General features: G+C 52.4%; 386 protein-coding genes and 1 tRNA gene (2 of these 387 running past the window's edge). 194 read left to right on the forward strand and 193 right to left on the reverse strand.

Going from position 1 to position 461,373, the window contains the following annotated elements; all coding sequences use genetic code 11:
• The 3 genes from J2I46_RS11645 to J2I46_RS11655 all read right to left on the reverse strand — a co-directional run.
• Positions 1 to 4,131, reverse strand: partial view of a DUF11 domain-containing protein gene (locus tag J2I46_RS11645; RefSeq protein WP_207329216.1) — the 5' portion only. Its footprint begins 1,089 nt before the window's first position; the window shows 4,131 of its 5,220 coding nt (coding positions 1–4,131); it begins with the start codon at positions 4,129 to 4,131; the stop codon falls past the left edge of the window.
• Positions 4,132 to 4,394: 263 nt separating this feature from the next.
• Positions 4,395 to 5,933: a glutamate--tRNA ligase gene (gltX, locus tag J2I46_RS11650; protein WP_207329217.1), complete on the reverse strand. Its 1,539-nt coding sequence runs from the start codon at positions 5,931 to 5,933 to the stop codon at positions 4,395 to 4,397.
• A gap of 122 nt (positions 5,934 to 6,055) precedes the next feature.
• Positions 6,056 to 6,424 carry a Rid family detoxifying hydrolase gene (locus tag J2I46_RS11655; protein ID WP_207329218.1) on the reverse strand — a complete coding sequence of 123 codons (369 nt, stop codon included), beginning with the start codon at positions 6,422 to 6,424 and terminating at the stop codon, positions 6,056 to 6,058.
• A 104-nt stretch (positions 6,425 to 6,528) separates the two neighbouring features.
• Between J2I46_RS11655 and J2I46_RS11660 the strand changes: the two genes are divergently transcribed.
• Positions 6,529 to 7,122: a TIGR04282 family arsenosugar biosynthesis glycosyltransferase gene (locus J2I46_RS11660; protein ID WP_207329219.1), complete on the forward strand. Its 594-nt coding sequence runs from the start codon at positions 6,529 to 6,531 to the stop codon at positions 7,120 to 7,122.
• Between the two features lie 62 nt (positions 7,123 to 7,184).
• Positions 7,185 to 7,544 (forward strand): hypothetical protein, encoded by a 360-nt coding sequence (locus tag J2I46_RS11665; RefSeq protein WP_207329220.1) that lies wholly within the window; start codon positions 7,185 to 7,187, stop codon positions 7,542 to 7,544.
• A gap of 44 nt (positions 7,545 to 7,588) precedes the next feature.
• Here the strand turns inward: J2I46_RS11665 and J2I46_RS11670 are convergent, their stop codons facing one another.
• Positions 7,589 to 8,557: a KpsF/GutQ family sugar-phosphate isomerase gene (locus J2I46_RS11670; RefSeq protein ID WP_207329221.1), complete on the reverse strand. Its 969-nt coding sequence runs from the start codon at positions 8,555 to 8,557 to the stop codon at positions 7,589 to 7,591.
• 176 nt (positions 8,558 to 8,733) lie between these two features.
• On the opposite strand from J2I46_RS11670, the gene recQ reads away from it, so the two are divergent.
• The 3 genes from recQ to J2I46_RS11685 all read left to right on the forward strand — a co-directional run bounded on the left by recQ (position 8,734) and on the right by J2I46_RS11685 (position 13,653).
• Positions 8,734 to 10,965: a DNA helicase RecQ gene (recQ, locus tag J2I46_RS11675; RefSeq protein ID WP_207329222.1), complete on the forward strand. Its 2,232-nt coding sequence runs from the start codon at positions 8,734 to 8,736 to the stop codon at positions 10,963 to 10,965.
• A gap of 113 nt (positions 10,966 to 11,078) precedes the next feature.
• On the forward strand, positions 11,079 to 12,362 hold the full coding sequence (gene purD / locus J2I46_RS11680) for a phosphoribosylamine--glycine ligase (protein WP_207329223.1): 1,284 nt from the start codon (positions 11,079 to 11,081) through the stop codon (positions 12,360 to 12,362).
• A 121-nt stretch (positions 12,363 to 12,483) separates the two neighbouring features.
• Positions 12,484 to 13,653 (forward strand): PSP1 domain-containing protein, encoded by a 1,170-nt coding sequence (locus J2I46_RS11685; protein ID WP_207329224.1) that lies wholly within the window; start codon positions 12,484 to 12,486, stop codon positions 13,651 to 13,653.
• Between the two features lie 65 nt (positions 13,654 to 13,718).
• Here J2I46_RS11685 and J2I46_RS11690 read toward each other — a convergent pair whose 3' ends face one another.
• The 5 genes from J2I46_RS11690 to J2I46_RS11710 form a co-directional block, all read right to left on the reverse strand.
• Positions 13,719 to 14,333: a 2OG-Fe(II) oxygenase gene (locus J2I46_RS11690; protein WP_207329225.1), complete on the reverse strand. Its 615-nt coding sequence runs from the start codon at positions 14,331 to 14,333 to the stop codon at positions 13,719 to 13,721.
• On the reverse strand, positions 14,330 to 14,641 hold the full coding sequence (gene nuoK, locus J2I46_RS11695) for an NADH-quinone oxidoreductase subunit NuoK (protein ID WP_207329226.1): 312 nt from the start codon (positions 14,639 to 14,641) through the stop codon (positions 14,330 to 14,332). Before nuoK ends, J2I46_RS11690 begins: the two co-directional genes overlap by 4 nt.
• A gap of 67 nt (positions 14,642 to 14,708) precedes the next feature.
• The gene (locus J2I46_RS11700) at positions 14,709 to 15,239 is read right to left on the reverse strand and encodes an NADH-quinone oxidoreductase subunit J family protein (RefSeq protein WP_207329227.1); all 531 of its coding nucleotides are present in this window, start codon (positions 15,237 to 15,239) and stop codon (positions 14,709 to 14,711) included.
• 26 nt (positions 15,240 to 15,265) lie between these two features.
• Complete coding sequence (locus J2I46_RS11705; protein ID WP_207329228.1) at positions 15,266 to 16,777, reverse strand: 4Fe-4S dicluster domain-containing protein; 1,512 nt, start codon at positions 16,775 to 16,777, stop codon at positions 15,266 to 15,268.
• 108 nt (positions 16,778 to 16,885) lie between these two features.
• The gene (locus J2I46_RS11710; RefSeq protein ID WP_207329229.1) at positions 16,886 to 19,294 is read right to left on the reverse strand and encodes an alpha-ketoacid dehydrogenase subunit alpha/beta; all 2,409 of its coding nucleotides are present in this window, start codon (positions 19,292 to 19,294) and stop codon (positions 16,886 to 16,888) included.
• Between the two features lie 309 nt (positions 19,295 to 19,603).
• On the opposite strand from J2I46_RS11710, the gene J2I46_RS11715 reads away from it, so the two are divergent.
• Both J2I46_RS11715 and J2I46_RS11720 read left to right on the forward strand, forming a co-directional pair.
• Positions 19,604 to 20,035 carry a DUF1573 domain-containing protein gene (locus J2I46_RS11715; RefSeq protein WP_207329230.1) on the forward strand — a complete coding sequence of 144 codons (432 nt, stop codon included), beginning with the start codon at positions 19,604 to 19,606 and terminating at the stop codon, positions 20,033 to 20,035.
• A 228-nt stretch (positions 20,036 to 20,263) separates the two neighbouring features.
• Positions 20,264 to 21,166: a prohibitin family protein gene (locus J2I46_RS11720; RefSeq protein WP_207329231.1), complete on the forward strand. Its 903-nt coding sequence runs from the start codon at positions 20,264 to 20,266 to the stop codon at positions 21,164 to 21,166.
• Positions 21,167 to 21,228: 62 nt separating this feature from the next.
• Here the strand turns inward: J2I46_RS11720 and J2I46_RS11725 are convergent, their stop codons facing one another.
• The 4 genes from J2I46_RS11725 to J2I46_RS11740 form a co-directional block, all read right to left on the reverse strand.
• The gene (locus J2I46_RS11725; protein WP_374758085.1) at positions 21,229 to 22,182 is read right to left on the reverse strand and encodes an alpha/beta hydrolase; all 954 of its coding nucleotides are present in this window, start codon (positions 22,180 to 22,182) and stop codon (positions 21,229 to 21,231) included.
• A 36-nt stretch (positions 22,183 to 22,218) separates the two neighbouring features.
• Complete coding sequence (locus J2I46_RS11730; protein ID WP_510186068.1) at positions 22,219 to 23,418, reverse strand: serine hydrolase domain-containing protein; 1,200 nt, start codon at positions 23,416 to 23,418, stop codon at positions 22,219 to 22,221.
• A 219-nt stretch (positions 23,419 to 23,637) separates the two neighbouring features.
• Positions 23,638 to 25,017, reverse strand: coding sequence for a sugar transferase (locus tag J2I46_RS11735; RefSeq protein WP_207329233.1), 1,380 nt, complete (start codon positions 25,015 to 25,017; stop codon positions 23,638 to 23,640).
• Positions 25,018 to 25,169: 152 nt separating this feature from the next.
• Positions 25,170 to 26,693, reverse strand: coding sequence for a capsule assembly Wzi family protein (locus tag J2I46_RS11740; protein WP_207329234.1), 1,524 nt, complete (start codon positions 26,691 to 26,693; stop codon positions 25,170 to 25,172).
• A gap of 610 nt (positions 26,694 to 27,303) precedes the next feature.
• Between J2I46_RS11740 and J2I46_RS11745 the strand changes: the two genes are divergently transcribed.
• The 13 genes from J2I46_RS11745 to J2I46_RS11805 all read left to right on the forward strand — a co-directional run bounded on the left by J2I46_RS11745 (position 27,304) and on the right by J2I46_RS11805 (position 44,889).
• Positions 27,304 to 28,392 (forward strand): GNVR domain-containing protein, encoded by a 1,089-nt coding sequence (locus J2I46_RS11745; RefSeq protein ID WP_207329235.1) that lies wholly within the window; start codon positions 27,304 to 27,306, stop codon positions 28,390 to 28,392.
• Positions 28,393 to 28,652: 260 nt separating this feature from the next.
• The gene (locus tag J2I46_RS11750) at positions 28,653 to 30,011 is read left to right on the forward strand and encodes a lipopolysaccharide biosynthesis protein (protein WP_207329236.1); all 1,359 of its coding nucleotides are present in this window, start codon (positions 28,653 to 28,655) and stop codon (positions 30,009 to 30,011) included.
• 5 nt (positions 30,012 to 30,016) lie between these two features.
• Complete coding sequence (locus tag J2I46_RS11755; RefSeq protein ID WP_207329237.1) at positions 30,017 to 30,910, forward strand: hypothetical protein; 894 nt, start codon at positions 30,017 to 30,019, stop codon at positions 30,908 to 30,910.
• 4 nt (positions 30,911 to 30,914) lie between these two features.
• Positions 30,915 to 32,039: a glycosyltransferase family 4 protein gene (locus J2I46_RS11760; RefSeq protein ID WP_207329238.1), complete on the forward strand. Its 1,125-nt coding sequence runs from the start codon at positions 30,915 to 30,917 to the stop codon at positions 32,037 to 32,039.
• A 144-nt stretch (positions 32,040 to 32,183) separates the two neighbouring features.
• A complete protein-coding gene (locus J2I46_RS11765) occupies positions 32,184 to 32,990 on the forward strand; it encodes a glycosyltransferase (RefSeq protein ID WP_207329239.1) in 807 nt (268 codons plus the stop codon).
• A gap of 52 nt (positions 32,991 to 33,042) precedes the next feature.
• The gene (locus J2I46_RS11770) at positions 33,043 to 33,939 is read left to right on the forward strand and encodes a glycosyltransferase family 2 protein (protein WP_207329240.1); all 897 of its coding nucleotides are present in this window, start codon (positions 33,043 to 33,045) and stop codon (positions 33,937 to 33,939) included.
• Positions 33,940 to 34,049: 110 nt separating this feature from the next.
• Positions 34,050 to 35,750, forward strand: a complete 1,701-nt coding sequence (locus J2I46_RS11775; protein ID WP_229379722.1) for an autotransporter outer membrane beta-barrel domain-containing protein — start codon at positions 34,050 to 34,052, stop codon at positions 35,748 to 35,750.
• 416 nt (positions 35,751 to 36,166) lie between these two features.
• Positions 36,167 to 37,597, forward strand: coding sequence for a right-handed parallel beta-helix repeat-containing protein (locus tag J2I46_RS11780; RefSeq protein ID WP_207329241.1), 1,431 nt, complete (start codon positions 36,167 to 36,169; stop codon positions 37,595 to 37,597).
• Between the two features lie 79 nt (positions 37,598 to 37,676).
• Positions 37,677 to 39,563 (forward strand): autotransporter outer membrane beta-barrel domain-containing protein, encoded by a 1,887-nt coding sequence (locus J2I46_RS11785; RefSeq protein ID WP_229379723.1) that lies wholly within the window; start codon positions 37,677 to 37,679, stop codon positions 39,561 to 39,563.
• 235 nt (positions 39,564 to 39,798) lie between these two features.
• The gene (locus tag J2I46_RS11790) at positions 39,799 to 41,127 is read left to right on the forward strand and encodes a hypothetical protein (RefSeq protein WP_207329242.1); all 1,329 of its coding nucleotides are present in this window, start codon (positions 39,799 to 39,801) and stop codon (positions 41,125 to 41,127) included.
• 265 nt (positions 41,128 to 41,392) lie between these two features.
• Positions 41,393 to 42,532 carry a hypothetical protein gene (locus J2I46_RS11795; protein WP_207329243.1) on the forward strand — a complete coding sequence of 380 codons (1,140 nt, stop codon included), beginning with the start codon at positions 41,393 to 41,395 and terminating at the stop codon, positions 42,530 to 42,532.
• A gap of 35 nt (positions 42,533 to 42,567) precedes the next feature.
• Positions 42,568 to 43,656 (forward strand): glycosyltransferase family 4 protein, encoded by a 1,089-nt coding sequence (locus J2I46_RS11800; protein ID WP_374758086.1) that lies wholly within the window; start codon positions 42,568 to 42,570, stop codon positions 43,654 to 43,656.
• 81 nt (positions 43,657 to 43,737) lie between these two features.
• Positions 43,738 to 44,889, forward strand: coding sequence for a glycosyltransferase (locus tag J2I46_RS11805; RefSeq protein WP_229379725.1), 1,152 nt, complete (start codon positions 43,738 to 43,740; stop codon positions 44,887 to 44,889).
• A 74-nt stretch (positions 44,890 to 44,963) separates the two neighbouring features.
• Here the strand turns inward: J2I46_RS11805 and J2I46_RS11810 are convergent, their stop codons facing one another.
• A complete protein-coding gene (locus J2I46_RS11810) occupies positions 44,964 to 47,342 on the reverse strand; it encodes an SLBB domain-containing protein (RefSeq protein WP_207329244.1) in 2,379 nt (792 codons plus the stop codon).
• Positions 47,343 to 47,500: 158 nt separating this feature from the next.
• Positions 47,501 to 48,466, reverse strand: coding sequence for a GDP-mannose 4,6-dehydratase (locus J2I46_RS11815; RefSeq protein WP_207329245.1), 966 nt, complete (start codon positions 48,464 to 48,466; stop codon positions 47,501 to 47,503).
• 249 nt (positions 48,467 to 48,715) lie between these two features.
• On the opposite strand from J2I46_RS11815, the gene hisH reads away from it, so the two are divergent.
• The 6 genes from hisH (at position 48,716) to J2I46_RS11845 (ending at position 52,317) form a co-directional block, all read left to right on the forward strand.
• The gene (gene hisH / locus J2I46_RS11820; protein ID WP_207329246.1) at positions 48,716 to 49,309 is read left to right on the forward strand and encodes an imidazole glycerol phosphate synthase subunit HisH; all 594 of its coding nucleotides are present in this window, start codon (positions 48,716 to 48,718) and stop codon (positions 49,307 to 49,309) included.
• Between the two features lie 78 nt (positions 49,310 to 49,387).
• A complete protein-coding gene (hisA, locus tag J2I46_RS11825) occupies positions 49,388 to 50,110 on the forward strand; it encodes a 1-(5-phosphoribosyl)-5-[(5-phosphoribosylamino)methylideneamino]imidazole-4-carboxamide isomerase (RefSeq protein ID WP_207329247.1) in 723 nt (240 codons plus the stop codon).
• Complete coding sequence (locus tag J2I46_RS11830; RefSeq protein ID WP_207329248.1) at positions 50,100 to 50,522, forward strand: GNAT family N-acetyltransferase; 423 nt, start codon at positions 50,100 to 50,102, stop codon at positions 50,520 to 50,522. The genes hisA and J2I46_RS11830 overlap by 11 nt, the downstream gene beginning before the upstream one ends.
• A 3-nt stretch (positions 50,523 to 50,525) precedes the next feature.
• Complete coding sequence (gene hisF / locus J2I46_RS11835; protein WP_207329249.1) at positions 50,526 to 51,287, forward strand: imidazole glycerol phosphate synthase subunit HisF; 762 nt, start codon at positions 50,526 to 50,528, stop codon at positions 51,285 to 51,287.
• A gap of 15 nt (positions 51,288 to 51,302) precedes the next feature.
• Complete coding sequence (hisIE, locus tag J2I46_RS11840) at positions 51,303 to 51,905, forward strand: bifunctional phosphoribosyl-AMP cyclohydrolase/phosphoribosyl-ATP diphosphatase HisIE (RefSeq protein WP_510186069.1); 603 nt, start codon at positions 51,303 to 51,305, stop codon at positions 51,903 to 51,905.
• Positions 51,906 to 51,978: 73 nt separating this feature from the next.
• A complete protein-coding gene (locus tag J2I46_RS11845) occupies positions 51,979 to 52,317 on the forward strand; it encodes a phage holin family protein (RefSeq protein WP_207329250.1) in 339 nt (112 codons plus the stop codon).
• A gap of 127 nt (positions 52,318 to 52,444) precedes the next feature.
• Here J2I46_RS11845 and J2I46_RS11850 read toward each other — a convergent pair whose 3' ends face one another.
• From J2I46_RS11850 to J2I46_RS11865, 4 genes are all read right to left on the reverse strand, one after another.
• Positions 52,445 to 53,782, reverse strand: a complete 1,338-nt coding sequence (locus J2I46_RS11850; protein ID WP_207329251.1) for a dihydroorotase — start codon at positions 53,780 to 53,782, stop codon at positions 52,445 to 52,447.
• Positions 53,783 to 53,877: 95 nt separating this feature from the next.
• Complete coding sequence (gene hemB / locus J2I46_RS11855; protein WP_207329252.1) at positions 53,878 to 54,852, reverse strand: porphobilinogen synthase; 975 nt, start codon at positions 54,850 to 54,852, stop codon at positions 53,878 to 53,880.
• Positions 54,853 to 54,865: 13 nt separating this feature from the next.
• Positions 54,866 to 55,552, reverse strand: coding sequence for a response regulator transcription factor (locus J2I46_RS11860; RefSeq protein ID WP_207329253.1), 687 nt, complete (start codon positions 55,550 to 55,552; stop codon positions 54,866 to 54,868).
• A 92-nt stretch (positions 55,553 to 55,644) separates the two neighbouring features.
• Complete coding sequence (locus J2I46_RS11865) at positions 55,645 to 57,624, reverse strand: sensor histidine kinase (RefSeq protein WP_207329254.1); 1,980 nt, start codon at positions 57,622 to 57,624, stop codon at positions 55,645 to 55,647.
• A 156-nt stretch (positions 57,625 to 57,780) separates the two neighbouring features.
• Between J2I46_RS11865 and J2I46_RS11870 the strand changes: the two genes are divergently transcribed.
• Entirely contained in the window at positions 57,781 to 58,785 is a 1,005-nt protein-coding gene (locus J2I46_RS11870; RefSeq protein WP_207329255.1) for a T9SS type A sorting domain-containing protein, read from the forward strand.
• Between the two features lie 136 nt (positions 58,786 to 58,921).
• On the opposite strand, the gene J2I46_RS11875 is transcribed toward J2I46_RS11870, so the two are convergent.
• Together J2I46_RS11875 and J2I46_RS11880 are read right to left on the reverse strand one after the other, a co-directional pair.
• Entirely contained in the window at positions 58,922 to 59,566 is a 645-nt protein-coding gene (locus J2I46_RS11875; protein WP_207329256.1) for a hypothetical protein, read from the reverse strand.
• A gap of 2 nt (positions 59,567 to 59,568) precedes the next feature.
• Entirely contained in the window at positions 59,569 to 59,910 is a 342-nt protein-coding gene (locus J2I46_RS11880) for a PadR family transcriptional regulator (protein ID WP_207329257.1), read from the reverse strand.
• A gap of 233 nt (positions 59,911 to 60,143) precedes the next feature.
• Here J2I46_RS11880 and J2I46_RS11885 point away from each other — a divergent pair, with 233 nt between their 5' ends.
• Positions 60,144 to 61,055 (forward strand): ROK family protein, encoded by a 912-nt coding sequence (locus J2I46_RS11885; protein WP_207329258.1) that lies wholly within the window; start codon positions 60,144 to 60,146, stop codon positions 61,053 to 61,055.
• A gap of 54 nt (positions 61,056 to 61,109) precedes the next feature.
• On the opposite strand, the gene J2I46_RS11890 is transcribed toward J2I46_RS11885, so the two are convergent.
• Both J2I46_RS11890 and murB read right to left on the reverse strand, forming a co-directional pair.
• Complete coding sequence (locus tag J2I46_RS11890; protein WP_207329259.1) at positions 61,110 to 62,195, reverse strand: NAD(P)-dependent alcohol dehydrogenase; 1,086 nt, start codon at positions 62,193 to 62,195, stop codon at positions 61,110 to 61,112.
• A 102-nt stretch (positions 62,196 to 62,297) separates the two neighbouring features.
• Positions 62,298 to 63,323, reverse strand: coding sequence for a UDP-N-acetylmuramate dehydrogenase (murB, locus tag J2I46_RS11895; RefSeq protein WP_207329260.1), 1,026 nt, complete (start codon positions 63,321 to 63,323; stop codon positions 62,298 to 62,300).
• A gap of 85 nt (positions 63,324 to 63,408) precedes the next feature.
• Between murB and J2I46_RS11900 the strand changes: the two genes are divergently transcribed.
• Positions 63,409 to 63,993, forward strand: a complete 585-nt coding sequence (locus tag J2I46_RS11900; protein ID WP_229379726.1) for an SPOR domain-containing protein — start codon at positions 63,409 to 63,411, stop codon at positions 63,991 to 63,993.
• 81 nt (positions 63,994 to 64,074) lie between these two features.
• Positions 64,075 to 65,187: a GDP-mannose 4,6-dehydratase gene (gene gmd, locus J2I46_RS11905; protein WP_207329261.1), complete on the forward strand. Its 1,113-nt coding sequence runs from the start codon at positions 64,075 to 64,077 to the stop codon at positions 65,185 to 65,187.
• 233 nt (positions 65,188 to 65,420) lie between these two features.
• On the opposite strand, the gene J2I46_RS11910 is transcribed toward gmd, so the two are convergent.
• Positions 65,421 to 66,272 (reverse strand): helix-turn-helix domain-containing protein, encoded by an 852-nt coding sequence (locus J2I46_RS11910; RefSeq protein ID WP_207329262.1) that lies wholly within the window; start codon positions 66,270 to 66,272, stop codon positions 65,421 to 65,423.
• 250 nt (positions 66,273 to 66,522) lie between these two features.
• Between J2I46_RS11910 and J2I46_RS11915 the strand changes: the two genes are divergently transcribed.
• The 5 genes from J2I46_RS11915 (at position 66,523) to J2I46_RS11935 (ending at position 72,725) form a co-directional block, all read left to right on the forward strand.
• The gene (locus J2I46_RS11915; RefSeq protein ID WP_207329263.1) at positions 66,523 to 67,320 is read left to right on the forward strand and encodes a phytanoyl-CoA dioxygenase family protein; all 798 of its coding nucleotides are present in this window, start codon (positions 66,523 to 66,525) and stop codon (positions 67,318 to 67,320) included.
• A 5-nt stretch (positions 67,321 to 67,325) separates the two neighbouring features.
• Positions 67,326 to 67,868, forward strand: a complete 543-nt coding sequence (locus J2I46_RS11920) for an LOG family protein (protein WP_229379727.1) — start codon at positions 67,326 to 67,328, stop codon at positions 67,866 to 67,868.
• Between the two features lie 68 nt (positions 67,869 to 67,936).
• On the forward strand, positions 67,937 to 68,857 hold the full coding sequence (locus J2I46_RS11925; protein WP_207329265.1) for an alpha/beta hydrolase: 921 nt from the start codon (positions 67,937 to 67,939) through the stop codon (positions 68,855 to 68,857).
• Positions 68,858 to 68,861: 4 nt separating this feature from the next.
• Positions 68,862 to 70,763, forward strand: a complete 1,902-nt coding sequence (locus tag J2I46_RS11930) for a beta-L-arabinofuranosidase domain-containing protein (RefSeq protein ID WP_207329266.1) — start codon at positions 68,862 to 68,864, stop codon at positions 70,761 to 70,763.
• Between the two features lie 126 nt (positions 70,764 to 70,889).
• Positions 70,890 to 72,725, forward strand: a complete 1,836-nt coding sequence (locus J2I46_RS11935) for a glycoside hydrolase family 13 protein (RefSeq protein ID WP_207329267.1) — start codon at positions 70,890 to 70,892, stop codon at positions 72,723 to 72,725.
• Positions 72,726 to 72,738: 13 nt separating this feature from the next.
• Here the strand turns inward: J2I46_RS11935 and J2I46_RS11940 are convergent, their stop codons facing one another.
• The 9 genes from J2I46_RS11940 to J2I46_RS11980 form a co-directional block, all read right to left on the reverse strand.
• Complete coding sequence (locus J2I46_RS11940) at positions 72,739 to 73,776, reverse strand: cyanophycinase (RefSeq protein ID WP_207329268.1); 1,038 nt, start codon at positions 73,774 to 73,776, stop codon at positions 72,739 to 72,741.
• 97 nt (positions 73,777 to 73,873) lie between these two features.
• A complete protein-coding gene (locus J2I46_RS11945) occupies positions 73,874 to 74,536 on the reverse strand; it encodes a zinc metallopeptidase (protein ID WP_207329269.1) in 663 nt (220 codons plus the stop codon).
• Between the two features lie 271 nt (positions 74,537 to 74,807).
• Complete coding sequence (gene rfaE2 / locus J2I46_RS11950; RefSeq protein ID WP_207329270.1) at positions 74,808 to 75,290, reverse strand: D-glycero-beta-D-manno-heptose 1-phosphate adenylyltransferase; 483 nt, start codon at positions 75,288 to 75,290, stop codon at positions 74,808 to 74,810.
• Positions 75,291 to 75,312: 22 nt separating this feature from the next.
• Positions 75,313 to 76,332: a lysylphosphatidylglycerol synthase transmembrane domain-containing protein gene (locus J2I46_RS11955; protein ID WP_207329271.1), complete on the reverse strand. Its 1,020-nt coding sequence runs from the start codon at positions 76,330 to 76,332 to the stop codon at positions 75,313 to 75,315.
• A 106-nt stretch (positions 76,333 to 76,438) separates the two neighbouring features.
• Positions 76,439 to 76,810, reverse strand: a complete 372-nt coding sequence (panD, locus tag J2I46_RS11960; RefSeq protein ID WP_207329272.1) for an aspartate 1-decarboxylase — start codon at positions 76,808 to 76,810, stop codon at positions 76,439 to 76,441.
• 108 nt (positions 76,811 to 76,918) lie between these two features.
• Positions 76,919 to 77,230, reverse strand: a complete 312-nt coding sequence (locus tag J2I46_RS11965; RefSeq protein WP_207329679.1) for a type II toxin-antitoxin system death-on-curing family toxin — start codon at positions 77,228 to 77,230, stop codon at positions 76,919 to 76,921.
• An 88-nt stretch (positions 77,231 to 77,318) separates the two neighbouring features.
• On the reverse strand, positions 77,319 to 77,516 hold the full coding sequence (locus J2I46_RS11970) for a hypothetical protein (RefSeq protein ID WP_207329273.1): 198 nt from the start codon (positions 77,514 to 77,516) through the stop codon (positions 77,319 to 77,321).
• 87 nt (positions 77,517 to 77,603) lie between these two features.
• Positions 77,604 to 80,024: a TonB-dependent receptor gene (locus J2I46_RS11975; RefSeq protein WP_229379728.1), complete on the reverse strand. Its 2,421-nt coding sequence runs from the start codon at positions 80,022 to 80,024 to the stop codon at positions 77,604 to 77,606.
• 39 nt (positions 80,025 to 80,063) lie between these two features.
• Entirely contained in the window at positions 80,064 to 80,444 is a 381-nt protein-coding gene (locus J2I46_RS11980) for a DUF8478 family putative metalloprotein (protein WP_207329274.1), read from the reverse strand.
• Between the two features lie 209 nt (positions 80,445 to 80,653).
• Here J2I46_RS11980 and J2I46_RS11985 point away from each other — a divergent pair, with 209 nt between their 5' ends.
• Positions 80,654 to 82,288, forward strand: a complete 1,635-nt coding sequence (locus J2I46_RS11985) for an acyl-CoA carboxylase subunit beta (RefSeq protein WP_207329275.1) — start codon at positions 80,654 to 80,656, stop codon at positions 82,286 to 82,288.
• A gap of 29 nt (positions 82,289 to 82,317) precedes the next feature.
• Here the strand turns inward: J2I46_RS11985 and J2I46_RS11990 are convergent, their stop codons facing one another.
• Both J2I46_RS11990 and J2I46_RS11995 read right to left on the reverse strand, forming a co-directional pair.
• Positions 82,318 to 82,530 (reverse strand): Kazal-type serine protease inhibitor domain-containing protein, encoded by a 213-nt coding sequence (locus J2I46_RS11990; RefSeq protein WP_207329276.1) that lies wholly within the window; start codon positions 82,528 to 82,530, stop codon positions 82,318 to 82,320.
• A gap of 135 nt (positions 82,531 to 82,665) precedes the next feature.
• Positions 82,666 to 83,490 carry a lysophospholipid acyltransferase family protein gene (locus J2I46_RS11995; RefSeq protein ID WP_207329277.1) on the reverse strand — a complete coding sequence of 275 codons (825 nt, stop codon included), beginning with the start codon at positions 83,488 to 83,490 and terminating at the stop codon, positions 82,666 to 82,668.
• 247 nt (positions 83,491 to 83,737) lie between these two features.
• Here J2I46_RS11995 and J2I46_RS12000 point away from each other — a divergent pair, with 247 nt between their 5' ends.
• The 4 genes from J2I46_RS12000 (at position 83,738) to atpC (ending at position 87,966) form a co-directional block, all read left to right on the forward strand.
• Positions 83,738 to 84,436, forward strand: coding sequence for a porin family protein (locus J2I46_RS12000; RefSeq protein ID WP_207329278.1), 699 nt, complete (start codon positions 83,738 to 83,740; stop codon positions 84,434 to 84,436).
• 218 nt (positions 84,437 to 84,654) lie between these two features.
• Positions 84,655 to 85,689 (forward strand): fatty acid desaturase, encoded by a 1,035-nt coding sequence (locus J2I46_RS12005; RefSeq protein WP_207329279.1) that lies wholly within the window; start codon positions 84,655 to 84,657, stop codon positions 85,687 to 85,689.
• 394 nt (positions 85,690 to 86,083) lie between these two features.
• A complete protein-coding gene (gene atpD / locus J2I46_RS12010; protein WP_207329280.1) occupies positions 86,084 to 87,607 on the forward strand; it encodes a F0F1 ATP synthase subunit beta in 1,524 nt (507 codons plus the stop codon).
• A 110-nt stretch (positions 87,608 to 87,717) separates the two neighbouring features.
• Positions 87,718 to 87,966, forward strand: a complete 249-nt coding sequence (gene atpC / locus J2I46_RS12015; RefSeq protein ID WP_085411989.1) for an ATP synthase F1 subunit epsilon — start codon at positions 87,718 to 87,720, stop codon at positions 87,964 to 87,966.
• Positions 87,967 to 88,199: 233 nt separating this feature from the next.
• On the opposite strand, the gene J2I46_RS12020 is transcribed toward atpC, so the two are convergent.
• From J2I46_RS12020 to J2I46_RS12055, 8 genes are all read right to left on the reverse strand, one after another.
• Positions 88,200 to 89,663: an APC family permease gene (locus tag J2I46_RS12020; RefSeq protein WP_229379729.1), complete on the reverse strand. Its 1,464-nt coding sequence runs from the start codon at positions 89,661 to 89,663 to the stop codon at positions 88,200 to 88,202.
• Between the two features lie 318 nt (positions 89,664 to 89,981).
• Complete coding sequence (locus tag J2I46_RS12025; protein ID WP_207329281.1) at positions 89,982 to 92,174, reverse strand: alpha-galactosidase; 2,193 nt, start codon at positions 92,172 to 92,174, stop codon at positions 89,982 to 89,984.
• A 54-nt stretch (positions 92,175 to 92,228) separates the two neighbouring features.
• A complete protein-coding gene (locus J2I46_RS12030; protein WP_207329282.1) occupies positions 92,229 to 93,464 on the reverse strand; it encodes an AGE family epimerase/isomerase in 1,236 nt (411 codons plus the stop codon).
• A gap of 49 nt (positions 93,465 to 93,513) precedes the next feature.
• Complete coding sequence (locus tag J2I46_RS12035) at positions 93,514 to 94,443, reverse strand: sugar phosphate isomerase/epimerase family protein (protein ID WP_207329283.1); 930 nt, start codon at positions 94,441 to 94,443, stop codon at positions 93,514 to 93,516.
• A gap of 126 nt (positions 94,444 to 94,569) precedes the next feature.
• On the reverse strand, positions 94,570 to 96,276 hold the full coding sequence (locus J2I46_RS12040; RefSeq protein WP_207329284.1) for a GMC oxidoreductase: 1,707 nt from the start codon (positions 96,274 to 96,276) through the stop codon (positions 94,570 to 94,572).
• 131 nt (positions 96,277 to 96,407) lie between these two features.
• Positions 96,408 to 98,324, reverse strand: a complete 1,917-nt coding sequence (locus J2I46_RS12045) for a sensor histidine kinase (RefSeq protein ID WP_207329285.1) — start codon at positions 98,322 to 98,324, stop codon at positions 96,408 to 96,410.
• Between the two features lie 128 nt (positions 98,325 to 98,452).
• Entirely contained in the window at positions 98,453 to 100,567 is a 2,115-nt protein-coding gene (locus J2I46_RS12050; protein WP_374758087.1) for an outer membrane protein assembly factor BamB family protein, read from the reverse strand.
• 108 nt (positions 100,568 to 100,675) lie between these two features.
• Positions 100,676 to 102,376, reverse strand: a complete 1,701-nt coding sequence (locus J2I46_RS12055; RefSeq protein ID WP_207329286.1) for an FAD-dependent oxidoreductase — start codon at positions 102,374 to 102,376, stop codon at positions 100,676 to 100,678.
• A 146-nt stretch (positions 102,377 to 102,522) separates the two neighbouring features.
• Here J2I46_RS12055 and J2I46_RS12060 point away from each other — a divergent pair, with 146 nt between their 5' ends.
• The 3 genes from J2I46_RS12060 (at position 102,523) to J2I46_RS12070 (ending at position 104,307) form a co-directional block, all read left to right on the forward strand.
• On the forward strand, positions 102,523 to 103,317 hold the full coding sequence (locus J2I46_RS12060; protein ID WP_207329287.1) for an SDR family oxidoreductase: 795 nt from the start codon (positions 102,523 to 102,525) through the stop codon (positions 103,315 to 103,317).
• Between the two features lie 58 nt (positions 103,318 to 103,375).
• Positions 103,376 to 103,933 (forward strand): hypothetical protein, encoded by a 558-nt coding sequence (locus J2I46_RS12065; RefSeq protein WP_207329288.1) that lies wholly within the window; start codon positions 103,376 to 103,378, stop codon positions 103,931 to 103,933.
• A gap of 101 nt (positions 103,934 to 104,034) precedes the next feature.
• Positions 104,035 to 104,307, forward strand: a complete 273-nt coding sequence (locus tag J2I46_RS12070) for a UBP-type zinc finger domain-containing protein (RefSeq protein ID WP_207329289.1) — start codon at positions 104,035 to 104,037, stop codon at positions 104,305 to 104,307.
• A gap of 97 nt (positions 104,308 to 104,404) precedes the next feature.
• Here J2I46_RS12070 and J2I46_RS12075 read toward each other — a convergent pair whose 3' ends face one another.
• The 3 genes from J2I46_RS12075 to J2I46_RS12085 form a co-directional block, all read right to left on the reverse strand.
• Positions 104,405 to 104,920: a DUF4136 domain-containing protein gene (locus J2I46_RS12075; RefSeq protein ID WP_374758089.1), complete on the reverse strand. Its 516-nt coding sequence runs from the start codon at positions 104,918 to 104,920 to the stop codon at positions 104,405 to 104,407.
• A gap of 185 nt (positions 104,921 to 105,105) precedes the next feature.
• Positions 105,106 to 106,131 (reverse strand): 3-dehydroquinate synthase, encoded by a 1,026-nt coding sequence (gene aroB, locus J2I46_RS12080; protein ID WP_207329291.1) that lies wholly within the window; start codon positions 106,129 to 106,131, stop codon positions 105,106 to 105,108.
• 104 nt (positions 106,132 to 106,235) lie between these two features.
• Complete coding sequence (locus J2I46_RS12085; RefSeq protein WP_207329292.1) at positions 106,236 to 108,095, reverse strand: beta-N-acetylhexosaminidase; 1,860 nt, start codon at positions 108,093 to 108,095, stop codon at positions 106,236 to 106,238.
• A gap of 133 nt (positions 108,096 to 108,228) precedes the next feature.
• Between J2I46_RS12085 and J2I46_RS12090 the strand changes: the two genes are divergently transcribed.
• The gene (locus J2I46_RS12090; RefSeq protein ID WP_207329293.1) at positions 108,229 to 108,909 is read left to right on the forward strand and encodes an alpha/beta hydrolase; all 681 of its coding nucleotides are present in this window, start codon (positions 108,229 to 108,231) and stop codon (positions 108,907 to 108,909) included.
• A gap of 22 nt (positions 108,910 to 108,931) precedes the next feature.
• On the opposite strand, the gene J2I46_RS12095 is transcribed toward J2I46_RS12090, so the two are convergent.
• Complete coding sequence (locus J2I46_RS12095; protein WP_207329294.1) at positions 108,932 to 109,393, reverse strand: ABA4-like family protein; 462 nt, start codon at positions 109,391 to 109,393, stop codon at positions 108,932 to 108,934.
• A 172-nt stretch (positions 109,394 to 109,565) separates the two neighbouring features.
• A complete protein-coding gene (locus tag J2I46_RS12100) occupies positions 109,566 to 110,324 on the reverse strand; it encodes an alpha/beta fold hydrolase (protein ID WP_207329295.1) in 759 nt (252 codons plus the stop codon).
• Between the two features lie 40 nt (positions 110,325 to 110,364).
• Here J2I46_RS12100 and J2I46_RS12105 point away from each other — a divergent pair, with 40 nt between their 5' ends.
• From J2I46_RS12105 to J2I46_RS12120, 4 genes are all read left to right on the forward strand, one after another.
• Positions 110,365 to 110,835, forward strand: coding sequence for a MaoC family dehydratase (locus tag J2I46_RS12105; RefSeq protein ID WP_207329296.1), 471 nt, complete (start codon positions 110,365 to 110,367; stop codon positions 110,833 to 110,835).
• Positions 110,836 to 110,962: 127 nt separating this feature from the next.
• Entirely contained in the window at positions 110,963 to 111,700 is a 738-nt protein-coding gene (gene fabG / locus J2I46_RS12110; protein ID WP_207329297.1) for a 3-oxoacyl-[acyl-carrier-protein] reductase, read from the forward strand.
• 186 nt (positions 111,701 to 111,886) lie between these two features.
• Positions 111,887 to 113,026: an acyl-CoA dehydrogenase gene (locus tag J2I46_RS12115; protein ID WP_207329683.1), complete on the forward strand. Its 1,140-nt coding sequence runs from the start codon at positions 111,887 to 111,889 to the stop codon at positions 113,024 to 113,026.
• A 170-nt stretch (positions 113,027 to 113,196) separates the two neighbouring features.
• Entirely contained in the window at positions 113,197 to 114,123 is a 927-nt protein-coding gene (locus tag J2I46_RS12120) for an AraC family transcriptional regulator (protein WP_207329298.1), read from the forward strand.
• A gap of 227 nt (positions 114,124 to 114,350) precedes the next feature.
• Here the strand turns inward: J2I46_RS12120 and J2I46_RS12125 are convergent, their stop codons facing one another.
• Complete coding sequence (locus J2I46_RS12125; protein ID WP_207329299.1) at positions 114,351 to 114,557, reverse strand: hypothetical protein; 207 nt, start codon at positions 114,555 to 114,557, stop codon at positions 114,351 to 114,353.
• A 322-nt stretch (positions 114,558 to 114,879) separates the two neighbouring features.
• Here J2I46_RS12125 and J2I46_RS12130 point away from each other — a divergent pair, with 322 nt between their 5' ends.
• The 11 genes from J2I46_RS12130 to J2I46_RS12180 all read left to right on the forward strand — a co-directional run bounded on the left by J2I46_RS12130 (position 114,880) and on the right by J2I46_RS12180 (position 127,185).
• A complete protein-coding gene (locus tag J2I46_RS12130) occupies positions 114,880 to 115,473 on the forward strand; it encodes a T9SS type A sorting domain-containing protein (RefSeq protein WP_207329300.1) in 594 nt (197 codons plus the stop codon).
• 79 nt (positions 115,474 to 115,552) lie between these two features.
• Positions 115,553 to 117,346 (forward strand): M3 family oligoendopeptidase, encoded by a 1,794-nt coding sequence (locus J2I46_RS12135; protein ID WP_207329301.1) that lies wholly within the window; start codon positions 115,553 to 115,555, stop codon positions 117,344 to 117,346.
• A gap of 49 nt (positions 117,347 to 117,395) precedes the next feature.
• Positions 117,396 to 117,674 carry a hypothetical protein gene (locus tag J2I46_RS12140; RefSeq protein WP_207329302.1) on the forward strand — a complete coding sequence of 93 codons (279 nt, stop codon included), beginning with the start codon at positions 117,396 to 117,398 and terminating at the stop codon, positions 117,672 to 117,674.
• A gap of 175 nt (positions 117,675 to 117,849) precedes the next feature.
• Complete coding sequence (locus J2I46_RS12145; RefSeq protein WP_207329303.1) at positions 117,850 to 118,923, forward strand: NAD-dependent epimerase/dehydratase family protein; 1,074 nt, start codon at positions 117,850 to 117,852, stop codon at positions 118,921 to 118,923.
• A gap of 50 nt (positions 118,924 to 118,973) precedes the next feature.
• Positions 118,974 to 119,942, forward strand: coding sequence for a GDP-mannose 4,6-dehydratase (locus tag J2I46_RS12150; RefSeq protein ID WP_207329304.1), 969 nt, complete (start codon positions 118,974 to 118,976; stop codon positions 119,940 to 119,942).
• Positions 119,939 to 121,408 (forward strand): hypothetical protein, encoded by a 1,470-nt coding sequence (locus J2I46_RS12155; protein ID WP_207329305.1) that lies wholly within the window; start codon positions 119,939 to 119,941, stop codon positions 121,406 to 121,408. Before J2I46_RS12150 ends, J2I46_RS12155 begins: the two co-directional genes overlap by 4 nt.
• A 14-nt stretch (positions 121,409 to 121,422) precedes the next feature.
• Complete coding sequence (locus tag J2I46_RS12160) at positions 121,423 to 122,427, forward strand: glycosyltransferase family 2 protein (protein ID WP_207329306.1); 1,005 nt, start codon at positions 121,423 to 121,425, stop codon at positions 122,425 to 122,427.
• Between the two features lie 16 nt (positions 122,428 to 122,443).
• On the forward strand, positions 122,444 to 124,330 hold the full coding sequence (gene asnB, locus J2I46_RS12165; RefSeq protein ID WP_207329307.1) for an asparagine synthase (glutamine-hydrolyzing): 1,887 nt from the start codon (positions 122,444 to 122,446) through the stop codon (positions 124,328 to 124,330).
• Positions 124,331 to 124,332: 2 nt separating this feature from the next.
• The gene (locus tag J2I46_RS12170) at positions 124,333 to 125,271 is read left to right on the forward strand and encodes a glycoside hydrolase family protein (protein WP_207329308.1); all 939 of its coding nucleotides are present in this window, start codon (positions 124,333 to 124,335) and stop codon (positions 125,269 to 125,271) included.
• Between the two features lie 127 nt (positions 125,272 to 125,398).
• A complete protein-coding gene (locus J2I46_RS12175) occupies positions 125,399 to 126,211 on the forward strand; it encodes a hypothetical protein (protein WP_207329309.1) in 813 nt (270 codons plus the stop codon).
• The gene (locus J2I46_RS12180; protein WP_207329310.1) at positions 126,211 to 127,185 is read left to right on the forward strand and encodes a glycosyltransferase family 2 protein; all 975 of its coding nucleotides are present in this window, start codon (positions 126,211 to 126,213) and stop codon (positions 127,183 to 127,185) included. Before J2I46_RS12175 ends, J2I46_RS12180 begins: the two co-directional genes overlap by 1 nt.
• Before the next feature lie 74 nt (positions 127,186 to 127,259).
• Here J2I46_RS12180 and J2I46_RS12185 read toward each other — a convergent pair whose 3' ends face one another.
• Positions 127,260 to 128,138 carry an OmpA family protein gene (locus J2I46_RS12185; RefSeq protein WP_207329311.1) on the reverse strand — a complete coding sequence of 293 codons (879 nt, stop codon included), beginning with the start codon at positions 128,136 to 128,138 and terminating at the stop codon, positions 127,260 to 127,262.
• 236 nt (positions 128,139 to 128,374) lie between these two features.
• On the opposite strand from J2I46_RS12185, the gene J2I46_RS12190 reads away from it, so the two are divergent.
• Positions 128,375 to 129,322: a DUF1444 domain-containing protein gene (locus J2I46_RS12190; RefSeq protein ID WP_207329312.1), complete on the forward strand. Its 948-nt coding sequence runs from the start codon at positions 128,375 to 128,377 to the stop codon at positions 129,320 to 129,322.
• Between the two features lie 4 nt (positions 129,323 to 129,326).
• Here the strand turns inward: J2I46_RS12190 and J2I46_RS12195 are convergent, their stop codons facing one another.
• The 3 genes from J2I46_RS12195 to J2I46_RS12205 form a co-directional block, all read right to left on the reverse strand.
• Positions 129,327 to 130,268, reverse strand: a complete 942-nt coding sequence (locus tag J2I46_RS12195) for a DUF72 domain-containing protein (RefSeq protein WP_207329313.1) — start codon at positions 130,266 to 130,268, stop codon at positions 129,327 to 129,329.
• A 181-nt stretch (positions 130,269 to 130,449) separates the two neighbouring features.
• A complete protein-coding gene (locus tag J2I46_RS12200; RefSeq protein WP_207329314.1) occupies positions 130,450 to 131,487 on the reverse strand; it encodes a DUF3500 domain-containing protein in 1,038 nt (345 codons plus the stop codon).
• Positions 131,488 to 131,639: 152 nt separating this feature from the next.
• Positions 131,640 to 132,824, reverse strand: coding sequence for a nucleotidyltransferase domain-containing protein (locus J2I46_RS12205; protein ID WP_207329315.1), 1,185 nt, complete (start codon positions 132,822 to 132,824; stop codon positions 131,640 to 131,642).
• 176 nt (positions 132,825 to 133,000) lie between these two features.
• Here J2I46_RS12205 and J2I46_RS12210 point away from each other — a divergent pair, with 176 nt between their 5' ends.
• Positions 133,001 to 133,600: a 2OG-Fe(II) oxygenase gene (locus J2I46_RS12210; RefSeq protein ID WP_207329316.1), complete on the forward strand. Its 600-nt coding sequence runs from the start codon at positions 133,001 to 133,003 to the stop codon at positions 133,598 to 133,600.
• Positions 133,601 to 133,632: 32 nt separating this feature from the next.
• Complete coding sequence (locus J2I46_RS12215; RefSeq protein ID WP_207329317.1) at positions 133,633 to 134,556, forward strand: phosphoenolpyruvate carboxykinase (ATP); 924 nt, start codon at positions 133,633 to 133,635, stop codon at positions 134,554 to 134,556.
• A 22-nt stretch (positions 134,557 to 134,578) separates the two neighbouring features.
• On the opposite strand, the gene J2I46_RS33505 is transcribed toward J2I46_RS12215, so the two are convergent.
• From J2I46_RS33505 to J2I46_RS12235, 5 genes are all read right to left on the reverse strand, one after another.
• Positions 134,579 to 135,010 (reverse strand): lasso peptide biosynthesis B2 protein, encoded by a 432-nt coding sequence (locus J2I46_RS33505; RefSeq protein ID WP_207329318.1) that lies wholly within the window; start codon positions 135,008 to 135,010, stop codon positions 134,579 to 134,581.
• A 1-nt stretch (position 135,011) separates the two neighbouring features.
• Positions 135,012 to 135,266 (reverse strand): PqqD family protein, encoded by a 255-nt coding sequence (locus J2I46_RS12225; RefSeq protein WP_207329319.1) that lies wholly within the window; start codon positions 135,264 to 135,266, stop codon positions 135,012 to 135,014.
• A gap of 49 nt (positions 135,267 to 135,315) precedes the next feature.
• Positions 135,316 to 135,864: a sterol desaturase family protein gene (locus J2I46_RS12230; protein WP_207329320.1), complete on the reverse strand. Its 549-nt coding sequence runs from the start codon at positions 135,862 to 135,864 to the stop codon at positions 135,316 to 135,318.
• A 536-nt stretch (positions 135,865 to 136,400) separates the two neighbouring features.
• Entirely contained in the window at positions 136,401 to 136,535 is a 135-nt protein-coding gene (locus tag J2I46_RS33170) for a hypothetical protein (RefSeq protein ID WP_262898026.1), read from the reverse strand.
• A gap of 394 nt (positions 136,536 to 136,929) precedes the next feature.
• Positions 136,930 to 139,059, reverse strand: coding sequence for a S9 family peptidase (locus J2I46_RS12235; RefSeq protein ID WP_207329321.1), 2,130 nt, complete (start codon positions 139,057 to 139,059; stop codon positions 136,930 to 136,932).
• A 237-nt stretch (positions 139,060 to 139,296) separates the two neighbouring features.
• Here J2I46_RS12235 and J2I46_RS12240 point away from each other — a divergent pair, with 237 nt between their 5' ends.
• Positions 139,297 to 140,553 carry an Hsp70 family protein gene (locus J2I46_RS12240; protein ID WP_207329322.1) on the forward strand — a complete coding sequence of 419 codons (1,257 nt, stop codon included), beginning with the start codon at positions 139,297 to 139,299 and terminating at the stop codon, positions 140,551 to 140,553.
• 78 nt (positions 140,554 to 140,631) lie between these two features.
• Here the strand turns inward: J2I46_RS12240 and purQ are convergent, their stop codons facing one another.
• From purQ to J2I46_RS12260, 4 genes are all read right to left on the reverse strand, one after another.
• Positions 140,632 to 141,318, reverse strand: a complete 687-nt coding sequence (gene purQ / locus J2I46_RS12245) for a phosphoribosylformylglycinamidine synthase subunit PurQ (RefSeq protein WP_207329323.1) — start codon at positions 141,316 to 141,318, stop codon at positions 140,632 to 140,634.
• Positions 141,319 to 141,464: 146 nt separating this feature from the next.
• Positions 141,465 to 142,391, reverse strand: a complete 927-nt coding sequence (locus J2I46_RS12250) for a bifunctional metallophosphatase/5'-nucleotidase (protein WP_207329324.1) — start codon at positions 142,389 to 142,391, stop codon at positions 141,465 to 141,467.
• Entirely contained in the window at positions 142,369 to 143,103 is a 735-nt protein-coding gene (locus J2I46_RS12255; protein ID WP_207329325.1) for a 5'-nucleotidase C-terminal domain-containing protein, read from the reverse strand. The genes J2I46_RS12250 and J2I46_RS12255 overlap by 23 nt, the downstream gene beginning before the upstream one ends.
• Positions 143,104 to 143,181: 78 nt before the next feature.
• Positions 143,182 to 143,628 (reverse strand): response regulator, encoded by a 447-nt coding sequence (locus tag J2I46_RS12260; RefSeq protein ID WP_207329326.1) that lies wholly within the window; start codon positions 143,626 to 143,628, stop codon positions 143,182 to 143,184.
• Between the two features lie 275 nt (positions 143,629 to 143,903).
• On the opposite strand from J2I46_RS12260, the gene J2I46_RS12265 reads away from it, so the two are divergent.
• Positions 143,904 to 145,181 carry a sensor histidine kinase gene (locus J2I46_RS12265; RefSeq protein WP_207329327.1) on the forward strand — a complete coding sequence of 426 codons (1,278 nt, stop codon included), beginning with the start codon at positions 143,904 to 143,906 and terminating at the stop codon, positions 145,179 to 145,181.
• A gap of 52 nt (positions 145,182 to 145,233) precedes the next feature.
• Here the strand turns inward: J2I46_RS12265 and J2I46_RS12270 are convergent, their stop codons facing one another.
• The 3 genes from J2I46_RS12270 to J2I46_RS33330 all read right to left on the reverse strand — a co-directional run bounded on the left by J2I46_RS12270 (position 145,234) and on the right by J2I46_RS33330 (position 151,430).
• Positions 145,234 to 145,629 carry a hypothetical protein gene (locus J2I46_RS12270; RefSeq protein ID WP_207329328.1) on the reverse strand — a complete coding sequence of 132 codons (396 nt, stop codon included), beginning with the start codon at positions 145,627 to 145,629 and terminating at the stop codon, positions 145,234 to 145,236.
• 36 nt (positions 145,630 to 145,665) lie between these two features.
• Positions 145,666 to 146,901, reverse strand: a complete 1,236-nt coding sequence (locus tag J2I46_RS12275; RefSeq protein ID WP_207329329.1) for a sulfite oxidase — start codon at positions 146,899 to 146,901, stop codon at positions 145,666 to 145,668.
• 113 nt (positions 146,902 to 147,014) lie between these two features.
• On the reverse strand, positions 147,015 to 151,430 hold the full coding sequence (locus J2I46_RS33330; RefSeq protein ID WP_207329330.1) for a T9SS type A sorting domain-containing protein: 4,416 nt from the start codon (positions 151,428 to 151,430) through the stop codon (positions 147,015 to 147,017).
• 256 nt (positions 151,431 to 151,686) lie between these two features.
• Here J2I46_RS33330 and J2I46_RS12285 point away from each other — a divergent pair, with 256 nt between their 5' ends.
• The gene (locus J2I46_RS12285) at positions 151,687 to 153,090 is read left to right on the forward strand and encodes an OmpA family protein (protein WP_207329331.1); all 1,404 of its coding nucleotides are present in this window, start codon (positions 151,687 to 151,689) and stop codon (positions 153,088 to 153,090) included.
• A 151-nt stretch (positions 153,091 to 153,241) separates the two neighbouring features.
• On the opposite strand, the gene J2I46_RS12290 is transcribed toward J2I46_RS12285, so the two are convergent.
• Positions 153,242 to 153,904, reverse strand: a complete 663-nt coding sequence (locus J2I46_RS12290) for an SGNH/GDSL hydrolase family protein (protein ID WP_207329332.1) — start codon at positions 153,902 to 153,904, stop codon at positions 153,242 to 153,244.
• Positions 153,905 to 154,044: 140 nt separating this feature from the next.
• Positions 154,045 to 155,019 carry an alpha/beta fold hydrolase gene (locus J2I46_RS12295; RefSeq protein WP_207329333.1) on the reverse strand — a complete coding sequence of 325 codons (975 nt, stop codon included), beginning with the start codon at positions 155,017 to 155,019 and terminating at the stop codon, positions 154,045 to 154,047.
• An 18-nt stretch (positions 155,020 to 155,037) separates the two neighbouring features.
• Between J2I46_RS12295 and J2I46_RS12300 the strand changes: the two genes are divergently transcribed.
• Positions 155,038 to 155,415, forward strand: a complete 378-nt coding sequence (locus J2I46_RS12300) for a hypothetical protein (protein ID WP_207329334.1) — start codon at positions 155,038 to 155,040, stop codon at positions 155,413 to 155,415.
• On the opposite strand, the gene J2I46_RS12305 is transcribed toward J2I46_RS12300, so the two are convergent.
• The 7 genes from J2I46_RS12305 to J2I46_RS12335 form a co-directional block, all read right to left on the reverse strand.
• Positions 155,412 to 157,616: a M56 family metallopeptidase gene (locus J2I46_RS12305; RefSeq protein WP_207329335.1), complete on the reverse strand. Its 2,205-nt coding sequence runs from the start codon at positions 157,614 to 157,616 to the stop codon at positions 155,412 to 155,414. The two genes, J2I46_RS12300 and J2I46_RS12305, sit on opposite strands and share 4 nt — an antisense overlap.
• Positions 157,603 to 157,977, reverse strand: coding sequence for a BlaI/MecI/CopY family transcriptional regulator (locus tag J2I46_RS12310; protein WP_207329336.1), 375 nt, complete (start codon positions 157,975 to 157,977; stop codon positions 157,603 to 157,605). The genes J2I46_RS12305 and J2I46_RS12310 overlap by 14 nt, the downstream gene beginning before the upstream one ends.
• 490 nt (positions 157,978 to 158,467) lie before the next feature.
• Positions 158,468 to 159,178: an Ig-like domain-containing protein gene (locus J2I46_RS12315; protein ID WP_207329337.1), complete on the reverse strand. Its 711-nt coding sequence runs from the start codon at positions 159,176 to 159,178 to the stop codon at positions 158,468 to 158,470.
• A gap of 14 nt (positions 159,179 to 159,192) precedes the next feature.
• On the reverse strand, positions 159,193 to 160,458 hold the full coding sequence (locus tag J2I46_RS12320; RefSeq protein WP_207329338.1) for a hypothetical protein: 1,266 nt from the start codon (positions 160,456 to 160,458) through the stop codon (positions 159,193 to 159,195).
• Between the two features lie 269 nt (positions 160,459 to 160,727).
• A complete protein-coding gene (locus J2I46_RS12325) occupies positions 160,728 to 164,264 on the reverse strand; it encodes a VCBS repeat-containing protein (protein ID WP_207329339.1) in 3,537 nt (1,178 codons plus the stop codon).
• 141 nt (positions 164,265 to 164,405) lie between these two features.
• The gene (locus J2I46_RS12330; RefSeq protein WP_207329340.1) at positions 164,406 to 165,515 is read right to left on the reverse strand and encodes an AAA family ATPase; all 1,110 of its coding nucleotides are present in this window, start codon (positions 165,513 to 165,515) and stop codon (positions 164,406 to 164,408) included.
• Entirely contained in the window at positions 165,500 to 166,210 is a 711-nt protein-coding gene (locus J2I46_RS12335; RefSeq protein ID WP_207329341.1) for an RNA ligase family protein, read from the reverse strand. Before J2I46_RS12335 ends, J2I46_RS12330 begins: the two co-directional genes overlap by 16 nt.
• A 303-nt stretch (positions 166,211 to 166,513) precedes the next feature.
• Between J2I46_RS12335 and J2I46_RS12340 the strand changes: the two genes are divergently transcribed.
• The 5 genes from J2I46_RS12340 (at position 166,514) to J2I46_RS12360 (ending at position 174,018) form a co-directional block, all read left to right on the forward strand.
• The gene (locus J2I46_RS12340) at positions 166,514 to 167,176 is read left to right on the forward strand and encodes a Uma2 family endonuclease (protein WP_207329342.1); all 663 of its coding nucleotides are present in this window, start codon (positions 166,514 to 166,516) and stop codon (positions 167,174 to 167,176) included.
• 122 nt (positions 167,177 to 167,298) lie between these two features.
• On the forward strand, positions 167,299 to 167,493 hold the full coding sequence (locus tag J2I46_RS12345) for a hypothetical protein (RefSeq protein ID WP_207329343.1): 195 nt from the start codon (positions 167,299 to 167,301) through the stop codon (positions 167,491 to 167,493).
• Positions 167,494 to 167,579: 86 nt separating this feature from the next.
• The gene (locus J2I46_RS12350; RefSeq protein ID WP_207329344.1) at positions 167,580 to 168,554 is read left to right on the forward strand and encodes a polysaccharide deacetylase family protein; all 975 of its coding nucleotides are present in this window, start codon (positions 167,580 to 167,582) and stop codon (positions 168,552 to 168,554) included.
• 436 nt (positions 168,555 to 168,990) lie between these two features.
• Positions 168,991 to 172,239, forward strand: coding sequence for a SusC/RagA family TonB-linked outer membrane protein (locus tag J2I46_RS12355; RefSeq protein ID WP_207329345.1), 3,249 nt, complete (start codon positions 168,991 to 168,993; stop codon positions 172,237 to 172,239).
• A 48-nt stretch (positions 172,240 to 172,287) separates the two neighbouring features.
• The gene (locus J2I46_RS12360) at positions 172,288 to 174,018 is read left to right on the forward strand and encodes a RagB/SusD family nutrient uptake outer membrane protein (RefSeq protein WP_207329346.1); all 1,731 of its coding nucleotides are present in this window, start codon (positions 172,288 to 172,290) and stop codon (positions 174,016 to 174,018) included.
• Between the two features lie 68 nt (positions 174,019 to 174,086).
• Here J2I46_RS12360 and J2I46_RS12365 read toward each other — a convergent pair whose 3' ends face one another.
• The 5 genes from J2I46_RS12365 to J2I46_RS12385 form a co-directional block, all read right to left on the reverse strand.
• Positions 174,087 to 174,842 (reverse strand): ion transporter, encoded by a 756-nt coding sequence (locus J2I46_RS12365; RefSeq protein WP_207329347.1) that lies wholly within the window; start codon positions 174,840 to 174,842, stop codon positions 174,087 to 174,089.
• Positions 174,843 to 174,884: 42 nt separating this feature from the next.
• A complete protein-coding gene (locus J2I46_RS12370) occupies positions 174,885 to 175,598 on the reverse strand; it encodes a hypothetical protein (protein WP_207329348.1) in 714 nt (237 codons plus the stop codon).
• 64 nt (positions 175,599 to 175,662) lie between these two features.
• Entirely contained in the window at positions 175,663 to 175,890 is a 228-nt protein-coding gene (locus tag J2I46_RS12375) for a hypothetical protein (RefSeq protein ID WP_207329349.1), read from the reverse strand.
• 231 nt (positions 175,891 to 176,121) lie between these two features.
• Complete coding sequence (locus J2I46_RS12380) at positions 176,122 to 177,453, reverse strand: gluconate:H+ symporter (RefSeq protein ID WP_207329350.1); 1,332 nt, start codon at positions 177,451 to 177,453, stop codon at positions 176,122 to 176,124.
• A gap of 79 nt (positions 177,454 to 177,532) precedes the next feature.
• A complete protein-coding gene (locus tag J2I46_RS12385) occupies positions 177,533 to 178,798 on the reverse strand; it encodes an McrC family protein (RefSeq protein WP_207329351.1) in 1,266 nt (421 codons plus the stop codon).
• 170 nt (positions 178,799 to 178,968) lie between these two features.
• Here J2I46_RS12385 and J2I46_RS12390 point away from each other — a divergent pair, with 170 nt between their 5' ends.
• Positions 178,969 to 180,084, forward strand: a complete 1,116-nt coding sequence (locus J2I46_RS12390) for a PQQ-dependent sugar dehydrogenase (protein WP_207329352.1) — start codon at positions 178,969 to 178,971, stop codon at positions 180,082 to 180,084.
• A gap of 161 nt (positions 180,085 to 180,245) precedes the next feature.
• On the opposite strand, the gene J2I46_RS12395 is transcribed toward J2I46_RS12390, so the two are convergent.
• From J2I46_RS12395 to J2I46_RS12410, 4 genes are all read right to left on the reverse strand, one after another.
• A complete protein-coding gene (locus J2I46_RS12395) occupies positions 180,246 to 181,238 on the reverse strand; it encodes a hypothetical protein (RefSeq protein WP_207329353.1) in 993 nt (330 codons plus the stop codon).
• Between the two features lie 205 nt (positions 181,239 to 181,443).
• Complete coding sequence (locus tag J2I46_RS12400; protein WP_207329354.1) at positions 181,444 to 182,133, reverse strand: PepSY-associated TM helix domain-containing protein; 690 nt, start codon at positions 182,131 to 182,133, stop codon at positions 181,444 to 181,446.
• On the reverse strand, positions 182,078 to 183,613 hold the full coding sequence (locus tag J2I46_RS12405) for a DUF2271 domain-containing protein (RefSeq protein ID WP_207329355.1): 1,536 nt from the start codon (positions 183,611 to 183,613) through the stop codon (positions 182,078 to 182,080). Before J2I46_RS12405 ends, J2I46_RS12400 begins: the two co-directional genes overlap by 56 nt.
• Positions 183,614 to 183,769: 156 nt before the next feature.
• Positions 183,770 to 184,663: an META domain-containing protein gene (locus J2I46_RS12410; RefSeq protein ID WP_207329356.1), complete on the reverse strand. Its 894-nt coding sequence runs from the start codon at positions 184,661 to 184,663 to the stop codon at positions 183,770 to 183,772.
• 161 nt (positions 184,664 to 184,824) lie between these two features.
• On the opposite strand from J2I46_RS12410, the gene bshA reads away from it, so the two are divergent.
• From bshA to J2I46_RS12425, 3 genes are all read left to right on the forward strand, one after another.
• Positions 184,825 to 185,976 carry an N-acetyl-alpha-D-glucosaminyl L-malate synthase BshA gene (gene bshA / locus J2I46_RS12415; RefSeq protein WP_207329357.1) on the forward strand — a complete coding sequence of 384 codons (1,152 nt, stop codon included), beginning with the start codon at positions 184,825 to 184,827 and terminating at the stop codon, positions 185,974 to 185,976.
• Between the two features lie 8 nt (positions 185,977 to 185,984).
• Positions 185,985 to 187,334: an NAD(P)/FAD-dependent oxidoreductase gene (locus J2I46_RS12420; RefSeq protein WP_207329358.1), complete on the forward strand. Its 1,350-nt coding sequence runs from the start codon at positions 185,985 to 185,987 to the stop codon at positions 187,332 to 187,334.
• Between the two features lie 74 nt (positions 187,335 to 187,408).
• Positions 187,409 to 188,038: a sterol desaturase family protein gene (locus J2I46_RS12425; RefSeq protein WP_207329359.1), complete on the forward strand. Its 630-nt coding sequence runs from the start codon at positions 187,409 to 187,411 to the stop codon at positions 188,036 to 188,038.
• Between the two features lie 128 nt (positions 188,039 to 188,166).
• On the opposite strand, the gene J2I46_RS12430 is transcribed toward J2I46_RS12425, so the two are convergent.
• Positions 188,167 to 189,168 (reverse strand): glycosyltransferase family 9 protein, encoded by a 1,002-nt coding sequence (locus J2I46_RS12430; protein WP_207329360.1) that lies wholly within the window; start codon positions 189,166 to 189,168, stop codon positions 188,167 to 188,169.
• 53 nt (positions 189,169 to 189,221) lie between these two features.
• Here J2I46_RS12430 and J2I46_RS12435 point away from each other — a divergent pair, with 53 nt between their 5' ends.
• The 3 genes from J2I46_RS12435 to J2I46_RS12445 all read left to right on the forward strand — a co-directional run bounded on the left by J2I46_RS12435 (position 189,222) and on the right by J2I46_RS12445 (position 191,566).
• Positions 189,222 to 190,457, forward strand: coding sequence for a M16 family metallopeptidase (locus tag J2I46_RS12435; RefSeq protein WP_207329361.1), 1,236 nt, complete (start codon positions 189,222 to 189,224; stop codon positions 190,455 to 190,457).
• A 106-nt stretch (positions 190,458 to 190,563) separates the two neighbouring features.
• Positions 190,564 to 190,890, forward strand: a complete 327-nt coding sequence (locus tag J2I46_RS12440) for a nucleotide pyrophosphohydrolase (RefSeq protein ID WP_207329362.1) — start codon at positions 190,564 to 190,566, stop codon at positions 190,888 to 190,890.
• Between the two features lie 157 nt (positions 190,891 to 191,047).
• Positions 191,048 to 191,566, forward strand: a complete 519-nt coding sequence (locus tag J2I46_RS12445) for a heme-degrading domain-containing protein (RefSeq protein ID WP_207329363.1) — start codon at positions 191,048 to 191,050, stop codon at positions 191,564 to 191,566.
• A gap of 60 nt (positions 191,567 to 191,626) precedes the next feature.
• Here J2I46_RS12445 and J2I46_RS12450 read toward each other — a convergent pair whose 3' ends face one another.
• On the reverse strand, positions 191,627 to 192,547 hold the full coding sequence (locus J2I46_RS12450) for a pirin family protein (RefSeq protein WP_207329364.1): 921 nt from the start codon (positions 192,545 to 192,547) through the stop codon (positions 191,627 to 191,629).
• A gap of 42 nt (positions 192,548 to 192,589) precedes the next feature.
• Here J2I46_RS12450 and J2I46_RS12455 point away from each other — a divergent pair, with 42 nt between their 5' ends.
• Positions 192,590 to 193,144, forward strand: coding sequence for a heme-degrading domain-containing protein (locus J2I46_RS12455; protein ID WP_229379730.1), 555 nt, complete (start codon positions 192,590 to 192,592; stop codon positions 193,142 to 193,144).
• A 22-nt stretch (positions 193,145 to 193,166) separates the two neighbouring features.
• Here the strand turns inward: J2I46_RS12455 and J2I46_RS12460 are convergent, their stop codons facing one another.
• Complete coding sequence (locus tag J2I46_RS12460; RefSeq protein ID WP_207329365.1) at positions 193,167 to 194,288, reverse strand: AI-2E family transporter; 1,122 nt, start codon at positions 194,286 to 194,288, stop codon at positions 193,167 to 193,169.
• Positions 194,289 to 194,449: 161 nt separating this feature from the next.
• Positions 194,450 to 195,637 carry a hypothetical protein gene (locus J2I46_RS12465; protein WP_207329366.1) on the reverse strand — a complete coding sequence of 396 codons (1,188 nt, stop codon included), beginning with the start codon at positions 195,635 to 195,637 and terminating at the stop codon, positions 194,450 to 194,452.
• A gap of 209 nt (positions 195,638 to 195,846) precedes the next feature.
• On the opposite strand from J2I46_RS12465, the gene J2I46_RS12470 reads away from it, so the two are divergent.
• Entirely contained in the window at positions 195,847 to 198,090 is a 2,244-nt protein-coding gene (locus tag J2I46_RS12470) for a PAS domain-containing sensor histidine kinase (RefSeq protein WP_310589020.1), read from the forward strand.
• A 26-nt stretch (positions 198,091 to 198,116) separates the two neighbouring features.
• A complete protein-coding gene (locus tag J2I46_RS12475; protein ID WP_229379731.1) occupies positions 198,117 to 198,815 on the forward strand; it encodes an MBL fold metallo-hydrolase in 699 nt (232 codons plus the stop codon).
• On the opposite strand, the gene J2I46_RS12480 is transcribed toward J2I46_RS12475, so the two are convergent.
• The 9 genes from J2I46_RS12480 to ccoS form a co-directional block, all read right to left on the reverse strand.
• Positions 198,802 to 199,497, reverse strand: a complete 696-nt coding sequence (locus J2I46_RS12480; RefSeq protein WP_207329368.1) for a DUF8737 domain-containing protein — start codon at positions 199,495 to 199,497, stop codon at positions 198,802 to 198,804. The two genes, J2I46_RS12475 and J2I46_RS12480, sit on opposite strands and share 14 nt — an antisense overlap.
• 141 nt (positions 199,498 to 199,638) lie before the next feature.
• Positions 199,639 to 200,262: a Crp/Fnr family transcriptional regulator gene (locus tag J2I46_RS12485; RefSeq protein ID WP_310589021.1), complete on the reverse strand. Its 624-nt coding sequence runs from the start codon at positions 200,260 to 200,262 to the stop codon at positions 199,639 to 199,641.
• 58 nt (positions 200,263 to 200,320) lie between these two features.
• On the reverse strand, positions 200,321 to 201,028 hold the full coding sequence (locus J2I46_RS12490) for a sulfite exporter TauE/SafE family protein (protein WP_207329369.1): 708 nt from the start codon (positions 201,026 to 201,028) through the stop codon (positions 200,321 to 200,323).
• Complete coding sequence (locus J2I46_RS12495; RefSeq protein ID WP_207329370.1) at positions 201,025 to 201,447, reverse strand: FixH family protein; 423 nt, start codon at positions 201,445 to 201,447, stop codon at positions 201,025 to 201,027. The genes J2I46_RS12490 and J2I46_RS12495 overlap by 4 nt, the downstream gene beginning before the upstream one ends.
• A gap of 98 nt (positions 201,448 to 201,545) precedes the next feature.
• Positions 201,546 to 203,045 carry a 4Fe-4S dicluster domain-containing protein gene (locus J2I46_RS12500; RefSeq protein WP_207329371.1) on the reverse strand — a complete coding sequence of 500 codons (1,500 nt, stop codon included), beginning with the start codon at positions 203,043 to 203,045 and terminating at the stop codon, positions 201,546 to 201,548.
• Positions 203,046 to 203,150: 105 nt separating this feature from the next.
• A complete protein-coding gene (locus J2I46_RS12505; RefSeq protein ID WP_207329372.1) occupies positions 203,151 to 203,987 on the reverse strand; it encodes a cbb3-type cytochrome c oxidase N-terminal domain-containing protein in 837 nt (278 codons plus the stop codon).
• 7 nt (positions 203,988 to 203,994) lie between these two features.
• Positions 203,995 to 204,165: a hypothetical protein gene (locus J2I46_RS12510; protein ID WP_207329373.1), complete on the reverse strand. Its 171-nt coding sequence runs from the start codon at positions 204,163 to 204,165 to the stop codon at positions 203,995 to 203,997.
• A 108-nt stretch (positions 204,166 to 204,273) separates the two neighbouring features.
• Positions 204,274 to 206,493, reverse strand: a complete 2,220-nt coding sequence (gene ccoN, locus J2I46_RS12515) for a cytochrome-c oxidase, cbb3-type subunit I (protein WP_207329374.1) — start codon at positions 206,491 to 206,493, stop codon at positions 204,274 to 204,276.
• A 40-nt stretch (positions 206,494 to 206,533) separates the two neighbouring features.
• Positions 206,534 to 206,770 carry a cbb3-type cytochrome oxidase assembly protein CcoS gene (gene ccoS, locus J2I46_RS32850; protein WP_229379732.1) on the reverse strand — a complete coding sequence of 79 codons (237 nt, stop codon included), beginning with the start codon at positions 206,768 to 206,770 and terminating at the stop codon, positions 206,534 to 206,536.
• Positions 206,771 to 206,957: 187 nt separating this feature from the next.
• Here ccoS and J2I46_RS12525 point away from each other — a divergent pair, with 187 nt between their 5' ends.
• The 6 genes from J2I46_RS12525 (at position 206,958) to J2I46_RS12550 (ending at position 211,992) form a co-directional block, all read left to right on the forward strand.
• Positions 206,958 to 207,374, forward strand: coding sequence for a hypothetical protein (locus J2I46_RS12525; protein ID WP_207329375.1), 417 nt, complete (start codon positions 206,958 to 206,960; stop codon positions 207,372 to 207,374).
• A 153-nt stretch (positions 207,375 to 207,527) separates the two neighbouring features.
• Positions 207,528 to 208,277 carry an acyl-CoA desaturase gene (locus tag J2I46_RS12530; protein WP_207329376.1) on the forward strand — a complete coding sequence of 250 codons (750 nt, stop codon included), beginning with the start codon at positions 207,528 to 207,530 and terminating at the stop codon, positions 208,275 to 208,277.
• Between the two features lie 253 nt (positions 208,278 to 208,530).
• Positions 208,531 to 209,280, forward strand: a complete 750-nt coding sequence (locus J2I46_RS12535; RefSeq protein WP_207329377.1) for a hypothetical protein — start codon at positions 208,531 to 208,533, stop codon at positions 209,278 to 209,280.
• A gap of 266 nt (positions 209,281 to 209,546) precedes the next feature.
• Positions 209,547 to 209,813 (forward strand): group III truncated hemoglobin, encoded by a 267-nt coding sequence (locus tag J2I46_RS12540; RefSeq protein WP_229379733.1) that lies wholly within the window; start codon positions 209,547 to 209,549, stop codon positions 209,811 to 209,813.
• Between the two features lie 242 nt (positions 209,814 to 210,055).
• Positions 210,056 to 211,066 carry an aldo/keto reductase gene (locus tag J2I46_RS12545; protein WP_207329378.1) on the forward strand — a complete coding sequence of 337 codons (1,011 nt, stop codon included), beginning with the start codon at positions 210,056 to 210,058 and terminating at the stop codon, positions 211,064 to 211,066.
• A gap of 5 nt (positions 211,067 to 211,071) precedes the next feature.
• A complete protein-coding gene (locus J2I46_RS12550) occupies positions 211,072 to 211,992 on the forward strand; it encodes a helix-turn-helix domain-containing protein (RefSeq protein ID WP_207329379.1) in 921 nt (306 codons plus the stop codon).
• A 7-nt stretch (positions 211,993 to 211,999) separates the two neighbouring features.
• Here J2I46_RS12550 and J2I46_RS12555 read toward each other — a convergent pair whose 3' ends face one another.
• The 10 genes from J2I46_RS12555 to J2I46_RS12600 form a co-directional block, all read right to left on the reverse strand.
• Positions 212,000 to 213,091 carry a Fic family protein gene (locus J2I46_RS12555; RefSeq protein ID WP_207329380.1) on the reverse strand — a complete coding sequence of 364 codons (1,092 nt, stop codon included), beginning with the start codon at positions 213,089 to 213,091 and terminating at the stop codon, positions 212,000 to 212,002.
• 143 nt (positions 213,092 to 213,234) lie between these two features.
• Positions 213,235 to 214,827: an aldehyde dehydrogenase (NADP(+)) gene (locus tag J2I46_RS12560; protein ID WP_207329381.1), complete on the reverse strand. Its 1,593-nt coding sequence runs from the start codon at positions 214,825 to 214,827 to the stop codon at positions 213,235 to 213,237.
• A 167-nt stretch (positions 214,828 to 214,994) separates the two neighbouring features.
• A complete protein-coding gene (locus J2I46_RS12565) occupies positions 214,995 to 216,299 on the reverse strand; it encodes an MFS transporter (RefSeq protein WP_207329382.1) in 1,305 nt (434 codons plus the stop codon).
• A 50-nt stretch (positions 216,300 to 216,349) separates the two neighbouring features.
• Positions 216,350 to 217,357 (reverse strand): AraD1 family protein, encoded by a 1,008-nt coding sequence (araD1, locus tag J2I46_RS12570; protein ID WP_310589022.1) that lies wholly within the window; start codon positions 217,355 to 217,357, stop codon positions 216,350 to 216,352.
• Between the two features lie 187 nt (positions 217,358 to 217,544).
• The gene (locus J2I46_RS12575) at positions 217,545 to 218,336 is read right to left on the reverse strand and encodes an SDR family NAD(P)-dependent oxidoreductase (RefSeq protein ID WP_207329383.1); all 792 of its coding nucleotides are present in this window, start codon (positions 218,334 to 218,336) and stop codon (positions 217,545 to 217,547) included.
• A 24-nt stretch (positions 218,337 to 218,360) separates the two neighbouring features.
• Positions 218,361 to 219,530, reverse strand: a complete 1,170-nt coding sequence (locus J2I46_RS12580) for an enolase C-terminal domain-like protein (RefSeq protein WP_207329384.1) — start codon at positions 219,528 to 219,530, stop codon at positions 218,361 to 218,363.
• Between the two features lie 14 nt (positions 219,531 to 219,544).
• The gene (locus J2I46_RS12585) at positions 219,545 to 220,105 is read right to left on the reverse strand and encodes a helix-turn-helix domain-containing protein (protein WP_085411078.1); all 561 of its coding nucleotides are present in this window, start codon (positions 220,103 to 220,105) and stop codon (positions 219,545 to 219,547) included.
• 102 nt (positions 220,106 to 220,207) lie between these two features.
• Positions 220,208 to 221,929: a GH39 family glycosyl hydrolase gene (locus J2I46_RS12590; protein WP_207329385.1), complete on the reverse strand. Its 1,722-nt coding sequence runs from the start codon at positions 221,927 to 221,929 to the stop codon at positions 220,208 to 220,210.
• Between the two features lie 268 nt (positions 221,930 to 222,197).
• Complete coding sequence (locus J2I46_RS12595; protein ID WP_207329386.1) at positions 222,198 to 223,745, reverse strand: RagB/SusD family nutrient uptake outer membrane protein; 1,548 nt, start codon at positions 223,743 to 223,745, stop codon at positions 222,198 to 222,200.
• Between the two features lie 26 nt (positions 223,746 to 223,771).
• Complete coding sequence (locus tag J2I46_RS12600; protein ID WP_207329387.1) at positions 223,772 to 226,939, reverse strand: SusC/RagA family TonB-linked outer membrane protein; 3,168 nt, start codon at positions 226,937 to 226,939, stop codon at positions 223,772 to 223,774.
• A 451-nt stretch (positions 226,940 to 227,390) separates the two neighbouring features.
• On the opposite strand from J2I46_RS12600, the gene J2I46_RS12605 reads away from it, so the two are divergent.
• From J2I46_RS12605 to J2I46_RS12615, 3 genes are all read left to right on the forward strand, one after another.
• Positions 227,391 to 227,738, forward strand: coding sequence for an ArsC family reductase (locus J2I46_RS12605; RefSeq protein ID WP_207329388.1), 348 nt, complete (start codon positions 227,391 to 227,393; stop codon positions 227,736 to 227,738).
• 13 nt (positions 227,739 to 227,751) lie between these two features.
• Positions 227,752 to 228,159, forward strand: a complete 408-nt coding sequence (locus J2I46_RS12610) for a group III truncated hemoglobin (protein WP_207329389.1) — start codon at positions 227,752 to 227,754, stop codon at positions 228,157 to 228,159.
• A gap of 183 nt (positions 228,160 to 228,342) precedes the next feature.
• On the forward strand, positions 228,343 to 228,579 hold the full coding sequence (locus J2I46_RS12615) for a hypothetical protein (protein WP_207329390.1): 237 nt from the start codon (positions 228,343 to 228,345) through the stop codon (positions 228,577 to 228,579).
• A 96-nt stretch (positions 228,580 to 228,675) separates the two neighbouring features.
• Here the strand turns inward: J2I46_RS12615 and katE are convergent, their stop codons facing one another.
• Positions 228,676 to 230,817, reverse strand: a complete 2,142-nt coding sequence (gene katE / locus J2I46_RS12620) for a catalase HPII (protein ID WP_207329391.1) — start codon at positions 230,815 to 230,817, stop codon at positions 228,676 to 228,678.
• Positions 230,818 to 230,934: 117 nt separating this feature from the next.
• The gene (locus J2I46_RS12625) at positions 230,935 to 233,409 is read right to left on the reverse strand and encodes a heavy metal translocating P-type ATPase (protein WP_310589023.1); all 2,475 of its coding nucleotides are present in this window, start codon (positions 233,407 to 233,409) and stop codon (positions 230,935 to 230,937) included.
• Positions 233,410 to 233,553: 144 nt separating this feature from the next.
• Between J2I46_RS12625 and hemN the strand changes: the two genes are divergently transcribed.
• The 6 genes from hemN to J2I46_RS12655 are packed head-to-tail and all read left to right on the forward strand — an operon-like array spanning position 233,554 to position 239,886.
• On the forward strand, positions 233,554 to 234,918 hold the full coding sequence (gene hemN / locus J2I46_RS12630) for an oxygen-independent coproporphyrinogen III oxidase (RefSeq protein WP_207329392.1): 1,365 nt from the start codon (positions 233,554 to 233,556) through the stop codon (positions 234,916 to 234,918).
• Between the two features lie 57 nt (positions 234,919 to 234,975).
• Positions 234,976 to 236,304 (forward strand): TolC family protein, encoded by a 1,329-nt coding sequence (locus J2I46_RS12635; protein WP_207329393.1) that lies wholly within the window; start codon positions 234,976 to 234,978, stop codon positions 236,302 to 236,304.
• Entirely contained in the window at positions 236,301 to 237,395 is a 1,095-nt protein-coding gene (locus J2I46_RS12640; protein WP_207329394.1) for an efflux RND transporter periplasmic adaptor subunit, read from the forward strand. Before J2I46_RS12635 ends, J2I46_RS12640 begins: the two co-directional genes overlap by 4 nt.
• Before the next feature lie 12 nt (positions 237,396 to 237,407).
• Positions 237,408 to 238,658 (forward strand): ABC transporter permease, encoded by a 1,251-nt coding sequence (locus J2I46_RS12645; RefSeq protein ID WP_207329395.1) that lies wholly within the window; start codon positions 237,408 to 237,410, stop codon positions 238,656 to 238,658.
• Between the two features lie 13 nt (positions 238,659 to 238,671).
• Complete coding sequence (locus J2I46_RS12650) at positions 238,672 to 239,343, forward strand: ABC transporter ATP-binding protein (protein ID WP_207329396.1); 672 nt, start codon at positions 238,672 to 238,674, stop codon at positions 239,341 to 239,343.
• A gap of 15 nt (positions 239,344 to 239,358) precedes the next feature.
• Positions 239,359 to 239,886: a CopD family protein gene (locus J2I46_RS12655; RefSeq protein ID WP_207329397.1), complete on the forward strand. Its 528-nt coding sequence runs from the start codon at positions 239,359 to 239,361 to the stop codon at positions 239,884 to 239,886.
• A gap of 70 nt (positions 239,887 to 239,956) precedes the next feature.
• On the opposite strand, the gene J2I46_RS12660 is transcribed toward J2I46_RS12655, so the two are convergent.
• Both J2I46_RS12660 and J2I46_RS12665 read right to left on the reverse strand, forming a co-directional pair.
• Positions 239,957 to 240,778 (reverse strand): universal stress protein, encoded by an 822-nt coding sequence (locus tag J2I46_RS12660; protein WP_207329398.1) that lies wholly within the window; start codon positions 240,776 to 240,778, stop codon positions 239,957 to 239,959.
• Between the two features lie 43 nt (positions 240,779 to 240,821).
• Positions 240,822 to 241,154 carry a hypothetical protein gene (locus J2I46_RS12665; RefSeq protein WP_207329399.1) on the reverse strand — a complete coding sequence of 111 codons (333 nt, stop codon included), beginning with the start codon at positions 241,152 to 241,154 and terminating at the stop codon, positions 240,822 to 240,824.
• A 276-nt stretch (positions 241,155 to 241,430) separates the two neighbouring features.
• On the opposite strand from J2I46_RS12665, the gene J2I46_RS12670 reads away from it, so the two are divergent.
• Complete coding sequence (locus J2I46_RS12670; RefSeq protein ID WP_207329400.1) at positions 241,431 to 242,183, forward strand: dioxygenase family protein; 753 nt, start codon at positions 241,431 to 241,433, stop codon at positions 242,181 to 242,183.
• Positions 242,184 to 242,285: 102 nt separating this feature from the next.
• On the opposite strand, the gene J2I46_RS12675 is transcribed toward J2I46_RS12670, so the two are convergent.
• Entirely contained in the window at positions 242,286 to 243,527 is a 1,242-nt protein-coding gene (locus tag J2I46_RS12675; protein WP_207329401.1) for an ABC transporter permease, read from the reverse strand.
• 507 nt (positions 243,528 to 244,034) lie between these two features.
• Between J2I46_RS12675 and ggt the strand changes: the two genes are divergently transcribed.
• The 4 genes from ggt (at position 244,035) to J2I46_RS12695 (ending at position 247,235) form a co-directional block, all read left to right on the forward strand.
• On the forward strand, positions 244,035 to 245,840 hold the full coding sequence (ggt, locus tag J2I46_RS12680; protein WP_207329402.1) for a gamma-glutamyltransferase: 1,806 nt from the start codon (positions 244,035 to 244,037) through the stop codon (positions 245,838 to 245,840).
• Between the two features lie 59 nt (positions 245,841 to 245,899).
• Positions 245,900 to 246,139, forward strand: a complete 240-nt coding sequence (locus J2I46_RS12685; RefSeq protein ID WP_207329403.1) for a hypothetical protein — start codon at positions 245,900 to 245,902, stop codon at positions 246,137 to 246,139.
• Between the two features lie 108 nt (positions 246,140 to 246,247).
• Entirely contained in the window at positions 246,248 to 246,703 is a 456-nt protein-coding gene (locus J2I46_RS12690) for a DoxX family protein (protein WP_207329404.1), read from the forward strand.
• 112 nt (positions 246,704 to 246,815) lie between these two features.
• On the forward strand, positions 246,816 to 247,235 hold the full coding sequence (locus tag J2I46_RS12695) for a nucleoside-diphosphate kinase (protein WP_207329405.1): 420 nt from the start codon (positions 246,816 to 246,818) through the stop codon (positions 247,233 to 247,235).
• 70 nt (positions 247,236 to 247,305) lie between these two features.
• Here J2I46_RS12695 and nth read toward each other — a convergent pair whose 3' ends face one another.
• Both nth and J2I46_RS12705 read right to left on the reverse strand, forming a co-directional pair.
• Positions 247,306 to 247,968, reverse strand: coding sequence for an endonuclease III (gene nth / locus J2I46_RS12700; protein ID WP_207329406.1), 663 nt, complete (start codon positions 247,966 to 247,968; stop codon positions 247,306 to 247,308).
• A 16-nt stretch (positions 247,969 to 247,984) separates the two neighbouring features.
• The gene (locus tag J2I46_RS12705) at positions 247,985 to 251,116 is read right to left on the reverse strand and encodes a serine hydrolase domain-containing protein (RefSeq protein ID WP_207329407.1); all 3,132 of its coding nucleotides are present in this window, start codon (positions 251,114 to 251,116) and stop codon (positions 247,985 to 247,987) included.
• A 207-nt stretch (positions 251,117 to 251,323) separates the two neighbouring features.
• Between J2I46_RS12705 and J2I46_RS12710 the strand changes: the two genes are divergently transcribed.
• Together J2I46_RS12710 and J2I46_RS12715 are read left to right on the forward strand one after the other, a co-directional pair.
• Positions 251,324 to 252,061 carry a DUF2490 domain-containing protein gene (locus J2I46_RS12710; RefSeq protein WP_207329408.1) on the forward strand — a complete coding sequence of 246 codons (738 nt, stop codon included), beginning with the start codon at positions 251,324 to 251,326 and terminating at the stop codon, positions 252,059 to 252,061.
• 11 nt (positions 252,062 to 252,072) lie between these two features.
• On the forward strand, positions 252,073 to 252,570 hold the full coding sequence (locus J2I46_RS12715; RefSeq protein WP_207329409.1) for a rhodanese-like domain-containing protein: 498 nt from the start codon (positions 252,073 to 252,075) through the stop codon (positions 252,568 to 252,570).
• Here the strand turns inward: J2I46_RS12715 and J2I46_RS12720 are convergent.
• The 4 genes from J2I46_RS12720 to treA form a co-directional block, all read right to left on the reverse strand.
• A complete protein-coding gene (locus tag J2I46_RS12720; protein ID WP_207329410.1) occupies positions 252,516 to 252,740 on the reverse strand; it encodes a hypothetical protein in 225 nt (74 codons plus the stop codon). The genes J2I46_RS12715 and J2I46_RS12720 overlap by 55 nt on opposite strands.
• Before the next feature lie 157 nt (positions 252,741 to 252,897).
• Positions 252,898 to 253,506, reverse strand: coding sequence for a dethiobiotin synthase (bioD, locus tag J2I46_RS12725; RefSeq protein WP_207329411.1), 609 nt, complete (start codon positions 253,504 to 253,506; stop codon positions 252,898 to 252,900).
• 122 nt (positions 253,507 to 253,628) lie between these two features.
• Entirely contained in the window at positions 253,629 to 254,804 is a 1,176-nt protein-coding gene (locus J2I46_RS12730; RefSeq protein WP_207329412.1) for an aminotransferase class I/II-fold pyridoxal phosphate-dependent enzyme, read from the reverse strand.
• 39 nt (positions 254,805 to 254,843) lie between these two features.
• Positions 254,844 to 256,424: an alpha,alpha-trehalase TreA gene (gene treA / locus J2I46_RS12735; protein WP_207329413.1), complete on the reverse strand. Its 1,581-nt coding sequence runs from the start codon at positions 256,422 to 256,424 to the stop codon at positions 254,844 to 254,846.
• Positions 256,425 to 256,456: 32 nt separating this feature from the next.
• Here treA and J2I46_RS12740 point away from each other — a divergent pair, with 32 nt between their 5' ends.
• Complete coding sequence (locus J2I46_RS12740) at positions 256,457 to 257,710, forward strand: MFS transporter (protein WP_207329414.1); 1,254 nt, start codon at positions 256,457 to 256,459, stop codon at positions 257,708 to 257,710.
• Positions 257,711 to 257,876: 166 nt separating this feature from the next.
• On the opposite strand, the gene J2I46_RS12745 is transcribed toward J2I46_RS12740, so the two are convergent.
• Positions 257,877 to 258,410, reverse strand: a complete 534-nt coding sequence (locus tag J2I46_RS12745) for an HIRAN domain-containing protein (protein ID WP_207329415.1) — start codon at positions 258,408 to 258,410, stop codon at positions 257,877 to 257,879.
• 309 nt (positions 258,411 to 258,719) lie between these two features.
• Positions 258,720 to 261,035 carry an NHL repeat-containing protein gene (locus J2I46_RS12750; protein WP_310589024.1) on the reverse strand — a complete coding sequence of 772 codons (2,316 nt, stop codon included), beginning with the start codon at positions 261,033 to 261,035 and terminating at the stop codon, positions 258,720 to 258,722.
• Between the two features lie 610 nt (positions 261,036 to 261,645).
• On the opposite strand from J2I46_RS12750, the gene J2I46_RS12755 reads away from it, so the two are divergent.
• On the forward strand, positions 261,646 to 261,891 hold the full coding sequence (locus J2I46_RS12755; RefSeq protein WP_207329416.1) for a hypothetical protein: 246 nt from the start codon (positions 261,646 to 261,648) through the stop codon (positions 261,889 to 261,891).
• A gap of 348 nt (positions 261,892 to 262,239) precedes the next feature.
• Here the strand turns inward: J2I46_RS12755 and J2I46_RS12760 are convergent, their stop codons facing one another.
• From J2I46_RS12760 to J2I46_RS12800, 9 genes are all read right to left on the reverse strand, one after another.
• Entirely contained in the window at positions 262,240 to 263,775 is a 1,536-nt protein-coding gene (locus tag J2I46_RS12760; protein WP_207329417.1) for a hypothetical protein, read from the reverse strand.
• An 88-nt stretch (positions 263,776 to 263,863) separates the two neighbouring features.
• Positions 263,864 to 264,286 carry a hypothetical protein gene (locus J2I46_RS12765; protein ID WP_207329418.1) on the reverse strand — a complete coding sequence of 141 codons (423 nt, stop codon included), beginning with the start codon at positions 264,284 to 264,286 and terminating at the stop codon, positions 263,864 to 263,866.
• Positions 264,283 to 264,618 carry a helix-turn-helix domain-containing protein gene (locus J2I46_RS12770; RefSeq protein WP_207329419.1) on the reverse strand — a complete coding sequence of 112 codons (336 nt, stop codon included), beginning with the start codon at positions 264,616 to 264,618 and terminating at the stop codon, positions 264,283 to 264,285. Before J2I46_RS12770 ends, J2I46_RS12765 begins: the two co-directional genes overlap by 4 nt.
• 95 nt (positions 264,619 to 264,713) lie before the next feature.
• On the reverse strand, positions 264,714 to 265,547 hold the full coding sequence (locus J2I46_RS12775; RefSeq protein WP_207329420.1) for a hypothetical protein: 834 nt from the start codon (positions 265,545 to 265,547) through the stop codon (positions 264,714 to 264,716).
• Positions 265,548 to 265,630: 83 nt separating this feature from the next.
• Positions 265,631 to 265,867, reverse strand: coding sequence for a DUF4926 domain-containing protein (locus tag J2I46_RS12780; RefSeq protein WP_207329421.1), 237 nt, complete (start codon positions 265,865 to 265,867; stop codon positions 265,631 to 265,633).
• Positions 265,864 to 266,283, reverse strand: a complete 420-nt coding sequence (locus J2I46_RS12785; RefSeq protein ID WP_229379734.1) for a type II toxin-antitoxin system PemK/MazF family toxin — start codon at positions 266,281 to 266,283, stop codon at positions 265,864 to 265,866. Before J2I46_RS12785 ends, J2I46_RS12780 begins: the two co-directional genes overlap by 4 nt.
• A gap of 74 nt (positions 266,284 to 266,357) precedes the next feature.
• Positions 266,358 to 267,302 (reverse strand): hypothetical protein, encoded by a 945-nt coding sequence (locus tag J2I46_RS12790; RefSeq protein WP_207329422.1) that lies wholly within the window; start codon positions 267,300 to 267,302, stop codon positions 266,358 to 266,360.
• 374 nt (positions 267,303 to 267,676) lie between these two features.
• Entirely contained in the window at positions 267,677 to 269,056 is a 1,380-nt protein-coding gene (locus tag J2I46_RS12795) for a site-specific integrase (protein ID WP_207329423.1), read from the reverse strand.
• 183 nt (positions 269,057 to 269,239) lie between these two features.
• A tRNA-Thr gene (locus J2I46_RS12800) sits at positions 269,240 to 269,312 on the reverse strand.
• Between the two features lie 183 nt (positions 269,313 to 269,495).
• Between J2I46_RS12800 and J2I46_RS12805 the strand changes: the two genes are divergently transcribed.
• From J2I46_RS12805 to J2I46_RS12820, 4 genes are all read left to right on the forward strand, one after another.
• Positions 269,496 to 271,436 (forward strand): ABC-F family ATP-binding cassette domain-containing protein, encoded by a 1,941-nt coding sequence (locus J2I46_RS12805; RefSeq protein WP_207329424.1) that lies wholly within the window; start codon positions 269,496 to 269,498, stop codon positions 271,434 to 271,436.
• A 143-nt stretch (positions 271,437 to 271,579) separates the two neighbouring features.
• Positions 271,580 to 272,359, forward strand: coding sequence for a M15 family metallopeptidase (locus J2I46_RS12810; RefSeq protein WP_207329425.1), 780 nt, complete (start codon positions 271,580 to 271,582; stop codon positions 272,357 to 272,359).
• A 146-nt stretch (positions 272,360 to 272,505) separates the two neighbouring features.
• Positions 272,506 to 273,825, forward strand: a complete 1,320-nt coding sequence (locus tag J2I46_RS12815) for a type IX secretion system plug protein (RefSeq protein WP_207329426.1) — start codon at positions 272,506 to 272,508, stop codon at positions 273,823 to 273,825.
• A gap of 77 nt (positions 273,826 to 273,902) precedes the next feature.
• A complete protein-coding gene (locus J2I46_RS12820) occupies positions 273,903 to 274,769 on the forward strand; it encodes a methylated-DNA--[protein]-cysteine S-methyltransferase (protein ID WP_207329427.1) in 867 nt (288 codons plus the stop codon).
• 105 nt (positions 274,770 to 274,874) lie between these two features.
• Here J2I46_RS12820 and J2I46_RS12825 read toward each other — a convergent pair whose 3' ends face one another.
• A complete protein-coding gene (locus tag J2I46_RS12825) occupies positions 274,875 to 277,058 on the reverse strand; it encodes a plastocyanin/azurin family copper-binding protein (protein WP_207329428.1) in 2,184 nt (727 codons plus the stop codon).
• Between the two features lie 59 nt (positions 277,059 to 277,117).
• Entirely contained in the window at positions 277,118 to 279,004 is a 1,887-nt protein-coding gene (locus J2I46_RS12830) for a 3-keto-disaccharide hydrolase (RefSeq protein ID WP_207329429.1), read from the reverse strand.
• A 460-nt stretch (positions 279,005 to 279,464) separates the two neighbouring features.
• Here J2I46_RS12830 and J2I46_RS12835 point away from each other — a divergent pair, with 460 nt between their 5' ends.
• Positions 279,465 to 280,961 carry an ATP-binding protein gene (locus J2I46_RS12835; protein ID WP_207329430.1) on the forward strand — a complete coding sequence of 499 codons (1,497 nt, stop codon included), beginning with the start codon at positions 279,465 to 279,467 and terminating at the stop codon, positions 280,959 to 280,961.
• A gap of 51 nt (positions 280,962 to 281,012) precedes the next feature.
• Here J2I46_RS12835 and J2I46_RS12840 read toward each other — a convergent pair whose 3' ends face one another.
• Entirely contained in the window at positions 281,013 to 282,248 is a 1,236-nt protein-coding gene (locus J2I46_RS12840) for an NADH-quinone oxidoreductase subunit D (RefSeq protein WP_207329431.1), read from the reverse strand.
• A 170-nt stretch (positions 282,249 to 282,418) separates the two neighbouring features.
• On the opposite strand from J2I46_RS12840, the gene J2I46_RS12845 reads away from it, so the two are divergent.
• A complete protein-coding gene (locus J2I46_RS12845; RefSeq protein WP_207329432.1) occupies positions 282,419 to 282,820 on the forward strand; it encodes a GlcG/HbpS family heme-binding protein in 402 nt (133 codons plus the stop codon).
• A gap of 140 nt (positions 282,821 to 282,960) precedes the next feature.
• On the opposite strand, the gene J2I46_RS12850 is transcribed toward J2I46_RS12845, so the two are convergent.
• From J2I46_RS12850 to J2I46_RS12880, 7 genes are all read right to left on the reverse strand, one after another.
• The gene (locus J2I46_RS12850; RefSeq protein WP_207329433.1) at positions 282,961 to 283,995 is read right to left on the reverse strand and encodes a hypothetical protein; all 1,035 of its coding nucleotides are present in this window, start codon (positions 283,993 to 283,995) and stop codon (positions 282,961 to 282,963) included.
• A gap of 131 nt (positions 283,996 to 284,126) precedes the next feature.
• Positions 284,127 to 285,800 carry an NAD(P)-binding protein gene (locus J2I46_RS12855; RefSeq protein ID WP_207329434.1) on the reverse strand — a complete coding sequence of 558 codons (1,674 nt, stop codon included), beginning with the start codon at positions 285,798 to 285,800 and terminating at the stop codon, positions 284,127 to 284,129.
• Positions 285,801 to 285,854: 54 nt separating this feature from the next.
• The gene (locus tag J2I46_RS12860) at positions 285,855 to 287,423 is read right to left on the reverse strand and encodes a polyamine aminopropyltransferase (protein WP_207329435.1); all 1,569 of its coding nucleotides are present in this window, start codon (positions 287,421 to 287,423) and stop codon (positions 285,855 to 285,857) included.
• Positions 287,416 to 287,631, reverse strand: a complete 216-nt coding sequence (locus tag J2I46_RS12865; protein ID WP_207329436.1) for a DUF350 domain-containing protein — start codon at positions 287,629 to 287,631, stop codon at positions 287,416 to 287,418. The genes J2I46_RS12860 and J2I46_RS12865 overlap by 8 nt, the downstream gene beginning before the upstream one ends.
• A gap of 12 nt (positions 287,632 to 287,643) precedes the next feature.
• Positions 287,644 to 287,850, reverse strand: a complete 207-nt coding sequence (locus J2I46_RS12870) for a hypothetical protein (protein WP_207329437.1) — start codon at positions 287,848 to 287,850, stop codon at positions 287,644 to 287,646.
• On the reverse strand, positions 287,847 to 289,223 hold the full coding sequence (locus J2I46_RS12875; RefSeq protein ID WP_207329438.1) for a DUF4178 domain-containing protein: 1,377 nt from the start codon (positions 289,221 to 289,223) through the stop codon (positions 287,847 to 287,849). Before J2I46_RS12875 ends, J2I46_RS12870 begins: the two co-directional genes overlap by 4 nt.
• Positions 289,220 to 289,573 carry an S-adenosylmethionine decarboxylase family protein gene (locus J2I46_RS12880; protein ID WP_207329439.1) on the reverse strand — a complete coding sequence of 118 codons (354 nt, stop codon included), beginning with the start codon at positions 289,571 to 289,573 and terminating at the stop codon, positions 289,220 to 289,222. Before J2I46_RS12880 ends, J2I46_RS12875 begins: the two co-directional genes overlap by 4 nt.
• A 113-nt stretch (positions 289,574 to 289,686) precedes the next feature.
• Between J2I46_RS12880 and J2I46_RS12885 the strand changes: the two genes are divergently transcribed.
• The 6 genes from J2I46_RS12885 to J2I46_RS12910 all read left to right on the forward strand — a co-directional run bounded on the left by J2I46_RS12885 (position 289,687) and on the right by J2I46_RS12910 (position 295,280).
• Positions 289,687 to 290,439: a class I SAM-dependent methyltransferase gene (locus J2I46_RS12885; RefSeq protein WP_207329440.1), complete on the forward strand. Its 753-nt coding sequence runs from the start codon at positions 289,687 to 289,689 to the stop codon at positions 290,437 to 290,439.
• A gap of 148 nt (positions 290,440 to 290,587) precedes the next feature.
• Complete coding sequence (locus tag J2I46_RS12890) at positions 290,588 to 291,130, forward strand: RNA polymerase sigma factor (protein ID WP_207329441.1); 543 nt, start codon at positions 290,588 to 290,590, stop codon at positions 291,128 to 291,130.
• A complete protein-coding gene (locus J2I46_RS12895; RefSeq protein ID WP_207329442.1) occupies positions 291,127 to 291,780 on the forward strand; it encodes a hypothetical protein in 654 nt (217 codons plus the stop codon). Before J2I46_RS12890 ends, J2I46_RS12895 begins: the two co-directional genes overlap by 4 nt.
• Positions 291,777 to 292,679 (forward strand): DUF4097 family beta strand repeat-containing protein, encoded by a 903-nt coding sequence (locus tag J2I46_RS12900; protein WP_207329443.1) that lies wholly within the window; start codon positions 291,777 to 291,779, stop codon positions 292,677 to 292,679. Before J2I46_RS12895 ends, J2I46_RS12900 begins: the two co-directional genes overlap by 4 nt.
• An 11-nt stretch (positions 292,680 to 292,690) precedes the next feature.
• Entirely contained in the window at positions 292,691 to 294,016 is a 1,326-nt protein-coding gene (locus J2I46_RS12905) for a hypothetical protein (RefSeq protein ID WP_207329444.1), read from the forward strand.
• 97 nt (positions 294,017 to 294,113) lie between these two features.
• A complete protein-coding gene (locus J2I46_RS12910) occupies positions 294,114 to 295,280 on the forward strand; it encodes a porin family protein (protein ID WP_207329445.1) in 1,167 nt (388 codons plus the stop codon).
• 87 nt (positions 295,281 to 295,367) lie between these two features.
• Here J2I46_RS12910 and J2I46_RS12915 read toward each other — a convergent pair whose 3' ends face one another.
• Positions 295,368 to 297,032, reverse strand: a complete 1,665-nt coding sequence (locus tag J2I46_RS12915; protein ID WP_207329446.1) for an amino acid permease — start codon at positions 297,030 to 297,032, stop codon at positions 295,368 to 295,370.
• Positions 297,033 to 297,195: 163 nt separating this feature from the next.
• On the opposite strand from J2I46_RS12915, the gene gldA reads away from it, so the two are divergent.
• Positions 297,196 to 298,110, forward strand: a complete 915-nt coding sequence (gene gldA, locus J2I46_RS12920; protein ID WP_207329447.1) for a gliding motility-associated ABC transporter ATP-binding subunit GldA — start codon at positions 297,196 to 297,198, stop codon at positions 298,108 to 298,110.
• A gap of 107 nt (positions 298,111 to 298,217) precedes the next feature.
• Here the strand turns inward: gldA and J2I46_RS12925 are convergent, their stop codons facing one another.
• A complete protein-coding gene (locus tag J2I46_RS12925; RefSeq protein ID WP_207329448.1) occupies positions 298,218 to 299,093 on the reverse strand; it encodes an aldose 1-epimerase family protein in 876 nt (291 codons plus the stop codon).
• A 207-nt stretch (positions 299,094 to 299,300) separates the two neighbouring features.
• On the opposite strand from J2I46_RS12925, the gene J2I46_RS12930 reads away from it, so the two are divergent.
• Positions 299,301 to 299,522 (forward strand): DUF2795 domain-containing protein, encoded by a 222-nt coding sequence (locus J2I46_RS12930; RefSeq protein WP_015329640.1) that lies wholly within the window; start codon positions 299,301 to 299,303, stop codon positions 299,520 to 299,522.
• A 319-nt stretch (positions 299,523 to 299,841) separates the two neighbouring features.
• Here the strand turns inward: J2I46_RS12930 and J2I46_RS12935 are convergent, their stop codons facing one another.
• Entirely contained in the window at positions 299,842 to 300,594 is a 753-nt protein-coding gene (locus J2I46_RS12935) for a rhomboid family intramembrane serine protease (protein WP_207329449.1), read from the reverse strand.
• A gap of 85 nt (positions 300,595 to 300,679) precedes the next feature.
• Positions 300,680 to 302,038 carry a PQQ-dependent sugar dehydrogenase gene (locus J2I46_RS12940; RefSeq protein WP_207329450.1) on the reverse strand — a complete coding sequence of 453 codons (1,359 nt, stop codon included), beginning with the start codon at positions 302,036 to 302,038 and terminating at the stop codon, positions 300,680 to 300,682.
• 113 nt (positions 302,039 to 302,151) lie between these two features.
• Here J2I46_RS12940 and J2I46_RS12945 point away from each other — a divergent pair, with 113 nt between their 5' ends.
• The 4 genes from J2I46_RS12945 to J2I46_RS12960 all read left to right on the forward strand — a co-directional run bounded on the left by J2I46_RS12945 (position 302,152) and on the right by J2I46_RS12960 (position 306,666).
• Positions 302,152 to 302,355, forward strand: a complete 204-nt coding sequence (locus tag J2I46_RS12945; RefSeq protein ID WP_207329451.1) for a hypothetical protein — start codon at positions 302,152 to 302,154, stop codon at positions 302,353 to 302,355.
• 131 nt (positions 302,356 to 302,486) lie between these two features.
• Positions 302,487 to 304,181 carry a PA14 domain-containing protein gene (locus J2I46_RS12950; RefSeq protein WP_207329452.1) on the forward strand — a complete coding sequence of 565 codons (1,695 nt, stop codon included), beginning with the start codon at positions 302,487 to 302,489 and terminating at the stop codon, positions 304,179 to 304,181.
• 2 nt (positions 304,182 to 304,183) lie between these two features.
• On the forward strand, positions 304,184 to 304,522 hold the full coding sequence (locus J2I46_RS12955; protein WP_207329453.1) for a tRNA-binding protein: 339 nt from the start codon (positions 304,184 to 304,186) through the stop codon (positions 304,520 to 304,522).
• A gap of 83 nt (positions 304,523 to 304,605) precedes the next feature.
• Positions 304,606 to 306,666, forward strand: coding sequence for a plastocyanin/azurin family copper-binding protein (locus tag J2I46_RS12960; RefSeq protein WP_374758090.1), 2,061 nt, complete (start codon positions 304,606 to 304,608; stop codon positions 306,664 to 306,666).
• A 149-nt stretch (positions 306,667 to 306,815) separates the two neighbouring features.
• Here J2I46_RS12960 and J2I46_RS12965 read toward each other — a convergent pair whose 3' ends face one another.
• Positions 306,816 to 307,844 (reverse strand): S66 peptidase family protein, encoded by a 1,029-nt coding sequence (locus tag J2I46_RS12965; protein ID WP_207329455.1) that lies wholly within the window; start codon positions 307,842 to 307,844, stop codon positions 306,816 to 306,818.
• Positions 307,845 to 307,988: 144 nt separating this feature from the next.
• Here J2I46_RS12965 and J2I46_RS12970 point away from each other — a divergent pair, with 144 nt between their 5' ends.
• Positions 307,989 to 308,798: a FecR family protein gene (locus J2I46_RS12970; protein WP_207329456.1), complete on the forward strand. Its 810-nt coding sequence runs from the start codon at positions 307,989 to 307,991 to the stop codon at positions 308,796 to 308,798.
• A 97-nt stretch (positions 308,799 to 308,895) separates the two neighbouring features.
• Here J2I46_RS12970 and J2I46_RS12975 read toward each other — a convergent pair whose 3' ends face one another.
• Entirely contained in the window at positions 308,896 to 309,900 is a 1,005-nt protein-coding gene (locus J2I46_RS12975) for an NAD(P)H-dependent glycerol-3-phosphate dehydrogenase (RefSeq protein ID WP_207329457.1), read from the reverse strand.
• Positions 309,901 to 309,965: 65 nt separating this feature from the next.
• Here J2I46_RS12975 and miaA point away from each other — a divergent pair, with 65 nt between their 5' ends.
• Positions 309,966 to 310,835, forward strand: a complete 870-nt coding sequence (miaA, locus tag J2I46_RS12980) for a tRNA (adenosine(37)-N6)-dimethylallyltransferase MiaA (RefSeq protein WP_207329458.1) — start codon at positions 309,966 to 309,968, stop codon at positions 310,833 to 310,835.
• A gap of 104 nt (positions 310,836 to 310,939) precedes the next feature.
• Here the strand turns inward: miaA and J2I46_RS12985 are convergent, their stop codons facing one another.
• On the reverse strand, positions 310,940 to 311,551 hold the full coding sequence (locus J2I46_RS12985; protein WP_207329459.1) for a thymidine kinase: 612 nt from the start codon (positions 311,549 to 311,551) through the stop codon (positions 310,940 to 310,942).
• A 189-nt stretch (positions 311,552 to 311,740) separates the two neighbouring features.
• Between J2I46_RS12985 and J2I46_RS12990 the strand changes: the two genes are divergently transcribed.
• Entirely contained in the window at positions 311,741 to 312,976 is a 1,236-nt protein-coding gene (locus tag J2I46_RS12990) for a DUF8457 domain-containing protein (RefSeq protein ID WP_207329460.1), read from the forward strand.
• Between the two features lie 65 nt (positions 312,977 to 313,041).
• On the opposite strand, the gene J2I46_RS12995 is transcribed toward J2I46_RS12990, so the two are convergent.
• The 3 genes from J2I46_RS12995 to J2I46_RS13005 all read right to left on the reverse strand — a co-directional run bounded on the left by J2I46_RS12995 (position 313,042) and on the right by J2I46_RS13005 (position 315,855).
• Entirely contained in the window at positions 313,042 to 313,947 is a 906-nt protein-coding gene (locus tag J2I46_RS12995) for a TIGR01777 family oxidoreductase (protein ID WP_207329461.1), read from the reverse strand.
• Positions 313,948 to 314,108: 161 nt separating this feature from the next.
• Positions 314,109 to 314,666 carry a hypothetical protein gene (locus tag J2I46_RS13000; RefSeq protein WP_207329462.1) on the reverse strand — a complete coding sequence of 186 codons (558 nt, stop codon included), beginning with the start codon at positions 314,664 to 314,666 and terminating at the stop codon, positions 314,109 to 314,111.
• Positions 314,667 to 314,715: 49 nt separating this feature from the next.
• A complete protein-coding gene (locus J2I46_RS13005; protein WP_207329463.1) occupies positions 314,716 to 315,855 on the reverse strand; it encodes a DNA polymerase III subunit in 1,140 nt (379 codons plus the stop codon).
• Positions 315,856 to 315,993: 138 nt separating this feature from the next.
• Here J2I46_RS13005 and J2I46_RS13010 point away from each other — a divergent pair, with 138 nt between their 5' ends.
• Complete coding sequence (locus J2I46_RS13010; protein WP_207329464.1) at positions 315,994 to 317,268, forward strand: glycosyltransferase family 4 protein; 1,275 nt, start codon at positions 315,994 to 315,996, stop codon at positions 317,266 to 317,268.
• 31 nt (positions 317,269 to 317,299) lie between these two features.
• Positions 317,300 to 318,079: a glycosyltransferase family 2 protein gene (locus J2I46_RS13015; RefSeq protein ID WP_207329465.1), complete on the forward strand. Its 780-nt coding sequence runs from the start codon at positions 317,300 to 317,302 to the stop codon at positions 318,077 to 318,079.
• Between the two features lie 59 nt (positions 318,080 to 318,138).
• Here the strand turns inward: J2I46_RS13015 and lon are convergent, their stop codons facing one another.
• The 7 genes from lon to J2I46_RS13050 all read right to left on the reverse strand — a co-directional run bounded on the left by lon (position 318,139) and on the right by J2I46_RS13050 (position 326,951).
• Positions 318,139 to 320,637 carry an endopeptidase La gene (lon, locus tag J2I46_RS13020; protein WP_229379735.1) on the reverse strand — a complete coding sequence of 833 codons (2,499 nt, stop codon included), beginning with the start codon at positions 320,635 to 320,637 and terminating at the stop codon, positions 318,139 to 318,141.
• 192 nt (positions 320,638 to 320,829) lie between these two features.
• Positions 320,830 to 321,420: a DUF6702 family protein gene (locus J2I46_RS13025; protein WP_229379736.1), complete on the reverse strand. Its 591-nt coding sequence runs from the start codon at positions 321,418 to 321,420 to the stop codon at positions 320,830 to 320,832.
• 4 nt (positions 321,421 to 321,424) lie between these two features.
• Positions 321,425 to 322,747 carry an RIP metalloprotease RseP gene (gene rseP / locus J2I46_RS13030; protein WP_207329467.1) on the reverse strand — a complete coding sequence of 441 codons (1,323 nt, stop codon included), beginning with the start codon at positions 322,745 to 322,747 and terminating at the stop codon, positions 321,425 to 321,427.
• A gap of 226 nt (positions 322,748 to 322,973) precedes the next feature.
• Positions 322,974 to 324,149 (reverse strand): 1-deoxy-D-xylulose-5-phosphate reductoisomerase, encoded by a 1,176-nt coding sequence (locus tag J2I46_RS13035; RefSeq protein WP_207329468.1) that lies wholly within the window; start codon positions 324,147 to 324,149, stop codon positions 322,974 to 322,976.
• Positions 324,150 to 324,409: 260 nt separating this feature from the next.
• A complete protein-coding gene (locus tag J2I46_RS13040; RefSeq protein WP_207329469.1) occupies positions 324,410 to 324,721 on the reverse strand; it encodes a nucleotidyltransferase family protein in 312 nt (103 codons plus the stop codon).
• Positions 324,722 to 324,754: 33 nt separating this feature from the next.
• Complete coding sequence (locus J2I46_RS13045; protein ID WP_207329470.1) at positions 324,755 to 326,251, reverse strand: GH3 auxin-responsive promoter family protein; 1,497 nt, start codon at positions 326,249 to 326,251, stop codon at positions 324,755 to 324,757.
• Positions 326,252 to 326,567: 316 nt separating this feature from the next.
• Positions 326,568 to 326,951, reverse strand: coding sequence for a TraR/DksA family transcriptional regulator (locus J2I46_RS13050; RefSeq protein WP_207329471.1), 384 nt, complete (start codon positions 326,949 to 326,951; stop codon positions 326,568 to 326,570).
• A gap of 424 nt (positions 326,952 to 327,375) precedes the next feature.
• On the opposite strand from J2I46_RS13050, the gene J2I46_RS13055 reads away from it, so the two are divergent.
• Positions 327,376 to 328,650 carry a Glu/Leu/Phe/Val family dehydrogenase gene (locus J2I46_RS13055; protein WP_207329472.1) on the forward strand — a complete coding sequence of 425 codons (1,275 nt, stop codon included), beginning with the start codon at positions 327,376 to 327,378 and terminating at the stop codon, positions 328,648 to 328,650.
• Positions 328,651 to 328,758: 108 nt separating this feature from the next.
• Here the strand turns inward: J2I46_RS13055 and J2I46_RS13060 are convergent, their stop codons facing one another.
• Entirely contained in the window at positions 328,759 to 329,889 is a 1,131-nt protein-coding gene (locus tag J2I46_RS13060; protein ID WP_207329473.1) for a flavin-containing monooxygenase, read from the reverse strand.
• 102 nt (positions 329,890 to 329,991) lie between these two features.
• Positions 329,992 to 330,441: a DUF2147 domain-containing protein gene (locus J2I46_RS13065; RefSeq protein ID WP_207329474.1), complete on the reverse strand. Its 450-nt coding sequence runs from the start codon at positions 330,439 to 330,441 to the stop codon at positions 329,992 to 329,994.
• Positions 330,442 to 330,554: 113 nt separating this feature from the next.
• Here J2I46_RS13065 and J2I46_RS13070 point away from each other — a divergent pair, with 113 nt between their 5' ends.
• The 8 genes from J2I46_RS13070 to J2I46_RS13105 all read left to right on the forward strand — a co-directional run bounded on the left by J2I46_RS13070 (position 330,555) and on the right by J2I46_RS13105 (position 337,289).
• On the forward strand, positions 330,555 to 330,989 hold the full coding sequence (locus J2I46_RS13070) for an SRPBCC family protein (RefSeq protein ID WP_207329475.1): 435 nt from the start codon (positions 330,555 to 330,557) through the stop codon (positions 330,987 to 330,989).
• 26 nt (positions 330,990 to 331,015) lie between these two features.
• Positions 331,016 to 331,534 carry a chromate transporter gene (locus J2I46_RS13075; protein WP_207329476.1) on the forward strand — a complete coding sequence of 173 codons (519 nt, stop codon included), beginning with the start codon at positions 331,016 to 331,018 and terminating at the stop codon, positions 331,532 to 331,534.
• Positions 331,535 to 331,722: 188 nt separating this feature from the next.
• Positions 331,723 to 332,634 carry an ABC transporter ATP-binding protein gene (locus J2I46_RS13080; protein WP_207329477.1) on the forward strand — a complete coding sequence of 304 codons (912 nt, stop codon included), beginning with the start codon at positions 331,723 to 331,725 and terminating at the stop codon, positions 332,632 to 332,634.
• Entirely contained in the window at positions 332,631 to 333,959 is a 1,329-nt protein-coding gene (locus J2I46_RS13085; RefSeq protein WP_207329478.1) for an ABC transporter permease, read from the forward strand. Before J2I46_RS13080 ends, J2I46_RS13085 begins: the two co-directional genes overlap by 4 nt.
• Positions 333,960 to 334,081: 122 nt before the next feature.
• Positions 334,082 to 334,309 (forward strand): 4a-hydroxytetrahydrobiopterin dehydratase, encoded by a 228-nt coding sequence (locus J2I46_RS13090; RefSeq protein ID WP_207329479.1) that lies wholly within the window; start codon positions 334,082 to 334,084, stop codon positions 334,307 to 334,309.
• A 92-nt stretch (positions 334,310 to 334,401) separates the two neighbouring features.
• Positions 334,402 to 335,163 carry a 16S rRNA (cytidine(1402)-2'-O)-methyltransferase gene (gene rsmI, locus J2I46_RS13095; protein WP_207329480.1) on the forward strand — a complete coding sequence of 254 codons (762 nt, stop codon included), beginning with the start codon at positions 334,402 to 334,404 and terminating at the stop codon, positions 335,161 to 335,163.
• Positions 335,102 to 336,388 carry a lipoprotein N-acyltransferase Lnb domain-containing protein gene (locus tag J2I46_RS13100; protein WP_229379737.1) on the forward strand — a complete coding sequence of 429 codons (1,287 nt, stop codon included), beginning with the start codon at positions 335,102 to 335,104 and terminating at the stop codon, positions 336,386 to 336,388. Before rsmI ends, J2I46_RS13100 begins: the two co-directional genes overlap by 62 nt.
• An 88-nt stretch (positions 336,389 to 336,476) precedes the next feature.
• A complete protein-coding gene (locus tag J2I46_RS13105) occupies positions 336,477 to 337,289 on the forward strand; it encodes an inositol monophosphatase family protein (protein ID WP_207329481.1) in 813 nt (270 codons plus the stop codon).
• 104 nt (positions 337,290 to 337,393) lie between these two features.
• On the opposite strand, the gene J2I46_RS13110 is transcribed toward J2I46_RS13105, so the two are convergent.
• The 7 genes from J2I46_RS13110 to J2I46_RS13140 form a co-directional block, all read right to left on the reverse strand.
• Positions 337,394 to 339,586, reverse strand: coding sequence for a peptidase domain-containing ABC transporter (locus J2I46_RS13110; RefSeq protein WP_207329482.1), 2,193 nt, complete (start codon positions 339,584 to 339,586; stop codon positions 337,394 to 337,396).
• A 291-nt stretch (positions 339,587 to 339,877) separates the two neighbouring features.
• Positions 339,878 to 340,384: a peroxiredoxin family protein gene (locus tag J2I46_RS13115; RefSeq protein WP_207329483.1), complete on the reverse strand. Its 507-nt coding sequence runs from the start codon at positions 340,382 to 340,384 to the stop codon at positions 339,878 to 339,880.
• The gene (locus J2I46_RS32855) at positions 340,381 to 340,629 is read right to left on the reverse strand and encodes a hypothetical protein (protein WP_229379738.1); all 249 of its coding nucleotides are present in this window, start codon (positions 340,627 to 340,629) and stop codon (positions 340,381 to 340,383) included. The genes J2I46_RS13115 and J2I46_RS32855 overlap by 4 nt, the downstream gene beginning before the upstream one ends.
• Before the next feature lie 757 nt (positions 340,630 to 341,386).
• Complete coding sequence (locus tag J2I46_RS13125; RefSeq protein ID WP_207329484.1) at positions 341,387 to 341,602, reverse strand: hypothetical protein; 216 nt, start codon at positions 341,600 to 341,602, stop codon at positions 341,387 to 341,389.
• 172 nt (positions 341,603 to 341,774) lie between these two features.
• Entirely contained in the window at positions 341,775 to 342,404 is a 630-nt protein-coding gene (locus J2I46_RS13130; RefSeq protein ID WP_207329485.1) for a helix-turn-helix domain-containing protein, read from the reverse strand.
• 334 nt (positions 342,405 to 342,738) lie between these two features.
• The gene (locus J2I46_RS13135; RefSeq protein WP_207329486.1) at positions 342,739 to 343,800 is read right to left on the reverse strand and encodes an NAD-dependent epimerase/dehydratase family protein; all 1,062 of its coding nucleotides are present in this window, start codon (positions 343,798 to 343,800) and stop codon (positions 342,739 to 342,741) included.
• Between the two features lie 100 nt (positions 343,801 to 343,900).
• Positions 343,901 to 345,853, reverse strand: a complete 1,953-nt coding sequence (locus J2I46_RS13140) for a KUP/HAK/KT family potassium transporter (protein WP_207329487.1) — start codon at positions 345,851 to 345,853, stop codon at positions 343,901 to 343,903.
• A 170-nt stretch (positions 345,854 to 346,023) separates the two neighbouring features.
• On the opposite strand from J2I46_RS13140, the gene J2I46_RS13145 reads away from it, so the two are divergent.
• The 26 genes from J2I46_RS13145 (at position 346,024) to J2I46_RS13270 (ending at position 394,681) form a co-directional block, all read left to right on the forward strand.
• Positions 346,024 to 347,019 carry a glycosyltransferase gene (locus tag J2I46_RS13145; RefSeq protein ID WP_229379739.1) on the forward strand — a complete coding sequence of 332 codons (996 nt, stop codon included), beginning with the start codon at positions 346,024 to 346,026 and terminating at the stop codon, positions 347,017 to 347,019.
• A 21-nt stretch (positions 347,020 to 347,040) separates the two neighbouring features.
• On the forward strand, positions 347,041 to 348,567 hold the full coding sequence (locus tag J2I46_RS13150) for an MBOAT family O-acyltransferase (RefSeq protein ID WP_207329488.1): 1,527 nt from the start codon (positions 347,041 to 347,043) through the stop codon (positions 348,565 to 348,567).
• Positions 348,568 to 349,168: 601 nt separating this feature from the next.
• Positions 349,169 to 351,373 carry a fasciclin domain-containing protein gene (locus tag J2I46_RS13155; protein WP_207329489.1) on the forward strand — a complete coding sequence of 735 codons (2,205 nt, stop codon included), beginning with the start codon at positions 349,169 to 349,171 and terminating at the stop codon, positions 351,371 to 351,373.
• 58 nt (positions 351,374 to 351,431) lie between these two features.
• Positions 351,432 to 354,701 (forward strand): SusC/RagA family TonB-linked outer membrane protein, encoded by a 3,270-nt coding sequence (locus tag J2I46_RS13160; protein ID WP_207329490.1) that lies wholly within the window; start codon positions 351,432 to 351,434, stop codon positions 354,699 to 354,701.
• A gap of 192 nt (positions 354,702 to 354,893) precedes the next feature.
• Entirely contained in the window at positions 354,894 to 356,363 is a 1,470-nt protein-coding gene (locus J2I46_RS13165; protein ID WP_207329491.1) for a RagB/SusD family nutrient uptake outer membrane protein, read from the forward strand.
• Positions 356,364 to 356,411: 48 nt separating this feature from the next.
• Complete coding sequence (locus tag J2I46_RS13170; protein ID WP_207329492.1) at positions 356,412 to 358,067, forward strand: fasciclin domain-containing protein; 1,656 nt, start codon at positions 356,412 to 356,414, stop codon at positions 358,065 to 358,067.
• Between the two features lie 33 nt (positions 358,068 to 358,100).
• Entirely contained in the window at positions 358,101 to 359,540 is a 1,440-nt protein-coding gene (locus tag J2I46_RS13175; protein ID WP_207329493.1) for a fasciclin domain-containing protein, read from the forward strand.
• 70 nt (positions 359,541 to 359,610) lie between these two features.
• Positions 359,611 to 362,829 (forward strand): SusC/RagA family TonB-linked outer membrane protein, encoded by a 3,219-nt coding sequence (locus tag J2I46_RS13180; RefSeq protein ID WP_207329494.1) that lies wholly within the window; start codon positions 359,611 to 359,613, stop codon positions 362,827 to 362,829.
• Positions 362,830 to 362,847: 18 nt separating this feature from the next.
• Positions 362,848 to 364,617 carry a RagB/SusD family nutrient uptake outer membrane protein gene (locus J2I46_RS13185; protein ID WP_207329495.1) on the forward strand — a complete coding sequence of 590 codons (1,770 nt, stop codon included), beginning with the start codon at positions 362,848 to 362,850 and terminating at the stop codon, positions 364,615 to 364,617.
• Between the two features lie 188 nt (positions 364,618 to 364,805).
• On the forward strand, positions 364,806 to 366,200 hold the full coding sequence (locus tag J2I46_RS13190; protein WP_207329496.1) for a TolB-like translocation protein: 1,395 nt from the start codon (positions 364,806 to 364,808) through the stop codon (positions 366,198 to 366,200).
• A gap of 126 nt (positions 366,201 to 366,326) precedes the next feature.
• Positions 366,327 to 367,262: a glycoside hydrolase family 43 protein gene (locus tag J2I46_RS13195; RefSeq protein ID WP_207329497.1), complete on the forward strand. Its 936-nt coding sequence runs from the start codon at positions 366,327 to 366,329 to the stop codon at positions 367,260 to 367,262.
• 114 nt (positions 367,263 to 367,376) lie between these two features.
• Positions 367,377 to 371,072, forward strand: a complete 3,696-nt coding sequence (locus tag J2I46_RS13200) for a DUF4450 domain-containing protein (protein ID WP_207329498.1) — start codon at positions 367,377 to 367,379, stop codon at positions 371,070 to 371,072.
• Between the two features lie 107 nt (positions 371,073 to 371,179).
• Complete coding sequence (locus J2I46_RS13205; RefSeq protein WP_207329499.1) at positions 371,180 to 372,535, forward strand: glycoside hydrolase family 88/105 protein; 1,356 nt, start codon at positions 371,180 to 371,182, stop codon at positions 372,533 to 372,535.
• Positions 372,536 to 372,708: 173 nt separating this feature from the next.
• Positions 372,709 to 374,052, forward strand: a complete 1,344-nt coding sequence (locus J2I46_RS13210; protein ID WP_207329500.1) for a rhamnogalacturonan acetylesterase — start codon at positions 372,709 to 372,711, stop codon at positions 374,050 to 374,052.
• Between the two features lie 142 nt (positions 374,053 to 374,194).
• Positions 374,195 to 375,580 carry an arylsulfatase gene (locus J2I46_RS13215; protein ID WP_207329501.1) on the forward strand — a complete coding sequence of 462 codons (1,386 nt, stop codon included), beginning with the start codon at positions 374,195 to 374,197 and terminating at the stop codon, positions 375,578 to 375,580.
• Positions 375,577 to 377,442: a rhamnogalacturonan lyase gene (locus tag J2I46_RS13220; protein WP_207329502.1), complete on the forward strand. Its 1,866-nt coding sequence runs from the start codon at positions 375,577 to 375,579 to the stop codon at positions 377,440 to 377,442. Before J2I46_RS13215 ends, J2I46_RS13220 begins: the two co-directional genes overlap by 4 nt.
• A 111-nt stretch (positions 377,443 to 377,553) precedes the next feature.
• A complete protein-coding gene (locus J2I46_RS13225) occupies positions 377,554 to 378,342 on the forward strand; it encodes a rhamnogalacturonan acetylesterase (protein ID WP_207329503.1) in 789 nt (262 codons plus the stop codon).
• A gap of 137 nt (positions 378,343 to 378,479) precedes the next feature.
• Positions 378,480 to 379,622 (forward strand): glycoside hydrolase family 88/105 protein, encoded by a 1,143-nt coding sequence (locus J2I46_RS13230; protein WP_207329504.1) that lies wholly within the window; start codon positions 378,480 to 378,482, stop codon positions 379,620 to 379,622.
• Positions 379,623 to 379,752: 130 nt separating this feature from the next.
• Positions 379,753 to 382,599 (forward strand): glycosyl hydrolase, encoded by a 2,847-nt coding sequence (locus J2I46_RS13235; RefSeq protein ID WP_207329505.1) that lies wholly within the window; start codon positions 379,753 to 379,755, stop codon positions 382,597 to 382,599.
• An 18-nt stretch (positions 382,600 to 382,617) separates the two neighbouring features.
• Entirely contained in the window at positions 382,618 to 382,932 is a 315-nt protein-coding gene (gene rhaM / locus J2I46_RS13240; protein WP_207329506.1) for an L-rhamnose mutarotase, read from the forward strand.
• A 153-nt stretch (positions 382,933 to 383,085) separates the two neighbouring features.
• On the forward strand, positions 383,086 to 384,447 hold the full coding sequence (locus J2I46_RS13245) for a Gfo/Idh/MocA family protein (RefSeq protein WP_207329507.1): 1,362 nt from the start codon (positions 383,086 to 383,088) through the stop codon (positions 384,445 to 384,447).
• A gap of 120 nt (positions 384,448 to 384,567) precedes the next feature.
• On the forward strand, positions 384,568 to 387,465 hold the full coding sequence (locus J2I46_RS13250) for an exo-beta-1,4-galactosidase (protein WP_207329508.1): 2,898 nt from the start codon (positions 384,568 to 384,570) through the stop codon (positions 387,463 to 387,465).
• A 140-nt stretch (positions 387,466 to 387,605) separates the two neighbouring features.
• Complete coding sequence (locus tag J2I46_RS13255) at positions 387,606 to 389,480, forward strand: rhamnogalacturonan lyase (protein WP_207329509.1); 1,875 nt, start codon at positions 387,606 to 387,608, stop codon at positions 389,478 to 389,480.
• A 339-nt stretch (positions 389,481 to 389,819) separates the two neighbouring features.
• Positions 389,820 to 392,357: a glycoside hydrolase family 95 protein gene (locus J2I46_RS13260; protein WP_207329510.1), complete on the forward strand. Its 2,538-nt coding sequence runs from the start codon at positions 389,820 to 389,822 to the stop codon at positions 392,355 to 392,357.
• Between the two features lie 344 nt (positions 392,358 to 392,701).
• Positions 392,702 to 393,136 carry a nuclear transport factor 2 family protein gene (locus J2I46_RS13265; protein ID WP_207329511.1) on the forward strand — a complete coding sequence of 145 codons (435 nt, stop codon included), beginning with the start codon at positions 392,702 to 392,704 and terminating at the stop codon, positions 393,134 to 393,136.
• 141 nt (positions 393,137 to 393,277) lie between these two features.
• Positions 393,278 to 394,681 (forward strand): glycoside hydrolase family 28 protein, encoded by a 1,404-nt coding sequence (locus J2I46_RS13270; protein WP_207329512.1) that lies wholly within the window; start codon positions 393,278 to 393,280, stop codon positions 394,679 to 394,681.
• A 114-nt stretch (positions 394,682 to 394,795) separates the two neighbouring features.
• On the opposite strand, the gene J2I46_RS13275 is transcribed toward J2I46_RS13270, so the two are convergent.
• From J2I46_RS13275 to J2I46_RS13285, 3 genes are all read right to left on the reverse strand, one after another.
• Positions 394,796 to 395,731, reverse strand: a complete 936-nt coding sequence (locus J2I46_RS13275) for an NAD(P)/FAD-dependent oxidoreductase (RefSeq protein WP_207329513.1) — start codon at positions 395,729 to 395,731, stop codon at positions 394,796 to 394,798.
• A gap of 170 nt (positions 395,732 to 395,901) precedes the next feature.
• Positions 395,902 to 398,148 carry a hypothetical protein gene (locus tag J2I46_RS13280; protein WP_207329514.1) on the reverse strand — a complete coding sequence of 749 codons (2,247 nt, stop codon included), beginning with the start codon at positions 398,146 to 398,148 and terminating at the stop codon, positions 395,902 to 395,904.
• Positions 398,149 to 398,187: 39 nt separating this feature from the next.
• The gene (locus J2I46_RS13285) at positions 398,188 to 399,282 is read right to left on the reverse strand and encodes a GntR family transcriptional regulator (RefSeq protein ID WP_207329515.1); all 1,095 of its coding nucleotides are present in this window, start codon (positions 399,280 to 399,282) and stop codon (positions 398,188 to 398,190) included.
• A 266-nt stretch (positions 399,283 to 399,548) separates the two neighbouring features.
• On the opposite strand from J2I46_RS13285, the gene J2I46_RS13290 reads away from it, so the two are divergent.
• The 5 genes from J2I46_RS13290 (at position 399,549) to pseF (ending at position 405,330) form a co-directional block, all read left to right on the forward strand.
• The gene (locus J2I46_RS13290) at positions 399,549 to 400,433 is read left to right on the forward strand and encodes a hypothetical protein (RefSeq protein WP_207329516.1); all 885 of its coding nucleotides are present in this window, start codon (positions 399,549 to 399,551) and stop codon (positions 400,431 to 400,433) included.
• A 110-nt stretch (positions 400,434 to 400,543) separates the two neighbouring features.
• A complete protein-coding gene (pseB, locus tag J2I46_RS13295) occupies positions 400,544 to 401,560 on the forward strand; it encodes a UDP-N-acetylglucosamine 4,6-dehydratase (inverting) (RefSeq protein ID WP_207329517.1) in 1,017 nt (338 codons plus the stop codon).
• A 144-nt stretch (positions 401,561 to 401,704) separates the two neighbouring features.
• The gene (gene pseC / locus J2I46_RS13300; protein WP_207329518.1) at positions 401,705 to 402,883 is read left to right on the forward strand and encodes a UDP-4-amino-4,6-dideoxy-N-acetyl-beta-L-altrosamine transaminase; all 1,179 of its coding nucleotides are present in this window, start codon (positions 401,705 to 401,707) and stop codon (positions 402,881 to 402,883) included.
• A complete protein-coding gene (locus tag J2I46_RS13305) occupies positions 402,880 to 404,529 on the forward strand; it encodes a hypothetical protein (protein ID WP_207329519.1) in 1,650 nt (549 codons plus the stop codon). Before pseC ends, J2I46_RS13305 begins: the two co-directional genes overlap by 4 nt.
• Before the next feature lie 102 nt (positions 404,530 to 404,631).
• Positions 404,632 to 405,330 carry a pseudaminic acid cytidylyltransferase gene (gene pseF, locus J2I46_RS13310; RefSeq protein WP_207329520.1) on the forward strand — a complete coding sequence of 233 codons (699 nt, stop codon included), beginning with the start codon at positions 404,632 to 404,634 and terminating at the stop codon, positions 405,328 to 405,330.
• Here pseF and J2I46_RS13315 read toward each other — a convergent pair.
• Together J2I46_RS13315 and J2I46_RS13320 are read right to left on the reverse strand one after the other, a co-directional pair.
• Positions 405,327 to 406,913 (reverse strand): FAD-dependent monooxygenase, encoded by a 1,587-nt coding sequence (locus J2I46_RS13315; protein ID WP_207329521.1) that lies wholly within the window; start codon positions 406,911 to 406,913, stop codon positions 405,327 to 405,329. The genes pseF and J2I46_RS13315 overlap by 4 nt on opposite strands.
• 143 nt (positions 406,914 to 407,056) lie before the next feature.
• Complete coding sequence (locus J2I46_RS13320; protein WP_207329522.1) at positions 407,057 to 407,395, reverse strand: winged helix-turn-helix transcriptional regulator; 339 nt, start codon at positions 407,393 to 407,395, stop codon at positions 407,057 to 407,059.
• Between the two features lie 118 nt (positions 407,396 to 407,513).
• Between J2I46_RS13320 and J2I46_RS13325 the strand changes: the two genes are divergently transcribed.
• The 9 genes from J2I46_RS13325 (at position 407,514) to J2I46_RS13365 (ending at position 418,867) form a co-directional block, all read left to right on the forward strand.
• The gene (locus J2I46_RS13325) at positions 407,514 to 407,924 is read left to right on the forward strand and encodes a DoxX family protein (RefSeq protein WP_207329523.1); all 411 of its coding nucleotides are present in this window, start codon (positions 407,514 to 407,516) and stop codon (positions 407,922 to 407,924) included.
• A 47-nt stretch (positions 407,925 to 407,971) separates the two neighbouring features.
• Positions 407,972 to 408,910, forward strand: coding sequence for an NADP-dependent oxidoreductase (locus tag J2I46_RS13330; protein ID WP_207329524.1), 939 nt, complete (start codon positions 407,972 to 407,974; stop codon positions 408,908 to 408,910).
• Positions 408,911 to 409,118: 208 nt separating this feature from the next.
• Positions 409,119 to 410,120 (forward strand): UDP-2,4-diacetamido-2,4,6-trideoxy-beta-L-altropyranose hydrolase, encoded by a 1,002-nt coding sequence (gene pseG / locus J2I46_RS13335; protein WP_207329525.1) that lies wholly within the window; start codon positions 409,119 to 409,121, stop codon positions 410,118 to 410,120.
• On the forward strand, positions 410,105 to 410,563 hold the full coding sequence (locus tag J2I46_RS13340) for a GNAT family N-acetyltransferase (protein ID WP_207329526.1): 459 nt from the start codon (positions 410,105 to 410,107) through the stop codon (positions 410,561 to 410,563). The genes pseG and J2I46_RS13340 overlap by 16 nt, the downstream gene beginning before the upstream one ends.
• A gap of 3 nt (positions 410,564 to 410,566) precedes the next feature.
• Positions 410,567 to 411,622: a pseudaminic acid synthase gene (pseI, locus tag J2I46_RS13345; protein ID WP_207329527.1), complete on the forward strand. Its 1,056-nt coding sequence runs from the start codon at positions 410,567 to 410,569 to the stop codon at positions 411,620 to 411,622.
• Positions 411,623 to 411,726: 104 nt separating this feature from the next.
• Entirely contained in the window at positions 411,727 to 412,032 is a 306-nt protein-coding gene (locus tag J2I46_RS13350) for a hypothetical protein (protein ID WP_207329528.1), read from the forward strand.
• Positions 412,033 to 412,159: 127 nt separating this feature from the next.
• Positions 412,160 to 414,343: an alpha-amylase family protein gene (locus J2I46_RS13355; RefSeq protein ID WP_207329529.1), complete on the forward strand. Its 2,184-nt coding sequence runs from the start codon at positions 412,160 to 412,162 to the stop codon at positions 414,341 to 414,343.
• Positions 414,344 to 414,409: 66 nt separating this feature from the next.
• A complete protein-coding gene (locus J2I46_RS13360; RefSeq protein WP_207329530.1) occupies positions 414,410 to 416,176 on the forward strand; it encodes an L-lactate permease in 1,767 nt (588 codons plus the stop codon).
• A 129-nt stretch (positions 416,177 to 416,305) separates the two neighbouring features.
• On the forward strand, positions 416,306 to 418,867 hold the full coding sequence (locus tag J2I46_RS13365; RefSeq protein ID WP_207329531.1) for a TonB-dependent receptor: 2,562 nt from the start codon (positions 416,306 to 416,308) through the stop codon (positions 418,865 to 418,867).
• 90 nt (positions 418,868 to 418,957) lie between these two features.
• Here the strand turns inward: J2I46_RS13365 and J2I46_RS13370 are convergent, their stop codons facing one another.
• Both J2I46_RS13370 and J2I46_RS13375 read right to left on the reverse strand, forming a co-directional pair.
• Positions 418,958 to 419,419: an Lrp/AsnC family transcriptional regulator gene (locus tag J2I46_RS13370; protein ID WP_207329532.1), complete on the reverse strand. Its 462-nt coding sequence runs from the start codon at positions 419,417 to 419,419 to the stop codon at positions 418,958 to 418,960.
• Between the two features lie 177 nt (positions 419,420 to 419,596).
• Positions 419,597 to 419,896: a TIGR03643 family protein gene (locus J2I46_RS13375; RefSeq protein ID WP_207329533.1), complete on the reverse strand. Its 300-nt coding sequence runs from the start codon at positions 419,894 to 419,896 to the stop codon at positions 419,597 to 419,599.
• 83 nt (positions 419,897 to 419,979) lie between these two features.
• Between J2I46_RS13375 and J2I46_RS13380 the strand changes: the two genes are divergently transcribed.
• From J2I46_RS13380 to J2I46_RS13395, 4 genes are all read left to right on the forward strand, one after another.
• Positions 419,980 to 420,798, forward strand: coding sequence for an enoyl-CoA hydratase-related protein (locus J2I46_RS13380; protein WP_207329534.1), 819 nt, complete (start codon positions 419,980 to 419,982; stop codon positions 420,796 to 420,798).
• A gap of 41 nt (positions 420,799 to 420,839) precedes the next feature.
• Positions 420,840 to 423,017 (forward strand): DNA mismatch repair endonuclease MutL, encoded by a 2,178-nt coding sequence (gene mutL, locus J2I46_RS13385; protein WP_207329535.1) that lies wholly within the window; start codon positions 420,840 to 420,842, stop codon positions 423,015 to 423,017.
• Positions 423,018 to 423,109: 92 nt separating this feature from the next.
• Positions 423,110 to 423,898, forward strand: a complete 789-nt coding sequence (locus J2I46_RS13390; RefSeq protein ID WP_207329536.1) for a rhomboid family intramembrane serine protease — start codon at positions 423,110 to 423,112, stop codon at positions 423,896 to 423,898.
• A gap of 93 nt (positions 423,899 to 423,991) precedes the next feature.
• Positions 423,992 to 424,912: a rhomboid family protein gene (locus tag J2I46_RS13395; protein ID WP_207329537.1), complete on the forward strand. Its 921-nt coding sequence runs from the start codon at positions 423,992 to 423,994 to the stop codon at positions 424,910 to 424,912.
• Positions 424,913 to 425,004: 92 nt separating this feature from the next.
• On the opposite strand, the gene arfB is transcribed toward J2I46_RS13395, so the two are convergent.
• The gene (gene arfB / locus J2I46_RS13400; protein WP_207329538.1) at positions 425,005 to 425,406 is read right to left on the reverse strand and encodes an alternative ribosome rescue aminoacyl-tRNA hydrolase ArfB; all 402 of its coding nucleotides are present in this window, start codon (positions 425,404 to 425,406) and stop codon (positions 425,005 to 425,007) included.
• 120 nt (positions 425,407 to 425,526) lie between these two features.
• Between arfB and J2I46_RS13405 the strand changes: the two genes are divergently transcribed.
• Both J2I46_RS13405 and J2I46_RS13410 read left to right on the forward strand, forming a co-directional pair.
• Positions 425,527 to 425,814, forward strand: coding sequence for a hypothetical protein (locus tag J2I46_RS13405; RefSeq protein WP_207329539.1), 288 nt, complete (start codon positions 425,527 to 425,529; stop codon positions 425,812 to 425,814).
• A gap of 71 nt (positions 425,815 to 425,885) precedes the next feature.
• On the forward strand, positions 425,886 to 426,830 hold the full coding sequence (locus tag J2I46_RS13410) for a hypothetical protein (protein ID WP_207329540.1): 945 nt from the start codon (positions 425,886 to 425,888) through the stop codon (positions 426,828 to 426,830).
• A gap of 5 nt (positions 426,831 to 426,835) precedes the next feature.
• On the opposite strand, the gene J2I46_RS13415 is transcribed toward J2I46_RS13410, so the two are convergent.
• A complete protein-coding gene (locus tag J2I46_RS13415) occupies positions 426,836 to 427,897 on the reverse strand; it encodes an App1 family protein phosphatidate phosphatase (RefSeq protein ID WP_207329541.1) in 1,062 nt (353 codons plus the stop codon).
• A 380-nt stretch (positions 427,898 to 428,277) separates the two neighbouring features.
• A complete protein-coding gene (locus J2I46_RS13420; protein ID WP_207329542.1) occupies positions 428,278 to 429,759 on the reverse strand; it encodes a M28 family peptidase in 1,482 nt (493 codons plus the stop codon).
• A gap of 222 nt (positions 429,760 to 429,981) precedes the next feature.
• On the opposite strand from J2I46_RS13420, the gene J2I46_RS13425 reads away from it, so the two are divergent.
• A complete protein-coding gene (locus J2I46_RS13425; protein WP_207329543.1) occupies positions 429,982 to 431,214 on the forward strand; it encodes a 4-hydroxy-3-methylbut-2-enyl diphosphate reductase in 1,233 nt (410 codons plus the stop codon).
• 106 nt (positions 431,215 to 431,320) lie between these two features.
• Here J2I46_RS13425 and J2I46_RS13430 read toward each other — a convergent pair whose 3' ends face one another.
• The gene (locus J2I46_RS13430) at positions 431,321 to 433,021 is read right to left on the reverse strand and encodes a glycoside hydrolase family 10-like protein (RefSeq protein ID WP_207329544.1); all 1,701 of its coding nucleotides are present in this window, start codon (positions 433,019 to 433,021) and stop codon (positions 431,321 to 431,323) included.
• 217 nt (positions 433,022 to 433,238) lie between these two features.
• Between J2I46_RS13430 and J2I46_RS13435 the strand changes: the two genes are divergently transcribed.
• The gene (locus J2I46_RS13435) at positions 433,239 to 436,109 is read left to right on the forward strand and encodes a TonB-dependent receptor (protein WP_207329545.1); all 2,871 of its coding nucleotides are present in this window, start codon (positions 433,239 to 433,241) and stop codon (positions 436,107 to 436,109) included.
• A gap of 60 nt (positions 436,110 to 436,169) precedes the next feature.
• On the forward strand, positions 436,170 to 437,861 hold the full coding sequence (locus J2I46_RS13440; protein ID WP_207329695.1) for an IPT/TIG domain-containing protein: 1,692 nt from the start codon (positions 436,170 to 436,172) through the stop codon (positions 437,859 to 437,861).
• A gap of 98 nt (positions 437,862 to 437,959) precedes the next feature.
• Here the strand turns inward: J2I46_RS13440 and J2I46_RS13445 are convergent, their stop codons facing one another.
• Entirely contained in the window at positions 437,960 to 438,097 is a 138-nt protein-coding gene (locus tag J2I46_RS13445; RefSeq protein WP_445451886.1) for a DUF2256 domain-containing protein, read from the reverse strand.
• Between the two features lie 115 nt (positions 438,098 to 438,212).
• On the opposite strand from J2I46_RS13445, the gene mog reads away from it, so the two are divergent.
• Positions 438,213 to 438,737: a molybdopterin adenylyltransferase gene (gene mog / locus J2I46_RS13450; RefSeq protein ID WP_207329696.1), complete on the forward strand. Its 525-nt coding sequence runs from the start codon at positions 438,213 to 438,215 to the stop codon at positions 438,735 to 438,737.
• Positions 438,738 to 438,758: 21 nt separating this feature from the next.
• Here mog and J2I46_RS13455 read toward each other — a convergent pair whose 3' ends face one another.
• From J2I46_RS13455 to J2I46_RS13475, 5 genes are all read right to left on the reverse strand, one after another.
• A complete protein-coding gene (locus tag J2I46_RS13455) occupies positions 438,759 to 438,977 on the reverse strand; it encodes a hypothetical protein (protein WP_207329547.1) in 219 nt (72 codons plus the stop codon).
• Positions 438,978 to 439,058: 81 nt separating this feature from the next.
• Entirely contained in the window at positions 439,059 to 439,625 is a 567-nt protein-coding gene (locus J2I46_RS13460; protein WP_207329548.1) for a hypothetical protein, read from the reverse strand.
• Between the two features lie 150 nt (positions 439,626 to 439,775).
• Positions 439,776 to 442,841 (reverse strand): FAD-binding and (Fe-S)-binding domain-containing protein, encoded by a 3,066-nt coding sequence (locus J2I46_RS13465; protein ID WP_207329549.1) that lies wholly within the window; start codon positions 442,839 to 442,841, stop codon positions 439,776 to 439,778.
• An 88-nt stretch (positions 442,842 to 442,929) separates the two neighbouring features.
• The gene (locus J2I46_RS13470; RefSeq protein WP_207329550.1) at positions 442,930 to 443,379 is read right to left on the reverse strand and encodes a lipocalin family protein; all 450 of its coding nucleotides are present in this window, start codon (positions 443,377 to 443,379) and stop codon (positions 442,930 to 442,932) included.
• 110 nt (positions 443,380 to 443,489) lie between these two features.
• Positions 443,490 to 443,933, reverse strand: coding sequence for a YybH family protein (locus tag J2I46_RS13475; protein ID WP_207329551.1), 444 nt, complete (start codon positions 443,931 to 443,933; stop codon positions 443,490 to 443,492).
• Positions 443,934 to 444,069: 136 nt separating this feature from the next.
• Here J2I46_RS13475 and J2I46_RS13480 point away from each other — a divergent pair, with 136 nt between their 5' ends.
• Positions 444,070 to 444,948, forward strand: coding sequence for a diacylglycerol/lipid kinase family protein (locus J2I46_RS13480; RefSeq protein ID WP_207329552.1), 879 nt, complete (start codon positions 444,070 to 444,072; stop codon positions 444,946 to 444,948).
• 11 nt (positions 444,949 to 444,959) lie between these two features.
• Here J2I46_RS13480 and J2I46_RS13485 read toward each other — a convergent pair whose 3' ends face one another.
• Positions 444,960 to 446,381: a DUF4932 domain-containing protein gene (locus J2I46_RS13485; RefSeq protein ID WP_207329553.1), complete on the reverse strand. Its 1,422-nt coding sequence runs from the start codon at positions 446,379 to 446,381 to the stop codon at positions 444,960 to 444,962.
• Between the two features lie 55 nt (positions 446,382 to 446,436).
• Between J2I46_RS13485 and J2I46_RS13490 the strand changes: the two genes are divergently transcribed.
• A complete protein-coding gene (locus tag J2I46_RS13490; RefSeq protein ID WP_207329554.1) occupies positions 446,437 to 446,772 on the forward strand; it encodes a translation initiation factor in 336 nt (111 codons plus the stop codon).
• A gap of 56 nt (positions 446,773 to 446,828) precedes the next feature.
• Here the strand turns inward: J2I46_RS13490 and J2I46_RS13495 are convergent, their stop codons facing one another.
• The 3 genes from J2I46_RS13495 to J2I46_RS13505 all read right to left on the reverse strand — a co-directional run bounded on the left by J2I46_RS13495 (position 446,829) and on the right by J2I46_RS13505 (position 449,070).
• Entirely contained in the window at positions 446,829 to 447,662 is an 834-nt protein-coding gene (locus J2I46_RS13495) for a transglutaminase family protein (RefSeq protein WP_207329555.1), read from the reverse strand.
• A gap of 74 nt (positions 447,663 to 447,736) precedes the next feature.
• Positions 447,737 to 448,483 carry a proteasome-type protease gene (locus J2I46_RS13500; RefSeq protein ID WP_207329556.1) on the reverse strand — a complete coding sequence of 249 codons (747 nt, stop codon included), beginning with the start codon at positions 448,481 to 448,483 and terminating at the stop codon, positions 447,737 to 447,739.
• Positions 448,484 to 448,608: 125 nt separating this feature from the next.
• On the reverse strand, positions 448,609 to 449,070 hold the full coding sequence (locus J2I46_RS13505; protein WP_207329557.1) for a DUF2721 domain-containing protein: 462 nt from the start codon (positions 449,068 to 449,070) through the stop codon (positions 448,609 to 448,611).
• 85 nt (positions 449,071 to 449,155) lie between these two features.
• Between J2I46_RS13505 and J2I46_RS13510 the strand changes: the two genes are divergently transcribed.
• Positions 449,156 to 450,403, forward strand: a complete 1,248-nt coding sequence (locus J2I46_RS13510; protein WP_207329558.1) for a TCR/Tet family MFS transporter — start codon at positions 449,156 to 449,158, stop codon at positions 450,401 to 450,403.
• 125 nt (positions 450,404 to 450,528) lie between these two features.
• On the opposite strand, the gene J2I46_RS13515 is transcribed toward J2I46_RS13510, so the two are convergent.
• From J2I46_RS13515 to fmt, 3 genes are all read right to left on the reverse strand, one after another.
• Complete coding sequence (locus J2I46_RS13515) at positions 450,529 to 451,434, reverse strand: SDR family oxidoreductase (RefSeq protein WP_229379741.1); 906 nt, start codon at positions 451,432 to 451,434, stop codon at positions 450,529 to 450,531.
• On the reverse strand, positions 451,418 to 452,410 hold the full coding sequence (locus J2I46_RS13520; RefSeq protein WP_207329560.1) for an NAD-dependent epimerase/dehydratase family protein: 993 nt from the start codon (positions 452,408 to 452,410) through the stop codon (positions 451,418 to 451,420). The genes J2I46_RS13515 and J2I46_RS13520 overlap by 17 nt, the downstream gene beginning before the upstream one ends.
• A 151-nt stretch (positions 452,411 to 452,561) precedes the next feature.
• Positions 452,562 to 453,485: a methionyl-tRNA formyltransferase gene (gene fmt / locus J2I46_RS13525; RefSeq protein WP_229379742.1), complete on the reverse strand. Its 924-nt coding sequence runs from the start codon at positions 453,483 to 453,485 to the stop codon at positions 452,562 to 452,564.
• Between the two features lie 358 nt (positions 453,486 to 453,843).
• Here fmt and greA point away from each other — a divergent pair, with 358 nt between their 5' ends.
• A complete protein-coding gene (greA, locus tag J2I46_RS13530) occupies positions 453,844 to 454,317 on the forward strand; it encodes a transcription elongation factor GreA (protein WP_207329561.1) in 474 nt (157 codons plus the stop codon).
• 56 nt (positions 454,318 to 454,373) lie between these two features.
• Here greA and J2I46_RS13535 read toward each other — a convergent pair whose 3' ends face one another.
• The gene (locus tag J2I46_RS13535; protein ID WP_207329562.1) at positions 454,374 to 454,895 is read right to left on the reverse strand and encodes a dihydrofolate reductase; all 522 of its coding nucleotides are present in this window, start codon (positions 454,893 to 454,895) and stop codon (positions 454,374 to 454,376) included.
• A gap of 239 nt (positions 454,896 to 455,134) precedes the next feature.
• On the opposite strand from J2I46_RS13535, the gene J2I46_RS13540 reads away from it, so the two are divergent.
• The 3 genes from J2I46_RS13540 to J2I46_RS13550 all read left to right on the forward strand — a co-directional run bounded on the left by J2I46_RS13540 (position 455,135) and on the right by J2I46_RS13550 (position 458,096).
• A complete protein-coding gene (locus J2I46_RS13540) occupies positions 455,135 to 455,770 on the forward strand; it encodes a gluconate 2-dehydrogenase subunit 3 family protein (RefSeq protein WP_207329563.1) in 636 nt (211 codons plus the stop codon).
• Between the two features lie 112 nt (positions 455,771 to 455,882).
• Positions 455,883 to 457,601: an FAD-dependent oxidoreductase gene (locus J2I46_RS13545; protein WP_207329564.1), complete on the forward strand. Its 1,719-nt coding sequence runs from the start codon at positions 455,883 to 455,885 to the stop codon at positions 457,599 to 457,601.
• Positions 457,602 to 457,913: 312 nt separating this feature from the next.
• The gene (locus J2I46_RS13550; RefSeq protein ID WP_207329702.1) at positions 457,914 to 458,096 is read left to right on the forward strand and encodes a hypothetical protein; all 183 of its coding nucleotides are present in this window, start codon (positions 457,914 to 457,916) and stop codon (positions 458,094 to 458,096) included.
• Positions 458,097 to 458,173: 77 nt separating this feature from the next.
• Here the strand turns inward: J2I46_RS13550 and J2I46_RS13555 are convergent, their stop codons facing one another.
• From J2I46_RS13555 to lolB1, 4 genes are all read right to left on the reverse strand, one after another.
• The gene (locus J2I46_RS13555) at positions 458,174 to 458,905 is read right to left on the reverse strand and encodes an RluA family pseudouridine synthase (protein WP_207329565.1); all 732 of its coding nucleotides are present in this window, start codon (positions 458,903 to 458,905) and stop codon (positions 458,174 to 458,176) included.
• Between the two features lie 56 nt (positions 458,906 to 458,961).
• Positions 458,962 to 459,780 carry a 3-methyl-2-oxobutanoate hydroxymethyltransferase gene (panB, locus tag J2I46_RS13560; protein WP_207329566.1) on the reverse strand — a complete coding sequence of 273 codons (819 nt, stop codon included), beginning with the start codon at positions 459,778 to 459,780 and terminating at the stop codon, positions 458,962 to 458,964.
• Between the two features lie 106 nt (positions 459,781 to 459,886).
• Positions 459,887 to 461,269: a murein hydrolase activator EnvC family protein gene (locus J2I46_RS13565; protein WP_207329567.1), complete on the reverse strand. Its 1,383-nt coding sequence runs from the start codon at positions 461,267 to 461,269 to the stop codon at positions 459,887 to 459,889.
• 101 nt (positions 461,270 to 461,370) lie between these two features.
• Positions 461,371 to 461,373, reverse strand: partial view of a lipoprotein insertase outer membrane protein LolB1 gene (gene lolB1, locus J2I46_RS13570; RefSeq protein WP_207329568.1) — the final stretch only. The gene runs 888 nt beyond the window's last position; 3 of the gene's 891 nt are visible here — the last part of the coding sequence; the start codon falls outside the window, past its right edge; its stop codon occupies positions 461,371 to 461,373.

The raw sequence follows: 461,373 nt of genomic DNA on the forward strand, positions 1-461,373 counted from the left end.
AGCGGAAACAGGCTGACCAACTACGACTGATACCGCCGCTGATTCTGTCAGGCAGGCTCCCTGCTCATAAACCAGACTGTAAACGCCCGTTTCAGTTGCCACCAGTTTCTCCGAATCGGCCCCGGTCAGGCGTACGCCGTTTCGTTTCCAATAGCTGTAGGGACCGGTAAGCAACTGCAGGGTAATGGCCGAATTAGGGCAACGAACAAGCCCGCCAATGGCCGTAATGGTTGGCTTGGCCGGTTGCCCAATACTAATGCTGACAGGTTTCGAGACGCCGCCGCAAACGCCATTCGTCACCGAAAGGCTATACACACCCGACTCTGTAACGGTTTGGTACGACTGTGTACCCTGGCTGATGGGTTGACCATTACGCAGCCAACTGAACGTAACGGTACCCGTTCGCGGAAAATCGCTGGTCGATAATTCAACGCTGCTACACTGCTCGGCCAGTTGCAGGGCGGGCGTCAGGCTTTGGCTAACCACGATCGAAACAGAGACGGCCGTACCCGAACAGCTACCCGATGTGTACCGAAGTCCGTAGTTCCCCGACGCGGTAACGGCGTAACTGAATCCGGTAGCACCGGCGATAGGTACGTTGTTTTTTGTCCATTGTAGGGCGTGACTGGTGTTTTTTGCGTATAAAATCAGTGTCTCGCCTGTACAGAGGCTCGTGCTGCCATAGAAATAGAACCCGTTGCTCAACTGGCTATTGGCCGAAACGGCAACTGGATCGCTTACAGCCGAGCAGCTTCCCCGCTGTACCCGAAGGCTGAACGAACCACCCTGCCCAACGTCTACAAACGAGTTGGTTTTACCCGTTATAGGTTGCCCATTCTGAAGCCACTGATAGTTGGTGCTGTCTACCTGGCTGGTTGCATACAGCCGGAGCAATTCAGTGCCGCAGAGTGTTGGTGCTACATCGCCCACCACCGCAATGGCCGGGGGGAGAATAGCCCTACTGAACGTCAGGTACGTTGCCGAGGCCGTCGCTACGCACCTACCGCCCCCCGACATACCAAACGATAGGCTGTACGAGTAGGCACCCGTTGCGGTTGTAGACAGTACGGGATTGGTTGCGCCCGAAACCGCTACGCCATCACGAAACCACTGATAAGCCGCCTGCTGACCCACATATGAAGCCCCCAATGGGACGAACGTACCTGAGCAGATAGGTCCATCACTGGTATTAATCGGGTTCAGCACCGTGGCAGCGGGCGTGTCGACCGAGATCAGCAAAAAGTCGTTGGTACTGGTGGCAGTACAGCTACCAACCGAGGCCGTAAAGCTATATGTGCCGGTTTGTCCTGTTAGCAGTGTCGCGGTGGTCTGACCAGATAAAATGGCCCCGTCAATAGCCCATCGATACGTGGCCGACAGGCTACCGGGCTGGTTGGGCAGATAGGCGCGAAGCTGGGCCTGATCACCGGGACAGACGTACCCGGAAACGTACCTGGCATCGGCAAAGCGCGGGCCGGTTGTTTGCCGCCTGTCCAGAATATAGGCTTGGGTTTGATTCAGATTGCTGATCGTTAGCGTTGAGCTAACCGGCGAAACCAGACTGAACGAAGCTACTTCGAGTCGCAACCGGTAGCCCGTGCCCGACGCCAGACTGGCAGGAACGGTGGCCGATAACGGGCTACTGGTACCCGACCCGATAATTGTTCCTGCACCGAAATTGCCCGTTGCATCAGACAAGCGTACTACTACCTGGCTCGCTGGCACGTTGAGGAGCGTAAAACTTAACGGGAAAGCACTACCGGCGCAGAAGGCGGTTGCAGACAGAGGGCCTGCCGTGAGAACAGGGGAATCTACCGCCCAGACATCACTCTCCCATACCCCCCGACCATTGGTTACTACGGCAGTTCGTTCATCGGCAGCGCGGTAAACGAACTGCTTACATCGAATCAATGGCGCTGGCGAATTGGTCAGTACCCAGCCCGGATTGTCTCCCGTAATGTCGCTGGTCGACCATACACCCAGCTCGGTCGCCAACATAACCTGCTGGCGGTTTGTTGGGTTAAACAGTGCCGCATAGACCGGCATATCGGGCAGGCCATGGGCGGGCAAGTCTTTGCTGACCCAGGTTGTTCCGCCGTTGGTTGTGTACCAGACCGATTGAACGCCGAAGTTCGAAAGTGTGACAATCAGCTCATTGTCTGTTGCTCCTACGTCGATACCGCTGATTGTGCTGCCCGACGGGAACGCACCTCCGTCCAGACGCGAGAGGTTCGGTGTTGGTTGGTTCGTGTTCGAGAATTTATACAGCCCGCCGTTAATGGGAGCGGCAAACAGGGTATTGGGCGATGCGCCCACTTTCAAACAGGTTGGCCTCGCCAGGCGACCACTGTCGAGCCGCGAAACCACAGGGTCTGTACCGATTCCTGTCCCTTTTCTATACCCGTCTGACCAGAAGAAGAGTGTGTTGTTACGACTGTCATAGTCTACACCCACATCAGGGTAGTCATCTGTAAGCCAGCCGGTCGAGTAGTAGTCCCAGGCCGTTGTGTAGGTTGTGTTCCGGGTTAAAAAACCGCCGTTTGTCGTGGCTGCCACCTGTACGTTCGGTTCATTCTGGTCAATGAATGGCCGAAGCGGGTAGGCCGGGTAGATAGCCTTTGTTGGGCCGGTCTCGGGTGTTTCCAATAAACCGGGCTCTCCCACGCTTCCCGTGAGGCGATAAGCAGTACCGGCGCTATTTTTCAGGGCTACGCCCGATACATCCAGCCCACCAAAGCTGTTGCTTCGGTCATGCGTTGTCTCGTTACGTCCCTGCGCAACGAGCTGCTGGGTTGGCGCGACATAGACCTTATTGTCGCTCGCCCAGGCCGTACGCTGGTTAAGAAGGGGTAAAAAAGCGGTAGCTCGCCCAATGGTTTGCCCCGCCGACCAGGATACGCCTCCGTTGCCCGACCGGTATAATTGATCATAGGCTGTCATGTACACTACTTGCGCAGAATCGGGCGAGGGGGTTAGGGTAAAATACTTGTCTCCGAATCCCAGCGTAACGTCCAGATCGGGAGCATCGGTATACACCGGGCGGTTCATGGCTTGCCAGGTTTGTCCGCTGTTGGTCGATTTCAGCAGCCAGCGAAGGGTATAACCGCCAGACGTAGAATCGTCGGCCACCTGAGCAGCATAGAGGACCTGGCCTGTACCACCCGTTGAGGCAGCCGGTACCACTTTGGTCAGAATGCCCTTGTAAGGTGCCGTATTGGGCGGAGTTATTTCTGTCCAGGCTGTAGCAGAGGGGCCGTTCGACCGGAATAGCCTCCCTGTTGCCATAGCCACGTAGACAGACTCGTCGGCTCCGAGTTGTATTGATGTAACACGGTCGTTACCGTTGGCTACAGGTTGCGCACCAATCTGGCGCTGCGGTACCAGAATGAACTGCCATGTTCTGCCCTGATCGAATGATCGAAGTACGCCGCCCTGTGTGCCGGCCAGCAAAAGACCGGTGGTGGTAACAGCCAATCCGGAAATGCGGCTAAAGGCAATCTGCATCAACGTACCTGCCTGAGATGGAATGGTGGCCGATAAACGTTGCCAAGTTTGGCCTTTGTCGGCCGTTTTCCAGATACCGCCCCCAACGCCCTCGCCCAGCGGGTCACCTGTAGCGGCGTAGGCAATTACGCTGTTGGTTGGGTCATTGGCTATAGCCGAGACATTTTTGCTGGCCCAATCATCGCTACTCGGAAGCCAGTTGCTGGCTGGCGTGGCCGGATCAGGATTCGTCCATAACCCACCGGTGCTGCTCCCTGCCCAAATCGTTCGGCCGGTTGGATCGCCAAGAGGCACAACGAGCGTCCGCAATGTACCGGTAAAGCCCAGTGGGCCGCGCTCAGACCAGGTTACGCTGGAAATACCCGTACGCGCCTGCCGTTTTTTGGCGGAGGTTTGGGCCAGTTGCTTCCGAATAGCGCTGAGTCGTTCAACCGGTATGCTACCCAGCGCGGGGTCGACGGTGCGTCGATTTTGTTCGGCTTGATAGGCCTGCCGCATCAATTCAGCTTGCCGGGATGTTGGCGAAGGGGGTGGAGAAGCTGTAGAACGTACCTGCGCCAGCGTGGGCAGGCTGAGTAGCATATAAGCCAGGGTGGCATATACAACCAGTCGGGTAGAAGGTAACATAAGTCGGATCGCGTCGAAGGGCTAATGCCCAACGCCAATTTGCGGCCAAACTCATGCCAATCTATAGATCAGAAAGAACAAAAATTAGTATGTATAAAAATTAAATTTTGGATACATATATGAAGTTACTATAAATCTATATATGTTTATTTGTAGTTGTCAATAGATGCAGATTATGCTTGATCTGTCTGTATTCAAGATGAGTTGGCCTGCTGCCGCTGATCGCCCAACTGGCAACGTACCTGCAACAGGCCAACTTCCCCTTATTGTAGTGTCGTCATGGCCGTTTCCAGCCGTTCAATCACACCTGCTTTGCCAACAATTTCCATCGTTAGCATCAGATCAGGTCCTGTTCCCAATCCTGTTAAGGCTAATCGCATGGCCTGCATTACCTTGCCCTGCTTAATACCTGCCTGAGCCAGCGTATCAGACAAGAGGTGTTTGATGGCATCGGCTTCAAACGGTTTTTCAAACTGAACGAGCCGATCGCGGAAGGCAACCACGGCGCGGCGGGCCTCGTCATTCCATTTGGCCGCCCGCACGGTTTCGTCGAACTCAGTAGGGGCGTAAAAAATGGTTTTGGCCTCTGTGAACAGTTCACTGGCAAACGTGACGCGCTCTTTCAGCAAGGCTACAATCTTCTCTGCTTTTTCGGCCGGACACTCGAATCCGGCGTCCTGCGCCTGTTTTTGCACGGCCGGTGCCAAGTCGGCGTTGGCGTGCTGACGGATGTATTGATGATTGAACCACTTCGCCTTCTCGATGTCGAACCGGGCTCCGGCCTTGTGTATTTTCTCCAGGTCAAAGGCTTCGATTAATTCGTCCATCGTGAACAGTTCCTGTTCAGTGCCGGGGTTCCAGCCCAACAGCGACAGGAAGTTGACTAATGCTTCGGGCAAATAACCATCTTCCCTGAAACCCCGTGCCACGGTGCCCGTAAATGGATCGGTCCACTCGAGTGGGAACACCGGAAAACCACCCAGATCGGCGTCGCGCTTGCTGAGTTTACCGTTCCCTTCCGGTTTCAGCAGCAGGGGCAGGTGCGCAAACTGCGGCATGGTGTCTTCCCAGCCGAGGTAACGGTACAACAGCACATGCAACGGAGCCGACGGTAGCCATTCTTCGCCCCGAATCACGTGGGTGATCCGCATCAGATGATCATCGACTACATTGGCAAGGTGATAGGTTGGCAGGCCGTCAGATTTGAGTAATACCTTGTCATCAATGGCCGATGAGTGTACATTCACCCAACCCCGCACAAGGTCGTTCAGCCGAACTTCTTCCTTGCGGGGCGTTTTCAGTCGAATCACGTAGGGCTCGCCACCCTCAATACGGGCTCTCACTTCAGCTTCCGGCAACGTAAGGCCGTTTTTCATCTGCATCCGCGTAATGGAATTGTATTGCGCGGCGGGGGCATTGGCGGCCTCGAGCCGGGCGCGCATGGCGTCCAGTTCTTCAGCGGTGTCGAAAGCGTAATAGGCTTTACCTTCCTCAACGAGCCGCAGGGCTTCTTTCTGGTAAATTGCCTTCCGCTCCGACTGCCGGTAGGGCGCGTCTGCACCAACGGGGCCATTAGCCGTTTGGCCCTCATCAATCTGGATACCAACCCAGCTCAGGGCGTCGATAATGTATTGTTCAGCACCGGGGACAAACCGGTTCTGGTCAGTGTCTTCAATACGAAGCAACATCTGTCCGCCCATTTTCCGGGCAAACAGGTAATTATATAGTGCCGTACGAACACCGCCAATATGGAGCGGCCCCGTTGGGCTGGGTGCGAAACGAACGCGGGGTGGAGTTTGCATGAATTGAAGGGAAGGAAGAGGAGGAAAGGGACGAGAGGGAAAAAGGAGCTTTGCACCATTACATAGGTACGTGGTATTGCAAACCCATTCCTCCCTCTCGTCCCTTTCTTTCCCTTCTTCCTTTATTTAACAGCGATGACGGAAATTTCGACGTTGACGTCTTTAGGCAGGCGGGCTACTTCGACGGTTTCGCGGGCTGGAAAATCGCCGGTGAAGAAGCTGCCGTATATTTCGTTAATGGCCGCGAAGTTGTTCATGTCTTTCACGAAGATAGTTGCCTTCACCACGTTGGCATAGTCCATACTGGCGGCGCGAAGAATAGCCCCCATATTCTCCATGACCTTCCGTGTTTCGGCCTGAATATCACCTAGTGGAGCCAGTTCAGCGGCAATCTGACCCGATACATATAACGTGTCGCCGATCTTCACGGCCTGACTATACGGTCCGATCGGCGCTGGCGCCTGGTCGGTATAAACAATTTGCTTTGACATATCTTAATAGAGTCGTAAGTCATCGAGTTTTTACACGACCACAGCGTTGGACCGTTTAAGACTTGAAGGCTTTTTCAGACTTTTTTTGCAAAAGTACGCATCCTATGGCTACCCACCACCTGATCATCTTTGTTAAGAACCCTATTCCGGGTACGGTTAAGACCCGTATTGCCCGAACGGTTGGTGCTGAAAAAGCCACCGAGGTATACCGGCATCTGGTGCAGTATACCCAGCAGATCACCCGCTCCGGCCCATGGCAGAAAGCCGTCTACTACGCTGATTTTATAAACCCTGATGATGGATGGAACGGCTACAGCAAGTTTCAGCAGGTGGGCGCTGATCTGGGCGAGCGAATGGTCGGCGCTTTCCGTGAACAATTTGCCGCCGGAGCCGAAAAGGCTGTTATTATCGGAAGCGATTGCCTGACCATTACGGAGGAGCACCTGTTTACTGCTTTTGCCGCTTTAGATGACGTTGACGCCGTTGTTGGCCCAGCTACTGATGGAGGATATTATCTGCTGGGCATGAAGCAGTTATTAACCCCTCTTTTTGATAATATGCCCTGGAGCCAGCCCGAACTGCGGTTACTAACTGAGCAGGCGATCCTGCAGCAAGGTTTAACCTTCGAGCGCTTGCAAGAGCTAACTGACATTGATGAGTGGAGTGATTATGAGCAGGCCACTGGATTAGAAAAGTAATGGCAGGCTTAGGCCAACCAATTACTTCAGTCGCGGGTCGTTGATCAACAAAGTCGACGATTATGAAAAAGATGCTGATCTTTTTTGTCCTCCTGGGCATGATATCCTGTAAAAGGGAGGCCATGAACGCCAATACCTGTCGCGTAGGCAACCCACTGACGGAGTTGCAATGGCTCAACGATCGGGTGGCTCAGTCGGCTACTCTGGGCAATCTGGCTGTTTATCAGGCAATATATCAGGGCCAAACCGTCTTTGCGATCCGCTTATACATGGGGCCAGATGCCGGTATTTATAACATCCATCGGTGCGATGGCTCGGTTATTTGCTCATCCACCATCACTATCGTTGGCGAACAAGGCGACTGTGGCCCCATTCGGAATGAACTAACCAATTCCTTACTGATTCTGGAAAAGAATCAGTAAGGAATTGGTTAGTTCATTCCGAATGGCCCGTAGATACCAACACCTTACACCAGCCCTTCCTTTAACAAATCGTGAAGGTGAACAAAGCCGACCAGTTTGCCCGCGTCGGCTACCAGTATCTGGGTGATGTTACGGTTTTGCATGATTTCCAGTGCGGCCACCGCGTAATCGTCGGGTGCTACGCAAACGGGTTTTTGGGTCATGATATCCCGGGCGCACAGGTGCCTATAATCATCGTGCTGGCTCACCATCCGCCGCACATCACCGTCGGTAATGATACCCAGCAAGGCCCCGTCGGCACCCTGTACGGCGGTGGCCCCCAGCCGCCCCGCCGACATGGCAAGCATAGTATCGTGGATGCTCTGGTCGGGCCGAACGCACGGGCACTGGTTGGCGGGAAACAAATCGCTCACTTTCAGGTAAAGCTTCTTGCCAAGCGACCCGCCGGGGTGATACCGGGCGAAATCCTGCCGGGTAAATCCACGTGCGGTGAGCAGGGCAATGGCCAGCGCATCGCCCATCGCCATAGCCACGGTGGTGCTGGTAGTTGGGGCCAGATTCAGCGGGTCGGCCTCGTGCGGAGCAGGAGCCAGCAGCACAAAATCGGCCTGTTTGGCCAGATATGACTCCGATTCGCCCACCAGCGCAATTAATTTAGCCCCTGTACGATGAATTAATGGCACCAGCACTTTTACCTCAGGCGTATTCCCACTCTTTGAAATAGCCAGCACCAGATCACTGGCCTGTACCATACCCAAATCGCCATGAATGGCATCGGCGGCGTGCATAAACAGGGCGGGTGTACCCGTCGAATTCAGCGTGGCTACCAGTTTCTGACCAATGAGAGCACTTTTGCCCACACCCGTAACCACCACTCGCCCTGCCGAGGCCAGAATTGCTTCGACACAGTAATCGAACTGAATATCAAGGTATGCGATCGCCGCACGAATGGCATCGGCCTCAGCCAGCAACACATCGCGGGCAATTGATTGTAGATTTTTTGTTAGTTTCAACGTCCGTAAATGCTTAGGTAACACGGATGGGTTGTAAATTCGCTAAGTCCGTTCATCCGAACATAGATTAACCCTATTAATTCCGGAGTGTATTGTAGTTAAACAACGCCCCCCGTCACACACTTACAAAGATAGATACTCACGCAGGCTCCATTCACCTTCCGTAGTAGCGTACCATGATGCAGATTGACAATTCCGTCCAGACAACCCTGAAGGAGCGACTAAAAGAAATATTCGGGTTCGGCCAGTTTCGGGGAGACCAGGAAGCGATCATCCATAATATACTGTCGGGCCGAAACACCTTTGTCATTATGCCCACCGGGGCAGGCAAATCGTTGTGTTATCAGTTGCCGGCCATTGCTTCCGAAGGAACAGCCATCGTTATATCACCGCTGATCGCCCTGATGAAAAACCAGGTCGATCAGCTCAATGCCTTTGGCATTAATGCCCAGTTTCTGAACTCGACCCTCTCGAAATCCGAGATGACGAAGGTAAAGAAAGATACCCTCAACGGTACGCTGAAACTGCTGTACATCGCTCCGGAATCGTTGACCAAGGAAGAAAACCTTGATTTTCTGAAGAAAGCGGTTATTTCATTCGTTGCCATCGATGAAGCGCACTGTATTTCGGAATGGGGCCACGATTTCCGGCCCGAATACCGTAAAATTCGGGGGATCGTTGATAACATCGGGCACCATTCGGGCCGTATGGGCCTCCCGGTGATTGCGCTTACGGCCACCGCCACGCCGAAGGTGCAGGTCGATATCCAGAAGAACCTGGATATGGAAGATGCCGATGTCTATAAAACATCCTTTAACCGCAAGAACCTCTACTATGAGATCAAGCCGAAGGTGGATGCCAAAAAGGCATTGATCAAATACGTAAAACAGAATAAAGGCAAATCGGGTATCGTGTATTGCCTGAGCCGCAAAACGGCCGAAGATATTGCCGAACTGTTGCGCGTTAACGACGTAAAAGCATTGCCTTACCACGCCGGGCTCGATCCGCAAACGCGGATGCATAATCAGGATGCTTTTCTGAACGAAGAGGCCGATGTCGTCTGCGCCACGATTGCGTTCGGTATGGGAATCGACAAGCCCGACGTTCGGTTCGTGATCCACTACGACGCGCCTAAATCGCTCGAAGGCTATTACCAGGAAACGGGTCGCGCCGGCCGCGATGGTCTGGAAGGTAACTGCGTGATGTTCTACAGCTACGACGATATCCTGAAACTGGAGAAATTCAATAAAGACAAACCCGTTACCGAGCGCGACAATGCCAAACACTTGTTGTCGGAAATGGTGTCGTATGCCAACCTGGGTACGTGTCGGCGGCGGCAACTGCTGGGTTATTTTGGTGAATACGTGGAAAAAGACTGCGGTTTCTGCGATAACTGCCTGAAACCGACGCCGAAGTTCAAAGCGCAGTCTGAAATTGTCATAGCCCTTCAGGCGGTACTGCAAACCGACCAGCGATTCGATGTGAGCCACCTGGCCGACGTACTGACCGCCACCGAAAACCAGTATGTGACCAGCTATGAACACGACAAACTCGATCTGTACGGTCAGGGCAAGTCATTTAGCGAAGATTGCAACGTTTGGTGCTCACTGATCAAACAGATCACGATCCTGGGCTTCCTGGAGAAAGATGTAGACAACTACGGTGTGCTTCGGCTAACGCAGAAGGGCATGAACTACATTGAAGATCCGTATCCGGTCATGCTTTCGCAGGATCATGATTATGAGCAGCAGACTGCCGATGCCAAAGAAGAAGCCGATGATGCGGCCGCCCAGGCTGCCAGCGGAGGAAATGCCTACGACGAAGAACTGCTTGGCCTGCTGAAAGCCCTTCGCAAGAAGATTGCCAAAGAAAAGAACCTGCCGCCCTACGTTATCTTCCAGGATCCATCGATGGAAGAAATGGCCACGACCTACCCCGTCACGCGGGAAGAGATGGCCCAGATCAACGGGGTGGGCATGGGTAAGGTGCAGAAATTCGGTAAGCCCTTCATCGATCTGATTGCCAAGTACGTTGATGAGAATGAGATCGAGACCGATAAAGATGTTGTGGTTAAATCGACCGTTAACAAGTCGAAGATCAAGATTTACATCATCCAGCAGATTGACCGGAAAGTAGACCTGGAAGAAATTGCTGAAGCGAAAGGACTTACGCTCGTAGATTTGGTGGAGGAAGTGGAACACATCTGCTATTCGGGCACCCGCCTGAACCTCGACTATTACATCGATCAGATTATCGACGAAGACCGGCAGGAAGAGATTTTCGAATACTTTATGCGCGCCGATACCGACAACATTGCCGTAGCGTTAAAAGAATTTGACAGTGACGATTTCACCGAACAGGAACTGCGCCTGATGCGCATCAAGTTCCTCTCGGAAGTAGCCAATTAAAAGTTTACTGTTTGCTGTTTACTGTCTTCTGTTGCGCTGCTATGGGCAACATACTTAGCTGTAGCGGAGCAACAGAAAACAGAAGACAGTAAACAGCAAACAGTTTTTAAAGAATGAATATACTTATACTTGGCTCTGGCGGGCGGGAACATGCCTTTGCGTGGAAACTAACCCAGAGTCCTTTGTGCGACAGCCTCTTTGTGGCCCCCGGTAATGCTGGTACGGCTCAAATTGCAACTAATCTGGCATTCGGCTTTTCTGATTTCCCCGCTATTGCCGAAGCGGTACGTACCCACCAGATTGATCTGGTACTGGTTGGCCCCGAAGAACCGCTGGTGAAGGGAGTAGTCGATTACCTGCGCCAGCAGCCCGGCATGGCTTCGCTACGCATCGTGGGGCCCGATGCGCTGGGTGCTCAACTCGAAGGCAGTAAAGATTTTTCGAAGCGGTTCATGGCGCAGTACAACGTACCCACGGCCTCGTCGCAGACGTTTACCGGCGATACCGTCGAGGAGGGACTAACGTACCTGGAAAGCCATTCATTGCCTATTGTATTGAAGGCCGACGGGTTGGCTGCCGGGAAGGGCGTTATTATTGCCGAGAGTGTTCAGGAGGCGAAAGACACGCTGCGGGAAATGCTCGGTGGCCGATTTGGCGAGGCGGGTCATCGGGTGGTTATTGAGCAGTTTTTGCGGGGAATCGAGCTGTCCGTTTTCGTGTTGACAGACGGGGTGAACTATAAAATTCTGCCCGAAGCCAAAGATTACAAGCGTATTGGTGAAGGTGATACCGGCCCGAATACGGGGGGGATGGGTGCTGTATCACCGGTTGTTTTTGCGAATAAAGCGTTTCTTCAAAAAGTGGAAGAGCGCGTTGTGAAGCCAACACTGGCTGGCCTTCAACAGGAAGGCATTGTCTACAAAGGCTTCATCTTTATCGGGCTGATGAACGTGAAAGGTGAACCCGTCGTCATTGAATACAACGCCCGCATGGGCGACCCTGAAACAGAAGTAGTCTTGCCTCGGATTCAGACCGATCTGGTTGAATTGCTGGTGGCAACCGCTGACGGGGAGCTAGACAAAGTGACGATGCAGGTGTCGCCGCAGACGGCCGTTACAACGGTACTGGTGGCTGGTGGATACCCCAATGCATACGAAAAGGGTAAATCCATCACCGACCTCGACCGGCTGGACGATGTGACGGCTTTTCACGCGGGAACAACCAACCTCGATGGTTCGGTAGTGACCAACGGTGGGCGGGTGCTGGCCATTACGGCTCTGGCAAACTCGCTCGAGAATGCCGTTCGGAAATCGCAGGAAGCGGCCCGGGCGGTGAGTTATGACGGAAAGTATTTCCGAAAAGATATAGGGCTGGATTTACTCCGGTACCAAGACTAAGTGATTTCGGATTGGGAATTTTGGATTTTGGATTTGTTGCTTACGCCAGTGCATACTCATGCGTCAGCCCAATCCGAAATCCGAAATACCAACTCCCAAATCGTTCTCGTAAACTAAAACCATGGGATGTCAATCCTGTGCGGTTGGCGGGTGTGGGTCTAAAGCGAAAACGACGGATAGTGGCGGGGCCGAAGTGGCTACCAAAACGGCGGGTTGTTCGAGCGGGGGCTGCTCATCCGGTGGCTGCAATAAACTGAATTCATTCGACTGGCTAAGCGATATGTCGCCGATTGCCGGTCCGGCCTACGGGGTCGTTGAAGTGAAATTTAAAGGTGGCCGGAAAGAATATTACCGGAATGTCCACAACCTCGACCTGACAACGGGCGATTTTGTGGTCTGCGAAATGACATCGGGCTATCACCTCGGTGCCGTGTCGATGCAGGGTGACCTGGTGCGCCTGCAACTGAAACGGAAGCACGTTCAGATCAACGACGACACGAAGGCAATTCACCGCCTGGCCACGGCCCGCGATCTGGAAAAGCACCAACAGGCCGTTCTGCGCGATTTGCCAAGCCTGTACAGGGCCCGTGAGATCGTGCGTGAACTGAAGCTGCACATGAAACTGTCGGACGTGGAATTCCAGTCTGACAACACGAAGGCGACGTTTTATTACTCGTCAGAAGAACGCGTCGATTTCCGGGAGCTGATCAAGATGCTGGCGGGTGAGTTCAAGGTGCGCGTCGAGATGCGGCAAATAAGCTTACGGCAAGAAGCGGGGCGGATTGGCGGTATCGGCTCGTGTGGCCGCGAACTGTGCTGTTCTACCTGGCTTACCGATTTTAAGAACATCACTACCTCGGCGGCACGGTATCAGAATCTGTCGCTCAATCCCGCGAAATTATCAGGTCAATGTGGCCGGTTGAAGTGCTGTCTGAATTATGAACTCGATACGTATGTAGACGCTCTTCGCGATATTCCAACGGTAGAAAAGCCGCTGGAAACGCAGAAAGGCCGTGCGTTTTTACAGAAGACAGACATCTTCCGCAAGATCATGTGGTTCGGCTACAGTTCAGAAAGCACCTGGCATCCGTTGCCGATCAAACGGGTAATCGAGATCGTAGCGCTGAACAAGCAAGGCGTCATTCCCGAGTCGTTCGATGTGCTCACGCCCGTCGGCGAGAAAGAAGTGGTTCCCCTCGCCGCCCTCAACGCCGACCTTACGCAACTCGATAAGAAATACGCAATTCGTGGCGGTGGTGGTAGTGGAAATAAAAAGAAGAAAAAACGCTGACAAGCCAAACCAGCGTAGTTACTGATAAAATGCCCCTGTCTTATCAACAAGGGCATTTTTTATGATTAAGCAGTTCGGAGCCAGCCGGTGATACTTAGCCGGTCGCGGGTGGCGGGCAGCACTTCATGTTCCAGCAGACCACTATCGAAACAGACCAAACGACCGCCAATGGGATCGATAAGCGTAGTTTGTTCGCCACCCTCTGCCTGAGGCAAATATACCGCCAACTGCCCGCCATCGGTAGGTTGCCAGTTATCATTGAGATAGCAAATCATCGAGAGCCTGCGTCTCGAATCAGCGCGGAACCGGTCGAGGTGGCGCTTGTAGAACGTACCTACGGGGTAGCGGGCGTAATGCAGTTCACTGTCGCGGAGGCCGAGGTAGCAGGTTCGGTTAACGTACCCAATAAACTGATCGATCCGCTCCAGAAAGGCTGCTTCTTCGGGTGTAGCCGTAGCCGTATCGAGCCACAAGATTTCATCGCCGCGAATGGCTTTCTCAACCGCCGCTTGTCCACTGCCGATACCTGCTTCGCGAAACTGCCCCGCCGCCTGCCGTTTCTGCAACTGACTTCGTAAAGCAATCACTTCATCGGGCGAAAGAAACGAATCAACCACGCCGTATCCTGTGTCCAGAATACCATCGATCAACGACTCGAATAATGGTTCGGTATCGATCATTGTTGTAAATCAGTGAGCTCATCGAGACGCACCGTCCGGAAATGGCGGTACACCTGAATGATCATAGACAATGCCACAGCGGCTTCGGCAGCAGCCACAACAATGACGAACAGGCTAAACAACTGCCCCTGTAACCGGTCTGGGTCGTACTGGCTAAAAGCAACCAGATTCAGATTCACGGCATTAAGCATCAGTTCGATACCCATTAGCACGACCACCGCGTGGCGTTTAGTAAGCACAACGGCCAATCCGATGCTAAACAGCGCTGCGGCTACCAAAAGAAGAATACCAGATGATTGAGGTTCCATGTTGTCAGTTGACAGTTATCAATGGCTCCGCTAATCAACGTACCCGAGCGGAGCTACTGATAACTGTTCATTGTTTATGTTTTGCCAGATAGCCTGCGCCTACCAAAGCTACAAGTAGCAGGATACTGATAATCTCGAAGGGTAATACGTATTCGGTCATGAGCTGTTTACCAATGACGTCGATCGTTGTTGACGTTGTGGAAACGGGCCGGTCGAAGACTACGAAATGTGCGTTGATGAGCAGACGGCTGAGCCCCCAAAATAGGCCACCGGCCAGCAATACGGCTATCCAGGGACGTCGGTTCTCAGTCAGAATTCGGTTTGACCGCTCGCTTACGGGCGTACTGTCAGGTATGGCTGAGGCAGGCTTATTTGTCAGCATCACGCCAAATAGAACCAACACCAGTACACCGCCCACATAAACGACCAACTGCGAAACGGCCAGAAAGTCGGCTCCGGCGAATACAAACAGCGCCGCCACGCCCAGCAGCGTCAGCAACAGCAGGTAGGCGGCGTACAGGACATTTCGGGTAAGCAGTAGCCCGACAGCACTCGCCAGCGTTAGGGCAACAAACGAAAAGAAGGCGATCTGAATCAAAAGATGCAATGAATTAAAGAGCTGGATTAATCTGATGATTTAGGTTTCATCGTAGGCCGGAACGCGGGTTTTGGCTTCGCCGGTGGCGCTGCTTCTACACTGTCAGACGGCTCACTGGCTGGTGTCTCAGACGTACCTGACGTGCTCAACGTACCTGAAGCGTCTTCTGGACTGGCCGGTTTAGGGGAAGCAGGCTTCATTGTTGGCCTGAACGCTGGCTTAGGTTTCGCTGGCGCGGCTTCTGCTGGCGCTGTAACAGCAGTTGGAGCGCTCTTGTCTGTCGTTGGTTCAACGGTCGGTTCGCTGTCAGTTACAGGCTTTTGCGCCGTGGGTTTCATCGTCGGCTTGAAGGCAGGCTTGGGCTTTGGCGCAGTTGGTTCCGGCGCCGTAACTGACTCATCAACCGGTAGAGCAGGTGATACTGGTGCCGACGTAGCCGCTGGTTTCATCGTAGGCCGGAACGGAGCTGTCTTTTTCGGAGAAACCGGCTGAGGTAATTCAGCGTCAGGTACGTTCTTTTCTTCGGTTGTTAAGGGTTCGGTGACGTGTGGTTTTTCGGCAACGCCAACCATCGCAATCGCTTCTGCTTCGTCGGGTGCCGGGTCTGTTAGTGGGTGTAACTGGTTACCCTCCGTAGAATTGCCCAACTCGGTGGGTCGCGCCGGTACCTCTGCTTTGGCGGCGGGCTTCATGCCAGGTCTGAAAACCGGACGCGGTTTAGGTGGAGCAGAAGGTACAGTAGCCTCAGGTACGTTGCTCGAATCGGCCGATTCTGTAGGTACGTCCGGTTTTGTTGGCACAAGGACAATTTGTTCCGTCTCGGCGGGGTTATCCGCTTTTGGCGCAGCTGATTCTGCCGGTTTGGCGGCCGGTTTCATGCCCGGCCTAAACGCTGGTTTTGGTTTTGTGGGTTGGTCAACGGCTGGCGCCTGGGCGGTAGCCGGTGTCGCCTTAGCTACGATTTCTTCCTGTTTAAGCCGTTTAGCATCCTCTTTTTCCCGAACAAACTGCTCATACAGTTCCCGCTTTTCGGTGGCTTGTTCAGGCGTTAAGTTGGCAAACTCGTAGGTCAGGTTTCCCAGCTCGAACGTGCTGTAATCGAACTTCTTTTCCATCGTCAGGCACTCGGTGGGGCAGACCACGGTACACAAACCGCAGTAACAGCACTTGGCCATGTCGATATCGAACTGGGCGGCGTAGAGGCGAATAGGCGAACCGTCGGAGGCGCGGCCTACTTCTTCAGTAGCCTTAATCGGGTCGATGGTGATACAGTCTACGGGGCAGACTTTAGCGCATTTATCGCAGACAATGCAATCATCAATCTCGTTGTGCAGCCGATAGCGTCCATTGTCGGGAATAGGCAGTTGCTCGTGCGGGTATTGCAGTGTTACCAGACCGTCTTTCAGGTCGAAATAACGGTCATCGGCAATCCCCATCGACTCGCGGCGATGCGTAGCATTACGTAGGTGACGAACCGTTAAGCTCAGTCCCTTCAACGTAGTGCGTATTCCGTCGCTTATATCTGAGAAGTAAGACATGATTCAATGAGTGGATATGCGAATGAGTGACTGTGCGAATGTCTTGATGTGGAATCGTTATGTATACCGCCAAATATTCTCACAGTCACTCATTCGCGCATCTACTCATTAATACAAGGCTGGAAACCGGTTTGGTTCGGCTTCGTGCATCAATGCGTAAACGGCTTCGAACACATCGTCGATTGATGGTTTCGAAAAATAATCACCGTCGGAACCGTAAGGCGGGCGGTGGGCTTTGGCCGTAAGGGTACGGGGTGCCGAATCAAGGTAGCGGTAACCGTTCTGCTGATCGAGTACCTGCTGCATCATGTAGGCCGATGCACCACCCGGAAAATCTTCATCGGCAAACAACACCCGGCTCGTCTTCTTCAGCGACTCCACAATGGTACCTGTCAGATCAAAAGGCAGGAGCGTCTGCACATCAATAACCTCAACCGAGACACCGGTTTCTGCCAATTGAGCGGCAGCATCCATCACAATCCGGCACATCGAGCCATAGGTAACAACCGTGATGTCAGTACCTTCCTGCAGAATATCGGGCGACCCCAACGGCAGGCAGAACTCGGCGATATTGTCGGGAAGTCGTTCTTTCAACCGATAGCCATTCAGGCATTCGACCAGTAGAGCCGGATCGTCGCTTTTGATCAGTGTGTTATAAAAGCCCGCCGCCTGTACCATGTTACGTGGCACCAATACATGAATGCCGCGCAGGCTATTAAGCATCGCGCCCATAGGCGAGCCAGAGTGCCAGATGCCTTCCAGCCGATGCCCACGCGTACGAATGATGACCGGCGCTTTCTGCCCGCCTTTAGTACGGTACTGGAGCGTGGCCAGATCGTCGGTCAGGGTAGCGAGGGCGTAGAAAATATAATCGAAGTACTGGATTTCAACAATCGGCCGGAGGCCGCGCATCGCCAGGCCAATACCCTGCCCAATAATGGTTGTTTCCCGAATACCGGTATCGGTAATGCGCAGATGGCCATATTTTTCCTGAAGACCGGCAAAGCCCTGATTCACATCACCGATGTGGCCAACGTCTTCGCCGATAGCCACAGCCCGGGGCTCACGGCCAAACAGACTGTCGAAGTAACGCTGCATAATCAGATAACCATCGAGCATCGGACTTTCGTCTGAATATTGTGCTGGTACGGGCGTTACGCGTAGCGGCGATTCATCTGACTGGCTGTAGAGATGGGAGTTGAAGCGATCTTCATGCTGTTCCGTTACGCTGGCCAGCCAGCGTGCCAATGCCTGTTTGCTCTGGCCCTTATCATTCCGAAGCAGGCGTAGCACGCGCCGAACAGCCGACACCGAATCGCGGAACAACGGCGTTACGGCTTGTTGCAACTCCATCCGGATGCCCATTATATCAGCCGATTTCGGGTGATTCCGTGCTGCCTGCTGAAGTAGATCCAGCACATCGGCCTGATCGCCTGCCATCGATTTCTGATATGCTTTCCAGGCAGCATTACGGGATTCGCGGGCAACAGCCAGTGCTTCTTTTTCCAGCGCGGTCAGTTCATCTGCTGTGGCAATATCGCTGGCCAGAATCCAGTTCCTGAACTGTAGGTTGCAATCGTGTTCACGCTCCCAGGCCAGCCGTTCGATAGGCTTATAGCGTTCGTGCGAACCAGAACTGGAATGGCCCTGCGGTTGCGTTAGCTCCTGCACGTGCACCAGCACAGGTACGTGTTCGGTACGGCAGATGTGAGCGGCTTTTTCGTACGTTTCTACCAGCGCGGCATAGTCCCAGCCTTTAACCGTAAAAATGGCAAAACCTTTATCGTGCTCGTCGCGCTGAAAACCGGCCAGTGCTTTTGATATACTACCTTTCGTGGTTTGTAGGTCAACGGGTACTGAAATACCGTAACCATCGTCCCAGACAGACACTAGCAGCGGCACTTGCAGTACGCCTGCGGCGTTGATCGTTTCCCAGAACATCCCCTGTGAGGTGGAGGCATCGCCAATTGTGGCAAACGTGATTTCGTTACCCTGACGAGAGAACTGCGGAATGTTGGCTAGTTCAGGGTTGTTGCGATACAGCTTCGAGGCGTAGGCAAGCCCAACCGAGCGCGGGATCTGGCCTGCCGTTGGGGCAATGTCGCAGGCTGAATTGTATAGCTCTGTTTGATTGCGCCAATGGCCCTGCCCGTCGAGCCAGCGGGTGGCAAAATGCCCGTTCATTGATCGGCCCGCCGTGTTGGGGTCGTGGGCCAGGTCAGTATGGGCGTATAGTTGAGCGAAAAATTCGGGCCAGCGTAATTCGCCGAGGGCCGCCACGAACGTTTGGTCGCGGTAATAGCCAGACCGAAAATCGCCTCGTTTGAACGCGCGGGCTGCTGCTAGCTGTGCTAACTCTTTACCATCACCGAAAATGCCGAACTTCGCCCGACCACCCATCACGTCCTTTCGGCCCAGCAGGCTTACCTGTCGGCTCTCACAGGCTATTCGGTAATCGGCCAGGATGATATCCCGGGTCAGAGCGTCCGTTGTGCGAAGGGATTCATTTGCAATCACAGCGTGGGCACGGGTTAATGGTCAAAATTTTGAACGATGAAGTGGTCTATTGACTTGGTGGCGGATAGAAAAAATTGGCAGGCCATTAAACCTTCTCTGTGCTGGCAACTCTAACGTAATGCCAGCGTAGGGGCTGAAAATGCCTTACGAAGTAAAAGTACAGCAAAGGAACCCACCGATCAAAAAAACGATTTTTTCGATTTCTTTGTTGAAACCACAACTACCAAACAGTCTTTGGCAAAGCGTTTGTGGTATATTTGTTTTAGCATCTGAATATACAAGACAACCAAACCAATATCTGATTAAGCAATGAAAACCGCATTATCACTTTTCGTAGCTCTTTTTGCCTTTGTCAGTGTTAGCTTCGCCCAGGACGGGGTAGCTACGTTTGCTAAAGAAGCCCATGACTTTGGTAAAATTGAGCAAGGTAAGCCTGTAACGTACGTATTCTCATTCAAGAATACAGGTACTTCACCTATCATGGTTACTGATGCTACTGCCTCTTGTGGTTGCACGAAGCCATCATGGTCGAAAGAGCCCGTTGCTCCGGGTCAGACTGGTAGCGTGTCTGCTACGTTCAATGCTGCCGGCATGGGTCCGTTCAACAAAACGGTCACTGTTACCAGCAACGCCAAAACGTCAACGGTTTACCTGACACTGAAAGGTGAAGTAGTATCGAAAGAAGCTGCTGAAGCTGCCGCACAGGCTGCACCTGCCAGTAAGAAAAAAGGCACTAAGTAAGTAGCAGTCGTAAGCCCGCAGAAGCGGAGTACTTATGACGTTTAACCTCTTTTACTGAAGGGTTAATTGATCAAGTAGTACCTGAAAAGCATCCGGTAGTGTACCGGGTGCTTTTTTGTTTGTCATACCCGGTAACCGATTCCATATGCCCGCTTCCGTTCTTCCCTGAGTAGTTGGTAAGGCGCTGAAATTGACTACGTTTGAGGCAGTCTTAACCACTAAGGAACCATGTTTTTTATCGTTATTGGTATCGCGCTGCTCATCGCCGGCTTTGCCATCAATACGCCTTCTCTCTCTTTTGCCCATTTCGCGCGCCCCATTAAGGTAGTTGGTATCGTCCTGATCCTGCTTGGCGCACTGACCGCCAGTATTCGCCAGATAGACGCCGGTCAGGTCGGTATTGTATCGCTCTTCGGTAAAGTGACTGACACCGTGCTCATGCCTGGTCTGAACTTCGTAAATCCATTCGCTTCGGTAACTGAATTTGACGTAAAGACCCAGAACTACACCATGTCGGCGGATACGGACGAAGGCGAGAAGAAAGGCGATGATGCCATTCGTGTGCTTACGGCCGACGGCCTGGAAGTAGTTGTTGACCTGACCGTATTGTATAGGCTGATCCCGGCGGATGCCCCCATGATTTACCGGCAGATCGGCACCGACTATAATGATAAGATCGTCAGGCCCGTAACACGTACCCGTATTCGTGACAATGCGGTTTATTACGATGCTGTAGCGCTCTATTCATCAAGGCGGGATGAGTTCCAGAATCGCATTTACAAGAGTATCGAAACTGATTTCAGGAAACGCGGCCTGCTGTTGGAACAACTGTTGATCAGAAAGATCAACTTGCCTAATTCAGTAAAACTGACCATCGAGTCGAAAATCAGTGCTGAGCAGGAGGCCCAGAAGATGCAGTTCGTGCTACAGAAAGAAAAGCAGGAGGCTGAACGTAAACGCGTTGAGGCACAAGGTATTGCCGATTACCAGAAAATCCTGTCGACGGGGCTGAGCGACAAACAGTTGCAGTACGAGCAGATTAAGGCACAGAAGGAATTGGCAGCTTCGCCAAACGCCAAAATCGTGATTATGAACGGCCGTGGCAACGTACCTATGCTGCTCAATAACTAGTTGATTGGTTGATTAGGGTAAGTCCTGATAGGTATCAACTAATCACCCAATTAACCAATTAACTAGTTACCCATTACCAACTGCTTCATCCAGCCTTCCAGTGCTGTTGGCCAGTTCGCTACTGATTCACCAGATTTTGTTCGTAGTGCGAATCCGTGGCCACCAGTAGGGTATAGGTGCATTTCAGCTATAACTTTCTGTTGCAGACAGGCCAGGTAGTAGTTAATACTGTTTTCTACTGGCACCGTCTTATCATTCATCGAGTGAACAAGAAACGTTGGCGGGGTATTGGCCGACACCTGTTTTTCGTTGGAGTAGTAATCAACCCAGGTGGGGTCTGTAGCCAACGTACCCAGCAGTTTTGTGCGAGAACCCGCATGGGCTTTATCGCCAAAGGTGATAACCGGATACATCAAGATAGAGAAGTTTGGCTTCGCCATCTGATCGGCTTTGGCTCCCTTATCGTAATGTGTTGATAGAGTAGCGGCCAGATGCCCACCCGCCGAGAAGCCCATCACACCAATCCGATCTGGGTTGATACTATATTTAGCTGCTAGTTGGCGAATAATGCGCATGCCCTGCATCGCGTCCGAGAGAGGTACTTCGTGAGGCGTTTGCTGCAGTCGTGGGTCAGGGAGCCGGTATTTCAAGACGAAAGCCGTCACGCCCCGATCGGCAAACCACCTGGCTATATCTGACCCTTCGTGTTCTGCTGCCAGAATGGAATAGCCCCCTCCCGGGCAAATCATTACTGCGGCTCCGGCAGGCATACCGGCAGACTTTGCCTTAGCTGGATATACCGTTAAAGTTGGCGTCAATACATCACTGATACGCAGTATTCCGCCATCAGTCGTGGTCTTCTCTGTGATGGTTGTCGATCTGGCACTTGCAAGCTCGTTTGGAATCGCATTAGCTGGCCAGAGGGGAATAACTTCCTGAGGGGGCGTTGCCTGAGCCATAGCGGAGACAGAAAGAAAGCAGGCTACAAGCAGCCGGGGAATGGTAGACAGATTCATAGAAAAGGGCTTCGTTGATGAACAAAGCCCTGTCTGCTAAATCTCTACCTCTCCATTCACGTCGTCAACGCCCTTCTTGGGGCTGCCATGAAGTATATCGATTAGCTCCTGAACGCGATACACGGTGGAGTTTAAGCGGTTACCAAGAATAATGATCACGTATTCATCTTTTGGGCTAAACCAGAACATGGTATTATAGCCTTTCCACCAGCCAGTATGGTAGATAAACTCGGGTTGGTTCAAGGCATCTAACTGCATACGGAATCCATATCCGTAATTACGCTGCCCTTTCCGCTCAAAGCTACGGGGGACAAATGCCTCGGCCAGCGCCTTGCGAGATAACAGGCAGTCACCATTCAGCGCACGATACCACCGGAAAAGATCACCAATGGTTGAATAAACGCCTTTATCGCCCACTACGTCATCAAAATAGTCTTTCGGAATGCGTCGATGCATCTGGTATCCTGCCGTTCGGAAGAGATTGATCGAATCATTTTTTGTGGTAGCCACATACGTATTGTGCATCCCTAAAGGGAGAAATATGGCCTTGCGGAGATAATCGTCGAAGGGCAGCTTGGTTACTTTTTCCACAATAGCTGCCAGCACCATATAATTGGTATTGTTATAGGCGAATCCTCGTCCGGGTACGTTGTATTTTTTGGGCGTTGGCTTTACTGTAGCGAACCAGTGCATGATATCTGCATTGGTAGGAAGCTTCGGATTTTTACGGTAGTAGTTCACCTTCATACTATCGTCGAAGGAATACACGTAATTGGGCAATCCGCTCCGATGACTAAGCAGATCGCGTATTGTAATGCCGTGGTAGGGGAAGTCGGGGAAAAAGCGTTGAATAGAGTCAGTGTAGGCTAATTTGCCTGATTCCTGCAATTTTAAAACAGCTATTGCCGTAAATGTCTTAGACAAAGAGGCCAGTTGAAACTTCGATTGCTCGACGAGTGAATCGCGCGAATCTTTTTCAAAGTGAGCTAGCCCGAAGCAATGTTTGTAAAGGACGAGACCTTTCTGTGCTACCAGTACATTGCCATTCAGACCGCCACGTACTTTCTGTTGTATAATAGCTTCAATTTGCTGTGTCTTCCGATCTGCCCCTATTGCCGACCGTAAATTGGCTTCTTCTGCTGGCGACAGAACTTGCTCTTCAGCGCAGTTGCGAAGGTCAGCCGCTGACTGATTGGCCTTGTACTGGGCAGATTGTCCGCAGGAAATCCCAAACACAAGGAGTAATAAAATAGGGGCCCTTAACACCCGGCGGCACACCATCAATCTCATCAGCACAGAACCCAGTCGCACAAAGCGGTTACCTAACTAGCTACAACAGAAAAGGAATAGACTAACATCTTTATTAGTCGGCGAAGTTGTAAAAATAACGGAGCCAACACAGGCATTCAACGCCTGATCATTATAAAATAGCGTTAAAAATTGCTTAAAGCTGATTTAGCGGCCCCTTCCCTGCGCCATCACACGTAGTGTATGGGCAATAATCCAGAGATCCAGAAGTAAAGAGCGCCGTTTGGGATAGAGTAGATCGAAGCGTAATCGCTCAACCATTTCGTCGACGTTGGCTGCGTATCCGAAGCGGATTTGGCCAATTGAAGTAATACCCGGCTTAACTTTAAGAAGCTCCGTGTATTCAGGAGCGATCTCGGTTATCTTATCAATAAAGTACTGCCGTTCAGGCCGTGGGCCCACTACAGACATACTGCCAAATAGCACATTGAGGAATTGCGGTAATTCATCGATACGGGTTTGTCGCATAACCCGGCCCCAGGGCGTGATGCGGTTATCGATATGACCTTGCGACAGAGATGGACCCGCTTTTTCAGCATCAACGTACATACTCCGAAATTTATAGATCATAAATGGTTTACCACGGTGACCAATGCGCTCCTGCATATAAAAAATGGGGCCAGCAGAAGTAAAGCGGGTAATCAGAGCTACCAAAGCGAAGATTGGTGCCCCTGCCAGCAAAACGCACAACGAAAAAGCAACGTCGAACGCGCGTTTCAGAAAAGCCACCCGGAAATCATCGAGATCCTGCGAAGAGAGGTTGAGAACGGGCAAGAAATCATGGTATTCAACAGAAGCACCTTTAGTCAGGAAGCCTCTAAAGTCTACCAACAGTTTAACCTGAAAGTCGAGCAGGTCAGATTGGTCAATAATTCCCTTCAACTGGGTATTATCAATATATGGTAAACAGCAGTATACACAGTCGATTTCTTCACGACGTACGAATTTAGACAGGTCTGTATAGGACCCTGCCAGCGCGTCTTTATTCTCCTCGGTTGGCCAGTCGAAATATCCCTGAAACCGGAAGCCCATTTCAGGGTGAACTTTATAAAAGTCAGTGATAGTTTTTGCTAGTTTACCGTAGCCAACCACAATGAATCTACGGTTGTTATAGCCCCGGGCGCGGTATTCCTGCAAAAACAATAGGCCGCCGAGCCTGAATAAACCGCCAGCTAGCAAGAACAGGATATAGGTATAGGCTAGTTGGCCCCGGGAAAAATAAACCCCTTTTACGAACAGCCAGAATATGGCGATAACAGCCGCATGAAGTGCGGTCAAATAAACTAGTTTTTTAAGTAGTGGAATTGCCTTGAAAAGCTGCCGAGGGAATATGTAAGGCCTGGTAAGTAGAATGATCGTAGCCCACACAACATTAAAGGCAATCCATAATGACTGGTAAGGGGGCTGGGCAATGCTTGCTAAGTCACCAAATTTCAACCAGTATGCCCCAGCAAAAGATGCATTCAGACACACGAAGTCAAAGAAGACGTGTAAAGGGAAAAGGAGAACGGAGTAACGATGCCTCATAATAGTAGGCGGCTAATTAATCAATATAAGGTACGACTCAGAAATTAATAAGACGAAACCTTGTTAGGCAATGGCTCATTCTCATACCCACAAATATAGGACGTAGATCTTAGAGATGGTCGCGCAAATATGCATTACCTATTTGAAATGTCCTATTTTTGCCAGCTACGACGAATACCTAGATAAAATCCGGTAGCTGATGGATATAGCCCTCCAGCGTCAATGGCCAACTTTCCTATTAATTCTGTTCCATCCAACAATGACCCTATACTTCCTTGTGATTGAACGACAGCAGATACTTGTACTAACATAGAAAACTGAGTAAGCGGTTGAGGATAAGGAGTGTCGTAGGTACCTAAATTCCTACTTAATGATAGCTTTGCCAGATAAGAGGGCCGTTGTTTTAACCAACGGGCATGATTAGGTAATGTACCTGAAGCACCTAAGTGCCAGGCATATATCCGATTATTGATGGTATATCCATTGAATGACGTGCGTCCGTTAACATCATAATTAGGAGTTATAAAGGGCGTACCAATAGTTTGCCGTTGATAAGCCCATCCATCACGGAACTGAGCATTATTAAAATAATTCACTTTCCCTCTCCGCTGGGGATCTTCAAGAATAAACTCTGGGCCACCCTGACTTGTGGTGTTCAAAAATTCGAAGAGAATATTTTGGAAAAGTGCATTAGGGGCGTGATTCCGAAGTCGAATACCGTTTAGGCCATCAGCAATACTAGTTAAATAAAATAATGCCCCAGAATCAAAAGGGTTTTGCCTATATATAAATAGCGAGTGCCTACGTAAATCGACCTCTAAAGCTATATCAATCGATCCCAGATGATTACCAATGCGGTTTGTAATATCAAAGTCGGTCAGGTCGTTACTGATCGGAATGATTGTTTGACTTCCTGTTCTTAGACCTGACACAACTAACAGGTAATCGCGGAAGCTGGCAGGAAGACGTTCAGATGTAACAATGCCCGTACCAACCAGTTCAGGACTAACCCCTCCCCAAACGACATCATGATTAACCCCTCCGTATGCACGAAATGTATTTTGAACTTTACCAATCCGAAAAAACAGTGATTTCTGGTGTAAAAATGCATGCTGAACATATGTTCCTCCTAACCAGCCATGCGCAAAAGTTCCCATAACCGACACCCAACCTTTAGTAAAGCCTATAGGCGTATAACGAGGAATGCCAATCTGAATTTTTGGTACAGGCAAGGCATTACCTGACCAACTGTAAGAGCCTGATGTAAGTAGTGTATCGTCTAAGCCGAACACCTCGCGCCGACGCCCCACATACGCTTCTAGGATACCTAGTTTAGCTTTAATGTATGCCTGCTGAAGTAAGACAACTTGGGTTGGTGAGAAATCAACATTAGTTGATCCATTAACGATCAAATCAGCTCCATAAGCTATGTCAAATTTGTGCCTAGTCGTGTCATAATCAGATAAAAATCCAATTTTAATAGTAGCAGAGGGCGCATTGTAAGGAACAGAGCCATATTGATTTGTCCGTAACCAATAGGGTGTTTTAGATGAAGTAGAAAGGATAGCTCCTGCTTCTGAATGATAATAATTGGGTGTTCTTAAAGCAGGTGACTGCGCAGAGAGCGGCGTAGTAATTACAAAGAATATCAGATTTATAAAGGAGTATTGTTTCACTAGAAGAGGCCAATTATGATTGTATCCGGATTGGAAGGTAGTTTACTAGAGTGTTACCTTCGATAATAGAAGCGCAACAAGGCACTAAAAGTAGCAGCTACCAATTCGGTTGCAATTAAAAAAACGCATTTTGAGGACATTTTAGTCCTCAACGGCATATTTCAACAAATTCGTATAGAGAATCTAGGCAGGGGAAAGTAGGTCGCGAAGTTATCAGGATAGCCTCTGCGGTCAAAGAGATTTCGTTGAGCGCTTTACAAGGGCACAGGAAGAACTTGGATAATTCGCAACCAGATGCTAAATTCTGCCAACAACACGGATTCGATAAGCATATATCAAACCGCTGTTTAATATATGAGTCGGCGATTGGCAGGATTGTTATACTTTTGCAGTAATATCGATATTACGGATTTGTTAATCAAATCACTACTTAGGACAACTAAGCTTGCTCAAATTAGTACTGTAGCTATAGGCTTACCAGTTAGGAACTAGATGGCGCTATAGACTGAGTCGACGTCCTATAGGTAATTGAGGTGCCGAAGGTTACGCTTCTGGTCGTTATTTGCCCATTTCAAAGCTATAATGACGTGGAGATCGTTATAAAAACTATATGTCAATACCTGAATATACTACTGACCAGTCGATTAAGAGCGACAAGCAGGTAGTTGAGATTTCCCTTAAGGATATTGCTTTCTTCATTAAAGAAAGCCGTTTAACTATTCTGATAGCAACACTAGTAGGCTTTGTATTAGGCGGTATATACGCATTTAGCAAGCCTAATGTTTATACGTCAGAAGTAACAGTAATGCCCGAAGTTCAGGCTAAAGCTACAGGAGGCTTAGGAAGCCTTGGTTCTTTGGCCGGTTTAGCAGGGGTTAACATTGACAACTTTGGGCAGCAGTCGGACGCGATCCATCCTGACATTTATCCAAACGTATTGCAAAGTAATCCTTTTGCGTTGACTCTATTGAAGGATTCGGTCTATTCAGAGAAACTAAATGCAAAGACAACGTTACAAGAGTTTATGATGAGTACGAAGCAAGCAAATCTCATTGAAATGGTTTTTGGGACTACCCAGCCTGCAAATGAGGCAAGTGCGAGGACTAATTCTCAACTCCGTCAAATTCTCCAAATCACACGAGAGCAGGAAGGGTTACTAACGGCTGTTCAAAATGCTGTAATAACTACTTACGATAAGAAAACCGGCCTCGTTACAATTGCTGCCACTGAACCTGATCCATTTGTGGCAGCAACAGTTGCTAAGCTATCACTAGATTACTTAACTAGCTATATTGTAAACTACAGAACAGAAAAATTTCGCCAACAGGTGAGATTTTTGGAGAAACAGGTTAATGATGCACAAAGCAATTATAAGACTGCGGAATATGCCATTGCTACTTATCGGGACCAGAACCGAAATCTCTATTTGAACACGGCCAAAATTAGTGAACAACGGTTACAAGCCGATTATTTGCTCGCCCAGACCGTGTATAGTGATCTCGCAAAGCAGTTAGAACAGGCAAAAATCAGGGTACAAGAAGAGACTCCTGTATTTAAAATATTAGATCCACCAACTGTGCCCTTAGTGAAAAGCGCTCCAAAACGTACTTTTATTATACTAGGATTTGCAGTATCTGCTGCTATGCTTAGCGTAATTATATTGCTTATTCGACAAGTTAAGCAAGCTTACAACTTTTAGTTTAAATGAAAAGGTGTCTGTCTGTTTTATTCCTAATATAATTCACGATAGGTACTGTAAGAAGAAACGGATTAGATCATCTTACAGGGGGAAGAGTTGTTTTAAATACTCGGCTAAACAAGTTATAAAACAATGCAGCAAAATTATAGTAATTACCATAAATGATTATTAGAACGTGTTGTGATTAAAAGGTTACCAGCTTTTTATTAGAGGCTGAAATGTTTGCAAGTTGAGTTGAACTATTCTGACATAGTAGTACGATGGCATTACGAATTGAGTTACCTAAACGATTTAAATCTCTGCATCCCAGAACAATTGGAGTTGTAAAAAATGGATTATGGGGGCTGGTTATAAAGGTGGGGAGTACTCTCATTTCGCTCATATCAGTGCCTATCACATTTGACTATCTATCTAAAACAGCATATGGTGTCTGGCTCACTCTTAGTTCATTAACTACCTTGATGGCACTACTGGATATTGGTGTGGGCAATGGCCTTCGTAACCGTTTTGCTGAAGCAGTATCTGAGCAAAATTATAAATTGGCTCGTTCTTACTTGAGCACTGCTTATGTACTATTCGGAGTTATACAAGTGGGTTTAATTGCACTTTTTGTTAGCATTAATAACTACATTCCGTGGCAGCGTATTTTGAATACGGAGATCGACAACAATGAGCTGCGGCAAATAGCACTCATTACTTTTTTATCAATCAGTTTAAAGCTGGTACTAGATTTGATTAATTTTACTTTATTAGCCTTACAGAACACTGCTATAATAAATGCTCTACAACTACTGACTAATGCACTTATATTGTTAGCTATTTATATATTAAGTTATTACTCTACCGGTAGTTTAGTCAACTTAGCTATTGTTTCAGCCGTATTTCCGTTAGCAGTAACGATAATAAGTAGTTTTGTTTTATACAGTACTAGCCTTAAAATTTACAAGCCTAGTTTTCGATTAGCTAAGCGTCAATATAATAACAATTTACTCAGTTTAGGTTACAAATTTTTCCTTATACAAATTGCTGTTATTGTTATTTTTTATACGGATAATTTAATTATAACTCAGCTATTTGGTCCTTCTGAAGTGACACCTTATAATATTGCATATCGTTATTTCAACTTAGCTAGTACGGTGTTCGCAATTATTTTAGCGCCTTTCTGGTCGGCTTATACGGAAGCTCACATAAAGCAAGATTATGAGTGGATGAGATCAAGTTACCGCCGATTGCAACAACTTTGGACGGGGTTGGTAGTACTTATAATTGTTATGGCGTTGATTGCAAGTAATGTATATCATCTTTGGCTGCGCGACCGAGTAGAAGTACCACTATTACTTAACTTATTTATGGGTCTCAGTGTTATTATTACATGTTGGAACAATGTAGCCGTGTCAGTTATTAATGGTATGGGTAAAGTAAGACTGCAATTGTATTCTGCATTAAGTTCAGCTCTGGTGAATATTCCGTTGGCTGTTTACTTAGGAAGAGAGCTACAGCTTGGTAGCGCTGGAGTTATTCTTGCTACTTGCATTTCATTATTAATTGGTTCTGTTTTAAGTGCCATACAGGCAAGAAAACTAATTACAAACAAGGCCTCTGGTATTTGGGCAAGTTAAATTTTATGAAATTGTTAGAAAGTGCAAGGAGGATCTTAGCCGAAATAAGGCGGAACAAACAAGATAACCATGAAACGCGTTTACTCATAGGTAGTTTACTTGCCAAAAATATCAACACTTCCAGCTCAATCCAAGAAGCGGAGTTTAAGGTATTTTCTCAGTTTGGTGATGATGGTATAATTCAATTGTTGATAAATAAACTATCATTAAGCTCACAAAGATTTGTAGAATTTGGTGTTGAGTCATATGAAGAGTCTAATACCCGGTTTCTATTATTAAATAACAACTGGGAAGGCCTAGTTATTGATGGTTCCAAATCTCACATTGATTATATTCAGAAAGACCCTATCTACTGGCGTCATGATTTGAAAGCTGTTAACTCGTTTGTAACAGCGGAAAATATCAACCAACTCTTAAGTAGTAACGGGTTTTCTGGCACAATAGGATTACTTAGTATAGATATTGATGGCAATGACTATTGGGTGTGGAAAGCTATTACGGTTGTAGAAGCTGAGGTGGTAATAATTGAGTACAACAGTTTATTTGGTATAGATAGGCCCATTACTACTCCTTATAAAGCTGATTTTGTTCGAACAATAGCTCATCACTCTAATCTGTATTTTGGTGCTTCACTTCTTGCCCTCTGCGACTTAGGAAAATTAAAAGGGTATACATTTGTGGGTTGCAATCAAGCTGGTAATAACGCTTATTTTGTAAAAGATCATCTCGTCGATAATTTATATACTCCAACCCCCGAAGAAGGGTACAGGCCTGCTCGGTTTAGAGAAGCACGAGATAAAAATGGAGATTTATCGTTTGCTGGTTACACGGAGCGAAGAGATATAATACAGGGTTTACCTGTTGTAAATACTCGCAATAATCAATTGGAGCAATTCTAATAATATGCGTATTCTATTTGACCATCAAGCGTTTTCTCAACAGGAGTATGGTGGAATATCTCGCTACTTCTGCGAATTAATTACTGGAATAAACCGTACAGTTGACACGAACGCGTACTTGTCATTGCTTTTCTCTAATAATGTTCATCTGGATGAAGTTGGCTTAAAGAAACACCATTTTTTTTCAGAAATAGATTTTTACAAAAAAACAGACATATTATATAAACTGAATAAATATCATACTATTTTGGATCTAAAGTGGACTCGCTATGATATTTTTCATTCAACTAATTACGATCCCTATTTTATACCATTTCTTAAGGGAAAGCCGTTTGTTGTTACCTTCTATGATGCTATACATGAGCGTTTTAACGGACAGTATAAGGAACTGAGTAATGTTGAGCAGTTGATAAATGATAAAAGACTATTAGGTGAGCAAGCATCGGCCATCATTGCGATTTCTCATGCTACAAAAAAGGATTTAATAGAACTTCATGGTTTTAAGCCTGATAAAATTCATGTTGTGCATTTAGGAAGTTCGTTAGGCCAGTTAACTACTAACCAGTTAACTACTAATATGTCCTTGCCTGATATGGCAATAGCCCCTTATTTGCTTTATGTTGGTAAGCGAGACGCTTACAAGAATTTTCCCACATTTTTGAGAGCGATAGAAAGCATTATAAAGCGAGATGAACTACGCCTTATTTGTGCAGGAGGAGGTGCGTTCACGGATGAAGAACAGCTATTGATACGATCGTTCAACCTTGAAGCGAGAATAGCCTATCAACCTATTAATGATACTAAACTACAAAGCCTCTATACAAACGCCCTCGCATTTGTGTTTCCGTCTCTCTACGAGGGATTTGGTATACCGGTACTAGAAGCATTTGCTTGTGGTTGCCCTTGTGTATTAAGTAATACTAGTTCACTGCCTGAAGTTGGCGGTGATGCAGCTCAATACTTTGATCCAAAAGAAGAGGACTCAATCGCACAATCTGTTGAACGAGTAATATCTGACGAGAGCCTGCGTAGCAGTCTGATTTCAAAGGGATATCAAAGACTGTCTCTGTTTTCCTGGGCGCAGACAGTTGAGCGAACGCTATCAGTTTATGAAAGTGTTAAGGGGTAAGGTAAGACAGGAGTGCTATTCCCTTAAATTCGTTGATAATATGTCTATAGCCTACTTATCAGTTGAATTGGTAGCGACAACAATGCTTAAAGATATATCGTTTGTCAAGAATAGGTATTCTCAGATATACAAATTGATGCGATTTTGAGTGCAGATAGTCAACAACCGCTCATCTCCATAATTATTACAATTCTTAATGGAGAAAAAACAATTAGTCAATGCCTTGATAGCATTAACAATCAAACATTTGTGGATTATGAAGTTGTGCTAGTAGACGGAGGTAGCACTGACAAGACTATAGATTTGATTAACGAGAGCTCTATTGTTAGTAAAAGAGTACAGGTTATACCAGGTGTTGGTTTATATGCAGGCCTGAATGCTGGTATCAGAATGGCTACAGGGCGGTGGCTCTATTTCATAGGTTGTGATGACCAGTTATACGAATCGACCACTCTACAAAAAGTAACGGACATTATTACGGTTAGCCAGCCTTCTGTCCAAATCTTCGTAGGTAATGTAGCTTGTGTAAAACAAAAGAATTTGTTAAGGGCAAGGTTTGGCTCACCATATTGGATGCGCTACCAAGTTCACCACCAAGGAATGTTCTACGCTAGAAGCATCTTTGCGAATAACCTGTATAATGAAACAATGCGTATTGCTTCTGATTATGAGTTCAATTTAAAGTTAGCACTTAATAAGGTGCCGCACCAAGCAATGGATCTAATCATCTGTAACTTCGGAGGTGATGGTATCAGCGAAAACCAAATTAAACGTGGTTTTCGAGAAATGCAGCTAGTGCATAAGCGCGTTTTCCATGGTGTGGGTCTCCGATGGGCCATGTTCAGTTACTGGCTTCAGCAAACTATCATTATCATACGTAAACGCTTAAACCTGGTCAATCTTAAAGTCAGGCTAAAGCGATGGCTAAGGATAGATATGTTGCCTAGATAGGCTCTATTATGCTGTTTCATATTGCCTAGATAAATTATAATGTGGTCTTCGGATGAATGAATGCCCTCTTCTCTCAGTCGCATTAGCTACTTACAATGGGGCTAAGTATCTACCGCAATTACTTGAATCATTAAGTCAGCAAACGCTTCAACCGGCTGAGATTATTGTGTTTGATGATGGGTCAACTGACAACACACTTGCTGTACTCAATCAGTTTATACAACAGCTACCAATAACTATTCATGTGAATGACCAACCGTTAGGGGTTGTTAGAAATTTTAAAAAAGCGGTGTCAGCATGTCGTGGACAGTATATTGCTTTTTGCGATCAGGACGACATCTGGTTACCTGATAAACTCGCTCGATCTGTTGAGGCCATAAAGAAAATTGACAGTCCTAAGCCAACAATGGTATACACCGATTTGATTGTGGTCGACGAACAACTCAATAAACTTGCCGTTTCCTATTGGGAGCATCGAAAGTTAAAGCCAGCTAAAGAATCCTTCAAATCATTACTTTACGGAAATATAATAACAGGTTGCACGATGATTATCAATCGGGCAATGGCTATTGAAGTAAGACGTATGCCCGATCTCGTACTAATGCATGACTTTTGGATTGGTTGTGTGGCTTATGGTGTTGGACGCTGCGTATTTATCAACCAGCCTACTGTTCTCTACCGTCAACATGCGTCGAATGTCACAAACAATGATGCTGTAACATGGCGTACTCGTTGGAGTCGATTATATAACTTTTTGTTGAGTAAAGAACAGGCGTCTCATTTTCTTTGCGCTGAAATTAACCAAGCGCGACTTTTCTTAAGCCTATATGGCCACCAGCTATCGCTTATTAATAGAAAAGCGCTAAGGCAAATTATTGATTTAGAGAACAATATGCCGATTTCCCGCAAATGGCGTACATTTTTGATTAAATTTCTGCACATACACTGAATGGTATATTTATTGCTCGTAACATCATTATATCTTAAAAGGGTGTATACTTACTGAATTTATTTTTAGATAGGTAAAGTTAGTTTAGTCAAAACCCTTCTGTTTGTTATATGAAACAGTTACTACTATTTCGTTTATTAACAGCTATTAGCTGCGCATCTGCGCTTCCTGCGCTAGCTCAGAATAACATAGCTATTACTGCACCCACTGCTACAAGTACTGGAGGGGCTGACAATACGCTTTTGGGAGTAGGAGCTGGTAACCAGAATATGAGCGGTAATGGAAACTTGCTCTTAGGCCGTGCAGCTGGCATACTCAACATGGGTGGCACTCAAAATGCATTCGTTGGTGGGTCGGCTGGACGACAAAATACTTCTGGAAGTTATAACAGCTTCATGGGCTACGAAGCTGGGACCAACAATATAACTGGTAACAATAATTCGTTTTTCGGAAACGGTGCTGGCTATACGAATGAGACTGGATACAACAACATATTCAACGGCTACCGAGCTGGCTTTTTTAATAAATCTGGCTACAATAATATGTTTGTAGGAACAGGAGCTGGTTACAGCAATACGTCCGGGGCTGATAATACATTTGTTGGCACCGACGCGGGCGGCAGTAACACCACAGCAGGTGGTAACGTTTTCGTTGGCTCATTGGCAGGAGTGTCAAATGTCACAAGTGCTCAGAATACGTTTATCGGTACGCAAGCTGGTCAGAACAATACGGCTGGGGCTAATACGTTTGTTGGCTACCGAGCAGGCGTAAGCAACGTAAGCGGGACATTTAACTCATTTATTGGAGTGCAGGCGGGATCGTCTAACACTAACGGCTCTAGCAACTACTTCTTTGGTACCAACTCTGGAGGAGCCAATACTGTTGGTAATGGTAACTACTTTTTAGGTGATAATTCAGGTGGTGGCAACAGTTCTGGTAGCTTCAACATCTACATTGGCGCTAACTCAGGGAACGGTCCAGGTGTGAATGGAGACAACAACTTGGCTGTAGGCTTTGAGGCAGGTAGAAGCAACCAATCTGGTGTGAACAACACGTTCATTGGTTTTCGCGCTGATGCTGGGGGCAGCAGCTTGAGTAATGCTACGGCTATTGGTAATAATGCTAAAGTCAACGTTTCAAACGCCGTTGTTCTCGGTAGTGGTGCCAACGTAGGTATTGGTACTAGTTCGCCCTTAGCCCGCCTACATGTAACCAGTGGTACAAACGGTCAGTCAGGTTTACGATTAGAGAATCTTACTAATGGTTCTGCGGCTAGTGTTCTTAATCAGACCAAGTTTTTAACTGTAGATGCTAGCGGTAATGTCATCTTGGGAAGTCTAAACAGTAATGCTCGTGAAGCGGCCCAACCAACTCAATGGTCTAAAGAAGGAGATAACCTGTTCAATAGTAACAGCGGAGCCGTAGTAATTGGTCAGGGTGTTAGTAAAATGCCATCTGATTATAATCTCTTCGTTAGTAAAGGTATACTGACTGAGCGGGTGAAAGTAGCGATTCGGAATACCTCAGAGTGGAGTGATTACGTGTTTGCCCCCCATTATAAGCTAAAGCCATTAGTTGAGGTTGAAAAATTCATCAAGTCTCAAGGCCATTTACCTGGTGTTCCCTCAGCTGAACAAGTTGTAAATGAAGGAGTTGATGTTGGTCGTATGGACGCAAAGCTGTTAGAAAAGGTTGAGGAACTGACTCTATACGTTATTGAATTGAAAAAGCAGAATGAATCGCTTCAACGCCAGATTAATAAAGTCGCTCAGGATAGTAATAGTAAGCCCGCTCAGCGTATACGTCGCTAGAGGGACCAGTATAGATATAAATTAGTATGGCAAAGCCTCACTTAGTGAGGCTTTGCTGTTTTGTCGCCTAAGAGACCATAGATTAATGAGAAGAATCTAACAAAACAAAGCTTCTATTCAAAGCAGGTGATGAATATTTGGATATATAACTAGTAAAAATATAGATTTAATATAACACATAGGCTAATTTTGAAGAAGCAACGGTGCTGGTGTTATACAGTGATACTATGAATCTATCGTATGACGTTGTTGTAATGCTTGTCTTTTGCTCAGTCCGCTAAAGTTGCATTGAGGCTGTCTTTACGTCTTTGTAGGTTTAAGTAGGTTTGAATGTAGTCTAGGTAACTTGCTACACAAAAGGAAAGGGGTAGAGGGGCTGTGTATGCCTAGGATGAGATGATAAGATTATTTATTCAATGATTAGTTTCCTACAGATATTGCTTGCCAGTTCCACGTCGTTTACTACAACTTTTAGCTCAACCACCCCTGTTGATCAAACGGCTCTAGTTCAGCGATTAATAGATAGGAAAGCAGGCAAAGCTGTGGTTTTGCCTGCAGGTACGTATCTAGTACGGACAATCACTTTGCCTAAGGATACTCGACTGACTATCGGGCCAAAAACCATTCTAAAAGGATTACCTACAGAACAATCAACACCGGTTTTGACGCTATCGACTGGTGTAATTGTTACTGGGAGTGGCTTGATTGATGGCAATCGACTGCATAGAAAAAAAGGTACTGGTATACAGGTATTTGACGCACAGCATGTTAGCATTAGCGGCTTGCATATACGTGAAGTCGCCGAGCAAGCCGTTCAGATAGCAGGGTGTAAGCGAGTTAATCTAACTAACCTACAGATTACTGGGTGTGGGGCTAAAGGCATAGGTCAAGCTCAGGGAATTAATATTGTTACATCACAGCAAGTGAATATAACCAAATGCCGTGTTGATAAAGCACAACATGGTATTCAGTGGTGGGGAGACGACACTGCGGGCTGGTGCGAGAACCTGCGTATAAGTGGTAATCAGGTACGTAACGTAGGCGGTGGTGGAATATGGGGTAATAAAGGCAGAAATATTGCTATCATTAACAATAAAGTAGAAACATGTGGTGACGTTGGTATAGATTTTGAACATAGTAGCATGTGTTCAGCTAGTGGTAATGTCGTGCGTAACTGTAAAAATTACGGCCTTGCTATTTTCTATGGTAGCGAACAGATAGCATTTACAAATAACACAGTAGATCAGGGCGTTTCATACGGGCACGGTATCGGTTTAATAGGGGATCAATTAAGTAAGCAGATTTCGTTTATAGGCGGCTCCATTGTTGCAAGAGGGGAAAGTGCATGTGGGCTTATTACGGTAGGTACTAACATAGTCCAGGATGTACTGATTCGGGGCATGAGAATTACGACTGAGGGAACGGGAGGTATTCCCATAAGAATAATAGACAATAATCGATTCCGTATCATTGATAATCCCCTAATTACAGGCATTAGCCCAACAGGTGTAAGTCTGGAAGGATCAAGTAACAGTGTGGTAGAGGGTAACGTAATTGTTCATCAGGGTATAGACGCTTCCAAATTCAGCGACCGTGGGGGTATATTCGTTTTCTTCCGATCTGCTGAATACCCAGCCCAAAAAAACCAAATCAGGCGTAACACAGTCCGGGGTTATAGAACAGGCATTAATGACGACTGTTGGGGTAACGTCTATTCTGAGAACATGTATGAGCAAAACATTACTCCTAATCTTGTTCATCGGATAGCTAATGGGACCTGGGGGGGCACATCAGTACGCAATTATACTGAAGCTAAAACAGCTACCCCAATAAGTGTTAAGCAATAGATATAGCTTTTTCGCTCAGCTAGGCAGTCACAATAAAACAACTAAAATTAATCTTTCTGATTATTGTCAACTCAAACACATGCTTAAGAAAAAAGCTATTTATGCAATCACAGGGGTGTTAGCGATGACTGTAGAATTATCAAGCGCGCAAAACAACATAACGCTCACGTCAGGTCAGGCTAGTCCAGGGGCTAGTAATGTGCTTATTGGAGTACAGGCGGGAAATTCCTCCATGACAGGCAGCGGTAACGTTTTTGTGGGAAAGAGTTCGGGCTCTGCTGCCACTACCGCAACATATAATGCTATTGTTGGATTCGGTGCTGGACAAGCATTAACTACTGGCGGCAACAATGCCTTTATGGGTACGTTCGCCGGTAATGCCAATACAACTGGTGCGAATAATTCATTTTTCGGGCATACCGCTGGAACATACAATACAACCGGAAATAACAACGCCTTTTTTGGAATTGGTGCAGGGCAAGATAACAACGGTTCGCTGAACTCGTTCTTTGGTGCCAATGCTGGAGGCTATAATACGACTGGTAGCTTCAATACATTTATTGGCTATGAGTCTGGCGTCTATAATACTACAGCTGACTATAACACATTTCTCGGTGTTTTCTCCGGAAATAGAAACGTTTCGGGTACTGAAAATACGTTTCTAGGACATGCTGCTGGCACTTACAATACTACTGGTAACTATAATACATTTTCGGGAGCGTTTGCAGGGGCAAATAGTAATGCGGATAATAATACATTCATGGGCTACAGTGCCGGTAACAATACTACGACAGGAGGAGGCAACGTAATGATTGGTAGTTATGCTGGATGGACAGCTACGACAGCTAGCGCAAACACGTTTGTAGGCACTTATGCAGGTTTTAAGACTACAGCTGGCGCTAATACGTTCATTGGATCAAGCGCTGGCCAGAATAATACTACTGGTACGTTTAACTCATTCATTGGTGTACAGGCTGGTATGGCTAATACTACAGGTTCTAGCAATTATTTTTTTGGTACTAATTCTGGCGCTTCGAATACTACTGGAACAGGAAATTACTTTTTAGGTGATAACTCAGGGGGAGGAAATAGCTCTGGTAGTTTCAATATATATATTGGTGCTAATTCTGGTAATGGTGTTGGGAATAACGGCAATAATAATTTAGCTGTCGGCTTTGAAGCAGGCCGTACAAATTCGGGTGGTACAAACAACTTATTCCTAGGCTTCCGTGCTGATGCTGGTGCTAACGGCCTAAACAACGCTACTGCAATTGGCAACAACGCACGAGTTAATATAAGCAATGCGCTGGTTTTAGGAAGTGGGGCCAATGTAGGGATTGGTACCAGCTCCCCCACATCACGCCTTCACCTGACTAGTGGTACGAATGGTCAGTCAGGATTGCGGTTAGAAAATTTAACATCAGCAAACGGCGCAACCACTAATAGCAGTAAGTTTCTAACTGTTGATGGGAATGGTAACGTAATCCTAGCGAACTATTTAGCTGGTGCTAGGGTAGGAACAACAGATGCGAACACTACCGTTGCATTGTGGCAGTTTGATGGAAAATATACGCATACAGCTAATGATAACAGTGAAGGTGTTATAATTGGCAGCGGATTAATAAAAAGACCTGCAGGCTATAAGCTATACGTATCAGATGGTATTCTCACTGAGCGTGTCAAGGTTGCTGTTAAGAATACGGCAGAGTGGAGCGATTATGTGTTTGCTCCTAACTATTCTTTACGGTCACTAAGTGAAGTGGAGGAATACATTCGTGAAAACAGACATTTGCCCGGTATTCCGTCTGCTACTGATGTAGTTAAGCAGGGGATAGATTTAGGAAAAATGGATGCTAAGCTGTTAGAAAAAATAGAAGAGTTGACCTTATATGTCATCTCACTACAAAAAGAAGTTATTCAATTACGTGAGGAGGCCGCCAAACTGCATCATAGTAAAAGCAATTAAACCCTAAGCTGATAAAGAGAGGTGAGTACGTTACTGAAAAATAGCAGCGTTGATTAGGATCAACGCTGCTATTTTTGCGTTGTGTATCTTAATCTAATTAGTCAAGACTCGAGTTTGCCCAAAGTCACAAAGTTGTTAAAGTAATAATTGAGTGATGGCCATAATTGTACTTTACTGAGTTTGTCAGCATTTCCAAGGTAGTTTTGTTGTAAATTTAGGAGCTGATCAGTGTTTCATGGATAAAGTTGTCTTTTCAATAGTTGCTAAGAATTACATTCCGATGGCTAACGCCTTAGGAGATTCTCTTGTGAAGGTTCATCCGGACGTAACCTTCTTTATTATCGTAGCCGATGCCGACGGTGATACGTTAAATTCTGAACCACAGCGCTATACGTTTGTTCCAGCGATAGCTTTAGGAGTAGATCGGTTAAAGGAGATGGCATTCAAATATAACGTCACTGAATTTTGCACAGCTCTTAAACCGTTCGCATTCGCCTATTTCTTTCAGAAGGGAGCCCAGCAGGTTATCTATTTCGATCCTGATATTTACATATTTACCAAATTAAATGGAATCTTTGACCAGCTTAGCCATTCATCGTTAGTAGTAACTCCCCATATCTGCACGATGGAACAATCGTATACAGGGCTGGTGCCCGAAGGCATGCTAATGCACGTCGGGATATTCAACTTTGGTTTCTGTGCTATTGCCAATACGAAAAATGGTCGTCGAGTTGTTGAATGGTGGCAACGGCGGTTAGTTGATCAATGCTATGCTGATAAGATAGACGGTTTGCACACTGATCAGAAATGGATGGATTTCATCCCATCGCTAATTGAAGACCTGCATATAGAACGGGGTCTAGGTTACAACATGGCTATCTGGAACTGGCACGAGCGCGAGATTGTAAACCGTCAGGGTACGTTCTGGGTAATCAACCGAATAGATGGCACAGGTTTGATGCCGCTGGTCTTCTTTCATTTCTCCAACTTTAATTTTACCCTCGCCGCTAACGCCGAACAATTTCGCCCAAAGTATATTCAACCGTTCCCTGATCTGTATTCCGTTAGTGATTGCTATGCAGAGCGACTAGCGAAAGAGGCAATGGGACAGTACCGGGAATCTTACTCTTATTCTTATGCCGCTTTTCAGGATGGAACCTCAATTAGCCAGTTTCACCGACGTCTGTTTCGGCGACTAATAGAATCAGGATATACGTTTGACGATCCGTTTAGCGCCCAAAGGAAAGGCTCTTTCTACGCTTTGCTGAAAGGTAATAACTTACTTAGTAAACCAACTCAGCAAATAGCTGGAAAGTCGAATGAAGAAAATTATAAGGACTTTGAAGAAAAGCTAGTGTATCTTCAAAAGATAGCTCACTTTATCAAGCAGGTGATTGGGATCGATCGGTATGCGTTGTTGTGCAAATTTGCTCAACGATTTGTTCGTCCGGAGAATCAAACGTTTCTTATCGCAGAAATAGGTAGTTCTATCCCCTTTTATAATGAGAACCGTTACATCAATTGGGAACATTTATTAGATCAACGTGAAGGCCAGGGAAAATAGGAAGAACAAATTAAATAGATAGCTGTCTAGAGCTTTCCGGACTCTGAATTTTTTAATGATCTGTGTAATGTAGGGGAAACGATGATACGTTAAGCCATCGAATGACTTGGTGCTCAGTAATTATATAAATCCTAGTTTTTATTGGTAATAAAAATTGAATAGGCATAATAATTCTCAAATATGTTCGCTGTGTTTGCTGCTGCTTGTAATGCTCATGAATAATCATGGTTAGCTTTTTAATTTTCTTTGAAACATATAGTTGGTTATGAATTTTGCACCTATTTCACACAGGTCTCAGACGATAACCCGTAAGTTATGGTATGCTTTACTGTTTGTAGCTATTGTCTACAATTTTCATCGCTATCTCCTGAAATATAGTCACGGTGCTTTTGCTAAAGATATGTACCAGCAAACGCCACTAATCTGGCAGGTTGGCAAATATGTATTAATTGCTATCATACTCAGTTTAATCTATTTTAACAGTCGTCTGACCTTTCGTATTCCGGCGAAGTTAGTTGCCTTTTACTGTTTCTTGGGAGTTGTATTAATCGTAAATATCGGGTCAATTATAATGTACCATGAAGTCCTAACAGATGAACTCGAGTACCTCATTTTTGGCCTTTTAGTCCTTCCGTTGGGATTTGTCGTACAGGAAGATTTACAGATTCTAGCCAGTGAGATTGATACCATTATGAACTGGTCGCAGTATGTACTTATTCTGTCGAACTGGATCGTTATCTTTAATTATTACACCTTCCGGGTAGTGCCTTTTCACGCTTACGAGGGCATATTAATGCGTTATGGGGGATTGTGGGATGATCCCAATACGTTTGCCATTATAAGTGTACTACTATTAGGGTATGCCATGATCAAAAAGCAGTATTGGCTTGTTGCGTTACATGTTATTAACGTGTTGCTCACTGTCTCGTTAAATGGTTATTTACTACTGCTTACCTTCATCTGCTATTGGGTTTTGAATAACCCTAAAAATAGAATTTTGCACATGGCCTTGTTCGGGGTTCTTGTCCTGGTAATTGCCGCTTTGGTTTTTGTAAATCTGGAGTATGCTATACAGATATACGATGCGAAAAAAGAATCCATTGATCAGCATTCAAGCCTCTTTGATATATCGTTCTACTGGATTCCTCTACTGCAACCGGTGCTATTTCATGAAACCTGGTTACTCAGTATGAATATTAATTATTTTCCGTTCTCAGTATTTTTTACACTACTGTTAATAGCTATTCTTGTACGCTTCTTCTTTTTTCGTCCTAGAAGTGTACAAAGGTTATTGTTTATTTTATTTTTTGTGACCAGCTTATTTTTGCCGTTTCTGTATATGTTTCCCATAAATTTCATCGCATTGTTGTTTTTGGTGCTTTATACAAAGGGCGTGCAATTCTGAATAATTGGATGATTAATATATGTGTCGATGCCCGTATGATTCATAACTCCGGAATAGGAGTGTACATTCGGCATTACTTGAATTACCTGCTTAGTAAAGAGGCATTTGTTGTAACTCTTTTGGGCCGTAGAAAAGAGCTTACAGAAGCCTTTGGCCAGTTTTCTAACTGGAAGTACGTCGAAGCTGATTTTCCTATTTACTCTATACAGGAGCAGATAAAGCTTCCACTTCTCATACCGAGTTGCGATATTTTCTGGTCGCCCCATTATAATATTCCTATGTTGCCCATTCGGGCTAATAAACGGCTTGTAACAGTCCCTGACGTTTTTCATATAGCTCATTTAGAAACCTTAACTACCGCTCAGAAACTCTATGCCAGTACAGTCACTCGGGCCGCCGTCCGTTTATCAGACCGGATAATAACCATCTCAGACTTCTCTGCTCGTGAAATCACCCGACTGACAGGTGTGTTGGCAAATAAAGTAGTAACCATTCCGCTTGGCTTAGACAGGAATTTATTTAAGCGTGTAGATGATGGACTGGTTCGTGATCGAGTCCGGCGTAAATATCAACTGCCCAAACAGTATATCCTGTTCGTTGGGAACGTGAAACCCAACAAGAACCTACAGCAACTGGTTGAAGGATTTGCCCGTTTACTAACCAAGCTACCTGATTATTATTTGTTGATTGTCGGGAAAAAGGATGGCTTCATAACAGGCGATAAAAGGCTAATTGATCGTATTGACACCGATCCCGCTCTTGCAAAAAAGGTGTCATTCTCTGGCTATGTAGACTTAGTGGATCTGCCTGTACTTTATAGTATGGCAGATGTGTTTGCCTTCCCTTCTATCTACGAGGGATTTGGCTTTCCACCGCTGGAGGCAATGGCGTGTGGTTGCCCGGTAGTAGCCTCGAATAGGAGCAGTATACCAGAAGTCTGCGGGACGGCTGCTTACTACATTGATCCGGTTGATGCCGAAGATATGGAGAAGGGCTTGTGGAATGTATTGACCGATGAGACCCTTCGCCAGCGCCTGATAGCAAGTGGCCAAGCGCACGTTAACCAATTTGACTGGGGGCAGTCGCAACAGCGATTTGCCGCAGAGATTGAAAAGCTGGGTTAACTTTGTAGAAGACGATGACTCATTGTTTGACAAGCGCAGAATGAGTTATGCTGACATATTCAATTCATTTAGAATTATCCTATGAAGATTGCATTAGTGCAGGACGGACTGATGTGTCGGGCGGGAGGCGAACAGGTGGCCTTATGCTTCCACAAAGCGTTTCCTGAGGCACCTATCTATACGCAGTGCTTCCGGCCACATTTGACATTTCCTGAATTTTCAAGTTGTGATGTTCGCACAACCTGGCTTCAGCCTATAGCCCGCACCGATGATTTCATGAAAAAGCTATTCTTTCCACTAGGAGTCTGGGCCATGCAATCGCATGATTTAACTGCGTATGATGTCGTGCTCATGTCTGGAACCCATTGCGCCAAATATGTGAAAGTAAGGCCAGATGCACTGGTTATTAGTTACAGCTTTACGCCGTTTCGCCTAGCTTGGGACCCCGAATCCTATGCACAATATAAGCAGTCAAGTGGGTTACGTCGGAAACTGTTCGACAAGGTACTTAACCGCTTAAAGACAATTGATTTTAAGGCTGCTCAGCGCCCTGACTATTTCGTAGCGATGACCCCAGAAACAGCTAATCGTTTACGGGTGGCTTATCAAATCAAAAAAGATATTCCCATTATCAACCCTCCGGTAAACACCGATAATTTCTTCGTGAGTGATGCGCCCAAGTCGTATTTCCTAGTAGTATCGCGCTTGGAATATTATAAGAAAGTCGATATGGTCATTGAGGCATTCAATCAGCTTGGATATCCGCTGATAGTAGTGGGCAAAGGGTTGCAGGCTGACGAAATAAAGGCGTTAGCTAATAAAAATGTAAAATTTTTAAGCGGCTTATCGGCCCAAGAATTGGCTGGGATATATGCAAACTGTCGGGCTTTTATATTCCCTCAGCATGAAGACTACGGTATCACCCCGTTAGAAGCCAATGCCGCTGGTAGGCCAGTAATTGCATACGGAACAGGCGGGGTATTGGCTACACAAATTCCGATTGATGAGGATCCGGCTCAGGCTACGGCCTTATTCTTTGATGACCAAACGGTGGCTAGCTTGACTGACGCTATTCACCGGTTTGAGCAGGTAGAGCATCAGTTTAATCCTAAATTTATTCGACGACATTCCGAAAGCTTTGATGAAAAAATATTTATTCAAAAAATTCAGCAATTTGTTTACGAAAAATATGAAATTCTTGTCGGATCAATTTTGGCTCGAGATGTAAATTAAAGTTGATAGTATTATAAATTGAGAAGACCAAACCAATTTTGAGAAGTGACTGTTATGTGCTGTTATATAGGCCATTAACGCCTTAAAAAGTTTAGCACTGCCAAAACAAGAGAGCCTGTTACGGATAAAATGGTTACCCGTTCTATCGTGCTTAAGCGTGCGTTGTCCAAAGGCTTAAAGGGTACAATGACTGTTGATCCTGGTTGAATGTCTGGATATGATTTTAAGCCAATGAACCGCTTCGTTCGATCTTTTCGGCCATTTGGATAGGCTACGTAAGAACGACCAACTCTGGCATTTTCAGTATAACCGCCTGCTAATGACACATAATCTTTAAGCGAAAGACCCGCTTCATAGCTGACAATGGATGGATTCAACACAGCACCCTGTATGGTAACGACATCAGATCGGCGAGGAATATAAAGAGTATCGCGATCTTGCAAGAGCAGGTTACCCTCACTACTTGGGTTTTCTATGATTGCTCGGATATCGGTACCTACAACTTGTCGATTTCTCTTAAGTTGCGAACCAAGCAAGTAAGCGCTAGGCTTTAAACCTCCTGTTCTAGCTAGGATGTCATTAATCCGTTCTGTTTGATTTAGAATGGCATACGTACCTGGATGCATTACTTCTCCCATGACAACTACTTGTTGCTGGTTACCGTAGTAAGGCTGGGTACGTACATAAACCCGATCGAAGGGTTGAAGCAGGAAACGCGCATCGTCGGCGTTGAGGCTTAATGTGCGATCAAGGGAGAACCGATAGATCTCAGTGTTGTCTTGCTCCATTGTTGAGTCGCTACGGGTGCGGCGGGCAATTTCTAATCGGTTAGCTGTAGCGCCTTCCTGAAAACCACCTGCTAGCGTGATTAAGTCAGAAACGGTCATGTTATCCGCAAAGTTGAACGTATCAGGCTTATTGATAGCTCCTTCAATTGAAACATAATACGGCTCGCGCAGACTTCTAATCGACTGGATAACGACACTGTCCTGCCGTTGAAGCGGAATATCAGCTACTTCCTTATTGAGCAACTTGGCCACGTCAAACGGGATGTTCTCTATGTCTGTGTTCTCTTTCTCGCGAAAGATATTGGCTCGTGTTGTGAAGGCATCTTTGCGTAGCCCATCGGCACGGCGAATCAATTCGCTGACAGTTGTAATACCGTTGCCTATTGCGTAGTCGCCTGGCCGCATTACGGCACCAGCAATCTGTACCCGGTTCTCGTATCGGTCAAGAATGCGACCAATAGTGTACCGGTCTCCCCGCTTCGGAGTAAACTGAGCAAATTCTTCAGGGGCAAGGTTAATAACCTGCCGCTCACGGGCTGTATTCCGCCGCACTGATACAGAGGCCGTATACGCTTCATCATTGAAGCCGCCGGCGAAAGAGAGTAAATTCTGGAACGTTTCTCCGGGTAACAACTCAAATAGATAAGGACGACGTACTTCCCCCTGCACGTCAACGCGGGTCTGATACTCGGCAACGCGAATGACGTCCTGGTCCTGTAATCGGATGTTGTCGCGCTGATCGGCACGAAGCAGAAAATCGTACAAATCAATAGTACGTATGATACGATTTCCCCGAATTACTTGTATGCGCCGAAACGACCCCGTCTCTGGATTTGGACCACCAGCCAAATAAAGGGCGTTGAAAGCAGACCCCAGCGATGAAATCGTATACGTACCTGGTCGTACAACCTCACCTACAAGTGTAACACGAATACTACGGATCTTCCCAACTGACGCTGTTGCGTAGGTGCCACTTCCCGCTGTGCCAAGCCCCTGAAAGCCGCCTTGCCGTAGCCGGGCAATGATACGCTGTTCTGCTTGCTCAACGGTCAATCCGCTAACAATCACCGGGGCTAAATTGGGAATTTTAACGGTGCCTTCGGGGGTTACGCGTAACCTGAAATTCTCAGAGGAAGCCCCGTATATATCGAGTAAAAGCTCGTCGTCGGGGCCAACAACGTAGTTTCGTGGTGTAGCAATCCGAATATCTGGTTCAAAGGATAGGCTGGCGTTCTGAAAGAGTGAGGCGCCGAATACTCGGCTACGTAAACTAGCGGAATCGGTTCGCGGTAAACCGAGCGAATCGAGGCGACGGCGGGACAAACCAGTTGGTGATGAACGTACAATGCTTGTATCTGTATCGCCACTGCCCTGATAGGAACGGGGAGATCTGCTTCGGATTTGAGCGATACGACGGCGCATCTTAGTAACGTCGTCCATCGTATATCCCTGCGACATGGCTGCCTGTTCTATCTGGAGTTCACTCAGGCCACTAGATTGCGCCCGCCGATAAAAGTCTTGTACCTGTTCATCGGATAGTTGATCGACTCTGGATTGAGCGAAGCCTGAAAGTGTCGATATTGTCAGTAACAGGCTAAACAGGACCTGAGAAAGACGGCTGAGACGGAAAGAATAAAAAGGAATTGCCAAAGTTGTTACGGACATGACAAAGGGTCGATGACCAGAATTAGATTACAAATCTACTACGGTTTCGGCAAAACTAACTGCTTGATTGACGGAGTGGAGCCTACTCGATAGACAGATGACACTTTAATTCACAGTGATAATAGACTGTTGCGTGGGATTAGCGTAACTACTCATGATTACACATGAAGTCTAGTCATAATGGCATCAACCATCATACGGGCTACTTCTTCCATGGTGTGTTTGGCCGCCCAACCTAGTTTTAGTTTCGCTTTGGCTGGGTAAGCATGCCCTTCGGCAATGTCAGTTGGCCGAAAAAACTGAGGATCGGAGACAACGTGATCCTGGTAATTAAGCCCAGCCTGATCAAAAACAGTGGCGATAAAATCTTTCAGGGTATGGGTTTTTCCAGTGGCAATGACATAATCATCGGCTATGTCGCGTTGTAGCATGAGCCACATGGCTTCAACGTAATCGGGAGCCCAGCCCCAATCACGGGCAATGTCAATATTTCCGAGGGTCAGCTTTTCTGAGCTTCCTTTGGCGATTCGGCAAGCCGCTGAAACAATTTTCTGTGTTACAAAACGCTCTGGCCGCAAGGGCGACTCATGGTTGAACAGGATACCCGTGCTGGCATGGAGCTGGTAGGCTTCCCGATAATTAGCCAATTGCCAGAACGCAGCCGCTTTAGCTACGCCATAAGGGCTACGAGGTCGGAAGGGGGTATTTTCATCAGCTGACAACGTACCTGTGTCGCCAAAACACTCGCTGGAGCCAGCGTTATAAAGGCGAATAGGCTGGTTGGTGAATCGAATTGATTCCAGCAGATTCAATGTACCTATGCTAATGCTCTCCAGCGTCTCAACCGGCTGTTCGAACGATAAGCCTACCGAACTCTGGCCGGCCAGATTATACACTTCATCAGGTTTTACTTTCTGTAAAGTCTGTAGAACGCTTCTGAAATCGTTGATACTGACCGACACAAGATTTACTGATTCCCGAATGCCAAGCCGCTCCAAATTGCGGAACGATGACATTTGTGCGTCGCGTGAGCCGCCATAAACAGTATACCCCTTGTCTAAAAGCAATTTAGCCAGGTAAGCTCCGTCCTGACCTGATACGCCGCAAATGAGGGCTGTTTTCATATGTTATGCTACCAGTGGTGGGCAAAAATAAGGTGTTATTGTTAAAATTGATGACAAATGATAGATTAGGCCTTATTGGCGTTATCAACGAGGTGACGTAAATTTACATCATGATTTCACGCAGGGCTCCTTTTTCAGTGCATCATCGGCATGCTTGCTAATGCAGGCTGATGGCGCTATGTCTTGTGACTATTTAGGATTGACTCACGAATAGACCAGCCCGTCTCTGCTAGGAGCCGGGCATTTTTTATGAATACCGTTATCATCAAATACAACGCGGGTAATGTGCAATCGGTAATGTACGCGCTCGATCGGATAGGGGTCAGCTACGAGCTAACCGACGATGAAGCCACTATTCGCGCGGCCGATAAGGTTATCTTTCCCGGTGTGGGTGAGGCGAGCACGGCCATGACCTACCTGCGCGAACGTGGCCTCGATACCCTCATCCCCAGCCTGAGGCAACCCGTGCTGGGTACATGTGTGGGTATGCAACTGATGTGCCGGTATTCAGAAGAGAACGATACAACCTGCATGGGTATCTTCGATATCGACGTTCGGCGGTTCCCTGCGTCGGCGGGTAAGGTGCCGCATACTGGCTGGAATAATATTCATAGCCTGCGAGGCCCGCTGGTCGAAGGACTGACTGAACTGCCCGTTGATCCGTACGTCTATTTCGTGCATAGTTACGCCGCCGACGTTTGCCCTGACACAACGGCCGTCTGTGAGTATGGCCGGCCATTCAGCGCTATGCTACAGAAGAATAATTTTTACGCTGCTCAATTCCATGCCGAAATCAGCGGCAATGTAGGGCAGCAGATCCTTGAAAATTTCTTAAAGATTTAATGAGAACACAGAGCCGCAGCGTAACGTGTTGGTAACCGTAAAACTTCGTGTTTTCTGCGGCACTGTATTGTATAGAATATGCACATCATACCTGCTATTGATCTGATTGACGGGAAAGCGGTTCGGCTAACCCAGGGCGACTATGCCCAGAAAAAAGAATACAACGCCCGCCCGCTGGAAGTAGCGCAGCAGTTTGAAGACGCCGGCCTGACTCGCCTGCATCTGGTTGATCTGGATGGCGCGAAGGAAAAACGGATCATCAATCATAAAGTGCTGGAGCTGATTGCTACGAAGACTAAGCTGCACATTGATTTCGGCGGCGGGGTGCAATCTGATGATGATCTCAGGATTGCGTTCGAGTGCGGCGCTAAGCAGGTGACTGGCGGTAGCATTGCCGTGAAGAACCCCGATATGTTTGAACGGTGGCTGTCGCGGTTTGGCGCCGATGTGCTGATCCTGGGCGCTGATGCGAAAAATGAGAAAATTGCTGTGGGTGGATGGGAAGAAGCAACAACCATCTGGGTATATGATTTTGTGGATAACTGGGTGGATAAGGGGATAACCCATATAATCAGCACTGATGTGGCCAAAGACGGCCTCCTGCAAGGGCCTTCGTTCGATCTGTACCGGAATCTCCAGGAACGTGCGCCCAACCTCAACATCGTTGCCAGCGGAGGTGTGAGCAATATGGGCGATATCGAGAAGCTGGCAGAGATGAAGCTCTTCGGCGTTATTGTCGGGAAAGCAATTTATGAGGGGCGGGTTACGCTGAACGAGTTGATGAAGTTCAATGAACAGTAATATCACAATTAGCACTGATAAAGCCCGGCTTGATGTAAGGCTGATCCACCAATTCCTGAGTCAGGAATCGTACTGGGCAACCAATATTCCTATCGAAACTGTGCAGCGGTCTATCGACAATTCGCTCTGCTTCGGCCTATATGAGGATGCAAATCAGATCGGGTTTGCCCGTGTGATCACCGATCAGGCTACCTTTGCTTACCTGGCCGACGTATTCATCCTGGCCGATTATCGGGGCCGGGGGTTCTCGAAACAACTGATCGCTGCTGTTTCGGCCTGGCCTGCGTTACAGGGTCTCCGCCGTTGGGTGCTGGTTACCCGCGATGCCCACGAGTTGTATACCCAATTTGGCTTCACCGCCCTCGATCAGCCCGAGCTGTTTATGCAGCGTAAGCGGGAAAAGCCTTATTAATTTATGCTGACAAAACGCATTATCCCCTGTCTTGATATCAAAGATGGGCGCACGGTGAAGGGTACCAATTTCGTAGACCTGCGCGATGCTGGCGACCCTGTTGAACTGGGTGCTATATATGCTGCGCAGGGAGCTGACGAACTGGTTTTCCTGGATATTACCGCCACCGTCGACGAACGTAAAACCCTGCTCGACCTGGTACGCCGGGTAGCCCACGCCGTAAATATTCCGTTTACGGTAGGTGGGGGCATCTCGTCTGTTGCCGACGTGTCGGCCTTGTTGAATGCGGGGGCCGATAAAGTTTCAATCAATTCAGCAGCCGTACGCCGCCCCGAACTGATTAACGAACTAGCACTCGAATTTGGCAGCCAATGCGTTATTGTAGCCATCGATACCAGGTACGTTGATGGGGCGCACATCGTGCATACGCATGGTGGGCGGCGACCAACTGAGCTGGGTACGTTGGCCTGGGCACGGGAAGTGGAGCAACGCGGGGCTGGCGAAATTTTACTGACGTCGATGGATACTGACGGCACCAAAGCGGGATTTGCCCTGGAGCTGACGGCAGCCGTATCCGGTGCGGCCAATATTCCAGTAATTGCCTCGGGGGGCGCTGGTACGATGGAGCACTTTACGGAAGTATTTACCACCGGGAAAGCCGATGCAGGACTGGCCGCCAGTATCTTTCATTTTAAAGAAATCGGTATTCCTGATTTAAAGACGTACCTACACGGGAAAGGTATTTCGATGCGGTTAACGACCTAATGACTATAACTGACCATGACTATTAATTTCAATAAATCGCCCGATGGGCTGGTGCCTGCCGTGATTCAGGACGCTGAAACAGGCAAAGTGCTGATGCTGGGCTACATGAATGAAGAAGCCTACCAGAAAACGCAAGCCGAAGGGATCGTCACGTTTTTCAGCCGTAGCAAACAGCGCCTCTGGACCAAAGGCGAAACGTCCAGCAATTTTTTACACGTAAAACAGATGCTCGTTGACTGCGACGGCGACACGCTGCTGATCAAAGCCAGCCCCGATGGGCCAACTTGCCACACGGGCGCGGATACGTGTTTTGAAGAGGTGAACACAGGCAAAGGGCAATTCCTGAATTACCTACAGGGAATCATTCACGATCGACGGGTCAATCCGTCTGACGCATCGTATACAGCCTCGCTGTTTAAAAAGGGTGTGAATAAGATTGCCCAGAAGGTTGGTGAAGAGGCCGTTGAACTGGTCATTGAAGCGAAAGACAATAACGATGACCTGTTTCGGGGCGAAGCCGCCGATCTGATGTTCCATTTTCTGGTCTTGCTGGAACAGAAAAACATGAGTCTGGATGATATTATTGCCGTACTTCAACAGCGGCACGACAAACAATAGGCCAACGTCTGCGGTTTGACAGCTAAGTTTCTGTATCTCTTTCACTCACTAACCCCCAAACCGCAAACACACTATGGGTATTCTTATCCGCATCTTGATCAGTGCAGTGGCCGTTTACATCGCCAGTATCTTCGTCCCCGGTATCAGAGTATCTGGTGGCCCCACAACGTACCTGATTGTGGCCATTGTGCTGGGGCTTTTGAATGCCTTTGTAAAGCCCATTCTTACTATCCTGACCATTCCGATCACGATCATTACGCTCGGTCTGTTCCTGATCGTTCTGAACGTATTGATGGTTTACCTGACGGCCAATCTGGTCAGCGGCTTTGCTGTTAGTGGCTTTATTGCAGCTCTTCTATTCAGCCTTGTTGTCTCAATCGTGACCTGGCTCATCGATACAATTGTGAACTAGAGTTCATTCGATCTTTTGATAAAAAGGGCTCGATTCATGTGAATCGAGCCCTTTTTAGTTGGTTATCGGCGTAGCCTCCTTTTAGGGCGGGGGGCTACGCCGATAACCAACTGAAGAAGCAACGTACCTAACGCGAAAACGCCAGCCGTTGACCGGCCTTTTCTGCCTGAAACTGGCCGTCTTCGTAGACTAACTCGCCCGAAACAAAAGTATGGGTGATGCGATGGCTGAAGGTTTCGCCCAGCAGCGGCGACCAACCACACTGATACAGGATAGATTCGGCCGTAACTGTCGTTTGCTGCGTTGGGTCAACCAGCACTAAATCGGCCCAGTAGCCTTCACGAACGTACCCACGACGGTCAATCTGGAAGCAGTCTGCAGGGGCGTGGGCCATTTTTTGAACCACTTTTTCGAGTGGTAATTTTCCCTGTTTCGCGTATTCCAGCATCAACAATAACGGGTGTTGCACCAGCGGCAATCCTGATGGTGCCTGCCAGTAGGGCTGCTGCTTTTCGTTCCAGGTGTGCGGGGCATGGTCGGTAGCAATAATATCGAGGCGATCGTCGAGCAGGGCTTGCCAGAGTGCATCACGGTGGTGAGGTGCTTTTACGGCCGGATTGCACTTGATCTGATTCCCGAGCCGGTCGTAATCATCGGCTGTGAAATGCAGGTGATGCACGCAAACTTCGGCTGTAATCCGTTTTTGCGCCAGCGGAATATCGTTTCGGAACAGACCCAACTCATCGGCTGTGGTGAGGTGCAGAATATGTAATCGGGTGTTGTGTTTTTTGGCGAGCTCAACCGCCATTGATGAGGAGATCAGGCAGGCTTGCTCATCACGGACGAGCGGGTGAATCCAGGCTGGGGCATTGTCGCCGTACTCCACTTTGTACCGTTCGGCATTAGCGCGAACGGTGGCTTCGTCTTCGCAATGGGTGGCAATGAGCATGGGGCATTCGCGAAAGAGCGCGTCAAGTGTTTGCTCATTATCCACCAGCATATTGCCCGTCGACGAACCCATAAATACCTTGATGCCGCAAACGGCCTTGGCGTCGGTGCGTAACACCTCGTCGAGATTATTGTTCGAGGCGCCCATGAAAAACGAATAGTTGCCGAAAGCTGTTGCGGCGGCAATGTCGTATTTGTCCTGCAATAGTCGCTGCGTCAGGGCGTTGGGCGTGGTGTTGGGCATTTCCATGAAGGTGGTCACCCCACCAGCAACACCCGCCCGCGACTCGCTCCGGATGGTGGCTTTGTGCGTTAAACCCGGCTCACGGAAATGCACCTGATCGTCAATGACGCCGGGCAACAGATACTGGCCAGCGGCGTCAATAACCTGATCGCCGGGCTTAGCTGAAACGTGTTGGCCTACTTCGGTGATGAAGCCATGCTCAATACGAAGATCAGCGGGCTGAATTTGCCCCTCGTTGATGAGTTGGGCATTGAGAATACGAAAAGCGGGCATAAGCGGAAAATCTGTCGGGGTAGGGTAAGCTCCCACCCTTTGGTCTGGGTACGTCTGCAAAAGTAAACGCTCCCCAACTGAAGTCCACGCTGTTTTTACTTGATCAGTGCCGCTGCTTCTTTGGCGAAATAGGTAAGAATAACGTCGGCCCCAGCGCGTTTGATGGCCATTAAGGATTCCATCATGGCACGTTCACCATCTAGCCAGCCGTTCTGGGCGGCGGCTTTAATCATGGCATATTCACCGCTGACATTATAAGCGGCGATGGGCAGATTGCTGTTCTGGCGTAGCAGGCTAATAATGTCCAGATAGGCCAGCGCCGGTTTCACCATCAGCATATCGGCGCCCTCAATCGTATCCAGTTCGGCTTCAATCAGCGCTTCGCGGCGATTGGCCGGGTTCATCTGGTACGTTTTCTTATCGCCGAATTTTGGGGCTGAATCCAGCGCGTCGCGGAAAGGGCCGTAGAAAGCGGAGGCATACTTGGCGCAGTACGACATAATGGCCACGTTATGAAAACCAGCGCTGTCTAATGCCTGCCGCAGATAGGCAACCCGGCCGTCCATCATGTCGGAAGGACCAACAATGTCAGCACCAGCCTGGGCCTGGGCAACGGCCATACGGCCAAGTACCTCCAGGGTTTCGTCGTTCAGAATATGTCCGTTCTCGACAATGCCATCGTGCCCGTCTGAACTGTAGGGGTCCATGGCCACGTCGGTCATGACCATGGCTTCGGGGTACTTCTCTTTGATGGCGCGCACCGTTTGCAGATACAGCCCGTCGGGGTTGTGGCTTTCGGTAGCATACTTGTCTTTTTTCGACTCCGGTAGATTCGGGAACAAATCGAAGGTGGTGATACCCAGATCAAGGCAGCGGCCAATTTCGTCGAGCAGTAAATCCTGCGAATAGCGGTAAATGCCGGGCATCGAACTCACCTCGGAACGTACCTGCCGGCCTTCGAGGATGAACACCGGAAAAATGAAATCAGACGCGTGCAGACGGGTTTCCTGCACCATGTCGCGAATAGCTGCCGACTGACGATTGCGGCGGGGACGACGGATTATATTCATAGCTAGTAAACTCTTACGCTACCAATTTAAATCCTTCGCCGTGCACATTTACGAGCTGTACGGATGGGTCATCCTTGAGGTATTTGCGGAGCTTTGTGATGTATACGTCCATGCTGCGGGCATTGAAATAGGAGTCATCTCCCCATACTACTTTCAAGGCAAAACTGCGCCCCAGTGGCTGGTTCAGGTTCTGCGCCAGCAACTTAAGCAGCTCAGATTCTTTGCTGGTCAGGCGTTGGCCGGTGGTTTCGTTGTGCCTGAGAAGCAACTGATGCGGGTAATCGAAACGGAACATGCCGATCTGATAGGTCGTTGTTTCGGGCTGTGTGTCGGCTCCCTGATATCGCCGCAGAATAGCCTGAATCCTGAGCAACAGTTCCTCCATATTGAAGGGTTTGGTGATGTAATCGTCGGCCCCGAGGCGCAGTCCCTGAATGGTATCTTCCTGCATCGACTTCGCCGTCAGGAAGATGATCGGTACGTCGCGCCCGTTCATTCGGATCTCTTTGGCAAGCGTGAAGCCATCTTTCTTCGGCATCATCACGTCCAGAATACAGAGGTCATATTGCCCGGTCATGAATTGCTGCAACCCAGCATTACCGTCGGTAGCGCGGTCGGTGGAGTAGCCTTTCAACGTCAGATATTCCTGCGTGAGCTGGCCAAGATTCGGATCGTCTTCAACGAGTAGGATAGAAGGCATAGGAGAGTTAAGAGTTAAGAATTACGAGTTAATAGTTGCGTTGCTCTAGTACCCGCTAGTGATTTATCAGCGCAACTGTTAACTCCTAATTCTTAACTCACATTTGGTATAACAAGTTGAAATTCACTGCCTTTGCCGGGGGTGCTGGTCACGGTGATCTGGCCCTGATGTTCTTCCGCCATTTTCTTAACGTAACTCAGGCCCAGGCCGAAGCCCTTGACGTCGTGGCGATTCCCCGTTGGAACACGATAAAATGTTTCGAAAATACGGTTCAGCTGTTCTTTTGTCATGCCCAGCCCTTCATCGGCTACGGCAATATCTACGGCAGCTTTACCATTGGGCAGTGTTGTATTGGTTGTGCGAATGCGAATGGCAACGTGATCGGGCGAATACTTAATGGCGTTGTCGATGAGGTTGTAGAGCATGTTGGTCAGGTGTACTTCGTCGGCGAGCACAGTCTCGTTCGTTGCGTCGAAATCCATGTCCAGCTCACCTTGCCGCTGCTCGATCGACAGGCTCATGGTGTTCAGTACTTTCTCGATCACGTCATGCACATTCACGGGCGTCAGGGCCAGTTTTACTTCGCCTTTGTCCAGCAACGCCATTTGCAGCACTTTTTCCACGTGCGACCCCAGCCGCTGATTTTCGTCGCGAATGATACTAACGTATCTGGACAGGCGATCGGTCAATCCGTTTGTCGTCGTAGATGACCCACCCCCGCCGACCAGCACCGGCGCATTGCTGGTTGATAGCTGATCGCGCGCCATCTCAACGGCCAGTCCGATAGTCGAAATGGGCGTTTTGAACTCGTGGGTCATGTTATTGATGAAGTCGTTCTTGATGTCGGCCATTTTTTTCTGCCGGAGAATCGTCGTGATGGCCACGTAGAAACAACCCATGATTACCAGAATCAGTATGGCCGATCCCGCCAGCGTGGCGGTCATTCGGCTGAGGATGAAAGCGCGCTGATCGGGGAAGAACAGGTAAACGTAGTTGCCCGTTTCCAGGATATTATTGGGAAACAACGCGGCCTTGTACGTCGACTCCTCGAACTGTTGTTGAAGCGTGGCCCGGCTCGAAACAGGCATGTTCCCCAGTGTTAGGCCAGTAGACGTAAACAGCAGCCCACCCTGTTGCTGACTTCGCACGGCATAATCGAACGGGATGTTAATACCCCGCTCACTCAGGGCCTCGCGAAGCAGCGTATCCAGCATAAACCGGTTGACACGCTCGGTTAGTGGCCGGTCTGACATCAGCACACCCCGGAAAATGTCTTTAATCGTTTCCGACTGGTCGGTAACGGAAGTGCCGCTCCCTGGCCGATTGCTGAGGTTCGTCTGTAATGGCACAGCGGCTGTTCTGGCCGCCGCATAATCAGGCCGTTTCTGCCGCGCTTTGCTGGCTCTCAAAGGGCTGGCCGAAGGGGTGTAGGTACGTTGCTGGCGCGATCTGGGTGTAGACAACGACACGGAGTCGGGTACCACCAGACCCGACGACGAACGGAGCACTTCGTTGATGTGACTCTGAAGTACCTGATCGATCCAGCGGCCAAAACGTTCTTGCTGAATAAGTTGCGCTTCCAGATCACCTGCCGCAATAAGTTCATCCTGTTGTTTGTAAAATTCATCCACCGTTCGGAGTTGCTCCGGCGTCAGCGAGCGCTGAATTGGCTGGAGGGCATCCATCTGAATGGTAACCGTACCCGGGATGCCTTCTTCCAACTGATGCATTGTTGAGGTCTGAGGCGCCTGCTGCCGGCGGTGGGTTGGCTGTTGGCCTGGCATCCGGGTATGCTTTGCTGGCTGGCTGGCTACGGCCAGGTTATGGCCCTTGCCAATAGCCATTAGTTGCTGTTGCTGTTGTTGGGCCGCCAGCCGATGCCGGACCTGATACTGTGTTTCCTGCCGTTCAAGGCTGCTAACGACCTCCTGGAGGGCATCGGTAACTTTATAGTCGAATTGTTCTTTTTGTAAATGCAGGGCGTTGCTGATCCAGTAGAGTTGAAACCCTACTAAACCCAACAGCCCCAGGGCCATCGAAAGAACAATCCAGCGAATCTGTTTCGTTGACATTAAATTTAAAGAAATCGGTGCAACGCGGTGGCGCAGCGGCTCGTCTATACAAAGTACGCGCCTAACCCCGATGCGCTTATCGACTTAACAACTTTTAACAGGCAACATACCAGCGGCTTAACCTTCGGGCAGAAACCGCTGCAAACAACGCTAACCATGAGAAAAACAGTGAATACGCTACGCCAGTTCGTACTGGGTACGTGTCTGACCACCGGCCTGACCGTGGCGGCAATGGCGCAGACGCCAGCTCCGATCAGTGGGCAAATGCGGCTGAAAGTAACCGCCCGGAATGGCAGCGAACTACGCGAGATTGAACGTACCTACCGCACTGAAGGCATGACTGATGCCAAGCGCGACGCGCTCGTCAACAAACTCATCGATTCATTGCGGGCTACCCGGAACGGTAAAGACAGCCAGATCTCGGTGACCATTGAAGATGAACGCGGCACCGATCGCATTCGCTTTAACAACCGTAGTGGCCAGGATGTTGTCGGCGATGTATTCATAACGCCTGATGCGCCCGCTCGCGTCTACACCCTTCCTCGTGCGCCCCGTGCAGCCACGGTTCCCAGAACTCCCCGTACGCCTGGTACACCCATGCCGCCCAATGCCCGCGCTGGTAGCAACGATTTTGAGATTGAGGGTAGCTTCACCTTCGACGATGATTCCCTGGGTGGCCGTCGTGCCCGTGTATTCCGGTTCGATCGTCGTCGTCTCGATTCGCTGACGCAGAACATGAAGGAGTTTGGCTATAGCATGCAGCGCGAGTTTGCCCCATTGGCCGATCGCCTGTCGCGCATGCAGGGCCTTCGCGGGCTCGATGAGCGCCTGTCGATGCCGTTCGAAACATGGTCGCGGAGCAGTGGAGGCACGCAGGCGTCGACCATCCGTGGTCTGGAAGCGTACCCGAGCAACCCCGATAAGTTCATGCTGAATGTGCGCTTTACTGCCCCCGGCAAAGGCGATGCGGTTATTGTGGTAACCAATCCTAAAGGCAAAGAAGTGGCGCGGCGTGAGTTGAAAGACTTCACCGGCGAATTCGTTGGTCAGGTTGATCTGGGCCGCAAAGCCGAAGGCGTGTTCTTCGTAACGGTTACCCAAAACGAAGACGGTGCCGTTCGCCGCGTCGTACTGAAAAAAGACGAAGCGTCAACGAAATAGAAAAGTCTTCTGTCCTTCGTTCTCTGTTGCGCTGCTAAGCCACGCTACCGTATCACAGCAACGTACCTGCAAATGCAAACCCCCGGCAACGTCTTAGGTACGTTGCCGGGGGTTTGCATTTGCAGGTAAAATCTAGTCAAATAGAGCCGTAGACATCCTCTTTTCGCTTTAGATAAGGCGATGGTTTCTGTTTGAAATTGATCAGGATGATGAGAACCAACAAAGTTTGTACCGCAGACCAACCGGCAATTAAATACAAATTCCCCGATCCATGCACGGACTTGTTAGTTGTATGGACACCTAAAACGTAGGCCATCATAGCTGCTACGATTAGGAAGAACGCCAATCGGTTCGCTCGCTTACTCATGCCTTCTGTATAGTAGGAAGTTACGTGTAGCAGAAAGCCAAAAAGACCAGGGCCTCCTAAATGAGATACTAAAGATGATCCAGTATCATTATTCCACCATATTACCAGGAAGATGCCGATGGTGATTGGTAGCTTTTTGCCCCATGTATAGCGTCTTAATGCATGCTCTATATCATCTCGACGGCGAATAACCAGACTCTTTTGAAAAGGCCATTCTAGGGAAAGCACCCCATGCTCTCCGCCAAAAGATTCATGCGTATTGGTTAACGCTTCATCAAACGAACTACCGTTTGTCATAGCGGTGGTGATTGCCATCCGGTAATGGTCACGTACCTCGTCCAGGACAGGCTTACTAACTTGTTTTTCGTACGTACCCAGAAAGTGATTTAGGTAAGACTCCTGCGTGGCTGTCATCGTCAGATAGCTGGTTTCAGGTTCAGGATCGTGTTTAGGCTCTCCATGAATGAGCGGAGTTCTGATACCCGGCTCACGGTCTGCTGATGGCCGGTTTTGGTTAACGAATAATATTTCCGTGCCCGCCCGTCAACTACCTCGGTTTCGGCGGTGAGCAGACCCTCGGCTTCCAGCTTGTGGAGCGACGGGTAAAGGGCCCCTTCCGTCAATACCAGTTCACCTGCCGTGATGGCCTTTACTTGCTGGGTGATCTCATAACCATACATGCGCCCACGGTCTTCCAGCAATTTGAGGATAATCACCGAAAGGCTTCCTTTTAGTACATGTTGCGTGGCGTTTGTCATAGGGGTTAAATATACAATTTCATTACATACTATAGTTTCTTAGGTATTGAAAAATTTAGCCCTTCCTTAACTTCGCAGAATAACCCCACCCCTAGCCCCTCCCCTTAAAATAAGGAGAGGGGAATAAATGCTCCGCACATTTTTTGGGTAGAGCATCTCCCCTCCCCTTGTTTTAAGGGGAGGGGCCGGGGGTGGGGCCCTGATTTTCCATTTTTTAATTCTTCACATATAGCATGAGTTCAGCGCAGTATTTGGGTATCGACGTGGGCGGCACGAACGTTAAAATGGGCGTGGTTGACGCTAAAACGGGTAAAATCTCCAACTTCTACAGCCACGACACCGATAGCTGGAGGCAGTCGGGCCACTTTATGGATCAGTTTGCCGACGCCATTGCCGTTGAACTGTATGCCAACAAGGAAGTGAAAAAGGTAGGTATTGGCCTGCCCGGCATGATCAACCGCGAGCGAACCACGCCGCTCGAAATCACGGCCATCCCCGAATTGAACGGCGTTCCGATGGTCGACATCCTGAACAAACGTTTTCCTGACGTGGAGTTTTTCCTGGAAAATGACGCCAATGCCGCTGCGCTCGGTGAATTTTATTTTGTGGAAGACATGAATGATGAGAATTATATTTTCATCACACTGGGCACCGGTGTAGGTGGTGCGGCAATTATTAATAAAAAAGTATTTGTTGGTGGCGATGGCAACGCTATGGAACCGGGCCACGTGCCGTCGCGCAATGGCAAGGTGCTGGAGCGCAACATCGGCAAGAAAGAACTGCTCGAACTAGCCGTTGCCCGTCGCGCCGCCTTTAAAGGCCAAACTACATTGCCTGCCGATGGAAGCATTTCAACTACTGGTCTGGTAGCGGCCGCTGCCGAAGGTGATGCCCTGGCGCTGGCTGTCTGGGCAGAAGTAGGCGAGATGCTGGGTGAGGCACTTGTGTCGCTGGTCCGGATTCTCGATATCAAGCAAATCCTGATCGGTGGTGGTTTATCGGCATCATTCGAATACATCATGCCTGCCGTTCAGAAAGAACTGGAATACTGGCTCACCCCCTATTACAAGGAAGGCCTGACCGTCACTAAAGCCACGCTCGGTAACGATGCAGGCCTCCTGGGAGCGGCGTCATTGTGTTTCTAATGTATAGGCGGCCCCTCGCTGATTCGGCGAGGGCCGCCCATATACTTGAACCAACTAGTTGTTCTTTAACGACTGCATATCGATCACGTACCTGAAGCGGACTTCTTCTTTTTCCATCTTGTCGAAAGCGTCATTGATGTCCTGCATCCGAATCATCTGAACGTCGGGCATGATGTTGTGTTCGGCGCAGAAGTCGAGTACTTCCTGGGTTTCTTTAATGCCACCAATCAATGAACCGGCCACCGAACGGCGGTGAAAGAGCACCTGCATGTTGTTGGTTGGCTCTTTAAATGGCCCAATTACCCCGACAATAATCAGCTTGCCGTCGCGCTTAAGCAGGTTGATGTACGGGTTGATATCGAACGAATCAGGAACGGTAGCCAGAATCAGGTCGAAGGAAAGTTCGGCTGCGGTCATGGCCTTATCGTCGGCAGAGACCAGAACGGCGTCTGCACCAAGTGCTTTAGCATCGGCCCGCTTTTCTTCCAGGCGAGTGATGGCTGTCACCGTCGCACCCATTGCTTTGGCCAGTTTTATAGCCATATGCCCCAGACCGCCAATGCCAACTACAGCCACTGATTGGCCGGGTTGCACGTTCCAGTGGCGAAGGGGCGAATAGGTAGTGATACCCGCACACAGAATCGGCGCTGCCCGCTTACTATCCAGCGAGTCGGGAATCGATAGTACGAATGATTCTTTAACAGTGATGTGTGTCGAATACCCGCCGAAGGTATTGTAGCCACTGCCATCGGGCTTCTGATAGCCGTTGTAGGTAGCCGTTGAGCTAACCGGCCCTTCGCAATACTGCTCCAGCCCTTCGTGGCAGGAGTCGCAATGGCCACACGAATCGATCAGGCAGCCGACGCCTACGGTGTCACCCTCCTTGAATTTTGTGACGGCCGACCCCGCCTGGACCACTTTACCGACGATTTCGTGGCCGGGTACACAAGGCCAAAGTGTGTTGCCCCAGTCGTTTTTGATCTGGTGCAGATCGGAATGGCAAACGCCGCAGTACAGAATTTCGATGAGTACTTCGTCGGCTTTCGGTGCCTGGCGCTCGATCTCCATTTCCGACAGCGCATTGAATGAATTGATCAGGGAACGAGAGGTCCCGAATGCTTTGGTTTTTGATAAATCCATGTTGTTGAGCAAAATGGTTAGTATACGCTCAGCAAACAGAGGTATTAGTCGATTGTTTTAGTAGATTAGGTAGGGGCGGTGGGAGTTGGCCTGGAGTTTCCCCTACAGGATATTGACCTCGGGGCTTATGGTGATTCCGAATTTAGCCAGCACAGATGCTTGTACCTGGTAGGCGAGGGCGAGTATTTCTTGGCCAGTGGCCCGGCCGTAGTTGACCAGCACCAGGGCTTGTTTGGTGTGAACGCCTGCGTCGCCTGTTCGGTATCCCTTCCAGCCTGCTTGTTCAATGAGCCAGCCAGCGGGCACTTTCACCATATCGGTGCCGGTTGGGTAGCCGGGTAACGCTGGGTACGTTGCCTTTAGCTGCTCAAACTGGGCGGCAGGTATTTCAGGGTTCTTGAAAAAACTGCCCGCGTTGCCAATCTGAGCAGGGTCGGGAAGTTTGCTGCGCCTGATCTGAATAACGGCGTCGCTAATGGCCCTAATGCTCATTGTTTCATCGGTGATACCCATATTGGCAAGCGTCTCGCTGATGGCCCCATAGCGGGTATGGAAAATTGGCGTCTTATTGAGCCGAAACGTTACCGACGTGATGATGTACTGGCCTTTCAACTCGTGCTTGAACACACTTTCCCGATACCCAAACTGGCAATCGGCATGCTCAAACCGATGTTTCTCGCCGGTGCCAACGTGGATGGCTTCCAGGTGGTCGAAAATTTGCTCAATCTCCACGCCGTAGGCACCGATATTCTGCATGGGAGCTGCCCCTACCGTACCGGGAATCAGCGACAGGTTTTCCATGCCGGCCAAGTTATGCTCGACGCAGTACATGACCAGGTCGTGCCAGATCACCCCGGCACCAGCCTGTACGTAGCTATGCTGATCGTCTTCGCGAATTACGTCGATGCCACCGATATTGAGGCGAATAGCCAGGCCCGGAAAGTTCTGGGTCAGGAGCAGATTACTGCCACCACCCAAAATCAGTTTGGGCAGTTCATTGAATTCGTTGAGTTGAAAGAGGGTGTTCAGGTCGGTCTCTGAGGCAATATTGGCGAAATAGGTAGCCTGGGCCTCAATGCCGAAGGTGGTATAGGGTCGTAGCGATACGCCACGTTGTACAGTCAGCATAGGTAGCAAAATGATCACCCCAAAAGTAGTAGTTTTGTAGCCAGCAAGACCCTTGGGAGGCGGCTTATCTCTTTACCCACCAACTATGATGCGCTTAATTGGAAAATGGATTGTTTTTGGCAGCACCATTCTGGTAGCCTGGTCCTGTGCGCGTACGCCGGCAACAACCGTTGCCCGAACAACAACTGGTAGCTACAACGAATATTCGGAAGACCTGTCGGCCGCCCGTCCGGTATATACGCCGCCAACGGCAAAAACAGCCCCTTCTGCTCCGGTGCCCCTACCGCCCGGCCGCGTTGTTGATGCACCAAAACGGACTGGCCAGGTAGTGCCTGCTGAAGCTTTGCACGTGAATAAACGCCTCGATGCTATTCTGGATACCATTGCCGTTCAGAATCGTCGGGTACGTTATGCGCCCGGGTATCGGGTGCAGGTATATGTGGGTAATGAGCGGGCAGCAGCAGACGCTGCCAAGCTACAGTTGTATCAGCTTTTTCCTGAATTAAGTGCCTATATGAGTTACCAGCAGCCTACGTACCGTCTGAAGGTTGGCGACTTTATGAAGAAAATGGATGCCGAGCGATATTTTACTAAATTGAAGGCTGCATTCACCTCTGCGCAGCTCCAACCCGATAAAGTAGACGTTCGCCGGGGCCTGTTGATAAAATAAGTGCAAGAGAATGACCGCTCTAACGTAAATTTACAGGCTGATACACGAAATTTTACAAATTCTTAGAATAATTACAATCGCATGAAAAAAGCGTTGATTACCGGCATAACGGGGCAGGATGGAGCTTATTTGGCCGAATTGCTGCTCGAGAAAGGGTATGAAGTGCACGGCATCAAACGCCGGAGTTCGCTCTTCAATACACAGAGGATCGATCATATGTACGAAGATCCGCACGAGACGCATGTTCGGTTCAAACTCCACTACGGTGATCTGTCAGACTCAACGAACATTATTCGGATCATTCAGGAAATTCAGCCCGACGAGATTTATAATCTCGGTGCCATGTCGCATGTTCGGGTTAGTTTCGATGAGCCAGAATATACTGCTCAGGTCGACGGTATCGGTACGCTTCGTATTCTGGAAGCGGTACGTCTGTTGGGTCTGACCGAAAAAACACGCATCTATCAGGCCTCAACGTCTGAACTGTATGGCGGTGTGCAGGGACACGCTCAGTCTGAAGATACTCCGTTTTACCCGCGGTCACCTTATGCGGTTGCTAAGCTATATGGCTACTGGATCACGGTTAACTACCGCGAAGCCTACAACATGTTTGCCTGCAACGGGATCCTGTTCAACCACGAATCGCCGCTGCGTGGCGAAACGTTCGTAACGCGTAAGATCACCCGCGCCGTTGCCCGGATTGGTCTGGGTCTGCAAGACAAAGTGTTTATGGGTAATATTGACTCACTGCGCGACTGGGGTCATGCCAAAGACTATGTCGAGGCTATGTACCTGATTCTGCAACAGGATACGCCGGAAGACTTCGTTATCGCCACAGGCGTAACTACAACCGTACGTGATTTTATTAAAATGGCTTTCCAGGAAATCGGTGTTGAACTGGAATTCCGTGGCGAAGGCATTGACGAGAAAGCGTACGTAGTAAGTGCCAGCAACCCGGAGTTCCCGGTTGAAATTGGGAAAGAAGTAATGACGATCGACCCTCGTTATTTCCGTCCAACTGAAGTTGACCTGCTGTTGGGTGACCCAACCAAGGCAATGACCAAACTGAACTGGACTCCAAAATATGATTTGGCCGGCCTTGTTAAAGACATGATGCAGGCTGATATCACCCTCTTCCAGCGCGATAAGCTCCTGGCTAAGAGCGGCCATCAGGTGTTGAATTATTACGAATAGAATACCTGAAGGATTCACTGTAAAAAAAGCTTCTCCAGTTAAGGAGAAGCTTTTTTTGTGCCAATTAGACGGTTGGTTACGCAGGGTAGTCTCATCTTGATCAATACGTCTGGCACCACCGATGATCCGGATAAGTTTTTCGCTGGTAACAATCTGACAGGCTTATACGGTGTCAGTTACCCTGTTATTTTCCACAGATAGCCGCTGTGTAGCCGAATGGGGGCTGATTCGGCTTATTTGACGTTTACTGTATGAGCACGGTATTTGCCCGGTGAGGTATTGAGTTTAGCCTGAAATAAGCGGTTCAGGGTACTAATGTTGTCGAAACCGGTCTGGATAGCAATCTGATTGATAGCCAGATCAGTAGATGCCAACAGCTGACAAACGTGGGTCAGCCGGACCTTGTTCAGATAATCGATGAACGTCAGGCGCATGTGCTGTTTAAACCAGCGGCAGAATGCATTGGGCGAAAAATGACATATATGTGCCATCTCCTGCAGCGAAATGGGCCGCTGATAGTGCTCGTTGATGTAATCGACGGCCGTTCGGATGCGGGCCGATGCATCGAGCAGTACAGCCTGGCGCTGGTAGTCGGGCGGGAGTATAAGCCTTGGCTCAGGTACGTTGCGGAGAACATCGAGTAACTCGATAAGGCTGACCAGGGCAGACGTACCCGTGTGATAAATCACGTCTCTTATCTTCTTAATGATCATTTCGTGTGGCTGCGGAAATGTGAAGCCACGTTTGGCTTCCTGAAAGAAGCTGGTGAGCGGATTACACTCTGCAAAGGAATCGAAGATGCTTTTAGGGAACTGGATACAAAATGCTTCTACCAGCGGCGTAGCCTCATCATCGTAACTGACAAACGTATGCGGTACGTTTTCACCGATCAGAAACAGATCTCCTTCGGCATATAGCGAAATATCGTCGCCAATAAACCGCACACCTTTTCCTTTGGCAAAGTACACTAGCTCCAGTTCAGGATGGTAGTGCCAGTGCGACTCGAAAGCCGGTTGTTGCCGCCGAAAGGCTTTAAACGAAGCAATGGGCAGATTGGTGATGCCTACTTCCAGTTCTGGCTTCATAAAATGCGTAAGGTAAGAGCGTAAATGAGCCCGGCTTCCCTGTGTGTTGGCCGTGTGGCAAACAAAGATATAAGCTGTCGACTACTGATATATTACCGGTTTAATGGGGTAGTCTGGTATTTAATGATAATATCGGAACAATTCTGGCATAAATGCGTAGAACAAAAGGTCCTTTTTTCGGGACAATTTTGTGGAGGTAATTCCAGGTACGTTGCCATTGTTACTTAGCTCTTCTAAGCCATTAAACCCCATGAAATCGTTAGATACCCCCTACGTATTAGCTCCCGAAGAGATTGAGTTTTACCAGAAAAATCGGTTCATTAAACTCAAAAATGTATTCGACGCCGATACCCTGGCCCAGTACAATGCGGTCATCAGCAGGCAGGTCGAGAAAATGAACACCGTCACGACCGCCCTCGATGAGCGCGATACCTACGGCAAAGCGTTTTTGCAACTCTTTAATCTCTGGCGAGAAAATGAGGCCGTGAAAGAATTCGTGTTCAGTAAACGGCTCGCTAAAATCGCCGCCGATCTGATGCAGGTCGACGGCGTGCGGATGTACCACGATCAGGCCCTGTTTAAAGAGGGTGGCGGCGGCATCACGCCCTGGCATGCCGATCAGTATTACTGGCCACTCAGTAGCGATAAAACCATTACGGCCTGGATTCCGCTGCAACCCGTTCCGCTGGATATGGGCCCGCTCGAATTCAGCGCGGGTAGCCATCAGATTGTGGAAGGGCGCGAACTGAGCATTGGTGATGCCAGCGAAAAACTGATTGCCGAGAAACTGCGTGTTACCGATTTCGAGCACGTTATCGAGCCGTTTGATCTGGGCGAAGTAAGTTTCCATTCGGGCTGGGTGTTTCACCGCGCCGGGGCCAACATAACCGACCACGTACGGAAGGTGATGACCGTGATCTACATGGATAAAGACATGGTGCTGCAGCAGCCTATCAATAAAAATCAGGAAAACGACTGGCACACCTGGTGTCCTGGTGCCACCGTAGGCGAGGTGATCAATACCGAGCTGAACCCGGTCATGTACTGATGGGTATGAATATCTGTGTATACTGTGCGTCGAGCGCGCAGGTCGATCGCGTCTATTTCGATGCTACAGAGAGGCTGGCAAAGCTATTTGTTGCAGCTGGTGTATCTATAGTGTTTGGCGGTGGCGGCATAGGCCTGATGGGCAAACTGGCCGATACGGTGCTTGCCGATGGTGGCCATATAAAAGGCATTATGCCCAAGTTTATGAATGAGGTAGAATGGGCCCATAAACAGGTTGCCGACTTCGAGTTTACCGATACCATGCATGAACGGGAAGCCCGCTTTCTGGCCGATATAGATGGCCTTGTAACGCTGCCGGGTGGTAGCGGCACCCTCGAGGAGTTACTGGAAGCCATTACGCTGAAGCGACTGGGTCAGTTTACAAAGCCGATCATCATCCTGAATACCAACGGTTTTCATGATCCGCTGAAGCAGAGGCTCGACCGGTGTATTACGGAGAAGTTCACGCACGAAAAAGACCGGCAGATGTGGACATTCGTTGACGAACCCGAAGCCGTTTTAGCTGGTATTCAAAACGCCGACGACTGAGACGAAACGTCTATTCATTTTGCCACAAACAGATAAGGCCCGGTTGAAATTACTGTCCGATATGCCTCATGAAAAGCATCCTCATTAGTGGCCTATGGCTATTGAGCATTGTATATAGTTTTGGGCAACTGCCAATTGTTGCTTCAGGTACGTTGGTCCGGCACGCCAATTTTCCGTCGAAGTTTGTTGAAGCCCGGAATATAGATGTCTGGCTTCCTGCAGGTTATAGCGTTAATAAAAAGTACGCGGTGCTGTATATGCACGACGGTCAGATGTTGTTTGATTCGGCCACTACCTGGAACCATCAGAGCTGGGATGTTGACGACGTGGCCACCAAACTAATGGCGGCGCATCAGGTGCAGGATTTTATCGTGGTGGGTATCTGGAATGCCGGCCAGCATCGCCACGCTGATTATTTTCCGCAGAAGGCTTTTGAATTGCTGACCGACGAGCAAAAAGCGTTTGTTAGTAGGCAGCTCAAAACGGCTGGCCGGGCAACCGAGGCCTTCCAGCCAAACTCCGATGCATACCTGAGCTTTTTGGTAACGGAACTGAAACCGTTTATCGACCGCCAGTATGCCGTTTACACCGACAGGGCGCACACGTTGGTGGCCGGTAGCAGCATGGGGGGCCTTATCTCCATGTACGCTATCTGTGAATATCCGGCGGTTTTCGGCGGTGCGGCCTGCCTGTCTACCCATTGGCCGGGTATTTTTTCGATGGAAAACAACCCCATTCCCGCCGCCTTTACCCGATACCTGAGTGCGAAGCTACCCGACCCTGATAGCCACAAAATCTATTTCGATTACGGCGACCAGACGCTCGATGCCCTTTATCCGCCCCTCCAACAGAAAGTAGATATGGTCATGGCCGGAAAGGGCTACACGGCTGCTAGCTGGGTAACGCGGTTTTTTCCCGGCAACGACCACAGCGAAAAATCGTGGCGCAAACGACTGATCGTTCCTCTTGACTTTCTATTGACAAAATAGCCTCATGAAAAAGCTTATTGGTTGCCTTGGCTGTCTGGCTTTTTGCCTGATGGCAACAACCTCGTCTAGTGGGCAGGCACCACTCCCGGAAAAATATCAGTTGCTGCCGCTCGGTGATGTAAAACCGGAGGGCTGGATCAAAACCCAGATGCAGCATGATTTGCGGGGTTTTGTTGGTAACCTCGACCGCCTGGTGCCCGACCTGATCGTAAAAGACGATATCTATGGCAAAGACCGGTTGACTGAAGCCGTGAAATCGAAAGACGTTGGAGCCCTGGGTCTGGGGGATAACCACGTGCAGATTTTATGGTGGAACAGCGAAACCCAATCGAACTGGCGGGATGGATTCGTGCGGCAGGCGTTTCTGTCGGGCGATGTTCAGGCGCAGCAGCGGGCCAGAGCCTATATTGCCGGCATTCTGGCCACGCAGGATGCCGACGGATATCTGGGCGTGTATGCGCCCGACCTGCGCTACAAGCTCACGGGCGAGAACGGCGAACTCTGGGCCAAAGCTACGCTGTTCCGGGTGTTGCTGGGTTATTATGAACTGACCAAAGACCCTAAAACATGGCAGGCGGTGTTGAAAGCTGTCGATAACGTGATGGTCAACTACCCGATCAATCAATCGTCGCCGTTTAAGGCCGAAAAACCCTTTGCGGGTCTGAGCCACGGCCTGGTATTTACCGATGTGCTGGACCGGCTGTACCAGCTCACCAACAACCGTAAGTACCTCGATTATGCCCTGTTTCTGTATACCGACTACTCGAAAAATGCCGTGTCGGAAACCGATATTCAGCTTGGTAATATTCTGAACGACAGTTACCTGATGCATGGGCATGGCGTGCATAGCTACGAACACCTGCGCCCGCTAACGGTGGCCTATTGGGCCTCGGGCGATGCGCAACTGAAGCAGGCGTTGGACCGCTATCAGCAACGGATCATCCGGCTGACTACGCCCACGGGCGGCCCCATCGGCGACGAATGGATCACCCGCCAAACGGCCGACGCCACCCAAACCGGCTACGAATACTGCTCGCTGCACGAGTTGCTGCATAGCTATGCCATGCTGCTGCAAAAGACCGGCAACGTGGCCTACACCGACCAAATCGAGCGGCTGTTTTTTAACGCAGCGCAGGGCGCCCGCCACCCAACGCACAGTAGCATCGCCTACCTTAAAACTGATAATTCGTATGAAATGACAGGTACGAAGAACGGAGGTGGCGATCCTAAACAGACCCGCTACAAATACTCGCCCGCTCATCAGGACGCGGCCGTATGCTGTGTACCTAACGCCGGCCGAATTGCCTCGTATTACGTACAGACGATGTGGATGAAGGAGGGTAATGGGTTGGTAGCCAACCTGCTAGGTCCCTGCCAGTTAAATACGAACCTGGGTCGCAATACGGTTCAGATTCTGGAACGTACCGACTACCCGTATCAGAATAGTTTCGTGTTTACCATAAAGGCGCAAAAGCCATTCCTGCTAAAAATCAGGAAGCCCGACTGGGCTGAAAAGATTAGCTGTAATTATACGTACAAGAGCGACAATGGCTACCTGAGCATGGCCGTTAAAGCGGGCGAAACGGTTGTCCGGCTGGCATACAAAACAGCGGTACAAACCCATACATTTGCCGCCAACGAGACGTATTTCAGCTACGGTCCACTGGTGTATGCGCACCCGATCGAGGCCAGTGAGGCCGTGATTAAAACGTTTCCCGTAACTGGCTTTGCCGACCTGACCTATAAGCCTGCCAACCCGACAACATACAGGTACGTTACCAACAGCCCGGCAACGTACCTGAATGCGAGCATAATGGTCAAGGCTAAAAACGACAAGACCCAGGCTATCGAACCGATTCGGCTGGTGCCTGTTTCCAGAACCATTCTGCGGCAGGTTACTTTTTAAGAAGCCATATTTTGAGATGCCACGTTTTTGTCATCCCTCCTTCCGTCGGGATGACGAAATGCCGCGAGGATTAAAACCCGTCACAACAGAATACAGTATCTTTAAATCTACTCCCTTCCTATGATCATGCGCCGGTTTTTACCCGCTGTTTTACTCCTCCTTAGTATCACGTTCCAACTCGTAGCCCAACGTATTGAGCCTGCGTTTTGGTGGGTGGGCATGAAAGACACCCGTCTGCAACTGCTGATTCACGCGCCCGCCATTGCTGAGGCGCAACCGAAACTGGGGTATGCGGGGGTAAAAGTGGCGAAGGTGACAAAGGTGAAAAGCCCCAATTACCTGTTTATCGATCTCATAGTTAGTCCCGCCACAAAGCCAGGTACGTTCCCGATCCAGTTTCTGAAAAATGGAAAGTCGGTGCTGACGTACCAGTACGAGTTGAAAGAGCGGGAGGCCAATTCGGCGCAACGGCAGGGTTACACCGCCGCCGATGCCATGTACATGATCACGCCCGACCGCTTCGCCAACGGAAATCCGGCTAACGACAACATGCCCGGCATGATTGAACCCGCCAGCCGGACGGGTATCGACACGCGCCACGGTGGTGATATTCAGGGAATTGTTGATCATCTGGATTACATCAGTAATATGGGGTTCACGGCGCTGTGGATCAACCCGTTGATCGAAAACAACATGACCCGGACGTATCATGGCTACGCAGCCACAGACTTCTACAGGATCGATCCCCGGTTTGGTTCGAATGATGACTACCGGAACCTGTCGAAAGCCGCGCAGAAGAGAGGTATCAAGCTAGTCGTTGACATGATCATGAATCATTGCGGATCGGGCCATTGGTGGATGAGCGACCTGCCCACCGACGACTGGCTCAACTACCAGGAGAAGCCGGAAATAACGAACCATGCCCGCGAGACAAACCAGGACCCACACGCATCAGACTACGACAAGAAGCTTCACGCCAACGGCTGGTTCGTTCCAACCATGCCCGACCTAAACCAGCGGAATCCGTTACTCGCAACGTACCTGATCCAGAACACAATATGGTGGATCGAGTACGCTGATTTGCACGGAATTCGTATGGATACGTACCCATACCCCGACAAGGACTTTATGGCCGAATGGTCGCGCAGGGTGCTGGACGAGTACCCGAAATTCTCGATGGTGGGCGAAGAGTGGTCGATGAACCCGGCAATTATTGCGTTCTGGCAAAAAGGGAAAAAGAACCGGAATGGATATGTGTCGTACATGCCCAATATGTTCGATTTTCCGTTGAACAACGCTCTTGTTGAGGCCCTGAATGGCGACGACAAAATCTATAATCAGGGGCTACCGAAACTGTACCAGACAATGGCGCTGGACTTTCTCTACGAGAACCCGTATAATCTGGTCGTTTTTCCCGACAACCATGACATGAGCCGGTTCTACACCCAGATTCACGAGAAGTTTGATCTCTGGAAAATGGGCATAGTCTATACGCTCACGACAAGGGGAATTCCGCAGATATATTACGGCACTGAAGTGCTGATGACGAATCCTAAAAGCGACCGTCACGATGAAATCAGGGGTGAGATGCCCGGTGGCTGGCCCGACCATACGGCCAGTGTCTTTACAGGTAAAGGATTAACGGCGAGTCAGTTAGAGGCAAAAAATTTCATGAAACAATTGCTCCGGTGGCGCAGGCAAACCCCTGTGGTACAGACCGGTCAGCTCAGGCACTTCGCCGCTGGTGATGGTATCTACGTCTATTTCCGGTATAATGCGTCGCAGAAGGTGATGGTCGTGATGAACAAGAACAACGATGCGAAAACGCTGGATACTGCCAAATACGCCGAACTGCTGAGCGGTCATAAAACCGCCCGTAACGTACAGACTGAACAGACGCAGGTACTCAGCCAACCGTTGGTAGTTCCCGCCAGAAGCGCGGTGATCTGGGAGGTGAAGTAAAGACAACCTTCTGTCAGGGCATCGTCTGAAACCCCTCATTAGTAACGGACCAGTAGGTTGGTTCTTTACCATCCGGCGCTGTCCAGGTTTTCAGGTTGAACGTACCTGCGCTCTGAACCTCTGCGACGCAGATGGCCTTTTTATTGGCCGACCAAACAAGAGGCTTTCCCGCTACGCATTGCTCAGGTTTGCCCGAACTGGCAGGCGTAACGAAATAGGCAACGCCTGAGCCGAAGACTGTTGCCATTCCCGTTGGTTCAATGCCAACGGCGGTTTTCTCGCTTACGCCAATTCCTCGCCCGGTTACGTTCCAATCGGTACGCATGCGGGCCAGAAAGGCTACCAGACGACCTTGCCGGTTGCGTTGGGCAAAATGCGTATCGGTAATAGTATTAGCCATAAAGGGAGCGTCGATAAAGTCGTTGCGGCCCAGCATCAGGTTGGCATGATACGGGTCAGACAGCGCTTCGGCTGAAGTAAGGCTCTCGTTGAAAGCAGGATAGTAGATTTGCCCGAGAACGGCGCAACCGGCGCTAGTGCCACCTACGGGCACTTTTTTGCTGTTGATGAGGTAATTAATGGCGGTCTCTACCTTCGAGTCTTTCCAATATTTAACGTAATTGCCCTGATCACCACCGGCGATAAACAGCGCTTCGGCGTTTCTGATTTTCTGCACAACGGCCTCGTCATTTACCCACTCGGCCGAGTTGAGCAGAATGGTTTCAACGGAATTTACCGTTTCGCCCAGTGTTGTATACAGGTACGTATTGTAGCCATCTGACCCACTGGCCCGCAGGATGACCACATCGCCCCCGCCCGATTTTTTGAGAAACCAGCGCATGGCTTCGGCGACGTCGGTGCTGCCACCAGCCAGTAAAATGCCGGGAGTAGTCGAGGTCGTTACGTCGGCAGCATCGCCTGTGAGCCAGGTAGTGGGGCCGGCGGTTGAGACACAGACAGGCTCGGTAGTTTGCTGTTTATAAGCCGCCGGTGCTGCCAGCAGCCAAAGGCAGGCTAACCAGTATGAAAACGAATAAGTTGATAATGACATGGCCAGGTACGTTTCATCCTGAATTACGGCGTAAAATGGCCATAAAAAAAGCCAGGTACGTTGCTGTACCCGGCTTTCGATAAAAAAACTGCGGCGATTAATCGCGACTGCGGCCGTTCAGAATGCTTACGTAGTAAAGCAGTGTAGCCAGTGAGCTAAGTGCGGCAACGACGTAGGTCATGGCGGCCCATTTCAGCCCATCTTTAGCTACATCGTATTCACGCGGCGATACAACGCCCCGGCTTTCAATCCAGGCCAGGGCCCGCTTGCTGGCGTCGAACTCAACAGGCAGCGTAATGAAGGTAAAGAGCGTAGTAACCGCAAACAGGGCAACGCCAATCTGCAACGGCAGCAACGTGCTGTTGATCATCAGAATACCCGCCAGCAGAATCCACTGCATGTACCGCGACGATACGCTGACAAACGGAACAATGGCCGATCGGAACTGCAACGGGCCATAAGCTACCTTATGTTGTACGGCGTGGCCACATTCATGGGCGGCTACGGCCGCCGCCATCACGCTTCGTCCGTGATAGACGTCGGGCGAAAGGTTTACGGTTTTGTCCTGCGGGTTATAGTGGTCGGTGAGTTGACCATCAACGGAGAGGACGCGCACGTCAGTCACGCCGTTTTCGTAGAGCATTTTCTGCGCTACTTCGGCTCCGGTAAGTCCGCTGCTAAGAGCAATCTGCGAATATTCGGTGAATTTGCTCTTGAGGCGCCACTGTACAAACAGGCCCACAAGGAATAGGATAATCATTAAAATGTATGCACCAGGCATGGTCTTCGAGTTAGTTTAGTGGATGGCAATCTAATCGGACTTCGATTGGCTTGCCTACATATAAAACAGCAACAGGCCAAAAAATGTGCCAATTGAGCAACCACTCATCCAGGCCGGGGGCCGATGATCAACTGGAAGTTTTGTGTCCTCCGTCTTCTGTCTTCAATCCTTTGTTGCACTGCTCAAGGACGTATTTCTTGACTTGGCAGCGCAACAGAGGACTGAAGACAGAAGACGGAGGACACAAAACTTAGCCATATGCCTCGACTATTCTCTGGATCAGGGAGCTGGTAGAATAACCCGGAACCAACGCGATGGTTTCAACGCTGCCGCCATTGCCCAGCACAAAATCAGCGCCAACAATGGTCGCTACGGTGTAATCGTCACCCTTTACCAACACGTCGGGCCGGAGGGTTTCAATCAGTTCGAGCGGGGTCGGTTCGCCAAAAAGCGTAACCAGATCAACGAATTGTAGAGCAGCCATCAGGCGGGCGCGGGCCTGTTCGTTCACCACCGGGCGCAACGGCCCTTTGATGCAACTGACCGACGCATCGGTGTTCAGGCCCAGCACAAGTTTATCACCTAATGCGCGAGCTTTTTCGAGGTAATCGATATGCCCCAGATGCACGATGTCGAAGCAACCATTGGTAAACACGACGCGCTGACCCTCCGCATGCCAGGCACGTACCTGCGCCGCTGCTTCATCGCGCGAAACAATTTTTTGGGAAGTCATTTCAGGAGGTTGAACGGGGTTATTACTCGGCACTAACCGGGGCGGTACTAACCTCGGCACCTGCCTTTTTGCGGCGACTCAGAACGATCAGGAACGATAGTCCGCCAAACACGATGACCACGGCCCACTGCGATAGCAGCATCAGCGTTGCCAGTGTTTGCCCGTCCTGCTGGGTAAGCCCGTAAATGACCAGCGCCGAGCCAACCATGATGTTAAACGCCCCTAAACCGCCCTGCGTTGGAGCTGCCATGCCAATAGTACCCATCATCAAAATGGTCAGAGCCGCCACCGGGCCGAGGTTGGCCGTTTGAGGCATCGCAAAAAACAGGACGTACATAGTCAGGTAATACAACACCCAGATCAGCAGCGTGTGGAAGATGAAGAGGCCCGGCTGGCGAAGTTTACGTACGCTGAGAAGCCCGTCGACAAGGCCTAGAACGAACGTTTCTACTTTGACAAACAACGCATTACGCCGCAGGACTTCTTTGTATTTGTTATACATGAACCAAGCCACTACAGCCCCGCCAATACCAACGGCGAGGAATAAGTAAAGGCCTGTACGACTGCCGTTTCCACCCTTGCCCGCAAACAAGCTAAAAACCAGGTCGCTGAGGCGGGTGAACTCCAACACCAGTGTGAGACCGATGATAACCAACAGCATCAGCACGTCGAAAATGCGTTCCGCTACAACTGTACCGAAGCTGACGTTGACTGGAATACCTTCGAGCCGGTTCATGGTACCGCAGCGCGTTACTTCACCCATTCTGGGAATAAGCAAGTTGGCAAAATAGCCTGTCATTACCGCCAGCGTCGAGTCGAACTGCGACGGGCGATGACCCGTTACGGGCTCGAGCAGTAAACTCCAGCGTACACCCCGGCTCCAGTGTGATAGCATCGCTATAACAGCATATACGCCGACCCAGGCCAGGTTTGCCTGCCCCAGAGCAGCGAACATGGCGTTCAGGTCGATGTCTTTGAAGACGAACCAAAGAAGCCCCCCGGCCACAGCGAGGGAAATGGCATACGTAAGAATGTTTTTCATGGAAAAGAGTTTACTGTTTACAGTTTGCCGTTTTCAGTTGCTCCGCTGATTACCAATAATGGTTGTAGAGCAGCGCAACTGAAAACGGCAAACTGTAAACTAAAGATTATCCCCTTGCTGCGTGCCCTCCGGTTACCAACCGGTTGTTTTCGTCGGGGAATACCACCAATGGTTTGTGCGTTTTGGCTTCTTCGTCGGTAAGCATGCAATAAGAGATGATGATGATAACATCGCCGGGTTGAGCGCGACGGGCGGCTGCTCCATTGAGACAAATAATGCCCGTTCCGCGCTCACCGGTAATAACATAGGTGATGAGTCGTTCGCCGTTGTTGTTGTTTACGATGTGCACCTGCTCGTTTTCCAGCAGACCCGCTGCGTCCATCAGGTCTTCGTCGATGGTGATGCTGCCCACGTAGTTCAACTCAGCCTGAGTGACCTTCACGCGGTGCAACTTTGATTTCATTAAAGTCAGAAACATGGTCTGTTTTTGAGAAGCGTCTTCATAACGAAGGCGTCCGCAAAGGTAGCGGACGCCTTCTGGTCAGCAAAACAAGCGCCTGTAGGGTAACGTTCGGCTATTGGTCGACTACGCACGAACGGTACGCGCTGCAAACAAGGCTCGGCATTCTTCCAGGCTCGACTGCCCGGAGGCAACAGTCAGTATGAAATTAGTTAACAATGGATCGTCAACTGCGGAAGAGAGATCAAATCCATTCAGGTTAAGAGACACTAAAGCAGCGCCCAATCCGGTCCGTTTATTGCCGTCTGAGAAAATATGGTTGCAGATGATGTTGTAACAGTATAGAGCTGCTTTATCAGAAATGGTCGGGTACATTGGCTCCCCGAACAATTCAGACTGAACGGCATCGAGCAGGTAGTCCAGGTTTTCTTCGTGCAGGAAATTGAACGGCGGCGTAAAATTGCCCCGTGCTGGTCTATGGTCGCTTTATCAAGCCTGATTACCTGTTGTTTAATTAGATAACGCATTAAGCTAACGCCTTAAACGTTGCGTCAAAGCGTTGAAAATTCTGTTGTACTAACTGATCAAACTCAGCATCATTATCCGCTGAGATAGTTGTTTCAGACAGAATCTCTTTCAGCATGTTTCGAAATAACTCAGGCTCTTCCTGAATTAACTCCCGGAGGGCTTCCTTAACAAGCCCTTTATCTACCATCTGTGTCATTGCATTTGCTGGTTAACATACTCAATCTACCAAACACCGCCTGATTGGCAAAAGTTGATCGTCACGCACTAAGCGACCCCGGTGCGATTAAAACGGAACCACTACTTTCAGGCTCATATTTCGGCCCAAATTAAACACACCCACGCGGCCGGTCGCGTTGTTTGGGTCGAGGTATTTCAGGCGGCTTTGATGGGCCTGGTAAATGACATCGAATAGGTTCGTTGTCGAGAAATAGACGGAGAATAACGTCTGTTTCCGGTTACCCGTTACGTCGCCACCCGCGCCGATGTGCACCAGTGTGTAGCCCGGCGTGGCTGTTTCGGTATTCGACGCCGCCAGGAAACGATCCTGTCGCTGCGTGATTTCGATATCCATCGTAGCATATAGATTACGAAAGCGGTTACTAATCCGGTCGCGGGTGAGGCGCAGTTGCGTGACCCAACGTGGTGCTGGCATGAACGGCAAATACTGGGCATCGTCGGTGGTAGCCGAGAGGTTGCGTCCGAAGACCGATGAGTACGTTTGTGTCAGACTAAACCACCGCGCCGCCGCCGGATTGTACGTTACCATGCCCTCGAGTCCCTGCAACCGAGCGTTGCCCTGTGCGTATCGGAACACGGGAATATTGCCCTGGAATAGCGAATCGGTGCCCGCACGGTTTAGTACCCGTTCCGAATAAATGTAATTCTGGATGCTGTTCTGAAACAGGCTCAGATCAACGTACCAGTTCTGGCTTTCGTAGGTCATGCCCAAATCGCCTTGATACGCCACCTCCGGCACCGCATCGAGCTTGCCAATCTCGTACCGGAACGTACCTGCGTGCACCCCGTTCGACGATAATTCGGGTACGGTTGGTGCCCGAAAACCGCGCGATGCATTGACCCGAACGTTTAGTTTATCCGTGACTGAATAAACACCACCCAAACTGGCCGACACGTTGCGGTATGTTTTATCTGCACCGGCAAAACGCTGGCTGTTTGGCCCCTGCGAACGTACCTGGAAAGCGCCTTCCGAGTCGAGGTACAACGCGCCGATGGTGAGCATCCGAACATCGAACCGGGCACCGCCGCTGATTTTTAGCTTGCCAATGTTCTTCTTCAAAAACACGAACTCGCCGTTATCGAAGAGGTTGTAATTGGGATACAGGGCCTGATAGCCCTGATTGTCGAGCGACTGCTGCATGCCGTTGCTGCCAACGGTTATCTCCAGATTGTTCTTCGTCGGAAAGTTGTAGCGAACGTCATAGTAGTTGGTATACAGAAACAGCCCTAGTTGTGCCTGATTAGGCCGGAGCACGTCGGCAAACTCGTCGCGACGGTTGCGGGCGTAGCTGAGGTTAGCCGTTAGCGAGCCGCCGTTAGCGAATTGGAACAGGTTATTCAACGAGATTTTGGCGTTGACCAGCCGCTGCGAATTGAACGGCAAAAATTCCCGGCTCGTCAGCTCATCGTCGGTAACGGGACGGTCGGCAACTTCCCTATTGGGCAAAATCGTCGCGGTGGTGAAGCGGCCCGTTCGGGAGTCGCGGGTGCCGTTGATAATGTTGAATTTCTGCTCGGTTCGAAGAAAATACAGCCGCGAATAACCCCAGCGTTTGTTCAACCCAACGTACCCACTGAGGTCGAGAATGTCGGCGTAGTTGGAGCCGTATACCTTGCCATCAGCCCTGTTCTGATAATTCCCTGCCGATTTTGTCGAGGCTGTTCCGAGCCACACAAAGCCGTTCTGGTTGCCAGCTGCCTGAACCGACGCACCCAGTAGCCCGTGATTGCTCTGGTAGCTGGTCAGCACCCGCCCCCGAATTTTGCCTTCCTCGACCGGCCGCGGCGACAGGGCCGTAACAACGCCTCCCAACCCATCAGAACCGTACATCAAACTACCCGCACCCCGAATCACTTCGTAGCGGTCAATCGAATATTCGTCGAGCTGAATGCTGTGCTCTTCGCCCCACTGGTTGTCTTCCTGCCGAATGCCGTCGTGCATGGTAATGACCCGGTTGAAGCCCAGCCCACGAATGATAGGCTTGCTCAAACCCGCACCCGTCGTCACCTGCGACATACCCGGCAGTTTCGACACGGCATCGATCAGGTTCGTGGAGCTTTGCTGCATCAGCCGCAGTTGCGACATAGCCGCAATGGGCACCGGACTTTCGCGAATGATCGTCTTGGTCGACGCCCCCGACACGATCACTTCTTCAAGCATCTGCGAGGCGTTTTCCATGACGAAATTTTGCGTCGTGGCCGCGTTCACCGTCACACTTCTGATCAGCGTTTTGTGCGAAATGTAGCTGACCTGCACCGTGAACGTACCGGTGGGCAGGTTAGTGAGGCGGTACGCTCCGTCGAGATCGGTGGTGGCCCCTAGGCGCAGGTCGGGGAGGTAAATGGCTGCACCAATGACAGCCTCGCCCGATTCGCCGTGCGTAACGCGACCGGCCAGACTATGTTGGGCAATACAAACAGAAACAGGCAGCCCGAGACAGGCCACCATGAGGAGTAAAATCTTCATAGAGAAACTACGTTGGTTGAAAAATCAGTAAGCGGAAGCTTACGCCAACGGTGGTCCTCGATGCGAAAAACAGGTGAAGTCAACCCAACGTACCTGCACATGACGGGCAAACGTAGGGGTAGGGAGCAGTGGCTGCTCGGGTGCCTGAAACGTAAAAAACGTGGGTTCCGTGAACGGATAAGCCACGTCGGTCATGGCATCGAGCCAGATCAGTTCCTGCTTGCTGTGGTTGTTCGGCTGAACGGGGTCAGAGCCGGGGCCGCCGAGTGCTTTGGGAAGAAACGGGTGCGCGTGAACGACAATCGTACCGTCGGGCAGCCGGTGGGCATGCCGGAACACCACGGCGTTGGTCAGCATAAAGAGCTGAACCAGCAGCAGCAGCCGGGCTACGGTAACACGATATGTACTGGTTTTGCGCATTGGTCAGCAAACATAACATACGGCTCTTTTCCCAAAGCCGATGTGATGCGTTATCCCACAAATTAATGCTATAAATTGGCGTTACTCAATTGATTGATCGATCAGTTAGGAATCGCCGTAAGGTAAACCGGACGATTCATTGCTTTGACAACAACTAGCCGATATTAGCGGTTTAGATGCTACCGCCAACGGTACACACTCCCTTATTCATGCAACTTCTTCTCGACAACCTAAACCAGCAAACCGCACGTACCCAACTCGGCGGTGGCCAGAAAAAATTAGATGATCAGCACAAAAAAGGCAAGCTGACCGCACGCGAGCGGGTAACGTACCTGATTGACCCTGAAACGCAGTTCCTCGAAATCGGTCTATTTGCGGGCGATGGCATGTACGCCGAACATGGTGGGTGCCCGTCGGGCGGTGTGGTTACGGGGCTTGGGTACATATCCGGGCGGCTTTGCGTGATTGTGGCCAATGATGCCACGGTGAAAGCCGGGGCCTGGTTTCCGATCACCGCCAAAAAAAACCTTCGGGCGCAGGAAATAGCCATGGAGAACCGCCTGCCCATTATTTATCTGGTCGATAGCGCGGGTGTGTACCTGCCGTTGCAGGATGAAGTCTTCGCCGATAAAGACCATTTCGGGCGCATGTTTCGGAATAACGCGCACCTCTCGGCCATGGGCGTGTTGCAGGTGGCGGCCGTTATGGGTAGTTGCGTGGCTGGTGGTGCGTACCTGCCCATTATGTCAGACGAAGCGCTGATTGTAGAAGGAACCGGCTCCATTTTTCTGGCTGGGCCCTACCTCGTTAAATCATCGATTGGTGAAGAGGTGAGTGCCGAAACGCTGGGCGGCGCGGCGATGCATACCGAGATTTCGGGCGTGATCGACAATAAATTCCCCGACGATCAACGCTGCCTCGACGCGATAAAACGCATTCTTGACAAAACCGGCAGTCAGCCACTAGCCGGATTCAGTCGAGCCACGCCTGCGCTGCCTGCCCTCGACCCGGCCGAAATTTACACCCTGTTGCCACAAGACCGGGTGAAGCCATACGACATGCAAACCATCATCGACCGGCTCATCGACAACTCTGATTTCGACCCCTACAAACCCGACTACGGCCAGTCGCTGATCTGTGGCTATGCCCGCATCGACGGCTGGGCGGTGGGGATCGTGGCCAATCAGCGAAAGGTAGTGAAGGCCAAAGTGAGAGCAGCGCTTGGTGGAAGTGCACCTGGTGTCGCCGCTACAGAAATGCAGATGGGCGGGGTGATCTACGGCGATGCGGCCGACAAAGCAGCCCGGTTCATTATGAATTGCAACCAGAAGAAGATTCCGCTGGTATTCATTCAGGACGTGACGGGCTTCATGGTGGGTAGCCGGGCCGAACAGGGCGGCATCATTAAAGACGGGGCTAAACTCGTCAGCGCGATGGCCAATTCGGTGGTGCCCAAGTTTACGATCGTGGTGGGGAATAGCTACGGCGCCGGTAATTACGCCCTCTGCGGACGCGCCTACGACCCCCGCCTGATGATTGCCTGGCCTACAGCCCAGATGGCGGTAATGAGTGGAGCCTCGGCGGCAAAAACGCTGTTGCAGATTCAGGTGGCGTCGTTGAAGGCCAAAGGCGAAACCATTACGCCAGAAGACGAACAAGCGTTACTGCAAAAGATCACCGATCAGTACAACGCGCAACTCTCGCCTTACTACGCCGCCGCCCGCCTTTGGGTCGACGCCGTCATTGACCCTCTGGATACCCGCCGTTACATCTCGACCGGTATCGAGGCCGCCAACCATGCCCCCATCACGAAGGCATTCAACGTAGGGAATATTCAGACGTAGCGTGTGTAGAGCCGCAAGATCTTGCGGCTCTACTTGGCGCACGCCCCCGGTGTGTACGCCACACCAGCACAGGCGGCTTCGCATGCGTTGCCGTAGGTGCGCCCGTCGCAGCCGCAAACGGGATCATACTGCTGAGTGCATATACAGTTGGTGTTGGCCTTGGGTTGGCAATCGGGTGAAACTGATGGTTTAGAGCAACCAAGTATGTAGGCTATACTCAGACACGTTACGAGCGTTTTCATAGCATATGTTGAGGATGACGTACCTGAAAGACCCTCCTGCGATAAAAACGGTTGTAAAGGTGATCATTTCAGGTTTCAATTGTTTCGCTTAATCACCATTTGACCAGTGAGCAGAGCACTTGAAGCCTGAAACGATCACCCTTCTTTCCCTTGCACCCAATCCATACGCTCGGGGATGTCCTGCTCAATCGCCTTCCTGACTTTCTCGACAATTTCCTCTACGCTCTCGCCGGGGCCAATGATTAGAGGGGCTTTGAAGCGGATGGATAGTTGCGTATTCCGCTTCTTGAAGCGTAGCCCTTTTTTATCAAATGCCCGCCGGAATCCGTTGATCACTACCGGAATCACGATCGGGTCGTTGGCCATGATCAGGTGGGCGGTTCCCTTACGGATAGGGGCGAATGGCTTGGTGGTTCCCTGCGGAAAACTGACCACCCAGCCGTGTTTTAACGCAATCTGAATCTTATCAACCGCCGCCGAGTCAACACTGCGCTGCACTTCGCGACCATCAGCTCGCCACGACCGTTCGATGGTGAGGGCGCCGCCAAGGGCGAATATCTTGGCCAGAATTCCCTTCTGCATCGTCTCGCTGGCGGCCACGTAATACTGCCGGGCGCGGGGTGCCAGCAGGTACATGGGGGGGAGAATGGTGTCTTTGAACCCCCATTTCACGGCGCAGAATACGTGGAAAAAGGCGATCACATCGGCGAAGTACGTCTGGTGATTCGATAGGAACAGAACGTTATTGATCGGTAAATTCTCCAGATGTTCTGTGCCTTCAATCTTGATCCGGTTAACCGTTGTGTACCGAAAATACGTAAACCAGCCCACCGCCGCTATAATGATACGCCTGAACAGCAGCCAATTACCAAACGGGTCGCACTCGAATAGGCCGATGAAGTCGAGCCGGTCGAGGGGCTTGGGTAGGTAACTGAATCGGGTTGGCTTAACGTAACGCATAATAACAGCAGGGGCAATACGCTGAGCCGACAGGAGACGTCAACGTTTTCAAAGAAAAGTACAAGATAAAATCAACAGGACCCGCAAAGAGCAGAACAGGCGTTGCGAAAAATTTTCGCAAGTGCATTAATCCTTCGGCCCTGTCGCACTATCCAAGCTACAAATAACCACAAAACGCGCTTCTACTTCCCGCGTTACCTTTTCAGAAACCCGTTAGGGAACACTTAGTTTAACTGCCTTATTGATCATGAAAACTCAGCTCGTAAACGCACTTCTTGGTTCGGCCTTCACCATTGCATCTCTTTTCGTTAGCACTGCTTCGTTTGCCCAGGTTCAGGTTGGCTTTCGGGGTGGCGTGAACTGGGGTACTGTTTCAGAACCATCGCTGCTGAAAAACCTCCCTGTTCAGCCTGAGTTGTCACCTGGCCCCGCTGCCGCTATTTTCCTCGATATTCCCGTAAGCGATCGGGTATCGTTCCGGCCCGAGGTTGGGTACGTTCAGAAAGGCTTCGTTCTCCGCGAAGGCACAAGCTTCGATCTGGGTATCATCGATATTCCCATCGGCGCGCGGGTAGCTTACCAAACGCAATCGATTCAAACAGGCCTGTTGGTCAAAGCTAATCTGACAGACGGCCCCGTTCAACCTTACATTTTTGGTGGCCCCGCCGTTGGTTACTCCTTCGACGGCCGCATTCGTACTCGGGCAACAGCGCTCTTTACCACGCAGAATATGGATGTTGACCTTGATTTCGGCAACACGCTTAATCCCTGGGATATCAGCGCCGTTGGTGGCCTGGGTCTCTCGGCCGAAATGGGAACTGGCAAGTTTTTTGTTGAAGCTCGCTATGACTATGGGCTGACCCGTCAGTTGCAGGTGCCTTTGGTTAACCTTCCCGTACGCAACCGCAGCGTTGGTGTTTCGCTCGGCTACGCATTTACGCTTTAATTTTTGTTGATTACGAATCAATCAATAGACGTACCTGCCGTTGGTGGGTACGTCTTTTTTGTAACGGGTTGCTGCATACTGTGTAAAATGACATTCATCATGTAGACAAATGAGAAAAAGTCGTTGAGTGGCACTCAATTCTGTTTATTTTTGTCAGTCCGTAACAGAACAAAACAGCATGGTCGGCTTTACCGGCTCTGAATTCATCAAATCGAACAATGGCAACACTCATTAACGACTTTACGTACTCAACCAAGTCAGAGCCGCACCGCATGCGCACGCGGCAGATTATGAAAGCCCACCCAGAAGTGAAAAAGCTGATTGGGCAAAAAAATCCGACTACATTTTGGGTTGCTCTTGGCTGTGTAGCCATGCTCATCACGATGGCGTGGTTCCTGCGTGATCAGCCCTGGTGGATGGTTGTTGCGGCGGCCTGGTTCATTGGTGCATTTCCGGCCCACACGCTGTTCATCTGCATTCATGAAGCAGCCCACAACCTGATTTTTCGTAAGCCCGCCGCCAACGTCTGGACGGGTATCATGGCAAACCTGCCCACGGTATTTCCAACGGCTATTTCATTTAAGAATTTTCATATCAAACACCACGCTTTCCAGGGGGTGCACGAACTCGATGCCGATCTACCCGATTGGTACGAAGCAAAACTGATCAACAACTACGCGATTGGTAAGGCGCTGTGGCTGCTGCTGTTCCCGATCTTCCAGGGAATTCGCACGCTTCGCTGCATCGAACTGGCCGTGATTGATAAGTGGGTAGTAGCCAACGTAGTGGTTCAACTCGTGTTCGACGTACTGATCGTCGTGTTCTTCGGCTGGAAAGCCCTGGCTTTCATGGTTATGTGTCTGTTCTTTTCGGTAGGTCTGCACCCACTGGGCGCCCGCTGGATTCAGGAGCACTACCTGACCCTCGACCCTGAGCAGGAAACCTACAGCTACTACGGCCAACTGAATGGCGTAAACCTGAACGTGGGTTACCACAACGAACACCACGATTTCCCGTCAGTACCCTGGAACAAACTGCCACAACTGAAGCAATCGGCTCCTGAGTTCTACGATACATTGAAATACCACACGTCGTACGTAAAACTGCTGTTCATGTTCCTCTTCAGCCAGGAAGTGTCACTGTATTCACGCATCGTCCGCAAAGAACGCGGCCGCGTTACCCTTGACGATCAGTCGAAACCCGACGTTGAGCTGATTCAGGCACAAGCCAAGCCAGAACCCGCTACGGTATAACGTACCTGACTTTTGGATAAATGCCCGCTTCTGATGCAGAGGCGGGCATTTTTTGTGGGCTCGATTTTATCGCCAACCCGATGATACGTCGGACCGCCCTGAAGGAGGTTAATGCGCTACGAGATCGATGTCGCGGAACAGACTCCCCCCCTCAGGGCGGTCCGACGTATCGGGTTGGGTATGCATACCGGTGAGAATTGGGTCCAACCTTGTTTTTGTCCAAAAAATACAAATCCACGATTTCGGCGCGAAAAGGCATAAAAACCTTTTGCACAAATGGTTTAGGCCTGTGATTGCACTACTTACCTATCGAATGAACTTTGCGATTACGCGGTTTTATTCCTACTTTTGCGGGCTGAAATAGGTTCTTACTTTTCATATTTATCATATACCAATGATTACGGAAACGGCAGTCAATACGGGTAAGATCACACAGGTGATTGGCCCGGTTGTAGACGTGAGTTTCGAGGCAGAAGGCTCTCGGATTCCGGCTATTCTCGATGCCCTTAAGGTAACGCGGCCCGATGGCCAGGTCGTTATCATGGAGTGCCAGCAGCACCTTGGCGAAGATCGTGTTCGCGCCATTGCGATGGATTCGACCGAAGGTTTGCAGCGCGGCATGGACGTGGTTGACCTGGGTAGCCCCATCACAATGCCCATCGGCGAAGCCATCAAAGGCCGTCTGTTCAACGTAGTAGGCGAGCCTATCGATGGTTTGGGCGCACTGCCCGACGCTCGTCGGTCGTCGATTCACCGGGCTGCTCCCCGGTTTGAAGACCTGGCTACGTCGACCGAAGTACTGTATACGGGTATCAAGGTAATTGACCTGCTGGCTCCTTACGTAAAAGGTGGTAAAATCGGTCTCTTCGGTGGTGCCGGTGTCGGTAAAACCGTATTGATTCAGGAACTGATCAACAACATCGCCAAAGCCTACGAAGGTCTGTCGGTGTTTGCTGGTGTAGGCGAACGTACCCGCGAAGGAAATGACCTGATGCGTGAAATGATCGAAGCCGGTATCATCAAATACGGCGACGCGTTCAAACACAGCATGGAAGAAGGCGGTTGGGATCTGACCAAAGTTGACTACGAAGAGCTGAAGCAATCGCAGGCTACGTTCGTATTCGGTCAGATGAACGAACCACCCGGAGCCCGTGCCCGCGTGGCCCTATCTGGTTTGACAATCGCCGAATATTACCGTGATGGTGAGGGCGAAGGTGAAGGCCGCGACATCCTGTTCTTTATCGACAACATCTTCCGCTTTACCCAAGCCGGTTCAGAAGTATCCGCTCTGCTGGGTCGGATGCCATCGGCCGTAGGTTACCAGCCTACGCTGGCGACCGAAATGGGTGCCATGCAGGAACGTATCACGTCGACCAAGCGTGGTTCGATCACATCTGTACAGGCCGTATACGTACCTGCCGATGACTTGACCGATCCCGCCCCTGCAACAACCTTTGCTCACCTTGACGCCACGACGGTATTGAGTCGGAAAGTAGCTGAGCTTGGTATCTATCCCGCCGTTGACCCGCTCGACTCTACGTCGCGGATTCTGTCGGCCGAGGTACTGGGCGAAAAGCACTACGGTACGGCTCAGCGTGTAAAAGAGATTCTGCAGCGCTACAAAGAATTGCAGGATATCATCGCCATTCTTGGTCTGGAAGAATTATCGGAAGAAGATAAGCTGGTTGTAAGCCGGGCCCGTCGGGTACAGCGCTTCCTGTCGCAGCCGTTCTTCGTGGCCGAGCAGTTCACCGGTCTGAAAGGGGTATTGGTGCCGATCGAAGAAACTATCAAAGGCTTCAACGAAATCATCGACGGTAAATATGACCACCTGCCCGAATCAGCCTTTAACCTGGTTGGTAACATCGAAGCCGCCGTTGAAAAAGGCGAGCGTCTGATCAAAGAAGCAGGACAGTAAACTGATTTCGGATTGGGGATTTTAGATTTCGGATTGACTGCGCTGCCTGGGTAGTATAGTCAATTAGCGGAGCGAAATCCGAAATCCGAAATCCCCAATCCAACATCACAATGCAACTCGATATCATAACCCCAGACCGGAAGGTATTTTCAGGCGAGGCTTCGTCGGTGACGTTTCCGGGATCGGAAGGTCAGTTTCAGGTGCTGAACGATCACGCGCCGTTAGTGAGCACACTGGCTCGTGGGCCGGTTACCATTGCCACATCGGGCGGGGTGAAAACCTTTACCGTTGATGGCGGCGTGGTAGAAGTATTGCGCAACCGCGTTCTGGTGCTTGCTGAAGCCGTTCTGGCCGCGTAAGACCAACGTACCTATATAATAAAAAAGCAGACTCAGCAACGGGTCTGCTTTTTTTGTGCCTATGCTCGCCGCCATCACTCTTAGGAGTCTCTTACTATAGCGAGTGACGTTTACGGACAGCGCTTTTGTCATCCCGACGGAAGGAGGGATGACAAAAGCGCTGCTTAAGTTTGCAATACTCAAACACTTAAATTGGTAAAGCATCCGTTCGCGAAGCTGACCTACACGAAATCTTACCGAAACGGCCACCACTTCCGCGCCCGCGAGATGAGCAGGTAGGCAACCGTACCCAGCGCCGTAACAGTCATGCCGGAGAGCATGTACTTGGGACCGGTTGAATAGAAAATATAACCCCATACAGCGATAACCAGGATTACCGGCAGTGGGTACAGCGGCATTCGGAATGGAAAATTGACGGCAGGCTTACCCTCAGCCGTTCGTCGGCTGTGCAGCAGAATCAGGCCCACCGCCTGACCGATGAACTGAATGACTACCCGCATCGCCAGAATCGCTGTGATCACGTTAGCCAGCTTGAACAGCAAGCTGAAGATGAATGCCAGTCCGCCCAGGAAGAGGAGCGAGATGTAGGGAAATTCGCGGGTAGGGTGAAGTTTGGCAAACATGCTGAAAAACTGCCCGTCGGCCGCTGCCGCGTAAGGAACGCGGGAATAGCCGAGCAGTACCGCGAACAGAGACGAGAACGCCACAACTAGCACCAGTAAGGTAGCAAATCGGGCCGCTCCGCTACCGTATAGCGCCTCGACCATGGTACTGACGATAAACGGGCTGTTGGCCGCTTTTTCGAAGGGCAATACGCTGGCAACGCTCAGATTCAGCGCGCCGTACAAAACGGCAATACCAATTACTGACAAAAACATACTCAGCGGAATATTTCGCTCAGGCCGCTTGATTTCACCGCCGAGGTGACAAATGTTGTAATAGCCTAAGTAACAGTAGATTGTCTTTACTGATGCTACGCCGACCGAAGCAGCCAGCACAGTGGGCGAAACGGTTTCGGCCGATGTCCAGGCATCGCTGAGTAACGTGCCTACCGACCGGGTACCGTAGTATAGACCACCCACGATGAGCCAGCCCATCGTGCCGAGTACGCATAGCCATAGCAACACGCTGATGCGGCCAATACCATCGATGCGGCGATAAAGTAGCGCAATAACCAGCAGTACCACCGTCCCGGAAACGATCCGGCGCGTGACCTCGTCGAGGGGATAGAGATACGAAGCGTATTGAGCAAAACCGATGGCTCCCGAGGCGACAACGAGTGGTGCCTGAATCAACGTTTGCCAGACGTAGAGAAAGGAAAATAGCTTGCCCCAGCGTTGTTCACCGTACGAGATTTTTAGAAACTGATAGCTACCACCCGCCTGCGGAAAAGCCGCGCCAAGCTCCGACCAGACCAGCGCATCGATAATCGAAATCAGGGCGCCCAATGCCCAGGCCAGCAGAAAATGCGGTCCACCAATGGATTTCATTACCAGTGGCAGCACCACAAACGGCCCAATCCCGACCATGTCGATCATGTTCAGGGCCGTCCCCTGCACCAAACTGAGCCGCCGGGGTAACCCAGCGGGGGGCGTCGATTCAGGTACGTTAGAAGGTGTAGACGTGTTCAAATCAAGCAGTTCCTCACTGAAGGTTGTATACGTCTGTGAATCCGCACCGGGTACGTAAAGTTCCAACGGTGGTTGTTCCGGCTGGTTTGACTAAACCCGTTAACTGGGCGTTCGGTACGTGCCTGACGCGTAGAAAGACTAATAAATAGGGTTGTGGCTGCTCACTCGCTTGGCAACCCCGTCAGGGGTGGTATGTCAATAGATATAGGAAGCTCTGGCAGGGGCGACATGTAACACACGGGATAAAGCAACATATCGCCCCAGCCGGGGCTAGATTGCTTTTGGGCGTTCTATTCACTACTGACATGGCACCCCTGCCGGGTTTCGACTTGAATGAACGGCTATGCCTTCCATTTATACTGGTTAGTGCGCTAGCCTTCCACGTTACCGCCCTGTCTCCGTCACTTCCAGTACAACGCTGGTGCGGCGGTCGTTAACGGCGGGGTTTAGGCCAACCGTCATCAGAAAATCGCCGGAGTAGCTGATGGTGCTGTCGATGGGTGATTTAGCACCAGGCATCAGGTTTATTTCCTGAACGGTATAGCGCTTTTCAGGTTGCAAACCACGTAGCCGGATGGGTGGAAGGTCGCTGCCCGCTTTGAACCGACTGTTGACCAGGTAAGAAAACAGAACCGCTTTGTCCTGCTTTTCGCTCACGTAGAACATCGAAGCCACGTCGTGGGTGTAGGGCGACTGAAGCCGATACAGGTCGCCGTGGTAAATAGCGGGTTTCAGTCGCTCGTAGTTCTTCAGTGCCTGCTGGCTGAATGTCAGTTCGTCGGGCTTCATGTGGCTTACCACCAGGTCATAGCCCAGCTTGCCCATCATGGCCACGTCGGTGCGAAACTTGATGGGTACGTTGCTCCAGTTCGTGACATGGTTGCAGGTGGCAATGGCCGGGAAAAACATCGAATAATTGTACTGGATAAAAATCCGCTCGCTGGGGCTGGTGTTGTCGCTGGGCCAGAATTCGGTGAAATACTTCAGCGCGCCATAATCGACCCGCGCACCGCCGCCTGAGCAAAGCATCATCGGGACAGTCGGGTACTTGGCCCGCAGCCGATCTAATACTTTATACAGTCCCCGCACATAATCGACGTACAGATGACTGGTTGGATTCACTGATGAGTAAGCATTATAGATTACCGCGTTACAGTCCCATTTGATGTATCCCAATGACGGATTCTTGGTAAACAGCCCATCAACCACACCGTAGACGAACTCCTGAACGGCCGGATTCGACAGATCAAGCACTTGCTGGTTACGGAAAACGGCATTTTCGCGGTTGGGTAGTTTGATCACCCAATCGGGGTGTTTCGTGTAGAGATCACTTTTGGGGTTGACCATTTCCGGCTCAATCCAGATGCCGAATTTGACGCCCGCTGCTTCGGCTTCTTTCACGAGGTAGCCGAGGCCGTGGGGCAGCTTCGCCTTGTTTTCCTGCCAGTCGCCAAGGCCTGCCCGGTCGTTGTTGCGCGGAAACGTGTTACCAAACCAGCCGTCATCGAGCAGAAACAGATCCACGCCGAGTTTCTTGCCGTCTTTAAACAGATCGACCAGTTTAGGCTCGTCGAAATCGAATTGAGTGGCCTCCCAGTTGTTGAGCAGCGTGAGCCGGTCGCCGTTCCCTTGCGGAATACGGTGATTGCGGGCCCAGCGATGTAGGCTCCGGCTGGCTCCGCCCGTCCCCTGCGTCGAAAAGGTGTAGATCAGCGCGGGCGTCGTAAAGTCGCGACCGGGTTCAAGCGTGTATTCTGAGGCGTAGGGGTTGATGCCCGCCAGCACCCGGACATTGTGGTACGGATCAAGCTCAAACGCGAACTGGAAATTGCCCGACCACGCCAACGTACCGGCCAGCACCTCGCCCTGTTCTTCCTGCGCAGGCTGGTTCAGCGAAAGCATGAACATGGGCGACTGTAACATCTGCGCACGCGTACCCAGCTTACTGTCAAGTACTTTCATGCCCGCCGTGAGCTGTGTCTCTTCGGGACGTACCTCGCTGGCCCAGTTGCCGTGGTAATGCGTCAGGAAATAGGTACCTGCCGATAGGTATAGGTTAGCCGAGGCATATTTCTGCAACCGAACTGCTTTCTTCTCCGTGTGCCGGATCGTTGACCAGCTTTCGAGAACGTCTTCATTTTGGTATGCCCTGAAATTCAGGGTCACCTCAAACGGGTACTGCGGATCTTTCAGCAGTACCGTTGTCAATGTTTGGCCCTGTCCGGCTGGTTTTGTCTCGTGCCGAACATACACCAGATCGAGTGAGGAGTTGCCATCAGCGTGGGTCGCCTGAATGGCCGGTTCAAGTAAACTGCGTGACCCGGCGGGGGTGTAAGCGGCGTTATAAAAATCAGAATAGCCCTCGCTCAGGTACGTTATACCAGGCAACCGGCTGTATTCGCTTGCTCGTTGCAAACGCTTTCCGTGATGGACAATGACCAGATGCCCTTCGTTGTTGACCCGCAGCACAAGGGCTGTTCGGGCGGTTTCAATAGGGATCTCGATGATGGCAGCAATAGCCGTTTGGGCAATTACCGATAAGGAGAAAAGCAAACTGAGGGTAACTAAAAAGCGCATGAGGAGCAGAGAAAGATCGTCTAAATTAAGGCGTATTCATATGTTAGTAGCCCATCAGTCAATCAATTTTCCGATGCGCTCCATCGTTTCGATGCAGGCGCGGCCGTTGTGGTAGGGGCATTTCCAGGCGCTGATCTTGGTGTTACCCAGCACTTTGCCCGTCGGATCGACACCGCTGAACCACTCACCATTTTTTGTGTCGAGCAGGTGATTTTTGGTAAACTCCCAGCTAGCCGCTGATTTGTTGAGGAATAGTTTGTCCTTGGTAAGCTGGTAGGCGTTCATGAAGCCAACCATCGCTTCGGCCATGACCCACCACGACCGCTCGCGGTTCCACTTTCCGCTGTCGTGGCTTTGCGTGGGCTTGTGCTCATCGGGACCTTCGTATTCGTAGTTCATGCCGCCATCTGTATCCAAACCAGATAGGGCAGCCCGCGCCATCAGTACTGACTCTTTCCGAACGCTGATCAGCAAATTGGCTTCGTGCAGGACCTCGGCGGCTTCGAGCAATAGCCACGACGCTTCAATGTCGTGCCCGTAGCTGATACCCGTCCGGCGCGGTTCCCAACTGGTTCCCTGAAACAAGACCATCCGATGCGTTTTGGCGTCGATGATGTGATTAAGGAAATTGCGAATCAACCCACGTACCTGCGTTTTTAGCCCACTATCGGGCCAAACGCGGAGCAGGCTGACGAACGCTTCCAGAATGTGTAGGTGGGTGTTCATCGTCTTGCTCTCGCCGTTGTCTTTTCGGGCAATGGCGTATGATTTCGCTTCGGTCCAGTCGCGGGCGAAGGCTTCGATGAAACCGCCTTTTGCCGGTTCGTAGGCGTGCTTGACCATGTTGCGGTAAATATCCTGCGCAAACTCCAGCGCTGGTTTATGCTTCGTGGCATGGTAGTATTCGCTCAGGCCATACACCGCAAATGCCTGCCCGTACAACTGCTTACTGTCATCAGCAACCTTCCCTTTAGCATCGACCATCCAGTAAACACCGCCGTATTGTGGGTCACGGAAATAGGTATTGAGATACTCGAAGGCGCGTTTTGCCACGGGCAGGTACTCATCGTCATGCTGCGTGTGGCGGGCGGCGGCCGAGAACGTCCAGAGAATACGGCTATTCAGCACTACGCCTTTCGCATCGTTGGGCTTAGGTACGTTATCGTATCCGACCGTTCCGTAGAACCCGCCATTGACTGGGTCGGGTGCATAGCGTTGCCAGTAGGCCAGAATGTCTTTCAACTCCTGGCTGAGTTCACGCTGCCAGAGGCGCAGGTCGGGTACGGTCATAGAAAAAGGTCATTAGGTAGTCATTCGCCTACGGCGTCGTTCCTTGTCATCAGAAGTAGGTTTTCATTGCGGCGGGGTACTGAGGAATGACCTGTTCCGGGTCTTGTATCTCAGGATGCCACAATTTCTCCCACTCAAAGCTGTAATACCCGTCGTAATTACCGGCTTTCAGTGCGGCAATGGCTTCACGAAGGGGTGCCTCGCCCTGGCCAACCTGCACATACTGATGCTTCCCGGCCACGAGCCGAAGGTCTTTGACGTGCACATGTCGGATGAACGGTTTCAGCTTTCCATACACGAACGCCGGGGCTTCCTGCGCATCGACCCACATATTCACAATATCCCAGATCAGGCCTACGTTCGGGTGCCTGGCCGCCTGCATGATCGGGAGCAGCAAGTCACTTCTGGTCAGTTCGCCGTGCGATTCGAGCAGCACCGTTACGCCGCTGGTTTTGGCATACGTACCCAGTTCCAGCAAGCCGCTACTGATAAGCCGCAACGTGTCGTCCCGATTCTGGTCGGGCGGCAACTGATCGGGGAAAACGCGGACAAACGGACAGTCGAGCTCGTGGGCCAGATCGATGAACCGACGAGCATCGTCGAGGTTCTTCAACCGCTTGCTGGCGTCGGCATGATGCAGTTGAGCCGATGAGCCCAGATTACAGATGCGCACACCCCGATCGGCAAACTGGGTACGTGTCTCTTTCGCGCGGCTAGCCGTACTGAACGCCGGACTTTTGGTTAAATCCAGTTCGCCTTGCAAACCCCGAAATTCAACGGCCCCATACCCTGACTTGGCCGCCACGTTTAAAATCGTAGTCAAATCCCATGTCGGGCAACCGAGTGTAGAGAACGAAAAATTCGGTTTCCTGGCCGTAAAACTTGGCAACGTACCCAGTATGGATTTGCCTGGCAAGACCGTAGACAGTCCGCCCAAGAGTGTTGTTTTTAGTGCGTCGCGGCGTGTTGGTTGGTTCATGGGTGGGTAATATCAGTCGGCGTAGCCCCCGCCTTAAAGGGAGCCCGCTGGCGCATGAGTATTGCTTACGCAGCGCTAATCATGCGCCAGCGGGCTCCCTTTAAGGCGGGGGCTACGCCGGAATAATTACAAATCTCCGCGTTTCAACTGCTTCACGGCGTAGTCGGCGGCGCGGGCGGTTAGGGCCATGTAGGTGAGCGACGGATTCTGGCTTGAGGTGGATGTCATGCAGGCGCCGTCGGTGATGAATACGTTTTTGCAGGCGTGCAACTGGTTCCACTTGTTCAGCAACGATGTCTTTGGGTCTTTACCCATCCGAACGCCGCCCATTTCGTGGTTCTCGCTACCGGGCAATCGGCCGGTGTCGTGCGTCTTGATGTTGGTGAAACCGGCTCGGTCGTACATTTCGGAGAGCTGCGCCCAGAAATCGCGGAGCATCTTCTCGTCGTTATCGTCGTAGATAACCGACACGCGCAGGAGCGGAATACCCCATCGGTCGGTCTGCGTTGGATCGAGGCGGACGGTGCTGGCTTCTTTCGGAATTGTTTCGCCCATCATGCCCGATACTACCTGCCAGGGACCGGGTGTGTAGCGGCTCATCCGCTCTTTCAGGTCAGCGCCAAAACCATCCTTGTTCACCTGCGACGGGCGCGACGCGTAGAAGGTGGAGGCGTAACCCCGCAGAAACAGGGACGCCGGGCCGCTCGTTTCCTGCTTGTGCACGTTCCGAAACCGGGGAATGTAACAGCCGTTGGGTCGTCGTCCCCAGGTTGTCGAATCGGCGAATCCGTCGTACTGGGCGGTAACGCGCCCCCGATAGCTGTGAAAGGCCATGAACTTGCCCAATAGCTCGTTGTCATTACCTAATCCAGCGGGGAAACGGGTCGAGGTGGAGTTGAGCAGAATCTTGTTCGTGTTCAGCGCCGAGGCGTTGAGAAACAGGATACGGGCGTAGTACTCGGTTATCTGGCCGGTATGCGCATCGATTACCCGAACGCCGGTAGCCTTGCCTTTTTGTTCGTCATAAATGACCGAATGCACCACCGAATCGGGCTGGAGGGTAAGCTTGCCGGTGTTCATCGCCCACGGAATCGTCGACGAGTTGCTGCTGTAATAGCCACCGAACGGACAACCCCGTTCGCAGAGTGTACGGTGCTGGCATTGGGCTCGCCCCTGTTTCGTATGAATTGGATTGGGCTTCGTCAGGTGCGCCGCCCGACCAATAATCACTGGCCGGTCGGGGTATTGCTGGGCCATCTGCTGCGTGAAGAATTTTTCCACGCAACTCATCTGGTGGGGCGGCAAAAACTCGCCATCGGGTAGCGTCGCCAGTCCATCGCGGTTGCCCGAAATGCCCGCAAACTTTTCCACATGACTGTACCACGGAGCCAGATCGGCGTAGCGAATAGGCCAGTCGACGGCGAACCCATCACGGGCGGGGCCGCTGAAATCGAAATCGCTCCAGCGTTGGGTTTGCCGCCCCCAGAGCAATGACCGACCACCGACCTGATTGCCCTGAATCCAGTCGAAGGGTTTATCCTGAATGTACGGGTTCTCGCTGTCTTTGGCGTAAAAATGCGCGCTCCCTTCATAGAACGCATAATTCCGGCTGGCAACGGAGTACTCTTGCTTTGTCTGAAGGCTTGCCTGACCCCGGTGGTTAAAATCCCAGGGATTCATCAGGGCCGTCGGGTAATCGGTAACGTGCGTTACGTTGCGACCACGGTCGAGTAGGAGGGTGCGTAGTCCCCTTTCCGTCAATTCTTTAGCCGCCCAGCCGCCGCTGATGCCCGACCCGACCACAATAGCGTCGAACTGATTATGAAGTACCATACTATTCGTTGAGGTGCTGGCAACGTACCTGACTCAGGTACGTTGCTGATAGTCTCTAGCTATTTAGTCTTGTAAGGCGTTTGACGGCGTATTCTAACCTGTGTGGGATGTATTGATTGGTGCTGTAGTTGCTAAGCTACCGTTGGTAGCTTGATCGTAAACTCAGTAAACTGGCCTTCTTCGCTAACTATGGTGAGCGAGCCGCCGTGGCCTTTCGTGATGATGTCGTAACTGATCGACAGGCCGAGACCAGTCCCCTGACCAGCAGGTTTGGTAGTGAAGAACGGCTGAAAAATCTTTGCCTTCACCGCGTCTGACATACCTGTGCCGTTGTCGCGGATGGTCACCCACACTTGACTAGCTTCCTGATAGGTCGATACAACAACCTCGGGCTGGTAGCCAATTTCGCCCTCTCGCTGCCGTTTCTGAACGGCGTAAAACGCGTTGTTGACAATGTTGAGAATAACCCGTCCTACTTCCTGCTGACTCACCAACACCTGACTAAGTGTCGGAGCGAAATTCATAACTAACTTAATATCAGTTGATTTGTCTTTCGCCTGAAGGCTGTGAAACGCCAGCTTCGCGTATTCGTCGACCAGCGCATTCAACTCAGTCGGTTCTTTCTGGCCGCCGGTAGTACGGGCGTGTTCCAGCATCCCTTTGATAATGGCCGACGCCCGGTTGCCGTGTTCACTTATTTTCTGGAGATTCTGCTGCACATCGGCCAGTAACTCATTCTCCAGTTCTTCGTCGCGGTGCGGTTCGGCCCGGTGATCGATCAGTTCCGTGACCAGCTCGGTACTGACTTCCGAAAAGTTATTGACGAAGTTCAACGGGTTCTGAATCTCGTGGGCGATGCCGGCCGTCAGCTCACCGAGCGATGCCATTTTCTCAGACTGGATCAGCTGCGCCTGCGTGGTTTTCAACTGGGCCAGCGTGGTTTGCAGCGCCTCTTTCTGCTCGTTCAATTGCTGGTTAGCCAGTTGCTTGGCGCGGTTGTTCCGGCTCAGGGCAAACAGAAACGCGCCAAGCAGGGCAATACAACCAATCAGGACCAATACGTACTGCCGTTGCCGGTTCGCCTCCTGTTCGCGTAACTGACGGTCTTTCGTGAGCAATTGAATCTGCGATTCCTTTTTGAGCAGGTTCTGTTTATACGCCAGTGAAGCTAGTCGGCGGCTGGTTGCCTCGGCCGTCAGGCTGTCTTTATAGGCCGTATACTGCAGAAAATATTGGTAGGCTTTTGCGTAATCGCCCTCTTTGGCAAAGGCGCTGCTCAACGCCTGGCTCGAATCGCGCAGCTTCTTCCTTACCGTTAATTGCTTGACTATTTGTGGATTACCTTTGTCGAACCGGATGATTGTGTCGAGCCAGCGATCAACGAAATCTGGCTTTATCCGGAACCGACGTATCCAGTTTGGATCAGTGGCAGGGTTTGGTATCGTGATATTGTATTCAACGGGTGGTTCTGGCGGGGTACGCCGGTCGGTAGTTCGCCGGTCGGGTGGTACTGGGGTTGGACCATCGAACGTAAAGGAAATGTCGTCGCGGCTACGACCACGCGATAAGGCACTGGTTGCCATTGATTTGCCCAGCGATTCCAGCAAGGGGCTGAACATCGTTGCCGACGAAGGGGCCGTCCGCATGGTGTTCGCCTGTATCCGGGCAACCTGACCCAGTGTCCATCCCACATCTTTTAAATCACGAAGCTGAGCGGTCAACCGGTTGGCGTCCTGCATCAGTGTTGCTGCCTGCTGGTTCTGTTGCTGTTGTAAACGAAGGCTTGCCAATTGGCATAACGCCACAACCTGTGCCGACGGAGAGCCAAACTGCCGGGCCAGGGTCAGCAGTGAATCGGTTTCGTCAATAGAGCCTGCCGGTTTGGCAAGTGCCGCTTTTAGCCGGTAGATTCCCCGTCTGGCTGCCTGCGAATTGCTGACCTGCTCGCTGTCGAGCTGAACAATTACCTGCGTTTGTCCGGTAAGCGCAGAAACCAGTAAAAACAGCAGCAGGCAGATTGATTGACCAGATTGAAGAAGCTGTTTCATGAGTAACTAACTGAATGGCACGGTATGGCTCGCCCTATCGCTCAGGGGAAGTGCCTGGCAAGGTAGCTCCGATTGACACGTTGGCGAAGATCTGTCTGCACAATGTACGCGAAAACGTCGGACTGCTGCTAGTTCAGTGCATAAGCCACATACCGATCGCCCGATTTTGACTTCAATTTTCCACCACCGCAGGCGATAACGACATACTGCTTGCCCGCTACTGAGTACGTTGCCGGCGTAGCATAACCAGCCGCCGGCAAGGTCGATTGCCAGATCGTTTTTCCTGTTTTCTTGTCGATAGCCCGTAATTGGCCGTCTTTACTGGCAGCAATAAACAGCAACCCGCTGCCAGTCAACAACGGACCACCGTAGTTATCCGTACCGGTTGCCGGAATGCCTTTGGCGGTCAACTCGGGGTATTCGCCCAGAGGAACCTGCCAGCGGTGGGTACCCGTGTTGAGATCGATGGCGGTCAACGTACCCCAGGGCGGTGCGCTAACCGGATACCCGTTGCTGTCGTACCAGCGATTGTAGCCCGTATGCTGATACGGCACACTGGTCTGTTTCGCGTTGACCAGCTGAGTGGATGTGTTTTTGTTCAACAGGAAATTGACAATCGCGTTTCGTTCGGCTTCGGATAAATGGGCGAAAGATGGCATCATGCCCCGCCCCGTTCGCAACACGTTATGAATGGCTTCGGCCGACAATCGCTTGTCGATCTCCAGCAACGACGGATACGATCCATCGTGATTTCCCCGACGGTCGGCACCGTGGCAGGCTGCGCAGTTCGACCTGTAGGCCTGTGCAGTTGTTACCAGAGCGTTGGTGGCTGGTTGTTCCCGCAGAATCAGGGTGGAGTAGCAGGGGTTTTGCTTTGCCGGTATATAGATTGTGCCGTCGGGATCGGTAGCGGCCCCGCCCCACTGCGCGCCCCCGTCTGTGCCGGGAAAAAAGACCGTCGTTTGTGCCGTAAGTGGAATATACGGGCTACCGGTACGGGCATTACGGAGCATAGCCACGATGGCAGATCGGTTTGAGGCCCGGGGGTTGATATCGTTCTCGGTAAACGTCTGTTTCGTGAATGGAGCTGGTTTTAGTGGAATCGGCTGCGTCGGGCTGGGCTGTTCACCCGCCACGCCATTGCCCGGAAAGGCTTTTTCAACTACCGGAAAAAGAGGCTTGCCCGTAACCCGGTCGAAAACAAATACATGGCCCTGCTTCGTGGTCTGCGCCACCGCGTCGATCTGTTTGCCGTTTTGAACAACCGTGAGCAGGTTAGGCGGCGCGGGCGGATCCCGATCCCAGATGTCGTGATGAACGAACTGGAAGTGCCACATCCGTTTCCCGGTGGCGGCATCCAGCGCCAGCAGGCAGTTGGCAAACAGGTTATCGCCTTTCCGATTACCCCCATAGAAATCATAGGCGGCCGAGCCCGTAGGTACGTATACGATTCCGCGCTTCCGGTCAATGGCCATGCCCGCCCAGGCATTGGCCCCGCCCAGATGCTGACGCGGATTGGACGGCGACCAGGTCGAATACCCAAACTCGCCCGGTTGCGGAATGGTGTGGAATGTCCAGACAAGCTGTCCCGTCTGCACATCATACGCACGGACGTCGCCCAGTAATGCTGTTTCACCTTCAGCCACACGCGCGCCCACGATCAGCAGGTTCTTGTAGATGGTATTGGGCGTGTTGGACCGAACGTAGTTGTCAGCCCCCGGCCGGTCAATACCCGTTTTTAAGTTGATACGCCCTGCCTGCCCAAAGGAAGCGATGAGGTTGCCCGTCTTCGCATCAAGAGCATACAGCCCGCCACCCGCGCCGAAGAAAATGCGTTGGTCGGTTCCGTTGGTCCAATAAGTGACGCCCCGGCTGAGGGTTCCGTCGGTGTCGGGCAGGTTCGTTTTCCAGATTTCGACTCCGGTAGCGGCATTAATGGCAAACGCCTGCGTTGCGGCCGACACGCCATACAGCACACCACCCACAATGATCGGATTGCACTGCATCTGAGTCCGATTACCAACTGTATCGGCACCACCCGACGCGTAGGTCCAGGCCACCGTCAGCCGGTTTACGTTGGCAGGCGTAATTTGGGCGAGTGCCGAATAGTGGCTTCGCTGGCCATCACCATTATACTCCGGCCAATCAGTTGATGCACCGGGCATCCTGTAGGTTAAACCTACCAGACCCAGCATAGCCAACGTGCCTGCCAGTAAGCACTGATACGTTCTCGAGGGTGACATTTCTGGTTGTGGTTACGTTAGTGTGAATTGCAACTGACGGATTTACAGCGTGCTGGTTTTGCCAGGTAACCCGCCAGGTAACAGAGATCGTACAACTCAACGTTTGCTCTACAGCGTCAGGCGTTGTTTATCATTGCGTAACGCCTGGCTGAGAATGGTGTACGGAAGCCGTTGTGGGGGTACCTTTTTCGTAATGGAAAGCACCGCTGCCGTAGCGGCCGATTGCCCCAGGATCATAAAGACCGGCTCCATCCGGATAGACCCATACGCGATGTGCGAACTAGAGACACAGACCGGCACCAGCAGGTTCGAGCACTCTGTTTCCTTCGGCAAAATAGACCCGTATGCAATGGAATACGGCTTATCAGGATGCACGCCAATATCACCCTCGTCCTGCACATACCCATCCGGCTTCACAAATCGCTGGGCGTTGTGTGCATCCAGCGCATATGATCCCATACCGATGGGGTCAGGTACGTTCGTTTTACCAAGGGCATCTGCTTCTTTCATCACGAACGTACCCAGCATGCGCCTCGCCTCGCGGATGTAGAGCTGGTGGGGCCAGTGCCCGTTGTCGGTAAACTCGTCTTTCGGCAATCCCCACTGCTGCATGGCCGCATGCACGTCGGCCGGTACGCGCGGGTCGTTTTGCAGGAAGTACATCAGCCCTTTCTGGTACAGTTCGTGGTCCTGAATGATTTGTTTTCTACGTTCATACGTAGCCTCGGGATAGTCGTAGTTTTTGCCAATGTAATCGGTGCTGAACGGGCCGTGATTGTTCGTATCTGTTTTCCGGTTCGGAATCGGGTCAAATTTGTCGAACGTCTCGCGCCAGCCTGAAGCGAACACCCGCGCCAGTAGCTCATACCGGGCAGGGTCATAGCCGGCCGGTTTGGAAAACGGAATCCGGTTGTCGGGGTGGTTACTCAGGCACATTCGGAAGCAGTACGCCTGAATTTTATGATCGCCCGACCCATTCACGCCGGGTTTGTCTGCTGCTATTTCGGGCAGCAGCCCACTAGCCGGATCACCCGCCACCTTGTAAGGGCTAATGTTGGTCTTGAAATGATGCCCGTGCTGAAAGACCCCCACCTGAACGCCATTGTGCGTTTCGCCATACACGCTGTTGGCCTCGCGACCCACGTGGTAACGTACCCCAGCAGCCGCCATGAGATCGCCTTCGTAGGTGGCGTCGATAAACATCTTGCCCTGGTACATCTGGCCGCTTATTGTCCGGATCGACTGGATGGCCTGGGCCTTTTTCGTCACACCAGCGGCTGACCGGTCGAGCCATTCGTTGCGGTAAACGGTTAGTTTGTATTCACGCACCAGATCCTCGAATACCTGTTCGGCGGCGTGCGGTTCAAAAATCCACATTGTCCGGCTGGTGCCATCAACGGCGGGGGTACCCTGGCCTTTGTTGCCGTATTCGGTTCGCTTTTGCCAGTTCCACGACGAATCCTGCTGATAATGCTGGTACAGGCGCTGGTAAAATTCACGGGCTAGTCCGCCGATCACTTCTTTGTTGCCCGTATCGGTAAACCCTAACCCGCCCGACGAGAGTCCGCCCAGGTGTTTATCGGGCGACACGATGATCACGGATTTGCCCATCTTCGTTACCTGAACCGCCGCCATCACTGCCGCTGACGTCCCCCCGTAAATGATCACATCGGCTTGTCGAAGTGCTGCTTGTTTTTTCTTAGTTGAGCGAGCGCTCGTAGTAATCTGCCCCGTTTCGGGCAAACGGGCGTAGTTGCTCAGCAGGAGGAGGGGGCTAATAAGGTAGGTCAGGAAAATGGAACGGTTCATACCTGGTAGGTTTCATAGACAGCTATCACCTAAAAGCCACTTTCTGCCGTTTCTCCCGGTGCCCGTCAGTAAAGTTGGCGGAAAGAGCCTGTGCCTAAAACTTCTCAACCATTTGCCACCTCCAGCTCTTACTCAGAGAAACAGGCATGAACGAAATGGAATTAGCAGGAAAAGTAGCCCTGATCACGGGTGGCGGATCGGGCATAGGTAAGGCGGCAGCGGTCATGATGGCAAAGGCAGGTGCCAAAATCGTCGCTATCAGCCGTACGCAGGATGAGGTCGACGAAACGATCCGGGAAGTTGAAAAGGCGGGTAGCGAAGGCCTTGCCCTGACAGCCGATATAGCAAAAGCCGACGATATGAAACGGGTTTACGATGACCTGGACAAGCGCTTCGGCCGGCTCGACATTATTTTTGCCAACGCCGGTATCAACGGCATGTGGGCGCCTATTGATGAGCTGACGCCGGAAGAGTGGCAGAAAACCATTGACATCAACCTCACCGGTACGTACATGACCGTGCACTTTGGCGTGCCCCTGTTGAAGCGTCAGGGCGGTGGGTCAATCATCATCACAGCATCGGTCAACGGTACACGCCTGTTCACCAATACAGGTTCAACGGCCTATTCAAGCACAAAAGCCGCGCAGGTTGCTTTTACCCAACTAATTGCACTGGAGTTGGCTAAAGATAAAATCCGGGTTAACGTAGTATGCCCCGGGGCCATCGATACCGAAATTGACGACAACTCATCGAAGCGGGACATCGACAAAATTAAAGAGCCGGTTGATTTCCCTGAAGGCACCATTCCACTCACCGACGGTAAGCCCGGAAAAGCCGATCAGGTAGCTGACCTGGTGCTTTTTCTGGCCTCTGACCGCGCCAGCCATATCACCGGTACCCCCATCTGGATTGACGGAGGTGAATCGTTGCTGGTCGGATAAACATACTATATAGCCTATAGGTTTACTGATTATAAAAATCAGATAAAAACTCAACGACATGAAAACGTACTGGATAGCCAGCCTCACTCTGGCCTGTAGCCTGACAGTGGCCGCTTACGCCCAACAGCCAACGCAGCAATCGTCAAGCGCAAACGTAGTACCAACGCCACCGCGCCAGACATCGTCGCGCGAAGGCCTTGAGCGTAAGGGGGGCGTAAACGTAGGCCGGGAAGGAAGCCCAAAAATGAAAGACGGCGTATCGCGGTCGGGCAATTCAAACCTTTCACCTACTTCGCCCACCAATGTGCCGCCACCGGGCGGTGACAAGCCAGGTACGTCGGCAGGAGCAGCAAAACCTGCCGGAGCGCCGATGCCTGCCGGAGCAACTGCCGCCGGGCCAGCCATGCCGGCAAAACCAAAGGGAACCGGCACGCGTAACGGCAATACGGCATCGAGCGGTAATAAGCCTGTACAAACGCAGGGAAGCACCTCAGAAGGAACGGCCAGTGCCCCGTCTCCGGGTGGTGCACCGGGCACTGGCACCAAAACAATGCGGATGGCAAAACCGAAAAGTCAGTCTGCTACGATGAACGCCAGTGCCAAGCCTAAACCGTAAGCACATTTCTGTAACCCAGTAAGAGCGTGTAAGCAGATTTTCGATAAGTTGCCGACGCGCTGGTCTCCGCATTGTCAGGTACGTTATGGCGCATATTCGTTATGATACGACCCAAACCTTGTGATGAATTGAGCACACTGACAGCTATAAAAACGGCGGCGGTCTATGTGTGTGAAGAGTGCGTAAAAACCGGCGCTACGTGGGTGCATCTACGTACCTGCCAAACGTGTGGCAAAACACACTGCTGCGACTCATCACCCAATAAACACGCCACGAAACACTTTCTGGCCACGCAGCACCCCGTTGTGTCGTCGGCCGAACCGGGCGAGCAGTGGGTCTGGTGCTTCGTTCATGAGCAAATGGCGGGGTATTGATCCTTACTGGCCGAACGCAGTTGCGCCGCTTACCTATGAGTCTGGTTTCACTCCAGTATTCATAGATAAGCGGCGCAACTGCGTTCGGCCAATTACCTTATCGCCCGTAACCCGTATTCTCGCTGTTGGTGGCCATCAGCGGGTATTGGTCGAAAATGGACCGGACAATACCTTTGAAGTAGTTGTTCTTGAAATTCGCGTTACGCATCATCTTCGAAGCGTATCCCTTCCAGATTACCTGATATGACTCGGCGTCGATCAGCGAAATCATCAATGTGCCTTCGTCGAGGTTGTAGTCAACGCGTTTGTAAGTAGCGTCGTCATCTTCCCGAACAACCCAGTCTTTGATAACGGGTTGCTGATAGCCCCGGAAACGGAGATCGCTACGGAAGATATTGTACGAAACAAGCAGATTCGGAGCCCGGTTGCTGACCCGGTAGCCGCGTGCTTCCATCTGGTGCCGAATGGCGTCCTGAATGTCGGAGCAGAGCAGGGTCGAGTCGATGAATTCGCACTCCAGGAAGTTGAATGATTTATAGTCTTTGAAGTGGCCTTCGTAGCTGTAATCATGTTCAACAAATAGCTGGCCGCCGCCGGGAGAGCAGCATACCATACTAAAACCAGCCAGAGCCAGTACAACGAACAAGCCGAAAAATCTGCCCATAAAAGTATACGTGTAAATGTTGTTAGTTCAGAATCGTGTTATGTCAAGTGAAGAAAATGATGTACGCTTTCAACAGCAATCTACCGACTATTGTTTGGTGTTGCAAGCCTACAACGCAACGAATTGGTAATTTATTAACCCCGATAGTAATCAAGGGCTTGACGCATCAATGTTTTACTGACCGGTATGTCATAGGCACATCGCCCAGGGCCATCAATCAGGGCCATTCGTACCTGTCCAGCCCGGTTTTTCTTATCCTGTAGGGTATGGGCAAGAATTGGCTCCGTATCCTCATTTTTCAGGGTCACACGACCATATACGGCAAAGAGATATTCTTCGATTTCCTGCAGCAGGGTCTCTTCGATCATACCGAGCTGAAAACTCAGATATGCTTCCATGACCATACCGGCTGCAATAGCCTCGCCATGCAGCAGGCGACCTTTAGGCCGGTCGAGAAAATGCGTCTCAACGGCGTGCCCCAGCGTGTGTCCGAAGTTCAGAATTTTTCGCAACCCTTTCTCGGTCGGGTCCTGCGCCACTACACGTTCTTTGATCGCCACGGAGTGCGCCACCGTCCGGTTCCAGTCAAGGTCTTCCAGATCGTACCGCCGCAACCGGGCCCACTCATCGGCATCGGCAATGAGGCAATGCTTGATCACTTCGGCAAAGCCCGACCGCAATTCCCGCTCGGGCAACGTACCCAGAAAGGCGGTGTCGATCAGTACCGCGGCGGGCAGCTGAAACACGCCGATATGGTTCTTGAGTCCTTGAAAATCGATACCCAGCTTTCCGCCCACGCTGGCGTCGACTTGCGAAAGCAGTGTGGTGGGCAACTGAGCAAAGGCGATTCCACGCTTGTAGGTAGCCGCGCAAAAACCACCCATATCGCCGATGACACCGCCGCCCAGATTGAGCATTAGCCCATGCCGGTCGAAGTTGGCACGGGTGAGTGCGCCCCAGATGGTTTCGCAAGTGGCCAGGTGCTTATGACCTTCGCCCGCCGGGATCCGAATCAGGGTATGTTTAGGCAGCAGCGACTTCACGAGTGGGTAGCAATGTTTGGCAGTATGATTGTCGACCAGCACGGCCAGTGCCGATGGGTTTTGTTGACTGATGAACTGCGGTAAACTTTCCGACAAAGGGGCGATCGTTACAGACATGGGGAAAACGGATTGACTTATAAATGGACCCGCGTCTATCTGACGCAGGTACGTTACTTCGTGTGAAGCGGTTGCCTGGCGGCTAAATTATTGATGAGATTTCGTTATCTGGCCCTCGTTGCGAGGTCGGTGAAGGGAATGTCGAGCATCCGGCCAATGGGCTTCCCATCGCGGTAGGCAACTACGCGCAATCGATCGGCCCCTTTCGGGAAAACGAATGGCTGCATGTATTTCGGCGACATGGCATCGGGCAGGGTATTATCGGTTGTGTAAAAAAGGTCGATACCAGCCAGTTCATGATTCAGCAGAATTTCCACTATACCCGTTGTCTGCTTCTGCACGGTAACGTACGGATTCAGGTAGCTGCGACTGTAGTTGATTCCTGCGACATCAAACCTGGAGAAATGGCTTTCGACCCGGCGCACAAAATCGGGCCAGTTGCGCGTGTTCTTCGGCGACCACAACACTTCAGCAATGGCGAAGGCGCGGGGCCAGACCATGTATTCAGCATGGCGGCTGGTTGGCACCGACTCTGTCCAGAGGTTGGCCTGTCCACCCAGAATAAGCTCGGTCCGAACACTATCCGGAACCGGCTCAAAGGCGTATGAATTGCTAAGGCGGCAAATGCCGTAGGTGCTGGGCTCGGCCGAAGGGTCACCCTGGTAGAGATCTACGTAACAGTTCTGGAAAGGCGTCATGATGACCGGGTGGCCCTGTTTCGCTGCCGCAATGCCACCATTCATGCCCCGCCAGCTCATCACGGTGGCGTTTGGGGCTAAGCCGCCTTCCAGAATTTCATCCCAGCCGATCAGCCGTTTCCCTTTGCTCTGCACAATCTTCTCGACGCGCCGGATGAAATAACTTTGGATTTCTTCCACATTTTTAAGTCCGTTTGCCGCCATCAGAGGTTTACAGGCGGCACACTGCTCCCAGAAACCCTTGAACGCTTCGTCGCCACCCACGTGGATGTATGGTCCGGGAAACAGTTGGGCTATTTCGGTGAAAACCTTGTCTATGAACAGGTACGTGCTGTCATTGCACGGATTGAGCGTATTGTCTTCCAGTTTATAAAACTTCCCGTTCGGGTAAATCGGCACAACTTTGCCGCTGCACGTCAGGTTCGGATAGGCCGCAATAGCCGCCAGCATATGGCCCGGCATATCAATTTCGGGAACCACCATAACCTGGCGTTCGGCCGCATACTGAACTACTTCCCGAATCTCATCCTGTGTATAGAAACCGCCGTAACTCTGCGTCTCACCGGGAACCGGGTTTTCACGATTGTTCCAGCGGCCCGTTCGCGGCGCACGCCAGGCACCAACCTGCGTCAGGCGTGGCAACGATTTGATCTCGATTCGCCAGCCTTGGTCGTCAGTGAGGTGCCAGTGGAAGACGTTGTATTTGTAGCGCGCCATCAGGTCGATAAACTGCTTCACGTATTCTTTCGTGAAGAACGACCGACTCACGTCGAGCATCATGCCCCGCCAGCCAAATCGGGGTTGATCGCGGATAACAACGGCCGGTATAATCCCGTTCTTCGATGTAGTAACCGACGTACCTGTGAACCGAAAGCCAGGACGCTCACGCTCGGCGGGGAGCAGTTGCCGCAGGGTTTGTAATCCATAGAAAATGCCCGCTGCTTCAGGGGCTGTCAGCCGGATGCCGGTTGGAGAAACAACCAGCTCATATCCTTCCCGGCCAATATTGGCTACCGGAGCCAGCCGTACGGTGATGTTGTTGGCGGGTTTGGCCAGGTCGTTGATGCGCAGGCCGGGCAAGCTGGTCTGCACCATCTGACGAACCTCGGCCACGGGCGTCAGCACGGCCAGTTGCGTCTTGGCCGTTATGGTAAACTGGCCCGTGCCAGCCTGTATGGATTGAGGCTGAGGAATAAGCGCAGGAAGCGGAAGTTGGGCAAAGGTGGGTAGGCTAAGCGTAAGCAGACCGAAGAGAATGGCTTTCATGAACAAACAGATTGTCGCTGCGAAGGTAGCCAAACCCGTTGTTTCCTACAGATAAGCAATGCACTGATTCTCATTTGCCGATACGGGCCATTGGTGAAATAAGTACCTTGTTGGCCTAAACCACCTGATCGTGATGCCCCGGCTAATTTACATTCATGGGTACGTTGAAGACCCCAGCATTTTCGATAATCTGGCCCCGTTGTTACCAACCAACTCGGTATTGAAACTGAACCTGCAGGATGAATTCGCCCGCTGGAATCCCGATGATAAGACCGTAAACGTATCGACGCTGGCTCAGTATCTGGCAAAGACACACCAGATTGGTCCCGGTGATGTAGTCATCGGCCACTCGATGGGTGGCTGGATTGCGGCCAATCTAAAAGCGCAGACGGGCTGCCGGGCCGTGCTGATTTCGTCGTATACCGACGTGAAAAAAGTGATCACGTTCACCCGTAACATTGGGCTGGTCCGTTTGCTGGTTCATTGGGGTATCGTACAGAGCAAAGGGTTCGCCAGTTATGCACTGAAAAAATATCCATTCGATGAGTCGCGGGCACTGCATAAATCATTGATCGGTAATATGACCAACCAGCCCCGGCGGTTTGTGTATCAGCAGCTTCGCGTGCTGCTAGCCCCTTTTCCCCTTCCACACGCCGTACCCGATCTGCGGATTCACACGCGACCCGATAACGTATTGCGTTTCCCGGACGAACCATTTCACGAAACCCCTGGCGACCACTTCAACCTGGTATTTCACCCGGAAGCCGTAGCTGCCCCGATTCTAAAATGGTTGGAAATAACCGCTAGTCAGTAGTCGCGCTGCTGATTTAGCCATCTCATTCCTTTGCAGCGCGACTACCGACTATTGACTTACGACTGTCATCCACTCCCCTAACCACCACATACAGCAACATTCCCATTGGCCCGAGCATGAAGCAGAACAGCAGGCAGGGTATGAGCCAGCCATGAGCGATGTTATGCTGTTGAGCGTCGCGCAGAATCCAGCAGCCCGCTACCAGGTCAAAAGCGAGGTAGTGAATCCAGCCGGCCAGCATGACTTGCTCACCGCCCTGCTGGAAAAGCGTCATGACGCCTTTTAGCGAAGCAAACGACATAAAATCGAGCGAGCCACCGGTGCTGGTGAAGAGGTAATAGGCATACATGATAGCCAGCAACGCCGGAACGAGCAGCGTACGGGTGAGCCACTGGGTGACGCGCCAGCGCGGGGCTACGATCATCAGAAGCCACTGGGGAAAGACCAGCGCATTGGCCAGCGAAAAAGCCGTTTCGTTCGACATAAACAGGGGTGGGTTCAGAACTGTGCACCTAAAGTAATGCTTCAGTTTGACGGGGTAAAAGAAAGTAATCCACAATTATTTAGGTTATCCACATATAGTTTTACTTAAAGTGTGGATAACTAGCGTAAAATCTCGAGCAAACGGGAAAAATGTGCACAACATTTTGCGAATTTCAGAGTTGCATCGCTACCCGTCGTACTAAAGACGTATGGCCCGTAGAAAGTACGGTCACTTCGCAGGTGGGGAGGGCTACCTCCAGCGGCCGCGTCTGTTGGCGGGGCAACACGGCATCGTATTGGCCAAGAAACAGACGTACCCGCACGCCAAAAGTCGTCATGACTTCCGCGAAATTGGTCATGTTCGTATCAAGCGATCGAAAACCCGTCCATGAACGGTAGATCTGGGTACGTTGCTCAGGCGTTTGCATGGTGGCCGCTACGAAACGCAACAGAGCCGCGTTGAGTAACCCAACGCGAACAAGGCCGCGTCCCAGAAGCATGAATAATGACGTATTGCGCAGGAAAAAGCGAAGCAAAGCCCGGCCTGCTTTCGTCGACGTACCCAGCTTGAACCAGGGATCCTGCGAGATGCCGTCGGGGGCCAGCAGCAGTACCTCGTCAATCCGGTTGGCAAAGGACTGAGCCGTAACCAGCGCAAATCGCCCCCCCATACTAAAGCCAACCACCGAAAACCGGTCAATTGCGTGTGTTGCCAGAAACGTATTCAGCAAACTTTGCCAGTACGAACTAGTTATTACCGCAGGCCAGTTGGCGGTTTGGCTTTTACCATGAAAAGGCAGGTCAATGCTGTATAGGGTATGCGTATGAGCCAGTTGCCCGGCAAACGGTTCAAAGCAACTGCTATCCTGCCCAATGCCGTGAAACGCCAGCCAGACAATTGGCCCCGACCCGTATTTTATAGATGTTAACACCTTATGGGAATTGAATTCTCATTCCCAACGCCCGATTCCTATGCAAACATTCCCTAACCTCGATGCCTTCACCGCCCATGCTGGTCAGGAACTTGGTACCACCGACTGGATCACGATCTCGCAGGAGCAAATACAGTTATTTGCCGACGCAACCGGCGATCACCAGTGGATTCACCTCGAACCCGAACGTGCCGTTCGCGAATCGCCGTATAAGACCACCATTGCCCATGGTTTTCTGACGCTCTCCCTGGCGCCTCGTCTGCTGGCTGATCTCTACAGAGTAGAATCAGTGAAGATGGGAATTAACTACGGTGCCAATAAAATCCGGTTTACCAACGCCGTCCCGAGCGAGAGCCGGGTGCGTATGAAAGCCTGGCTTCATCACGTTGAACAAACCAATGCTAATGAAAACAGTAAGGGTGTTCGGGTTATCATCGAATGTGTATTCGAGGTTGAAGGCCAAAGCAAACCCGCCTGCGTTGCTGAACTGATTATGCTTCTCTTCGAGTAGTTAATAGTGTAGAGTTAAGAATTAAGAGTTGCTTCGCTGAGGTGCGTTCTTAAGCAAAGCAACTCTTAATTCTTAACTCTACACTATTAACTCATACGTGCTACACTCTTAATTCTTAACTAAATTAATGCGCCTTCAAGATAAAGTTGCCATCATTACCGGCGGAGCACGCGGCATTGGCCGGGCTGCGGCCGACGTCTTTACCCGCGAGGGAGCTTCCGTCATCATCTGGGATATGCTCGATGAGGGCGAAGCTACCGCCCAAACCCTGCGCGATCAGGGACGCAAGGCCACCTTCATGCGGGTGAGCGTTACCGACGTACCTGGCGTTGAAGAGGCCGTTCGGGCTGTGTTGGAACAGTATGGCCAGATCGATATTCTGGTCAACAATGCAGGTATTACCCGCGACCGTACCCTGTTAAAAATGAGCCACTCCGAATGGCAACAGGTGATCGATGTTAACCTGACGGGCGTGTTCAATTGCACCAAAGCTGTGGTGCCCCACATGGTTGAACGAAACTACGGCCGGATCATCTGTACCTCGTCGGTAGTGGGTGTGCACGGTAATTTTGGCCAAACGAATTACGCTGCTACCAAAGCAGGTGTGGTAGCGATGTGCCGAACATGGGCTAAAGAACTAGGCTCGAAAGGCATAACCGCCAACGCCGTTGCACCAGGCTTCATCCGGACCGACATGACCGATGCGATGCCCGAAGAAGCCCGGCAGGCAACGATTAAACTGATTCCCGCCCGTCGTATGGGCGAACCTGACGATATTGCCAACGCCTATTTGTACCTGGCGTCTGATGAGGCTTCGTTCGTGAACGGACAGGTACTGGGCGTAAATGGTGGGCAAGCGAGTTGATTTTGGATTGGGGATATCGGATTTTGGATTTGTTGCTTACGCATTGGCTTGCTACAGCGTAAGTAACAAATCCAAAATCCGATATCCCCAATCCAAAATTGTTATGCATGCATACTGTTTTCGTTGTATTTTTACTCCTTCATTCAACAACAGCATATGACTACGGCACCGCAGGACCTGCAGGGTCTGAATTTCAATTTATCTGAAGAACATCTGGCTGTTCAGGAAGCCGCCCGCGACTTCGCCAATACTGAATTGCTGCCGGGTATTGTTGAGCGTGATAATGCCCAGCAATTTCCAGCCGAACAGGTTCAGAAAATGGGCGAGCTGGGTTTTCTGGGTATGATGGTTTCGCCTGATTACGGCGGCGGTGGTATGGATACGGTATCCTACGTGCTGGCCATCGAAGAAATCTCGAAGGTCGATGCGTCGGCTTCGGTCATTATGTCGGTCAATAATTCGCTGGTTTGTTACGGGCTCGAGGCCTTTGGTTCTGAAGAGCAGAAACAAAAATATTTGGTTCCGCTGGCGAGCGGGCAGATGATTGGTGCCTTCTGCCTGTCGGAACCCGAAGCAGGTTCCGACGCCACATCGCAAAGCACCACTGCCGACGACATGGGCGACCATTACGTGGTGAATGGCACTAAAAACTGGATTACCAACGGCAGTACATCGGGGGTGGCACTGGTGATTGCGCAGACACACCGCGAGAAAGGCCACCGGGGTATAAACTGCCTGATCGTTGAGAAAGGAACACCCGGTTTTGTGGTTGGCAAGAAAGAAGATAAGCTTGGCATTCGGGCATCAGACACGCATTCGCTGCTGTTTACCGATGTGAACGTACCTAAAGAGAACCGTATTGGCGACGATGGATTCGGATTCAAATTCGCTATGTCGACGCTTAACGGTGGGCGTATTGGTATTGCTGCTCAGGCACTTGGTATTGCTGCTGGCGCGTACGAGCTGGCCTTGAAATACAGTCAGGAACGTAAAGCGTTTGGTAAAGCTATTTTTGAGCACCAGGCCATTCAGTTCAAATTGGCTGAAATGGCCACTAAAATTGAGGCCGCCCGCTTGCTGGTCTATAAGGCCGCCCGCCTGAAAGACGAACACAAAGATTACGTGCAGGCAGCGGCCATGGCAAAACTGTTTGCCTCCGAAATTGCCATGTGGGCCGCTACAGAAGCCGTTCAGATTCACGGTGGTTATGGCTTCGTGAAGGAGTTCCACGTTGAGCGGATGATGCGCGATGCCAAGATCACCCAGATATATGAAGGTACCTCCGAAATCCAAAAATTAGTGATTGCCCGCGAACTGATTCGATAGCCGTTTTCTTAAAAAAACTATATTTTCCTAAGGTGATGGCCCTATTTCCAGCGAATAGGGCCTTTTTTTTTTAGGGAACGGAAACTTTTGCGCTTGTATTAGTTTTGTACAATTTATTAGTTTTGTGCAATATTGCAGCGCAACACGGCTTATGCAATCCGGTTCCGACTATGGAAGACTACAATAAGATTATCGAATCGCTGGGGGTGAAGTTCATCAAGGCACGGAATATCCGCATCCTGCAGCCTATTGTGATCAAGAATTTCTACGACGTAGAGAATACGTTGTTGATCCTATATAACGGTGAAGTGGCATACGGTGATGAGCATCAGAAAGTCGAAATTGGCGATATGTTGTTCATTCCCGGTGGCAAACACGTAACGGTTACGTACGGCGAACCGTCGAACCCGAAACCCGTCACGAACGAGGAGTTTATGACCCACCGCGAACATTATTTCGAAGCCAACCGAGACCCAACGCGGATCAGCACCATGCCCAATTCATTTGGGTACGTGTCATTCGAGGCGAAGGTGTTCGATTCGGTGAACTTCTTCAATTCGCTCGATGTGCCGCCATTTATTATCAAGCATGACGAAACACTGGCGCAGGCCATCCGGCAGATCCTGATCGAAGATATGACGGATGTGGCCGGAAAAGGTCGGGTGATCAAGATCAAGACCGAAGAGATCGTGATCGAGGTAATACGCTACATCCTGAAGCAACGGCTGTTCGTTGAGCAACTGGTAACCAACAGCACCTACTTCAAAGACCCCCGCCTGATCGACATCTTTGCTTACATCAAAGACAACATCGGCGGCGACTTGTCCAACAAAGTGCTGGCTAATGTGGCCAACGTATCGGAAGATTACGTAGGACAGTATTTCAAGATGCTGACGGGCATTAATCCCCAGGATTACATTGAGTACCAGCGCATGGAAGCTGCCGTTGGCTTACTGCGTACCAGCAAGAAAAGTATCCGGGCCATCGGGGCCGAGGTGGGGTATAAAGACACTGCTTATTTCTGCCGTCGTTTTAAAATGATGTTCGGTATTCCGGCCGGTAAAATGCGCCGCCGTGAATCGCTGATGAACGTATAATAGACTTTAGTAAACTGTACGCTTAAAAGCCCGAACCGGATACGTCTGGTTCGGGCTTTTTGTGTGGAGTAAACTTCTTATAAACGAATAGTTATATATGATAACATCATACTGATAATCAGCAGATTAATATGTTGGTCGTCTGACTTTTTACTTGTAAAATGGCCTGTTATTTGATGCTTTCTATATAGAGTATCAAATAACCCACATCAATCTGAACAGCACGACTACATGTACAGAACATCTACTCTTTTGGGCACTACCAGCCGTTTCGCATTCCTGGTTTGTTTATGTTGCCTGACCGGATTAGCGGGCTTTTCCCAAACGCTTGTCAACTGGCCGTTTGGGGTCACAGGTACGTCGCCCAGTACAGTAAATGCCAATACCACTGCGCCAATAGCAACGTATACTACGCCCAGTTCGAACACGAGCATAGTCAGTAGTCGCTTCAGAGCGCAGGGCTGGAACATTGCAGCGTTTGACGCTACCCGTTTTTTTGAAATAAGTATCACTCCCAATACAAGCTACAGTGTTACAATCACATCCGTTGTTGTTAACCTGGACCGCTCTGCCAACGGCCCAACTAGCTATGAAGCCAGAATCAGTACAGATAATTTCAGCACGTTTGCATCAATTGGGTCAGGAACTGTTACCACTACCGCCGCCAACGTGACCCTACCTGTGAGTAGCGTCGCACAGGTAACCACCACTGTTAAAGTTAGAATTTACTTTTGGGGGGCCTCTGGGGCCACAGATTTGATTAGTATCGGAAGCGCAGCCATAACCGGCACCGTCCAATCGCCAGCCCTGCCCGTTCAACTCGTTAGCTTTCAAGGCCGGCCGGTTGCCAACACAGTACAATTAAACTGGGTCACCGCCTGGGAACAATCAGCCGACCGGTTTGTGGTTCAGCGCAGTACAAACGCCGCCGAATTTATAGAAGTAGGTACGTTGCCAGCTTCTGGAAGTACTGACGGCCAACGTACCTACACGCTCGTAGATGAGCAACCTGCCGAAGGAGCCAATTACTATCGGCTAAAACAGATTGATCAGGATGGGTCGGTGAACTACTCGAAAATCATTGCCGTGACTGTTCGCGCCGACCAGCCATCGATACTGGTCTACCCCAATCCATCTGATGGGCGGCAGTTTCAGCTTCGGATACGTAACCTGACCGCGCCAACGGCCACACTTCAAACCCTGACCGGCCAGACCCTTCATGGGAGGTGGCTAAAATTGACGGATACGGAAGCGACCTGGCAACCCGATACGGCGCTTGAACCGGGGGTGTATCTGCTCCTTGTGGGAGACGGGGCCATTCGGCAAACGGTGAAGGTGCTGGTGCAGTAGCGATATCGGGCTGGCGTGCAACAAAAAACAGGGTTTAGATGTCCTATACAAAGTCAGTGATGTTGTATCTTGACCATCTATGCAAGCTGAATTAACCCTCGCCCGGCCACCCCGGCACTTTCTGCCAGACACGTATGAACTCCAGTCGTGGGCCGACATACAACCTTTTTACGATGACCTGATAAACCGCCCAATTGCTGATACAGATGCTCTACGGCAGTGGTTCAGTGATCGGAGCGAACTGGAATCGTATTTATCCGAAAACTTCGCCTGGCGCTACATCCGCATGACCTGCGACACGGCCAATGCTGAGCTGGTAGAGCGGTTGAATTTCTTTATCGAGACCATTCAGCCTATGATGAGTACGCTGGGTAATGAGCTTGACAGGAAGGCGCTGGATAGTCCCTGGCTAGGACAGTTGACCAATACGGCAGAGCAGGTAATGGTGCGGGGCATGCAGTTGGCCAACGCTATTTTTCGGGAAGAAAACGTACCGCTGCAAACGGAGATGCAAACCGAAGAACGGCAATATGGGGCTATTGCCGGGGCCATGACGGTGACCATCGAAACAGATGGGATACGCCAAGAAGTAACGCTGCAGAAAGCGTCAGACCTGTTGCAGTCTACAGATCGATCAGTTCGGGAAAACGCCTGGTTTTTAATTCAGGAACGCCGTTTTAAGGACCATGAAACGCTGGACGACCTATTCGATAAACTGATTGGGTTGCGGCAGCAAATCGCCGAAAACGCCGGTTTCGCCAACTTTCGCGATTATATGTTTGCCGCGCTGGGTCGGTTCGATTATACGCCTGCCGATTGTTTTACGTTCCACGAGTCTGTTGCCGAGGCGGTGGTTCCCTTGTTGAATCAACAGGCTGCCGACCGGCTGGCCAAACTGCAGCGAACAGACCATTCGGTACAGACGTTGCGCCCCTGGGACACTAAAGTTGATCCAGAGGGAAATCCGCCACTTGTTCCCTTCGCCAATGCCGCCGATTTGGTCGATAAGACAATCCGTTGCTTCGATCGCCTGGATACCACTGGTGAGTTGGGTAACTACCTTCGGGTAATGCGGAAGATGGGTCACCTTGACCTCGACTCGCGAAAAGGCAAAGCACCTGGAGGGTATAATTATCCACTGGAAGAAATAGGTGTTCCGTTTATTTTCATGAACGCCACCTCATCCCTGCGCGATCTGGTGACGATGGTGCACGAAGGAGGGCATGCCGTACACTCGTTCCTGACGCGTGAACTGCCCTTGAAAGCGTATCGAAACCCACCCATGGAAGTAGCTGAACTGGCTTCTATGTCGATGGAACTGATGTCAATGGATCATTGGGATGTGTTTTTCGAGAACCCGGATGAATTACGGCGGGCAAAACTGGCCCATCTGGAGTCGATCATTGAAACCCTGCCGTGGGTGGCTACTATTGATCAGTTTCAGCATTGGCTTTATGGCACTCCGCCTGAATCGGGCTCAATTCACACACCGGCCGAACGCCGGGCCGCCTGGGTACGTACCTACGATCGATTTGCCGACTCCGTAACCGACTGGAGCGGGCTCGACCATTATAAAGAGTATGTCTGGCAAAAGCAGCTTCACCTGTATGAGGTTCCGTTCTATTACATCGAGTATGGCATTGCACAGCTAGGTGCTATCGGCGTGTGGCGTAACTACCGTCAACAAGCCGAAACTGGACTGCAAGGTTACAAGAACGCGCTGGCACTTGGGTATCAGGCCCCTATTCGCGACATATACGCGGCAGCCAACGTTCCGTTTGATTTTTCAAAGGCCCACATCGGCGAATTAATGACCTTTGTTCAGCAGGAAATCAGCGATTTAAAAAACCAATCGCCAACCTCTGCTGGCTAACCAGTTTGTGATTACCTTTGCGGAACTTTCGATTCACAATCAAGCAGCTATGAAACGCGTCGTTTATATGGGCATGTTCGTACTGGCCGGTCTCTCATTGGCTTCGTGCGATTACCAAAAGAATAACACCATCCGTCAGGAAGACTTCCGCAAGAATGATTTTCGGGCGGGCTACAAGGCCGGCGACGGTGAAGTATATGGTACGGGCCCAGATTCGGCCGCTGTTCAGTCTACGTACAAATACAAGGCTAATCCGGAACTGGATGCCCGGACCCAGAAGATCCGCGAAAAGCTCTTTGGCGCAGGTTCAGTGAACCAGGGTGCCTAGAGTCTGGCTAGCTTTCTGATAAGCAAAGAGGCGATGCCGTTAGGTATCGCCTCTTTGGTTTGTTAGGGAGCGGTGAAGGTGAATATAACTTTTTTGTGTTACTTTGCCCCATTACTAAGCCCGTTCAATTAGGATTTTTTGGATAGTATAGGCTGATAAACAAGGCTTTTCAGGTATGAATGTTGCATTAGTTACAGGTTCGGCAGGACTCATTGGCAGCGAATCAGTTGCCTTTTTTTCAGATAAGTTCGATCTCGTAGTGGGTATCGACAACAATATGCGACAGTACTTCTTTGGTGCCGAAGGCTCAACGGAATGGAATCGCAATCGGCTCAGCGACGCATACAGTAATTATACGCACCGCCCCGCTGATATCCGTGAGGTGTCGCAGTTGGAGCCGATTTTCAAAGAATTTGGTGCTGACATTAAACTGATTGTTCACGCTGCTGCGCAACCAAGTCATGACTGGGCTGCCCGCGAGCCATTCACCGACTTTACGGTGAACGCCAACGGTACGTTGAACTTGCTGGAAATGACCCGGCAACATGCACCGGAAGCTGTCTTTATTTTTACCTCGACCAACAAGGTATATGGCGATAACCCAAACTACCTGCCCCTGATCGAAACGGAGACGCGTTGGGAAATCGACGAGAACCATCCGTATTTCAAAGATGGTATCGATGAGTTCATGAGTATCGACCACACGAAACACTCGCTGTTCGGTGCGTCTAAAGTAGCTGCTGATATCCTGGTACAGGAATATGGCCGGTATTTTGGCATGAAAACAGCCGTATTCCGGGGGGGATGCCTCACTGGCCCTAACCACTCGGGTGCACAGCTGCACGGCTTCCTGAGCTATCTCATGAAGTGTGCCATTACCGGTACACAGTACACCATCTTTGGCTATAAAGGCAAGCAGGTACGTGACAACATTCACAGCTACGACCTGGTGAATATGTTCTGGCATTTCTACCAGAATCCCCGCGCCGGTGAAGTGTACAACGCCGGTGGTGGTCGTCATGCCAACTGTTCGATGATCGAAGCCATTAAGGTGTGTGAAGAGATTTCGGGCAACACGATGAATTATACCTATTCAGATACCAACCGTATCGGTGACCACATCTGGTACATCTCGAATCTGAATAAGTTCAAAGAGCATTATCCAGGCTGGAACTGGACCTACGATTTGCAGCAGACCCTGGTGCAGATTCACGATAGCATGGTGGCTCGGTTAGGGCAAACAGCCTAACCGAGACTGTGGCCGTTGGTGAAACCCAACGGCCACCCCCTTTCGAACACATGAAACCTTCTACCCAATTAGTAGTCACGGGATGCGCGGGCTTTATCGGTAGTCACCTGACGGATAGGCTACTCGACAGTGGATACCGGGTTATTGGCGTTGATAATTTCGATTCATTCTACCCGCGTTCCATCAAAGAGCGGAACCTGTCGGGAGCACTGACGCATCCGAATTTTACGTTTATCGAAGCCGATATTCGTGACTCCGAGTGGTTGACTAAACTCGATGCCGATGTTGATGCCGTGATCCATATTGCTGCCAAAGCAGGGGTTCGCCCATCAATCGAGCAACCCGCCGATTACATCAGCACAAACATTGCCGGCACAAACAATCTGCTTGCCTGGATGCAGCAGCGTGGCATTGGGAAGATGGTTTTCGCCTCGTCGTCATCTGTTTATGGCAACAACGAGAAAATCCCGTTCAGCGAGACTGATAGTGTTGAGCAGCCCATTTCACCTTACGCGTTCACCAAGCGTGCCTGCGAACTGCTGACCCATAATTACCACCATCTATACGGAATGGGCATCGTCAACCTGCGCTTCTTTACCGTGTATGGTGAACGGCAACGCCCCGATCTGGCTATTCACAAGTTTGTGCGCATGATGGCCGCCGATCAGCCGATCCCGATGTTTGGAAAGGGCGATACCTCGCGTGACTATACCTATGTGGGCGACACCGTAGCCGGTATTATGGCCGCGCTAACGTACCTGGACGCCAACCCAACCACCTACGACATCATTAATCTGGGAAACCACAGTCCGGTTACGCTTCAAACGCTGGTGAGCACGCTGTATAGACTGATGGATAAGACGCCACAGATTCAGTACCTGCCCATGCAACCCGGCGATGTTGACCGTACGTATGCCGATGTATCACGGGCGGCAGACCTGCTAGGTTATAAACCCAGGGTATCGCTGGAAGAAGGATTAAGCCGGTTTGTGGCCTGGTACAAAACAACGTACCTATGACCCAACCGCCGTTGCTAAAACCAGCCAGTAACTGGCTCTACTGGACGGTTATCGCGCTGGTAGTGAAAGGCTTGTTCTTCGGCTGGTTTCTCACCCGAACCTATTACCACGACATCGACGGGTTCTTGGGGCAGAGTAACGGCGATATGATGACGTATATCCAGCCCGTTGAAAGTCTGCTGGCTCATCACGGTTTTCAGACCGATGTGCGCATGCCCGCCTATCCGGGGGTTTACCTGGCGTTTCGGTTGCTGTTCAAACCAGCAGTAGCCTGTAACCTGGTCATGCTGCTTCAGTTGGTTGTGTCGGCTATTTCAGTTTACGTGCTGGGCTTGTGTGCCCGCCGTTTATTTTCGAGTGACCGTGCTTTTTACTGGGCCTTTTTTATTTACCTGTTTAGCACGTTCGTCAGTGTATTCGACGGGTATTTCCTGACCGAAAGTCTGGCGGCCTCGGCTTCGATTTTTTTCCTTTATACCTGGCTTCGTTTTGAAGCAGAGCCTACCCGCTGGCTACCATTGGTTTCTGCAGGTACGTGGATGACCTGGTCTATCTTTCTAAAGCCTGCCCATGCACCGATGCTGGCCATACCCCTGGCCATTTGGGGGTTTCGCTGGTTGCAAAAACGCCTGACATTCAGGAATCTGATTCGGTATAGTTTCCTGTTTCTGTTGCCGTTTGCCCTGGCCGATGGCGCCTGGATGGCCCGTAACTACCGTAGCTACCGGCAAGTGATTCCGCTGCTAAAAAGCCCCTGGTATCCCGAAAGTTTCTGGCCTGCCAACTACTTCGATCTGATGGCTTTTTGCCAGACCTATGGCGAAGATTTTTCGTATTGGTTTCCCAACGCCGGGATCCGCTGGTTACAGGGCTGGGGCAACAATAACTTCCTGGCTCCTGTGCGTTGGTACGTGAAAGAAGACCTTGGGCCGCCCCCAAACTATGTATACACGTCAAAATTCAACCTCGATTCCGTAACTTCGGTGCGGAACCTGTGTTACCGACTGGGCAATGGACCCATGCTCGACTCGGTGCAGCGCAGTGCCATATCGGCGCAGATCAAAGAGAAAATGAATCGGTATACCCGGTCGGTACGAGAAGATAACCCACTGGTATACTACGTCTGGGCACCGATTCGGTACACGGCTACCTTTTTACACGGCAGTTTCGGCTACACCTTTCTCGATGACATGATCCGATCGCAGTGGCCGCGGTTTTTGCTTCGGCTGTATCACTACGCCTTCGTGCTGATTCCTGGCCTGATAGGGTTAGTTCTGCTGACAAGGCGTGGGCTGCGGCGAGATGACCGGCTGCTGGTGATTCCCTTATCAGTTGCCTACTGTCTGGTCGTGTATGTGGTTGTGCTGCGCCACCCCGAAACTCGTTACCTGGCTCCGTTTTATCCCTTTTTGGTGTTAAGCGCCGTTACCACATTTTTGTCGATCGTTCGTTCGAGACAGTCTTAAATTCGTACAGTTACATGGCCTACCTCTCCGTTATAGTCCCGATTTATAATGAATCGAAAAGCATTCCTATCCTGTTTGATACGCTTGAAAACGCCGTTGGGCAGTACGATTATGAAATCATTGCCGTCAACGATGGGTCGAAAGACGATTCACTGGATCAGCTACGGATTGTCTGTGCCCGGAACAAACGGGTAAAGGCCGTCAATTTTAAACGCAACTTCGGGCAAACGGCGGCTATCAACGCTGGCATACAACATGCCTCGGGCGAGGTGATCGTGTTGATTGACAGTGATCTGGAGAATGACCCTAATGACATTTCAAAACTGGTAGACCGCCTCGATGACGGTTACGACGTGGTGAGCGGCTGGCGGCAAAATCGCTGGAAGGGTGAGTTTCTGACGCGTAAACTGCCTTCGATGACCGCCAATAAACTGATCAGCAGCATCTCGGGAGTGCCCCTGCACGATTATGGCTGTACGCTGAAAGCCTACCGGCGTGATGTGATCAAAGACGTAACCCTCTATGGGCAGATGCACCGCTTTATTCCGGTATACTGCGCCTGGCAAGGTGGTAAAGTCACTGAAATGCCCGTGAACTACCAGCCACGTCAGTTTGGGAAAAGCAATTACGGCATTTTCCGCACCTACAAAGTGGTGCTTGATCTGGTGCTGATCAAGTTCCTGGAAAAATACATGCAGCGGCCTATTCACTTCTTCGGCGGCGCAGGTATCCTGGCCTTTCTGGTGACGTTTGTCGCAACCATTATGGCCGCTTATTTTAAATTGACGGGCCAGAAAGACCTGGTCGAGACGCCACTGCCTACCATTGCTTCCATGTTTTTCGTAGTTGGTATTCAACTAGTGCTGATGGGCGTTATTGCAGAAATTCTGATGCGAACGTATTACGAATCGCAGAATAAAATGCCGTATAGCGTAAAAGAACTGATCAATTTCGACGTACCTGACGGAACGGCCAATCAGGCAGAAACGGTACAGGCTGAACGATTGCGGGTGAGGTAATTGAATCGATAAACTTATGTGTGGACTAGCAGGATTTACCGGCCGAGGCAGCGAAGATGATCTGTTGCGGATGATCCGGCAATTGAAGCACCGGGGTCCTGATTTTCAGGGAGGTGACCTGAAAGCTGGCCGTGACGGCTCTGTAGGGCTAGGCCATGCCCGCCTGAGTATCATCGACCTGAGCTCGGGCGCAAACCAGCCTTTTTACACCGAAGATCAGCAGATCGGCATGGTCTTCAACGGTGAAATTTACAATTACGTTGCGCTGAAAGAAGAGCTACAGGCGTTGGGGAAATACCATTTCCGAACAACATCTGATACTGAAGTACTCCTGTATCTATATCAGGAATACGGCGAAAAGCTGTTTGATAAGATCAATGGCATGTTTGCCTTTGCTATTTACGATTTCCGGACTGGCAAAACGATGCTGGCTCGTGACCGGATGGGTAAGAAACCATTACACTACAGTGTTATTGGCGATACGCTCATCTACGGCTCAGAACCCAAAGCTCTGCTGCAACATCCGCTGGTGAGCAAAGCCATTAGCCCGGATGCCCTGAACGCTTACCTGACGTTTGAATACGTACCTACGCCCTACAGCATCTACCGGGACATTCAGAAACTGGAACCCGGCCATTACCTGCTGTTCGAAAACGGTAAGATAACAGCCAACAAACCATTCTGGACCATTCAGTTCAACCATAAGGCTATCACGTTCGATGACGCGCTGAGCCAGTTTGATGACCTGCTGAACGACGCAACCGCCTCGCGGCTGGTGGCCGATGTGCCACTAGGCGTGTTCCTGAGCGGTGGGCTTGATAGCTCGGCGATTGCGTACTACGCGCAGAAAAACAGTGAGAGCAAGATCAAAACGTTTTCCATTGGCTTCCAGGAAAAATCGTACGATGAGGCCGACTATGCCCGTATGGTAGCCAAACACCTGGGCACAGACCATCACGAAAAAGTGCTGACGGCTCAGGATTCGCTTAATCTGCTTCCCGACATTACGGCAAAACTGGACGAGCCTTTCGCCGACGCCTCCATCATACCAACGTACCTGCTCTCTCAATTCACCCGCGAACGGGTTACGGTGGCCCTGGGGGGCGATGGGAGCGACGAGCTGCTGGCCGGTTACCCAACCTTCACCTCCGACTACGTTCGGGGCGTATATGGCTCAATGCCGCGTCCAATAAAGGCACTGGCCAACCGCGTTGCCGATCTGTTGCCGGTCAGTGATGCTAATATCAGCCTCGATTTCAAGGCAAAACAGTTTCTGAAAGGCTTTCAGGAAAAACCGGCTTATACTCATACGCTCTGGCTGGGAAGTTTTTCACCCGCTCAAAAGCGGAAGCTACTTAGTGCTGATGTACAGGCGCAGTTGACAGACAGAACGGGTTTAAGTCTGATTGATAAGCACTTAGCCGAACTGCCTGCTAATACGGATGGATTTGATCAAACGTCGTACATCTATTACATGACGTACCTGCTCGATGATATCCTGGTGAAGGTAGACCGCGCCAGCATGTATAATTCGCTGGAGGTGCGTGCGCCGTTCCTCGATTACCGCATCGTGGATTTTGCCAACAGCCTGCCCGAATCGTTTAAACGGAAAGGCCTCACGGGCAAATACATCCTAAAGGCGCTGATGCGCAACAATATTCCCGATGACATCATTGACCGGCCTAAGAAAGGCTTCGGTATACCGCTCTCGCAGTGGCTGCGCAACGAATTGCGCCCTTTGTGCGACGATCTGCTATCCGAGGAATCGCTGAAGCAACATGGTTTATTCAACGCCGGGTACGTTCGGCAGTTGCAGCAGGAACATTATTCCGGCAAACAAAATCACCGCAAACTGCTCTGGACGCTCATGGTGTTTCAGCAGTGGTACAGACATTATCATTGAGTATGAATTGGCATAAAAAAGGAGTCGTTTATAAGCCTACTGGCGAGTTTCCGTTCAGTCAGACGCACGCACAGGTACCATTTGGCTTTCCACTGAGCGACCGGTTACGGGTTTACTTTTCAACCCGCGATAAAGACATACAGTCAGCTACATCGTTTGTTGAGGTTGATCCCGACGATTTGTCGAAGGTGTTATACGTTCACGATAAGCCCTGCCTGACGAAGGGAGAGGTAGGTACGTTCGATGAGAGCGGCGCCATGCCCTCGTGGTTTCTGCCCGTTGGCGACGAGGTCTGGCTCTACTATACCGGATGGAACAAGAGCGAAACGGCGTCGTACCGGCTCGGTATTGGCTTGGCGATCAGCCGTGATGGTGGCCTGACCTTTGAGCGTAAGTTTACCGGCCCCATTCTGGATCGGTACATCTTCGATCAGGTGTGGGTAGCGCAGCCCTGCGTTATTCGTGAACGCGATGACCTCTGGCGGATGTGGTATCTGTCGTGCACCAAAATCGAAGTGATCGATGGGCACCCAGAGCCATTCTACGACGTAAAATACGCTGAGTCGACGGACGGTATTCACTGGAATCGGACGGGGCAGGTGTGCGTTGGCTACGATGCATTTACCGATGCCATTGGCCGCCCAACGGTGTTCCGCGATGGTGATCTGTACCGCATGTATTTCTCGTACCGAAGCGCCACCAACTATCGCACCGACGTACGGCGTAGTTACCGAATTGGCTGTGCTGAATCGACAGACGGTATTAACTGGACCCGAACTGACGATCAGGCTGGTATTGAGCGATCGGAGGAGGGGTGGGATTCAATGATGATGGATTACTGCCACATCTTCCCGCATCGCAATCAGTGGGTGATGCTGTATAACGGCAATGGATTCGGGGCCTCTGGTTTCGGTTATGCATTGAATCAACCTGAACCCTGAGTATAATCAGGATGTTGGCTTAACTGATCGCCTTAAGTTTGTGCGTTTCCATTTGCTAATAAACCTGCTCACTGCTGGTTTTTAGCGTGGTTGACGTCTAACTTGTCTCACAATATCACAACACACTATGCAGGAGGTAGCTAAGTACATCATCAAAGTTAATGCCGACATAAAGGACGGGCAGATCGTGCCCGAGATTCCTTATGAAGAGGTCATGCGGCTGGTGAATGAACCGAATATTGTCATTATCAAAACGGGTTTCGCGCCTGAAACGCTTCGTAGCGTCATTGATAGCACTGTTGCCTGGGCGGCAAAAACTCCCCTGGCCGAAGCACCGGATACGTTTGATAACAACCAGCATAAGCAGCGGCTACACATCGCCAAAATTCAGCAGGCTCCCCAGCTATTTCACGATCATACGTTCGATGCCATTCTGGATCTTGACGACGAGTTTCGGCAAACATTGCTGACCGTGTTCGATCCGGTCCGGAAGTTCTGGAATAGCGTCACTGGCAACAACGAAGAATACGGAATTCGGAAAGGCCAGCCTTATTTTCACCCGCAGGTGACGCACTACCCATTGGGTGGTAGTTTCTTCGGGCGGCACTGGCACCCGCTCAATCCGCAGAAAGTGGGCATGATTCTGGCGCTCAACCAATATGGTAATGATTACCATTCGGGTGGTACCGGGTACGTAATCAATAACCACATTGTGGAAACAGAAGGTTATCAGGATATGGGCGATATGATCCTGTTCCGCTACGACCTTCCTCACTGGGTTAGCCCATCTAGTTTTGCCGATCGGTTCAGTTGGGATAACCCGGCTGGCCGTTGGGTATCTATCTTGCCATTTTATGACCCCTGGGCCAAACCTGCTGATAGTGACGAACCGCAGGGGTGGAGCACACAAATTGCACAGGCGAAAGAAGTAGCCGTTTAATGAAAGTAAAAGTTAGCGTACTGATTATCACGTACAATCAGCAGCAGTTCATTCGCAAGGCAATAGACAGTGCACTTGCTCAACAGACGTCGTTTCCCATCGAGATTTTGGTGGGAGACGATTTCTCCTCTGATGGAACGCGGGATATTATTCAGGAATATGAACGTAAGCATCCCGGACTAGTAAAAGGCGTTTTACACCCACGCAATATGGGTAAGAACGGCGGGATAAATTTTCTGGAAACATTGAAGCTAGCCACGGGCGATTATTATGCCCTGATGGATGGCGACGATTACTGGACTAACGAGCATAAACTGCAAAAGCAGGCTGATTTTCTCGATACGCATCCAGATTACTCCATGACCTTTCATAATGCGGTGATTACCTACGAAGATGGTACACCATCGCATTTGCTGAATGGCCCCGAAACAAAACCGTTTTTTACTGTCGACGACCTGATCGGCGAAGAAGAAATCTGGTTTATGGCTACATCCAGCACGATGTACCGCAACAGTATACGGGAATATCCGGCTTGGTTCATGGAATCAGTTAGCGGCGATATTCCGCGATTGATACTGAAAGCCAAGCAAGGTAAAATCGGCTATCTACCTGATGTAATGTCTGTTTATCGGAAAAATCAGGGCGGCACCAGTTTCACTGACAAATATGACGATGCCAACTTCCTGCGTAACCGAATAGCTATGTACGAAGCGATAGGGCGGGAACTGAACGGCAAATACGATGATAAGCTGAAGCGGAACATCGCCCGCTATTACCGCTGGATGCTCGACAGTCATCAATACCGTGATCACTATTATCCACGCAATCTACTGGCTGCGAAGTACCTACGGCTGGCGAAGACAACGGACGAGGAGCGTAAACTGATCATTCAGAAGTATATCGTTCCTGCTCCGGTAATGCGCCTGTACAGTACGTTTGCTATCTGGTTAGGGCAGTTTCTGCGTGCGAGCTAAGTCAGTGTAACGTACTCCACAAAAAATGCCCCCGGCCATACTCGGCCGGGGGCATTTTTTGTGGAGTACGTTACTTATTTGCCCTGGCCGCTTGATAGCAGGTTGAAGAACTGATCGAGCTTCGGCGTCAGGATGATTTCAGTACGACGGTTCGACTTACGACCTTCTGGCGTAGCGTTGTCGTCTTTTGGCGCGTACTCACCGCGGCCACCTGCCGTTAAGCGGGCTGGCGCAACGCCAAATTTGGTTTGCAGTACACGCGAAACGGCTGTTGCACGAAGTACACTCAGGTCCCAGTTGTCGCGCAGAACGCCCGATACGAACGGAACGGCGTCGGTATGACCTTCAACCAGAATGTCAAGCTCGTTGTGGTCGTTCACTACTTTGGCTACCTTTTCCAGAACGGCTTCGGCTTGTGGGTTCACATCAAACTTGCCTGAGTTGAACAGTAGTTTGTCTGAGATCGACACGTAGACAACACCTTTCTTCACTTCCACCTGTACGTCCTGATCGTTAATATCAGCCAGTGAGCGTTTCAGGTTCATTACCAGTGCCAGGTTCAGCGAATCTTTACTCCGAATCTGGTTGTTGATGTTGTTAACGTATTTCGTTTGCTCGTTCAGTGTTTCGAGCGATTTTTTGATACTCTCGGCACCCTGCTTGCTGACAACCGACAGGTCAGACATACGGTCGAGCAGGTTGTTGTTTGTCTTTTTTAGGTAATCGATCTGGCTTTGCAGGTCGGATAACTGGTTCACTTTGTTGGCTAAATCAGCATCTTTACTCTTGATTGTCGACTGAAGGTCCAGCGTTTTCTTGTCACAGTTGTTCAGATCGGCCAGCGTTTTCTCGTGGGCTGATTGCAGGTTAGCCAGTTCTGCTTTTTGTTTTTTGCTGGCAGCGCAAGATGACAGTAAAGCCAGACCAGCGCAGAGAATCAATACGTTTTTCATGAAGAAAGAAAAATTAAACAGTTACCGGTCAAACACCGATGATCTCAAGATTAGTACCAGGCACTTCTTTACTCAGAAATAACTTAGTGCCCAACTATTACTTGTATCAGGCCGCAAAATTACAAATTTTTCCAAGATCTATCGCCCTGATTGCACGAATTGAGTAACGGTAACCTACTGATTTGCTGATGCTGGCAGTTGGCAACAATACTTTTTTTCGTACCTTACTGTTCCGTATGCTTGGACTATTCAGACGCAAAAAAAAGGAGGTGGTGCTCGCTGAGCCCCCGTTTTATCCGTTGCCAGCTCACATGGCTGACTGGCTTTCCGCAGCCGATTACAATCAAATTCTTCAACTGACGATCGAGCAGTTAAGCCTGAAAGGCGCCATTGATTTAATAACGGATGACGGAGTCGTTCATATTCAATTCAATGGCCAGAAAGTGCCCACCCGCTTTTACATGGATAATCTGCTGCGTAAGTGTAAGGCAGCAGAACAGGCTGAATGGGAGGCAATAGTGGCTGGCCACGTAAAGGGGTTGCCGATCAACAGCGCGGCCATCACCTATATTTATAAAGATTTTGAGTTTGCTGCGCCCTTACTAAAAGTGCAGGTGAAACCCGTAGGTTTTGCGCAGGACATCATACATGACTGTGTATACCGGCAGGATTTCCCGCAGACCAATACGTTTCTGGTCATCGATTTTGAGGAGGCGCTCCATTACGTTCGCCGGAGCGAGATTGGTGAATGGGAAGTCTCGGATACGTACCTGTTCGAGGTTGCGCTGGATAATGTAGCGCGCGAAAAACCCGACCTGGCTGGTCATTCACTAACGGACGAGCTGCCTCTATACACCCTATTCCATAACGACTTTGCTGTGGCCTGCGCCATTGAACTGGCCCGTAATGCCGACGAAGCCGTGGGGCCGTATGGAGCGGTAGTAAATATTCCCGCCAAAGGATCGGTCTTTATCCATCCGCTCGAAGCGGATACGGTGTTAGACTACATTGCCGCCTCCCATGAGATGGTGCACGGATTTTATACGGAAGAAACCTATACGGTCAACGAAGAATATTACTGGTACTATGAAGGGCGTTATAGCCTGTTCCCGATGCGGGTAGAAGGGAATCAGGCTTACCTGTCGTATCCCGATCGGTTACGGAAGCTGTTGCATCAGGCCTAATCACCTAGAATAAACTGCCCTGAACTACCTGTGGCTGCAGAATGGGTTCACGGAGGTTAAGCCCACAATGTGTGTTGAGCTGACGTACCCAATACCGGATCAGCTCCGGAGCGGTGTCGTTATCGCCGCCGCCATGTACAAACAGGTAAGCGGTTTGCAGGCCTTTATCGAACCATTTTTTGAGTCGCTGTATCCAGTCATCGGTACGAGTATAGTCAGTAGGATGCCCTTCATTAGCGATAAACCGTAGCGTCAGTACAGGACTGCTTAAGCCCATATGTAACACGTCGCGCCGGCCAGCTACGTCGGTAATGACCGTGTGGCGGTGTAATCCGTGCAGGCGTTCGAGCGTTTGGCCCCAGATGGCGGCAGATTTAAACCAGTCGGGGTGGCGGAATTCAACGGCTACGTCGAGGTCGTCGGGTAAGTCGCTCAGATAGCGCTCCAGCACAGGCCACTTATCGGGACCAAACATGGGTGGGAGTTGTAAAAAAGACATACCCAGAAATTCCTCCAGCCCAAAGATAGCGTTAACGAATTCAGCGGTCAGGTTTTCAGCTCCCTGTAGCAACCGCTCATGACTGATAGCCTGCGGAAATTTAGGGCAATACAGAAACGACGTACCTACGCTGTTGCGCTCAGTACCTACGCTGGCAGCCTCGGCTTTCCATTTATCAATCATACCGGGCGTTGGAATCTGATAATGTGTCAGGTTCAACTCAATGGTATTGAACTGCCGAACATAGTGGTGTAGAAAGTCTTTCTCTTTAGCCGTTGACGGGTATACCTTACCGACGTAATCTTTGTTGGCCCATATGGGTCCACCAATAAATACGTTAGGCTGCTTGGCAGGCGTTACGTCTGTCCAGATCCGGGCGTTGAATGTGTGGCCGGGCGGTAGTGATAAGGTAGCAGTGTCGAGGTTAGTTGTTTTCCCGAAGTCCATGATGAAGGTGCAACTAGTCAGTGTAGCAAGCTGCTTTGCTGCTATAATATGAAAATCAGCGCCTTTGTTTACACGGCCTCCCTGTAATCAAGTAGTCATTCGTCATTAATGTCAGTTAAGTGGTTTACTTAACGATCGTGAAAGGCGCCAACGGCAAATGATCAATGAGTAGCATAAGGCGTCAGTGTTTGGCACGTTCATAGTGCTCGCGGAGGAGGTCGTCGCCAAAATCGTTGGTCAGGTCACGAACAACAGTGTGAACGTGATTGGCATCATTCTGCGTGTTGTCATATTCAACCAGCAGCATGGGCCCATGAATACGGTAGTAATAGCCTACATTATTGCCGGGCGTAGTATCACCTGCCCACGCAAAACGGAGTTGGTCGAGCCCGGCTTTCTCGATTCGGTCAAATTGTTGCCTGGCCAGTGTGATCCGGTACCGGTTGAGGTATATTTTCAGTAAATCAAGAAATTGGTTTTTCTGACTAGCGTTCATGTCGGCATATGTTAGGCCATCCATGCGTTCGAGCGAAGCGCGGCGGCTATTGCCCGTCAGTATGTTGCCGAATGCTTTCTTCGCCAATGTAGCCTGCTTCAGCTGATCGGTGCTCAGGCTATGAATTAACTCAAAAGCCCGCTGCGTTTCTTCCTTCATGATCTCACGCCCTTTCTGGGGTACGTCGGCACGTACCTGGCCGGGGTTGCTGCCCATGAACAGCGGTGTGAGCGCCAGAACTCGGCCCGTTAGAGAAGTAAACTGCACTGACAGATGGTGACCTTCAAACCGCCAGCCCCACGGATCGTTGCTTCCAATATTGCCAAACAATGACACAAAATACCCCTCCGGGTCGCGGTATGTATCATTGGGAGGACGATTTTCCACAACACGCAACACATTTTCCAGATCGGTAATCTGTTTGGCTTTATCGTAGCCGCCATCACTGAGCCCGGTCTTCAGCAACGCCCACGCCAGGTTGCGTTGTTCCGATGTCATTTGTTTCAAGGACAACCCCTTCCGTTCGTGTGGAACAAAGTACCAGTTGACGCGTTCGTCGTCGGTAAAGGCAAAGCCTGCCTGGGTACGTTGCCCAACTGTTAGCGACTTCCAGAAGCCCTGTGCAGCTTCGGCCATGTCATCTTTTACCCGCTGCGGAGCTACTACCTGCGCCGAAGCCCACAGCGTACTTATTGACAGTAGAAAAGACAGAAAATTTTTCATATACCGAGCCATTGTTAGGGTTCCTGAAGCTATTGTCGATTGCGTGACAGCAAATTGCTGACTGACAAGACACAAAGTACAATTAGCTGATTACCTAACTCCCTGACACTAAAAGTATGTGGTTTAGCAACGGTACCTGATACTGAACTTGTTTAATACAGACGCCTCCATAAATATGACAGGAGCTTATAGACGAAGCTGGTGTACAAAAAACGTTCTGGAATTGTAACCATAGCTTTTCTCCCTACCGGATTGGGTTTACTATGTTCACGGATCAGTTGCCGCATGTATCGGCTTTTATTAAAGCCCTCGTCCTGATTTGTCATGCATATCCGCTCGTACCTTAACATGGGCACTACATTGAGCCAATGCGTTGCATAAGCCCAATACCGTTCGATCCGCCTGCTGTTGGGTGGTTTAAACATCAGTAATGCTTCGTAAACAGCAGGCGGCAAGGCTGCGGAAAAATGGGTATTGACCAGGTAAAAGCCTGTCATGACGGCGGTGTAAAGTTTATATTTTTTCGCCTGAAGCAAGAGTGCCTCCCAGTTCATCTGCGCTCCATAAACGTTCATAAAAGCCATTAGATCAACCAGATGCTTTAGTCGTAGCCAAAATTCTTTTCCGCCATGATGCAGGATCAACATCCAGAAAATCGTTTCGGAATCTGGTACGTGACAAATCGTTGAGTAGAATGGCTTTTTAGAGGCACGCAAGAAAAACTGATCATACTCAACCTGATAAGGTAGAAAATAGTACATTAAATCCCAATGCACATCTATCGTGAATTTATCTTTTTTCATGCTTAACTCGTACTTGCCTTTATCAGCCAGCATCCGTAAAATTCGAGCGTTTTCCTCTGCATCTGAAATAGGACCATCTCTTACAGAAAGACTGTAGCCATCGGCTTGTAGCAGTTTAATTGCCTCGGATACTGATTCAGGTTTAAATAAAAAATCAATATCATCCAATTCTCTAATGTTTTTTTTGGGATAAAATTCGCGAATGAATAAGGTTCCTTTGTAAGGAAGAACAGGAATACTATGTTGGTCAAATACCGATAATAATCGCGCTGATTCCACAATAAGTGCCAGATTTTTCAACGTTTGATAAGTATAGAAATTAAAAAATGGTTGACTGTTAGGGTACTTGATAGATTTGTTTCTAGTCAATTCGTCGGTAAGCAGAGGCCTTATTCTATGGAAATTAGCTAATCGATATAGTTCTTTCCAATCAAGCTGCTTTAATTCCTGATCTGGTGTAGGAATAGCAGGATAAGCTGAAAAAGTAGACTTTATAGTACGGAAAATAAAATTCATTTCGGCCCGATTGTTCATTATTCAGTTTGTTTGGTGTGTGGTTAAAGTTGCATTGTTACTATTAATACAACTATGAAAATTATTATTTTATCGATTTCGTTATTTAGTTAAATATCAACTTAGTTAGCTAGTTAAGTATCAATCTACTATATTGTTTCGTCTAATCAATCTATGGCTAACCTGTTAGTATAAGTATGGCTAAATTATTTGCGTACCATCAATTTGAAAACGTTCTGGATCAGGGTACGCTTGCTGAGTTAGTCGATTTTACCCTGACGAATGAAGCAAATTATACACTGTCAAACGTAGCAAGAGTAGGTGAAAAAGTTATTGATACGACCAGTAGATACTCATTGACCTTACTTAAGCCTAGTAAATTCAAGCATGTTTTTATAGAAAAACTGACTGCGTTGAGTGATGATATATTTTATCATTTGAATATGTCAAGATTTAAAATAAGTAAATTTGAGTTTCAACTAAGCGCTCATGGTAATGGTGCTTTTTTTAAACAGCATATAGACACTATTTCACATCAATCAACTGGAAAGAGTAGCCGGGTTATTAGTGCGGTATTTTACTACCATTTAACTCCTAAAGAATTTGAAGGTGGCGAACTTGTGCTTTATCCTTTACCATTCTTGCCTGGTGATGATCAGCCAGTTGTTATAAACCCAATGAATAATAAGCTAGTTGTTTTTCCCTCTGTTGCACCACATGAAGTACTACCTGTTACATTACAAAAATCGGATTTTAGTAAATATCGCTTCAGTGTCAACTGTTGGTTACATAAATAGATACGATATCATATATTATATATTGATCAACCATGTTTTTTTACCAAGCTTTCGGGATTTCTATATATTCTGATATTTCGTTGCCAGCTTTAGCGGCGGTGACTGAATATACAGATACAGAAAACCCTATCATTGTTCGAGAAGGCAGTTGCCCAGCCGAGCTCATGTCCTTATCCCTGCATAATGGACCAAATTACCAAATAAATGAATCGGAGTTATTGTTAACTATTCCTAATATAGCCCGCTATTATGTATCTCGAGGAATATCTATAATTATTGAACCACTTTGTACTTATTGGCCATCTATCTATTTATATTTTTATTCTAATTGTCTTGGCGCTATTCTTTTGCAGCGAAATATATTAACAATGCATGTTTCGGGGGTATTTATTAACCCCAATGAAGTGTTACTTTTAGCTGCGCCATCACGAACTGGTAAATCTACTACGGCATTAAAATTGGCTGAGCTTGGTTACCCATTGTTTACAGATGATACAGCAACTCTACGAATAATTAATAATAGTTGCTATGCCCGAGCTTCCTATCCGATGTCGAAACTTTGGAAAGAGACAATACATCAGCAGCAAATATATACTGAATCGGATAAGCAATTGTTACATAAAACTGATCTGGAAAAGTTTGGATTTATGTATCATGATGCTTTTGTCGATGCAGAAGTTATTGTAAAGGGACTTGTTTTTTTGGAGGAAAAGGGAGATAAAATAAAGATAAATTTAATAAGTGAATCGGAAAAAATGGGGCTTGTTGGTATCAATATATACAGAAACCAATGGGCACTTGCTATGCGCAAACAGCACTTGATTTTTCAATTTTGTATTGATGTAGCCAGTTCTATTCCAGCTTGGCGCGCCTGTCGCCCCGATAGTTCTGATACGTTTGATTCCTTCGCCGCACAAATTGACCAGCAAATTATCAATGGGTATGCAGTGGGTTAGACTGTATCAAGTTCAAGGCTAGTTACCCCACAAAAATGGAATGAACAGTGTAAGAAGCGGGGTCGCAGAACCCTGTAATCATGCGCCCGTTGACCATTGTCCATGCGTGTCCTTTTACCATTGTGCCAGCTTCATGTTTAGTAAACCCTACATAAACGGCATATGGTATATGGAGGTGTCGACAAATTATTCTAGCCTGATATGCCTGATGGCGGCAAAGATTCGTCCAGAATGTATACTTACTCACCACTCGTATTGCATACGCAATTTCTATCAACAACGGTTCGCTAACGAAAGCTTGACCGATTACCTTATTTGATAGTGTTCCAAATCTAGCTTGCTTTGAAAAGAACCGAAACAGCAAGTTGCTATATATAGAAAGAACGATAACGATAATGATCAGGATTTTTACGCGAAAAGGTACGCGAACTATGTTTTTTACTGCTGCCAGCATGTTAGCTGATATATAGTTTTTCTTTCAACTCTGACAAACAGCGTGTTACTGCTTTTGCACATGTAGTTGGATCAACGTTATACTCATTAACAAGTGCGTCTACAATAGATTCCTCTGTCTGCTGTTGCTCCAGTAACATGAAGATACGCGTGTAGGTAGCATTTAACGTGACATACTGGTTATTTTTGATATCAAAAATAACTCCATCTTCACCCATCTGGGTAAACAAAACTTGGTTTGAATTTATCTGGTACATAGCAATTATAGTGGTAATCAGTGAAAAAATAGATATAGTAATCAGTATATTAATGTTTTATAACTTTTCTTAGCTGATTGGTGAAATTGGTGAATACAAGAAATACGTCGGCTAAAAAACCATTTCTGTTAAACTTGTTATCTGTTAGTCCAACGTCAATTTGTCGAGAATCGGGCGCAGCGTATGTGCCGAACAGTTTGTCCCAGAAAATAAAAATTTGCCCAAAGTTTTTGTCGAAATCCTGTTTACATTTTGAATGATGGATTCGATGTACTGCTGGTGAGATTAATACGTATTTACCAACTAGTCCCCAATCAGATGTAATGGATGAATGTTGCATTAATTCAATACTATACATAGCTACCCAGATAGGAAAAATTGTATATGCAGAATTGCCAATCAATAATATAGGAATGTAAGAGAGCAGACGTGAGCAGGTTGCTTCAAGAAAGTGATGCCTGTAAAAGGCTAATACATTTAATTCTTCAGCTGAATGGTGATAGGCATGTAGTTGCCATAGAATATCAACTTTATGAAAAAGGCGATGATACCAGTAGCGAAGAAAATCAGTTACTGTAAAGGTAATTAATACGTTCAAAAGAGTGTGAACATCAAATAAATCGTAATGCCTCGACTCATTGTGCGGTGTATAGTGAACGAACACATAGACGAATCCGAAGGAAAATACTATTTCTAAAAAATAATATACTTTGGTTAAACTCAGTAGAAATAAAATCATATCTGATTGAGATGATTTTCTAAAACTAAAAATTATCTTTAACGACGATCTACGCCAACCTAATACCAGTAGGTCAATAAGCAATATACTAATTGTTATAACTATTATAGTAACAGTTCGCTTATATATCAGGCTAGATAATGTACTATGCCTTACGATGAAATCATACAACTCCATAAAAAATAGCTTCTGATAGATAAATTATAGTCGATAGTCTTTTATAGGATATGTTTAATTTATGCGACAAGACCTGCTTTTGTTACTTTACTTCAGCTCTATGGATATATCGATGATGAAGAAATAAAATCAATTGTATAGATAGATATATGAACAGAGCTCTATTTACAGGTAAAGTGTCAATTCTAGCTATTAATAAAACTCTGTTCATATTGTAATTAACTGCCACCGATAGGGGGATCTCCCATATGCAAAAATGCATTCTCAACTTGTACAACTTCCATTTTGGGTTCTACCCAGTCTTTCTTCTCGGGCTCATCAGGGTGATTTACTTCGTTTTTGTCTTGCATCATAGGATTGCTTGTTTATTTGAAAATTTTCTTCTTCTTTACACTCAAACGATTTTTTAGCGCCGGCAGCTTCCGCTCGTTGAAAATTTTAGTGTCTGGCTATAACATGTTTTATTAAAGCAAAAAGAAGTAACTGCATGTTTTTTTATTTGGGATAATGGTTAACATATATGCTCTGCTGATAAAGATCAATGAATTAGGTTTATCATTTCTTTAACATCAGACTTTAAATTTTCAAAAAGTAACTATGTACATATAAAAAATATAGCGAAGTTTTTTCAATTGTATAAATGCGTTTACCAGCACATGCTGTATGCCCCTCTACTAGAAGTGCTCCTGACCAACTAATCAGGAGCACTTCTAGTAGAGGGGCATACAGGGCCGCTTAGCGGGCTATTTACAGCTCACCTTTACCTGCCAGTTGAAGCATAAAGGCATACTCCATGGCTACTTCTTTCAACGCATTGAACCGGCCCGACGCGCCGCCGTGGCCTGCCTCCATGTTAGTATGCAACAGAAGCACATTGTTGCCCGTTTTCATGGTTCGGAGTTTGGCTACCCATTTGGCGGGTTCCCAATATTGTACCTGCGAATCGTGAAGACCCGTAGTTACCAGCAGGTTTGGATACGTTTGTTTCGAGACCTGATCGTAGGGCGAATACGATAACATGTAGTCATAGTATTCCTTCTTCTTCGGATTGCCCCATTCTTCGAATTCACCCGTTGTTAGCGGAATACTTTCGTCGAGCATGGTCGTGACTACATCTACGAATGGTACGGCCGCTACTACACCCCGGTACAGTTCGGGCGACTGGTTGATCACTGCACCCATCAACAGGCCACCGGCGCTGCCACCCAATGCGAATAACTTATCAGGAGCGGCATACTTGTTGGCGATGAGCCATTTAGAGACATCAACGAAATCGTTGAACGTGTTTTTTTTCTTTAGCAATTTACCGTCGTCGTACCAGGCGCGGCCCATTTCCTGCCCGCCGCGAATGTGGGCGATAGCGTAGATAAAACCCCGATCGAGTAGACTGAGGCGGTTAGCGCTGAAACCCGGCTCAGTGTTGCTTCCGTACGACCCATAGGCGTATTGTAGTACCGGCGAGGTGCCATCTTTCGGGGTTCCTTTGCGATACACGATTGATACAGGTACGTTGACACCGTCACGGGCGGTTACGAATGCACGCTCAGACACATAGTTGGTCTTGTCGAAACCGCCGAGAACGGGCTGCTCTTTCATCAACGTCATGGCCTTGGTGTCCATGTTGTAATCGAACGTTGATGCGGGCGTGGTCATCGACGAGTAGCCGAACCGGAGTATGTTGGTGTTGAGATCTGGATTGTTGCCAATACCCGCCACGTAGGCTGGATCTGTAAACTGGAGGTATTCGTCAGCTTTCGTTTTTTGGTTAATCACCCGCAGTTTAGCCAGTCCGTCTTTCCGCTCGCCCAGCACCAGGTGGTTAGTGAATACGTCCATGTTCTGCAGGAAGACGTCGGCACGGTTGGGAATCACCTCTTTCCAGGCAGATCGGTTAGTGGTGGTTGCCAGGTTGTCGGCCGCTTCCATCAGGCGGAAGTTCTGCGCTTTGTAGTTGGTTCGTACATAAAATGTGGAACCGATATGCTGTATATCATACTCATGGCCGCGCTCACGTGGATAGAAGACTTTGAACGTACCTGTAGGCTTGCTGGCTTCGAGCAGCCGATACTCCGTTGTAACGCCGTTATGATCGCTGACAATGGCTACGTACTTTTTCGACTTCATGCGGTACAGACTCATGTAGAACTGATTGTCTTTTTCCTCATACACCAGCACGTCGATCTTGGGATCGGTACCCAGTACGTGCCGGTACACCTGGTAACCCAGCAGTGTCTGCACGTCTTTCTTGACGTAGAAAAACGTTTTGTTGTCGGTTGCCCAGGCAAAATCCCCCGCTTCTACATTCGGTATCACTTCAGGGTAAATCTGCCCTGTTTTCAGGTTCTTTACCCGAAGCGTATACAGCCGGCGGCTGACGGTGTCTTCGCAGAAAATGGCCAGTTCGTCGTTATCTGATACTTCATAGCCACCCAGGTTATAATAATTGTGCCCTTTGGCCAGGGCGTTACAATCGAACATCAGCTCTTCGGGTGCATCCAGCGATCCTTTCTTCCGAACGTAGATCGGGTATTCGCCGCCCTGCACGAAGTTGGTCTGGTAATAATATGCACCGTCTTTATAGGGGACCGACTGATCTTGCTGCTTGATGCGGCCTTTCATTTCGGTAAACAGCGTTTCTTCCAGCGCCTTTTGCGGGGCCAGAACCGATTCGGTGTAGGCGTTTTCAGCGGTAAGGTAACTGATGACGGCTTTGTCGTCGCGGTTATTGAGCCAGTAGTAGTTGTCGATACGAGTACCCCCGGGCGAGGTTATTTTCCTGGGTTTCAACGGAGCCACGGGTGGCTTCGGAAGTGTCTGTGCGTGCGCCATGGTATACAGCGTCAATGCTGCAATAAGTAGGGTAATGTGTTTGTTCATGAGAGACGATGAAAATGCCCTTGCCGGTTCCCTGCGAAGCGGAATACGAACTTACGTTGAAACAGCGTCTATTGGCTGAGCAATAGGAGTAAGAGCATAGATTGACAGTTAACCCTGTAACATTCGGCAAGCTCGGGAGGCCATACGTTTTTTCGACGTACCTTTGCGGCCTTTTTCCACTAAAGTCGTGTTATGGCCGGAGGGCTATTGCGCGCTGACGTTTGAGCTACAACCGGTATGACAACACTTTCCTGCGGAATCGATTTTGGTACGTCAAATTCAAGCATTGCCATTGACAGTAAGGGGAAAATCAGCCTGGTACCGGTTGAAAACGCATCGGTAACTATTCCCAGTGCCATCTTTTTTCAACAGCGCGACAATAAAGCGCTCTACGGGCGGAAAGCAATCAGCCTTTTTCTGAATCGGGAGCCAGGGCGTTTTATGCGCAGCCTGAAGCGGGTGCTGGGTACGTCCTTAATGAATCAGGGAACGCTGGTTAATGGCGCTTCCATGAACTTTACCACCATCATTTCGGCCTTCCTGTCACAATTGAAAGAAAAAGCCGACGGAGCGGCTGGCCAGGAGATTAATAGTGTGGTGATGGGGCGGCCCGTTCATTTCGTTGATAACGATTCGGCGGCTGATGCACGGGCACAGGCTGAGTTGACGCTTATTGCGCAACGGGTTGGCTTCAAACACATTGAGTTTCAGTTTGAACCTATCGCCGCCGCCTTTGCCCACGAAGCACAACTGACCGGCGAAAAACTGGCTATTGTAGCTGACCTCGGCGGCGGTACGTCCGACTTTACGGTCATCCGACTATCCAACAAGTTTATTCATAAGCCAGATCGTTCGTCGGATATTCTGGCTAATACGGGCGTGCGGATTGGCGGCAATGATTTCGACAAAGATCTAAGCCTGGCGGCTATTATGCCTGAACTGGGCTACCGCAGCACTTACGGCGAGAAAGGCCTGGAGGTACCATTGAAACCATACCAGGATCTGTCTGAATGGAGTAAGGTCAACTTCCTGTACACGCCCAAACTGATTATGCAGATGAAGCAGTTGCTTTACCAGTCGCATGATAAAACGCGGTTCAGTCGGTTACTAAAGGTGCTTCAGGACGAAACCGGACACACGCTGCTGGCCGCTGCCGAAGGAACAAAAATTGCCCTTACTGATAACCAGATGCACGAAGCAGCCCTTGACTTTATTGACGAAGGCTTTTTTATTCCGATCGGACGCGGGCAGTTTGATGAAGCGATTCGGGAAGAAGTTGAGAAGATATCGGCCTCGGCCCAACAGTGCATTCAGGAGGCGGGTATCAGCACTAAAGCCATTGAACTGGTTATTCTTACCGGTGGCTCAACCGAGGTTCACTCTGTACAGGCTGAGTTCAAACGATTGTTTCCTAACGCAGCCATCGCCGACGAAAACAAGCTGTCGAGTGTTGGCCTGGGTCTGGCTTACGATAGCCGGAACAAGTTTAATTAAATCGGTTTGCCGTCTTCTGTTGCGCTGCTAGTCTCTGCAGGTAATATGATATGGCAGCGCAGCAGAAGACGGTAAAGCTTACGCGAGAACCATCGTCAGGAGTTGTTCCAGAATGAGGCGACCATCCGTATTACCGAGAGACGGATCGGCGGCGCGTTCCGGGTGAGGCATCATACCGAATACGTTGCGGTTGGCATTGCAAACGCCCGCAATATTATCGAGGCTGCCGTTGGGGTTAGCCGAGTCGGTAATGTTACCTGCTTCGTCGCAATACCGGAACAGCACCTGACCGTTGTCGTTCAGGCGGGCCAGCGTATCAGCATCGGCGAAATAGCGGCCATCACCGTGTGCAATTGGAATGCGGTAGGCGCGGTCTTCGAGATTAGCCGTTAAGAGGGCTTCCTTCGATTGGGGCTTCAGGTAGATGTTCTTGCAAACGTATTGCTGGCTGTTGTTCTGCAACAGTACGCCAGGTACCAGATGGGCTTCGGCCAGAATCTGGAAACCGTTGCAGATACCCATCAGATAACCACCCGCGTTGGCATGGGCAATCACTTCGTTCATGATCGGCGAGAACCGGGCAACGGCACCCGTGCGCAAGTAATCGCCGTAAGAGAAGCCGCCGGGCAGGATGATCATGTCGCAACCCTGCAGGTCATGGTCTTTGTGCCAAAGTTTCACAACCGGCTGACCCATCAGCTCAAGTGCATCAACTGCGTCCTGATCGCAGTTGGAACCGGGAAATACAACAACGCCAAATTTCATACTGCAAAAATAAGGGTGAAAAGTCGATAGTCGGTAGTCGATAGTCTGGAAAGTCGGTTTAGTGTTGCCTACGCAAGCGAATTACTGACGCGTAAGCAACACTAAACCGACTTTCCAGACTATCGACTACCGACTATTTCAGACTTTCAACCCACCGATACCGCCTGGCCGTTGGTAACGGTAGCTTTGCCTTTCTCGAAGGTGAGATCAATACGGCCCAGGTTAATGCCGCCGAAACCAACCTGATTTACCCACATTGGTTTGCCATCGGCATTTTTAACCGAAACGGGCGCCTCAAGGAACGTGTGTGTGTGACCGCCGATGATGAGATCGATATCCTGACTTTTACCGGCGAGAACAAGGTCAGAAACGGTATTGTCCTGGTATTTATAGCCTAGATGCGACAGGCAGATCACGTAATCGCAGTGTTCGTCGGCGCGAAGTTTACGGGCAACGGATGCGCTGGTTTCGATCGGGTCCAGGTACGTTGTCTCTTTGTACATGTTGTCTGAGATTAAGCCGTTCGGCTGAATACCCAGACCAAAAACACCGATACGTACGCCATCTTTTTTGAACACACGATACGGCTGGGTCCGTCCGTCCATAACCGTATTCTTGAAGTCGTAATTGGCGATCAGGAACGGGAAACTGGCTTTGCTGAACTGATCGCGCATGTTGTCGATCCCTCCGTCGAAATCGTGGTTGCCGATGGTGCCCGCGTCGTAGCCAAGCCGGTTCATGGCCAGAATCTCGGGCTCACCTTTATACAGGTTGAAGTACGGCGTACCCTGAAAAATATCGCCCGCATCGAACAATAGCACGTTGGGGTTCTGGGTACGTATCTGCTGCACCAGCGTCATGCGCCGGGCAATTCCCCCGCGCCCGGCGTTACGGCTACCATCCATCGGGAACGGATCGAGGCGACTATGTACGTCGTTGGTATGGAGAATGGTCAGCGACGTGGTTTTTGCACCGTTGCCAGCCAGCAGGTCGGGGAGGGGCAGCGCGCCAACCACAGCAGCGGCACCCAGGTGTTTCAGAAACCGGCGTCTATTCGATTGTAATGCGTCCATCTGCTTTGGGTGTTACGGGTTGGCCGGCTTTTCCCTGCTCGCGGAAATATTCGATCAGGGCGTCGCGGATGAGGTAATTGACGTTGTCACGCGCCGTTATTGTTTTCAGAAAATCAGCCCCGCTACCGCCATTGGCAATGTAATCGCTCATGGCAACGGTGTAGGTTTCGCCGGGTACGATAGCGCGCCCATTACCAAGTGTGGCGCTGTTGATGGTCTTATTGGCCATCCGCACCCGAACGCCCCCCACAACGAGGGCTTCGTCGTTGGCGGCAAAATGATTGAGAAACTGCATCAGTTGGGTGCCTGTGAGGGTCAGTACTACCAGTTGATTATCAAACGGCATTACTTCGAACACGTTGCCCGTAGTGACCGCCCCGGCCGGCAAGCCGTTCCGAATGCCGCCATAGTTGAGGTGCGACACGTCGATGGCTTTGCCATATCGTTTCCCCGCCTGTACCAGCAGGGCATCGGCCAGGATATCGTCGAGTGCCGACTCCGGTGCTTTCTTTTCGAGCCGTTCAGTAAACGTAACCAGGGGCTCGTTCATGGTTTTATCCAGGTTCTGCCTGTAGGGCATCAGCCAGCGAACGGTGCTTGTATCGGCCACAACAGACCCATCAACTGCCAGCCGGTTATTTTGCTGCCCTGTCAAGTGGTAGCTTGTCTGGCAACCTGCCAGCAGCAGGGTGAAAAGGAGGAGTTTTTTCATGAGTGAATGAGTTTACGGTCTTCTGTAGCCCTGCTTATGATACAGATTCCCCGGTCAGGAAGGCAGTGAACAGTAAACTTATTGGTTCGGAAGCACTACGGTCTCCCACCAGTAGCGGCGGATGGTTTCGAAATACGTGAGCCACTGCGCTTCGCCGATTGGTTTGGAGATGAACGAGCTTGCACCTAGTTGGTAGGCCTGAGCAATGTCATCTTCTTCGCGCGAAATACTGAGTACTACAACAGGCGGACGTACCTGAGCGGGCATTTGTTTCACCTGCCGTAGAAATTGCCAGCCAAATTCTGCTTTAGGAAGATACAAATCCAATAGAATCAGTTTGGGGGGAGAGACCTTATTTGTTACACACTCATTCAGATAGGCCATCGCCTGATCAGCCGAATCCGTGAAAATAGGTGTTGTATTCGCTAGACTACGCTGGATTACATACCGTAGAAGCACCTGGTGGTCAGGATTATCTTCAACGACGAGTAAGGTTTGGTTACGATTGGTCGAATTCACGGACATTGAGACTCGTTAAAAAGGTGGACATGACCTTTACAGCTTACAGCCATGGAGATGTGCGGTGGTAAAGCAAATATAACGGGTCTTTACTAGCTTTGAACACTATCTACTATCAGGACTAAAGGCAACCTAATCTTCCGAAGAAACGTATTTACCCCGTTACCAGTTAATTTTTATTGGGTCTATTAAGTACTTTCGCTTATTAAACTAGGTAACAGTTTTCAGGCAGTTGTAACCTATATTCGCCTGTTTCAATTAAACACATTATTACAACAAAAATGCTCCACGAAGCACCTACACAGGGTACACAGTTGGCGCAACTGGCGACGTTTTTATTAAGCCGACGGGAAGCGATTATGGGTAACTGGCGAACAATCTGCGAAGCAGACGCCAGCCTAAATATTCTTGATGGGTTAACCCGGGAAGAATTTACCGATCAGGTGCCGTCGATGCTGGATGTGCTGGAGAAACGCCTTCAAACTGAGGTAGAAGCCCTTTCTCCGTACCAGATTGCCCGGGAACATGGCCTCCATCGTTGGCACAAGGGGTATTCGCTCCACGAGATACTTAGTGAGATTGCCCATCTGCATGAAACGCTACTGGCCGAACTTCGGCTGTTCTGGTCGCAATCGCCGAAGGTTGACCACGGGGCGCTCATGATAGGCTATCAGCAGGTCAGTTCGCTTATGCATGAAGCAATCGGCGGAAGTATTGCACAGTATGATGAGTTCCAGAAAGCTGAGGCCATGGAACGGGCGGTAAATCTGCAACGGGCACTGGATAACGTGAATGAACTGGTACGGCAGCGTGGGGCAATGCTGCGGGTAGCGTCGCACGATCTCCGCAGTAGCTTCAGCGTAATTCAGGGGGCGGCTTCGCTGCTCGATATGCCCGACAATACCGAGCAGGAACGCACCGAAATGTTGCAGATCCTGCATCGGAATTTCCCCCGGCTGGCGTCTATGCTGACTGAACTCATGGATTTGGCCCGGTTGGAAGCAGGACGGGAAACGCTTCAAATCAAGCCTTTCGACGCGGCGCTTTTACTGCGCAATCTGGTCGAGTCGCTGCAGCCATTGGCGCAGGAGCGTAGCCTGTTTCTAAATGCAGACGGCCCCGATCAACTGCCGGTAATGGGTGATTCGACCAAAATAGATCGCATTGTCCAGAATCTGGTGACTAACGCGCTCAGAAGTACAACCTCGGGTCAAGTGTCGGTGTCATGGTCGCGGGAGAATCAGTTTCGCTGGCTACTAAGCATTCAGGATACGGGGCCGGGGTTACCATCAGGGTCGGCCCTGTGGTTGTCTGATCAGTTGCGCCCGGCGGTTGAATCAAATGCGGTGTTCAGCGAGAATACACCTGATATTTTTCCTGGCCCAAAACCCGCACTGGCCATAGGGCACATGTCGGCTCAGGCAGGTGAGGGGGAAGGAATTGGCCTCTATATTGTGAAGCGCCTTTGTGAACTGCTCAACGCCAGTCTGGATGTGGAAACCCGCTTTGGTACCGGAACGATCATCCGCATTCGTATTCCCGTAAACTATACGCAATAAGTAATGGTGGTGGGTCGGGTATTAACGGCGACCCACCACAAGTAATCGCCAGTTATAACGTATACCACTTAACGTTCTGAAGTGGTGCCCTTCGCCCCTGCGCTTTGGCTGGAACGGGGCCATAGTGTGTAGAGAGGTAATCGAGTACTGGTTTTTCCGCCTCGCCGAGGTTCCAGAGCTTGTGGTATTTCTGCATCCACCGGATGCGCTCGGTCCAGCCGGCGCGGGTGAATCGGTGTTGCAGGATCAGCTTGGTTGAATGGCAGGCTGTACATTGGGTCTTCACCATCATCAGGTTCGGATCGGCGATCAGGCCACTTTCCGGGTCAATCTTCACCGTGTCGGCAAGCATGATCGGCTGGGTACGTTCCGGCGCAGGTACGTCCCGAAAACTGGCCAGTCCGGTGAGGAGCAGGCACAGAGAGGTGAAAAGAAGATAAGGCTTCATGGGGAAGAGATTTTGGGCATACGTCCGGGTAAACTGCTACACGGCTTTCACGGCAATGCGGTGGCAGGCGTTGTTCAGGTAGCCGCCGGGGTTCCACTGTGGAATCACCATGGGCTGGGTAATGCCGGCACTATCAGTGGCACGTACCCAGACTTCGTAATACCCTGCTTTAGGAAACGAAAGTTCGGCCGTCCATTGTTGCCAGGCGAGCCGGTTTTTTGCTGGTTTCAACGTACCTGGCTGCCAGGTTGCGCCAAAATCGATGGAGGTTTGAATGCTCGCCACAGCCCGGTCGCCAGCCCAGGCATGCCCCCGAACCGATAACGGTCTTTTAGCGCTGAAAACAGCCCCTGTTGCCGGTGCTGTAATCAGCGACTTCACCGGCATCGACTCGATGATGCGGAAGTTTTCGGGCGTTTCGGGGATCTTCTCGCCGGGTTGCACCGGATGAATAGGCACCTTGTAGCTGTGACCTTCCATCTTGGCACCATCGTGAATTTTGTTGCGTACAGCAATGGTATGCAGCCATTTCCCCGATACCGATGCGGGCCAGCCGCCAATGACCAGCCGTAACGGATGCCCGTGAGCCAGTGGAATATCCTGCCCGTTCACGGCCCAAGCAATCAGCGTTTCGGCTTCGATGGCTTTCTTCATCGGCACTCCGCGCGAAATGGCTACCTTGGCCGGGTCCAGGCTGAGGTGCGGGTCTTTTCCGTAATACCCGATATAAACGGCATCGCTCTTCAGGCCAACATCGGCCAGGATATCGGCCAGCCGAACGCCCGTCCAGGCGGCGCAGCTTACTGCGCCCTGATCCCAGGGGTTGCCCGTTGTCTGCGGCTCAAAACCCGACCGGCCATTACCGCCACACTCGAGCACCAACTGGTAAGTGTAAGATTTGAATCGTTTTTTTAGCTCGGCCAGCGTATAGGTTTTCGGGGCCTTCACCGATTCGCCGTTGATCGTCAGCGTCCAGGTGTTCACGTCGGCGGGTGCTTCGGGAATCAGGCCGTTGTTGCGGATAAACATCTTGCTGGTGGGTGTAACGGCGTCGTCCAGCAGATGAATGGGCGTTTCCACATTCCAGGGTTTGTCGCCCAGCACTTTCATATCGGGACTTTTGCCCTCCAGCGGGTTATAGTCGAAGCCCAGGGGACGGTAGTGGCGGGGTATGGTATTGGCGAAAACAACCTCAGTGCCAACCAGGGTTGTCAGGGTAGCCAGGGCGCTTTTTCGCAGGAAACCCCGCCGGTCATGCAATTCGTTTTTCATGTTGTATAGAAGATACTGGATGCTGGATGTCGGCTACCGGATGGTAGATGCCGAACTGGCAATAGTTGGTTGACACGTGCCAGTTTCAGTCCCGCATCCAGCGTCAGGTTTGCTCACTGCTTCACTATCTTAAAAATGGTACGCCGGTCATCGGCCTCAACGGTAAGGAGGTATATCCCGGCAGCATACTCACCCAAATCAAGATCATGACGCAGGTTGCTGGTTTGGCCGGGGCTATGCGTTTGCAGCATTCGGCCGGTCGCGTCGGTAAGCCGAATGATAACAGAACGGGGTGCCGGCAATGTTCCTTCTACCCGAAGCTGACCTGCCGTTGGGTTGGGCATCACCCGCACCGATACCGGTAAGGCTGGGTCGGTAGCCAGCGGGTCAGAGACGGTAAACGTTACCTGGCCCGATACACGTCCATTGCCGCATTGCAGGTTAAAAACGCCCAGCAGCGTATACGTAGTTGTGGCGTCGGGACGTACCTGATACAGAAACGGCGATGTGTTGATAATGAGGGTCTCGAACCCGTAGATACTGTGATTGAGCGAGACAGACCAGGGGCCGGTGTTATTGATCGTGAAGATAACCGGTGTCAGTTCGCCCCGGAATACGTTTTTGCTGCCGGAAATGGCCGCCTGAAGGCCGGGCCGGATGGTCAGGAACGTACCTGACGAAGCGCCCAGCAGTTCAGGGTTCGACGCGCCGATGCGTACCCGGTAACCCGTGCCCGGCAGCGCATCGGGCGGTAAGGCCGCCGACACGGTATTGGCATTCACCGTTTGGGTTGTAAGTGGCCGGTAGTTCTGTCCGGTGCTGTCGGAGAGGTAAATGGTGAACCGGTTATCGGCGGCGAACTGGCCTTTTGTTGTCAGCCCAACCTGAATGGCGCCGCCCTGGCAAATTCCCGTTACCCCCCCCTGCGGCCCTACGGAAGCCACCCGGATCTCGTTGGCAAGCGATGGTAAGACTGTTACCGAAACTACCCCGCTGAACCGTCCGGCACCGCAGGTATTGGTGACGCGCGTGATCTGGTAATTCGTACTCTGCTGGGGCGAAAACGTCAGCGTATTCTCTGTGTCGAACAGTGTTTGGGTGATGCCGTTGGTCAGGGTCATCGATACGGGCAGGAAGCCTGTCAGCACCCGAATGCCGATGGAAACCGACTGGTCGCTGTATTGCACGCTGTTTCCGCCGGCAATCACCACGGTGGGCCGGTCTCCGATCGTGATGGTTGGAAACGAGCTATAGGGGGGGAGGCCGGCGGGGAGCGTCAGCGACAACTGGTATGTGCCCGAAACCAGTGCACTATCGATGGGTACAATGAGTCTGTCGACCTGCTTTGCCGATTCACCAACCCGAATTCGAACCCCGGCGCTGTTAATTAGAAACAACGTAAAACGGGTATCTGCCGAGAAATCACCGGCTACTTCGTAATTGATTATTGCCTGTTCGGAACCCCGGCAAAACTGGGTTTTATTGATTGATAGTGATCGCAGACCGGGCCGATATGAAATTCGGACGGCTCCTGCAACCGTGCCGAATCCGCAGTATGCATCATACACGGCCGATAGGCTGTAGGAGGTGGGTATGGTGCTGGTGGCATACAGCGGCACCGATGCAGGTACGTTGTCGATAGAGCGATACGGCTGCTCGTTGATACGGTAGTTATATCGCGTTAAAAGCACCGTAGCCGACGGATCGGTGGGGTTAGTGAGTTGCACTGTCACGCTGGATTGGTTGGCTTCCAGCACTATGGCTGTCTGATTACCAGGCGGTGTCAGTTGCAGGCGGGCAGGGCGGTACGTCTGGAAGGTTGCCGAAGTGGGGAGGCTGTAAAACTGGTCGTTCCCTATAGTGGTCAGCACCCGAACGGTATAGGGCGCCCCCACCGTTAATGAGGCGGGCAGGCTAGCCGTCAGTCGATTGTCGGTCAGGCGGGCGGGTAGGGTCTGAATCGCATTGCCGTTTTGCAGTATCTGTAACGAATGGGTTGCCTGCGCCGATAAGCTGCCCTGTAGCAGTAAATGAACTTGCAGCGAATCGCCGTCGCAGTAGGTCTGTTTCTGAAGCAGCGGCTGTACATAGAATGGCTGTACCCGTACCGTAACCGTACCCACACCTGCCGCTGCGCCGCAGCTATTCTGTACTGATCTGATGGTGTAGGTGGTCGTTTGGGCTGGCCGTACAGATACATCAGTGCCGATGGCGTTGAATGAAACCACCTGCCCGTCAGACAAGACAACTCTGGTGGGGGTTGCTACACTGTTTCCGCCGGATAGCAACCGGAGCTGGGCCGTTTCGCCAGACCGAATGACCAGTTCGGTGCCCCCCGACCCGGCTGCCGACAGCCGAACCAACTGAGCCGCATCCAGGTACGTAAACGTCCGTGCATCGCTCTGCCGGGTCAACGTTCCCGACGTCGGGCTGGTGACCACCCGCAACTGAATGCGGTTATATAGGGAGAGGCCGGAGGGGATGGTTACGGCAATAGGGCTACTGGTGCCGGTGGCCAGGTATTTTCCACGGAACAGGCCGTCATCGTCTGAAATCTCAACACGGTAACCCGACACCGCCCCGATGTTTCCCAGGGTGGAGAAGGCTACTGAGAGCGCTGAACCCGCACATAGCAGGTCAGGAATGGGCCGCATGAACAAACCGGAGGTATCGTTTCGTATCTGTATGGCTACGCTTCCCTGAGCGGTACCGATGCCACAACTGTTTTGCACCGACACCACCCGGAACGTACCTGACTGGCTGGCCAGAACTTCCAGCAGGAGGGCGCTGCTTTTCTGCCCCGAACCAATCTCACTGCGCACACTCATGCGGGTGCCGTCAGATAGCACCACATCCGTGTAGGGCGTATGGCTTGCCAGTTGGGCTGCGAAGGAGACTACCTGCGGAGCGAGCACGGCGATCGGTGTTGGCCTGTCTGGAAGTAACAACTGTGGTTTGTCGGCTACAGCCAGCCGTTTTTCATACACATTCCCTATCTGACCGGCCCGGCTCAACTGCATATAAAACCAGCCCGCGCCTAACCGACTCGAAGGAGTATATGACCCATTGGTGAGGTAATCGGCGGGAAGAGAACGAGCCGTAACCGTAAGAACGCCGGTATTTGGCTGGCTGCCTGCCCTGACTTGCTGCACCACGAAATCGATCAGGCCGCCACTTAACTGATTGTTTGTGAAGGATGTACCGCCGCGAACGCCATAGCTGCCTGCGTCGGTAGACAAGGGTTCGTTGGTAGAGAAATAGACCTGCACTGATTGCCCCGCACAAATTGACTGGCTCGATAAGGAGTCTATCCGGTAGCCAGTTTGAACCGTTACCCGTGCAGTGCCGCTACCCGCTTCGGGCCCGTATATGCCGCAGCCTGTGCTAACAGACCGAACGGTGTAGGTGGTTGTTTGGGTTGGCTGAACGGGTAAAAGACGCTCGCCCTCCTGCTCCAGCGTCGACAGGGGAACAACGGTTCCATCGCTGAGGGTGATGGCGCCATTCCCCAACCCAGTTACCGTGGCCTTCAGCTGTCCTGCCTGACCAAACCCCACCGAAACATCACCCGACAGGCTTACACTGGGGGAACGGCGAAGTAAAATAAAGCTGATAGCATCGCCGAGTGCATTCCGGTAATACGCTGACAGGTTGGCTCCTTCGGCATACAGGCGAAGTTGGTAGGCACCACCCACCGCCACGCCAGCGGGTATCTGGATGCGCAACGGGCTGGTAGTACCTGCGGCCGACAGGGTGTAAGCGGCTGCCTGGGGCGTCAGTGGCTGAAGATCTACTTTGAAGGTTGTGTTGGCGGGTAGTGGCCGGTCGGTTGAGAAGAAGATATCGAGCGGTTTACCGGCGCAGGGCTCTGTGGTTGAGAGCCGCGTAACCAGCAAGCCTCCCGACCTGACCAGCGCCGTAGCGGTGCCGGTTCCCCGCCCCGGCCCGCACCGGTTTGTAACAGCGGCGAGCTGGTACGTTTTGGTCTGGTCGGGATATAAGAGCAACGTGGCCAAACTAACATCGTCGAGGTCGCGGGTGGTGCCGTCGGTAAAACTCAGGGAGTAAGGCCCCCCGCCCGTTAAGGCAACAGGTACGTTGAGCGGTTCGCCAGGGTTAAGGGAGCCGTCGCTGGCTGATAAGGGGCGTAACGTAGCTGAAGGAATACCACTGAATAACAGCGGTACGCTATTACTGACAGCCAGGGGTTTATTCGCTACTACCTGTATTGTGTACTCAACTGGTCTGGGCGCCAGCGTGGCAGGGATCTGGATGAACGACCCACTGGGAATAACATTCTCTGTGGCCGTGGCTACAACCTGCTGAAACTGGTTGATAATCTCGATCCGAAATGTGTTCCCAGCGTCAAAAGGCTCATTGACGGTGAAACTGATAGGGAGGGTTGCACCTGCACAAAGCGTTTGGGGCACCTCGGCCAGCTGTATGCGTTGGGCAACCAGCCATTGTGGAAGAAAGCAGGCAAGCAGAACGAGCCAAACAGAGAAGCTATTTTGTAAACGTTGACTCACGGGACAGGGCTGTAGTAAGAAACCGAAAATTAGCAGATTAAAGGCTGACACCGTTCCTGAGTGATAAAGAATATAAACCGTAGAATTACTTTGTGCACATAGCTCCGTCTATAAGACGCTTCGCGTGTAAGTGATAGTCAGCTGCTACGGGTTTGTGAGGAAATCCTCCGTCTGGTTGGTAAGTGGGGCTATTGGTTACACATAAACTAAATCTGTACTGGGTGTATGGTCACTCTGTACGTAAACCAACTTTCTAATGGCAGTTAACTTACTGGAGATGGCAAAAGGTTATTTGACCGATGCCGTTATTAGCCGCACAAGTGGCGTATTGAACGAGAACCCTGACGGGGTTCAGAAAGCACTGGTTGCTGCGCTGCCCGTTTTTCTGAGTGGCCTGATTTCACGGAGTAGTAGCCCAGACGGCCCCGGTATGCTCACCTCGCTCATTGAACAGTTTACGGGTAATTCATCGACAGCCACCCCTAGCTCTGATACCCCCGAGCAGCTAATGACGAAAGGGAGTGGCCTGATCAATACGGTGTTTGGTCCAGGCGCCGGTCTTGTTAGTACCGCTCTGGCCCAGTTTTCGGGCATAAAAAGCGAGTCGGCATCTGGTGTGCTCAGCTTAGCCGGGTCGGTTATTACGGGCTTGCTGGGGCGTCAGCTGATGAGCCAGCAGGGTGGCGTAACGGCTTCGGGCCTGGTTGGGCTAGTGGCCGGTCAGCGCGAGTTCATTGGAGCAGCTATGCCGTCTGGCCTGGCGGCCCTGATGGGCAACATTCCGGGGCTGGGCGGGCTGTTTGGCTCGGGCAGCGCGGCGGTCAAAGGAGCCGTTGGTTCATTGGGGTCTGCCGTGGCCGGTGCTACTTCGTTCGGTGGTAAAGAGGGGGCTGGCCGTGCCGTACATACGCCAGCTTACAGTGATGACGACAACAACTCTAAGGGTTTCAATTTCTGGCCCTGGTTACTGGCTGCGCTGGTGGCTGGCCTGCTATTCTACTTCCTGCGTGGTTGTGGTAATTCAAATGACACGGCATCGGCTTCCATAAGCGATACGACATCGGCCTCCGTACAGGATGCTACCGCCACGATGGACTCTACCGCCACTGCCGCCGGTGCACTGGTCGATTCGGCAGGTAGCTCTATCGCTGCTGCGGCCGATAGCGCAGGCAGCGCACTAGCCAATGCGGCGGCTTCGCTGGGTGCATTCGGTGCCAGAAAACTGCCCGATGGCATTGAGTTGAATATTCCGGCAAACGGCATCGAGAACAAGCTGATCGCGTTTATCGAAGACAAATCGAAGGTAGTAGACAAAACCACCTGGTTCAATTTCGATCGGTTACTTTACGAAACAGGTAGTGCAACACTAAAGCCCGAATCGCGCGAGCAGTTGCAGAACATTGCCGCTATTCTGAAGGCATATCCGGCGGTGAATCTGAAGATTGGTGGCTACACTGATAACACGGGCAATGCGGCCGCTAATAAAAAACTGTCGCAAAACCGTGCTGATGCAGCAATGGCTGAACTGATCCGGCTCGGTGTTGGGCAGGCGCGCCTGGAGGCCGAAGGCTACGGTATTGAGCATCCGGTGGCGTCAAATGCCACTCCGGAAGGCCGCGCGCAGAATCGTCGGACGGCGGTTCGGGTGACGAAAAAATAAGGCCTCCATCAGCTGGGTGCGAGCCCGTACTAAAAAAGGGTATTACCAGATTGAATGATCTGGCAATACCCTTTTTTAGTACGGATAACGGATGAAGAAGTAAGGGCGGCTCTGATGGAAAAGGGCCGACACTATGGCTCGCTTCGAGCAATCAACGTTTTTCGATCGCCGCCAGCATCTGCTCGGCTACGAACAGGTTACCGGTTTCATTGAGGTGTACGCGGTCGGTGGTCAGAATGCCCCGGTCTTTGTTGGTTGGGTTATTCTGAAGGTTGTAGTCAATAAAGGCTTTTCTGAGGTCAACAAGGGGAAGGTTCTGTTTAGTGGCCAGTTCACGGATCATGGTGCTATAGGCGTTCAGGTCACCATCCTGTTCGTTTGAGTTATCGGTCCGTTCGCCAATAACAGCAGGCGTACATAGAATGACTTTGCTGCCACCCGCCTGTAGTTTACGGATCAGCGCTTCATAGAACTTCACGAATTTTGGCGCGTCGGTGCCGGTGCCGCTGGTGCTCTTGTGCCACACATCATTCACACCGATGTAGATCACGACTACGTCGGGTTTCAGGGCCAGTACGTCGTCTTCCATCCGCAGATAAAGGTCATATACCTTGTTGCCGCCGATGCCTTTACCAATCAGTTCGTAGTCGGCGGCGCGGTTTTGTTTGGCCAGCATCTCCTGAATTTTCAGGATATAACCGCCGGGTCTGGCACCAGCTTCTGTGATGGAATCACCAAAAAAAACAACGCGGGTAGGTTTGGTTGGGGCAGTGAAGGCCAGCAAAAGAGGCAATAACAGAAATAACGATTTCATTGGAAAGAGGTTGATAAGACGATTTTGGATTTGGGTATTCAGACCAGCAAGAAGATGGGAACACAACGCGTATGTCCGTCTGCCGGGGTTATTCGGGCTGCGGCGGCAATCTACCACTAAAACCGCTCAACCGAACCGAACTACTTGTCTGGAAAGCCCCGGAGTGCTGGTGGCGGCAGGGCCTGTGACCACCGTTTTCTTAGCGACCATGCCTTATAATCGCTGGCGGTTTGAGTGGGAATTTCTTCCATGGGTACGTGCCCGGCATTGGGATACACAATCAATGAGTCGTTGGGCAGGTCGTGATGAAACCGATCGGCCACAGTGGCTGGAATCAGGTCATCGTGTTGGCCCCATAAAACCAGGGTTGGTTGACGAATCTGCTTGATCCGCTGCCAAAGCGAATCCGGAACGGGTTTACGCTGCACAAAGTGTTCCCGGTTACCCACGCGCCGGTTCAGATCGGCATACGTATGTACCAGCTTGTCAGAAACGAGGCTGTCGGCAAAATAAACATTCGTCAAACTACTGCGGAACAAGGCATCGGGTGTTAGCCTGGCCACCAGACCGCCCATGCCCGGTATGCGCGTCAGCCTGAAGCCAATCGGTACTGACTTAGACGTAAACGGATAACCCGCCGCATCGATCAGAATGAGCTGCCGAACCCGGTCGGGATGAATCAGGGCCAGATGCCAGGCAATGTTTCCCCCCAGCGAATTGCCCGCCAAATCGCAGCGTTTGATGCCTAGCCGGAAGAGAAACCGGTTTAGAAAGTCGGCATAATAAATGCCCGACGCGGCGTTTTTGGGGTGTGGCCCCGTGAGGGCGTAGCCGGGCAGATCGAGCCGGATGATGCGCCGGTCGGTTTTAAGAACATGTACCCAGCCGTCCCACGTTTGTAACATAGACCCCGTTCCGTGAAGTAATACCAGTGGTATCGAGTCGGCGGTGTTGCCCTCAATCTGGTAATGGACCCGCATCCCGTCGAGCGCCATAAACCGGGAGGCGGGTGTGGTGTAACGCATGGCCAGTTCCTCAACGCTTAGATCGCTCCGATAGAGTGAAACAACCAGACCGGCCAGGAAAAGAAGGGAGTAGAGAATGAATTTTCTCATTCGGCGTTACAACAAACGATGCTACCTATCGAAACAGAAAGCCCTCATATCCTACTGCTCAGAATAGGGTACGAGGGCGGTTTAGTAGAGCTGTACACACAAACGCTGGATCTACTGGCCCCTGTCTGGCGTGAAAGCAACGAAATGTCGTTCAACGACAATGACGACGAAATCTGGGTGGAGCGCCGAATGGAATACGCCGATTTCAACGCGTACTGGCAGGACTTCACCAGCCGCGAACGGTGGTTCTATGGTAGACCACTGGTCATTCACCCGGCTATACGTACCCACGTCCGACGCGCGCTCGATCAGGTACGTTCCCTGCCTTACGACTATGGTCAGCCAGAACGGTTTAGGTACGTTGCCCGCTGGCAGAAGGCGCTGCCCGTCTGCTAACGGGGTTCCTTCGGGGCGGTAGCGGGTTTGGGTAAAATAGCCGGAACCGGAGCGGGGGGTGGGGCAGAAACCCCTGGAATAGCCGGTATATCCGCCGCTGGCCGGGGTGCTTTCGGTGCTTTGGCCGGCCGGGGTGGGCGTGGAGGTCGGGCGGGGCGTGCTGGACGGGGAGAACGAGCGGATGGGAAATAATAAATACCGTCACCTTTGATCACATGATGCTTACCCGATGTAATCTCCTCGGCCTGACGCATGGCTTCTTCGGCTTGCTTTTCGGCCTGTTCAGAAAATTGCTCCGACAACTCGCCTATCTTTTCCGACAGTGCGTTGGTTGGCTCGTAGAGCTTTTCAATCGAATCGGCCAGCATTTCCAGCCGATTCTGGTACGGTTCCAGGCGGGCGTTTAGGGGCTCCAGCTTGGCGTCTAGTTTCGCCATCTGCGCATCCAGTTCGTCGAGTTGCTTTTCGAGCCTGCCTGCCTGCGCTTCTTTCTGTTGAAGCAATGATTTTGCCTTCGCCGAGTTCTGGCTTGAGAGCATTTGGGTTTCCCGGTGCAGCGTGACCATTTTGGCTGCCAATGCCCGTTGCTGTTTCGCCAGCTGGCCAATCTGGCTTGTGTAGGGGCTCATCTGCTTCTGGTAATCGCCGTTCTTGGCTGCCAGTTCGGCCATCTCCCTGGTCAGCTTGTCGGCCATGGGCTGACGTTCGGCCATCAGTTCTTTCATCTGTTTCGTGAGCAGTTCCAGTTGCTGCTGAACGGCCCGAAGCCGGGACGTATCACTGGCTAAAGCAGGTGCTGGATCAGGTACGTCTACCGTTGGCGGTTCTGGCGTAGCGGGTACGTTGGCAGTCGCAGATAGGTCAATAGTAGAGTAGTCAATCTGGGCCATGCCTTCGCTGAGTGCTTTCATCCCTGCATCAAAGGCCACGTTCTTCTCGATGATCGTCAGCAGGATGTCTCGGTTGGGTTGCTTCACCACGTCGAGCGATAGGTTGCCGGCCATCACCAGATCGAGTTGGCGTTGCAAGGTGGCCACGCGGGCGGCGGTGAGTTTCTGGCCTTTCCAGATAACGTACCCAATGCGTCGGCTGTCGATCATGCCGTATTCGCTGTCGGTGCTCACTGAATGCCGACGGGTGGGTTTGGGCCAGGCAGCCCGGGCGGGCTTCGGCTGGTTAACCGGCTGAATGGCGTATACCGACACACTGACCAGTAGCGTCGTGAAGAGCGTCAGGCCAACCAGGCTGCCATTTGATACCAGGGGGCTCGTTGGCACGCCCAATATCCGCCGAACGCGCTGGAGCAGGAGTTGCCGTTTGCTGGCGAAAGCCATAGCCAGAGATGGCGCGGGTGCCAGGCCGCGTTGCCATTCCTCTACGTTGGCCAAGGCTCTAGCCAATACACGGGCGTCGCCGATGATAGAAACGGCCAGATCATCGCAGCAATGTTCGCGCTCTTCCCGTACCCGCGCCGACAGCCACCATAACGCCGGGTGAAAGAAATACAGCGCTTCAATGGTCGACTGTACCATATTGAGCAAGTAATCGTTCCGTTGAACGTGGGCCAGTTCATGCGCCAGAATAGCCTCTATATCGGCCGTGCTCAGGCCAGCCAGCAGGCCAATTGGCCATAAAACCACAGGTTTGACCATGCCTACAACGAGCGGACCCGTCAGCCGGGCCGTTACCTGTACGCGTGCCGAGACGTTCATGCTCTGCGAAATTCGGGCTGTAGCGGCTGAAAGTGTGGGCGGAATGGGTAGCGTAGCGGCCATTCGTAACCGCTGCACGTAGGCCCAGCCGCCTGCGAGCCGTATACCGAAAACGCCAACGCCAATGAGCCACAGCCAAACGACTTCGGCCAGGTGGGCATGCAGAAACGATTGCATACCAACCAGCCACGACTCATTGGCGGCGGTCAGCAACGGTGTAGGTACGTTGTTGATCGAAGGCGCTGCCAAAGCTGGCCCGGCCAGCGAACGCGGTTCGTAGTACCAGGCGAACGTACCCAGCGAGGCCAGCACCTGCAGGAACAGGCCACTCATACCGATCTGGTACCGAAGCGCAGCCCGACCTCGACGCGCCAGATGTAAGAATACGGCGATGATCAGCACCACCGCGAAGCCCTGCCAAAGGGCGTGAATCAGCGTCCAGCCGAGGGCCTCGGCAATAGAACTGCTGAACCAGTTAGTCAGCTTCATTTTCCAGGTTGTTTAAGAGTTTTTTGATCTCGTCTAATTCGTCGGCGCTGGCTTTATGCCGCCCCAGCACCTGCATCACCAGCTGCGAAGCCGACCCCCGAAATGTGGTTTCCAGAAATCGGTCGATCATCGTTTGCCGGGCCTCCTGCTCGCCCAGCGCTGCCGTGTACACGTGCGATTTGGCGTCTTCAGAGCGGGTTAGCAGGCCTTTCTCGTGCATGATCTGCATCAGTTTCAGCGTGGTTGTGTAGCCAATCTCGCGTTGCTGACTCAGTTCGTCGTTTACTTGCCGTACCGTGCGCGGACCGTGTTTCCAGAGCACATGCAGGATCTCTAATTCGGAGTCGGTTGGTCGTGTCATCTATCTACGAATAATTTCGTAGTAAACCTATACGAATTATTTCGTAGATGCAAGTAGCTGGCGAAAAATCAGTGGATTGTCACATTTTTTAACACAGACAGCCGCCTTCATCTAACGTAAAGGCGGCTGTCTGGAAATGGAAATTCGTATAGAGGTACCGTACCCACAGATCAACCGTGGTGATCAGGTTCAGAGCCGGTTTAGTAACAGGTGATTGGTTCGTTAAACGCTTAACAGTCGCAACGGCATACCAGTTTTGGCTTGCCTCCGCCTGGCGGAATGATGATCTTACACTTACGACACTCCGGAGGGCAGTCATCCTGTATGCCATCAAGGTGTATACTGAATCCGGAGCCAGTAAGTGTCATTTTTGATTTACCATCATGCAACTCGTATTTGGTGAGTAAGTCCATTAATTCAGCGGCAAAGGCTGATCCACTGTTTTCCAAGTGTTCAACTGATACTTTCATAGTGGTACATGGTTAGTCGATTACTGAGCGTAAATTGTGTACGTTGAGCTTTTATTATTGCTGGTAGTTGCCTTAATAATCAATGGCCCTTCGTATTTGTCTGTTCCCAGCGTGTAGGCAAAATAGCATTTACCTGCTGGGTCGCTTACTGAGGTAGACGAACGAAAACGTCCTTTCTGATTACCTGCTGGGTCTGACACTGTAAGCTGCACCGACTGGTTGAGCGAAGGAATTCCTTTAGTGCGGGTAAGCGTAACAACCAACTGAATTTCATTCTCCGGCCCTTGTTTTATGACGAGTTGGCTGGGTGTAATAACTATAGCTTCTGGTTGGGCGGTAATAAATGTGTAGGATTTAGTCTGTGCGTAACCTGCTATACTCGCGGTAATAATGGCATTGCCTTCTGTCTGTGGACTGATAAGGGTTGCCTGAGCCAGCAGCCTGAATGGGTTCTGGGTTTCATCCTGCACGGCCACAACATTAATTGTGCTCTTTCCGTCGGTCGCCGCAAACGTGCCCGAAGAAGTACTAATTGTTACAGTACGTTTGTCAGCATCTGCTTTGAAGGGGAGCTCGACGGTCAACCTGGTTTGTGACATACCGTCTGCGTCAAGTTGGGCTTTCTCAAAGGTGATATCCTTAATTACATCTGCTGTTCGGATGGGCGTCTCATCATAGTTACAACTGAACACGGAGACCGCAACCAGACTGATCAGGAAGGGGGTTTTCATGGCTTTCATGTCGATTAAGCGCCAAACAGGAATTTACCAATATCTTTCAATACCTCTCTGACGCGGAGGTCAACCGAGATGCCAACGTAACCGATAGGAGCTAGCCGCGTTTCGGTGTAAAGCGGGCTGGTATCCGTCCGTTTCCGGTACAGAACCACTCCTCCCGTGAGTTTGGCTACGCTGCTCAACCGGTAACCAACGCCTATCATTAAGTTGTTGGCGTTGAACAGGTTTTGTCTGTAATTATCTTTAGCCAGAGAGAAGAGCGTTACCCCTGCATGAATGGACAGGCGATCCAGGGCAGAAATGTCACGTTTCAGAAAGCTTATGGGAATATCGGCATCAAACGGGCGAAACAGGAAATTGACACCTACATATGGTACAACACCCAGAAACTGACTGTTAACTCCCACACTGCCAGTGCCCCCCAGCCCGTAAAAGATGGCTCCAAAATCAGGTTGCACCCGAATTCCCACTCGGGTTTCCAGCTTAAACGACGCCGTACCAGAAACTGACAACAGCTCCATATTCTGGAAAACCTGCGCTGTTTCACCTCCCGCCAGTGTAACAGGGTTGCCGCCATTGGCCAGCGAGGCAAGCAGTGTAGCCCGGGTACTGGCACTAACGCCTGATGCTAAAATTGGCTCTGCGATCTGTGTGTAGTAAAGTTCGAAGTCAGATAAGTCAATTTGTAGATAATCCTGATTAGCCGTTTTCTCTCTATTTATCCGGTTAATGATGTCGGTGATGGTCTTCTTCCTGGCTATGATGGCCTGGTCTGTAATAGGCCCGGGGTTACGTTTCGTGTAGTTGTTAACAGCATGTAAATCAATGAACGCCTCGGTCAATCTTTCACGTTGATCATCGTTCATTGGATACGCAAACACCAGGTCGTAGGTACTGTTTGGTTTTAGCGGCGGTACCAGAATATCATATGCCTGCGTGTAGGTTGGATATCCGTCTGTTATATCTGATTTGGTATCGAAAAAATCAACTGAAGTAGGGCTACTTGGCGTCGGATCAAACGTTCTCGGAAACAATAATTGAGGGGTAATAAATACCGCTTTCAGGGGCAACGAGCCGTTTTTGTAGTAGCGCCTGATGTAGAACCAACGGTCGAAAGGGAATGATTTTTCAGGAATGTTCGAGAACGGATCTAGTTTGACGATTATTTTCTCTTCCCCGAAATAACCTAACTTATCGGGTACCCTTCGCTGACACAACACTGGCGTTGCCAGTAAAAAACAGAATAGTGTGCAGAATAGTAGAAATGATTTCATGGAGCAGCATTTTAAGCGTCTGATTGGCAATGCCTCAAATCTACGCCAGGCGGCCCCACACTCGCCAGGGGGATTTCCCCCTGATACTTCTGTAAAATTCCCATTTCATTAACCATAGTTTCCGGGGTGGTGGCCACTCGGCAGAGTAACGGTCTGGATTGCGTCTATCCCGAACGAAAGCTGCCTCCTGTGCAGATGCCAGATGTTATTTCGCCCAGAGAGATACCCATTTGTTGAGGTGTAAAGAGCGAGTTCACCAAACGGAGAGCCTATGGTGTCAGTTGCGTTATTACGGCACCGTCGTTCCGGGCTGCCAGTAGTAACGTACCTGCCCTGCCCTGGCCTGCCCGACGGGTTGGTATGGCCATCAGCCGACGTATATCACCAGTCAGAGAAAGGCCGCTTTGGGTAGCCGGAATGGCAACGTACCCAGCCTTCCCGTTGCCTTTTAGCAGCAGCCCCTGCCCGGCATCGCAACGGCCCTGTTGTACGCGGAGTGGGAAATAGTTGCCCGCTAACAGAATATCGTCGATGCCATCGCCGGTAAAATCCTGTACCACAAACCCCTGAACCGGAGCAATCTGCGCCTCGATGGGTAACGGTTTTACTTTAAATACACCCCGACCCAGGTTCTCCAGCATACTGCTTTGCAGTGTATTGACAGTCAGCTCGCGGGCTTTGGCCAACGTACCTGCATCGAACATGGTCTCGACGGTGGCTTTGGCGTAATCGGCGTAGCGGACGTATTTCTTGCGCAGACTATTGATCTGATCCAGCAGTTCATCGCGCGAGGCGAGGGGAATGTGTTTACCGTCGACGCGCTGGACAATAATCGGATCAATGCGACCGTCTTCGTTGAAATCGGCGGCTAGCAGGGTCAGAGTGGTATCGCCACGGGCTTTCCATTGGACGTTGGTGCCGAGGTTGCCCAACAGAAAATCGGTATCGCCATCGTGGTCGAGGTCGTGCGGAACAAGGCAGGTCCAGAGGCCGCCGGTTTGGGCGAGCCCCAGAGCGTCTGCGTTGGTAGGAGCAAGCTGACTGTTCTGATTCATGAACAAGGTCACGGGCATCCAGTCGCCAACGAGTAGCAAATCAGGTACGTTGTTGCGGTCCACATCAACCCAGGAAGCACCGGTCACCATGCCAGGCGTTAGCGTTTGGGCAATGGTGAACTGCGGCCCTCCCGCCGATCCTTTACCATTATTTTTGAGCAGGTAGGAGGGAGCCGCCGTCGGGAATTGCCCAGGAACGGCCCGCCCGCCAATGAACAGATCGAGGTCACCATCGCGGTCATAATCGGCGGCGGCTACGCAACTGCCGGGACTGGTCTCGACGGGCAACGTACCTGACGGAGCCAGCGCGAACTGACCGGCGGTGTTCAGAAAAAGCTGATCCTGATAAGCGGGCGAACCCGGCGCATATTCATTCCCGCCACGCACCACATACAGGTCAGGATCGTGGTCACCATCGGCATCGAAAAAGAGGGCGGCGATGGCATCAGCAGGTGGATTTATTCCCGTTTCACCGGCATTCCATTGTAGCGATGGCGTGAACTGACCGTTAGCCTGTTGTAGAAAAAGCCCCGACGCCTGCCCGGTGGCCCCACCAACGAACACATCGACAAGCCCATCGCCGTTCACATCAGCACTAGCCAGAGCGGGCCCCTGTTTTGAAAGTTGGTACGGAATCAGGGGTTCCTGCTTGAAATCGACGTACGGGTTTTCCCGATGCACAAACGGAATGACCCCGTCGGAAACCGGCTCAAGCAGCCTGTTCTGCTGCACGTCAGGTACGTTACCGGGCAGCTGTGAATCGGTCTGTCGAATGGTCACGGCCGAATTGGGTAGAACACTAGGTACGTTGCTGAGCCGTCCGTCGGGCCAACGTACCTGCACCTGAACGGGGCTGGTGCTTGTTCCCAGCGGAGTGCTGCCCAGCCCGAAAGTCAGTACCGGGGCCATCGCCGATTGAAAGCCGCGTGTGGGCACCAACTCCTGCGTTTGCACGAGGACACCCCTCTTTACCGTTACCAGTGCCCCTACGCCAAAGCGGTTACCTCCTTCACCCGCGAGCCGGATAGTCAGGTGTTGGTTTTGTGTCTGTGTCTCGGCATTATTGCGGTAGACAGAGGCGGGTGAATTTGTGTTGTTTACCACCAGATCCAGATCACCGTCGTTATCGAGATCGGCATAAGCAGCCCCCGTCGATACAGCTCCTTCTGAAAGGCCCCACCGGTTGGTCACGTCATCAAATTGGAGCCCATCACGGTTGCGGAAGGCGACATTGTCTGTTTGGGTGGAAGGCAGCTTGGCAATCAGGTCGGCGGTAGGCAGATTCTTCTTGATGTCATCGTCTGTCGTCAGCGATTTTCCCTGAGCGGCAACCTGCTCTTTGGCGGCCTGAACATCGTACTTCAGAAAATCCATGCTCGTGAAGTCGCGCACGATGCCGTTGGTAACGTACAAATCTTTCCGCCCGTCGTTGTCGAAATCAGCCAGTAGCGCCGCCCAGCTCCAGTCGGTATTTGAGATGCCCGCCAGTTGCCCAACCTCAGAGAAAGAGATTTCGGATTTGGGATTAGGGCATCTTCCCTTTCCTCCTTCCTCCCCTTCCTCCTTTCCTCCCCTATTAATGTGCAACATATTCCGCATGTGCTGGTAGCCGTAACCGCTGTCGACCATGAGGCGGAATTTGTCGTATTCGTCGGGGCCTTTCAAGAGTTTTTGCCGTTCCCAGGAAGCGGGGAGCATGTCCATCGTCACCACGTCGGGCAGGGCGTCGTTGTTTACATCGGCAACGTCGATCCCCATCGTATTCCGTGACATATGCGTGAATGACTCTTTCGTCGATTCGATGAAATGGCCATGCTGGTCGTTTACGTAGAAGTAATCCTGCTCTTCGTAGTCGTTGGCTACGTACAGGTCGGGCCAGCCATCACCCGTCAGATCGCTGACCGCCACACCCAACCCAAAATTGATACTCCCGCCATGAATACCCGCCTCTTCGGAGACGTCGGTGAAAAAGGGGGAGGAAAGGGAGGAAGGAGGAAGGGAGGAAGGGGGGGAAGAAAAGCTTTGCTCGCCTTTCCTCCCTCCTCCCTTTCCTCCTTTCTCCCTTTCCTCCTTCCTCCTCTCATTCCTATACAGTCTGTTTCCAAAATAGGGGTGGCGTTTGTTGCGGACGGCGCTGGTGTTGAAAAAGGGCGAAAAGAACATGTTGCCGTGGTTGACCAGAAACATGTCGAGGTCGCCGTCGCGATCATAATCGAAAAAGCTGGCCTGGGTCGAGAACGTACCTGGCGCGTCGAGGCCGTATTCGGCGGCGCGTTCGGTGAATGTTGGGATACTGCCGGGTTTGCTGGCATTGTTAATGAACAACTGATTGGCACGGGCGGCCGTGTCGTTCAGGGCCGAGTAACAGACGTAGATATCCAGCCAACCGTCGCCGTTCACGTCGGCCATGGTCACGCCCGTTTTCCAGTGCCCCGGCCGACCCGCTACGCCTGCGGTCTCGGTAACGTCGTCGAACAGTAGATTGCCTCTGTTTAGATAGAGTTTGTCGGGAACCTGATTGCCGGTGAAATACACGTCGGTCAGGCCATCGTTGTTCAGATCGCCAACGGCTACGCCACCGCCGTTGTAGGTGTATTCGTACTGCAACACATTCTGATCGGCCGTTTCGGTGATGGTGTTGGCAAAGGTGATGTGCGTATCATCGGCATCCAGCGCCGTAAACAGCGTAGGTTCGGTGTTACGGCAACCGGCAAGTAATAGACTGGTAACGAAGAATAGCGAAAAACGCATGGGTGGGAGGGTGGTAAACGGGCTACTAGTCAGCTTCAGGATATGCAGTTTAATGGCTAACGGTCAATAGTCAAAGTCCGACGTTGTCTGGCCAAGTTTGGTAAGCCCCGACTTGCCGACTATCAACTATTGACCGTTTTTCTATACCACGTCGTAGATCACCTCATGTGCTTCCCATAAGGCTGGCACCTCCCATTTCGCCATCATGTGGCTGATCGCCGGTTCGGGTACCTGGTGCATCCGGTTGGCGTTTTGGTCGGCTCGGGTCGCATTGGGCACTTCCACATACACGAGTATCACCCTGGCCCGGTAGGTTACGAACAGGTCGATCAGCTGCGCCCGCATGTTTCGGGTAATGTTGGTTGCATTCCAGACAAACGGCTGCTTACTGCGAAGGTAAACCCGCGCCTGCTCTTTCGCTGCCTGCACTACCCGCCCCGTTCCGCTACGATCGGTAGGATCGATGCCCATCCGCCGACGGATACCGTCTAAACTGACTACCGGCCAATCGGGATAGTGGGTCAGAATATGGAAATCCTTACCTACGCCCGGTAGCCCGCTCATCAACACAACCTCCGTTTCTGTTTCGTCGAAAAGCGCATAATCGGGTGCCAGATCATCGCGCCGGAAATACTGAAACCGGGTCAGGTTCGAGGCAAACGGAAAGGGTTTCCCGAAGCAATCCTGTTCAAGGCAGAACGCCTCGAAGAGGTCGATTTTGTAGCGTAGCTCGTCCTGATCCGCACAGGTACGTCCCGTCACGTCGGCGCGGGCCAGCATCGTCAGCCAGGCGGTGTTCACCTCAAGGCTGGTCTGCAACACGGTTTGGCGCGGATTTTCCTTCTCGAATAACCAGAGCGGTAAGCCGTGATAGCGCACCAGTTTGGCAATGGACTCGCGGGTGGTAAAGGGCGTAGGTACGCTATCGTACAGGATCAGGCGGGCGGTGCGTTCTCCTTTGCGGACGTGGCCTTTTGAGGTGATCGACCCATCATCTTCCAGTACCGTGGTCGACCGTTTTTCTACGTCATGCAACAGGGCTGCCGCCCAGACAATGGCCTGGTCGGCAGCCGGTAAAGCAATGTATTCGGTCGAGGCCGTAAGGGCTTCGAGCACCATCTGCGTATGGGTCGCTACATCGCCCTCGGCATGGAAAACAGGGTCCTGGGGTACACCCACCATGTGGCGTACCCAGTCGAACTGGCGCATGAGATCGGGCCAGCTGGTATGGTTAGTTAGTTGCCAATCCATTTCGAGTTCGTTTCGCCAGTCAGTGGAGCACGACGCCAGGTACGTGTCCAGTGCTGGTCGGTTTGTACATGCCCTTTTCGGACATACTTGAAAACGCGGTTCGGAAAATCCGCTATGGAGTAAGCCCCCGCATCACGTGAGACGACGCCTTCGCGCGTACAGGGTTGACCCGTGTACACGTCAACGGACCCAAACACGCTGGGTTGCGCGACCAGCGTCAGCACGTCTGCTTCAACAGCATCGGCGCGTAGAGGAGCCCTTGAGCGAGCCAGCACGGGCACCGTAGGCAAGTCAAGCAGTTGGGCGTAAAGCTGGGTTTCTTCCCACGAGAGCCACATGCCCAATTCACGTACGCCGAACACGAAGAAATGCTGGTCGAGGCGTTGGTAGGCAATGGAATGGATGGCGAAGAGGTTTTCACCGAATATCTCGAGGTTGCCCAGATCATGTCGGATGGTTTGCCACCGCTGCCTGATCGAACTCGTCCAGGGCGACAGAGTGGGGGCTGCATGTGAGCGGGCAAATACACCATGTCGACTCAGACAGTTGTTTTCACCGTCGAGTTTCTCAGTATGTATCAGGTCGGTGATAGACCCCAGGTCGTCGGCAAACTGATGATTGATGCGGTCGTCGCTGGTCGTGCCGGGCGAGAAAGGATAATGGTACGTTCGCCCGTACTTTTCTGATAAAGCCATTTTCTGAATGAATGTGGTAAGACAATAGACACAAGGCTGCCGAGAGGCTCCGGAAGGGAGGCTCCTTAGCAGAAACAGATGTCGATTGGCATTACATGGCTTCTCAAGCGGATTCGGCAACGCGTTTATGCGTTGGATAGGGCAAAGGTACGAAAAGAGAGGATGCCGAGTTTTAGCCGATTCGCAAACGACGCAGGTAGTGGTTAATTAGTACGAGATGTCTCAGTACCACGCTGTTGAATAGCTGGCATAAGAAAGGCATTCGTACAAAAATCGTATCTTTGAGAGGCCACCGTATTTGCTATGACTGAACTACTGTATCAATTATTAGACACCCCGAAAGCCCCGTTGATTATTCAGCAGGCATTGGTGATTTTGAACAACGAGAACGAGAAACGTCGCGCTTTCTATGAATGGCTTGATGACGATATGAAAGCAGAGTTCATCAACGGCGAAGTCGTAGTGCATTCTCCCGAGCTGGATCGGCATACAGAAGCAGTGATGAACTTCTGTATGCTGTTGAATGTATTTGTCACCAAGCATGACCTGGGCCTTGTGCGGATGGAGAAAGCGCTGGTGGAGTTAACCCGCAATAGTTACGAGCCGGATGTTTGTTTCTGGGGTTCGTCAAAAGCGGCGGCGATTCAGCCGGATCAACTCTATTACCCAGCCCCTGACCTGGTGGTTGAAGTGCTGTCGAAAAGCACCCAGAAACATGATCGGGAAACAAAATTCATCGACTACGCTGCGCATGGCGTAGCTGAGTATTGGCTCGTCGACCCGCTTCGGCAACAGATTGAAGCATTTACGATTGATGCTGATACCGACGAATATGAAGCGGCAGGTACGTATACCCTCAAACAAGCTATCGAAAGTAAAGCTGTACAAGGGTTCGCTATGCCTGTTCGCGCTGTTTTCGACAAAGCTGCCAACATGATTGCCTTACAGCAATTGATGAGTGCATAGAAGATTTCCGAGTAATAAAGTAGGAAGGTGATGGCGCTTAGAACAAAGTGAGATAGAGCGGGTTAATTGTGCAATTGCCGGTAATCGGCCAATCGTTCATTACACAAAACCAACCAACGTTTATGAAAACGCTTCTTCGTATTCTCCCAGTTGCCTTCCTGGCCCTTTTCTTCACGCTGACCATGACCAGCTGTGCGGCCATCGGCGATATTTTTAAAGCTGGTGCCTACACGGGCATCATTGGTGTAATCGTTGTTATCGTGCTGGTAATCTGGCTGGTATCGAAGATGTTTGGCGGTGGTAGTCGTAACAGCTAACTTGTTCTTTATAGAAGCATAAAGCCGACACCCTGTGCAGGGTGTCGGCTTTATGCTATACTGCCGTTCAATCAATTGATTGCCCAATGATTTCCAGTTCTGGCGCACGTTTCTACTTATCAGTTGTATTGCTGCTGCTGACGGCCAGTCCGCTAATGGCCCAGTTAGCCGATTACCAGGTTTATTACGGCGTAACGAGCCGCCCGGAAACCCAGGTAGTGCTGCGGCAATGGCGGCAAGACGGTCAGGTACGTTACCTGCTGGTTGACCCGAAAACGCTGGAAACCTCTGTGGCTATCCTGCCGATAGACGCAGTCCAAACTCGTCCGTGGCCAACCTTGCTTCAGGAAATTACCCAGACTCCATACGGGCGGGCCATCCGGATGGAGCAGCAGCGCGATGGAGCACTGCAGGATGCGGGCCTGGAGCGGGCCGACACCACCGAGCGGGGTTTTAGCCTGACCATCGACCTTTGCCCGTCGACAAAACCACTGACCCGATCGGTCTTTGAGGCGCTCATTCAGTCATTTGAACCGTCGGAAAAGCCCATTCCGGTAACCATCACCATCACCGGCCTCTGGATGGCGAGCCATCAGTCCGATCTGACGTACCTGAAAACCCTCGTCGCCCGTGGTGATCTGGCTATCACGTGGGTCAACCACTCGTATCATCACCGGTTCGATCCGCGCCGCCCGTTGCCGGTCAATTTTTTGCTTGAACCCAACACGAATATCCGGGATGAGGTGCTGCTCAATGAGCAGGCCATGCTCATAAACGGTCTGACTCCCTCCGCTTTTTTTCGCTTCCCGGGTCTTGTTTCAGATAAACTGGTGTTCGACGAAGTGCTTTCGTTTGGTCTGTTGCCCATCGGGTCCGATGCGTGGCTGGCTAAGAAGCAGGCTCCTAAACAAGGTAGTTTCGTGCTGATCCATGCCAACGGAAACGAGCCCCTTGGTATCAGCGATTTTATCAGCCTGATCCGGCAACAGTCAACGGCTATCAAAAACCGGGCGTGGCTATTATACGAGATGCCTTCCAGCGTGGCGAAAGCCGTAAAATAGGCATTGCCGGGGAAGTTGCCCGATGAGTTTCTGCGGATACAAGGCTCTGATAATCCGGGCAGGGTTACCTCCTGACCCCGCCGCTCCTGTTCAGGGGATATCACGGCTATAATCAGCAAGGGTTATGCTGCCACCGATACCCTTCCCCTCATTGACGTCAGGTACGTAGGTGTATGCAACACCTGATAAATCATGATGCGTTTGAACCAGTAATCAGCTGTGACATGGCGCGTTATCCCGGGAAATCATACGTAAAAAATACGCCATATCGCGTATCTTAACCTATACGAACGCACTGTATATTATTATTTTACAAATGTATAAGTGCAAATACTTAAATATGACAACCGATAACTCATTAACTATCATATGACATAGATTGATTCAATAGAGGGTTTGTTTTTTCATATTTTAGCCTCTCTCAATAATCTATAACATGAAGAACAATTTACTAGGCGTGTATCGCACATCGACGCTGTTTATGCTTGCGTGGCTTTTATACGCAGGTGCTTTTGCTCAGGATCGAAAAATTACAGGTCGTATTATAGACGCTAACGATAATAGCGGACTACCTGGTGCCAACATTGTGGTAAAAGGCACGCAGACGGGTATCGTAACAGATGGCAATGGGCAGTTCTCGTTGAACGTAGCGGCCGGTCGGGATGTGCTCACTATTTCAGCCATTGGCTACGTGTCGCAGGAGGTTACGATAGGCTCCCGAACGGCAATAAACGTTGCTCTGGCCCCCGACGTAAAGACCCTGACAGAAGTAGTTGTAACAGGGTATGGCGCACAGGCGAAACGCGACATTACCGGGGCCGTCGCTACGGTTGATACCAAGCAGCTTTTGGCAGTACCGGCAACCAACGTTGGTCAGGCGCTTCAGGGGCGCGTGGCTGGGGTTCAGGTGGGTAATGAGAATGCGCCGGGTGGCGGTGTCATGGTGCGTATCCGGGGGTTTGGTACGATCAACGACAACTCACCGCTCTACGTAATCGATGGTGTTCCTACCAAAGGAAACCTAAATACGCTGAACCTCAATGATGTTGAGAGTATGCAGATCCTGAAAGATGCCTCGGCGGCATCGATCTACGGGTCGCGTGCTGGTAATGGCGTGGTGATCATTACCACCAAGAAAGGCAAGGCCGGTAAGCCCAAATTTACCTACGATTCCTACTTCGGCTCGCAGCGGCACGGCAAATTGCTGGACATGCTCAACACAAAGGAATACGCTCAACTGATCTGGGAGTCGCGGATTAACTCGAAAGTGGTGGGGGCCAACGGGAATCCAGTTCATTCGCAGTTTGGCAATGGTCCCACCCCCGCTATTCCTGACTTCGTGCTGCCGAGCGGAGCCTCTTCGAGCGACCCCCGTGTAGCGCAAAACCCGGATGGCTCCTATGTCAATTATAACAGTGATATCAACTCACCGAAATTTCTGCTGATCACGCCGGCCAATAAAATTGGTACTAACTGGCTGGAAGAGATTTTCCAGACGGCTCCCATTCAGAACCACCAGCTGGGCGTTTCGGGCGGTAGCGAGACGGGCCGTTACGCCATGTCGTTGAATTACTTTGACCAGGATGGTATCATGAAATATACCGGCTACAAACGGTATTCATTACGGGCCAATACAGAATTCAACATCAACAAGCGTGTGCGGGTTGGGCAAAACTTCCAGGTGGCTTACGGCGAACGAATCAGCCAGCCCAACGGAAATAACGCGGAGAGCAACCCCGTTTCGTTTGCCTACCGGATTCAGCCGATCATCCCGGTATATGACGTAGCCGGTAATTTTGCGGGTACACGCGGGGGCGATCTCGATAATGCCAATAACCCGCTGGCGCTGTTGTATCGAAATAAAGACAACGTGCAGAAAGAGATGCGCTTATTCGGCAACGCCTTCGCCGAAGTCGACATCCTGCCAAATCTGACAGCCCGAAGCAGTTTCGGTATCGATTACAACCTGTTCAACTACCGTAACTACACCATTCGCGATATTGAATCGGCCGAGGCACGTGGTTCCAATTCGTTGACGACGAACAATAATTATGAATGGACCTGGACCTGGTATAATACCCTGACCTATAGCATGAATCTGGGCGATCGGCACCGGTTCAACGTGATCGCCGGTACAGAATCGATCAAAAGCTATTTCGAGTCTTTTGATGCCAGCCGCACCAACTTCGCCGTGGATGACATTGAAAACCGCTACCTGAGTGCGGGTACGGGGGTACAGACTAACAACGGTGGCGCATCGAACTGGCGGCTGGCGTCGGAGTTTGCCAAACTCAACTACGTGCTGGACGATAAATACCTGATCGACCTGACCGTTCGGCGCGACCGCTCGTCGCGTTTTGCCCCTGAGTTTCGCTCGGCCGTGTTTCCGGCTGCCAGCGTGGGCTGGCGGATATCTAAAGAAGATTTCTTCAAGCCGTTCACGCTCGTCAATGACCTGAAATTCCGGGCGGGTCTGGGCCAGACAGGTAACCAGGAAATTGGTAACTATAACTCATACACCCAGTTTAGTACCAACCCGGCCACTTCGTTTTATGACATAAACGGTACACGCACATCGGCCATACCGGGTTATGAGTTAACCCAGTTTGGTAACGCGAAGGCCAAATGGGAAACCACCACTAGCCTGAACATCGGTTTTGATGCCATGCTGCTCAAAAACAAACTGAGCATCGGCTTCGACTGGTACACCCGCACCACTTCGGATATGCTGTTCCCGGTACAGGCTCCGCTCACTCAGGGGGTAGCCACGGTCCCTTTCCAGAACATTGGCTCAATGCGCAACCGGGGTGTTGATCTGATGGTTAACTATGGCGACAAACTGGGCAATAGCGGCTTGAGCTATAACATAGGTGCCAACTTTAGCACCTACCGCAATGTGGTTGTCAAGACCAACGGCGACCCCAGCACGCAGTATTTCGGTATTAACGACGAGCGGATTCAGAACTTCGTTGTTACCCAGCAGGGTTATCCGCTGGCTTCATTCTTCGGCTACACCATCGACGGCATCTTCCAAAGCAACGATGAGGCCAAAGCAGCACCTGTGCAGTTTGGTAATGCGGCTTCAGAGAACGTGGCTGGCCGGTTCAAATTCCGGGACGTAAACGGCGATGGTAAAATTGACACCAAAGACCTGAGTATCATTGGTAGCCCGCACCCAAATTTCACGTACGGCCTCAACCTGAACTTGAATTACAAGAACTTCGGGCTGACCCTGTTTGGCCAGGGTGTTCAGGGCAATCAGATTTTCAACTATACCAAGTACTGGACGGACTTCCCAACGTTTGGGGGAAACCGCAGTACCCGGATGCTGTATCAGTCGTGGCGCCCCGGCAGTACGGATGCTATTCTGCCCCAGCTCCGGTCGAGCGACCAGGTTAGCATTCAGCCGTCGACCTACTACCTCGAGAGCGGTTCGTACTTCCGGATGAAAAACATTCAGCTGACGTACCAACTGCCCCAGGTACTGCTGGCCAAACTGGGACTGTCGGCCACATCGGTTTACATCCAGGGCCAGAACATGTTCACGGTCACCAAGTATTCGGGCATGGACCCTGAAGTCAACCTTCGCGCGTATTCGTCGGGGAACGACCGCCAGATTGGTGTCGATGGCGGCTCTTACCCCGTGGCAAAAACGATATTGGTAGGTCTGAATCTTTCATTTTAATCCAAGTCCATCCGGGTATCGAAACCAGATGGCTCGTCCATAAAATCCATGAAAAAAGTAACCATAGTCCTAACCGTATTCTGTCTGGCCGTGGCAACAGCCTGCTCAGACAAGTTCCTGGACGTGCAGCCCAAAGCCGCTCTGGCCGTTACGGTATTGCAGAACAAAACGGGTGTCAATGCCTTGTTGATCGGTGCCTACTCCCTGCTCGACGGCTGGGCCACTGCCGAAGGTGCCTATCGCTCCTACAACGTCGGGGCCGATAACTGGGTGTATGGCAGTGTAGCCAGCGACGACGCCTACAAAGGAACGATTGCCGGTGACCAGCCGCCTATTTCGCTGATCGAGCAAGGTAACATCCAGTCTGACAACATCTATTTCCGGGGGAAATGGCGGGGGATGTACGACGGCATTGCCCGGACGAACGATGTGCTGCAAGCCGTAGCTACTGCAAAAGACATGACCGACGCCGAGAAGCAGCAGGTAATAGCCGAAGCCAGATTCCTGCGGGGGCATTTCCATCTTGAGCTGAAAAAAATGTTCAACATGGTACCCTATATCGATGAGAAGACCTACAATCCGAACGATCTGGAAAGCACGAAAATACCGAACAGCGCAGACATCTGGCCAAACATCGTGGCTGACCTTAAGGCCGCTTACGATGCGCTGCCAGCAAAGCAGACGCAGGTTGGTCGTCCAACCAAATGGGCCGCTGCGGCCACGCTTGGTAAGGCGTACCTGTTCCAGAAAAAATTTGCTGAGGCTAAACCCCTGCTCGAAGCGATCGTTGCCAGCGGTCAGTACAAACTGATGGATAGGTACCACGATAATTTTAAGGCGGTTACCAACAACAATGCCGAGTCTATTTTCGAAGTGCAGTACTCGGTTAATGATGGCGCGCCGAACGGTGAAAATGGCAACATTGGTTCTACCCTGAACTACCCCTACGGTGGCGGTGGCGTAACAACCTGCTGTGGCTTTTTTCAGCCTTCGCAGAATCTGGTCAATGCGTTCAAAACCGATGCGAATGGATTGCCGCTCGTGGATACATTCAACGCATCGGATGTGACCAACGACTTGGGTATTGAATCAACGGCCCCGTTTACACCGTATACCGGCTCGCTCGATCCACGACTGGACTGGACTGTCGGTCGTCGGGGTATTCAGTACCTGGACTGGGGCGTTCATCCGGGCAAAGCGTATGTGCGCGACCAGTCGTATGGTGGTCCTTATTCGCCCAAAAAGCACGTGATGTACAGGTCGGACGTGGGTACGAACACCTTTGCCGGTAACCCTCGTCTGAATGCCAACAACTACCGCATGATCCGCTATGATCATGTGTTATTATGGCTGGCCGAGATCGAAACAGAAGTTGGCGACCTGAACAAAGCGCGTGGGTACGTTAACCAGATTCGTCGGCGGGCGGCGAACCCCGATGGCTTCGTAAAAAATGCGGATGGAACGCCAGCCGCCAATTACGTGATCAAAGAGTATACCGCCGCCTGGACTGACCAGGCCGCTGCCCGCAAGGCCGTGCAGTTTGAAGAGCGGCTGGAGTTTGGGATGGAAGGCCACCGCCGGTTCGATCTCGTTCGCTGGGGGATAGCCGACCAGACCCTGAACACGTATTACACGACCGAAGCGTCCAAGCGGAACTACCTGACCGGAGTGAAATTTATTAAAGGCCAACACGAATATTTCCCCATTCCGATTCAGGAAATATTCAATAGCAAAAAAGACGGTAAGGAAACGTTGACCCAGAATCCGGGATATAACTAGTCTGATTATCAATATCGTAAGTAATCAATAAGGGTTCGTTCAGCAGGATATTTCCGCTGGATGAACCCTTACTGGTTTTCCCGCTTTTCCAGGGCCTCGATTTTCTCGCGGAGTTGTCGCACTTCCTGAATCAGTGTCTGCAGGTCGTTTTCTTCTTTTTCCTGATCGGCTTCCACGAAGAAGTTGGCAACGTACCCAGTGAATGTACCAAACAGCCCCACGCCGGCGATCATCAGCACCGCAGCAATGAGTCGACCTGTGTTGGTAACGGGGAAACGGTCGCCGTAACCAACCGTGGTAATGGTAACGAACGCCCACCAAAGCGCATCAGACGGGGTTTTAATGTTGGCGTCGGGTAGGCCGCGTTCAACGTACAGCATGGCAATGGCCCCGAACAGGAGTAGTAGAATAGCGCTCGCAAACACGATAGCCAGCGTTCCATTGGCGCGGTTCCGGAGAAGGTAGACCACGAAATTCCGCGCTGCCCGAAACGCCCGGAGCATTCGCAAAATCCGGAAAACGCGGACCAACTGGCCCAGCCGCCCCCAATGAAAGGCAGGAATACTGGCCAGCAGGTCGATCCAGCCCCAGCGCAGAAAAGCCAGCTTGTTGGGCGCATGGTAGAGGCGAAGGCCAAAATCGTACAGGAAGTACAGGCAGATCCCGGTATCGATCTTGTCGAGCCAGAGACGTACCTGGGCGTCGAGCGGCACCAGTTCCTGCGCCACGATCGCCAGCACCACGTAGAGCGACAACACCAGCATCACCACCTGATGCGGTGTTATTTTCTGTGGTGAAGGCTGGGGGGAGGGCTCGTTCGTCATGTAGGAGGCACCGGGCTATTCCCGCTCCAGTAGAACAGCCTGTTACGAATGCGTGACAGGGTTACGGGGCTGCGGCGGATGAAGCGGTGAAATTCGGTCTTTTTTTCGCAGAAATCGCCATATATCGGTCAGCAGGGCCGGGTAAATCGTTACGCCGACGCTATAATACACGCCATTGAAATTCTGGTCGATGTCGGTCTGGAAAACAGAATACCGATAGCCCATCTGTCCGCTAAAGCCCACCCAGCGCGTTGCTTTCCACTGGGCATAGGCCCCCACTTGCAGCGGCACGAAGAAACTGCGTTGGGTACGGTCAATCTGAACATCCTGCCGTAACGTGTGCGGAATAGCGTAGGCCACCCCACCACCAGCCTCGACCGGAAAACTGACCATCCAGCGGCGGTTGTTCGTGATGTTCATCCAGTACTGAATGTTCATGAACCACAAGTCGGTCCGGGTGTAGTAGTTGAGGTTCACCAGCCGGGCCGCATCCCGACGCCAATCGATCAGGCGCAGGTACGTGGCGTAACTGAGCCAGTAATACCCGAGTGTTAGCTGGTGCCGTTTTTCGCCAAACTCAATGCCGGCATTGACGCCCCACACATTTACGTGCTGGCGCTCGAGAAATGAATCGCGAAAGTCGAGGTTAAAGGCAAATTTTGTTTTTGCCCGACCAGACGGCAGCGTGTCGGCAGGCAGGATGCTGTCGGCAGGGGTGGTTGTGAGCAGAAGGGCTGATAGGGCAAGCGCGATCATACCTGCAAACAACGAATAGAAGGGACAATCGGTTACGTAAATATGCCGGGAGCTTAATGGCCGGCTACCTGGCCGGACGAGATGCCGGGGCATCTGGCCCGCTGAAACGGGGGTTGTCTTTGACTTTGGCCGGCATTCTCATTCGTCTCAAAACGAAGAAATAGATGCCTAACCCCATAAAAACAGCTTTGCTCATAACCAGGAGGAGCGCCAATTCCTGGTCCGTAATAAAACGGTAAATCAGGAACATGACGATAGTGTAGACCAGCGTAGTATAGACAGGTAGCTTCATCTTATGGCTGTTTTAACATCGTGACCTGTTCAGGAAACTCTTTTATGTCGGGGTTTACCGACCCAGGCCACAGCCTTAACGGCTAGAAAGACGCAAAAGCTCGATAGCGCTACTTTGATGAGAATACGGTAAAGCGGTAATTCCTGATCCGTAACAAAACGGTAGATCAGGAGCATGATGACGGCGTAGCCTGCAATAAAATAGAGGGGTCTGGTGGTAGGTACTAACAAGCTACAAGATCGCATTAAGCGTTAAAACGCCAAGCAGCCCCACCACGCCGACGATGGTCTCCATTACGGTCCAGGTACGGAGGGTGTCGTTGATACTGAGGTTAAAATACTCTTTGAACAGCCAGAAACCGGCATCGTTGATATGCGACAGCATCAGGCTGCCCGCGCCAATGGCCAGCACCATCAGCTCGGGGTGAACGCCCGTCTGACTCTGCAACAAGGGAAGCATAATACCCGCCGTGGTAAGGCCGGCAATGGTGGCCGAACCCACGCAGACCCGGATGAGCGCGGCCATGACCCAGCCCAGGACCAGTGGCGGCATGTTGAGCCCGGCAAGTTGCTGGCCAATGTAGACACTCGTACCGGAGTCGTTGAAAATCTGCTTCAAAGCCCCCGCCCCGGCAATAACCAGCAGAATGGGCGACGCCGCTTTGATGGCCTCTTCCAGGTGCTTCATAGCCTTTTTCATCGTTACGTCCCGGCGCAGCATCAGCGTGTACACGGCCACCAGCACCGATACGAGCATACCCATATACGGTTCGCCCAGCAGCGTCAGTACTTTTCCGCCCAGCGTCTGGTCAAGGCCGTGCGTTTTCAGATAACCGCGCAAGGGACCGAAGACGGTGAGCATGATTACGGGCAGCAGCGCTACGAAGAAACTAATGCCAATACCGGGCAGGTCGGTGCTGGGTACGTCGCTGTTGTCGAACACCTCACGGTCGGGCTTCGGGTTGAAGCGCCCCAGCGTTTTGCCGAAAATGGGCCCGGCCAGGATAATGGCCGGAATAGCTACCAGAATGCCGTAGAACAGCGTTTTGCCCAAATCGGCCCCCAGTTGACCTACCAACGCGGCAGGTGATGGGTGTGGCGGCAGGTAGCCATGCGCCACCGACAGCGCCGACAGCATAGGGATGGCCACGGTCAGCATGGGGAGCCGGGTAGAAGCCGCAATGGTGAAAATAAGCGGCACAACGATGATGAACCCGGCGTTGTAGAACAGCGGAATGCCGATGATGAAACCCGCCAGCGCCATGCCCCAGCGGATGTTCTTCACGCCAAACAGATCAACCAGTACGTTGGTGATTCGCCGGGCAGCGCCGCTTTCGGCCACAACCCGCCCCAGCATAGCACCAAAACCGATGATGAGCACCAGTTCGCCCAGCGTGTTGCCAATACCCGTCTGGATGGATTTGCCCACTGCGCTAACGTCCATACCCGATGCCAGTCCAATACCGATGGCAACGAGAATAAAGGCAATGAAGGTGTCGAGGTGGAAATAAGCAATGAGCAGTATCAGCGCCAGAATGCCAGCGACGGTCAGCAGGAGAGGCATAAAAAGAGGAATGGTTTAGGCAATCGTAGTAGGAAGCGCCCCCGGTGCCTCATTTACCCAATTTGGCCCGCTTCCTCTGTTATCCCAACGTACCCAGTAATGCCGTAATCTCTTCATTGAGGGGTTTGTCGAGGTTGAAGGGCACTACGCGAAGCCGCAGACTGGCGTCGTAGCCGAAGAGTTGCAGCGGCTCCTGAAACTGATCATGGGCCGGATAAATCAGTACCAGTTCAGCGGCATCGTACTTTTTGCCATACGCATAAAGCTGGTACAAATCAGCCTGATCAATACCGTAATGGCCGGTATGGTCATTGGGGTCGAGGGTTTTCCACTTCGTATCGAGTACAACTGTGCGGCCGTTATGGCGCAACAGCAGATCGGGCCGGAGCTTGAAACGAGGCGTGCCGTTATGATCGTCGATGAGCCAGGCCGACGATTGCTGAATCTCAATGTTTACCCCCGCCCGGCGGAAACCAGCGGCTACGTACTGCTCAAATACGCGCTCCATCGGAAATAGCAGGCAATGCGCTACATTGGGGCCGGTGCAGAGGCCCGGCCCCTGTCCGCGTAGAAGCCAGTTGGCCCAGCGGAGGGCAGGTTCGTATGTTTTTAGCAGGCGGGAATTGGTCTGGGCCAGTCCGGGCCGGGTACGTTGCAGATCGACGGCTAGATTCGTTGGCTCCGACACGTCGGCGAGGGTGGTGAGCAATTGGCGGCATCGGGTCTGGTTAGTGGTTGTCTGGGTACGTGCCGCCGCGAGTTGCAACGCCTTTTTCAGCACCCGATTCGCCGCAATGTCGGGCGTGTGTTCATCGAACGATACCGCCAACTGGTCGGGGCGGGGGGAGGGCTGGCGAAGCTGGTCTGCTACGCGCATTTTTCCACGAAGGATGGGTAGCGTGTCGTCGTGGGTGACGTAGTCGCGGGCCAGCCCGCGCCCGAGTGCCTGAGCTGTTTCGCGCAGAAAAGCGTTGATGAATAATTCCCAAAGGGGCAGCTGCTGCGCGCCAAACTGACCCGAATCGAGATGACGAAACGCCAGTTCGGGCAGGTGCCGGAGCAGCGTTGGCAGGTGCCCCGCCCGCGGCCGAACCTCTAGTGACAGCCCGTTGGTCAGGGTCAGTAAACCCACGTAATTCCGCCACAGCATTCGTTCGCGGCCTCTGTAGAGGGTATAGGTCAATAGAGCGTCGGCGGTGGTGTTGTCTGTTCGGGTGGCAAGCTGCTTCACCGCATTGAAATCGGCGTCGGGTAGCAACACATCGTCGGGCGTCGATGCCCGGTCGGGGAAGTCGCTGGCCCGGTGTAGCGTACCGCGTTCAGCCAGGGTGTAGGTACGTTGCATAGGAGCAAGTTACGCAGAAAGGGGCGGTTGCAGAGTAGGAAGGTGATCGGGTGCGACGAATTTTCGGGTGGCCCGTTTGCTCAATTAACGATGGAAACGCCGGATCATCAACCTGTTAGACGGGGTAAACAGGGGTTGCTTTGGCTTTGTCGCCTTAAGACCACTGTGTTATGAAAAACTACATTACTATCTGTTGCGCCACCCTCTCCCTGCTTACGCTGATCAGCAGCAGCCGACCCGGAACCGGTCGGGTCGCTCAGGCGGCTGATTCGCTACAGGTGCGTGTTGTTAAAGACGGCTTAACGATGCCCTGGGAAATTCTCTGGGGACCCGACGATTATATCTGGATGACCGAAAAGTCGGGCAAAATCAGTCGACTCAATCCGGCATCGGGACAGACCATCCAGATTGGGCAGGTACCCGACGTGAAGGTAACTGACTACGGCGGCTTGATGGGTATGGTTTTGCACCCCGACTTTGCCCGACAGCCCTACGTATTTGTGGTCTACACGTATCAGGAAGGGAGCCGGTTTCTGGAGAAAGTGGTGCGGTATTCGTATCGCCAGCAGCAATTGAGCCAGCCCACGATCTTGGTGTCGGGCATTACGGGTAATCAGGACCATAATGGAAGTCGCCTGCTGATCTCGCCTGACCTGAAACTGTTCGTCACTACTGGCGACGGCAACCGGCAGAACGTAGCTCAGAAGCTCGATTCACTGAACGGTAAACTGCTCCGGCTCAATCTCGACGGGACTATCCCGGCCGATAATCCATTCCCGAACAGCCCGGTCTGGAGTCTGGGCCACCGTAATCAGCAGGGGCTGGTGTTGGTTGATGATAAGATGTATACGGCCGAACATGGCCCCAACACCGACGATGAGGTGAACCTGATCCGGAAAGGCGGCAACTACGGCTGGCCCAACGTAGCGGGCTATTGCGACGAGAATCAGCGCGGCGAAAAAGACTGGTGTGCTACCCACCAGGGCATTGAGCCCCTCCGTTCCTGGACGCCCACCATCGGCCTGTGCGCCCTCGATTACTACAACAAACCGCTATTTCCCCGTTGGAAAAACTCGCTGCTGGCAACCTCTCTGAAAGCGAGCCGCTTGCTTCAGCTACAGCTAGACGAAACTGGTACTAAAGTGATTGGTGTCAACGAATTTCTGGTAAATCAATACGGCCGTCTCCGTGATCTGTGTATCTCCCCGACTGGCAACGTGTACGTCGCTACCAACAATTTCGGCAACGATAAAATTATCGAATTAACCGCGAAGGGAAACCCTTGATAAAATCAGGTAACTAAGTTCGGTAGCCTAAAACCGCTTTACGTATTTGCGTTTCATACGAATAAGCTATGCAAAGGCTGGCCTACTTATGTTGATAAATCGATCTCGCCTGATGATCTAATTAAGAGTAAGCTTACTTTTTATTATGTCTGAAAAATTGGCTAATCCGTGATACTTATTTTCTGCCTTAAATCTGACGGTAAGTAAAAATTCATCCCCGTTTGAGCCTGAAGATCAATCAAACTATTCATTGTTTCTACGCTGCTCATACCAATTTCTTCTCGTAGCTGGTCGGCTTTCTCCAGTTCTTTGTGTGTCAATGAACTGCTTAAATGACCGAACTGCTTTTCCCGGTGGTTACTGTTTATCGCTACATACCAATCGTCGATTCTGGCAAATTCATGAGGCGATATTTCCCCGAGCTTGAGTGCTTTTAATAACGTAGGTCTGATAGCTAGATACAAGGTGTCTGTCAGGTTATAATTTGTGCTGATCGAATTGTGGTGGCTTACGATAACGGAAGCCCAGTAGCTATTGTGAATCAGCTTTTCCCCGGGATAGCCATAGGTGTTGATAATGTTTTTTAAGTCAGCCAGTTGCTTCTCGCTGTGAGGGGCAAATCTCTCTTCAGCATAGCGTTGCCGCCTTTTATCGCTCAATGCGAACAGCGCTGCAAATGCTTTTCGCTGATCCTTATTGAACATTTTTTTAACTGAGCTTCGTAACTCACTATTCTCTTTCTGTTGGAAAACTATATAAAGCGAATCGCGCTGCTTTTCAACAATCGCCCATTCGGGATCATGTTGAAGCGTTCTGAGGAACTTAGCTTTCTTAATCTCCTGTATAGTCCACCCGGCTGCCATCGCTTTTTTCAGATAGCCGAAGGCTTCTTTATGGTTGCCAATCTGCACAGCCAGTTGGGTTGCTACTTTGTAATCGTTCAGGAAGACAAAACTGAACGAGTTGAATGTCTGCTTATACAGATCGAGGGCTCCTCGATACTCCTGGCGAGTAATCAATTTCTGAGCAGCAGCGATAGTACGGTGATAAACTAGATAGTTTTCCTCTATGGATACAGGTCGTTTTCCAACAGCAAATGCTTGAGATAAGCTAACTAAGTTTAACGTGAAATAAAGTACAACGAGGTGGATCATCGGCTTCTGTTTGCCACCATGACACAAACAGAAGCAGGTTGGTTGTATGCGGTTAAGGTCTTTTAACAATTGATCTGCTGCCAGAGAAGTGCAACACGTGTGAAGTCAGGTTTGATGCGTTGCTAAATCGTTACAGATTCAATCGGATTAGATGCTGACCGAATGTGGTAGTGCCTAAGGCAATTGGATCAATAGCGTCACTAAATCACCGCCCAATCAGCATATACGCCCCGTAGCAGAGCAACGTACCCAGCACGGCCAGGATGAGGCCGATGACCCGGCGTTTGCGCAGAAAAAGCAGGATGATGAGCCCTGTAGCCGAGATCAGGGTCATGAAAATGGCCGACCCGTCTATCACCCACGACCAGCCTTTGCCCGTATCGCGGCCTTTGTGCAGGTCGTTGATGATGGCCACCAGACCCAGCCGCGCTTCGGTGAGTTTGTAAGTGCCATCTTCCCGGTCAACAAAAGCGTCGGCGGTGTAGCCCGGCCCCCGGAACGAGACCGAGCATTCCCGATCATCGATTCTGAATTCGCTCAGCGCCCCCTTTATGCCGTGCGTAGTGCGGAGAAACTCAACCACCGCCAGCTTGTTTATGGCGGCGGTGTCGGTCGGGTTCACCCAGGCGGGGGTAAGTTTGCCGGTCAGTTCCTGCTCAGTCGATTGGTCGTCGAACCAGTCGGCATGGTTTAACGTCAGGCCGGTGACGGCGAAAAACAGCACGATCACGAAACTCGCCATCGACAGGTAAATGTGCAGCCAGCGCGAAGTGGCGGCTAGCTGCCGTTGCCACGACGGCGACCCTTTCTTCGAAGTTGACCCCGACGATGGGGATCCCTCACTTGTCGCTGCCGACTTTGCGGTAATCCAGGGCTGCGGACGCGATTTCGACATTGCCAGCTAGGGTTTGTTGTTTGGTTTTCCCGTTAAAATTCATTTCCTCGCGAATTAGCTGGTAGGTACCGTGTTCGCGGGCGGCCTCGATGCAGACAGTGTATTTACCTTGCTTCACGTATTCGCCTTTGTCATTTTTACCATCCCATTTCAGGCTGTAGCTGCCGGGCGAACGCGTGGCGCTGGCAATCGTCGACATGTCGAAATCGGCGGGGCGTTCCAGGCTATACCAGGCCCGTAGGTCGCGGAGCCATTTAGGTTTGTTATACCAGAGTGCGATCTGCCGAACGGGTACATGGTTGTCATCCTCCACCCAGACCGCCACGAACGGCCGACGTGACCGCCCTTCTATCTGGCTCACTTCCAGCGAAATAAGTAACTCCTGTTTGGGGTCCCAGAGTTTATCTTTCACCGAAGCCACCGATAGTAAGCGGGCCGTTGCTGGTTCTGCTGTTGATACGGCCGTGCTTTCGGCTACGGGCTGAAGCAGGTCGTTCCAGCCGGGGCTGGTCAGGTGTTGACCGTCATGCGTAACGAGCAGGTAATCGGTACCGGGATGGTGGCCGGCCAGTTGCGCGCTGGCCGTCGGCGACAGCACGTTGAACGCCGTTGCCAGGGCACCCGCCGTGGCGGCATCGGGGTGAATAACCGTGGCGCTGATAACCTCGCGGGCCGGTTCGGCTGTGCGTGGGTCTACGATGTGCGAGTACCAGCTATCGCCTACGCGTACGCCACGCCGATAATCGCCGCTGGTGGCCACTGCCCGGTCGTTGATGCGCAGGCGGGCCAGGGGCGCGTCGTTTTCAGCATCGGCGCGGGGGTTCGCTACGGCGACCGATTCGGTGCGGTTGCCACGTACGACCAGATCGCCGCCGATGTTTAACACCACGGCCTCAACACCATCAACGGCCAGGGCCTTGTCGGCGGCGCGGTCGAGAATATAGCTCTTGGCAAAGGTGTGTAACCGCAACGGCGTCTGGCTCAGGCGTGTGGCAGTCTGCGCGTCCTGGTCGAGCACCCAATGTGGCTGTTGCACGGCCGAAACGGCGTTGGCCCGTTCATTGGCCGAGGGACGTACCTGGGTACGTTCGGCGCGTTTCCAGAGCTGATTAATGGCTTCGGCTGCCGCGTTGATCACGCCGCCGGTCTGTTTCTGCCAGTGGTCGAATCCGTTCAGAACAGCCATGAGGTCGGCTGATACGGGAACGGCCTCGCCAGCCGAAGCCAGAAAGCGGTTAAACTCGCTAGTAGCCTCATAACTGCCGAGTATGGCGTTGAGCCGGTTTATTTCGGTCAGGGCTGCCGACTCTGCCTGCCGGGCTGCTTTGTACGAACCTGCGGTCAGTTTAATGTCGAACGACGTACCCAGCACGTTGTCGAGGTGGGAAAGAAAGAGCCCGTTGGCGTCGGCAGCGGCCGTAGCCGGTAAACCGGGTACCAGGAAGGCCAGCGGAATAAGCGTTGGATGGAGTAAGTTCATGTTGGGGGTAAATTCGTGTCGATTTAGCGGATTGACGGCTAAACAGCCAGCTAGTTTAATCGGGATAACGCTAAAAAGCCACATCTATAGCAAACAGATGTGGCTTTTAACGGAATTTTATAGAGGTATAGTCAGGAAATGCAATAGCTATTCATGTTACCTCGATTTGTTGGGTGTCACTTTTTCGGATGTTTCCGTGCGGAAGGTCATTACATACTGTCCGTTGGCCAGTAGGGTGAGCCGATCTTTACCAATCCGGAAGAGGCTGGCCTGATTCAGGGCTGTCAGGTAATCGTCTTCGAGCGGATTATTACACTTTTTCGACGTTGTATTGCGGATCACGAACTGAACATGGTCGCCGTCGGCCTGAACATCGCCTTTGAGTTTATTGCAGCCCGTTGTGCCTTCAAGCGAATTATCGGTCAGGTTGATCGTGATCTGCGGAAGCTCATGGTTGGGGAACTGACCCGCCCGAACGCGCTGGCCGTGCAGGGTCTCAAGGGTCCAGGTGCCATTCAGGCGGTCGCTGCCTTTAATAAATGCGCCATAACCAACGTACCTGCGCCCGCCTGTTTCTACGCGTACCGTGTAGGCGTAGGTACGTCCCGTCAGATTATCCCGCGCCACAACGGGTTCAATATAGACCTTTACGCCGCCGAGCCTGCTGGCGTATGATTTTTTACTGGTAGAGGCCACCAGAACACCGGCCTCGTTACGTACTGATCGGGGCCCTACGTCGAGCAAAACGCCGCTGCTGTTTGTGCCAATGGGTTTTGGCTTCGGCATGCTGGCAACGAGTGTTGATCCGCTCAATGGCTTGAAAATGATCTGCTTGGAAAAATCTATATCCATCGACCATTCGGCTGGGGTGATGCCCGCCGCTACAAAATCGATACCGTTCTGACGCTTACTGCGCCACATCTCTGATTCGGGTAATGCGGCTACTTTGGGGCGGCTGCTGACCGCAGTTGCGGGTTGGGATGCCCGCTGGCAACTGGTAAACGAGAGGGCCCATGCGCTGAGCAGACCCATTACTACTACTTGTTTCATACGCATTCCCTACAACGTTTATAGAGTGATTGGTAGTATAGCTAAACCTGATGCACGCAGTCATTGTTAGGTGCCACTTAACAAACACATGATTTTCAGCACAACCTTTTAGGCAGTTTTCTGTGTTGTGGAATGAGCCGCTTCACAACACGGCCTGGCGCATGAAAATTGGTATAGTCTGTTACCCCACTTTCGGGGGAAGTGGCGTAGTAGCTACTGAGTTGGGCAAGGCACTTGCCAAGAATGGTCATCAGGTGCATTTCATCACGTACCAGCAGCCACCCCGCCTCGATTTCTTCAACGAGAATGTCTTCTACCACGAGGTCAACATTCCAACGTACCCACTGTTTCAATACGCTCCCTATGAGTCAGCCCTGACGAGTGCCATGGTGAATGTCGTGCTGAACGAAAACGTTGACCTGCTCCATGTTCACTACGCCATACCGCACGCTTCGGCGGCCTATATGGCCAAAATGGTGCTGAAGACCCGTGGACGGAACACGCCGGTTGTGACAACCTTGCACGGAACCGACGTTACGCTGGTGGGGAAAGACGCTTCCTACGAACCGGTGGTCACGTTCAGCATCAATGAGTCAGACGGGGTAACGGCGGTGTCGGAAAACCTGCGGCAGGAAACATTCCAGCATTTCGATATCAAACGCGAGATCGAGGTAATCCCCAATTTCATCGACCTCTCGCGGTTTCAGCGGCAGCAGAAAGACCATTTCAAAATGGCGATTTGCCCCAACGGCGAAAAACTGATCGTGCACACGTCGAACTTCCGGCGGGTGAAACGGATCGATGATGCCGTGATGACGTTTTTCCACGTTCGACAAACCATGCCGGTGAAGCTGTTGCTGGTTGGCGACGGCCCCGAACGTGCCCGGATTCAGCAGCTTTGCCGTGAGCTGGGCATCATGGACGATGTCCGTTTCCTGGGTAAGCTCGACGCCGTTGAGGAAGTGTTATCCGTGGCTGACCTGTTTCTGATGCCGTCTGAAAATGAAAGCTTCGGACTCGCTGCTTTGGAAGCAATGGCCTGCGAGGTGCCCGTTATTTCGACAAACGTGGGTGGGCTGCCCGAACTGAACGTGCAGGGCGTGACGGGTTTCCTGAGTAACCTGGGCGACGTACCTGACATGGTGAAAAATGCCCTCTACGTGCTCGGCGACGACCACTTGCCTCAATTCAAAGCCAATGCCCTCGACCGCGCCAAACAATTTGAGATATCGAAGATTCTCCCCATGTACGAGGCCCATTACGAGCGGGTACTACAATCAATTAATAATTCTTCATTATTAATTGATAACTGAACTGACCTATGAATCCAAACATACCTATCTCGGATCGGAAACGCGTGGTGATTGTTGGGGCGGGGTTCGGCGGGCTTACGCTGGCCCGACACCTGGCCCGCCGCAGTGAATTTCAAGTGGTGCTGGTCAATAAATACAATTACCACGAATTTCAGCCGCTCTATTACCAGGTAGCCACGGCCGGTTTGGAGGCCAACTCCATTCTGTTTCCGTTACGGGCCGCGCTGGGCGATAACCCCAACGTGCACATCCGGGTAACGGGCATGAATGGAGTCCGCCCGGCCGATAAAGCCATCGATACCGACATCGGCCCCATTACCTACGATTACCTGGTGCTGGCTATGGGCGCCGATACCAACTTTTTCGGTCAGCAGGCATTCATCGACCGCGCCCTGCCCATGAAATCGGTGCAGGAGGCCATTGCCCTGCGTAACCGCCTGCTTCAGAACTTCGAAGAAGCCCTCAGCGTAGAAACCGACGATGAACTGACCGGGCTGATGGACGTGGTGGTGGTAGGCGGCGGACCAACCGGCGTTGAACTTTGCGGCACCCTCGCCGAACTGCGCAAAACCGTATTACCCCGCGATTATCCCGAGCTCGATTTCAAGGGTATGGATATTCACCTGATCGAATCGGGTGGTGAATTGCTGGGACCCATGTCTGTTGAGGCCCAGAAACATTCACTCGAATACTTACAGGAACTTGGTGTGCATGTGCGCCTGAAAACCCGTGTGAAGGACTTTGATGGCCGAACCGTGTCGATGAACGACGGCACAACCATACGGACCAACAACCTGATCTGGGCAGCCGGTGTACGGGCCAATACCCCCGCTGGACTACCCGCCGAAACCGTTGGTCGCGCCGGACGACTGATCGTCAATCGGTTTAATCAGGTACAGGGATTCACCGATATATTTGCAGTGGGCGATCTGGCGCTGATGGCTGAAGGCGATAAATGGCCGGATGGGCATCCGCAGGTGGCTCAGCCAGCTATTCAGCAGGGTCAGCTCTTGTCAAAGAATCTGACGTTGCTGACCCGGGGCGGACAACCCGTTCCATTTACGTATAAGGATCTGGGGTCGATGGCAACGATTGGCCGTGGTTTGGCCGTAGTCGATCTGTCGTTTATTAAATTCAACGGATTTTTTGCGTGGCTAACCTGGTTGTTTGTTCACTTAATGGCTATCCTGGGTGTGAAGAACCGGTTGCTGATTTTCATTAACTGGATGTGGAATTACTTAACATATAATCAGTCACTACGGTTAATTATAAAACCTAAATTGCCCAAAGCACCATTGGACGTTCCGAAGGAACGATTAAACGATTCGGTGGAAGTGGCCAAAACACCGGCTATTTAGTCAATTTGGTTGACCGTTTGGAACATTGAAAAACCAAAATCGGTTATTTTTGCTGTACTACAAGGACTCACATTATGCAACTCGAGGAATACAAAGCCATTCATAGCCGTCCAAAAAATAACGGTACGAAGAAACTGTTCGACAATCCCATTCTGGAGTATTTGTCACGGACGCACATCTCAGTGCCCATCATTATGTGGCTGACGCTGTCTGCGTTTCTGGGCTGGTACGCATTTACGTATACAGACATGAGCAACGGCCAAATTGCCGGTCTGTTTGCCACTGGTTTATTCGTTTTCACAATTTTTGAATACGTTCTGCATCGCTACCTGTACCATCTGGCACCAACTACGCCGCAGCGTGCCAAGATTCAGTACACGTTCCACGGCGTTCACCACGAATACCCGAAAGACAAAACCCGGCTGGCTATGCCGCCTGCGCTGGCCATCTTTGTGGCAGGGGCCTTCTTTACCCTGTTTTTCCTGATCATGGGCGAAGCGGCCTACGCCTTTTTCCCAGGCTTTATGGTCGGCTATACAGGCTACCTGTCGGTGCACTTTATCGTACACGCCTACGCGCCGCCGAAGAACTTCTTCAAGCAGTTGTGGATCAATCATAGCGTACATCACTACAAGAACCCTGATAGCAACTACGGCGTATCATCACCCATGTGGGACTACATCTTCAACTCGTTCCAGAAGTAATTGCTTCTGGAACATACCTGAAATCCCCGCCGGAATGTGGTTCCGGCGGGGATTTTTTATTGATTGCAAGTAGAACCGAAGTGGAGCGCCGCCCGGCTTCAGATAACAGTAGGCTCTCAGCAACGTACCTACTGCCCTTCGGTCTCACCCACTATATCCTTGATGTCTATTTCGGTAGCGCAGCGGAAATGGCCCAGTGGGCAGGCTTTGCGGCCGTGCAGGTTGCAGGGTCGGCACTCGATCAACTCGCGGATTTCGGCCACGCGCGACTTATCGGCCAGCGGACCAAAGCCAAACCCCGGAACCGTTGAGCAAAAAACGGCTGTAGTAGGAGCATTCATGGCCGAGCAAAGGTGCATCGGGGCCGAGTCGTTGACGTAGTTCATCTGCGCTCCCTGCATCAAGGCCGCCGATTGCAGCAGCGATAGTTTCCCGGCCAGATTCACCACCCGATTCGAGTCCGTCTCAATCCGGATGTGTTCGCAGGCGCCCGTATCGCCCGGTGCACCGAGCAGATAGACCGTCCAGTGGGCGGGCAACTGCTGAATAACCTTTACCCAACCCTTCGCAGGAAACTGTTTGGTAAACCAGACCGACGTTGGCGCTATGCAAACATAAGGGCCGCTTTGCCAGGGCGATACCGCTGAATAATCAGCTGGCGAGGGGTATAATTTGGGTCGATTCTGGCTAAAACCAGCGATGCCCAGAGGCCCCAAAAGGTTGTTGTTTCGCTCTACTTCATGCCTGTGCTGCCCAATCTGGTGCGGAATACGGTAGGTAAACCACGATGAGAACGGGTTTTTATCGAAGCCAATGGTACGCTCGGCCCCTGAAAATATGGTTAAGAGGCCAGTCGCTCCAAACCGCTGAAGATTAATGACGGCCCGGTATGGGGTTGCTCTGATCTGACCCAGCAACTGCCATAAACTCCGATATTTACCCTGTTTCTTTTCCCAGATAAGTACCTGATTGATAAAGGGATGGTTCGTGAACAACGTTTCGTTTCCCTGGCGAACGAGGAGGTCGATCTCTGCAGTTGGCCAGGCTCGATGAATATCTTCAAGCAGGGCTGTCGCCAGAATGACGTCACCAATAAAAGCAGTCTGAATGATTAGGAACCGGGCTGGCATGGATGGGGTTAATTAACGGCACAAAGTTGTGTTTTTTTCGCTGAATTTGCCTTTTGGAAGACTATCGCCTGCATACCCTGCCCAACGGCATTCGCATTGCCCACAAGCAGGTTCCTCATACACAGATTGCCCATGTTGGCCTGATGCTCGACATCGGGAGCCGCGACGAACTGCCACATCAGCAGGGCCTCGCTCACTTCTGGGAACATATGGCTTTTAAAGGTACCACTCGCCGACAAGCCCATCATATCATCAACCGTCTAGAAAACGTTGGCGGTGAACTCAACGCATATACCACAAAAGAAAAGGTTTGCTTTCATGCTTCGGTATTGGGGGTTCATGCCGAAAAGGCCATTGAACTCTTAGCCGATATTGCCTTCCACTCGACCTTTCCCGAAAAGCAGATCGAGCGGGAGCGGGGCGTCATCCTGGAAGAAATGTCGATGTATTATGACTCGCCGGAAGATGCCATTCAGGATGACTTCGATCAACTAGTGTTTCCAAATCACTCGCTTGGCTATAATATTTTAGGAACGGCTGATACGGTACGCTCATTTACGAAAGAATCGCTGGAAACGTTTATTCACGAGAATATGGATACCAGCCGGATCGTGTTTTCATCGGTCAGTAACAGGCCGTTTGAGAAAGTAGTGAAGATGGCCGAAAAATACCTGCGCGACGTACCTGAGAAACATACGGAACGGAAACGGCAGGCACCTGTTCACTACCTGCCTACGCACGAGCGCATGCCCCGACCCATTACGCAAGCGCAGGTAGCTATTGGCCGACCCGCCTACAGCCTGAACGACCCGAAGCGGTTACCGTTCTTTATGCTCGTGAACCTGTTGGGTGGCCCCGGTATGAACTCGCGGCTGAACATGAACCTCCGCGAGCGCTACGGTCTGGTGTATTCGATTGACGCCGGTTACACGCCGTATCTGGATACGGGCTACCTCGGCATTTATTTCGGCACCGACCCCAAACAGATTGACCGGAGCCTGGCGCTGACCTACCGCGAGTTTAAAAACCTGCGCGAAAACGTGCTGACAACGACCCAATTGCACAACACGAAAGAGCAACTGATGGGACAGTTGGCCATGTCGGAAGAAGGTAACAATAGCTTTATGCTGATGATGGCCAAAAGCCTGCTCGATATTGACCGCGTGGAACCGCTAACCGATATTTTTAAGGATATTCAGGCTATTACTGCCCATCAGCTTCAGGATGTAGCCGTTGAAATGCTCAACGAGCAACACTTCAGCACCTTGTTTTTTACACCGGAAAAATAAAAAAAAGTTTACAGTTTTCTGTTTACTGTCTTTTGTTGCGTTGCTCTTTAGCAGGTGCTCGATGTAGCAGCGCAACAGAAGACAGTAAACTGTAAACTCCTTTGTTATGACGCTTCGCAACGCACAGGATACTGTTGATGACTGGATCAAAACGGTTGGCGTTCGCTACTTCGGCGAACTGACAAACATGGCTATGCTAACCGAAGAGGTTGGCGAACTAGCCCGGATTATTGCCCGTCGATACGGTGAACAGTCAGAGAAAGAATCGGATAAAAACCGCGACCTTGGCGACGAAATGGCCGACGTACTGTGGGTGCTGATCTGCCTGGCCAATCAAACCGGTATTGACCTGACCGAAGCGTTCGCCAAGAACCTGGAAAAGAAAAATACCCGCGATGCCACCCGGCACCTCAATAACGAGAAGCTGCGGTAAGATCAGACTCAAAACGTGGTTAGATACGGCTCTCGTCAGATCCGATGAGTGTCGATTTGGGGGGATACCGAGTAAATTCGTTAGCCGGGGATGTTCCCTGAGCGAAACCAATCTGATGGTCATTTAAACGGGTCGCATTCGATCTGGCCTATTCCCTATGAACTCAACAATCGATCAGGACCTGGCGCTGCTGGCGTTTCAGGAAGAACAACTTCAGTTCGATACCTTCACCGCCGATACCGCCTGGCAACTGGGTACGTTGCTCAGAGAAGCCGTAGAAGCGCGGGGCAAAGCCGTGGCGATTGATATACAGTTGTTCGGCCATCCGCTGTTTTTCTACGCCATGCCCGGCACTACGCCCGACAATATCGACTGGATTCGGCGGAAACGGAATGTAGTCAAACGCTTCCACCAGAGCTCTTACGCCATCCGGCTGATTTTAAAGAAAAAACAAACCACCCTGACCGATCAGGCGGGCCTTCCCCTGCGCGACCATGCGGCGGCGGGTGGTGGTTTCCCCATCCGGCTGCGCGGTTCGGCCTGCATTGGTGCCATCACCATTTCAGGCGTACCTATGCGCGAAGATCATGGTATCATTGTGGAGGTGTTGGCTAACTGGCTTGGTCAACCACTCAACGACCTGATGCTACCACCTGCCGACGATATGGACGATTAAGTGGTCATGTACGCTCGCATTCTGATGACAGCACAGCGTAATGGCTAGTTATTGATCCGCTCATGACAACGCCTGAGGCGCTGGGTTCGAACTGGCCGGGCGCGAATTGTCGTCGGGAGGAAGGGGAACGAACTCGGCGTTGTCGTTGGGCGGCAGCGGAATACGACCCGCCTGCCAGTCGGCTTTGGCCTGCTCGATGCGTTCGCGGCTCGACGACACGAAGTTCCACCAGATGAAGCGTTCGCCCAGCGGTTCGCCGCCCAGCAACATAAGCGTGCTGGGTTCGCTGGCAATAATCACCGGGTCAACCCCCTTGCTGAACACCAGCAACTGCCCCACGCCATACGTATGCCCATTTACCTCAACGCTGCCTTTGGCAATGTAAGCACCCCGCTCCGGGAAACCTGTTGGCGGACCAAATCGGGCACCTGCTTCCAGCACTACGTGGGCATAAAACAGCGGCGAATGGGTTGTTACGCCGTTTGTCAGACCGTAGGCATCCCCGGCAATCAGCCTCATCCAGATGCCCGTGTCAGTAACTATCGGTAGCGCATCGGGCTGATAGTTGGTAAACGTCGGTGCGTTTTCTTCGGCCGATTCAGGCAGGGCAACCCAGGTTTGCACCATCTCGAAGGCGTTGGCTGCCAGCAGGGCCGGGTCTTCGAACCGTTCGGAATGGGCAATGCCGCGCCCCGCTGTCATCCAGTTCACCTCGCCGGGCCGAATGATCTGTTGCACACCAAGGCTGTCGCGGTGGGTCACCTGCCCGTTGAAGAGGTAGCTTACGGTAGAAAGGCCGATGTGCGGGTGCGGCAGCACGTCCATCTGTACCAGTTCGGCGGGCGTTTTGCTGACCGGCCCGGCATGATCCATGAAGATAAACGGACCCAGCATCCGCCGAAGCCGGTACGGTAAAATCCGTTTCACATCGAATCCATTGCCAATCGAGGCAGATCGGGCGGTGATGACAAGGTCGAGCATAAGTAGCGAGGGGATGTTACGTAAAAGTAATACCCAGCCGGAATGGGAAACAAGATTGAGGCATCAACGCCCGGCCTTGCTTATGTTTACAGCATGAATGCATCAATCGATCAGGATCTGGCACGCATTGCGCTGCAGGAAGAACAACTCCAATTCGACACCTTCACCGCCGATATTGCCTGGCAACTGGGTACGTTGCTAAAACAGGCCGTGGAAGCACTGGGTAAAGCTGTCGTGATCGACATTCAACTGGCTGGTCATCCGCTGTTTTTCTACGCCATGCCCGGCACCACGCCCGATAACACTGACTGGGTACGTCGGAAGCGGAATGCCGTGCTGCATTTTCACCGTAGTTCGTATGCGCTCGGGCTTGAACTGAAGCAAAAACAGACAACACTCCAGGATAAAACGGGCCTCGACCTGCGCGATTATGCTACCCACGGCGGCAGTTTCCCGATCCGGCTGCGGGGTACGTTCGTTGGTACGATCACCATCTCGGGTTTGCCTCAGCGCGACGATCACAGCGTCATCGTAGCGGTACTGACCAACTGGCTCAACCAGCCACTCAGCGAGCTGGCCTTAGCCGATCCAGGCTAAGGCATTGGCAGGGTTGAAGGGGCTAATGCTCCTCAACGTTCGCTTTTTGCTGACGGCGACGGCGCGGTAGGCGGAACAGTTTGCTGCCTTCCTGCTCGGGTGTCTGATCGCCCAGCAATACGCCCCAGGCCCTGAGGCTGTCGACCCGGTCGAAAATGACTTTCATGATGGCGATGGCGGGTATAGACAGAAACATGCCTGATACCCCAGCCAGAGCGCCACCAATCAGGACGCCAACAATGGAAACAAGTGCGTTGACCCGCACTTTCGAGGCTACGATAAAAGGGACCAGTACATTGTTGTCGATAAACTGTACAAAAAGAAATACGCCCACAACGCCCAGTGAGACAGATAGTTGTGGTTGATAGCTCATTGTTATGAGTACCGTGAGCGCCGTAGCTACCAGCCCGCCAATGTAGGGAACCAGGTTTAGAATAGCGGCCATAACACCCAGCAGAATAGCATACTGAACGCCCAGCAGCAATAGGCCAATGGAGTTGAGCGCCGCCACACAGGCCGTTTCGATTAACAGACCGACCACATAACTCTGAATGACGGCCTTCACTTCCGTCAAAACCTCGCGTACCCGCACGGCATACTCTTCGGCAAAGAGTACCACCACAAAATGCAGCAGCATCAGGCGGTAGTAGAGGAGTAAGAAAATGTAGATGGGGATCAGGATCAGGGTGCCCAGGGGGCCGGTGATGACGCCCAGGGCATCGGCGCTCTGGAAGCTGTCGAGTGTTTGCGCCTGCGCTTTCTGAATATACTTATCTTGCTGGCGGTAGCTGACATGATATTCATTACGTACCCAGCGGCGGGCCGTATCGTATACCTCGCCCAGGTGTTGTTTGAGCCTGGGCCAGTCGTCGGCAAAGTCGGCTAGTTGCATCGATAGTAAAATACCCAGGCCAGTCACGATTACGACGCCCAAAAATAAGGCCAGGCTGATGGAGACGACCTTGTGCATACCCCACCGGATAAACAGTGATTCAACCGGCTGGAGAAGTACCGCCAGTAGCCCTGCCATAGCCAATGGGACCAGAATGTCCTGCCCCAGATAAACGGCCAGTGTAAGAATGGCCAATGCCAGTAATGAATGGGAAAACTGATGGTAATGCGGGCGGCTAGACTCGGCAGGCATGGCAGTTATAATGCTGGTGGTTCAACGCAAAGTACGTATTTACCAACAGGATTCGGTCTGGCACCCTTCCCGATACGCATGATACGCTACTAAAGCCACAACTGATTGGCAAGTTGTGCGCTTTCTCCAACAGGCGGCAACGTACCCAGCCAGTGATTGCGCTACGAGTTTTCCCGATACGGCAGGTTGATGAGGCTGTTGGGTTTCAGGTAGATGTGGTCGGTTCTGAAGTCGAGGATGGTATTGAAGCGTTTCAGCAGGTCATTGCCGAGGTAGTTTATGTCGAAGTCGAGCGGGCGTTTGCTGCCCAGCAACGTTGCCGGAATGGCCGTGAGGGCGAAACCGTTGACGGTCAGGCCGGGCATGCGCACCACGCGGGTTTCGTATCGTACACCGCGAGGGTCCGTCACGGCCGATCTTTTGATCAGTGGCAGGTCAGTCGGAACGTGTTGGCGGGCCATCCAGGTGCTGTCGAGAATCATGGCTTTGTCGGCACCCGTATCTAACAGGAATTTGCCGGTATAGGGCCTATTGGCAACCGTCAGCGTTCCGTCTATACAGACAAACGACCGGATGAACGTCAGCTTCGATTTAGCGTACCCACTCAGGCCCCTGGGCCGTTGCGAATGAACGATGAGCAGCCCTTTGTCGTAATCGATTTCCACGGCTTTACCCTCAAACAGATTCCAGCCGAAACGGCCGTCCATCTCGTGGGCAGTTAGCCCGGTTACTGTAACGGTGGGGTTTGTCCAGACCAACTTGCCCAGTTGCAGCGTAACTATCTTTTCCCGTTTCGTAAAATCTGGCCGGGCTGTTCCAGCCAGCGCATCGGGCTGACCGGCCAGTAAGTGTGTCCGCTTCAGTACGGCTTCTCGCGTGAGGCGAAAATCAAACGAACCAACATCGAAATGCAGACTGACCGTGTCGCGGCGGTTAATGATCGCCTTTACATGAATGGCGTTGTAGCTGGTCAGCACAAACGGAATAGTGTCGTGGGTACGGGCTGCCCTGGGTACGTTCCGGCTGGCCGGTATGGCGCTGGCAATGCGGGTGAAGCAGGAATCATTTCCGTTCAGAAGCACCACAAAATCAGAGGCGGAGCCCGGTTTTACCCGAACCCGAATTGAGTCAATATCGGTATAAAACGTAACCCATTTGGGTTGCCGTGTTCGATCGGCGGTGAAGATATCCGGCCTGAGCTTTGGCGAGAGCGACCAGGCGTTTTTGTCGAGAAAAGCACCGTCGCGAATCGCCACGCGGGGCGAGGTTGCCCTGATAACCGGTAGTCTGGATTGGCCGAAAGCCAGTTGGGAAAGGAGTAGTGTGATCAGAAAAGGCAGGTGTTTCATCGTGTCTGGTACTAATGGGGTTGGGCGCTGGCTGCTGGCAGGTACGTTGATAATCAGTTTCCCAACTACTCACCAAAGCTAATGGCTTACCAAATTGAAATGCCAGTTGCCGGTCAGGTGTGGTTACTATTCTCTAGTTATTTCTAGTAAATGAATTTAATACAAAATATAACTATATTCATGTAACTTGCCTTGCCTTAAAACCTATTGTGAATCGTCTTTTTTCGCCTGATCGACTTCGCCCTGACGCTGTCCGAAAAGCCACGCTGGTGCTCGATGTTAGCCAGCAGCCCGAGTTACAATTCAGGGTCAGGCAGGGAACTGTTCAGAGCCCCGAACAGAGTGTTTCGGTACTTCCCGCCGGTGCCACCCTCGATCAGCTTCCTCCGCCGTTCAACGTGCCGGGGCTGCTCGAACAGCTTAGACAGGCGTCTACGCAACCCTTGCCCTATCAGTTTCAACTCGATCAGCCCTGCCTGCCGGTAAGTCTGGTTTGCACGTATGCCTGCGAGCTACTGCGTATCGAAGACACACTGCTGGTATTGACGATGGAACTTCTGCCCGATGCTGAAAAGCCCATGGCACTGGCCGACATTGTTGAAACGATGCCTGCCGGCCTTATTGTGTTCCGGGCTATTCGAAATACGGAAGGCGAAGTTGTTGATTTTCAGGCTGTTCTTTGCAATCAGTTCGGTGCCAACGTGGTTGGCCAAAGCCGCGAGACCATTCTGACCCAGCCTATCAGCCAGCGTTACGAAAAAATGACGGAATACGCGTTTTTTCACCAATATGTGGCCGTTGTTGAATCGGGTAAGCCGCACAACCAGTTACTGCACCTGCCAACATTAAACCTCTGGCTCGACGTGTCGGTAGTGAAATATGGCGATGGCATGCTGGTTTCGTTTCAGGACGTTACCATCGGGCAACAAACGGCGTCGCTGCTGGCCAGTGTGATGAATAGCTCCCCGGCGGCAGTTCGGTATTACGAAGCCATTCGCGACTCAGACGGACGGATCATCGATTTCATGACCAGCACCGGCAACGAACTGGCGGCTTACCGCGATTTTCGGCCGTATCCCTCAACTATTGGCCGGCGGATGCTGGATCTGTATCCTCAGTTGAAAACCAACGGCATGTTTGATCGCTACGTTGCCGTAGTGGAATCGGGCAAAAGCGACCGCTTCGAAACGATCCACGAAGGGAAATCGCACACGTCCTGGTTCGACTCAACGGCGGTGCCACACGGCAACGGATTTGTGATCACCAACCTGGATATTACTCAGGTCAAACAAGCCCAACTGGCGTTGCAGCATCAGGCAGCACTGACTGCGGAGGTGCTTAATAGTTCGCTGAGCAGCATTCTGGTGCTGGATCCTGTGTTTGATGAGGATCGCCAGATCGCTGATTTTCGGATCAACCTGGCCAATCCGGCCACACAAACCCTGTTTGCCCGGTTTGTGGGGCATGATTTTACGCACGAAGCGATCCAGCAGCAAACGATGCTGACGCTGTTTCCGGCCACTCGGGAACGAGATTTGTTCAAGGCGCTCAAGGCGGTTGTCAGCAATGGTGAGCCTATTTACCATTCGGTCGATTACCCGCAGTTTGGCATTACCTACGACTACGCGATCACGCCGTTTCAGGCAGGTGTGCTGGTGATCACCACCGATATTACTCCGTTGCGGGCCTATCAGCAGAAACTTGAAGCCAATAATGCAGCACTGAGCCGGTCAAACGAGTATCTGCAACAGTTTGCCTACGTGGCCAGTCATGACTTGCAGGAACCACTGCGCAAAATTTATTCGTTTGGTGATCTGCTGATGAAACAGCACACCGATGCGCTCGACGACACGGGACGTGATTTGCTCCAGCGAATGCAGAATGCGGCCATACGAATGCAAACACTGGTAAAAGACCTGCTCGATTATTCGCGCCTGACCACTCAGGAAGCGTCTCTGCGTCCGGTTGCCATCCAGGCTTTGCTTCAGGACACGCTCGATGATCTGGAAACAACCATCCGGGAGACAGACGCGATGATCACGGTGGATGGCGACGACTTACCGACTATTCCCGGCGATAAGACTCAACTCCGTCAGCTACTCCAGAACCTGATTGCCAATGCGCTGAAATTTACCAGGCCAGGCCGGGCACCTCAGGTACGTATTACGGCCGAGCTGCTCAGGGCCGACCAGTTGCCGCAGCCTGTTCATAATACTGTCAGTCGCCAGTGGGTAAGCCTGCGCGTTGCCGATCAGGGCATTGGTTTCGATGAAGCGTATCAGGAGCGGATTTTTGAGCTTTTCCATCGCCTTCATGGCCGCAGTAAATACTCCGGAACGGGCATTGGCCTGGCCGTGGTCAAAAAAGTGGTAGAAAATCATCACGGGCTGATCACCGCGAATGGCCAGCCTGGTGCGGGTGCTACGTTTACTGTTTATTTACCGCTGGAATAACCTCAGTAGCGCATCAAATGGCAGCTATGCAACAGATAACGGCCTCACTTTATCAAATTAGTCTGGGTGTGGTCAACGTCTTTGTTATTAAAGACACGAAGAACGGGTTAACCCTGATCGATACGGGTTATAAAGGCAGCAGTGAAAAAATCGTTTCGGCCATTCGGAAGGCGGGCGAAGATCCCCTTACCATCAGGCAGATCATTCTGACCCACTGCCACCCCGACCATGCGGGCAGTGCGGCGGCCTTCAACGCCGAATGGGGCATTCCGGTCTGGGCATATTATCAGGATGTGCCACTGCTCGCCAAAGGCAGTGCCGGTGAGGTGCCCATTCATCTGTCGCCGGGTGTGATAAACTGGTTCATCTATCATCTGTTCATTAAACGGGGAAGCAGTGCCATAGATCCTGTCATCGTAGATCGGTCCCTAACCAGCAAGGAGGTATTGCCCATTGCGGGCGGGCTACAGGTGCTGCATACGCCGGGGCATAGCAGCGGGCATATTGCGTTGTTGCTGCAGCAGGAGCGTGTGCTGATTGCCGGTGATCTATGCGCCAATGTGGCCGGGCTTGACTTTAGCACGGTCTATGAAGACCGGAGGTTGGGTGTACAGAGTATTCTGGAGGTAGCCCGGTTAGACGTTGAAAAAGCCGTGTTCGGTCATGGTAAACTACTGGCTCCCAGGGCAAACGAAAAGCTGGCTGCGAAGTTTAGTGCGCTGTAGCTGGGGTCGAACGGGTTATCAGCAGTTGCCTGAAGCTGGCCAGGTGCGAAAAAAGCACCAGTGGCACCAGCAAACCGGGAAGTAGGATGAAAGGGAAGTAGAGGATAGCAACGTTTGGCTGATCGAACGCGAACTGCTGGAAAACGCTCGGCAGCGACAGAATAGCGTTCGTGACAATGTTGATCAGCAAGCCAAGACAAAGAACATTCCAGCCAATCAGCACCGGCTTACCCACCTTGCGCGCTGTGAAATACAGGTAGTAGATGATCGGCGCAGAGATGCCGGAAAGGATATCGACATTTCGGCCCTCAAACGTCATCAGTTCCGGAACGGCTTTCTGTACAAAAAGCCAGTATAGAACCAGTTCAACAGGTACCCGGATGATGTGGAAGAGGGTGAGTGTGTTGAGGTTCAGCGTATCAATAAATCGTTGTCCCCGCGTCGTCGTGAACAGCACGATCGTCATGACCAGGGGCGGCAAAAGAAGCAGCGAGACCCGTGGCGGCGTTGTGTTGGTAACCGTGTAAAACCCCGACAGGCTCATTGCTGCCTGAAAAAGGAGCCACCCGGCCGCCAGGACCAGAAACGTCTTCGAGCGCTGTGTAGCCTGATAAAACAGACCAACTGCAACGAGAACCGTAAGCCCGAAAACGAGGTAGATATAAATTGGTAGATTGTCCATTGCCTGGGTGATGTATTGTGCAAAGGACGTTGTGGGACAGCAAGATATACTTGCCAAATGACAAGAAATATGGCCTGTAGGGCAAATTTTTGCCTGTCCAGTCTGGAACTGCAGCGGCGGACTGTTTCGGTGCTACTGTCGCTACCCGTTTTTAGAAAAATCCCGTCGGATCCGGCTCAGCGAGGTATCCGTAACGCCGAGGTATGAGGCGATATGCCTGAGTTGGGCGTGTTGAAAAATGTCTCTGTTCGATTCGAACAGATCCACGTACCGTTCTTCCGCCTTCTTGTTGATCATAGACAGTGTTCGCTGTTTCAACGCTACTAATTGCCTGACCAGCATGGCCCGGCCAAACTCCCTGAACTCAGGTACAGAATGGAACAGCCTGTTCAACTTGTCGAACGAGAGCGAGAAGCCAGTACAGTCGGTCAAAGCCTGTATAGTTTCCGCAGACACGGTGCGCATAAAAAAAGACGACGCTTCGAGAACAATTCTGTTTTTCGTGTAGAAAGCCGTTGTCACGTCATTGCCGTCTGCATCGTAGGTGAAGGCGCGCATAAAGCCATCGGCCAGGAATAGATAGTCGTTACTGACGGTCCCTGCCTCCAGAAAATAGTCGTTTTTCAGGATGACTTTGTTGTCGAACTGATCGGCGATATAGCTTGCTGTTTGGGTAGGTACAGGTAAACTATGCTGAATGAAATTCAGGAGTAGCTCTTTATCCATCTCGGCTATCGCGATATTGGATTGTTCGCGACAAGCCAAGGTACGAAACCCAGGTCAGTCTGATCGTTCGAAACTGGACTGGCAACGTACCTGGCGCTCATTGGCGAACAATCAGCGGGCCGTGGCAGACGGGGATCGATTGGGTAGCACTCCGGCCAGATGTGCCTGGCTGGTATAGGCCGCGGGCGAGCAGGAGCACCCCAACGCCTACTGCCATAATGGGCATAAGCCGCGTAAAATGCCGGCGAACACCTGGTGGAAATAAAGTAGGCACCGACCGCACCAGTAGCAGAGCGGGTACCGTTCCGACACCGAAAACGACCATGTAGGCGGCGCTTTGAAAGGCATTACCGGTTGAGATGGCACCCGCCAGGGCCACGTACACGAATCCGCAGGGGAGCAGGCCGTTCAGAAAGCCCAGCGCGGCAAAAGATCGCCACGATGGCCGTTGCAGAAACCGGCTCATCGGCCCAACAAGCCAGCGCATTGGGTTGGCGGCGGTCAGGCTACCGAATTTACCACGGGCCAGCAGTGTCCAGACCAGCAGGAAAAGCCCGGCCCCGATCGAGATGGGGCGTTGCAGACCCAGGAGCAACAAACCTTGCCCCACCGAGCCCAGCAACGTACCCAGCACCGCATAGGCCGTAAGCCGGGCCAGATGATACGTACCTGTGCCGAAGGCCCGCTGCGACTGTGGCAACCGCCCCACGGGCAGGGCCATGGCCAGCGGACCGCACATACCCACACAGTGGAGGCTGCCAACAAGGCCCGTTGTGAGGGCGGTCAGAAGCCAGGCAGTGTTCATGGTTGGGTAAATGTTTGTTCGTAATAATAGTCATCGCCACCCGCCGACCAGCTCAGTTGTGCCCGCCAGAACCCTTTTGCCAGACCCTCGGTTGGCACTAGCTGCTGGCCTGCGAATAACTGAATGGTGCGGTCTTGCAGCCCGTTGCTGGGGCGGTAAAACGTTAGTTTGCCGTTGGTCCAGCCGGGTGGCAGATGCAGGGCAAGCTGTCGTCTGTCAAGGTCGACGGTGAGCGCCGGGTCGTTGCTCAGGTGGGCCGTGCGCGCTACACGGTCGATCTGTTTCTGATACGCGATTTCATCCTGATAATAATCGGCGCGAACGAGGTCGACCCGTTGCCCAACCATGATGTAGACCATACTGCCGATGAAGGCGGCAAAAACAACGAAGACCAGTATGATAGATTTACCCCAGTTCATAATGAGTGAAGAGTTAAGAGTGGAAAGTTAAGAGTTGAAATAAGCAGTGAATTAGTCCTTGGCGGAGCAACTCTTAATTCTACCCTCTTACTTCTTAATTACTTGACCGGCCCCAGGAAGGTGGTTTCGATGTTGTGAAGGACTTCGCCGTTGGTGGCTACGTCGAGGGTAAGTGGCGTGCTGTTCTGCGTGATTGTCTGCTCGGGCAGGTCAATGAAGAACATGACTTTTGTGAGCGTGCCGGGCTCTAACGTACCCAGCGGCTGGACAAAGCGTAGGTTGGCGTCGGCTCGGCTGGCGTGGATAGCCAGCTTCATGGGCTTGTACGTCTTGTTGATGACCTCCAGGCTGTAGAGGTTCGAGATCACCTGGCCTGCCTCATGTTGGTATAACTGCCCCGGTGCGCGTAGCACTGTCAGGTCTAGCGGCGGGCGGCTGGCCAGCAGGTAGCCGATCAGGCCCAGCAACGCCAGCAACACGCCGCTATACGCCATGATACGACCGGTTACCCGAAACGGCACCGACTGGGCAATATTGTTCAGTGAGTCAATTCGGATCAGGCCACGAGGCCGATCAATTTTGGTCATTACCTCGTCGCAGACATCCATGCAAGCGGTACAATTGATACATTCCAGCTGAATGCCATTGCGGATGTCGATCCCCGTTGGGCATACATGTACGCACAGCTTGCAGTCGATGCAATCGCCTTTAGGCGCGGGGCGCGGGGCCTGGGGCAAGGGGTAAAGGGCGGGGGGGGGAGGGTTGAGGGCTTGGGGCGGAGCGTTTACCCCTTGCCCCAGGCTCCCCGCCCCGCGCTCTCCGCGCACTTTCTTCCCGCGTGGTTCGCCACGGATGTAGTCGTAGGCTACAGTTAACGAATTTTTGTCGAGCATAACGCCCTGCAGACGGCCGTAGGGGCAGATGGTAGTGCAGACGATTTCGCGGAGGCGAGCGAAAACGAGGTAGAAGACGCCCGTAAAGATCAGGATACTGAACAACCCGACAAGGTGGTTGCCAGGGTCATCGATGATGATGGCCAGCAACTGATCGCGGCCAATGAGGTAGGCCAGAAAGGTGTTGCTGATGAGAAACGAAATAAGGAAGAAGATGGCGTGTTTAGCCGATTTCTTCAGCAGTTTCTCTGTGGTCCAGGGGGCGTCGTCGAGGCGTTGGCGCGCTTTGTAATCGCCTTCGATCCAGCTTTCAATTTTCCGGAAAACCATTTCCATGAAAATTGTTTGCGGGCAGGCCCACCCGCAGAATACCCGTCCGAAAACAACGGTAAATAAGGATACGAAGACGATAAACGTGATGAGCCCAATGGCAACAAGGTAAAAATCCTGCGGCCAGAACGTGACCCCGAAAAAGATGAAACGCCGTTCGAGCACGTTGAACAGAAACAGCGGGTGCCCATCGACCCAGATCATTGGCCCGGCGAACAGACAGGCCAGTAACACCCACGACACGATCATCCGCCAGTTGGTGTAGCGCCCCGATGTTGCCTTCGGATACAACCATTTACGCCCGCCCGCCTCAGTCTGGTTGGGCAGGTGCGACCGGAAATAATCATCTACGGGGGTGTCGAGTTGGGTGTTCATCTGGTTGTTGTATTGGGTAACTGGTTGATTGGTTGATTAGGCAGTTGAGGTAATTCAGAATCTAATCGAACTACAAGTCAACCAGTTGCCTAATCAACCAATCACTTAATTCACTGCCACTTTCTCGCCTTGTGCTGCCAGTGCCGGTGCTTCTTTTTCGCCCTGTGGTTCTTTGCCACCGGCAGGTTTAGAGCCTTGCAGCGACAGAATAAAACTGGCTACATACTGCACCTGTAGGGGGTTCAGCTGCTTTTTCCACGACATCATACCCTTTTCGGGGACACCCTCCGTAATGGTATGGAACACCGATTTGACCGAGCCGCCGTGCAGCCAGTATTCATCGGTCAGGTTGGGGCCAACACCACCTTGTCCGGCGGCACCGTGGCAGGCTACACAATAGGTCGTGAACAGGGCTTTCCCTTCGTCAATCGCCTTGGTGTCTTTCACAAGTGTCACTGTATTCTCGTTGATCGAGCCTGCCACGCGTGTGATATACGCCTGCCGCTGCACATCGGCAATGGCTATTTCCTTATCGTACTCGGCCACCTGCAAATCGCTTGAGCCGATAATGTGGAACAACAACAGGTAAATTGCCGCGAAGCCAATGGTGCTGTAGAATAGGTACATAAACCAGGGCGGCGTTGGGTTGTCGAGTTCAACAATGCCATCGTAGGTATGTTCGAGTGCCAACTCTTTTTCGTGGCTGAGCGGCCTCAGCCCCGTGAATTTTTCCCAGGCGGATAGTTTCGGTGTAGCCGTTTCAATGGCCGTTTCCGGGTTGATCATCTGCCGTAGGACCGTGGCTAAATAGATGGTCAGGAGCAGGATCATCAGCATACTAATGGTGATGATCAATAGCAGCACCGCCCAGAGTAGGTCTTCACCCGTTGTCAGGTTGAAGAGGCTACTGGGGATGTTGGCGGTAAGAAGGTGTGCGTTCATGGATAGATCAGGCAGCGGGTGAGTCATCTAACGGCAGGCGGCTGATTTGCTCAAGCTGCTTTTTGTCGACCAGTATCAGGTACAGGCCCATCAGCAGAAAGAAGGTGAGGAAGGTCAGAAACGAGCCGACCATATAGACATCAGCACCGGGAATGCGGGATATAAATTGCTTGAACATTGGCGTAAGAGTTGGTAGTCGATAGTTGGCAGTCGATAACCGCGTTGCTGAGGCATGAGATGGTAGTATCAGCAGCGCAACTATCGACTGCCGACTATCGACTTTTTTTCACTGAGGACTATTTTTGATATCCGTACCCAGCCGTTGCAGGTAGGCAATCAGGGCAACGATCTCGCGATCTGGTTTCACCTTGATACCCTCTTTGGCCAGTTTGGCACTGATCTCTGAGGCCTGGTTCGTCAGGGCATCGTTGGCGCCGGCGATCTCGGCATCCTCGTACGGAACGCCCACTTTCTGCAGGGCACTCAGCTTATCGGCCGTGGCCGACACGTCGAGTTGTTGCGATAGCAGCCAGGGATAAGCGGGCATGATCGAACCAGGCGACATTGAGCGCGGATTGTCCATGTGGTAGTAGTGCCACGAGTCGGGATAGCGGCCGCCTTCGCGTTGCAGATCCGGTCCGGTTCGTTTGCTGCCCCACAGGAAGGGGTGGTCATACACGTATTCACCTGCTTTCGAGTATTCGCCGTATCGCTCTGTTTCTGAACGGAATGGGCGAACCAGCTGGCTATGACAGTTCACACACCCTTCACGGATGTACAGATCGCGGCCCTGCACTTCGAGCGCCGTGTAGGGTTTCACGGAGGCAATCGTAGGTACGTTGCTTTCAACCATGAATGTTGGCACCAGTTCGATCAGCGAACCAATCAGAATGACCACGAGCGAGCCAACCAGCATCGGAATAGGCTTGCGTTCGAACCAGCGGTGCCAGTAGGCATCATGTCCGGTTGGCACGAAGTCTTTCTGTAGAGCAGGGGCTTCGGCCTGTTCATTGGCCGTTAGCGTACCGGCCGCCATTGTTTTGAAGAGGTTATACGCCATCAGGATAGCGCCCACCAGGTAGATGGTTCCGCCCACAGCCCGCATCATGTGCATGGGTAACAAGCGGAGCGTGGTTTCCAGGAAGTTAGGGTACTTCATCAACCCTTCAGGCGTAAATTCTTTCCACATCATGCCCTGCGTGAAGCCCGATATGTACATAGGAATGGCGTAGAACAGAATGCCTAACGTACCCAGCCAGAAGTGCGTGTTCAGCAGTTTCTTCGAGTACAGCGGCGTGTTGTACATGCGTGGAATGAGCCAGTACAGGATAGCAAAGGTCAGGAAGCCGTTCCAGCCAAGCGCACCTACGTGTACGTGGGCCACAACCCAGTCGGTAAAGTGAGCAATGGCGTTCACGTTTTTGAGTGAGAGGAGCGGACCTTCAAGTGTAGCCATCCCGTAGGCGGTAAGGCCCACCACCATGAACTTAAGAATGGCATCTTCGCGCACTTTATCCCAGGCACCGCGCAACGTCAGCAATCCGTTGATCATACCGCCCCACGATGGAGCAATGAGCATGATGGAGAACACAACCCCGAGCGACTGCGCCCAGTCGGGCAGCGAGCTATACAATAAGTGGTGAGGGCCAGCCCAGATGTAAATGAAAATCAGAGCCCAGAAGTGAAGGATCGACAGTTTGTAGGAATACACCGGCCGGTTGGCCATTTTAGGCAGGAAGTAATACATCATACCCAGGTAAGGAGTCGTCAGGAAAAACGCCACCGCGTTGTGACCATACCACCACTGAACCAGCGCATCCTGAACGCCCGCATACATCGAGTAGCTTTTCAGAAAGCTTACCGGCATCTCCATCGAGTTCACGATGTGCAACACGGCGATGGTGACGAAGGTGGCGATATAGAACCAGATGGCGACGTAGATATGCCGCTCGCGCCGTTTAAAAATGGTACCGAACATGTTGATGCCGAACACCACCCAGATCAGCGTAATGGCTATGTCGATCGGCCATTCCAGTTCGGCATATTCTTTCGCGGTGGTCAGTCCCAATGGAAGCGTAGCAACAGCCGAGAGGATAATGAGCTGCCAGCCCCAGAAGTGAATTTTGCTGAGTAAATCAGAAAACATACGCGCCTTGCAAAGCCGCTGCAACGAGTAATAAACGCCCATAAAAATGGCATTGCCTACAAAGGCGAAAATGACCGCGTTGGTGTGTAGTGGCCGGATACGCCCGAAGGTGGTGTATTGGTTGCCCATGTTGGCAGCTGGCGCGAATAACTGAGTAGCTACGATCACACCCACAAGCATGCCGACAACGCCAAACAGGATGGTGGCGATGGCAAAGTTGCGAACAATGGTGTTGTCGTAGGCGAAACTCTCGGCAACCGGCGGCTGACCTTTCGGCGGTTGCCCAATGGCTTCCCGACCAGGCCCATCCAGGCGGGGGGGAATAATCACAGGTGGAGGATTATTGGTAACTGAGTTCATAGAGCAATAGAGGAAGTTTTAAAGAGTCGACGGGGTGGCATTAACTGGTTGGCGCGCTGATTGGCGTATCGGCCGGTAGCTTGGTGGGCGGGGGAGTGGTTGGTGCAACTGGCTCGCCGGTAGCTGATGTATAAGGCGTTGTGTCGTCTAGAAGCATCCTGATCGAAGGCGTATAGAGATCGTCTTGCTGCCCGGTGCGCATCGACCAGATAAATGCCGCCAGAAAACCCAGCGCCATCAGCAGACTGATTCCAATCATGAAAAAGATGATAGACATATCATTGATGTTTGATAGGTCAAAAGTGGGGCGTGCGCGGAGGGCTGCCGATGAGGTTTATCAGTGTCGGTCGTGATAAAGTTCAGGTACGTTCCGGGCTGATTTTTGTCAATCGACGGCCTGATGCAGATCAGGTACGTAGCGTGCCGGAAGCACGAATTTTACGGGGTCAATGATCCCAATACATATGAACAATGTCGCTCAATCGCCACGTCAATTGGCTCAACCCGCGCTACAAACCTGCCGTACGCAACATCAGGCATGGGCGGTTAGTCTGGAACAAAGTGAAGAAGAGATCGATCAGTTATTGACGCTGCTGGCCGATCTGCCGAGCGACAGCTTTCGGAGCCTGAATCACCCTATCGTTGGGTATATGCAGTCGCTCGGTCGCCTGAAATCCCGGATTCATAACCTGCGGGTCGATGTGGTCTGTACGGGTGCCAGTTGCTCAACGCCTGCTCTGGCTTCGGCCTGTCCTGATCCGCATTTTAGCCAACCCGTAAACAGCAGCAGCATTATTTCGGCTGTCTCAGCCGAATATGACCGCATGAAAGATCGGTGTCAGGCTTTCCTTAGCGAGCTAATGCTGCTCAACCTGATTTAATTAACTACAGCTGCCGCAGCAATGGATTGTTTCGCGCTGTAGATAGCCGACGCGTGGCTCGTCGACAGCAAGAAGCACCCTGAAGTTAACGCAGGTCTGCCCGCCCGGTTTGGGTTATCTGCAACTGTATAATCGGTTGCCAACCACTACATCATGATCATTCTATGCTTTTTTTTGGCGCACTGGTACCTTTCGGTGCTGATGCAGACCTTTTTTCTCCACCGCTACGCCGCCCACCAGATGTTCACCATGAGCAAAGGCTGGGAAAAGTTCTTCTACACACTGACCTTCATTAGCCAGGGGTCGTCATTTCTCAGTCCGCGGGCCTACGGCATCATGCACCGCCTGCACCATGCCCATGCCGATACCGAGAACGACCCACACTCGCCGGAGTATTCCAAAAATCTGTTCGACATGATGTGGAAAACCCGGCTGATCTACAACGACATCCTGAACGGCCACGATTCGGTACCGGCGAAGTTCAAGAAAGGCGTGCCTAACTGGACCTTCATGGAATGGCTCGGCGATCGCTGGCCCGTTCGGCTAGCCTGGGCAGGCGCTTATACGCTGTTTTATATTCAGTTTGCTACGTCGCCCTGGCTGTTTCTACTGCTTCCATTCCATTTTCTGATGGGTCCGGTACATGGCGCCATTATCAACTGGTACGCGCACCGCTACGGCTACACCAATTTCAAGCTGGAAGACACCGCCCGTAATCTGCTGCCGTTCGATTTTCTGATGATGGGCGAATCGTACCACAACAACCACCATAAATTCGGCGGCCGCCCCAACTTTGGTGGCTTCCGCTGGCACGAATTCGACCCCGCCTACCCAATGATTCTCCTGCTGAACAAACTAGGCGTGCTGAAATTGAGATTGGGGCGCGACGAAGCGTATATGTAGTGACTGTTTTTTTGTCATCCCGACGACAGGAGGGATCTTGAGTTTTATCAAGCATACAGTTAGATAGAACTCAAGATCCCTCCTGTCGTCGGGATAACAAAAAACTACAGATCCAAAAGTTTGAACACCTTCGTAGAGAAGGGATTAGTTCGCGAAGCTTTATCATTCATGTTTTACCCTGATATCATCGAATGATTTAGTATATGAAGTAATCAGTTTGCTTACCTTACTGGCTCATTTACTAAACAACCCGATGGATACAGTTTCTACAAATAAGCAGCTTCAGGCTGTTTACGAAAGCTATTTAGCTACCCTGCGCCAATCAGTATGGGATGAGAAGATGTCTTCGCCATTGCTGATGCACGTCTTCGACGAGTATGAGACCGTTTCTAAGAAGATCATGTTCGTCGGACAGGAAACTCACTCATGGGCAGGCTGCATGAATGAAAGGAGGGAACTGAGCAAGCTGCTGGAAGAATACGAATCTTTCCAACTTGGTAACGCCTACAAAGGAAGATCTGGAACCGGTAAGCCGCGACCACTCAATAGCCCTTTCTGGAATTTCAACAGAAGTTGTTTTGCAGGAATAAACGGATTGAACGACCGACGTAATAAAGGGTTTCTTTGGTCCAATATCTCAAAGTTCGACATTAACGGTACCACGCCTAGTACGAGCCATATTGAGGCTCATCCAGAAGGTTTTGAGCTGTTGATTCAGGAGATTAGCATTACTAAACCGGACATAGTTGTCTTCTATACGGGTGATAAATACCAAAAATACCTAAATGAAAAGCTCGACTTAGAAGAGTCGAAATGGCGACAGTTGGGTGATGAAACTATACCCTTGAAGACAAGCAACTGCACAATTGGCAATCACCAATGCCGTCTTTTTCGGACTGAGCATCCTCGAACGTTTTGTCAGGGAAAAAACTACAGAGGTAAAGGGATGTATCGGAAAGTATTGGATAAGCTTATCGAAGAAGCGTCAACTGACAATCGTTGATTTCACTATGAGTTAGGCTGTTGCTTCGTGTTCCACCAGCTTTGCATCAACTCGTCGGCTAATTGGTCTGCTTCTTCCTGGTTACCACCTAGCTGCGATGACAGCTCCTTAAGTCGTAGCGTACGAAGCAGACGCTCAACGTCATCGGCCGTAAACGTTGTACGGTCTAAACGAATGACCTATTCAGTGGAGGTTGTTTCAATACGCATAAAAAACCGGTCTTTGATCAACAAAGATAAGTTTTACCAACTGCTTTTCTAAAGCCAATGACTACGACCCTGAACGATATAGAAACGGAGGCTGATATTGCCTACTTCCTGAGTCGTTTCTGCGATCAAGTTCGAAAAGATGCTGAACTAGGCTACATGTTCGATGAGGTAGCCAAGGTGGATTGGTTGGCGCACCTGCCGAGGGTAGCTGCTTTTTGGTCGGGTATTCTGCTTGGTTCAGGTACGTATCAGGGTAACCCCATGCGTCCACATTTTGAGCTGGCGCAGAAAACGCCGATCTCACCTGAACACTTCGATCAGTAGCTTGCCTATTTCGAGGAAACTTTGAACGACTGCTTCACGGGCGAACATACCCGCGAGGCCCTGCTCAGGGCACAGGCAATCGCCGCCGTCATGCAAAGCCGGATGTATACGGCGGGTTTGTTGCAGACTCAATAACGACCCTAATTCTGGATACAACGATACGGGTTTTGGCTACTTTTTGGCTTGTGCGCTTACGGACCTTTGCATGGTCGAAATAAGACACAGCAAACCAAAAAGAGACAATGAACAGTATTCCAACAATGAATTTGGGTAGTCAGGGACTGGTAGTTCCGGCCATTGGGCTTGGCTGCATGGGTATGACCCAGATCAATGGTGCCGATATCTACGGTAAGTCCGACGAAACGGAAGCCATCGCCACCATTCACCGATCGCTCGAACTGGGCGGTAATTTCCTCGACACGGCCGATCTGTACGGGCCACTCCACAACGAACGCTTGATTGCCAAAGCCATTAAGGGCAACCGCGATCAATACATCATCGCCAGCAAATTCGGCTACGAGATCGACGATGCCGGCGACCTTACGTGGCATATCAACGGCCGGCCCGACTACGTGAAGAAGGCCATTGAGCGTTCCTTGAAAAACCTTGGCACCGACTATATCGACCTGTATTACCTGCACCGGCTCGACCAGAACACGCCTATCGAAGAAACCGTTGGCGCAATGGCCGAGCTGGTGAAAGAGGGCAAGATTGGCTACATCGGTCTGTCGGAGGTGTCGCTGGATACCGTGAAGCGCGCCCATCAGGTTCACCCGATAACGGCCGTGCAGACTGAGTATTCGCTGTTCGAGCGTAACCCCGAAGAATTGGGTACGTTGCCGGGATTGGCCGAACTGGGCGTTGGTTTCGTTGCCTATTCGCCGCTGGGCCGTGGTTTCCTGTCGGGCGATATCACCAGCCCGGACGATTTTCCGGCCGACGATTTCCGACGCAGCATTCCCAAGTTTCAGGGCGAACAGTTCCAGAAGAATCTTGACCTGGTTGAGGCGATCAAAACCATGGCTGGCGAAAAAGGAATAACGCCGTCTCAACTGGCTATTGCCTGGGTACTGGCGAAAGGGGCACTACCAATTCCCGGTACCAAGCGCGTCAGGTACGTTGAGCAGAACATCGCCGCCACCTCCATCACGCTAACTGCCACCGAACTGGAACGCCTGGAAGCCATTGTTCCGTTAGGCCTATCAACGGGCGACCGCTATGAATCTGTTGGTATGAGCATGGTCGACAAGTAAGCGTTATGAAAAAAGAAGCCAATCACCCCTACGTCATCGAGTCGGTTTCGGAATTACATCGGCTGATGAGATTGCCGAAACCAGCCCATCCGCTGGTGAGCGTCATTGACATGAGCGACATCGTTTGCCACATCGATGTGCCGACCCAGAGTTTTGTTTATAATTTCTATTCGATCTGCATCAAGAAAGGCTTCACCGGCAAGTTGAAGTACGGACAGAATTATTACGATTTCGACGAAGGGGTGATGACTTTCTTTTCGCCCGGTCAGGTGATCTCGACCGTAACGCCCGACGATATGGCCATGTCGGGCTGGTGGCTTACGGTGCACCCTGATTTTCTGCTGAACCACGCGCTGGCAAGAGGCATCAAAGACTACGGTTTTTTCTCTTACGCCGTCAACGAAGCCCTGCACGTTTCAGATAAAGAAGAGGCGATGATCAAATCGATCATGCTGAACATCGCACAGGAATACTATGCTCCGATCGATGGTTTCAGTCAGGATGTGATGCTATCGCATATCGACCTGCTGCTCAACTACGCCAACCGGTTCTATAATCGCCAGTTCATCACCCGAAAACACGTCAACAACGACCTGCTGACCAGGCTGGAAACGATTCTGACAGACTATTTCAACGGCGACAAGGTACAGGAAATGGGCCTGCCAACGGTGCAGTATCTGGCCGACCAGCTATCGATTTCGCCAACGTACCTGAGCGACATGCTCCGTTCGCTAACCGGACAAAGTACCCAGCAACATATTCATAACAAGCTGATCGAAAAGGCCAAAGAGAGCCTGACAACAACCTCGTTATCCGTCAGCGAAATCGCCTACCGCCTCGGTTTCGAGTACCCGCAATCGTTCAGCAAACTATTCAAAAGCAAGACCAACGTTTCTCCGCTCGAATTCAAGCACTCGTTTAATTGATACGTAACTAGTCAGCGAGTAGGTCAATCAGGCGCTGGTTCACGTAGTAAGTAGTTCGGCCTGTCTTGGTTGCTGTCAGCACGCCCCCCTGAGCCAGCAGCTTCAGGTACGTTGTGGCTGTTTGTCGCGCCATAAAGCCACGGCGTTCCAGGAGTTCAATTTTCAGATAGGGTAGTGTAAACATCAGTTGCAGGATCGAGTAATCGTACCGGCTCCCTAATGCCTGTCTGACTGGGCCTTCCATATCGGCCATCAGTTGAAGCATCCGCCTGATTTTACTGGCTGTAAGTCTCGCTGTTTCACTAATGCCCGTCAGGATAAACACAATCCACTCTGCCCAGGCGTCCTGTTCAGTTACCTGTCGTAGCAACCTGTAATAATCCTGTTTATAGGAATTGATATAGCGACTGAGGTAAAGCACCGGCTGCGGAAGCAGGTCTTGCTGCACTAAATAGAGTGCCATCAAAATCCGGCCTGTTCGTCCGTTTCCATCCAGAAACGGGTGAATTGCCTCAAATTGATGATGAAGTAAGGCCAGCTTAATCAGCGGGTCGGGCTTATCGGGCGAGTCTTCTTCGTTGATAAACTGTTCCAGTGCTGCTAATTTCTGGCGTAATACGTCTTCGCAGCAAGGTGGTGTATAAACAACTGACCCGCTGTTGGCGTTCTTGAGCGCTGTGCCGGGCGTATTTCGAATGCCTGCTCGATTCTTTTTCAGCGTTTGCACAACCTCTACGAACGTATTCGTTGTCAGTAACTTATGCTGAGCGTTCATGTGGTCTAAGCCAACGTAGAGCGCCTCACGGTAACTGAGCACCTCTTTTGCGGCGGCGTTTTGTCCATCCTCGTCGGCTATGGCTCGATATAGTTCGTCCTGGGTAGTCACTATATTCTCAATAGCCGAACTATCGCGACTTTCCTGTAGTACCAGCGTATTGATTAGAATAGTCGGGTCAGGTAAGGAGGCGCATAAACCGCTCAGTTCACCCAGATACCGGGAAGCCTGTGTAAGCACCCGGTTTATCGTGGGGCTATGGAAGTCAATGGCAGGTGGAAGATCGGGTAAATCGTTGTAGGGAAGGCTGGGATCGTAGGCCATTGTTCATGTTAAATAAATGGCACTTTTTGTACATGAAGCCTTCCGTCATGTTAAACTTCTTAACATGACGGAAGGCTTCATGTACAATTATAGGCAAAAATTTAACATGAACCATAGCCTAAGGTACCTGGAAGATGCTCTGACTAGATCGCCGCCTGCGTCCAGGCTCCGTTGACCAGGCGCAAACTGTTCAACGGATTGCTGTTTTGCAGGAGTGCAGGTAGCAGGTGATCCGGTACATCCTGATAAGCGACCGGCCTGACGAACCGGCTGATCGCGGCGGTACCTACCGACGTTGAGCGCCCATCCGTTGTGGCAGGGAACGGGCCACCGTGTTGCATGGCGTGGCATACTTCAACGCCTGTTGGGTAGCCGCCGTAGATGACCCGCCCCGCTTTCTGAGCCATCACGCGAAGGATGGGCTGCACGGCGGTTTCGTCGGCGGGAAGGGCATGGACGGTTGCCGTTAGCTGGCCTTCGAGCGATGTTAATACGTGCAACAGATCAGCCGTATCGGAGCATAGTACGACCAGCGTTGCCGGGCCGAAAACCTCGTCGCCGAGTGCTTTGTGTGCCAGAAAATCGGCAGATCGAACAACGTGGGCGGCGGGGCGTGCTTCGTAGCGGGTCGAGTCAGGTTCCTGTTCCGAAACCGCCAGCAGGCTAACGGCACTGTTGCTTTGCAGGGCTGAAATGCCGCTCACATACGCTTTGTGGATGTTTCGGTTGAGCATCGTTGCCGGTACGGTGTTGCCTATCTGCCGGGCAAAATGGGTCAGGAATTGCTGTGCCGCCTCACTATCGACCAGCAGCACCAGCCCCGGATTGGTACAGAACTGACCAGCCCCCAGCACGACCGACGCCGCCAGTTGACCGGCCATTTTTTCGCCTTCTTCCCGCAATGCCTGTTCCAGCAGCACTACCGGGTTTATAGCGCTCATCTCGGCATAGACCGGAATGGGGTCTGGGCGCGAAACGGCGGCGTTGAACAGCTGCATGCCCACCTGACGGGAGCCGGTAAAGCCCACGGCTTTGATCGTTGGGTGCTGCACGAACCGGATCACATCGGCATGTGACAAGTAAACCGACGAGAAAACGCCGTCGGGCATACCCGTTTTTTGCGCCGCACGGATGATGGCCGTCGAGATCAGTTCGTTGGTGCCCGGATGCGATGAGTGCGCTTTTACCACTACCGGACAACCAGCCGCCAACGCCGACGCCGTGTCGCCACCGGCGGTCGAGAAAGCCAGCGGAAAATTACTGGCCCCAAATACGGCCACCGGTCCGATCGGAATAAGCATGCGCCGGATATCGGACTTGGGTAAGGGTGCGCGGTCGGGTTGGGCGGTTTCTATGCGGGCATCGGCCCACCAGCCGTCGCGGAGGAGTTGGGCAAACAGTCGTAATTGTCCGCAGGTACGTCCCCGTTCGCCGGTGACGCGGGCCAGTGGCAACCCCGACTCGGCCGAGCAACGCTCCATCAATGCCGGGCCGAGGTCCATGATTTCGTCGGCAATGGCGTCCAGGAAATTGGCCCGTTGGGTGTAGGGCAGTTCGCTGTAAATCGGGAAGGCGTTGTCGGCGAGCGCCAGGGCCTGCTCCAGTTCAGCGCTTGTTGCCTGGTGAAACGAGCCGGGCAGCAGATCGTTGGCCGATGTGCTAAATGCCTGAAACGTGCGCTCGCCAAGTGAACTGGTTGTGGAGCCAAGAAAATTCTGGCCAGCAAATGGATGCATAAGTTGGGGTGAAGTTGTAGTTGGTGAGTAAATGATATAAGTATTAGTATGTTGATTGTTAGGTGGTTGCATTGATATACTGCTTCGCGAGCTAGTGTTGTGCTTCGTGCATCCGGGCACGACGCACGAAGCAATAACACAGCGCGAAGTAACACACCACCATTACGTTACATCAAAACAGGTTCAACGCCGGCGTCTACATACGCATGGAGTTCTTTGTTTTTGACCAGCGGCCCCATAAACAGAAGCATGATCAGTAAGCCGATCAGGGCAACCGCACCGAAGCCGATGAACAGGATGTTGTATGCCGCCGCGTAGCCTAAGGTGGTGGAGTAGGTTTTCAGCACAATGCCCGAAAGCGACTGAAACAGTGCTCCACCCAGACCCGTACCGACGCAGGCCAGCCCCCATACCGACGCCGCCGCACTTTTGGGCACCACATCGGCCGGAAACGCCAGTGAATTAGCGGTGTAGGCGGTGTAGCCAAAACCCGCCATGCCAAAAACGAACATGGCTGATAAAGGCGTGGTGATAACAAACGGGCCAATCAGCAGCGACGAACCCATGATCAGACCGGCGATGGTCACAGCGATTTTACGCGCACGGGGAATAGGCACGCCCTGCTTGATGATGAACTGGGTGAAATAACCGCCCACCAGATTACCCACGTCGGCAATGATGAACGGGATGGTGGCGTACCAGCCAATCTGTTTCAGATCCCAGTGGTGTACGTCGACCAGATAGCGGCCAATCCAGAAGGTGACGAAATACCAGACCGGGTCCATGAAGGTTTTGGAGAGCGTGAACATGATCACGAACCGCGTTTTGAGCAGTTTCAGCGGCGGAATAATTCGGGCTTTGGCTTCCTTCGCCGACTGTTCGGGCGTGTAATACGTGAACCAGAAAATGGCCAGCCACAGGTAGCCAAACACCGCCAGAATGATGAACGTAGCCTGCCAGCCGTATTGAATACCCAGGTACGCGACCATGGGCGGCACAATGACCGCACCCAGCGCCGAGCCACTGTTGAAAATGCCGGATGCCGTTGAGCGTTCATTGGCGGGAAACCACTCACTCGTCAGTTTGATGGCAGCCGGCCAGTTGCCTGCCTCGCCAATGCCGAGCAGAAACCGACAGACCCCGAATTGCAGGGGCGTAACGGCAAACGCGTGGATGAGGCCGGCACTGGTCCAGAAAGCCATGCAGAGGGCGTAGCCAATGCGCGTGCCGAGCCGGTCGATGACGAAGCCCGAAAACGCGTTGGAAATCATGTAGGCCACAAAAAAAGCGGTGCCAATGTAGCCGAACGCGTCGTCGGGAATAAGCTTGCGTAAGTCGCCATCGGCACTTAAGTAGTTGAACGACAGTCGATGAACGTAATTCAGTACCGTTGCCAGAAACGCCAGGCCCACCATAACCCAGCGCATCTTTAACGGCGCAGGGTTGGTCAACAAACCGATCTGATTGTCCATAAGGAGAAGCCGGTGACGGCGATAACATCGTTGAGTTTATGACAAACAGCTTAAAGGGTCCGCACCGGAATCAGTTGCTCCGCCTCCTTCGCTACCTGAAGCGGATTGTGCAACGCCCGGCCTAATCCGGTCCATTCAACCCGCATCAGATCGCCGTCCTGCAACAGTAGCTGTTGCCCAAAACTGAAAGCGTCGGCCCCGAAAAAATGCACGTGCGCCTGACCAGGCAGTCGGTGTGCTTCGTATTTAAAGTGATGGTATTCAAGGTTCTCCAGGCTGTGTGCCATGTTGCTTTCGCCTGTTCGGATGGGGGCCGACCACAGTTCCTGACCGTCGCGGTCAACGCCCGCGGTGCCGGTCCATTCGCTGAAATCGGCAGTGATCACCAGTTCGGGGCCAATGGCGCACTGCCGCAGTTTCGAGGGGGCCAGGTACAGGTAGTTCTTCTTTTCCATCACGTGATCTGAAAACTCGTTGCCGGTGCAGAAGCCAATTCGGCGGGGCGTTCCGGCGTCATCGATCACGTAGGCCGCCGCCACTTCGGGTTCTTCGCCGCCGTCGTTGCCATACGCAGGTACGTTCAGGGGTTGGCCGTGGGCGCGCAGAATGGAGCCGTTGCCTTTGTAAAACCATTCGGGCTGAACGCCGATGGTGCCCGCTTCGGGCGAACCGCCCTCAACCCCCCACTGGTACATCTGCATGCTGTCGGTGGGCTTTTCAACCGCCGACTGGTGCATCATTTGCCGGTTCAACGCACTGTTTTTATGCGTCAGCCCCGTGCCCGATACCATGCAGCCAAACGGCCCGTCGGGGTGATCGAAGGCGGGTAACAATTGCCAGTCGCCGGTTCCGTTATACACCGATTGATAGTCGATGGTTTCTTCTGATAAACGGCTATGAATGAGTTCGGTAAGTGATTGACTGGCGCGAATGGCGTCGAGCGCCAGGGCGTAAATAGACGGGGCATGGCTCAGCAACCGCAAAAGCGGTTCCTGAACCAGCGCTACGCGTCGTTGCTGAGTAGCCGACGACAGCTGCACTAATCGAATGGATTCCACGTGTTGGGGGGGAATTGGTTGATTGGGTAATTGGTTGACTGGTGGGTTAGTTGATTGATGGGTGGGTTGATTGGCTGGTGGGTTTCCGAAAGGGTAGTGAAATAGCCCTGTTAGTCTCTCACTACCAGAGCGGAGCCTCACCTAGTTACTAGTCACCAGTCACCCAGTCAACCAATTATCCAATCCGCTATTGCGTTACCCAGCCACCGTCGACAGAGAAGCAGGAGCCCGTGACGTAGCTGGACGCCCGGCTGGCCAGATACAGCGCAATACCGCCAATCTCGTGCAGTTCACCCCAGCGCCCCATCGGAATTTTGGCAATGAACGCCTGGTATTTTTCGGGGTCGTTCAGCAGCGGCAGGTTCAGGTCGGTGGCAAAGGGGCCGGGCAGAATGGCGTTGACCGTAATGCCTTCTTTCGCTACTTCCATCGCCAGCGCGCGGGTCAGTTGCAGAATGGCACCTTTGCTGGTGGCGTAGGGCGTACGGTCGGGAATGGCCGTCAGGGCCAGCATAGAGCCGATGTTGATAATGCGGCCATACCCGTTCTGCTTCATCACCGGAATCACTTCGCGGCAGGCCAGCCACGTACCTGTCACGTTCACCTGCTGCACCTTCGTGAAATCATCGAGCGATAAATCTTCGATGGCCCCCCGGATGTTGATGCCCGCCGAATTGACCAGAATATCGACCTTGCCGAAGTGATCAACGGCCTGTTCAATCGTGGCTTTGACGCTCTTTTCGGCCGTTACATCGCAGGTGGTGCTGATGCAGTTAATGCCATACAGCGACTTGAGCAGCTCTTCCGACTGGCGGTTGGTGGCCTCGTCGCGGGCGGCAATAACGATGTTGGCTCCCGCCTCGGCCAGGCCCTGCGCCATAGCCAGACCCAAGCCCCTGTTTCCGCCCATCACCAGCGCCGTTTGCCCGTGCAGCTTAAACAGGTCTAAAATGCTGTGTTCTACCGAAGTCTGTTCCATACAACTACGTCTTGTTCAGGTTGATTAATCAAGGATGGTGAAGTGTTCGAGCCCTTCGGTTTTCAGCGTCAGACCCATGCCCGGTTTGGTATCGTCGAGCTGGAGTTTGCCGTTTTCGGCAATGGCTTCACCGTCGAAAATGTACCAGAACATCTCGTTGCCGACTTCAATCTCCGTTTGGGGGAAATACTCGGCCATGGGGCAGGCAAACGAGCTCATCACCATGTGCAGATTGTGCATCTGCCCACCGTGCGGAATCACTTCGACGCCGTGTGTCAGCGCCATGTTGCAGATCTTCTGCGCTTCCGTGAAGCCGCCCACCCGGTTTATGTCGAATTGGAAAATGTCGAGTGCCCCAGTCTGGAGCAGGTCGTGGAAACCGTAGCGCGTGTATTCGTGCTCCCCGCCCGACAGCGGAATGTCGGTATACTGCCGGAGCTTGGCGAAGTTGTGTATCTCGTCGGGTAGCAGCAGTTCTTCGGCCCAGCGAAGGTTGTACGGGGCCAGCGCTTTCAGCAGTTGCTTGGCGTAGGGCAGGTTGAACCCCATATAGGCTTCGAGCATGATGTTCACGTCGTCGCCCACGGTCTCGCGCACCACGCGCACCATCTCCACGTTTTTCTTCAGGCCCTCCAGCCCGTCGGTGAGCGGGTAACCGCAACGCAGCTTCATACCGGTGAATCCGTCGGCTTTGTAATGGGCGGCTTCGGCCTGCAGGTCGTCGAGGTTGCGGGTATATAACCGGCTGTAGTAGGTCTCGATGGCGGGTTTGGTGCGGCCGCCCAGCAGCATAAAAACAGGTTGCCCAAAGGCCAGTCCCTTAATATCCCAGAGGGCAATGTCAACTGCGCTGATGGCCGCAATTACGGCCCCTTTCCGACCGTAGGCTACGGTAGACCGGTACATTTTTTCGAAAAGGTATTCGGTATTGAGTGGGTTCTCGCCAATCAGAAGCGACGTCAGTTTACTGTCGATTATCTTCTTGGTCACGTCGGGACATAAGCCCGCGTTACCCAGTCCGATATGCCCCTCGTCGGTTTCGATTTCAACCACCAGCCAGCTGAAGAAGCGGAAGGCGGCCTGCGAATCGTTCTGGAAATGGAGCGGGCTGAGGGGCGTTGCGAAGATGGTATCGCTGGTTTTTACCGGCCCCTGCCATTGGTACAGTTTGGTCCTGACGGCAATAATTTTCATAAAAAGATGTCGAATTAAACGAAGATGTCCAGGTACGCTACCTCGTCGGACGTGGGCAGAATGCCGTGTTTGAGCGAGGAGTTGAAGTACAGGCTGTCACCCTCTTTGAGTTGATATTCAATTTCGCCAACCTGCATTTTCATCTGCCCGCGAATGACGTAGATAAACTCTTCGCCTTCGTGCGACAGTTCGTGCGGTTTGACTTCGCCTTTCTTGCCCACAAACAGGAAAGGCTGCATTTTTTTCTCGTGATATTCAGACGCATACGGGTAAATGGAATAGCCTTTATCCGTTTGCGTCAGGCTTTCTTCGGCCTTTAATCGGGAAGTGACAATGGCGTTTAGCCAGCCGTCGTGTTCCAGCAAATTAGAGATCGTGGTGCCCAGCGTATTGGCAATCTTAACCAGCGCCGCTACCGAAGGAACCGTTTTATTATTCTCAATTTTCGAGATCATACTCTTCGACAAATCACTTGCATCCGCGATTTCCTGAAGTGTCCGATTCTGGTTGATCCTGAGAATTTTAATCCGATCGCCGAGATTCAGTTTGGTGGTGGCCGTGTCTGTTGTAATCATCTTCCCTGTTTACTTTAATTCAATAGTGTTGAACGAAAGTAACTAAAATTTGAGAGACGATTTTTGGCGAAATCGCCGGGTGAATTGATCTTAATGCGCTTTTTATTTCCAGGTTACCTTCAGTAGCGATACGCCCTGACGGGGTAAGGCAAAGCTCAGGGTTGCTTCTCCGTTGGTGACACGTACCTGTTCGGGCGCGGCCATCATCTGTAGCTGACCGGCTTTTTCCAGCTCCGTGATCTGGCTGGCCGTGGGTGCTTTGGGCGACCCCATCTTTTTCCAGACTTCGTATGAGTTGCTGAATTTCTGGTCGATGCGGTAGTGTTGCACCGTAGCGGTTTTGCCAGGAATGCCTTTTAGGGCTACCGAAACGGGGGCGTCGGGCGCAGGTACGTTGTCGTCGTGGTAATTCCAGACCATTACTGCTGCCGACTTGGCATCTTTGCTGGCCAGCGCATTGATGTCGGGTTCAGCCCGTACGCTTTCATCCCGAACGCGGGCGTAATCGTAGGCCAGACCACTCTTCACCTCGACCCGATCGCCGGGCATCATCCCGAACATGCGGAACACGTTCAGTACCGGTTTGTCGACGCCGTTGGTAGCCAGATCGCGGAAACCACGGAACCAGGGCTGGTTTTCAAACTCGAACGCCCAGGTAACGGCCCCCGCCAGATTGACGCCCCGCGACTGAGCCAGATCATATTTCCGGGCAAACGAAGCGGCCGTATAGCTCGAATACATGGTGCCATTGCGGTAGGCGTTCTGCGGACTGAAATCTTCGGAACAGGCCGCGCATCCTTCCGGGTCCGACTCGCCAATGATGATCGGCAGGTTCTTCAGACTTGGGTACGACGCCACCACACTGAATCCCTGATCGATGTCGCGAAGCTGCGTGCCCATGTTCATCTGCACGTGGCCATCAACCAGTTTGGGCGCGCCTTTGGCGTGGAAGGTGATAAAGTCGATGGGTGCGCCGGTCTTGCCGGTTACCGCATTCTTGCCGTTCACAATGTGCTCCATAAAGGCTTTGAAGAACGTAAATGCTCCTTTGTTGGCTGGCCCGGTCACTTCTGGTCCCCCTATTTTAGCCGTTGGAAGGGCGCGTTTCACGGCATCGGCGGTGTAGTCATATAGCTTGATATACTCATCGGTGGTGCCTTTCCAGTAACTGATGTTCGGCTCGTTCCATAACTCCCAGTACCAGCTTTCTACTTCCTTCTGGCCGTACTTGGCCACCGAGTGTTTTACCCATTGATACACCAGTTCGCTCCACTTGTTGTAGTCTTTAGGTGGGTAGGCCCAACCCAGGTAAATGTCGTTGTAGTTATCGCCGGGCTTCCAGTGGTGGCGGTACGGTTGCGGGTGTGTCGAGAGGGCTTCGGGCATGAAGCCGATCTGGGCAATGGGCTTCATGCCGCGCTCAATGAACGTATCGAAAATCTTGTCGACAATGGTCCAGTTATAGATTGGCTTACCGTTCGCGTCTTCGGTATAGGCGTTGGTCGATCCCCATTTCAGGGCTGCTTCGCCGTCGCCGGTTACCAGCAGGCTATGCACCCGCACGTTTACCGGTACCTTGCTCAGTTTGGAAATCTCTGTCAGCAATTTTTTGCCATCCTTCATGTAGGTATAGTTCGGCTCGTCGTAGCCAAACCACGCCCAGATTGGTTTTAGTGGTCCTTTGCTTTTCGCCAGATCGACCTCAATCTGAACGGGTTTATCAGGAGCGGGCTGCGCCAGGCAATCGATGGTGGGCAGGAGGCTGAACGTACCCAGGCTGAGTGCCGTAAGCGTTGACCAGATGTTGTTTTTACGTTGATTCATAAAACGGTTAACAGACTAGAAAGTGGAATGAGGAAGCTGGCTGATGGATGCTGGCTTAAGGGAAAATTTTAGGTTGCTTCGTGAGTTAGCGTATTGCTTTCGCGAGGCCCTTTGACTAGGCGTCCCCGACAAGCTCAGGGTGACAGCTCACCCAAGTTCGTCGTGTACCTGCTTGAGTGAGTTGTCACCCTGAGCTTGTCGGGGACGCCCAGTCGAAGGGCCTCGCGTCAGTAATATGCTCGCTAGCGAAGCTCGACCATACTGCATACTAATTATACCCCGGATTTTGCTTGAGTGATGTATTACGACTCAATTGAAGAGCGGGAATGGGGAAAAGCAAATGTTTATCGGCGGCGGCCGAAATACCCAGCTGTTTGGCATTGGTAATCAGCCGGTCGTGGCGAAGTAAATCCCAGCGGTAATGGCCTTCACCAATGAATTCCTGCGCATATTCGGCCAGTACGGCATCGCGGAACTGCGCCTGCGTGAGTCCGCTCAGGTCGGGGTACATGCTGGCTGGCTGCGCGTTGGCGGTACCCACAGCTCTGGCCCGGCGGCGTACTTTGTTGATCGCTTCGTAGGCATCGGCCGTTGGTCCGCCTACCTCATTGGTGGCTTCGGCGTAGGTGAGCAGCACATCCGAATAGCGGATCAGCGGGTAATCGACGCCTTCGCGCAGAATGCCGGTTGAGAAGTCGACCCGGTTAAACTTGGTCAGGAAGGGGGCGTACATTTTCACTGTGTCGCGTACCAGTTCCTTGATGCCATTTTTGTAGTAATAGGGCATCCTGTCGCGCACTGACCACCACTTTCGGTATGTGTTCGGAGTGTTGTTGAACACGTCTTTACGTACCTGAAAAATGACCAGATCTTTCAGCAGATGAAACTGGATGCTGGTGCCATTGGGCAGCGACATGGCCGGTGGCCCGAAGAGGTAAATCATCCGTGTCTGGTACAGTTGCGAGGTGCTGTTGGCATTGCCGCCATGCTGAATGGAGAAAATCATCTCCTTTCCATTCCGAAAGTCCGGGTTGACGATATTCTCATAGTCGGCCATCAAATCAAATGCCTTTGAGTCGATCACCTTTTTGGCTTCCGTGGCGGCTTTAGCCCATTGGCGCTGTTGCAGATACACCTTCGCCAACAGGGCCGTGGCACCAAGCGACGTGGCTTTGCCGGCTGTATGATCAGCTTCGCTATACGGGCTCAGTTCGGTGGCGGCTGTTTCCAGATCCTTGACAATCAGGGCATATACTTCGTCGGCGGTGCTGCGGGGTTTGCTCACTTCGCTCAAGTCGGTTGTGCCCTGCGTCTGCAGCGGGACCCCGCCAAACAGACGAACGAGATTGAAATAAAACAGCGCGCGCAGAAACCGGGCTTCGCCGTCCAGTTTTGCTTTATTGGAAATAGATGAGGCAGCCAGCTTATCAATCAGTACGTTCGACCGGTTGATGGCGGCATAGAAATAGTCCCAGGCAGTAGAGAGCTCGAGCGCGTCGGAGTTCCACGAAAAGGTGTTGAAATCGTTGGTCACGCCCGAGCGGTCGCCGGAGCCGTTGGCCGAGCCACCCCCGATCAACGTACCTGCGGTCACGTCGCCGAGCGTTACCCACTGTCCGTCGCGGTAGGTATCGTCCCAGAGGCGGGTGTACACGCCGTTCAGGGCCAGCTGCGCCTGATCGCTGGTTTTATAGAAGGCATCGACGGCCACCTGGCTGAACACTTTTTCGTCCAGAATGTCTTTGCAACCGATGCTGCCGGCCAGGACGAACGCCACACAGCCTGTGGCTATCGCTTTGTTGAGTTTAGGGATCATAAATAGGAGAAGGTCGGGTTTATGAATTAGAAGCCTAGCTTGAGATCGAGTCGGAATGTGCGGGCCGACGGGTAGCCGTAGCGGTCCATACCTTTGGTGGTGTTGCTCGATCCATAGGAGTTCAGCTCGGGATCGTAGCCAGTGTATTTGGTCAGCACGGCCAGGTTATCCACGCCCACGCCAAGCCGGGCCGTTTTGATGAACTTGGTGAACGTCGGGATTTTATAGGTGAGCGCAATGGTCTGAATACGCAGGAATGAGCCGTCTTCAACCATAATGGAGCTGATACGCTGGGGATTCGAAGCGCCTGCGCCCGGATAAATGCCGTTCGGATTAGTGGGCGACCAGCGATCGAGGCGCATGGCCGAAATGCCTACTCCGTCGAGCAACCACTGCTGTTTGGCCAGGTTGAGCACCGAGTTGCCGTATTCGCCGTACACGAACACGTGCAGACTAAGCGGACCAAAATTGACATCGTTGGTGAGGCCGAAGTTGAATTTCGGGTTTGGGTTGCCCAGATATACGTCGTCGCTTTCGGTGTTGTAGGTGCCGTCGCCATTCACATCTTTGTAGCGGATGTCGCCGGGTTTGGCCGCTGGCATGGTACCCACCTGCTTGATCTCGTCGGCCGATTTCCAGATGCCTTCATACACTGAGCCGTAGAATTCACCCACCGAATGGCCGGGCTCCAGGCGGGCCGTGTTCTTGTCGTGGGGCGTTACGTTGCCGCCGCCAACCCAGCCGGTGTACTGGTAAGGCGCGCCGCCGAGCGACAGGATTTCGTTGCGGTTAAAAGCGATATTGAAGTTGGTTGTCCAGCCCAGTTTACCCGCCAGGTTCGTGCTGGTTACGCCAATTTCAATGCCTTTATTCAGCATGGCACCCGTGTTTTTCAGGACGCTGCTAAAGCCCGTTTGCGAGGCGATAGGTACGTCGAGCAGCAGGTCGGTCGTCTTTTTGTAATAGGCATCCACCGACAGGTTCAACCGGTTTTTCAGCACGGCGAAGTCGATCCCTACGTTGACTTCCTGTGTTTTCTCCCAGCTCAGATCCGGGTTCGGAATGTTGTTCGGGTAGGCAATGGGCACCTTCGATCCGTTGAAAATGTATGAACTCCGTGTGCCGAACGCCGTTCCGAGCAGCGATAACGACCGGTACACGCCGATGGATTCATTGCCTGTGCGGCCGAAGCTGGTGCGTAGTTTCAGCTGGTCAAACACATTCAGGTTGCGGATGAACGGCTCGTCGCCCAGTTGCCAGGCCAACGCCACCGACGGGAAAATGCCGTATTTGTTGTTGACCCCGAACTTGGAATCACCATCGGCCCGAACCGACGCCGTGAACAGGTATTTGTCGTTGAACGTGTAGTTGACCCGACCCAGATAGGAGATCAGCGTCCACTCGTTTTCGTTGCTGTTTGGCGTTTGGGGGCTGCTGCCCAACCCCAGATTGTAGTATTGGAACACGTCGCTGGGGAATCCGAATGACGATGCATCCAGCGATTCGTTTTTCTCGCGCTGGTAGGTGAACCCGCCCAGTATCTTCAGCTTGTGCAGGCTGTTGATCGTAGTGGCGTAGGTCAGCGTGTTCGAGTTGCTCACGTTCAGGTTCCGGATGGCAATCTGGCGCGCTTTGCCACTGGCTCCGGCGGCTGCTTCCGAGCCAATCGGGTAGTATTCGTGGTAGCGCCAGTCGCGAATATCAGCCCCCACCCGAATGTCCAGATCCAGGCCGTCCATGATGTTGTAGTTGGCGTAGGCCGTGCCGATCAGGCGCAGGGTGTTGCTCAATTGCTTATACTGCTCGGTCATGGTCAATGGATTCTCGAGGCCACTACCCAGCGGGTAATTCCGCAGGTTGACGGGCGTGCCGAGGCTATCGCGCGCCGGAATGGTTGGCGGTGCCTGATAGATCGCGTTGATCACGTTGGAAATGCCTTCGTACCCTTTCGTATCCGTCGGAACGGTGTACTGATCGGTGACGCTGAACAGCAAGCTTTCGCCAATTTTCAGGCGGTTGCTGACAGTCGCATCGAGGTTAATGGTGGTGCCATATCGTTTGAAGCTCGAACCGGGAAGAATGCCTTGCTGGTTGGTGTAGTTGCCGCCAATCAGGTAGCGTAAACTCTGGCTACCGCCCGAGAAAGCGAGTTTATAGGCCTGTCGCGGTGCGGCCTGAAACACCTCGTTCTGCCAGTCGGTACCCTGCCCGAAAGCGGCTACCTGCGCGGCCGTATAGGTTGGGGTGCGCCCCAGTTGTGAAGCCCGTTCATTGGCCTGCGTTGCCCATTGCTGTGCGTTCAGGAATGGAAGTTTGCGCCGCGCTTCCTGTACCCCCACCGATACGTCGAAGTCGACATTGTGCTGATTGGCCTTGCCGCGTTTGGTGGTAATGAGTACCACGCCATTGGCGGCTCTTGATCCGTAAATAGCCGTGGCCGACGCATCTTTCAATACCTGAACCGACTCAATATCAGATGGGTCGATCGAGTTGAGGGGATTCGGCGCGCCACCGAATGAACCCGCATCGGTGCTGGCACTGGTCTGTGATCCGCTGCTGATCGGCATACCGTCAATTACATACAGGGGTGAACCACCTGCCGAGAGCGAGGCCGTACCACGTACCTGAACCGCAATGCCGCCGCCGGGCGCGTGGGAGTTAGTGTGTACCTGCACTCCTGCAATTTTCCCCTGCAAGGCTTTGTCTGGTGTATTGATGGTCGACGTTTCAATGTCTTTTGACGAGATAGACCCCACAGCTCCCGTCAAATCCTTTTTCTGTTGCGTACCGTAACCGACTACAACCACCTCGCGGAGCTGTTCGGCATTGGGAAGCAGCTTCACGTTGATCATGGCTTTGTTGCCAACCGCAATTTCCTGGGCAACGTACCCCATGAACGAGAAAACCAGCGTCACAGAACCGTCTTTTACCGGGAGTTCGTACGAGCCATCTGACTTTGTGGCCGTTCCGGTCGTGGTGTTCTTGATCACAATGCTGACGCCGGGGAGCGCCTGGTCGTTTTCGTCGGTTACCTTTCCCGTAATGGTCCGGTCAATGTTGAACGAAGGGGCTGGCCGGGGCCTGCCGGGCCTGGCTGTGGCCGTTTCCCCGAACACCAGAAACAGGAAAGCCACGAACTGAATTGAACACAGGAACCTGGTCAGATTCCTATGCGGGTTTCGGATAGTTTTCATCATTAAGTAGAAAGAATTTAGGGAGTTAGACAGGCAACAACAGCTGATGAATGTGCATCAGTCAAAGCAATCATAACAGTGTTTCTTGAAATTCAACATTGTTGAATACAAAGGTAAATGCGGTTTTTATGAAGTCAAGTATTAGGCAATATTTTTATTTTTAATTAAACTTTATGAATACAGGCTACCTAAGTAAAAATACTAAATATCTGCTAATCAGATTATTATGTTAATAAACGGTGTATTAAACATTGTTGAATATTATGAAACAAAAAAAGGCGAATGTGTCTGGTAGTAGCGTGATCGGGTGGTTTTTTGGTCGTTTCTATGGGCGATTTACGCTGGTGATACGGTCGCTCTATATAGGTGGCAGCGGGGCCTGTGAGCCCGGCACAAACAGCAGAAAACAATGCCCGGAAACCGGTATTTTTGTGGCACTGATCCCAATTCTATGTATACACTCTATGCCATCCCGAATTGCGACACCGTAAAAAAAGCCCGCACCTGGCTGGCCGATAACGATGTTGCCTACCAGTTTCACGACTATAAAAAGCAGGGTATCGACCGCGCAACGATTGAGCGATGGCTGACACAGAAAAGTTGGGAAGAACTGGTTAACCGCGCCGGGGCTACCTGGAAAAAACTGCCCGACAACGAGAAGCCAACCGATGCCGAAGGCGCGATTGCACTGATGGTGGAAAAAACGTCGGTTATTCGCCGCCCGCTGATTGAATCAAACGGCCGGATCGTTGCGTTAGGTTTTAAGGCCGACGACTACGTCAATACGTTTAGCGCGTAGGTGGCCTTTACTGATGACGGAGAAGACACAAAAGCAATTGCTCGATTCGCCGGAGGCCGTTCGGCTGCTGGTAAATTCGTTCTACGACAAGGTTCGGGTCGACCCACTGATCGGGCCCATTTTTATGGATGTAGCCGAGGTAGACTGGGCGAGCCACCTGCCTAAAATGTATGCGTTCTGGGAGTCGCTGATTCTGGGTAACGGTGCCTACAATGGCCACCCGTTTCGGCCGCACCTGATTATCAATCAGCAGCATACCCTCCGGCGCGAACATTTCGAGCGTTGGCTGACGCTTTTCTGGGCAACGCTGACCGAGCATTTCACAGGCGAAACCGCCGAGCAGGTACGTCAACGGTCCCTACAGATCGCCTCGGTCTGGAACCATAAGCTGGAGTATATCAACAACCCGGTTGGTGAGTAGTACAGAGCACGACGTGCGAAGCAGTCTGCCTAACAAAGTAGTGTATAGCAAAGTGGTGCTAACTCCCTGATTGATAATTGGGTTACTGGCGAAAATAGTGCCCGAAAGTACCCCGTTTCTGCGACGAAATCCGGCTTATTTACGTTACTATATTAGAACGTAAACAACAGGAGATTTCACGACATGGACTTACTTAAACTGCTTGATCCGAGTGTTCATCACACCGCCTCCACGATGCCTATTGGCAAGCGCCCAAAGACAAATGGAGTGGCAACGGCGGCTATGCTGATTCGCATTGCGAGCGAAATGCTGGAGACCTCACCAACCCTCCGGAAGCGGATGGGCATCACACTCAGCGATCTGGCCGCCGCTGATAAGGTTCGTAAAGAATTGACCCGCAGAAGCCTGGCTGTTCAGTGAACGTTGGGTACGTTGCTGTAGCTCGTCATACATGCAAAAGGCCGTTGGAGACAACGGCCTTTTGCATGTATGACGCCGAAGCGCCGCTAATCCTAGTTACACCAGTGTTTTCTCGCGGCTCCAGAAACGATGCTGGGCGATGGCCTGAATGAATTGTTGAGGTACGTCATCAGGGCCCGTGATGACACCGTCGCTGCTTAGCAGGGCGGCAGCTCCTCCGGTGGCGGCGGCTTTCAACAGGTCAATACCCTCGCTGGTGGCAGCAACGGCTTTGCAGTGCATAAACGCTTCGTGAATGAACCGGATCGACTCGTCTTCCTGCAACAGCGAGGTCACGCTCTGTTTTCCACCCGGTACATAAACCGCATCGAACAGGACCGAGGCTGTACCCTGTAGGCTGGCATCAATGTGTACCAGTTCACCCGCCGATGTTTTGAGCTTGCCCACACGTGGCGCAACAATGGCAATGACCGCCTCTTCGGCCGACAGCGCCTCTTTCATCGCTTTCAGTTCAGAGGCATCGACACCATCGGCGGCCAGAATAGCCACCTGACGGGTCTTTATCCCGCTCTTCACGGTGTTGGCCATGCTTAGTGCCGCTGACCTGGTTGTTGCCTTTTTGGCAGGAGCCGACTGGTAGTCTGCCGGGTTGGCGTCGGCCGGAACGGCCAGATTCAGCTGCATGCCATCGATAGCAGGTACGTCCATCCCCAACCCTTCGGCAACGAGCTTGGCCAGCGTACTGTCAACCTGCGCCAGTTGCACCAGCATCCGCATCCGAATTGACTCAACGGCTACTTTACTCAGTTCGAACCGCAGGGCTTTAACCAGGTGCGTTTTTTCGGCGTCCGATTGGCTATTCCAGAACAGGTTGGCCTGGCTATAATGATCTCCGAAGCTCTTGCTTCGGGCACGCACCTTGCGCGCATCAATCCGCTCGCCGTGGCTCGAAAAACCACCTTCAGCCGTGGTAGCCTGGGCGGGTGTATTGTCGTTGATCAGATTGGGGCTGTAGCTGGTGCGGCCTTTGTTGATCGTCTGGCGCATGTGCCCGTCGCGTTGCCCGTTATGCACGGGAGCAACAGGCCGGTTGATGGGTATCTCGTGGAAGTTCGGACCACCCAACCGTTTCAGCTGCGTGTCGGTATACGAGAACAACCGGCCCTGCAACAGCGGATCATTGGTGAAGTCGAGGCCGGGAACGAGGTGCCCCAGGTGGAACGCGACTTGTTCGGTTTCGGCAAAGTAATTGTCCGGATTGCGGTTGAGCGTCAGCTTGCCGATACGTTTCACCGGTACCAACTCTTCAGGAATAAGCTTGGTTGAATCGAGGAGATCGAAATCGAATTTGTGCTCGTCTTCTTCCTCCACGATCTGAACACCCAGTTCCCATTCCGGATAGGCACCCGCTTCAATCGAATCCCACAGGTCGCGGCGGTGAAAATCAGGGTCACGGCCCGATATCAGTTGCGCTTCATCCCACACCACCGAGTGCACACCCAGCAGCGGTTTCCAGTGAAATTTAACGAAACGAGCCTTACCAGCTTCGTTGATGAACCGGAAGGTGTGCACGCCAAAGCCTTCCATCATGCGGTAGCTGCGCGGGATAGACCGGTCAGACATAACCCACATGATCATGTGCATCGATTCGGGGGTAATGGAAATAAAATCCCAGAAGGTATCGTGGGCTGAAGCCGCCTGCGGTATTTCGTTATTTGGCTCAGGCTTTACCGCATGGATCAGATCGGGAAACTTGATGGCATCCTGAATGAAAAATACCGGAATGTTATTGCCCACCAGGTCGAAATTGCCTTCCTCGGTGTAGAATTTAACGGCAAACCCCCGCACGTCGCGCGCCAGATCGGATGATCCTCGCGAACCGGCTACCGTTGAAAAGCGCAAAAAAACCGGTGTTTTTACCGATGGGTCTTGCAGGAATTTTGCTTTGGTGAGTTCGGCCTGCGGTTCATATACCTGAAAATAGCCGTGCGCGGCCGCCCCGCGTGCATGAACAATCCGCTCGGGAATCCGCTCATGGTCGAAGTGGGTAATCTTTTCACGCAGAATGAAATCTTCCAGCAGCGTGGCGCCCCGGTCGCCTGCTTTGAGCGAGTTCTGATCGTCGTTGATGCGCAAGCCCTGGTTTGTAGTCAGAAATTGTCCGGTACCGTCTTCGCGGTTCTGGTTCAACTCCTCCAGCTTGTTGTTGGTATTGTCGCGGTTTTGTTGTGTCTCCATGAAAAATAATTCTATCAATTCTATAGAATTAAAATGAAGACCTTTCGGGTGATTATTGTTCTGGTCTAGAGATTAAAAACAGAGTATGATGAGCGTGTGGTACCAGGGCGGTACCTGTCAAATTCTTCGCCACCGCATCCCTACCGTAGCGATCAGTACCATTGTGGCAGAACTCAGCGGCATTAAGATAGCGGCCACAATAGGCGACAGATGACCGGCAGCAGCAAACGACAGCCCAACGAAATTATAGAGCAGCGACACGCCGAAACTGAATTGAATCAGCCGCATAGCAAACCGGCTATAGTGCATAAACCGGGGAAGTTGCCCCAGCGAACGGGCTTCCAGGATGGCGTCGCTGGCCGGGGTAAACTGAAGCGTATCGTCGGTTACGGCAATGCCTGCGTCGGCCTGCTTCAGCGCCCCGGCATCGTTCAGCCCATCGCCGATCATCAGCACCCGGTGATGGCTCGTCTGTAGTTCGTTAATGAATCTGAGCTTGTCTTCGGGGCTGCAACTGAAGCGCATAGCGTCATCATCAAACCAGGTGCGCATCTCAGCCCGCATGGCATCGGTGTCGCCCGACAGAAGGTAGAGGCGTTTCCCGCTACCAACAAAGGCGGTCAGCATGTCGACCAGCCCGTCGCGGAGTTGAGCCGCAAACTGAAAATGGCCCCGGTACACGCCGTCGATGTTCACATGAATAGCCGAACCAGTGGTTTGCTCTGATCCGCCCACAAAGGCCGCACTGCCAACTTTAACGATCAGATCATCAATTAGCCCGATAATTCCCTGGCCGGGTAATTCCGTGAAATTTTCGACGCTCATGGGCGGGCACTCGGCCAGGTGCTGCCTCAAACGCAGGCTCAGCGGGTGCGCCGACTGGCTAACCAGCGCCTTAACCATTGTGTGCTCAACGCTGGTCAGCGGGCGGGCGAACGATTCGGTAACGGCGCCTGAAGTGGGTGTCGTTAACGTACCTGTCTTGTCGAAAACGATGGTGTCGCAATGGGCCAGTTGCTCCATAACGTCGGCGTTTTTAAGGTAGAAACCCCGCTTGCTCAACAGCCGCAGCCCATGCCCCAGCGCTACCGGATATGACAGCGACAATACACACGGGCAGGCCACGATCAGGATCGCCGTAAACGCATTGACTGCCGTGGTGGGTTGCCCCGTAACATACCAGTACCCGCCAACCAGCGTAGCCAGGGTCAGCACGGTGATGGTGAAATACGTACCCACGGCATCCGCAAAGGTCTTCGTGCGGTTAGTTTGATCTTTCCTGAATGCGTCGTTATTCCAGAGCTGGGTCAGGTAGCTGTGCGACACATCGCGAACCAGTTCTAGGTCGATCACACCGCCCATCTGCCGCCCGCCGGCGTAGAGCAGCGTACCTGGCTCACGCTGTTCCGGCTCCGATTCGCCCGTAACGAACGAATAGTCGATCAGGCCTTCGCCCCGGTATAACAACCCGTCGGCTGGGATCAGATCGCCATGCCGCACCCGAATCCGGTCGCCTTTGCGTAGGTCGGCAACGGGCGTCGATTGCTCGTTATCGTTGATGAGTTGCTGAACCGCCAGGGGGAAATACGATTTGTAATCGCGCTCGAAGGAGAGGAAGTCGTAGGTACGTTGCTGGAACCATTTTCCGCATAACAGAAAGAAAATCAGTCCGCTAACGGAGTCGTAATAACCCGCGCCGCCCAACGCCAGGACTTCATACGTGCCGCGCGAGTAGGCAACCAGGATACCCAGCAGAATCGGGAAGTCGATGTTGATAAGGCCCCTCCGCAGGCTTTTCCAGACCGATTCAAAGTAGCCGGAGCCTGAATAGAACACAACGGGTGTGGCGAGCAACAGGTTGAGAATGCCGAAGAGATACTTGAATGACGGATCGTCGAGGCCGAGGTATTCTGGGAAGCTGAACAGCATGATGTTGCCCGCGCAAAAACCGGCTACGGCCAGCTTATACAGCAGCGGTCGGTAGGTGGGGTTCTGCCCCTGTTTCACCACGTCGTTGAGGCTAATGAGCGGTTCGTACCCCAGCGACGTAAGCAGTTCGGCAACCTGCCGCAGCGACCGTTGTGCGGGGTTGAAGACCAGATGCACCTGCTTTTTCAGGAAGTCGACGCGCGTTTGCTGCACACTTGGGTCCAGGCGGTAGAGGTGTTCGAGCAGCCACAGGCACGACGAGCAGTGAATGGCAGGTACGTAGAACGTGACGTGGGCTACGCTGCCGTTCTGAAAGTCGATGAGTTGGGCAGCAATGTCGGGGTGATCCAGAAAAGCCAGCCGGTCGATGTTCGGGGTCTTGCCCAGCGATGTACCGGGTGTGGTGTTGAGGTCGTAGTACTGGCAAAGCTGGTGATCACTCAGCACCTGGTACACCGTTTTGCAACCTGTACAGCAAAAGGGTTTATCGTCGAAGACGATGGGGTCGGTATCGGTGGGGCAGTTGCTGCCGCAGTGGTAACAGGCCGTTCTGGTAGCCGTAGCCGTAGTCATAATCGCCGGGGATTTCCTCAAAATTCGCCCGTGGTGCTCCGCCATCGACTGATATAAATCAGGCCATTGGCTGATTTTGGAACGGCTCATACCCCGCCTATTTCGTCAATTTTGGGGTGTTGGATTTCGGATTGGGTATGTCGGATGTCGGATTTTGGATTTGTTTCGCTTGATCCCGATCCGAACCTAAGCAGAACAAATCCGACATCCGACATCCCCAATCTAAAATCCCAAATGTCTTCTTTGATCGCGAAATACAACGTACCTGGCCCGCGGTATACCAGTTATCCCACCGTACCGTTCTGGAATACCGCTGACTTTAATCGATACGACTGGCAACAACGACTTACCAGCGCGTTTGCCACCAGCAACTATACCGCGGGTATCAGTCTATACATTCATCTGCCGTACTGCGAAAGCCTGTGTACGTTTTGTGGCTGTAACAAACGGATCACCAGAAACCACGGCGTAGAAGAACCCTACGTCGGCGCCCTGCTCGACGAGTGGGCTATGTATTGCGAGTGGTTACCAGAGCGCCCCCGACTAGCTGAATTACACCTTGGCGGTGGAACCCCCAGTTTCTTTTCTACCCATCAGCTTCGTCGGTTACTAATGGGTATTTTCCGCTATGCTGATGTGGTTGACGAACCTGACTTTGGTTGGGAAGGACACCCCAACAATACGAGCTACGACCACCTGAAAACGTTGTATGAGTTTGGATTCCGGCGGGTTAGCTTTGGCGTGCAGGATTACGACCTGGTAGTACAACAGGCCATTCACCGGCATCAGCCGTTTGCCAATGTGCGGCGCGTAACCGAACAGGCGCGCGAGATCGGCTATACCTCTATCAGCCACGATCTGGTATTTGGCCTGCCTTTTCAGCAGGTAAGCTCCATTCAGGATACGGTCAAGCAAACGCTGAGCCTGCGACCCGACCGAATTTCGTTCTATTCCTACGCCCACGTGCCCTGGATCAAAGGCAACGGCCAGCGTGGTTTTCGGGATGAAGACCTGCCCAACGGCGATCAGAAACGTGATTTATATGAAACGGGACGTGCTTTGTTTGAAGCGGGAGGGTATACCGAGATTGGTATGGATCACTTTGCCCTGCCCCACGATTCGCTACGCAAAGCCATGAAAGCAGGTACGTTGCACCGCAATTTCATGGGATACACCACCACCCGTACCGACGTAATAATTGGCCTCGGCGCCTCCTCGATCAGTGATGTAGGAACGGCGTTTATGCAGAATGAAAAAAGCATCGACACGTACCTGACCGAGATTGAGGCAAACCAGCTACCCATTCTGCGCGGCCATTTGCTGACGGATGACGACGTAAAAATCAGGCAACTGATTCTCGATATCATGTGTCGATTCCAGACCAGTTGGTCTATTACTGACTGGACAGGGGAGGAGTGGGCGCTGTTGACCAGCCAACTCGACGACCTTCGCGACGACGGATTGCTCGATTATGATACAACCGGCCTTCGGGTACGTTCAGAGGGGCGGCCTTTCCTGCGAAACATCTGTATGGTGTTCGACCGGTACCTGACCAGCAGTCCGGTACTGGCTACACCCGTCTTTTCGCAGACCGTATAGTGTTGATTTTCACGCTCAATACAGAATTTGCTTACTTTATATCGAAATTCAATTAGCATGAAAATCCTGAGTACTTTTCTGCTGCTGCTGACTGGACTGAACGCCCTGGCGCAAACGGTTCTACCCAACGTACAGGAGGCACTGGAACTGGCCCGACTTACTAACCCTGACCTGGTCAGTGCCCGGCAGAATAAGCTGATACAGGAGCAACAGCGGGTTGTGAGTCGGGCCGCACTACGTCCACAGGCGCGTATCTACAGCAACCTCGATTATAACTATTCGCTGCCCGTTCAACTAATTCCGCTGAGCTTGTTCGGAGGCACAACCAATGAGTTCCGGTCGGTTCAGTTTGGCCTGCCTTTTGTGCTGCTGGCAACCGGCGAAGTCACGGCCCCAATCCTAAACAGACCCGCCCGTGCCGACCAGCAACTGGTTGAGCAGAACCTGCGTATTCTGGATGATCAGGCACTGTCGTTGCAGGATGAGGTGTCGACCCGGCTCGCCCGCCTATACCACGCCACGCTACTCACCCGCGCCGCCATCACCCTCACCCGCCGCAACCTGCAGGCTTCTGATACGCTGGAACAGATTGCCCGCCAACGGTTGACCAAAGGCTTGATTGAACCCCTTGAATATAACCGTATCCGGCAGGTGATGCTCACTACGGCCGATGTGCTGTTGCAGAATGAACTGGGATATACCCAGAATCTGAACCAGTTGAAGCTGCTACTGGGATTAGCTCCAACCGACAGTCTGCAATTGACCGAAAACCTTTTGGCCGATTCGTTGGCATCATCCAGCCCAATTCCAGGTACGTTCCCTACGATTGAACGGCCGCAGGTCACCCTGCGTCAGGCGCAGACTGAGCTGGCGCGCCTGCAGGTTGAGCGCGAACGGAGCACGTTCTGGCCCACGCTGTCGGCCTACGGGCGTTATTCGCAGCAGGCGCAACGGCAGCAGTTTAACTTCCTGAACACGTCGCAGCGATGGTTCGAGATTGGCGTAGTGGGCCTGCAACTCAATGTGCCCCTGTATACTGGTGGCGTCCGGCAAAGTAATCTGGCCCGCTCCCGGCTTCAGCTACGCCTGGCAGAGCAGCAACTGGCCTATGAAGAGAACCGCCAGCACGCCGATACGGAAGACATTCGGAATGCCTACAATCAGGCGCTGCGGTCGCTGGCGATCAACCGGCAGAATTATGCGCTGGGCCAGCAAAATAGGCAGATAGCGCTGGTCAAATACCGCTCCGGTCTGTTTGCCTATGACCAGTATCTGAACGTGTTCAATGACGTACTGACAGCACAAAATCGGTACCTCAGCACGCTGTCGACCGTGTTTATTAACCAAACGCTCTGGCACATTCGGAGCGGGCACCCTGTACGATGAAAAAAACGCTGATTGTATCTGCTTTGCTCGTGCTGGCGCTGGCCTGCCAACGCGGCAGCAAGGGAGTGAGCCCAACATATAAAGACCTGACCGAGGCTGTCTATGCCTCGGGAAACGTGTTGCCGCGCGATGAGTATATACTGCGTGCCGACGCCGACGGAACCTTGCAGCAGCGGCTTGTCAACGAAGGCGATACCGTTGGTAAAGGGCAACTCCTGTTTGTGCTCGAAAGCGCGGCTGAAGATGCCCGGCGGCAGGCAGCCAGCGTGGCACTTCGCCAGTCGCGGGCCAATTTAGGGGCTAATTCGCCGGTGTTGGCCGAGCTGGAAAATCAGGTACGTAATGCCCGGACCCGCCTTCGAAATGACTCGGTCAATTACACCCGTTTCCGTGAGTTATATGCCCAGAATGCCACGTCGCGCGCTGAACTGGAGCGGGCCGAACTGAACTATACGCTATCGCAGAATACGCTTCGCGCCCAGCAAAGCACGCTGCAACGTACCCGCAACCAGCTCGGTGTCGACGTGGCCAATAGCCGCAGTCAGTTGGTAACAAGCGAAGTAGCCGGCAGCAACACCCGGATTCGGAGTTTTGTGGATGGCAAGATTTATGAAGTCTACAAAGATCCCGGTGAGCTGGTCAGGCCCGGCGATCAACTGGCGCTGATTGGCAGTGGGCGGCGGCTGTTTGTTCAGTTGGCTGTTGATGAAAGCGATTTCGGACGAATTCGGGTAGGGCAGGAGGTGATCGTTAAGACTGATGCCTACGGAGAACGGGTATTCAAGGCGCGCATAACGAAGGTGTACCCAAAACTGAACCGCGCCGATCAGTCGTTCCGGGCCGACGCCGAGTTTAGTGGCGACCAGCCCGATGCGTACTACGGCCTGACAGTCGAGGCAAACATCATCATCAGTCAGAACCGTCGGGTGCTCACTATTCCCAAAACCTACGTCTTCGGTATCGATAGCGTCTGGATTGAGCAGGACGGTAAGAAACAGAAAGCACGCATCCGAAAAGGGGCCGAAAACTTTGACCTGGTAGAAATAAAAGGTGGCTTAACCGAACAGTCGGTTATTCTGGCAAATGACTGACCATAACGCCCTATGAACCTGCGCATTGCCTCACAAATTGCCCGGACACACCTGCTGGCCAAGAAGCGCCAGACGCTCGTTGCCATGCTCGGCGTGACATTCGGCATTGCCATGTTCATCACCATGATCTCCTTTATGCAGGGCGTCAACCAGTTTCTGGAAGATTCGGCCCTCGATGCCAGCCCCCATGTCAGGATGTATAACGAAGTGAACACCCAGCGCCCCAGCCTGATCGATGCCCTGCGGCCGGGCGGATTCAACGTTACCTACCATCAGAAACCCAAGAACGAGCTGGCCCGCATCAAGAATGGTCTGACCATTGCCGACCGCATTGAACGCGAGCCGAACGTGCTGGGTGTGTCGCCGCAGGTGGCCACACAAGCGTTCTATAACAATGGTCCCATTCAACTGTCGGGCACTATTTCGGGGGTGAACATTGAGCGCGAGAACAGGTTGTACAACCTCGAAAAGCGATTGAAATCGGGAAGCGTCAATGCCCTGCGCAGTAATCCCGACGGGCTGATCATGGGCACTACGCTGGCGGGTAAACTCAACGTAGCCACCGGCGATAAGGTGACCATCACCACGCCCACCGGCAGCACGCGGGTGTTGCGGGTTGTGGGTACGTTCGGATTCGGCATTGGCACCATCGATAACACAAAGAGTTACGCCAACCTGCCTACCGTACAGGAACTGTTGGGGAAAGACCCGAGCTACATCACGGATATCCACCTCAAAATGAGCGACCCACTGCTGGCTATTCCATTCGGCAAGGTGCTACAGGCACAGTATGGCTACCACACCGAAGACTGGGCTACGGCCAATACGGCGATTCTGGCGGGCGAAAAAATCAGGAATATGCTCACCTACGTGGTGTCTATTACACTACTGGTAGTAGCGGGTTTCGGGATCTACAATATCATGAATATGACCGTGATGAACAAGATAAAGGATATTGCCATTCTGAAAGCCACGGGCTTTGAAGGCCACGATATTGTTGCCATTTTTCTGCTTCAGGCTGTCTTTATCGGCTTCTCCGGCGGCTTACTGGGGCTGGGTATCGGGTTTGGCCTGAGCTACCTGCTCTCTATTACGCCGTTCGATGCTGGTGGATTTATCAGTATTAAAACATTCCCCGTCATCTTCGAACCCAAATACTACGTCAACGGACTACTGTTTGGCGTCATTACCACGGTGCTGGCGGGTTATTTCCCTGCTCGTAAAGCGTCGCATATTGATCCGGTAGCCATTCTGAGAGGATAAACCATACAACCAGATGAGCACCGTTTTAGCAGCCCGACACCTGAACAAGTATTTTTATGACCCCGAGCGATTCCGGGTCCTGTCCGACATTACGTTCGAGGTGCAGGCAGGTGAGTTTGTGGCCATCGTGGGCAAGTCGGGCTGTGGTAAATCAACCTTGCTGTACCTGCTGTCGACGATGGATACGGATTACGAGGGGCAGATTGAGCTGGCAGGTACGTTGCTGACCGGCCGTAGCCAGGACTATCTGGCGCATTTTCGCAATGAGCATCTGGGGTTCGTTTTCCAATTCCATTTTTTGCTGCCCGAATTTTCGGCGCTCCAGAATGTGATGCTTCCCGCCCTGAAACTGGGTAAGTATTCAGCTGATGAAATTGAAGCGCGGGCGATGGCCAAACTGAGCATGATCGGCATGGCCGACTATGCCCTCAAACCGGCCAGTAAGCTATCGGGTGGGCAACAGCAACGCGTAGCCATTGCCCGCGCATTGATCAACGACCCCACCCTTATTATGGGCGATGAGCCAACGGGCAACCTGGATAAAGCAAATACCGACAACGTCTTTAGTATCTTTCGCGAATTGGCCAGCGGCGGACAAACGATCATTGCCGTTACGCACGACCCCGATTTTGCGGCTGGTACCGACCGCGTCATTGAAATGTCGGACGGTCTTATTGTTCCTTGATTCGCCTACTACAGCATGATATTTTTTTACGTTAAGGCGCTGCACATCATCTTCATCGTAACCTGGTTTGCCGGGTTATTCTACATGCCGCGCCTGTTTATCTACTTTACCGAAGCCGCCGACCAACCCGACGCTGCCCGGCAGGTTCTTCAAATGCAATTTGCGGTCATGCAACGTCGGTTATGGTATGGTATCACGTGGCCTTCGGCGTTGCTGACGCTGATTTTAGGCTTAAGCACCTGGTATAACTACGGCGCAACGCCCACCTGGCTTCTCTACAAGCTGGCGTTGGTGGTGGGGCTCTACGGTTACCATATTGCCTGTCACGTCTTGTTTCTTCAGCAACAGCGGGGTAAACTGCGCTACACGTCTACCCAACTCCGCATCTGGAATGAAGTGGCCACGCTGTTTCTGTTCGGTATCGTGTTTCTGGTGGTGTTGAAAGACGCTCTCAGTATGCTCTGGGGGCTGAGTGGCCTGCTACTCTTCGCCGTTGTGCTGATGCTGGCTATCCGGGTGTACAAGCGGGTGCGGGAGCAATAGGCGCACAAACAAAACCCGCCTTTCAGTGAAGAAAGGCGGGCCGAATTGATCAAGTAACTGGTGGGAAGAATTATACAATAGCCAGCAACGGAATATCCGTAAGGCGGGCGGTATGTTCGGTAGTGCTCTCGACAAACAGTTTTCTAAGCCAGTTGTGCTTTTGGGGCAGCATCATAATCAGGTTGGCTTTGTTTGTGTGAGCGAAGTTGATCAGTGTGTCATATACATCATTGCCTGGTAGGATCGTCAATGTATGCGGAATGTGGCGCATCAGGCTTCGAATGTGCTCGGCTTTTGTTTGTATGTGTGCCGTTACTGGCTGATCATACTGGCAAAGCAGGTTCACTACGCAATGGAACTGACTGGCAACGCGCAGCGCGGTATCCAGCGTGGCAGCATCGGTCGGGATGGATAAATCGATACCTAACACCACGTTTTTCAGCTCCGTATAGGTGGCCGTGGGTGGAATCAGAAGCAACGGCACCGTTGTTTCCGAGATCATGGCGGTGGCCACGCTTCCCATCAACTGAGCACTTTGCGGCGCCGACCCAACGGTCGACATAACTAGTAGATCTGCCTTTTCGCGGGCTACAACGTCCAGTACGGCTGGTATGGTGTAGCCCTGCTGTACTACGGTTCGAATAGGTACGTTAAGGCCCGATCGCTCCAGTAAGTCCTGAACAACGGCGTTTAATTCGCGTAGGCAAACATCATGCAGGGCTTTACTGCCAAAGGCTGCGTCAATGCCTGTCTCGGCCGGATTGGTGGGCCAGGCATGAAACGCATGCACTACAGCCAGCGCGGCCTGCTGCGCATGGGCCATTTTTATGGCAAAATCGACAGTTCGGTTAGCGCCGGTCGAAAAATCGGTAGCAACAACGATGGTTTTCATGTCGAAATCTGGAGTATAGGTTAGCAAAGGCCCAGGCAATTAGCTACATCACGTTCATGGCAATAAGCGTGAGGTGCAGAAGTGCACTAAACGTAAAGGCCGGCAAAATGTATTTTACAGGCAGGGCCGATAGCACCGGAACCAGTACGAGCAGGAAGCTTAAAAACGAAACCAATACCTGCCAGTCGCCGCCGCCAAACTGGAATAAAGTCAGTAGCAGGATGGGCGTGAGCAAACAGCCCTGGATCATCATGGTAGTGGCGGCCCAGCCGAATCGGTTAAACTCAGCCTGTTCTACGAAAGCGTTGTAACGGGTAACCCAGTTTTGTTCAGTCGATGTGGTGTATGATTGGGCGGATTGACTAAGCGTTGCCATGAGCATTTTTTAGTTAGAATGACACCACAAAACAAGGGGACCCCAATCACTGCTAACCTGATAGCCATCAGCCTGCATACTGATTCTTGGCAACTGCCCGGCTGACCAAGCCCATTGTCTGGTTTAACCGGCACATTCAGCACCTTCTCCGCAATATCGGTCTTCGCTGCAACGCTCCCCCCAGCTTTGTGCGTCATGTAGAGAAGGCGGTTGTAAGCCTGACAGACCCTTCAGGTCTATAGCTAGGTAGCCAATCAAATTTGTAAATCAAACGCAATGGAACGTAAGGATTTTTTGAAGCGGGGGTTCACTAGCCTCTTAGGTATAGCAGCCATCAATCCACTGGTGTCAGCCTGCAAAAACTCAACCACTGTCGATCCAACTACAACGACCGACAGCAGCAGTTCTGGATCTGGCTCAACAAATGGCAGCTCGGCCAGTGACTGTTCCGTTACACCCTCCGAAACGGAAGGCCCTTTCCCGACGAAGGTGCCCGCCAATTTTGTTCGTAAAGACATTCGCGATGATCGGACTGGTGTGCTGATGACCATGAACATCACCATCAAAAATAAGAATGCCAGTTGTGCGGCCCTGGCGGGTGCCATTGTTGATGTCTGGCACTGCGATAAAGACGGCTATTACTCTGAATACGGCGGCTCGGGCATGCAAAGCGTAAATTTCACTACGGTCGACTTTTTACGTGGTCGCCAGACAACCGATGCCAACGGGCTGGCTACCTACACGTCTATTTTTCCCGGCTGGTACTCGGGTCGGGCGCCACACGTTCACGTGCATATCTATAATTCGGCGGGTAAATCGCTGTTGGTTACGCAGATTGCCTTTCCATACGCCACAACGAACAGCGTATATACCACGGGCCAGTCGTACGGCTACACAAAGGGCGCGCAGGATACGTTAAACGAGCGAGACAACGTATTTTCGGATGGCTTTACAACCGAGCTGGCTACTGTATCAGGCAGTTTGTCAGGTGGTTACACACTGACACACACGATTGTGGTGAATGGGTGAGTAGGATTTGGGATTTGGGATGTCGGATTTGGGATTTGTTGCTTACGCCAGCGCAAACACAGGCGTAAGCAACAAATCCCAAATCCGACATCCCAAATCCGTCTACTTCGACCGGATCGCGTCTACAGGATTCATGCGGGCGGCGAGGGCAGCAGGCAGAATACCGAAGATTACGCCAATACCGCTGGATACACCAAGGCCAAGCATGATGTTGCCTGTTGAGAGTTGAATATCGAGGCTGCCGAGGTCCATAAATGACATCAGGTAGACCAACCCGATACCGACCAGCCCGCCAACTACAGCCAACAGCACGGCTTCGAACAGGAACTGGAGCAGGATCACGTAGTTTTTGGCACCCAGCGATTTCTGAATGCCGATGATATTGGTGCGTTCTTTCACCGAAACGAACATGATATTGGCAATGCCGAAGCCGCCAACGAGCATCGAGAAACCACCAATAAACCAGCCAGCAATGGTAAGTACGGCGAAAATGCCGCTGATAAATTTGGCCAGCGCCTCGGGCCGGTTAATGGCAAAGCTGTCGTCCTGAGCAGGGCGTAGGCTGCGGCGAGCCCGCAACACGCCTTTTATTTCGCCTTCCAGGTTTTCCAGCCCGGCATCGGCTTCGTACCCTTTGACCGCAATCGTCAGGCTGGGTGTTCTGGAGGCAAAGAGCTTGGCAAACGTACCATATGGAATAATACAACTTAGATCGATGTTGCCGCCAATGGTCAGAATACTGGCCCCTTTTTTCTCGACAACGCCAATAATCATAAATTTCAGGCCCGCGATCTGCATCGACTCCCCGATTGGGTTCTGAACGGGAAACAGGGTCTCCGCTATTTCGGCACCAATAATCACCACATTGCGCGACGATTCAATTTCCTGGGGAGAAAAGTACCTCCCCTGCGCAATGGGTACGTCCGAGATCTTATTGTAGTCGTAAGTAACCCCTGAAATGCGGGCGCTGTTACTATTACTCCCATTTTTAACGGTAATACCGCCGCGGCCTCCCATTGCCACAACCGCCTGTGCGTTCTCGAGCCGCTCGGTTAGCAGCCGGTATTCGTTATACGTTGGCTCCGGGCGCTGAAAATATTTCCACCAGCGGTATTCGCTGCCAAATTCAAAGGGCCATTTCTGCACATAAACTACATTACTGCCCAAACCGCCCAGCGTGTCTTTAATATTTCGTTGCAACGAATCAACGATCGTAAACACCGCGATGATGGCAAAAATGCCAATGGTGACCCCTAACAGCGAAAGTGTGGTGCGGAGCAGATTTGACCGAAGCGACTGCCAGGCGAAACGCAGGCTTTCAATAATTTGACGAACAACTTTCACCGGAAACAGGAGCTAAGCATTAGGTTGGGAACAACGCTAAAAGTACATTCCTGTAGATGGTGCTTCAACCCCTTTCGGACAAACTAGCGTCCTGCCGGGGTATCTGGCTGATTTTGGGGTTCAATGGCAACCCGTCCCGCCTTCCTGCGTGAAGGCAACTAATCAGTAAGTCGAGTCTGGATCGGCGCTCTTGTTGGTGTATATTATCTGCGCGGGCTTTAGGGGGCTGGCGGGCGTTAGCTCACAGTCTTTGACCTGATCACGTATGAGAAAAAGGGAACAAAACGGATGGTAAATTTTATGGGGTAATTGAGCATAAGTTTGTCACGACTAAATAAGCAGCATTGAATGCACTCGATTATGCCAGTGAGAGTATGGGTGTAATCTTAAAAAAGAGCAGGCTTTTACTGAAATGATCATGGTCATTTTGCGGTATAATTCGGCCTCATACAGGGGCAGTTCTTTTCGAATCCGTAGATTAGCAGTACCAACTTGATTTTGATACTTATGCACAATCGTACTGTACTTCATCTTCGTTCGTTTATTGTCTCTGTTGCCATTTACGCACTTAATATAGGCTGTAAGCCTGCGCCGCCAGCGGCTTCGCAAACGGCCGTACAGACTGGACAGGGCGTTTATCAGTACAAAGAAGAAGACCCCACGCTGAAACCGTTTTTCTCGGATCGGCAGGGGGTTATCGGGCGTAACGGCATGGTGGCCTCGGCGCACCCCGAGGCCTCGCTGGTGGGGCTGAACATCCTGAAAGCAGGCGGGAATGCTGTTGATGCCGCGGTGGCAGTTCAATTTGCGCTGGCGGTCGTATATCCCGGTGCGGGCAACATTGGCGGCGGTGGATTTATGGTCTACCGCGATAAGTCGGGCAAGGCCAGTACACTCGATTACCGCGAAAAAGCACCTGGTAAAGCCACCCAGAATATGTACCTCGATTCGCTTGGTAATGTGCGGGCGGGCGGGCTTAGTCTGAGTGGTCATCTGGCCAGCGGGGTACCGGGTTCGGTAGCAGGTATGGTGCAGGCGCATCAGAAATTCGGCAAGCTCACCTGGGCGCAGGTGCTACAACCCGCTATTGATCTGGCTGAGAAAGGATTCCCGCTTACCGAACGTGATGCCACCGGTTTGAACCGAATTAAGGCCGATCTGCTCAAATACAATCCTGGTAAAATGTACTTTATGCGCCCCGACGGACGGGCATGGGCCAAAGGCGATACGCTTCTTCAGGCTGACCTTGGCCAGACCCTTCGCCGGATTCAGACACAGGGCCGGGCCGGATTTTACGCTGGCGAAACGGCTCAACTTGTTGCTGCTGAAATGCAGCGTGGCGGTGGGTTGATCTCCGAAGCGGACTTGGCCAATTATCAGGCTATCTGGCGTGAACCGATTCGGCAGGGCTACAAAAATTTCAACGTGATCACCATGCCGCCTACCTCAAGCGGCGGTGTGGCGCTGGTACAGTTGCTGCGCTACATTGAGCCATATCCGATTCGCCGCTGGGGCTGGAACCGCGACAGTACCGTGCAGGTGATGATCGAAGCCGAACGCCGGGTATATGCCGACCGCGCCAAATTCCTTGGTGACCCTGATTTCATGAACGTACCTGCCGCTCAGCTCATGAACCGGACGTACCTGCAAAAGCAATGGGAGACCTTCAATTTTAGCCAGGCTACTGATAGTAAAACCATCCACGGTGGTTCATTGCCCGGTTATGAAAGTCTGGAAACAACGCACTTCTCGGTGGTCGACCGGGACGGTAACGCGGTCAGTATCACCACTACCCTCAACGGTGGCTACGGAAGCCGGGTAGTCGTTGGCGGGGCGGGTTTTTTCCTGAACAACGAGATGGACGATTTCAGTATCAAGCCCGGCACGCCCAATATGTATGGCCTGATCGGTAGTCAGGCCAATGCCATTGCGCCCAATAAACGCATGCTTTCGAGTATGACGCCAACCATTCTGGAGCGTGATGGTAAGCTGTTTATGGTGGTGGGTACGCCCGGTGGTTCAACCATCATGACCTCTGTTTTCCAGACGGTTGTGAACGTGATTGAGCATGGTATGACTATGCAACAGTCGGTGAATGCCCTGAAATTCCACCACCAGTGGCTGCCCGACAAAACCATTTTCGAAAACGGTGCTTTCTCTGAAGCTACTCAAAAGGCGCTTATCAGCCGTGGCTATATGCTGGAGCAACTGACCAACACGCTCGGCCGCATGGACTGCGTACTGGTTCGTCCCGACGGCAGCTTCGAAGGGGCCTCTGACCCCCGCGCCGATAACACCGCGATGGGATTCTGAAAAAGTTGGTAGTCTGGAAAGTCTTTGTACGTCACACGCTTGGCCCTTATCCATTTCTCATGAAGAAAGAACGCTCATTACTTACGTTATTGCTGCTGGTTTTTTGCGTGACTGCCAGCTTCGCGCAAACCACTACTACGCAACAGGTAGTGGTTAACAACGGCATCGGATTGGGGTCAGCCATTGCCGTGGCTATTTCGTGGTCCAGGAACAAGTCGATCTTATGGGCAATTATTCACGGGGTCCTGAGCTGGTTTTATGTGATCTATTACTATTTCACCCGAGAGGCCGAAAAGTAAACGTAGCAGCCTTCCTTACTGGTATGTGCTGGTAAGGAAGGAACTGCGTGTATGGGCAACTAATCAAGTAGTTAATTGCTTTGCCTGCGTGTTTACTACTCAACGAGTATGAAACCATTGATCGTTCTGCTTGTCGCCTTTGCCGCTACGTTGCTTGTCATAAAGCTGATGTCGGGCCAATGGAATTATATACTCGCTGGTAATATTGCCATGTCTATAATGCTGTTGTTCACGGCGATGGGCCACTTCGCGTTCACCGAAGGAATGACCATGATGATACCGCCGTTTATACCGTATAAAAAAGCGTTGGTGTACGTCACTGGGATCATCGAGATTACGACTGCCGCAGGCCTTTTGCTCCCATCTACACAAGCATTGACTGCTGGTTTGCTGATCTTATTTTTCGTAATGCTGTTGCCCGCCAATATCTACGCTGCCATGAAAGGTGTCGATTACCAGAAAGGCACCTACGAAGCGCCGAACTTAACGTACCTGTGGTTTCGTGTTCCTCTTCAACTCCTTTTCATTGCCTGGGTAGGTTACTTCGGTTTGTATAATCAATAGCAGGTAGTGGAAATCCCAAACCGCGACTTTCCAGACTATCGACTATCGGTTACCGACTTTCCAGACTTATTCCCCTATTTTTGCGGCCAAATAAAATTTTGTTAACTCAGCAATGACGACGAACCGCACGTTCACCATGATTAAGCCCGATGCCGTAGCAGAGGGACATACCGGAGCTATCACCAAGATGATCGAGGAAGCTGGCTTCCGGATCGTGGCCATTAAAAAGACCTTACTGACCCCCGAACGGGCTGGCGAGTTTTACGCCGTGCACAGCGAGCGTCCGTTCTACAACGATCTGAAAAGATACATGTCGTCGGGCGCTATCGTACCGATGATTCTGGAGAAAGAAAATGCCGTTGCTGATTTCCGTACGCTGATCGGAGCCACCAACCCAGCTCAAGCCGCCGACGGAACCATCCGTAAATTGTTTGCCAAGTCGATCGAAGCCAACGCCATTCACGGGTCTGATTCAGACGAAAATGCTCAAATCGAAGGCTCGTTCTTCTTTGCCGGCACGGAGCAATATTAAGGGAGTGTAGAGTTAAGAGTTGCTTTGCTACTTACACCGATTGGGTTCGTAGCGAAGCAACTCTTAACTCTTAACTTTTAACTCTTAACTCTACACTCAGCTTCTCATAGTACTTGCATGCATCGCGGAGTGCGCATTCGCCGCATTTGGGCGAACGGGCTACGCAGATGTACCGGCCGTGTAAGATTAGCCAGTGGTGGGCCTTGGGTACGTATTGCTTCGGAATATGCGCCATCAGGGCTTTTTCTACGGCGAGTGGCGTGGTGGCTGTTAAGGGTGCCAGGCCCAGCCGGTGCGATACCCGGAACACGTGGGTATCTACGGCCATGGTGGGCTGATTGAAAACAATGGAGAGGATCACGTGCGCCGTTTTCCGGCCTACGCCGGGGAGCCGCTGTAACTCCTCAACCGTGCCAGGTACGTCGCCGCCGAAGTCGTTCATCAGCATTCGCGCCATCCCCACCAGGTGTTTGGCCTTATTGTTCGGGTACGATACTGACCGTATATACGTAAACACTTCTTCTACCGAGGCGGCAGCCAGCGATTCAACTTCCGGGAAACGGGCAAACAGTGCAGGCGTGATCTGATTGATACGCTTGTCGGTACACTGCGCTGACAGAATTACGGCAACGAGTAACTCGTACGAATTCGAGAAGTTGAGCTCTGTTTCAGGCTCAGGGAAATGGGTTGTGAAATAGTCGATAAATCGGCGAAAACGCTCTTTTTTCAGCATTCCCAAATTTACGACTTTACTGCTTCAGCGAGTTGTAGATTGTTTCCTGAATACGACGGCGAAGGCGCGTGGTATTGATGGCGTTATTGCCACCCGTTGGGAAAAGGCGGTTCGACAGGAACACGTACACCAACTCCTGTTCAGGATCAACCCAGACCATGTTGCCGGTGAAACCCGTATGCCCGAACGACTGCGGCGGTGCCAGCGGCGTCAGGTAGCTGCTCGTAGTGCTCTCCGGATTTGGTTTGTCCCAGCCGAGCGAACGCGGGCTGCGCGTACTGATCGTCTGCGTGAAGAACGGGACGGTCATAGGTTGCAAAATGCGCTGCCCGCCGTAGACGCCACGTTGCAGGTTCATTTGCAGCAATTTGGCAATGTCGTGGGCGTTACCGAATAGACCCGCATGCCCCGAAACGCCGCCCTGAACGGCAGCCATCTGGTCGTGTACGGTGCCCACCAGCAGTTGATTCCGGTAATAAGTGTCCTGTTCAGTTGGTGCGCAATGCGGGTTGGTCAATTTTTGCAGCGGCGTGAATGTGAGGGATTTAAGGCCAAGCGGCTGATACACTTCACGCTCCAGAAAGCGGTCGAGCGGCAACTTGCTAACTCGTTCTACCACCTTTTGTAACATCAGGAAACTCAGGTCGCTATAGACGAACGACGGCTTACCGTCTGCATCGACTTTGCGTGAGAGTGGCGACTGGATCACCCATTTCCAGACCGAGTCTTTCAGCGCGGGTTTTGCCCACAGCGTTGGCGCGATCTGCAGCGTGTGCAACGAGTCGTTTTTGTTGCTGTAATACGCCGGATTCAGGCTGCCCGATGGTGTGCGGGTACGGTCCCATAGGGTGGGGTAGAACGAGATCAGCCCGGCCTGATGCCAGAGCAGATCCTGAAGGGTCATGTTTTGCTTGTTGGTGCCTCTTAACTCGGGAAGGTAGAACGAAGCCCGTTGCGCCAGATCAATCTCCTTGCGGTCGTACAACACCATTACAGCCTGCAATGTACCCAGCACTTTCGTCAGCGACGCCAGGTCATACAGCGTGTTGTCGCTGACCTTTTCGCCGCCGCTACTGTAGTTGAGCGACCCAAAATTCTTGTCGTATATGATCTTCCCTTTCCGGGCCACCAGCACCTGGCAACCGGGAATAACGCGGTCGTGAACGGCCAGTTCAACCATCTTGTCGATCTTGGCCAGTTCAGATGCTTTCATGCCCACGCTCTCGGGAAGGGCCGGCACCAGACGCCCCGATGGATCAACGCTGACACTCTGCCCAGCCTTGAAATCGCCGGTTGAAATGGGAAGCAAACCGTTCGAAGGCGAAAGGCCAAAGAGGGCTTTGGCGGTTGCCTGCTGGGTTTCGCTGAATTCCTGGTAGCCACAAAGGAGCGCATCAGCGTCGGTCAGCAGGTTCAGACTGTAGGCCGAACCGAAAGCCACCGCAATTACTTTTTTGCCTTGTTCTTTCAGGCGCTGAATCAGCGTTACGGATGGTGCGTTGATGCTATACCGACGGAACGACGATTGGCTCATGTTGTGGAAACTGACCACAACGAGATTGGCATCGCCAACACTGGCCACCAGATTATTCACATCCTCGTCTGACTGTGGACGCTCGGGCGACACAAGCTGTTTGAGGGGCGTTAAATCGGCCAATGACTTCTGGAAAATGTTTCCGGTACCAGCGCCAATGGCAATTGATGCAATTCGGTTGGTATCTACCGTACTCAGTGGCAACAGTTTACCTTCATCGCTGACCACCGTAATCGCGTTTTCGCAGAGTTCGCGCTTCAGGTTCTTAGCCTCGCCTGAGTTCAGATCACTGATCAGATTAGGCAGCGCAATGGGCTTGTACTGGCTCAGTCCAGCCCAATATTTGGCTCGTAGAATCTTCTTTACTTTTTCGTCGATAAACGCCTGTGGCAACGTACCTGACACGATAGCCTCCTTGATGACCCGGGTTGCTTCGCGAATATTTTCGGGATACAGCAGGATATCGTTTCCGGCGATCAGGGCCTTCAGGTTAACCACTTCCGACCGGTTCGACCGACTGACACCGCCCATATTCAGTGCATCGGTAAAGACCAGGCCCCGGAAGCCTAACTCTTTCTTAAGCAGGTCGGTAACAATCTTTTCAGATAAGGTAGCGGCTACAGCGGGCGATTGATTATCCATTACCGGTACGTGCAGATGCCCCGTAACAACACCCATCAGACTGTCGGCGATGAGTTTGCGAAAGGGAAACAGATCAATCGTGTTCATCTGCTCCGACGAGCGGCTGATGACCGGCATCGAATGGTGCGAATCAACGTTTGAATCGCCATGGCCGGGGAAGTGCTTGGCAGTGGCAATAACGTGCTGCTGTTGCAGGCCTTTCATGTAAGCCGATGCTTTGCTGGCTACGTTTTCTTTGCCTTCGCCAAACGACCGGATACCGATGACCGGGTTTTGCGGATTGCTATTGATATCGGAAACCGGCGCGAAATTGATATGAATGCCCAGCCGGCTGCATTGCCGACCGATCTCGACGCCCATCCGGTAAATCAGGTCATTATCGCGGATGGCACCCAGCGTCATCTGCCGCGGAAATTCCATCGTGCTGTCGAGGCGCATGCCCAGGCCCCATTCGCCATCGATGCCTACCAGTAGCGGAATTTTAGACAGGCTCTGATACTTGTTGGTTAGCGTGGCCTGCCGGTAGGGGCCGCCCTGAAAGAAAATGACGCCGCCAATGTGGAACGACTGAATCAGATGCTCGATATAAATGCGGTGGTTCTCGCTGTGGTTGGAGAACGCGGCCACCATAAAAAACTGCCCGATTTTTTCGTCAGGCGTCATAGTCTGGAAGACGCTGTCGACCCAGCTTTCGCCAGCAGTCGTCATCTGCAGCACATTGGTGCCCGCATGCCCGGCCAGTTGATCCGACTCTAGCCGAGCCGTTGGGTAAACAACGGGGAGGGCTGTCGGATGAGCCACAATAGCTACCTTCTTTGTCGCCTTCTTCGTAACCTTTTTCGAGTGTTTTTTCGCTGCCGAACGGGCGCGGGAAACGCGTCTGGGTCGTCCAGAGCCTGATTCAAACGCGGCCAGCAAGAGTACGGTGGCAATCGTTAGCAGAACAAAATGCTTCCGCAGGAACTCAAACATAGGTTAGTTGACGTCGTACAAGTGAGCGGTGTAAATACGGTGAGGTAGGAGGTTGGGAACCCTAAAATTAGCCAAATGACCGTTTAAACCATAGTCTCAGTGGAAATTAAGCCAAATTTCTTATAGGAAGCTTGGTCGGCAAGAACCACGCCACCATCTTTGAAGTTAGTCTGCTCAACGTGTCGTCCTGCCTTTACTCCACTACGAATGCGACACTGGTCTCCCTTCTTTTACTGCCTGATTACCCCGTTTTTTTTCGCCATAAATACCCGGGCGCAAACCTACCGCCACACAGCCGTTTGGACGCGGATAGCCCCTTCCTACTCGCTTAGCAAGAACTGGACGCTGCTCAGCGATCTTTATTTCCGGCGGCAAAGCAACCCTAACCAAGGCCCTGCTCATCTGCTCGATTCACCGTTGGTCTGGGCAGGTCGGGTGGGGGCTTCTTATCGCACGAAGCATTGGCAGTACAGCCTGTTTCCGGCCGTATATTTTTATACGTACCCGGCACTTGGCACAGCGGCTGACTTAAAGCGAACCCCCGTTCCTGAATGGCGACCCACGGCCATGGCTGAATGGACGCTCGACGTACCCCATAAATCGATTATTCGTTTGCGGGTTGGCTATGAATACAGACTATACACGCCCTCCGAACCAGCTGATGTAGGCCGGTTGCGGTTCAGGGCCTTGTGGCGACGAACCATCGGAAATCGTGCCTATGGTCAGGTCTGGAACGAATCGCTGGTGGCGGCACCACCTAATTTTGAGGCCAACGGAAACCGATTCGAAATTAATCGGACAAACTTGTCGGCGGGGTATGCGCTCTCGAACATTTCGACCGTTGAAGTCGGTTATCAGTTTACGCATCGCCAACGGCGTAGCCTTGTTGAGTTCGATGATGAGCACGCCTTAACCTTAACGCTTTATCTGAAACTAAATCAGTGAAGAACTCCTCCATGAAATTTGCGTTCCTGTCGGCGTTGTTCGCGACGGCACTGCCTGCTGTAGCACAACGGACAATTAGCAAGCCGTTCGGCGTGATGGTCGATGCGCTTATCAAGGAATCGGTGCCGGTGGTGACCTGTAACGAGTTGAAACAGATGCCCGACGCCCTGCTGTTCGATGCCCGTGAGAAGCGCGAATATGCCGTCAGTCACTTGCCAAAAGCACGGTGGATCGGCTACGACGATTTTGAGTTGAGCCGGGTAGCGGGTGTGCCCAAAACTGCGCCTGTTGTGGTTTATTGCTCGGTGGGGTACCGCAGCGAGAAGGTAGGCGAGAAATTAAAAGCAGCCGGGTTCACGAACGTACGGAACCTCTACGGCAGTCTATTTGAGTGGGTAAATCAGGGAAACCCCGTTGTAGATAGTACCGGCAAACCTACCCGCCGCGTACATGCCTATTCGCGGACGTGGGGCATCTGGCTGAACCGGGGCGAGAAAGTGTACGAGTAACGTTTCGCAGACCGCAACTCCCGCTGGAGCATCGGCGATTTGGTCCGCTGATGTTCGGCCTGCCATTCCAGCATCGCCTTCCGGGCCGCGAACATATTGTGCGGATGGCCAATGCCATAACTCACCTGCGAGAGGGCTAGTAAAACCAGAAGAGAGATCCCCGTTTTCATGGTTGTGGCCGGGCAACATGGAACGTACCATCCCCGACACAACAAAGATAAGTGTTTAAGACTGTACTATGCAATACAAAGTACCTGTTTTTGTAAAATTTATTTTTCTTTCAGCTCAAAACAGGGGCATGACCTTAGCAGCCTACCACACATCAGCCTAAGGCATGCGTACCTGTTTAGCGTAGCCCAGTATCACCTCTGGCGTTAGCGAAGGTTCATCGTTGATTCGGACAAGACAGGGTAACCCCGTATAGCTCAGTAATATAGATTCAGTGGCTGCTACTCTGGGGCCATTAATGATCAGGCCTACAATCGGAATATTCCGGTGGCGAAGTGCCTCCACAGAAAGAAGCGTATGGTTGATACTGCCCAGATAATTGCGGGTTACCAGAACCACCGGCCAGCCTAACCGGACAATGAAGTCAATGTTCAGGTACGTGTCCGTCAGCGGAACCATCAGCCCACCGGCTAATTCAGCAACCAGTGAGTTGCCGGTTGTGGGTGGAATAAGCCGGGCCGGATTAATACTAACACCTTCGGCCGCCGCGGCGGCATGTGGCGACAGGGGCTCACGCAGCAGGTACGTTTCGGGATGAAACCGCGACCGCGAATTGCTGATCAGACTCCGAACCGTAGCCGTGTCGGAATCGGGTGGATAGCCCGACTGGATAGGCTTCCAGTAATCAGCCTGTAGTGCCTCGACCAACACCGCCGAAGCCACCGTTTTACCAACTTCGGTTCCGATACCAGCAACAAGTAGATGCATAACTTAACGAGTGAAAGAATGAAAGAGTGAGTTGAAGTGGTGGCGTTTTTGATTGGTGCCAGTCAATGTATTGCTTCGTTGGGCGGTCCCGCATCCAGGCACGACTAGCGAAGCAATACGTCTTAACGCGTAACCGTACCAACGCTCATTGCCGTTTCCTGCAGGGCGATGGTCAGCGCCGTTACTAAGCCGTCGATTTCGGCCTCGGTGTTGTATGAATGCAGACAAATGCGGATGCGTTCCTGCCCCGCAGCTACTGTTGGACTGACGATGGGACGCACATCAAAACCGGCGGCCTGTGTCGCTGCCGCCACCCTTCTGACGGCCGAGTTACCCGGTACGATCAACCCCTGAATGGGCGAAGTGCTGGTTAGCCAAACGGCCTCTGGCGCTAGCTGATGGCATTTCTTGCGAAAGTAGGCCACCCGTTCATGCAGCAGCCCGGCGCGTTCCGGTTCAGCGGCTACCAGCATATGAGCCAGTTGAATGGCCAGCAGATCGTGTGGTGGCAGGGCGGTGGCGTAAATGAATGAACGGGCCGTATTGATCAGGTACGTTCGCAGTAATGCCAGACCCAGCACGGCGGCTCCATGTACACCGAGCGCCTTGCCAAATGTATGCACCCGCGCCGTTACCTGATCCTGCAAGCCATGGGCCGCAACCAGGCCTGCGCCGCCCGGACCGTACACGCCCGAGGCATGCGCTTCATCCACGATCAGGGCTGCGTTGAAGGCCGTACAAAGAGCGGCGATCTGCGGTAACGGCGCTTCGTCGCCATCCATCGAATAAAGCGATTCAACCACCACAAAGGTGTTGCCGCCCTGTTTACTTGCCTCCCGGAGTTTATCTTCCAGATCGACTATGTCATTATGGGCGAAACGATGCCGGGTTGCTTTCGACAGCCGCGCGCCGTCGATCAGGCTGGCGTGGATGAGTTCGTCCGTAATCAGCGTGTCGCCGGGTTGGGGCAGACAGGCCAGCAGGCCCAGATTGGCCATATAGCCCGCGTTGAAGATCAGCGCCGTTTCGGCCTGGTAGAAACGGGCTACATCAGCTTCGACTGTGTCGGCCAGGTACGTATGGCCAGCCAGAAGCCGCGAGCCCGTGGCTCCGTTGCGCGTTAACTGAGCTGATGCCTGCGCCAGTTGGTGATGCAACGTACCTGAGCGCCCAATACCGAGGTAATCATTCGATGTAAAATCAACGGCCGATTCCGCCACGGTCAACGATCGGAAAAGCCCGCGCTGTTTCCGGTTATCAATGTCCGTTTCGAGTCTGTTTAGTAGCCAGTTGGGCATAATGAAATTGAAAGAGTCTGTGTGTGTGGCTGGTCCGTTTTACTTGCGGTTCGTTGCCATAGCCAGATACACGCCGTTTGTCCAGCCGAAGCCGTCCTGGTTGGGATATTCGCCGCCGCCAGTAGTTAGGGCGGCATCGGCCACGTTATATTTTTCCATCATCTTGCCGGTTGCCTTGAACACTTTGTCGTTCAGCGATAGCCAATTGTCTCGCCCCGCCTGGGCTGTTTTATTGAAACCATAGTTTATCAGCCCTTTATAGACGATCCACTGGAGCGGAGCCCAGCCATTAGGCCAGTCCCACTGCTGGCCAGTCTGTTGCAACGTTGTTACCCATCCGCCCGACTGCAGGAAGTTGGCCTTCAGCTCGGCATGTGCGCGTTCGGCTTGTTCGGCTGTAGCTAGGTTCATGAACAGGGGAAAAGCTCCGCCAAGGGTCAACGCCGGTGTTTGCTTCTCCGCAACAGCGTCATAATCGTGGAAGAACCCGGTTTCACCGTTCCAGAACGTACCCAGCATCGTGGTTTTCCGCTTGTCGGCCAGGTGGCCAAAATCAACAGCCTCGGCCTGATTACCAGCTTGTTCGTGGGCGCTTTGTAAGGTTTTTTCCAGCGAATAGAGCAGGCAGTTTAGGTCAACCGGGATCATATCGGTGGCGTGGATCGTGGCCATTGTCTGCCCGTCGGCAAACCACCGGCTGCTGAAATCCCAGCCTGATTCACAGGCCGCCCGAATGTGTTTGTACAGCCGGGCAGGGTCAATGTTGTGCGCTTCTGCGTCGGGCGTTAACTCAAGTTCCTGCCGATAGGCTTCGGGGCGGGGTGTTGCCAGATCGTCCCAATACCGGTTCAGGACGTTTCCATTAGCCAAACGAACTACACGCTTATAAACAGGATTTTCTGCGGTTAGCGAGCCAACGCCTTCCATCCAGAAATCATATTCCTTTTGTAGCTGCGGGAGGTATGTTGCCAGCACCTGAGGCCCGTCGATATCAGCCAGCATAGCGACCATCAGGGCGAAAAATGGCGGTTGGGACCGGCTTAGAAAGTACGTTCGGTTGCCATTGGGAATAAACCCTACGGTATCGATCAGGTACGCGAAATTAGCGAGCATTCCCCGGATCAAATCTGCCCGTCCCGACTCGCGCAGCCCGAGCATCGTGAAATAGCTATCCCAGTAGAAAATCTCGCGGAAGCGTCCGCCCGGCACTACATACGGGTGTGGCAGGGCCACGCGCGAACTGTACGGCACAACCACGTCGGCCGGCCGTGTCAATTGATCCCAAAGGCGGTTGATATGTTCGGAGGTCGTTATCGAAGTGTCACTGACGTACCCTGACGCCACCGCCGATGGCCGATCGAAATAGGCATCGACGAACGTACCCAGATCGAACCCCGGCTGGGTACGTTCATGCTTATAGGCTACCAGAATAGAATCAGGGTCTTGCTTAGGCGTACAGTCAACAAAGGTTTTTGAGTCGGGAAACAGGCCGCTCAGCTGGACATCCTTGAAGAGTTCGCCAAAAAGTTGGTCAGGGGAAGACATGGAATGAGTTATAGGGTAATGGCTTCGTAACGGCAAAGTCGCCAGGGTTATCACAAAGGGTGCAAAGAAATGCATACTTTCGACACTAAACTTCCGCTCTTTATCGAATGCTCCGCCTAAAACTCTCCCTCTTCCTGAATTACATTGTCTTTGCCATCCTGCTCAACAGCGTCGGGACGGTGATTTTACAGGTTCAGAACAACTACGGTGTATCGGCTTCCGGAGCCAGTATTCTGGAGGCGTTCAAAGACCTCAGTATTGCCGTTGTCTCGTTTCTGGTGGCTTCCTACGCTACCCGTATCGGTTACAAGCGGGCCATGCTCATTGCCCTTGGCACGGTTGCGTTTACCTGCCTGCTGATGCCGCAACTTCCCGCTTTCTGGACGACCAAGCTGCTGTTTGCGGCCACCGGAGCCAGCTTTGCGCTTATCAAAGTATCGGTATTTGCCACGATCGGCCTGATCACGAAAGACCCCGATGATCACGCCAGTTTTATGAACTTCCTGGAATCGATGTTCATGGTCGGCGTGTTATCGGGCTATTTTCTGTTCAGTGCTTTTGTCGATGATCAGAACCCACAGTCAACGGCCTGGTTACGGGTATATTACGTGCTGGCAGCTATTGCCGGGGCGGCTTTTCTATTGCTGCTAACCACGCCGCTCGACGAATCGGCCGTGCATACAACGGAAGAGACGGTGGGCATCGGTAACGTGGCTGACATGCTCCGGCTCGCCATTACGCCTGTAGTATTGGTGTTTATCCTGACGGCCTTTACCTATGTGCTGATGGAGCAGGGCATTATGAGCTGGCTACCGACATTCAACAGCCAATACCTGAAACTGCCTACGTCGCTCAGTATCCAGATGGCCAGTATTCTGGCTGCCAGTACGGCACTTGGGCGGTTGGGGGCGGGTTTTGCCCTGAAACGGGTGCCGTGGTACTGGCTGTTGATGGGGTGTCTTGTTATATCGGGCGGGTTGGTGTTGCTGGCCCTGCCACTGGCCGAAAAAGCATCGCAGGCGGCAGTGGCGCAGGTAGCGGGTGCAGCCTACGGGTGGGGAGACGCTCCAGTGGCCGCGTTCATTTTTCCGTTGATCGGCCTGTTTATCGCCCCGATTTACCCGGCCATTAATTCGGCTATTCTAAGTAGCCTGCCGTTACGCCAGCACGGCCCCATGGCGGGGCTAATCGTTGTATTCTCGGCACTTGGCGGTACCACTGGTTCACTCATCACCGGCCGTATTTTTGAGACCTACGGCGGGCAGACCGCTTTCTACGCATCGCTGGTACCTATCACGGCCCTGCTGATTCTGTTAACTCTTTTCAAACGAATGCAAAGCCGGGTGACGATAGCCGCCTGAGCCGTTCACTCCCTTTTGGCTACTAAAAAATGCCCGTTCGGCTGAACGGGCATTTTTGTTACTGAGCCTCCTATGGGACTTGTACCTGGTAATGATAATCAATTAGTTACATAGAATTATTTTGGCGGGGGACGGAATAGGGGACGGATTGGGCAATATTCAACTGCTACACCTCTTTATCTTGTGGATACTTATTTATAAAAATAGCAACCTGCATAAAATGGCCGTGTTCAACATCATAGTGTGGACTGACATAAACTCGCGCAATCTCGGCGCTGATCGTTTCTCCATCGTCAATACTTTGGGCTACCCTTTGTACTTGCTCTGCTGAGATATACCCCAAAAAGTACTTTTTGTACATCACCTTTACGGCGTAAGTATCAAATTGATTGTTCGGCTCTCTAACTAGTGATACCATTTCGCCAACTTTTAAAGAATTAATGATCTTAGGGGCGTCGTGATGTTTAATTCCGGCTATGTCAGTTCTAAATCCTTTCCAGCTACTCTTTTTCTTCCCAGAACCTTTTACCTGCACATTTGAAACTAAAGAAGGCTCAAATCCAATGTCAGTTGAAGTCTTCCTGTCAGATGTGGGATAAGTAGGGAGCGATGAACTGTCTCGGCTATTCGTCGCTGGTTTTGAGCGAAGTAGATATATAATCAACCCACAGACGATACATATTGTAATTACCTCCTCCATAGGGGTTAATTTAAGAGCGCAGTTTTAGACAAAAGACAATATTAGCATTCTATATCAAACCCTGTCTTTAGCATACAACATACCTTCAGTTAGTACACTTTATTACTGCAAGGTACCTACCTGGTTTGGTCAGATCCGCAAGGGTGGATCCTACGGCTGAGTAGGCCAAGTAAGCGACTAATCTAGCCTTTTCTTGTTTTACCCAACTGATTGATATAATAAAGGAAAAGTAATCGCTGAGAGTTAGATGCCGTGTGTCAGACTCTTCTATTTTACAGAGATCTTGTTATAGGAGAATTTAGAGCTTACTTAAAAACCTAACAGTAATCGGCTACCTATACTGAGGACGATCCGACCATCTGCCCCATACTCTACCTGTATAACCCGACCCACATAACTGGTTGGTAAGCTCACGATATGGTTTACCTGCACAGTATCTGAGTTGACCGGTACCCGGTTGCAGGACCATACACGAGGGTCAGTCCAGTTGCCCGATTTAAGGGTGAACATTAGCGCATTGGTGTTACTAACCTTGCGGATACGATGATCGAAATAGTCCGCGATGTAGAGATTACCACTACTGTCCACGGCCACGCCGGAAGGAGATCTCAACCGGGCGGAAATTGCCAGCCCACAATCTCCATTATCGCAACCATTGCCATTACCGGCCACCGTGGTGATAATCCCCAACATATTTACCCTGCGAATTCTATGGTTACCCAGATCCGCGATGTAAAGCTTACCACTGTCGCCTACCGCCACACTAGTAGGGCTACTCAGATAGGCTGAAGTGGCAGGCCCTCCATCACCACCGTAGCCACTAATGCCTGTACCGGCTATGGAGGTGATTATCCCCGACGTATTTACCTTACGGATGCGGTGGTTACCTAGATCTGCGATGTAAAGGTTGCCACTACCATCTATTGCCACTCCAGTAGGGCCGTTTAAGTGGGCTATGGTGGCTAGCCCACCATCCCCACCATATCCACTAATGCTAGTGCCAGCCACTGTGGTGATTATCCCTGAAGAGCTCACTTTGCGGATGCGGTGGTTGCCTGAATCTGCGATGTAAAGATTATTATTGCCGTCGACCGCCACACCGGTAGGGGATCTCAATTGAGCAGAAGTGGCCGGGCCTCCATCATCACTATAGCCAGCCTCGCCAGTGCCGGCTACGGTGGTGGTCACTCCCAACGGACTCACCTTACGGATACGGTGATTATTCTGGTCTGCGATGTATAGGTTGCCACTATTATCAACTGCTACACCTGTAGGGCTATTTAGGGAGGCGGAGGTGGCCGGACCACCATCCCCACCATAGCCAGCATTGCCCGTACCGGCTATCGTGCTGATAACCCTGGCAGCATTTATCTTGCGAATTCGGTGGTTATTCCGATCTGCGATGTAGAGATTGCCACTACCATCTACCACTCCACCATAAGGCTCATTCAACTGAGCGGAGGTAGCTGGCCCCCCATCTCCACTATAACCACCACTGCCTCTAGTGCCAGTTCCGACCACGGAGTTGATCACCCCCGATGAGCTCACCCTACGGATGCGATTGTTAGAATGATCACCGATGTAGAGATTGCCACTCTTATCTATCGCTAGGCCAAAAGGGGAAGTCAACGGAGTGGAAGTGGCCAGCCCGCCATCTCCGCTATAACCACAAGTGCCTGTACCAGCTACCGTAGTGATTGTTCCCGAAGAGCTCACCTTGCGGATGGTGCATCTATCAAAATCATCGATGTAGAGATTGCCACTGCCATCCACTAGTATGCTATAAGTATTACCTAAGTGAGCGGCGGTGGCTGGCCCCCCATCTCCATTATAATCATCAATGCCACCAGTACCGGCTATCGTGCTGATCACCCCGGAAGTGTTTACCTTACGGATGCGGTGATTGTTTGAATCAGAGATGTAGAGGTTGCCACTAGCATCAACCGCCAGACTATAGGGGGTATTCAATTGGGCGGCAGTGGCCGGACCGCCATCCCCACTATAGCCATACGTACCAGTACCAGCTACCGTGGTGATTATGCCCGACGCGTTTACCTTGCGAATGCGGTGGTTATCCCGATCTGCGATATAAATATTACCGCTGCCGTCTACCGTCACATCCAAAATATGGTTCAACTGGGCGGCGGCAGCTGGCCCTCCATCCCCATTATAACCACAAATACCAGTACCAGCCACTGTAGTGATTATCCCCGATGTATTTACCTTACGGATGCGGCAGTTACCAAAATCAGCGATGTAGAGGTTACCAGCACTGTCCACCGTTACACCAAAAGGGATATTTAACCGAGCGCAGGTGGCTGGCCCTCCATCTCCGCTGTATCCACCTTCACCTGTACCGGCCACCGTAGTGATTATCCCCGAAGGGCTCACCTTGCGGATGCGATTATTATCCCGCTCGGCGATATAAAGGTTTCCTTTGTTATCTACTGCCACCCCAAAAGGCTCATTCAACTGGGCGGAGGTAGCAGGCACGTTTTCGCTACTGTTGCCTGCTACTGTTGTAATCACCTGAGCGAATGCAGATGAGGTAAGGCCAGACAGCCAAAAATGAAAAGTAATAAGTACGAAGGCTACATGGAACCGTAGAGGTAATTGTATGTCCACGTGAAAGTTGAGTAGAGCTAATAGGTCTATAAAAGGCCAAATGTCACACCCAATTTTACAAAGACAATGCCCTTATGCAAGGAATAAGAATCTATAACTTTACATCGCAATCTTGTAGTCTGTATGGACTACTTGGTTTGGTCAGAGTCGCAAGGGTGGTTCCTACGGCTCCGTGGGTCGGGTGGGTGGTTCCCCCGGCCCTTTTTTGTCGAGCGCGTATTTTGCTCGTCGTGTGGCATTACGTCTGTCGCGTTGCTGTTTCTCTAACGCGTCATCAATAAGTTCGTACAAACCTATGAACGCTCGTGCTACGGTAGCGCGATTTCTACGGCCTTTGGGTCTTCCCCGGCCCGATGGTTGACTGTCACGGCTAAAACGGGTATTGACTCCATCTTGCCAAATGTCGGTTCGTGGCATTTCGTTCTTTATCTATCAAATCAAATAACCGTTATTTGACTACTTCAATACATTTATTGGATTAGCTAATGAGTTATGTTCTCAACAGCCACTAAATGGCTCTGACCAATCTATTCAATGATTATTCCTAAGTATACCAAGCAAGACATTCTTATCGCTGAGATGAATGGTGACCACAGTCTTTCAGACTTTCATGAATATTGTCGAACTCAATTCATCTGGATACCTGAATCATGAAACAGCGATTGGTATTACTCAAAAGGTGATAGCAGAGGGAGTAACAGCCGGTTTAACCGAGCCCCAGATAAAAGCTCTTCAAATCAGCATTAACCAATTTCCGGAAAGTACGTGTATCAGCTGTTCACGAAAGAGGGTAATAAAGGCAGGCGATGAACCTGACTTTTGTTATATGTGCAAGGAGGAGATCAGCTTTATGTAGGGTTGTGTCAACACTGATTTTAAAAAGAATAGTGCATAATGCTAGTCGTGAAACGGCGTAAAAAATGCGAAAAACTGAAACATATTGAAATATAATTAGTCATCGAGCCTTCCATTATGTCGGTTGTTACGTGGTTTGATCGCATCATTGCATAACAAATGGGCGGCATGGTGGAGGCATATATTGAAAAAATGTTGAGTTTGTAGAGTTGCCGGTGGCTCTATCTAATTAAATCGCGGTTTACAATAATTTGCATTATCTCATTTCTCTCTCGTAACGGCTCGTAAATGTCATGTTTTGTCAGGTGCCAATCAGGTAAGTACGTGTTCCCGATTAATTCTCGATAACTCACAACGGCATCTCCCAACGTGTCCCCCGTCGAATGTCGAGCGCGGCCCGTTGTCGGTCGGTAGGTTGTACTGTGTCAATAGCAGGGAATAGTGGCAAGGTTTGACCCTCTCGAACGACGACGTATTTTCTCAGCCGGGCAACTGGATTGTTACGCGGGTTTGTATAGGCATTACGGATATTGTGCGCAATATGATAGCACTGTTTGTCTAGGTTGGCCCCAGCCTGTTTCGCGCTCAGGTAACGCCCGGCCAATGCGTCGAACGTTGCGCGGTCGTGCTCGTATAATTTGCGAACGGTTGAGGTTGATACGTACCGTTTCGCTCCCCGTTGATCGTCGATATTTAGCCCCGTCACAATACATCGTCGCGGCTCTGTCAACGGTGTTTGCATGGCGTCGTCTGGTATTTCGCGGCCATGATTGATCGCTCTAAATGAGGTAATAGGTTTGTCTAGAATTAACCCTGAATACAAGGGGTTAAAAGTGGACAATTTGCCCGGTTGAGAGTCGGTTAAAAGTGGACAGGTTTTAGACTCACTTCTCCTTGCTTCTTCACTGTTATTCCACGTTTTTAGGCGGTCGCTGATGGTGGTCAGTAGCCTGTCGTCAACGGCCGTCAGGTGTTCCCATTTTTGAGTAATTAGCGAGGCGGTTTCACTCTGCCAGTCGATTCCTTTTCTGTGCCTAGCTAACAGTTCCCGGTATCTTTTTTCGGCGCGTTCAAGTGGTTTCCAACGGGCGGCACGTTCACGGCCGGTCAGGTCGTCGGATAACTCCCAAAACTTGGCATTTCGTCCGTTCTGGTAAATGTCGCGTTCTTTGGCTGTCAGTGTTTCGGGGTTGATAGTTGGCTCATCGAATAGTATCTCCATGAACGTTTCAACCAACAACGCCCCAAACAGCCTGTAGTTGCCTACTGTCAGCAGATCAGCCAACGTATTGAGGTTTATGCCCCGGCCTTGCAGGTACGCCATTTTCAAGACCTTTACCTCAACCCTTAGAAGATTCTCAGATAGGCCCGGTTCGATGTTTCGATACTGTTTTCCCTTATCATACAACTTCACTACGTATCGTTGTGTCTGACACTGATAATACGGTGTTTCGCTCCGTGTATCGAGTATAAAAGGTTTCCCTTTGTAGGCAACAAGGTTTTTGAGAACACGAGCGACAGGAAACGGTAAAACGATATTCACCCCAAACTCCACGTTGTTGAGCCGTGAACTTATGGGGTTGATAGCATAGCTACTCACCAACAGATCGAGTGCAGCCAACAAATTGCGGGCGGTGAAGTCGTCAGCATTGTGTAGCCCGTCGTTGAAATATCGGTGAATACTTCCACTGACTTCAACCCGGTAACCTGTCCCGTTTTGGCGTGGTGTCAGCGCGAAGGTTAGCCCCCGGTCATTTGCTATTAACCGATCTGTTTTTAGTTCGCCGGTTGTCTGGCTGTACTTACCCTCAAAGTTGAGGGACGGGCAAATCATCAACGTATCTGCCGATACGGACAGGTCGAGAACTTTGATTCCGTCAAACATAGGAATGAGTAGTACAGTACTAGCCCCGGCCTGTGATCGGCGGGGGCGGTTTATATGAAGTGACACTGATAGCGATGTGAGGGTCGGGTCAGAGTAGCCCCCGTCGTATGAGTTCACTGACGAACGCGGCGCGGGCGTCGGGATACGGGTAAAAGGTCGGAAAGTAGCGTAGTGTCATACACCCAGCATCGGCTGTGAATCGAACGACGACGCCGTTTCGTATACGCTCTCCGTTACGCCCGAACGTCAGCACGTTTCCTAAAAAGACGTTCGCCTCATTAGTTGGTTGTAGGCCGGTGAAGAACTTGACCGAACGCCCACCTGTTTTCTTCTCCGTCGCCGTTCCACGTAGAATGAGGTTAGCGTTTATATCGTCGTTGAATCGTCTATCCTCAACGATCAATTCACGCGGTACACGGGTAAAACCCGGCTCGCAGTTTTGGACAATGTAGCGGCCCCGTTCGTTGTCTATAACGAAAGAAACGAGGTGTGAGGTAGGTACGTAGGTCATACGCCCCGGCTCTCCCCAGCCTTACTCGTTTTGAAACGGCGGTGTTCCTTCTGTAAAGTCAGTACGTCGTCGCGACGGTAACGCACCCGGCCGTTCATTTGGCGCGGCACGAGCAAGGCGGGGCGGTCGTTGGTGTCTTTGGCCCAATCGTGCAACGTTGTGAGCGATACCCGCAAGTATTCGGCTGTCTCCCGACGTGTCAGCAGGTCGGGCAGATCGGCCCCGGTTGGGGTAGGTGGTGTGAAGTTTGCCAGTTCGGAGCGAACCGCAACCCGTACCAACTCTGTCAGTTGATCGGGCGTTACATGAATCTGGGTGACTGTGCCAAACATGAGCTATAACTAATTTGGTTATGGCTCAAAGTTGGTGGGTCTGAATGCGGTGAATGTTACGGGTGTAATGTTTCCCGTAACAACGTCAGTAAAGTTTACTCTTTATTGATATGCAGCTCAATACGACCCCGTTTAGCCTTTTCTATACCATTAGGCTCTCGCATTTTTTCCAGCTCCCTTTCTATTGTTTTGGCGTCTGCCATGCCCTCTACGTTGTCTGCAATAAACCGTGCTAGGCCTTTAATTGTATTTCCAACTACTTCTTTGCCGTCTTTCGTCTTAATTAAAGTTAGTTGAGTAAATAGATCGTATAAAGAACGGTTAGTGCCGTTCCATTGGAGTTTTACGCCCGGCTGCGCTGGAGGTATTTCTGTTTCATTGGTTTTGATGTCGTTGCCATTAATACGTTTGTTTATAGTTTCTACGTGATCGCATACAACCACCTTCACCTTCATACCTAATTGGATAGCTGCAATTAATCCTACCCGAAACGAAAACGCTAGATAAGTGGGATCTGTGCGGTCATTAGGCTCTATCCAGTCAAAATCAGAGTCTTCTAGATTTGTACCAACAGGATAGGAGTGTGCCGCTATTGTGTGAACTAAGTTTCTGACTTTTCCTTCCAAATTGTCGAGTCTAATAATGAAATTATATAACTCAGACTCGTATTCTACCTTGTCATGGCGGTTTGTAATTGCTGTTAGATTCTGTTTTAATTCCGCTGTAAACGAATCAGAATGGTGAAAGATTAGAGAATTTAATTTGATAGCAAGAGACTCTATAGACGTTATATCTTCGACCGTGAATAAGTAATCCTCGTCTTTTCTTGTACACTCTTCAACTGCAAATTGATATTTAGCTGTTAGGGAATTTAAACTCTTAAATATTGCCCTTAGTGCATCGAAGTGTATATGTGAAACAGTTAGCATGTCGGTTTGGTCAGAGCACTTGATAATTATATACTATTCCTAAAAAGACTAAAATAGACTATAAATGTAAGGTTTTGCGTTGGTTAGACCGCGTTTTCTAAATCGCTGTAATGGAGCATTACTCGTTCTAGATCAACTTCTCTAATCTCATCAGTGGTCAGCGTTTCTACGGCGACGGTATCGCCTTTAGCGTTAGTAAATTCCACTTCGTAAAGGTTACCTCCATCGTAGATATGAACAACGGTACCCACGTCTCCTCGGCGCAATCCCAGCGCGGGGCGGTCGGTCAACAGAGCGGCTAAATCGAGTTCCTGTATCATCGTGTAGTCAGGTACATTGCTAATCGTTGCAGTAGGGCAGAGTGAAGGGGTGCAGGAACAAACCCAATGGCTCGATCAATGTCAACTTCTGGCAAGGCTACCAGATTGGAAAGACGCACGACAGACACAGCCCTCAGTTGATTGTTAGTATCGGGAATTAAGACTTCATCAAAACCGGCTACAGCCTGATGGAGCTGAGTGGAAATACCACAAACCAGATAATCTCCGTGTCCTGGCATACGTCGTAGCAATAGTACTGGGCGTTGTTTGCGTGAACCGTCCGATTGTTGAATAAACGCTATAGCTATATCGCCCTCCTGCATCGTTGATCGGGTTTGAGTGTAATGATTAGCCGCCTGTTTACACCTAGACTGATTGGCGGTAATTTGAACTGGTGATGCTGTTCCCTCTCGCATAAGTCTTATTTGGTTGATTATGCCGCAAGTTGGCCGGGTAGAACGGCAGGGGTAGGGTTGGGGGTAGCCCCTAATTATTCGGATTCGATTTTTTTGATGGCATGTTTCTCATAATCCTCAATTAGAATTGTGACCGCTGGTAAATCCATTGCATGAACTATGGTCTTGACGGATCTAATGTCTTTAATGCGTTCTCTCCACTGGTTAGTGGTTAATTTTTTTTCGAGCAAATTTTTTACCTCTGGATCTGCTTTTTTTAGGTGTCCTTCATAAGTTAGCCCCGTTATAAATCCTATAAATTCCAATTCACTTTTGTATGATGACCCAGCTTGCCTCTTAGGAAACACTCCAGTTTTTTGGAGAAGTCTAATTAGAAATAACCTCTGAAATGTCGACAGTTTTGTACCTGTATTTGTTGAGTCTGGTTCTGCGGTCTGTAAAACGGTTTCATCACTCAACTTTAGATACTGGCTATACTCACTACGATGAGCTGCATATACTTCAGGTGCAAAGTTTCTCAGAGTATCAATAATGACTCGTGACCAATCGTAGAGGATATTACGCACATTTGATATAAAGAAGAGGTTCTGTTTTGCTCTCTTGATACTTTCACTATCATTTATAGACGGAGTTAGTACCCTGTTTGTGATTTTTCCTAGTTGAACTAAGTCATCTTTGATAAGTGCATATACAGGTAGTAGTAAAGAAGTTAGCAACTCATTTATGCTATTAGCGTACCTATCTTGGAGTTTGGATTCTTTTCTGTTGTCAAACTTCTCAGATAGCTCAGACTTTAAGTATTGTCCTAAATCCAGACCACTATTGTTGCTAAATACCTCTGTGTCTGAATCGAAACACTCTTTAAATAAGTGCGTGTCGGCATTTGCGAACCAGTATAATCGATTACATATTACACGAGCCGCCAAACGGTGTATAGTATCCTCAAATTTTGCACTTTCCCGTATAGGTATATTAGCCTCACGATGAGCCCTTAATGTAAATTCTCTTGCAATAGACATCGGTTAGACTTGAATTGAACAAGTGAAGGGATGAAAGTTCTGTCTGTACTTCTTGGTCGGTCGTTATCGATCTTGGCAGAAGCTATATCTTTCACATGTATTATTAACGATGGGTAGGGGAGGGCATGGCTGGTACACCACTGTAGTCTGGCTCATCGTCTCCGTAGGAGCGGTTTAGAACCATATGAGATAATAGCCGCCAATCAGCACGTTCATTAGCCTCAGTTTCTTGCTCCATTTTTGCGAGTAATCCCGCTAATAACAGGCTATTATCAGGATCGAGGGTGCGTAGATCAATAGTCAGTACGGCCGGTGTTCCGTTCGAGTCAGTTATTAGTGATACGCCTTGCATGGTAGGTCTTTGGTTTATTTGGTTAAGCCATTTCTAAAGTCTCTACCCGCTGGTCACCGAGCGCGGGTTTCATAGGTACACTAGTAACTCCGCTAAAGTGTGGGTGACTAAGTAAGAGTAAGGCGTTTTGCTCCGATGATACTTTGATGTAGCGTAGGAATACCGCCTCCGAACGGTGGCCCGTTACTTTCATAATCATAACCGGGTTCACCCCGGCCAAATACGCGTTTGTAGCAAACGAACGGCGGGCGGTGTGGCTGGTGACTAAATCCCATTTTGGCACGTAGCGTAATTGACGAACACCGCCTTTTGTTCGCCCCAACTCTACCCCCTCCGTCAGGTGGTCGGCTAGTTTGCACAGCTCTTTCAGGTACGTGTTTAGTTTCTGATTTGAAATTGTGCGGGGCGGTATGCCTTCATATTTTGCCAGTATAGACAGTACATTTGGATTCAGGGGAATAGATACCTTTTCAAATGTTTTGATGGTCTTACGCGTAAAGATTCGCCCCTCATGCGTGATATTTTCCGGCCGTAGCTGTGAGAAGTCAGAGAACCGTAACCCGGTATAGGCTCCAATCAGAAACAAGTCGCGTATACGGTCGAGGCGCGGGTTTGTCGATAGGTCGAGGTTATAGAGCGCGGTTAGTTCAGCATCGCTCAGGTAGATGTTATCTACGTCCTCAACCAACTTCTTAAAGTCCTTATGCTGGTAGGCGGTGCTGTTGTGTAATCCGTCAGCGTGTGACTGTTTCAACATCACTTTCAGGTCTTTCAGCAACGTACCTACGTAGTTCAGGGTTAGCCCCCGGCCGGTTAGCCAAAGTTTGAACTGGTGATAAAAGTCGAGGGTAATGTCTGAGTAATCGGTGGGCCTGCCTGTTTCGGCGGTGTACTTGAGCAACACCCGGTAAAGTTTCATGTACCCGGCCAACGTGTACCCGGCATAGTGCAGACTTTTATGAGTTAGCCGTTTCCCGGCCTCAGCCTCTTTCACAAACCGGGTTATGTATGCCGTGAATGGTTCGGCGGCTGGTGTGACTACCTCAGCAGTGGCGCGTTTGGGAGCGGCCTTACTCAGATCAAGGTCGAGGTAATTTTTGATGGTGGCGTTATCAATGGTAACCCCGGCCATTTGTAGGCGGGTCACAACCCGAACGAGCGCGGCGCGGTGTCTGTCGAGGTGACCGTTGATGGTTTCATGCTCCGAACGTACCGCCTTGTTCTTCTGATTGGTGTAGGCGCGTTGGTCGGTGGCGTTCCACTGGTAAGGCTCAACCGTCTGCCCGGTTGAATACTTGAACCGGCTGTTATCAAATCGGAAAATTAAGTAAATGAGGGTTGGCCCGGTGGCTCGGGCATCTTTCAGCAGAAACTTGACGTCCTCTGTCGATGGGGTTTTCATTGGTCTTACTTGGTTTGGTCAATACCAAGTTACGGAAAGATTCAATGCAGGGGACGGAATAGGGGACGGATTTACTTTACTTTCTCGTATGTCTTTTGATTCGGCTCGATAAACTAAAAAGGCTAATCCGCTGATTTTGAGTTATTTTAACTCTAATCTGGATTAGCCTTAAAACCATTCTAGAGCCTCCTATGGGACTCGAACCTACGACCTACGCATTACGAATGCGTTGCTCTACCAACTGAGCTAAGGAGGCTTATCTGAGGTGCGATGGGCAATTTACCGGTTATGATTAACTGACAATAAACTCGTCTTTGCCGGGCATCAACAGTTCGTAATTTGTAAATCGACCCTCGTAAATTGCTTTCGCAGGGGCAAATATAGCTTTTTCGTAAAATTGTACGCAAGCATCGTGCCATGAATTCGGTAAATTTGCGGTATGATTTCCATTACGAACCTATCGTATTTCCTCGGCAGCCGTGCGCTTTATGATAACGCATCACTGCATATAAAACCTGGCCAGAAGATTGGCCTTATCGGCCTGAACGGTACTGGTAAGTCTACGCTGCTTCGCATCATCGACGGTGAGTATCAGCCCGATGGCGGTACTATTTCTAAAGCGGGCGACGTAACTATCGGCTTCCTGAATCAGGATTTGCTCTCATACCAGACAGATGATTCCATTCTGGCTGTGGCCATGCAGGCCTTCGACCGGCAGAATGCGCTCCAGAAAAAAATTGACGAGCTACTCCACGAAATGGAGACCAACTATACCGATGATCTGGTAGATAAGCTCGGAAAAGCACAGGAAGAATTCGAAGCTCTCGACGGTTATTCGGTTCAGTCACGCGCTGAAGAGATCATGGAAGGGCTTGGTTTCAGCACCGAAGAATTGCAGCGTCCCCTCCGCACATTCTCGGGGGGCTGGCGGATGCGCGTGATGCTGGCGAAACTGCTGTTGCAGAAACCGTCGCTGCTGATGCTCGATGAACCAACCAACCACCTTGACTTACCGTCGATTCAGTGGGTGGAAAAATACATTCAGAATTACGAAGGTGCCGTTATCGTGGTGTCTCATGACCGTGAATTCCTGGATAACGTAATCGACGTGACGGTTGAAGTGGCTAATGCCAAGCTGAATTATTATCCCGGCAATTACTCGTTCTACCTGGAAGAGAAAGCCCTGCGGAACGAGATTCAGAAAGGAACATACGAAAACCAACAGGCTAAAATTCGGCAAACCGAGCGTTTTATCGAACGCTTTAAAGCAACGGCTTCTAAAGCCAAACAGGCTCAAAGCCGGGTGAAGCAACTCGCCCGGATGGAAACCGTCGACGCCGTGATCGACGAGTCGGCGCGGGTGAACTTCAAGTTTCAGTTCACTACCCAGCCGGGTCGGCATATTCTTCACCTCGACGACATTTCGAAAGCGTATGGTGCCAAGAAAATCCTGACCCATGCCGACATTCGCCTTGAACGGGGGGATAAAGTAGCCCTGATCGGGGCCAACGGGCGCGGTAAGTCTACGCTGCTGCGGATTATTTCCGGCTCTGAACCAGTTAACGAAGGCCGTCGGCAACTTGGTCATAACGTGTCGTTCAGCTTCTACGCGCAACACCAACTGGAGTCGCTGAACGTAGACGATAACATGCTGGAAGAGTTGAAATCGGCTAATCCAAACAAGAGTGAAGGCGAATTACGCGGGGTTCTTGGCTGCTTCCTGTTCTCGGGCGATGAAGTGTTCAAGAAGATCAAGGTGCTGTCGGGTGGTGAAAAATCGCGCGTGGCGCTGGCGAAGGTTTTGCTCTCACAAGCCAACTTCCTGCTGCTCGACGAACCGACCAACCACCTCGATATGCAGTCGGTGAACATCCTGATCCAGGCGCTCGACCAGTATGAAGGTACCTACGTGGTGGTTTCCCACGACCGGTTTTTCGTGTCGCAGATTGCCAACAAGATCTGGTACATCGAAGATGAGCAGATCAAGCAGTATCCAGGTACGTATGACGAATACGAATGGTGGATGAGCGAGCGTAAGGCAGAGGAAGTAGCCTCGGAAGGTGCCGTGCCGAAACCGCAGGCTGCTGCTCCAAAGCCAACAGCGCCAAAACCAAGCGACACCCAGCGGAAGGAGTTGCAACAGGCCTTGAAAAAGGCAAATCAGCAGGCTGAGGAAGCAGAAGCAAAGATCAGCTCGCTGGAAACGCAGAAGCGAAAACTTGAAGCTGAACTGGCCGACCCGGCAACATACGGTAGCAACGGCGCGCTACAAACCCGGCAGGCCGATTACCAACGCCTGACCAAAGACCTCAATTCGCTCCAGCAACAGTGGGAAACCGCCATGATGGATGTGGAGGAACTGGAAGAAAAGCTGAAGTAAACCAGTTCCCGGTACGTTGATGACCAGTTAGTAAAAAGGGCACTCGTTAACTACGTTTCACTCAAAAATAGACTTGTTAACCCTGCCACATGGATACGTTTGGTAGCGGGCAGCGGTTGCCTGCCTGTTAACAACACTATATCATGCGAGTTTTACGGGAAACACTACAAGGAGCCGATGTAAAACAATGGCAGCTTTTTCTGAGAGGCCAGGGCTTTCAGCCCGGTGTGGCCGATGGGAAGTTTGGTCCACTTACCCATCGGGCTACCATCGCTTTTCAAACCCGCGAAAAGCTGACTGCAGACGGAATTGTAGGCAATGCTACGCTGGCAAAGGCGATGTTGCTGGGCTTTTCAATACTCAGCGACACCGACCCGGCACAATCGGGTCCCAACTGGCCGCCCCGCCCCAATTTTCCATCACTGACTGCCTCGGCGCGACGTACTCTGTTTGGAGCCTTTCAGTTCAAGTCAGACCCGAAGCCCGGCAACCCCGAGCATATACGTATTCTGGGCAACTGGCAGCAGCAAAATATTGTCGACGTGCAAATACCGCAGTTGGTTGGCGTGTCTGGAGCACCCGCCAATGGTACCATCCCGTTTAACCGGCTGGCTGTTCCGCAACTCGTTGCCATGTGGACTGCCTGGGAGGACGCCGGGTTATTGCCATTGGTCCTGAGTTATGCCGGATCGTTTGAACCGCGATTTCAGCGAGGCACTACCGTGCTGAGTAACCATGCATTTGGCGCGGCGTTTGACATAAATGCTCCTCAGAATGCCATGGGAACCACACCCGCTTTAGTGGGGGAACGAGGTTGCGTGCGTGAGCTGGTGCCAATTGCCAACGCGCATGGATTCTTTTGGGGAGGTCATTTTAAGACCCGCTTAGATGGCATGCACTTTGAACTGGCCAAGTTGCTTTGACGCCGTACGAATGGATGGCCAGTATACCAAACTGGCCATCCATTCGTATGAAGTAGGTTAGCAGAGTATTACACTGCCGAAAAATTATGCCTAAACAAACACAAGCCGTGTTCACGCCTCCGGTCGGTTCCCGCTCAACGAGGTATATGCGTCGATGGGTCGTCTTCCTGCTATATGGCCTATCCCTCACTGCCTCAGTTGCCCAAACGACCGACACGATCATTGACCCTAAAATTGCCACGGTACTGCTATATCCGCAGGTGGGGAGTACGGTGGCAGGAGGGAGCCCGGCGCAGGCATTGAACATACCGCTGGTGAAACTCGATGATCAGGCGCAGTCACCCCTGCAACTGGAGTTCGATGACCTGACGGCCAATTACCGTAGCTTCCGTTCAAAGATTGTTCATTGCAATGCCGGCTGGGTACGTTCGGTATTGAACGATATTGAGTATACGTACGAATACAACGACGTACCTATCACTGATTATCAGGTATCTATTGGCACCAAGATCCCATACTACCATTATAAATACATGGTGCCGCGCCTGAAACTGCCGGGCAACTATGTGCTGGTAGTTTATAACGAGCGTAACCGGAACGAAATCCTGTTTACGCGTCGGTTCAGGGTCTATGCCAATTTAGTAAGCGTTGAGGCAGCTATTCGTTTTTCAACGGATGTGAGTCGGCAGTTCAATGATCAGCAGGTTGACCTGGCAATTGGTTATCGGGCGTATCAGAGTCAGGTGACGTCGCCGCAGGATGATTTCAAGGTGGTGATCCGGCAGAATTACCGTGACGACCGGACAGTGACCGACTTGCACCCCACGAATGTTCGTTCATTTGATCAGGTGCTGGAATACCGCGCCATCGACCTGCGCAATACGTTTCCCGGCGGCAACGAATACCGGTTTTTCGATACCCGCACGGTGCTGTCGCGGGGCAACTACGTGGAGCGCGTTGACCGGAAGGCAGAGAAAACAACGGCCTACGTACAAACCGATCGTCCCCGCAGTGGCATCGCCTATACGCAGTTCGATGATTTCAATGGCCTGTATGTAATCGACCATCGCGAAACCGGCGACGGTGCTACTGGTGCCGACTACATTGAAACGGTTTTTACCCTGCTTGTCGACGAACTGCCGAATGTGGACGTATACGCTAACGGTGCCTTTAATTTCTGGGCCTTGAACAGCCGCAATCGCCTGACTTACGACCCGTCGATTGGCGGCTATCAGGGCCGAATCTGGTTGAAACAGGGTGTTTACAATTACAACTACTCTGTTACGGGGCTGGCACCGCCCTTAACCCGCTCGGGCATCCGGCTGGATGGGAACGAGACGCTGATCGAAGGGGATTTTTCGCAGACAGAAAACGTGTACGAAGTCTTCGTGTACAACCGCCTGCCCGCCGCCCGCGCCGATCAGCTTATTGGCTATTACACCATTAATTTTGGCCAGAGAAAGTAATTCTCCGCAAGAATCGGGTTGGCTTTGGATGGCGTTCCGGTGATTTTTGTACGGTCATTACACCAACGCCCGATACAATGAACGCCGATAACGCACATACCTACGAGCAGATAGCCCGCGCCATCGATTACCTGATGGCGAACTTCCGCGAACAACCATCCCTGAGTAAACTGGCCGAGACGGCGAACCTGAGCGAGTTTCATTTTCAGCGGCTTTTTACCGAGTGGGCGGGCGTCAGCCCCAAGAAGTTCGGGCAATATTTGACGCTTGATTATGCCAAGGCACAACTACAGAACGGGGCTCCGCTGTCAGCTGCTGCTGAGGCGGCGGGCTTATCTGGTACAGGTCGCCTGCACGATCTCTTCGTGACGATCGAAGGCGTTACACCCGGTCAGTTCAAGCAGGCAGGGTCTGGTCTGGTGTTGACGTACGGGGTTTTCGACAGTCCATTCGGGGCGTATGTAGTGGGTGTCATCAACGGGAAAATTGCCGTTCTGCATTTCATGACCAGCGATGATGCTGCTTCGAACGTACCTGAACAGCTTGTCGCTACTATCTGGCCCGATGCTACACTACAGCATAATCCTTCGGCTATTCAGGCAATTACCGGTCAGCTCTTTCCCACTGCCGGTGATTCATCGACCGAACGGCCGGGCGAGCCAGTGCGGGTGTTAATGCGCGGATCGGCGTTTCAGTTGAAAGTATGGGAAGCCCTACTCCGAATTCCGGAAGGCCGGCTGGTGAGTTATGATCAAATTGCCGAGGCCATCGGGCAGCCCGCCGCATCCCGAGCGGTTGGAACGGCCATTGGTAGTAATCCAGTCGGTTACCTGATTCCATGCCATAGGGTTATTAAAAAAACCGGCCTTTTTGGTGGTTACCGGTGGGGAACATCCCGCAAACAAGCCATGCTGGGTTGGGAGGCGGCGCGGGTACTTGGTTGATAAAAAGAGCGCCGTTCGTTCAGGTACGTTACCACGCTGACAAAAAAAGCGCTGCTGCCAGCAATAGCCTGACAACAGCGCTTCAAACTAAGGGCAAACTACTTCTTATGGTACTACTTTCATGATTCCCTGCATGACGTAGAAGTGGCCGGGTACCGAACATTCGTAGGTGTAATCGCCGGGTTTGGTGGGAGCAATGAAGTAGATCGACTCGTTGGTATTTGGCTGGAGCAGGTTGGTGTGATGGAGCACCTTGTCGGTCTGCGGAATGTAGTTTTTCTCCTGCCCTTCCAGCCCTAACTTCATCGCCAGTTCGCCAACCTGAATGGCCGAGCCGGGTGTTACCACCACAAAATTGTGCAGCATATCATCTTCGTTGTTGAAGACAACCCGCACCTTGCTGCCGGCTTTCACCTGAAACTGGTCTGGCGAGAATTTAAGACCCGGCTTGGTGCCCATGTTGATGGTATAATCAGCATCGCCACCCCATGAAGCGGGCATTTCGGTAAGGCGTTTGGCGGCGGCAACACCCGTAGTTTTTCCAGCGGGTTTAACGGCTGGTGCTTTGGCTGAACCCGTCGGTCTTTTACCGGTTGCCTTTGCCGGAACCGGTGGAGCTATCGACGTGGAAGCCATCATTGAATGATCGTGCATAGGGGTTGCAGCCAAGCTGGCCACCGCGAGTTTTTCGCCGTCCGGAATGTTGTTTAGTGTGTAATACCCTACGTTATGCAACAGCGTACGCCCATTGGCTGATCGTACGCCCGCCGCCGTGATTTCGTGAATGTAGCCCAGCCGGAGGCTATCGACGACCAACCGGGCTTTCAGGCCGTCGTTCGAAACAACGATGCCTTTGATGGGGCATCCCCCCCGATTAATAACCGGGCTGCCGTAGGTGGCGTGGTACTTATAGTTGAAGCCCGTCACTTTATACGAAGCCGGATCGGCCGCCAGTTCGGTATCGACCGGGGCGGTGAACTCAATCTCGAAGCCGTCGGGCATGGCGTGGATCGTCTTCATCTCAAACGGCGTTCGGCCCGTCCAGACAACCCGTTGCAGGCTGAACAGTTCTTTCCCTGTCGACGACCAACCCCGGCTGGTCATACCTACAAACATCGAGGCATCGTGCCCCCAGACGAGCCGGAAAACCCCCGATGAGAACCCTTCGCGGAAGGGAAATGCAACACCCTGGTAGTCACCTTTCACCTTTTCCAGCGAAACGCGCGAAACGATGCTCTGCCCCTGATCGCCCACAAACAGCTGACCCGCAAACGGACCGAATTTCCCCTTCGTGCTATCCGGCAGCAGGCCAGACGTTGAAATGCCCATGATGCCGTGCGGTAGCCAAACGGCAGGCGCTTTCAGGTCTGTGAATTTCTTTGATACGTCGTAGAGTGGCTCGCCGGTGTTGGGTACGTCCTGCGGTTTGATTCGTAGTGGTGAATCGGGCAGGCCGGTCCAGCGGAGGCTTTCGGCGTTGCCAAGGAAATCACCGCGTTCAACCTGCGAAATCCGGCCTGAACCAACCCAGTCGCCCTGGTTTTCGCTGTAAAAGAAATCGCCTGCTTCATTCATGCCGTAGCCTGCTGGTGAGCGCATTCCTGCTGCGAAAGGTTTCATCTTGCCGTCGGGCGTAATCTCGAGCGTCCAGCCGCGCCAGGGAACAAGGCTCACGCCGTGGCCGAGGCTATTGCTCCAGCCCACGTTCAGCGTTACCAGCATGTTGCCATTGGGCAGGAAGGTGGGGCCGTATGAGTATTCGTGGTAGTTACCCGATAACGGCCACGAATACATTTTATCATATGAATCGGCACGTCCGTCCTGGTCAGTATCGCGCAGGCGGGTCACCTCGCTTCGTTGCGTTACGTAGATGTCGCCGTCTTTATAGGCCAGGCCCAGTGGCTCGTGCAGGCCGTAGGCAAAGCGCTTGTACGTGGGCCGGATGGAGCCGCTTACGTACGGGTTCGAGACGATCCAGACTTCGCCCCGACGGGTGCAAACCGCCAGATTGCCGTCGGGCAGGGTAGCCATACCGCCCACCTCCAGAATAACGTCTTCGGGAACGGGCAGTGAAATGATCTTGTAGAAATCGTCTTCCCGCTCGGGGTCAACGTCTGGTTTAGCCAGTCCTTTCGGTGCCGGAGCGGGTTGTTTACTGCTCGAACTGACCGGCTTTCCATCTTTCGATTGAATCTGAGCCTGTGCCGATAGTTGACACGCACCGATAAGTGCCGCTGCTACAAGCGTACGTTGGGCCAGTTGGTTTATGATGAATTGAATGTGTTTCATGGATGCTTGCTTTGCGTCTTTTTAGTGATCCCGACGGAAGGAGGGATGACCAAAAAGATTTACCAGATAATTGAATAGGCTGCGGTGCCGCTAGTACCGGTAGCTTTTACGGGAATCAGCAGTTCCTGGGTACGTTGTGGGGTGGCCCGGATAACCGGTTTTTCGTTGGCGGGCAGTTCAATGAAATACTGTTTATCATTGATGGCGTAGAGGCCATTAGCCATTTGGGTAATGCTGCTTCCCTCGGCAACGCGGCACCAGAGCTGGCCTTTTTCCTGCCCCAAGCCTACAGTGAAGGAGTGCGCCAACCGGCGGCCCTCATCCTGTGTGGTAAACGATTCGCGAACGCTGGCCGTGCCGAGTGCATACTTGAAAACGGGCCGTCCAGTCTTATCCAGGTCGTATCCCTGGTTCGTGTAAACCGTGTTGGAATCGGGCCAGGCGGCGTTTTTGTCGGCCAGAAACGTGATAGACGGTTTTCCTGCCATCTCGATCACGCTACCCAGCGGTACCGATAGTTGCGTCTCGCCGCGGCCATACCACATGGGCGTTGTTTCCAGAAAGTCGCCGCGCCATATCTGTAGCAATTCGCCTTTGCTCAAGTCAATGCTGTAGTTGGCCTCACCCGGCTCGCCAACCGAGATGGTATGGGTACGTTTGGTACCTTTATAATTGACAAAGCCGCGTTGCATAACAGGTTCACCTTTCGCCAGCAGCGAAATCTCGCCAACCGGATCCTGCGCCAAAATGACCGGATTCAGCGTGGTGTACTGAACGCCTGGCCCTTCGAGCGACAGGGTGATATCGTTGGTGCGGGCATACCAGAGGCCGAAATTCTTGTAATATGCCAGCGTAAGCGGATGATCGCCCGCTTCGAGCGTTACCATGGCCGATGCCGACCCGCCATGGCGGCCGCTGATGGTGAACACCGGTTTGTTGGCAATGGTCAACTGACCTTCTCCGTTCGGATTGTTCGGGTTGGTCTCTGCCGGTATCCAGGCCAGGTTCAAATCAATCAGGTACTGGCCCGTGCGGGGAATATGAATGGTGCCGGTAATAACGCCGCCAAACTTATCGCGGCTGCCGGGGGCAAGGTGCGCCAATACGTCGAGGTCCATCTCGCGTTTGGCCGTCATCGAGGTCATATCGTCGATTGATTTGAAGCGGCCATCATACGCCTTCAGTTTCATGTTGGTCAGTGTAACCGGCTCTGTTCCATAGGCTTTGTAGCGAATGGAACGGATGGCCACGGCACCGTGGTCGCCCTGAATCATCAGCGGGCCGGTTGGTTTTTCATCCGTAAAAGCAGCAGCGCGGGTTGGACCAGTCACTTCCACGTTTTCCTGAACGACAACACCATTCTGCATTACTTTCAGAAAACGGGCATTGGCAATTTTCTGACCATTGCTGTTGAAACGGGGCGCGCGAAATACAATGGAGAGATGCTGCCACAGCCCAGGCGCTTTGCTGACGTTCTGAGCAGGCGGGTGACCTTCGTAGCCTTTCCGGCCCTCGGGGCGGCTCTCATCCCAGCGTTCATAAATAGCCCCGCAATCGCTTGATTTCGGCGTTTTAACGCCCCAACTATCGAACAGCTGCACTTCGTAGCGACCCTGCAGATAAATGCCCGCGTTAGATCCCTTCTCCATCATGAAGTCGAGTTCCAGCTGCAGGTCGCCGTGTTCCATGTTGGTGAACAGGTGCTCGTTGGTCTTCGCCGACAGTTTATTGACAAGAATGCCGGTTCCGGATTTGGTGCTACCCTTACCGGCTGCATTGAGGTCGTAGAAGACATCACCCGCAACGCTCCAGTTGCCAGGGGCCGGTTTAAATGCCGACAGATTTTGCAAATCGATCTGCTGAAATGGTAATTGATTCTGCTGCGCCGACGCGTAGAGCGCCCAGGAGAGCAGGCTGGTTAGAAGGAAGAAAAAACGATAGAACATAGTTACTGAAAAGAGGAAGCTACTTTTTTTACTGATTGATAAGTTAATTAACTACAGGTAGAAAGTGGCTCAACCGGGAGGCCAGGTACGTTGCCACCTGCGAAGTACCGCAGGCTCAGCGTCATTATCATGGATTTGTAGCCTCTTATTTTATTCACTCACACGAAGACGTACATCATAATCCGGGAGCCGGATAAAGACAGCTAATTTACGGGTAATCTGGCTGTTTTGAGGAATGATATCGTGCTTTGTTAACGTCAATTCCCGGCAGATCAATCCACGACAGGCGGGTAAACAAACGTACCCGTATGGCTTATTGTGCAGGTAGTCTGTAGCCTTACCATGAAATCAGGGCAAGTGATGGCGAAGGCAGATTGGTGAGCCCTGTTAGCGAGCTTTTGGGCTGGCTCAGCGCCCAATTGGCTAAATAGCTGGTAAGATTACGTATATTGGCCTGTCAATGAAGCTGTTGCCCATGTTCACCCGCTCCCTCACGTATCGATACTTATTGGCTCTATCACTTGTCGCTGGCCTTGCAATTTGGGGGCAGGTACTGGTGCAACGGCAACTCAACGAGCAGGAGAACGATTCGTGGCTCATAAACTACGCTGGTCGGCAGCGTTTTCAGAGTCAGGCAATTGTGAAAGATGTACTGCTGCTCACAACGGCCTCATCAGTGGTCGATACCAAACAGGTTGTCGCCGAATTAACGCAGTTACTGGCCACTTGGGAGCGATACCACCTTGAACTTCGCACGGGTAAACTGACGGATCTGAACGCGCAACACGTTAATAGCGACACCATTCGGAACATGTTCGGAGCGATCCAGCCGCACTTCGAAGCCATTCGGCTGAAAACCCGTTATCTGCTTGATCGGCCGAAGCTGACCCCCGGTGACAAAAACCAGGCTATTGAGGCTATCCTGGCCCATGAGCGGCCGTTTCTGACCCAGATGGATCAGATCGTGCGTCAATATCAACATGAGGCCCAACAAAAAATCGAGACGTTGCAGGGTATCGAATGGGTCCTGATGAGTGTCACGCTGCTGGTGCTGCTGCTCGAAGCCCTGCTGATCTTCAACCCGGTAGTACAGACGCTTCGTGCCACGTTTACACAACTGACTACGGCCCGCCAGCAGGCAGAGGCGGCTAACGAGGCCCTGATTGCCTCGAATACAAGCCTTCAGCAAACCCAGCAGCAATTGCTTCGTGAGTCGGGGCTGCGTCATCAGCAACAATTGAGCGAGCAACGGATTCGGATGGCCTCGCTGGTTCAGGGACAGGAAGATGAACGCCGCCGCCTGTCACGCGATCTGCACGATGGGATTGGACAGATGCTGACGGGGCTTAAACTATTGGCCGAAAACCTGCGATCTGCTCACCTGCTTCCGGATAATGAGCAACGTACCTACGCCAGCCTGAAAGGCCTGGTTGTAAAGATTATTCAGGAAACACGCCATATATCAAATAATCTGATGCCCCCCGTGCTGAGCGATTTTGGCCTTGAACCAGCGTTGCGTTACGTGGCTGAACAGGCAGTGAATCAATCGGGAATGACGATCAGGGTGCTGGCGCAGGGGGCCGACACCCGCCTGGAACAGAGCCTGGAGATTGGCCTGTATCGAATTGCGCAGGAAGCCCTAACCAACGCCATCAGGCATGCCAATGCTACCGACATTGATATTGAACTGCGTATCCGCGAAAACCGGCTACTACTCGCCATCAGTGATAATGGCCGTGGGGTAGGAACCGCTCAGGGAGACGATGTGGTGAACGGCCAGGGGCTACACAACATGCGCCAGCGCGCCCGCCTGATGGACGGCGTATTCCGACTCATCTCGCAGCCCAATCAGGGCACGCGAATTGTCGTAACGATTCCGCTGGATACAGAAGTGGCCGATCCGTTATCGCTTGCCAGCCAGAAAGACACTGAAGCCATCCAGAATCTGAAACCCTGAATGCTGCTGGCTGAAAGGCAGTAACAAAAGGGGTAATACGCCGCCCTATCGTTACCGGTCAACTTCGCCCATGACCAGATCCAGGGAGCCAATGACAGCCACCAGATCAGCCAGCATACCACCCCGGCTGATCTCGGCAATAACCGATAGGTTGTGGAAGGAACACGCCCGGCAGTGCGACCGCACCGGAATGTCAGACCGGCCATCGGTACGGAAAAAGAACCCAAGTTCGCCCTTGGCGCTTTCGCCCCGGAAATAATAATCACCGGCCTTAGGCCGAATTTTCTTGGGCACCATCGCCTGCGGATTGTAGTCAGGCGTACGTTTATAATCGGACGTTAGCCGGTCGAGGCATTGTTCGATGATGCGTACCGACTCCCAGCACTCCCGAACGCGTACGTAGTTCCGGTCCCAGCAATCGCCAACCGCGCCCGCCTGCCCGGTACCGATGGGAATATCGAAATCCAGTTCGGGGTAAACCGAATAGGCATCAACCCGGCGCAGGTCGTAGCGCAGGCCGGAGCCACGTAATACGGGGCCGGTGCATCCATAATCGATGGCAACGGCCAGAGGCAACACACCCACGTTGCCCGTTCGTTTCCGGAAAATCTCATTGTCGATCAGGACTTCCTGCAATTCAACCAGCTTGGGTTTCAGGTACGTGACAAATTCGCGGCAGCGTTCCTCGAAGCCAACGGGCAGGTCGTAGAAGAGACCGCCAATCCAGATGTAGTTGTAGAGCATCCGCGCGCCAGATACCCATTCCAGCATCCGTTGAATGTGTTCGCGGTCGCGCATGAGCCAGAGGAAGGGCGTAAACGCACCAATATCAAGGCCATATGTACCTATAGCCACAAAGTGCGAGGCAATCCGGTTCAGTTCGGCCACCAGCACGCGGATGTATTCGGTCCGTTTCGGAATATCGTTCTCAATACCCAGCATCCGCTCAACGGCCATGGCCCAGATGTGCTCGCCGTTCATAGCGGCCAGATAATCGAGCCGATCAACGAACGGAATGCCCTGATTGAACGGTACATGCTGGGTGTGGGCTTCAAAGCAGCGATGCAGGTAGCCGAGGTGCGGCACCACATCCTGCACGATTTCGCCACTGGTAACAATCTCAAGCCGCAATACACCGTGGGTACTGGGGTGCTGTGGACCCATGTTCAGAATCATCTCGCCCTCACCGAGCTGCTCCGGATCATACACGTTCGGCTCCGATGCTCGGAAGTGCCCAGGGCTGTATTCGTACTGGAGGCGGGATTCGAGCGGTTGTTCTGTGATCATGGTGTGTAAAAGGAATATAGAAAACCTTTTCTCCTGCCAAAGTAACAGCCATCTGGCGGGAATATGTTCGTGAGGCCGCCAGGAAATGGAAACAGGTCATTGCCTCAGTAATCGATAACAAAGCCGTTGCAGACTAGCTTCTATACGTTCAACTCAATACGTAACGTATCATGGGAATCACCTTAGCACAAGCTGAACAGGCTATAGCCGCCGCAAAAGCCAAATCGACCGAATTGGGTCTGAAAATGAACATTGCCGTTGTTGATGCCGGAGCCAACCTGGTTGCCTTTGCCCGGCAGGACGGAGCCTGGTTGGGGTCGGTCGATATTTCGATCAAAAAAGCAAAAACGGCGCGTTTCTTCGATATGAACACGGGTGACCTGGGGCAGGCCTCACAACCGGGCGGTTCGCTTTACAACATCGAACACTCAAACGGGGGATTGATAACCTTTCCCGGTGGTATTCCCCTCAAGGATGCGAACGGCGAAGTAATTGGCGGCATTGGCGTCTCGGGCAGTACCGTTGAGAATGACCATACCGTGGCGCAGGCTGGGGCATCGGGGATTAACTAGGTACTTAAATTGCTTTTGTCGTGCTGTCTTGCCCCGCGCCCTTCCATGCCGGTTAGGGTGATAACTTACATCTGAATGTTCATGTCGCCCCTGAACGAAGTGGAAGGGCCGGGCAATGGCAACCCGGCAGCACACAACTACTAACCCGGTAACGTACCTGTGTCGCCTCGCCGCCAGATGAAGCCATCGAGCACGTAGTGCGTTAGCTGAGGTAGGGCCAGAAGCGGCACAATCAGCACCAGCCAACCGGAATTGGTCAGCGAGGGTAGGTACTGGAACGGGCCGAATACGCTGGCATGATCGCGCCAGACGAGACCGTCCCAGAGGCCTTCTTCCAGGTAAGCCAGCAGTGCCAGCAAGCCAATAAACAGGCATACTCCCCAGATCTTTGTTTGAAGTTGTATCGGCATGGTGCGACGGTTGCTTACCCAGATCAGGGCCATGTAGGGGATGCCGTGGGCCACTACGTTGAGCAGCGTAAACGTCAGATCGCCGTTGAACCAGACAATACCCACGTACCACGACAGCGCCGTGCCAAGTACCAGTGCCTGCTTGGGTACGTTCCCCGTTTTATGACGAACGAATTGCCCCACTTCCTGTCCAACGTATGCGAGCAGCAGACCAGCATAGGCGATACCCAGCGCCAGCTTGATCGTTTCGGCTATACCTACCGGAAGGGTGGGTTGCCAGAAATCACCGTCGACAAACCAGTTGAAATTGCGGTTGGGCGACAGATGCCACCAGAGAATAGGGTAGAGCGTGGCGGCGTAAATGGTCAGCGTGTCGAGGCGGGTAGTCTGCGTATGTCGATTATACAGCTTCAGAAACCCGTATTGCTGCCTGATGAAATGAAACACGGCCACGTAGGCCAGCCCCCGCCAGAACCACTCAGCGCCAAGGCTGTATAGCAACGTACCCAGCGCATAGCAGAGTACGGGCACCAGCAGAAACGTCACCCGCTGCCGCCGAAAACGCGCCGAGTCGGCGTAGGTGCGGAATAGCGTACTATACACGTGCGCCACGTCGATGAGCAACACCAGCCCGACCCAGGCAGCTACAGGCATGTCATTGGTCTGGCCATACTGCTCGGGCAATAACGCCACCACGCCCAGCGCCACAAACGGTGGAGCCAGTATAAACGCACTGTCGTAAGCCGGTGATTTGATCCAGGACATGGGTGGTGAGTTGTGTAGGCTTGGGGCTGAAAAATTTTTGACTATTAAAAAGATGAATGATCGTTTTTTATCATCCCGACCGGTCCGCCGGTGCGGTCAGGAGGACAAAAAAATGTTCAACGGACAGGGAATCAAGTAGCAATACCTCCCCCTGTCAGCATCGCGTTCACGGCGCGGATGCCCTGCGAAAATGCTTCTTCAAAAATAGAGATACCGCTCAGATCGCTGTGCGCGAAATAGACACGGGCCTGAACTGGCTGCCGGGCTTTCTGGCGTGCTTCGCCCCATATGAAGCCGGGTGTTGGCGAAATCATGCCATGTCCCCATACCCACACGTCGGCCTGCTGAATATGCGCCGACAAGCCAGGATGGGCCGTTTCCAGCTCCGTCATGGTCTGGTGCAGCCATTCTTCGCGGGTAGTATGATACGCCCGCCGACGAACCTCTGCCGGGTCGTTACCAGTCAGGGGACGATATATGGTAAGTACCCGCTGCGGGCTGTCGGTCAGGTGCTGATGATTGGCCGACACGTACCCAACCGATTCGGTGCCGTAGAGCACATTATCCCAGCACAAGGTTTTCCCGGCGGTTTGGGGTAGCGCATTCACGGTCAGGTTGACCACCACCCAGGGCGCGTAGTGAAAGCCAGTTGCCGTTCGGGTTGGGTCAGCGGTAGTCAGGAGCCGGTTGGCTACGAATTGCGGAACAGCCAGTAACACCTTTCTGGCGCGAATCACGGTTTGTTTCCCCGTAGGGACGTTATTGACCGACACTCGAACAGCCGACGGGTCAGCCAGGTCGATGGCGTATGCGATGGTTTGCGAGCGGATTGGTGAATCGGCCTGCTGACGTAACTGATTCATCAGAAATCCGTTGCCTTCGGGCCAGGTCAAAACGGCCGACGTGAGCGTTGCTCCGTTGGCATCGACGCCAACACCTTTGCGCGAGGCGAAGTAATGCAGCCCTGCCCAGGCCGACGTTTGGTTTGGTGTGGTGCCGTAGTCGTCTTTGCAACTGTAGGCCACATACCAGCGCAGGTACGTTGAGGTGAACCCCTGCTGATCGAGCCACTCCGTCATCGTGATGGTGTCCAGTAGTCGATACGCCGGGTCGGTCGAGGAACGGTCGAGGGGAATGGCGAAGGCGTCGCGGCCGTCGGCTCCTTTAGCTTTCTTTAGGGTTTCGATGAGGGCTAGAAAGCGCGTAATCTGCTGGTGGTCAGCGTCGGGGATTCCTTCGTTCGGAATCAGCCCGTCCTGCCACCGACCGTCGAGAAACAACCGTTCTTCGGGGTCGTGGCACAGGTGATAGTCGTTGTAAATGGGCGTTCCGTTGGCCGTACAACCAGTAATCGTTCCGGTTTCTCGCAAAAAATCAATCAGTTCAGCATGTCGAGCATCAGGTACGGGCAGGTAATGTGCCCCCCATGGAAAAGCCGAAACATCGTTTTTCCCACTGCCGGAATTGCCGCCGGGTTGCGTTTCCAGCTCCAGCATCAACGTGTTCCGAACACCTTTCTGCCAGAGCCACCGCCGCGCCGATAGGCCCGAAATGCCCCCGCCAACGATCACAACATCGTAAATGTCCGGTTCAACGGCGGTTGCCGGTGCCAGCGTTTGCCGGAGCCAGTGACCCGCCTTTGCGTTGGGTCCAAGTAAGTTTCCCGGTACGTTACTCCAGTTCTGGCCGGTCGACAACGTACCTGAATCGCTGCCGCCTGCCGTTGTGCAGCCCGGTACCAAAGGCGGCACCGTGAAAGCCGTAAGCCCCAGCGCAGTGGTCTGTATAAATCGGCGACGGTTCATCAGTTGTTGTTAATTTTCCCCAGCCTCTCCCCTTAAACAAGGGGCGGCGTTGGTTCACTGTCCGGCGTCGGCCCAGTCTTCTTCGAAATACTGCACCAGTGCCTGGTTATTGAGTTTGTTGAGTTCGGTGGGTATGTCGGCCATGTCGGGTGGGAAATCGCGGAGGCGGCGGAGGCTGTTGGCGTCGATGAACCGCAAACCGGCAGGTACGTTCCGGGTACGTGGCCGGGGCGTATCGGTCAGCGAAGCCAGCACAAAGCCCCACTCGCCGAACGACGGCACGTAGGCATGGTACGGCAGTGTCTGGAAACCCTCGGCCTGCATCGTATGCACCACGCACCAGAACGACCGGCGCGCCAGAAACGGCGACGTCGACTGCACCACAACTACCCCACCCGGGGCCAGCCGCCGGGCCAGTTCGCGGTAGAACGCCGTGCTGTACAGCTTCCCGATCGAGTAGTTCGACGGGTCGGGGAAGTCAACGATCACTACATCGTAATGGGCCGTATCGGAACGTACCCAGCCGTAGGCATCGTCATTGATGACCTGCACTTTCGGCGATAGCAGCGACCGTTTGTTGAGGCTGGTCAGCAGCGTGTTTTCCTGGAAAAGACGCGTCATGCCTGGGTCCAGATCAACCAGTTGTATGCTGTCGATCTGCGGATAACGCAGCAATTCGCGAACGGCCAGCCCATCGCCGCCACCCAGCACCAGCACACGCCTGGCCGTTGGGTTTGCCTGCATGGCCGGATGCACCAGCGCCTCGTGGTAGCGGTATTCGTCGGCCGAACTGAACTGAAGATTACCATTCAGGAATAGCCGGAGGTCGCGGGCATTACGCGTGAGCACGATGCGCTGGTAGGGGGTGCTTTTGCTGTAGATCACGGAGCTTTGGTAAGTGGCGGCTTCGGCAAATGACATAATACGTTCTGCCCCGACAAAACCTGCCAGCAAAAGCATCGCTGCCATACCCGCCGCCGTCAGTAATCCCGTTCGGAACGGGCGGGTTTCTGGAAAACGAAGCAATAACCAGACAGCTACGCCCACATTGAGCAGTCCGAAGAGGAGGGAGGTGCGCACCAGCCCCAGCATTGGCACCAGCACAAGCGGGAAGATTAGCGAAGCCAGCAGCGCACCGATGTAGTCGAACGTGAACACGCGCGACACCAGATCGCGGAAGGCGACGCGGTGTTCAAGAATGCGCATCAGCAGCGGGATTTCGAGGCCAACCAGCACGCCGGTCATGCTCACGAGCGTATAAAGCACCAGCCGGAATGATACCACATATTCAAACAAGACGAACAGCAGCGGCGCACTGAACCCGCCGACAAGACCTACCAGGATTTCGATGCGTACGAACCAGCGCAGCAGGTTGCCATCAAGTTTGTTCGACAGCCACGAGCCAACGCCCATCGCAAACAGGTACGTGCCGATGATGGTGGAAAACTGCGTGACAGAATCGCCCAGGAGATAGCTGGCCAGCGTACCGGCAATGAGTTCGTAGATGAGCCCGCAGGTGGCAATAACAAATACAGACAGCAGCAACAACCACTGCCGGGCCGCTTCGTTACCCGCTACCGCCCTGCCGCGCTCGCTTTCCGACCGGAGGGGCTGGTCAACCATGCGATGCCATACCGACAATGAAGGCCACGGCGAGCATGAAACCGGCCGCCATAATGGCCAGAGCCATATTTTGCTCGTCGACGATCTTTTTCCAGAGGTTTTCCGGAGCCAGTTTTTCGATCGCCACAAACGAGATCACTAAGATCACGATGCCGATCAGCGAGTACACAATGGAGGCGATGATGGCCTTCTGGTTGAGGTATTCCATGCGAAAAGGGGGTTATTTATGGTAAAAGCCACTACGGCCACGGTAGCCACGACCGCCGGAACCGGAGCCGTACCCGTGTTTTTCCGTTTCATACTTGTCGTCGCCAACGATCCGGTTGCCCGTGAATTCAGCCCAGGCAAAGAAGCCCAGCAGCACAAGCACAAACCCGAAATAGACTGGTGATTTGGAAATAGCGGTGATGATCTTCTGTAGCATCATTCCTCTTCAGTTTTTGGTCCAAAATCGCTCTGTGACCAACGTAAGTTTTCGAATCCGCTCCGGCGAAAAAGCAGGTATATGGGGTAAAGTGCCAGCAAGCCCAATATCAGTAATACATTGCTAATCAGCGATGTATTCTGACCTACGTTAACCGCAAAAGACAACTGTTGTCCATACTGCGTGTAAGGCGTTATTTCCAGATGGTATTGCCCCGACGGGATTTTCGATAGTGTAGCCGAGCTTTCGGTACCGCCTTCAGTCCAGTTTTCACCATCCGAATAGCCGTGATAGTACTCGACTGCCTCGGTAAAAATGTACCGCTGGTTTGTCTGTTCATCCACCAGCTCGGTGGCAAACTCGACCCACGTATTGTCGACGTTCGATTGAAACTCGATGTCAACGGCGGTTGGGCCTTTGATGGCAAACGACCGGGTACGCAGCATTTTCGGCGTTGGCTGCGACTGGGCGATACTGGCCGAATCGATGGCCCGTTGCGCGGCATCGACTGTGTTTGTCTGCGGCACCAGCGCTACGGTAGTCAGGGTCTCTCTGAATATGGTTCCCGACGGGCGAAACACAATATTCACGAGGTGAATAACGATAGCCGTCACTGCTGCCAGCAGGGTTAACAAAACTACATGCGTCCACGTTGCGGCATACTTGTTTGGCTGAATGGAGCCAACCCCGTACGTATCGGGCAAACTGTTGGTGCCCAGGCCGAACGCCTGGGCAATGTCTTCTCTTGATACATACGTCGCCTCGTACCAGTCGTTCTGGGAGTTACCTTTCTCATTGACCAGCATTCGCGGAGGAGCGATATACTCTTCGGTTGTCAGCCGTTCATCGTCCAGGATATTCCAGTCGAACTCGCCAACGACGTTCAGTAGTTCGGCCTGGTAACGGGCATAAATCAGGTAGTCGTCGCCCGCATTATTGATCACGTACGATTTGCTTGTTGGCCCGGAAATGATGTATTTCTGGCTGGCTGGTTCGATCCACATCCAGTGGCCATTATACTCGGCAAGCTGACGCGTAGTGCCGTTCTTTAGTAACAGCATGTACTCACGCCATCGGTACGACGTTCCTTTTTCCTGCTTCAGCATATAGCCCGTTACACGTACCCACTCGCCCAGTAGGTACCCTTCTGACCCAATCGCCAGCGTTGGCAGGCCACCGCCGGGGTTAGGGTTGCTGGCTTTCTGAATAATCCGTGGCTTTTGCTCATACGCTGCCTCGAAGAACGCATGGCAACTCTCGCACGCATAGAACGAGCTGTTCGGGTCGTAATACGTCAGGTCGGTTTGGCAGTTAGGACAGGTAACCGTGTCGGGCGCGGGCCAGGGAGTTGCGTCGGTAGGTAACGATTCAGTCATCGGCTAACGGTATCGAGGGTGAGTTCCGTGCCCGCAAAGGCCAGTAGGGTTTCGGCATAAAACGTACGCACTTTTTCGGAGTTGTCGCGTAGGTAATTCGACAGGAACACGTCGAATGTAGCTCGGCCAAATTCGGGCCAGGTATGAATCGACACGTGCGACTCAGTCAGGCAGACGACCGCCGTAAAGCCACCATTCCCGAACGAATGGTATACTTCACCCACCTTCGAGAGACCCAATTCATCAATTAACCGGTCGAATACTGCACGGCAAGCCGCAACGTCGGTCAGCCGGGTGACGGGTGCCTCGAACGTAGCCAGTATATGTAGGCCGGGTTGGTACGTGTTCATGTCACAAGTATAGTCGTTTAGCGAACGCGCAAGTAATCGGTTTAGGAAGAATGGATTGTACGGCTGAACAAGCCCGGCTACAGCAAGTTTACTGGAAGATAACCCCTTACCCCATGAGAACGAACTTTCTTTGTGCTCTGCTGATTAGTCTTGCTGCCTGCAATCGGCCCCAATCAGCCAATCAGACAACGGCTAAGGTCGACAGCACACCACTGCAAACGCAGCAAACGAGCGTCTATACGACTAAAACGCCCGCCTACGATGGTATCGGGCAGGTTTATTTGGGTCGCGAAATTTCGCAGGTAATGGGCCACCTTGGTGCCGAATGGCTCGAACGCCCCGAGCGCCAGCAGGAAGAACGCACCGATTTATTGCTGGCTGCCCTCGACTTAAAACCCACAGACGTTGTGGCCGATATTGGTGCCGGCACCGGCTATTTTAGTTTCCGGCTGGCGCGGGCCGTGCCGCAGGGTAAAGTGCTGGCGGTGGATATTCAGCCCGAAATGATCGAGTACCTTAACAATGGCAGGAAAAAAGAGAACGTACCTAACGTTGAGCCTATCCTCGGCACCATCACCGATCCTAAACTCCCCGCCAACAGCGTCGATCTGGCCCTGATGGTTGATGCGTACCATGAATTCTCGAATCCCCGTGAAATGGGTATTGCGCTGGTTCGCTCGCTGAAACCGGGCGGCCGCATTGTGCTGGTTGAATACCGCGCCGAAGACCCGAACGTACCCATCAAGGAGCACCACAAAATGAGCGAGGCGCAGGCTACCCGCGAAATGAATGCCCTCGGCCTGAAACTTATCAAAAACGACAGCCGCCTCCCTCAACAACACGTGCTGATATTCGGGAAGAAGTAAAAAAAGTTTACCGTTGCGCTGCTGATTAACGACAAGTTTGATCAGCAGCGCAACGGTAAACAGCAGACTGTAAACGGTAAACTTTTTTTCTCCCCCCTTCCAACCAATCGATGGTCAGGTTGCACTTTGTCGTGTAGCTACTAAAACGATGTTTTGCCTGGCCACTTTACCTGACATATCTGAACGCGAGTTGGTCGACCAATGCCTTGGTGATCTGACGGTTGAGCGGCGGTCGGCGCAGCGGACGCTGTACGAGCGGTATAAGCGGGCGATGTATTCAACCGCCTACCGGATCACCAACGACCCCGATCATGCGCACGATGTCTTGCAGGATGCCTTCGTTGAAGTCTTCAAAAGCCTTCGTCAGTTCAGCTTCCGGTCAACGTTGGGTGCCTGGATCAAGACGATTGTGGTGCGGCAGGCCATTCGGAAACAGCAACTCGAAGGGCGCTTCGAAACGATTGACGAAACCCGTCATGACCAGCCAGCAGCCTTGCCCGACACCATGACGGGCGCGGAACTGGACGCAGCCATCCGGTCGCTGCCCGATGGCGCACGGACGATCTTTCTGCTGGTGGAAGTAGAAGGCTATATGCACCACGAAGTCGCCACGATGCTGGGAATTGCCGAAGGGACGTCGAAATCGCAGGTTAGTTACGCGAAGAAATTACTCAGACAGCGGCTATCATGAACGATCTCTTATCCCACCTCCCCGAATTCGAGCCCCGGCCCGACCTCTGGAACCGGATCGAAGCTGATCTGGAATCGGATGAGCGGCTTGCGCAGGTAATCCATGCGTTGCCCGCTTTTGAACCAGAAATGGATCTCTGGGCGCGCATCGACGATGCACTAGAACAAACTCTGGATGAAACCCCGGTCGTTGCTCACCCAGCCAACGACTCAGTGCCAACCCGCCGACTCGGTCAGTGGCTTGGTCAGGTACGTTGGCAAGTTGGCGTTGCAGCAGCCTGTCTTGCTTTGCTGGGTACGTGGTGGCTGGTCAGGTACGTACCCAGCCAGCCAGCGGAGCGAATCGAATATGCGGTAGAGCAGCAAACGGAATGGGCACCCGCCGAGCCGGGGCCAGTAACCGATAGCCCTGCCGACCAGCGCGCCGAAGAATTTATCAACCGGCAGTGCGAAGAAGAAGCCCTGGCCTGCCAACGGCCGGAAGTGCGCGAACTACGAGCGCAACTGGGCGAGCTTTCCATGGAACAGAAACGCCTGGCCGACGAACGCCAACGCTTCGGCGACGATCCGGCGCTGGTGCGGGCGCAGGTAAAGATTGACAACCAACGGGCCGACGTAACCAAAGAACTCATAACGCTCCTGCGATCATGAACCGACTCCTTCTCTTTTTCTTGCTGTGGCTACCGCTGTTGAGCCGGGCACAAACGCCGGTGCAGGTGGTGACGAAGGTGGTTGAAAAAGACTTGCCCTATACGCCAGGACAATCCATCCGAATCAACGCCCAGAAAGCCGACGTTACTGTCCGGGGCTGGAACCGCCCGACCGTTTCGGTCCGGCTTCGGCTGGTGGCTAAACACCCCGACAAGGCCGTAGCCGAGCGCGAAGTAGCGTATCATCAGTACACGCTTCAGGCCAATAGCAACGCACTCGACCTGTCGAACCGATTTGCCATGCCATCGGGGAGCGGCAAAGCACAAAGTCAGTTGAAAGTGATCTACGAGGTGAACGTACCTGAGAAAGCGTTGCTGGCTGTCGGGAATTCCTTTGGTGATGTTGGCCTGCACGGATTGTCGGGCGATGTGACGCTGAAGTTTGAGTTCGGAAAACTGACACTCGATGATATGGCGGGTAAACTCACCATCACTTCCAGCTACGGCGATATCGAAGGGCGCGGCATCGACGCGGCGTTGACGCTCAAATCCGAGAAAGCTGATATTGCGCTGCGTGACCTTGGCGGAACGTGCCGCCTCACGAGTCACTATGGCAAACTACTGATTCAGCCCAATCCGCAAACGATGAAGGCTTTCTCGCTGGAAGTTGCCCGGGCCGAAACGACTATTCAGACCCGAAGCATCACCGACTTTCGCTACGACGTGATTGCCACCTACGCCGACATCCGTGTGCCCGATGGCGTAACGGATGACTTGGGCAAGTTTGGCAGCAAGCAGACATTTACCTACGAACCTCCGGGCCGAAAAGTGGAGCTGGTACTACGGTCCAGCTATGCCAACGTGCTCATTCAGAGCGATAAATCGCTTGTTAACCGTTAATCATCACAACCATGTACTCACGTTTAAACTGCCTCTTCAGTGGATTGCTGTGTCTGCTGCTGGTTACCCCGTCAGTGGCTCAGGAATGGTCGTTCGGCCCCAAAGCCTACCTTGGTCTGAGTCGTGTATTAACTGTTGGCGATGAAGCTGTGCTGCCCATTGGCTCTATCAGCACCGTAGCGGATGGCGACGCCACGGTCAGCGGGTTGGGGGTTTTCGCCCGCTACGATCGCCCGCGCTGGTATGCCGAACTGGATGCCATTCAGGGGAAAAGCTATGCCGCCAACATCGACGTTCAGTCCCGGTCAGGTTCTGCACCACTATATCCGAGCGCTCGCCGGTATGACGCCCGGCTGATCGTGGGCTACAAACCGCTGCCCTGGCTTCGGCTTAGCGCCGGTATGGTCGGCGTGGCCAACAACTGGAAACAGCGCGACTACACCGCCGACATTATCCGGTTGGAAGCGTTGGCACAAGCTGAGCAAAATCCGTTATCGCGTGAGCGGTTACAATACGAAGCTGACTACTACCGCCTGAATGACATTGCTGGTAAAGCATTGAAAAAGAATCTGCTCGAGGCCCAAGTGGGTATTGGTGCTGACATCGGTGGCCTAACGCTAGACCTGACCTACAACCCCGGCCTGTCGCCGGTAGTCGACGGGGCAACGTACCTGGGACGTACCTACGCCCTTCAGCAACGGTACGCGTTCTGGTCGCTGGGGGTGGGCTACAAACTGTTTCCCCTGAAAAGCCATTTGCTGGCTCCGCGTAAGAACAAAGCCTACGCCCGTATCCAGCGCGATATTCCGTTTATCCGTAATGAATTTCATGTTGGCGTAGGGATCCTGCTCGAAGACCTGAATAGTGCATTTATCTACGAAAACCGCTACTCGCATTACATCGCTCCCCGCTTCGGTTTCACGGCCGGTCTGGCTTTTCAGCGCGGCCTGTCGGGCTACAAAGTCTATGACCCAACCATTTATACGTACCGTAATGGCGGATTTTCGGCGACCAACAAGGTTTCGCTCTTACTGGGAGCCCGTGTGTTGTTGCTCTACAGCCGCCATCACCGGATTGGGTTTGGCCTCGGCGCGCAACTAAGTTATACAGACGCTATTGCTGCCGGCAGCGGCTACCGAACGGCAACCGTGAATGGCCAGTCGGTACAGATTCCAACCACGAACCTGACCGCGACCTCGCGCCAAAGTCGCTTTCAGGTTACCCAACTACTCAATCTTGATTACCAGTTCTTACTAACCGATCGTCTGGCTGTTGGCCCCTGGCTTCGCGCTACTGACTCAGGCTCATTCGGCATCCAGGCAGGATACCGGTTTTAGGGATTGTACCGGCATAGAGACGCAACACGTTACCGATCTGCCGGAGCGGCCGACATATACGTGAGCAATAGGCTAATAGTCAATACACAAGCGATTTATGAAAACTCTCTTTTCCCTCCTTATCTGTCTGGTAACGTACCCGGCGTTTGCCCAGTCTCCGTTCCGGTTCGAGGCTGAAACGGGCGTGTCGAGTCTCCGCTTACCAGCCCCGTATCGGGCTGGCTGGCAGGTACGTCAGCAATTAACGGCCTACGTTCGCCCCCGGCTGGGCATTGCGCTGGGTATGGGTTGGGGCGGCTCGGCCAATAACGACCCGTTGAACGCAGTACAAAACAAATATGGCCAGCCAGACCCCAACGCCCTGCTCGATTACTACAATCGGCAGGAAAGCATGACCGATCTATCAGCCGTTTGGTTGCCTCTGCTGACGCGCCGCCACCAACTAAAAGTGCAGGTCGGCCTATCGCTACAACGGCGGCGGGAAGTGAACATCGACAGCATTTTCCGGGAACAGCAAAACGACCCGTACTACGATGCGTTTCCGACCTATACTGATCAAAGCCGGGTAATGCCGATGGTCGCGTTGGGGTACGATTATCGGCTCTCGCCGCGCTGGTCGGTGGGTGTCAATGCCGTGGCTTATTTGCCTGCCAGTGAAAAAGCCATCACAACGTTTGGGTTGCGCACCTCGTACCGGTTCAACATCTCCCGCGATTCGTTGGGAACAAGCGCCGGGTTTATCGAGCCGCTGACCTGGGGCGTACGGGTTGCGGCCAGTCGGGTAGGAGACAACGGCAGTTCAAGTGCGGCATCGCGCAACGTGACCAAATTCGTAGCCGGCCTATGGGCTGAGTACCCGTTATCGCTGACCTGGGCCATGCGCGGCGAATTCAATTACGCTCAGCGCGGCTACCGGTTCGACGGGTACAAAACAAGTAGCGGTAGTGCAAGTGCCTTGACCGTCGAGGCGACGTACCTGGAAGTGCCGCTCCTGTTTCGTCACGAAGCCGCTGATCGCCTGCACCTGTACGCTGGGCCTTATCTGGCTTTCCTGCTCGATGGCACCTCGCAACAGGAAGGGAAGCCAGCCGTATCTACAGGCGCACACACAAACACCGGCCTCATGTTTGGCGCTGACTTTAAATTCAGTAAAAGTCTGTCGCTCGATCTCCGTTACCAGCGCGACCTGATCCAGCTTTCTACATCGCCCTACAGTAACACGTTTCACAGCTACCAGCTAGGCGTGAATTGGGCGGTGCGCTAATGGGTGTAGTGGTATCGCGTGTTGTTGTCGCAGGCGTAGGGGCGGGGCTTGCCTCCACCCTACGACAACAACACGCATCACCCCTCCCTACGCCAGTTTGCTTTTTCTGAAGCCGTAGGTGAAGTAAATGGCCAGGCCGATGACGAGCCAGATACCGAAGATTTGCCAGTTGCTGGCGCCTAGTTCAGTCATCAGGTAAAGATTGGTCAAGACGCCGATGACGGGCAACAGCGAGAAGTTGTACCGGAAGCCCTGAACGGCCAGAACTGCCCAAACACCCCAGAAAACAATCAACAGCGGTTTGCTTTCCAGCGTCTGAATCAGATCGCCGGTTGTGAGTGCATACCCCATTACCAGTAGCAGCACCGCGCCGATGATGAACTTACCGTTGACATACGGCACCTTGAACTTCGACTGTGCCGTGAGGCCTTTGGCATCCAGGAACAGAATGCCGCCGCAAACCATGATAAAGGCGAAGAACGTACCTACGCTGGTCAGGTCGACGAAAAATTTAAGGTCCATGAACAGCGATGGAATAGCGACCAGGAAGCCCGTGACGATGGTGGCAAACGACGGCGTTTTATATTTGGGATGAATTGCCGAAAAGCGTTTCCAGAGCAGTCCGTCGCGGCTCATCGTCATCCAGATGCGCGGCTGTCCCAACTGATACACGAGCAGCGCACTGGTGATGGCCACTACGGCGCTGACCGAAATAACGCCTGCCACAAAGTCCAGATTTACTTTCTGGAACACATACGCCAGCGGATCACTTACGCCCAGTTCTTTGTAGTTTACCATACCCGTCAGCACCAGCGTGATCAGCACATACAGCACCGTGCAAATGGCCAGGCAGTAGAGCATGGCGCGGGGCAAATCACGTTGCGGGTTTTTGCATTCCTCGGCGGTAGTCGAGATTGAGTCGAAGCCGATAAACGCGAAGAAGACCGAGGCCACGCCACTCAGCACACCCGCCACGCCATTCGGGGCAAACGGCGACCAGTTTGCTGGTTTTACATAGAACGCCCCAACGCCAATGACCAGCGCAATTACGGCCAGTTTCAGAACAACCAGGATGTTACTGGCCACCCGCGATTCTTTGATGCCGATGTAGACCAGCGCTGTAATCAGCACCGTAATGGTACCGGCGGGCAGGTTGGCAATCAGGTGAAAATCACCCAGCATTGGCGCATCAGACCAGGCCTGGGCCAGTATACGCGTGTTTTCGGGAAGTGTATCCAGCGACGTACCGGCGAGTTTTGTTTGTTCAACCAGTTCGAAAGCGCGGTGGGCGGTGCCGTAATCGGTGGCGAAATATTTAGGGAACGTGATGCCAAATCCGCTGAGCATCGACGTGAAGTATTCAGACCACGAAATGGCCACGACCATGTTGCTGACGGCATATTCCAGGATGAGCGCCCACCCAATGACCCAGGCAAAGATTTCGCCGAAGGCTACATACGCATACGTGTAGGCGCTGCCGCTGACGGGCACCGTACTGGCAAACTGCGCGTAGCTGAGTGCGGTAAATACGCAGGCAATGGCCGTGAACACAAACAGCAGCGACACGGCTGGCCCGCCATTATAACTGGCCAGACCGATGGTGCTGAAAATACCAGCGCCAATAATAGCCGCAATGCCAAACGAGGTCAGATCGCGAACCCCCAGCGTTTTCACCATCTTGCTGGAATCGCCCTCAGTGGCATCACGTAGAATCTGCGTTACGGTCTTTTTGCGGAAAATAGAATCGCTCATGAAAAATAGTCGATAGTCAGGAGTCAATAGTCGATAGTCAGCTGGCGCAAGCGTACTCGGGTGTCAGCCGGCGATCGACTATTGACTCCGACTATCGACTTAATTTGACAACTTTGCCTTGATGATTCGTTAAAAATAGGCAGAGTTTACCCTTTTTTGCCACATGTCTATCCAGATCACCAATCTTTCTAAGCAATATGGCCAGCAGCGGGCCGTAGATTCCATCAGTTTGCAGGTTTCGCCTGGCGAAATAGTCGGTTTTCTGGGGCCAAACGGTGCCGGGAAATCGACAACTATGAAAATAGCCACGGGCTACCTCTCGCCGGGTGAGGGAACGGTGATCGTCAACGGACACGACGTGCAGACCGACTCGATGGCCGTGCGCCGCAGCGTCGGCTACCTGCCCGAACACAACCCGCTCTATCTGGATCTGTACGTGAAGGAATACCTCCGTTTTGCCGGTGAGCTACACGGTATGAGCGGTTCTTCCCTAACATCTCGAATTGCCGACGTGATTGAGCAGGTCGGCCTGACGAGCGAGCAGAAAAAACGCATTGGCCAGCTCTCGAAAGGCTACCGGCAGCGCGTGGGGCTTGCGCAGGCATTCCTCCATAACCCGCCCGTACTGATTCTAGACGAGCCAACTACCGGCCTCGACCCCAATCAACTTGCCGATATTCGGCAGGTGATCAAAACCGTTGGACGCGATAAAACGGTGCTCTTTTCGACCCATATCATGCAGGAGGTAGAAGCCCTTTGCGATCGGGTCATCATTATCAATAAAGGCAAAATCGTGGCCGACAGCCCCCTGGCCCTGTTGCGCGGCCAGACGGCGCAACAGGCTACGTACCTGGCCGAGTTTGAAAGTGCCCTGTCTGATCCGGCAGTGCTGGGTACGTTGCCTGGCGTACTATCCGTTGAACAGGTCGGAGCCGGTCAATATCGCCTCACCGCCACGCCGGATACAGATCTTCGTGCCGCCATCTTCCGCCTTGCCGCCGACCGGGGTCTGACGCTCGTCGGCCTCCGCCAGCAGGAAGCCTCGCTGGAAGGAGTGTTCAAGGAGCTGACGAAGTGAGTTAAGAGTTAAGCGTGTAGAATTAAGAGTTGCGTTGCTGTTATAGCGAACAGGGCTTTAGCAACGCAACTCTTAACTCTACACGCTTAACTCTTAACTCTACACGCTTAACTCTTAACTGTTATCGAATAGTGGGCCACGAAGCTGTTGCCGGGGCGGATGCGGTGAATGCCTTGCTTACCCTCGATGGGCCGGGGCTTCGATGAGGTATCGGCAACGCCCAGCCAGGGTTCGATGCAGACAAACGGAGCGCCTGGCTTCGCCCAAATACCCAGGTAGGGGAAAACCGCGAAATCGAGCCGGATTGAGTGGTTGTTCTTGCGGCTCTTCAAGGTTACCTGCCGTGACTTTAAGGTCAGTAGCACCAGTGCATCGTTATCGAACAGAGTGGGTGTCAGGTTGAGTTGGCGGTTGTCGAGGCTGATTCGGGCCTTTTCGCCGCTCAACAGCCCATCGGCGCCAAGCAAGCTCGTCTCCAGCGATCCGTCGCGCTCGAACTCGATGTAATAATCCGTATAGTCTTCGCCTGGCTGAAAAGGTACATTGAAAGCCGGATGTGCCCCCACCGACATAAACATGTTATCGGTACCTTTATTTTTCACCCGGTAGGTGACCGTCAGTTCCGACCCGTCGAGCTCGTAGGTGATCTCGAACACGAAATCGTAGGGATAAACGGCTTTGGTGGCTTCTGACGAGTGCAGTTCAAACGAAGCGAATTCCGTACTCGATTCCGTGCAGATGAACTCCGAGGTGCGGGCAAAGCCGTGACGTTTCAGGGGGTACGTTCGCCCATCCACCACAATCTGATCGTTAGTTTGCCCGCCCACTACCGGAAACAAATTAGGTGCGTGCCAGGGCCATACGTTCGGGTCGGCCTGCCACAGATGTTCGATGCCCGTTTGCCGATTAAAAATCGAAGTGAGTTCGGCACCCTGATCGCGAATGCCGACCCGGAGATATTGATTTTGAAGCGTATGCGTCATAGGTGAATAAAAGAGAGTTAGCGCGATTGGTAATTTAACTGTACAAAAATTGATTGGTTTTTATAACATTGCCACCGCGAACCCGTTTAAGGCATAACCCGCTGAAAGCAGTTTTTGAAAAAAAGCATGGCGACCGTGTTGCATTAGTGATTTTTTTTACTTTTGCACCCTCAAAAATATTGACATCAAATCAGCTAGATTTCTACTATGTACTGGACTCTCGAATTAGCATCCTACCTTGAAGATGCCCCATGGCCTGCCACCAAAGATGAACTGATTGACTTCTCGATCCGGTCGGGTGCCCCACTGGAAGTGGTCGAAAACCTTCAGGAACTGGAAGACGACGGTCAGCCTTACGAAAGCATCGAGGAGATCTGGCCCGATTATCCCACTAAGGATGATTTCTTCTTCAACGAAGATGAATACTGACAAGTAACGGTAGTACACCGTACTACCAACAAAAAACGGGTAAGATCGCTACTGATGATCTTACCCGTTTTTTGTTGGTAGTATATCTGAAATAATAGAAAGAGTAACATTTGTTAATATGTTGGAAAATAATCAACCTATTTTTCAAGTTGTACACTAAACGGTACTGCAGGGCGTTTACCCTATAACATTGCAGAAAAGCCCCGACACTGATAAACAGGTCGGGGCTTTTTCGTTAGTGAGTATCACCCTGAGCTGATTCGAAAGTGATGCCGCATCGGGGTATGTAGGGCACCAGCGGCCATACAGGGCTATCGTCTTAAAAGATCAGTAGCGCCGTTATAAGTACCATGATTATTGGCAGGCCGACAGCAAACCATTTCGCCGTCATCCATTGAGGTACCGGCCAGCCTAGTTCTGCGCGAATGCCGGGATAAAAAACCATACCGCAGCCAATACCGCCCAGCAGCCCGCCAATATGCGCGGCGTTGTCGGCCCCGATGCTGATGCCAATCAGTAAGTTGATCCCAACAACCGACAGAGTGCTCTTGAGCAATTCCTTACGGGCTTCATCATTGAATAGATTCGTCATGACCAACGCCAGCAACACACCCTCGATACCGAAAATAGCGCCCGATGCTCCTGCGCTAACGGCGACGTTGTGCCACCAGAGGCTGCCCAGGCTGCCAGTCAGCCCCGTAGCGAGGTAGGCAACCAGGAAACGCCAACTGCCCAGCAGCGGCTCAATCTGCATGCCCAGATACCGCAGCGACATCATGTTCACGGCCAGGTGAATAACGCCAATGTGCAAAAAGCAGGCTGTCAGCAGCCGCCAGGGTTCACCAGCACGAGTGAGCGTGGTGAAATTGGCTCCCCATCGAACCAGGTCCTGCCCCGAAGGACTCATGATGTTGACGCCCGAGAAGACCATTACCGCAAAAACAGCCATGTTGATCATCATCAGAATGGGTGTGATCCGGTAGCCATCACGGGGCGTAAATACATCGCGCAGACTACCCGGATGGTACCCCGGTTTCTCTTGTTGCGGGTGATTCGGTTCGGTGGGAGTCATATGGGGAAAGAGAGTACGTTCCAGGTGCTTCGCTGAGTAGTCTTCAAGAGCACTAGCGGAGCACCTGGAACCTGAAATGTGATACCTACTTTTTGGCCATTACGCGCCAAACGGTGCCTTTTACCGAGTCTGTGATATAGAGCGAACCGTCGGGCCCCTGCGCCAGACCTACCGGGCGGTGTTTTGCCGAACCGGGGCTAGCCAGTTCGAGCTTACCGGCATTGGCCTTTTTACCGGGGATTCCCTGCTCAGGAACACCCGCGAAGTTTTCGGCAAATACTTCGTAATCGCCCGATGGGCGGCCGTCTTTCCCGAATGGAATGAAAGCAACAAAATAACCGCCCTGCATCAGCGGTGCCCGGTTCCAGGAGCCGTGGAAGCAAACAAACGCGCCGTTCTTATACCGGGCTGGAAACTGATTTCCCGTATAAAACAGCAAATCATTAGGTGCCCAGTGTGCCGGAAAGGCCATAATTGGTTTCTCTTTGCCTGCGCATTGATCCTGCCTGGTGCCATCGCCGCCATACTCGGGGGCCAGCAGTTTCTTGCCAAGGAAATGGTTGTTATAGCAATAGGGCCAGCCAAAATCGGCACCTTCTTTTACCATCAAAAATTCTTCAGACGGCAATTCGGCACTGACTGAGTCGGTGAAAACACCGCCCCAGTTGTTCAGGTTGTCGCGGCCGTGTTGCAGGGCGTAAAGCGAGTTCGAGGCCGTGTTCCAGTCGAGGGCTACGGCGTTACGGATGCCCGTAGCGTAACGTTTACCATCCGACTGGCGCTGGTTGGTCTTGTTGGCGTCGAACTGCCAGATGCCGCCGTAATTCTCCAGAATGGGGCAGGGCATCTGGCCTTTCGAACCCGGCTGACGGTCTTTTTCCTGGCAGGCATTCGACGGGGCTCCGAAGTTGACAAACAACCGGCCATCGGGCGAAATAGCCAGCGATTTACTGGCGTGCTGACGTTGTAGTGTCAGGCCCACCACGATTGGCTCGGGCAGGGCATCGGCCATTACCTTACCATTTGTGAGCTTGTAGCGATAGACCGACGTATCCGACGAGGCGTAGAGATAGCCGTTGGCAATGGCGGCACCCGTACCCGTATTGGTACTGAACATCACCGTTTCTTCGGCCCGGCCATCGCCGTTTGTATCGCGGAGTTGTACCAGCCCTTTGCCCTCTTTCAGGCGTTCGAGCTTTACGAAGACCGTTCCCGTTGTGGGATCTACGGCCACGTGGCGAGCTTTACCGATATTATCAGCAAACACCAGGGCGCTGAAGCCGGGTGTAAGTTTTAGGCCGCCATTGTCGTCATCGAAGCGGATTCCCTGGATAACGGTGGCTTTTTTAAGTGGTTTACCCGGCCTGGGGGTGCCCGGCGTAGGGGCGGCGCTGGCTCCCAGGCTCAATGCGGCTAAGGGGAGAAGTAGAAGAGCAGTTTTCATTGAAAGGAGACTAGCTTGTTAACGGTTCAATAACCATTTATAGAACGGCGAAGTTAGGCAGCTATAACAAAAACGTCTGCTTTAATCGTATTCACACAAATCAAGGTAACAACATGAGCCCGCAACCAATACCTAACGTACCTGAACAAGACGAACCCGAAAGCAATACGCTGGGTGGTACAACAAGCACCGGCGCTGGCCCAGACGGCGAACAAGATACCGACCAAACACCCGAAACGACCGGCCTGGGCCACAAGGATCTCGATGAAGCCGGTGACGTAGCGCGCCGTATTGATGAGCGAAATCAGGAAAAATAGCTAAGTGTCCTAAAGGGGGAGCTGGAATACAGGAAATCAGAACGCACATTTGCTTTTGCAATCAAACTGGTGATGCCATTCGGTATGTATTCTTTGCCAGTAGAAACAGAAGCCCGCCCTGATTATCACCTATGTGTAAACTGACCCTACTGCTGGGAAGTATCTGTATCGGCCTGTCTGGCCTGGGTACGTTGTCCTACGCGCAGACAACCCTGCCACGCCTTGATCTGGCCACCCTGTCGCCACCCGCTACCTGGCAGCGTGCCGGGGGCCTTCTGGCCAGCCCTGATGGCCCAACGCTTAAAGCAAAGGCCGGTCAGGAATCGCTGTTGATCAGCACGGGCAAAGAAGCGCTGACACTCGCCACGCCAGCCAGCGATTTCTCGCTTCAGTTCGATGTGCTGATGAGCGCCGGTGCCAACGCCTCGCTGGTGTTGCCCAACGGCGAATCGCTCAGCCTGGATCACTCGCTCGATATAACGCCGCTACTGAGAGCGCCCGGCCTCTGGCAAACAATCCGGCTAGACTACCGGGCCGAAAGCAGCCTGATGACCCCCACGATCGAGCGCCTGATCGTGAACGGCGTGGTTGTTCGTGAAGGCTATAAGCTAACCCGGAAGGCGGCTGGTGCAAAGCCGGTACAAGTACAGGCGCAGACCGGTTCGCTGGCCGTTCGGAATGTGGGTTATCGGGCCCTTGAGAACCGGAGCGTGGCAAACTGGGCTGGTCCGGTGAATTATAAACTATACGGCGAAAGCATTGAAACGCGCGAAGAACTGAACAGCAAAACGCCGGTCAAGTCAGACACGGTGAGCAAGATCAGTTATAACGTGTCTTACGGGCGATCGGGCCGGTTTGCTATGCTGTACAACGGCAAGCTGAACGTACCTACGGCAGGCGACTATCAGTTCGATCTGGTGATGGGCGGCATCGCCGGGCTTTGGGTCGATGGAAAGCCCGTCATTCCGGTGGTGTACGACGAACTGGGCGCGGTAAAAACGCACAGCATGCCGCTAACCGCCGGTACGCACGCCGTCGAGGTCATGTATGCCCGTTCGTGGCCACGTCCGGGTCTGGGTCTGTTCATCAGCCAGGCAGGCACACGGCCGCAGGCACTGCACGCTGATGGCTCGTTGCCTGAATTCTCGCCACCGGGTCAGGTTACTGTTCAGCCCGACACTAAACCAACGCTGATCCGATCGTTTATTCAACTGCCGGGCGAACGGAACAAGCGCACGAAATCCCTGTCGGTGGGGAGCGCCAGCGGTGTGCATTATGCCGTTGACCTCGGTCAGATGGCCCTGCTGATGGCCTGGAAAGGCGACTTTGCCGATGTAACGCAGATGTGGTACGAACGCGGCGAACCCCAACTGCTGAAGCCAATGGGAACGGTCATTATGCCATCGCCGAAGCCCGCTTTCGCCATGCTACCCAGCGCCAACGCCGCCTGGCCCGACAGCCTGAACGAAGATGTGCTGACCTACGGCGGACTGGTATTGGCCAAAGACGGATCGCCCACGCTGGAGTATATAATGAACGGGCTGACCATTCGTGAAAGTCTGCGCCCGGCCGCCAATCGCCTCGACCACGTATTTGCCGTAACCGGCAACGTACCTGCACAACCGGTCTACTGCCGGTTAGCTGCCGGAAAAACCATCGACGAAGTGGCGAAAGGGCTTTACGCCATCGATGACCGCAGCTATTATATCCGGGTCGATCCGAAAGCGGGTCTGACAGTGCGGCAGCAGGGAGGGCAGCAGGAACTGGTAATGCCCGTTTCGCTTAAAGATGGGGCGGGTACGGTACAATACGCAATTGAGTTTTGACGATGGACCACATTTCCTGGAACGATTTCATGAAGGTCGATATGCGGGTGGGGACGATCATAGCGGCGGAGCCTTTTCCGCAGGCACGTAAACCCGCCTACAAACTCACCATCGACTTTGGCGCTGATATCGGCACCAAACGCACGTCGGCACAGATCACCACCCTCTATCAGCCCGACACGCTTATTGGTCAACAGGTGATTGCCGTGGTCAACTTTCCGCCGAAACAGATTGGGCCATTCATGAGCGAATGCCTCGTGATGGGCAGCGTTGCCGCCAACGGTACCGTCACGCTCCTGACCACCACGCAACCCACCGAAAACGGACTACGCATCGGATAAACCCTCCGAACTTATACGGTCTGAAAAGTGACCGTGCAGGTTTAAAACATCGCCAAAACGTGAAAACTTCCCTACTACAGCTAGTGACCGTAGTCACTCTTTCACTTATTCACTCAGTCGCTCTTTCGCAAAAGCCCCCCGGCGAAGAAGATTATTATCGCATTGTCACCCTGCCAATTCCAGACGGGGTGCAGCTTGAAGTGGGTGGCATGACCTCGCTGCCCGACGGGCGGCTGGCGGTTAGCACGCGGCGAGGGGATGTCTGGTTGATTGGTAACCCCTACATGCAGGGTAGTCGCCAGCCGACGTTCAAACGCTTTGCCACCGGCCTGCACGAACCCCTAGGCTTGCTATACCGAACCGTTGGGCCCCACAAGGGTGAACTTTTTGCTACCCAACGTGGCGAAGTAACCCGCCTGATCGATACCGATGGCGACGAAGTGGCCGACGAATACCGTGCGTTCTATAAATGGCCCCTCTCGGGCAATTACCACCAGTATAGCTACGGCCCGATTCCCCTGCCCGATGGCGACATGGTTATCACCCTCAATCTCGACTGGGTTGGCAAAGGAGCCAGCCAGTCGAAATGGCGTGGGTGGATGCTGAAACTGAATGATAAAGGCGAAATGACACCCTGGGCAACGGGCCTACGCTCGCCAGCGGGTTTTACGGCCCTGCGCGACGGCAGCATTTTCTACGCCGAAAACCAGGGCGACTGGGTTGGCTCGGGCCGGGTAACGCATCTGGAAAAAGGTGATTTCGCCGGTAACCCCGCCGGGCTTCGCTGGTCGGGTGAACCGGGTTCGCCGCTGAGTTTGAAACCGGAAGACGTACCCAGCACCGGAAAACCGATGTTTGAGGTCGCCAAAACCGTTCAGCATCTGAAGGTGCCCGCCGTCTGGTTCCCGCATACGCTGATGGGCATTTCAACGTCGGATATCAAGGAAGACACAACGAATGGCGCATTCGGCCCATTCTCGGGACAGTTGTTCGTGGGCGATCAGGGACACAGTAAAGTGATGCGGATGACCCTCGAAAAGGTGAACGGTAAATGGCAGGGTGCCTGCTTCCCATTCCGCGAAGGCTTACAGTCGGGTATTTTGCGAATGCTCTGGGGGCAGGACGGCTCTATGTTCGTGGGTATGACCAGCCGGGGTTGGGCCGCCACGGGTAAATCGCCCTTCGGTGTGCAGCGTCTTGTCTGGACTGGTAAAATGCCGTTCGAGATGAAGACGATCCGCTCGAAACCCGATGGCTTCGAGATCGAATTTACCATGCCTGTCGACCGGAAAACAGGTGAAGATCCGGCCAGTTATAGCCTCAACAGCTTCACCTATAAATACCACAGCACCTACGGAAGCCCCATTGAAGATGCCCGTACCGTGCCGATTCGGGGTGTTGTCTTGAGCCAGGATGGCCGCACCGCCCGGATCGTAGCCGACACGACCCTGCGTGAAGGCTATATTCATGAAGTGAAAGCTGAGGGCGTAAAATCAGCCTCAGGTACGTTGTCGCTGCTTCACAACACCGGCTACTACACGCTCAACGCCATTGCCCCCGGTGAACTGGCGAACGTACCTGCGCGTACAGTGGCGTCGGCCAGCCCGAATGCTATGCACGATCACGGCGCCATGATGGCATCCACTTCGGAGAAGGCAGGCGTGGGCGCAAAAGCAACGGGTAAAGGCAAGGCTATTGCGCCTACAAAAAAGGTGGTAGCATCAGTCAGTGCCAAGCGTGTCGTCGATATGCCCGCTACCTGGACCAACGGACCGGACCAGACGATCAGCATCAGCACGAAGCCGGGTCTGAAATTCGATACCGAAAAGGTCGACGTGAAAGCCGGAAGCCGCATCAAGTTCGTCTTCAACAACAACGACGATATGCTGCACAACTGCGTGATCGTGAAGCCCGGAACCGCCAATGCCGTGGGTAATCAGGCTCTGAAATTGAACCTGAACGGAGCCAAGCTAAACTACGTACCTGCCTCCGCCGACGTGCTGTTCCACACGAACATCCTGCAACCCGAATCGGCCGAGAGCATCTACTTCACCGCCCCCACCGAACCGGGCGACTATCAGTTCGTCTGCACCTTCCCCGGCCACTCCTCGCTGATGCAGGGCACTTTACGGGTTGTGAAGTAATCCGTTAATCAAGCTTGTATCTGCGTACTGCTTCGCGCTATACGACTACAAACTTGATTGGTAGAAGAGAGATGTAAGGATTAACAGAAGAGCGGCGTTTAGGACTATTCCTAAAATGCCGTTCTTTTTTTGTAGACTGTAAAACTAAGTCAGCTCACGGCTGATTCGAGCAGCTGAATGGTGCCTTTGGTGGCGTCGATTTCGGCGTTAAGGCCTACGGGGACGGTGAATTTGTCGGTGATATGGCCGATCATAGAGCCCGCGAAGGCAGGTACGTTCAGCGGTTCCAGGTACGTTGCCAGAATATCTTCCAATGTCAGCGAGCCGTAGCTGTTCTCCGATTCGCACTTGGTGCACTTGCCGAACACGACCCCGGCTACCTGATCCAGAATACCGGCCAGTTTAAGCTGCGCCATCATGCGGTCTACGCGGTAGGGTTCTTCCTGCACATCTTCCAGAAAGAGAATTGACCCTTTCCAGTCGGGGAGGTAGGGCGTGCCGATGAGGTGGCTCAGCACCGTCAGGTTGCCGCCGATGAGCCGTCCCCGCGCCGTACCGGGGCGAATGGTGCTGATGCGATCACGGGTTGGTGCCAGCGTTGCCCCTTCGTCGGCGGGGTTGCGGAACAGTACAGGCTCTGCGTCTATGAGTACCCGCTTTAGCCAGTCGGTCGTGAAGCGGTTCCAGGTAACAGACCCCACGGGGCCGTGCATGGTAACGAGTCCGGTTCTGGCGTTGATGGCCAGGAGCAACGCCGTAATGTCGCTGTAGCCCAGCAGGATTTTGGGCGTGCGACGCATCTGATCATAGTTGAGCAAGGGCAAAATTCGGGCGCAGCCCCAGCCTCCGTGCATGGCCATGACGGCGTTGACGGATGGGTCGGCAAAAAAATTATTGAGATCGGCAGCCCGGTCTGCATCACGGCCCGCCAAATAACCGTATCGGTCATAAAAATGGGCCGACAGCTTTGTTTTGAAACCCAATGCCTGAAGTGATTCAATGGTTACCTGAACCGTTTCTTTGCTGTAAGCTGGCGCGGCCGGGCAGAAGAGGCCAATCGTATCGCCGGGTTTGAGGCGGGGTGGCTTAACTGGCGTGACAATTGATGGATTTACAGCAAGACGGGGTACAAAAGGTGCCAGTAGGGCCGATTTAAGCCAGGTACGGCGTGGAATCATGCGGTCGATTTTCGCACCAAAAGCGCTAAATCTGCTAATTATACCCGAAACAAACCATCATAAATACCCGTTTTGATTCTCTCAGTAGAAAGGGATTTTAGCCAGCTTTGGCACCCTATAGTGCACTTCGCGACAGAGTAATACATGAAGCCTTACGCCCAGTATACAGCCAGAGAGCTGGCTACCGACGACCTTTTTATCCGCTGGGTGAAGCACCCGGAGGATGATGAGGTGGCGGCGTACTGGCAAGGGCTGGAGGAGATGCAGCCGCAGCTGCGAAACCGGTTTAGAGATGCCCGTCAGCTGGTTCAGGACGTGGGGAAGTCGCTGACTATCCATACACTTCGTAACGATGAAATCGTTACCGTCTGGGAGCGCATCCGGGGCTCATTGCAGGATCTTGAAGATGTGCGGCCACTTCGGCCCGAGGTACGTTCGTTTATTGGGTGGTGGTACTTTGCCCGTTCCGTTGCCGCTACGGTAGGTATTGTGTTGCTCGTGGGGTGGACGTTGTACAAACAGTATACCCAGGAAACATCCAGACTGATTACTACTACTACGCAGTCGCGCCGGGTCGCACTGCCTGACGGTTCGGTAGTGACGCTGTTGCCCCACAGCCGACTGCGGTATACGCCCCGTGGTTTTGCCCGCGAAAGCGCAGCTGAAGGAGGGGCCACCGTTGAACTGACCCGCGCTGTCTGGCTGGATGGCGCCGCTGATTTTGTCGTGGCCAGCCCAACAGGCAGGGGGGTGTCTAACGCTTTTCGGGTGCACACCGATAATCTGACCGCAGAAGCCACCGGAACTCGTTTTCACGTTAGCCATGAGCAGGGCGAAACCCGCGTGCTGCTACATGATGGCAAGCTGGATTTACTGGTTGGCCATCGTCAGGTACGTCACCTTTCGCCCGGCGAGTCGGTACTGGTTGCCGGCGGTGATGTGCACGCCGAATAGGGTGGGGTGCGGGTACGTTGTCACTCGACAGCTAAGGCTTGCAGAACAGGTGTTCTCATCCAAACGATAAATTTGTACCATCGGGGTGTGGCACCTCCTATACTAATTTCCCTTTTAATTGCGCCATTTCGGCCGTTGGCGTAGCGCCTTCGTACAGAATTCGGTAAACGGCATCGACGATGGGCATACGTACCTGATACGTCGAGTTGATCGCGTAAATACTCCGAACGGCATAATAGCCCTCGGCAATCATGTTCATTTCCGTCTGGGCCGACTGAATGGTGTAGCCACGGCCAATGAGCGTACCAAACGTGCGGTTCCGGCTGAAGGGTGAATACGCCGTTACTAACAAATCGCCGAGGTAAGCCGACCGGCTCAGATCACGTTCCATAGGATACACCGCATCAACAAACCGGCGAATTTCCTGCATGGCATTCGAGACGAGTACGGCCTGGAAATTATCACCGTAGCCCAGTCCGTGAGTGATACCGCAGGCCAGCGCGATGATATTTTTCATGACCGCACTGTATTCCACGCCGTATAGGTCGTTGAGTGGAGAAGCCTGAACAAAGCGGCACGTTAACAAATCAGATACCTGCCGGGCACAGTCATCACCGGTTGAGGCAATGGTTAGATACGACTGTTTCTCCAGCGCGACCTCTTCGGCGTGGCAGGGGCCGGCAATACAACTCAGGTGATTTTTAGGTACGTTATAGGTCGATTCCATCCAATCGGTAACCAACTGGTTCGAGGTCGGAATCATGCCTTTAATGGCGGAAATGACGTGTTTCCCGGCGAAATGAGTTGGTGTAAGCCCCGTGAGTGCTTCCGAAATAAAGGCGGCAGGCACGGCCAGAATCACAAAGTCGGCATCACGGATGGCCTCGCGGATTTTGGTACAGACCTTTACCTTGCGGGGGTTAATCTGCACATCGCTGAGGTAGCTTCGGTTGTGGTGGAATTTCTGAATATGTTCGGCATCAGCTTTACTACGCAGCCACCAGCGGATGGTGCTGTTTCCTTCCGACAGAATTTTAATCAGGGCCGTGGCCCAACTGCCGCCGCCAATCATGGCTATTTTTACGGGTGTTGATGACTTCATAGAACAAATAAACCCGTTTTCGACACGAATGGCCAAATTTCCAGCTAAACAGACCCGTTCTTACCATGCTCGTTATACTCGGACCTACCGCCAGCGGTAAAACGCAACTGGCCGTGCAACTGGCTCAACAGCTTATTCATGGCGGGCAAGCTGCGGAAATAATCAGCGCTGATTCGCGGCAGGTGTATCGGGGAATGGACATCGGGACGGGTAAAGATTTAGCCGAATACACCATTGACGGCCAATTCATTCCTTACCACCTGATCGATATCGTCGAGGCGGGCGACGATTATAACGTCTTTCGGTATCAGCAGGATTTCGACCGGGTTATGGAGGAGGTGCGTAGTCGACATGCCGTGCCAATTCTATGCGGCGGTTCCGGAATGTACATTGAAGCCGCCCTTCGGCCCGATGCCATGCTGGCTATTCCGCCGAACGAGCCGCTTCGTACCGAACTGGAAGCGCTCAACGATGAACAGCTTCACGCCCGTTTCGAACAAACCCCGTCTGGCCATTCAGCCAGGGCCGATACGTCTACGCGCAAGCGGCTGATCCGGGCCATTGAGATTGGCACGTACCTGAACGAGAATCCCGGGCTTTTGCCCACGCAGCGCCCACCGCTGCCTGCCTATCGGGTGATTGGCCTCGACCCACCGGTAAATGTGCGCCGCGAACGGATCAGCCAACGACTTCGCAATCGCCTGCAATACGGGTTGGTTGAGGAAGTAGAACACCTGCTGAATCAGGGAATCCCGGCTGAGAAGCTGATATACTATGGCCTTGAATATAAGTATGTTACGCAGTATGTGCTCGGCCAGCTAACGTACCTGGAGATGGTGGCTCAACTGGAAACGGCCATCCACCAGTTTGCCAAACGCCAGATGACCTACTTCCGCAAAATGGAACGCGACGGGCTGGCGATTGACTGGCAATAGGATTTCGGATGTGGGATTTCGGATTGGGGATTTAGCTCTGCTGGATGATTGCACCCATCGGCAGAGTTAAATCCCCAATCCGAAATCCCACATCCGAAATCCTACTATTCTTGTACCCATTCGCGGTGGGGAGCATCCGGGCCTAGGTGAAAACACCTACGGCAGCGGGCTTCGTAACTGTCTGTTTCTCCGAGCAATACCCGTTCCTGCGACGGAACAAGGCGGTATGAATAATGAGCAATATCACCGCATACTACACAAATGGCATGAACTTTGGTAACAAACTCAGCAACAGCCATTAACTGCGGCATGCAGCCAAAGGGTTTCCCCGAAAAATCCATGTCCAGCCCGGCTACAATGACCCGTTTACCATCATTTGCCAACTGATTGCAGACATCAATAATGGCTGAATCAAAGAACTGAGCTTCGTCGATACCCACCACATCGCATGGGTGAGCCATAGACAGGATGTCTGACGAGGCTGAAACAGGTATCGATGGGATCACCGACGCATTGTGCGAAACAATGTCCTGCGCGTGATATCGGGTATCGAGGCTGGGTTTGAAGATGCCGACGTTGAGTTTGGCAATGCGGGCGCGGTTAAGGCGCCGGATGAGCTCTTCCGTTTTACCAGAGAACATGGAGCCGCAGATCAATTCTATCCAGCCTACGCGCAAATGGGGCGGTTCGCGCCGGCGGATGGGTTCAATAAACATACTAGTAACGACGTTGGGATGCTATCAGCACAGTTGGGCGAAGCCCATTTTGAAGGGTTTATACGGGCCGTAATCCGAAATCGAGAAGTCGAAAAGGACCTGTCACACAATTTTCTGGGCCTTCAGATTGAGGTTTCTCAAAAGCGGTTGCTTGATTTCAATATATTTACAAAGCAAAGGCTTTTAACAATGTCGAACAAGTTCAATACAAACGCTCTCAACGAATACAGCAAGTCGTATGCCCGGCGCGTCACGGCTGATTTTTACCACGCTAATCCAACAATAAATGGCAAGCAGATTCTAAATCTTACGCCCGTTAATCAGATTAATTTATTCGTTGTCAGTAGCTTATTCGATAAATGGAAAGGAGAGACTGAGAAGTTTCGCAGTCCCTTTTTTGATTTTAGCAGCCCCGAAGTAGAAGAAGCCCTGCGTTCATTCATGAACGTAGTATCGCAGCATATCGCCGTTCGTCGTGAACATCTCGAACCCCTGCTGGCCGATGCCACTAAACGCACGTTGATCGCCTTGTTCGACCCCCGCTATTATTATGACGATCAGCTGCGAAATCAGCCCGATTTTACGCTTACGGCCGAAAATCTGCGTCATCTGATCCGGTATACTCAGATCAATAAATTCGTCCCGGTGGCGCTCGAACAACGGTTGAACGGTCGTCCGTTCATCTATGTAAACCAGGCACTTGGTTATCTGGATGAGATTCTGACGCAGCGCGTTCAGGAGCTGGAACGACCCGAAAAGTACGTTGAGATGTTTTCAGAAAAGGTGGTCATGGACCTGTCGACGTTGCTGCGCGGACAGGCACTGGAGAATTACAACTCACCTTCTGCCCGCTCCTTCTTCGATCTGGATGAAGATTCGCCTGCGCCTAAACCGGTACCAGTACCTCCGTTTGTGGCCAGTGCACAACCGGCCCAACCAACGCCGCCCCCTGTTGAGCACCTTCCGACAAGTGTACCAGAGAACGTTGACGAAGAACCTGCTGAAACGAGAACAATGGCCTTGAATGGTAGAAACGGGTATTTCTCCGGTCTTCAGGAAGCGCCCACTGCCCCAAGCAGTCAGCCAAGCGTATTAGCTACGGAAGCCGAAACGCCGGTTATATCGCTGAACACGGCGCAGGCATCACCGGCAGATACCGTGGCAACGCTGGGCGATTCGCTTCAAAAAGCAACCAGCGGCAGTTTAGCCAAAGGAATTTCGCTCAATCAGAAATTCCGGTTCATTAATCAGCTATTCAATGGGAGCGCCGATGCTTATAACGAGGCCATCGCCGAGCTGGATCAGATGACCAACTACGGCCAGGCGCTTGATTTGATTTCGTATCGTTACGCCAACCAGTTTATGTGGAACATGGACAGCGACGAAGTAACTGAACTGGTCGAAATCCTGAAGCGACGGTTTTAAACGAGTCAACCACAGAGCTGGTCAGCCGCGCGACTGACCAGCTCTGTGGTTGACTCGTTTTCTGTTTATAACAGATCATCCAGCGCTTTTCGGATATCCGGAAATGTATACTGGAAGCTGGTCTCATCGGCCACGCGGCGGTTAAGTACATAACTGCCCCCCAATACAGTCACAGCCAGTTCGCCAAACATCAGCTTGATCACAAAAGCCGGAATGTTGGGCATGATCTGGGGCTTATCGAGCACCTTCGCGATCAGGTGGGTTAGGTCTGCGTTGGTAATTGGCTTCGGAGCCACACCGTTATACACGCCGTTCCATTCCCCGTTTTTCATCGCTTCGATAAACAGGCGGCAAAGGTCGTCGATGTGAATCCAGGAGATGTATTGTTGCCCGGATGCAATTGGCGCGCCTACGCCCAGTTTAATGGGCTGAACAAGCTTAGGGAGTGCGCCGCCATCCATCGTAAGTACAACGCCCGTCCGGATTCTGACGGTACGGATACCCAGAGCCGCCACCGCTTCGACAGACCGTTCCCAGGTACGTGTCACCTGCGCGAGAAAGTCACTCCCGGCCGGGCTGTTCTCACGCAGTGGCCGGTCGCCGGTGTCGCCGCCATAATAGCCAATGGCCGACGAGGCAACGAAACTCTTCACATGGTGCTGGGTGTCTTTCAGCGCACTAGCCAGCAACGCCGTTGATTTGGTGCGGCTGTCGAGGATCTCGCGCTTGCGGGCGTCGGTCCAGCGGCTATCGGCAACACCTGCTCCTGCCAGGTGGATAATGTGGTCGGCTGTTTGTATGGCCCGGATATCAAGCTGTGCTTTGTCGATATCCCAGAGGTAGCTTTTAACGCCGTTTTTTTCGTGTGCCGATCGGCTCAGGTACGTTACGGTGTAACCTTGTTGCTGGAGTAATTGAGTGAGTCGGCGGCCAATAGTGCCTGTGCCGCCTGTGATCAGTACAGTTTCCATAGGTGGTTAGCGATAGTAGATAGTTCTGTTCGGCTTTCTCAAAAGCCGGTAGAACGAAGGGTTTATAAGCTATTAACCCGCTAACTTGGAAATTGTGCTAAATAAGCTACTAACTAGTTGGTTACCAGGGTGAGAAAACTGACGGCCTATTTTTTAGAAGGTTAGTGGTACCAGTCCGTTGGTGTATCCAGTTGCCTTGCGTAGTGAGCGGCCGCGCTATCATAAACGTACCTGAGCAGCCTGTTCATGTCATCTTCAAACTCCATGTAATAATCGGGATCAAGTTTGTTCAGCTTTTTCAGAATAGCGTCGGTGCGTTTGGCTACGTAGATCGCGCATTTTTCGGTCCGGCTGCTGAGGCGCTGCAGCAGATTCGCGTGATTGTCGAAGAAACTGTTGAGCATGTGTATCGTCAGGTCAACTTCGCCGTAAGTATCCTTTGTCACTTTTACATGCCGGGTTATGTAACCGCTGACGGTGCGCATATCCATCATCATCCAGGCGGGCGAATCCTGGCTAAGAACGGCTGTTCGGTCGGTCAGGTCACGGATCAGTTTCCGTCGGTAATCGAGCGTGGTCTTATTCTCAACCAGTTCATATTCCAGTTTTTCGGTCAGGATCGGGTCTTTCGCAACGAGCCGCAGAAGTAGCTTATCTTTCTCTTTATCAGGCAGGTACGTTATTGCCCGTTTCAGATCTGGGCTTAAGGCAGCGGGCATACATGAGAAGTTTACTGTTTACAGTTTTCTGTTTGTCGTAGGAACGGACCTATCGTTTGATCAATCTGGCGAAGGTAAGCGACAGATCGAGCATGATCATCTTGGCGCGGGCGTTTCGCTCGAGATGATACGCGGCTTCGTTCAGGTCGCCCACCATTCGTTCGATCAGATCGGGTTTCAACACCTTTCCGAAATTACGGACAAAATTAAGTTCGTCGTCGGGTAGTCGCAGGAGTTGTTCGGCACCCTGTTGCCAGAGAAAGAGGTCGCGGCAAAGGCGAAGACTATAATCGAACAGATTCTTCTGGCGCTCTTTCGGGATCTTGTCGAACTCGTCGGCCTGTTTTACCAGCCAGGTGAGGTCTTGCCGGTAGCAGGCGCGCATCCAGTCGGCAAACCAGGTGTGCTGGTTGCTGCCTGCCAGATCGTCGCCTTTCGACTGCCCAAGCAGCAGGGCCTGCGCCATGTTGCCATCGCTGAGGTAGGCAACCCGGCGGGCTTTGGTTTCATCGAAATTAAGCGTTTGACGCAGGTACGTTGCCACTTCCGTATCGGTAAAGTTGCGCACCGGTACGCGCTGTGTACGCGACAGGATTGTGATCAGGAGCTTATCGGGCTGGTCGGTCACGAGCAGAAATAACGTACGCTCGGGTGGTTCTTCCAGTACCTTCAACAGGGCGTTAGCTGCCGTGGCGTTCATTTGTTCGGGCAACCAGATCAGCATCAGCTTGTAGGCACCTTCATACGCTTTCAGCGATAACCGTTGCAGGATATTCCGGGCTTCTTCTGCCGAGATATTGGCCTGCTTGTTGTCGCCGCCGGTAGCGTCCAGCCAGTCGGTTATTGTTCGGTATGGGTTGCTGGTCAGGAATTTACGCCATTCCGGTAGCAGCGACTCACTGGTATTCCTGCCTTTGATGTTTACTACCGGATACACCATGTGCAGATCGGGATGCACCAGCTTCGCCATCTTGAAACAGGAAGCGCACTGCCCGCAGCCGTCTGGCAGGCTGGGGTTAGTGAGGCGAGTTTCGCAGTTTACGTAGGTAGCCAACGCAAGTGCAAGCGCCATGTTGGCACTGCCGGTGCGCCCATCGAACAGGAGCGCGTGGGCGAGGTGGTTGGTTTGAACGGCCCGCACCAGTGTTTCCTTGGTGTCGTCGTGGCCAATAATATCAGAAAACAGCATTGTGCTGCGAAGATAGGTTGTTTCGGCTTTGCCCCCCGCCGGAATGCCAGTCTCCCTTCGGGTGGTTCGGTATTCCGGCGGGGGGGCAAAGCCGAAACAACCTATCTTTGTCGTTCACTGTACAAATCTTCGTTTCCGTTGCGCGTTGTTCATCTTAATACGTACCAGACCACCGGAGGGGCTGCTGTTGCTGCTGGTCGGCTCAACCGGGCATTGAATCAGATTGGTGTCGAGAGTACGTTGCTTGTGCAGGAATCGACCCGGGCCGAGGCTGATGTGGAGGCGTTGGCAACCAGCTTTCTGGCAAAAAAAATGGCCTTCGCCCGTTTTGGCGGTGAGCGGCTCGCTTTTTTGCCTTATGAAAAAGACAAATCGGTACGCTTCCAGTTTTCGCCTGCCGTTACGGGCGTTGACCTGACTTATAATTCGCTGATTCGACAGGCCGATATTCTGCACCTGCATTGGGTCAATTTCGGCTTTTTTTCCATCGAAGGACTCGCCAGCCTGATGCGTCTGGAAAAACCCGTAGTCTGGACGATGCACGACATGTGGCCATTTACGGGCGGCTGTCATCATAGCGGCACCTGCGAAAACTACCAGCGCGAATGTGGCAACTGCGTACCCTTCCTGCGTAATCCCGGCCCGGCAGATCTATCGCATCAGGTTTGGGAACGCAAGCAGAAAGCGTACTCGGCGGCCCATCTGGTACCCGTCGGTTGCAGCGAATGGCTGGCCAACCGTGCCCGAAAAAGTGGGCTGTTTCGCCCATTTTCGGTGCTGAATATCCCGAATCCGATCGATACCGACCTGTTCAGGCCGACTGATAAAGTGGAAGCGCGGCAGGCGCTGGGCTTGCCGACAAACCGGCGATTGATCCTGTTCGCGGCGGCGAAAGTCAGTATGCTTGGTAAGGGCTTCACGTATTTTCAGCAGGCATTGCACCAGCTTCATCGCCAACTGGAAAACCCAAAAGAGGTAGAACTCCTGATTTTTGGCGCTGGCGATAAAGGTCTGTTGCATGAATTGCCGTTTCAGTACCATTTTCTCGGCCCATTAAGCGATATGGCCAGGATCAGTCAGGCGTATAACGCCGCTGACATGTTCGTGATCCCGTCACTGGCCGAGAACCTCCCCAACACCATTATGGAGGCAATGGCCTGCGGTACGCCCGCTGTTGGTTTCGAGGTGGGCGGTATACCCGAGATGATCCAGCACCGCGAGTCGGGTTATCTGGCGCAGTATAAATCGGCCGAAGACCTGAGCGCGGGAATGAACTGGCTCCTGAGCCTTTCGCCAAACAACTATGCCGCTATTGCCCACGCCGCCCGGCAGCACGTACTCGAACAGTATGACGAATCGGTTGTGGCGGGGCAGTATGCGGGTTTATATGAATCGCTACTGGGCGAAAGGTGACGATAGCTCCGGAGTGGTATAATATGTTCCTATGATCTCAATCATCACTGTCACCTACAACGCCGAGCGTTTTCTAGAGCGAACGATCAGGAGTATCGTGGCGCAGCAGCAAGCTGTATTGGGCGTTGATTACGAATATCTGGTGATTGATGGAGCATCGACAGACGGTACGCTGGCTTTGGTGCGGACGTACGAAACCCACATCTCTCATTGGCAGTCAGAGCCGGATAAGGGACTGTATGACGCCATGAACAAAGGGCTCCACATGGCCCGTGGCGCGTATGTCTGGTTCATGAATGCAGGCGATGAACTTCACGACGAGCAGGTGCTGGCAAAACTACTGGCCCAGGTACGTTCACAGCCGCCCGATAACCCGGTTGATGTGTATTATAGTGATGCTCTGTTTGTGAACGAAGACGGCACACCGGTTGGGCTGCGAAGCCAGATAACGCCACACACCCTGCCGATGGGCGGCGGCTCTGATACGTTGCGCTGGCAGGACATGGCCTTGGGAATGAAAGTAAGTCATCAGGCGTTCGTGGCCCGTCGCGAGGTAGCCCCTGACTATCCGATGAATAACCTGAGTGCTGACCTTGACTGGGAAATACGTTGCCTGAAAGCGGCGAAACGCGTTGAATTTGTGCCGTTTGTCTTATGCAGATACCTCGTTGGGGGCTTGTCGAAACAACAGCATCGCCGCTCATTGACCGACCGGTTCAAGGTATTAACCTGGCATTTTGGTCTGTTGCCAACCCTCTGGAATCACGCCCGGATTGTCTGGCGAGCCGTTGGGCACAAAAAAAACCTGTAAGGCCCTTTCCAGACCTTACAGGTTTAACAAGTTCGAGGCAACTGCGAACGTACCTGAAATCAATTCAAAACGCCAACTTTCTCGGCAACGGTCTCTACAGACGTTACCAGATCGGCTACTTTTTCGTCGGGTAGAATAAATTTCAACGGCTTGCTCACCTGCTGCGGCAACAGCGCAATATCGAGCACCTGACCAACCGTATCAACGTAGTGGAATGTCAGATCCTTTACGTAAGCCGGGTTGATCTCTTCCACGTCTTTACGGTTTTTTACGCACATGATAATCTCTTTTACGCCCGCCCGATTGGCCGCCAGAATCTTTTCTTTGATTCCACCCACTGGCAGTACCTTACCCCGTAAGGTCACCTCGCCAGTCATGGCCAGGTAAGGCAGGAGTTTACGCTGCGTGAAGATCGACGCCATCGACGTGACCATCGTGATACCCGCCGATGGACCATCTTTCGGTACGGCGCCTGCAGGTACGTGTACGTGCAGGTCGTAGTTGCTGAAGATCCGGTAGTCGATGCCGATCTCGTCGGCGTGGGCTTTCAGGTAGGAAAGCGCCGTCATCGCCGATTCTTTCATTACGTCGCCCAGTTGACCCGACAGGGTCAACGCTCCTTTGCCACGGCTCAGGCTGCTTTCGATCAGCAGAATCTCGCCGCCCACCTGGGTCCAGGCAAGGCCGGTTACAATGCCGGCAATGTCGTCGTCAGAATATAGGTCTTTATCGAAGATTTCGGCACCGAGTAGCTTGGGTACGTCGGCTGGCTTCACTGTCTGGTTGTACGATTCCTCCATCGCAATTGACTTGGTGGCCTTTCGAACCATCGCGCCGATTTTCTGCTCCAGGTTTCGCACGCCCGACTCTCGGGTGTAGCCTTCAATGATGCGCAGGATCGCCTTATCGTCGAACGCCAGGTCTTTCGTTTTCAGACCGTGCTCGCGGCGCTGTTTCGGAATCAGGTATTTCTTGGCAATCTGTACTTTCTCCTCAACGGTGTAGCCCGTAATATCAATAATCTCCATCCGGTCGCGCAGGGCGGGGTGAATGGTATCAAGCGAGTTTGCCGTGGCAATGAACAGACACTTCGACAGGTCAAACTCAACATCAAGGTAATTATCGACGAACGTTGAATTCTGCTCAGGATCAAGTACTTCGAGCAGCGCTGATGATGGGTCGCCCCGGAAATCGCTGCTTACCTTATCAATTTCGTCCAGAATGAACACCGGGTTCGAGGTGCCGCATTTGCGGATGTTCTGAATGATCTTGCCCGGCATGGCACCGATATACGTTTTGCGGTGACCCCGGATTTCGGCTTCATCGTGAACGCCGCCGAGTGCCATCCGGCTGTATTTGCGGCCCAACGCTTTGGCGATTGACCGGCCAAGTGAGGTTTTACCTACGCCGGGAGGGCCATACAGGCAGAGGATCGGGGCTTTCATGCCTTCGGTAGCGCGTTCGCTTTTCAGCTTCAGCACGGCCAGGTATTCCAGCACGCGTTCCTTTACTTTTTCCAGTCCGAAATGGTCGCCGTCTAGGATTTTCTGCGCCCGTTTCAGGTCGAAATTATCTTTCGAGAAGTCATTCCAGGGCAGGTCAACCATCAGTTCGATGTAATTCATCGTGATGGGGTATTCCGGAGCCATGGGGTTGCTGCGCTGCAGTTTGCTCATTTCCTTGTCGAAATGATCTTTCACTGCTTTAGGCCAGTGTTTTTTGCTGGCTTTCATGCGCAGTTGCTCCAGTTCGCGGTCAGGATTATCCATGCCCAACTCGTCCTGAAGCACTTTCATCTGCTGGCGCAGGTAGTAGTCGCGCTGCTGCTGGTCGAGGTCGAGTGTGGCTTTGCTTTGAATCTCGCGTTTCAGCTCCAGCAACTGCACCTCCTTCAACATGTATTCGAGCAGCAGTTGCGCTTGCTGAACGCCTTCCAGTTTTTCCAGAAGCATCTGTTTATCAGCTACATCAGCGTTGATGTTCGACGACAGGAAGTGCAACAGGAACATGGGGCTCTCGATGTTATCGAGCGCAATGCGGGCTTCCTGCGGAATCTCCGGATTCAGGCGCAGAATCTTATAGGCAGCCTCTTTCAGAGTTTGCAGCAGGGCTTTCCCTTCTTTCTTGGTCGCGTTGGGAAATGAATCGTCGATCTGCCGCACGGTAGCCGTCATGAACGGGTCTTCCTGGGTTATCTTATTGATCTCGAAGCGTTTCTTACCCTGAATGATGATCGTGATATTACCATCGGGCAGCGTAATCATCTTGATGATATAGGCAACCGTGCCAATGTTATACAGATCGTCGGGCGTGGGTTCATCTTTTTGCTGGCTGTTCTGAGCCACCACGCCAATGATCCGGCTTCCCTTATAAGCTTTCTTGACGAGACGTACTGATTTCTGTCGTCCAACCGTAACGGGAACGACCATGCCTGGAAACAACACGGTGTTGCGAACGGGCAGAATGGGCAAGTGTTCGGGCACTTCATACTCCACATCGTCATCGTCTGGCGAGCCGAGCGGAATCATTTCAATACTATCTAAGTCGTTATCTGCCATAAATAGACCGGCAGTTAAATCAGTTGGGAAAGTCATAGGCGTTCCTGCCAAAGTGGCAGTAAGTAACGTATTGAGTGGTGTAGTACAGGGTCGAGGAAGTAGAAAGGTAAATCGGGCAAGGAATGTGCCAATCAAATTTCCCTTCGAATTTGGCCGAATATCAATCAGATTTGATGAAGTTAGCCGATTTCTTTAAAGCGATACTGCCTGCACCGGTTGATTGTTTCGGAACACCACCGTTTTCTTCTGCTGATTATATTGAATGTTTACTAAGTTAACCTGATCGCTAAATAAATTCATTAATATATCCTGCTTTATTACGATGTTCTTGAACGGGTCGGCACCTGACGCGGGCATTTCTATATATACCCAATGGGCATCAGATTCCTGTTCATACCCGACATACGTGTACGATCTCTGTTTACGTTGCGCGTCTGCTACAACGAAGTGCTTACGTACATAACGCTCAAGTACCTGATCGGGCTTGGTTGGCCCACCGAAGTGAATAGGTTTGCCGCCATTTTCCTGCGTTAATGCCGTTTCAAGGTCATCAGTGAACATGCGAATGCTGACCTCAACAGTCTGCGACTTGGCATCGAACTCCATCTGAGTCAGACTGGTATGAAAATCGTGGACATGAAACGAAACGAGGAGGAAGGGGAGGATGGTGAAAAGGAGGAAAGGGGGTATGGAGGAAAGGAGGAACGGGTGCTTTATCCTGAAGCATACATATGGCGAAGCGCCCTTTTCTCCTTTCTGCCTTTTCTCCTTTCCTCCTTCCATTGCCCTACTTGAAAAAGATGTCATTCAAAAAGGCAAAGGCCATCAGTCCTAACAGAATTACCATGCCTACACGTTGGGCACCTTCCACGAATTTATCAGACGGCTTACGGCCCGATACCATCTCGTAAAGCAGCATCGTGGCATGCCCACCATCCAGGGCCGGAATAGGCAGTGCGTTCATAAAAGCAAGCGCCATTGACAGCAGACCCGCCAGCGACCAGAAACGCGTCCAGTCCCATACGCCACCAAACATTTTGGCAATACCAACCGGGCCGCTGATGGCTTTCGACGGAGACACTTCACCCTTGAAGATTTTGGCGAAACCCCGAATGTTGTCGTAGATAACGCCAAATGCCCGTTCGGTACCTTTAGAAACGGCTTCTCCGAAGGTGTAGTCAACGTGTGTTTCTTTGAGCAACGAGTTCGGGAAAAAACCAATAGTTCCCTCATTCGACACAACCGGGCGGATCGTTAACGCCTGATTTCCGCGTTGCAGGCCAAGTGTGATTGCTTTGCCTTTATTAGCCTTAACGGCTTCCTGTACCTCATGAAAGTAGGCCGTTGGTTTACCGTTGACGCTGGTAATCCGGTCACCGGCTTTCAATCCTGCTTTCTCTGCTTCTGACCCCAACTGTACCTCACCAATATCGAAGGGAAAGATGGGGGCGATAAACTGCCCGGCGGTTTCTTTGCTTGAAAACTTTTCGGCCAGGTTATTTGGTACATCAATCCGGATGCGTTCGAGGCTACCACTGGCGTTTGCCCGTTCAACGGTGTAATAACTATTGTTGCCCAGCAACACATCCGGGCTGGTAACGTCGGCGAGGTTATCAAATGATTTACCGTTGATTTCAACAATACGGTCGCCGGTTTTCAGGCCAATCTGCTTCCCGTATTCCAGGGCTACAATGCCGTACTTAGCATCCTGCGTGGCGATATAAGTGCTACCCAGGCTATACATCAGCGCTACAAAAATGGCTATACCGGTGATCACGTTGACGATGATACCCCCCAGCATCACAACCAGTCGCTGCCAGGCTGGTTTAGCCCTGAACTCGTACGGCTGTGGAGGCAGGTGCAACTGCGCCGTATCCAGCGACTCATCGATCATGCCCGAAATCTTCACGAAGCCTCCCAGCGGAATAGCGCCAAGGCCATACTCTGTTTCGCCTTTCCGAAAACTGAACACCTTTGGCGGGAAGCCGATAAAATATTGTTCCACGCGCATGCCAAACATACGGGCAGCTACCAAGTGCCCCAGCTCGTGAAGACCTACTAATATTGACAGGGCCAGCAACAGCTGACCAACCATGATTACTGTTTCCATCTATTACTTTAAGAATACCGGATGGTGGTGTATGTCGCCCAACGTTGATCTGTAGGGGCGACCCATCGTGGTCGCCCGCTTTCGGGCCGACAGGACCGCCCTTAACGCGTTATTGGCAGTTCGCTTCTGCACGTTATTAGCGGTCCTGTCGGCCCAAAAACGGGCGACCACGATGGGTCGCCCCTACTACAGATCAACGTTGGTCAACGTAGCCAACTTCTCATTTTTAAACAAAAGTACCAATCTTTTCGGTCGCAATCCGGCGGGTTTCTTTATCAGTGGCTACGTAGTCGTCGTACGAAGGATTTGCCACGAATGAAGCGTGTTGCATGGCCGCCTCGATAACGTCGGAAATTCCCAGAAAAGTAACCCGGTCGTTCAGGAAAGCGTCAACGGCTATCTCGTTGGCTGCGTTGATGATACAGGGCATGTTACCGCCTTTATCGAGCGCATCGAATGCCAGTTGCAGGTTCCGGAACGTACCCAGGTCGGGCTGCTCGAACGTCAGCGACGGATAATTGGTAAAATTAAAACGCGGGAAATCAGATTTTAGCCGATTTGGGTAGCCGAGCGCAAACTGAATGGGTAGTTTCATATCGGGCAGGCCCATCTGCGCCTTGATGCTGCCGTCTTCAAACTGAACCAGTGAATGCACGATACTTTGCGGATGCACAACTACATCGATCTGGTCGGGCCGTAGATTGAATAGCCACTTGGCTTCGATTACCTCCAGCCCTTTGTTCATCAGCGTGGCCGAGTCGATGGTGATCTTGGCGCCCATTGTCCAGTTGGGGTGTTTCAGTGCCTGGGCTCTGGTCACCGTTTCCAGGTACGTTCGGTCGCGCCCCCGGAACGGCCCACCCGATGCCGTCAGGATGATCTTCTCGATAGGGTTATGAAACTCACCAACCAGGCATTGGAAAATGGCCGAATGCTCCGAATCGACGGGGTAGATATTGACGCCCCGTTCGGCCGCCATACGCGTGATGAGTTCGCCCGCTACCACCAGCGTTTCTTTATTCGCCAGGGCAATGGGTTTACCGGCTTCAATGGCTTTGATCGTTGGCAACAGACCGGCATAGCCAACCATAGCCGTCAACACCATATCGACGGTATCCATCTGTACTACCGACGCGATAGACGTCAGGCCAGCGTAGACTTTGATATCGAGCGGGTCGAGGGCCGAGAAAACGGCGTCGTAGCGCGATTCATCGCAGATCACCACCACGTTGGGACGTACCTGGCGGGCCTGTTCAATCAACAGATCGGCATTATGGTTTGCCGTGAGCACTTCCACCTCAAACTGGTCGGGGTGAGCCAATATTACCTCGATGGCCTGGGTACCAATGGAGCCCGTAGAGCCCAGAATGGCAATGCGGCGTTTAGGATTCGGATTCGTCATTTAGTCGGTCACGCAAATATTGAATATGACTGTAATGAGGAGAGTCGACGGCTAATCTGAGTGCAGCCGGTTCAAAATCAGCCTCATCTAGCATGAGTAGGAGAATGGATTTAAGCGGCAGAAGTTCGCTCCCTATTGCGTTGTAATGAGGTTGATCGTTTGCTCAAACAAATTCGTCCGCTTTAAAAAAGCTCTGTGTATAGATCGTTATCTTTTCAATACATTCCAGAATCGTACAGATGTAGGTCAGATTCTTACTACTAAACATAGAGTACATCTTTTTGCATGGTGTACTTTACGAAGGGGTTCATCACCTTTTCGTTAACCAAATCGAGCTTGCGACCTAATTTACGCCGTAGTAGACGATACAGTTTTTCGCGTTCGGCTAGCGAGAGGTAGCGATTCTCTTCAACGGCAAACACCAGATCGATATCACTTGCCGGTGATTGCTCATTACGAGCGAAACTGCCATATAATCCAATCTGACAAACCGCAAACTCAGCTTGGAGGCGCTGTTTGAGTTCGCTCAGGATTGTCAGAATGAAAGTCGAGTCGATTAGCTGCGTAGTCATAGGTGTAGCGGTTGCCCTACTTACTTAACAAAGCTAACGCATTACCTGCAAAAGGCCGTCGGCGAGGGTGCGGTCGTTGCTGAGGCGGGGGACTTTGTTTTGGCCGCCCAGCTTGCCCTGGCTTTTCATGTACTGCTGAAACGCGCCGCGAGGAAGGGAAGTTAGTTTCAGCGGTTGTAGAATAGCCCCGCTGATCAAGTCGTCGTAGTACACATTCAGTTTGGCCAGCTGTGTGTCGAGGTCCTGCACAAAACGGGCCGTATCTCGTGGAGGCTGGCCGAATTCGACAAGCCACTCGTGGTAGGGTAGCCCTTCTACCGGACTGACCATCGGCGCTACCGTAAACTCAACGACCTCCGTTTCGGGCTGCTGTTGCATGGCATATTGTAAGGTTTTCTCCACTTCTTCGCCAATGACGTGCTCACCAAAGGCAGAAATGAAGTGTTTTATGCGCCCCGTTACCACAATTCGGTGTGGGTTCTGACTAACGAATTTTACGGTATCGCCCAACGAATAGCCCCATAAACCCGCGTTATTATTGATGATGACGGCATAGTTTTTACCCAGTTCTACCTCGTCAATACTCAGGCGGGGTGGGTTTTCGGCGAAATACTGGTCGGCGGGGACGAACTCGAAATAGATGCCGCTGTCGGCTAGCAGCAGTAGCCCTTCGGCGTTTTGTGAATCCTGGTACGCAATGAAACCCTCCGAAGCTGGGTACGTTTCGATGCTGTCGATACGTTTTCCAATGCTCTCGAAGAGCCGATCGCGGTAAGGCGCGAAGTTGACACCGCCGTAGACAAAGACCGAAAAGTTGGGGAACACGTCTTTGATGGCCTTGCCCGTACGCGCCTGAATTCGGTCGAAATACATCTGTACCCAGGGTGGAATGCCCGAAATCAACGACATGTCTTCCGTCAGTGTCTCATCAATGATGCGGTCGAGTTTGGTCTCCCAATCGTCGATGGTGTTGGTTTCGTAGCTCGGCATCTGGTTCGAGCGCAGGTAGGCCGGAATATGGTGATTCACAATGCCCGACAACCTGCCGGTGTGGATACCCGCTTTTTCGTCTAATTCGGGACTGCCCGACAAAAAGATCAGTTTCTTGTCCAGGAAAGCAGAGTTGCCGGTTTCGTCGACGTAGCAGAGCAATGCGTCGCGGGCCGAATTAATGTGGTTGGGCAGTGATTCCTTCGTCAGTGGGATGTATTTCGTTCCCGAGGTAGTGCCTGATGTTTTGGCGAAATAAGCCGGTTTTCCGGGCCACAGAATATCGGGTTCGCCGTGGGTAACACGCTCGATGTAGGACTTCAGGGCTTCATAGTCGCGAATAGGTACGGCCTGCCGAAAATCCGCCTGGGTACGTATGTCGGCGAAATGGTGGTCGCGGCCGAACTGCGTCCGGGCGGCACGATCGATAAGCTGCCGAAACCAGCGTTGCTGCGCTTCACCGGGCTGTTCGCGCCACGATTGCTGCCGTTGCCGAACCCATCGGGCCAGCGGTTTACTGAAAGTTGAGCGAATTCCCATACAGTGGCAAAGGTACGGTTTTCGGGATTAACGGGTTTTCCGGCAGGGTTGGCGCGAGCGTATACTCGTGCCTATGGGGCTGTATGCCCAATTGGTCTGCTTGTTATGAGCTAGCGCAATTAGATTGCCAACTTTTTACAACCGCATTGCCCTGATGAGCGGCAATAAAATGCTTGCCATATAACGACATAATGACACCCCCGCGCCATACCGTAAGATCCTGACAACAAAAGAGGCACTGACTCAGCCGGAACGTACCTGATACGCCGGGTAAGTCAGTGCCTACACGTTTGAGCTGCTGATGAGCAGCGCCACTTTATGAGCGACGAAGCTTGGCTTCGATCGTTTGCTGCGTATGTGGTACCGCCCGAAGACGTTCTTTGGGAATCAGTTTCCCTGAGTCGATGCAGATGCCATATGTTCCGTTTTTGATACGGACCATGGCCGACTCCAGCTGGTTGGTGAACTTCTGTAACCGGGCCGCTAATTGGCTGAGGTTTTCGCGTTCACTGGTGTCAGCACCATCTTCCAGTAACTTCGAGTTTCCCGATGTGTTATCGGTGCCACTATCATTTCGCTTACTGAGCGCCTCTTTGATGTAGTTCAGCTCACTACGCGTGGCCTCGAGTTTCTGCGAGATCAGCTCCTGAAACTCTTTCAAATCTTCTTCTGAATAACGCTTCTTCTCTTCCAAGACCATTGGTTGGTTGTATTGATAGGTTGGGTATTGCCCGGTGAATACTACAACAAAAATACAAAGCCGTTAGCGTCTTTTCAATAAAACATACAACCGCTCAAACTTTTTCAGAAAACTTACCCAGTTGATTATTGACTAAATGGCGAATCAATATTCTGAAAACTGCTTAATTGATGATTGACTATTCGGTTAAAGCCGAAGCACGGCGAACAATATACGTTACTGTTATTGTAGACGATTCTTAGATAAAATAGGCTTTTATCGTCAATTCGTACTTAATCGTTATGTTTACGACGGCAAGAAACGGGCAGTATGCTCTAACAAAAGATACATTTTTCAGAACCTTATAGTGACAATCTGACTTCTTAATGTCTTGCTTCTCTGCGTAATAGCGTGGAAATCAACACAGACTAAAAATAGAATGGTAATGGGATATATTGAACCAGCTCCAATTAAAGACAAAGAAAATCCGCTTCAATCCATGATGTCGCGTTTCGACGCAGCAGCCCGGCTGGTGGGCATCAGCGATGAGATGTACGACATTCTGAAAGTGCCGGCCCGGCAAGTAATTGTGGGCCTGCCCGTCACAATGGATAATGGAAGCATCCGGGTATTTGAAGGCTATCGGGTAATCCACTCAAACATTCTGGGGCCGTCTAAAGGCGGTATTCGCCTCGATCCGGCCGTACACCTCGACGAGGTACGTGCCCTAGCTGCCTGGATGACCTGGAAATGTGCCGTGGTTGACATTCCGTATGGTGGTGCCAAAGGTGGTATCGCCTGCAACCCCCGCGAAATGTCGGCTGGCGAAATTGAGCGACTCATTCGGGCGTATACCGTGCAGATGCTCGACGTGTTTGGACCCGACCGCGATATTCCGGCTCCTGATATGGGTACTGGCCCGCGTGAAATGGCCTGGATTGTTGATGAATACTCGAAAGCTAAAGGTATGACCATCAACGGTGTAGTGACTGGAAAGCCGCTTGTTCTGGGTGGTTCACTGGGCCGTACTGAAGCTACAGGCCGTGGTGTTACGGTGGCGGCGCTATCAGCCATGGACAAACTGCGGATGAACCCGTACCGGGCCACGGCGGCGGTGCAGGGTTTTGGTAACGTAGGCTCATTTGCTGCTGAACTGCTCCACGAACGTGGTGTAACGGTAAATGCTGTGAGCGACATTTCGGGGGGATATTATAACGACCGCGGCATTGATATCACTGCTGCGCTGGCGTACCGGAATGCCAATAAAGGTACCCTGGAGGGCTTTACCGGGGCTGAAAAGATCACGAATGAAGAGCTTCTGGCGCTGGCCGTTGATGTTCTGGTGCCGGCCGCCAAGGAAGACGTAATTACCGACGAAAACGCGCACACCATTCAGGCGCGGATGATCGTGGAGGGGGCCAACGGCCCAACCTCAGCATCGGCCGACGAGATCATCAACAGCAAAGGCATCATGGTGGTACCTGATATTCTGGCCAATGCCGGGGGCGTGACGGTGTCGTACTTTGAATGGGTACAAAACCGCATCGGTTACAAATGGACCCTCGACCGCATCAACCGCCGGGCCGACCGCGTGATGAAGGACGCCTTCGACCGGGTGTTTGAAACATCGCAGAAGTACAAGGTGCCTATGCGTCTGGCTGCCTACATGGTCGCCATCGAAAAAGTAGCCAGTACCTATACCTACCGAGGCGGGTACTAACTCAGTTACGAAATATACCTTGTGACGTACACTTAAAAAGAGCGTCGGCTTTCAGACTGGAGGCCGACGCTCTTTTTGTGATTGTTCAGGCCGGCTACACCAACGTACCTAGCTTTTCGTCAATTCCTCAACGATACGTTCGGAGTCGAGGCGGATGCCGCGGAGGATGCCGGTCAGGGGAAGGGCGAAACCGAGGAAATACAGACCCTTCAGGGCCGGACTAGTGTCCCACAGGCCGCGCGGGTAGCCTTTTTCGTTCAGAATTTTGCGGCTGATTTCGGGAGCCAGCAACTCAGCAAGGCCAGTGCGGTAGCCGGTTGCCAATATGATGGCATCGAACGGGTCTTCGCGGCCGTCAGTGAAGATAACGCTGTTGGGGTTCACCTGCTTAATACCGGGGCGTACGGCTATGGTGCCTGCCTTGATCTGATCTACCGTACCAAGGTCGATGACGGGTATTTTGCCGAGCACTCGAATCTGGTACGACGAAGGATAAGGCGGTGTGATAAGCCCGTACCTGGACAAATCACCAACGGTCAGTCTCTGCGACAGGCGAGCGGCAAAATCATAAAACCAGTTGGGCATTTTGCTGAGCTTGATGGCCGATGGCTGCGCGGGCCGACCAAAGGTGTCGCGCTTGACAATGTTGACGGGGCCACGGACCGATATGGTTGGAAAAGCCCCCTGCTCCTGTAAGTCGAGTGCCAGCTCGGCACCGGTATTTCCCATGCCCACAACCAGCGCCCGCTGCCCACGGAACATGGCGCCGGTCTTGTAATCGCGACTGTGCACTACTAAACCCCGAAATCCCTCGAGGCCAGGTATATCGGGCCGGTAGGGGACTCGATTGTAACCCGTACACACCACCACCTTATCTGACGCAAATGTGTGGGTTTTGGTGGTTACCTGCCAATGCCCATTCTGGGTACGTTCCAGCAACAGAACGTACTGGTTATAGAGTGGCTTGATACCGAAATGCGCAATGTACTGTTCCAGGTACGTTACCAGCTGGTTGCGCGAGACGTAGGTGGGGTAATGGGCGGGATAGGGGAGGTGCGGTAGGGCCGATTCTTCTTTGACTGTATGCAGGCACAGGCGGTCGTAGTGCTGACGCCAGGCTGCTCCTACGCTGTCGGTGGCTTCAAGCAGCATGAACGGTTGCCCTAGTTTAGCCAGTCTGCCCGCAACAGCGAGTCCGGCCGGCCCTGCACCGATAATGATCGTAGTAGATATAGTCATAGCGCAACAGGCGACTTTGATGGCCTGCAGGTCGATAAAGGATAAAGGGACTTACCGCTGCGGCAAGCCCCTTTATCCTTTATCGACCTGCAGGCTGGTTAGCTAGTTAAACCGCGTCCAGGTTTGAGATTTGCCGATGAGCGAGATGCCAACATAGCCGCGCACGTCGAGCGTGTTCGGGTTTTTCAGCGTCATTTTGCAGCTGTATGTCTTTCCATCTTCGGGGTTGTAGATCTTACCGTCATCCCAAACGTTGCCACCGTCGTAGCTGAAACCAGTCATGATGTTGAGGTTCAGCATCGGGCGGCTTTTTAGCTTATCGTCCGGATTTCTGAAGTCGAGTTTGGGTTTTCCCGTGGCCGGGTCGTTCGGTTCGATCAGCCAGACCAGCTTACCGAAGTATTTATCGCCTTGTTTATAAATCTGAATACGACCTTTTTTGGTGCCGTTGAGCCAGGTACCCAACACCGCATCGGGGTTGTCGGATGAACGGAAAGCCGTGGCCAGGAAGGTGATAAGGATCAGCGGAATGATGAAGCGTGAGACGTTCATATGTTGTGATAAATAAGGTTAGAATATGATTTAAGTCAGTAAGCAAAGATAGGCGGATTGACCTATCTTTTGTGGTTAGAGTCATACTGTTCTCTTTCGTTTAACTTACATACATGAAACTAATCATACGTACGCCTGTGAACTGCCCTTTGTCTACAGTCTGGGCAGGGTTCAACCGCGACTTGTTCAACCGGCTTAGCCCGCCTTTCCCGCCCGTGCGTGTGCTGCGATTCGATGGCTGTATGACTGGTGATGTTGTTTCGCTTGAACTGAACTTCATTTTCGTTAAACAGGTCTGGAACAGCGATATTATTGATCAGAAAGAAACCAATGATGAGATTTATTTTGTCGATCAGGGAACGAAACTGCCCTTTTTCCTGAAAGCCTGGCACCACAGGCACCGGCTGATTCGGCAGGGCGAAGGCACGATCATCGCCGATGAGATCACGTACCTGACGCCCTACCGCCTGCTCGATTACGTTATGTATCCACTGATGTGGGCACAATTTGCGTATCGAAAACCCATTTATCGTCGCGTTTTTAGGTAACCTCCGACCGATTAGTAAATAATATTGTGAATGGGTCTGTAAATCAGGTAAATAAGCAGGGAATAGTTGGTGGCACAACCAGCTTATATACTACCTTCTCTGACCTAAACCTCATTATTGTCATGGCCGAACCCGCCGTACTCGAACCTGAATTAGCACCAATTTTTACCAGTAAGGCGCCCTTTCAACTCCCCGATAACATCAAAGAGATTATTGTTAAAGTAGCGCCTTATGTTAGTGTCATCCTGTTGCCACTGAGCGTACTCGCCATTGTGCTCGGTGGCGGAGTGGCTATTTTGAGCGGCTTCTTCCTGAATATCCGCGCCAGTATCTCACTGCTGATCATCGTGGCTGCGCTTGTTATAGGTATACTTGCTATTCCGGGTTTATTTAAACGGACCAGAGAGAGCTGGACAAAACTATATCTGGCCCAACTCCTGTACCTGCTTTCAAGCATTGTGTCGTTCGATGTGTTTGGCTTCATCATTTCGTTCCTGATCGGCTTATTCATGCTGTTTCAAATCCGCGAGAAGTACACGAACTAGGCCGACCAATAGGCTGAGAAATTGGCCAAGCACAGATAGGATGGCCCCTGCCAGAATTGGTGGGGGCTGTTTTTTTGCCTTTCCTGTACAAATCGAACCGCTCTCTCTCATTGAAGCTATAGGTACGTTCGTGTCGGCTATATTTGGCTGACCGTCGCAGCTGCGGCTGTTCACCAACGGAAACGCATATGGCTATTCTGGAAACCCGCCACATTACGAAACAATATGCCCAGCACCGGGCGCTCGACGACGTCAGCCTGACTATTCCGAAAGGCAGCATTTTTGGCTTACTTGGCCCGAACGGTGCCGGTAAAACGTCGCTCATCCGAATCATCAACCAGATCACCGGCCCCGATGCGGGCGAAGTGTTCTTTGAAGGTAAGCCACTTGGTCCCGAACACGTTCGCCGGATTGGTTACCTGCCCGAAGAGCGGGGCCTGTACAAGAAGATGAAAGTGGGTGAACAACTCCTGTATCTGGCTCAGCTAAAAGGGCTTACTGAGAAGCAGGCCATGGACAAGCTCAAAATCTGGTTCGAGAAATTCGAGATCAAAACCTGGTGGAGCAAAAACGTGGAAGACCTCTCGAAAGGTATGCAGCAGAAAGTTCAGTTTGTGGCCACGGTGCTGCACCAGCCCGACCTGCTCATTCTGGACGAACCGTTTTCCGGCTTCGACCCCATCAACGCCAACCTCATCCGCGACGAGATTCTGGAACTGCGCGATAAAGGCACCACCATCATCTTCTCGACCCACCGGATGGAAACCGTTGAGGAACTGTGCGACCATATTGCCTTGATTCACCGCTCAAAGAAAATCCTCGACGGGCCGAAACTCGCAATAAAAGAGCAATTCAAGACGCACACCTACCGCGTTGAGTACCAGGGTGACCTGAGCCAGCTACCTACCGCCTTTACCGTGACAGATGCGGGTAAGAGCGAAGACGGTTTCAGCCGGGCCGACATCAAGATTCCGGCCGATGCGGCCGTCAATGACCTGATCCGCCTGCTCATCGACCGCGTTCAGGTACGTCTTTTCGGCGAAAACATTCCAAGTATGAACGACATCTTCATTAAAGCCATTGGTAGCGCTGCCTTATGAACACTATACTTATAATCATCAAACGGGAGTATCTGGTACGTGTCCGGAAAAAGTCGTTTATCGTCATGACCATCCTGGCGCCGCTCATGCTGGCTGCGTTTTATGGGGCTATCATATGGGCCACCGTCGGGTCAGTGTCGATGAAGAAAGTGGCTGTTATTGATCAGAATGGTCAGTTTGTCAATAAGTTGAAAGGTGACGAAGAAACGGCGTTCGTGTACGTGAACGATTCGCCCGAGAAAGCCAAAAAGCAGTTGGTTGCCAAAAATTATGATGCATTGGCCATTATTCCGAAAGATGTCATTGAGCAACCCAGAACGGTACAGATTTTCTCGAATAAGAGTGTAAGCCTTAACCTGCAAAGCAATATTGAATCGGCGATTTCCAAAGAGATTGAGACGATCAAATTGAGCCGGTCGGGTATTACGCAGCAGGTGATTAAAGAGGCTAAAACGAAGGTGTCGGCCAAAACGATCAACCTGAGCGACGAGGGCGAAAAAAGCACCAATTCGATCATCACCACGATCATTGGTGGCCTGTGTGGTTTTTTGATTTATCTGTCGGTGTTTATTTACGGAGCGCAGGTGATGCGGGGGGTGCTGGAAGAAAAAACCAACCGGATCATTGAGGTCATTATCTCTTCGGTCAAGCCGTTTCAGCTCATGATGGGCAAAATCGTTGGTGTGGGGTTAGTAGGTCTTACTCAGTTCACGCTCTGGATTTTACTGACAATCGGCGTAGTGTCGGCTGGCTCGGCCATTTTTGGCGCTAACTATGCCAAAACTGCCGCCAATACCCGGTCTATGCAGATGAGTACCGTACCGGGGCAGAGCGATGTTCAGAAGAAGATGGAGGATTCGAAAAATCCGGTCGCTGAAATGACCGCCGCCATCAAAACCCTGAACGTACCCCTCATTGCGGGTTGCTTTCTGTTCTTCTTCCTGGGTGGTTACTTACTCTACAGTTCACTTTTCGGAGCCATAGGGGCCGCAGTTGACAGCGAAACGGAAACGCAGCAATTTATGCTGCCTATCACTATTCCCATTATCGCTTCCATTGCCCTATCGCAACTGATTATCCGTGACCCCGACGGGACGCTGGCGTTCTGGATGTCGATGGTGCCGCTAACGTCCCCGATTATTATGATGATTCGTATTCCGTTTGGGGTACCGGCCTGGCAAATTGCGCTGAGTATGGGTCTGTTGATCGCCGGTTTTATGGGCACCACCTGGCTGGCCGCCCGTATTTATCGCGTGGGTATTCTGATGTACGGCAAGAAGCCAACGTACCGGGAGTTATCGAAATGGATTTTTTATAAAGCATAAAACAGGAGGAAAGGAGGAAGGGGAGGAAGGAGGAAAGGGAGCTTCGCTAGTGGCATAAACTTGCATCAAGCGGAGCTCCCTTTCCTCCTTCCTCCCCTTCCTCCTTTCCTCCCCCCATTATTATGTGGCAGGAAACAGACAATAAGCTCGTTCGGCACTTTACCTTTGCCGACTTCACGGAGGCGTTTGCCTTTATGACCCGCGTGGCGCTGATCGCCGAGAAAATGGATCATCACCCGTTCTGGACCAACGTCTACAACAAGGTGACCATCGAACTGACGACCCACGACGCGGGCAATACCGTGACCGAAAAAGACCGCACGCTGGCGGCAGCGATAGATAAACTTTAGTCGGTAGTCAATAGTCGATAGTCGCGCTGCTAAACCACCATTTTGAAGTTTAGCAGCGCGACTATCGACTATTGACTACCGACTCACTACCCATGAAACTTTACCTCGTACCAACCCCCATCGGGAACCTCGACGATATTACGCTGCGGGCGGTGAAGGTGCTGCAGAGCGTTGATGGCATTCTGGCTGAAGACACCCGCACGTCGGGGTTTTTGCTGAAGCACCTGAACATCAGCAAGCCGCTCCACAGTTACCATATCTTCAACGAACACGGGACGATTCAGAAAGTCATTGCGCAGTTGAAGGCGGGGAAAACGCTGGCGCTGGTATCTGATGCTGGTACGCCCGCCGTATCTGACCCCGGTTTCATGCTGGTACGGGCGTGCATTGAAGCCGATATTCCGGTAGAGTGTTTGCCCGGTGCCACGGCGTTCGTACCGGCGCTGGTCAATTCGGGACTACCAACAGACCGGTTTACCTTCGAAGGCTTTTTGCCCCACAAAAAAGGGAAGCAAACGCGCATACAGGCGCTGGCCGACGAAACCCGGACGATGATCTTCTATGAATCGCCGCACCGGTTGCTGAAAACGCTGGAGCAACTGGCCGATGTATTTGGTGCTGACCGTCCCGCCAGTGTGTCGCGTGAGCTGACCAAGCTGTTTGAAGAAACGGTGCGGGGTACGTTGACCGAGATTCAGGCGTATTTTGCGGCGAAACCCATCAAAGGCGAAATCGTGTTGTGCGTGGGAGGGAAACCGGAACCAGTCGAACAGAAACGCAACAAAAAAGGCGATGACTATTACAAACAACGGGCAACCGGCGACGAAGACGAAACAGATGACGATGATGAATAGCCTTCCCAAACTCAGGTACGTCCTGACGGCCCTGTTCATTATCCATTGTTCATTGTTCATTGGTGCTTCCGCCCAGCAACTGTCGCCCGCTGCCCGTGTGAGCCTGATCACGTATGGCCCCGGTCAGGAAGATATTTCGTCGGTGTTCGGGCATACCGAAATCCGTATCAACGACCCGATGACGGGGATCGATCGTAACTACAGCTACGGTGGGTTCGATTACGCTGCCGACTACTTCGTCATCAAGTTCCTGCGGGGTACGTTGCCGTATCATATCTCGTCGCACAACCTGTTTCAGGTTGCCTATTACTACCAGCAGTATAACCGGAGCATTCGCGAGCAGGTGCTGAACATGTCGGGGCCGCAGAAACAGCGGCTGTATCAGGCGCTGGAAACGAATTTGCTACCACAGAATCGCGAGTACAGCTACCGATTCTACTACGATAATTGCTCGACACGTCCCCGCGATATGATCACGACGGCCATGGGCGACAGCCTGATCTGGTCGCCTCAGGTGAAACAGCCCACCAAGTCGTATCGTGACTGGATGAACGATTACCTGGGTGCTAAACCCTGGGAGCGGTTGGGCATGAACCTGGCCATTGGCCGGCCGGCTGATAAAGTAACGACCGGCTGGGAAGCCATGTACCTGCCCAACAACGTGTTCGATCAGCTTACCAAAGCGCAGGTACGTGCCCCGAACGGGCAGCTGACGCCGCTGGTCACCCAGGAGCAAACGATTTTTGCCGGGCAGCAACTGTTCAAAAGCACCCTGCCAATTGTGGCTTATCCCGATTTCGTGTTTTTGGTGCTGCTCGTGATCGTGGCCTTCCTGACGTGGCGGCACTGGAACGCTGGTGCCCGCTCGGGCATGTGGCTCGACCGGTTGCTGTTTGGCTTTGCAGGGGCGTGGGGCTGGTTTCTGTTTCTGCTCTGGTTTGCCACCGACCACGGCGTCACGACCTGGAACCCTACATTGCTCTGGCTGATGCCACTGCACCTCCCGGGCGTTTTCTGGGCCACTTCGCCCAAACGGCATCCATTTGAGCGGAATACGTATTTCCGTATCACGGCGCTGCTGCTGATCATCTCGTTCTTCGTCCTGAACGCCCCCGGCTTTGCCGATACGCTCTTCGTGGGTACGTTGCTGGTGCGGGCGCTCTTTCGCTCGTGGGTAAAAACCGAACGGGCCAATTTGACTACAGATTTAATAACTCAGAGTTAATTTTTCCGGACAGAATTCACAGGATTCTCCCTGCTTTTGACGGAGAGGAAAATCCTGTGAATCCTGTCAGAATACTAACCGCTGCATAATGACTTTCCCTCAAAATTTTCGCGCTGACCTCAACGCCATTGCGCGCGAAGCAGGTACGTTCCTGCTGGCCGAACGCCAGAAATTCAGCCTCGATGCCATCGAATACAAAGGACTGAACGACCTGGTGTCGTACGTCGATAAAGAGTGCGAGAAGATGCTGGTGCCGAGGCTACACGCGTTGCTGCCTGAGGCCGGTTTTATCACCGAAGAGGGCACCACCGACCAGGCTGACAAATCGGGCCTGAACTGGATCATCGACCCGCTCGACGGAACGACTAACTTCATTCATAACCTGCCGATTTTCGCCGTGAGCATTGGCCTGGCGCAGGGTAACCGACCCATTGCCGGTGTGGTGTATGATCCCAACCGAGATGAATGCTTTTCGGCGGCTGAGGGACAGGGAGCCTGGCTTAGCGTTGGTGGTGGCGACGAGCAACCCATGCGCGTGTCAGGCGCACAAAAGCTGGCCGATGGGCTGATTGCGACGGGTTTTCCGTATTACCGCTTTGAGCAGATGCAGCCGTATCTGCACATTCTGGAGCAACTGATGCAACGTACCCACGGCCTGCGCCGAATGGGCTCGGCCGCTATTGATCTCGCCTACGTAGCCGCTGGCCGCTTCGAAGCCTTTTTTGAGTACAACCTCAAATCATGGGATATGGCGGCGGGCATGTGCCTCGTGCGCGAAGCAGGTGGCATCGTCACTGATTTCGAGGGCGGCGATACAACCCTGTTCGGCGGCGACGTCGTAGCCGGTTGCGCCGTTCAGCCCGAGTTGCTGGGTGTTATTGGTGACTATTGGGAGAAATAGACGTAGAGCCGCAACATCTTGTCGGTCCGTCGGTGCGGGCTACTCTGGCGTCAGCAACGTGTATTGGCGTCTTCTATAACGTCAATAGTTTGTACGTGTGTTGCTTACGCGAGATGAGCCCGCACCGGCGGACCGGCAAGGTATTGCGGCTCTACGCATACCAACTGTCTACCATCCAACAGGTAGGTTCGGTCAGCTAACTCCGAATGCTGCGCTTTGTGGGTGATGAACAGAATGCCGACTTGTGGCTGTAATTGCGTGAGGAGGTCCAGCACGAATTGTTCGGTGTGGCGGTCCATGGCGGCGGTGGGCTCATCGAGCAAAAGCAGTTGTGGCCGTTGGTACAGGGCGCGGGCCAGTGCAACGAGTTGACGTTGACCGCCCGACAGGTTTACGCCGTCTTCGCCCAGGATGGTCAGGTAGCCTTGCGGAAACTGCTCGAAATAGGTCGAGAAACCATAATCGCGGCAGAACTGAACGATGGCTTCGGCTTCGTCGGCGGTTTGGCTCAGGCAGATATTATCCAGCAACGTACCTGAGAACAGCTTGATCTGTTGCGGCACTACGCCCAGCGCCGTTCGCCAGGTAGGTACGTCGATCTGTTGCCAATCGTGTCCGTTGACCAGCAGTTGCCCGTTTTCGGGGGTGTAGAATCGTTGCAGGACCTGAAGTAACGTGCTTTTGCCGCTGCCACTTTCGCCAAGTAGCGTTACCCATTCACCCCGCCGCAGCTGGAGCGATATGTTTTCGAGCAGCAATGCCCGGCCCGGAAACCGGAAATCCAGCCCCTTAATGGACAGCGACTCGAACGCAAACGTCGGGTCAGGTACGTGCTCTGTAGGCTCTTGTTGCAGGTGGGCGTATTCATACATCCGGTCGAAAGCGACATGGGCTTCCTGCAACTGAATGTTGGTCAACGACAGGCTGACCACCGCCGGAATAATGGTGCCGACCAGCGTGAGCACCGCCATCATTTCACCCAGTTGCATGGTTTTCTGTACCACCAGCCACGAAATAGCGCCTAGAATAGCCGTGATCAGCAGGGCAGCAATGACTTCGGCAGTCAGGTTGAAACGCAGGCCCAACGTACCCAGGGAATAGGCGCGATCCTGATAGTGACCGTAGACGGTTTTGGTAATGGCCGAAAAAAACGATTCCCGGTTGGCCGTTTTAATCACGTCGATGCCCTGAATGGTATCGACATAATTGCTTTCGGTGCGGGCCGATGCTGCCATCACCTCGCGCTGCCCGTTGATGATACGCCGATGATATCGCCACACCAACGCGGCAAAGAGGGGGATGCTCAGTAACGTCAGCAAACCCACCGGCACGGCGTAGGTGAAAATGTAGCCGACTGATATAAGCACCACCAACGCGTTGATAATGACCGCGCCGGTCAGGTGGCTGATCGTGCGCTGAATGCGGCCGGTATCATTCAGCCGGGCAATGAGTTCGCCCGTCTTGCGGCTATCGAAAAATGACTTGGGCAAACGCAGCAGCGACCCATAAAACTGATTGACGATGCGGTTGTTGAAGTCGCGGCTTTGGCGATTGAGCAGCAGCCCGCGCAGAAAACCCACCCCGGCCCGCGCCACCAGCAAAACCGCCAGCAGACCAATACCCAGCATTAGCCGTTTGGTGTCGTGTTTGGGTAGAATTTCATCGACCAGTTTCTGCGAAAAAATAGCCGTCGACAGCCCCAGCACCGCCGTAACGATGCCCAGGCCCGTAGCAATGGAGAGTAAAGGAATGTCGGCCCGCACCAGGTTGAGCAGCCAGGTACGTTGCTGTTTCTTCTCGTCGGCCTGTTTCACCAGCCGCTCCGTTGGTATCGGGTGCAACAACACCAGCGACGTCCATATCGCGGCTAGTTCGTCGGTGGTTTGGTGGTGTACGCCCCGCGCCGGATCGCCGATCAGAAATTGCTGCCGGGCAGCGTCCCAGCCGTAGCAGACCACGTAATGCTGCAACACATTATCGATCAGGACATGGAGAATGACCGGCACCGACACGTCGGTTTTCAGGTTCTCGATGCTGTCGGCTTGCATACCGTCGGCGTCGAACCCGATTTGCCGCGCGGCCTGACACAGGCCCAGCAAGGTGGTTCCCTGCGCGTCGGTACCGCTTAGTTCGCGCAGCCGTTCCAGCCGACTATATCCGCCATAATAGGCCAGGAGCGATGCCAGACAGGCCACCCCACAATCAGACTGCCCCTGCTGCCGGATCAATGTTTTCTCCAGTATATCGAGGTAAAGACCGGGCAAGGCCGAGTTGCGCGAACGAAAGGGATTTTTCATAGCGATGAAGGCGTAAGCCAGGCAATGAACAGCAACAACAAATCGACAAGCACAGGAATGATCTGTTCCATTAGGTGGGGAGTGATGGATTGATATATAGTGGGTTAGTGTATTGCTTCGGGTTATAGGCTTCACGCTGTAGGCCCTTCGACAGGCTCGGCGCCCCCGGCTCAGGGTGACAAGACACATCAGGATGTACATGACGACCTTGAGTAAGATTGTCACCCTGAGCCTGTCGAAGGGCCTACAGCGCGAAAGCAATACACTAAAAGTTAGCGTAGAATGCCCTTCCTACAAACGTTTGGCAATGGCGGTGATGCTGGTTTCGCCTTTGAATCGGTGCGACAACGTACCGTCGGCATGGTAAATCAAGACATCGGGCACAGAAACGAAACCGAACGTATCGTGCGCTACCTGCCGGTCTATATGCGCCATGCGAAGGCCCGGTACGCTGGCAAGCTGATAGGTTTGGACAAATGTTTTCAGCGCCGGAACCGGTGCTGCCGATAACAGCACAAGATTGGCTTCGGCCAATGCGGCGTACTCGTTGCGTAGCTCCCGCGCCTCGCGCTGACAATGCTCACAATCGGGCTCGAAGTAGATCAGCACCGTTGGTTTTCCCGCCGAGGTAAGCGTAAACGTATCACCACTGATGCCCTGCACCGTGCAGGAGGGCAACGTTTGGGTACGTTTGGCTATGGCTTTCTTTCGCTCCAGTTTGGTGGTGAAACCCCAAACCAAGTAGGCTAACGTACATAGGAAAGCCATCAGAATTGCCCATTTCAGGTACGTTCTCATGACAGGCTAACGGTTAAGAACATGACCAGCACCACCCACAACACCAACCCCGACCCGTAGGAGGCCATCACCAGCCCAAAGCCCCGTTCCAGCGAGGCATTCATGACCCGCGCCACCCCGTAGGCAAGCGCAAACCAGTAAGCCACTTCAAACAGGTTGAGCACCTGCAACGGGTAAAGCAAGTACGGCTCCACCGTACCTGGCTCAAACAGATTGAGGAGACTCAGCGGGTAGAATAGTTGCAAGTCGTTGAGGGTATAGTCGGTTTGTATGAAAAGGAACCAGAGCAATTTGATGAGGCCGGGAACGAGTAGTACAAACTCTGCTAGGATAGCTACTTTGAAAAAGGGCTTGAAATGCCATTTATCAAAAGCAAAATAAAACCCTAAGCTGATACATGAGGTAATAATAGTAAATTTTAGTAAACTGAAAATTGGCAATATTAAATAGCTTATCCAAGACCAATTATGTGTTAATTGTATGATTTCTTGAATTTGATCATAAGAAATTTTTTCAGATAAATCGTTAAAAAATAATTCATCGGAAAATAATATTTTCTGTCCAGCAAAGGACATTGACAATGATAGAAACATATTTATTAATAGTAGATATCCTATTTTATACTTATCTCTTCTAATCAAATATTTAAAGTGATCAAATTTTCTATTATTCATTTTGCTAAATTTTAGTTTAGAAAGTGTAAAGGTTAATGCGTAAAAGGGATATTCTATAACTAGTCTAGAATATTTGAATTTTAGCCTTTTTTTTCTTTTCGAGATCTAAATGCCATGTAAAATGAAAAGAAGCTAACAAGTAACAACGGATAAGTTATGTACGTGATGCCTATTTCTGACATGGCTGTTTTCGGATTCAGTAACTGATATAGTGCATAGCCAACAAGAATAGAAGCTAGACAAACCCAGATAAGTGTAGTGCGATTCATGAGGTTAATTTTTTGTTGAATAGCCAGCATTGCTGCTGGCTATTCAACGTTTCAAATTTTTAAGAAACACAGTCTCCGATAGAAAATCCTGTACCTATTCCACCAGCTATCCCACCAACTAGGGTCCACGCTACCATAGCTGAGGTTCCGCCAGTAACAGGAGTTAAAGCCACTCCAGCAACTATACCAATTACTCCTAGCGCTGCAGTGAAGCAAGACGCTTCATTAACACCACCTTGGATTTCTTGTAAAGAAGGATCATTGAGAGTCTTCATATTTAATATTGCTATTAATCACCTACTCTTTTCCGGCTTTTCGGTGTCCGCCTTTGTTCGTTTGAACATGACAAAGGTGGCGCGTGAATTGGCTCTATACATGAGGAAGTTTACCCAGATTCTTCCTCATTTTTATCTGGGTGAGTTTACCTATGACTTACCTATATCTTACCTAGGCGAGCAACGAAAGGAGTTGATCTCGGTGGTTGATGACATAGCGGGTCAGGCTACCGGGGCCACCGGTTACCTGTAGCTTTTGGGCCATGCTGTAACGGTGATTATTGACGGTTTTTTCGCTGATAAAAAGTGCCTTCGCAATCTGCGGGCCTGTTTTTTGCTCACAAATACCCCGTAACACCCGCCGCTCGGCTTGGGTCAATGCTGCAAAGCCGGGAAACGTAACGGCTGCTTTGTCGATAGCAGTAACCTGAAGCAACGACGACTTATAGAAGCGGCCACTAATGAGCGTTTGCAGGCATGCGGTTAGCTCGGGTAGGGTGCAGATTACATCAAACTCCAGCTCGTCGATCAATGCCCAAAGGGCTTGTGGTGTAAGCTCATCTGATGTTAGGCAAATTACAATCTGTGTCTGCGGGCTAGCTGCCCGTATGTGCGTAAATAGGGTAGGGTCGCGGAGATAATCCTGGGTAATGAGTGCGAAGCGGGGCTGTGCCGTCGCCAAACCGTCAATGAAGCGGTGCGCTTCTGACTGCGGGTTTCGCCACTGTATGCCTACTTCATCTGAAGCAGCCATAATCAGCAAGGCAATGGATTTACGGGGGCACAAAGCAGCAAGCGACATTGCGGATATAGTTCAAAGCGGTGCAATGCTAACCATTACGTTAGTTATGGCAAGTAACTATATTTTTGATTTAGACTTTTATAATGTTATGTATTTATTTTAGATGTGGAGATAAATAGCTGATTTGTAAATAGTTATGATATGATTGGTACGCTAATTCGTAAACGCGTGCCTATGCGGCTTTCAGGTACGTTATCATATATTAAAAAACGGGTGCTGTAGCCGAACACATGGTTCAGGTACAGCACCCGTTTTTGTTGGTTGGGTTGGTTGTATTTCGCGTATTGCTGACGCCAGAGGAGACGCAACATCTTGCGTCTCTACATGACATACATTACTTCAGGATCGGCTCCAGGGCTTCGCGGTTGGCGTCGAGCCAGTCGTGGATGTCGGAGACGATTTCGCGCATGCCTTTTTCGGGTTTCCAGCCGGTGAGGGCCGTTACCTTCGTATTGTCGGTGATGTAGAGGCGAATGTCGGCGGCGCGGTTTTCGGCTACTTCACGGATCGGGATGGTCTTGCCAGTCACTTCCTGACAGATCTTGGTCAGCTCCTGCAATGAGGCGCTGCTTTCGTTACCACCGCCCGCGTTCAGAATCTCTCCGTTTATCACGTCGAGGTTGTGGAGCTGGAAGTCGATGAGACGGTAGAGGTCGTCTACGTGCAGCATGTCGCGGGTTTGTTTGCCCGTTCCGCCGTAGCCAATGTAGGCGAGTTGCTGCTCGAAATAGTGCTTGGCAATCCACAGCACCATCACGCCCTGATCGATCTTGCCCATCTGCCACGGACCGGTAATGACGCCACACCGGTTGATGACGGTTTTCAGGCCATAGAACTCGTTGTATTCCTGAATCAGCAGTTCCGACGCCAGTTTGGTGGTTCCATACAGCGACCGTGCGCCGTCCAGCGGGAAATTCTCGGCAATGCCTTTGCTCGACACGCCCGGAATGGGTTGATCGTCGGTGAGTTCAAAGCGGGTTTCGCCTTCCTTGAAGTTCAGCGTTTCCAGCGCCTTGATCGGGTAAATCCGGCTGGTTGAGAGGAAGATAAACGCGGCTTTGTGCTTCAGCGCGTAGTTGAGGCAGTTGACCGTTCCGAACAGGTTGGTGTTGATCAGGTAATCGGGCGTACCATCCAGACCGGCTAGTACCGATGGCTCGGCCGAAGCTTCAATAACCGTATCAACGGCTGGCAGTGCGTCGAAATCTTCCTTGCTCCGAATATCGCCGTGAACGAACTCAACACCTGCCTGTTTCAGGCGCGAAATGTTCAGCTCCGATCCCCGACGTTTCAGGTTGTCGAGGCAATAGATGGTGTAGTCGGGGTAGTTTTTTTTGAGGGCAATGGCCAGTGCTGACCCAACGAACCCGGCCCCGCCGGTAATTAACAACTTCATAGTCTACAGTTTTCAGTTTACTGTTTTCAGTTGCGCTGCTCGTCGATTGCCCCTGCTAAAGAGCGAAGCAACAGAAAACAGCAAATTGAAAACAGTAAACTTAAGATGGAATACGTTTGAGAGAAATGTTTTCGATTGGACGGATAACGAGCGGCACTTTCTCAACTTTCACCGAACTACTGTCGAGGCCGAACCAGCGGTCTTCGGGTGTAGTAAAGGCTTTAATCGAGAAGTAAGCGTTCATGATGATGCGCTCGAAGGTCGATAGGTCGTTTTCGTACGACAGGAATTTTTCGAGCACGACAAACCGGAAGTCGCCGATCACGTTTTGCCGGTTCAGTGATTCGTAACGGCTCGTGATATCCACTTCTTTATGCCGTACCATGTCTTCGATCACCTTCCGCAGAAACAGGTTAATGCGCTGCTCGACCCGGAAACCGAGTTTGAACGTGATTTTATAGGCATCGTCGGGCGCAATGGTGTTCACCTTGTATTCCATTGTGTACGGATCATCGGTGGTGTCGACGTGTACAAACCAGTAGATGTCAGCGCGTTTAGGCCGTTTCTGAAAGATCGAATAAATCACTTTCGACTCGATCTCCGACTGCCGGGCGGCGTTGCTCATAAATACCAGATGTGTGGCGTATTTCGGAATACTGATATCGCGGCTAAGCTCTTTCAGCGACTGCAGGTAATGGTCGATACGGACATATTCGGTCAACCGCAGCTTGATCTGGAACGCCTGTAACCAGATGTACATCACGCCCGCAATGGTAGCGCCGATCATCAGGGATACGTACCCACCATGCGGGAACTTGATGAGGTTAGCCACCAGGAACGAACCCTCGATGGCCAGATAAACCGTCAGGAACAACACCACTCCCCAGGCCTGGTATTTCTTACTGTAGAGGTAGTAGGCCATCAGCATGGTGGTCATCAGCATGGTCAGCGTAATGGCCAGCCCATAGGCCGCTTCCATGTTGCTCGACTCACGGAAGTAGAGCACGATGCCCACGCAGCCCATCCAGAGCAGCAAGTTAATGCTGGGTACGTAGAGTTGACCTTTCTGAGCCGACGGGTAGCGCAGCCGCACTTTAGGCCAGAAGTTGAGCCGAATGGCCTCACTAATGAGCGTAAACGAGCCACTGATCAGCGCCTGCGAGGCAATGACAGTAGCTGCCGTGGCAATGATAATACCGATCGTCAGGAAACCGGCGGGCATGAGCTGATAGAACGGAATCCGGTCGTTGAGGTTTTCGCCGGCGTGGTGAAGCAGCCAGACGCCCTGCCCGAAATAGTTGAGCAGCAGGCAGGTTTTAACAAATACCCAGCTTACCCGGATGTTTTTCCGGCCGCAGTGGCCCATATCTGAGTACAGTGCCTCAGCTCCGGTAGTACAGAGGAACACGGATCCCAGAAGCCAGAAACCACCCGGATATTCGACCAGTAACTCGTATGCATAGTAGGGGTTGAGAGCCGCAAAAATGGTTGGGTCATGGGCAATGCTCATAATACCCAGAACGCCTAACATCCCGAACCAGACCAGCATAACCGGGCCGAAAGCCGTTCCTACTACGCTGGTGCCGAACGCCTGAATCAGAAACAGAACTGTCAGAATGCCAACCACGATAGTAACAATCTCCGTTTCAGTAATCACCGGGTACAATTGCCGGATTCCTTCTACTGCTGAAGTGACCGAGATCGGTGGTGTAATGATACCATCGGCCAGCAGAGCTGATCCGCCAATGATCGCAGGCAGGGTGAGCCAGCGGGCATGACGACGAACCAGGGCATACAACGCAAAAATTCCGCCTTCACCCCGGTTATCGGCCCGAAGAATCAGAATGACGTACTTGACGGTGGTCTGGAGGGTTAATGTCCAGAAGATGCAGGAGAGAGCTCCCCGGACAACATCGGCATTGATGACACTGGTTGGGCCAACGATAGCGCGGAGCGTGTAGAGCGGCGACGTACCTATGTCGCCGTAAATGATACCGAAAGCCACCAATAAACCGGCAGCGGTAACGGTATCTAAGTGTTTTTTATCTTCCATAGAAGCAGGTAGTCACCGGCAGTAGCTGCCAGCGGCTGAAGCGCGCGCAAAGATAACAGGCCAATACACAGAATGTTCTCTCTGGCCCGTTGAAACATGCACCAGGCTAAATTGCAGGGCGACAAGTCACGGAAACGCCTATTTTTACGGCGATATTAGCCCCAACCACCTTGAGTTCTGCCCTGCCAGTCGCGCCATTGCGTATTAATATTGTCATTCCGCTTTTCAATGACTGGGAGGCGTTGCTGTTGCTGCTTCAAAAAATTCGTCAAACCGTTGCGCCCGCACTATACGAGCGTTTTGCGTTTTTGATCGTTGACGATTGCTCGGCTACCGACCTGCCCCAGCAGCCCGACCAGGTGGGGCAGTCGTTGTCTATTCTGCGTTTATATCGCAACGTTGGTCACCAGAAAGCCATTGCGCTGGGTCTGGCTTACCTCGCCGATCAACCTGAACAGTACCCTACTGTAGTGATGGATGGTGACGGCGACGACCTGCCCACCGATATTGCCCGACTGCTGGAAACGTCGGCGCAGCAACCTGGTAAAATCGTGTTTGCCCACCGGTCGAAACGCCATGAAGGGCTGTTGTTCAGACTCTTTTACGAGATTTACAAAAATATATTCCGGCTGTTGACGGGCAAGGTGATCACGTTTGGCAACTTCAGCCTGATTCCGCCGCAACTGCTGAAAAAGCTGGCGCATGTTTCTGAAATCTGGAATAACTACCCCGGCGGTGTTATCCGGTCGCGGCTGCCCTACACGGCCATTCCCATCGAGCGGGGTAGTCGGCTGGCGGGACAATCGAAAATGAATTTTGTGTCGCTGGTGCTGCATGGACTGAGTGCCGTATCGGTGTTGATGGATACGACCGCCGTACGCATCGCTTTGTTCTGTGTGTTGACGGCCGGGGCTTCGTTTGTTGGTATAGCGGTAGTGTCTTACCTGCGGTTCTTTACCCAATTGGTAGTACCGAGCTGGGCCAGCTACCTGGTCTTTTCGTTTTTTATCGTCATTCTTCAGGCATTCCTTATTTCGCTGCTGCTGATTTTTATCGTGTTAAGCTACCGCACACAACAGCATTTTTTGCCCGCCAAGCAATACCAGGATTTCATCGAACGGGTAGATGCAATCTATACTGTCGATACCCCTGCGACGGTTCACTGACCGGTTCACTGCCCACCGCCCATGCTCTTCAATTCGCTTCAGTTCCTCTTATTCTTCACAGCCGTAACGCTAACCTACTACAGCCTGCCGAAAGGAAACGGGCGGTGGTCGTTGCTGCTGATTGCGTCCTGCTATTTCTACGCGGTCTTTCAGCCAACCTACATTTTTATCCTGTTCCTGACCATCGTGATCGATTATATCGCAGGAATCTGGCTGGAAAAAACACCGGTAGGGCTCAGACGTAAATGGCTGTTGATCATCTCGTTGATCTCGAACGTCGGCATTCTGGCGTTCTTCAAGTACCTCGGTTTTTTCACGGAAAATATTGCCTGGCTGTTCGATCACCTGCATATGCCGGCGGCGGCGCAGAGGGTAACGTACCTGGCCAATCGCGTGTTTGTGAAAGTGGTTGAGGTGTTTGGGCAAAGTGGTATTTCGTCGTATAAAGACAGTCTGGCGATTCTGCCTGTCGGTTTGTCATTTCATACGTTTCAGGCCATGAGTTACACGATCGAAGTGTATCGTGGCAACCAGAAGGCCGAGCGGCATTTTGGTATTTATGCCCTCTACGTGATGTTCTACCCGCAACTGGTGGCTGGCCCAATTGAGCGGCCACAGAACGTGTTGCACCAGTTTCACGAGCATTTTGCCTATAATTTCGAGAATATAAAAGCAGGGCTGATGCGCATGGCCTTCGGCTTCTTTAAGAAATGCGTGATTGCCGACCGGTTGGCTATAATGGTCGACCCGGCCTTTGCTGACCCGGCTAACCACAATGGTTTGAGCCTGCTAACGGCGGCTTTCTTTTATACCTTTCTGATTTACTGTGACTTCTCGGGCTATTCCGATATTGCTATTGGCACGGCGAGGGTAATGGGTTTTAACCTGATGGAGAACTTCAAGGCGCCGTATATGGCCAACTCCATCACCGAATTCTGGCGCCGATGGCACCTTTCCCTCTCTACCTGGTTTCGCGATTACCTCTATATTCCGTTGGGTGGTAACCGGAAAGGCGAATTCCGGCGAAACCTGAATCAGATGATTGTCTTTCTGGCCTCCGGCCTCTGGCACGGCCCCAACTGGACATATATAATTTGGGGTGGTTTGCATGGTATGTACCAGGTTGCGGCCGGCCAGCGTGATAAGTACTTGGGTAAAGGGAAACATAGTCCATCGGGTAGTGTAACAGTACAACGGGCTGGCTTCGCTGGCGGTCGACTCTGGCATGTTGGCAATGTGCTGATCACGTTTACGCTAGTCATGCTGACCTGGATTTTCTTCCGCGCCACCAGCGTTAGGTCGGCCTTTCTGATTCTGAAAAAGATAGGTACGTTATCCATTTTTGAGCCCATTCAGACCCCAATGAACACCACCGAAATGTGGTTCAGCCTGATACTGATCTGTCTGCTGCTGGTCAAAGAGGCAACGTACCTGACCATTCCCACGCGCAGCACGCCGCGCTTCTTCCTGCTTCTGGGGCTCATTACTTTCCTGACGTACCTGTTCGGGGTCTTCACCTCAAACCAGTTTATCTACTTCCAGTTTTAGCACTATGTAACACGGATTGTGCAAGTTCAATGGGATACCGGAAATAGTTGCCACATTGGTAGAAAATGATGAGGTGAAGTAGACAGTTTAGGTCCCGTCAGGGACACAGCATCGGTCCTGAAGCAAGCTAAAACCGATGTCGTGTCCCTGACGGGACGTTTTTTACTGGCCGATGCCTTATCTACTGATATTGTGTCCCTGATGGGACGACCAAATACCATGAGAGCAGTAAACTTTGAACGTTTAAGACAGCTTCGCAGATAAATTAAGTTATCAATTTATTCTGTGGACTATATATATCGAACAATGGCAATCTTTTTTGTTCGTAAAGCGGGATAAAACACCTGTATGTAATCAAAATACAGTGCAAAGGCCACAGGATACGATTAATAGAATACTATTTTTCATATAAAAAGTAGAAATAGCAGGAGAGAGCAGGTGGGCTACGCTATTGCCGTCGATTTAATTTGGGATTAAAACCAGTATTAATTGCAGACTCGCCAGATCGATTTAGCCGTCTAAAACGGCTACCCATCAGGTCTGACAGAGTATCAGAATATCATCTGATAAGCAAGGTTTCCCAACAGTTCGACAGTAGACTATGATGCACAAACCTATACGTTACTTTTTTCTGGTAATTCTGGGGGTAGCCGCTATAAGCAGTTGTTCAAAAAAGCAATTCGACGATGTCTATGCCCGGCCTGAGGGGTTGGCACCACCCATCTACCAGCAACTGCAAAGCAAAGGCAAGTTTACCAACTTGCTGGCCCTCATCGACAAAAGCGGCTACCAGAAAACGCTGAGCAGCGCAGGATACTGGACGCTGTTTGCGCCGAACGACGATGCATTCAAGTCGTATTACCAGAAGAATAATCTGAGCATCAGCCAGATCGACTCGGCCAAGGCGCGGGAGATCGTGCAATACATGCTGGTCTATAACGCATTTGCCAAAGACCGGCTCGACGATTACCAGGCAGGAACAGGCTGGGTGCCGTCGAAAGCATTCCGCCGCAGAACTGCTCAATACACCGGATTCTACACCGATGAAACGCCGACCGGCTCGGCGGTTAAGGCCGTTGCGGCCAACCGGAATGGCAATGCCTACGTCAGCGCCGACAATAATAACAAGCACATCACCTACTTCACCGACGATTACTTCGGGCAGCGCGGCTTGTCGGCCTACGACTACAATTACTTCTTCCCGGATGCGACCTATTCGGGCTTCAACGTATTGAACGCCAAGGTACTGGAGAAAGATATTTTCTCGGAGAACGGCATGATCCATGAAGTCGATAACGTATTCACCGCTCAGCCGTCGCTCGATCAGTACCTGCGTACCAAGCCGGAATACAGCGAATTCAGGAAGCTGTACGAGAAGTATATGGTGAGCTTCGTGCCGAATGCCGATGCTACCACACGCTACCAGATTCTGACCGGTAAGAGCGATCAGGTGTTTGTGAAGACGTATTCGAATCTGCTTTCGTTTGCCCCCAACAACGAGAACTACTTCAAGTTCAGCGACAATGATGCCCAACAGGATTGCTGGAGCCTATTCGTGCCCACCAATGATGTGCTGCAACCCTATATCAAGAACGTCATTCTAGAAAATTACGCCTCGCTTGATGTACTCCCGCCGCAGATCATCGCCGATTTGCTGAACGCCCATATGTGGTCGTCGGCGGTGTGGCCCAGCAAGTTCAAAGAGACGTTCAATTCGTTTTCAGAAGAAGCCCGGTTCGACCCGGCGGCCAACGTGGTCGACAAGAAGGTGTTAAGCAACGGCATGTTCTACGGCACCAACAAAGTGCAGGCGGCCAACGTATTCTCGACCGTTTTTGCCCGCGCTTACCTCGATCCGAAATATTCGATCATGACCCGGTTGCTCAACGCCGATCTGCGGCCGGTGTTGCTCAACCCCAGACTCAAGTACACGGTGTTCATGCTGAGCGACGACGCACTTCGGGCAGCAGGCTATGATTACGACGGATCGAAAAACGAATGGTACTACACTGCACCAGGAACTACCACCCGGACGGTAGGTGAAGCTAACCGGAACCGATTGCTGCGTATCGTGGCCACCAGCGTGATACCTACGCCCGCCGATGAACTGAATAATCTCGCCGGTTCGGGCATCATTGATGCCTTCAACGGGGAGTTTATCAAGTACGATAAAAACCAGGTTTATTCGTCGGGAACGGTGGCTAAACCGCTGAAAATCGTTGGGTCTAAAGAGTCGGTCAACGGTAAGGTCTACTACACCGATGGCATTCTGAACTTCACGGAGCAGAACATCGGAAAAGACATTGAAGCGCTGGGAACGGCCACAACCTCGCCTTTCAACCTCTTCTGGCAGTTTCTGAAAAGTTCGGCGGCGTATAACGCAACCACTGGCGAGATCGTGGGCACGAGCGCAGGTACGTTCTACACGGTGCTGGTACCCGATAACGCCGCTATCCAGGCAGCGGTAAACGCCGGATTGCTGCCGGGTACGGGAACAGGAGCCGTGAAGACGCCCACCTTTGCGCCAACACTGCCCGCCGACATAGACAAGGTGACCAACTTCATCTACTACCACATTTTCAACAAGAAAACGGTGGTGCCTAACGGCAAAGAATCGGGCAATGCCGAAACGCTGCTGAAAAATAACCTGGGCGATGCCGTGTTCGTCACCGTGCTGAACACACCGGGTGCGATGCAACTGATCGATAATACCGGTCGGAAAGCAAACGTGAACGTACCCAGGAGCAATAACCTCTCGAACCGGACGGTTATTCACCTGATCGACAATTACTTAAAGGCGCAGTAAGTCGCTACCCTCCGGGAGCGAATCACATACTCTTGCACAGTCTACTTCTTTAAATCGGATGAAAGCAGTTCTACACGTAGTATTTATAGTGGGTTTGTTGCTCAGTAGCCTGTACGCTGCCGCGCAAACCCCGGCAGCAACGGGCTTCTCGGTGCGCGGTAAAGTCCGCGACGCGAAAGACAGCACCGGGCTGGTTGGTGTAACGGTGGCCGAACTGGACAGAGACAACCGGATCATCAAAGGCGTTACCACCGATATCGACGGGAACTTCGTGATCCGGATGACGAAGGAAAACAACTTCCTGTCGTTCTCCAGCATTGGCTACAAAACCGTTCGGGTGGCCGCTCAGGGTAGGAAAGTGGTTAGCACCTTCCTGGAATCGTCGGCCAATGAGATGAACGAAGTTGTTGTTCGGGCCGCCCAGACGGACAACGGGTTGCTCTCGGTATCGGAACGCAACTCAACGCTGGCTGTAGCGAAGATCGATGCCAAGGCGCTGGAAGAAATGCAGGGCACGTCGATCGACCAGATGTTGCAGGGCCGACTTTCGGGGGTCGATATTGCTGCCAACTCGGGTGACCCAGGTGCCGGTATGCAAATCCGGATTCGGGGTACGTCGTCGATCAACTCGTCGGTCGATCCGCTGATCGTGGTAGACGGGATGCCCTATGAAACGCAGATTCCGTCGGATTTCAACTTCGGTGCCGCCGACGAACTGGGTTACGCGCAGCTGCTGAACATTCCACCATCGGATATCAAGACGATCAGCATCCTGAAAGATGCAGCCGCAACGGCGCTGTGGGGGTCGCGGGCAGCCAGTGGGGTTGTAGTCATTACTACCAAGCGGGGGAATGTAGGGAAGCCGGTGATCACCTACACATTCAAAGGGTCGGTTTCGCAGCAGCCCAACGCCATTCCGATGCTGTCGGGCGACCAGTATTCATCGCTGATTCCCGAAGAATACATGAACCGGAGCGGTTTGCCGCTGAACACCCAGCAGGTCAAGGAATTTCAATACGACCCCAACGACCCGTACTGGTTCAATAACTACAGCAACAACACAAACTGGATCGATCGGATTACGCAGATCGGTAATTCGCTCGACCACAACCTGGCCATCAGCGGTGGGGGCGAAAAAGCCCGTTACTACGCCTCGCTGGGCTATTTCTCGCAGAAAGGAACAACGATCGGCACGGGTCTCGACCGGATCAACACCCGGATTAATCTCGATTACAACGTGTCGAACCGGATTCGTTTTCGCACCGATCTGGCCTTTACCCATTCGAGTAATGACCGGAATTACGTGAACTCATCTGCCACGCAGGATCTGCTGCGGAGTATCGCCTACACCAAGATGCCGAATATGAGCGTGAACGAGTACAACGAGTTCGGTGTGCTGACCCCCAACTATTTCTCGCCGCTCAACAACATTCAGGGGCAGTATCCGGCTACCTACAACCCGGTTGCCATGGCCAACAGCGCCAAGAACACGATCACCACCGACCGGATCATTCCCCACTTCCAGTTGCAGTATGATCTGAAACCAAACGTCTGGATGCTGGCCGTTGATGTTCAATTCGACATCAACAATACCAAGAGCCAGTCGTTTCTGCCGCAGATCGCCACTGGTCAGCGGTACACGAGCACATCGGTAAACCAGGCGTATGATGGCGATGCCGACGTGTTTGGCGTTATCACCAAATCGTCGCTGATATACACGCCGCAGTTTACCAATGCCGATCACCAGTTTTCGAGCTTATGGGTGTTGAATACGGCTGATAATAAGAGTATTACGCAGCAGGCCTCTATTCCGAACACACCATCCGATTTACTTCAGGATGTATCGAACGCGGGTCGCCAAACGGCATCGACTATTGCGTCGTCGGTATTTGAAACCCGTACGGTTGGCCTTCTCTGGAACGTTCATTACGGATATAAAGGCAAGTATAACGTCGACGTTGGTGTGCGCGGCGATGGCAACTCACGTTTTGGCCCGGCTTACCGGTATGGCGTGTTCCCGTCGATTTCCGGCAAATGGACCATCTCAGATGAGCCGTGGATGAAGGGATTTACCAGGTACCTCGATTTTCTGGGTCTGCGGGCGAGTTACGGGCAAACGGGTAATGCACCCCGCTACGACTACACCTTCTTCGGTACCTACACCACATTGCCGTGGTCGTATCTGGGCTCGCCTGCCATTGTGCCGTCGAGCATGGAATTACAGAATCTGCGATGGGAAACGCTGATTGGTCAGAACTTCGGGCTTAACCTGATTATGTTCAAACGCCGGATTACGCTCGACGCCGAACTGTATAAGAACCGGACGAATAACCTGTTTTTCCGTGGTCTCCAGATTCCGTCGTATACCGGTTTCAACAACGTCGATATGAACGTGGGTACGTTGGATAACCAGGGCTGGGAATTGAATCTGGGCCTGACGCCGTACAAGACGAAGAACATCACGATCGACCTGAACATGAATATTGCCCGGAACATCAACGTCATCCGGGAAATCTCGGATCTGTATCCGCGCGAATCGGGGAACATTACGGCTAACGGGCAGTACAAGTCATACATCCAGGAGAATAACCCGTTTGGCTCGTTCTACGGCTTCCGCTACAAGGGCGTGTATAAAGATGAGGCCGCCACGGTGGCCCGTGGCCGGAACGGGGAGCCGATCATAACCCCCGATGGACAGGGTGTGAAAATGCGGTTCAACTACCCCGCTACCGATTACATTTTCCAGCCGGGCGATGCCATCTATGAAGACATCAACCACGATGGCAACATCAACTACCAGGATATCGTGTACCTCGGAAACAGCAATCCGGCCTTTTCGGGTGGTTTTGGCGGCAGCATCGGCTGGCGCGACCGGCTGAAACTGACGGCCTTCTTCAACTTCCGGTCAGATTATGACATAGTGAACGGCACCCGTATGTCGACGACGGCGATGTACTCGTATGATAATCAGAGCACGGAAGTACTGTCGAGGTGGCGGAAACCGGGCGACGTGACCAACGTACCCAGAGCCTTATACGGCGCTGGCTACAACTGGCTTGGCTCAAGTAGGTACGTGGAAGATGCCTCGTTTCTGCGCTTCAGAACGGTAACGCTGCGCTACACCTTCGCTAAACAGGTGCTCGATAAGCTACGGCTGAAAGCGCTGAGCGGCTACCTCACCGTCGAAAACCTGTACACCTGGAGCAATTATAAAGGGCAAAACCCCGAGGTGAGTCTGCGTGGTAACGACCCCTTCCGCATCGCGGTCGACTATTCGATGACACCACCGGCCAAAACAGTTACCCTGGGGCTTACCGCTTCGTTTTAGGGGGATTGGGCAATCGGTTGACTGGTTGATTGGATAAGTGGTTGGTTAGTTGATTAGTTAATTGGCTGATTAGTAGAAATTTATGCTTTTGAGGGCTTCGTGCTTTCAATCAACTAACGAACCAGTCAACTAATCAACCAATCCCCCAGTCATCCCCCCCCCATCTTATAAAGAACTGAACGACTTTGAGTAATGGTAAAGAAATTAATCTATAGCGTATCAGCCCTGCTGCTGTTGATGTTGCCCACGTCGTGCAATACGTACCTGGACCTTCGGCCGCAGGATGGTATTACGAAAGACGAGTTCTGGCGTACCAAAGAGCAGGTACAGGCCGCCCTCATGGGCTGCTATGCCGGTATGCTCAATGGTATTCCCGAAACGCTCTTCATGTGGGGCGAACTCCGGGCCGATATGCTCGCCTCCACGTTTGTGACCCTGCCCGAACAAACAGACATCATCAACGTGAACCTGCTGCCCAGCAATAGCATCACCAACTGGCGCAGTATTTATCAGGTCATCAACTACTGCAACACGGTGATCGAGTTTGCGCCAACGGTTACGGAAAGCGACAAGACGTTCACTCAGGAATCGCTGAACAGTACGCTGGCCGAAGCGAAGACCCTGCGGGCGTTGCTGTATTTCTACCTGGCCCGCACGTTCGGCGATGTACCGCTGAAACTGAACGCGACCGTTTCGGACAACCAGATAACGCCCATCCCGAAAAGTACGCAGGCCGAGGTATTGGCCCAGATCGTGAAAGATCTGGCCGAGGCAGAACCCGCCGCCCCGCTGGCTTATGGCGATGTAGCGTCGAATAAAGGCCGGATTACCCGGTACACAGTGAATGCCCTACAGGCCGATGTGGCCCTGTGGATGGAGAAATACGATGTGGCCCTGATCGCCTGTAATAAGATCACCAGCAGCGCCAAGTTTGGTCTGATTCAGGGAAATGCGTTTCATAATCAGGTGTTTGTGCAGGGTAATTCAAACGAAGGGATTTTTGAGTTGCAGTACGATCGCCAGCGGATCAATAACTTCTACGGCATGTTTGTAGCCCCGCGCCGGTTTATTGCCAGCTCCTACGTGATCGACGAAGTGTACACCCAGGATTTCTTCGACGATACCAAAAAAGACCTGCGCGGTGACGAATCGGCGCTGCGGGCATCAGATGGTACGATCTGGAAATACGTGAGCCTGAACGGTACCACGCTGCGGGTTATCAACGAATCATACGCTCACTGGATCGTCTATCGCTACGCCGATGTGCTGCTGATGAAGGCCGAGGCGCTGGCTATGCTTAAGCGCGGTCCCGAAGCGCTGACCATCGTGAAAGCCATCCGTGACCGTGCGCAGGCGCTTGACGGCACTCTGAAAACGCCCGACCCCGCCGATACCGAAGCGTTAGCCGACTACATTCTGGAAGAACGTGCCCGCGAACTGGCCTTTGAAGGCAAACGCTGGTACGATGTACTGCGCCACGCCAAACGGAACAGCTATAAACGCCTGGATATCCTGCTCGATATGGTGGCCCGGAGTGTTCCGCCCGACCGGCAACAATCGGCCATTGCCAAATACAAAGACTACAACAGCCATTACCTGCCTATTTACCAGTACGAGTTGCAGACGAATAAGCTGCTGATTCAGAATCCATTCTACAAGTAAGTCAACTGGTTTTTTGAACAGCACCGAACGCTTCCGATCAAGAAAGTCATGAAAAAGTTTAGTAATTCCATTCTGCTCACACTCGTCATCCTGCTGCCGCTGGTGTACCTGATCGGGTGCCGCGAGCAGGACTTCGTGCAGACCACGACAAGCGACGTGAACATGTTCAGTTACCTGAAAACCCGGCCCGATAGTTTCTCCGAATTTACGGCAATCCTTGACAAGGCGGGTTACGAAGGGTTTCTGGATGCTTACGGGGCCTATACCATGTTTGTGCCCACCAACACAGGCGTGAAGACGTACCTGACGTCGATCAATAAAACGGCGGCTACCCTCACGAAGGAAGAGGCGCAGAATATTGCCAAGATCCACATCATCCGGGATACGCTGACGACCAAGTCGTTTAAAGACGGAAAGCTGCCGCTGGTGACCATGTATGGCCAATACCTGCTGGGTGGCGTGTCGTTTGCCAATGGCACATCGAGCTATAGCCTGAACCGGCAGGCGCTGGTGCTGGAAACGAATATCACGACTAGCAACGGCATCTTGCACGTGATCGATAACGTGCTGAAACCTGCCACGTTGACACTGGCGGCCACGATTGAAAAAAATGCCGCCTATTCGATCTTCACCGAAGCCCTGAAACAAACCGGTTACTACGACTCATTGAACGTGGTTGACCCCGACCCCGACAAACGCTGGACTACCGTACTGGCCGAATCGAATACGGCCCTCGGCAAAGCGGGTTTCACCACCTTCGATGCCCTGAAAAAACGGTATTCAAACACCGGTAATCCGCGCAACAAGGCCGATAGCCTGAACCTCTACGTGGCCTATCACCTGATGCCCGGTGCCAAATACCTGGCCGACATTATCACGGCCCAGTCGCACACAACCAAAGTACCGCTGGAAGTAGTCACCTCGAAACTGGATGGACAGACTGTGCTGATCAACGATGATGATTTCAACGGTATTCACGAACAAGGCGTTGAACTGGAACGACCAACGAGCGATAATGCGGCCACCAACGGCGTGATTCATAATTCACTGGGCCATTTCGTGTCGAAAGTGCGCAAGCCAACGCCGGTTTATTGGGACGTAGCCGACTTCCCGGAGATTCGTAAGCTGCCCGCCTATTTTGGGAAGAAGAGCTACGATTTCATCTACGGTTCGGTCAAAGACATCAACTGGGAGCGGTCGAACTTTAACCTGTCTTACATCTACACCACGGCGTCGAACTTCTCGGTCTATAAGAACGACTACCTCATGATTCCGCTGGGTGGACCAAACCGGAGCGTGTGGGTCGACCTGAAAACGCCGATGCTGGTGAAAGGCCGCTACAAAGTGTGGGTCTGCTACCGGTTCCAGAAACAAAGCGGTGGCTCGATCAACATCTGTCAGGGCAGCGTCGACGGCGAGGTATTACCGCGCCCGATGGCCTTTACCGATACCGCGCCGGCTGGATCGGAAGGGGAACTGGAAGCCCTGGGCTGGAAACTCTATAGTGACCCCGGTACGGATCGGAACCTGCCCGGCCGTCTGCTCGGCATCATCGAAATCAAAACGACAGACCGGCACACGTTCCGCCTCACCAATATCTCGGGCACGCAAAACAACAACAATCTCGACATGGTGCATTTCATACCGATCGATATGCCCCAGACAAGACCACGTTTCAACCGGAATGGCCAGCTTGTTCCCTAACCTATCCGGCGTCATTCATCTTTTCTTTCTGTAATGAAAAAACAGTATTCACTCCTGCTGATTGGCCTGTTGGGCGTCTGTATCGCGGCCTGCAAGCAATGGGACGACCGGGTAATGCTCACTGACAGTGCGCTGACCAGAACGTTGTTCGGCGAAATCAGTGCCCAGCCCGAACTGAGTAAATTCAGCGATCTGCTGGTAAAAAGTGGGTATGACAAACTGATCAGTTCATCGAAGAACTACACGGTTTGGGCACCTACCAACAAAGCACTCGAATCGGTTGATCTGGCTTCGCTAAACGATACTACGGCGCTGAGGCTGTTTGTTGGCAATCACGTGGCGCTGCAAACGTACCCAGCGCCAGCCGGCACGCAGGAGGTCCGGATTCAGACGCTGAACGGCAAGTACATTCCATTTGCGAATGGCCGTTTCGGCGAGTCAGCGATCACTGCTTCGAACAAATACGTAGCCAACGGAGTGCTGCATATACTCGATAAAGCGTTAGCCGTTCAGCCTAACCTGCTGGGGTTCATTAACTCGTCGAAAGACACGTACGTACAAAACAAGGTGTTGGGGTCGCTGTCGTATCTGGTGCTGAATCCGGACAAAGCCATTGTCGACAGTATCAGCTCGACCACGGGTCGGCCGGTGTACCGGCCGGGTACGGGGATTGAGCAGAAAAACAAGTTTACCGATCTGGTGTATAACCTGGCCGACGAGTCGAAGCAGTTCACGTACATTCTGCTGACGAATGATGCCTTTGCGGCGGAGGTGACCAAGCTGTCGCCCTACTTTAAAACGAGCACGGCTGACAGTACCTACAACCTGGCGAGCTACCAGGTATTGAAAGATATGGCAGTTGAAGGCCTGTACACCGTGGATAAGCTCCCCGCCGTGCTGAAATCGAAGTTCGGCGTTGATGTGCCGCTCGACAAAACAGCCCTGGTGCGTACCGTTCCTGTAAGCAACGGCGTGGCTTACGTATTCAGCAAATCGAACGTGGCGGTGCAAAGTCGTCTGCAACCTATTGTGGTTCAGGGTGAAAACTATTCGTCGCAGCTACAGAATGTGGCGTCGACGGCCATAGCCATCCGGGAAAAACTCAATCCGGTTACGAGCCAGACCTTCCGCGATTTATCGATCATTGCCCATGGTGTATCCGGTTTCTGGGTACGTTACCGGGTACCTGAGGTGCCCAATATGAAGTACAAAGTGTACTGGGTAGCCCTTAACGACCAGACCCGGAACTACCGGACCAACACCCTGCCAATCGTGGTTAGTCAGCGACTGGCGATGGGTAGCCTCACATCGACAACATTCGCCAACATAGCCGTGCCCAATGATACCTACACCGAAGTGCTGCTGGGCGAATACACGACCACCTCATTCGGCACGCTGGACATGTACCTGATCGCCAACGGAACCAACAGCATGGCCCTGGACTACATCCGGCTGGTACCTGTGCTTCCCTAAGCTAAAACCCGTTATGACCTGTTTGTTAGCCCCCATCTGCTGACATACCCTTCATTTTACCAAACCGTCGATGCAACATTTTATACAATCAATTCAGGCAGTTCACCGCGCAGGCCGACGCTTGCTTGGCGTAGGCGGGCTGATGCTGCTCTCGCTGGTGAGCCATGGGCAGGACGGTGCCGAGTACGTAACCGTCGTTGCGGCTAAAGCCCCGCCCAAACTGACCGGCCAAATCAAGGGGATAGTCATTGATGCCGCCACCAAAAAACCGCTGACGGGCGCCCGGGTATTCTACAAAAACCTGACGACCTCGATCACCGGCGACGACGGACGGTTTACGCTGGCTATTCCCGGCAATAACGTGTCGGTAGGGGTAGAAGGCCCTGGTTACCAGACGCGCGAAATTCCGGTCGATGGCCGCAAAACGCTGAACATTGCCCTGAACGAAGGTGACCGTCCGTCGCTGTTCACGCCGCTGATTCTGGCCAACCACGCCATGCCCGCCAACCGCCTGACCAACGCCGCCGCCACCGCCGATATGGCCGACATCTGGACGCGGAACAACGAAACGCCGGACTCGTATCTGCAGGGAAAAATTGCCGGCCTGAATAGCATCCGTGGCTCAGGAACGGCCAATGCACGGGCTAATCTACTGTTGCGGGGATACACGTCGCTGATGGCTACCAACCAGCCGCTGATCATTGTCGACAACACGCTTTACGACAATGGCAGCTACGGGAGTTCACTGGCCAATAACTACGCCGAGAACCCGCTGGCAAACATCGATGTGCGGGATATCAGCAACATCACCGTGCTGAAAGATGCCGCCGTTACCGCCCAATACGGCACTAAAGCCGCCAACGGCGTTATCGTGATCACCACGTCGCGGGCTAAAGACCTCGGCACCCGGATCGACCTGTCGATGAATGGCGGCATGAACCTGGCTCCGACGTCAATTCCCGTACTGAACGCTACCGATTACCGGACGTACCTGGCTAACGTCCTGAGTTCAGGCGGGGCCACCACGGAGCAGCTTCAGGCCTTACCTTATTTCAACGACGCGCAGAACTCAGGTACGTATTATCAGTACCACAACAGCACCGACTGGCAGAAGAAGCTCTTCAACAACAGCCTGTCGAACAACATGTATCTGAAGGTGACCGGGGGCGACAACATCGCCAAATACGCCCTGTCGATGAATTACCTGACCAACAATACGGCGCTGGCGCAGTCGAATGTGAGCAAGTACAGCACCCGGTTCAACGCCGACCTGAACCTGAGCAACCGGCTGAAAGGCATTGCCAACATGAGCTTTTCGTACAACGAAGCCAACATCAAAGACCTGGGTTTTGCGCCTAAAACCAACCCGATCTTCCTCTCGCTCGTCAAAGCGCCTTTCCTGAGCGATTACGAAATCTCATCGACGGGCATTGCCTCTCCTGATTATGCCGACGAAGATGTATTCCGGGTAGGTAACCCCACGGTGGTCAACAACCTGATGCAGGCCAGTAACCGGGCCTACCGGTTTGTGGGTGGCCTGGGCCTGCAATACAACGTTATGCCCGGTCTGGAACTGGGTGCCAACGTATCGGTGATTTTCGATAAAATCAAAGAGAACCGGTTTGTGCCGCGTCGGGGTATCCTGAGCGATACACTGAGTAACGCCATTGCCCAGAACCAGCTCGGTTCGCAGACAAAACGGCTGTTCAATTTCAATACGGAAGTGTACGCAGCTTACAACAAGACGATCAGCTACCGGCACGAATTTTCGGCCCGCGTTGGGGTTCGTTACCTGAACAGCAGAACCGAGCAGGATCGGATTTTGGGCTACAACTCCGCTACCGACGAACTGATCAGCGCGGGTAATGGCGTTGCCTTGCTGAACAACCTTGGCGGTGGTCTGGGCGAATACAACTGGCTGAACACGTACCTGAACCTGAACTACGCCTTTGCCGACAAATACTTCATCTCGTTCAGCGGGGCCATGGATGGTTCGTCGCGCTTTGGCAGGCAGGTATCAACCGAATCGGTCGGTATCGGCGGGCTTCGGTACGCGCTGATGCCGGCGGTATCGGCGGCCTGGCAGATCTCGTCGGAAAAATTCATGGGCAATTCGCCGTTCGATCTGCTGAAACTGCGGGCGTCGTATGGCCGGGTTGGTAACGACGATATCGGCAATTACGGCGCTCGTCAGTATTACGTGGGTCAGAACCTACTCGGTATTCAGGGTCTGATTCGGAGCAACATTGCCAACCCGGCGCTGAAATGGGAAACCGTGACCAAGGCCAATCTGGGCCTGGATATGTCGTTCCTGAATGACCGGGTGAGCCTGAGCCTGGACGTGTTCCGCAACAAAACCACCGATATGCTGATCGTGGAGACTACACCAACGGTGGCGGGTATTTCAACGATGCTACGCAACGGCGGGGCCATGACCACCAGCGGACTAGAGGCCAGCCTGAACGTGCGGATGCTGAACCGGCCCGCGATCAAGTGGGATCTGGGCGTGAACATTGGCCGGGCGGCTTCGGTCATCGACCAACTGCCCGACGGGAATCTGATCAACTCATTCGGGGCGGCAACGTACCTGACGGGCGTGGGTCAGGCGCCGAACGCATTCTATGGGTACGTTGCCCAGGGGGTCTTCTCGACCGATGCACAGGCTACCGCCGCCGGGTTACAGACTCGCCAGAAAGATGGTTCGCTGCGGCCTTTCCGGGGTGGCGACGTGCGCTTTGCTGATCTGGATAACAACAAGATCATCGACGACCGTGACCGGCAGATCATCGGCAACCCAACGCCCAATTTCTTTGGTGGCATCAGCAACCACGTCAGCTACGGCAATTTCTCGCTCGACGCGCTGATCACGTTTGTGTCGGGCAACAGCCTGTACAACTATACCCGCAATGTGCTCGAATCGGTGTCGGGCACCAACAACCAGTCGCAGGCGGTCCTGAACCGCTGGCGTGGCGACGGGCAGGTGACCGACGTACCCAGAGCGACGCTTGGTGATCCGCTAGGCAACGCCCGTTTCTCCAGCCGCTGGATCGAAGATGGGTCATACATCCGCTTGCGTACGGTGGCGGCTTCCTACAATTTCCCCATCAACCGGGCTCTGCTGAAGTACCTGACGTTCTACGCCAGTGCCAACAACCTGCTGACATTCACCAAATACCTGGGCTACGACCCGGAGTTTAGTGCCACCAACAGCCCGTTTGCTCAGGGGGTTGACAATACACTCGAGCCCATTCAGAGATCCGTTCAGATCGGTGTCAAGTTTGGCCTCTAATCCTTTTTGCCTCTTTTTATGAAATCGTCAGTCAAGAAAAAAATAGGTATTGCCGGGCTGGTTACGTGCCTCCTGGTGGGGGCGTCGGCCTGTACCAAATTGCTGGAAGTAGACACGAAAGATGCCCTGACCAGCGAGCAGGTATATCGGAACGTGTTCGACGCCGATGCGGCGGTGCTGGGGCTTTACGGGAAATTCATGAACCTGGCCCAGCAGTACGTGGTCCTGAACGAACTGCGCGCCGACCTGATGGACGTAACGGCCAACGCCGACGACCAACTCCGGCAGCTCAACAATCACGACGTGGCAGTGGGCAATGCCTACGCCGACCCGAGGCCATATTACGAAATCATCCTGAACTGCAACGACATCCTGAAGAACTTCAGGCTCATGTTGGCGCAGAACAAGATGCGGGTTGACGAATACAATCAGCGCGCGGCTGATATCACGGCGCTGCGTAGCTGGGTGTATCTGCAACTGGGCATTCACTTCGGATCGGTACCCTACGTGACGGAGACCTACGAGAACGTGACAGACATTGCCAACGTATCGTCGGTGCCCCGAATGGAGCTAACCGTGCTGATCAAGGAACTGATCAAAACGATGGAAGCTATTCCGTCGGTGTATCGCGAGCCCTACACCTCAACCACGTCGATTGTGGCGGCACCCGTCGACGGGTACCCGCTGAACAAGTTTTTCATTAACAAGCACGTGCTGCTGGGCGATCTGTACCTCTGGGATAATCAGTACCTGAAAGCCGCGCAGACCTATAAACTCGTGCTCGAAACCGCCGCCCGGACCGGTGTCGACCCGAACTCGGAAGCCTTTTACGCCACCTACAAGATTCACTACGCCGGTACAAACAACAACGATCTGGCCGTTGGCTACATCGATGGGGTCAGCAGCATCAATAAACTGGCTGATGCCAACACCCTGGGCTGGCGGTCGATGTTTGCCCGTCGGCCCACCGAAAACTGGTTTAATTACGAGTGGATCTGGTTCATGCCGTTCGACAAGAACTTCAAGCCCCAGAACCCCTTCATCGACCTGTTTTCGAACATCAACGGCCGGTATCAGGTCGCGCCCGCCCAGCAGGCCATCGATCTCTGGAACAGCCAGAAGCAGAGTAACAATTTTCCGTTCGATGCCCGTGGCCGACTGACCTACAAAACCGTTGCCGGGAGTCCGGTGATCATGAAATATCTCTACAACTACGTTGATCCGACGACGGGGCTGCCCATCGGCGCTACGTTGCAGGAGAAAAACGGGACCTGGTTTCTGTACCGGGCTGCCACGCTGCATCTGCGTTTTGCCGAAGCTGCCAACCGCGACGGTCGCCGGAAACTGGCCTATGCGCTGCTGAACTACGGTATCTCCACCACGTTCGATTCAGACCCTGTTGGCCGGGATGAGACCCTCCAGCAATCGACGTTCGACGTGGCACCTTACGACTTTTTCGCCCGAAACGGTGATGTCCCCCTATTCCGTGACCCCTGGTACCGGAACAACGGTATCCGTGGCCGCGCTGGCCTGCTGAACGTACCTGTAGTGGGTGACAGCACGGTATCCATTGAAAATTCGCTCATCGAAGAATCGGCACTGGAACTGGCCTACGAGGGCCAGCGCTGGCCCGACCTCGTTCGCGTGGCCCTGCGCCGCAACGAACCCGCTTTCCTGGCCGACAAGGTGTACCTGAAACTGAAGAAAGCCAACAACCCCAACGCCGACGCTGTCCGCACAAAGCTGATGGACAAGAACAACTGGTTCCTGCCATTTAAGTTGAAGTAATATTTTTTTGGTCTGAAGGCTTGGCGCCCTTCGACCGCAGCGGCGGACCGTTCCGCTCAGGGTGACAGGAAACTCAAGAATGTGAATGACGAACTTGGGTGGGACTGTCACCCTGAGCGGAACGGTCCGCCGCTGCGGTCGAAGGGCCACAAGCGCGAAGCCTTCAGACCAAAAATCACTCTCGTTTTATGAAAATCAAGACGCATTCAACGATTGTTACGGTCACGCTGCTTCTGGCAGGCATAGCAGCACAGGCGCAGATCGGTACGCGCTTCCCGTCGGAACGGAAAGTGGTGAAAGACCCTGTTACCGGCACGTCGCTGACCTTTCTGACCAGTAGACCTACCGGCGATTCGAAAATTTATCAGACTCACCGGCAATGGACGGCCGACGGGAAATGGCTCATCTTTCGCTCGAACCGGGTGAAGAATGAAGCTATTGCCGTGAATGAGAAAACGGGCGAGCAGGTGCAGGTAACAGAAGGCGGCTACACCGGTATGCTCAACATCGCCGCGAAGTCGATGAAGCTCTACTTCATGCGGAACACGGCCCGAACTGCCGAAAAGGGAACCGAGTCGAGCCAGAATGCGTCGCTGCAAATCGTTGAAGTTGACCTCGCCAAACTCTTCGCCGATAGTGAATCGGGTAAGCTGCAACCCGCCTCGGTCTATCAACGCGTGTGCGGCACCACCCCGCCCGAACTGGGTGCTGGTGGCGATATGGCGCTCGATGCCGACGAAGAATGGGTGTATTTCCGCGTGGGGAAAACCGAAGCGGCGAAACACCTGGCCGCCGATACAAAAATTGAAGGCTCGTTTGGTCCCCGGAAAATGGGCGCTGGTCCGGCGGGGCTGGCGGGCATGAACGTGAAAACGGGTGAGATTAAGTACATCGTCTCGGTGCCGTTTCAGGTGGGTCATATTCAGACGAACCCGTTCGTGCCGGGCGAAATTGTGTTCTGCTGGGAAACCGGCGGCAAGTCGCCCCAACGTACCTGGACCGTTCGCGCCGACGGTACCGGATTACGCCCCCTCTATCCCGAATCAGATTACGAATGGGTGACCCACGAAGCCGTTATCGGCCGCGACGAAGTGGCCATCGCCATCATGGGCCACCGTAAAATAGCCATGACCACGGCGGCGCTGGTTAGTCAGACCGATAAAGCCGCTACTACACCCGACGTGCAGAACCCCGGCCAGGAGGCTGATTGGGGTCCATCGGGAACGCGCGAAAAACCAACCGGGCTGGGCATTGTGAACCTGCGTACCCGCGAGATGACCATTGCTGGCCAGACGCCCAGCGGTAGCGGCCTGTGGCACGTACACGGCTCGTCAGACGGACGCTGGGCGGTAGGCGATGATTTCGCCCGCAACATCTACCTGATCGACCGCCACACCCGCGAAATGATCCTGCTGTCGGCAGGCCACAAAACCACCGCCGCCGACCATCCCCACCCAACCTTCAGCCCCGACGGAACCCGCATTCAGATTCAATCGGCCATGCTCTCCGACGATAACAAGTCGATGAACATCTGTATCATTCCGGTGCCAGGAGAGTGGCTGAAACGGACGTATAAAGACTGATTTAGGTGGTTGTGTTTTTGCTGAGGGGTAGATGCTTCGCGCGTCAGCAATACGCAGAAGCGCGAAGCAAACCACGATAACGCGTTAGTCACAGCAAGACCAACGTACCCAGCAGTCAACCCCCATATGAAAAACCTACAGATAGCCCTCTTCCTGCTAATCAACGTCGCTGCCTTGAGCCAATCGACGCCCAAAGAAGCGTACCTGTTTTCGTATTTTAAAGATAACGGACAAGACGGCCTGCACCTGGCCTACAGCCTTGATGGCTACAGCTGGAAAGCCCTGAACAATGATAAATCATGGCTAACGCCTGTAATCGGAAACGCCAAACTGATGCGCGATCCCTGCGTCATTCAGGGGCCTGATAAGACCTTCCATATGGTCTGGACGGTAAGCTGGAACGACAAAGGCATTGGCTACGCCAGTTCAAAAGACCTAATCCACTGGTCGGAGCAGCAGTTTGTGCCGGTGATGGCGCATGAACCAACGGCGTTGAATTGCTGGGCACCCGAAATCAAGTATGAGGCGGCCACCAAATCGTACATGATTTACTGGGCCACCACAATTCCCGGTCGATTCCCACAATCGGAAGGGGCGGGCGATGAGAAGTACAACCACCGTATGTATTACGTGACCACGAAGGATTTCAAGACCTTTAGCGATACCAAAGTACTCTATGATAAAGGCTTCAATGTGATCGACGCGACGATCATTCAGGACAAGAAAGAGTACGTGATGTTCCTGAAAGACGAGACCAAAACGCCGCCACAGAAGAATATCCGCATCGCGCGCAGCAACACGCTGACGGGTGGCTACGCAGCGCCAACCGCCCCCATTACCGGCGACTATTGGGCAGAAGGCCCGACCGTCGCTAAAATCGATACCGTCTGGGTCGTCTACTTCGATAAATACACCAAACATACGATGGGCGCCGTGCAATCGACCGACCTCGTCAACTGGACCGATATTTCCGATAAAGTCAGTTTCCCGCAGGGCACCCGTCACGGCACCGCCTTCCGCGTACCGATGGCGGTATTGAACAAGTTGCTGGAAGTGAGGTAGGTAATGAATTTGTGCTGTAGTGTATTGCTGACGCCTAGTCGAAGGACCATGTGTCAGCAATACACTACAGCGCGAAGCGTCTATGCGTTAGCAGACATAAGACACCACTTAAAAATGACTAACCACATCCCCCGCATTCTCTTTGGGCTGTTCGTATTCCTGCAACCCGCCTTTGCGCAGGAACTGTATCCGGTTAAGCTATCGGCTAATTTGTGGCATAATCAGCAGCGCGAACTTCGTTACCGACCCGATGGCACCGATTTCGTGATCACGAACGGGAAACGGCTGTATACCCGCGCCCTCTACGGTACCAATACGGCGTTCCGGATCGAGGCGGGCGACCGGCCGGAGTTTGCCTTGTACATGCCCGGTATGGGTGGTACGCTGAAGCTGGGTCTGGTAGCCGATGGGCAAAGTAAATGGATGACCGATGCACAGACGATTATCGCGCGCTATCGGCCTGGTGCCATGCTCTACACGATCAGCGACCCACTGCTGGGCAGCGGGCAGTGCCAGTTGGAAATGCAGGCGCTGGCCGATGGCGAAGGGTTTGTTCTGAAAATGCGCTTCCGGAACGTACCTAAATCCGTTGCGCTGATCTGGGCCTTTGGCGGGGCAAGTGGCAAAAAATTCTCCCGCGATGGCGACATGGGACCCGACCCGGAATCCAGCTTTTACCTGAAACCCGAGAACTGCAAAGACAACAGCTATGCCATTAGTTCAGGTACGTTCTCGCTGACTTACGGGACCGGCCTTCAGGTAGGGCCTGATGGGCGCTATTTTGTGGAAGACGCCAAGCAACCGGCCAAACCCGCCAAAGAGCAACGCCTCTCAGGTACGTTTCCGCCCGCATCGATCCTGAAACTAGCCGATGCTACGAAACTAGGGTCGCCGCTTGAACTGGAACAATCATCGCCCGAGAAGGCACCTGTATTGGTTGGTAAGCTGGCCATCGTGCCGGATACCGACACGTACCTGACCATTTACAACCCTGCCACAAAAGCAGCCATCAGCCACATCGATGTACCTGACGTATTTCAGCTTGCTGAAACGAAGCGGGCACAACTGGCCGGGCGGGTGTTGGTGAACACGCCTGATCCGTACCTGAACACCGTTGGCGGGGCGTTGGCCGTTGCGTCTGACGCCGTCTGGGAATCGCCGTCGTACATGCACGGTGCCATTGGCTGGCGGATGCGGCTGAACGGCTGGCGCGGTCCCTACACTGCCGACCCGCTCGGCTGGCACGACCGCGCCCGAACCCACCTCTCGGCCTACGCCGAATCGCAGGTGACGAGCCCGGCGTCTGGGCCTATTGTGGCCGATACTGCCATGCACCTCTCGCGGAGCACCGAGAAGCTGGGCATCGGCATGTTTTCGAGTGGATACATCAGTCGCGACCCGAACGGAAAAAGCCTGCGGGCGCACCATTACGACATGAACCTGGTGTACATCGACGCGCTGCTCCGGCATTACCAGTGGACCGGCGATCTGGCGTTCATACGCGAAACCTGGCCTGTGCTGAAACGGCACCTTGCCTGGGAAACCCGCAACTTCGACCCCGACGGTGATGGCCTGTACGACGCCTACGCGGCCATCTGGGCTAGCGATGCGTTGCAATACAGTGGGGGAGGGGTGACGCATACGTCGGCCTACAACTGCCTGGCGTACAAAAAAGCGGCCGAAATTGCCCTGATGCTAGGTGAAGATCCGCTCCCGTTTCGGCGCGAATCGGAGAAGATCAGAAAGGCGATGAATGCGCTGTTGTGGTTGCCCGCGAAGGGGACCTACGGCGAATACAAAGACCTGCTCGGCAACCGACTCGTACACCCCGCCGCCGCTATCTGGACTATCTACCACAGCCTCGACTCCGACGTGCCCGACGCGTTTCAGGCCTGGCAAAGCGTGCGCTACATCGACACCGATATTCCGCACATTCCCGTTCGGGCAACCGGCCTCGACAACGGCAATTACTACACGATTTCCACCACCAACTGGATGCCGTATACCTGGTCGCTGAACAACGTGGCGCTGGGTGAATCGATGCACACGGCGCTGGCCAATTGGCAGGCGGGACGTACCGACGAGGCCTTTAACCTCTTCAAAAGCGAAGTGCTGGCGTCGATGTATATGGGAGGAAGCCCCGGTAATATCGTTCAGATTTCGCACTATGACGCCACCCGTGGTGAAGCCTACCGCGACTTCGCCGACCCGATCGGTATGTTTTCGCGGGCGCTGGTCGAAGGACTATTCGGTATTGTGCCCGACGCCCTGAACAAGACGTTGGCCATCCGCCCCGGCCTGCCCGCCGCCTGGAACTACGCATCCATAACCATTCCCGATCTATCGTTCGATTTCAGGCGCGAAAACCGAACGGATACGTACCTGCTGCGCCCGAAGTTCCCGACGAAACTTAACCTGAAATTCCAGGTTATTGCGCAGGGGCAGCCGAAGCGGGTAACGGTCAACGGTAAACCGGTTGCCTGGGTCAACGTACCCGCATCGGTGGGGAAACCAGTGATCGAGATTGTCGCTCCATCTACCGATGAGTACCGGATCGAACTAACCTGGAACGGGGTAAAACCTGTCTTGCCAGCGCCGGAAAGAACGTATGTAACGGGCGGCAGCCTGTCTGCCCGCTTTGCTGGGGCGCAGGCGAGCGGGGCAAGGGTGGTCACAACGAAAGACCCGCAACAGGTGTTGAGCAACATTAAACTCACGACGCAGGGTGTTACTGCCCAGATAAAGGCCGTGCCGGGTACGTATACGGCTTTTATACAAGTACAGCAAGGTGCCTTAAACTGGTGGATGCCGCTCTGTTTCCGCGTCGATAAACCGGTGACGGTGTTACCGAACGAAGCCGATGTCAGCAGCCCGACATTCCGGTTGCAGAACAACACCGGGGTGGCGGTTCAGGCAGTGGTAAACGTCAACGGATTTAACACCACCCTGAACGTACCTGCCAGCAGCCCGTCAGATGCCATTACGGTGCCACAAAGCGAGCTGCTTCCCGGCACAAACCCAGTCCTGATCCGGCTTCCCAACGGCACCATCCTAACCGAACGCTTTGTTGACTGGACGGCGAAAGCGGACAAAAAGCTGGAAACCATTGAGCTGTCGCGCTATTATAACGACCGGGTGACGCAGATTTTCCGGAACAAATACCTGTCGCCTCGTCCGCAGGTGACCACGCTGCAACTGCCCTGGCAGGGAATCGGCGACTGGCCGCATCCGCTCGAAATGCATGAGATCGACGATAGTGGATTACGGAAGCTGGCAGGTGAGAAAAATCAGATCGTATTACCGCAGGGAATTCCGTTCAGCACGCCCGGCAGCGCTGGTACGAAGAACATTCTGTTTACCTCGCAGTGGGACAATTACCCCCGTCAGCAAACGATCCCGCTCACGGGAAAAGCAACGCACGCGTGGCTGCTCATGGCTGGCTCGACCAACCCCATGCAAAGTCAGTTTACCAACGGCGCGGTGGTCATCAGCTACACCGATGGCAGCAGCGACAGCCTGACCTTACGCAACCCCGAAACGTGGTGGCCCATCGAAAAAGAGTATTACACCGATGGTTTCGCTTTCTCCCTAAAAAAGCCCCGCCCGATCCGCGTCCATCTGAAAACAGGAGCGATCATTTCCGGCGAGGAATCGAAACAAAACTACAATGGCCGAGCAATCGCCGGCGGTGCCGCCACCGTGCTTGACCTGCCGCTAAACCCATCGAAAATGCTGAAAAGCCTCACCCTGAAAACCATTGCCAACGACGTTGTGATCGGCCTAATGAGCTTAACCCTGGCTAGAGATTAAGCCGACAGCAGGAGACCGCAGGACGCTGTTTACTGCATTGATTTTGATCTTTCGACATGCTTTTTGTCATCCCTCCTGCCGTCGGGATGACAAGAAAACAACCAACCATGAAACAAACCTTCCTCTTCATAACTGCCATCGCCCTAACCAGCGGAGCCATAAATGCCCAGAACGCGCCTAAGGCCAACGATTCCACCACGCCACTGCACCTGCTGAAGCCCGATTATCCGGTGCCGTATGGCCAGCCAAAGGTAGAAGATGTAATGAAGGTGCTTGACCGCGTGTATACGTACCTGGACACCACCACGCCTGCCGAACTGGTGGATAAAACGACCGGGAAGACGATCACTGATCTGGGTACGTTCAACCCGAACGCGATTATCAAACCCGGCGATTACCGGCTGACCAGCTACGAATGGGGCGTCACCTATGCCGGTATGCTGCTGGCCAGCGAAGCCACCGGCAACCCACGCTATGCCGAATACACCAGCAAGCGGCTGGCATTTCTGGTCGGGGTAATACCGTATTTCAGGAATCAGGTGACCACAGACCCAACGGCCAACACACCGCTCCGGCCTATGCTGGCCCCCCACGCGCTCGATGATGCGGGGGCTATGGCGGCGGCTATGATCAAGCTGGCCAGGACGGGGAGAGTCAAAACTGATTTCAGGCCGCAGATTGATACGTACCTGAACTACATCACCAAAAAAGAGCACCGGCTGGCCGATGGTACGCTGGCCCGCAACCGGCCGCAGCCCAACACGCTCTGGCTCGACGATCTGTTTATGAGCGTACCTGCCCTGGCGCAGATGGGCAAGCTGACGGGTGAGAAGCAGTATTACGATGAGGCCGTGAAGCAGGTGCTGCAATTCTCGAAACGCATGTTCAACAAAGAAAAAGGCCTGTACATGCATGGCTGGGTCGAGGGCATGAGCGTTCACCCCGAATTTCACTGGGCGCGCGCCAACGGCTGGGGGCTGATGACGACCGTCGAACTGCTGGAGGTACTGCCCGACAATCATCCCGGTCGCCCGGCGCTGCTTGATCTGCTGCGTGCCCACGTTCGCGGACTGGCGGCTTGTCAATCGGGTTCTGGTTTCTGGCATCAACTGCTCGACCGGACCGATTCGTATCTGGAAACCTCAGCCACGGCGATCTACACCTATTCAATCGCCCGTGCCATCAATCGCGGCTGGGTAGATCCGCTGGCGTACGCCCCCATGACCCTGCTCGCCTGGAACGCCGTATCGACCAAAGTAACCAACGGCGGTCAGGTGGAAGGCACCTGCGTCGGCACCGGCATGGGCTTCGACCCCGCGTTCTACTACCATCGCCCCATCAATATCTACGCCGCCCACAGCTACGGCCCGGTGTTGCTGGCCGGTGCCGAAGTGATCAACCTGCTGAAGAAAAAAACATTTGAAATCAACGATAGCTCCCTGCAACTGACGGAGAAGCGGTAGGGAAATTTCTTGTCATCCCGACCGGTCCGCCGGTGCGGGCAGGAAGTATCCTGTGTTTTCTTGACGATTTAAGTCGATAACCCTCGAGACCCCTCCTGCTTCCGGGATGATAAAAGCGTTACTTAATCTAAAAACGGCGTTCCAACTGCCTTATCGCTTGCCTATGCCAACGCATGAAAAAACGATTCATAACCACCAGCCTGTATTGCCTTACAGTGGCAGCGGCTCTTGCACAGGCACCAGCTAGCTACAAGTTTGATTTTGGGTCGGGGAAGGTGGCGAAGGGCTATACTGCCGTGTTGCCAACTACGCACTACACGAAGGAACTAGGCTACGGGTTCACGACCGAAGCGCAGCTTACCGCCGTTGATCGGGGGCAATCCAGCCGGGTTGGCCGAAACGCGCTGACCGACGACTACTGCACCAGCGACAAACCGTTTTACTTCACAGTCGACGTACCTGAGGGCAATTACGACGTGACTGTTACGCTGGGCGACAAAGCTGGTGAATCGGCGACGATGGTGCGGGCCGAGTCGCGGCGGCTGATGACCGGGCAGATCGTAACGAAAGCCGGGCAGTTCGAGACGCGGACGTTTACGGTAAACGTGCGAACACCGAAAATCAATGATCAGCAGAACGTTCGGCTGAAACCACGCGAACGGGGTTACCTGAACTGGGATAACCAACTGACGCTGGAATTCAACGGACCCAGTCCGAAAGTATGTGCCGTGGAAATCAGTCGGAACGACAAAACCACAACTGTTTTTCTGGCGGGAAACTCCACCGTTGTTGATCAGGATCGGGAGCCTTGGGCCGCCTGGGGGCAGATGATTCCGCGCTTCTTCAAAGCGCGTAAAGTAGCCATTGCCAACCATGCCGAATCGGGCGAGGCGTTGAAGAGTTTCGTAAGCGAAAAGCGGCTCGACAAGATCATGAGCCTGATGAAACCCGGCGATTACCTGTTCATCGAATTTGCCCATAACGACCAGAAACAGGGCAGTGCGCATGTAGAGCCGTTTACGACTTACAAAGAGCAGGTGAAACTATATATCAGCGAAGCCCGCAAAAAAGGCGGCATTCCGGTGCTGGTCACCTCGATGCACCGCCGCAGCTTCGACTCAACCGGCCACATCACCAATACCCTCGGCGATTACCCCGAAGCCATGCGCCAGACCGCCCGCGACGAAAACGTGGCGCTGATCGACCTGAACGCAATGAGCAAAACGATGTACGAAAGCTGGGGCCCCGAAACGTCGCTCAAAGCGTTTGTTCATTACCCAGCCAACTCGTTCCCCGGCCAGACCGAGGCGTTGAAAGATAATACCCATTTCAGCACCTACGGGGCCTACGAAATCGCCCGCTGCATAGCCGAAGGAATCAAGGCGAACGTACCTGAGCTGGCTAAATCGCTGCTGACCGATCTGGGTACGTTCGACCCCGCCCAGCCCGACCCGCTGGCCACCTGGAACTGGCCACTAAGCCCGATGATCACCGCCGTTAAACCGGATGGGAATTGATTTTTTTTATCCCGACGGAAGGAGAGATCGTGGCGTTCCTCCTGAAAGCGCTTAGCACTATTGAATAGAACGCTACGATCCCTCCTTCCGTCGGGATGACAAAAAGCGGGGCCTTATACTCCCCTCGAAAGGGAAAACGTCCATGAAAAAATACCTCCTCTTTCTCCTGCTCACCCTCTGCATCGCGGCTGTTCGGTTTCAACCGGTTGAGAAAAAGCCGAACGTTGTCTTTATTCTGGCCGATGATATGGGGTATGGTGATTTGGGTTGCTTCGGTCAAAAGCAGATTCAAACGCCGAACATCGACCAGATGGCGAAGGAGGGCATGTGCTTCACCCAGGCCTATGCCGGTACGTCGGTTTGCTCGCCGTCGCGGAGTTCGCTGATGACGGGGCAGCATACCGGGCATACGTACATTCGGGGGAACTACGGTCCGAATCGTAGCCGCGTGTCGTACCCTGACAGCATTTTCACGATGGCCGAGCTGTTTAAGGCACAGGGGTACGCAACGGGTATTTTCGGCAAGTGGGGGCTGGGCACCAAAGGCTCCAGCGGGACGCCCAACAAACAGGGATTTGATGAATTTGCGGGCTATCTCGACCAGAACCACGCCCACGATTACTATACCGACCACCTCGACGTGAACGAGTCGGTAGTGCAACTGCCTGAAAACAGCGGCGGTAAAAAAGGCGTCTACACCGCCGACTGGTGCTTCGAAAAACTGAAAGCCTTTGTTCAGGGGCATACCGAACAACCGTTCTTCATCTTCTTCGCTACTACGCTGCCGCACGACAAATACCAGCTCGCCGTGAAGTCGCAATACGCCGGTAAAGACTGGCCCGAAGGCGCAAAAATCTACGCCTCCATGGTGACGCACCTCGATCAGCAGGTAGGCGAGTTACGGAAATTGCTAACCCAACTGAAGCTCGACGACAACACGCTGATCGTCTTCACCAGCGACAACGGCCCCGCTACGTTGGCCGCCAGCGGACCCGACAGCCCCGCCTTCGACGCGGCGTTTTTCAACAGTTCGGGTGGCCTGCGCGGCATCAAGCGCGAGATGTATGAGGGCGGACTACGTGAGCCAATGATCGTTAGCTGGCCGAACCATGTCAAACCAGGCACCACTAACACGAACCCGGTCGCCTTCTGGGATTTCATGCCCACGTTTGCGGCGCTAACCGGCTACAAAAAGCCGATAACTACTGATGGCGTGTCTATACTTCCGCTGCTGACCGGCGGTAAAATGGCGGCTATATCCGGTCGGCCGTTGTATTGGGAGTTTCACCTCGAAGACAGCAAGGTGGGCGACATGAAACAGGCCGTGCGCTGGAACAACTGGAAAGCCGTTCGCAATAGCGTCAGCCAGCCCGTCGAGTTGTACGACCTGAGCCGCGATGGACAGGAAAAGACCAACCGGGCGGCTACGGAGACAAAACTGGTGCAGCAACTAACTATCCTGATGCAGCAGGCGCACCGCGAGTCGACCTACTGGCCGGTACCTGGCGCACAAACAATGCAACGATGAAAAACCTGAGCAAGCACCTATTTGTCATTAACTGCCTGTTGCTGATTAGTGGGCCGGGCAACGCCCAACGGCTGATGGAAAACCTAAGCCGGGGCGTGGTGGCCATCAATCAGGGGGGCGGGAAGGTGTATGTCGGCTGGCGACTGTTGGGCACCGAACCCGCCGACATCCCTTTTAACCTGTACCGAACCACGGGCAGCAGTAAGGCGGTGAAACTGAACAGCCAGCCAATCACCCAAAGCACCAACTTCGTCGATCAGGACGTTGACCTGAGCCAGCCAATTAGCTACGTGGTGAAGGCGGTGCTAAACGGCAAGGAACAAGCTGCCAGCGAACCGTTTACGCTGGTGGCCAACGTACCTGCGCAGCCGTACCTGACCATTCCATTACAAACACCCGCTGGCTACGCGCCCAACGACGCGTCGGCGGCGGATCTGGATGGTGACGGTAATTACGATCTTGTCCTGCACCAGGCTGGTCGGGGTCGTGACAACGGCTCGGCGGGCATGAGCGATGCGCCCATTCTGGAAGGCTACAAGCTGGACGGTACGCTGCTCTGGCGTATCAACCTCGGCAAGAACATTCGCGAAGGAGCGCATTATACCCAGTTTATGGTCTACGACCTCGATGGTGATGGTCGGGCGGAGGTTGCCTGTAAAACCGCCGATGGCACCATCGATGGACAAGGCAAGGTCATCGGCGATTCGTCGAAGCACTGGGTACGTGCCGATGGTAAAATTCTGGATGGCCCCGAATTCTTCACCATTTTCGACGGAAAAACGGGTGCGACTCTCGCCACCACCGACTACATCCCCTCGCGCTACCCGACCGATGGGTGGGGCGGTATTGGTGGTAATGGAGGCACCGACAACAACGGTAACCGCGTTGACCGGTTTCTGGCCTGCGTAGCGTATCTGGATGGTAAACTACCTAGCGTGGTCATGTGCCGGGGCTATTACGGGCGAACGGTACTGGCCGCCTGGGATTGGCGCGGAAGCAAACTAACGTCGCGCTGGGTATTCGATTCAAAAGATAAGCCCGGCTTTTCGGGCATGGGTAACCATAACCTGACCGTTGCCGATGTGGATGGCGACGGGAAAGACGAGATCGTGTATGGGTCAATGGTGGTTGATGATACGGGGCAGGGCCTGTTCACGACCAAACTCCGCCACGGCGATGCACTGCATGTGACCGACCTCGACCCCTCCCGGCCGGGGTTGGAAGCCTGGGGGATTCACGAGAACGAAGAGAAGGTGCCTGGTTACGAAAATGGCTACGGCGCGGCCCTCTACGATGCGCGAACCGGCGAGATTATCTGGGGTACGTTCCCGGGAAAAGACGTCGGGCGGGGTGTGGCCGATGATATTGACCCCGATAATCCCGGCGGCGAAATGTGGTGGTCGGGTAGCGATGGCTTGTACGATGCGAAGGGAAAGCGCATTGGCAGCAGTCCGCCGTCGACGAATTTCCTGTGCTGGTGGGATGGTGACCTGACCCGAGAACTGCTCGACGGTAACCATATCGACAAATACCAGAATGGTGCTCCGGCAGTCCGGCTGCTTACCGCCACAGACTGTTCCTCGAACAACGGCTCAAAATCAACACCTGCCCTCAGCGCTGACCTCTTCGGCGACTGGCGCGAAGAGGTGATTTTCCGAACCAACGACAACAAGAGCTTACGCATTTACACAACGACCATCCCGACGGAGCACCGGCTGTACACGCTTATGCACGACCCGCAATACCGCCTGAGCATCGCCTGGCAAAACGTTGGCTACAACCAGCCGCCCCATACCAGTTTCCATATCGGCGCGGGTATGAAAATGCCGCCGAAGCCGAACATTATAACGAAGCTGAGATGAATCGGCTGTGCTTCTATCCGTTTAGATGCTTAAGTAGCGTTTCCATTCATCTTGACAACCCACATGCTTAAATCACCTCCGACACTAACAATCAAATCTCTAAGCTTCAACATGAAAACGTACCTCAAATTAACCCTGTTCGCCCTTGGTGCCATCGCTGGCATCGCGGCGATGCAGGCACCGCGTCCAACGCTATATATCATTGGTGACTCTACCGTTCGGAATGGCTCCGGGAAAGGGTCGGACGGGCTTTGGGGCTGGGGCAGTCTGATTTCCGCGCATTTCGACACCACGCGCATCCACATCGAAAACCACGCCATTGGCGGACGTAGCAGCCGCACCTTCCTGACCGAAGGGCGCTGGGACAAGATCATGGAACGGCTGGCTCCCGGCGATTTTGTGATCATGCAGTTTGGCCATAACGATGGCGGCGCCATCAACGACAGCACCCGTGCCCGTGGGTCGATCAAAGGCATGGGCGACGAAACGCAGGAAATCGACAACATGCTGACTAAAAAACACGAAGTTGTACACTCGTTTGGCTGGTACATGAAGAAATACATCGCCGACACAAAAGCAAAAGGGGCCACGCCGATCGTGTGTTCGCTGGTGCCGCGCAATGTCTGGAAAGGGGGAAAGGTAGAGCGTGGGTCTAACAGTTACGGAAAATGGGCGTCCGAAGCAGCTACGGCGGGCGGAGCGTATTTCATTGACCTGAATGAGATCATCGCGAAGAAATACGAAGCGGGTTACGACGAAGCCAGACTGAAAACCGATTTCTTCCCCGGCGATCATACCCACACCAATTACAACGGTGCCACCTACAACGCCGCCGCCGTTGTGGAAGGCCTCCGGCAACTGAAAGATTGCCCGCTCAACAAGTATGTGGTGAAGTTGTAAGGGAGCAACCTGACGAGTGAACAAACTAACTATACCTTTCCCCGAATAACAGGAGAGTTCAGGAGGCATGTATTACTTGTAATGACCTTCTTTGCCTCTTTACTAGGCTTACTCTATTCCTGGCCAATTCTTAACCGATGAAAAATACCTCACCGTTGCTTCGTAGCGTAGTTGTCGCTTGCCTGTTGCTGACAATGGCGCTGTTGGCTAATGCCCAGAAGCTGCCGCTCAAAAAGGAGATTCTCCAGAGAATGACGCTGGCCAATGATTACTTCATGGCCAAATGGCCCGATACTGGCAAAGAAATCGTGACCAATAAAACGCGCCCCAGCCACATCTGGACGCGTGCCGTATACTACGAGGGACTGATGGCGCTCTACGAAACCGACAAGCAGAAACGCTACTACGACTACGCCGTCGACTGGGGCATGAAGCACAACTGGGGCATGCGGAGCGGCATAAAAACCCGCAACGCCGATGATCAGTGCTGTGGCCAGACCTACATTGACCTTTACCTGATCGACCGGCAACCCCAACGCATTCACGACATCAAAGCGTCGATTGATTCGATGGTGGCGAGTCCGAAAGTGGATGATTGGAACTGGATCGATGCGTTACAGATGGCCATGCCGGTGTTTGCCAAGCTGGGGGTGATCTATAAGAATCCGGCTTACTTCGAGAAGATGTACCAGATTTACATGTACTCGAAAACGAAGCATGGCGGGCAGGGCCTGTACAATCCGAAAGACGGGCTGTGGTGGCGTGATAAGGATTTTGTGCCACCCTACAAGGAGCCCAACGGCGAAGACTGCTATTGGTCGCGGGGCAACGGCTGGGTTGTGGCGGCCCTGGTGAAGGTGCTGGAAATTATGCCGAAAGATGCCCCGCACCGCGCTGAATACCAGCAAACGTATCTGGCCATGATGAAGGCGCTGGCACCGTTACAACGCCCGGACGGCTACTGGAACGTGAGTTTGCACGATCCGACCAATTTCGGGGGTAAAGAAATGACCGGCACAGCTCTGTTTGTATACGGCATGGCCTGGGGAATGCGCAACGGCCTGCTCGACAAGAAGGTATACGCGCCCATCGTGGCTAAAGGCTGGAATGCCATGGCCACTGAGAGCGTGGATACCGACGGCCGGTTGGGCTGGGTGCAGGGAACGGGTAAAGAGCCGAAGGAAGGTCAGCCGGTAACGTTTACCAGCAAACCTGATTTCGAAGATTACGGCCTCGGCTGCTTCCTGCTCGCTGGCGCCGAAGTGTATAAATTGAAGTAGCTTCTTGTGGTTGGCTTCGCGCTGTAGTGGGCTGACGCCTAGTCGAAGGGCTTGCAGCGCGAAGCAATACTGTAAAGCACGAAGCCAGCAAACGCGTCAACCACTACTAGCCTAAATTCCCTTAACCGACATGAGAAAATATATAGTCCCCGGCCTGCTTCTGACGGCTTTATTAACCGCTGGATTGACTGCTTACAGTCAGCCGAAATGGCCGGCCATTACCCAACAGGCCAGGCCCTGGACGCGCTGGTGGTGGATGGGTAGCGCCGTAAACGACAAAGACCTCACGCGCCTGATGGAGCAATACCAGAAAGCTGGCTTAGGCGGTGTTGAAATTACCCCGATCTACGGCGTAAAAGGGGAGGAGAAGCAGTTCATCAACTTCCTGTCGACAAAATGGATGGATCGCCTGACACACACGCTGACCGAAGCACAGCGACTGGGCATGGGCGTGGATCTGGCGCAGGCGTCGGGATGGCCCTTTGGTGGTCCCTGGGTAACACCGGAAGATGCCTGCAAGTACGTGGCCTACAGCTCTTACACCGTGAAAGGCGGCGAGTCGCTGAAGGAGCCTGTTACTTACATGCAGAAGCCGCTGATGCGGGTAGTGGGCGAGCCGATTGATATCAAAAAGCTGGTCGATCCAATCGCGAAGAACCCTGATCTGCAGTTGCACGCATTCGATCAGGTACGTTTCGAGAAACCGCTGCCGCTGCAAAGCCTGATGGCATATCCCGAGAAAGGGGAACCCATTGAGCTGACCAGCCGCGTTGATAAGTCAGGTACGTTGGACTGGGTGGCTCCCGTTGGGAACTGGACGCTGTATGCCGTATTTGAAGGCTGGCACGGCAAGCAGGTCGAGCGGGCTGGTCCCGGCGGCGAGGGCGACGTGATCGACCACTTTTCGAAAACCGCCACTGACCATTATCTGGCGCGATTCGACAAGGCGTTTAAAGGCTATAACCTGAAATCGCTGCGGGCATTCTTCAACGATTCCTACGAAGTAGATGACGCCTCAGGCGAGGGCAACTGGACGCCGAACATGTTTGCCGAGTTCAAAAAACGGCGCGGCTACGATCTGAAAGCCCATTTGCCCGCGCTGTTTGGCAAGGACAGCGACGACGCCAACAAGCGCGTGCTAAGCGATTACCGCGAAACGATTTCGGAGTTATTGCTCGAAAACTACACCAAAACCTGGAGTACCTGGGCGAAGGGTAAGGGCAAGCTGATTCGGAATCAGGCCCACGGTTCGCCCGCCAATATCCTCGATCTCTACGCCATCACTGACATTCCCGAAATTGAAGGCACGGAATTGTTGCGCATCAAATTTGCGTCATCGGCGGCGCACGTGATGGGCAAACAGCTGACGTCGTCGGAGTCGGCGACCTGGGATAACGAGCATTTCCTGTCGAAGCTGAGCGACATCAAGAAAGACATGGATCGCTTCCTGCTGGGCGGCGTGAACCATACCTTCTACCACGGTACCAACTACTCGCCCCAAAGCGCCGCCTGGCCGGGCTGGCTGTTCTACGCCGCCGTCCATTTCAACCCAAATAACAGCTTCTGGACCGATTTCGGCCAACTGAACACCTACGTAGCGCGGTGTCAGTCGTTTTTACAGGCTGGGAAGCCTGATAACGATGTGCTGGTGTATCTGCCCATCTACGATGCCTACACCCGTCCCGGTAAGGTGTTGCTGCAACATTTCGACGGTATCGACCACGGGTTCAAAGGGCTGCCGGTAGAGGAACAGACTGAAGCGATGCTGGCGAAAGGCTACGCGTTCGACTTCATTTCCGACAAGCAACTAATGGGCGTGACCACGGCAGGCGGAAAGCTGCAAACCGGCGGTGTCAACTACAAAACAATTCTGGTGCCTGATGTGGATCGTATGCCACTGGGTACGTTGCAGCAACTAATGAAGCTGGCCCAGAACGGCGCAACGGTCATTTTCGCCGGTGGAATGCCGGAGCACGTAAATGGAATGGGCAATCTGGAAGCGCGTCAGGCTACGTTCGATGGTCTGCTATCGGAACTTAAGTTCACCAATACAAAGGAAGTACAACGAGCCGAGGTTGGCGGGAAAGGGCAGATCCTGACGGGGAAGAACGTAGATCAGCTTCTGGTCGCGGCCGACGTTGCCCGCGAAACGATGGTCGACAACGGCTTGCAGTGTATTCGGCGGGCTACCAAAACCGGGCATTACTACTTCATCGCCAACTGGGGCGAGAAAGCCACCGACGGTTGGATACCCCTTCAGTCGTCGGCTAAATCGGCGGCGCTATACAATCCCATGACCGGCCAAACCGGCATGGCACCCATCCGCACCACAAGTACGGGCAGCGAGGTCTATCTGCAACTGGCCCCCGGCGAATCGTGTATGTTGGACCTGACCAATACGGCCGTCAACGGACCTGCCTACGCTTACCGGAAAGCGACCGGCCCTGCCCAGCCAATTACCGGCACCTGGACGATCAACTTCACGAAAGGTGGCCCCGAATTACCCAAGCCAGTGCAGACAACCGAGCTTGGCACCTGGACAAAACTGGAGGGCGATGCCGTGAAGAAATTCTCTGGCACTGCCGCTTATTCGATCACGTTCCCGATGCCAACGGGCGGGGCTGCCGACTACCTGCTCGATCTGGGTGGGGTGGCCGAAAGTGCGCAGGTACAGCTAAACGGCGTCAATCTGGGTACGCTGCTTGGTCCGGTATATCAGGTAACGGTGCCGAAGTCGGCGCTGAAAGCTACCAACACGCTGGTCGTCAGTGTCTCGAACAGCATGGCCAACCGCATTATCGACATGGACAAAAACCATGTAGTCTGGAAGAAATTCTACAACATCAACATGTCGGCCCGCCTGAAAGAAGACCGGGGTGCCGACGGTAATTTCACCGCCGAAAAATGGGACCTGAAACCATCTGGTTTATTGGGTCCGGTGATGATTACGCCGGTTACCGTGGCAGACGTGAAGTAAGAAAGCAAAACCACAAAAATGGGAGAAATAGCCTTTACCATGCAGTTGAAGCCCGGCGTTGTGGCGGAGTACAAACGTCGGCATGATGAAATCTGGCCGGAACTGTCGGCGGCGTTGACCGAAGCGGGCATCCGAGATTACTCGATCTATCTCGACCCGACTTCAGGTACGTTGTTCGCCGTGCAGAAACGGCTGCCCGGCCACACAGCCGATGCGCTACCCGATCTGCCCGTCATGAAACGCTGGTGGGCTTACATGGCCGATCTGATGGACACTAACCCGGATAATTCGCCTATAGCCAAGCCGCTGGAGTTTATTTTCCACGCCGATTAGGCAGGTAAGTACGGGAAGGTTCGGCGGTTCGAAAAAGTAGATTTGTATGTAAAATAGTCCTCTGTCCTCCGTCTTCTGTCCTCTGTTGCTTCGCTACTTAGCAGCGCAACAGAGGACAGAAGACGGAGGACAGAGGACAGAAATTTTTTCCCTATGTCGACCGAAAACCTTTCCCGAAGAACATTTATTCAGCAATCAGCTGCCGCTACGGCGGGGCTGCTTTCTGCCAGTAGCATGGCGGCCATTGCCGCGTCAATTGATCCAAATTCGGCGGTGAAACGTCGGGTAGCCATGGTCGGCACCGGCCACCGGGGCACCAGCATGTGGGGCGTTCCTGTTGCAAAAGAGTTCGGCGATATCATCGAATTTGTAGGCTTGTGCGACAAGAACCCCGGTCGGGCAGAAACGGCGCGGAAGATGCTGAACGTGACCTGCCCGCTCTATACCGATTTCGAGACGATGATGAAGGAGGCGAAACCCGACCTGCTCATCGTCACCACGGTCGACGCTACGCACGATCAGTTCATCATCAAAGGCATGGAAATGGGCGCGGACATCATCACGGAAAAGCCGATGACGACCGACGAAACCAAGTGCAACGCCATTCTGGCCGCCGAGCGCAAAACGGGCAAGAAGGTGACCGTGACGTTCAACTACCGCTACTCACCACACCGCCAGAAGTTATACGAAATCCTTCGCGCCGGCACTATCGGCAAGGTGACGTCGGTTGATTTTCACTGGTATCTCGACGTAAAACACGGCGCTGACTATTTTCGTCGCTGGCACCGACTGCGTGAGAACAGCGGCTCGCTTTGGGTGCATAAAGCCAGTCACCATTTCGACCTGCTGAACTGGTGGCTCGAATCAGAACCACAGACGGTTTATGCGCAGGCATCGCTCGATAACTACGGCAAAAACGGCCCGTTCCGATCGACGAACTGCCGTCCCTGCACGTTCAAAGACAAGTGCTCGTTCTATTACGACATGACCAAAGACAAACGTCTGATGGCCCTGTATGCTGATAACGAGAAGTTCGACGGTTATCTGCGCGACGGCTGCGTTTACAAAGAAGACATCAACATCTTCGACAAAATGGCGGCGACGATCCACTACGCCAACGGTGTAAACGTAGCCTATTCGTTGACAACTTACTCACCCTACGAAGGCTACCGCATTGCCTTTAACGGCACCAAAGGCCGCGTGGAAGCCTGGATCAAAGAGACCGGCGCGATGACGCTGGAGCCGTACGACGAGATCATGATCTCGCACAACTTCGGCAAGATCGAGACCATCCGCGTACCTCAGGCAGACGGTCACGGTGGTGGTGATGCCCTGTTGCGCGACAAGATTTTCCGCAATCCCAAAGCACCTGATACGTTCCGCCAATCGGCCGGTAGCCGTGATGGGGCGATGGCGATTCTGGTTGGTATTGCCGCCCGCAAAAGCGTCGACTCCGGCAAGCCCATCAACATCGCCGACCTCACGGAGTTGAAACCGCTGGCCGTGAAGGCGTAGGTACGTCGTTTCAAGTATAAAGGCGGTCCCGCGTCCGGGCACGTAGCGCGAAGCCAACATTCACGAGGCGACACAATCCTGATAGCACCATTTTTCGCTTCAATTCCCCACTTCCCCAACATGCTCAACTCGTTACGAACGCTTTTCCTGCTTATCTTATCGTTCAGCAGTATAGCCGCTCCGTCACCCATCTTCTTGAAAGGCCAATGGCGGTTTCGGACGGACCCGGCTGATGTTGGGGTGACCGAGAGATGGTTCGGTGCCACACTGCCGGAAACCATCAGGCTGCCGGGCTCGATGCTTGAAAACGACAAGGGCGACAAGGTGACGCTGAATACGCAGTGGACGGGCAGCATCTACGATAGTTCGTGGTATTTCAATCCACGGATGGCCCAGTACCGGCAGCCCGACAACCTGAAATTTCCGTTCTGGCTGACACCGGCGAAGTATTACGTGGGCGCAGCCTGGTACCAGAAAGACGTCACGATCCCGAAAGCCTGGGCGGGGCAACACGTTACGCTGGTGCTGGAACGGGCGCATACCGAAACCCGCGTCTGGGTCGACGATCGGGAGGTTGGCCTGCAAAACAGCATGGTGGTAGCGCATGAATACGACCTCAGCAGCGCCCTGACGCCCGGCAAACACACCATTACGATTCGTATCGACAACCGAATCAAGGAGATCAACGTCGGTAAAGATTCGCACAGCCTCACCGACCATACTCAGGGCAACTGGAACGGCATTGTGGGTAAGCTCGAACTCCGCGCTGAAGCCCCCGTCTGGTTCGACGATGTGCAGATATATCCCGATCTGGCCAACAAGCGGGCGCGGGTGAAGCTGACCGTCCATAGCTTACAGAAACAAGCCACATCGGGCACCATCACGTTATCGGCGGTCAGTTTCAATTCGCCTGTAAAGCAGACCGTGAAGCCGTTGACAGTGCCGGTAAAGCTGGAGGGAACAGAAAAGGTTGTCGAAGTTGACCTGCCAATGGGCGCGAACTTCCTGACCTGGGATGAGTTCGATCCGGCCCTATATCGGCTGACGGCCACCATCAAAACGACCACCGGTCTGCAAAGCGACCGGCAGGTGTCGTTCGGGATGCGCGAATTCGGCATCGACGGAACCCGGTTCACCGTCAACGGTCGGCCGACGTTTCTGCGCGGGACGGTAGAGAACTGCCAGTTTCCGCTGACAGGCTACGCGCCAATGGACGTGGCGGCCTGGGTACGTGTCTACACGATTGCGAAGAAATACGGCCTGAATCACATGCGGTTCCACTCGTATTGTCCGCCCGAAGCGGCGTTTGAAGCGGCCGACCTCGTTGGTTTTTACCTGCAACCAGAAGGGCCAAGCTGGGCCAATCACGGGTCGTCGCTCGGCGATGGGCACCCGATCGACAAATTCATTTACGACGAAACCGACCGGATGGGCAAGGCTTATGGCAACTACGCGTCCTACTGCTTGCTGGCTTACGGCAACGAGCCGCGCGGCGGCAAGCAGGCCCAGTACCTGGCCAAATTCATCAACTATTGGAAAGCGAAAGACCCGCGTCGGAAATACACCGGCGCGTCGGTGGCGATGAGCTGGCCGCTGGTGCCCGAAAACGAGTACATGATCAAGTCAGGCCCGCGTGGACTGCCCTGGAATCAGCTTCCCGAAAGTAGGAGCGATTACCGCAGTAAGATCGCCGATTTCAAAGTCCCATACGTGACACACGAACTGGGGCAATGGTGCGTGTTTCCGAACTTCAAGGAAATCAAGAAGTACACGGGCGTGTACAAAGCGAAGAATTTCGAACTGTTTCAGGAAGACCTCGCCGACCGGGGCATGGCCGACCTGAGCGACGATTTCCTGATGGCGACGGGCAAATTGCAGGTATTGAGCTACAAGACCGAAATGGAAATGGCCTTCCGAACGCCCGGTTCGGCCGGTTTCCAGATGCTGTCGCTCAACGATTACTCGGGTCAGGGAACCGCGCTGGTCGGCCTGCTCGACCCGTTCTGGGACGAAAAAGGCTACCTGACCGCCCCGGAGTTTACCCGTTTCTGCGCCCCGACTGTGTTGCTGGCCCGTCTGCCCAAGTTCGTGTACAAGGCCAACGAAATCTTACAGGCCGATCTTGAATTGTGCCATTTCGGGAAAGCACCGCTGACCGACGTGACCATAAACTGGACGATCACCGACGCAGAGAAAAAGATCATGCCGGCCAGTGGAGACATTGACTTGGCTACCATTCCAATTGGCAGCAACAACGCGATCGGTAGCATTTCGGTACCGCTAGGTCGTTTCACTAAAGCCCAGAAGCTTAAACTCACCGTTTCCATCGTGGGTACGTCGATTACCAACGATTGGGATATCTGGGTGTACCCGACTACCGTGCCTGAGGCTAAGTCCGACGCTATTTATTTCTGCACGGAATTGGATGCCAAAGCTGAGGAGACGCTGAAAAACGGCGGAAAAGTCTTTTTGCAGGCGGCCGGTAAAATCGAGAAAGGGAAAGAAGTGGTGCAGCAACTGGCACCGGTATTCTGGAACACGTCGTGGTTCAAAATGCGGCCGCCCCACACGCTCGGCTTTCTCGTCGACCCGAAACACCCCGCCTTCGCCGATTTTCCGACAGAGTATCACAGCAACCTGCAATGGTGGGAAATCGTGAACAAAGCGCAGGTAATGAACCTCGAAGAGTTCCCGCTCTCGTTCCGCCCGCTGGTTCAACCGATCGACACCTGGTTCCTGAACCGTCGCCTGGGCATGATCCTCGAAACGCGTGTTGGCCCCGGTAAACTGATGCTGTGCAGTGCCGACCTGATGAGCAATCCCGAAGGCCGCCCCGTCGCCCGTCAACTGCTTCACAGCCTAACGACCTACATGGAGTCGGCGCGTTTTGATCCGAAAGAATCCGTCGAGCTATCGGTGATAAAAAAGCTATTCACAACCCCCTCGCAGGATACGTTCAAAGCCTACACCGCTGATGCGCCGGATGAGCTAAAAACGAAAGCGCAGCTGAAGTATTGATTGGCGCAGGTACGTTGCTGGTGTGGGTGGATGGCGCAAATTGCTGACGCCTAGCCGAAGGGCCTGAAGCGCGAAGCAATTCACAAGCGCGTTAGCAACAGCACACTAGCACAAATCCTACACCCTAATAGTCCTAACCCATGAATCTCAGAACACTTTCCCTACTTTTCCTGAGCTGCCTTATGCCCACGGTAGTCACGCTAGCCCAGCGCCAGATGGAGCGCCTGAACCGGGGCGTAGTGGCCGTTCGGAGGAGCGGCGATGTCGTCTACGTAGGCTGGCGACTGTTCGGGACTGATCCGGCCGACGTGGCGTTCAATGTGTATCGGGGGAAAACAAAGATTAATCCATCACCTATTACCGGTGCCACAAACCTGATCGATAAGACAAGCACGTCAGGTACGTATACAGTGCGTGCGGTGGTTAATGGTAAAGAGCAGGCCGCTTCGGAAGAAGCGCAGGTGTGGGCGAAAAATTACCTGTCGATCCCGATTCAAGCACCAGCTAGTGGGACTACCACCGCCGGACAGGCTTACAGCTACGTCGCCAATGACTGCAGCGTGGGTGATCTGGATGGCAACGGCGACTACGAGATTGTAGTGAAGTGGGACCCGTCGAATGCGAAAGACAATTCACAGGCGGGTATTACCGGAAATGTATACCTGGATGGCTACAAACTGAACGGTACCCGCCTCTGGCGCATCGACCTGGGCCAGAATATTCGGGCGGGGGCGCACTATACGCAGTTTATGGTCTACGATCTGGACAGCGACGGGAAAGCCGAAATCGCCTGCCGAACCGCCGATGGCACCGTTGACGGAAAGGGTAAGGTCATTGGTGAGGCCAGCGCCGATCACCGGAACGAGAAAGGCTTTATCCTGAAAGGGCCTGAGTTTCTGACTATCTTCAACGGGCAAACGGGCGCGGCCATGGCCAGCACAACGTTCCTGCCCCAACGCGACCCCGTAGGCGGCGACAACCCGACCGACGACCAGATGCGGGCTACCTGGGGCGATGCCAACGGCAACCGCATCGACCGCTTCATTTCGACAGTGGCCTACCTCGACGGTCAGCGCCCCAGCCTGGTTATGGGTCGTGGTTATTACACCCGGCTGGTGCGCGCCGCCTGGGACTGGCGCAATGGCAAACTAACCCAACGCTGGATCTTCGACAGTGAATCGTCGCCTGAAAACCGGGCGTATCGGAGTCAGGGCAATCACCAGCTCACGACGGGCGATGTAGATGGCGATGGAAAAGATGAAATTGTCAACGGATCCAGCGTGATCGACGATGATGGCAAGGGGCTGTACACCAACGGACTGGGACACGGCGACGCGTTGCATATGAGCGATATAGACCCCGATCGACCCGGTCAGGAAATCTGGCAGTGCCACGAGTCACCGCGTTCGTATGGTAACTACGGTCTTGAATTTCGTGATGCGAAAACGGGGCAACCGCTCTGGGGCGTACCGGGCACTGGTGATATTGGCCGGAGCCTTGCCGCCGATATCGATCCGACGCACAAAGGCTACGAATGCTGGGGAGCTACCGGCGGCCTGTACGATTGCAAAGGCCAGCAAATCGGCACAAAAAAGCCACCTGTCAACTTCGCTATCTGGTGGGATGGTGATCTTTCGCGCGAACTGCTCGATGGCCCACGGGTCAGCAAATGGGATCCGGCAACGAACACAAACAACCGCCTGTTTTCGGCCGCTGATGTGGCAGACGGCGTGTCGAACAACAGCACCAAAGCGAACCCCGGCGTTACGGCCGACCTGCTCGGCGACTGGCGCGAAGAGATCGTTTATCGCAACAGCACCAACACGGAACTACTCCTGTTCACCACCACCGACCTCACCGACACCCGCCTATTCACGCTCATGCACGACGCCCAATACCGCGTAGCCGTAGCCCATCAGAATTCAGCCTACAACCAGCCTCCGCATCCCAGCTTCTATCTGGGCACCGATATGATCATGCCACCACAGCCAAACATCGTGACGAAAGCGAAGTGAGGGGGTGTGTTGTAAGAAGTTGCTTTCGCACGGCTTCGCGAGCCAGACCCTTCGATACCGGAACTTTCCTATACATTGGTGAGCCGCGCTTTTGTCATCCCGACGACAGGAGGGGTCGCGGCGTTCCTTCTGTTAGCGGCTGGCACTTTTAATAAGAACGCCAAGATCCCTCCTGACGTCGGGATGACAAAAGCGCTGCTAGTTCGCGATAATCAATCAATTTAAGTGGCATACTAGAACGCGAAGCAGATAACCACCGCCCCTGTATAAATCGATCCCAACTAAGTAAACGCGGCGACCCGCCACCCTTTACCTTCACAAACTTGCTTTCTTTAACGGATGACACGATTACCTTTTCTTGCCCTTTTCCTGATTTTGTCGCTTGCCTCGTTTGGGCAAAAAACGCAGGCACTCTGGTACAAACAACCCGCCCGAAACTGGAATGAAGCGCTGCCCGTGGGCAACGGCCGATTGGGCGTGATGGTGTTCGGGAAGGTGAATGAAGAACTGCTTCAACTCAATGAAGAAACGCTCTGGTCGGGTGGGCCGGTGAACCGGAATCCAAATCCGGGTGTGGCCAAATTCCTGCCTGAGGTCCGCGAAGCCCTGTTCCGGGAAGATTACGCACAGGCCGCCAAGCTGACGCAGAAACTTCAGGGCCTCTACTCCGACGCGTATCAGCCGCTGGGTGATCTGGTATTGAAACAGCCATTGACCGGTACAGCCACGAATTACTACCGCGATCTGGACATTACCAACGCCACCGCGACCACCCGTTTTACCATCGATGGCGTGACCTATACCCGAGAAATATTCGTGTCGGCACCCGATCAGGTAATTGTTATCCGGCTCACGTCGAGTAAAAAGGGAGCACTAAATTTTACCGCTGCTACGCGCAGTCCGCACCCGATCTCGAAAACGGTACCGGGTCGCGATGAACTGGTTATGCGCGGTAAAGCGCCCGCCCATGCCGACCCCAACTACGTCAATTATAACAAACAAGCCGTGATTTATACCGACAGTGCGGGCTGCAAAGGCATGCGCTTCGACTGGCGGGTGAAGGTAAAGTCGACCGATGGCCAAGCGTCGACGGATACGGCTGGCATTCGGATTCAGGGCGCGACCGAAGCTGTGCTGTACGTGACCGCTGCCACCAGTTTCAACGGCTTCGATAAATGCCCCGACAGCGACGGACGCGACGAAAAAAAACTGGCCGAGACGTACCTGAGCAAAGCGATGGCCAAATCTGCTGCCTTACTTCGTCGCGACCATATCGCTGACTACCGAAAGCTGGCTAACCGCATGAGCCTGACTCTCAATAGCGAAGCCGCTCCGGTAGACCTGCCGATGGACGAGCGCCTGAAACGGTACACCGACGGAGCCGCCGATCCGGCGCTGGAGAGTCTCTACTTTGCGTTTGGGCGTTATTTGCTGATCTCATCGTCACGACCAAAGAAAGAGGGCGAACCGGGCGTTCCGGCCAACTTACAGGGTATCTGGAATCCGATGGTCCGTCCGCCGTGGAGCAGCAACTTCACCACCAACATCAACGCGGAAATGAACTACTGGCCCGCCGAGATGGCCAACCTGTCGGAACTGCACACGCCGCTACTCGACTGGATCGGCAACATGGCCGCAACCGGTCGCGAAACGACAAGAAATTTCTATAACATGGGTGGCTGGACGGTCCACCACAACTCCGATATCTGGGGCCTCTCGAACCCGGTTGGCGATAAAGGAAAAGGGAGTCCATCGTGGGCCAACTGGGCGATGGGCGGTGCCTGGCTGAGTCAGCACCTGTGGGATCATTACGCCTATACCGGTGACCGAACGTACCTGAAAGGCTACGCCTACCCGCTGATGAAAGGCGCGGCCCAATTCTGCCTCGACTGGCTGGTCGACGACCAAAAGGGCCATCTCGTCACTGCCCCGTCGACCTCGCCCGAAAACGTATTCGTCACCGAAAAAGGCGAGAAAAATTCGGTATCGGTAGCGACTACGATGGATATGGCCCTGATCTGGGATGTGTTCAGCAACACGATTCAGGCGTCGGAGCAATTGAACATGGATGCCGATTTCCGGCAGAAATTGCTTGATGCGAAGAAGAAGTTGTTCCCACTGCAAATTGGCAAGAAGGGCAACCTACAGGAATGGTATAAGGACTGGGAAGACGAAGATCCGCAACACCGGCACGTGTCGCACCTGTATGCCTTGCACCCCGGCCGTGAAGTTTCGCCGCTGACCACGCCTGCGCTGGCCAATGCCGCCCGCAAAACGCTCGAGATTCGGGGCGATGATGGCACGGGCTGGAGCAAGTCATGGAAGATTAATTTCTGGGCCAGACTGCACGACGGCAACCACGCCTACAAACTCCTGCGCGAACTGCTGAAACTGACCGGTATGGAAGGAACCAACTACAACAAAGGCGGCGGAACGTACCCAAACCTGCTGTGTGCCCACCCACCGTTCCAGATCGATGGTAATTTTGGCGGCACCTCGGGCATCGGCGAAATGCTGCTGCAAAGCCACGATGGTGTGCTAAATCTGCTGCCTGCCCGCCCCGATGCCTGGGCGTCGGGCGAGGTGAAAGGCCTTAAAGCGCGCGGTGGCTATGAACTGGATATGACCTGGGCCAATGGTAAACTAACCCGCGTCGTCGTGCGCTCGACCCTCGGTGGCAATTGCCGGTTGCGAGTGCCAGGTACGTTGACTGCTGCTGGTTTAAAGCCCTCCAGCGGCGTCAACCCTAACCCATTTTATGCTCTGCCCGTCAGCCAGTACCGGACCCAAACACCAGAAACCGCTACTAATGGCGTCGCAGTATACGATTTGGCCACCGCGCCGGGGAAGTCGTACGTACTGGTGGGCGCTCGATGATTTCTTGTCATCCCGACAACGGAGGGATCGTGGCATTCTTACTAAAAGTGCCAGGCGCTACCTAAAGGAACGCCACGATCCCTCCTGTCGTCGGGACGATAAAAACACACAATCACCAGTTCTACGTTGTCGCTTGCCTGCGGCGAGTGACGATTATTAGTAGGGCCTCTGGCCCGGACATAGCCAGTGAAACAAAACGGCGGCTAACATCGGTAATGATTACCCAACGGGCCAGAGGCCCTACTGATAGTCGTCACTCGACACAGGCAAGCGACAACATATCCCGTCGAAAGTAACCTAATGCCGTGAAGCTTAAAGACCATAAATTAAACCAATTCCCAATAATGAAAACCCTCCTCTTCTTTGCCACTACGCTGGCAATCTGCACCTTCTCGGGTACAGCCACTTTTGCTCAGAAAAATGAAAAAGGTGTTGCCGAAGCCGTTGAAAAGCTACGAAAGGCCATGATTGACCCCACCGAGGCGAACCTGAACGAACTTGTTTCCGATAAGCTAACCTACGGCCACTCGGGGGGTAAAATAGAAGATAAAGCCGAGTTTATCCGGGCGCTGGTCAGCAACGACTCCGACTTTAAAACCATCGACCTGACCGAGCAGAAAATTGAAATCATTGACAACACCGCCCTGGTTCGGCACGTGCTGACGGCCGTAACGGCCAACAAAGGCGTACCCGCCACCGCGCATATCGGCATCCTGCTGGTGTGGGTGTATCAGAAAGGAGCCTGGAAACTAGTTGGTCGTCAGGCTGTTAAGGTGTAGTTGGTCAATTAAGTAATTTGGAAAACTCTTTTTTGTCATCCCGACGCAGGAGGGATCGTGGCGTTCCTTCTGAAAGGGCTAATCACTACCTAAAGGAACGCCACGATCCCTCCTGCGTCGGGATGACAAAAAATCTCCAACATGATCCACCTCCTTCTCTTTCTTTCCCTACTCCTTCCCTCTGCTGAAAAATCTGCGCCTCCGGCTTGGGTAAAACTGGTAGGGGCACGCACTGCACCAGCGAAAAAAACGGTGTTTTCTACGGCTACCTATGGTGCCGTTGCGGATGGGAAAACGCTCACGACGAAAGCCATTCAGCAGACAATTGACGCCTGCGCGGCGAAGGGTGGCGGCGTGGTGACGTTCAAGCCGGGGCAATACCTGACGGGATCGCTGTTCCTGAAAAAAGGCGTAACCCTGCATCTCGACAAAGGTGTTGAACTGCTTGGTAGCCAATCGCTGGCCGATTATCCGGAGATCGATACACGGGTGGCGGGAATCGAAATGCGCTGGCCGGCGGCGCTGATCAACATCATCGACCAAAATAACGTGGCGGTCACCGGCACCGGCATTGTCAACGCGCAGGGGAAACCGTTCTGGGATAGCTACTGGGCCTTGCGAAAAGACTACGAAGCCAAAGGCCTGCGCTGGATCGTAGATTACGACGCTAAACGGCCCCGCACGCTGCTCGTTTCCGGCTCGTCGGATGTGACACTCAAAGGCATTACGCTCCAGCAGGCCGGTTTCTGGACCGTCCATATCCTCTACTCCAACCACGTCACGGCCGATGGACTGATAATCCGCAACAACATCGGCGGGCACGGCCCCAGCACCGACGGCATCGATATCGACTCATCGACCTACATCCTGGTGCAAAACTGTGATATTGACTGCAATGACGATAATTTCTGCCTCAAAGCTGGTCGCGACCGGGACGGCCTGCGCGTGAATCGCCCAACCGAATATGTGCTTATTCAGAACTGCGTATCCGGTGCCGGTGGTGGGCTGATTACGTTTGGCAGCGAAACATCGGGCGGTATAAACCACGTGATGGCCCGCAACCTGACCGCCAAAGGTACCGGCGTGGGTATTCGCCTAAAGTCGGCCATGACGCGGGGCGGCACCGTATCGGATATTTACATGGAAAACATTACGATGGAAGATGTGGGTGTGCCGGTGGAAGTAACCATGAACTGGAATCCCAGCTACAGCTACTCGACCTTGCCCGCTGGCTACACCGAAGCGACCTTACCGCCCCACTGGAAGGCGATGCTGGCCAAAGTGGAACCCGCTGAACGGGGTATTCCGCACTTCAAAGACGTGCACATTTCCGGGTTGAACGTCACCGGTGCTAAACGCGGCATCATGGCGGCGGGCCTCGCCAATTCCCTGCTCGAAAACTTCACGTTTACTGACGTAACTATTGCCGCCAACACCGCTGGCCAGATCGACTACGCCAAAAACTGGACGGTGAAAAACCTGCAAATCACCGCCCAGGACAGCAAACCTATCGTGGTCAAAAACAGCGACGGGCTGCGCTTGTAGGTACGTCTGATGCTTGATAAAAAACGAGGTACGTTGCCGCTATATATGGAGCAACGTACCTCGATTTGCTTCGCGGCGGCAACGCACAGCGCGAAGCAACGCAGAACCTACGCATCATCGTACTGCCAGCTGAAGCCGTTGTTGCAGGTCTTCGGTAATCAGCTCCCGATTGATCCACGCGGCGGCCTTAGAGCCATTGGCGATTGCGATCCCTACCTGTCGGAAAGGATTGGTGGTGTCTCCAGCGGCGAACAGGCCAGGTACGTTGGTTTCCCCGAATTCGGTCGCCTGAATCAAGTTGTTTTTGGTCATGGCGCAGCCTAGCTGACTGGCGATGTCGGTATGGTGTTGAAAGGGAACACGGGCAAAAATAGCTGTCGGATGCGCCCGTGTTCCGTCTGTAAAACGCAAGGCCGTGAGCTGGCCCGCATTGTGTTCGAGGGCGGCAACGGGCGTTTCTACAATTGGGATATGCAACTGCTCCATCGTTTGCCGTTGCGCCTCGGTCAGCGTGGATGAGCCGTTGGTGTACAAGGTGAGTTTACCTGTCCAGTGTTGAATCAATGTGGCCAGTTCGTAACCCGTTTCGCCATTTGCCAGTACACCCAGCGGCTGACTATGCACTTCATATCCGTGGCAGTACGGGCAGTGCAGCACCGATATGCCCCAGCACTCGGCGAAGCCTGTTAGGTCGGGCATGATATCGGCAATGCCTGTTGTCAGTAAGAGCTTCCGGGCAGAAACTGATGCGCCACCAGCCGTTGTAACGGTAAACCCGTTGCGGACTTGTGTGGCCGAAATAGCTGTATCGGCCCAAAATTCTACCGTCGGGTAGTGGCTCACCTGCTCACGGGCAATGGCCGAAATCGCCGCTGGTGTTTCTCCGTCGCGGGTCAGAAAGCCATGCGAGTGGGGCGTTTGCTGGTTGCAGGGCTTACCCGCATCGATCACTAGTACCCGTCGAAGAGAACGGCCAAGTAGCATGGCTGCGCTCAGCCCGGCATTGCTGCCGCCAATAATCAGTACGTCGTATGCTTGTTCGTTGGCCATGTTATCTGCGCGTGGATTGGTTATCATGCAACTATGTTGCAAAGAGAGTACTATTATTGATTTCTCGCAAGCAAAAGCCTTAATTTATTGCAACAACGTTGCAATAAATTAAGGCTCATCAACTGCCTAGCTCTTTTCTAGATACGTTTCTGATCCTGCCCGCTTCGTATCTACGGCATTTTTGCCAGGTTTTCCCAGCGCACTACCCATTTGCCATTCTTCGGGAAACCGGGCGACAACGTACCTGGCCCGTTATCCCAGCCAGCACACATCATGGCAACGGCCGTAAGCAGGCCTCCATTACCGGGCAGGTAAATGCGGAGGTTGTTGCGCTGGTAGTTGTGGCCGTTGTGCAGGAACGTGTTTTTGGTCACCGGCATCAGCAGGGCGTCGATGGCTTTGTCGGGTTTGCCGAGGCGGGCGGCCGTCATGGCTACGAGCGGGTAATCCCAACCCCAGGTGCTTTCCCAATTCCAGACGGTCATGATCTTGTCGAAAGTCCGGTTCATCGTGGGTACGTCGAGCGAGGGCGTTTTAGGCATGTAGCCATAAGCTCCCAACACCGCCGGGTGATCGGTCATGAACTCGGGATTGGTGTACGAATCGGGCGCACTTTCGGCGGCAAGATACAGGCCATCCTGCGCGGGGAACGGCGATAGTCCAGCCAGTACTTTATCCCATTCAGCGTTGCGGGGCATGCCGAGGCGTTCACGCCATTGCTGGGCAGTAGTCAGGCCCCACCACCAGTAGGCCAGTTCGAACGGCGGGTTATAGGTGCTGGCGTACTTGAAGCGTTCCTGCGCCGGAATCATGCCTTTACCCAGAATGTATTTGCCTTTCTGCGGATCGAGCCAGGCGTAGGACGCCATAAAATCGGCGGTGGCGAAGACGAGGTCTTTGTAGGCGTTCAGCGTTTTCTGGTCGTGGCGATTACGATAGCTGAGTTCGGCAAAGTAAATAAAGTGTGGCTGCTGCCAGATCAAGAACGGGCCAATCGGCGACGGGCTTTCGTTGCCAACCTCATCGACCATCTTCTGCCAGCGAACGCCGTTGAAGCCCTGCCGCTGGGCCAGATCGGCGGCACCGGGACGCGCTACGTTGTACCAGCCCAGGCTTTTTTCGAGCAACGCGGGACGGTTCCATAGGGGAAAATGGGCCGCGTGCCACCAGTGCATTTCGAGGTGCGGTTTGCCGTACCAACTGTTGTAGGTCAGGCCGGTTTCCTGCGGCGGAATAGAGCCCGAGCATTGAATTTTGGTCAGGTACTGCGACAGCACGATCCGCCGCTCCAGTTCCTTCGCCCGTGGGTCGGTACTGCCCGACAAGTCAACGGCTCCACCCGTTGTCCAGAACGAGTACCAGTGGGTCTGGTTGGCCTGCTGAGTGGTAGCAAAAGTGGCTTGACCTGTTTTTGCTGGCGTTGGGCCTGACGTAAACCGACAGGTGAATGAAAATGTGGTAGCTGATTTATCAGGAGTTAGCGCAAACTCGTGCGCTTTCACTTCCCGTACGGTGGCCTTTCCTATCCAGGCGAGGGCGGCGGTGTAGCGGGTCGTATCGAGCTGGCGTTCCATCACCACGGCGTTGGCAGTCGTTGGCCGCAGGCGGGTGGTGTGGCGGGTGGGCTTGCTGAAATCTGGAATGCCTTCCCAGTCAGTAGCGCCGTATGGGAACCGCAGCGTAACCTGTAACTGGCCGGTCGAAACCAGCGGGGAACGTACCTGAACGGCCACCATATCCTGCGAAGGATGGCAGATCGTCACCACATCGACGGGCTGGTTATCGACCTCGAAATGGCTTCTGATTTCGCCTTTCCATAAATCAAGCGTCTGCCGGATGCTTCGTAGGTCGGTCATTTTCACAGCCGAGCCATCCGCTTTTTTCAGGTCGAAGCCGATCATGCCCAGGTGGAGCCGGTGCGGATTTTCGCGGAAATAGTTCGAGACTGCTTCCTGCCGCCCCGCGCCTTTGATGGAGAACGTGTACGGTACCTTTCGCCCATGCTGATCAATGGTGTTATACACTTCACTCAGCTTATAATTGGCAGGATTGGGTACCGCATGCCAACCCCATTGCGACTGCGTACCGAGCGGAACGGCGTCTTTGTAATAATCCGGAAACGTTTGCAGGCCCGTTGCATCAACCGTAAACGCGAACTCACCATTACCAACGGATACTGAGCCAAGTGTATCGAACCGGGTATTGATCACGTCATGGCGGGAAACCAGCGATTTTCGGTCAATTTTAAGAGGCGGCCCCGTCTGTGCAACGGTGAAGCTGGCGATGGCGAGCAGGAAAACAAGTGAGGAGAAAAAACGCATGAGTAGCAGAGAAGGAAGTAGTCTGAATTTGGCCGAAGCGGCACTAACGCACAAAAAGAAGTCCATCAGAAACCTAATGGACTTCTCGATTTTCATGAGAATAAAAGCTTACTGAAAAAAGGGGGACGTACCTGGCTACAAGGATCCACGCCGGATCATGTAGAATGGGTTTTTAACCTTTATGTGTTTATTGTCGAGTAGCAATGAGGCGGTAGTGTAGCCCATGGCTTCGAAATTGGTACTCACCACGGTGATGTCCAGCAGTTCTTTCAGGGTGGTATCGTTGAAGGAGATCATCCCGATTTCGCGACCCAGCTGAAAATTCGTTTGCCGCACTTTTTTGACCAGTTCCGACAGGTCCATTTCTTCAACTACAACATAGGCGGTACCGGCCTGGAGGTGCTCATTCAGGGCATTTTCCTTGATAGCAAACTCTTTATCAGCGTTGATGCAGAACGATCTGAAACCGCGCGCAATCTCGACCGGATAATTGCCGTCGCTGGGTAAAACCAATACCATCCTGTCATACTTTGTCAACAGATCCTGTGCCGTTTCCAGCGCTTCCCGAATATCTTTATCAAAATTCTGGTGAACGCTCAGGATGTTGCCGGGCAGTTCAGGTACGTCCTTATCGAGTAACACCAGCTGGTTTGCCGGAATCGATTCAAGTACCTTCATGTAATTGGCTTTATCGAGGTCCTGCGTGAAATGCGGCATTACCACGTAGTAGTTGTACTTGCCGAGGTTCTCTTCTATGATCTCCTGGAAATGCTGGGCGCTGTAATGATGAATCTGAAGATCTACGTTTGCCCGATCGCCCAGGGCTTTCAGAAAGGCGTAGTAGATGATCTTCTTATATGAACTGAGCTTGTTGAATACCAGTAGAATTTTCAACTTCAGCGCGTCGTTAGCCTGCACGTAATACCCTTTCCCCTGCACAGATGTGATGTAGCCGCGTTCACGGAGCTCGCGGTACGCTTTCTCGACGGTATCGCGCGCCAGATAATATTCAATGCTTAGTTCGCTGATAGACGGTAGCTGCTCACCTTTCCGCAAAACGCCCCGGCCAATATCGGTAATGATCGACTGAACAATCTGCTTGTATTTGGGCGTCTTGTCTTTTGGGTTGAACTGAAGCTGATAGATCGGTATAGACGTACCTGGATATACATCGATGAAGTCATACGACTGGCGGCGATGACGTGGCTCGATGGCTTGTCTCTGTAACATAGCTAGTAGAATAGATACATTGAAGCAATGATAAGAAGCTAGAATTGTACCAAACCAAGGGGTTGAGTGGTAGGTTAATTTTCGTCTGTATTTAGACAGAACCAAGAAAATATCTGATTTTATTTATGCAAACGTTACCGGGAACGTTGCCAGTGTATTCCTCTCCCTGCCGGTATTTCAGAATTGACCCAACATCCGCGTAAAAAGCAGCGAATGGGTATTCCCGGCATTATGGTATTTTTGCAGGCCCTTAAGCGGGTGCTTCTATGCTCGAAACTTTTTTCAACGCCGCTTCGCATCAGGCTGGTCTTCTCATCGATACACTACTATCGGTGTTGAAAGTGCTGATCAAGTCTCGCTTCTCGGTAGAAATTCCTCAACCTCAGCGGTCTGCCTGTTCTATTCTGGGCAATGGTCCGTCGCTTCGCCAATCGCTTGATGCTGATCTGGCATTCATTCGCGAAACGGAGGTAATCTGCGTGAATAACTTCGCCTCCTCACCCGAATATGCGCAGTTGCAACCCATGAATTACGCCCTGCTCGACCCCGCTTTCTTCCTATACCATGAGCAGAATAACGAGCGGAAAGACGTGGAGAAAACGATTCGCTGCCTGATCAACCTTACCGTCTGGCCTATGAATCTGTTCGTACCGCAATCGGCGCGGGGAAGCTACCTGGTGAATCAACTGCACGGCAAACACCCGAATGTCAGGGTCGTTTATTTTAACTACACGGTGGTGCGGGGCTACAACTGGTTTCGGTTCTTCATTTTCCGGAAGGGGTGGGGCATGCCGCAGTCGCAGAATATTCTGGCGGCCTCGCTGTATCTGGCCATTACCCGCCGGTTCAGGGAGGTGTACCTTTTCGGAGCCGATCATTCGTGGCACGAAGAGATCCGAATTTCTGACGGAAATGAGTTGCTCATGAAACAGGAGCATTTCTACGATAAGCCTGGCACGGTGGCCTATATTCCGGTCTACGACGTAGTGAAGAAAGAAACGTCGCGGATGTCGGCGCAATTTGCCTCGCTGTCGAAAGCGTTTTACAGTTACGAAGTCCTGCGCGACTACGCCGCTTCGCTGAACGTTCAGGTCCTGAACGCCAGCGCGAAAAGCTACGTTGATGCGTTTAAACGAGTTAAATTAAGGTGAGAGTTAAGAATTAAGAATTAAGAATTAAGAGTTGCTCCGCTTAGCAACGTACCTGAGCAGAGCAACTCTTAATTCTTAATTCTTAATTCTTAACTCTTAATTCTCCTCCCATGCTTGATCTATCAAATAAATCCATTCTCATTACCGGCGGTACTGGCTCGTTTGGCAAGAAGTTCGTCGAAATAGTGTTAAAGCGTCATCCCGAAATCAAACGGCTGGTGGTGTACTCGCGCGACGAGCTGAAGCAGTTCGAAATGAGCCAGACGTTTTCGACCAGCCAATACAAAGCCATGCGCTATTTTATCGGCGATGTGCGCGATGGCGAACGGCTGAAACGGGCCTGCGAAGGTATCGATATCATCGTTCACGCCGCCGCGCTGAAGCAGGTGCCCGCCGCTGAATATAACCCGATGGAATGCATCAAGACCAACGTCTTTGGTGCCGAAAACGTGATCAATGCGGCCCTCGACAACGGCGTGCAACGCGTAGTGGCCCTCTCGACGGATAAAGCCGCCGCGCCGATCAACCTCTACGGAGCCACTAAACTCTGTTCGGATAAGCTCTTCGTAGCCGCCAACAACATGAAGGGCGCACGCGATCTGACTTTCTCGGTGGTTCGCTACGGTAACGTAATTGGCTCGCGCGGATCGGTGGTGCCGTTCTTCCTGGAAAAACGCAAAGAAGGCGTATTGCCCATCACGCATAACGACATGACGCGCTTCAACATCTCACTGGAGGATGGCGTTGAGATGGTGCTGTATGCGCTGGAACACGCCTGGGGCGGCGAAATCTACGTGCCCAAGATTCCGTCGTATCGGATCACTGACGTGGCTACGGCCATTGGCCCCAACTGCGAGCAGGTGCTGGTAGGTGTTCGTCCCGGCGAGAAGCTCCATGAAGAGATGATCACCGAAACCGATTCGCTGAATACCGTTGAAACCGCCCGCTATTACGTGATCACGCCTTCAACGCCTACCTGGAATGTCGACGACTACCTGGAAGCGTTCAATGGTAACCGCGTGGCCGAGGGTTTCAAATACAATTCAGGAACCAACGATGAATGGCTCACCGTTGACCAGCTCCGCGAGCAGATCCGCAACCACGTCGACCCTTCGTTTGCCGTGTAGAATAGCGCACAGATTTAAGAGATCGAACGGATTTACGCGGAGTGTTGGATTTAAATGGAGTGGCTCTGCCTCCGTCTATATATTCGCTTAAATCCAAAATCAGCGTGAATCCTTTTAAATCCTTCTAATCCGCGTACCATTTGTATGCATAACAATCCCATTCCATACGGTCGGCAGCACATTACCGACGAGGATATCGCGGCGGTAGCCGAGGTGCTGCGCGGGCCAATGCTCACGCAGGGACCCAGCATCGGCGCGTTTGAAAAAGCGTTTGCTGAGTACATTGGTGCGCCCTATGCCGTGGCCGTTTCGAATGGAACGGCGGCGCTTCACCTATGCTGTATGGCCCTGGGTGTTGGCCCCGGAACGCGGGTGATTACCACACCCATCACCTTCTCGGCCTCGGCCAACTGCGTTCGCTATTGTGGCGGTGAGGTCTACTTTGCCGACATTGACCCCGAGACGGTCCTGCTGGATGTAGCGGCCGTTCGGGCGTTGATCGAATCGAAACCGGCTGGCTTTTTCTCCGGCATTATTCCCGTCGATTTCGCTGGTTATCCCGTTGACATGGCTGCATTCCGGGCGTTGGCCGATGAGCATGGGATGTGGTTGCTGGAAGATAGCTGTCATTCGCCGGGTGGTTCATTTATCGATGAACAGGAAAAAAACCATCGTTGCGGTGATTCGTCGCTGGCCGATCTGGCTATTTTTAGTTTCCATCCCGTGAAACATATTGCCTGCGGCGAAGGCGGCATGATTACGGCCGGCACCGAAGCACTGTACAACCACCTGATGCGGCTGCGTACCCACGGCATCACCAATAAACCCGGCGACTTTACGCCGCCTTACGACGGTGAGCCCGAACGCGGCGGCTGGTACATGCAGTTGCAGGAACTGGGCTACAACTACCGCCTCACCGATATGCAGGCTGCACTGGGCCTTAGTCAGTTGCAACGCGCCGACCAGATGTTAGCCCGTCGCCGCGAGATTGCCGCCCGCTACGATGCTGCCTTCGCTGGTGGCAGCGTGCAAACTATCATCCCGCCCGAGAATGTGGGCCATGCGTACCATCTGTACGTGGTGCAGGTCGACGACCGGAAGGGGTTATACGATTACCTGCGAACGAAAGACATCTTTGCGCAGGTGCACTATATTCCGGTGCATACCATGCCGTATTACCAGCAACAAGGCAACAGACCGGGCGATTATCCGCTGGCCGAACGCTACTACAGCCGTTGCCTGAGCCTGCCGATGTATCCCACCCTCACCGACGAGGAACAGCAGTACGTGATCGATGAGGTACTGACATTCGTGGGCCAATGAAACGGAGGTTGCTCTGGGTAGCCGCCGCCATTCCGGTGGTGTATTACGTCGGCATGGTGATCTGGTACGCCTACGATTTTCCGTACATGGATGATTACCCGGTGGTCGTCGATTTCCTGAATCGCTTACCTGCGGCGGAGACCGTTAGCGCAAAAACGGCGCTGCTGCTGGAACAGAATAATTTCCACCGGCTGGTGCTGGCCAAGCTCATTGCCTGGCTCAACATGGCGCTGACGGGATCCGTCGATTTTCGCGTGATGCAGTATGTGGGTCTGCTGGCGTTGCTGGGTACGTCGTGGCTGCTTTACCGGAGCGCTGAATCGTCGGCCTCTATTGATAAACCTGACCATTACCGGGTCACTACCGAAGCGGGGGCGTCGGCGTTACAACTGCCCGTTTTTTTCCTGCTCTTTCAGTTCCAGGGTTGGAATGTGGCCTTCTGGAGTATTGTGGCGGCCTCGAACGTAACGGCACCAGCACTGGCGTTGCTGGCCATTTATCTGGCAAACCGCCGCCGCGAGGGGTGGGCAATCGGCGTTGCCTTCATTGCCCTGTTCACCAATGGAAACGGTATTTTGGTGTTACCCATTCTGCTGCTGGGCTGGCTGTTCCAGCACCGATGGCGCTGGGCGATGGGTACGTTGCTGATCACGATTCCGGCGCTCCTTTACTATTTCCGGGGCTACCAAAATCCCTCGGGGCTGCTGATTACCCAACTCATCAGCGTGGAGCACATACGGCACCTGCTGGCGCTCGATACGGCTTTTCTGGGGGCTATTGCCTACCACCCGGCCGTTGCATGGCTGCCCATTTTACTGGGTAGCATTACAATCATCTGGGCCCTGTACCTGCTTCGGATACGCTACGACCGGCTGAATCCGACGCTGTTCTGGCTGCTCGTTTTTCTGCACCTGACGGGCCTGATGCTGGCCGTGAACCGGATTCAGAATGATACCAGCATCGTGTTCGCCTCGCGCTACCGTAACATCACGGCCCTGCACATGGCAGCAACGTACCTGAGCGTACTCGACGTGCTGATCCGGCGCGATTTACGCTGGCGGGGCATCCATCTGACCAACTGGTTTGCGGGTGTGGTTCTGGCCGGAACGATTGGGCTCTGGGCGATATCGAATGTAACGTACCTGAGCAAGATCGAGCGGTTCCGTGAGTTGAAACAGACCGATAATTTGCTCTGGCAGCGCTACGGACAAATTCGTGCCTGTGCGCCGCAGTACGAACCCGCTTCCCGATTAAGCGATCTGGCAAGCCAGGGCGTCTTTCGCCCAAGACCAATCTCGCCGGCTTCGTTGAAAAGCCGCCCGGTTACCGTTTCACCAGCCACAACACCCGGCGATTCACTGGTTTACGGCATTGATATACGGCGGCGCGACGAAGGCTTTCTGGTCGTCAGTGGCTGGGCGAAGGTGGCGGGGCGCAAAGCCAATTTCAACGATACGTTTGTGGGCGTGAAAACGGCAACCGGCTGGCAGTATTACACCACACTCTTCCATCAGCGACTCGACAAGGAAGACTCGGCCAACGACAAGGACACCGGTTTCACTGCCATCATCCCCGCTGCCCAGCCTACCGACTCGCTCGCTATCTTCGTCCGTTCTGGCAACTACGCGGCAATGGTAGATTTGTAGAGGAAGCCACGTCGGACCGCCATCGTGGCTACCCGTGACGATAAAACAACGTACCTGAACCACTTTCCAGACTTACGGCTCCTTTTACTTACGACTTTCAGCATGAAGACACTCTGTATTATTCCGGCCCGTGGCGGGAGCAAACGCATTCCACGGAAGAACATCCGGCCATTTCTGGGATCGCCGATTATGGCGTATTCCATCCGGGCGGCGCAGGAGTCGGGGCTGTTCGATGACGTGATGGTGTCGACGGATGATGCCGAGATTGCCCAGATGGCGCAGCTCTATGGCGCGTCGGTGCCGTTTGCCCGGTCGGCTGATACCGCCAACGATTTTGCGACTACCGCCGCCGTGTTGACCGAAGTGCTGAACGCCTACGCGCAGCATGGACAATCGTTCGACCGGGCCTGCTGTCTGTATGCCACGGCTCCGTTCGTTACGGCCGATACACTTCGGGAAGCCTTCGCTAAGCTGGAATCAGGCGGGTTCGATACTGTTTTTCCGGTGGTGCGATTCAGCTTTCCCGTTCAGCGGGCCGTTATTTTTCAGAACGACCGCCTTGCCTGGCTTGAACCCGACCACGCCCTCACCCGCTCGCAGGATTTACCGCCCGCCTTTCACGATGCCGGTCAGTTTTATTTCTTCAACGTACCCAGCTTCCTCGAAACGGGTCAGTTGCTGACCAGCAACACCAGCGGCATCGAAATTTCGGAGCTGGAATCGCAGGATATCGACAACCTTGTCGACTGGCAACTTGCTGAGCTGAAGATCAGGCTCTTGGCTCAATCCCGATCAGCTTAATTGGTCGTTAGTGTGGTAGCGGCCGCCGGATTCAGGTGCGTTAGATAAGCGCGGATATCGGCGGCAGACAGCCTCAGCGACAGCGTAGCTATGTGATTATCGGGGCGGAGCAGCACGGCAAACGGTTTGTCTACGCCAAATAGCTCAACAACGCGCGGGTACAGCGGAATTACGCTGACGTCCAGCCAATTGCTGTGTTCGTCACGTACCGACTTCTCCAGGGTCCGGTGTTCTTCGCTCCCATCCGAAAAAAGAAGCAGGTGGAACGTTGGCGCGGTGAGCCGGTCGTACACCCCCACACCATCCACCAGAAAATACGGCATCCGATCACCCGCTTTTACCGGCAGCGCCTGGTCGCCATAATGCTGACTCAGCGAACTATCCCGGTAATTGATACCAATCATGGAAATGGTCGGGAAAATGGCCGCCCGCGTCGCGTCGAACTGTGTAGCCAGCCCGGCCAGCGTGGGGAACAGATTATCCCGGAAGAACCGGATGTACCAGTTGTCGGCCGAAGCGATGTCGAACAACTGATCGGTCGATTTCAGCAGGTTCTTTGCGTTGGCCAAACGCTCTTCACTGTAAGTATCCAGCAAGGAGGGCTGCGCGTAACCGTTCAGGACAAAAGCCATTTTCCAGGCCAGATTGTACGCGTCCTGAATACCGGTGTTCATGCCCTGTCCACCCGCCGGCGTATGCACATGAGCCGCGTCGCCCGCCAGAAAGCAGCGCCCCGCCGAGAACCGTTCGGCGTGGCGGGTGTGCACCTTATAGGTCGATAACCACCGCACGTTTGTGATGTCGAGCGGGCGTTTGATCAGCGTTTTTACCCTGATCTCAAGTTCTCCGTGCGAAATGGTGTTGGTCTGACTGGTGTCGTATTCAGGTACGTTGCCGATCAGCCGCCAGCGCTTTTCGCCTTCCATCGGAAACATAAGCATAAACGAATGTCCACCGAAGGTGCCGTAGAAACTCATCGGCTCGGCCTCGAACTCCATGTCTACATCAGCCACGTAGAACAGCCGGGGGTTGGTCGACCCTTCGAAGCCAAGGCCGGTCAGGTGTCGGGTTGTACTGCTGGCCCCGTCGCACCCCACCACATACCGGGCCTCGACCTGTAGCATTGTCCCATTGGCTTCCTGTAGCTCTGCCAGTACGTGTTCGTCAGACTGGGTCAGGCTTGTCAGACCCGTTTGCCAGCGGACGTCTTTCCCGTGGTTCCGCAGGTGATCGTACAGCAGGCGCTCGGTTTTGCTCTGCTCAAAAACCAGCACGAACGGAAACGGACTCAACTGACCGCCAATGTCGGCGAAGTTCAGCCGGGCGCTTATGTTACCCTCGTGCAACAGCGTCACCTGCTGAACGACGGATCCATGGGCAATGGCCTGTTGCGCCAGGCCAAGCTGGTCGAAGATCTCCATCGTGCGTGCATGCACCACCATGGCTTTCGACAGCTCTGTTGTGCCCTCCTTCTGGTCAACGATCAGGCAATCTATGCCAAACCGCCCCAACTGCGCTGCCAGCGACAGACCGGTTGGCCCGGCGCCGATAATGAGTACATCTGTTTTGAGCGCTGTTTGCATAGAGCTGTCTGGTTGTAGCTGAGGCGTTTAGCCGTTTGGTATGCGTCAGAAACAACTGATTGCCTCACAGTTTGTTTGATGCCAGCAGAACAAATCAGACCATCTGATACACTCGAAGGAAGTGAAAAGACGATGGCAGAGGACTATTTTCCGATCACTTCGTTGCGGTGAGACACGCCCCACTGATGCAATTCTTCAATTACCCGGTCCAGCGACTCACCGTGCGTTGTGATGGCGTACTCGACAGTAGGCGGAAACTCATCGTGCACCGTTCTACTGATCAGCTTGTTGTCTACCAGATTCTTTAGCTCTTTCGACAGCGTCTTATCCGTAATCCCGTTTACCTCCCTGGCAAGTTGCTTGAACCGCCTGGGGCCGTTCGACAGGGCGAATAAGATCAGTAATTTCCACCGGCCTTCTACCGCTTCCAGCGCATCCTTGATTGCCAGCACATTTTTGGGGCACCCTTCTCCTCTCAGCATGGTTTTGCTTGCCGTTCGTCTGCGTTACTTGCTTACTGGATAGCGCTATCCAACGGGGAAGTGCTTTCGAATGGCTAGTAAATATAAATACGTTTGCGGTGGAGTAAAAAATACCTGCATGACCAGTAATAAACGACCTTCGAAAGTGCTGCACATCACCCTCTGGATAGTGCAGATCCTCTTATCCGTCAGCCTTATCTGGGCCAGCCTAACAAAGCTGTTTCAGCCGATTGCCGCCCTGTCGGCCATGTGGCCCTGGACGGGGCAATTGCCTATTGGCGTGGTAAGAGCCACTGGACTAGTGGATTTGCTGGGTGGCCTTGGCTTAGTGCTCCCCTCGTTGCTTCGGATCAGGCCAGGTCTTACATCCATTACCGCTGGTTGCGTGGTGCTGCTGATGATCTGTGCCGCAATATTTCATGTTGTCCGGGGCGAAGCCGCTGTTATCGGAGTAAACATTGTATTTGCCCTGATGGCTGCCTTTGTAGCCTGGGGAAGGGGCCAGAAAGCACATATAGCTGCTAACTAGAAACAGAGAAGTACGTCTGCCTTGTTACATTAAAAAAAGCAATCAAGATGCAAGCTTATATTTTAACGGGTACCAACGGTCCCGACTCACTCCAGCTTACCAACGTACCCACCCCCACGATCAGCGCCAGCGATGTACTGGTACGCGTTAAAGCCATCAGCCTCAATCCCGTCGATTACAAAACGGCACGCGGCAAAGCCATGTGGGGTACCCTTTCGGCGCAGCCGCCCGTAATTGATGGGTGGGACATTGCCGGGGAGGTTACGGAAGTGGGTGCCGATGTGACCGAGTTTAAAGTGGGCGACGCCGTTTTCGGAATGGTCAACTTTCCCGGTGCCGGTCGTGCCTATGCGGAGTATGTAGCCGCTCCGGCCGATCATCTGGCTCATCAGCCTGCCAACATCAGTGTCGAAGAGGCCGCCGGAGCCACGCTGGCAGCCTTGACCGCCTTTCAGATTATGAAAAAAGCCAATGTACAGGCTGGTCAGCGGGTGTTGGTACACGCGGCTGGTGGAGGCGTGGGTAGCTTCGCCGTGCAGTTTGCCAAAGAGCGGGGTGCCTACGTACTTGGCACAGCCTCAGCCGCCAAACGCGATTTCGTGCTATCGCTGGGCGCCGACGAGGTAATCGACTACACGCAGGTACGTTTCGAAGAGGCTATTGAGCCCGTCGATTTTGTCTTCACGGGTATTGGCAATGATATCCCGACGCGTTCGCTGTCAATTATTAAGCCGGGCGGTAAGCTGATCAGTATTGCCGGGGGCGTCACCCCCGAAGTAAGCACCCAGGCCCAGGCCAGCCAGATCAATGCATCGGCTTTCCTGGTGTCGTCGAACGGTGCCGATCAGCGGGCCATTGCCGACCGGTTAGCCGACGGCCGACTCCAGTCGTATGTGTCGCAGACCATTCCCTTCTCACAACTCCCGGATGCCCTTCGGCAGTTGGAAGAAGGCAAAACGCAGGGCAAGATTATTGTGACGGTGTAAATCGCGGCTGGGCCAGGCGGGCTCGCCGGGTACGTTCAATGCCTTAAACTGACTGGCATGGCGCTGTTTTGTGGCGAGTTGCCTTGCCTGTCGTTCGTCAATAAAGTAACCTTACTGTCACATTGTGGTTCCGTTCACTAGCAAGAGGCGCGGCAGGGCGGCGTTCATGTTGTAGTTTTGTCGTTTCCGATTGTAGCGACCCTTCCTCATGAAACGAATTCTCTTCCGCGCCGACGGTACCACGCAAACGGGTATGGGCCACATTATGCGCAGCCTTGCCCTCGCCGACATGCTGAGTCCGGCCGACGATAGCGCTGAGGCTGGTTTCGACCGGCGGTTTGCTATTCATCAGCCATCAGCAGCGGTGCTGAAGACCATCGCCAAACAGGGAATTCCGGTTATTACGCTAGAAACAACCGACCTCGACGAGCTTCTCCGTCATGTTACGGCCGATGACGTCGTTGTTCTAGACGGCTATGGCTTTGATGAATCGTTTCAGCGGGCTGTGCGGAAACAGGCGCACAAACTGGTATTCATTGACGATCTGATGCTGGGAACGCAGGTTGCCGATGTGGTGATCAACCATGCGGGCGACGTAACGCCCGCTGATTACCAGACCGAATCCTATACGAAACTGCTGCTTGGCGCTCCCTATGCCCTGGTCAATCCGGCGTTCCGGCAAAAAGCGCAACCCAAAGACGGTGAGAATAAAGCCTTCGTGAACATGGGTGGGTCCGATCCACATAATGTCAGTCGCGAGGTGGTGGAATTGTTGCTGACCCAGAATGCCGAACTGAAGGTAACGGTTGTACTGGGTTCGGCCAATCCCCACGCCGACACGTTTACCGACTTGCCGAAAGACCGATTAAGCGTTCAACAAAACCTGTCGGCCAAGCAGATGGCGCGTGTTATTGGCGGCAGTGGCTTAAGTGTAGTAGCCGCCAGCACCATTGCCTACGAAGTAGCCACGGTGAGCCGTCCCATGATCATCATTCAGACGGCCGACAACCAAAGCCGACTCGTCTCGTTTATGCGCGACCGACACCTGACGCTGGGCGCGCTGACCCTGCCTATTGCCCCCGATAAATTTGAGGCAGCTGTGGGCAAAGCCCGCCTTACGCCTACGGTATTCAAGCAACGCCTCGTGTTCGACGGAAAAGCCGCCGATCGGTACAGGCAGCTTTTCACGCAGTTATGCGCCACCGAGTAGCCACTGCCGCCGACGTTCGTCTGTATTTTGACTGGGCGAATGACCCGGACACGCGTCGGCAATCGTTCCACTCCGCGCCCATTTTATGGGAGAACCACGAGGCGTGGTTTGCTGGGAAAATAGTCGACCCCAACGCCTTGTTGCTGGTTTTTGAGACGGACGAACATGAGCCCGTTGGCCAGGTACGTTTTGACCGGCAGACCGACGGCGAGGTAATTGTCGGCATCTCGGTCGATAAAGCATTTCGTGGACGTGGACTCGCCTCTCTGCTCATTCAACAGGCTTGTGAGGCTTGTCGGAAAAAGTGGGGCAACGTACCTATATCGGCGTACATCAGACCGGATAATCAGCCGTCGATTCGCGCCTTTGAACGGGCCGGATTCACGGACTCGCACGAAAGCCGTAAATTTGACGTTGAATCAGTCTGTTTAACGTTCAGATAACGCATGTTTCAACCCATCCAGGTTGCCAATTATACGATCTCCCAACAGCACCGGCCGTTTGTGATTGCCGAAATGTCGGGAAACCATAACCAGTCGCTCGATCGGGCGCTGGAACTTGTCGACGCGGCGGCGGCGGCGGGGGCACACGCCCTGAAACTTCAGACCTACACGCCCGACACGATTACGTTTAACGGGCAGTCCGACGAGTTTTTTATCCGCGATAATCAGTCGCTCTGGGCCGATAAGAATCTGTACAAACTGTATCAGGACGCTTATACGCCCTGGGAGTGGCACGGATCCATTTTCGAGCGGGCCAAACAGCACGGCATGGTGGCCTTCAGCTCACCGTTTGATACCACAGCCGTTGATTTTCTGGAGTCGCTGAACGTACCCATTTACAAAATTGCGTCGTTTGAAAACACCGATCATATCCTGCTAAAAAAAGTGGCCAGCACGGGTAAACCCGTGATCATGAGCACGGGGGTGGCTACGGTGGCCGACATTGCCGAGTCGGTGAAGGTATTGCGCGATCATGGCTGCACGGAACTGATCCTGCTTAAATGCACGAGCACGTACCCGGCCACTCCCGAAAGCACGAACCTGCGCACGATTCCGCACATGAGCCAGCTGTTCAACGTACCCGTGGGCCTGTCTGACCACACGATGGGCATCGGCGCGTCGGTAGCAGCAACGGCACTGGGGGCAGTAGTGATCGAAAAACATTTCACGCTCCGACGAGCCGATGGCGGCGTCGATTCGGCCTTCTCGCTGGAACCTGAAGAACTGCAAAGTCTGGTGGTGGAAACCGAACGGGCATTTCTGGCCATGGGACAGATCAGCTACATTCCGACGCCGAAAGAACAGAAAAGCCTTCAGTTCAAACGGTCGCTCTACGTGGTGCGCGACATGGCGGCCGGCGAAGCGTTCACGCCGGAAAACGTGCGGAGCATCCGCCCGGCCAACGGCCTGCACACCCGCCATTACGACGACGTATTGACCAAAACCGCATCGCAGTCCATCGCCGCTGGCACCGCGCTATCGTGGGAGTTGATGAACTAACAAACATGTTGCCGCTCTGATGAGTTGACGGATAAATGGCTTTAACGTTATTTGTCATCCCGACGACGGGAGCGGTCTAGCGAACCCACATAAATCACAAGACATTGGCAAAGAAGAAACCGACCCCCGCAAACCCCGACGAGCAGGAAAAGCCACGGGTGCATAAAGAACTCGAAGGATTCAACATCGAGATCAACTCGTTTGGCGAAATCGTCACCAGTTTCGAGATCGACAAGATCAACCAGTTCCTGAACCGGACGGTCGATGATAAGAAACTGCGCCATCGCGACGATCTGAAAACGCTCAAAGGTGAAGCGTCTGACGCAGAGGCTGACGATGAGATCATTGATGAGGACGACGAAAAACTCTTCGACGATACTGACGATATCCTGCCCGATCACGAAAAGTAACGTGATACGGAATTGTTGAAATCGGCTTTGCTCCCCGGCAGGGACAAAGCCGATTTCCATTTACAAACGGGTAAAAATCAGCGACAAATAGCTTGGTCAGGTACGTTCCTCTACCTATCCTGGCTTCATGCAACGAAGAGCCTTTGTTAAGACTACCGGACTGATTGGCAGCGCCTTTACGCTGGCTGGCCCGTCGGCGTTGGCTACATCCCATTCCTCTATCAACCACACGGTCCCGGCAGCCCCTTACTGGCTCGACGGGCCGATGCGGTGGGCGCAATTAGCGTTCGTTGAACGCGATCCCGGGCATTACGATCCCGATTTCTGGCTGGCTTATTTCAAGCGTATTCACGCCGACGGAGCACTTTTGAGTGCCGGGGGCGTTGTTGCGTTTTACCCAACCGCCATTCCGCTGCATCACCGAAGCGATTTCCTGGGCAACGCCGACACGCTGGGCTACCTGGTTGAGGGTTGTAAAAAGCTGGGCATGAAGATCATGCTCCGTACCGATCCGCACGCAGCCCGGCAGAATGTGTACGATGCCCATCCCGACTGGATCGCCGTTACGGCCGAGGGGCAAAAGCGGCGGCACTGGGCCAATCCGGCATTGTGGGTAACCTGCGCGCTGGGGCCGTACAATGCCGATTTCATGACCCAGGTAAATCGGGAAATCATGGAGCGCTACCAGCCCGAAGGCATTTTCTCGAACCGCTGGGCGGGCCACGACATCTGTTACTGCGAACACTGCACCCGCAATTTCAACACGGCTACGGGCCTGGCGCTGCCCCAAAAGATTGACCGGCTCGACCCTACGTATCGGAAATGGACCGACTGGCGCATGAACCGATTACGGAGTGTATGGGCCCTTTGGGATTCGGAAATCCGTAAGCAAAAACCAACGTCCCGCTTCATCCCGAACGGCTTTCCCGACAAGATCGTGACAGGTCGCGAAGCCGATCTGTTCTTTGCCGATCAGCAGGCCCGGCGCGGTCTGATGGCGCCCTGGGCTAATGGAAAAGGCGCGAAAGAACTGCGGTCGACCTTAGGCATGAAGCCGCTGATCGGTATTTTCAGCGTGGGCATCGAAGAAGAATTTCGCTGGAAAGATTCGGTACAGAGCGACGCTGAGATTCGGATTTGGGTGGCCGAAGGAACCGCCAATGGCATGCGGCCCTGCTTCGTGAAATTCGGTGGCGACATTTACGATAAACGCTGGATGGAGGCCGTAGCGAAGCTGTACGACGGTTATCACCGCAACGAAACGTACCTGCGAAACACCGCGTCGATGGCTCGCGTGGGTGTGGTGTACTCCGAGCAAACCGACCGAAACTACGGCGGTAAACCCTGGCAACAGAAAAGTGGCGACCATGTGGATGGCATCTACCACGCCCTCGTAGAAGGCCGGATTCCGTTCGATATGGTAAATGACCGGCTGCTCACGCCCGACGACCTGAGTCGATTCAAACTTCTGATTCTGCCCAACATTGCCGCACTGTCTGATGCGCAGTGTAAGCAGTTGCAAGCCTTTGTCGATCTGGGCGGCAGTTTGGTAGCCACTTTCGAAACCTCGCTGTATGACGAAGAAGGTAATCCACGGCCTAACTTCGGGTTGGCTGGTCTGTTTGGCGTTTCGTATGCCGGGCAGGTAGAAGGCCCCATGCGGAATAGCTACCTGCACTTGCGGCACGACGCCAAAGACAGCCAGACCAGCCAGATTCTGAATGGGCTGGTCGATACGCCGCGCATCATCAACGCTGTTTACAAAGTCGATGTGAAGCCCACAGGTACGTTCCCCAGCCCCGTTACGCTGATTCCAACGTACCCGGATCTGCCTATGGAAGATGTGTATCCACGCGTGGCCGAAACCGACACGCGGGAGCTATACCTGCGGCAGGCTGGCAAGGGCCGCGTTGCCTATATTCCTGGTGATCTGGACCGGTCTTTCTGGCAATTGCTGAATACCGATCACGGCCAGTTGTTGCGAAACGTCATTCAATGGGCGCTCGATGAAGAACCGGTTGTGGCCGTGACGGGGCCGGGCGTGGTCGACGTTACCGTATGGCGGCAGGCAAAGTCGATGACGGTGCATCTGGTCAACCTGACCAACCCGATGATGATGAAAGGGCCTTTCCGCGAACTGATTCCGGTGGCAGCTCAGGTGACTGTCCGGGTTCCGGCCGGTGCGCACGTGAGAGGCGTTACCCTGCTTATGAGTGGCCAGAAACCAGCTTTCGATGTAAAAAATGGGCTGGTAGCCGTGAACGTACCCAGCATCCTCGACCACGAAATCGTCGCTTTGGATTTGGTGTAGGTGCTGTAGTGTATGGCTTCGCGCGAAGCAACTGTAAACAGCAAACAGTAAACTGTAAACTCCTTTATGATCTGGAAACAAGTCATTGATCCGTTTAACAACCTCACACTATCCGTACTGGTGGCGTTGGTGCCGATTCTGTTCATTTTCTGGGCGCTGATTATCCGACGAATGAAAGGCTACCAGGCCAGCCTGATCGCTATGGGCATTGCCATGCTAATTGCCATTACCGTGTATGGCATGCCGGTGAAACTGGCGGTATTGTCGGCGGTGCATGGCGCATTGTATGGCCTGTTCCCGATCTGCTGGCTGGTAATCATGGCCGTTTTTCTGTTTAACCTCACCGTGAAAAGCGGGCAGTTCGAGATCATCAAACACGTCATGGCCTCGATCACGTCCGACCGTCGGTTGCAGGCATTGCTCATCGCCTTTTCGTTTGGCTCCTTTCTGGAAGGAACGGCCGGTTTTGGCGCGCCCGTTGCCATTACGGCGGCTATGCTGGTCGGGCTAGGTTTCAACCCGCTCTATGCGTCGGGAATTTGCCTGATTGCCAATACGGCTCCGGTCGCATTCGGCTCCATTGGCATTCCCATTACGGTGGCGTCGCAGGTGTCGGGCATTCCCGAAATGCCGATTTCGCAGATGGTGGGCCGCACATTGCCACTGCTGTCAGTACTGTTGCCGTTTTATCTGGTTAGCATCATTGCGGGCGTTCGAAAGGCGTGGGAGGTAAGTCCGGCGGTACTGGTGTCGGGGTTATCGTTTGCACTGCTGCAATACGCGTCGTCTAATTTTCTGGGGCCCTCTCTGCCCGACGTGATCGCCGGACTGGGGTCAATCGTGTGCCTGATGGTGCTCCTGCGTTTCTGGAAGCCAAAAAATATCTGGCGATTTGCCAGCGAACCCGCCGCCACCTTCAACACCGACATACGCTACACCACCGGACAGGTCATTCGGGCCTGGTCGCCGTTTATCGTCCTGACAACCATCATCATTGCCTGGGGGCTACAACCCATCAAAGACGTGCTGAATTCGGTCGGGATGGTGCAGTTCGAATTTCCCGGATTACATAACGCCATCATGGGTGGTGAAGGGAAACCACTGGCCAAAATTTTTAAGGTGAACTACCTCTCCGCTGCCGGAACGGCCATCTTACTAGCGGCACTGATCGCCATTCCGCTCGTTGGCCTGACCTACCGCGAAGGAGCCAGGGTATTTGGGGAAACGTTGAACCAGTTAAAATTCCCGATCCTGACCGTAGCCGCCGTGCTGGGATTCGCTTACATCGTTAATGATTCGGGCATAACACTGACGCTGGCGGCGGTACTGGCCAGTACGGGTGTCCTGTTTCCGTTTTTTGCGCCCGTATTAGGCTGGCTGGGTGTGTTCATAACGGGCTCAGACACGTCGGCCAATGCCCTGTTCAGTAAGTTGCAGTACGCCACAGCACAGTCGATTGGCGTTGATCCGGTGGTGACGGTGGCGGCCAACGTGTCGGGTGGGGTTGTGGGAAAAATGATTTCGCCGCAGTCGATCGCGGTGGCGGCTGCCGCCGGTAATCTGGTTGGTCAGGAGTCGCAACTGTTCCGGTTCACGGTGAAGCACAGTTTTATCATGCTGGTTGTGATCTGCTTCATCACTCTGGCGCAGGCGTACATGATCAAGTGGGTGATCCCTGCCTACGACAGAGCCAGCAACACAAAATCAGTCAACCTTCCAAATTTGACAATGGGTTATACGTACCTGGTTGCGCTCGGTATTTTCCTCGCCCTATTAGTCATCGGTATTCTACTGGCACCGAAGACCCGTCAGCAGACGTCTACACAGGCTTGATCTGGGATCGGTAACGTGGCAACTGGTGAGTGTTAGCTACCCCGCTGCCTAATATTTCCGGAACACGTGTTCGTTGTTTTCGTCTGAATAGAACGGTACGTTATATTTGGCCGGGAATAACGCTCTCTTATGAAACAACTTTTCGTTCTTTTCCTTTTAACGGGCCAGTTCGCTCTGGCGCAAATACCAATCAATTCAGCAACGTTTTCTGGGGATACGCTACGTAAAATTCAGCTCAACGCTCTGGTTATCACGGCTTCCAGACTGCCGGAAAGTCTGCTTAAATCGCCGGTGAGTATTGAATTGCTTGATGCTCGACAGATTAGACTGTCGGCGCAACCATCGTATTATGAGGCCATTGAAAACCTGAAAGGCGTGCAATTGCTTACCTCGAGCCTGGGTTTCAAAGTGTATAATACACGTGGCTTCGCTAACCCAACTAACGTCCGGTTTGTGCAATTGGTCGATGGGATAGACAATCAGGCACCACACATTGGCGCTCCCATTGCCAACGCCCTGGCCCCATCGGATCTGGACATTCAGCGGGTCGAGGTTGTGCCGGGTACGTCGTCGGCTTTATACGGACTGAATGCATTGAACGGGCTCGTGCAGCTACTTACCAAAGACCCGTTTACGTCGCAGGGGCTGAGCTTTAGTCAGAAAACGGGCGTCAACCACACCAATGATGGCCTGACGTCGGCAAAAGCGTATAGTGAAACGGCCTTTCGGTACGCACATTCGTTCGGAACGCAGTTTGCCGTGAAAGTGAACCTAACCTACCAGCGCGGCTATGACTGGATCGCCAACGACAACACGGATCTGAATCCCAACGCTAACATGTCGGTTGGTTTAACGGGCGTAGACAACCCCGGTCGTGATCAGGTTAATAACTACGGCGACGAATCGGCAAACCGGCGCACATTGACACTGGCTGGCCGGCGGTATGTGGTGTCACGAACGGGCTACACCGAGTTCCAGACAACTGACCTGACGCTGAACAACCTGCGCGGCGATGCGGCCATTTTCTGGCGGCCCAAAGCCAACCTGACCATTTCGTACAACTACAAAGCCGCCACGCTCGATAACGTCTACCAGCGCACCAATCGCTTCCGGCTCGACAATTACCGCCTCGATCAGCACGGCCTGACACTTGAGTCGCCGTCGCTGCATATTCGCGCCTATCGAACCCACGAAAACACGGGCGATTCATACAACATCCGGTCGATGGCCGAAAACATTGACAAGTCGTTCAAGTCAGATAATCAATGGTTTACTGATTTTTCGAATCAATTTGTAGCCAGCACGCAGGCGGGGCAACCCGTTACCGGTGCGTTGCAAGCTGCCCGCGCCACTGCCGATCAGGGGCGGCCACAGCCCGGTTCTGAAGCCTTTAACACGCAGGTGGCCAAACTGCGCGATATTAACAACTGGGACATCGGCGCGGCCCTGCGGGTGCAGTCGTGGATGTACCATGCCGAAGGGCAGCTAGAACCAACGCAGTCGTTCTGGTCGGGTTTCCGGCAAAAAACAGGCATCAATATCCTGGCTGGCCTTGATTACCGGCAGTATGTCGTTTTTCCGGATGGCAACTACTTCATCAATCCCGATGGCTCTGACCAAAACCTGATCTACTACAAAACCGGTGGTTTCGTGCAGGCGTCACGCTCGTTCATCGGAGATAAGCTCAAGTTGACCGGCTCGTTGCGGGTCGATAAAAACCGCTATTTCGAGGCCCGGCTAAATCCGCGGATCTCGGCCGTGTATTCGCCGGTTGAGCAGCACAATTTCCGGGTATCCTACCAAACCGGCTACCGCTTTCCGTCGTTGTTCGAAGCCTTTTCCAATGTGAACTCAGGTGGTGTAAAGCGGGTAGGCGGGTTGAAAGTTATGTCGCAGGGCATTTTTGAGAGTTCGTACCTGCGGACCTCCATCGATGCGTTTCAGGCGGCCATCAATACGGATGTGAATACCAATAAACTGACGACCAACCAGGCTATCGAGAAGAATAAAGGCTTGCTGAAACCCAACACCTACACGTACCTGCAACCCGAACAGGTGAACAGTATTGAACTGGGCTACAGGGGGTTGTATTTTGCTAATCGTCTCTATATCGACGTTGATGTCTACTACAACGTGTACAACAATTTCATTGCGCAGGTAGAAGCCAACGTACCCAGAAGCTCCATCGCCGACTCGATTCCGACGTACCTGGCCGACCGCAATAAGCAGGACCGCTACCGCCTCTGGACCAACTCGAAGACGCGGGTGTACAATTACGGCTCCAGCATCGGGGCGCGTTATTCGGCGGGGCGTAACTGGGTCTTTTCCGGTAACGCCTCCTTCGCCCGCCTCGACCACACCGATCAGGGCGACGGGCTGGAAGAAGCGTTTAACACGCCAAAATGGATCACCAACGTAGGCGTTGGCAATCCGGCGGTGTGGCGTAGTCTGGGTTTCTCGGTCAACTACAAATACCAGAGTTCGTTCCTGTGGCAATCATCATTGGCAACGGGCCTTGTACCGGCCATTAACACCTTCGACGCGCAGGTTAGCTATGTGTTGCCCAAACCCAATCTGTCGGTCAAACTCGGTGGTACCAACCTGCTGAATCGCCCTTACACTACGTTCACAGCAGGCCCATCCGTTGGTGGGTTTTACTATGCCACCGTGGTGCTGACCGTTCTGGAATAAGCTTGTGAGTTTATGAAAATGGCTCTGCTACAGCTTAATACGTGCTGCGGCAGAGCCATTGTTCATGCATAGCTGATCACTGTTAACTGATCACGGAATTGGCATTACTTTGCTTTCCTTGAAGGTCGACAGGATTACCATCGATTGCGTGCTGGCTACCTCTTCGATTTCGTTGATGATTTCAAGCATCAGTTTCTGGTAGGAGGCAATATCGTGCGAAATCACTTTCAGCAGAAAATCGCCGGAACCTGTGATGTGGTGGCACTCGATGATTTCGGGAATTTCGTTCACCCGTGCGACAAAGGAGTCGGTAACCATTTTCTTGTGGCCTACCAGATTGACCATGACGAAGGTGGTAACGCCGAGGCCCACTTTCTCACGATCAAGTTGAGCGTGGTAGCTTTGAATAATGCCCGACGTTTCTAGTTTCTTAACGCGTTCGAGCGTAGGTGCGGGGGAGAGACCAATCTCTTTAGAGAGTTGCGCATTGGTGATCTTAGCGTTCGATTGAAGAATATCTAGAACCTTGCGGTCGATCTGGTCGAGTTTCATCAGCGACAGGGTTTGTCTTAAAGAAAGTTTACGTTTTTGGTCGTACAAAGCTACGGACGTAAACGAACTTATTCTAAAATCGTGCCGCTTTTATGCATTATTAGAAAATAAAAATTTGGTTAATGGCAAATTAGCAGCAGATTATTGGGGATAGAATTGTCTAATTTTTTCAATGAATTATCGCTTCGATAACTTGTTGAGCGTGATACTCCGCTGGCTTTTCGACCGGAAACGCGGGTCGCTTCCTTCCTCGAAAGCAGGTGATTTGGCGGCATGTTTCGTCTTGCGGCCCTGCACGCGGGCCCGCCACATTTTGAATGAAGAGGCTTTCATTTCGTGGCGCATTATCTCGATCACCTGCTGTTCGCTCAAACCAAATTGAGTCTCGATTGCATCGAAAGGCGTGCGATCTTCCCAGGCCATTTCAACCACACGGTCGAGATCAACTTGCGAAAGGGTAGGTTGATTTGTGTTCATACACTGACAAACCAAGATTATGGCCGTAGAGTTGTGGGTAAACACACCTCCGTCCAGACTCACGACTTAGCCCCTACGACCCTATGCACTATTCTGCTACGCAAACCGCCGATCTGCTGACCCGCCCGCTGCGTTACCTGCTCATTGATCAGGCCGATCATGTGCTGACCATAACGCTGAACCGGCCGGAGAAGAAAAACGCGTTGAACCAATCGCTGCTGGCTGAACTGGCCTTTGCCCTGGCCTATGCTCATCATACGCCCGATGTCTGGCTGGTGGTGCTGGCGGCAACCGGTAATGTGTTTTGCGCTGGTATGGATTTGAAGGCGATTACCTCGGGAGTGGTTGAGCCCCTGAACGTACCTGAACCCGACGGCCCCATTCGGATAGCCGAACTAATGGCGGGACTGCATAAGCCCTGCATCGCGCAGATTCAGGGGCCAGTTTATGCAGGTGGCTTTTTGCTGGTTGGTGGTGCTACCTACGCTGTTGCGGCTGACGACGCCACGTTTTCGCTGCCCGAAGTGAAGCGGGGCCTGTTTCCCTTTCAGGTACTGGCTGTACTGCTCGATCTGATGCCCGCCCGAAAAGCACTCGATCTGTGCCTGCGCGGAAAGACCCTGACTGCTGATGAGGCAATGACTGCCGGACTGGTAACGCAGGTGGTGGCCGCGGATAAGCTGGCGGCGGTAGTGGCTGAACTGGTTGATGAACTGAAGCAGGTTTCGCCAACGGCATTGCGATTCGGCTTATCGGCTTATCAGCAACTGAAAAGACTGCCTGCCAGTGAACAGCAGACCTTTTTGTACGACCAGTTCATCAGGATTCAACAGACGGCCGATGCACGTGAAGGGATGGCCGCTTTCCTGGAAAAACGTTCACCAAACTGGCAGAATCAGTAAGATTCGGGAGACTATTTTTGCGGTTTGCCTGTTACCTTTTTATGCAGAATATCATCCAGCTTTTGCCCGATTCGATTGCCAACCAGATTGCAGCTGGCGAGGTCGTACAGCGTCCGGCTTCGGTGGTGAAAGAGCTACTGGAGAATGCCGTTGATGCAGGGGCCAGGTCGGTGCAACTCGTTGTGCGCGATGCCGGCCGAACGCTGGTACAGGTGATCGACGACGGTAAAGGCATGACCGAAACCGACGCCCGGATGAGCTTTGAGCGACATGCCACCTCTAAGATCCGTACGTCAGACGATCTGTTCAAGATCCGTACAATGGGGTTTCGGGGCGAGGCACTGGCGTCTATTGCGGCCGTAGCGCAGGTAGAAATGCGTACCCGCCGTGCGGATGATGAACTGGGTACGCTGGTACGAATCGAGGGCTCCGATATTAAAGCGCAGGAGTCTGTTTCCTGCCTGCCGGGTACGAATCTGCTGGTAAAAAACCTGTTTTTTAATGTACCTGCACGACGCAACTTCCTGAAATCGAATTCAGTGGAGATGCGCCACATTATTGATGAGTTTCAGCGGGTAGCGCTGGCGAACCCGGAAGTGGCTTTCTCGCTGTTCCATAACGACCAGGAAGTGTTTAATCTGGTGGCGGGTAAACTTAGCCGCCGGATCGTTGATATGTTCGGGAAAGGCTACCGGGAACAACTGGCGGCCTGCGATGAAGAAACGCCTTATGTGTCGGTGCACGGCTACATTGGTAAGCCTGAATCGGCCAGGAAGACGCGGAATGAGCAGTACTTCTTCGTCAACAATCGCTACATCAAGCATAGCTACCTGCACCATGCCGTGGTTGGGGCCTATGAAGGCACTATTCCCGATGGACACCATCCGTTCTATGTGCTCTTTATCGAGATCGACCCGTCGCACATCGACATCAATATTCACCCTACCAAGACGGAGATCAAGTTCGACGATGAACGGTCGATTTACGCCATTGTGATGGCTGCCGTTCGAAAAGCAATCGGTGTGTATAACCTGTCGCCCTCGCTCGATTTTGAACTCGATGTCAATTTCCTGGCGGGGCGGGGAAGTAATGGCGGGAGCGATGCCATTGGTAAGCACTTTGCCTCCGGTGCGCGGTCAGGTTCAGGTAGCGGCGATGCATTGTCGAACGCCCGGCCAGTTACACCGTCATGGTCTAAAACGCCTTCGCCATCTGCCGACCGTAGTGCTGATAACCGGCCACCGGTTCCGGCGCATCATGAAGCCCCTAAAAAGGCAACACCGCAGAACTGGCAGGCTCTTTTCGAGGCTCGAAAAAGCGAACAGCCAGCCAGTTCGAAACCAGCAGGTGAAGAGGCAAACTGGCTCGATAGTATGCCCGGCCGGTTGCCGGTCCGCTCCGATACGCCTGCTGATCCGGCGAACCAAGCCCATCCTAACCGAACATCGGCCGTAAACCCGTCTGCTAATGCAGATGAGCGCACCACTGCCGACGTACCTGGCACTGACGCGCCAGCCGATGTGCCCTCGCTGGGTACGTTGCTGGTGCAGTCGGCTGGCAGTAGCCCGGCGCAGTACGCGTCTGACGCCCCCGTAACGATGGGGAGCCGGGCCAACAAGATTTCCGGCACAACCGAGCGGCTAACCGACGAACTGGAAATGGCCGTGATTCAGGTGAAAAACCGGTATCTGCTTACCACCGTGAAGTCGGGGCTATTGCTGATCGATCAACGGGCGGCTTATGAACGGATTCTGTACGATCAGTTCCATGCGGCGCTGACCAAGCATAACGGGGCATCACAGCAATTGCTGTTCCCGAAAACAGTAACGGTTTCGGCGGTTGATTACCAACTGGCGCTTGACCTGCGTACGGAGCTGGAAAGTGTTGGTTTTCAGTTTGATGAACTTGGCGCGCATACGTTTGTGATCCGGGGGGTGCCTGCCCAAACGGCCGATGAGCGCGAAGAAGAATTATTTGCCAACCTGTTGGCGCAACTTCGGGAAGATACCGGCCGTATGAAGTTAGACCGATCGGAGGCGCTGGCCCGGTCATTGGCGAAGCGATCGTCGGCCCGGCATCAGAAACCATTGAGCCAAACCGAGCGCAGAGCCCTGGTTGATCAATTATTTGCGTCGGTCAATCCGAGTTACACACCCGGCGGCGAATCAATCATGTCTTTATTGTCGCTCGATAAACTGTCTGGGCTGCTTAAGGGTTGAACTAAACGAGTTGTCTGTCAGAACCTGCTTGTCGGCCGTTAAACGCGGAGACTCTACAGAAAGACAGATTGTATAGACAAACAATATTTCGAATGTTTAATATTACGCCTACGGTACGCATACTGCTGATTCTTAACGTTGGTGTCTATTTCTTGACGTCTTCGCTGGGTGCAGCAACCGTTGATCGGTTTGCTTTACACTCCGTACTGTCTGATCAGTTTAGTCCGATCCAGATCATTACGCACCTGTTCATGCACGCTGGTTTCGGGCACTTGTTTAGCAACATGCTGGGGCTAATCATCTTCGGGCCTTTACTGGAGCAGTTCTGGGGACCACGGCGTTTTTTTACGTTTTATCTACTTACGGGCCTTGGGGCGGCGGCGCTATACCTCGGCGTGAACTACTACGAAACGGCGGCGCTGGTCGATGGTTTCAATGCGTATAAGGCCAATCCAACCAACGGTGAGTTTTTGGGGTTCATCAATCAGTACGCTCCCTCAATATATGACCCGTTAGAGCCTTTTATTCAAAAGTTTGACGAAGCACCCACGAATCCGACGTATATTGAGCAGGGTGTTCGATACATCGCCGGGTACGTTAGCGAGCTGGTCGGTACACCGATGGTGGGGGCCTCCGGGGCAATTTTTGGGATTATTATGGCGTTTGGCCTATTGTTCCCCAATACGGAGCTGTTCATGCTGTTTATACCCTTTCCGATCAAAGCGAAGTACCTCGTAGGTGCCTATGCGATCTGGGAAGTATACTCCGGTATCTACCGGGCGCAGTCTGATAACGTTGCGCACTTCGCTCACATTGGTGGAATGCTATTTGCGTATATCATTATCAAGTATTGGGAGTCTCAACGAAAAACATTTTACTAAAAAAAGAAGTAAGACAGTAAGAGTGTGTTGCTGGCCGGTCGGAATGGCCCCACGCCCTATCTCTGAATCTCACATCGATTAATCACGTGTACAATGAGCGGACTACTAGACGATTTTAAGTCCGAATTCAACAAGCCCAACAATACGCTGGTGCAGTTGATTTTGATCAATACGGTCCTGTTTCTGACCGTCATAGTTGTATTGGTAATTACGCGTATTACCGGTCACGCAGAGGCATATCAATGGGTGCTCGACCAGCTGATGATGCCGTGGGCCCCTATGGCTTTACTCAAAAAGCCGTGGACAGTGCTGACGTATGCATTTACCCATGCCGATCCGTTCCATATTCTCTGGAACATGATCTTTCTGTACTGGTTTGGTCGCCTCATCGAAGAATATCTGGGTAGCCGCCGGTTGGTTGGATTGTACATTCTGGGTGCGCTGGGTGGTGGCCTCTGCTACTTTGCCAGTTACAACCTGATTCCGTATTTCAGTACGCAGATTGGTGGTCAGTCGTTGCTGGGTGCATCGGGTGCGGCACTTTCCGTAGCGGTTGGTGCGGCTACGCTACTGCCTAATTATACGTTTCACCTGCTATTTATTGGGCCGGTACGCATCAAATATATTGTGCTCTTCTTTGTTGTACTATCCTTCTTCAACTCGGTAGGTAGTAACGCAGGCGGAAATCTGGCGCACTTGGGAGGTGCTCTGATAGGTTTCAGCTATATCAAATTACTACAGGCTGGCAGCGACATGGGTCGGCCTATCTATTGGCTGATGGACCGCTGGAGCAACCTGTTCCGGGCCAAGCCACCCGTAAAAGTGTCGCAGCGGCAGCGTAGTGCACAAACGGCTGCCAGTGCGTATGTGTCGGTTGGCAGTACCAGCTCGGCATCGTCTATGCCCGACCAGGACGAAGTAGATGCAATTCTGGACAAGATCGGGCGCTCGGGATACGAAAGCCTTACCCGTGAGGAGAAACAAAAGCTGTTCCGGGCTAGTCAGAAAGGATAAGCAATTAGTTTCATGTTCCAAGTTTTAAGTGCTTCGCTAGTTTACCATATAGATGGTCAGCGAAGCACTTGAAACGTATAACCTATCCTTCCCTATTCATCAACTTTGCGCCGCGCTGATTTTATATCGGCGCGGCGTTTTTTTTGATCCAGCCGTTCCGCAACGGCCGCTTTTGAGGGCTTGCTGGCTTTTCGTGGTTTCTGAATTTCAAATGCTTTCGCGATGAGCCGGTCAAATTTCCTGATGACTTTTTCTTTGTTGGCCAACTGGGTACGTTCTGTCTGATGAGTGAGCACCAGTTCGCCTTCGTTGGTTAGTTTGTTAGCCAGTTTTTCGAGGAGCTGGGTACGTTGTTCATCAGTAAGTAGTCCGGAATCGCGCACGGAGAAGCGCAATTCTGCTTTGGTGGCCACTTTATTGACGTTCTGACCGCCTGCACCACCACTACGGGCAAACTGAAAGCTGAGATCGGGGTGGAGAGAGGAAGGATCCATAGATTGTTGATTTCCCGTTAAATGGCTGTTGAAAAAGCGAATAATACCTTGAGATTTTATTACTTGCGTATAAATACCTGAACCTTGTTGCACTATACAAACCATTAATCAACTACTACCATGAGAACGCGTTTTTTAGCCGCATCGATCATTGCCGTATTCATTTCAGCTGGTGCATTTGCGCAAACTGAAAAGCCTCACCTGTCGAAGGAGGAGCGCGTAGCACGTCGGGAAGAGATGAAAGCAAAGTTAGCTGCTATGAGTCCTGAAGAGCGTAAAGCATTCAAAGAATCGCAGCGCGAAAAGTTGAAAGAGAAAATGGCCAACATGACGCCCGATCAGCGCGAAAAAGTGAAAGAGCGGCTTCAGGCGCAGCGTGAACGGCACCAGGCTAAAAAGAACGGCTAATCGATCAGGTCAGCATCAATAGCACCAGCGCCCGGCCAATAGGCTGGGCGCTAGTGGTTTAACCGTTTTCTATGGGAAATCGTATACGCTTACTGAGTCTATTGGTCGTCTTGTTGAGCACCGTAAGTTGGGCTTCCCCTTTTCCGGCTGATTCCCTCCAGCCCAGTGCGCCCGCTTCGGGTTCGGCAACCCGGGCAGAAATTAACGTGCGGGTGAACTACACCAGTCGGGCGGTTTTTTCGGGAAGGGAGTTTGGCGTTCGTGAGTGGATGAGTACGCCCAGTATCACCTACTACGCAAAATCTGGCTTTTACGCTGACGTGTCGGGCTATTATTTCAGCCAGAGCCTGCCCCACTACGAACTGACGGCTTTGTCGGCAGGGTATCTGGGAATCGTGAGTAGTCGCGTTACGCTATCGGGCGAACTGAGCCGAACGTTTTTGAGTAAAGCCAGTCAGCAGAATCTGTTGCCATATAGTGGCAATCTGTCGATGAACTACCTGATCAGCCCGGTTTTTTCGGTCAACACCGACTACTACCTGATGTTCGGTAATGCCACCGCCCATCGGGTTCGGTTTTCTTTATCAGCTTTCGCGTCGAAAAAGATGGGTGAGTCGTCGGTTGGGCTTAAACGGATCAGCTGTATTCCTGCCTTGACAGCAATTTTCGGTACAGAAACGTCGGCTTATAATCTGCTGCAACCAGCCATTACCGCCACTACATCAGTAACCGCTGCAACCACTGCTGCTGAGCGTCGTTTGTTGCGCATACAGCAGCGGTTGCAGGCTAAAAAGAACGGCGCAACCACGGTAACCACCACGGCGGCAGAGGCCAGTACCGATGCGTTTGGCCTAATGGCCATAGACTTATCGGTGCCTGTTCGTGCTACCTTCACCGGTTTCCGGCTTGGCTTAACTAACCACTTGGTTAAGCCGGTTAAAATCTATGCTGATGAAGACATGCCAACCAACCCGATTTATTACGCCGATCTAAGTCTCACCTGGCTTATCCGGTAGGTACGTTATGATTTATCAGCCTGCCTGTCGGCTCTGATCTCAGGCAATGTATCAGGGTCGATCAGGCCGATACTGGCGGCATGTTCAGCAGCAGCTACTGTGTCGGGTACCAGCAACATGGGCACGCTGTAGGTGGCGGCTACCTGAATCAATTTCCTGACATCTTCGTCGCGCCTGTCCTCGGGCGATACGTCTCGGATGTATGTCGCCTTGATCCGCCCCGGATTCGCCTGAATTACATCGGCGTAGATCTCCGGGTCCTGTTGCCCGCTGTCGCCCAGAAGCACAAAGGGCAAATCGGGGTTTACCGCCAGAATCTTGTCGATCATTGTCCGCTTATGGGTATGGTGACTTTGCGACGATAACAGATCGGCATTCAACTCCAGATTACGCAGCAACAACGGCCCTTTGGGAATTCCCTGAATTCGGAAGAAATCGATCAGTAGGTCGTAAATGTTCCAGGGGCTGCTGGAAACGAAATAAATAGGATTGAACAGAGTGGTGACCGCCCCACTCTGCAACGCCCGGTAAAATGCGGAAACGCCGGCGAAAGGCAACCGGGTGAAGGCATTTTCCAGAAACGTCAGCTTTAGGGTTTGCCAAATATTGGTGGCACCGGTTACCAAAACGGTGTCATCAATGTCGGAAATAACGCCGAACTGGCTATAGGCGGGGGCAATCATCAGTTGACCGTCTTTCACAACCTCCCGTGTACCCGACCCCGACGGGCCATCGAATCCTTCGGGCTGTTCTACGCCTTCAAGAACGTACCTGACCGGAAACCAGGCCCGGCTGGCGGGTAGGTCGATATTCGGATCGATTGTGATGGAAAAGAACCCGTCTTTATCTGTTACTGTACGGAAAACCTGCCCGAAGGTCTCGATCCGAACGGTGATTCCGCCCACTTCGCTGGTCAGGAATCGACTGACAGTAGCCGATAAATTTTCCCAGAAAGGTGCCCTGTCAACGGGTGAAGCAAGTTCATTCTGCTTTAAAACACGGCCTGTTATCCAAACGGCGTGGGGTGAGCCAAACCCCCGGAAATAAATGATCTGATATGGTTTCATTGACACATATAACCCGATCTAAACTAAAAATTCCCGCTGAGTTAGCGGGAATTTTTTATTGACACCAATATTACTGACCTGAGCTAAGCGGGTCGGTGAGGGCCAACCAGATAAGGTATCGAATACTATATGTCATTCGTTTCAAAGCCTGAAGCATATTCGTTTGTGTGATGATGGTAAAGTTAAGTAGTATTACTTAGTGTGGGGTGTGTGGGTATGTTAACGGATAAAATATTTTGTGAACGGTAGCTTTTAGACTGCTCACCACACCCTGCGGTAACTAATTAGCCTCATTAATTATTTACACCATCGAATGTTTATCTTTTTTACAGTTCGGGCTTGTAAAGCTGCATCTACAGCGCTGAACCAAAATCAGTCACCTAGTCTTTCCAGCGCCACTCGTTGGCAATTTGCAACGGAGTCCGCAGGCCCTGTGCAATGAGATAGTCGCGGGTCTTGGTATCGTCGAAACGGCGGGCCGGTAATTCCTCGGCGTCGGCAAGGGCGTACAATACCATGGCACTATACCGGACAGTGTTCTTCAACTGGTCTTTATTGACGAGGTTAATCCGGTCGCAGTTGGCGTGGTAGCAATCGAGGACTTCGCGGGCCAGATTGCCGTTCATGCCCACGATAGGAACACCTTCAATCATAAAGGGCTGATGGTCAGAGTGTAGGCCCGCCCGGTTTTCCTGCGTGTTGGTAAAGCCAGCATCCGTTTGCTGAATGATATCGCCAATCGATTTCAGGAGCGGCATCATATCGTCGCGACCAAAGGCGTTGATCCCAACGGGGTTGTTGGTCATGTCTAGGTTCATCATATAACGTACCTGATCCAACTGACCTGATCGTTTATATGATTCGGTCATGGCGCGTGACCCCAGCAGCCCCTGCTCTTCGCCCATGAACAGCACAAACTCAACCGTGCGGCGTGGCTTCAGCTTCAGCGTTTTAAACGTACGGGCAATGTCCATAACCGAGAACGATCCAATACCGTTGTCGATGGCACCTGTTGCCAGATCCCACGAATCGAGGTGACCGCCGATCACGATCTTTTCGTCAGGGAGTTTCGAGCCGGGCAGGGTTGCCACTACGTTACGCGCTTTGATCTTCTTACTGAAGTTTGTCATGTCGATCATGGCGTGAAGGTGATCAGTGTGCTCTTCAGTCATCCATTTCCGCAGGGCTACGCCACTTTCGTAGGCAATACAAACCGATGGAATCGGAATCAGCTTGCCGGTAACGGAAGCGGTGCCGGTCAGTAACACGTTACCGGGTACCAGATTCACCATGATTACCCCGGCGGCACCGTGTTGAATGGCCAGCGCCGTTTTTTCTGAGCGATGCAGGTTCCGGGCGCCCTTGGTTGGTGTAGATAAACCAATATTAACCAGGACGATCTTGCCTTTTACCTGATCTTTTACGGCAGCGAAATCGCCCTCCAGGCCGTTACCCACGTCAATTATCTCGCCGCGAACGTGAGCGTCAACCGGCGAGTGAGCCAGCGATACCACGTTGATCTGCCGGAAATTGTCTGACTTGTTAGGAACAATGGCGAGCGTGCAGGTATCACGCATCCAGGATTCCACTTCGAAACTTTCGTACCGAACATCTTTAAATCCGTACTGGCGCAATAGGTTGAAAGCGTATTCTTCGGCTCTGGCCCCGTTCGGGCTGCCTGTCAGCCGGTGACCGATCCGCTGCGAGGCGTCAGAGAGCGTTTCGTAGGCCCGACTATGCTGAAGAACTTCCTGGTTGATCCGCCCGAATACTTTGTCCAGCGACGGTTTCAGGGGTTCGGTAAACGCGGTTACGGTCAGCGTGCCAACCGATAGAATAAAGAACGTAAAGAGTTGTCTCATCAAGACAGGGGCCTAACTGGTTATGAGTTAAATATACGAAAATCGGGTCTCATTTTATGGACGAACAACTAGCCGGATAGTTTCACCCGCACTGCTTTATTTAGAGGTAACGTACCTACGAACAAAGCCTAAAAGGGGATTGTTCTTCGTATAGACGGCTAGCTTGTACCTTTGCGTTGCTGGTCATTGGTTTACAAATCAGGCAGCCATCCGTCAAAGTATATGAAATCATTCGATATTCCCGCCTACTACCGAAGTACAATCATTACCCCATTGAAGGAGTATCGGCGGCGGAAAGATAAGCTAAAGCGTGACTTTACGCCCACTACGCTCGATTTTGGGCCTGTACGGTTCCTGATAGCCCGCCATTTTGGTTTCTGCTACGGCGTTGAAAACGCCATCGAGATTGCCTACCGAGCCATTGCGGAGAACCCCGACAAGCGCATTTTCCTGTTGAGCGAGATGATTCACAACCCCGACGTGAACGCCGATCTGCAAAGTCGGGGTGTTCGTTTCCTGCTCGATACGCTGGGCCGTCCGCTGATTCCGTTCAGTGAACTGACGCCCGCCGATGTGGTGATCATTCCTGCCTTTGGTACAACGCTGGAAACACAACGCGAACTAGCCGCTATTGGCCTCGATGTGGCAACCTACGATACAACTTGCCCGTTTGTGGAGAAGGTGTGGAATAAAGCCAGCCAGATTGGGCAGAAGGCGTACACCGTCATTGTGCATGGTAAGCCAACCCACGAAGAAACCCGTGCCACGTTTTCGCACAGCAAAGAAGGCGCGCCAACAGTGGTAATCAACGACATGAAGCAGGCGCAGCGACTGGCCTTATACATGACCGGCGAGCAGCCCGCTGCTGAGTTCTTTACCGAGTTTGCCGGACAATATTCCGTTGGATTTGATCCCACCCGCGACCTGCGTCGGATTGGGGTGGTGAACCAGACAACCATGCTGGCGTCTGACACCCAGGGCATTGCCGATTACCTGAAGCAGGTGATGATTCGCCAATACGGCTTGGAAGAGGGATCGGCGATGGTGGAAGAGCATTTTGCCAACACCCGCGACACGCTCTGCTACGCGACCAACGACAACCAGGACGCTACTTACGCGCTGCTAACGTACCCAGCCGATTTTGCCGTAGTGGCGGGTGGCTATAACTCGTCGAATACGCAGCACATTGTTGAACTGTGTGAAGAGAAACTACCTACCTATTTCATCGAGTCAGACCGGAAGATTCTGTCAGGTAAGTTGATCAGTCATTATAACCTGCATACGAAACAGGAGTTGGTCACTGAGGATTATATGCCCCGAAGCCGCCCCGTTACCATTTTGCTGACCTGTGGCGCGTCCTGCCCCGACGCCGTTGTTGAAGGCGTGCTAAACCGGCTTGTTGCTGCGTTCCCTGATGCAAAATCAGTGGAAGAGGTGATGGCGGAGTTTAACTAAAGAAGTCGATAGTCAATAGTCGTAAGTCGATAGTGGCGCTGCAATATCACCGGACTGGGATATAGCAGCGCCACTATCGACTTACGACTATTGACTATCGACTTCTTTAGTTAAACCCTCCTTTATATACAAGCGTGCTGCCGTTGCTTTCGTTGTGCAGGCGGTCCATGGCGGTGATTACGTACGTGTATTTTTTCTTCGGATCGGCGGTGCGGTCAACGAGGCGGGTTCCTTCTTCGGGGCGGCAGATGGTCAGAATACGGCGCGGGTCGGTAGTACGGGGAAGGCGAATGCCATCGGTACGGTAAATAACGTAACAACGTACCCGATCGAGTTCATTGGCCTGGGTGGGTTCCTGCCAGAACAGTTCAACGCCATCTACAGCCGGGGCCGCTTTCAGGTTCTGCGGTTGGCCAGGTGGAATGGCATCGAGCCAGGGCATGGTTGGAATGAGCGCCGGATGTTGGTAAAAGTTCAGCCGCAGCGAATCGCGGCTATTCGCCATGTTGGTTTTTAACGATTTGGCACTGAAGAAAACGCTACCCGTCACGTCGGCATACTGGCGGTTGTGCCGCATCTGATCGGCCAATTGGCTGGCTTCACCCCAGCCGGTATCCGTTTTGGTGTTCTTGCCCAGCCGGTAAGCGCCTTGCCCAATATACAGGTGATGGTTGCCCCGGTTCTTCACCCACCAGTCGACCAGCGTTTTGTAATTGGCCCGGTCGAAGCGCGTTGAGAAATAAATCTGCGGCACCATATAATCGATCCAGTCTTCGCGCGCCCACCGCCGGATGTCGGCGTACAGATCGTAGTAAGCCTGCCCGCCAAACGTGACCGACCCATCGGGGTCACTCTTCTGATTTTTCCAGATGCCGAACGGGCTGATACCAAACTTCACCCAGGGTTTCACCGCATGAATGGAATCGCCGATCTGCCGAATCAGTTTATCGATGTTCTGCCGCCGCCAGTCATCTATCTTCAGGCCGTCGGTATTATAGGCCTGAAAAGCAGCACCATCAGCAAATGATTGGCCCACCGCGCCGAACGGATAGAAATAATCGTCGAAGTGAATGCCGTCAACGTCGTAGTTGCGGACAATATTCGCTACCGTTCCTGCCACGTAAGCCCGTACTTCGGGTAAGCCAAGATTGAACAACTTGCGGCCACCATACTCCACCATCCAGCCGGGGCGCTGGTAACTGATGTTGGTAGGGGCAACGCTGGCCGTTTTGCTGAATGTGGCCCGGTCAAGATTTAGCCAGGCATGGAATTCCAGGTTGCGGGAGCGGGCCTCGCGAATCATGAATTCCATTGGGTCATAGAAGGGGTCGGGGGCCAGGCCCTGTTGGCCGGTCAGCCATTCAGACCAGGGTTCGGCGCTTTTGGCGTAGAACGCATCGGCGGCAGCACGTACCTGAACAACTACGGCATTCAGCCCGGTCTGCTGACTCATGTCCAGCAGTTCCATAAACTCGCGCTGTTGATCAACAACGGGCAGCCCTTTTTTACTGGGCCAGTCGATGTTATCGACCGTGGCGATCCAGACAGCCCGGAACTCACGTTTGATCGGGGCAGCCGCGCCGGCATCGAGCGGTGGTTCGAGCAGTAGCGTATCGAAAACCGGCACCGGGCGGGGTGGAATCTTGGCAACTGCAATGGTCGTTGGTGTTGGTGGTGAAACAACTGTAGGAGCCGACGGGGTACTAACAACGACTCTCGCCGAGCCAGTTGACTTGGTGGCCCGATGGCAGCGTAGTAAACCAAAAACAAGGAGGAGCAGTAGCCCTATACTATAAACGGTACGCATAACAGAGTGTATACAGTCGATTCTATGGCTAAGATACTAGATGACGAAATGTTGTTGCGGAGAAAATTAAATAGCCTTGATTGTCAGTTATTTATAGGTTAGACAGGTTTGCAGGTACGTTGGTTTAATCATAATGTACCCGTAACCTTCACGTAACACTGAGGTAACAGTGCCCCGGTAGTTTTGCGGCATGATTCGAAAACGGATCAACGCCAATATGAAACACCTAATACTCATCTGCTCACTTGTCTGCTTGTCAGTGAGCGCCTTTTCCCAGACGGGTATCCTGCGAGGTACCATTCGCGACGGAAAAACCAACGAAGCCATTATTGGAGCTACCGTGCAGATAATGGGTTTAGCCACGCCGATGGGTGGCAGCACTGACGTAAATGGTCAGTTTGAACTGAGTAAGGTGCCTGCCGGTACCCATACGGTTCAGATCAGCTACGTATCCTACAAAACCAAGTCGGTTCCAAATGTCAGGATCGAATCAGGAAACGCCACCGTGCTGGAAACTGATCTGCTTGAAGATAATCAACAATTGCAGGAGGTCGTTGTCAAAGCAGGCCGGACAACCAATACCGAAATCGCTGTTGTGACCGAGATCAAGCAGATCAAGGCAATGGCCGTGGGTGTATCGGCTCAGCAAATTCAGAAATCACAGGACCGCGACGCTGCCGCCGCCATCCGCCGCGTGCCGGGTGTTAGTATCGTCGATAACCGGTTCGTGCTGATCCGGGGTATGGGCGCCCGGTACAATTCGGTGCTCATCAACGATGTTATCACACCATCATCGGAAGTGGATACCCGCTCATTTTCATTCGATCTGGTTCCGAGCAACATCATCGACCGGATGATCGTATACAAAACCGGTCTGGCCGAACTACCCGGCGACTTTGCTGGTGGTGCTATCAAGATTTATACGAAACGCCGTCCTGAACAGAATTTCTTCGATGCGGGTGTTACGTTTGGCTACCGCGGTGGTACTACGGGCGAAACCGTACAGTCGCATAGCCGGGGTGGCCTGAACTGGCTGGGCCTCTGGAGCGCCGACCAGCAGATTCCGAGCAGTTTCCCGGAGCGCGCTGCCGATTTCAATAGTCTGAACTCGTTGCAACGGTCGGCCTACGCGCAGTTGTTGCCGAATACGTGGGCACTGCAACCGATGACGGTGTCGCCCGATATGCGCGTGGCCCTGAACTTCGGCCGTCGGTTCGATGTGGGCAACGTGCGGGTAAGCAACCTGACGAGCGTTAACTACGCAATGACCAATCAGGCCGCGAATGTTGAGTTAAAACTCTATGACAACGACGTGAACGCCAATTCGGTGGCCCAGCAATACAATGACGCCACTTACGCTCGCGGCACTCGCCTGGGTGTGTTGCACAACTGGTCGGCCCGGATTTCGCCACTCTTCAACCTGGAATGGAAAACACTGTTCAACCAACTGAGCACCACCGAAACCGTACAGCGGGTTGGCCAGCAGATTGCTAATAACTCCGACGTTCGGGCGATTTCAGAGCGTTTTGAGAATCGTAGTATCCTGACAACGCAACTGGCAGGTGAGCATACCATCAGTGACCTCACGAAAGTAAACTGGATTGGTAGCTTCGGCTACACGGGCCGCTGGGAGCCTGACTGGAAGCGGGCCCGTTACATCCGCACGATGGGCACCACCGACCCGTTCACGATTGCTACGCCACAGGATCCCACGGCCAATGAAGTGGGGCGGTTCAATTCCAAGCTTCACGAATATTCGTACTCGGGTGTCGGCAACATAGAACATGCTTTCGGTAACCCAACAGACCGTGAGCCAAACCGTATTAAAGCCGGTGTGTACTACGAGCAGAAAGACCGTGACTTTGCCGCCCGTTTCTACAGCTATAACTCGATTGGTGATAATGCCGTAACGGTTCGTGGCCAGGATATTGGCTCTGTGTTTTCGCCACAAAACGTGAACGGATCGAACGGCCTGACCATGCTCGACGGTACGCGTGATCTGGATTCATACCGCGGTTTCAATCGCTACTATGCCGGATACGTTAGCGGAGATGTGTATTTCGGTAGCCGCACCAACCTGACCATCGGTTTCCGGGGCGAATACAACGACCAGAGCCTTCGGGCCAGCATCAATGGCGTTGACACGCGTCTGGTGTCGAACAAGATTTTCAGCCCGCTGCCATCGCTCAACCTGACGTATAAGCTCACCGACCGTGCCAACGTTCGTCTGGCATACTCGTCAACCATTAACCGGCCTGAGTTCCGGGAGTTAGCGCCGTTCAATTATTACGATTTCAACCTGCTGGCCGATATTCGGGGTAACACCACGCTGACAACCGCCACCATCCAGAACGTAGACGCGAAATGGGAGTTCTACCCAACATCGGGCGAACTGATTTCGGTGACCGGTTTCTACAAGCATTTTATCAATCCCATCGAATCGTTCCTGCTGTTGCAGCCCAACAGTCTGGCCTACACTTTCACCAATGCCCAATCGGCACAGAATTACGGCGTGGAGATTGAGGTGCGCAAAGGATTCACCGAATCGTCGAGCCAGTTCCTGAAGAATGTGTCGGTGGTAGGTAATCTGTCGCTGATCAAGAGCCAGGTAAACGTAGGTGATGTGGTGACGGCCCCTGACCTGGGTGGTGAAATTCAGAAATACCAGGGTGTTACGGATGCCAAACGGCCATTGGCCGGGCAGTCGCCCTATCTGTTCAACGCGGGTATCTACTATGCTGCGCCTAAATCGGGCTGGCAGGGTAACATCCTCTACAACGTGTTTGGCCAGCGGATTTTCGCCGTCGGTAACATTCGTAACCCAACCGTTTACGAGATGCCCCGCCACGTAGTTGACCTCAATCTGACCAGAACGTTTGCTAATCGGGTAGAGATCCGGCTGGGTATCCAGGACATTCTGAACCAATACGTCCGTTTCTCGCAGGACTTCAACCGTGACGGTAAAATCGGCAACGATGTTTCGTCACAAACGCCCAACGCTGACCAGGATATCCGCAAGTTTCGCCGCGGTAGCTACTACACAGCGTCGGTTATCTACACATTCGGTCGCCGGGTAATCGTGCCTTAGTGCCTGTGGTTGGGCCTGCCAATGCTTTTCAATTAACCAATCAACTATACGTACATGCTCATGCAAGTAGCAAGCAAACTGGCCTACGCACTGCTCGTCCTCTTCGGACTCACCATTGCGTTCACCGCCTGTAAGAATGATGACCAGCCCGCGCCGGTGTTGGGCATCACCAGCTTTAGCCCAACCACGGCCCCCATCAACGGAACAGTAACGATCACCGGAACGCAGTTCAACGCTACCCCTGCCAGCAACACCGTAACGTTTGGTTCGGCAGTAGCCGACATCATATCAGCGTCAACAACCCAACTGGTTGTACGTGTGCCGGCCGGTGCGCAAAATGGCGCTATTTCGGTAGCAACGGGCAGCCAGAAAGTGGCTAGCTCACAAACCTTCTCGATCGGCACACGGGCTGTCATCACGAAAACCGGCAGCGTAACCGCCAACGAAACCTGGACTGCCGATAATGTCTACTTGATAGCCGGTTTCCTGTATGTGAGATCTGGCGTAACGTTGACTATTCAGCCCGGTACAATTATCAAAGGTGGTACAAAAGATTTAGATCCAACGGGTGCCCTGAAAGGAGGAACGCTCATAATAGAAGCCGGTGCCAAGATTGACGCCCGCGGAACAGCTACTAACCCAATTGTTTTCACATCCAACAAGCCAGCTGGTCAGCGTGGCTACGGTGACTGGGGTGGTGTGGTGCTGATTGGTAAAGCACCAACCAATCAGCCGGGTGCTACGGCCTTTGAAGGTGGTATTTCAGGTACAACAGGTACGTATAGCGACGTGAACGATAACTCAGGTACGTTGCAGTATGTGCGGATCGAGTTCCCGGGTATTGCGCTTCTGGCAGGTAGTGAAATCAATGGCCTGACCATGTATGGCGTTGGCGCTGGTACCACGATCGACCACATCCAGGTGTCGTATTCGGGCGATGACTCATACGAATGGTTTGGCGGTACGGTGAACCTGAAAAATATCATTGCCCTACGCGGATTCGATGATGATTGGGATACCGACTGGGGCTATTCAGGTAAAGTACAGTATGGTGTTGCCCTTCGCGACCCAAACGTAGCCGACCAATCGGCCTCTAACGGGTTTGAATCTGATAACTTCGCGGGTACTGGTTTGCCTGCTACTGGCCCTAACGCCGGTTTGCCACTGACGTCGCCCGTATTCGCCAACATGAGCAACTTCGTCTTCAGCGGAACCCCCTCATCAGCCGTAACGGCAGGTGGTAGCGGTGCTTACCAGTCGGGCATGCACCTGCGGCGCAACACAAACATCAGCATTTTTAACTCGATGCTGGCTGGTTATCCGGAAGGATTGCGCCTAGACAACGGTGCTACAACAGCAACCGGAACATCGGCTAACCTGGCTGCAGGTACGTTGCAACTGCGCGGCATTGTATTGGCAAACGATGAAATTCCAAGCTCAACTACGGTTGTACGTGGTGCTAATGGCCTTACTACTGCTGACGCGATCGCATTCTTCAACACGACAGCTTATGCCAATAAAGTAATCCCATCGTCGGAAGTTGCTACGCTATTGTTGAACTCCGCCAACTTTAACCTGACGGCACCGAACTTCCTTCCACAAACAGGCTCTCCCTTGTTGACGGGTGCCGTTTGGGATGGCAAAGGGGCCGATGCCTTCTTCACGAAAGAGACTTTCCGTGGCGCTTTTGGAACCGTGAACTGGACCCAGGGCTGGGCCAACTGGGATCCGCAAAACACAAATTACAACTAGTATGCCAGGGGCAAAGTCCCCGGCCATTACGTCCTTTTTAATTCATATTGGTGTCGCAATAAAGGCCGGAAGCAATGCTCCCGGCCTTTTTTTGTATTTTATTTTTTACCCTCAGAACGACAACGGTCGCTGCAATAAATGACGTTATCCCAGTCGCGTTCCCATTTTTTGCGCCAGACAAACGGGCGATTGCAAACGGGGCAGATCTTACTGGGAAGTTCTGATTTCTTACGCATTTTCATACGTACCTAACCCTGACCAGCCAGCGTTAGTTTAAGCGTAAAGCACCCTCACACACTATACAAGAAGAACGGGGGCTGCTACTTTTACAACATGAACAATGAATCAGCAATTGCCCGGATCGGTATTATCAATGTGTCTGATCGGGCCAGCGCGGGCGTGTATGAAGATATTCCCGGAAAAGCAGTAGTAGCCCTGCTGACTGAATGGCTTACTTCACCCTGGGAGCCGGTGTATCGGGTCATCCCCGATGAGCAGGATCAGCTTGAAGCAACCATGATTGAGATGGCAGACAGAGAAGGCTGCTGCCTGGTGGTAACTACTGGTGGTACGGGGCCGGCCCTGCGCGATGTAACGCCCGAAGCGACCGAAGCTGTTTGCCAGAAAATGATGCCGGGATTTGGCGAACTGATGCGCCAGGAAAGCCTGAAATACGTACCTACGGCCATTCTGTCGAGGCAGACGGCGGGCATACGGAACCAGACCCTGATCTTAAATTTGCCAGGTAAACCCAAAGCAATCGGCCAGTGCCTGAGTGCTGTTTTTCCGGCTATACCATATTGCGTTGACCTCATTGGCGGATCATTCCTGACCACCAATGAGGCAACGATGCCGGTCTTCAGACCGAAAGGATAAAGCGTAAAAACTCGTTGAGCTTTAGCGACGACGCACCGAATCGATGCGCGAAGCACCAGCCCGCCGAAGCGAATCAGGCCGGGGTTTCCGATCACGCCGCCGGCCAATTGTATCGACCGGAGACGAAGTCGTACGACTTTTGGGCTGTGCCGGACGCGTGGTCGGAACAGGTTGTTGTTGTACGGCTAAGTCGCTGGATGGCGAAAAAGTTAATCCTAAAAACAGAAGTAACGTATTCATTAATGTAATTGGTAACAACTAGTAAAGGAACTATTTAACATCGGTTATATGATAAATGATTCCTTTACCAGTAACCTACTCTTAATAAGTAGTTGAATTTGGGCGAGTTGTTGTGCTGCCACTACCAGTTGTGCCTGGTGTGGTGCTACGCGTACGACTGTTTGGTGTCGTACTCCGTGTGCCCCGATTCGTATCCATCTGATCCATAGTTGTACGGTCAGTTGAGCGCGTCCGGTTTGAGTTCTGCGTCTGTCCGTTCCGCATTGTCCGGTCAGACTGCGTTGAATACGTGCCGTTTGTGGTAGTGCTCTGTGTTGTACCACTCTGCATAGTACCGTTCCGCATCTGTCCGCTCTGGGTTGTACCCTGTGGATAAGCCGTTGGGTTCTGGCCCTGCGGGTACGTTGTCCCGTTGGTAGACGAAGCGCCTGGCTGCGTCTGATACGTACCTGTGGTGGTCGGGTTCGTTGAGTTATTGTACGTCCCGTTTGTTGTTGGCGTACCCGTTGTGCCTGGCGTACCAGTCTGTGGCATTCCTGCCGGTGTCGACGGTACGGTAGATGGTACAGTCGTAGGCGTTGTTTGCGCGTTTGCGTTGAGGGTTAAGCCAGCTATGAGCAGCGCACCCAGGATCGTTATCTTCTTCATGACGTTAAGTTGGTTATCTCTATCGATTTAATCGATTGATGCATACATAACGCGCTGGTTTCCTAAGTTGTTAGGAATCACTGAGGGAAATGTCGAAAAAATGTAAAAATTAATATGTAGCCATGTGTGAGGCTCCCCAATGCAGCATAGTTACTTCAGTGCATCGAAAAGAATCTCGGCCGGATGGTAGGCTGATCGGCCAGTTCCATCCTTGATCTGATGACGACAGGACGTACCCGGCGCGGCTACTATTACCCCGGCTTTGGCGGCACGTACGGCTGGGAAAAGCACTAGTTCACCGATCTGCATCGATAGATCGTAATGTTCGTTTTCATACCCAAACGAGCCAGCCATGCCGCAACACCCCGACGGAATGAGGTCAACCGTGTAGTTGGCGGGTAATGATAAGGCATCGACCGATCGGCTGATGAGCGAAAGGGCTTTCTGATGGCAGTGCCCATGAAGCTTCACCGTGCGGGCCTCCGTTGTAAACTGGCTGGATGAAATACGCCCGGCATCGGCTTCATTGGCTATCCATTCTTCCAGCAGGTACGTATGTTCGGCAATCCGGCGAGCGTCGGCCTTCAATTCGTCTGGAACCAGGTCTGGATATTCATCACGGAACGTCAGAATGGCCGAAGGCTCCAGACCAACCAGCGGCTTATCGGCTGAAATGCGATTACGTAGCGCCAGTACATTACGAACGGCCAATTCCTTCGCTTCGCGGACAAACCCTTTCGACAGGTACGTTCGGCCGCTTTCTTCCGTCTTCGGCACTAGCACAGAATAGCCCAGCGCCTGCATTAATTTCACCGCTTTCTCACCAACAGATCCATCGTTGAACCGGGTGAATTCATCAATAAACAAGTTTACTGTCTTCAGTTTACTGTCTTCTGTTGCGCTGCTACACGGAGGAGCAACAGAAGACAGTAAACTGAAGACAGTAAACTTCTCTAGATGCGGCATGGTCCGGTCGGGGTGGAAACCAACGAGCCGGTTGGCCATGCGGCGGAGCGCGGGCGTGTTGTAGATGCCGTTATAGGCCCAGGGTACGTAGCTCGCAAGTTTCATTAACCGAGTGAAATTGCCAACAAGTCTGGCCCGGATCGGAATGCCTTTTTCATCGTGAACCTGTTGCGTAAACTCGGCTTTCATCCGGGTCATATCTACGCTGCTGGGGCATTCTGCCTTGCAGGCCTTACACGACAGGCAGAGGTCGAGCACATCGTTTACTTCGGCTTCATTTACGCCATTACCCGTGTAAAAGTGCCGGAGCATATTGGCGCGGGCGCGGGTGGTGTCGTGTTCGCGGCGGGTAGCCATGTAGCTGGGGCACATGGTCCCGCCCGAAAAATGGGTTTTCCGGCAGTCGCCGGAACCCGAACACTTTTCAGTAGCTTCGAGCAGGCCACCGGCTGCGCTGAAATCAAAAATGGTTTTAGGTTGCGGAATAACGATGTCGGCCTGGTAGCGCAGGTGTTCGTTCATCGGCGGGCTGTCGACTACCTTGCCGGGGTTGAACAGGTTCTGCGGATCCCAGAGTGCCTTTACGTCTTTGCAAAGCTGATAATTTTCGGGACCGAGCATATAGGCGATGAACTCGCCCCGAAGCCGACCATCGCCATGTTCGCCAGAGAGGGAGCCTCCATATTTTTTTACCAGTTGAGCCGTATCGCGCAGCAACGCCCGGAAGGTTTCGCGGCCGGGCGTGGTCTTCAGATTAATCAGTGGTAACACGTGTAGCTCGCCGGCCCCGGCATGAGCTGAATATTCAAGATCAAGGCCGTGGTTTTCTTTGGCCATAACCGTTAACTCATCGATGTAATCAGGCAAATCAGCGGGCGCAACGGCGCAGTCTTCGATCACGTTGGCGGGTTTTTCGTCGCCAGGTACGTTGTACATGATACTTAGCCCGGCCTTGCGCAATGCCCACGGTTTTTTGGTGTCATCGCCAACCAGTACCGGGTAGGCATAACCAAGCTGTTTCGCCCGCAAGGCATTCACAAATTGCCCCGTTCGGTCTGTCACTTCCTGCTCGGTCTGACCAAAAAACTCGACCATCAATACGGCCTTGGGATCACCTTCCACAAACGCCCGGTTTTTTGCCTGCTCAATATTGGTTTTGGTCAGTTGCAGAATATAGTCGTCTACTAACTCTGAGGCATGGCACTGATGCTCAAGCGCCACCAGATTTGCCTCCAGCGATTGCCGTAACGTTTCGAAATGAGCACAAACCAGCCCCACGTGGGCAGGAGGAAGCGGCAGTAGGTTCAGTTTCGCCTCGGTAATGAAGCAAAGTGTTCCTTCAGACCCGGCAATAAGGTGAGCGATGTTTACCCCACCCCCAGCCCCTTCCCTGAAAACAGGGGAGGGGAGTAATACTCCGCTTTCAAGCGAAGCTACTGTAGTGCGGCTCCCCGCCCCTGTTTTCAGGGAAGGGGCCGGGGTAAATCCTGCCACCAGCGCATCCAGGGCGTAGCCGGTGTTACGTCGGCTAACGGCGGGATTTGGGTAGCCGGCACGAATCTGCTGGCAGATAACCGGATTGGTGAGCCAGGCATGGAACGTCTGATAGATTTGCTGTTCGAGCGGGCTAACGACGTTTTCGCCCCGGCATTTTGCCTCGAATTCTGCCTGAGTCAACTGCCCGAATGTCACTTCAGCACCATCTGATAGCACGGCCCGCACCTCGAGCAGATGATCTCGAGTAGTGCCCCAGACGATGGAATGAAGACCACACGAATTATTGCCGATCATGCCGCCAATCATGGCCCGGCTGGCCGTTGACGTTTCGGGGCCAAACATCAGACCATATGGTTTCAGAACCACATTCAGGTCGTCGCGGATAACGCCCGGCTGTACACGTACCCAGCGTTCGGCGGCGTTAATTTCCAATACCTTATCGAAGTAGGTACCAATGTCGGCCACGATGCCGTTACCTACTACCTGCCCGGCCAGCGACGTACCTGCGGCGCGGGGAATAAGCCCGAGCGGCGCCGTAAGCTGGCTGTTGGCTTTAGTGAACCGTACAAGCCGCTTTATGTCTTCAACCGTGCGCGGAATAGCCACCGCCACAGGCATTTCCTGATAAACAGAGGCGTCGGTGGCGTACAGCGTCAGCTGCGCCTGATGCTCGGGCGACTGGTTGAAATACAATTCACCCTCAAACGAATGCTTAAGGCTGCTAAATGGCAGGGTGGGCGTCGTGGTAATCATACGTTAAAGATACGACCATACGGTAAATGCAGGCCGAAGCCCGTTGCCCGCTTTTTGCCAATCAGGCGCGTAATGGCACTCGCGGGCGTTATAATCGTTTGTAGGTAAAGGTCATAGACTTGGCCTTGCCTGGGTTTGGCATCGTGGGGAAATCGGCGAAGTTCATTACCCAGGTCATGGTGCTACCCGTCAGTGAAAGGCTATACGTAACATCAGGGCTCAGCTTTGCGTTGGGCGATATGATCTTGATGCTGCTGCCGGTCACTGTGTAACGGGCATCGGCAAACAGGGCTGCCTGAGCCGACATTTCCTGCATACAACCCGGGGGGACTACGGTTTTCTGAACACCCGCCGCCGTGAAATTGTACGTGATCTTGCTGGTGCAGGGAGTGCCCTGCTCCAGCATTGGCTGAACGTCCATGGTCTTACCATTCTTGTAGGTAATCAGTGCGCTCGTTCGTTTCCAGGTTCCGACAACAGACTGGGCCATGGTGGGAAAACTGATGGCTAAACCAAGAATGATCAACAGGGCATTCATATGTGTACGTCGTGTGGCTTGGTGAGATAAAAACGACGATGTGAAGAAAGGCGAATTGACAGTATTGCCCAACTGCCCTGACTAACGGGTTAGTAAAAGGTCGCTGGCGCTTACGATGAATGATCGCTGACGATGACCCAACGGCCTTTTTTCTTTTCCCACAGCAACGTGAAATGTCCACCGGCATCACCAACCTTAGGGCGGGTCAGGTGCCATTTGCCAATCACATATGCCACATTTTTGCCCGGAAACTCAACCTTCAATATGGTAAACGCCAACGTACCCATACTTTCCCGGTCGGGGTAGCGTTTTTTATAATTGGCCAGTGTAGCGTCATACCCATACGTAATGCCGGCTTTTCCCACAAACGTCAGCGAGTCAGATGGCCAGTATCCGTTCATGAATGACTCCACCCGGCCGGCGTTCCAATCGTCGGTTTGGCGCTTCAACGTACCCAGAATGGCCTGCCTGTCGGTTGCCGTCTGGGCGAACGTACCCGTTGTGCTGCCTAGCACCAGTACAGATAGAAGGATAAGAAAACGGAAGTGTCTCATTTTTGGCGAACTTTGCTGAATGAACTGGCTACGAAATTTTTATCGGGAATATAAGCCCTATATCTTCTCCGACGGGTGGTATTATGTGTTTATACTCGTATTCATTGCCCTAATGTTCCTCTTTTTCGCCTGATTAATGCCCAACATCGATCTGCTCGTTATTATCAATCCCTTATCAGGTACGTTACCACTTGCTCAGAGAGAGGGGTTACGAGCATTCATTGCTGCCGAAGCCAACCGGCAGGCCTACCATGCCGAGATTGTCACGACCACCCGTGCGGGGCAGGCCACAGAACTGGCTACTCAGGCGGTGCAGCGCGGCATTCGCCGGGTGCTGGTTATGGGGGGCGATGGCACCATCAATGAAACTGCCCGGGCACTTCGTCAAACCGCCACTGCGCTGGGTATTGTGCCAATGGGTTCTGGAAATGGCCTGGCGCGGCACCTCGGCCTGCCCATGAATCCGCAGAAAGCGGCAGAGCGTGCCTTGGCCGGCAAACCCGTTCTGATCGATAGCGGTGAGCTGAACGACCATCCATTTTTCTGTACGGCAGGGCTGGGGTTTGAAGCTTATGTGGCTCATGAATTTGCTAAACAGCCCACCCGAGGGTTACAGACATACATCAAAACGGCCTACAGGTCGTTCTGGAGTTACAAACCCGCTGAGTATCTGGTTGATGGGAAAGAAACCGGTCCGCTGTTTTCGCTGACTGCCGCCAATGCAGCCCAGTTTGGTAATAACGCCTGGATTGCGCCTAATGCCAATATTGCCGACGGGAAATTAGACTTGTGTCAACTGAAGCCATTTCCGGCGCACATGGCGAGCGTCATTGGCTGGCAATTGTTCCGAAAATCGCTGAATCGTTCGGCCTACTGGTCAGGGCAGCGAATGCAGAACGCCACCATTCAGAGCAACGCACCGCTGCTGGCCCATGCCGATGGCGAACCACTAACGCTTGCTGGAGACACGTGTACCGTTCGCGTGTTGCCCGGTAGTTTATTAGTATTGATGTAATTGAGTGACATCTACTGTATGCTTTTGGCCCAATCTAACAGGGCGGGGTAGAGGGCGGCAATAGGTTGGTCTGGTTTACGGACAGCATATAACTCAGTCAACTTCTGAGTGAATTCCCGAAACCGAATATAATTCCGTCGATCTACCATCAGTTTTTCACGCCGGTCTATAACATAAGCTGCTGTTTGCGGATCGTACTGATCGCTAACGTATAAACAGAATAAGGCGTGGGTCATGTATTCGTTGAATACACTTTGTGGCGTACCATAACTCTCTGTATCGCCGCCCGATTTTGTCCAGACGGCTCGCTTAGAAAAAATAGAGTCAACCCGACTTCTGAAACGCGATGTAGTAGGATTGACGTAATTATGATCAATCTCCGTAAATACAATTCCTGAAGCTACCCCTTGCCGTTGTTGATCGGTTAATCCTGCCTGATTCAGATAATCGGACGGGCCATTGACAAACATGATTGCTTCTTTGTACCATTTGCCATCTAAGAACCGACCATATTGCTGCGTACTGTGCGAACCACCAATCAGTGGCGAGAAGACAACCCGATAACAGCTAAAACGTTGTGGAAAGCGTGCTTCCAGCCAAGTCCACATTGTACGAACAGGCATCAGCTTTTTTTGCTGATTCATTAATTGCTGATAGTAAGGCTGATGGCTTTTATAAAAAGCACGGTAACCCGATTGTTTGGCGAAATCCTCGATTTTGAGCGCAAGCTGCCTAAACAAGCTATTGAACGTGACGTTGTCATTGCCCATAACATAATAATGAGGGCCTGTCCAAATGAGTTTGTTACCCTCGAAGTGGTAGGCATAGCTGTTTTCGCGGAAATCGTAATAGTTGCTATAATTACCAGCAATCTGATTAATTAAAGCAAAAACGGGATGGTTGATAAAAGGCTTGAAATGAGCGACAACCTGCTCATAATAAGGACCTGATTTAGGTAAGGTCGTATTCTTTTCTCCATGCGCTGATAATACCCAGAGAATATTGGCTAGCTCATACACTTCCGGAATTTCAAACTCTTCCTTATCGGTATGTTGTCGTACGTATTCGTCGGTGAACTGACCGGGCACACCGTTGAACCGGAGCCGGTACGTGGCCTTACCAGCAGGTGTAATCAATGGTATATAGATTCGCTGGCCATATGGGAGATTTGTGTAATTGATTCGCACACTATCCTGTCCAGTCGATACTATTGCATAGGCCCCTGGATAGCCATCGTTGCCTAAGTCTACAGTGTCGCCAACTACTGCTGTGAGTGAATAAGGTGCTGACGAGTTAGAGGCACGCACTGAAAATTGTTGACTTTTTAATTGTAATGCCTTGGGATATGTTTGCGTTTTAATGCCATCCTGTGCCTCCGCATATCTTGGAAGTAAGCCGACCAGTATAAAAAAGAGAGTAATAAGACACTGCATAGACAAGAGGTTGAGGTTTTTATAAGTAGATAAACGCGTCGACAACGTATAAATTATGAGCAAGAAAAACTACACGGGCATCGTCTATTCAACGAATCCCGACCACGAATACCAAAGCGATGACGCCCCTGCTGCCGACACGCTGCCGCCACAGCAGCAGCAGTTGAAAGTATGGCTCGACCGCCGCAGCGGCGGTAAAGTGGTTACGGCCGTGCGGGGGTTTATTGGTACAGACGCCGATCTGGCCGATCTGGGGAAACAGCTTAAAAATAGCTGTGGGACGGGTGGCACTGTTAAAGACGGCGAAATTCAGATACAGGGCGACCACCGCGACAAAATCCTGACGTACCTGACGGGCAAAAAATACGGCGCCAAAAAAGCGGGAGGGTAAGGAAAGTAGGAATTAAGAATGGCTTCGTTAAGGGATGCTCCATAGCGGAGCAATGCTTAATTCTTAATGCGTACGTCGGCTTCGAGCACAGAATTGGCTTTGCCGGTGAAGGTGCCACTTACGGGGGCTGTCAGTTCAGCGCGGGCCGACGAAGCCAGAAAAACGTGGTTATTGACGACTACGCTATTCTCCGTTGGGTCGAAGCCACGCCAGCCTGCGCCAGGCAGATACACTTCAGCCCAGGCATGGAGTTGATGCTCCTGTTGGGCTGACCCGAAGAGGTAACCGCTTACGAACCGGGCTGCTAGGCCAAGGCTTCGGCAGGCAGCCATAAAAAGCGTGGTGTAGTCGCGGCATGAACCGCGCTGCTCCAGAAGTGTCTGTTCGGGTGGGTAAGGTGCACCCTCTTCGCGGGTAGCATACGTAAACTGCCGGATGGCGTTGTTCAGCGCAATCAGGAACGGGACCGTTTGCCAGCCAACGCCAGCGGCTAATTGCCGTGCCCACGTTTCGATGGCCGGCGTTACGCCTTCGCGGGTCAGGTACGTTTCAAGTAACGGACGTACCTGGGCGGGGTATTTCAGGGGAACCCGTTGTGCTTCAAACGGGAAGAGGACAAAATCGAGCGAATTGAACGGTTCTGAATCAACTTCAATTTCGGCCGTAATATGCAGGTGGTTGGTTGGCCCGCTGAAGTACACCAACTGCTGAACGTTCCCCTCTACATCTACATTCCGCACCACTTTAGATGGCACAGGGTCGATCGTTAGCTCGTAGTGTTGCAGCCGCTGATACGGGTATGTGCGCGGATACAGATAGAGCATATGCGGCTGAAGAACGACCGGCTGGTCGTACTGGTATCGCAGTTGATGCCTGACAGTAAGGCGCATAGAGTATAGAGTTGGCAGTGAGCACTGGCAGTCGTTACTAACTACAGCAGTGGTGGCTAATTGATACGGTCTGGCTATTGCCCATCACCGCTGCTTACTGCTACTTTTTCAAAAATGGGATCCATCCAGTAGGTAGGCAGGCGACGCACCGAATTGTTGAGCAATGCGCTCCACTGATGCGAAATTTCGTCCATGTCGTCTTTCTCCAGCCGGTGTTCGGTCATGTGGAAACTGTCTTTCGTATATACCACCACATCCAGCGGGTAGTCAACATCATTGGCGCTGACACGGGTGGCATCGAAAGCCAGAAAGCCGATCTTTAAGGCTTCCTGAAGGGTGGCCTCGTAATTTAAGTTTCTGAATAACAAAGGTTTGCCGTATCCGGAATTGCCAATGATCTTGAAGAGTGAGCCCGAGTCAACTTCTACCCAGTTACCTTCCGGATATAACAGAAACAGCTTGTGCTCCTCGTCGTCCTGGAGTTGGCCACCCACAATGGCATTCAGGTTGAAGTTCATCCCCGCCGCCTGAATCGACTCCTTATCTTCGGCGGCAACTCGTTTGACCTGCTCGCCAAAAGCGTTGACGGCCTTGTATAACTTATTGAATGTCTGATCCTGTTCGGCAAGCACTTCGCGGAAATACGTGATGGCCTTGTCGCGTACCGACCGCAGGCCCGAGGTCATAATGAACAGCGAATGATTCTTGACCTCGTGGACGGTGATCTTTCGGTTGGTGGAAACTTCAGTACCCGACGTTAGGCGTGTGTCGGCAATAGCTACCAGACCTGATTTTACTTTAATTCCTAAGCAATACGTCATTAGAGCCGCGAGGGAGATGTGTAATGGGCAAATATAAACCGTTTTCCCATTGAGCCTTTCCAACAGGACGGGTTTATCTGCCTGTGAAGGGTATAACTAAGCCGCTAGAATAAGTTCTAATATAGTTATTCTGGTGTATCGGGGGTGGCTGCTGAGCGAGATCGGAGGGCGAACAGATCGAAGCGGCGATGCCCCAGTTCTTTCTCCATATCGCTGAGTTCAATTTGCAGGGCATTGATCGAAATGGATATTTCCAGAACAGAAATAACCAACGCGGATATTTGAAGAACCAGCGCCAGACCGAACAGATAGCTGGCAATTAGCGGCTTTCCCCAGTAGATGAGCGCCATGCAGACGGCACTGACCAACAGGCTCAACACAGCCATAATCTGGATGTTACGAATCAGCCTAAGACGCCGGTGCAGGTTTTTGATCTGATCAACGTAAACCGTTTCGGGGTTCGTGCGGAATTTGTCGTGCAGGTCGCGAATCAGACTGGCAATGGCCAGAAACCGATTGGTGAAGGCAATCATCAGAAGGGAAACAGTTGAAAAAAGTAATGCTGGTGTGCTGATCGTGAGTTCCATAATAAAGCTGTCGATGGGCAATAGCCACTGACTACCTGTCGAAACGTCGTAACTTGCGGCCTTTGTTCAACATGCGTACAACTATATGTCTGAGAAACGTAGCCCAGCGTTAATTTTCATTTTCATCACGGTTCTCATCGACTGCATCGGCATCGGGTTGATTGTGCCGGTAGTTCCCAAACTGCTTGAAGAGCTAACGGGCGAAGGCCTGAGCGTGGCCTCTCAATATGGTGGCTGGCTCACGTTTGCCTATGCTGCCATGCAGTTCGTCTGTGCGCCTATTCTGGGTGGCCTCAGCGATCAGTATGGCCGTCGGCCTGTCTTGCTGGTTTCTCTGTTTGGTCTTGGCCTCGACTTCCTGGTGTCGGCCTATTCGCCCACGATTGGCTGGCTGTTTTTCGCTCGTATTGCGGCTGGTATCTGTGGTGCCAGTTTCACCACGGCCAGCGCCTACATTGCCGATATCAGTACTCCCGAAAAACGGGCGCAGAACTTTGGGCTGATTGGCGCGGCTTTCGGGCTGGGCTTTATTATTGGCCCAACGCTTGGTGCCCTGTTTAGCAGCTACGGAATCAGGGCACCGTTCTACGCCGCGTCGGTTCTGTCGCTTCTGAACTGGTTGTATGGTTATTTCGTCTTGCCCGAATCATTATCACTCGAAAACCGGCGCGCCTTTAGCTGGAAGCGGGCTAATCCGGTGGGTTCATTTCGCGCTCTTCGTCGGTACCGCTCGTTGCTAGGTATGATTATCGCGTTGGCTTTCCTGTACATTGCCGGGCAGGTAATGCAATCAGTATGGGGTTACTTTACCATGCTACGCTTTGGCTGGGATATCAAGATGGTCGGCATTTCGCTGGGCCTTATCGGGTTGGCCGTGGCCATTGTGCAGGGTGGTTTGATCCGTCTCATTATTCCGAAGATTGGCCAGAAACGGTCGGTTTTTCTGGGCATGATCGTCTACGTATTCAGTTTTCTGGGATTTGCTTTCGCCAACGAAAGCTGGATGGCCTTTGCCCTGATTGTTCCCTATTCGTTTGCCGGCATTACCGGACCAGCCATTCAGGGTATCATTTCCGGGCAGGTGCCACCAAACGAGCAGGGCGAACTGCAGGGTGCGCTGACCAGCCTGATGAGTCTGACGGCCATTGTGAGCCCGGTGTTGATGACTAACCTGTTTGCGTATTTCACCAAACCCGGCGCACCCATCTATTTCCCGGGTGCACCCTACATGGCCGGCGGCGTATGCACGCTCATCGCCATTGGCTTTACCATCAGTGCCCTGAAAGACTACGTCCAGCCACGATATAAGGTGGAGGAAGTGGTGAATGAGTAGCTGGGTAATTGGTTGGCTGGTTCATTGAATAATGCCTATAAATAGCTGACAGACGTTAGGTAGGCTGATCAATCAGCCAGCCAACCAATCAACCAATTACACACTCAACCAGTCATCCGATCAACCTACTCGTACAGTTCCGGCCTGAGCTTCATGCTGAGGAGTACAATCCAGTCGACCAGGCCGGGGAAGAACCGGCTAAGTGTAGCGTTTAATTTGCCCATGCCCGTAAGAACCGTGTTGGCACGGCGGCGGCGAATATGGCGGGTAATGGCCTGAGCTACCTGTTGTTGTGTCATCTGCCAGCGGGGTGGTCGGTGCGCCAGCGGAACCGGTTCGCCGTGGGCCGCGAATACCCGTTTTTCTGGGTCGTTGGCCGTAAAGCCGAGGTGAATGACCCCCACGTGCATGCCCGTTTTATGCCACTCGAGCCGGAGCGTGTGGGCCAGATTACTTACGGCCGCTTTCCCCGCGCAGTAGGCCGATCCGCTGGGAATCCCATTCAACGCCGAGATGGAGGAGACAAACGTCACGCAGCCCTTCGTGGCTCGCAGATAAGGAAGCGCGGCTTTGAGTGGATACACGGTTCCGTAAATATTGCTGTCACAAACAGCCCGGAACACATCGACATCAAGGTCGTTGAAATAGGCCCGCATGGATATACTGGCGTTAGCCACCAGTATATCGAGTTTTCCGAAAGCCAAAATCGTCTCATCGATCAGTCGTTGGCATTCGTCGACCTTCGTTACATCAGCCACACAGGCTTCGGCAACGTACCCGGCTTCTGTGAACGTACCCAGTGTTTCGGCGAGGCGATCGGGTCGCAGGCCATTCAACATCACGCAGGCCCCCTGACGCGCCAGTTCGCGGGCCGTTTCCCGACCAATTCCTGATTCTGAACCTGTAATTAAGGCCACTTTGCCGCCAAACGGACCAGTTGGCAACGGCCAGGTACGTTCCCTGATCGGCCCGTTTGCTTGGTTGCCAGGCAGAGTGCCTGTTGAAGAAGGTTTGTCAATATACGTATCCATGCGCGGTGAACCAGTCATACGCTTCCTGTAGCGCTTCCCGAATCGGTGTCTGCGGTAAGTTGAGTTCGTTGATCGCCTTTTGCGACGAGAAATAGTGTCCGTCGTTGGCAATCAGTGCCATTGGCAACGTTACTTGTGCGTGTTTGCCCGTGAGTGTGGCCAGCCAGTCGTTGAACTGCCCGTAAAGCCGTGTCAGACCTGGCGACAGCGAAAGCCGTGGTGGCTGTACCCCGGCAACCTGTGCCATTAAGGTGAACGCTTGGCGATACGTAAGGTTTTCGTTTCCCAGAATATACGACTCACCTATACTCCCCATCGTTAGCGCGTTGACCGTACCAATGGCGGCGTCGCGTACGTGAATGAAATTCTTTCCACCCATCGTATATCCCGGTAGCTGACGTCGGGCCACGGCAAGCAACATAGCCCCCGACGTAGGTTTACTATCAAGCGGACCAACCAGAAACGACGGATGAACCATAATGGCAGGTACGTTATCTCTATGAACAGCCAGTTTTACCGACTCAGTAGCTGCTACCTTACTGTCCATATAATCGACGCCGTAGCGTTGCCCGGAGTATGGCTGCTGCTCATCTCCCGGCTGTTCTCTGGTACCAAAGCCAAATACATTGGCCGTGCCAACATAGACAAGCCTGCGTATCCCATGCTGTTTTACAGCCTGTAGCACATGCTCGGTGCCGGTTTTGTTCACTTCCCACACGGCGACATTCCGTGCCGGATTGACCTGCGCCAACGCCGCCGCGTGAATCACGCCCGCACAGCCGTCTGCTGCCCGGAGCAGATCGTTTTGCCGACAAATGTCTCCCTCGATGAAGTCAATGGGTAATCCAGCTAGGGTAGACCGGCTGCTACCCCGCCGCACCAGCGCCCTGACAACGTACCTGCGTGCCAGCAGTTCACGGGCAATGTGGCTTCCCAGGAACCCGTTGGCACCCGTTAAAAGAATCGTGTTGCTCAATAAGCTGACTATTAAACGTTTTGGTAAGTACGGGAAATGAGGGGAATTGGATTAAATCAGTCATAGGTCAGTAGTCGATAGTTGCGCTGCTCATGCTCATCTCAACCAGGTGGTCAAGCAGCGCGACTATCGACTTACGATTAATCCTGACTTAGATCGTATTGCCGCGCAGGAAATCGCTGACCAGCATTCGGCGTTTGCCTTCTGCCTGAAGTTCATTGACCATCAACCATTCGTCGGCGGCACGTACGAGCAGCTTTGTTTTATGATCGGTATAGGCTTGCCCCGGCTCCGCATCGAAGGGACTTTCGTTAGCTACCGACACCGAATAAATCTTGTAGAACTTTCCATTTAGCATGGTCCAGGCCGCTGGGTAGGGCGATAGACCCCGCACAAAGTTTCGGACATTTACTGCCGGCTGATTCCAGTTAATTTCCGTGGTTTCGCGGTGGAGCTTTGGCGCGGGTTTAAGGTCGTCGGCATTGGGCTGGGGCGTTCGTGGGTACGTTCCGGCTGCAATAGCCTGTACTGTTCGGAACACCAGATCGGCCCCGTGTATCATCAGGCGGTCGTGCAACGTACCTGCGGTATCATCGGCATGAATTGGCTCAGTTTCCTGAAAAATCATTTGCCCCGTATCGATCTCTTTTTCGATGAAAAAAGTGGTAGCTCCCGTTTCTGTTTCACCGTTGATGATGGCCCAGTTGATAGGCGCTGCCCCCCGGTATTGAGGGAGCTTCGACGCATGCAGGTTGAACGTACCTATGCGGGGCATGGCCCAGACAACCTCAGGCAACATTCTGAATGCCACCACAACCTGCAGGTCAGCATTATAATTGGCCAACTCAGCCAGAAAAGCCGGGTCGCGCAGTTTTTCGGGTTGCAACACGGGTAACCCGGCCTCAATAGCTGCTTTTTTTACGGGTGAAGGTACCAACTGTAGACCGCGCCCCGACGGCCTGTCTGGGGCGGTGATCACGGCTACCACCTGGCAGCCGCCATTGATAAGGCGTTGAAGGGTGGCCACCGCAAAATCGGGGGTGCCCATAAACACAATGCGTAATTCGTTGCTCATAGTATTCGTTTCTAGGTACGTTGAGACCTGGTTGTCACAGACCCGTTTTCGTGTTTTGTAGAAACCGACAGGGGTGTGTTGACAAAGGCCGGTTCGAAGTCGTACATTTGTCTAAACGCCATCTCAACCCGATGCGACAACAACGCGCACACATCATTAAAGGTTGGTTCTTCTGACAGGCTGCAAAACAAACAAACTTGTTGCAGAACGGTCGGTGGGCCGTTCTTTTTTTTGTCCATGACGCTCGTCTGCGACTCCGGTCTATGATGACTGTCTACAACGAATGTTACCAATAGTTGCCTCTGACGGTAGTTCAGTAGTCGGAGATGATTGTCTATGTAAAAGACACCAGCATATTATGTCTAAGATTAATTATTACACCGAAGAGGGCTTAAACCGCCTCAAAGCCGAACTGAACGATCTGAAAACCAAAGGTCGTACAGCAATTGCCCATCAGATTGCCGAAGCACGTGACAAAGGTGACCTCAGCGAAAATGCCGAGTACGATGCGGCGAAAGATGCGCAGGGGTTACATGAACTGAAGATTTCGAAACTTGAAGAGGTGGTTGCCAACGCACGTCTGCTCGACGAGTCATCCATCGATACGTCGATTGTGTCAGTGCTGTCGCATGTGAAGATCAAAAACAAGAAAACGGGTGCTGAGGTCACCTATACGCTGGTGTCGGAAGAAGAAGCCGATCTGAAGCAATTCCGTATTTCGGTTGGCTCGCCCATCGGCAAAGGCCTGCTCGGTAAAAAAGTAGGCGAAACCGCCGAAATAACCGTCCCCGCTGGCAAAATCGAATTCGAAGTACTGGAAATTAGTCGGTAGTCATAAGTCAATAGTTGGCTGACGTTCGAGTAAACTTGCGTCAGCCAACTATTGACTTACGACTCCCTTTCATATACCACAAAATCGAATGCGGCTTCGTGGCGCTCGTCGGCGGGGTGAGGGTGTCGGCTGATTTCGTGCCATACCGTTTTGTCGAACTCTGGGAACGACGCGTTGCCTTTGTAGGCACGATGAACTTCGGTCAAATAAATGCGATCGGCTATCGGTAGGGCCAGCGCATAAATTTCGGCTCCGCCAATAACGAACAACTCCGGTTGTTCATGAGAAGCTTCGGCCTGACGGGCAGCTTCTAAGGCGGCTTCCAGCGTATTCACCACCAGTACACCATCTACCCAGAAATCAGGGTTACGGGTAATCACGATGTTTGTCCGTTTGGGTAACGGCTTACCCAATGCATCCAGCGACTTACGCCCCATGATAATGGCGTGACCGCTGGTTTTTTGTTTGAAGTAGGCAAAGTCGTCGGGAAGATGCCAGGGAAGATCAGGGCGACCATCGGGACGATCATGGCCGATGATCCGGTTCTGCGCCATTGCGGCAATAAGGCTAATTGTCATAAGGTATTACTATCGTCTGGGTAAAAGTACGGCCTGCCGGTTATATGTAGCTTAATAGCCTTGCTGCGCCATACGACAACCCAGGTACGTATGGTTCAGATAAGGCCATTCGCCGAACAGGTAAATGACTGAAAAATGGTGCATTGAATCTTTGTTAAACCGTCCAATTCCCTCTTGTAATTATATACATTTGTGTTCCTTTAGAACGTTTTTATACTGTATTCTAACTTCTTTCTCCTATGAACAGACGCGACGCCCTGTTGCGGGTGGCTACAATGGTTGGTGCGACAATGACGTTGCCCGCTCTTGGCTCATCCGCGTTGGCCGAAACGCTTGAGGCTTCGGCGGCTCAACGACTAGCAACGGGCAAGCCCGTTCTTTTCACGGCCGACCAGGATGCTCTCGTGGCCGATCTGGCCGATGTAATTATTCCTACAACCAGTACGCCAGGTGCTAAAGCCGCCAAGGTAAATGAGATCATAGATGTTGTTCTGAAAGACTGCTACAAGCCTGCCGATCAGAAAGTGTTTATCGATGGCCTGACCATGACGCAGAAAATGAGTCAGGATAGCTACGGCAAAGCGTTTTCGCAACTCGACAACAATCAGAAGATTGAGTTGGTGAAAAAACTGGAAGCCGACGCCAAACAGCAGAAATCGGCTGCAGCCCGTGCAGTAGCTGGCCAGCAGGACGTGCAGATTGCGGCCGAAAAGCGTAACGTAACGCCATTCTTCGCCATGCTGAAAGATCTGACGCTGATGGGCTATTTCACGTCTGAAATTGGTGCTACGCAGGCACTTGAGTATGTGGCTATTCCGGGCCGGTACGATGGGTGTGTTCCTTTGAAACCAGGTCAGAAAGCCTGGGCAATTTAAAACCAGTTTACTGTTTACAGTTTTCTGTTTACTGTTGCTTCGCCTAGTCAGGGCACAGTATAAAGCAGCGCAACTGAAAACAGTAAACAGAAGACTGTAAACTGATTTCTCTATGAATCTCAATATCGACGCTCAGAAAGACATGACCTACGATGCAATCGTGGTTGGGTCGGGTATATCAGGTGGCTGGGCCGCAAAAGAACTGACTCAGAAAGGATTAAAAGTTCTGATGCTGGAGCGCGGCCGCGACATTAAACACGTTGAGGGCTACACAACAGCTACCAACAATCCCTGGGATTTTCCGCACCGGGGGCGAATTACTACGCAGGCGGCCGAAGAATACTGGGCCAACATGCGCACCGGTTACACGGCCAATGAAGAGTGGCGTCATCATTTCGAAAATGACTCCCTGAACCCATACATCGAAAAACGTCCGATGGACTGGATTCGGGGGTATCATGTGGGGGGGCGTTCGCTGATGTGGGGTCGTCAGAGCTACCGTCATAACGAAGAAGACTTCATGGCCAACCTCAAAGAAGGCGTTGGTGTTGACTGGCCTATCCGGTATAAAGACCTGGCACCCTGGTACACATACGTAGAAGGGTTTGCCGGTATCAGTGGTTCGAAGGATGGCCTCAGCGTATTGCCAGATGGCAATTACCTGCCTGCCATGCAGATGAACTGCGTGGAGAAGGAAGTGAAAGCCCGTGTAGAGAAAGCATTTGGCAAGCGGCACATTACAATGGGTCGTACGGCTCACCTGACCGACCCGAAAGCGGTTCACACTAACCTGGGCCGCGCTGCCTGTCAGTATCGGAACCAATGTATGCGTGGTTGCCCATTCGGTGCGTATTTCAGTACACAGTCGTCTACACTGCCCGCTGCAATGGCCACCGGCCGACTGACGCTACGTCCTGATTCGATCGTTTCGGAGGTATTGTACGATGAGAAGAAGGGCCGGGCTACAGGCGTTCGTATCATTGATCAGAACACACTGGCCGTTCGTGAATATTACGCCAAGATCATCTTTGTGAATGCATCGGCGTTTGGCAGTACATCCATCCTGATGAATTCGAAGTCGAGCCGGTTCCCCAACGGAATGGGTAATGATTCAGATCAGCTAGGTCGTAATATCATGGATCACCACCTCGGCGTAGGCGCCTCCGGCGACTTTGACGGGCTGGAAGATCAATATTACTATGGTCGCCGGGCAAATGGCGTTTATATACCCCGTTACCGTAACTGGGATGGCGATAAACGCGACTACCTGCGTGGCTTCGGCTATCAGGGTGGTGCCAGCCGGTCCGGTTGGAACCGGGGCGTTGGTGTCGAGGGCTTTGGTGCTGACTTTAAGGAAGATCTGACCAAGCCTGGCCCCTGGAATTTTGGCATTGGGGGCTTCGGTGAAGTGCTGCCCGACCCGAATAACCGCATGACCTTGTCGCCGGATAAGAAAGACCGGTGGGGACTACCACAGATCGTTTTCGACGCTGCATATGGAGAAAACGAGAAGAAGATGCGCAAAGACATGATGAACGATGCCGTTGAGATGTTGGAAGCTGCGGGTCTGAAAAATGTACGCGGTTACAACGACGAATCGAAACACCTTGGCATTGGTATTCACGAGATGGGAACAGCACGCATGGGCCGTGATCCGAAAACGTCGGTCCTGAACGCGAATAACCAGATTCACGCGGTGAAAAATGTATTCGTTACTGACGGTGCTGCAATGACCTCTGCGTCATGTGTGAACCCATCGCTGACGTATATGGCACTTACAGCCCGTGCCGCTGATTTTGCCGTAAAAGAGCTCAAGAAGCAGAATCTGTAGACAAACCGCCCCATGTGGTTCATCGCCCAAGCCATTACTTATGGCTTGGGCGATGTTTTTTATATGACAATAGACTTATTATCAAACGGTTATAAAAAATAAATAGTAAACCTATAGACTTGTTTTGTCGACGTTGAATTAAATTAATTAATTTAATAGGCGAATTCATAGTTAGCATCTTGTTTTTGTATTATGCCAAGATTAACTTTGAATGAACAAATTTTTACCCCCGTAATAAAAGTTGGCATAGGTTTTGAATTGAACTTGGTATTCACTTCTAAAAAGTGACCAACCCATATACCTGTTAAAGAGATGAGAACGATTCGGTTGTACATGATTTTGCAATGGGTACTGTTTCTGCCCATCCTGTTGCCGCTTTGCATGGTGTTCGGTGCCCTTCGTGGAGCCGTTCTCATGGCTGAACGAGTAATCGATCAGATGAGTATCGACATTAGTTACAAATCAACAGATACGTCGGTGCAGCCGGAAGCCTGATTGATTTACTTTTAGATCTATAAAGAAAAGGCCCTGATACTGCGCAGTATCAGGGCCTTTTCTTTATAGGCTTCACCTTAAAAGATGAAGTCCAGGTTTTTGTCTTTGAATTCTTCGTTATCCAATTCCAGAAATTCTTCCCAGAAAGGATCGACCGGCAGACCGGCACGAAGAATTAAGGGCTCTTTTTTAACGGGATGTATAAAATACAACCGGCGGGCATGAAGGTAGATTTTCTTACCTGGCACTTCGCGGTCATACCCATACTTGGCGTCGCCGCGGATTGGACAACCCATAGCGGCCAGCTGGGCCCTTATCTGGTGTGGACGGCCTGTCAGGGGTTCCACCTCAAGGAGGTAATGCTCGTTGATTTTCCCCAAAAGCCGATACGATAATTCGGCCCGTTGCGAGCCGGGAACCTCGTAGTCGTAGGCAGTTACCTGATTTTTGGCTTCATCTTTAATCAGATAATGTACCAGCTTACCTTTCTTCTCAGCAGGGTGATGCCGAACAACCGCCCAGTATGTTTTCTGGATCTGACGCTTGCGGAATAGCTCGGTCATCCGCTCAACCGCTTTTGAGGTACGTCCGAAAACGACCAGGCCGCTGACGGGCCGGTCGAGGCGATGAACAGGATTCAGGAATACATCGCCGGGCTTTTTATATTCTTCCTTAATATACTCTTTGAGGAGTTCAGTAAGCGAAGGGTCGCCGGTACGATCAGTCTGTACGAGTACACCCGGCTCTTTGTTGACGATCAGCAGGTGGTTGTCTTCATAAACCACCGAATAGGGTACGCGCTTTTTCATAAAAATGTCATTAAGCCTTGCCTGTTCCATTGGAGCGGGTAAAGCTTAATACTAACTCAGTATGCTTCCGATTCGTTCGGGAAGTCGTTGGCTTTCACATCATCAACGTAGTGCGTAATGGCTTCCAGCATGGCCGTGTGCAGGTCGGCGTATCGGCGTAGAAAGCGTGGCTTGAACTCTTTGTTGATGCCCAGCATATCGTGGATGACCAGAATCTGGCCGTCAGCGTCTGGCCCGGCACCGATCCCTATGGTTGGGATAACCAGTTGTTCAGAAACCTGTTTTGTCAGCACCGCCGGGATTTTTTCCAGTACGGTGGCAAAACAGCCAATTTCCTGAAGCATCAGGGCGTCGTCGATGAGTTTTTGGGCTTCGGTTTCTTCTTTGGCCCGAACGGCATACGTACCAAATTTATAGATCGACTGTGGTGTAAGTCCCAGATGACCCATAACTGGTACGCCCGCGCTTAAAATGCGGGTTATCGACTCGCGAATTTCACTGCCGCCTTCCATTTTCACGGCATGAGCACCAGACTCCTTCATTATCCGGATGGCCGAACGAAGCGCTTCCGATGAATTACCCTGATAGGAGCCAAACGGAAGATCAACTACCACCAGCGCCCGCTTTACAGCCCGAACGACTGACCCTGCATGGTAGATCATCTGATCGAGCGTGATGGGGAGGGTAGTTTCATGACCAGCCATGACATTAGAGGCTGAATCACCCACCAGGATGACCTCTACACCAGCCGCATCAACCACGCGGGCCATTGAGTAATCATAGGCCGTAAGGGCTGAAATTTTCTCGCCCCGGCTTTTCAATTCCTGAAGGGTGTGCGTTGTAACGCGTTTTATATCGGGATTGTGAACAGACATTTTTTAGTTTACTGTTTTCAGTCCACTGTCTTCAGTTGCTCCGCTTTCTGTTGCACTTCGATCGGGCGAAGCAACAGAAAACGGTAAACAGAAAACGGTAGACTGCCTACCTGGGTGCCAGCCAGGCTTCGGGGTTCATTTTGGCAAATTCTTTCCAAATCTGGAATTGCAGTTCAGCGTTGCCGCTATTGTCTGTACCAACGGTGCCAATCGTTTCGCGGGCTTTCACCCGGTCGCCCATTTTTACCGTTACATTCTTCAGTTTGGCGTAGATCGTATAGTAATCGCCGTGCTGAATGGCTACTACGTTCTGGCTTCCCATAACGTACTCAACGTTCATGACAATGCCATCATAGATAGCGCGCACAGGTTCGCCCGCGTTGGTTTGAATATCGATACCTGGATTAGACACTTTCAGACCCTTTAGGACCGGGTGGGGGTGAACACCGAAACGTTCTGAAACAAAGCCACGCTGAACAGGCCAGGGAAGCCGGGCGCGGGAAGCGGCGAAGGAAGAGCCAAGCGCCAGTTCTTCCCGGTTGAGGTTGCCAGGCGTACGCGTATTGTCAGATTTGGCAACGCCCAGGTCTGGATTGGGAATAATAACAACGGGCGGGGGGGCAGGCTTACCTTCTTCTTTGGCTTTAGCCACCGCTTCGGCACGTTTCCGTTCTGCCTCGCGCCGTTCGGCAGCTAATCGGGCGGCCTCTGCTTTAGCCAGCCGTTCGCGTTCGGCACGTTCGCGGGCAGCGCGTTCGGCACGCTCACGAGCTTCCCGGGCAATGATCGACGTGATCATGTTTTCGAGCCGATTTATATTCTTCCGGCTCTCGGCCAGTTCGGCGCGCAATACGCCTTCTCGCTGGCTCAACTGCTCAACAACCTTGTTCTTATCCTGTTTAAGGTCTTCCAGCTTCTCCGACTCGCGCACTTTGGTTGTAAGCACTACTGTCTGCTGGCGGCGTTTTTGCTCGGTAGCAGTGCGTTTTCCAGTTAGTTCTGTCTGAACGGTTTCCATTTCCCGCTTCTGGGTCTGGCGGGCTTTGGCATATTGCTTCAGGTAACGGAAACGCGCAACGAGCTGGTTGAAGTTTTCCGACGAAAACAGAAAACCAAGTGGATTCAATTGCTGGCGACGCTTGTCAGCAGCGTAAATCATTTGGGCGTATTCGGCGCGAAGCTTGTCGAGGTCGCGGTTCAAAACCTGACTGGCCTTGCGGAGATCAGAAATTTCGACTTCACTAAGCCGTATTTCGTCGGATAACAAATTGATCTGCTTCGATTGAGCGTCAATCTGGGCGCTTAGGGCTTTTAGCTGACTAATGGATACCTGCTTCTCCGACGATGTCTTTTTCAGGACTTCACGCAGTTCATTCAACTGCTCGATGTTCTTCTTTTTTTCGCGCTCTAACGCCTGCCGATCCCGTTTCTGAGCAAACAGTGGGAGGGACGTACACAAGGCGATAAGCAGGAAGAGGAGTAGGCGCATGGGCAAAAATAGTCGTAAGTGATCGAGTTGTTTGTTGTCTAGCCCGCCGCTAAAGCAAAAATTAACGTTGAGCAGGGCAACGACGACTCTGTTACTTAAGACTA

Source organism: Fibrella forsythiae (genome assembly GCF_017353175.1).
GTDB classification, from domain to species: Bacteria; Bacteroidota; Bacteroidia; order Cytophagales; family Spirosomataceae; genus Fibrella; species Fibrella forsythiae.

Bases quoted from the DNA above. Each gene is read 5' to 3' on its own strand.
- J2I46_RS13495 (WP_207329555.1), bottom strand. From the start codon at position 447,662: ATGCGCCTTACTGTCAGGCATCAACTGCGATACCAGTACGACCAGCCG.
- J2I46_RS12185 (WP_207329311.1), bottom strand. From the start codon at position 128,138: ATGAAAAACGTATTGATTCTCTGCGCTGGTCTGGCTTTACTGTCATCT.
- bioD (WP_207329411.1), bottom strand. From the start codon at position 253,506: ATGCATCTACTTGTTGCTGGTATCGGAACCGAAGTTGGTAAAACGGTG.
- J2I46_RS13305 (WP_207329519.1), top strand. From the start codon at position 402,880: ATGAAACGGAGGTTGCTCTGGGTAGCCGCCGCCATTCCGGTGGTGTAT.
- J2I46_RS11720 (WP_207329231.1), top strand. From the start codon at position 20,264: ATGTTTTTTATCGTTATTGGTATCGCGCTGCTCATCGCCGGCTTTGCC.
- J2I46_RS11970 (WP_207329273.1), bottom strand. From the start codon at position 77,516: ATGACACAGATGGTAGATAAAGGGCTTGTTAAGGAAGCCCTCCGGGAG.
- J2I46_RS11660 (WP_207329219.1), top strand. From the start codon at position 6,529: ATGGCTACCCACCACCTGATCATCTTTGTTAAGAACCCTATTCCGGGT.
- J2I46_RS12690 (WP_207329404.1), top strand. From the start codon at position 246,248: ATGAAACCATTGATCGTTCTGCTTGTCGCCTTTGCCGCTACGTTGCTT.
- J2I46_RS12105 (WP_207329296.1), top strand. From the start codon at position 110,365: ATGCAAACATTCCCTAACCTCGATGCCTTCACCGCCCATGCTGGTCAG.
- J2I46_RS12995 (WP_207329461.1), bottom strand. From the start codon at position 313,947: ATGGAAACTGTACTGATCACAGGCGGCACAGGCACTATTGGCCGCCGA.
- J2I46_RS11715 (WP_207329230.1), top strand. From the start codon at position 19,604: ATGAAAACCGCATTATCACTTTTCGTAGCTCTTTTTGCCTTTGTCAGT.
- gmd (WP_207329261.1), top strand. From the start codon at position 64,075: ATGAAAAAAGCGTTGATTACCGGCATAACGGGGCAGGATGGAGCTTAT.
- ccoS (WP_229379732.1), bottom strand. From the start codon at position 206,770: ATGTCTATCATCTTTTTCATGATTGGAATCAGTCTGCTGATGGCGCTG.
- J2I46_RS13025 (WP_229379736.1), bottom strand. From the start codon at position 321,420: ATGGAAGGAGGAAAGGAGAAAAGGCAGAAAGGAGAAAAGGGCGCTTCG.
- J2I46_RS12475 (WP_229379731.1), top strand. From the start codon at position 198,117: ATGCAACAGATAACGGCCTCACTTTATCAAATTAGTCTGGGTGTGGTC.
- J2I46_RS12195 (WP_207329313.1), bottom strand. From the start codon at position 130,268: ATGGACTTCGGGAAAACAACTAACCTCGACACTGCTACCTTATCACTA.
- pseI (WP_207329527.1), top strand. From the start codon at position 410,567: ATGTTTCAACCCATCCAGGTTGCCAATTATACGATCTCCCAACAGCAC.
- J2I46_RS12685 (WP_207329403.1), top strand. From the start codon at position 245,900: ATGAAGAAAGAACGCTCATTACTTACGTTATTGCTGCTGGTTTTTTGC.
- J2I46_RS12040 (WP_207329284.1), bottom strand. From the start codon at position 96,276: ATGGTACTTCATAATCAGTTCGACGCTATTGTGGTCGGGTCGGGCATC.
- J2I46_RS13480 (WP_207329552.1), top strand. From the start codon at position 444,070: ATGCCCAACATCGATCTGCTCGTTATTATCAATCCCTTATCAGGTACG.
- J2I46_RS11785 (WP_229379723.1), top strand. From the start codon at position 37,677: ATGCTTAAGAAAAAAGCTATTTATGCAATCACAGGGGTGTTAGCGATG.
- J2I46_RS12565 (WP_207329382.1), bottom strand. From the start codon at position 216,299: ATGGACAATCAGATCGGTTTGTTGACCAACCCTGCGCCGTTAAAGATG.
- J2I46_RS11815 (WP_207329245.1), bottom strand. From the start codon at position 48,466: ATGAAAACAGCCCTCATTTGCGGCGTATCAGGTCAGGACGGAGCTTAC.
- J2I46_RS12255 (WP_207329325.1), bottom strand. From the start codon at position 143,103: ATGAAAAAACTCCTCCTTTTCACCCTGCTGCTGGCAGGTTGCCAGACA.
- J2I46_RS11685 (WP_207329224.1), top strand. From the start codon at position 12,484: ATGGGATGTCAATCCTGTGCGGTTGGCGGGTGTGGGTCTAAAGCGAAA.
- J2I46_RS12990 (WP_207329460.1), top strand. From the start codon at position 311,741: ATGTCGAACAAGTTCAATACAAACGCTCTCAACGAATACAGCAAGTCG.
- J2I46_RS11985 (WP_207329275.1), top strand. From the start codon at position 80,654: ATGCAACTTCTTCTCGACAACCTAAACCAGCAAACCGCACGTACCCAA.
- pseC (WP_207329518.1), top strand. From the start codon at position 401,705: ATGCATAACAATCCCATTCCATACGGTCGGCAGCACATTACCGACGAG.
- J2I46_RS12330 (WP_207329340.1), bottom strand. From the start codon at position 165,515: ATGGATTGGCAACTAACTAACCATACCAGCTGGCCCGATCTCATGCGC.
- J2I46_RS12535 (WP_207329377.1), top strand. From the start codon at position 208,531: ATGGATACAGTTTCTACAAATAAGCAGCTTCAGGCTGTTTACGAAAGC.
- J2I46_RS12855 (WP_207329434.1), bottom strand. From the start codon at position 285,800: ATGAACCGTCGCCGATTTATACAGACCACTGCGCTGGGGCTTACGGCT.
- J2I46_RS12835 (WP_207329430.1), top strand. From the start codon at position 279,465: ATGAAGCTGTTGCCCATGTTCACCCGCTCCCTCACGTATCGATACTTA.
- J2I46_RS12425 (WP_207329359.1), top strand. From the start codon at position 187,409: ATGCAACTCGAGGAATACAAAGCCATTCATAGCCGTCCAAAAAATAAC.
- J2I46_RS13080 (WP_207329477.1), top strand. From the start codon at position 331,723: ATGGCTATTCTGGAAACCCGCCACATTACGAAACAATATGCCCAGCAC.
- J2I46_RS13325 (WP_207329523.1), top strand. From the start codon at position 407,514: ATGACCAGTAATAAACGACCTTCGAAAGTGCTGCACATCACCCTCTGG.
- J2I46_RS11935 (WP_207329267.1), top strand. From the start codon at position 70,890: ATGCGCCGGTTTTTACCCGCTGTTTTACTCCTCCTTAGTATCACGTTC.
- J2I46_RS12390 (WP_207329352.1), top strand. From the start codon at position 178,969: ATGAAAAACTACATTACTATCTGTTGCGCCACCCTCTCCCTGCTTACG.
- J2I46_RS13195 (WP_207329497.1), top strand. From the start codon at position 366,327: ATGAAAAACCTACAGATAGCCCTCTTCCTGCTAATCAACGTCGCTGCC.
- J2I46_RS12490 (WP_207329369.1), bottom strand. From the start codon at position 201,028: ATGAACACTGCCTGGCTTCTGACCGCCCTCACAACGGGCCTTGTTGGC.
- J2I46_RS13485 (WP_207329553.1), bottom strand. From the start codon at position 446,381: ATGCAGTGTCTTATTACTCTCTTTTTTATACTGGTCGGCTTACTTCCA.
- purQ (WP_207329323.1), bottom strand. From the start codon at position 141,318: ATGAAATTTGGCGTTGTTGTATTTCCCGGTTCCAACTGCGATCAGGAC.
- hemN (WP_207329392.1), top strand. From the start codon at position 233,554: ATGTCTTCTTTGATCGCGAAATACAACGTACCTGGCCCGCGGTATACC.
- J2I46_RS13510 (WP_207329558.1), top strand. From the start codon at position 449,156: ATGTCTGAGAAACGTAGCCCAGCGTTAATTTTCATTTTCATCACGGTT.
- J2I46_RS12000 (WP_207329278.1), top strand. From the start codon at position 83,738: ATGAAAACTCAGCTCGTAAACGCACTTCTTGGTTCGGCCTTCACCATT.
- J2I46_RS13505 (WP_207329557.1), bottom strand. From the start codon at position 449,070: ATGGAACTCACGATCAGCACACCAGCATTACTTTTTTCAACTGTTTCC.
- J2I46_RS12240 (WP_207329322.1), top strand. From the start codon at position 139,297: ATGACAACACTTTCCTGCGGAATCGATTTTGGTACGTCAAATTCAAGC.
- J2I46_RS13090 (WP_207329479.1), top strand. From the start codon at position 334,082: ATGTGGCAGGAAACAGACAATAAGCTCGTTCGGCACTTTACCTTTGCC.
- J2I46_RS12070 (WP_207329289.1), top strand. From the start codon at position 104,035: ATGATACGACCCAAACCTTGTGATGAATTGAGCACACTGACAGCTATA.
- J2I46_RS13045 (WP_207329470.1), bottom strand. From the start codon at position 326,251: ATGGGAATTCGCTCAACTTTCAGTAAACCGCTGGCCCGATGGGTTCGG.
- J2I46_RS12300 (WP_207329334.1), top strand. From the start codon at position 155,038: ATGCTACCTATCGAAACAGAAAGCCCTCATATCCTACTGCTCAGAATA.
- J2I46_RS13395 (WP_207329537.1), top strand. From the start codon at position 423,992: ATGAGCGGACTACTAGACGATTTTAAGTCCGAATTCAACAAGCCCAAC.
- J2I46_RS12845 (WP_207329432.1), top strand. From the start codon at position 282,419: ATGGGAATCACCTTAGCACAAGCTGAACAGGCTATAGCCGCCGCAAAA.
- J2I46_RS11890 (WP_207329259.1), bottom strand. From the start codon at position 62,195: ATGGATTTATCAAAAACCAAAGCATTCGGGACCTCTCGTTCCCTGATC.
- J2I46_RS12235 (WP_207329321.1), bottom strand. From the start codon at position 139,059: ATGAACAAACACATTACCCTACTTATTGCAGCATTGACGCTGTATACC.
- J2I46_RS13175 (WP_207329493.1), top strand. From the start codon at position 358,101: ATGAAAAAACAGTATTCACTCCTGCTGATTGGCCTGTTGGGCGTCTGT.
- J2I46_RS12395 (WP_207329353.1), bottom strand. From the start codon at position 181,238: ATGATCCACCTCGTTGTACTTTATTTCACGTTAAACTTAGTTAGCTTA.
- J2I46_RS12225 (WP_207329319.1), bottom strand. From the start codon at position 135,266: ATGTACCAGATAAATTCAAACCAAGTTTTGTTTACCCAGATGGGTGAA.
- lon (WP_229379735.1), bottom strand. From the start codon at position 320,637: ATGGCAGATAACGACTTAGATAGTATTGAAATGATTCCGCTCGGCTCG.
- fabG (WP_207329297.1), top strand. From the start codon at position 110,963: ATGCGCCTTCAAGATAAAGTTGCCATCATTACCGGCGGAGCACGCGGC.
- J2I46_RS13225 (WP_207329503.1), top strand. From the start codon at position 377,554: ATGAAAACGTACCTCAAATTAACCCTGTTCGCCCTTGGTGCCATCGCT.
- J2I46_RS12085 (WP_207329292.1), bottom strand. From the start codon at position 108,095: ATGAAAGCCATTCTCTTCGGTCTGCTTACGCTTAGCCTACCCACCTTT.
- J2I46_RS11665 (WP_207329220.1), top strand. From the start codon at position 7,185: ATGAAAAAGATGCTGATCTTTTTTGTCCTCCTGGGCATGATATCCTGT.
- J2I46_RS12575 (WP_207329383.1), bottom strand. From the start codon at position 218,336: ATGGAACAGACTTCGGTAGAACACAGCATTTTAGACCTGTTTAAGCTG.
- J2I46_RS12205 (WP_207329315.1), bottom strand. From the start codon at position 132,824: ATGAACAATCGGGCCGAAATGAATTTTATTTTCCGTACTATAAAGTCT.
- J2I46_RS12780 (WP_207329421.1), bottom strand. From the start codon at position 265,867: ATGATACAGGAACTCGATTTAGCCGCTCTGTTGACCGACCGCCCCGCG.
- J2I46_RS13035 (WP_207329468.1), bottom strand. From the start codon at position 324,149: ATGACGAATCCGAATCCTAAACGCCGCATTGCCATTCTGGGCTCTACG.
- J2I46_RS13490 (WP_207329554.1), top strand. From the start codon at position 446,437: ATGAGCAAGAAAAACTACACGGGCATCGTCTATTCAACGAATCCCGAC.
- J2I46_RS13015 (WP_207329465.1), top strand. From the start codon at position 317,300: ATGATCTCAATCATCACTGTCACCTACAACGCCGAGCGTTTTCTAGAG.
- J2I46_RS12260 (WP_207329326.1), bottom strand. From the start codon at position 143,628: ATGTCCGTGAATTCGACCAATCGTAACCAAACCTTACTCGTCGTTGAA.
- J2I46_RS12270 (WP_207329328.1), bottom strand. From the start codon at position 145,629: ATGAAGCCTTATCTTCTTTTCACCTCTCTGTGCCTGCTCCTCACCGGA.
- J2I46_RS11805 (WP_229379725.1), top strand. From the start codon at position 43,738: ATGAAGATTGCATTAGTGCAGGACGGACTGATGTGTCGGGCGGGAGGC.
- J2I46_RS12190 (WP_207329312.1), top strand. From the start codon at position 128,375: ATGCTTGGACTATTCAGACGCAAAAAAAAGGAGGTGGTGCTCGCTGAG.
- J2I46_RS12030 (WP_207329282.1), bottom strand. From the start codon at position 93,464: ATGACCGTACCCGACCTGCGCCTCTGGCAGCGTGAACTCAGCCAGGAG.
- J2I46_RS12090 (WP_207329293.1), top strand. From the start codon at position 108,229: ATGCCCCGGCTAATTTACATTCATGGGTACGTTGAAGACCCCAGCATT.
- J2I46_RS12950 (WP_207329452.1), top strand. From the start codon at position 302,487: ATGTGTAAACTGACCCTACTGCTGGGAAGTATCTGTATCGGCCTGTCT.
- J2I46_RS12135 (WP_207329301.1), top strand. From the start codon at position 115,553: ATGCAAGCTGAATTAACCCTCGCCCGGCCACCCCGGCACTTTCTGCCA.
- J2I46_RS12450 (WP_207329364.1), bottom strand. From the start codon at position 192,547: ATGCTCGACCTTGTCATCACCGCCCGATCTGCCTCGATTGGCAATGGA.
- J2I46_RS13000 (WP_207329462.1), bottom strand. From the start codon at position 314,666: ATGCCCGCTGCCTTAAGCCCAGATCTGAAACGGGCAATAACGTACCTG.
- J2I46_RS13245 (WP_207329507.1), top strand. From the start codon at position 383,086: ATGTCGACCGAAAACCTTTCCCGAAGAACATTTATTCAGCAATCAGCT.
- J2I46_RS13250 (WP_207329508.1), top strand. From the start codon at position 384,568: ATGCTCAACTCGTTACGAACGCTTTTCCTGCTTATCTTATCGTTCAGC.
- J2I46_RS12480 (WP_207329368.1), bottom strand. From the start codon at position 199,497: ATGGACAATCTACCAATTTATATCTACCTCGTTTTCGGGCTTACGGTT.
- J2I46_RS12810 (WP_207329425.1), top strand. From the start codon at position 271,580: ATGCGAGTTTTACGGGAAACACTACAAGGAGCCGATGTAAAACAATGG.
- rfaE2 (WP_207329270.1), bottom strand. From the start codon at position 75,290: ATGACTTCCCAAAAAATTGTTTCGCGCGATGAAGCAGCGGCGCAGGTA.
- J2I46_RS12060 (WP_207329287.1), top strand. From the start codon at position 102,523: ATGAACGAAATGGAATTAGCAGGAAAAGTAGCCCTGATCACGGGTGGC.
- J2I46_RS12740 (WP_207329414.1), top strand. From the start codon at position 256,457: ATGCTCCGCCTAAAACTCTCCCTCTTCCTGAATTACATTGTCTTTGCC.
- treA (WP_207329413.1), bottom strand. From the start codon at position 256,424: ATGCATTTCTTTGCACCCTTTGTGATAACCCTGGCGACTTTGCCGTTA.
- J2I46_RS11910 (WP_207329262.1), bottom strand. From the start codon at position 66,272: ATGAAGCCAGAACTGGAAGTAGGCATCACCAATCTGCCCATTGCTTCG.
- arfB (WP_207329538.1), bottom strand. From the start codon at position 425,406: ATGGATCCTTCCTCTCTCCACCCCGATCTCAGCTTTCAGTTTGCCCGT.
- J2I46_RS12365 (WP_207329347.1), bottom strand. From the start codon at position 174,842: ATGACGAACGAGCCCTCCCCCCAGCCTTCACCACAGAAAATAACACCG.
- murB (WP_207329260.1), bottom strand. From the start codon at position 63,323: ATGCTGACTGTACAACGTGGCGTATCGCTACGACCCTATACCACCTTC.
- J2I46_RS13475 (WP_207329551.1), bottom strand. From the start codon at position 443,933: ATGAGACACTTCCGTTTTCTTATCCTTCTATCTGTACTGGTGCTAGGC.
- J2I46_RS12370 (WP_207329348.1), bottom strand. From the start codon at position 175,598: ATGATCGCGCTTGCCCTATCAGCCCTTCTGCTCACAACCACCCCTGCC.
- J2I46_RS12305 (WP_207329335.1), bottom strand. From the start codon at position 157,616: ATGAAGCTGACTAACTGGTTCAGCAGTTCTATTGCCGAGGCCCTCGGC.
- J2I46_RS12540 (WP_229379733.1), top strand. From the start codon at position 209,547: ATGACTACGACCCTGAACGATATAGAAACGGAGGCTGATATTGCCTAC.
- J2I46_RS13515 (WP_229379741.1), bottom strand. From the start codon at position 451,434: ATGGATACGTATATTGACAAACCTTCTTCAACAGGCACTCTGCCTGGC.
- J2I46_RS12265 (WP_207329327.1), top strand. From the start codon at position 143,904: ATGCTCCACGAAGCACCTACACAGGGTACACAGTTGGCGCAACTGGCG.
- J2I46_RS12455 (WP_229379730.1), top strand. From the start codon at position 192,590: ATGGGAAACAAGATTGAGGCATCAACGCCCGGCCTTGCTTATGTTTAC.
- J2I46_RS11875 (WP_207329256.1), bottom strand. From the start codon at position 59,566: ATGACAGCCACGCAGGAGTCTTACCTAAATCACTTTCTGGGTACGTAC.
- J2I46_RS12170 (WP_207329308.1), top strand. From the start codon at position 124,333: ATGAATTGGCATAAAAAAGGAGTCGTTTATAAGCCTACTGGCGAGTTT.
- J2I46_RS12095 (WP_207329294.1), bottom strand. From the start codon at position 109,393: ATGTCGAACGAAACGGCTTTTTCGCTGGCCAATGCGCTGGTCTTTCCC.
- panB (WP_207329566.1), bottom strand. From the start codon at position 459,780: ATGTCTGTTCACAATCCCGATATAAAACGCGTTACAACGCACACCCTT.
- J2I46_RS11940 (WP_207329268.1), bottom strand. From the start codon at position 73,776: ATGTCATTATCAACTTATTCGTTTTCATACTGGTTAGCCTGCCTTTGG.
- J2I46_RS13375 (WP_207329533.1), bottom strand. From the start codon at position 419,896: ATGAACACAAATCAACCTACCCTTTCGCAAGTTGATCTCGACCGTGTG.
- J2I46_RS13290 (WP_207329516.1), top strand. From the start codon at position 399,549: ATGCTCGAAACTTTTTTCAACGCCGCTTCGCATCAGGCTGGTCTTCTC.
- J2I46_RS13165 (WP_207329491.1), top strand. From the start codon at position 354,894: ATGGTAAAGAAATTAATCTATAGCGTATCAGCCCTGCTGCTGTTGATG.
- atpD (WP_207329280.1), top strand. From the start codon at position 86,084: ATGATTACGGAAACGGCAGTCAATACGGGTAAGATCACACAGGTGATT.
- J2I46_RS13050 (WP_207329471.1), bottom strand. From the start codon at position 326,951: ATGGTCTTGGAAGAGAAGAAGCGTTATTCAGAAGAAGATTTGAAAGAG.
- J2I46_RS12145 (WP_207329303.1), top strand. From the start codon at position 117,850: ATGAATGTTGCATTAGTTACAGGTTCGGCAGGACTCATTGGCAGCGAA.
- bshA (WP_207329357.1), top strand. From the start codon at position 184,825: ATGAAAATTGGTATAGTCTGTTACCCCACTTTCGGGGGAAGTGGCGTA.
- J2I46_RS12180 (WP_207329310.1), top strand. From the start codon at position 126,211: ATGAAAGTAAAAGTTAGCGTACTGATTATCACGTACAATCAGCAGCAG.
- J2I46_RS12915 (WP_207329446.1), bottom strand. From the start codon at position 297,032: ATGAGCGATTCTATTTTCCGCAAAAAGACCGTAACGCAGATTCTACGT.
- katE (WP_207329391.1), bottom strand. From the start codon at position 230,817: ATGGAGACACAACAAAACCGCGACAATACCAACAACAAGCTGGAGGAG.
- J2I46_RS12765 (WP_207329418.1), bottom strand. From the start codon at position 264,286: ATGACCTACGTACCTACCTCACACCTCGTTTCTTTCGTTATAGACAAC.
- J2I46_RS12970 (WP_207329456.1), top strand. From the start codon at position 307,989: ATGAAGCCTTACGCCCAGTATACAGCCAGAGAGCTGGCTACCGACGAC.
- J2I46_RS12665 (WP_207329399.1), bottom strand. From the start codon at position 241,154: ATGGCAACGCTTAGTCAATCCGCCCAATCATACACCACATCGACTGAA.
- J2I46_RS12605 (WP_207329388.1), top strand. From the start codon at position 227,391: ATGTATACACTCTATGCCATCCCGAATTGCGACACCGTAAAAAAAGCC.
- pseB (WP_207329517.1), top strand. From the start codon at position 400,544: ATGCTTGATCTATCAAATAAATCCATTCTCATTACCGGCGGTACTGGC.
- rsmI (WP_207329480.1), top strand. From the start codon at position 334,402: ATGAAACTTTACCTCGTACCAACCCCCATCGGGAACCTCGACGATATT.
- atpC (WP_085411989.1), top strand. From the start codon at position 87,718: ATGCAACTCGATATCATAACCCCAGACCGGAAGGTATTTTCAGGCGAG.
- J2I46_RS33170 (WP_262898026.1), bottom strand. From the start codon at position 136,535: ATGATGCAAGACAAAAACGAAGTAAATCACCCTGATGAGCCCGAGAAG.
- J2I46_RS11945 (WP_207329269.1), bottom strand. From the start codon at position 74,536: ATGATTATCCTATTCCTTGTGGGCCTGTTTGTACAGTGGCGCCTCAAG.
- J2I46_RS12580 (WP_207329384.1), bottom strand. From the start codon at position 219,530: ATGAAAATTATTGCCGTCAGGACCAAACTGTACCAATGGCAGGGGCCG.
- J2I46_RS12320 (WP_207329338.1), bottom strand. From the start codon at position 160,458: ATGAAATCATTTCTACTATTCTGCACACTATTCTGTTTTTTACTGGCA.
- J2I46_RS12050 (WP_374758087.1), bottom strand. From the start codon at position 100,567: ATGTCACCCTCGAGAACGTATCAGTGCTTACTGGCAGGCACGTTGGCT.
- J2I46_RS13550 (WP_207329702.1), top strand. From the start codon at position 457,914: ATGAGAACGATTCGGTTGTACATGATTTTGCAATGGGTACTGTTTCTG.
- J2I46_RS13100 (WP_229379737.1), top strand. From the start codon at position 335,102: ATGACTATTACAAACAACGGGCAACCGGCGACGAAGACGAAACAGATG.
- J2I46_RS11865 (WP_207329254.1), bottom strand. From the start codon at position 57,624: ATGTCAACGAAACAGATTCGCTGGATTGTTCTTTCGATGGCCCTGGGG.
- J2I46_RS13260 (WP_207329510.1), top strand. From the start codon at position 389,820: ATGACACGATTACCTTTTCTTGCCCTTTTCCTGATTTTGTCGCTTGCC.
- J2I46_RS12405 (WP_207329355.1), bottom strand. From the start codon at position 183,613: ATGAACTTACTCCATCCAACGCTTATTCCGCTGGCCTTCCTGGTACCC.
- J2I46_RS11860 (WP_207329253.1), bottom strand. From the start codon at position 55,552: ATGCCTTCTATCCTACTCGTTGAAGACGATCCGAATCTTGGCCAGCTC.
- J2I46_RS12590 (WP_207329385.1), bottom strand. From the start codon at position 221,929: ATGAATCAACGTAAAAACAACATCTGGTCAACGCTTACGGCACTCAGC.
- purD (WP_207329223.1), top strand. From the start codon at position 11,079: ATGAATATACTTATACTTGGCTCTGGCGGGCGGGAACATGCCTTTGCG.
- J2I46_RS12720 (WP_207329410.1), bottom strand. From the start codon at position 252,740: ATGAAAACGGGGATCTCTCTTCTGGTTTTACTAGCCCTCTCGCAGGTG.
- J2I46_RS12730 (WP_207329412.1), bottom strand. From the start codon at position 254,804: ATGCCCAACTGGCTACTAAACAGACTCGAAACGGACATTGATAACCGG.
- J2I46_RS12635 (WP_207329393.1), top strand. From the start codon at position 234,976: ATGAAAATCCTGAGTACTTTTCTGCTGCTGCTGACTGGACTGAACGCC.
- J2I46_RS13315 (WP_207329521.1), bottom strand. From the start codon at position 406,913: ATGCAAACAGCGCTCAAAACAGATGTACTCATTATCGGCGCCGGGCCA.
- J2I46_RS12360 (WP_207329346.1), top strand. From the start codon at position 172,288: ATGAAAAAAGTAACCATAGTCCTAACCGTATTCTGTCTGGCCGTGGCA.
- J2I46_RS12510 (WP_207329373.1), bottom strand. From the start codon at position 204,165: ATGTTCAAGCAATTTATATCCCGCATTCCCGGTGCTGATGTCTATATG.
- J2I46_RS12895 (WP_207329442.1), top strand. From the start codon at position 291,127: ATGAACGATCTCTTATCCCACCTCCCCGAATTCGAGCCCCGGCCCGAC.
- J2I46_RS13425 (WP_207329543.1), top strand. From the start codon at position 429,982: ATGAAATCATTCGATATTCCCGCCTACTACCGAAGTACAATCATTACC.
- J2I46_RS12410 (WP_207329356.1), bottom strand. From the start codon at position 184,663: ATGAAACAAGTAGTAGTAATGGGTCTGCTCAGCGCATGGGCCCTCTCG.
- J2I46_RS12295 (WP_207329333.1), bottom strand. From the start codon at position 155,019: ATGAGAAAATTCATTCTCTACTCCCTTCTTTTCCTGGCCGGTCTGGTT.
- J2I46_RS11775 (WP_229379722.1), top strand. From the start codon at position 34,050: ATGAAACAGTTACTACTATTTCGTTTATTAACAGCTATTAGCTGCGCA.
- J2I46_RS12560 (WP_207329381.1), bottom strand. From the start codon at position 214,827: ATGCATCCATTTGCTGGCCAGAATTTTCTTGGCTCCACAACCAGTTCA.
- J2I46_RS13200 (WP_207329498.1), top strand. From the start codon at position 367,377: ATGACTAACCACATCCCCCGCATTCTCTTTGGGCTGTTCGTATTCCTG.
- J2I46_RS12335 (WP_207329341.1), bottom strand. From the start codon at position 166,210: ATGGCTTTATCAGAAAAGTACGGGCGAACGTACCATTATCCTTTCTCG.
- J2I46_RS12200 (WP_207329314.1), bottom strand. From the start codon at position 131,487: ATGAAAAATTTTCTGTCTTTTCTACTGTCAATAAGTACGCTGTGGGCT.
- nuoK (WP_207329226.1), bottom strand. From the start codon at position 14,641: ATGGAACCTCAATCATCTGGTATTCTTCTTTTGGTAGCCGCAGCGCTG.
- hisIE (WP_510186069.1), top strand. From the start codon at position 51,303: ATGACTATTAATTTCAATAAATCGCCCGATGGGCTGGTGCCTGCCGTG.
- J2I46_RS12545 (WP_207329378.1), top strand. From the start codon at position 210,056: ATGAACAGTATTCCAACAATGAATTTGGGTAGTCAGGGACTGGTAGTT.
- J2I46_RS13405 (WP_207329539.1), top strand. From the start codon at position 425,527: ATGAGAACGCGTTTTTTAGCCGCATCGATCATTGCCGTATTCATTTCA.
- J2I46_RS12160 (WP_207329306.1), top strand. From the start codon at position 121,423: ATGGCCTACCTCTCCGTTATAGTCCCGATTTATAATGAATCGAAAAGC.
- J2I46_RS11745 (WP_207329235.1), top strand. From the start codon at position 27,304: ATGTCAATACCTGAATATACTACTGACCAGTCGATTAAGAGCGACAAG.
- recQ (WP_207329222.1), top strand. From the start codon at position 8,734: ATGATGCAGATTGACAATTCCGTCCAGACAACCCTGAAGGAGCGACTA.
- J2I46_RS11915 (WP_207329263.1), top strand. From the start codon at position 66,523: ATGAAATCGTTAGATACCCCCTACGTATTAGCTCCCGAAGAGATTGAG.
- J2I46_RS12910 (WP_207329445.1), top strand. From the start codon at position 294,114: ATGAAAACTCTCTTTTCCCTCCTTATCTGTCTGGTAACGTACCCGGCG.
- J2I46_RS11795 (WP_207329243.1), top strand. From the start codon at position 41,393: ATGAATTTTGCACCTATTTCACACAGGTCTCAGACGATAACCCGTAAG.
- J2I46_RS12790 (WP_207329422.1), bottom strand. From the start codon at position 267,302: ATGTCTATTGCAAGAGAATTTACATTAAGGGCTCATCGTGAGGCTAAT.
- J2I46_RS13060 (WP_207329473.1), bottom strand. From the start codon at position 329,889: ATGACTATATCTACTACGATCATTATCGGTGCAGGGCCGGCCGGACTC.
- J2I46_RS12210 (WP_207329316.1), top strand. From the start codon at position 133,001: ATGGCTAAATTATTTGCGTACCATCAATTTGAAAACGTTCTGGATCAG.
- J2I46_RS12375 (WP_207329349.1), bottom strand. From the start codon at position 175,890: ATGAAGCTACCTGTCTATACTACGCTGGTCTACACTATCGTCATGTTC.
- aroB (WP_207329291.1), bottom strand. From the start codon at position 106,131: ATGTCTGTAACGATCGCCCCTTTGTCGGAAAGTTTACCGCAGTTCATC.
- J2I46_RS12705 (WP_207329407.1), bottom strand. From the start codon at position 251,116: ATGTTTGAGTTCCTGCGGAAGCATTTTGTTCTGCTAACGATTGCCACC.
- rseP (WP_207329467.1), bottom strand. From the start codon at position 322,747: ATGGAAACAGTAATCATGGTTGGTCAGCTGTTGCTGGCCCTGTCAATA.
- J2I46_RS12830 (WP_207329429.1), bottom strand. From the start codon at position 279,004: ATGTTCTATCGTTTTTTCTTCCTTCTAACCAGCCTGCTCTCCTGGGCG.
- J2I46_RS12325 (WP_207329339.1), bottom strand. From the start codon at position 164,264: ATGCGTTTTTCGCTATTCTTCGTTACCAGTCTATTACTTGCCGGTTGC.
- hisH (WP_207329246.1), top strand. From the start codon at position 48,716: ATGAATACCGTTATCATCAAATACAACGCGGGTAATGTGCAATCGGTA.
- hemB (WP_207329252.1), bottom strand. From the start codon at position 54,852: ATGAATATAATCCGTCGTCCCCGCCGCAATCGTCAGTCGGCAGCTATT.
- J2I46_RS12850 (WP_207329433.1), bottom strand. From the start codon at position 283,995: ATGTCCTGGATCAAATCACCGGCTTACGACAGTGCGTTTATACTGGCT.
- J2I46_RS12945 (WP_207329451.1), top strand. From the start codon at position 302,152: ATGAGCCCGCAACCAATACCTAACGTACCTGAACAAGACGAACCCGAA.
- J2I46_RS11755 (WP_207329237.1), top strand. From the start codon at position 30,017: ATGAAATTGTTAGAAAGTGCAAGGAGGATCTTAGCCGAAATAAGGCGG.
- J2I46_RS13070 (WP_207329475.1), top strand. From the start codon at position 330,555: ATGAAACTAATCATACGTACGCCTGTGAACTGCCCTTTGTCTACAGTC.
- J2I46_RS12770 (WP_207329419.1), bottom strand. From the start codon at position 264,618: ATGTTTGGCACAGTCACCCAGATTCATGTAACGCCCGATCAACTGACA.
- J2I46_RS12120 (WP_207329298.1), top strand. From the start codon at position 113,197: ATGGAAGACTACAATAAGATTATCGAATCGCTGGGGGTGAAGTTCATC.
- J2I46_RS12075 (WP_374758089.1), bottom strand. From the start codon at position 104,920: ATGGTATGCTGCTCTCCCGGCGGCGGCCAGCTATTTGTTGAACATGAT.
- J2I46_RS12275 (WP_207329329.1), bottom strand. From the start codon at position 146,901: ATGAAAAACGAATTGCATGACCGGCGGGGTTTCCTGCGAAAAAGCGCC.
- J2I46_RS13150 (WP_207329488.1), top strand. From the start codon at position 347,041: ATGCTCTTCAATTCGCTTCAGTTCCTCTTATTCTTCACAGCCGTAACG.
- pseF (WP_207329520.1), top strand. From the start codon at position 404,632: ATGAAGACACTCTGTATTATTCCGGCCCGTGGCGGGAGCAAACGCATT.
- J2I46_RS13005 (WP_207329463.1), bottom strand. From the start codon at position 315,855: ATGCTGTTTTCTGATATTATTGGCCACGACGACACCAAGGAAACACTG.
- J2I46_RS13065 (WP_207329474.1), bottom strand. From the start codon at position 330,441: ATGAACGTCTCACGCTTCATCATTCCGCTGATCCTTATCACCTTCCTG.
- J2I46_RS12035 (WP_207329283.1), bottom strand. From the start codon at position 94,443: ATGAACCAACCAACACGCCGCGACGCACTAAAAACAACACTCTTGGGC.
- J2I46_RS12925 (WP_207329448.1), bottom strand. From the start codon at position 299,093: ATGACGCATACGCTTCAAAATCAATATCTCCGGGTCGGCATTCGCGAT.
- J2I46_RS11750 (WP_207329236.1), top strand. From the start codon at position 28,653: ATGGCATTACGAATTGAGTTACCTAAACGATTTAAATCTCTGCATCCC.
- J2I46_RS12505 (WP_207329372.1), bottom strand. From the start codon at position 203,987: ATGAACGCACACCTTCTTACCGCCAACATCCCCAGTAGCCTCTTCAAC.
- J2I46_RS13330 (WP_207329524.1), top strand. From the start codon at position 407,972: ATGCAAGCTTATATTTTAACGGGTACCAACGGTCCCGACTCACTCCAG.
- J2I46_RS13435 (WP_207329545.1), top strand. From the start codon at position 433,239: ATGAAACACCTAATACTCATCTGCTCACTTGTCTGCTTGTCAGTGAGC.
- J2I46_RS12955 (WP_207329453.1), top strand. From the start codon at position 304,184: ATGGACCACATTTCCTGGAACGATTTCATGAAGGTCGATATGCGGGTG.
- J2I46_RS13390 (WP_207329536.1), top strand. From the start codon at position 423,110: ATGTTTAATATTACGCCTACGGTACGCATACTGCTGATTCTTAACGTT.
- J2I46_RS12940 (WP_207329450.1), bottom strand. From the start codon at position 302,038: ATGAAAACTGCTCTTCTACTTCTCCCCTTAGCCGCATTGAGCCTGGGA.
- J2I46_RS12530 (WP_207329376.1), top strand. From the start codon at position 207,528: ATGATCATTCTATGCTTTTTTTTGGCGCACTGGTACCTTTCGGTGCTG.
- J2I46_RS11850 (WP_207329251.1), bottom strand. From the start codon at position 53,782: ATGCCCGCTTTTCGTATTCTCAATGCCCAACTCATCAACGAGGGGCAA.
- J2I46_RS13410 (WP_207329540.1), top strand. From the start codon at position 425,886: ATGGGAAATCGTATACGCTTACTGAGTCTATTGGTCGTCTTGTTGAGC.
- J2I46_RS13160 (WP_207329490.1), top strand. From the start codon at position 351,432: ATGAAAGCAGTTCTACACGTAGTATTTATAGTGGGTTTGTTGCTCAGT.
- J2I46_RS12805 (WP_207329424.1), top strand. From the start codon at position 269,496: ATGATTTCCATTACGAACCTATCGTATTTCCTCGGCAGCCGTGCGCTT.
- J2I46_RS11690 (WP_207329225.1), bottom strand. From the start codon at position 14,333: ATGATCGATACCGAACCATTATTCGAGTCGTTGATCGATGGTATTCTG.
- J2I46_RS13470 (WP_207329550.1), bottom strand. From the start codon at position 443,379: ATGAATGCCCTGTTGATCATTCTTGGTTTAGCCATCAGTTTTCCCACC.
- J2I46_RS12345 (WP_207329343.1), top strand. From the start codon at position 167,299: ATGAAAACGCTTCTTCGTATTCTCCCAGTTGCCTTCCTGGCCCTTTTC.
- J2I46_RS12660 (WP_207329398.1), bottom strand. From the start codon at position 240,778: ATGAAAACCATCGTTGTTGCTACCGATTTTTCGACCGGCGCTAACCGA.
- J2I46_RS13115 (WP_207329483.1), bottom strand. From the start codon at position 340,384: ATGAGAACGTACCTGAAATGGGCAATTCTGATGGCTTTCCTATGTACG.
- J2I46_RS13110 (WP_207329482.1), bottom strand. From the start codon at position 339,586: ATGAAAAATCCCTTTCGTTCGCGCAACTCGGCCTTGCCCGGTCTTTAC.
- J2I46_RS12760 (WP_207329417.1), bottom strand. From the start codon at position 263,775: ATGTTTGACGGAATCAAAGTTCTCGACCTGTCCGTATCGGCAGATACG.
- J2I46_RS33505 (WP_207329318.1), bottom strand. From the start codon at position 135,010: ATGCTGGCAGCAGTAAAAAACATAGTTCGCGTACCTTTTCGCGTAAAA.
- J2I46_RS11980 (WP_207329274.1), bottom strand. From the start codon at position 80,444: ATGCGCAAAACCAGTACATATCGTGTTACCGTAGCCCGGCTGCTGCTG.
- J2I46_RS12865 (WP_207329436.1), bottom strand. From the start codon at position 287,631: ATGGAATACCTCAACCAGAAGGCCATCATCGCCTCCATTGTGTACTCG.
- J2I46_RS12595 (WP_207329386.1), bottom strand. From the start codon at position 223,745: ATGATCCCTAAACTCAACAAAGCGATAGCCACAGGCTGTGTGGCGTTC.
- J2I46_RS12785 (WP_229379734.1), bottom strand. From the start codon at position 266,283: ATGCGAGAGGGAACAGCATCACCAGTTCAAATTACCGCCAATCAGTCT.
- J2I46_RS12250 (WP_207329324.1), bottom strand. From the start codon at position 142,391: ATGGACGCATTACAATCGAATAGACGCCGGTTTCTGAAACACCTGGGT.
- J2I46_RS12285 (WP_207329331.1), top strand. From the start codon at position 151,687: ATGGCAGTTAACTTACTGGAGATGGCAAAAGGTTATTTGACCGATGCC.
- J2I46_RS12400 (WP_207329354.1), bottom strand. From the start codon at position 182,133: ATGTCGAAATCGCGTCCGCAGCCCTGGATTACCGCAAAGTCGGCAGCG.
- J2I46_RS13055 (WP_207329472.1), top strand. From the start codon at position 327,376: ATGGGATATATTGAACCAGCTCCAATTAAAGACAAAGAAAATCCGCTT.
- J2I46_RS13235 (WP_207329505.1), top strand. From the start codon at position 379,753: ATGAGAAAATATATAGTCCCCGGCCTGCTTCTGACGGCTTTATTAACC.
- J2I46_RS12795 (WP_207329423.1), bottom strand. From the start codon at position 269,056: ATGAAAACCCCATCGACAGAGGACGTCAAGTTTCTGCTGAAAGATGCC.
- J2I46_RS11800 (WP_374758086.1), top strand. From the start codon at position 42,568: ATGATTCATAACTCCGGAATAGGAGTGTACATTCGGCATTACTTGAAT.
- J2I46_RS12290 (WP_207329332.1), bottom strand. From the start codon at position 153,904: ATGAAATCGTTATTTCTGTTATTGCCTCTTTTGCTGGCCTTCACTGCC.
- J2I46_RS13500 (WP_207329556.1), bottom strand. From the start codon at position 448,483: ATGACGTATTGCTTAGGAATTAAAGTAAAATCAGGTCTGGTAGCTATT.
- J2I46_RS13365 (WP_207329531.1), top strand. From the start codon at position 416,306: ATGAAACAACTTTTCGTTCTTTTCCTTTTAACGGGCCAGTTCGCTCTG.
- J2I46_RS12215 (WP_207329317.1), top strand. From the start codon at position 133,633: ATGTTTTTTTACCAAGCTTTCGGGATTTCTATATATTCTGATATTTCG.
- J2I46_RS12525 (WP_207329375.1), top strand. From the start codon at position 206,958: ATGAACAATGTCGCTCAATCGCCACGTCAATTGGCTCAACCCGCGCTA.
- J2I46_RS13185 (WP_207329495.1), top strand. From the start codon at position 362,848: ATGAAATCGTCAGTCAAGAAAAAAATAGGTATTGCCGGGCTGGTTACG.
- J2I46_RS12935 (WP_207329449.1), bottom strand. From the start codon at position 300,594: ATGACTCCCACCGAACCGAATCACCCGCAACAAGAGAAACCGGGGTAC.
- J2I46_RS12440 (WP_207329362.1), top strand. From the start codon at position 190,564: ATGACGCTTCGCAACGCACAGGATACTGTTGATGACTGGATCAAAACG.
- fmt (WP_229379742.1), bottom strand. From the start codon at position 453,485: ATGAGCAACGAATTACGCATTGTGTTTATGGGCACCCCCGATTTTGCG.
- J2I46_RS12715 (WP_207329409.1), top strand. From the start codon at position 252,073: ATGAAATTTGCGTTCCTGTCGGCGTTGTTCGCGACGGCACTGCCTGCT.
- rhaM (WP_207329506.1), top strand. From the start codon at position 382,618: ATGGGAGAAATAGCCTTTACCATGCAGTTGAAGCCCGGCGTTGTGGCG.
- J2I46_RS13455 (WP_207329547.1), bottom strand. From the start codon at position 438,977: ATGAATACGTTACTTCTGTTTTTAGGATTAACTTTTTCGCCATCCAGC.
- J2I46_RS12930 (WP_015329640.1), top strand. From the start codon at position 299,301: ATGTACTGGACTCTCGAATTAGCATCCTACCTTGAAGATGCCCCATGG.
- J2I46_RS12900 (WP_207329443.1), top strand. From the start codon at position 291,777: ATGAACCGACTCCTTCTCTTTTTCTTGCTGTGGCTACCGCTGTTGAGC.
- J2I46_RS11810 (WP_207329244.1), bottom strand. From the start codon at position 47,342: ATGTCCGTAACAACTTTGGCAATTCCTTTTTATTCTTTCCGTCTCAGC.
- J2I46_RS13105 (WP_207329481.1), top strand. From the start codon at position 336,477: ATGACTTTCCCTCAAAATTTTCGCGCTGACCTCAACGCCATTGCGCGC.
- J2I46_RS12065 (WP_207329288.1), top strand. From the start codon at position 103,376: ATGAAAACGTACTGGATAGCCAGCCTCACTCTGGCCTGTAGCCTGACA.
- J2I46_RS12175 (WP_207329309.1), top strand. From the start codon at position 125,399: ATGCAGGAGGTAGCTAAGTACATCATCAAAGTTAATGCCGACATAAAG.
- J2I46_RS13155 (WP_207329489.1), top strand. From the start codon at position 349,169: ATGATGCACAAACCTATACGTTACTTTTTTCTGGTAATTCTGGGGGTA.
- J2I46_RS12815 (WP_207329426.1), top strand. From the start codon at position 272,506: ATGCGTCGATGGGTCGTCTTCCTGCTATATGGCCTATCCCTCACTGCC.
- J2I46_RS11975 (WP_229379728.1), bottom strand. From the start codon at position 80,024: ATGAAGATTTTACTCCTCATGGTGGCCTGTCTCGGGCTGCCTGTTTCT.
- pseG (WP_207329525.1), top strand. From the start codon at position 409,119: ATGAAACGAATTCTCTTCCGCGCCGACGGTACCACGCAAACGGGTATG.
- J2I46_RS13140 (WP_207329487.1), bottom strand. From the start codon at position 345,853: ATGGAAGATAAAAAACACTTAGATACCGTTACCGCTGCCGGTTTATTG.
- J2I46_RS13130 (WP_207329485.1), bottom strand. From the start codon at position 342,404: ATGTCGCTTGCTGCTTTGTGCCCCCGTAAATCCATTGCCTTGCTGATT.
- J2I46_RS12670 (WP_207329400.1), top strand. From the start codon at position 241,431: ATGGAACGTAAGGATTTTTTGAAGCGGGGGTTCACTAGCCTCTTAGGT.
- J2I46_RS13340 (WP_207329526.1), top strand. From the start codon at position 410,105: ATGCGCCACCGAGTAGCCACTGCCGCCGACGTTCGTCTGTATTTTGAC.
- J2I46_RS13205 (WP_207329499.1), top strand. From the start codon at position 371,180: ATGAAACAAACCTTCCTCTTCATAACTGCCATCGCCCTAACCAGCGGA.
- J2I46_RS12615 (WP_207329390.1), top strand. From the start codon at position 228,343: ATGGACTTACTTAAACTGCTTGATCCGAGTGTTCATCACACCGCCTCC.
- J2I46_RS11725 (WP_374758085.1), bottom strand. From the start codon at position 22,182: ATGAATCTGTCTACCATTCCCCGGCTGCTTGTAGCCTGCTTTCTTTCT.
- J2I46_RS12710 (WP_207329408.1), top strand. From the start codon at position 251,324: ATGCGACACTGGTCTCCCTTCTTTTACTGCCTGATTACCCCGTTTTTT.
- J2I46_RS11770 (WP_207329240.1), top strand. From the start codon at position 33,043: ATGAATGAATGCCCTCTTCTCTCAGTCGCATTAGCTACTTACAATGGG.
- J2I46_RS12585 (WP_085411078.1), bottom strand. From the start codon at position 220,105: ATGATTACAACAGACACGGCCACCACCAAACTGAATCTCGGCGATCGG.
- J2I46_RS12860 (WP_207329435.1), bottom strand. From the start codon at position 287,423: ATGGTTGACCAGCCCCTCCGGTCGGAAAGCGAGCGCGGCAGGGCGGTA.
- J2I46_RS13430 (WP_207329544.1), bottom strand. From the start codon at position 433,021: ATGCGTACCGTTTATAGTATAGGGCTACTGCTCCTCCTTGTTTTTGGT.
- J2I46_RS12550 (WP_207329379.1), top strand. From the start codon at position 211,072: ATGAAAAAAGAAGCCAATCACCCCTACGTCATCGAGTCGGTTTCGGAA.
- J2I46_RS12775 (WP_207329420.1), bottom strand. From the start codon at position 265,547: ATGCTAACTGTTTCACATATACACTTCGATGCACTAAGGGCAATATTT.
- J2I46_RS12140 (WP_207329302.1), top strand. From the start codon at position 117,396: ATGAAACGCGTCGTTTATATGGGCATGTTCGTACTGGCCGGTCTCTCA.
- J2I46_RS13265 (WP_207329511.1), top strand. From the start codon at position 392,702: ATGAAAACCCTCCTCTTCTTTGCCACTACGCTGGCAATCTGCACCTTC.
- J2I46_RS13440 (WP_207329695.1), top strand. From the start codon at position 436,170: ATGCAAGTAGCAAGCAAACTGGCCTACGCACTGCTCGTCCTCTTCGGA.
- J2I46_RS12965 (WP_207329455.1), bottom strand. From the start codon at position 307,844: ATGATTCCACGCCGTACCTGGCTTAAATCGGCCCTACTGGCACCTTTT.
- J2I46_RS11845 (WP_207329250.1), top strand. From the start codon at position 51,979: ATGGGTATTCTTATCCGCATCTTGATCAGTGCAGTGGCCGTTTACATC.
- J2I46_RS12625 (WP_310589023.1), bottom strand. From the start codon at position 233,409: ATGAGCCGTTCCAAAATCAGCCAATGGCCTGATTTATATCAGTCGATG.
- J2I46_RS12645 (WP_207329395.1), top strand. From the start codon at position 237,408: ATGAACCTGCGCATTGCCTCACAAATTGCCCGGACACACCTGCTGGCC.
- J2I46_RS12380 (WP_207329350.1), bottom strand. From the start codon at position 177,453: ATGCCTCTCCTGCTGACCGTCGCTGGCATTCTGGCGCTGATACTGCTC.
- J2I46_RS12905 (WP_207329444.1), top strand. From the start codon at position 292,691: ATGTACTCACGTTTAAACTGCCTCTTCAGTGGATTGCTGTGTCTGCTG.
- J2I46_RS13285 (WP_207329515.1), bottom strand. From the start codon at position 399,282: ATGTTACAGAGACAAGCCATCGAGCCACGTCATCGCCGCCAGTCGTAT.
- greA (WP_207329561.1), top strand. From the start codon at position 453,844: ATGTCTAAGATTAATTATTACACCGAAGAGGGCTTAAACCGCCTCAAA.
- J2I46_RS11995 (WP_207329277.1), bottom strand. From the start codon at position 83,490: ATGCGTTACGTTAAGCCAACCCGATTCAGTTACCTACCCAAGCCCCTC.
- J2I46_RS12465 (WP_207329366.1), bottom strand. From the start codon at position 195,637: ATGAAACACCTGCCTTTTCTGATCACACTACTCCTTTCCCAACTGGCT.
- J2I46_RS13445 (WP_445451886.1), bottom strand. From the start codon at position 438,097: ATGCGTAAGAAATCAGAACTTCCCAGTAAGATCTGCCCCGTTTGCAAT.
- J2I46_RS12600 (WP_207329387.1), bottom strand. From the start codon at position 226,939: ATGAAAACTATCCGAAACCCGCATAGGAATCTGACCAGGTTCCTGTGT.
- J2I46_RS13565 (WP_207329567.1), bottom strand. From the start codon at position 461,269: ATGCGCCTACTCCTCTTCCTGCTTATCGCCTTGTGTACGTCCCTCCCA.
- mutL (WP_207329535.1), top strand. From the start codon at position 420,840: ATGCAGAATATCATCCAGCTTTTGCCCGATTCGATTGCCAACCAGATT.
- J2I46_RS12045 (WP_207329285.1), bottom strand. From the start codon at position 98,324: ATGAAACAGCTTCTTCAATCTGGTCAATCAATCTGCCTGCTGCTGTTT.
- J2I46_RS13535 (WP_207329562.1), bottom strand. From the start codon at position 454,895: ATGACAATTAGCCTTATTGCCGCAATGGCGCAGAACCGGATCATCGGC.
- J2I46_RS13255 (WP_207329509.1), top strand. From the start codon at position 387,606: ATGAATCTCAGAACACTTTCCCTACTTTTCCTGAGCTGCCTTATGCCC.
- J2I46_RS13275 (WP_207329513.1), bottom strand. From the start codon at position 395,731: ATGGCCAACGAACAAGCATACGACGTACTGATTATTGGCGGCAGCAAT.
- J2I46_RS12310 (WP_207329336.1), bottom strand. From the start codon at position 157,977: ATGACACGACCAACCGACTCCGAATTAGAGATCCTGCATGTGCTCTGG.
- J2I46_RS12650 (WP_207329396.1), top strand. From the start codon at position 238,672: ATGAGCACCGTTTTAGCAGCCCGACACCTGAACAAGTATTTTTATGAC.
- gltX (WP_207329217.1), bottom strand. From the start codon at position 5,933: ATGCAAACTCCACCCCGCGTTCGTTTCGCACCCAGCCCAACGGGGCCG.
- J2I46_RS12430 (WP_207329360.1), bottom strand. From the start codon at position 189,168: ATGCCAGCCCGGTTCCTAATCATTCAGACTGCTTTTATTGGTGACGTC.
- J2I46_RS13220 (WP_207329502.1), top strand. From the start codon at position 375,577: ATGAAAAACCTGAGCAAGCACCTATTTGTCATTAACTGCCTGTTGCTG.
- hisA (WP_207329247.1), top strand. From the start codon at position 49,388: ATGCACATCATACCTGCTATTGATCTGATTGACGGGAAAGCGGTTCGG.
- J2I46_RS12745 (WP_207329415.1), bottom strand. From the start codon at position 258,410: ATGGAGGAGGTAATTACAATATGTATCGTCTGTGGGTTGATTATATAT.
- J2I46_RS11880 (WP_207329257.1), bottom strand. From the start codon at position 59,910: ATGACAAACGCCACGCAACATGTACTAAAAGGAAGCCTTTCGGTGATT.
- J2I46_RS13040 (WP_207329469.1), bottom strand. From the start codon at position 324,721: ATGACTACGCAGCTAATCGACTCGACTTTCATTCTGACAATCCTGAGC.
- nth (WP_207329406.1), bottom strand. From the start codon at position 247,968: ATGCTGAAAAAAGAGCGTTTTCGCCGATTTATCGACTATTTCACAACC.
- J2I46_RS12890 (WP_207329441.1), top strand. From the start codon at position 290,588: ATGTTTTGCCTGGCCACTTTACCTGACATATCTGAACGCGAGTTGGTC.
- J2I46_RS11790 (WP_207329242.1), top strand. From the start codon at position 39,799: ATGGATAAAGTTGTCTTTTCAATAGTTGCTAAGAATTACATTCCGATG.
- J2I46_RS12825 (WP_207329428.1), bottom strand. From the start codon at position 277,058: ATGAAACACATTCAATTCATCATAAACCAACTGGCCCAACGTACGCTT.
- J2I46_RS12640 (WP_207329394.1), top strand. From the start codon at position 236,301: ATGAAAAAAACGCTGATTGTATCTGCTTTGCTCGTGCTGGCGCTGGCC.
- J2I46_RS13230 (WP_207329504.1), top strand. From the start codon at position 378,480: ATGAAAAATACCTCACCGTTGCTTCGTAGCGTAGTTGTCGCTTGCCTG.
- J2I46_RS12445 (WP_207329363.1), top strand. From the start codon at position 191,048: ATGAACTCAACAATCGATCAGGACCTGGCGCTGCTGGCGTTTCAGGAA.
- J2I46_RS11920 (WP_229379727.1), top strand. From the start codon at position 67,326: ATGAATATCTGTGTATACTGTGCGTCGAGCGCGCAGGTCGATCGCGTC.
- J2I46_RS13320 (WP_207329522.1), bottom strand. From the start codon at position 407,395: ATGCTGAGAGGAGAAGGGTGCCCCAAAAATGTGCTGGCAATCAAGGAT.
- J2I46_RS13555 (WP_207329565.1), bottom strand. From the start codon at position 458,905: ATGAAAAAGCGCGTACCCTATTCGGTGGTTTATGAAGACAACCACCTG.
- J2I46_RS13545 (WP_207329564.1), top strand. From the start codon at position 455,883: ATGAATCTCAATATCGACGCTCAGAAAGACATGACCTACGATGCAATC.
- J2I46_RS11830 (WP_207329248.1), top strand. From the start codon at position 50,100: ATGAACAGTAATATCACAATTAGCACTGATAAAGCCCGGCTTGATGTA.
- panD (WP_207329272.1), bottom strand. From the start codon at position 76,810: ATGTTTCTGACTTTAATGAAATCAAAGTTGCACCGCGTGAAGGTCACT.
- J2I46_RS13370 (WP_207329532.1), bottom strand. From the start codon at position 419,419: ATGAAACTCGACCAGATCGACCGCAAGGTTCTAGATATTCTTCAATCG.
- ggt (WP_207329402.1), top strand. From the start codon at position 244,035: ATGCACAATCGTACTGTACTTCATCTTCGTTCGTTTATTGTCTCTGTT.
- J2I46_RS12870 (WP_207329437.1), bottom strand. From the start codon at position 287,850: ATGATGCTACAGAAGATCATCACCGCTATTTCCAAATCACCAGTCTAT.
- J2I46_RS12975 (WP_207329457.1), bottom strand. From the start codon at position 309,900: ATGAAGTCATCAACACCCGTAAAAATAGCCATGATTGGCGGCGGCAGT.
- J2I46_RS13170 (WP_207329492.1), top strand. From the start codon at position 356,412: ATGAAAAAGTTTAGTAATTCCATTCTGCTCACACTCGTCATCCTGCTG.
- J2I46_RS13420 (WP_207329542.1), bottom strand. From the start codon at position 429,759: ATGAGACAACTCTTTACGTTCTTTATTCTATCGGTTGGCACGCTGACC.
- J2I46_RS12880 (WP_207329439.1), bottom strand. From the start codon at position 289,573: ATGAACACGTACCAACCCGGCCTACATATACTGGCTACGTTCGAGGCA.
- J2I46_RS12420 (WP_207329358.1), top strand. From the start codon at position 185,985: ATGAATCCAAACATACCTATCTCGGATCGGAAACGCGTGGTGATTGTT.
- J2I46_RS13380 (WP_207329534.1), top strand. From the start codon at position 419,980: ATGCACTATTCTGCTACGCAAACCGCCGATCTGCTGACCCGCCCGCTG.
- J2I46_RS12025 (WP_207329281.1), bottom strand. From the start codon at position 92,174: ATGCGCTTTTTAGTTACCCTCAGTTTGCTTTTCTCCTTATCGGTAATT.
- J2I46_RS13355 (WP_207329529.1), top strand. From the start codon at position 412,160: ATGCAACGAAGAGCCTTTGTTAAGACTACCGGACTGATTGGCAGCGCC.
- J2I46_RS11780 (WP_207329241.1), top strand. From the start codon at position 36,167: ATGATTAGTTTCCTACAGATATTGCTTGCCAGTTCCACGTCGTTTACT.
- ccoN (WP_207329374.1), bottom strand. From the start codon at position 206,493: ATGAACTCAGTTACCAATAATCCTCCACCTGTGATTATTCCCCCCCGC.
- J2I46_RS11705 (WP_207329228.1), bottom strand. From the start codon at position 16,777: ATGTCTTACTTCTCAGATATAAGCGACGGAATACGCACTACGTTGAAG.
- J2I46_RS12155 (WP_207329305.1), top strand. From the start codon at position 119,939: ATGACCCAACCGCCGTTGCTAAAACCAGCCAGTAACTGGCTCTACTGG.
- hisF (WP_207329249.1), top strand. From the start codon at position 50,526: ATGCTGACAAAACGCATTATCCCCTGTCTTGATATCAAAGATGGGCGC.
- J2I46_RS12340 (WP_207329342.1), top strand. From the start codon at position 166,514: ATGACTGAACTACTGTATCAATTATTAGACACCCCGAAAGCCCCGTTG.
- J2I46_RS13270 (WP_207329512.1), top strand. From the start codon at position 393,278: ATGATCCACCTCCTTCTCTTTCTTTCCCTACTCCTTCCCTCTGCTGAA.
- J2I46_RS12495 (WP_207329370.1), bottom strand. From the start codon at position 201,447: ATGAACTGGGGTAAATCTATCATACTGGTCTTCGTTGTTTTTGCCGCC.
- J2I46_RS13465 (WP_207329549.1), bottom strand. From the start codon at position 442,841: ATGATTACCACGACGCCCACCCTGCCATTTAGCAGCCTTAAGCATTCG.
- J2I46_RS12820 (WP_207329427.1), top strand. From the start codon at position 273,903: ATGAACGCCGATAACGCACATACCTACGAGCAGATAGCCCGCGCCATC.
- J2I46_RS12150 (WP_207329304.1), top strand. From the start codon at position 118,974: ATGAAACCTTCTACCCAATTAGTAGTCACGGGATGCGCGGGCTTTATC.
- J2I46_RS11955 (WP_207329271.1), bottom strand. From the start codon at position 76,332: ATGAAAAACATTCTTACGTATGCCATTTCCCTCGCTGTGGCCGGGGGG.
- J2I46_RS12385 (WP_207329351.1), bottom strand. From the start codon at position 178,798: ATGCAACGTACCTACACCCTGGCTGAACGCGGTACGCTACACCGGGCC.
- J2I46_RS13280 (WP_207329514.1), bottom strand. From the start codon at position 398,148: ATGAAAATCGAGAAGTCCATTAGGTTTCTGATGGACTTCTTTTTGTGC.
- miaA (WP_207329458.1), top strand. From the start codon at position 309,966: ATGCTCGTTATACTCGGACCTACCGCCAGCGGTAAAACGCAACTGGCC.
- J2I46_RS11655 (WP_207329218.1), bottom strand. From the start codon at position 6,424: ATGTCAAAGCAAATTGTTTATACCGACCAGGCGCCAGCGCCGATCGGA.
- J2I46_RS12655 (WP_207329397.1), top strand. From the start codon at position 239,359: ATGATATTTTTTTACGTTAAGGCGCTGCACATCATCTTCATCGTAACC.
- J2I46_RS11885 (WP_207329258.1), top strand. From the start codon at position 60,144: ATGAGTTCAGCGCAGTATTTGGGTATCGACGTGGGCGGCACGAACGTT.
- J2I46_RS11735 (WP_207329233.1), bottom strand. From the start codon at position 25,017: ATGAGGCATCGTTACTCCGTTCTCCTTTTCCCTTTACACGTCTTCTTT.
- J2I46_RS13085 (WP_207329478.1), top strand. From the start codon at position 332,631: ATGAACACTATACTTATAATCATCAAACGGGAGTATCTGGTACGTGTC.
- J2I46_RS11925 (WP_207329265.1), top strand. From the start codon at position 67,937: ATGAAAAGCATCCTCATTAGTGGCCTATGGCTATTGAGCATTGTATAT.
- J2I46_RS12695 (WP_207329405.1), top strand. From the start codon at position 246,816: ATGACGACGAACCGCACGTTCACCATGATTAAGCCCGATGCCGTAGCA.
- J2I46_RS12840 (WP_207329431.1), bottom strand. From the start codon at position 282,248: ATGATCACAGAACAACCGCTCGAATCCCGCCTCCAGTACGAATACAGC.
- J2I46_RS13460 (WP_207329548.1), bottom strand. From the start codon at position 439,625: ATGAAGAAGATAACGATCCTGGGTGCGCTGCTCATAGCTGGCTTAACC.
- J2I46_RS13210 (WP_207329500.1), top strand. From the start codon at position 372,709: ATGAAAAAACGATTCATAACCACCAGCCTGTATTGCCTTACAGTGGCA.
- J2I46_RS13360 (WP_207329530.1), top strand. From the start codon at position 414,410: ATGATCTGGAAACAAGTCATTGATCCGTTTAACAACCTCACACTATCC.
- J2I46_RS12355 (WP_207329345.1), top strand. From the start codon at position 168,991: ATGAAGAACAATTTACTAGGCGTGTATCGCACATCGACGCTGTTTATG.
- J2I46_RS12460 (WP_207329365.1), bottom strand. From the start codon at position 194,288: ATGCCTGCCGAGTCTAGCCGCCCGCATTACCATCAGTTTTCCCATTCA.
- J2I46_RS13540 (WP_207329563.1), top strand. From the start codon at position 455,135: ATGAACAGACGCGACGCCCTGTTGCGGGTGGCTACAATGGTTGGTGCG.
- J2I46_RS11990 (WP_207329276.1), bottom strand. From the start codon at position 82,530: ATGAAAACGCTCGTAACGTGTCTGAGTATAGCCTACATACTTGGTTGC.
- J2I46_RS12610 (WP_207329389.1), top strand. From the start codon at position 227,752: ATGACGGAGAAGACACAAAAGCAATTGCTCGATTCGCCGGAGGCCGTT.
- J2I46_RS12555 (WP_207329380.1), bottom strand. From the start codon at position 213,091: ATGGCCTACGATCCCAGCCTTCCCTACAACGATTTACCCGATCTTCCA.
- J2I46_RS13125 (WP_207329484.1), bottom strand. From the start codon at position 341,602: ATGAAGACTCTCAATGATCCTTCTTTACAAGAAATCCAAGGTGGTGTT.
- J2I46_RS12755 (WP_207329416.1), top strand. From the start codon at position 261,646: ATGAATATTGTCGAACTCAATTCATCTGGATACCTGAATCATGAAACA.
- J2I46_RS12350 (WP_207329344.1), top strand. From the start codon at position 167,580: ATGATTTCCAGTTCTGGCGCACGTTTCTACTTATCAGTTGTATTGCTG.
- J2I46_RS12315 (WP_207329337.1), bottom strand. From the start codon at position 159,178: ATGAAAACCCCCTTCCTGATCAGTCTGGTTGCGGTCTCCGTGTTCAGT.
- J2I46_RS12875 (WP_207329438.1), bottom strand. From the start codon at position 289,223: ATGACTGAATCGTTACCTACCGACGCAACTCCCTGGCCCGCGCCCGAC.
- J2I46_RS12005 (WP_207329279.1), top strand. From the start codon at position 84,655: ATGGCAACACTCATTAACGACTTTACGTACTCAACCAAGTCAGAGCCG.
- J2I46_RS13415 (WP_207329541.1), bottom strand. From the start codon at position 427,897: ATGAAACCATATCAGATCATTTATTTCCGGGGGTTTGGCTCACCCCAC.
- J2I46_RS13190 (WP_207329496.1), top strand. From the start codon at position 364,806: ATGAAAATCAAGACGCATTCAACGATTGTTACGGTCACGCTGCTTCTG.
- J2I46_RS11760 (WP_207329238.1), top strand. From the start codon at position 30,915: ATGCGTATTCTATTTGACCATCAAGCGTTTTCTCAACAGGAGTATGGT.
- J2I46_RS12125 (WP_207329299.1), bottom strand. From the start codon at position 114,557: ATGCTCGTGTTCGAACTGGGCGTAGTATACGTTGCTATTGGCGCAGTG.
- J2I46_RS12885 (WP_207329440.1), top strand. From the start codon at position 289,687: ATGAGAACGAACTTTCTTTGTGCTCTGCTGATTAGTCTTGCTGCCTGC.
- J2I46_RS11900 (WP_229379726.1), top strand. From the start codon at position 63,409: ATGATGCGCTTAATTGGAAAATGGATTGTTTTTGGCAGCACCATTCTG.
- J2I46_RS12055 (WP_207329286.1), bottom strand. From the start codon at position 102,376: ATGAACCGTTCCATTTTCCTGACCTACCTTATTAGCCCCCTCCTCCTG.
- J2I46_RS11930 (WP_207329266.1), top strand. From the start codon at position 68,862: ATGAAAAAGCTTATTGGTTGCCTTGGCTGTCTGGCTTTTTGCCTGATG.
- J2I46_RS13135 (WP_207329486.1), bottom strand. From the start codon at position 343,800: ATGAAGTTGTTAATTACCGGCGGGGCCGGGTTCGTTGGGTCAGCACTG.
- asnB (WP_207329307.1), top strand. From the start codon at position 122,444: ATGTGTGGACTAGCAGGATTTACCGGCCGAGGCAGCGAAGATGATCTG.
- J2I46_RS12985 (WP_207329459.1), bottom strand. From the start codon at position 311,551: ATGTTTATTGAACCCATCCGCCGGCGCGAACCGCCCCATTTGCGCGTA.
- J2I46_RS12500 (WP_207329371.1), bottom strand. From the start codon at position 203,045: ATGAACACCCAACTCGACACCCCCGTAGATGATTATTTCCGGTCGCAC.
- gldA (WP_207329447.1), top strand. From the start codon at position 297,196: ATGTCTATCCAGATCACCAATCTTTCTAAGCAATATGGCCAGCAGCGG.
- J2I46_RS11870 (WP_207329255.1), top strand. From the start codon at position 57,781: ATGAGAAAAACAGTGAATACGCTACGCCAGTTCGTACTGGGTACGTGT.
- J2I46_RS13215 (WP_207329501.1), top strand. From the start codon at position 374,195: ATGAAAAAATACCTCCTCTTTCTCCTGCTCACCCTCTGCATCGCGGCT.
- J2I46_RS13180 (WP_207329494.1), top strand. From the start codon at position 359,611: ATGCAACATTTTATACAATCAATTCAGGCAGTTCACCGCGCAGGCCGA.